At 55.8% G+C, this 359019-nt stretch carries 325 protein-coding genes, 2 tRNA genes and 1 other RNA gene; 182 read left to right on the forward strand and 146 right to left on the reverse strand.

What is annotated here, in order from left to right; all coding sequences use genetic code 11:
* Together E5201_RS00650 and E5201_RS00655 are read right to left on the reverse strand one after the other, a co-directional pair.
* Positions 1-3704, reverse strand: a 3704-nt coding sequence (locus E5201_RS00650; RefSeq protein ID WP_181404497.1) for a beta strand repeat-containing protein, incomplete at its 3' end; no start/stop codon positions are given.
* A gap of 555 nt (positions 3705-4259) precedes the next feature.
* A tRNA-Ser gene (locus tag E5201_RS00655) sits at positions 4260-4349 on the reverse strand.
* Positions 4350-4724: 375 nt separating this feature from the next.
* On the opposite strand from E5201_RS00655, the gene E5201_RS00660 reads away from it, so the two are divergent.
* Both E5201_RS00660 and E5201_RS00665 read left to right on the forward strand, forming a co-directional pair.
* A complete protein-coding gene (locus tag E5201_RS00660) occupies positions 4725-5918 on the forward strand; it encodes an OmpA family protein (RefSeq protein WP_140984069.1) in 1194 nt (397 codons plus the stop codon).
* Between the two features lie 587 nt (positions 5919-6505).
* Entirely contained in the window at positions 6506-7048 is a 543-nt protein-coding gene (locus tag E5201_RS00665; RefSeq protein WP_140984070.1) for a TIGR02281 family clan AA aspartic protease, read from the forward strand.
* Here the strand turns inward: E5201_RS00665 and E5201_RS00670 are convergent.
* On the reverse strand, positions 7045-7572 hold the full coding sequence (locus tag E5201_RS00670; protein WP_140984071.1) for a hypothetical protein: 528 nt from the start codon (positions 7570-7572) through the stop codon (positions 7045-7047). The genes E5201_RS00665 and E5201_RS00670 overlap by 4 nt on opposite strands.
* A 59-nt stretch (positions 7573-7631) precedes the next feature.
* On the opposite strand from E5201_RS00670, the gene E5201_RS14740 reads away from it, so the two are divergent.
* The 5 genes from E5201_RS14740 to E5201_RS00690 all read left to right on the forward strand — a co-directional run bounded on the left by E5201_RS14740 (position 7632) and on the right by E5201_RS00690 (position 12381).
* Positions 7632-7793 (forward strand): hypothetical protein, encoded by a 162-nt coding sequence (locus E5201_RS14740; RefSeq protein ID WP_181404498.1) that lies wholly within the window; start codon positions 7632-7634, stop codon positions 7791-7793.
* 161 nt (positions 7794-7954) lie between these two features.
* Positions 7955-8542: a YceI family protein gene (locus tag E5201_RS00675; protein WP_140984072.1), complete on the forward strand. Its 588-nt coding sequence runs from the start codon at positions 7955-7957 to the stop codon at positions 8540-8542.
* A gap of 23 nt (positions 8543-8565) precedes the next feature.
* Positions 8566-9405, forward strand: coding sequence for a DODA-type extradiol aromatic ring-opening family dioxygenase (locus E5201_RS00680; RefSeq protein WP_140984073.1), 840 nt, complete (start codon positions 8566-8568; stop codon positions 9403-9405).
* A 170-nt stretch (positions 9406-9575) separates the two neighbouring features.
* Positions 9576-10265 carry a glutathione S-transferase family protein gene (locus E5201_RS00685; RefSeq protein ID WP_140984074.1) on the forward strand — a complete coding sequence of 230 codons (690 nt, stop codon included), beginning with the start codon at positions 9576-9578 and terminating at the stop codon, positions 10263-10265.
* 106 nt (positions 10266-10371) lie between these two features.
* Entirely contained in the window at positions 10372-12381 is a 2010-nt protein-coding gene (locus E5201_RS00690) for a glycoside hydrolase family 97 protein (RefSeq protein ID WP_140984075.1), read from the forward strand.
* A 56-nt stretch (positions 12382-12437) separates the two neighbouring features.
* Here E5201_RS00690 and E5201_RS00695 read toward each other — a convergent pair whose 3' ends face one another.
* The 6 genes from E5201_RS00695 to chpT form a co-directional block, all read right to left on the reverse strand.
* Positions 12438-13292: a CheR family methyltransferase gene (locus E5201_RS00695; RefSeq protein WP_140984076.1), complete on the reverse strand. Its 855-nt coding sequence runs from the start codon at positions 13290-13292 to the stop codon at positions 12438-12440.
* Positions 13289-14467, reverse strand: coding sequence for a protein-glutamate methylesterase/protein-glutamine glutaminase (locus tag E5201_RS00700; protein ID WP_140984077.1), 1179 nt, complete (start codon positions 14465-14467; stop codon positions 13289-13291). The genes E5201_RS00695 and E5201_RS00700 overlap by 4 nt, the downstream gene beginning before the upstream one ends.
* A gap of 1 nt (position 14468) precedes the next feature.
* Positions 14469-14834, reverse strand: coding sequence for a response regulator (locus E5201_RS00705; RefSeq protein WP_140984078.1), 366 nt, complete (start codon positions 14832-14834; stop codon positions 14469-14471).
* Positions 14835-14855: 21 nt separating this feature from the next.
* Complete coding sequence (locus tag E5201_RS00710) at positions 14856-15299, reverse strand: chemotaxis protein CheW (RefSeq protein ID WP_140984079.1); 444 nt, start codon at positions 15297-15299, stop codon at positions 14856-14858.
* A 12-nt stretch (positions 15300-15311) separates the two neighbouring features.
* Entirely contained in the window at positions 15312-17681 is a 2370-nt protein-coding gene (locus E5201_RS00715) for a chemotaxis protein CheA (RefSeq protein ID WP_140984080.1), read from the reverse strand.
* A 125-nt stretch (positions 17682-17806) separates the two neighbouring features.
* Entirely contained in the window at positions 17807-18538 is a 732-nt protein-coding gene (gene chpT, locus E5201_RS00720) for a histidine phosphotransferase ChpT (RefSeq protein ID WP_140984081.1), read from the reverse strand.
* Positions 18539-18752: 214 nt separating this feature from the next.
* Between chpT and cysK the strand changes: the two genes are divergently transcribed.
* A complete protein-coding gene (gene cysK / locus E5201_RS00725; protein ID WP_140984082.1) occupies positions 18753-19739 on the forward strand; it encodes a cysteine synthase A in 987 nt (328 codons plus the stop codon).
* A 66-nt stretch (positions 19740-19805) separates the two neighbouring features.
* On the opposite strand, the gene E5201_RS00730 is transcribed toward cysK, so the two are convergent.
* Positions 19806-20825, reverse strand: a complete 1020-nt coding sequence (locus tag E5201_RS00730) for a LacI family DNA-binding transcriptional regulator (protein ID WP_140984083.1) — start codon at positions 20823-20825, stop codon at positions 19806-19808.
* Between the two features lie 435 nt (positions 20826-21260).
* Here E5201_RS00730 and E5201_RS00735 point away from each other — a divergent pair, with 435 nt between their 5' ends.
* The 5 genes from E5201_RS00735 (at position 21261) to E5201_RS00755 (ending at position 29855) form a co-directional block, all read left to right on the forward strand.
* Complete coding sequence (locus E5201_RS00735) at positions 21261-24395, forward strand: TonB-dependent receptor (protein WP_140984084.1); 3135 nt, start codon at positions 21261-21263, stop codon at positions 24393-24395.
* A 202-nt stretch (positions 24396-24597) separates the two neighbouring features.
* Complete coding sequence (locus E5201_RS00740) at positions 24598-26124, forward strand: tryptophan halogenase family protein (RefSeq protein WP_140984085.1); 1527 nt, start codon at positions 24598-24600, stop codon at positions 26122-26124.
* The gene (locus E5201_RS00745; RefSeq protein WP_140984086.1) at positions 26111-27646 is read left to right on the forward strand and encodes a tryptophan halogenase family protein; all 1536 of its coding nucleotides are present in this window, start codon (positions 26111-26113) and stop codon (positions 27644-27646) included. Before E5201_RS00740 ends, E5201_RS00745 begins: the two co-directional genes overlap by 14 nt.
* Positions 27647-27692: 46 nt before the next feature.
* Positions 27693-29291 carry a DUF389 domain-containing protein gene (locus tag E5201_RS00750; RefSeq protein WP_140984087.1) on the forward strand — a complete coding sequence of 533 codons (1599 nt, stop codon included), beginning with the start codon at positions 27693-27695 and terminating at the stop codon, positions 29289-29291.
* A gap of 18 nt (positions 29292-29309) precedes the next feature.
* Entirely contained in the window at positions 29310-29855 is a 546-nt protein-coding gene (locus E5201_RS00755) for a glutathione peroxidase (RefSeq protein WP_140984088.1), read from the forward strand.
* A 188-nt stretch (positions 29856-30043) separates the two neighbouring features.
* Here the strand turns inward: E5201_RS00755 and E5201_RS00760 are convergent, their stop codons facing one another.
* A complete protein-coding gene (locus E5201_RS00760) occupies positions 30044-33043 on the reverse strand; it encodes a sugar-binding domain-containing protein (RefSeq protein ID WP_140984089.1) in 3000 nt (999 codons plus the stop codon).
* A gap of 218 nt (positions 33044-33261) precedes the next feature.
* Here E5201_RS00760 and E5201_RS00765 point away from each other — a divergent pair, with 218 nt between their 5' ends.
* From E5201_RS00765 to E5201_RS00785, 5 genes are all read left to right on the forward strand, one after another.
* Complete coding sequence (locus E5201_RS00765) at positions 33262-33744, forward strand: DUF2975 domain-containing protein (RefSeq protein ID WP_140984090.1); 483 nt, start codon at positions 33262-33264, stop codon at positions 33742-33744.
* Entirely contained in the window at positions 33744-33977 is a 234-nt protein-coding gene (locus E5201_RS00770; protein WP_140984091.1) for a helix-turn-helix domain-containing protein, read from the forward strand. The genes E5201_RS00765 and E5201_RS00770 overlap by 1 nt, the downstream gene beginning before the upstream one ends.
* Before the next feature lie 113 nt (positions 33978-34090).
* Entirely contained in the window at positions 34091-34381 is a 291-nt protein-coding gene (gene groES, locus E5201_RS00775; RefSeq protein WP_140984092.1) for a co-chaperone GroES, read from the forward strand.
* A gap of 56 nt (positions 34382-34437) precedes the next feature.
* The gene (groL, locus tag E5201_RS00780; RefSeq protein WP_140984093.1) at positions 34438-36090 is read left to right on the forward strand and encodes a chaperonin GroEL; all 1653 of its coding nucleotides are present in this window, start codon (positions 34438-34440) and stop codon (positions 36088-36090) included.
* A 215-nt stretch (positions 36091-36305) separates the two neighbouring features.
* On the forward strand, positions 36306-36701 hold the full coding sequence (locus E5201_RS00785; RefSeq protein ID WP_140984094.1) for a DUF805 domain-containing protein: 396 nt from the start codon (positions 36306-36308) through the stop codon (positions 36699-36701).
* 36 nt (positions 36702-36737) lie between these two features.
* Here E5201_RS00785 and E5201_RS00790 read toward each other — a convergent pair whose 3' ends face one another.
* From E5201_RS00790 to E5201_RS00820, 7 genes are all read right to left on the reverse strand, one after another.
* Positions 36738-38024, reverse strand: coding sequence for an O-antigen ligase family protein (locus E5201_RS00790; RefSeq protein WP_140984095.1), 1287 nt, complete (start codon positions 38022-38024; stop codon positions 36738-36740).
* A 173-nt stretch (positions 38025-38197) separates the two neighbouring features.
* Positions 38198-38932, reverse strand: coding sequence for a flagellar basal body L-ring protein FlgH (gene flgH, locus E5201_RS00795; protein ID WP_140984096.1), 735 nt, complete (start codon positions 38930-38932; stop codon positions 38198-38200).
* 22 nt (positions 38933-38954) lie between these two features.
* Positions 38955-39767 carry a flagellar basal body P-ring formation chaperone FlgA gene (gene flgA / locus E5201_RS00800; protein WP_140984097.1) on the reverse strand — a complete coding sequence of 271 codons (813 nt, stop codon included), beginning with the start codon at positions 39765-39767 and terminating at the stop codon, positions 38955-38957.
* Positions 39768-39781: 14 nt separating this feature from the next.
* Positions 39782-40570 (reverse strand): flagellar basal-body rod protein FlgG, encoded by a 789-nt coding sequence (gene flgG / locus E5201_RS00805; protein WP_140984098.1) that lies wholly within the window; start codon positions 40568-40570, stop codon positions 39782-39784.
* 27 nt (positions 40571-40597) lie between these two features.
* Complete coding sequence (gene flgF / locus E5201_RS00810) at positions 40598-41350, reverse strand: flagellar basal-body rod protein FlgF (RefSeq protein ID WP_140984099.1); 753 nt, start codon at positions 41348-41350, stop codon at positions 40598-40600.
* A gap of 221 nt (positions 41351-41571) precedes the next feature.
* Positions 41572-42519, reverse strand: a complete 948-nt coding sequence (locus E5201_RS00815) for an IS110 family RNA-guided transposase (protein WP_181404499.1) — start codon at positions 42517-42519, stop codon at positions 41572-41574.
* A 316-nt stretch (positions 42520-42835) separates the two neighbouring features.
* Complete coding sequence (locus E5201_RS00820; protein ID WP_181404500.1) at positions 42836-44782, reverse strand: sialate O-acetylesterase; 1947 nt, start codon at positions 44780-44782, stop codon at positions 42836-42838.
* A 228-nt stretch (positions 44783-45010) separates the two neighbouring features.
* Here E5201_RS00820 and E5201_RS00825 point away from each other — a divergent pair, with 228 nt between their 5' ends.
* The 4 genes from E5201_RS00825 to E5201_RS00840 all read left to right on the forward strand — a co-directional run bounded on the left by E5201_RS00825 (position 45011) and on the right by E5201_RS00840 (position 49237).
* Positions 45011-46141, forward strand: a complete 1131-nt coding sequence (locus tag E5201_RS00825) for an ABC transporter permease (protein WP_140984102.1) — start codon at positions 45011-45013, stop codon at positions 46139-46141.
* Positions 46138-46839 (forward strand): ABC transporter ATP-binding protein, encoded by a 702-nt coding sequence (locus E5201_RS00830; protein ID WP_140984103.1) that lies wholly within the window; start codon positions 46138-46140, stop codon positions 46837-46839. Before E5201_RS00825 ends, E5201_RS00830 begins: the two co-directional genes overlap by 4 nt.
* 12 nt (positions 46840-46851) lie before the next feature.
* Positions 46852-47838, forward strand: coding sequence for an HlyD family secretion protein (locus tag E5201_RS00835; protein WP_140984104.1), 987 nt, complete (start codon positions 46852-46854; stop codon positions 47836-47838).
* An 88-nt stretch (positions 47839-47926) separates the two neighbouring features.
* Positions 47927-49237: an MFS transporter gene (locus E5201_RS00840; RefSeq protein WP_140984105.1), complete on the forward strand. Its 1311-nt coding sequence runs from the start codon at positions 47927-47929 to the stop codon at positions 49235-49237.
* Positions 49238-49263: 26 nt separating this feature from the next.
* Here E5201_RS00840 and E5201_RS00845 read toward each other — a convergent pair whose 3' ends face one another.
* The 4 genes from E5201_RS00845 to spbR all read right to left on the reverse strand — a co-directional run bounded on the left by E5201_RS00845 (position 49264) and on the right by spbR (position 52779).
* On the reverse strand, positions 49264-50163 hold the full coding sequence (locus E5201_RS00845) for a DUF72 domain-containing protein (RefSeq protein WP_219993530.1): 900 nt from the start codon (positions 50161-50163) through the stop codon (positions 49264-49266).
* 231 nt (positions 50164-50394) lie between these two features.
* Positions 50395-50471: transfer RNA gene (locus E5201_RS00850), tRNA-Met, on the reverse strand.
* Between the two features lie 94 nt (positions 50472-50565).
* Complete coding sequence (locus E5201_RS00855; protein WP_140984106.1) at positions 50566-51594, reverse strand: glycosyltransferase; 1029 nt, start codon at positions 51592-51594, stop codon at positions 50566-50568.
* Between the two features lie 24 nt (positions 51595-51618).
* Positions 51619-52779 (reverse strand): SpbR family protein, encoded by a 1161-nt coding sequence (gene spbR, locus E5201_RS00860; protein WP_140984107.1) that lies wholly within the window; start codon positions 52777-52779, stop codon positions 51619-51621.
* A 224-nt stretch (positions 52780-53003) separates the two neighbouring features.
* Here spbR and E5201_RS00865 point away from each other — a divergent pair, with 224 nt between their 5' ends.
* Positions 53004-54806 (forward strand): hybrid sensor histidine kinase/response regulator, encoded by a 1803-nt coding sequence (locus E5201_RS00865; RefSeq protein ID WP_140984108.1) that lies wholly within the window; start codon positions 53004-53006, stop codon positions 54804-54806.
* Between the two features lie 322 nt (positions 54807-55128).
* A complete protein-coding gene (locus tag E5201_RS00870) occupies positions 55129-56394 on the forward strand; it encodes a Glu/Leu/Phe/Val family dehydrogenase (RefSeq protein ID WP_140984109.1) in 1266 nt (421 codons plus the stop codon).
* A 107-nt stretch (positions 56395-56501) separates the two neighbouring features.
* Here the strand turns inward: E5201_RS00870 and E5201_RS00875 are convergent, their stop codons facing one another.
* Positions 56502-57839 (reverse strand): D-alanyl-D-alanine carboxypeptidase, encoded by a 1338-nt coding sequence (locus E5201_RS00875; RefSeq protein WP_140984110.1) that lies wholly within the window; start codon positions 57837-57839, stop codon positions 56502-56504.
* A 408-nt stretch (positions 57840-58247) separates the two neighbouring features.
* Between E5201_RS00875 and E5201_RS00880 the strand changes: the two genes are divergently transcribed.
* The 3 genes from E5201_RS00880 (at position 58248) to clpA (ending at position 61754) form a co-directional block, all read left to right on the forward strand.
* Positions 58248-58679, forward strand: coding sequence for a phasin family protein (locus E5201_RS00880; protein ID WP_140984111.1), 432 nt, complete (start codon positions 58248-58250; stop codon positions 58677-58679).
* Between the two features lie 235 nt (positions 58680-58914).
* Positions 58915-59253 (forward strand): ATP-dependent Clp protease adapter ClpS, encoded by a 339-nt coding sequence (gene clpS, locus E5201_RS00885; RefSeq protein WP_140984112.1) that lies wholly within the window; start codon positions 58915-58917, stop codon positions 59251-59253.
* Positions 59254-59450: 197 nt separating this feature from the next.
* Entirely contained in the window at positions 59451-61754 is a 2304-nt protein-coding gene (clpA, locus tag E5201_RS00890) for an ATP-dependent Clp protease ATP-binding subunit ClpA (protein ID WP_140984113.1), read from the forward strand.
* Between the two features lie 148 nt (positions 61755-61902).
* Here clpA and E5201_RS00895 read toward each other — a convergent pair whose 3' ends face one another.
* The 5 genes from E5201_RS00895 to ffs form a co-directional block, all read right to left on the reverse strand.
* On the reverse strand, positions 61903-62397 hold the full coding sequence (locus E5201_RS00895) for a hypothetical protein (protein WP_140984114.1): 495 nt from the start codon (positions 62395-62397) through the stop codon (positions 61903-61905).
* Between the two features lie 18 nt (positions 62398-62415).
* Positions 62416-63018 (reverse strand): recombination mediator RecR, encoded by a 603-nt coding sequence (recR, locus tag E5201_RS00900; protein ID WP_140984115.1) that lies wholly within the window; start codon positions 63016-63018, stop codon positions 62416-62418.
* A 6-nt stretch (positions 63019-63024) separates the two neighbouring features.
* Positions 63025-63345, reverse strand: coding sequence for a YbaB/EbfC family nucleoid-associated protein (locus E5201_RS00905; RefSeq protein ID WP_246050373.1), 321 nt, complete (start codon positions 63343-63345; stop codon positions 63025-63027).
* Complete coding sequence (locus tag E5201_RS00910) at positions 63342-65126, reverse strand: DNA polymerase III subunit gamma/tau (protein WP_140984117.1); 1785 nt, start codon at positions 65124-65126, stop codon at positions 63342-63344. The genes E5201_RS00905 and E5201_RS00910 overlap by 4 nt, the downstream gene beginning before the upstream one ends.
* Before the next feature lie 73 nt (positions 65127-65199).
* Positions 65200-65295, reverse strand: an RNA gene (ffs, locus tag E5201_RS00915) — signal recognition particle sRNA small type.
* 150 nt (positions 65296-65445) lie between these two features.
* Here ffs and E5201_RS00920 point away from each other — a divergent pair.
* Positions 65446-65682 carry a hypothetical protein gene (locus E5201_RS00920; RefSeq protein ID WP_140984118.1) on the forward strand — a complete coding sequence of 79 codons (237 nt, stop codon included), beginning with the start codon at positions 65446-65448 and terminating at the stop codon, positions 65680-65682.
* On the opposite strand, the gene aguB is transcribed toward E5201_RS00920, so the two are convergent.
* The 3 genes from aguB to E5201_RS00935 form a co-directional block, all read right to left on the reverse strand.
* Positions 65679-66560, reverse strand: coding sequence for an N-carbamoylputrescine amidase (aguB, locus tag E5201_RS00925; protein ID WP_140984119.1), 882 nt, complete (start codon positions 66558-66560; stop codon positions 65679-65681). The genes E5201_RS00920 and aguB overlap by 4 nt on opposite strands.
* A gap of 5 nt (positions 66561-66565) precedes the next feature.
* The gene (locus tag E5201_RS00930) at positions 66566-67612 is read right to left on the reverse strand and encodes an agmatine deiminase family protein (RefSeq protein ID WP_140984120.1); all 1047 of its coding nucleotides are present in this window, start codon (positions 67610-67612) and stop codon (positions 66566-66568) included.
* 148 nt (positions 67613-67760) lie between these two features.
* Positions 67761-70271, reverse strand: coding sequence for a TonB-dependent receptor (locus E5201_RS00935; protein ID WP_140984121.1), 2511 nt, complete (start codon positions 70269-70271; stop codon positions 67761-67763).
* A 333-nt stretch (positions 70272-70604) separates the two neighbouring features.
* Between E5201_RS00935 and E5201_RS00940 the strand changes: the two genes are divergently transcribed.
* The 3 genes from E5201_RS00940 to E5201_RS00950 all read left to right on the forward strand — a co-directional run bounded on the left by E5201_RS00940 (position 70605) and on the right by E5201_RS00950 (position 73379).
* Positions 70605-72182 carry an ArnT family glycosyltransferase gene (locus tag E5201_RS00940; RefSeq protein WP_181404501.1) on the forward strand — a complete coding sequence of 526 codons (1578 nt, stop codon included), beginning with the start codon at positions 70605-70607 and terminating at the stop codon, positions 72180-72182.
* A gap of 196 nt (positions 72183-72378) precedes the next feature.
* Complete coding sequence (locus E5201_RS00945; protein WP_140984123.1) at positions 72379-73074, forward strand: response regulator; 696 nt, start codon at positions 72379-72381, stop codon at positions 73072-73074.
* A gap of 122 nt (positions 73075-73196) precedes the next feature.
* A complete protein-coding gene (locus E5201_RS00950) occupies positions 73197-73379 on the forward strand; it encodes a DUF1328 domain-containing protein (RefSeq protein ID WP_140984124.1) in 183 nt (60 codons plus the stop codon).
* Positions 73380-73442: 63 nt separating this feature from the next.
* On the opposite strand, the gene E5201_RS00955 is transcribed toward E5201_RS00950, so the two are convergent.
* Positions 73443-74516, reverse strand: a complete 1074-nt coding sequence (locus E5201_RS00955; protein ID WP_140984125.1) for a glycosyltransferase family 4 protein — start codon at positions 74514-74516, stop codon at positions 73443-73445.
* Between the two features lie 298 nt (positions 74517-74814).
* On the opposite strand from E5201_RS00955, the gene E5201_RS00960 reads away from it, so the two are divergent.
* From E5201_RS00960 to E5201_RS00975, 4 genes are all read left to right on the forward strand, one after another.
* On the forward strand, positions 74815-75453 hold the full coding sequence (locus tag E5201_RS00960) for a TetR/AcrR family transcriptional regulator (RefSeq protein WP_140984126.1): 639 nt from the start codon (positions 74815-74817) through the stop codon (positions 75451-75453).
* Positions 75454-75999 (forward strand): DUF924 family protein, encoded by a 546-nt coding sequence (locus tag E5201_RS00965; protein WP_140984127.1) that lies wholly within the window; start codon positions 75454-75456, stop codon positions 75997-75999.
* A gap of 65 nt (positions 76000-76064) precedes the next feature.
* Complete coding sequence (gene panD, locus E5201_RS00970) at positions 76065-76430, forward strand: aspartate 1-decarboxylase (protein WP_140984128.1); 366 nt, start codon at positions 76065-76067, stop codon at positions 76428-76430.
* A 267-nt stretch (positions 76431-76697) separates the two neighbouring features.
* Positions 76698-78569 carry a ribonucleoside-diphosphate reductase subunit alpha gene (locus tag E5201_RS00975; RefSeq protein WP_140984129.1) on the forward strand — a complete coding sequence of 624 codons (1872 nt, stop codon included), beginning with the start codon at positions 76698-76700 and terminating at the stop codon, positions 78567-78569.
* A 144-nt stretch (positions 78570-78713) separates the two neighbouring features.
* Here the strand turns inward: E5201_RS00975 and E5201_RS00980 are convergent, their stop codons facing one another.
* The 12 genes from E5201_RS00980 to fucP all read right to left on the reverse strand — a co-directional run bounded on the left by E5201_RS00980 (position 78714) and on the right by fucP (position 91974).
* Complete coding sequence (locus tag E5201_RS00980; RefSeq protein WP_140984130.1) at positions 78714-79691, reverse strand: type II secretion system F family protein; 978 nt, start codon at positions 79689-79691, stop codon at positions 78714-78716.
* A 16-nt stretch (positions 79692-79707) separates the two neighbouring features.
* Positions 79708-80676 (reverse strand): type II secretion system F family protein, encoded by a 969-nt coding sequence (locus E5201_RS00985; protein ID WP_140984131.1) that lies wholly within the window; start codon positions 80674-80676, stop codon positions 79708-79710.
* Between the two features lie 9 nt (positions 80677-80685).
* Positions 80686-82263 (reverse strand): TadA family conjugal transfer-associated ATPase, encoded by a 1578-nt coding sequence (locus tag E5201_RS00990; protein WP_425456551.1) that lies wholly within the window; start codon positions 82261-82263, stop codon positions 80686-80688.
* 37 nt (positions 82264-82300) lie between these two features.
* A complete protein-coding gene (locus tag E5201_RS00995) occupies positions 82301-83782 on the reverse strand; it encodes a CpaE/TadZ family protein (protein WP_140984132.1) in 1482 nt (493 codons plus the stop codon).
* A 14-nt stretch (positions 83783-83796) separates the two neighbouring features.
* Entirely contained in the window at positions 83797-84474 is a 678-nt protein-coding gene (locus E5201_RS01000) for a CpaD family pilus assembly protein (RefSeq protein WP_140984133.1), read from the reverse strand.
* Between the two features lie 10 nt (positions 84475-84484).
* On the reverse strand, positions 84485-86041 hold the full coding sequence (locus E5201_RS01005; protein ID WP_246050344.1) for a type II and III secretion system protein family protein: 1557 nt from the start codon (positions 86039-86041) through the stop codon (positions 84485-84487).
* An 11-nt stretch (positions 86042-86052) separates the two neighbouring features.
* Positions 86053-86943: a Flp pilus assembly protein CpaB gene (gene cpaB / locus E5201_RS01010; RefSeq protein WP_140984135.1), complete on the reverse strand. Its 891-nt coding sequence runs from the start codon at positions 86941-86943 to the stop codon at positions 86053-86055.
* A gap of 183 nt (positions 86944-87126) precedes the next feature.
* Positions 87127-88353 carry a UxaA family hydrolase gene (locus E5201_RS01015; RefSeq protein ID WP_140984136.1) on the reverse strand — a complete coding sequence of 409 codons (1227 nt, stop codon included), beginning with the start codon at positions 88351-88353 and terminating at the stop codon, positions 87127-87129.
* Complete coding sequence (locus tag E5201_RS01020; RefSeq protein ID WP_140984137.1) at positions 88353-88667, reverse strand: UxaA family hydrolase; 315 nt, start codon at positions 88665-88667, stop codon at positions 88353-88355. Before E5201_RS01020 ends, E5201_RS01015 begins: the two co-directional genes overlap by 1 nt.
* The gene (locus E5201_RS01025) at positions 88660-89721 is read right to left on the reverse strand and encodes an aldo/keto reductase (protein ID WP_140984138.1); all 1062 of its coding nucleotides are present in this window, start codon (positions 89719-89721) and stop codon (positions 88660-88662) included. Before E5201_RS01025 ends, E5201_RS01020 begins: the two co-directional genes overlap by 8 nt.
* Before the next feature lie 192 nt (positions 89722-89913).
* Positions 89914-90681, reverse strand: a complete 768-nt coding sequence (locus tag E5201_RS01030; protein ID WP_140984139.1) for an IclR family transcriptional regulator — start codon at positions 90679-90681, stop codon at positions 89914-89916.
* Positions 90682-90684: 3 nt separating this feature from the next.
* Positions 90685-91974 (reverse strand): L-fucose:H+ symporter permease, encoded by a 1290-nt coding sequence (gene fucP / locus E5201_RS01035; RefSeq protein ID WP_140984140.1) that lies wholly within the window; start codon positions 91972-91974, stop codon positions 90685-90687.
* A 177-nt stretch (positions 91975-92151) separates the two neighbouring features.
* Here fucP and E5201_RS01040 point away from each other — a divergent pair, with 177 nt between their 5' ends.
* Positions 92152-92520: an L-rhamnose mutarotase gene (locus tag E5201_RS01040; protein WP_246050345.1), complete on the forward strand. Its 369-nt coding sequence runs from the start codon at positions 92152-92154 to the stop codon at positions 92518-92520.
* 165 nt (positions 92521-92685) lie between these two features.
* Positions 92686-93624: a Gfo/Idh/MocA family protein gene (locus tag E5201_RS01045; RefSeq protein ID WP_140984141.1), complete on the forward strand. Its 939-nt coding sequence runs from the start codon at positions 92686-92688 to the stop codon at positions 93622-93624.
* 3 nt (positions 93625-93627) lie between these two features.
* Here the strand turns inward: E5201_RS01045 and E5201_RS01050 are convergent, their stop codons facing one another.
* Positions 93628-94071 (reverse strand): MarR family winged helix-turn-helix transcriptional regulator, encoded by a 444-nt coding sequence (locus tag E5201_RS01050; RefSeq protein WP_140984142.1) that lies wholly within the window; start codon positions 94069-94071, stop codon positions 93628-93630.
* 78 nt (positions 94072-94149) lie between these two features.
* Between E5201_RS01050 and E5201_RS01055 the strand changes: the two genes are divergently transcribed.
* A complete protein-coding gene (locus E5201_RS01055; protein ID WP_140984143.1) occupies positions 94150-94503 on the forward strand; it encodes a DUF1428 domain-containing protein in 354 nt (117 codons plus the stop codon).
* Positions 94504-94542: 39 nt separating this feature from the next.
* Here the strand turns inward: E5201_RS01055 and E5201_RS01060 are convergent, their stop codons facing one another.
* From E5201_RS01060 to argH, 6 genes are all read right to left on the reverse strand, one after another.
* Positions 94543-95166 carry a glutathione S-transferase family protein gene (locus tag E5201_RS01060; RefSeq protein WP_140984144.1) on the reverse strand — a complete coding sequence of 208 codons (624 nt, stop codon included), beginning with the start codon at positions 95164-95166 and terminating at the stop codon, positions 94543-94545.
* Between the two features lie 63 nt (positions 95167-95229).
* Positions 95230-95712, reverse strand: a complete 483-nt coding sequence (locus tag E5201_RS01065) for a thermonuclease family protein (protein WP_140984145.1) — start codon at positions 95710-95712, stop codon at positions 95230-95232.
* A gap of 29 nt (positions 95713-95741) precedes the next feature.
* Positions 95742-96242 (reverse strand): DUF4175 family protein, encoded by a 501-nt coding sequence (locus tag E5201_RS01070; RefSeq protein WP_140984146.1) that lies wholly within the window; start codon positions 96240-96242, stop codon positions 95742-95744.
* A gap of 29 nt (positions 96243-96271) precedes the next feature.
* A complete protein-coding gene (gene lysA, locus E5201_RS01075; protein WP_140984147.1) occupies positions 96272-97585 on the reverse strand; it encodes a diaminopimelate decarboxylase in 1314 nt (437 codons plus the stop codon).
* A gap of 9 nt (positions 97586-97594) precedes the next feature.
* Complete coding sequence (locus E5201_RS01080) at positions 97595-97879, reverse strand: hypothetical protein (protein ID WP_140984148.1); 285 nt, start codon at positions 97877-97879, stop codon at positions 97595-97597.
* Positions 97876-99291 carry an argininosuccinate lyase gene (gene argH / locus E5201_RS01085; RefSeq protein ID WP_140984149.1) on the reverse strand — a complete coding sequence of 472 codons (1416 nt, stop codon included), beginning with the start codon at positions 99289-99291 and terminating at the stop codon, positions 97876-97878. The genes E5201_RS01080 and argH overlap by 4 nt, the downstream gene beginning before the upstream one ends.
* Here argH and E5201_RS01090 point away from each other — a divergent pair.
* Positions 99290-99973 carry a TlpA family protein disulfide reductase gene (locus tag E5201_RS01090; RefSeq protein WP_140984150.1) on the forward strand — a complete coding sequence of 228 codons (684 nt, stop codon included), beginning with the start codon at positions 99290-99292 and terminating at the stop codon, positions 99971-99973. The genes argH and E5201_RS01090 overlap by 2 nt on opposite strands.
* 21 nt (positions 99974-99994) lie before the next feature.
* On the opposite strand, the gene E5201_RS01095 is transcribed toward E5201_RS01090, so the two are convergent.
* The gene (locus E5201_RS01095; RefSeq protein WP_140984151.1) at positions 99995-100486 is read right to left on the reverse strand and encodes a hypothetical protein; all 492 of its coding nucleotides are present in this window, start codon (positions 100484-100486) and stop codon (positions 99995-99997) included.
* A 114-nt stretch (positions 100487-100600) separates the two neighbouring features.
* Between E5201_RS01095 and hisS the strand changes: the two genes are divergently transcribed.
* The gene (hisS, locus tag E5201_RS01100; RefSeq protein WP_140984152.1) at positions 100601-102106 is read left to right on the forward strand and encodes a histidine--tRNA ligase; all 1506 of its coding nucleotides are present in this window, start codon (positions 100601-100603) and stop codon (positions 102104-102106) included.
* A 274-nt stretch (positions 102107-102380) separates the two neighbouring features.
* On the opposite strand, the gene E5201_RS01105 is transcribed toward hisS, so the two are convergent.
* Positions 102381-103001 carry a TetR/AcrR family transcriptional regulator gene (locus tag E5201_RS01105; protein ID WP_140984153.1) on the reverse strand — a complete coding sequence of 207 codons (621 nt, stop codon included), beginning with the start codon at positions 102999-103001 and terminating at the stop codon, positions 102381-102383.
* Positions 103002-103236: 235 nt separating this feature from the next.
* Here E5201_RS01105 and E5201_RS01110 point away from each other — a divergent pair, with 235 nt between their 5' ends.
* Positions 103237-103470 carry a hypothetical protein gene (locus tag E5201_RS01110; protein ID WP_140984154.1) on the forward strand — a complete coding sequence of 78 codons (234 nt, stop codon included), beginning with the start codon at positions 103237-103239 and terminating at the stop codon, positions 103468-103470.
* On the opposite strand, the gene E5201_RS01115 is transcribed toward E5201_RS01110, so the two are convergent.
* Positions 103467-104180, reverse strand: coding sequence for a DUF6445 family protein (locus E5201_RS01115; RefSeq protein ID WP_140984155.1), 714 nt, complete (start codon positions 104178-104180; stop codon positions 103467-103469). The two genes, E5201_RS01110 and E5201_RS01115, sit on opposite strands and share 4 nt — an antisense overlap.
* Positions 104181-104227: 47 nt before the next feature.
* A complete protein-coding gene (gene acnA, locus E5201_RS01120; RefSeq protein ID WP_140984156.1) occupies positions 104228-106906 on the reverse strand; it encodes an aconitate hydratase AcnA in 2679 nt (892 codons plus the stop codon).
* Between the two features lie 198 nt (positions 106907-107104).
* Here acnA and ccmA point away from each other — a divergent pair, with 198 nt between their 5' ends.
* The 5 genes from ccmA to E5201_RS01145 all read left to right on the forward strand — a co-directional run bounded on the left by ccmA (position 107105) and on the right by E5201_RS01145 (position 109907).
* Positions 107105-107746, forward strand: a complete 642-nt coding sequence (gene ccmA, locus E5201_RS01125) for a heme ABC exporter ATP-binding protein CcmA (protein WP_140984157.1) — start codon at positions 107105-107107, stop codon at positions 107744-107746.
* The gene (ccmB, locus tag E5201_RS01130; protein ID WP_140984158.1) at positions 107739-108407 is read left to right on the forward strand and encodes a heme exporter protein CcmB; all 669 of its coding nucleotides are present in this window, start codon (positions 107739-107741) and stop codon (positions 108405-108407) included. The genes ccmA and ccmB overlap by 8 nt, the downstream gene beginning before the upstream one ends.
* 74 nt (positions 108408-108481) lie before the next feature.
* Positions 108482-109213, forward strand: coding sequence for a heme ABC transporter permease (locus tag E5201_RS01135; protein ID WP_140984159.1), 732 nt, complete (start codon positions 108482-108484; stop codon positions 109211-109213).
* Complete coding sequence (ccmD, locus tag E5201_RS01140) at positions 109213-109371, forward strand: heme exporter protein CcmD (protein WP_246050346.1); 159 nt, start codon at positions 109213-109215, stop codon at positions 109369-109371. The genes E5201_RS01135 and ccmD overlap by 1 nt, the downstream gene beginning before the upstream one ends.
* On the forward strand, positions 109368-109907 hold the full coding sequence (locus E5201_RS01145; RefSeq protein ID WP_140984160.1) for a DsbE family thiol:disulfide interchange protein: 540 nt from the start codon (positions 109368-109370) through the stop codon (positions 109905-109907). Before ccmD ends, E5201_RS01145 begins: the two co-directional genes overlap by 4 nt.
* 33 nt (positions 109908-109940) lie before the next feature.
* Here E5201_RS01145 and E5201_RS01150 read toward each other — a convergent pair whose 3' ends face one another.
* Entirely contained in the window at positions 109941-110228 is a 288-nt protein-coding gene (locus E5201_RS01150; RefSeq protein WP_140984161.1) for a DUF1330 domain-containing protein, read from the reverse strand.
* A 99-nt stretch (positions 110229-110327) separates the two neighbouring features.
* Between E5201_RS01150 and dapF the strand changes: the two genes are divergently transcribed.
* From dapF to E5201_RS01175, 5 genes are all read left to right on the forward strand, one after another.
* Positions 110328-111167, forward strand: a complete 840-nt coding sequence (dapF, locus tag E5201_RS01155) for a diaminopimelate epimerase (RefSeq protein ID WP_140984162.1) — start codon at positions 110328-110330, stop codon at positions 111165-111167.
* Positions 111160-112479, forward strand: a complete 1320-nt coding sequence (mtaB, locus tag E5201_RS01160) for a tRNA (N(6)-L-threonylcarbamoyladenosine(37)-C(2))-methylthiotransferase MtaB (RefSeq protein ID WP_140984163.1) — start codon at positions 111160-111162, stop codon at positions 112477-112479. Before dapF ends, mtaB begins: the two co-directional genes overlap by 8 nt.
* Positions 112480-112491: 12 nt before the next feature.
* On the forward strand, positions 112492-113436 hold the full coding sequence (ftsY, locus tag E5201_RS01165) for a signal recognition particle-docking protein FtsY (protein WP_140984164.1): 945 nt from the start codon (positions 112492-112494) through the stop codon (positions 113434-113436).
* Complete coding sequence (locus E5201_RS01170; RefSeq protein WP_140984165.1) at positions 113436-114062, forward strand: inner membrane-spanning protein YciB; 627 nt, start codon at positions 113436-113438, stop codon at positions 114060-114062. The genes ftsY and E5201_RS01170 overlap by 1 nt, the downstream gene beginning before the upstream one ends.
* Positions 114063-114210: 148 nt before the next feature.
* Positions 114211-114816: a MarR family winged helix-turn-helix transcriptional regulator gene (locus E5201_RS01175; protein WP_140984166.1), complete on the forward strand. Its 606-nt coding sequence runs from the start codon at positions 114211-114213 to the stop codon at positions 114814-114816.
* A gap of 3 nt (positions 114817-114819) precedes the next feature.
* Here the strand turns inward: E5201_RS01175 and E5201_RS01180 are convergent, their stop codons facing one another.
* A complete protein-coding gene (locus tag E5201_RS01180) occupies positions 114820-115986 on the reverse strand; it encodes a nucleotide sugar dehydrogenase (RefSeq protein ID WP_140984167.1) in 1167 nt (388 codons plus the stop codon).
* Positions 115987-116202: 216 nt separating this feature from the next.
* On the opposite strand from E5201_RS01180, the gene E5201_RS01185 reads away from it, so the two are divergent.
* The 13 genes from E5201_RS01185 to E5201_RS01245 all read left to right on the forward strand — a co-directional run bounded on the left by E5201_RS01185 (position 116203) and on the right by E5201_RS01245 (position 132258).
* Positions 116203-117357: an AGE family epimerase/isomerase gene (locus E5201_RS01185; RefSeq protein WP_140984168.1), complete on the forward strand. Its 1155-nt coding sequence runs from the start codon at positions 116203-116205 to the stop codon at positions 117355-117357.
* Between the two features lie 129 nt (positions 117358-117486).
* Positions 117487-118362 carry a UTP--glucose-1-phosphate uridylyltransferase GalU gene (gene galU / locus E5201_RS01190; protein WP_140984169.1) on the forward strand — a complete coding sequence of 292 codons (876 nt, stop codon included), beginning with the start codon at positions 117487-117489 and terminating at the stop codon, positions 118360-118362.
* A gap of 23 nt (positions 118363-118385) precedes the next feature.
* A complete protein-coding gene (locus tag E5201_RS01195; RefSeq protein WP_140984170.1) occupies positions 118386-119888 on the forward strand; it encodes a phosphomannomutase/phosphoglucomutase in 1503 nt (500 codons plus the stop codon).
* Positions 119889-120036: 148 nt separating this feature from the next.
* Entirely contained in the window at positions 120037-120822 is a 786-nt protein-coding gene (cysQ, locus tag E5201_RS01200; RefSeq protein ID WP_140984171.1) for a 3'(2'),5'-bisphosphate nucleotidase CysQ, read from the forward strand.
* 129 nt (positions 120823-120951) lie between these two features.
* The gene (gene cysD, locus E5201_RS01205) at positions 120952-121875 is read left to right on the forward strand and encodes a sulfate adenylyltransferase subunit CysD (protein ID WP_425456554.1); all 924 of its coding nucleotides are present in this window, start codon (positions 120952-120954) and stop codon (positions 121873-121875) included.
* A complete protein-coding gene (cysN, locus tag E5201_RS01210) occupies positions 121875-123797 on the forward strand; it encodes a sulfate adenylyltransferase subunit CysN (RefSeq protein WP_140984173.1) in 1923 nt (640 codons plus the stop codon). The genes cysD and cysN overlap by 1 nt, the downstream gene beginning before the upstream one ends.
* A gap of 123 nt (positions 123798-123920) precedes the next feature.
* Positions 123921-124478, forward strand: coding sequence for a dTDP-4-dehydrorhamnose 3,5-epimerase (gene rfbC, locus E5201_RS01215; RefSeq protein ID WP_140984174.1), 558 nt, complete (start codon positions 123921-123923; stop codon positions 124476-124478).
* Positions 124475-125494, forward strand: coding sequence for a dTDP-glucose 4,6-dehydratase (gene rfbB / locus E5201_RS01220; RefSeq protein WP_140984175.1), 1020 nt, complete (start codon positions 124475-124477; stop codon positions 125492-125494). Before rfbC ends, rfbB begins: the two co-directional genes overlap by 4 nt.
* Before the next feature lie 46 nt (positions 125495-125540).
* Positions 125541-126419 carry a dTDP-4-dehydrorhamnose reductase gene (gene rfbD / locus E5201_RS01225; RefSeq protein WP_246050374.1) on the forward strand — a complete coding sequence of 293 codons (879 nt, stop codon included), beginning with the start codon at positions 125541-125543 and terminating at the stop codon, positions 126417-126419.
* 98 nt (positions 126420-126517) lie between these two features.
* Positions 126518-127669 carry a UDP-galactopyranose mutase gene (glf, locus tag E5201_RS01230; RefSeq protein WP_140984177.1) on the forward strand — a complete coding sequence of 384 codons (1152 nt, stop codon included), beginning with the start codon at positions 126518-126520 and terminating at the stop codon, positions 127667-127669.
* Between the two features lie 72 nt (positions 127670-127741).
* Positions 127742-129031, forward strand: a complete 1290-nt coding sequence (locus tag E5201_RS01235; protein WP_140984178.1) for a glycoside hydrolase family protein — start codon at positions 127742-127744, stop codon at positions 129029-129031.
* Positions 129032-129252: 221 nt separating this feature from the next.
* Complete coding sequence (locus tag E5201_RS01240) at positions 129253-131238, forward strand: glycosyltransferase (protein WP_140984179.1); 1986 nt, start codon at positions 129253-129255, stop codon at positions 131236-131238.
* 18 nt (positions 131239-131256) lie between these two features.
* Positions 131257-132258 carry a glycosyltransferase family 2 protein gene (locus E5201_RS01245; RefSeq protein WP_140984180.1) on the forward strand — a complete coding sequence of 334 codons (1002 nt, stop codon included), beginning with the start codon at positions 131257-131259 and terminating at the stop codon, positions 132256-132258.
* 76 nt (positions 132259-132334) lie between these two features.
* On the opposite strand, the gene E5201_RS01250 is transcribed toward E5201_RS01245, so the two are convergent.
* Genes E5201_RS01250 through rfbA form a run of 4 tightly spaced genes read right to left on the reverse strand, consistent with a single transcriptional unit; the run spans position 132335 to position 137036 of the window.
* Positions 132335-133384, reverse strand: coding sequence for a hypothetical protein (locus E5201_RS01250; RefSeq protein WP_140984181.1), 1050 nt, complete (start codon positions 133382-133384; stop codon positions 132335-132337).
* Positions 133385-133413: 29 nt separating this feature from the next.
* Positions 133414-133935 (reverse strand): hypothetical protein, encoded by a 522-nt coding sequence (locus tag E5201_RS01255; RefSeq protein ID WP_140984182.1) that lies wholly within the window; start codon positions 133933-133935, stop codon positions 133414-133416.
* Positions 133928-136117, reverse strand: a complete 2190-nt coding sequence (locus E5201_RS01260) for a glycosyltransferase (protein WP_140984183.1) — start codon at positions 136115-136117, stop codon at positions 133928-133930. Before E5201_RS01260 ends, E5201_RS01255 begins: the two co-directional genes overlap by 8 nt.
* Before the next feature lie 49 nt (positions 136118-136166).
* On the reverse strand, positions 136167-137036 hold the full coding sequence (rfbA, locus tag E5201_RS01265; RefSeq protein ID WP_140984184.1) for a glucose-1-phosphate thymidylyltransferase RfbA: 870 nt from the start codon (positions 137034-137036) through the stop codon (positions 136167-136169).
* Positions 137037-137209: 173 nt separating this feature from the next.
* Here rfbA and E5201_RS01270 point away from each other — a divergent pair, with 173 nt between their 5' ends.
* From E5201_RS01270 to E5201_RS01285, 4 genes are all read left to right on the forward strand, one after another.
* A complete protein-coding gene (locus tag E5201_RS01270; protein ID WP_140984185.1) occupies positions 137210-137932 on the forward strand; it encodes an inositol monophosphatase family protein in 723 nt (240 codons plus the stop codon).
* Positions 137856-139388, forward strand: coding sequence for an N-acetylneuraminate synthase family protein (locus tag E5201_RS01275; RefSeq protein WP_140984186.1), 1533 nt, complete (start codon positions 137856-137858; stop codon positions 139386-139388). Before E5201_RS01270 ends, E5201_RS01275 begins: the two co-directional genes overlap by 77 nt.
* 31 nt (positions 139389-139419) lie before the next feature.
* The gene (locus E5201_RS01280) at positions 139420-140130 is read left to right on the forward strand and encodes an acylneuraminate cytidylyltransferase family protein (RefSeq protein WP_140984187.1); all 711 of its coding nucleotides are present in this window, start codon (positions 139420-139422) and stop codon (positions 140128-140130) included.
* 77 nt (positions 140131-140207) lie between these two features.
* Complete coding sequence (locus E5201_RS01285) at positions 140208-142613, forward strand: glycosyltransferase (protein ID WP_140984188.1); 2406 nt, start codon at positions 140208-140210, stop codon at positions 142611-142613.
* Between the two features lie 9 nt (positions 142614-142622).
* On the opposite strand, the gene E5201_RS01290 is transcribed toward E5201_RS01285, so the two are convergent.
* The 7 genes from E5201_RS01290 to E5201_RS01320 form a co-directional block, all read right to left on the reverse strand.
* The gene (locus E5201_RS01290) at positions 142623-143360 is read right to left on the reverse strand and encodes a glycosyltransferase family 2 protein (RefSeq protein ID WP_140984189.1); all 738 of its coding nucleotides are present in this window, start codon (positions 143358-143360) and stop codon (positions 142623-142625) included.
* Positions 143357-143965, reverse strand: coding sequence for a hypothetical protein (locus tag E5201_RS01295; protein ID WP_181404502.1), 609 nt, complete (start codon positions 143963-143965; stop codon positions 143357-143359). Before E5201_RS01295 ends, E5201_RS01290 begins: the two co-directional genes overlap by 4 nt.
* Positions 143966-144036: 71 nt before the next feature.
* The gene (gene galE, locus E5201_RS01300; protein ID WP_140984191.1) at positions 144037-145053 is read right to left on the reverse strand and encodes a UDP-glucose 4-epimerase GalE; all 1017 of its coding nucleotides are present in this window, start codon (positions 145051-145053) and stop codon (positions 144037-144039) included.
* A 26-nt stretch (positions 145054-145079) separates the two neighbouring features.
* On the reverse strand, positions 145080-146729 hold the full coding sequence (locus tag E5201_RS01305; RefSeq protein WP_181404503.1) for a glycosyltransferase family 2 protein: 1650 nt from the start codon (positions 146727-146729) through the stop codon (positions 145080-145082).
* 180 nt (positions 146730-146909) lie between these two features.
* Positions 146910-147683, reverse strand: a complete 774-nt coding sequence (locus E5201_RS01310; protein ID WP_140984193.1) for an ABC transporter ATP-binding protein — start codon at positions 147681-147683, stop codon at positions 146910-146912.
* A gap of 3 nt (positions 147684-147686) precedes the next feature.
* Entirely contained in the window at positions 147687-148367 is a 681-nt protein-coding gene (locus E5201_RS01315; RefSeq protein ID WP_246050347.1) for an ABC transporter permease, read from the reverse strand.
* 230 nt (positions 148368-148597) lie between these two features.
* Positions 148598-149014: a hypothetical protein gene (locus tag E5201_RS01320; RefSeq protein ID WP_140984195.1), complete on the reverse strand. Its 417-nt coding sequence runs from the start codon at positions 149012-149014 to the stop codon at positions 148598-148600.
* Between the two features lie 518 nt (positions 149015-149532).
* Here E5201_RS01320 and E5201_RS01325 point away from each other — a divergent pair.
* The 3 genes from E5201_RS01325 to ahpF all read left to right on the forward strand — a co-directional run bounded on the left by E5201_RS01325 (position 149533) and on the right by ahpF (position 153159).
* Positions 149533-150591, forward strand: a complete 1059-nt coding sequence (locus E5201_RS01325) for a mannose-1-phosphate guanylyltransferase/mannose-6-phosphate isomerase (RefSeq protein WP_140984196.1) — start codon at positions 149533-149535, stop codon at positions 150589-150591.
* 246 nt (positions 150592-150837) lie between these two features.
* Complete coding sequence (ahpC, locus tag E5201_RS01330) at positions 150838-151401, forward strand: alkyl hydroperoxide reductase subunit C (protein WP_140984197.1); 564 nt, start codon at positions 150838-150840, stop codon at positions 151399-151401.
* 174 nt (positions 151402-151575) lie between these two features.
* On the forward strand, positions 151576-153159 hold the full coding sequence (gene ahpF / locus E5201_RS01335) for an alkyl hydroperoxide reductase subunit F (RefSeq protein ID WP_140984198.1): 1584 nt from the start codon (positions 151576-151578) through the stop codon (positions 153157-153159).
* Between the two features lie 90 nt (positions 153160-153249).
* Here the strand turns inward: ahpF and E5201_RS01340 are convergent, their stop codons facing one another.
* Positions 153250-154104 carry a glutamate racemase gene (locus tag E5201_RS01340; RefSeq protein WP_140984199.1) on the reverse strand — a complete coding sequence of 285 codons (855 nt, stop codon included), beginning with the start codon at positions 154102-154104 and terminating at the stop codon, positions 153250-153252.
* Between the two features lie 139 nt (positions 154105-154243).
* On the opposite strand from E5201_RS01340, the gene E5201_RS01345 reads away from it, so the two are divergent.
* Positions 154244-156418, forward strand: a complete 2175-nt coding sequence (locus tag E5201_RS01345) for a M3 family metallopeptidase (RefSeq protein WP_140984200.1) — start codon at positions 154244-154246, stop codon at positions 156416-156418.
* A gap of 99 nt (positions 156419-156517) precedes the next feature.
* Here E5201_RS01345 and E5201_RS01350 read toward each other — a convergent pair whose 3' ends face one another.
* The 6 genes from E5201_RS01350 to E5201_RS01375 form a co-directional block, all read right to left on the reverse strand.
* On the reverse strand, positions 156518-157069 hold the full coding sequence (locus E5201_RS01350; RefSeq protein ID WP_140984201.1) for a TadE/TadG family type IV pilus assembly protein: 552 nt from the start codon (positions 157067-157069) through the stop codon (positions 156518-156520).
* A complete protein-coding gene (locus E5201_RS01355; RefSeq protein WP_140984202.1) occupies positions 157066-157605 on the reverse strand; it encodes a TadE/TadG family type IV pilus assembly protein in 540 nt (179 codons plus the stop codon). Before E5201_RS01355 ends, E5201_RS01350 begins: the two co-directional genes overlap by 4 nt.
* A 177-nt stretch (positions 157606-157782) precedes the next feature.
* Complete coding sequence (gene rarD, locus E5201_RS01360) at positions 157783-158697, reverse strand: EamA family transporter RarD (RefSeq protein ID WP_140984203.1); 915 nt, start codon at positions 158695-158697, stop codon at positions 157783-157785.
* Between the two features lie 84 nt (positions 158698-158781).
* Positions 158782-159810, reverse strand: coding sequence for an aspartate-semialdehyde dehydrogenase (locus E5201_RS01365; RefSeq protein WP_140984204.1), 1029 nt, complete (start codon positions 159808-159810; stop codon positions 158782-158784).
* Between the two features lie 131 nt (positions 159811-159941).
* Positions 159942-160316: a response regulator gene (locus tag E5201_RS01370; RefSeq protein WP_140984205.1), complete on the reverse strand. Its 375-nt coding sequence runs from the start codon at positions 160314-160316 to the stop codon at positions 159942-159944.
* A 208-nt stretch (positions 160317-160524) separates the two neighbouring features.
* Positions 160525-161472 (reverse strand): IS110 family RNA-guided transposase, encoded by a 948-nt coding sequence (locus E5201_RS01375; RefSeq protein WP_181404499.1) that lies wholly within the window; start codon positions 161470-161472, stop codon positions 160525-160527.
* A gap of 287 nt (positions 161473-161759) precedes the next feature.
* On the opposite strand from E5201_RS01375, the gene E5201_RS01380 reads away from it, so the two are divergent.
* Positions 161760-162617, forward strand: coding sequence for an NAD(P)/FAD-dependent oxidoreductase (locus tag E5201_RS01380; RefSeq protein WP_140984206.1), 858 nt, complete (start codon positions 161760-161762; stop codon positions 162615-162617).
* Positions 162618-162740: 123 nt separating this feature from the next.
* Positions 162741-163841 carry a cell division protein ZapE gene (gene zapE, locus E5201_RS01385; protein ID WP_140984207.1) on the forward strand — a complete coding sequence of 367 codons (1101 nt, stop codon included), beginning with the start codon at positions 162741-162743 and terminating at the stop codon, positions 163839-163841.
* Here zapE and E5201_RS01390 read toward each other — a convergent pair.
* Positions 163838-164662, reverse strand: coding sequence for an HpcH/HpaI aldolase/citrate lyase family protein (locus E5201_RS01390; protein WP_140984208.1), 825 nt, complete (start codon positions 164660-164662; stop codon positions 163838-163840). The two genes, zapE and E5201_RS01390, sit on opposite strands and share 4 nt — an antisense overlap.
* Positions 164663-164802: 140 nt before the next feature.
* Here E5201_RS01390 and E5201_RS01395 point away from each other — a divergent pair, with 140 nt between their 5' ends.
* Positions 164803-165567: a Bax inhibitor-1/YccA family protein gene (locus E5201_RS01395; RefSeq protein WP_140984209.1), complete on the forward strand. Its 765-nt coding sequence runs from the start codon at positions 164803-164805 to the stop codon at positions 165565-165567.
* Positions 165568-165622: 55 nt separating this feature from the next.
* Here the strand turns inward: E5201_RS01395 and E5201_RS01400 are convergent, their stop codons facing one another.
* Positions 165623-165961, reverse strand: a complete 339-nt coding sequence (locus tag E5201_RS01400) for a DUF2794 domain-containing protein (RefSeq protein WP_140984210.1) — start codon at positions 165959-165961, stop codon at positions 165623-165625.
* Positions 165962-166299: 338 nt separating this feature from the next.
* Positions 166300-166920, reverse strand: coding sequence for an SCO family protein (locus E5201_RS01405; protein ID WP_140984211.1), 621 nt, complete (start codon positions 166918-166920; stop codon positions 166300-166302).
* A 76-nt stretch (positions 166921-166996) separates the two neighbouring features.
* Between E5201_RS01405 and E5201_RS01410 the strand changes: the two genes are divergently transcribed.
* From E5201_RS01410 to dapB, 3 genes are read left to right on the forward strand one after another with little or no spacing between them, the layout of a single operon-like run.
* Positions 166997-168397, forward strand: coding sequence for an ActS/PrrB/RegB family redox-sensitive histidine kinase (locus E5201_RS01410; protein ID WP_246050348.1), 1401 nt, complete (start codon positions 166997-166999; stop codon positions 168395-168397).
* A gap of 12 nt (positions 168398-168409) precedes the next feature.
* Entirely contained in the window at positions 168410-168991 is a 582-nt protein-coding gene (locus tag E5201_RS01415; RefSeq protein WP_140984212.1) for an ActR/PrrA/RegA family redox response regulator transcription factor, read from the forward strand.
* A 13-nt stretch (positions 168992-169004) separates the two neighbouring features.
* On the forward strand, positions 169005-169754 hold the full coding sequence (dapB, locus tag E5201_RS01420; RefSeq protein WP_140984213.1) for a 4-hydroxy-tetrahydrodipicolinate reductase: 750 nt from the start codon (positions 169005-169007) through the stop codon (positions 169752-169754).
* Positions 169755-169821: 67 nt separating this feature from the next.
* Here the strand turns inward: dapB and E5201_RS01425 are convergent, their stop codons facing one another.
* The 3 genes from E5201_RS01425 to coaBC form a co-directional block, all read right to left on the reverse strand.
* Positions 169822-170160, reverse strand: coding sequence for a hypothetical protein (locus E5201_RS01425; RefSeq protein WP_140984214.1), 339 nt, complete (start codon positions 170158-170160; stop codon positions 169822-169824).
* A 103-nt stretch (positions 170161-170263) separates the two neighbouring features.
* Positions 170264-170719 (reverse strand): dUTP diphosphatase, encoded by a 456-nt coding sequence (gene dut, locus E5201_RS01430; protein ID WP_140984215.1) that lies wholly within the window; start codon positions 170717-170719, stop codon positions 170264-170266.
* Positions 170716-171915 (reverse strand): bifunctional phosphopantothenoylcysteine decarboxylase/phosphopantothenate--cysteine ligase CoaBC, encoded by a 1200-nt coding sequence (coaBC, locus tag E5201_RS01435; RefSeq protein WP_140984216.1) that lies wholly within the window; start codon positions 171913-171915, stop codon positions 170716-170718. Before coaBC ends, dut begins: the two co-directional genes overlap by 4 nt.
* 64 nt (positions 171916-171979) lie before the next feature.
* Between coaBC and E5201_RS01440 the strand changes: the two genes are divergently transcribed.
* Positions 171980-172552, forward strand: coding sequence for a hypothetical protein (locus E5201_RS01440; protein ID WP_140984217.1), 573 nt, complete (start codon positions 171980-171982; stop codon positions 172550-172552).
* Here E5201_RS01440 and ubiB read toward each other — a convergent pair.
* The 3 genes from ubiB to E5201_RS01455 form a co-directional block, all read right to left on the reverse strand.
* Positions 172549-174078: a 2-polyprenylphenol 6-hydroxylase gene (ubiB, locus tag E5201_RS01445; RefSeq protein ID WP_140984597.1), complete on the reverse strand. Its 1530-nt coding sequence runs from the start codon at positions 174076-174078 to the stop codon at positions 172549-172551. The genes E5201_RS01440 and ubiB overlap by 4 nt on opposite strands.
* Positions 174062-174841, reverse strand: coding sequence for a class I SAM-dependent methyltransferase (locus tag E5201_RS01450; RefSeq protein WP_425456556.1), 780 nt, complete (start codon positions 174839-174841; stop codon positions 174062-174064). Before E5201_RS01450 ends, ubiB begins: the two co-directional genes overlap by 17 nt.
* An 81-nt stretch (positions 174842-174922) precedes the next feature.
* On the reverse strand, positions 174923-175423 hold the full coding sequence (locus E5201_RS01455; protein ID WP_140984219.1) for a response regulator: 501 nt from the start codon (positions 175421-175423) through the stop codon (positions 174923-174925).
* A gap of 213 nt (positions 175424-175636) precedes the next feature.
* On the opposite strand from E5201_RS01455, the gene E5201_RS01460 reads away from it, so the two are divergent.
* The 12 genes from E5201_RS01460 (at position 175637) to E5201_RS01515 (ending at position 193727) form a co-directional block, all read left to right on the forward strand.
* On the forward strand, positions 175637-180613 hold the full coding sequence (locus E5201_RS01460; RefSeq protein ID WP_140984220.1) for an alpha-2-macroglobulin family protein: 4977 nt from the start codon (positions 175637-175639) through the stop codon (positions 180611-180613).
* 6 nt (positions 180614-180619) lie between these two features.
* Positions 180620-182692 (forward strand): penicillin-binding protein 1C, encoded by a 2073-nt coding sequence (gene pbpC / locus E5201_RS01465; protein ID WP_140984221.1) that lies wholly within the window; start codon positions 180620-180622, stop codon positions 182690-182692.
* Positions 182693-182765: 73 nt separating this feature from the next.
* Positions 182766-182981: a hypothetical protein gene (locus E5201_RS01470; protein ID WP_140984222.1), complete on the forward strand. Its 216-nt coding sequence runs from the start codon at positions 182766-182768 to the stop codon at positions 182979-182981.
* A gap of 88 nt (positions 182982-183069) precedes the next feature.
* On the forward strand, positions 183070-183690 hold the full coding sequence (locus E5201_RS01475; RefSeq protein ID WP_140984223.1) for a carbonic anhydrase: 621 nt from the start codon (positions 183070-183072) through the stop codon (positions 183688-183690).
* A 147-nt stretch (positions 183691-183837) separates the two neighbouring features.
* Positions 183838-184758, forward strand: coding sequence for an aldo/keto reductase (locus E5201_RS01480; RefSeq protein WP_140984224.1), 921 nt, complete (start codon positions 183838-183840; stop codon positions 184756-184758).
* A 26-nt stretch (positions 184759-184784) separates the two neighbouring features.
* Entirely contained in the window at positions 184785-185657 is an 873-nt protein-coding gene (gene mutM / locus E5201_RS01485) for a bifunctional DNA-formamidopyrimidine glycosylase/DNA-(apurinic or apyrimidinic site) lyase (protein ID WP_140984225.1), read from the forward strand.
* A gap of 177 nt (positions 185658-185834) precedes the next feature.
* Positions 185835-186101 carry a 30S ribosomal protein S20 gene (gene rpsT / locus E5201_RS01490; protein ID WP_140984226.1) on the forward strand — a complete coding sequence of 89 codons (267 nt, stop codon included), beginning with the start codon at positions 185835-185837 and terminating at the stop codon, positions 186099-186101.
* A 539-nt stretch (positions 186102-186640) separates the two neighbouring features.
* Positions 186641-188098: a chromosomal replication initiator protein DnaA gene (gene dnaA / locus E5201_RS01495; protein WP_140984227.1), complete on the forward strand. Its 1458-nt coding sequence runs from the start codon at positions 186641-186643 to the stop codon at positions 188096-188098.
* Positions 188099-188208: 110 nt separating this feature from the next.
* Positions 188209-189330 (forward strand): DNA polymerase III subunit beta, encoded by a 1122-nt coding sequence (gene dnaN, locus E5201_RS01500; RefSeq protein WP_140984228.1) that lies wholly within the window; start codon positions 188209-188211, stop codon positions 189328-189330.
* 210 nt (positions 189331-189540) lie between these two features.
* A complete protein-coding gene (recF, locus tag E5201_RS01505; protein ID WP_140984229.1) occupies positions 189541-190641 on the forward strand; it encodes a DNA replication/repair protein RecF in 1101 nt (366 codons plus the stop codon).
* Positions 190620-193073: a DNA topoisomerase (ATP-hydrolyzing) subunit B gene (gene gyrB / locus E5201_RS01510; protein WP_181404504.1), complete on the forward strand. Its 2454-nt coding sequence runs from the start codon at positions 190620-190622 to the stop codon at positions 193071-193073. Before recF ends, gyrB begins: the two co-directional genes overlap by 22 nt.
* Before the next feature lie 84 nt (positions 193074-193157).
* Positions 193158-193727 carry a hypothetical protein gene (locus tag E5201_RS01515; protein WP_140984231.1) on the forward strand — a complete coding sequence of 190 codons (570 nt, stop codon included), beginning with the start codon at positions 193158-193160 and terminating at the stop codon, positions 193725-193727.
* Positions 193728-193922: 195 nt separating this feature from the next.
* On the opposite strand, the gene dnaJ is transcribed toward E5201_RS01515, so the two are convergent.
* Positions 193923-195080: a molecular chaperone DnaJ gene (dnaJ, locus tag E5201_RS01520; protein ID WP_140984232.1), complete on the reverse strand. Its 1158-nt coding sequence runs from the start codon at positions 195078-195080 to the stop codon at positions 193923-193925.
* 80 nt (positions 195081-195160) lie between these two features.
* Positions 195161-197059: a molecular chaperone DnaK gene (gene dnaK, locus E5201_RS01525; RefSeq protein ID WP_140984233.1), complete on the reverse strand. Its 1899-nt coding sequence runs from the start codon at positions 197057-197059 to the stop codon at positions 195161-195163.
* A gap of 275 nt (positions 197060-197334) precedes the next feature.
* Between dnaK and E5201_RS01530 the strand changes: the two genes are divergently transcribed.
* Both E5201_RS01530 and E5201_RS01535 read left to right on the forward strand, forming a co-directional pair.
* Complete coding sequence (locus E5201_RS01530) at positions 197335-198267, forward strand: dienelactone hydrolase family protein (RefSeq protein ID WP_140984234.1); 933 nt, start codon at positions 197335-197337, stop codon at positions 198265-198267.
* Between the two features lie 79 nt (positions 198268-198346).
* Entirely contained in the window at positions 198347-198853 is a 507-nt protein-coding gene (locus E5201_RS01535; RefSeq protein WP_140984235.1) for a hypothetical protein, read from the forward strand.
* Positions 198854-198917: 64 nt separating this feature from the next.
* Here E5201_RS01535 and grpE read toward each other — a convergent pair whose 3' ends face one another.
* Complete coding sequence (gene grpE, locus E5201_RS01540; RefSeq protein ID WP_140984236.1) at positions 198918-199517, reverse strand: nucleotide exchange factor GrpE; 600 nt, start codon at positions 199515-199517, stop codon at positions 198918-198920.
* Positions 199518-199548: 31 nt separating this feature from the next.
* Positions 199549-200643, reverse strand: coding sequence for a heat-inducible transcriptional repressor HrcA (hrcA, locus tag E5201_RS01545; protein ID WP_140984237.1), 1095 nt, complete (start codon positions 200641-200643; stop codon positions 199549-199551).
* A 204-nt stretch (positions 200644-200847) separates the two neighbouring features.
* Between hrcA and rph the strand changes: the two genes are divergently transcribed.
* Positions 200848-201600, forward strand: coding sequence for a ribonuclease PH (gene rph / locus E5201_RS01550; protein ID WP_140984238.1), 753 nt, complete (start codon positions 200848-200850; stop codon positions 201598-201600).
* 46 nt (positions 201601-201646) lie between these two features.
* Here rph and E5201_RS01555 read toward each other — a convergent pair whose 3' ends face one another.
* Positions 201647-201874 (reverse strand): helix-turn-helix domain-containing protein, encoded by a 228-nt coding sequence (locus E5201_RS01555; protein WP_140984239.1) that lies wholly within the window; start codon positions 201872-201874, stop codon positions 201647-201649.
* Complete coding sequence (locus E5201_RS01560) at positions 201871-202386, reverse strand: DUF2975 domain-containing protein (RefSeq protein ID WP_140984240.1); 516 nt, start codon at positions 202384-202386, stop codon at positions 201871-201873. The genes E5201_RS01555 and E5201_RS01560 overlap by 4 nt, the downstream gene beginning before the upstream one ends.
* Positions 202387-202503: 117 nt before the next feature.
* On the opposite strand from E5201_RS01560, the gene rdgB reads away from it, so the two are divergent.
* The 6 genes from rdgB to E5201_RS01590 all read left to right on the forward strand — a co-directional run bounded on the left by rdgB (position 202504) and on the right by E5201_RS01590 (position 208407).
* Complete coding sequence (rdgB, locus tag E5201_RS01565; RefSeq protein ID WP_140984241.1) at positions 202504-203115, forward strand: RdgB/HAM1 family non-canonical purine NTP pyrophosphatase; 612 nt, start codon at positions 202504-202506, stop codon at positions 203113-203115.
* Between the two features lie 104 nt (positions 203116-203219).
* The gene (gene hemW / locus E5201_RS01570) at positions 203220-204401 is read left to right on the forward strand and encodes a radical SAM family heme chaperone HemW (protein WP_140984242.1); all 1182 of its coding nucleotides are present in this window, start codon (positions 203220-203222) and stop codon (positions 204399-204401) included.
* 195 nt (positions 204402-204596) lie between these two features.
* The gene (locus E5201_RS01575) at positions 204597-205832 is read left to right on the forward strand and encodes an argininosuccinate synthase (protein ID WP_140984243.1); all 1236 of its coding nucleotides are present in this window, start codon (positions 204597-204599) and stop codon (positions 205830-205832) included.
* A gap of 190 nt (positions 205833-206022) precedes the next feature.
* The gene (locus E5201_RS01580; protein WP_140984244.1) at positions 206023-206934 is read left to right on the forward strand and encodes a diacylglycerol/lipid kinase family protein; all 912 of its coding nucleotides are present in this window, start codon (positions 206023-206025) and stop codon (positions 206932-206934) included.
* Positions 206931-207779, forward strand: coding sequence for a metallophosphoesterase family protein (locus tag E5201_RS01585; RefSeq protein WP_140984245.1), 849 nt, complete (start codon positions 206931-206933; stop codon positions 207777-207779). Before E5201_RS01580 ends, E5201_RS01585 begins: the two co-directional genes overlap by 4 nt.
* 82 nt (positions 207780-207861) lie before the next feature.
* Positions 207862-208407, forward strand: a complete 546-nt coding sequence (locus E5201_RS01590) for a CC0125/CC1285 family lipoprotein (protein ID WP_140984246.1) — start codon at positions 207862-207864, stop codon at positions 208405-208407.
* A gap of 52 nt (positions 208408-208459) precedes the next feature.
* On the opposite strand, the gene E5201_RS01595 is transcribed toward E5201_RS01590, so the two are convergent.
* Complete coding sequence (locus tag E5201_RS01595; protein ID WP_140984247.1) at positions 208460-209200, reverse strand: DUF6065 family protein; 741 nt, start codon at positions 209198-209200, stop codon at positions 208460-208462.
* A gap of 140 nt (positions 209201-209340) precedes the next feature.
* On the opposite strand from E5201_RS01595, the gene E5201_RS01600 reads away from it, so the two are divergent.
* The 3 genes from E5201_RS01600 to E5201_RS01610 are packed head-to-tail and all read left to right on the forward strand — an operon-like array spanning position 209341 to position 210991.
* Complete coding sequence (locus tag E5201_RS01600; RefSeq protein WP_140984248.1) at positions 209341-209844, forward strand: prolyl-tRNA synthetase associated domain-containing protein; 504 nt, start codon at positions 209341-209343, stop codon at positions 209842-209844.
* A 53-nt stretch (positions 209845-209897) separates the two neighbouring features.
* A complete protein-coding gene (gene trxA / locus E5201_RS01605; protein WP_140984249.1) occupies positions 209898-210773 on the forward strand; it encodes a thioredoxin in 876 nt (291 codons plus the stop codon).
* A gap of 11 nt (positions 210774-210784) precedes the next feature.
* Positions 210785-210991 (forward strand): Trm112 family protein, encoded by a 207-nt coding sequence (locus E5201_RS01610; RefSeq protein ID WP_140984250.1) that lies wholly within the window; start codon positions 210785-210787, stop codon positions 210989-210991.
* Positions 210992-211112: 121 nt separating this feature from the next.
* Here E5201_RS01610 and E5201_RS01615 read toward each other — a convergent pair whose 3' ends face one another.
* Positions 211113-212360: a UbiH/UbiF/VisC/COQ6 family ubiquinone biosynthesis hydroxylase gene (locus E5201_RS01615; RefSeq protein WP_140984251.1), complete on the reverse strand. Its 1248-nt coding sequence runs from the start codon at positions 212358-212360 to the stop codon at positions 211113-211115.
* A 153-nt stretch (positions 212361-212513) separates the two neighbouring features.
* Here E5201_RS01615 and E5201_RS01620 point away from each other — a divergent pair, with 153 nt between their 5' ends.
* From E5201_RS01620 to xth, 4 genes are all read left to right on the forward strand, one after another.
* Positions 212514-214964: an FtsK/SpoIIIE family DNA translocase gene (locus tag E5201_RS01620; RefSeq protein WP_140984252.1), complete on the forward strand. Its 2451-nt coding sequence runs from the start codon at positions 212514-212516 to the stop codon at positions 214962-214964.
* A complete protein-coding gene (locus tag E5201_RS01625; RefSeq protein WP_140984253.1) occupies positions 214964-215344 on the forward strand; it encodes a RidA family protein in 381 nt (126 codons plus the stop codon). The genes E5201_RS01620 and E5201_RS01625 overlap by 1 nt, the downstream gene beginning before the upstream one ends.
* A 94-nt stretch (positions 215345-215438) precedes the next feature.
* Entirely contained in the window at positions 215439-216101 is a 663-nt protein-coding gene (locus tag E5201_RS01630) for a LolA family protein (protein WP_140984254.1), read from the forward strand.
* Positions 216102-216301: 200 nt separating this feature from the next.
* Positions 216302-217102, forward strand: a complete 801-nt coding sequence (gene xth, locus E5201_RS01635) for an exodeoxyribonuclease III (protein WP_140984255.1) — start codon at positions 216302-216304, stop codon at positions 217100-217102.
* Between the two features lie 162 nt (positions 217103-217264).
* Here xth and E5201_RS01640 read toward each other — a convergent pair whose 3' ends face one another.
* Entirely contained in the window at positions 217265-217948 is a 684-nt protein-coding gene (locus E5201_RS01640) for a response regulator transcription factor (RefSeq protein WP_140984256.1), read from the reverse strand.
* A gap of 53 nt (positions 217949-218001) precedes the next feature.
* Here E5201_RS01640 and E5201_RS01645 point away from each other — a divergent pair, with 53 nt between their 5' ends.
* A complete protein-coding gene (locus E5201_RS01645) occupies positions 218002-218523 on the forward strand; it encodes a L,D-transpeptidase family protein (protein WP_140984257.1) in 522 nt (173 codons plus the stop codon).
* 115 nt (positions 218524-218638) lie between these two features.
* Entirely contained in the window at positions 218639-219322 is a 684-nt protein-coding gene (gene pyrF, locus E5201_RS01650) for an orotidine-5'-phosphate decarboxylase (RefSeq protein ID WP_140984258.1), read from the forward strand.
* 11 nt (positions 219323-219333) lie between these two features.
* Here pyrF and E5201_RS01655 read toward each other — a convergent pair whose 3' ends face one another.
* Complete coding sequence (locus tag E5201_RS01655; protein WP_140984259.1) at positions 219334-219534, reverse strand: DUF1674 domain-containing protein; 201 nt, start codon at positions 219532-219534, stop codon at positions 219334-219336.
* A gap of 89 nt (positions 219535-219623) precedes the next feature.
* Here E5201_RS01655 and htpX point away from each other — a divergent pair, with 89 nt between their 5' ends.
* The 6 genes from htpX to E5201_RS01685 all read left to right on the forward strand — a co-directional run bounded on the left by htpX (position 219624) and on the right by E5201_RS01685 (position 227099).
* Positions 219624-220532, forward strand: a complete 909-nt coding sequence (gene htpX / locus E5201_RS01660; protein WP_140984260.1) for a zinc metalloprotease HtpX — start codon at positions 219624-219626, stop codon at positions 220530-220532.
* Between the two features lie 70 nt (positions 220533-220602).
* Entirely contained in the window at positions 220603-221991 is a 1389-nt protein-coding gene (locus tag E5201_RS01665; protein WP_140984261.1) for an RsmB/NOP family class I SAM-dependent RNA methyltransferase, read from the forward strand.
* A 118-nt stretch (positions 221992-222109) separates the two neighbouring features.
* Positions 222110-222769 carry a ribulose-phosphate 3-epimerase gene (gene rpe, locus E5201_RS01670; protein ID WP_140984262.1) on the forward strand — a complete coding sequence of 220 codons (660 nt, stop codon included), beginning with the start codon at positions 222110-222112 and terminating at the stop codon, positions 222767-222769.
* Between the two features lie 72 nt (positions 222770-222841).
* The gene (locus tag E5201_RS01675; protein WP_140984263.1) at positions 222842-224578 is read left to right on the forward strand and encodes a heparinase II/III family protein; all 1737 of its coding nucleotides are present in this window, start codon (positions 222842-222844) and stop codon (positions 224576-224578) included.
* Positions 224579-224657: 79 nt separating this feature from the next.
* The gene (gene purH / locus E5201_RS01680; RefSeq protein ID WP_140984264.1) at positions 224658-226262 is read left to right on the forward strand and encodes a bifunctional phosphoribosylaminoimidazolecarboxamide formyltransferase/IMP cyclohydrolase; all 1605 of its coding nucleotides are present in this window, start codon (positions 224658-224660) and stop codon (positions 226260-226262) included.
* A 69-nt stretch (positions 226263-226331) separates the two neighbouring features.
* Positions 226332-227099: a dienelactone hydrolase family protein gene (locus tag E5201_RS01685; RefSeq protein WP_140984265.1), complete on the forward strand. Its 768-nt coding sequence runs from the start codon at positions 226332-226334 to the stop codon at positions 227097-227099.
* Here the strand turns inward: E5201_RS01685 and E5201_RS01690 are convergent.
* From E5201_RS01690 to mutS, 5 genes are all read right to left on the reverse strand, one after another.
* A complete protein-coding gene (locus E5201_RS01690; protein WP_140984266.1) occupies positions 227096-227614 on the reverse strand; it encodes a copper chaperone PCu(A)C in 519 nt (172 codons plus the stop codon). The two genes, E5201_RS01685 and E5201_RS01690, sit on opposite strands and share 4 nt — an antisense overlap.
* 17 nt (positions 227615-227631) lie before the next feature.
* Positions 227632-228627: a tryptophan--tRNA ligase gene (trpS, locus tag E5201_RS01695; protein ID WP_140984598.1), complete on the reverse strand. Its 996-nt coding sequence runs from the start codon at positions 228625-228627 to the stop codon at positions 227632-227634.
* 19 nt (positions 228628-228646) lie between these two features.
* Positions 228647-230203, reverse strand: coding sequence for a murein biosynthesis integral membrane protein MurJ (gene murJ / locus E5201_RS01700; RefSeq protein WP_281280186.1), 1557 nt, complete (start codon positions 230201-230203; stop codon positions 228647-228649).
* Between the two features lie 70 nt (positions 230204-230273).
* A complete protein-coding gene (locus E5201_RS01705) occupies positions 230274-233144 on the reverse strand; it encodes a [protein-PII] uridylyltransferase (RefSeq protein ID WP_140984267.1) in 2871 nt (956 codons plus the stop codon).
* On the reverse strand, positions 233144-235861 hold the full coding sequence (mutS, locus tag E5201_RS01710; RefSeq protein ID WP_140984268.1) for a DNA mismatch repair protein MutS: 2718 nt from the start codon (positions 235859-235861) through the stop codon (positions 233144-233146). Before mutS ends, E5201_RS01705 begins: the two co-directional genes overlap by 1 nt.
* Before the next feature lie 252 nt (positions 235862-236113).
* Between mutS and E5201_RS01715 the strand changes: the two genes are divergently transcribed.
* Positions 236114-238393, forward strand: coding sequence for an NADP-dependent malic enzyme (locus E5201_RS01715; protein ID WP_140984269.1), 2280 nt, complete (start codon positions 236114-236116; stop codon positions 238391-238393).
* A gap of 38 nt (positions 238394-238431) precedes the next feature.
* Here the strand turns inward: E5201_RS01715 and E5201_RS01720 are convergent, their stop codons facing one another.
* From E5201_RS01720 to E5201_RS01755, 8 genes are all read right to left on the reverse strand, one after another.
* Entirely contained in the window at positions 238432-240156 is a 1725-nt protein-coding gene (locus E5201_RS01720; RefSeq protein WP_140984270.1) for an AmpG family muropeptide MFS transporter, read from the reverse strand.
* A gap of 46 nt (positions 240157-240202) precedes the next feature.
* Positions 240203-241732: a response regulator gene (locus E5201_RS01725; RefSeq protein WP_140984271.1), complete on the reverse strand. Its 1530-nt coding sequence runs from the start codon at positions 241730-241732 to the stop codon at positions 240203-240205.
* Positions 241733-241791: 59 nt separating this feature from the next.
* Positions 241792-243369, reverse strand: coding sequence for a YifB family Mg chelatase-like AAA ATPase (locus E5201_RS01730; protein ID WP_140984272.1), 1578 nt, complete (start codon positions 243367-243369; stop codon positions 241792-241794).
* Positions 243370-243535: 166 nt separating this feature from the next.
* Positions 243536-244492 (reverse strand): glutathione synthase, encoded by a 957-nt coding sequence (gene gshB / locus E5201_RS01735; protein WP_140984273.1) that lies wholly within the window; start codon positions 244490-244492, stop codon positions 243536-243538.
* A 72-nt stretch (positions 244493-244564) separates the two neighbouring features.
* On the reverse strand, positions 244565-244939 hold the full coding sequence (locus tag E5201_RS01740) for a YraN family protein (protein WP_140984274.1): 375 nt from the start codon (positions 244937-244939) through the stop codon (positions 244565-244567).
* Positions 244936-245793 (reverse strand): 16S rRNA (cytidine(1402)-2'-O)-methyltransferase, encoded by an 858-nt coding sequence (gene rsmI / locus E5201_RS01745; protein WP_140984275.1) that lies wholly within the window; start codon positions 245791-245793, stop codon positions 244936-244938. Before rsmI ends, E5201_RS01740 begins: the two co-directional genes overlap by 4 nt.
* A gap of 36 nt (positions 245794-245829) precedes the next feature.
* Entirely contained in the window at positions 245830-246447 is a 618-nt protein-coding gene (locus tag E5201_RS01750) for a hypothetical protein (RefSeq protein ID WP_140984276.1), read from the reverse strand.
* A 58-nt stretch (positions 246448-246505) separates the two neighbouring features.
* Entirely contained in the window at positions 246506-248521 is a 2016-nt protein-coding gene (locus tag E5201_RS01755) for a potassium transporter Kup (protein ID WP_140984277.1), read from the reverse strand.
* A 160-nt stretch (positions 248522-248681) separates the two neighbouring features.
* Here E5201_RS01755 and E5201_RS01760 point away from each other — a divergent pair, with 160 nt between their 5' ends.
* Both E5201_RS01760 and E5201_RS01765 read left to right on the forward strand, forming a co-directional pair.
* Entirely contained in the window at positions 248682-249101 is a 420-nt protein-coding gene (locus E5201_RS01760) for an Rrf2 family transcriptional regulator (protein ID WP_140984278.1), read from the forward strand.
* Positions 249102-249175: 74 nt separating this feature from the next.
* A complete protein-coding gene (locus tag E5201_RS01765) occupies positions 249176-249970 on the forward strand; it encodes an SDR family NAD(P)-dependent oxidoreductase (RefSeq protein ID WP_140984279.1) in 795 nt (264 codons plus the stop codon).
* 5 nt (positions 249971-249975) lie between these two features.
* Here the strand turns inward: E5201_RS01765 and E5201_RS01770 are convergent, their stop codons facing one another.
* Positions 249976-250656, reverse strand: a complete 681-nt coding sequence (locus E5201_RS01770; protein ID WP_140984280.1) for a YggS family pyridoxal phosphate-dependent enzyme — start codon at positions 250654-250656, stop codon at positions 249976-249978.
* Here E5201_RS01770 and E5201_RS01775 point away from each other — a divergent pair.
* Positions 250650-251285: a thiamine phosphate synthase gene (locus E5201_RS01775; RefSeq protein ID WP_246050350.1), complete on the forward strand. Its 636-nt coding sequence runs from the start codon at positions 250650-250652 to the stop codon at positions 251283-251285. The two genes, E5201_RS01770 and E5201_RS01775, sit on opposite strands and share 7 nt — an antisense overlap.
* On the opposite strand, the gene E5201_RS01780 is transcribed toward E5201_RS01775, so the two are convergent.
* Positions 251282-251707, reverse strand: a complete 426-nt coding sequence (locus E5201_RS01780; protein WP_246050351.1) for an NtrZ family periplasmic regulatory protein — start codon at positions 251705-251707, stop codon at positions 251282-251284. The genes E5201_RS01775 and E5201_RS01780 overlap by 4 nt on opposite strands.
* A gap of 436 nt (positions 251708-252143) precedes the next feature.
* Here E5201_RS01780 and E5201_RS01785 point away from each other — a divergent pair, with 436 nt between their 5' ends.
* From E5201_RS01785 to holA, 4 genes are all read left to right on the forward strand, one after another.
* A complete protein-coding gene (locus tag E5201_RS01785; RefSeq protein ID WP_140984281.1) occupies positions 252144-252638 on the forward strand; it encodes a DUF3576 domain-containing protein in 495 nt (164 codons plus the stop codon).
* Between the two features lie 106 nt (positions 252639-252744).
* Positions 252745-255318: a leucine--tRNA ligase gene (gene leuS / locus E5201_RS01790; RefSeq protein WP_140984282.1), complete on the forward strand. Its 2574-nt coding sequence runs from the start codon at positions 252745-252747 to the stop codon at positions 255316-255318.
* A 3-nt stretch (positions 255319-255321) separates the two neighbouring features.
* Positions 255322-255831 carry a hypothetical protein gene (locus E5201_RS01795; RefSeq protein ID WP_140984283.1) on the forward strand — a complete coding sequence of 170 codons (510 nt, stop codon included), beginning with the start codon at positions 255322-255324 and terminating at the stop codon, positions 255829-255831.
* Positions 255832-255844: 13 nt separating this feature from the next.
* Positions 255845-256897: a DNA polymerase III subunit delta gene (holA, locus tag E5201_RS01800; RefSeq protein WP_140984602.1), complete on the forward strand. Its 1053-nt coding sequence runs from the start codon at positions 255845-255847 to the stop codon at positions 256895-256897.
* Here the strand turns inward: holA and E5201_RS01805 are convergent.
* The 10 genes from E5201_RS01805 to hemE all read right to left on the reverse strand — a co-directional run bounded on the left by E5201_RS01805 (position 256894) and on the right by hemE (position 266934).
* Complete coding sequence (locus tag E5201_RS01805) at positions 256894-257766, reverse strand: ParB/RepB/Spo0J family partition protein (protein WP_140984284.1); 873 nt, start codon at positions 257764-257766, stop codon at positions 256894-256896. The two genes, holA and E5201_RS01805, sit on opposite strands and share 4 nt — an antisense overlap.
* A gap of 32 nt (positions 257767-257798) precedes the next feature.
* Positions 257799-258659, reverse strand: a complete 861-nt coding sequence (locus E5201_RS01810) for a ParA family protein (RefSeq protein ID WP_140984285.1) — start codon at positions 258657-258659, stop codon at positions 257799-257801.
* A complete protein-coding gene (gene rsmG / locus E5201_RS01815) occupies positions 258622-259284 on the reverse strand; it encodes a 16S rRNA (guanine(527)-N(7))-methyltransferase RsmG (RefSeq protein ID WP_342774698.1) in 663 nt (220 codons plus the stop codon). Before rsmG ends, E5201_RS01810 begins: the two co-directional genes overlap by 38 nt.
* Complete coding sequence (gene mnmG, locus E5201_RS01820; RefSeq protein ID WP_140984286.1) at positions 259281-261146, reverse strand: tRNA uridine-5-carboxymethylaminomethyl(34) synthesis enzyme MnmG; 1866 nt, start codon at positions 261144-261146, stop codon at positions 259281-259283. Before mnmG ends, rsmG begins: the two co-directional genes overlap by 4 nt.
* Positions 261147-261265: 119 nt before the next feature.
* Positions 261266-262594, reverse strand: coding sequence for a tRNA uridine-5-carboxymethylaminomethyl(34) synthesis GTPase MnmE (gene mnmE, locus E5201_RS01825; protein WP_181404505.1), 1329 nt, complete (start codon positions 262592-262594; stop codon positions 261266-261268).
* 20 nt (positions 262595-262614) lie between these two features.
* Positions 262615-262866, reverse strand: coding sequence for a DUF6489 family protein (locus tag E5201_RS01830; RefSeq protein WP_140984288.1), 252 nt, complete (start codon positions 262864-262866; stop codon positions 262615-262617).
* Positions 262867-262913: 47 nt separating this feature from the next.
* A complete protein-coding gene (rho, locus tag E5201_RS01835) occupies positions 262914-264260 on the reverse strand; it encodes a transcription termination factor Rho (protein WP_140984289.1) in 1347 nt (448 codons plus the stop codon).
* 232 nt (positions 264261-264492) lie between these two features.
* Complete coding sequence (locus E5201_RS01840) at positions 264493-264948, reverse strand: CopD family protein (protein WP_140984290.1); 456 nt, start codon at positions 264946-264948, stop codon at positions 264493-264495.
* A gap of 2 nt (positions 264949-264950) precedes the next feature.
* Positions 264951-265907 carry a ferrochelatase gene (hemH, locus tag E5201_RS01845; RefSeq protein WP_140984291.1) on the reverse strand — a complete coding sequence of 319 codons (957 nt, stop codon included), beginning with the start codon at positions 265905-265907 and terminating at the stop codon, positions 264951-264953.
* Between the two features lies 1 nt (position 265908).
* The gene (gene hemE, locus E5201_RS01850; protein WP_140984292.1) at positions 265909-266934 is read right to left on the reverse strand and encodes a uroporphyrinogen decarboxylase; all 1026 of its coding nucleotides are present in this window, start codon (positions 266932-266934) and stop codon (positions 265909-265911) included.
* A gap of 453 nt (positions 266935-267387) precedes the next feature.
* Here hemE and E5201_RS01855 point away from each other — a divergent pair, with 453 nt between their 5' ends.
* The 5 genes from E5201_RS01855 to dnaQ are packed head-to-tail and all read left to right on the forward strand — an operon-like array spanning position 267388 to position 271037.
* Entirely contained in the window at positions 267388-268239 is an 852-nt protein-coding gene (locus E5201_RS01855; RefSeq protein ID WP_140984293.1) for a pyruvate, water dikinase regulatory protein, read from the forward strand.
* 29 nt (positions 268240-268268) lie between these two features.
* Positions 268269-268865 (forward strand): Maf family protein, encoded by a 597-nt coding sequence (locus E5201_RS01860; RefSeq protein ID WP_140984294.1) that lies wholly within the window; start codon positions 268269-268271, stop codon positions 268863-268865.
* Positions 268862-269713, forward strand: a complete 852-nt coding sequence (locus tag E5201_RS01865) for a shikimate dehydrogenase family protein (protein ID WP_140984295.1) — start codon at positions 268862-268864, stop codon at positions 269711-269713. The genes E5201_RS01860 and E5201_RS01865 overlap by 4 nt, the downstream gene beginning before the upstream one ends.
* Positions 269710-270300, forward strand: coding sequence for a dephospho-CoA kinase (gene coaE / locus E5201_RS01870; protein ID WP_140984296.1), 591 nt, complete (start codon positions 269710-269712; stop codon positions 270298-270300). The genes E5201_RS01865 and coaE overlap by 4 nt, the downstream gene beginning before the upstream one ends.
* A 35-nt stretch (positions 270301-270335) precedes the next feature.
* Positions 270336-271037 (forward strand): DNA polymerase III subunit epsilon, encoded by a 702-nt coding sequence (gene dnaQ / locus E5201_RS01875; RefSeq protein WP_140984297.1) that lies wholly within the window; start codon positions 270336-270338, stop codon positions 271035-271037.
* 36 nt (positions 271038-271073) lie between these two features.
* Here the strand turns inward: dnaQ and secB are convergent, their stop codons facing one another.
* Positions 271074-271583, reverse strand: coding sequence for a protein-export chaperone SecB (gene secB / locus E5201_RS01880; protein ID WP_140984298.1), 510 nt, complete (start codon positions 271581-271583; stop codon positions 271074-271076).
* Between the two features lie 183 nt (positions 271584-271766).
* On the opposite strand from secB, the gene E5201_RS01885 reads away from it, so the two are divergent.
* On the forward strand, positions 271767-272393 hold the full coding sequence (locus E5201_RS01885; RefSeq protein WP_140984299.1) for a Tim44/TimA family putative adaptor protein: 627 nt from the start codon (positions 271767-271769) through the stop codon (positions 272391-272393).
* On the forward strand, positions 272390-273565 hold the full coding sequence (locus tag E5201_RS01890; protein WP_140984300.1) for an MltA domain-containing protein: 1176 nt from the start codon (positions 272390-272392) through the stop codon (positions 273563-273565). Before E5201_RS01885 ends, E5201_RS01890 begins: the two co-directional genes overlap by 4 nt.
* A 2-nt stretch (positions 273566-273567) precedes the next feature.
* Here the strand turns inward: E5201_RS01890 and E5201_RS01895 are convergent, their stop codons facing one another.
* Together E5201_RS01895 and E5201_RS01900 are read right to left on the reverse strand one after the other, a co-directional pair.
* Positions 273568-273978: an MAPEG family protein gene (locus tag E5201_RS01895; protein WP_140984301.1), complete on the reverse strand. Its 411-nt coding sequence runs from the start codon at positions 273976-273978 to the stop codon at positions 273568-273570.
* A 12-nt stretch (positions 273979-273990) separates the two neighbouring features.
* Positions 273991-275454 carry a helicase HerA-like domain-containing protein gene (locus E5201_RS01900; RefSeq protein ID WP_140984302.1) on the reverse strand — a complete coding sequence of 488 codons (1464 nt, stop codon included), beginning with the start codon at positions 275452-275454 and terminating at the stop codon, positions 273991-273993.
* A gap of 400 nt (positions 275455-275854) precedes the next feature.
* Here E5201_RS01900 and E5201_RS01905 point away from each other — a divergent pair, with 400 nt between their 5' ends.
* The 5 genes from E5201_RS01905 to E5201_RS01925 all read left to right on the forward strand — a co-directional run bounded on the left by E5201_RS01905 (position 275855) and on the right by E5201_RS01925 (position 278600).
* Entirely contained in the window at positions 275855-276331 is a 477-nt protein-coding gene (locus tag E5201_RS01905) for a universal stress protein (protein ID WP_140984303.1), read from the forward strand.
* A 65-nt stretch (positions 276332-276396) separates the two neighbouring features.
* Positions 276397-276966, forward strand: coding sequence for a NifU family protein (locus E5201_RS01910; RefSeq protein WP_140984304.1), 570 nt, complete (start codon positions 276397-276399; stop codon positions 276964-276966).
* Between the two features lie 5 nt (positions 276967-276971).
* Positions 276972-277664, forward strand: a complete 693-nt coding sequence (gene tsaB / locus E5201_RS01915) for a tRNA (adenosine(37)-N6)-threonylcarbamoyltransferase complex dimerization subunit type 1 TsaB (RefSeq protein WP_140984305.1) — start codon at positions 276972-276974, stop codon at positions 277662-277664.
* On the forward strand, positions 277664-278116 hold the full coding sequence (locus tag E5201_RS01920; protein WP_140984306.1) for a GNAT family N-acetyltransferase: 453 nt from the start codon (positions 277664-277666) through the stop codon (positions 278114-278116). The genes tsaB and E5201_RS01920 overlap by 1 nt, the downstream gene beginning before the upstream one ends.
* A gap of 70 nt (positions 278117-278186) precedes the next feature.
* Positions 278187-278600 (forward strand): Fur family transcriptional regulator, encoded by a 414-nt coding sequence (locus E5201_RS01925; protein ID WP_140984307.1) that lies wholly within the window; start codon positions 278187-278189, stop codon positions 278598-278600.
* Positions 278601-278612: 12 nt separating this feature from the next.
* Here the strand turns inward: E5201_RS01925 and E5201_RS01930 are convergent, their stop codons facing one another.
* A complete protein-coding gene (locus E5201_RS01930; protein ID WP_140984308.1) occupies positions 278613-280019 on the reverse strand; it encodes a glycoside hydrolase family 28 protein in 1407 nt (468 codons plus the stop codon).
* A 156-nt stretch (positions 280020-280175) separates the two neighbouring features.
* On the opposite strand from E5201_RS01930, the gene miaB reads away from it, so the two are divergent.
* The 13 genes from miaB to purU all read left to right on the forward strand — a co-directional run bounded on the left by miaB (position 280176) and on the right by purU (position 295737).
* Complete coding sequence (gene miaB / locus E5201_RS01935; RefSeq protein ID WP_140984309.1) at positions 280176-281546, forward strand: tRNA (N6-isopentenyl adenosine(37)-C2)-methylthiotransferase MiaB; 1371 nt, start codon at positions 280176-280178, stop codon at positions 281544-281546.
* On the forward strand, positions 281543-282499 hold the full coding sequence (locus tag E5201_RS01940; RefSeq protein WP_140984310.1) for a PhoH family protein: 957 nt from the start codon (positions 281543-281545) through the stop codon (positions 282497-282499). The genes miaB and E5201_RS01940 overlap by 4 nt, the downstream gene beginning before the upstream one ends.
* A complete protein-coding gene (gene ybeY / locus E5201_RS01945; protein ID WP_140984311.1) occupies positions 282496-282978 on the forward strand; it encodes an rRNA maturation RNase YbeY in 483 nt (160 codons plus the stop codon). Before E5201_RS01940 ends, ybeY begins: the two co-directional genes overlap by 4 nt.
* A 26-nt stretch (positions 282979-283004) precedes the next feature.
* Positions 283005-283871, forward strand: coding sequence for a hemolysin family protein (locus E5201_RS01950; protein ID WP_246050352.1), 867 nt, complete (start codon positions 283005-283007; stop codon positions 283869-283871).
* Positions 283864-285570 (forward strand): apolipoprotein N-acyltransferase, encoded by a 1707-nt coding sequence (gene lnt, locus E5201_RS01955; protein WP_246050353.1) that lies wholly within the window; start codon positions 283864-283866, stop codon positions 285568-285570. The genes E5201_RS01950 and lnt overlap by 8 nt, the downstream gene beginning before the upstream one ends.
* 116 nt (positions 285571-285686) lie before the next feature.
* Positions 285687-286106 (forward strand): helix-turn-helix domain-containing protein, encoded by a 420-nt coding sequence (locus E5201_RS01960; protein WP_140984313.1) that lies wholly within the window; start codon positions 285687-285689, stop codon positions 286104-286106.
* 136 nt (positions 286107-286242) lie between these two features.
* Complete coding sequence (gene metK, locus E5201_RS01965) at positions 286243-287421, forward strand: methionine adenosyltransferase (protein WP_140984314.1); 1179 nt, start codon at positions 286243-286245, stop codon at positions 287419-287421.
* 9 nt (positions 287422-287430) lie between these two features.
* Positions 287431-288156, forward strand: coding sequence for a tRNA (guanosine(46)-N7)-methyltransferase TrmB (gene trmB / locus E5201_RS01970; protein WP_140984315.1), 726 nt, complete (start codon positions 287431-287433; stop codon positions 288154-288156).
* 124 nt (positions 288157-288280) lie between these two features.
* The gene (gene rimP, locus E5201_RS01975) at positions 288281-288943 is read left to right on the forward strand and encodes a ribosome maturation factor RimP (RefSeq protein ID WP_281280196.1); all 663 of its coding nucleotides are present in this window, start codon (positions 288281-288283) and stop codon (positions 288941-288943) included.
* 12 nt (positions 288944-288955) lie between these two features.
* The gene (gene nusA, locus E5201_RS01980) at positions 288956-290614 is read left to right on the forward strand and encodes a transcription termination factor NusA (RefSeq protein WP_140984317.1); all 1659 of its coding nucleotides are present in this window, start codon (positions 288956-288958) and stop codon (positions 290612-290614) included.
* Entirely contained in the window at positions 290592-291284 is a 693-nt protein-coding gene (locus E5201_RS01985) for an RNA-binding protein (RefSeq protein WP_140984318.1), read from the forward strand. Before nusA ends, E5201_RS01985 begins: the two co-directional genes overlap by 23 nt.
* A 107-nt stretch (positions 291285-291391) precedes the next feature.
* Entirely contained in the window at positions 291392-294373 is a 2982-nt protein-coding gene (gene infB / locus E5201_RS01990; RefSeq protein WP_140984319.1) for a translation initiation factor IF-2, read from the forward strand.
* A 482-nt stretch (positions 294374-294855) separates the two neighbouring features.
* Complete coding sequence (gene purU, locus E5201_RS01995) at positions 294856-295737, forward strand: formyltetrahydrofolate deformylase (protein WP_140984320.1); 882 nt, start codon at positions 294856-294858, stop codon at positions 295735-295737.
* Here purU and E5201_RS02000 read toward each other — a convergent pair.
* The 3 genes from E5201_RS02000 to E5201_RS02010 form a co-directional block, all read right to left on the reverse strand.
* Positions 295734-297218, reverse strand: a complete 1485-nt coding sequence (locus E5201_RS02000; protein WP_140984321.1) for a methyl-accepting chemotaxis protein — start codon at positions 297216-297218, stop codon at positions 295734-295736. The genes purU and E5201_RS02000 overlap by 4 nt on opposite strands.
* 77 nt (positions 297219-297295) lie before the next feature.
* Positions 297296-298492: a DUF418 domain-containing protein gene (locus E5201_RS02005; protein WP_246050354.1), complete on the reverse strand. Its 1197-nt coding sequence runs from the start codon at positions 298490-298492 to the stop codon at positions 297296-297298.
* 39 nt (positions 298493-298531) lie between these two features.
* Positions 298532-299704 (reverse strand): DUF418 domain-containing protein, encoded by a 1173-nt coding sequence (locus E5201_RS02010; protein WP_140984322.1) that lies wholly within the window; start codon positions 299702-299704, stop codon positions 298532-298534.
* A gap of 93 nt (positions 299705-299797) precedes the next feature.
* On the opposite strand from E5201_RS02010, the gene rbfA reads away from it, so the two are divergent.
* From rbfA to E5201_RS02045, 7 genes are all read left to right on the forward strand, one after another.
* Positions 299798-300259, forward strand: coding sequence for a 30S ribosome-binding factor RbfA (gene rbfA / locus E5201_RS02015; RefSeq protein ID WP_140984323.1), 462 nt, complete (start codon positions 299798-299800; stop codon positions 300257-300259).
* Between the two features lie 2 nt (positions 300260-300261).
* Positions 300262-301215, forward strand: a complete 954-nt coding sequence (gene truB, locus E5201_RS02020) for a tRNA pseudouridine(55) synthase TruB (RefSeq protein WP_140984324.1) — start codon at positions 300262-300264, stop codon at positions 301213-301215.
* A gap of 53 nt (positions 301216-301268) precedes the next feature.
* On the forward strand, positions 301269-301538 hold the full coding sequence (rpsO, locus tag E5201_RS02025) for a 30S ribosomal protein S15 (RefSeq protein ID WP_140984325.1): 270 nt from the start codon (positions 301269-301271) through the stop codon (positions 301536-301538).
* A gap of 188 nt (positions 301539-301726) precedes the next feature.
* Positions 301727-303958, forward strand: coding sequence for a polyribonucleotide nucleotidyltransferase (gene pnp / locus E5201_RS02030; protein ID WP_140984326.1), 2232 nt, complete (start codon positions 301727-301729; stop codon positions 303956-303958).
* Positions 303959-304100: 142 nt separating this feature from the next.
* The gene (locus E5201_RS02035; RefSeq protein ID WP_140984327.1) at positions 304101-304775 is read left to right on the forward strand and encodes a pentapeptide repeat-containing protein; all 675 of its coding nucleotides are present in this window, start codon (positions 304101-304103) and stop codon (positions 304773-304775) included.
* Positions 304775-305233 carry a YaiI/YqxD family protein gene (locus E5201_RS02040; RefSeq protein ID WP_140984328.1) on the forward strand — a complete coding sequence of 153 codons (459 nt, stop codon included), beginning with the start codon at positions 304775-304777 and terminating at the stop codon, positions 305231-305233. The genes E5201_RS02035 and E5201_RS02040 overlap by 1 nt, the downstream gene beginning before the upstream one ends.
* A 122-nt stretch (positions 305234-305355) precedes the next feature.
* Entirely contained in the window at positions 305356-307656 is a 2301-nt protein-coding gene (locus E5201_RS02045; RefSeq protein WP_246050355.1) for a TonB-dependent receptor, read from the forward strand.
* A 54-nt stretch (positions 307657-307710) separates the two neighbouring features.
* Here E5201_RS02045 and trxA (E5201_RS02050) read toward each other — a convergent pair whose 3' ends face one another.
* The 7 genes from trxA (E5201_RS02050) to E5201_RS02080 form a co-directional block, all read right to left on the reverse strand.
* Complete coding sequence (gene trxA / locus E5201_RS02050; protein WP_140984329.1) at positions 307711-308037, reverse strand: thioredoxin TrxA; 327 nt, start codon at positions 308035-308037, stop codon at positions 307711-307713.
* Positions 308038-308112: 75 nt separating this feature from the next.
* Entirely contained in the window at positions 308113-311613 is a 3501-nt protein-coding gene (gene addA / locus E5201_RS02055; protein WP_140984330.1) for a double-strand break repair helicase AddA, read from the reverse strand.
* Positions 311610-314639 (reverse strand): double-strand break repair protein AddB, encoded by a 3030-nt coding sequence (gene addB, locus E5201_RS02060; protein ID WP_140984331.1) that lies wholly within the window; start codon positions 314637-314639, stop codon positions 311610-311612. Before addB ends, addA begins: the two co-directional genes overlap by 4 nt.
* Positions 314636-315343 (reverse strand): N-acetylmuramate alpha-1-phosphate uridylyltransferase MurU, encoded by a 708-nt coding sequence (murU, locus tag E5201_RS02065; protein WP_140984332.1) that lies wholly within the window; start codon positions 315341-315343, stop codon positions 314636-314638. The genes addB and murU overlap by 4 nt, the downstream gene beginning before the upstream one ends.
* On the reverse strand, positions 315340-316422 hold the full coding sequence (amgK, locus tag E5201_RS02070) for an N-acetylmuramate/N-acetylglucosamine kinase AmgK (protein WP_140984333.1): 1083 nt from the start codon (positions 316420-316422) through the stop codon (positions 315340-315342). Before amgK ends, murU begins: the two co-directional genes overlap by 4 nt.
* The gene (gene tsaE, locus E5201_RS02075; RefSeq protein ID WP_140984334.1) at positions 316419-316862 is read right to left on the reverse strand and encodes a tRNA (adenosine(37)-N6)-threonylcarbamoyltransferase complex ATPase subunit type 1 TsaE; all 444 of its coding nucleotides are present in this window, start codon (positions 316860-316862) and stop codon (positions 316419-316421) included. Before tsaE ends, amgK begins: the two co-directional genes overlap by 4 nt.
* Positions 316859-317731 carry a 1-acyl-sn-glycerol-3-phosphate acyltransferase gene (locus tag E5201_RS02080; RefSeq protein ID WP_140984335.1) on the reverse strand — a complete coding sequence of 291 codons (873 nt, stop codon included), beginning with the start codon at positions 317729-317731 and terminating at the stop codon, positions 316859-316861. The genes tsaE and E5201_RS02080 overlap by 4 nt, the downstream gene beginning before the upstream one ends.
* A 299-nt stretch (positions 317732-318030) precedes the next feature.
* Here E5201_RS02080 and E5201_RS02085 point away from each other — a divergent pair, with 299 nt between their 5' ends.
* Positions 318031-318873: a hypothetical protein gene (locus E5201_RS02085; RefSeq protein ID WP_140984336.1), complete on the forward strand. Its 843-nt coding sequence runs from the start codon at positions 318031-318033 to the stop codon at positions 318871-318873.
* Between the two features lie 37 nt (positions 318874-318910).
* Here the strand turns inward: E5201_RS02085 and E5201_RS02090 are convergent, their stop codons facing one another.
* From E5201_RS02090 to E5201_RS02105, 4 genes are all read right to left on the reverse strand, one after another.
* Positions 318911-320062, reverse strand: coding sequence for a PQQ-dependent sugar dehydrogenase (locus tag E5201_RS02090; protein WP_140984337.1), 1152 nt, complete (start codon positions 320060-320062; stop codon positions 318911-318913).
* A gap of 151 nt (positions 320063-320213) precedes the next feature.
* Positions 320214-320648, reverse strand: a complete 435-nt coding sequence (gene rplS, locus E5201_RS02095) for a 50S ribosomal protein L19 (protein WP_140984338.1) — start codon at positions 320646-320648, stop codon at positions 320214-320216.
* A gap of 24 nt (positions 320649-320672) precedes the next feature.
* The gene (trmD, locus tag E5201_RS02100) at positions 320673-321413 is read right to left on the reverse strand and encodes a tRNA (guanosine(37)-N1)-methyltransferase TrmD (RefSeq protein ID WP_140984339.1); all 741 of its coding nucleotides are present in this window, start codon (positions 321411-321413) and stop codon (positions 320673-320675) included.
* A 61-nt stretch (positions 321414-321474) separates the two neighbouring features.
* Positions 321475-322776 carry a bifunctional folylpolyglutamate synthase/dihydrofolate synthase gene (locus tag E5201_RS02105; RefSeq protein ID WP_140984340.1) on the reverse strand — a complete coding sequence of 434 codons (1302 nt, stop codon included), beginning with the start codon at positions 322774-322776 and terminating at the stop codon, positions 321475-321477.
* 132 nt (positions 322777-322908) lie between these two features.
* On the opposite strand from E5201_RS02105, the gene E5201_RS02110 reads away from it, so the two are divergent.
* Genes E5201_RS02110 through E5201_RS02130 form a run of 5 tightly spaced genes read left to right on the forward strand, consistent with a single transcriptional unit; the run spans position 322909 to position 325429 of the window.
* Positions 322909-323265 carry an ArsR/SmtB family transcription factor gene (locus E5201_RS02110; protein ID WP_140984341.1) on the forward strand — a complete coding sequence of 119 codons (357 nt, stop codon included), beginning with the start codon at positions 322909-322911 and terminating at the stop codon, positions 323263-323265.
* On the forward strand, positions 323262-323774 hold the full coding sequence (locus E5201_RS02115) for an SRPBCC domain-containing protein (RefSeq protein WP_140984342.1): 513 nt from the start codon (positions 323262-323264) through the stop codon (positions 323772-323774). The genes E5201_RS02110 and E5201_RS02115 overlap by 4 nt, the downstream gene beginning before the upstream one ends.
* Before the next feature lie 14 nt (positions 323775-323788).
* Complete coding sequence (locus E5201_RS02120) at positions 323789-324208, forward strand: VOC family protein (RefSeq protein WP_140984343.1); 420 nt, start codon at positions 323789-323791, stop codon at positions 324206-324208.
* A 12-nt stretch (positions 324209-324220) separates the two neighbouring features.
* Positions 324221-324691 carry an SRPBCC family protein gene (locus E5201_RS02125; protein ID WP_140984344.1) on the forward strand — a complete coding sequence of 157 codons (471 nt, stop codon included), beginning with the start codon at positions 324221-324223 and terminating at the stop codon, positions 324689-324691.
* A 36-nt stretch (positions 324692-324727) separates the two neighbouring features.
* Complete coding sequence (locus E5201_RS02130; protein ID WP_140984345.1) at positions 324728-325429, forward strand: YceI family protein; 702 nt, start codon at positions 324728-324730, stop codon at positions 325427-325429.
* Here the strand turns inward: E5201_RS02130 and E5201_RS02135 are convergent.
* Entirely contained in the window at positions 325426-326229 is an 804-nt protein-coding gene (locus E5201_RS02135) for a LytTR family DNA-binding domain-containing protein (protein WP_140984346.1), read from the reverse strand. The genes E5201_RS02130 and E5201_RS02135 overlap by 4 nt on opposite strands.
* Before the next feature lie 26 nt (positions 326230-326255).
* Between E5201_RS02135 and E5201_RS02140 the strand changes: the two genes are divergently transcribed.
* From E5201_RS02140 to E5201_RS02185, 10 genes are all read left to right on the forward strand, one after another.
* Positions 326256-326822 carry a DUF2306 domain-containing protein gene (locus E5201_RS02140; protein ID WP_246050356.1) on the forward strand — a complete coding sequence of 189 codons (567 nt, stop codon included), beginning with the start codon at positions 326256-326258 and terminating at the stop codon, positions 326820-326822.
* A gap of 40 nt (positions 326823-326862) precedes the next feature.
* Complete coding sequence (locus E5201_RS02145) at positions 326863-328128, forward strand: spinster family MFS transporter (protein ID WP_140984347.1); 1266 nt, start codon at positions 326863-326865, stop codon at positions 328126-328128.
* Positions 328129-328361: 233 nt separating this feature from the next.
* Positions 328362-329558: an ADP-forming succinate--CoA ligase subunit beta gene (sucC, locus tag E5201_RS02150; RefSeq protein WP_140984348.1), complete on the forward strand. Its 1197-nt coding sequence runs from the start codon at positions 328362-328364 to the stop codon at positions 329556-329558.
* Positions 329559-329567: 9 nt separating this feature from the next.
* The gene (sucD, locus tag E5201_RS02155) at positions 329568-330452 is read left to right on the forward strand and encodes a succinate--CoA ligase subunit alpha (RefSeq protein WP_140984349.1); all 885 of its coding nucleotides are present in this window, start codon (positions 329568-329570) and stop codon (positions 330450-330452) included.
* Between the two features lie 260 nt (positions 330453-330712).
* The gene (locus E5201_RS02160) at positions 330713-333679 is read left to right on the forward strand and encodes a 2-oxoglutarate dehydrogenase E1 component (RefSeq protein ID WP_140984350.1); all 2967 of its coding nucleotides are present in this window, start codon (positions 330713-330715) and stop codon (positions 333677-333679) included.
* A 48-nt stretch (positions 333680-333727) separates the two neighbouring features.
* Positions 333728-335224 (forward strand): 2-oxoglutarate dehydrogenase complex dihydrolipoyllysine-residue succinyltransferase, encoded by a 1497-nt coding sequence (gene odhB, locus E5201_RS02165; RefSeq protein ID WP_140984351.1) that lies wholly within the window; start codon positions 333728-333730, stop codon positions 335222-335224.
* Positions 335225-335280: 56 nt separating this feature from the next.
* Positions 335281-336468 (forward strand): patatin-like phospholipase family protein, encoded by a 1188-nt coding sequence (locus E5201_RS02170; protein WP_140984352.1) that lies wholly within the window; start codon positions 335281-335283, stop codon positions 336466-336468.
* A 63-nt stretch (positions 336469-336531) separates the two neighbouring features.
* On the forward strand, positions 336532-337074 hold the full coding sequence (locus tag E5201_RS02175; RefSeq protein ID WP_140984353.1) for a hypothetical protein: 543 nt from the start codon (positions 336532-336534) through the stop codon (positions 337072-337074).
* A gap of 103 nt (positions 337075-337177) precedes the next feature.
* Positions 337178-338587 carry a dihydrolipoyl dehydrogenase gene (gene lpdA, locus E5201_RS02180; protein WP_140984354.1) on the forward strand — a complete coding sequence of 470 codons (1410 nt, stop codon included), beginning with the start codon at positions 337178-337180 and terminating at the stop codon, positions 338585-338587.
* A 121-nt stretch (positions 338588-338708) separates the two neighbouring features.
* Complete coding sequence (locus E5201_RS02185) at positions 338709-339248, forward strand: hypothetical protein (RefSeq protein ID WP_140984355.1); 540 nt, start codon at positions 338709-338711, stop codon at positions 339246-339248.
* Here the strand turns inward: E5201_RS02185 and E5201_RS02190 are convergent.
* Together E5201_RS02190 and E5201_RS02195 are read right to left on the reverse strand one after the other, a co-directional pair.
* Complete coding sequence (locus tag E5201_RS02190; RefSeq protein WP_140984356.1) at positions 339245-340159, reverse strand: tyrosine recombinase XerC; 915 nt, start codon at positions 340157-340159, stop codon at positions 339245-339247. The two genes, E5201_RS02185 and E5201_RS02190, sit on opposite strands and share 4 nt — an antisense overlap.
* 33 nt (positions 340160-340192) lie before the next feature.
* The gene (locus E5201_RS02195; protein ID WP_246050357.1) at positions 340193-340852 is read right to left on the reverse strand and encodes a DUF484 family protein; all 660 of its coding nucleotides are present in this window, start codon (positions 340850-340852) and stop codon (positions 340193-340195) included.
* A gap of 133 nt (positions 340853-340985) precedes the next feature.
* On the opposite strand from E5201_RS02195, the gene E5201_RS02200 reads away from it, so the two are divergent.
* Positions 340986-343190: a primosomal protein N' gene (locus E5201_RS02200; protein WP_140984358.1), complete on the forward strand. Its 2205-nt coding sequence runs from the start codon at positions 340986-340988 to the stop codon at positions 343188-343190.
* A gap of 89 nt (positions 343191-343279) precedes the next feature.
* On the opposite strand, the gene E5201_RS02205 is transcribed toward E5201_RS02200, so the two are convergent.
* Both E5201_RS02205 and E5201_RS02210 read right to left on the reverse strand, forming a co-directional pair.
* Entirely contained in the window at positions 343280-344041 is a 762-nt protein-coding gene (locus E5201_RS02205) for a hypothetical protein (protein ID WP_140984359.1), read from the reverse strand.
* Between the two features lie 194 nt (positions 344042-344235).
* Complete coding sequence (locus E5201_RS02210) at positions 344236-344988, reverse strand: TerC family protein (RefSeq protein WP_140984360.1); 753 nt, start codon at positions 344986-344988, stop codon at positions 344236-344238.
* Positions 344989-345223: 235 nt separating this feature from the next.
* On the opposite strand from E5201_RS02210, the gene E5201_RS02215 reads away from it, so the two are divergent.
* The 6 genes from E5201_RS02215 (at position 345224) to E5201_RS02240 (ending at position 350700) form a co-directional block, all read left to right on the forward strand.
* Complete coding sequence (locus E5201_RS02215; RefSeq protein WP_140984361.1) at positions 345224-345778, forward strand: F0F1 ATP synthase subunit delta; 555 nt, start codon at positions 345224-345226, stop codon at positions 345776-345778.
* Positions 345779-345783: 5 nt separating this feature from the next.
* Entirely contained in the window at positions 345784-347316 is a 1533-nt protein-coding gene (atpA, locus tag E5201_RS02220; protein WP_140984362.1) for a F0F1 ATP synthase subunit alpha, read from the forward strand.
* Positions 347317-347334: 18 nt separating this feature from the next.
* Complete coding sequence (locus tag E5201_RS02225) at positions 347335-348204, forward strand: F0F1 ATP synthase subunit gamma (protein ID WP_140984363.1); 870 nt, start codon at positions 347335-347337, stop codon at positions 348202-348204.
* 10 nt (positions 348205-348214) lie between these two features.
* On the forward strand, positions 348215-349660 hold the full coding sequence (gene atpD, locus E5201_RS02230; RefSeq protein ID WP_140984364.1) for a F0F1 ATP synthase subunit beta: 1446 nt from the start codon (positions 348215-348217) through the stop codon (positions 349658-349660).
* Between the two features lie 105 nt (positions 349661-349765).
* Positions 349766-350050: an ATP synthase F1 subunit epsilon gene (locus E5201_RS02235; RefSeq protein WP_140984365.1), complete on the forward strand. Its 285-nt coding sequence runs from the start codon at positions 349766-349768 to the stop codon at positions 350048-350050.
* Between the two features lie 101 nt (positions 350051-350151).
* Positions 350152-350700, forward strand: coding sequence for a hypothetical protein (locus E5201_RS02240; RefSeq protein ID WP_140984366.1), 549 nt, complete (start codon positions 350152-350154; stop codon positions 350698-350700).
* A 44-nt stretch (positions 350701-350744) separates the two neighbouring features.
* Here the strand turns inward: E5201_RS02240 and E5201_RS02245 are convergent, their stop codons facing one another.
* From E5201_RS02245 to fsa, 3 genes are all read right to left on the reverse strand, one after another.
* Positions 350745-351176 (reverse strand): CBS domain-containing protein, encoded by a 432-nt coding sequence (locus E5201_RS02245; RefSeq protein WP_140984367.1) that lies wholly within the window; start codon positions 351174-351176, stop codon positions 350745-350747.
* 297 nt (positions 351177-351473) lie between these two features.
* Positions 351474-352472, reverse strand: coding sequence for an NAD-dependent epimerase/dehydratase family protein (locus E5201_RS02250; RefSeq protein ID WP_140984368.1), 999 nt, complete (start codon positions 352470-352472; stop codon positions 351474-351476).
* Between the two features lie 13 nt (positions 352473-352485).
* Positions 352486-353139, reverse strand: a complete 654-nt coding sequence (gene fsa, locus E5201_RS02255) for a fructose-6-phosphate aldolase (RefSeq protein ID WP_140984369.1) — start codon at positions 353137-353139, stop codon at positions 352486-352488.
* A 224-nt stretch (positions 353140-353363) separates the two neighbouring features.
* On the opposite strand from fsa, the gene glmS reads away from it, so the two are divergent.
* The 3 genes from glmS (at position 353364) to E5201_RS02270 (ending at position 356608) form a co-directional block, all read left to right on the forward strand.
* Entirely contained in the window at positions 353364-355190 is a 1827-nt protein-coding gene (gene glmS / locus E5201_RS02260; protein ID WP_140984370.1) for a glutamine--fructose-6-phosphate transaminase (isomerizing), read from the forward strand.
* A gap of 26 nt (positions 355191-355216) precedes the next feature.
* Positions 355217-355804, forward strand: coding sequence for a hypothetical protein (locus tag E5201_RS02265; RefSeq protein ID WP_140984371.1), 588 nt, complete (start codon positions 355217-355219; stop codon positions 355802-355804).
* Between the two features lie 165 nt (positions 355805-355969).
* Positions 355970-356608 (forward strand): RpiB/LacA/LacB family sugar-phosphate isomerase, encoded by a 639-nt coding sequence (locus E5201_RS02270; RefSeq protein WP_140984372.1) that lies wholly within the window; start codon positions 355970-355972, stop codon positions 356606-356608.
* A gap of 123 nt (positions 356609-356731) precedes the next feature.
* Here the strand turns inward: E5201_RS02270 and E5201_RS02275 are convergent, their stop codons facing one another.
* The gene (locus E5201_RS02275) at positions 356732-357670 is read right to left on the reverse strand and encodes a hydrogen peroxide-inducible genes activator (RefSeq protein ID WP_140984373.1); all 939 of its coding nucleotides are present in this window, start codon (positions 357668-357670) and stop codon (positions 356732-356734) included.
* A 143-nt stretch (positions 357671-357813) separates the two neighbouring features.
* On the opposite strand from E5201_RS02275, the gene rimO reads away from it, so the two are divergent.
* Positions 357814-359019 (forward strand): 30S ribosomal protein S12 methylthiotransferase RimO (rimO, locus tag E5201_RS02280; protein WP_140984607.1); only part of this gene is annotated, 1206 nt, incomplete at its 3' end.

Consider the following 359019-nt stretch of genomic DNA (forward strand, 5'->3'; position numbering starts at 1 on the left):
GTTACATTCAGCGTATAGGTACGAAGCGTCGTGCCGTCTTCGGCGGTTACCACCACAGGGATGGCATTGAGGCCAACGTTAAGCGGGATGGCTGCCGAGGTCTGACCGGAGGCCACCGTCGTGCCATTGACCGTCAGGGTAGCGTTGGCATCTGCTGCCGCTGGCGTCAGGGTCAGGCTGGTGACGGTATTGGCCACCGTGGCGCTGTAGCTGGTCGTGCCGGACGCAAAGGCCGGTGACAGTGTGCCCTCACTGAGCGTCAGACCTGACAGGCTGGCGTCAGTCGAAAGCGCTTCACGCGTTACATTCAGCGTATAGGTACGAAGCGTCGTGCCGTCTTCGGCGGTTACCACCACAGGGATGGCATTGAGGCCAACGTTAAGCGGGATGGCTGCCGAGGTCTGACCGGAGGCCACCGTCGTGCCATTAACCGTCAGGGTAGCGTTGGCATCTGCTGCCGCTGGCGTCAGGGTCAGGCTGATGACGGTATTGGCCACCGTGGTGCTGTAGCTGGTCGTGCCGGACGCAAAGGCTGGTGACAGTGTGCCCTCACTGAGCGTCAGACCCGACAGACTGGCGTCGGTAGAGGCCGCAGGAACCACAGTCAGGCTATAGGCCACATCACCCGTCGCCAGATTCGCATCTGAAGCCGTAATCGTGAAGTTGAAAGTGCCCGAAGCCGTGGGGGTGCCGCTGATGATGCCACTTGTCGTGTTCAACGATAGGCCAGTCGGTAAGGCACCGCTTTTAATGACATAACCATAGGGTGCCGTACCGGCAGAAGCCGTCAGGGTGACACTATATACCGTTCCTGCAACCGCTTCGGGCAGGTTACCCGCTGCGGGAGTCACCGTCAGGGTCGGGGCCGTCACCGTGATCCACACCGGCGGGCTCGAACTGAATACCAGACCGCCCTTTGAGGCAGAGAAGAACAGGCGATCCTGACCGGAGAAGCCGGGATTAGGGGTATAGAGAATAGTCGCCCCGGACACGGTGGCCGTGCCGTTTTGCGGCGCCACATAGATGCTGAAGCTGTCAGGCGTCTCACCCAGTGTATCGGGTACAATGACATTGTCGACGCTGTTGGCGGCGACGGTTGCAAAGCTTTCCTGAGCCTGATTGCTCTGGGTATAGGTAAAGCCACCGCTCAGGGTAAAGCTGTCGACCGGTGTAGTCACCACAACATCAGCCGTACCCACCGTACCCGAAGGCACCACAACGGTAATCTGGTTGTCGCTGTCGACATTATAGCTGAGGGCCGCCTTGCCACCAATGGTAACCGATGTGGCTCCGGTAAGATGGCTGCCGCTGATAACCGTCGTCGAACCGCCCAGGTTGCCGCCCGTGCTGGGCATCAGACCGGAGATCTGCGGTGCCGCAAGGCCCACCGTGATATCCTGCTGAACCTGCGTAGCCGCTGCATATGTGCCGTCACCGGCCTGATTGGCGTTCAGGGTACAGGTACCTGCGCCATTAAACGTCACTGTGCCGCCGGTAAGCGAACAGATCGCCACCGAACCGGCATCCACCGTAATCACAGGCGTCAGGCCAGAGGTTGCCGAAGCCGAAACCGCATAGGTGTCACCGACAACTGCACCCACAGGCGCTGTCGAAATGAAGAGCAGGGACTGGGGTAACTTATTAACCGTCAGCGCCGCGCCTGTAGAGGTCGCGTTCGGAGCCGCCTCACCCGTAACAACGACACGATAGACATAGCCGTTCATATCGGCTGTGGCACCGGTGATTGTCAGCGCTTCCGTTGTTGTGCCGCTATAGACACTGTCATCGCCGATATTGCTGTAGCCCGCGCCCTTATTCACCTGCCACTGATAGCCCATGGCGTTACTGACACTCACTGAAAAGCTCGTATTGGCTCCCACTGCAATTGTTGAATCTACCGGCTGGCTCGTAATCGAAGGCGGTGAATTAACCGTCAGAACTACGCCGGTAGAGGTCGCCGCCGGTAGTGCCGCACCCAGAACCACGACACGATACATATAGCCATTCATACCCCCCGTAGCGCCGGTGATGCTCAGGGTCGATGTCGTCGCACCGCTATAGACACTGTCATCGCCGATATTGGTGTAGCCTGCGCCCATATTCACCTGCCACTGATAGTCTGTGGCATTCGTGGCGGTCACCGAGAAGCTTGTATTGTCACCTGCACCAATCGTCGAGGCCGAAGGCTGGCTCGTAATCGAAGGCGGTGAATTAACCGTCAGCGGCGCGCCCGTAGAGATCGCCGCCGGTGCTGCCGCACCCGTAACCACGACACGATAAACGTAGCCATTCAAACCGGCTGTGGCACCGGTGATCGTCAGGGTCGCCGTGCCTGCGCCGCTATAGACGCCACCATTGATAACATTGGTATAGCCTGCACCCTGATCCACCTGCCACTGATAATCTGTGGCATTCGTGGCGGTCACCGTGAAGCTTGTATTGTCACCTGCACCAATCGTCGAAGCCGATGGCTGAGACGTGATTGATGGCGGGCTGTTCACCGTTAGCACCGCACCATTCGACGTCGCGGCAGGAGACGCAAGTCCAGTGGCTATTCCGCGGTAGGTGAAACCGTTCATATCCGCAGTAGCACCCGTAATTGTCAGAACCGCTGTCGTAGCCCCCAAATAGACGCCACCGTCGCTGATATCGATAAAGCCGCTGCCGTCATTGACCTGCCACTGATAACTCGTGGCGTTAGACGCGGCAACGTGAAAGAGCGCGATGTCCCCGACACCAATCGTCGAGTCCGACGGCTGACCGGTAATCGATGGCGGACCCCGCACCGTCAGCGACGCACTATTGGATGTCGCGTTAGGTGAGGCGTTCCCCGACACCACAGCACGATAGCTGTAACCATTCATACCCGCCGTAGCGCCCGTGATCGTCAGGGTCGCTGTCGTCGCCCCCGAATAGACGCCGCCGTTGTTGATGTTGGTAAAGCCTGCGCCTTGATCCACCTGCCACTGATAGGCCGTGGCATTGCTGGCTGACACGCTGAAAGTCGTATTGGCACCGGCACCAATCGTCGACGCCGATGGCTGAGACGTGATTGATGGCGGGCTGTTCACCGTCAGCGACGCACTACTGGACGTTGCGGCAGGAGACGTAACCCCCGTGGCCACAACACGATAGGTATAGCCACTCATACCCGCCGTCGCGCCCGTGATCGTCAGGGTAGACGTGGTTACCCCCGAATAAACGCCGCCATTGGCGATGTTGGTAAAGCCCGAACCGCTGTTGACCTGCCACTGGTAGCCCGTCGCATCGCTGGCCGTGACGCTGAAGGTCGTATTGCCACCGGCGGCAATGGTCGAGGCGGAAGGCTGTGACGTGATCGCTGGGGCGGGAGGCGTAGCAGATGGCAGGCTCGTGAAGCCAAAGACAATAGTTCCAAGCTTTGCATCACCATCTTGAGTAGGGACATTGATGGTAATTTTTTTGCCGGATGCGCTGGCCGAATATGCGGCTGTATTTGAGGCGCTGCCTCCCTGTAGGGTTATGGATGTAATTTGTGTCAGAGTCCCACCCGAAAACTCAATGTCGAATGAAGCAACACCCCAATTTGCATCGTAAAGAGGAATTATAATAGTTATGGTGTTGTTAGAAGGGTTTATATCGAGCAGGAGCGTTCCATTATTGCCCAGATCAAATTCTGTTCCGGCGCCTACGTTGACGTTCCCTAACGCTTCAGAGCCACCCACCGTTATCCTTGCCTGAGTGCCATTGACGTCCGCATGTGCAACAGAAATGGGAAACAGGGCCAAAATGGTGGCAACACATGCCAGCCATCCCCGCCGCGACACCTTTTGCCACCCGTCCAACACTAATTGAATAAGAACGGAAAATACGGCGGTAACGAAAGAGATCGCAGACATCATTCTGACCTGTTCACTTATGGGGCCGCAAGAGCATGTCTCTGCCGTTACGCCTGATGCGGGTACTATATCCCCTTCGTGTAACGGCGACATATTAATGCAGGTTTAATTGTGACCCAATCTCGGACTACGCGTGTATTGCGTCAAAGCGAGCATAGAACTATACGGTTGACCGCATACACACCTCCGCCGTCATGGACGCCGTCCATAACCGCGGCGACAGGCTTAAGGCCGGATTGTCAGAGGTGATTAGATCGTCAACACCCTCGGCGGGTTGAATGCGTTAACCATACCTATATTTTGTCAGCCCGCTACCATAGCGCCTAAGCCTATATGCGTACGCAGCGCAGTGAAGGTATATTACGAGATTGGAAAAGGTTCTGGCGGAGAGGGTGGGATTCGAACCCACGATACCCTTGCGAGTATGCCGCATTTCGAGTGCGGTGCTTTCGACCACTCAGCCACCTCTCCTGAAGGTTGTGCCGATTATCACCGCATGAAAGCTGGCGATATCGGGCGTGCGTGATCCTAGAGGTCGCTCTCCTACTCACCTGAAAAAAATTTCGCAAGTGATTTTAATGATTTTGCGCATTTAATTATTGAAAATTTACATCGCAGAAGCGAACTGATAGAGGTATCGCTGTTCAGGACAAGCCACACTCATTTAAGCGTGTCTTTCAGGTGTCAGTCACCCCTAAACACGACACAAAAACTATGTTTTTAGCCAAATGCTGTGTTTAAGCGCTAGGCAAAGCGTACTCATAAAGTTATCAATTACCGCCGTTAAATACGGCATTCAGTCATTTTTTTGACTGATCGTTCGAAGGCCAAGAGAGGGCATATATTATGAAACTCAATTTGCTGGCGGGCGCTGCTCTCGCTGCAATGGTGTCAGCGACAGGCGTCGCTCACGCCCAAACCGAAGGTTGGTACGGCGCTGTCGACCTCGGCTACAACTGGAAGTCTGAGTGGAAAGCTAAGTCCGCTAACAACTATATTGATGGCGCGCCGTTTGCTTACGACGTTTCCACCGATGATGACTGGGCTGGTTTTGCCCGTCTGGGTTACCGTTACAGCCCTAACTGGCGCGTAGAATTCGAAGGCGGTTACCGCCCTGGCGATGTTAACGCGGCTTACGGCTTCCAACGCGACCACGGTCCTAGCAACCCAACTATCGCTCGTCCTGCTGACACAGCCCTGCTGAATGCAAACGGCACTTTTGATCAGACGACCTTTATGGTCAACATGATCTATGATTTCGTTCCGGAATCTTCCTTCCACCCATTCGTTGGTCTCGGTGTCGGTCTGAACCGCGTGAAGGCTGACTTCACCGGCCAGTATTCGCCGGGCGACGGCGGCCGTAGCGTGACAATTGAAGGCGAAGACACTGTTGCTGCCTATCAGGCTCTGGCTGGTTTTGCCTGGGCTCTGTCTGACCGTCTGAACCTTGACTTCACCTATCGTTACCTGACGACAGAGAAGGTTTCGTTCGGTGCAACTGGCGATTATGTCCACGGTGGCGGCACCTATGCTCCGGGTGACTTCTCGGGTAAGTTCAACAACCAGACGGCAACGGTTGGTCTGCGTTGGGCGTTCGGTTCGCCGACACCTCCTCCCCCACCGCCTCCTCCTCCCCCACCACCACCGCCTCCTCCCCCACCGCCTCCTCCGCCGCCTCCGCCGCCACCTCCACCGGTTGCGTACGAAGCGCGTGAATTCACGGTGTACTTCGAATTTGATCAGTCGACCCTGACTGCCGACGCTCAGGCGATCGTCCAACAGGCCGCTGATTATTCGAAGGCTGGTAACGCAACCCGCGTTGTGGTTGTCGGTCACGCTGATACCTCCGGTTCGGCTGCCTACAACATCCGCCTGTCTGAACGTCGCGCCAAGACTGTGGCTGACGCTCTGGCCGGTCTCGGTGTTGCCGGTTCGATCCTCGCGGTTGACTGGAAGGGTGAATCGGCTCCTGCGGTTGCCACCGGCGACGGCGTGAAAGAGCCTCTGAACCGTCGTTCGACCATCGACATCGCGTTCTAATCCTTAGGGATTGATGCAAAGTCGATTTCGATCGCACTAAAAAAGAACCCGGCCTGTAATCATACAGGTCGGGTTTTTTTATGCCGTAAATCCAGCCACAACAAAAAGCCCGCCCTTCCGGGTAACGGAAGAAGCGGGCGCAATACAGCCAAAAGCTGTGATTACTTTTTCCCTAAAGGCTTATAATCTTGAGGTCGGCTTACCGCCCGTCGCTCAGGCTTAGGACTGAGCAGCGCCCCGCCAAACAAGGCAAAAGACGTCATGGCATGCTGCTTCTTTTCGTGATCATTCATGAGGGGCTCCTTTCAACCTGTCGGTACGTACAAAGGTTAACGCGTTCGGAAATATTCCAGTGAAAACCATCCTGACACAGGCAGTTCATCTGACAATAATTATTCTGTATCCGGAATATAAAATGCAATAAATTCCGAAAAACAAATTGATCTATATGGTATTTTTTACAATCCTATTTCCATAACAGACAGACGAAAATCATTTTCGTTATGATTCACGATAAAACAACCATCCTGAACTAGACTGTCCTTATCGGCCTGAAGAGCCGTCTAAAAACAGAATGTGAGTGATGGATGTCTAAGTCTGCCGTAGTTATGGCCTCGGCCATAGTGTGCGCCGTGCTGTCTGGTCTGGCGGTCGCACAGCTTGAGCGCATCGTTACTGCGCCTTCAGCCCCCGCTGTCAGCTATGCGCAGACGCACCCTGTATCCGGCAGCATCGCCGTGAATAGCGAAGCTGCGGTCATTGGCGGCATTACCGCTATCCCCAAGGCCACTGACGGCCATTTCTGGGCCGAGGCCCGCGTCAACCAAACCGTTGTGCGCTTTCTGGTGGATACCGGCGCGTCGGTCGTCGCCCTGACGCCTGAGGATGCCCGACGCCTCGGGGTGGACCCCAGCCGCCTGACCTATGACCGTGACGTTACCACAGCCATGGGCAAGACCAAGGCCGCGCATGTCATGATCGATTCCATGGGGATCGGCCAGAGCCGAATGCAGAATGTTGAGGCGTTGGTCATACGCGATGGTCTGTCGACATCGCTTCTGGGCATGAGCTACCTCGGCCGCCTGCGCCGCTTTGAAGCGACGCCTTCAAGCCTGATCCTGCATCCTTAGTGCACCCTGCGCAAGGTTTCGGCAGACGGCTCCGGTCTGGAGACAACCGGCAGACAGAGATCGCGCAACCTGTAGCCTCGCGCCTCAAGTAGCTGCGCCATGACCAGCACCGCCAGATAAAGCGCTTCAGGCGGCTCCTTGCCCATGATCCAGCGGGCATGGGCCAAAAAACGGTCTTCATTCCCCTTTTGAGCTGCCGCGAAAAGAGCCAGCAGAGCGATCTCGTCTCGGGTCGTCTCTATATGCCCCGGTCGCCCAAGACGCAATTTCCGGAGACCTTTTGCCAACAGACTAACGATACTGTGAAACGCGAGAATGCCCTCGCTTTCCTGCCCTCCGAAAGCATGTGAAAATTCGCGATGCAGGGTACGGCACTGCACCGAACAGGCCACGGAGGTTCTGACGGCCCATATCAGGAAATGTTCCGCATAGGATAGGGTACGAATATCGCGATTTTCTCCGTTATCCGTCTTGATATCCGCCTGCATGATATGCCCCTTACCGATATTATAATTGCAATTCATTCGCAATATCATCATAATGCAGGTGGGGCAATGGGTATATGCCGTCACAGGAGGTGCAGATGTCTGAGATGTCGCCCAGTCGGTTCAGTCAATATGAACTGACGCTGGAAGAAATGCTGGCCGATCCTATTGTGCGCCTGCTGATGCAACGTGACGGCGTAAATGACGAAGACATTAAAGCCCTGATGGCCCATCAGGTGGCCACTTTACAGCGCCCCTAAGCGCAGCCCCCCTCCGTCATACTCAACCGCAACTGCAAAAACACGAACGACGTTTCTTCGCGTTTTTTTATGCGTCCTGTAGTAGGCTTGTCTTGAAACTGTAAACGGTAACTATTATAGTTACGAATGTATCCTCGTTTTTTCATTTAAGGATTTTTCTCATGCGTTACGGTCTCCTGAAATCTGCGGCCCTTGGCCTGACCCTTCTTGCCGGTTCTCTGGCCCCTACGGCCTTTGCTGCACCCGTTACCTATAATCTCGACGACACGCATACTGAGGTGGTGTTCAGCTGGAGCCATTTCGGTTTTTCCAACCCGACCGCAAAGTTCCAGAGCGCCAGTGGTACGCTTGTGCTTGATCAGGACAACCCTGCCGCCAGCGCCGTCGAAGTGACATTCGACATCAACAGCATCAATTCCGGCGTGCCCGCATTCAACGATCACCTGAAATCCGCTGACTTCTTTGATGCCGCACAGTTCCCGACCGCTACCTTTAAGAGCACAAAAGTTGACGTGACCGGTGCCGACACCGCCAAGGTGACCGGCGACCTGACCATCAAAGGCGTCACCAAGCCCATCGTTCTGGATGTGAAGCTCAACAAGATCGGTGAGAATTTCAAAGGCCAGACCGTCGCCGGCTTCAGCGCCAAGGGTGAGCTGAAGCGTTCGGACTTCAATGCCGGTGCCTATGCGCCTGGCGTCAGCGACGAAATCAAGCTTAAGATTACTGTCGAAGCGATCAAGCAATAGGCCTAAAGGACGCGGAGCCTGACATGACTGACATTACTCAGGATAAGGCTTCGCGGCTGCCTACGCTTTTTATTCCACACGGCGGCGGGCCCTGCTTCTTCATGGAGTGGAACCCGCCGCATATGTGGGATCAGATGGGCGATTATCTTCGGGGCATAGCCGCGCAGATTAAACAAAAACCCAAGGCTATAATTGTCGTCTCCGCCCATTGGGAAGAAGATCAGTTCACCGTACAGGCAACCCCTGCGCCCGATCTTTATTTCGACTATTACGGTTTTCCCGACCACACCTACCAGCTGAGCTATCCGTCGAAAGGCGCGCCTGAACTGGCGGCACGCGTCACTGAACTCGCGTCACAGGCGGGTATTGTCGTTAATACTGACACGACACGCGGCTATGACCACGGTGTGTTTATCCCCTTGCTGCTCATCTACCCCGACGCCGATATTCCGGTCATTCAGCTGTCCCTCAAAAAGGGATATGACCCTGAGGCCCACAGTGATCTCGGCAAGGCACTGGCCCCGCTACGCGATGAGGGTGTGCTTATCATAGCCTCAGGCATGAGCTTCCACGATGTCGGCGCACTGATGCGGGCCAGACTGGGGCCTGATCCAGTCAATGCCTCACATCATTTCGATAACTGGCTGAATGAAGCGGTTACCGGCCAAACCGGCGAGGCGCGCAATGAGGCCCTGACGCAGTGGGCCAGCGCACCCGGTGCCCGTGTCGCCCACCCGCGTGAAGACCACCTTCTGCCGCTCATGGTCGCCGCAGGGGCCGCCGGTGAGGATGCCGGAGAGCGAACCTACAGCGAAACCCTGCAACCGGTAAATACGGCCCTCAGCGGCTTTCAGTTCGGCTAGAGCGTTTTCCCATCAAGTGAAATCACTTGATGGATAAGAAAGAGCGACCACTAAAAAACCAGAGCAAATTAACGATCCAATATGATCGAAATTTGCTTTGGGACGGCACAGCTTGCAAACCATGCGGGAAAGGCCATACTCGAAACCATTATTTCGAGGACAGCTGACCTATGTATGAACTGCACATAGCCAATATGAACTATTCCTCCTGGTCGCTCAGGCCGTGGGTTTTGCTGCGTGAACTGGACATCCCCTTCATTGAGCACCAGCACTATTTCCGTCCGGCCAATGACCTGAGTGATCCGTTTAACCGCTTCTCGCCTTCTGGCCTCGTGCCTGCCCTGACCGATAATGGCGTAACCGTCTGGGATTCGCTGGCCATTGCCGAATATGTGTATGAAACCCACCCTGCCGTCTGGCCTGAGGATAAGGGCGCACGGGCCTTTGCCCGTTCCGTCGCGGCCGAAATGCATTCGGGCTTTACCGCCCTGCGCAGCCAGTGTGGCATGAATTGCGGCCTGCGTATCCGTCTGCACAGGATGACACCGGAACTGACCAAAGACCTGAAGCGTCTTGATGCCTTATGGCAGGAAGGGCTTGAACGCTTCGGCGGGCCATTCCTCACCGGTGATCGCTTTACCGCCGTTGATGCCTTCTTCTGTCCGGTGGCCTTCCGTGTTCAGACCTATGACCTGCCGCTGAGTGAGGCCTCAAAAGCCTATGTGCAGCACCTGCTTGAGCTTAAATCCATGCAGATATGGTATGCCTGCGCCCTGCGCGAAGAGGCGCGTGACCTGCCCCATGAAGAAGACGCCAGAGCCTCAGGCACCCTGCTGGCCGATCACCGTATCCATAGATAGTATCGGCTCATTAAATAAATTGTCTTTCATTATCCCTGTGCCTATCATGGGCCAACAGACAGGCCGCAATCAGAAACGGCCAAAACACAGGGATAGGGAATATCGGATGAAAGCGGCTCACCTTCTGGCGCCACTGCTAATGGGCATTTGCGCCTTTTCGGTTAAGGCTGAGATCATTCAGACGGCCTCGCCTGATGGGCGGAACGTCATTGGCTTCACGCACAGTGCAGACAGCAACGGCATAAGCGTCAGCCGCAACGGTAAGACCGTTTTTACCCCCTCGCCCTTCGGCCTGATGATCAGCACCGACGTGCCCTTTGGCCCGAAAATCGGCCCGGAAGGCCACAAAGTCACGCAGGTAACAACGACCGAGGGGGTTGACGCCTTTCAACTGCCGGTCGGCAAGACCACATCGGTTAGGGCACCCTATCGCGAAACCGTCATTACCCTGCAAAAAGATGACGCGCTGATCCCGACCTTACAACTTGTTCTGAGAGCCTATGATGACGGCGTCGCCTTGCGCTATGTCATCCCGTCGAACAGCGGCCCCAAAGACCTGAAGCTACAGAAAGAACTGACCAGCTTTCGCTTTGCCGCTGATTTCGACTGCTGGGGCCTCAATCAGGGCCGCTTTGAGAACAGCTTCGAAGGCGAACATGACCCGTTCAAGGCCAGCGACCTCAGGGCCTTCCACCTCTATCAATCGCCTGTGGTGTGTAAAACCGGCGAAGGCGACACCACCTTTGCACTGGCCGAATCCAATGTCCGAAACTATCCCGGTGCCTACTATGCCGGACGTGAAGACGGCGGTCTGGGGCTCGAGGTCATACTGACCCCGCGCAAGGATAATTCGACAGGTGCGCGGTTTAACACCATTACCGCCAAAATTGACGCCTCACAGGGCTTTGCAACCCCCTGGCGCGTGGTGATGATTGGTGACAGCGCAGGTAAGCTGATTGAAAATAACCTGATCACCGCACTGGCCGAACCTCAGGCCTTTCAGGACACCTCATGGATCAAACCGGGCCTTGTGGCGTGGGACTGGTGGAACGGCTCACAGGTCGATATCCCCAATCCGGGCATGAATACCGATACCTATAAGGCCTTTGCCGATTTCGCAGCGGATATGGGCCTTGACTATATCATGCTCGATGAAGGCTGGTCGATTGGCTCAACCGTCGAAGCCAACACAAAGGCCGATATCACCAAACCCAAGCCCGAAGTCGATCTGACCGAGATCATCCGTTATGCCGCCGATAAGGGTGTCAGGGTCTGGGTCTGGGTGCAGTGGGAACAACTGAACAATCAGATGGATGAGGCCCTTGCCGCTTACGAAAAATGGGGCATTGCCGGCATCAAGGTCGACTTCATGAACCGCAACGATCAGGATATGGTCGATTATTACCACCGCCTGTTATCCACGGCGGCAAAGCACAGGATCATGGTCAATCTGCATGGTGCCTATCCGCCGAACGGCCTTTTGCGCACCTATCCGAACTATGTGACACAGGAAGGTGTTCTGGGGGCGGAAAACAACAAATGGAGCAACCGCATAACGGCGCAGCATAATGTGCGGCTGGCCTTCACACGCGGGCTTCTCGGGCCAAGTGATTATACCCCGGGTGGCTTCCGGCACGCCACGCCCGAAGATTTTCCGCAAAAAATGCAGTTTTTCAACCCCTATGTCATGACCACCCGCGGCCACGCTCTGGCGCTCTATGTCATCTACGACAGCCCGTTACAGATGGTATCCGACAGCCCGCCAACCTACAAAAAGGCTGACGGCACATGGGAAGACGGGGTCGATTTTCTTCAGGCCGTTCCCGCAACATGGGATGAAACCCGTTTCATTTCCGGCGATATTGATGACTATGTGACCATTGCCCGCCGCAAAGGCGACACATGGTATGTCGGGGCAATCACCAACGACAAGGGCCGTAATATCACCCTGCCGCTCTCGTTCCTGAAAGGCAAACATGCAGCAAAGGTCTGGGCCGACGGGGATACAATTTCCACCCTCAAAACATCAGAACGCAAGGTCAACAGCAGCGACCGTATTTCCCTGACCCTCGCCCCGAATGGCGGCGGAGTCATTGTCCTCAAGCCCGCGCCCTAGAATAATTTAAGCCCTCCCCAGACAGGGAGGGCTTAATGATTAGTCTGTCAGATGGCTCAGGCCGCTCCGGCACGTAATCGCGGCATGGCCGACGTACTTGCGGCCGGATTCTTGATATATAGCCCGCGCGTTCCCGGCATCGGTTTGAAGGCATCGGTAATCCCAAGCACGGTTTCCGCCGCCCCGAGGAACAGGAAACCATCGTCAGGCAAAAGCGTGCTGATCTGCTCCAGCACACGGCGCTTGGTTTCGATATCGAAATAGATCAGCACGTTACGGCAATAGACCACGTCCTGACGGCCCACCAGTCGCAGATCCTCAAGCAGATTCAGTTTCTTGAAACGAACCGCCTGACGGATCTTGGACGACAAGCGCCACATATCGTCAACCTTTTCAAAGTGCTTGACCATCATCTGAATGGGCAGACCCCGCTGGACTTCAAACTGCGTATAAAGGCCGGCCTGCGCCTTTTCGAGGCAGCGCTCAGAAATATCGGTAGCCAGTATATCCAGCTTGATGCGCGGATATTGCGGGCGCAGTTCCTCCATCATCATGGCCAGCGAATAAGGCTCCTGTCCGGTTGAACAGGCCGCACACCAGATTTTCAGATCCCCGCTCAGACGCGCCTTGGCCAGCGCGGGCAGGACATCGGACTTGAACTGATCAAACGGTGTCTTGTCCCGAAAGAAGAAGGTTTCGTTCGTCGTCATGGCATCGGTGACGGCATAGATCAGCTTTTCGTCACGGCGCGTGCGCAGGCTGGTCAGCAGGGCGGCGACATTGCTGAAACCTTCCTTGCGGGCCACAGGCGACAGACGGCTTTCGATCAGATAGGTCTTTTCAGTCCCCAGTATCAGCCCAGAACGCTGCTTAAGAAGGGCGGCCAGATGTTCGATATCTTCGGTTGTCATTGGACTTTTTCCCCTCTGGCGAAGGCCTTGCAGGCCGCAGACAAGCCTGCCACCGGTTTAATTAATTCAGCCAATCCGGCTTCGGCAACAGCACCGGGCATGCCCCAGACCACTGAGGTGGCTTCGTCCTGCGCCATTATGGTGGCACCGGCGTCTGAAAGCACCTTAGCCCCGTCACGGCCATCATGGCCCATGCCGGTCAGTACCACAGCAATCAGGTTCTTGCCGTAGACATCAACCGCCGAGGTAAACAGCGGATCGACCGCCGGTCGACACCAGTTAATCTGCGGCCCCTGATCGAGCTTAATGACCGGTGCCACGGATGACCCTTTGAGGCGCATATGGAAATCACCCGGCGCAATATAGACGTGACGCGGTTGCACCGTCATCCCGTCGGTCGCCTCAAGCACCTTAAGGTCAAGCGCCTTATCGAGATGCTCGGCCAGAATGGTCGTAAAGGCAGCCGGCATGTGCTGAACGATGAATATAGGCAGGCGCCAGTCCGGCCCCAGCCCCATCAGGAAACTGCGCAAGGCAGGCGGGCCACCGGTCGACGCGCCGATCACCAGCGCCTCCACACGACGCGGGCCGACATGGCGTATGCGCGGGGCCAGGACAACCGGCTTCGGGGTCACAGGCGGTGCCACTGCCACTGGCGCATGAGGTGTCGGTGCTCTCAGGCTTGTCGGCGTAGTTGGCGAAGATTGTGCCTGAGACTGCGGTGGAATGGGCCACAGGCGCGTGCGCCCGCATAAGGCCCTGATCTTGGTCAGAAGTTCGACACGGAACCCTTCGGCCCCGCCGATGCGCGTAGACTCCGGCTTCGGAATATAATCCGCCGCCCCCAGCTCCAGCGCTCTTAAGGTTACCGTTGCCCCGCGCGTCGACAGCGTAGACGCCATCAGCACCTTAAGCCCCGGCTTGGCAGCGATCAGTTTCGGCAGGGCCTCAAGCCCGCCCATGTTCGGCATTTCGATATCAAGAATCAGCACATCCGGCTGAAGCTCGCGCACCTTTTCGATGCCCTTGGCCCCGTCGGTCGCGGAACCGGCCAGCACCATATCGTCTTCGTGCTCGACCCAGCGCGTAACCAGACCGCGCACGACAGCGGAATCATCGACGATCATGACCCGCAAGGGTCGCAGGGAGGCCGCCGTATGTGGGTTCAGGCTCATTTTAAATCAGGCCAACTTCCGAAAACTTAGCCTCAAGGATGTCGCCATCAAACGGCTTCATGATGTATTCTGACGCGCCTTCGGTCAGGGCCTCGGTGATATGCGACATATCATTCTCGGTCGTGCAAAACACCACAACCGGCTCGGTACCGCCCTCTTCCTTGCGCAACTGGCGCAGGAAAGTAATGCCGTCCATGACCGGCATGTTCCAGTCAAGCAGTATGGCCGTAGGCATGGTCGCCTTACAGGCATTCAGGGCCTCAAGGCCGTCTGCGGCCTCGGAAACCTCAAACTGCAGATTTTCCAGAATACGGCGGGCGACCTTACGGATCACGCGACTGTCGTCAACAACCAGACAGGTTTTCATATAGCTTTCCCCTGAACCTGCTTACGCGGCCTTAAGATGTGCCGCATCCAGCAAGGTGTGCGGGTCCAATACTATCAGCAGTTCCTTTTCCAATTGATAAACGCCGACAATAATATCGGCCCAGCGCGGCGGCAGATTGCCCGGCGGCGCATGGAAACGTTCATCATCAAGTTTAAGGACTTCATCCACCGAATCGATGATCAGACCGTAGGAGTCACCCTGCACCTCAAGACCGATCGCCAGAGGTTCCGGCGCATCCGCCTCACGCGGCGGCAAGGCCAGACGCTGACGGGCGCAAACCGCCGTCACGATCCGTCCGCGCAGGTTCAGCACACCGGCAATTTCCGGACGTGACAACGGCACAGGCGTCAAACCGCGCGGGTGAAAGACATCATGAACGCGTGCGGCGTCCACACCAAATAACTGACCGCCGACGCGAAGCGTGACATAATCGCGGATGCTCATTCCTATATCCCTTTAAGCCGCTACGGTTTGCAAATCAGAGGCGTGATCGCGCCGGTGATGTTCGGCCAGACCCCGCAACTGGTAATGCTCGACATCGAGAATTTCACAGGCCCTTCCGGCGACCACCGCCGTCCCGCGCACCCCGTGATGATCCGCCGACAACTCGATATTCAGGTAATCCTCGACGACATCGACGATTTCATCAACCGCCAGCCCCATGGCATAACCTTCGCCGGTGAAAACCAGCAGCGGCTGAATGTCGTTCTCCTTGAGGCCATTGCCATCGACGACATTGACGATCGGCATCAGGCGTCCGCGATATTGCAGGGCAGCCCGACCATCCATGCGTTCGATCTTGTCGCTCTCTATGTGCTCAAGACGTGTGATATGCTCAAGCTCGACCGCCTTGGGCGCACCGCCACCGGCACGGAACAGGAGCATGGCCACCTTCTGACCCATAGCTTCACTATGGGCATCTTCAACCGCCTCCGATGTCTTGTCATCCATGATATTGCCCGCATGTTCGGACAGGGCGTTGGGATCAAGGATCAGCACCACAGAGCCGTCACCCAGAATGGTTGCCCCTGAGAAGGATTGCACATCGCGCAGAATACCGGCCAGCGGCTTGACGACGATTTCTTCCGTATCGAGAACATCATTGACCACAAGGCCGTAACGGCGCTCACCGACCTGTATCACCATGACAAAAGCGGTTTCGTCCTGATCATATTCCCCGAGTTTCAACGTCGGCGACAGTTGCACCAGCGGCAGCAGCTTGTCCCTGAGGCGCAAGACCAGTGACTGTTCGATACGCTCGATCTTATGCTCCGCATTGGCGCCGGTACGCACCAGCTCCATCACCGAGGTCTGCGGCACCGCGAATTTCTGACCACCGGCCCCGACAATAAGGGCCGACACAATCGCCAGGGTCAACGGTATCTTGATGGTAAAGGTCGTGCCCTGACCCGTGACCGAGTTCAGGTCGATCTGGCCACCGATCTGCTCGATATTGGTGCGCACAACGTCCATGCCGACACCGCGACCGGACAGGTTGGTCACCGCCGACGCCGTAGAGAAGCCCGGCGCGAAGATATAGCGGTGTATCTGCTGGTCGGACATATTCTCGACTTCGTTGCGAGACGCCAGACCCTTTTCAATGACCTTTTCACGGATGCGCGTCGTATTCAGGCCGCGCCCGTTATCGGAAATACGAATGACGATATAGCCGCCTTCGTGGAACGCCGCCAGCTTGACCGTACCATTAGCAGGCTTACCAAGCTTGATACGCTCTTCGGTCGATTCCAGACCGTGGTCCGCCGAGTTACGCACCATATGGGTCAGGGGATCACGAATAAGCTCAAGTACCTGACGATCAAGTTCGGTGCCTTCACCGTCCATGACCAGATCGATCTTCTTACCCAGTTCATGGCTCAGGTCACGCACCAGACGCGGCAACTTCTTCCACGCTGCGCCAATCGGCTGCATGCGGGTCTTCATCACGCTGTCCTGTAGCTCACCCGTCAGGGTCGACAGGCGCTGCAAGGGGGTGGCAAATGCCGAATCTTCGCGAGTACGCGATATCTGCAACAGCTGGTTACGCGTCAGAACCATCTCTGACACCAGCGTCATCAGCCCCTCAAGCACATCCACCGAAACCCGGATCGACTGGGTGGTGGTAATCCCGCCCCCTTCTTCACCGCCGCCCGCCAGATTGGACAGAGCCGCCAGAGAGGTATTCAGTTCATTGTTCGCCGCCGGAGATGGCGCTGCGGGCACGACCGGTTCGGCCACAGCGGCAACCGCTTCTTCAACGACCGGCTCATTCATCCAGTCGGGGGCTTCCGCCGCCATAAAGGCCGCCTCAAGCTCCTCCAGCGATACCTCACCGGGGCGCAGGGTGCGTTCAAGTTCCGGTTTAACCTCAGGAATAACCACGTCTTCGGCATCTGCCGCAATCGGACGATCCGGCACGGTCACCGCCTTGACGGCATCAATAGCCACTTCACGGCCGTCGGCCATGGCCTCAAGCTGTTCGATCAGGTCTTCATCCGAGCCATCCGGCTCAAGACCGGTGCTTTCGAGACCGGCAAGAATAACCTTGATGCGGTCAATCGAGTGCAGAACCAGCGTCACCGCCGTCGGCGTGACCTCAAGCTTGCCATCGCGGAAACGCCCCAGCAGGGTTTCACCGGCATGGGCGACGGCCTCAAGGCGTCCCAGACCCAGAAAGCCGCAGGTGCCTTTGATTGTATGCACAAGGCGGAAAATATTATCCAAGGTCTTGCGTTCATTCGGATTGGCTTCAAAACGCACCAGCTCCGAATCAACCACCTCAAGGCTTTCAGCGGTTTCGGTTAGAAACTCGGCAATAAGATCGTCCACTTGACACCCCGTCTTCAAACGATGGCACAGCGCAACAGGCGCAATCATACCATCTTTAACGGGTCACTATCGCGAGGTTTGGTTAAGGGATAGTTGCCAGAACCGCCATTATCCCTTTGTCTGACCTAATCTGGCAATTTTATTTTTATCGTCAGTTGATCCGTATCAACCGCGACCGTCAGCTTGCCACCGGCTTCCTTGACGACACTATAGAGCCAGAAGGGCTGAATCCACTGTCCGTTAAGCCCGTCACTTAAGGGTTTACCGAACAGGCCTTCGACGGCTTCGGGCTTAAGGCGTGCGCGTTTACCACTTGAGACAGACGTCAAAACCAGAACGCCCTCTTCCCGCTCAAGACGGATGTGCGCCACACCACCGGTCGGCAAGGCATTACCGGCTATATAGCCAAGATTGACCAGCGCCCGTGCCGCCGGCTTTTCAAAGACGACCTCATTATCAATATCGAACTGCAATTCGGCGCGCATGGTCGCAAACATATCCGAAAGGATCTTGTTCAGTTCCCGGCCGCTGAAGGCTTCTGCCGAGGTGGCGGCCCCGAAGGCCACACGGGCAAACTGCACCAGCGCGACCATCTTGGTGGCACTGGCCTGAATAAGATTGACGGCGTCATCACGCATATCCTGCGCCGAAGGATCGGCCAGAAGATCAAGGCCAGAGACAATCGCACCGGTCGGGCTGATAAAATCATGACACAGCTTGGCCACCAGTTGCGTCGCCAGATCGTGCGGATTAGGCAGGCCAGCCGTTTCGGACGCAGCCTCAGATACAGCCCCGGATACAGCCTCAGAAGCGTCTGTGGTAACCGGCTTATCGTCCGTAATTATATCGGTTGTCATGCATCAGATCCTGAGAATGTAACAGAACAGGTGAAGGATTAGCTTTTCTGCACCCTTATGTGAGGTGATTTGCCTTATCAGAAAACCTCCAAGACGGTATAGTCGGCAATAATTCGCACAGGCGGCGCAAATCCTACCCGTTGACTCGTGTTTTGTGACGGGATTAACTGACTGCCTGCGGCATTTTATTTTTTTCGCTCCAAAGGTTTTTCAAATGGCTGATCCGCTTTCCTCCGCTTCCGTCGCCCGCTTCGCCCGCAAAGGCCGTGGCAAGGTTTATGACTCCCTGCTCGACACGATTGGCGACACCCCGCTGGTGCGCCTGCCGCGCCTGTCAGAAGCCTATGGTGCCAAGGCTGACGTGCTGGCGAAGCTTGAATTCTTCAATCCGCTGGCCTCGGTCAAGGATCGCATCGGCGTCGGCCTGATCGAATCGCTCGAAGCCTCCGGCGACCTTAAGCCCGGCGGCGTGATCATTGAGCCAACCTCAGGCAATACTGGTATTGCACTGGCCTTTGTCGGAGCCTCCAAAGGCTATGAGGTCATTCTGGTCATGCCGGAATCCATGTCTCTGGAGCGCCGCAAGATGTTGCTTCTGCTTGGAGCGCGCCTTGAACTGACGCCTGCGGAAAAAGGTATGCGCGGGGCGATCAACCGTGCGCTGGAACTGCGTGACTCAATCCCCGGATCGGTCATCCCCCAGCAGTTTGAAAACAGCGCCAATGTCGCCATTCACCGCATCACCACTGCCGAAGAAATCTGGAACGACACCAATGGCGCGGTTGACGTGCTGATTTCCGGTGTCGGCACCGGCGGCTCGATCACCGGCGTCGGTCAGGTGCTGAAAGAGCGCAAGCCCTCCGTTGAGATCGTCGCCGTAGAACCCGAAGCCTCACCCATCCTGTCCGGCGGCGAACCCGGCCCGCACAAGATTCAGGGTATCGGTGCCGGATTTGTACCGGGCATTTTGGATCGCGGCGTGATTGATAAGGTCGAACTGGTTTCCAACGACGACGCCTTTGCCACCGCCCGCAAGTCGGCGCAACTCGAAGGCCTGCCCGTGGGTATTTCCTCCGGAGCCGCCCTTGAGGCCGCCTTCCGTCTGGCGGCGCGGGATGAATATGCCGGTAAAACCATTGTCGCCATTATCCCGAGCTTCGCGGAACGCTATCTGTCGACCGCCCTGTTCGATGGCCTCTAAGGGCCTCGGGCATTAAAACAAAAAGGACGCAAGCCTCAGGCTCTGCGTCCTTTTTGTGTCTCAACCCTATACCTTGGCTGGTCCGCTGGAATCGCGCACAATAAGCTCATGCGGCGTCATGAAAACCGAGGTATTGCCACTGCTGCGTGTCTGTCCTTCCCACCCGTCGATGATCTGCACAACCCGCCGCGCCATTTCGAGATAGGGCTGGCGTATGGTCGTAAGCGCAGGCCAGACCGCCGAGGCAATCGGCGCATCATCAAAGCCCACGACCGACAGGTCACCGGGGATACTCAGGCCGCGCTTATGGGCCACCATGGCCACCGCCGCCGCGGTTTCGTCATTGGCGGCAAAGATGGCGGTCGGCGCGTCAGGCAGGGACAGAAGTATCTCTGCGGCCTCAATACCCTTTTTGAACATGAAGTCACCGCTGGCAAAAAGTTCAGGCCCCGGCCTTGGCAGGCCTGCGGCGTCATAGGCCTCAATAACCCCTGAGCGCCGGAGAATCGAGGCCGAGTGATCGGCATGGCCGGTAATGTGGCCAATGCGCTTATGGCCCAGTGAAAACAGATGTTCGACAATCTGACGCGACGCCGCCCGATCATCCATAACTACGGCAGGAAAATGGGTGTCATAGACCGAAGGCGCGATCAGAACGGCCCGCGCACCTTTTGTGCGCAAATAGTCCTTAAGCGGTGCAAAATCACAAAGCGTCGGCAGCAGCACCAGATCACGCACACGGCCCTCGGTCAGGAACCGGTCAACCCGCGCCTGCCAGTCCGGCATGACCCCTTCAAACAGCTCAACCGTCATGTGCTTTCCGGCCTCCATACAGGCGGTCAGAAGCGCCTGATGGAAACGGCTCTGATAACCCGAGGCCGGGTCTTCAAGCAAAAGCCCCAATGATGATCCGCCCCCCAGCCGCAACTGACGCGCCATGGAGTTGGGGCTGTACTCAAGTGACTTCATCGCCTCAAGCACCGCTTCGCGTGTCTTCGTCTTCACACGATCCGGTTCGTTCAGCACCCGTGAAACCGTCTTTGCCGACACCCCTGCCAGACGGGACACATCATATATAGTCGTCATGTCAAAGTGCCAATTCCACCCAAGGTTAATACCGGCGTCACCGCGCCTGTGCGCCCCGCCTTAACAGAAGCGTCATGATGCAACAAGGCCACAGTCTGTTCGTGATGTCTACGTGTTTCATGGTCAAAAATGACATCGATGACATTTTATATTGACACAATCAGGACATTTTGTCACACCAGAGGCACTTCATTGCGAAAAAACACCTATGGGAGGGATGTAAGACCGCATCAGACGGTCAGCAAAGCAGGTGCATTGTATGACAATATCATCAAGCAACGCCTGTCTCTCGCGAAAATGTCCGCCGAAAGATCAAAAGACATAACGGGGCCAAAACAAGACAATTGGCAGGACAAAAAAGGGTTCGAAATACAGGGTCGAAACCGCGTGTAGTGTGAAAAAGTACAACACAACAACATCCAGGGATGAAGCATAATGAAATACACCACCCCACACCACAGTCGCGCCGGGCGTGCGCGCAAATGGGCTTTGGCGCTTGGCGCCGGTGCCTCGGTGATGGCATTGTCCACAGCCACCTTTGCTCAGGAGGCCGCCACCGCAGACGAGGACATCACGACCGTCGTCATTACCGGCGTGCGGGCCTCACAACTTAAGTCGGTCGGTATCAAACGCCGCGAAGTGGCCATCGTCGACGCCATCTCTTCCGAAGACATTGGCAAGCTGCCGGACACCACCATTACCGACTCACTGCAACGCGTTCCCGGCGTACAGATTCGCCGCGACGCCGGTGAAGGTTCGACCGTTGATCTGCGCGGCCTGTCTCAGGTCATTACCCTGATGAACGGCGAACAATACTTAAGCGCCGGAAACCTCGGTTCGGCCCAGCCCAATCTGCTGGATGTGCCGTCACAGCTGATGAACTCGGTTGTGGTCTATAAGTCCACCGATCCGACCAATGTTCTGTCGGGCATTTCCGGCACGATCGATCTGCAAACCCGCCGTCCGTTCCAGTTCCGTGAAGGCCTGACACTCGCCGGTGCCATCGAAGGCCAGCGCGGCAGCCACACCAAGTCCGACGACCACCTGATCAACGGTCTGGTAAGCTGGCGTAACGATAAGGCAGGCATACTTTTGTCCGCCGCGACATCGGATGTGACCCTCGGCAACAACTATTCCGGCGTCAGTCAGGCTCTGTTTGGCAACAATGACTGGGGCGGGTCCGCTCCCAATAACTTCCTGTCGCCGCATGGCTATGACAGCTTCCACCGTGAAAACCAGCGCAAGCGTACTGGCTTCAATGCCTCGTTCGAAGGCAAGATTGGCGACAGCTATACCCTTATTGTCGAAGGCTTCTATGCCAAGCTTGAGGACTATAACCGCGCCGTGGGCCTGAATATTTCCAACCGCTGGGATGGGGCCGTATTCGGCACCTGGACACAGCCAACGGATTTCTCGGATACGGGTGTAACCGGTGGCAATGGCCGCCCGTGGGTCAGTGTTGATGAATATGACATCAACGCCCACTGGATCAACTCGTTTACGGTCAACCGCACCAACACCTCAGAATCCCACAACTACAACCTTGAACTCAAATACGATAACGGCGGCAAGTTCACCTATGAATTGCGCGCCATTTCGGCTGAGGCCAACCGCCTGAGCATGAACGGTCAGGTTCAGGGCGATCTGTCTAACTGGGGTTATGCCCCCGGCCGCTTCACCCTGTTCCGTCAGGCCGCAGACCGCACCCGCGGCACCTTCTATTCCAAGGAAATCTGCGATACCTTTGACGCCTCCCGCCGTTCCAACAGCATCACAGGCGCACAAGGTGGCTGTTACCTCAATCCGAACCCCGAAGGCTACGGCGAAAACCCGCAGCTGCATTATGACATCTCAGGCAAACATCCGGCATGGTCAGGCTTTGACACGCCCATCACCGGCGGTCTCGGCGCAGGCAAGACCTTAACGGACTATATGGCCAATCTGGGGTCATATGCGGTGGGTGCCTTCTCATCGGAAAATAACAACGAAGCCGATTCCCGTCTGAAAGTTCTGCGTTTCGACGGTCACTACGAATATGACGACCGCCTGTTCGGCCTGTTCAATAAAACCCACTTCGGCCTGCGCCATTCCGAACGTGACACCTCAATCACCCAGTTCCACCTGTTCTCGGACTTCTATGCCGGTAAGCCTGACCAGAACGGCGTCGTTCAATCCGCAGGCTGTGCCGCACAGTGGAAAGCCATTGACGTGGTAATGGATAACCCCCGCTGCGCGCGCGGCGAAATGGTGCCCCATGCTCTGGCAGGACAGCTTGATCCCGACGGCGATCCGTATCCGGCCACGATCTTCCAGCCCTATACGGTCAACCGCCCGACGCGACTGGATGAATATAACAACCCGATCTTTGTCACCGATCTGGGGGGTATTACCTCCGGTCTGCCGGGTTTCTGGGCCGCTGATCCGCGTGATTTTGATGATGCGGTCGGCTTCATGCAGAATGTTTTCGGTGGCGCTAACCGCGTCATCATTCCGGGCCAGTCCTATGACGTCAGCCTGGAAGAAAGCAACGCCTATGTTGCCGGTGATTTCGAAGTCGGCAAGCTTAAGGGTAATGCCGGTCTGCGTTACATCAAGACCAAGATCAATGTCCGTCAGAACGTCACCGACCCGACCCAGTATCCCTATGGTGATACCAACGAGGATATCGGCGACGTCTTTGATACCAACAGCTATTCGGACATCCTGCCGTCTCTGAACCTTGTCTATGACTATTCGGAAAAGCTGCGCTTCCGCTTTGCAGCCGCCAAGACCATGCAGCCGCTTGATCTCGGCAGCTATGGCGGCGGTCTGTCGATCACCACCTCGGATGACCAAACCCTCGGCATCCGCATTGCGACCGGTGCCTCTCAGGGCGGCAACCCGCAACTGGCCCCCTGGCGCGCCAAGAACTTCGATCTGTCGGCTGAATACTATCTCGGTCGCGCCTCTCTGGTTAACGTGGCCGTCTTCTATATCGATATTGCCAGCTTCGTAACCGGCGGTCAGACCACCGGCGAGTTCCCGGATCAGGACGGCGTCATTCGTCGCACCGTACCGGTTAACCTTCCGGTGCAGGGTGACGGCGGTAAGGTTCAGGGTATCGAGTTGTCAGGCAAGTTCTCGTTTGACGACTTTATCGATACACCGATCCTGCGTAACTTCGGTGTCGATACCAACTACACCTTCTCACCGTCCAAGGAACTGCGCCGCAGCATGGATGGCGACCGTCTGCCGTTCATGAACAACTCCAAACACCAGTATAATCTGGTCGGCTGGTACCAGGACGACAAGCTTCAGGTGCGCGTTGCCTATAACTACCGCTCCGCACGTTATATGGCCCTGAATACGCTCGGCGGCGACAACCTGCCAACCTATCAGGACAAGTCAGCCTATGTGGACGTCAACGCCACCTATGAACTGACCCCTCAGGTCGCCCTCTATGTCAACGGTTCCAACATAACCGGTGAGATCGAGGACTATTACTATCAGTTCGCAGACGGCAAGACGCAATTTGCCTTCCAGAACGAGTATGAGCCGCGTGTCACCTTCGGCCTGCGCGCCAAGTGGTAACAGTGGCGTAAACAGAATTCGGGCGCGCGCCTCTACCTGCGCGCGTCCGAATGATTAACGGTCTTACGATCGTTAATGTTTTCTTCCTGACTTGGCGGCAAGGCGAATGAGCTCCCTCTTTCACCTTTGCCGCCTTTTTCATTTGTTGGGCACGCGTTTTCAGCGCATTCTGACCAAAAACGACAGCACAGGGACGATGATCATGGCCGCGGCCCCCTTAAGCTCGGTAACTATTGTCGGTGGCGGCACCGCCGGATGGATGACGGCGGCGGCGCTGGCCAACCATTTCAAAGACAAGGTAAAAATTCGCGTCATTGCCTCCTCGCAGATTGCCACGGTGGGCGTTGGCGAAGCGACCATCCCGACCATTCGCAGCTTCTACCAGTCTCTGGGATTATCAGACGCCGACATCATCAGCGCCACGGGCGGCACAGTGAAGATGGCACTGGCCTTTCGCGACTGGCGCGGGGCCGACAGCGTTTTCTATCATGGCTTCGGCGGTTATGGCGAAGACTTCGGAGACGTCTCATTTTTGAATGTCTTCAATCGCCTGCGCCTTGAAGGCGACGAACTTGACCTTGACGACTACTGCCTCAGCACCTCCCTGGCCAAAGCGGGGAAATTCGCCATGACCGGCGGCAATGCGCCCTTTTACGGGGCCCATTTCGACTTTGCCCTGCACATAGATGCCGGACGCTACGCCGCCTTTCTGAAAACCTATGCCGAGGCGCGCGGTGTGACCTATACCGACGCCAAAATCACTCAGGTCAATCTTGACCCCGACAGCGGCCACATAAAAACGCTTGATCTCGATAATGGCACTGAGGCCGGTGGCAATCTGTTTATCGATTGCTCAGGCTTTCAGGGCCTCCTGATCCATAAGGCGCTGGGGGTCGGTTTCGAAGACTATGGCCAGTGGCTGTTCTGCGACCGTGCCTTTGCCGTTCAGGCCGAATCCCACACGCCCCCGCCGCCAACCATCGATGTCTATGCACATGATGCCGGTTGGCAATGGACAATCCCCCTGCAACAGAGAAACGGCACCGGCTTTGTCTATGCCAGCGATCACATGCGCGATGACGAAGCCTATGATGCCTTCCTGAAACGCATCCCCGGCAAGTTGCTACTTGAACCGCACCAGCTGAAATTCCGCCCCGGCCATCGTCATAAAGCATGGGAGAAAAACTGCGTCGCCATTGGTCTTTCTGGCGGTTTTATCGAACCCTTGGAATCGACGTCTATCGCCCTGATCCAGACCGGCATCGAAAAGCTGAAACAACTGTTTCCGGCGTCTGATTTCCATCCGGCCCTGCAACGCGAATATAACGACATCTTTGCCGCCGAATATGAGCGCGTGCGCGATTTCGTCCTGTTCCACTATTGCGCCGCCACCCGCGAAGACACCTCATTCTGGAAGGCGGTAAAGGCCGTCACCCTGCCCGACAGCCTGACGCGCAAACTGACGCTGTATAAGGAACGCGGCCATTTTGTCCGTTACCGCTGGGAAATGTTCCACCCGCAAAGCTGGCTGGCCATCTATAACGGCTACCGCATCTATCCTGATCAGGTTGATCCGGCAGCTCAGGCCATCCCGCTGAATAAAGCGCGACAAAGACTGAAACAGATGAAAGACCTGATTGCGCAATCGGTCGCCAGAGCCGCCTCTCATCAGGACTTTATTGATTACTGTAACCGTACCACACAGGGGAAAATCCATGTCAGAGCCTAAGAAAATCGTCATCGTCGGCGGAGGTTCTGCCGGATGGATATGCGCCGCGATTCTCTCTCACTTTCTGCCGCGCGGACGCCCCACCATCGAGCTGATTGAATCGGAAAAAATCGGCATTATCGGTGTCGGCGAATCGACCGTACCGCCCATTCTCGAAATGCTGCGCCGCCTTGAGATTGACGAGGCCGAATTCATCGCCGCCACTCAAGGGGCCTTCAAACTCGGCATCCGTTTCGACGACTGGCGCGTCAAGGGCGAAACCTATTACCACCCCTTTGGTCACACCGGCGGCATCATTGCGGGCAACGAATTTTATCAGTGCTGGCTCAGGGCCAAACACGAAGGCCACCCCTCTGACCTTCAGGACTTCGCCCCCGCCACTGCCATGGCGAAAAAGGGCAAGTTCATGCTGCCGTTCAAGGCCCGCAATACCCCCATCGGTTCGGCCGCCACGGCCCTGCACATTGATGCCTATCTGGCCGCAAAATATTTACGCACCTATTCTGAGAACAAAGGCGTTACCCGCCATGAAGGCATGATCGAACAGGTGCATCAGAACCCCGAAAACGGCTACATCACCGGCCTGACCCTTGATGACGGACGTCGCATTGACGGCGACCTGTTTATTGACTGCTCAGGCTTCCGCTCCCTGCTGACCGCTCAGACCCTTAAGGTCGATTTCATCGACTGGTCTGATCAGCTTCTGTGCGACCGCGCCGTCACCACCCAGACCACCAATATTCGCGATCCGCACCCCTATACCTATGCGGGCGCACAGGATGCCGGCTGGCGCTGGTGCATCCCCCTTCAGCATCGCTCAGGCAACGGCTATGTCTTCTCCAGCAGCCATATTTCCGACCAGCAGGCGCTTGATACCCTGCTGTCACAGGTCGAGGGCGAACAAACCACCGACCCGTGGTTTGTGCCGGTCAGAACCGGCATGCGCCGCGAACTGTGGCACAAGAATGTGGTCGCCGTCGGTCTGGCGGGCGGCTTTATCGAGCCACTGGAATCGACCGCCCTGCATCTGATTTACCGGTCTATGGAATTTTTCCTGCGCTTTTATCCAAAGGACGGCATGGACCCGGCCCTGCAACGCGAATTCAATCAGCGCATGGAAGCCGACTATACCGAGATCAAGGATTTCGTTGTCCTGCACTATTGCACCACCGAGCGCGAAGATACGCCCTTCTGGCGTGATGTCCGTGCCGCCAAAATCCCTGACAGCCTCAAGGAAAAGCTTGAGCTATACCGCGTCAATGGGGCCCTGCGCGAAGGCGTTGAAGACCTGTTCCGCGCCCCCAGCTGGCAGGCGGTGATGGACGGCATGCGCATCCGCCCGCGCAACCACAGTCCGCTGGTGGATCGCATCCCGAAAGATGAATTATGGGCGACACTGGATGCCACCCTGCCGCAGTTAAATGCTTTTGTGGACACCCTGCCCTCACATGGGGACTTCCTACGCACCCATTGCGCCGCGCCTCTGCCACCGGAACGGCCAAAGCGGGCTGTGCCCGCCTGAGGCCCTGAACCTTGATGTGCGGGCGACCTTGCTTTAGTAAACCCGCATGAACAAGACAGCGAAATGGCGCAGACGCCTGAGGCCCGAAGCCGTGAAACGGCGGACAGGGGCATGGCTTACCGCTCTGATCCGCAGACCCTCAGAACTCTGCACCCCCTATGAACGGGCGATGATTGAACATCAGGTGCACGAAGACGCCAAGCTGAGCGGCTTCTATTATCTGATGCTCATAAGCGCCTGCGGCATTGCCACCATCGGGCTGATGCAGTCCTCGGTCGCCGTGCTGATCGGGGCCATGCTGATTTCCCCGCTTATGGCACCGATCATGGCCATGGGCATGGCGCTGGCGCGTCTGGAATTTCGCGCCTTTCGTGACGCCAGTATTACCCTCACGGTGGGCACTATCGTGTCGATTCTGGCAGGTATCATCATCGTTTCGATCTCTCCGCTTAAGGAAGTCACCCCGGAAATTCTCGCCCGCACCCGTCCGACCCTGCTTGATCTGGGTGTGGCGGCGCTATCGGGCGTAGTCGGTGCCTATGTCACCATATCGCGTAAGGGCGGCGTCATTGCCGGTGTCGCCATTGCCACGGCCCTTTTGCCACCGCTGAATGTGGTGGGCTTTGGCCTTGCCACCGGCTCACTCAATATGGCGGGCGGCGCGTTTTTACTGTTCCTCACCAACGTGGTCGCTATTCTGGGCGCCGTATTTGCCATGTCACGGCGCTATGGTTTTGTGCCGCAGCAAATGCCCGAGACCCGTTGGGAATCCGCCGCCGTTCTTGCGGCCTTGGCCCTTATCTGCACGCCTCTGGCCCTGTCGCTTAAGGACATAGTTGCCGAAGCCCGCATGACCAATCAGGTGCGTGCCGATCTGGACACGGCTTTCCGCGCACAGGCGTCGCGCATCTCAGACCTGAGGGTCAATGTCCGCGGCTCTGAGGTACAGGGCGTCAACGCCATTGTTATTACGCAGGACTATGTGCCGGGCGTTGAAGCGGCCTTGCGTCAGAAATACAAGGATGCGCGTGAAATCAATGTCGAGCAGGTACTGGCCGCCAAGGACACCAGCCTCCTGACCGGGCCACGTAACACAGGCACAACCGCGCCTACCAATGATGCCTTCCTCAGCCAGATCATTTCACGCGTCGCCAGCATCGAAAACACCAGCCGTCAGGGCAAGCGTCTCGACGTGCAGGTGCGAATGAAAAACGGGGGCAATCTCACCGACTATTATAATCTTGAACGCGCCATGCAGCGCCTGATGCCCGACGACGAGATCAGGCTTATACCGCCGGTACTCTCGGTTGAGCCACTGCGTTTCAAACCTGACACGTCCGCCTTAAGCGATACAAGCACGGTTGAGCAGGCTTTGTGGGCGGCCAATCGCTGGAACGCCGCGCGCATTCAGGTGGTTATCCCTGTACCTGCGGGACGGACGGGTCTGGCGCAACAAAGGCTTGAGGCCGTCACCTCTGCCTTTGAGGCCGCTAACCGTGAAGGCGACCCCGAAGTCACAGTCAGCATCGCCAATATCCATCGCGCCCAGACGAATCGCACTCAGACAAATCGCAACGACACTATTGCGCAGATTGATCCGCCCGCCGATATATTCATTTTACCGCCGACCTCGGCGCAACCCTGAACCTGACCGGAGCTACCTATGACCGCTGACCTCAACACCATCCCCTTAAAGCGTATTGACGGCAGCGATGCTCGTCTGGCCGATTATGACGGCAAGGTGCGTCTGGTGGTCAATGTCGCCTCCAAATGCGGCCTGACACCGCAATATGAAGGCCTTGAGGCCCTCTATCGCGCCAAAAAGGACGAAGGTCTGGAAATCCTCGGTTTTCCGGCCAACAACTTCAAGGAACAGGAACCTGGCTCTGAGGCCGATATCCAGAATTTCTGCTCGACCACCTATGATGTGACCTTTCCCCTGTTCGCCAAGATCAGCGTTGCCGGTGACGACAAGCACCCCCTGTACCAGAACCTCACCGCCGCCCAGCCCGAAACGCTCGGCGACGAAAAGATGCGCGAAAAGCTCAACAATTACGGTATCCCGACCAACCCCAAGGGCGAAGTCCTGTGGAACTTTGAAAAGTTCCTTATTGCCCGTGACGGCACAGTGGCCGGTCGTTTCTCACCGGACATCGATGCTGCCGATCCCCGCCTGACGGACGCTATCGAAGCCGAACTCAAGAAGTAGGTTTACCCCTTCATACCTCCCCGAAGCGGGGGGACCTCTCTCCTCCCTATGCGAAAGCATGGGGAGGTGGATTTTTAGCGGCAGCTAAAAAGACGGAGGGGTATCTTGCTTAAGAAACCCTCCCGTCACTTTGCTAACGCAAAGCGCCACCCTCCCGCAAAGCAGGAGGGAGACGTAAGCAAGACGCCCTACTCCACAGGCCCGAGTATATCGGCTTCCATAATACTGAGAATATAGCCGGTTTTGACCTTCTCAGCCCCCGTAGACGCCCCCTGACGATCAGTCGTCACCTCAACAATATTGCCAAAGCCATCGCGGTCTTCGGTCGGCCCCGTCAGTTCGATACGGATCTTGCCCACGCTTTGAGCAGGCACATCAAAATCGACATAGCCGAGTGATTTCGGCGCTTCGCCTTCAAAGACGGTTTTGCCATCAAAGCTGATGCGTATCGGATAGCCCCGCACCCGCCAGCCGGTCAGACGCAGCGACAACTTTGACACCAATTGCGGTGACCCGAGATCATATTCGATCCACGCCCCCTCAGCCGTACCATCGCTGTTCCACATCGAGCGCTCATCATCATCGCGGCTCAGAGCAGCGTCCTGCTGATTGGAACCGGTTGTGATCTTCGCCACCGTCACCCCCCGCAAACTATCCGTATAGGATGGCGTCAACGGCGTTGGACCGCGCGACAGATTAACCGGCTGATAGTCTGAAGCGAACACATTCGATAAACCATCCCTGACCGCCACAGCCTTTGTGCGCGTCGTAATCGTCGCGGGCTTAAGCCCTTCGGCACTGGCAATCAGCTTCACCTGACCGGCCTTATCGGTCGAACGGATCAGCACACGGTTGATACCGCGTTCGACCGGCAATACCTCAGACAGGACATAGTTTTCCGACAGCTTCTTATCCGCCGCCGTTTCGTCCTGCGCGATACCGCCCTTCCAGACCGCCGCCCCTTCAAGCGCGAAATTGACCGCATTAAAGGCTGTCGGCACGCGCTGACCGTCCTTATCGACCACTTCGACATCGACCAGCATCAGGTCAATACCATCGGCCACAAAGCCACGCGGCCCGTTGATAGGCGTCAGTTTGATGGCCACCGGCGCACCAGCCGTTTTGCGCACATCCTCAGAGATACGCCCATCGGCATAATGGGTCACGGCCCTAAGCTCACCGGCGGCAAAGGCCACATTCTTAAAGGTGAACAGGAAGCCTTCGGAGCGTTCGCCAAAACCCAGCGACTGGCCATTGCGGAACAGTTCAACCCGCTCGCCATTGGCGGCGACAAAGATATCCTTCACTGTGCCTTCGGGATAGTTCCAGTGCCCGATGATATGTGTGTGATGGCCTTCGGAATCGACCCAGCCATCCCACATGACCTTATGCACCCACAGACTGTCCTTGGGCAGACGCACGGCATCCACTTCCCCCGAACGGCGGTAATTGTTGTCACCCCGGAAGTGCGAGTTGGAATCAGTGAAGCCGATATTGACACCGCCCGCACTGACCCGATCACCGGTGCCGGGCCGATACTGATAGAAATCCCACCAGCGCTTGACGTTTTCAACGGCAATGGTTTCGACATTGCGGTTATAGGCCGGACGATCCTTATGGAAGGGCGGGGTGAAATCATCCTGATAGGCACGCGCCGCCTCATCCCGCGAATATTCCATGGCCCACAAAGGCTTATGCTTACTCTTGTTGATGTACAGCATCTCACCGCCATATTCGGCGATGTCAGAGTCAAGCATCTCACGTGAGCCAATGGCGCGACCGCCATGCGGATCATACTGGTCACGCACCGCCTTATGCAGGGCCATGTGCGCTTCGTCTATGCCCTTGTTACCCGCCTCATAGAACAGAATGGACGGATTGTTGCGGTTATAGATGATGGCGTCACGCATGACCTCAACACGGTGTTCGCGGCGGCGATCCTTGGGGTCACCTTCGGAATCACCAGCGGGCATAGCCTGAATAAGCCCCAGCCGGTCAGAGGATTCGACATCCATCTTGGACGGCGTAACATGCATCCAGCGTACCAGATTACCATTGCCCTCAAGCATCAGATTATTGCCAAAATCGCTGACCCAGGGCGGCACAGATATGCCGACACCCGGCCATTCATTGGTTGTGCGCTGGGCATAACCCTTCATGACCAGAACCCGGTCATTCAGTTTGACCATGCCATTGCTGAAATCCGTTGAACGGAAACCGGTGCGGGTATCGATGGCATCAATCACCTTGCCCTTTTCGCTTAAGGTCGTGGTCACCGTATAGAGATAGCCATAACCCCAGCTCCAGAACTCAAGGTTCCCGACCCGCTGTGCTGCCTTAAGGGTCGCGGTTTCACCGGCCTTAAGGGTCGCCGTGTCGCCATTGAAACGCGCGACAACCTTGCCCTTGAGGTCGCGGATCACCACTCCATAGGTCAGCCTGCGATCGGCACCGGTCGTATTGGTGATTTCAGATTCCGCATGGATCGTCGCGGCCTTACCGGCAATGTCATAGTCGCTGCCATAGATATAAGCCCCCGTCGTCCCGAGCGACGAATAGATCGGCAGGGTCTGATAGACACCGCCGGTCAGGTGCAGGCTGACCGATTTGTTGATGCCGCCATAGTTGGCGTAGAAATTCTTGTCGCTCCACTGATAGCGGCTATTGGTCGCCCGTTCGCGGTAATTCCAGTCACTATCCACGCGCACCGCGATGATATTTTCGCCAGCCTTAAGCGCCGAAGTAATATCAAAGCCAAAGGCCATGACGCCGTTTTCGCTTAAACCAACCTTTGTGCCATTGACCCAGACATCCGCCGCATGGCGCACCCCTTCAAACTCGATAAACACCCGCTCAGGTTTTGCCCCCGCAGGCAGCCTGAAGCGCTTGCGATACCAGGTGATGCCGGTCGAAAGCTGGTGAATATCCCTGGCGAAGGCCTCATGTTCATTAAAAGCATGCGGCAGGGTCACCTTCTGCCAGCTGCGGTCATCAAAGGCGATCTCTGCCGGTGCAAAGGAGTCCGCCGCTTCACCGGTCTGCGTCAGCCAGCCCTGATCAAAGCTGAAACTCTGGCGCGGTGAGCTTTCGTGCGTTGACGCGCGGTGCGCCTCAGCCGTCAGGGGCGGCATGGCCATGACGGCGACTATGGCCGCCAATCCGGCGCTTTTGAAATTATGAGAGGCCACAGATACGTTCCTTTTTCCTATTATTCTTATTATTGGCGGCGGCGCAGACACCCCGACAGAGTTATCAGATTAATTAGTCTGATAACTCCTCAAACGCAACCCGTGACATTTTCCGTTGCGAAAAGATGGCACGAGCGCTCAACGGACAGGCTTGACTTTATGTTTTATTTAAATTTATATACATTTTAGGCAAATAAATTAAACCACGAGATTGAGCCATGACTCAAAAAATCCTGTCCTTGCGTCTTATTGGCGGGGCCACGCGATTAACCGCAGGCATCCTGATCCTCGCCTATGTCGCGCAACTGAGTGTTGCGTTGATGCAGCTTCCTTATGAAACAGATCGCTTGTGGCATAATGCCAGCCTGATCTCGGCCCATGTCGTAACCGTCCTGCCCGCCGGTTTTTATCTTATGGCGCTGGTGTCGGCAGGTGAGATTTTTACGCGCATGGAAAAGTACGGTGCCTTCACCGCCAGCATTGTCAAAGGTCTTACCGGCATAGGCGAAAACCTGATGTGGGGGGCTGTAACCGCCGTTGTCCTTGCACCGACACTGGTGCCGGTACTCGAAGGGCGCTTTCGTGGCATCCGTTGGGACATTCAGATCGAAAGCGTAACCATCGGCCTGATCGGCCTTTTGCTCTGGCTGATCACCCGTCAAGGCCAAAGCCTTAAAACCGAAGTGGATGGTTTCGTCTGATGCCGATTAATGTAACGCTTGATATCGCACTGGCCAAACGCAAGGTCAGGGCTAAGGATCTGGCGGCGCAGGTGGGTATTTCCGAAACTCAGATGTCCCTTTTGCGTACCGGTAAGGTTAAGGGCTTGCGCTTTGACACCCTGTCAAAAATCTGCCTGATTCTTGATTGTCAACCCGTTGATATTATTGAATATCTGCCCGACCCCGCCGACCTTACGTGCGATGAGACATAAAATTCATATCTGCGCCCTTGACTCGTACCGGCATCAAACCTACCTCTGACACGCCTTAGCACTCACCTTGCGTGAGTGCTAACACCCATTCACAAGCAATCGGAGATACCATAATGAGCTTTCGTCCATTGGGCGACCGCGTTCTGGTCAAAAGAGTAGAAGAAGAAGCCAAGACCAAGGGCGGGATTATCATCCCCGACACCGCCAAGGAAAAGCCACAGGAAGGCGAAGTGATCGCTGTTGGCCCCGGCAACCGTAACGACAAGGGCGAGCAAGTCGCTCTCGACGTCAAGGCTGGCGACCGCATCCTGTTCGGCAAGTGGGGCGGCACCGAAGTCAAGCTGGACGGCGAAGACCTGCTGATCCTCAAAGAATCCGACATTCTCGGTGTGGTTACGCGCTAAGCCTTAGCCGCGTTCACCCCCTATCCAATTAACGCATCCAAATAGGAAACACTAAAATGGCTGCTAAAGACGTATTATTTGCTTCCGACGCGCGCGACAAGATTCTGCGCGGCGTCAACATCCTCGCCAATGCCGTTAAGGTAACGCTCGGCCCCAAGGGTCGTAACGTCATTCTCGAAAAATCCTTCGGCGCGCCGCGTTCGACCAAGGACGGCGTTTCCGTCGCCAAGGAAATCGAACTGGCCGACAAGTTTGAGAACCTCGGTGCTCAGCTGATCCGCGAAGTCGCTTCCAAGACCAACGACAAGGCCGGTGACGGCACCACGACCGCAACCGTTCTGGCGCAGGCCATTGCCGTTGAAGGCCTCAAGTCTGTGTCTTCGGGCCGTAACCCGATGGACCTGAAGCGCGGTATCGACAAGGCCGTTGGCATCGTCGTCGCCGAAATCAAGTCGTCGTCGAAAAAAGTCACCACCAACTCCGAAATCGCTCAGGTCGGCACCATTTCCGCCAACGGCGACACCGAAGTCGGTGAAATGATCGCCCGCGCCATGGAAAAAGTCGGCAACGAAGGCGTCATCACCGTCGAAGAAGCCAAGACCGCTGAAACCGAACTCGATGTCGTTGAAGGCATGCAGTTTGACCGCGGCTACCTGTCGCCTTACTTCATCACTAACCCTGACAAGATGGAAGTGGTCCTCGAAGACCCTTACATCCTGATCTTCGACAAGAAGATTTCTTCGCTCCAGCCGATCCTGCCGATCCTCGAAGCTTCGGTTCAGTCGGGCCGTCCCCTGCTGATCATCGCTGAAGACGTCGAAGGCGAAGCCCTCGCGACCCTCGTTGTCAACCGTCTGCGTGGCGGCCTGCGCGTCGCTGCGGTCAAGGCACCGGGCTTCGGCGATCGCCGTAAGGCCATGCTTGAGGACATCGCCATCCTGACCGCCGGTCAGGTCATCTCCGAAGACCTCGGCATCAAGCTTGAGAACGTGACGCTTGACCTGCTTGGCCGCGCCAAGAAGGTAACGATCACCAAGGAAAACACCACCATCGTTGATGGCGTTGGTGAAAAGGCCGAGATCGAAAGCCGCGTCGCTCAGATCAAGGCACAGATCGAAGAAACTACTTCCGACTACGACAAGGAAAAGCTGCAGGAACGTCTGGCGAAACTCGCTGGTGGCGTTGCCGTGATCCGCGTCGGTGGTTCGACCGAAGTGGAAGTGAAAGAGCGTAAGGACCGCGTTGATGACGCCCTCAACGCCACCCGCGCCGCTGTGGACGAAGGTATCGTTCCGGGCGGTGGCACGGCCCTTCTGAAAGCCTCCAAGGTTCTGGCTGACCTTAAGGGTGACAACGACGATCAGACCGCCGGTATCGCCATTGTGCGCCGCGCACTTCAGGCGCCGATCCGTCAGATTGCTGAAAACGCTGGTGTCGAAGGCTCCATCGTTGTCGGTAAGATCCTTGACTCGAACGACGCTTCGTTCGGCTTCAACGCCCAGACGGAACAATATGTCGATCTGGTGGCTGACGGCGTGATCGATCCGGCCAAGGTTGTGCGTACGGCTCTGCAAGACGCGGCTTCGGTATCAGGCCTCCTGATCACCACCGAAGCGGCTGTCGTTGAATCGCCGAAAAAAGACGCGGCTCCGGCTATGCCCGGCGGCGGCATGGGCGGCATGGGCGGTATGGGCGGTATGGACTTCTAGGTTTCACCTCAAAGTCCTTCGCTACGCTCAGTGTACTTTTTCGGTGTGGTCGTTTCGAGAGCTTTCTCTCGGGGCGGCCCTTCGCGAAAGCTCACATCTTATCTAAGGAAAGAGCGGGTCGCATGGCCCGCTCTTTTTTTGTGCGGATTATCCGATTGATTTTGCAACCGGATCGCATAAGCTGCCCCCGTTAATTTCATACCACGGGGCACGCCATGACATTTGTTGAAGCGATTAAAAGCGCGTTTAATAATTACGTAAACTTCAAGGGCCGCGCGACCCGCTCGGAATATTGGTGGTTTATGCTGTTCCAGATTCTGGTTCTGGCCATTCCCTACCTCCTCCTGATCGGCGAAGCCTCACGCGGGCAAGCGGGTATTGGTACAGCGCTTTACTGGTTGATTGCCTTGGGCCTGTTTCTTCCTGGCCTTGGTCTAAGCTTCCGTCGCCTGCACGACACAAACCGCAGCGCCTGGTGGCTTCTGATTGGGCTTATCCCGCTTATCGGCGGCATCCTTCTGCTCGTATGGACGATCCTCAAAGGCACCGATGGCCCCAACAAATACGGCGAAGACAAGCTGAGACCCGATGTGGTCTCGACCTTCGAATAGGTAAAAAGGGCGGTTCCGGTGAGGAGCCGCCCTTTTTCATTTCTGTCCCTGCCCGTCATCCTGTAGCTGATTGGCCGTAAGTCGCGTCATCACACAGACAAACAACACCCACACCAGATTATTCTGCGACAGGATAAAGCTTTCCGACAGGATCAGAAAGCTGAACAAACACAGGATTAGCACTGAAAAATAGCCGTCCTTCACCCGCTCAAAGCGGAACAGGGCGCAGAAAAACGTCACCACCAGACACAGGCCAAACAACAGCACCCCGACCCAGCCCAGTTGCACCAAAAGATCAAGCCAGCCATTGTGCGCCGACGGCACCTTCCATCCGGTTTCCTCCCGCACCACCGCCGCAGGGATAGAGTCTGGCGTCCAGAACGCCTTATAGCCATAGCCTAGCCACGGGGCCTGATCCGACAACCGCAACAACGAATCCCAGATATCCGTCCGCCCTGTCAGCGTCGGGTCTTTCCCCAGCGCCTTGAGGACAACTTCCGGCATCAGAAAAAATACCGTCCCACCAATCAGGGACAGGGTCGTCGCCCCCCAGACGAACAGGATACTCAACACGCCCCCCCGCCTGAGCGCCATTAGAACCGGCAAGGCCGCCAGACTAAGCATACAGGCCAGCAGCGACGTCTTTGATCTCGACATCACCACCATAAAAAAGATCAGTACCGCCACGCCAATCCAGAACTTTCGCCGTTCCGGCACCATCAGGGCGCTGGCATTGGCGGCGATGAACCCCAGCGTCATCATGGCCGCCATCTGGTTTTTCTCCTGCCACAGACCGCGCCAGGCACCGGCATTGATATCGTCATGCACGCCCATTTTCGGATAACCGATACTCACCAGAAGACTTAGGGCCGCCAGAACCGCAAAGGTCAGGGCGACAATCTGCGTCAGGTCACGCCCCTTATAGCGCGTCCCCAGATACAGCCCGAACAGGGTGGTAAAGGCCAGCGCCAGAGAACGGCGACTGGTGACATCGGGCGCGATCGACCAGAACAGCGACGCATAGCACAACCCGATCAGTATGCCGCTGATGAACACCGCCGGTAAGGCCCGCATGAACATCGGCAATCGCAACAGCAAAAGCAAAAGCGTCAGCCCGTAAACCGGCAACCACAAAAGCCTCAGCCAGGCCGATTCCTCACTGCCCGCACTATCCGGCGCAAACAGCGGTGCCCACAGGGCATTGGTAAACATGAAGATACAAAAGCCGGTCAGCAGGGTTTCGGCTGTAAATATCCACAAACTCAGCCCGCTGCGTTCCGGAGCCGGAGCCTGTGGGACAGGGTCATCAAGATAGGTGGGCATACCGGCTTGGGGAATCCATACTTCAGTTCAGAACGTCCCTTATACAGACGAATCCTCAAAAGGACTTTAAGGATTTTTCCTCCCTATACGTCAGCATGGGGAGGTGAATCGGCGCGGCAGCGACGAGACGGAGGGGTATCTATGCTTAAAGCGCCCCCGCGCGCAAGCAGGCGCTAGAACGGGCTGAATTTCTCCATAAGCGACTGCGTAACCGGTGCCGCCTGCATGCGCGTGACATCCCCGCGCCCGCCATAGGATATACGGGCCTCGGCCATTTGCGTATGGCGCACCGTATTGGCCGAAGAAATGTCCTCAGGCCGTACAATACCCGATACCGTCAGTTCACGCACCTCGCGGTTAGTGCGCACCTCCTGCGACCCCTGCACCACCAGATTCCCATTCGGCAGCACGCCGGTTACCACAGCAGCAATGGTCAGGTTGATTTTTTCAGCACGGTTCACACTGCCCGAACCGGAAAAGCTGGTCGAACCATTGGCCGACAGGGCATTTTGCGGATTGAATTCACCCGGCAAAATTTTCCCAAGGCTCGACTCAAGCCCGAAAACATTGCCGACACCGGCACTATATTCGTTGTCACGCGCCCGTGCCGTGGTGTTCGAGGTCTGGGCACGGTCATCGATATTGATCTGCACCGTTAGGATATCGCCAATGCGACGCGCCCGCTGGTCATTGAAAAAGGCCCGCGCCCCCGTCCGCCACAAAGTATTGGCAGATGCCGGTGAGGCATGGTTTTGCGCCACCATGACCGGTTGCGTTTGCGGCACCAGTGCGGCTGGATATCCCATACCGGTTAGCTGCGGGCCATGCACGGCCTCCCCGACCGAGGCACAGGCCCCGAGAGAGACAAAACCCGCCAGAACACAGACAGCGACAAAAGACTTACGCATGACATTCACCTTATCTGGCACCTTATCTGGCGGAATAGAGAGATTGATTACGCAACTGTGTGGCCGTCTGGCCAATCACTGCCGTGCCGGGGCCGGTTACCACGACCTCGACCATTTTCTTTGACTGGGGGTTCTGCACCATCAGCACATCACCGACCGCCGCATCCTTTTGCGCCACGCCGCTCATGCTGAGGTTCAAGGCCCCCGCCGTCCAGGTCACGCGCACCTGCTCTGAACGTCTTATGACCACAGGGTTTGACAGATCCGAACCACGCACCACCGCCCCTTCGCGGATCGGATAGCGCACGCTCTTGCCGATGACATCCGCGGCCTCAAGACCGGCACCGGTGGCCATATGGCTCTGCACCGGCTGATAGGAAACATCCGAAGGCCCGACAATCTCATTGGCCCCCATCGAGCGGCTGAAGACCAGCATCTCACGGGTGCGGCCTGCTTGTGTTGTGGGGGCCTGTGTTGTGGGGGCCTGTGTTGTGGGGGCCTGTGTGGTGCGAGTTGTCCCCGAAGATCCATCCGATCCGGCACTGACCACAATGCGGCGAAGGCCTTGCGGATTATCCCAGTAGGCACCGGCCTGACGGGCCATGGCCTGAACGCGACCAGCATCGAGCACAGCCGTTGGCCCGACGCGACTGCCGAGCACGACATGGGCCGCGTTTCCGGCATTGTCGAACACATCGCCAATCGTGATGCGCCCGTCGGCATCGGTGACGGACGGTTTCAGCACCAGCACGCTTTGCGCGGAAACAGGGTGCGCCAGACCTAACATGCCCGCAACGGCACCGGTCAGCATCAGCATATAGACGGATCTGTGCATGGGCTATCCTTCCGTTATGACCTGAGCTGTGAAGCAACCGACAGCATTTCATCGGCCGTGGTGATGACCTTGGAGTTCATCTCATAGGCCCGCTGCGCCACGATAAGCGCGGTGATTTCTGACACCGCATCAACGTTCGAGGCTTCGACATAATGCTGCATCAGCGTGCCGTAACCGATCTCACCGGGGGTCGCGATATTGGCAGGGCCCGAAGCGCCCGACTCAAGGAACAGGTTGTCACCGATCGCCTCAAGACCGGCCTCATTATAGAAGGTGGCAATCTCAAGCTGACCCACGACCACCGGCGTCGTCACCCCGTCCTGAATGACCTGCACCTGACCGGATTTCGAGATCGACACATCGGTTGTGTCCTGAGGGATGGTGATATTGGGCTGCACCAGATAGCCATCCTTGGTCACCAGCTGGCCCTGATCATTGACCGCGAAGTTACCGGCACGGGTATAGGCGGTTTCCCCTGACGGCAGAAGGATCTGGAAATAACCCTTACCATCAATGGCAATATCGTAGGTGTTCTCGGTACGCGTCGGTGAGCCTTGCGTCATGATGCGATAGACACTGCCCGTCTTCACACCGGCACCGACCTGAATACCCGTAGGCACAACGGTACCGGTTTCCGAAGACTGCGCCCCCATGCGTTCAACGTTCTGGTACAGCAGGTCCTGAAATTCAGCCCGCTGACGCTTGAAGCCGACCGTGTTCATGTTGGCGATGTTGTTCGAGATGACCTCGACATTCATCTGCTGGGCGGACATACCGGTCGTAGCGGTTCTCAAGGCGCGCATAGTCTGTCTCCTACCTCACTCTTAGCGTCAGGCCGAACGGCCAAGCCGCTCAACGGCGGTGCGGTTTAATTCCTGATTTTGTTCGATGATCTTGGATACCGAGGCATAGGCCCGGTTGATTTCCACCAGCTTGGTTATCTCGGCAATCGCATTGACGTTCGACGCCTCAAGCAAACCCTGACGCACACGCGCATCGGTCGCCGGCACCGGCGGCACATTGGTCGTCGCGGCAAACAGATTGTCGCCGCGTTTTTCGAGATCGGCCAGATTGCCAAAACGCACAACACCGATCTTGCCGACCCGCACAGCCCCGTCTTCGGCACGCTGGCTGACAATACCGTCCGGTGAAATGGTTGGCTCGCCATATTGCGGATTAAGACGGATTTCACCGCCGCCATCGCCCTGCACCACAAGGCCGTTCTGCGTCGTCAGAACGCCTTCGTTATTGACCGTAAAGGCCCCGTCACGGGTATAAAGATTACCGTTCGCGCCATTGACGACAAAGAAAGCGCCTTCGCCATCAATCGCCAGATCGTAAGGATTGCCGGTCTGAAGAAAGGTGCCTTGCGAAAAGTCACGGCCAATGCCCTTATCGAAGGCAAAATGGGCGGCAGTCTTGATCGGGTCATTAAAGGTCGGGCGGCCACGCTCAGGACTGACCAGAAGCTGCTCGAACTTATAGCCCGTAGTGTTCATATTGGCGATGTTATTAGCCGTCACATCCAGTTCACGGCGCAACACCAGCTGACGCGACAGGGCAACATAGGTCGTATTATCCATCCGGCGCGTCCTTTCCTTTGCCTGAGCCACCCTTAAAAGTGGCGTTAACCATAATGATTAGGGTTAAGCAAAAGCCGTGCCAGTTGTAAGTAAGTAATTACTTATTTGTTATTGTTGTATATTTTTTTTCAGCCCATAAAAAGACCCGGCAGGAATGGGTAAATCCTGCCGGGTCGATGCTATCATACCTCCCTGCCTTTGGCGGGGAGCAACCATGTGGATTAGGCGTATTTGATCCAGGGTGTTTTTCGTTTGAGCACGATGTTGGCGGCTTCGATAAGCTTTCGCATGATAGCGACGATGACGACTTTTTTGGGCTTGCCGCCGTCGAGCAAGCGTTGCGCGAAGGCTTTGAAGCCTGAGTTCATGCGTTTGGCAGAGAGGGCAGCAAGATAAACGAAGGTTCTGGGCCTTGAGCGCCCGCCGGTGATGAAGCGCTTGCCGTGAAACTGGCCGGAATCACGGTCGAATGGCGCAACCCCAAGCAGGGCCGCGGGCTTTCCAGGTGCCATGCGGCCCAGTTCCGGCATGCGGATAACCAGGCTCATGGCCGTGATATCGCCCACACCGGGCAGGCTTTTCAGGAGTTGAAACCGCGCCTTGAGGTCAGGATGTGCGCGGATCGCTTCGAGGATCAGCTGACGAAGCCGGACTTTCTGAGCCTCCAGATAGAGAATGCGCTCGCTGTCCATGGCCTTTATGACCTCAAGCCGATGGTGCTCACACAGGGTTCTGACCTGCGCCAGAAGCTGGCTGGTTTGCTCGTAGGCCGTCATAAGTTCCGCCAGATCAACCAGATACGGGTCAAACCGGGCGACAACGCCTTCATAAGCAGCCGTCGCTTTGGCGATAAGATGCGCATCGGCCTTGTCCGACTTCAGGCGGATACGGCGATAACGCGCGAACGCCCTGACCTCCAGCGGCTGAAGCACGATGGCTTCGAAGCCGGACGCTTCCAGCGCTTCGCGTACATCGCGCTCGTACTGGCCCGAAGCCTCCATCCCGACCCGATGGACGCCCTGATCGCGCAGCCAGACGACCATCTGCGCCAGACCTTCCGGCGTATGGTGGAACCGCTGATGATGGCTAGCTTCGCACACATCAACATCCAACCATAACTTGCCGATATCGACACCGGCCACGCCTGTGATAGACTGTACCTGTTCCATGATCTCAACCTTGTGTCTTCGGGCCTTAACGCCCATGCAACCATCCGAGGCAGGAACCCAATGGTGGTCAAGCTCCCCGACAGCCCTCAAAGGCTAAGGGGGTAACGACCCTTCCAATGGACGGGATCAGCGATGGTCAGATCTCTGATCCCAACCCATCTTCTCACATATTCTACAAACAAGGGGGACCGCTTTGCGCAAGCAAAGGGGTGGTGGGGTATCTTTTACAGTCAGAAAGCAAGAAACCCCATCCGTCAGCGAAACAAACGTTTCGCCGCCACCTTCCCCATCATGAGATGGGGAAGTATGCTCCAACCTACGGCCTAATCGCTTCCTCAAACGGGCCAACCGGAAGCGCACTGTCATACAGCGTACAGGTCGGGCTATCGGCCCAGCAATAGCGCACATATTTCGCCGTCCCGACCGCCGGCCCGGTCAGGCGCACCTGATCCCCCGCAAGGGTGGCTGGCGCATACTGACAGGTTGAGCGATCCTCTTCACACAGCTCAAAACTGATCGGGAAGGCGGTGCTGTAGGACACCAGCGTCCCGTCAATCTGACCGAAGCGGATCACCACCGTCCCTGCAGTGCGCGTCACCGATACCGGCACCGGCCCTGAACGGGTATGGCTGGCCTTATAGATCAGCGACTGCGCCGCCCGCGACAAACGCTTGCCAACGGTCGTTTTATCCAGCGGGTGAATATCATTCGGATCACCAATATCCAGTGTCACCGCCAAAGCCGCATTACCATCCTTAGTGACCGCCTGACGCTGAGCTTCACGGATATGCGCCCACCAGGAATCGACCGGTTTGACGGGGCGCGGCCCGAAATCAGCCAACTGCACCACAAGGAACGGCAGGTCATCGCCGAACTGACCGCGCCAGTCCTTAAACAGTGCCGTCAGCAAGGCCTCATAGGTGAAGGGTTCACCGGCATTGGACTCGCCCTGATACCACAGCGCGCCTTTAAGGCCATAAGCCCCGATCGGCGCAATCATGCCGTTATACAGGGTCGTCTGTCCGCTGATATTGCCCCAGGGCGCGCTTGGCGGGTTACGCTGATCGTGCGGCACGCTATGGTAATGCCAGCCGTCATCGAGCGCCACCGAACTGCCGTCAGCAAAAGTGATATGACGCGGCGTCTCCGAGAACAGACCGCCATAGCTCCACAGATCAAGCACGTTGATAGTGATGACATTATCACCGGCCTTAAGTGTGCCTGCCGGTATCTTATAGACACGCGGCGTAGACGGCCCTGCGGTGTAGCCAACACCTACACCATTGACCCAGGTCTGGTCGATATCATCAATCGGCCCAAGGGTGAGGGTGGCATCGCCCTGCGCCTGAGCGGCCGATAGTTTCACGCTTTTGGCGTACCACAGCGGCCCATTATAGGTTTTCAGTTCATCTATCCCCCAGTTTTCAAAATACTGGGTCACATCCGGCACTTTTGGCCATTTATTGACATCTTTGGGTAAGGCACCCCACGGCGCACCCTCGCCGCCGCTCGCGGCCCACCAACGAGCGAAGTCATTGCCGAATTGACCATAGGCCGCGGCTTCGTCCTCACCATAAAGCTTAAGCAAATCAAGCGATTCCTCATGCCCTGGCACGGCGCGCAAACCCTGCTCACTGATCCACGGACGAATATTTGACCCGCCCCATGAGGCATTAATCAGGCCAATCGGCACCTTCGTCGTCGTTTGCAGGTCACGGGCAAAAGTATAACATACCGCCGACCAGTGCGGCACAGTCTCCGGTGCCGCTTTCTGCCAGTGTACCGGTGTATTGAACTGCACAAGCGGCTTAAGGCTGTCATGCTTTTCCACATTCAGATATCGGATCGTCTCATTGGTAGACTCCGACGCCAGACTGTCAGCCCCATAGGACCGGCTAACCGGCCATTCCATGTTCGACTGACCGGAACACAGAAAAACATCGCCAACCAGCACATCATTGACGACCTGAGTGGCACCGGCTGAGGTCTGCACCTCAAGCCGGAATGGCCCACCGGCAGACCTTGCAGGCAGGTTCGTTTGCCAACGCCCGTCAGTTCCCGCAATGGCATTTGTTATCGTACCATCAAGCGACAGCGTAACCGTTTCGCCTGCACCGGCCTGCCCCCATAGCGTTACAGGTTTATCCCGTTGCAAAACGGCATGATCCTGAAACATGTCCGCCAAAAGGGGTTTAGTATCGGCCATTCCCCACGTGGGTAACAATAGCCCCGCCAGTGCCGCACCATAAATAAGCGCCCGCATCCGTCTTCTCCCGATATCGTTGTTTTGCCTTAACTTAACGCGCCAACCGCCTGACAGCAACGGAGAAAAATACAGTTTTTTTAATGTCTTATAATTTAAATATTTGAAATACAAATACCGGACGCAACGGGGCAAACCTGCATTACGGCGAATTAATTGGATTTTTCGACCACAACAGGCGAAGCTGAAATCCACTGAGGAAACCATAAGAAAAATGTCTCTGTAATCATGTCTCTGGCCCTTTCGACTCTATTGTATGAATGGCGGCGCTATATGGCGGCGGTCATTGCGCTGGCTGTGGCGGGTCTGCTGGTTCTGGCACTGGTCGGTATGTTCATGGGTATCGGTAAGTCCTTTACCGCGACCATCGACCGCTCGCCTGCCGACCTGATGGTGCTGCCGCCCGATTCCGACGGTTTCGGTTCGACCCAGCCGCGTCGCAACATCCCGACCCTGTTTCAGCATCCCGAAGTCGTAGAGGTCATGCCCTATACCCTAAGCTGGGCATTCTGGCAGAATTTCCCGACCCCTGAGCAACCCATGCGCCGCGAAGGTGTGCAGGTTATTGTTGTTGACCCTATGGAAGGGGCCGTGACCCTGCCTAACGATTTTCCTGAACATATTATTGTAGCCCTTCAGGAACCCTATTCGGTCATCCTAGATGCGACTTCGCTGAACAAGCTTGGGGTTAAGGTCGGCGACAAGGCCAATCTGAATGGCCGCACGGTTAATGTGCGCGGCACGGTCGATAATTACCCGAGCCTGTTCCAGTCGATGATCTTCACCTCGCGCCAGACGGCCAAACTTCTGGGCATCTATAGCGAAGGCCCGCGCGTCGGTTCGTTGCTGGTTAAGCTGCGGGATCCGGCCCGCGCCGCCACCGTCGCCGAAGAACTCAATGCTATAGGTAAAGGACAATACAAGGCCTGGACACGCGATCAGCTGTCGCAGCAAAATCAGGCCGAGATGTTTAAAAACAGCTTCATCTCGATCATGCTGGGCTTCATGCTGCTGGTTGGTGTCTTTATCGGCGTGGTCATCACCTGGCAAACCCTTCAAGGGGCCATTCTTGCCAACATCAAAGAGTTCGCCTCGCTTCGGGCTTTGGGTGTGTCGATGGGCAGTTTGAGGCTGATCATCATGGAACTAAGCTTCTGGGTTGGAGTTGCCGGTCTGGGACTGACCGCGGTTCTGGTGATCGGTGTCACCGCTCTGGCCAGACTGTTTAACCTCAGCATGTACTATCCTATGTGGGCCATCATCACGATCGCAATTATGCTTCTGGTGATCTCCGTCGTGTCGGGCCTTCTGTCGCTCGGCGTCCTCAAGAAAAGCCAGCCAGCGGATTTGTTACGATGACTCAAGAACTGGCCATTGACGCCAAGGGCATCACCAAGAGTTACAAGATCGGCAAGACCCGTCAGGATGTCTTAAAAGACGTGGATTTCAACGCCTATCATGGTCAGGTAACCATGGTCATGGGGCCTTCGGGATCGGGCAAATCTACCCTGGTGGCCACTCTTTCCGGCCTCCTGAAGCCTGACGCTGGCGAAGTTATCGCGCTGGGTGAAAATCTCTGGACTAAGAAAAAAGCCAGGATCGACCGTTTCCGTCTCGATCACTGCGGTTTCATCTTTCAGGGCTTCAACCTGTTTCCCGCGCTTAATGCAACTCAGCAGGTCGAGCAAGTACTGAAATATTGCCGCGTGCCTAAATCCGAGGCCCGTAAACGCGCGAAAGCCGCCCTCACCGAGGTGGGCCTAGAAAAGCGCCTCAATCAGATGCCTTCTGCCCTTTCGGGCGGCGAAAAACAACGCGTGGCGATTGCCCGCGCCCTGTCGAAAAATCCGCAGCTTCTGTTTGCGGATGAGCCGACCTCGGCGCTCGATTCCGTGTCCGGTCAGGTGGTTATCAAGCTCCTGCATCGCGCCGCGCATGAGCATGGTGCCGCGGTTATCTGCGTAACCCACGACCCGCGCCTCGAAGCCTATGCCGACCGCATTATCCATATGGAAGACGGTAAGATCCTCAGCGATCATTTCGTCAACAAGCCTTAAAGAAGCCCTCTCATGTCCGCTATGAAATCAACCCCTCGCCCCTTTAATCGTCTCTGGCTTCCGGTTGCCGCCGTGCTGGCCCTGTCTGCCTGTGGCGCGCAACCGCCGGGCGGTGCCAAGCCCGGCACCGAGGTTAAGGCGCCTGAATCCCCCTTTGCGGCCATTGCCAATGGTAAGGTCGATGTCGAAGGCGGCGTCATTGAGGTCGCGGCCCGCCGTGCCGGTGTCGTCGAGGAAGTGCTGGTTCAGGAAGGCGATGAGGTCGTAAAGGGACAAATCCTTGCCCGTCAGGAAGCTGACCAGCCGCGTCTGGCGGTGAGCCGCGCCCGTGCCGCCGTCAACGAAGCCGTCACCGCCAAAGGGCTGACTCAGGTGCGCCTCGACAGTGCGCGGCGCGAATACAGACGCTATGAGGAACTGGCGAAATCGAACTTTGTCGCCGCCCAAAAACTTGATGCCCAACGCGACGCCATTCGCGAAGCCGAAGCCACGCTGGCCTCACAGGACGCGGCCATTGCCTCGGCCCGTGCCGGTCTGGCGCAGTCGGAATATGATCTCGAACTGACGCTGGTACGCGCACCAGTCGACGGGCGCATTGTCCGCCGCTACGCCAACCCCGGTGCCGGTGCCTCAACGCTGAACGTTTCGACCATGTTCGATCTTGAGCCGAAAACCGAGCGCATCATCCGTTCGGAAATCGTCGAAAGCTCGATCCCTGATGTCTCCATTGGTCAGGAAGCCGAAATCATCCCCGAAACCGATCAGTCAAAGGTCTATGTCGGCACGGTCAAGCGGGTCGCCGCTACCTTTGGTGCCCGCCGCCTGAAATCCGATGGTGGCAACGAAGCCTCCGATGAGCGCGTCGTCGAAGTCGTCGTATCTGCTGATGGCGTACCGTTCCTGATCGGTCAGCGCGTTCTGGTGAAATTCATGAAGCCCGGCGAAAAGGCTGGCGTTAAACGCGAAGCGCCACAGCCCGCAACACCGGCCAAAAAGTAAGAAACGGTGCCCCCTGTCAGCCTTAGTAAATCAGGTTGACAGGGCGCCTCAGAGGGTGGTCATTTCCAGAACCTTTTGAGATGCACGCATGCGCACCCTTTATCACCTTCTGGGCAACAATCTGGTTGCCAATATCACCAATTTCACGGTCTGGTTCGCCCTGACCTTCTGGACTTTTATCGAGACCCGGTCGGTCTTTGCGACCGGCATGATTGCGGGCGTCTATCTGGTATTCACCGCCGGATTTGGCATCTGGCTCGGCAGTCTGGTGGATCACCATTCAAAAAAGCTGACCATGCTGGCCTCAAGCCTTGTGTCGGCTATCTTTTACAGCCTGTCTCTGGCCCTGTTGATGGCTTTCCCTCAGGTGGCCTTCACCAACCCCTATGGCTATCCCCTCTGGGTACTGGTGCTTCTGATTATGCTGGGCGTCATCGCGGGCAATATCCGCTCTATTGCCCTGCCCACGCTCGTCACCATTCTTGTGCCCGAAGACCGCAGAGACAAGGCCAATGGTCTGGTCGGCATGGTCACCGGCATAGGCTTTCTCACCACCTCGGTTATCAGCGGCTTTCTGGTGGCGTGGGGCGGCATGTTCGCCACGCTGATACTGGCGATTGCCTTCAGCCTGCTGTCGTTCGCCCACCTCGTCTTTGTGCCTGTCAATGAACCCAGACCCGATCCGACGCCTGAAGAACCCTCAGCGCCCCGCCAGATTGACCTTAAGGGCACCATTAAGGTCATTGCCGCCGTACCGGGGCTGTTTGCGCTTATCTTCTTTGCCACCTTCAACAATTTCCTCGGCGGAGTCTTTATGGCCCTGCTCGACGCCTATGGCCTGTCGCTTGTCTCCGTCCAGACCTGGGGCCTGCTGTTCGGTGCGCTATCCAGCGCCTTCATCCTCAGTGGTATCATCATTTCCCGCACCGGACTGGGGCAAAATCCGGTGCGCACGCTTTTGCTGGTCAATCTGATTGTCTGGGGCGTGTGCTGCGTCTTTACGCTGCAATCCTCCATCTGGTTGCTGGCCGGAGGCTGCTTCATCTGGATGCTTCTTGGCCCTTATGCCGAGGCAGCGGAAAACACCACCCTGCAAAAGGTTGTACCGCTTGAACGTCAGGGACGGGTCTTTGGATTCGCCCAGTCGGTCGAACAGGCGGCCTCACCCCTGACCGCCTTCCTGATTGGCCCCCTGACGCAATTTGTCGTCATTCCGTTTATGACGGACGGCACCGGCGCAGCGACAATTGGCAGCTGGTTCGGCACAGGTCCGGCACGCGGCATCGCACTTGTCTTTACCCTGTCCGGCATTATTGGTGTCGTGGTGACGATCTGGGCGTTCCGGTCAAAATATTACCGCCAGATATCCGCCGCCTATGCGCAACCGTCACCTGATTAATATAGGTGTACGCAACTTCTTCAGCCTCAGCCTGCAAGCATAGATTCCAGTTTATCACGCAGTTGCAGCGCATTAACGATGGCATGGCCGCCAAAATCATTGTTGAAATAGGCCCAGACTCTTTTCGCGCCACTGTCCCTGATCTTATGCGCCCAGACGTCGATCTCGCCTTCGCTATACAGGTGGCGATACCACTTTTCCGTACCGTGAAACCGGACATAGACGTCATCCGCCGTGCGGATCATGTCATCGGGCAGGCCCGGCCCGGAACAGGTACAAAAAATCGTGCCCCGCGCCCGAAAAACGTCGAACACCTCATCGTTCCACCAACTCGGATGCCGGAATTCGACGACATTACGCCGCCTGTGATCCAGCTGATTGATTATGCCCTGCAAAAGCTCGGGACTGTAATGCACGCTCGGCGGCAACTGAAAAAGAAAGCATCCCATTCGCCGGCCAAGCAGATCAGCAACATAGCCAAAATCTTCGATCAGTGCCTTAACGTCCTCAAACCGGCGAATATGGGTGATCAGTTCATTCGCTTTTACGGTATAAACAAAGTCGTGACCTTGCGCGTTACTAAGCCATGTTTTTACGGCATTAACCGTAGGCCATGAATAGAAAGGCGCATTGAGTTCGACCGTATCAAATTGCGCCTGATAGAAGGCAAACCATTCCTTTGTCGGCATCTGGCTAGGATAAAAAGGCCCACGCCAATGCCAGTAAAACCAGCCGGAACATCCGATATTCAAAGCGGGCGGCGATGCCAAATCAGCCTGTGGCCGCTCGCCGTTTTCCATACGCGCCCTGTGCATTTTTTCCGCCCGTCCGGCATTGGCCACGCGCTGTTTGGCGCGGCGCTCGGCCTTTCTCGCCCGCCGTTCTTCGGGCGTAGGCTTGGGCTTTATGGCATCCGATCCATTCATCGGCCCAGAATGATCTTGCCACAGTTAAATTTCGATCAGAAGGTGAGATGCAGTGAAGTCAAATTCAGCGCCCGACCGGGCGCCGGCGAGCATTCACGCCCTCGCGGAGCGCTGTGATATGAATTGAAAAAAGCAAAAATCAGCGAAGAACCGCTTCGAGCTGATTTTTTCAGGATGGCCTCACATTAAAGTACACTGAGCAAAGCGAAGGACTTTAATGTGAAGATAAAATGGTGGTTGGAGGCGGGATCGAACCGCCGACCTGTGGGTTATGAATCCACCGCTCTAACCATCTGAGCTACCCAACCACATACACAACCCGACGGCACAATAGGCATACCGGAACCTGTGAAGCGCCGCCTATATCTAATCTGCGCCTAAGGTTCAAGCGTCGATTTCAGCTTATGCCCCGATTTCCTGCCCCACGTCGCGCAGAACAGCCGTCAACCGCGCCTGTCCGGCCTTCTGATCATAGGTCTCAAGGGCATGAGCCTGTGCCTTGCGGGCGCGCTCAAGCGCCGCAGACCAGTCAGCAAATACCGCCTTAAGTCCCATCGCCAGAGCCAGCGGATCTTCGGGCGGTACCATAAGCCCTAGTTCTCCGGCTTTAAGTATAGTCTTTGGCCCGTCGATATCGCTTGCGATCACCGGCACACCAGCGGCCATGGCTTCAGCGACCACCAGCCCGAACGGCTCAACCCTTGACGGCAGCACAAACACATCAGCCTGCGCCAAAAAATCCTCCACCGGACTGACCCAGCCCGCAAATTCAACCTGTTCGGGCCCCAGCCCCAGACGCGCCGCCTGAGCCGTAAGGGCGTCCTTTTCCGGCCCGTCACCGGCTATACGCAGCTTCACCCGCACACCTTCGTCACGCAGACGCGCCACCGCCTCAAGCAGAACATCAAAGCCCTTATTGACATGTAACCGCCCCAGAACGCCAATCCGCGGTACGCCCTGAGGGGCCGCCTTAACCGGTCGGCTGACCAAAGGTACAAAATCTTCGACCACCCGCGCCGTAAGCGCCGGATGGGCCTGCTGCACGGCCCCAAGCACGGCATCTGATACACATAACGCTTCGCGCACCTTGCCCAGATCGCACTTGAAGCGAAAATTATGCACCACCGCCAGCGTCCGGTGGGCATAGCCAGACCACCCGTGCGCGGCCAGCGCAATGGCGCGATTGCCATGCGCCAACACACAGTCAGCCTGATGCCCGTGCGCTATCGACCTGAACCTCAAAGCCGCCAGAGGATCATAGCTAAAGCCGGTTTTCAGAGGCTGAAACGCCTTAAGGCCCGCCAGCACACCCTCAGGGTGCCCAACACTTAAGACGTCGAACCCTGCGGCCTCAAGGGCTTCGTGGTAACGCAGGGCCATGATCTCAAGGCCGCCACGCCCCTTGGCGGTCATAAGATTGATAATAGGCATAGACCGCTTCCGGTAAAACTAAATCTACGCAGCCTGTGCCGGTGAAACCGTGGCCGTCGCCCCCCAATACCTGCCTTGGGCGTCACGATCCAGTCTTTCATACAGATGCACCAGATCATCGCGTGAGGCATAGGGCACCTGCGTCAGAAAGCGCTCGATCAGGCGCTCCTGAAACTGCAAAGGCTCAAGATAGCCCTGCTCGGCCTTTAACACTCTATAGGTTTCAAGCGCCGTACGGAAGGTCTGGAACAGGCGGGCGGGCAAACCGGCCCGATCATAAATCGCCCGGAACCCCAGCGGCCCCGCATCATGCACCATCAGGGCGGCACGCCCATGCGGCACGCCCGACATGACCGCCAGCGCATGTTCAAAGAAGGTCATCTGTCCGCGCGCCAGCGCCCGCAGCATCAGCGAAGGCGTAAGTCGCTCCACACGCGCCAGATGCTGCGCCAGTTCTGCCGGATCGCGACGGGTGACGACCGGATCGTGCATCTCCAGCGTTGCCCGTTCCCGAGTCGCTTCCGCCAGTTTTATGGCCACCTCAGGCGCCACCGCATGACGGCTGATAAGCTGCTGCCTGAGCGCCTCACCGACCACCTGCAGCAACGGCTCGGTTACCGAAGCGGGTAAGGCCTTGCGATGCACCAGTGCACTTTGCACGATCTCAGATGTGCCGAACCGGTCAAAGACGCAGACAAGGCTGCCGTCATTAAAACAGGCATTGTCGTTGGCACAGGCGATGACCACGGCCTCTTCAACGCCATAGCTGGCCAGAGCCGATGTCACCGGCTCAGACAGAACATCACGCTTGGCCACCGCGATCTGCCGCACCGGCCCGCCGGTTCTGACAATTTCCGCCAGTTCGTCATCGCTGAAAACCGGCGAATGGGTCAGGAGCGGCACCGCAACCGCAGGCACATCCAGCGCCAGTTTGTGGGCGACATCGACGGGTACCAGACCCGAAGTGCGCAAGGTCACCACCAGGGCGCGGCGCACCAGTTCGGCGGCATCTTCGGCGACAATACGGATAATATCCTGTGCCGCTGCCCGTTCCTCTGCCGTTAGGGCCGTACCCTCAATGACGCGACACATCTTATGTGCCGCCACTGCCCGATCATCGGCATTTTCGCTTTTGACCAACCGTTGAATATCCTGATCGGACAAGATGAGACGCGATACAGACATGGGTAAATCCTTTCGGCTCATGGAAGAAGACACGGGGGAAGAAGACACGGGGAAGGTACAGGAAGATACGGGAATAAAGTACCGCCGGATTCTCACGCGGAGCGGTTAATGAAGCGTTTACTTCTGATACGCATTCACGGGACTGTGTCTAAAGCTGTTAACAAACACATCGTTCCTTTATTTCTACTAACGGCTTGGCAAGGTCTTGGGCGTAAAAACGAGCCATGACCGACACGCGTAGCCCCCTGAGTTCCGACCGTATTGCCCTTGATTACGGCTTAAGGGCACAGGTACGGCTGTTGCCCTATGCACTGGCCTTTTTCGGCATAGGATTACCTATCTATATCTGGTCAGCCCTGTCGTTCCTCTCACCGGTGATGCTTGGTCTTAATCTCTGCCTCTTTGCCGTTTTATGGCTGGCCTTCTTTCTGATGAAACCGGCCCTGAAGGTAGAGGGCGCAACGGAAACGCTTGAGCCGGAACAAATAGACACACGCCTGCGCCAGCAATGGCTGTGCGGCGGCCTGTGGGCACTGGGGGTGATGGTGATCTCGCTCAACGTCGCCGACAGCGGCCCGGATGCCATTATCTTCCTGACGGTCTGCGCTGGTGCTGCCGCAGGCATCATCTTCTTCAGCTCACCGATTCTGATTTTTCTGCTGACGCTTGGCCCGATGGCCATGGCGGGCCCGATCATTGCCCTTCATACCCTGCCAGCGGATGGGGGCGCGGGCTCACTGGCGCATCTGGTGACCGCAGGCCTCAGTCTGGCGCTCGCCTTCGGGCTGGTGCTCAACCGGCATTTACGGGAACATTACCTGCTCGAATATCGCCAGCTGAAGCTATCGCTTGACCGCGAACAGATGCTGAAGACCCGTGACGAACTAAGCCATGCCCAGATGGCCCTGATGCAAACCCTGTCGCACGAAGTGGCCTCGGCCATGCGCGGACTGGAACTGACCCTGTCCCAGAGCCTCAGCCTTCTGGCCCGCGCACCGGCCCCGAAGAAGCAGGTCGAACAGGCCCTGACGACTGTCAATCAGGTGCTAGATATGGTGACCAATACGGTCGATGACGGCACGGCCCGTTCAGGGCGTCTGAGTGTCGCGCCTGAACCACTGAATCTGGTAGCATTAACCGAGGAACTCAGTGCCAGCTTTGCCCAGATGGCACGCGCCAAAGGCCTTGAGTTTCAGTTACATCTCCCCACACCCTTGTCTGATGGGGGGCCCGACAAGGGGGCGGTCATTGCCGACCCTCAGCGCGTCCGGCAGATACTGACCCACCTTCTGACCAATGCCGTTACCTATACGGTCTCGGGACGCGTCAGCCTGAGATACCACAGCGCGGCCGATGGCTATGTCCGGCTCGAAGTCACCGATACCGGCCCCGGTCTGGACGCCGCCGAACTTGAACAGGCCTTTGTCCCCTTTGCGCGTATTATGCGCACCTCTTCGGGCCATGCGGGCACCGGTCTGGGCCTAAGCTTGTCACGTACACTGGCCGAACTGATGGGCGGACGGCTTGAGGCGCAATCCACCCCTGGTCTCGGATCACGGTTTACACTGGACCTCCCATTTGACGCTCAGGCCGAGGCACCGTTACCCGATTCGACTGAGCCTGAGGCAGACACTGAAACCCCAGCCAATCAAACCATCCTGCTATTGGCTGATGACCCGCTTGAGGGCGCCCAGCTGCGCAATCTTCTGGAGGAGATGGGGCATAGGTGCCTCAGCGCCAAAAGTCGCACGCGTGCCCTGTCTCTGGCCCAGCAGGGGCGGCTGCACGCCTGCCTGATCGCTACGAATAGTTTTGAAGACCTGTCCCTCCCCCAGAACCGCGACAAGCTTGAGGCCTATTTTACCCGTCTGCGGGATACACAAAGCGAAACCCGCCTCAGGATACTGGCTCTCCTGCCGGACGGCGAACAGGCCGAGGCGCTCAGCCACATGGGCGTCCTGCCGCTGCTCGGCCCTGTGTCATCCGCCGAACTGACCCGTGCCCTGATACAAAGCGACGCGGAGTAAAAAAATCTGTCGCCTCACGACAGGCCTACAACGGTAAATAGGAGCCCTTTTGCGCCTGTGACTCAGCTTTTTTCTAAAGGTTTTTCAGACAAAAACTTACCCACACTCAGGTTAATGTCATTGCACACGAAACCATTTTAGTTTCATATGAAACTTAAAAATCTCTTGTGTCAGAAAAATTAACGCAATAAGTCTGCAGTCGCAAAAAAGTGCGCTCACGCTTCAAAGCGATAGCGCAAGGGAAAATTGCACCCAAAAACACAATAATGCGCCACCGCCCTAAAGCGTCTGAGAGCTGGGGCCAGACTTATTTGGAGACCACATGACGGATAATCTTTTTGATCGCGCCCTTGAGCGTCTGGATGAAGCTGCCCGCTTTCTTAATGTCGATGCGGACGTGATCGAAAAGCTTAAATATCCGCAGGAGACAACCAAGGCCCGTCTGGTAGTGCGTATGGATGACGGTTCGCGTCGCTCCTTCCTGGCCTGGCGCTGCCGCTATGACGACACCCGCGGCCCGACCAAGGGCGGCATCCGCTACCATCCCGACGCCTCCGCTGAAGAAGCCGAGACCCTCGCCTTCTGGATGACCTTCAAATGCGCCGTCATGAACCTGCCCTACGGCGGCGGTAAGGGCGCCGTTAAGGTTGACCCACGCAAGCTGTCGAAGGCAGAACTTGAGCGCCTGTCACGTAGCTATATGCAGGCTTTTGCCCGCGTTATCGGCCCTGAGCGCGACATCCCTGCGCCCGACGTCTACACCAATGCCATGATCATGGGCTGGATGGCCGACGAGTATAACAAAATCGTTGACCGTAACGAACCCGGCGTGATCACCGGTAAACCTATTGCGCTCGGCGGTTCGCTCGGCCGTAACGACGCTACGGCTCGTGGCGGCTTCTATCTGGTGCGCCATCTGGCCAAGGATCTGAACCTCGATGGCCCGGCCCGCGTCGTCATTCAGGGCTTCGGCAATGCCGGACAGTACATGGCCGAACTCATGGCTGGTGACGGCCACAAGATCATCGCCGTGTCCGACTCCGAAGGCGCTGTTTATGACGAAAACGGTCTGGACGTCACCGCCCTTATCAAAGCCAAGAACGCCGGTCAGCGCGTCAGCGCCTTTGCCGCTGAAAACGGCCTGAAGGCTATTTCCGGCGACGAACTGCTTGAGATCGAATCCGACGTGCTGGTACCGGCGGCCCTTGAGGACATGATCCACCGCCACAACGCTGACAAGATCAAGACCCGCGTCATCGTTGAACTGGCCAATGGCCCGATCACCCCTGAAGCCGACGAAATCCTCAACAAGAAGGGTATTGTGGTCCTGCCGGATATCCTCGCCAATGCGGGTGGCGTGACCGTTTCCTATTTTGAATGGGTACAGAACCGTCAGGGCTACGCCTGGGATCTCGAAGAAATCCATGCTCGCCTGCTGAAGATCGTTGAGCGTGAAGGCCGCGCCATCTGGAACATTGCCCAGAAGAACAAGACCAGCGTCCGTACCGCTGCCTATGTTCACGCGCTTGCCCGTCTGGCCGAAGCCATTGAGGCTCACGGCACGCAGGACTTCTTTGCTGACTACTAAACCCGGCAATAACCACACTAAAAAGCCCCTCTGTTTCCAGTGGGGCTTTTTTTACGGCTGTTCAAAAAGGGCTCTAAGCTGAAAAGGCCAGAAAACCCTTTGTAATATCAGGACTTGATAACCATACAATCCAGACGCTTGGCTTTGATTTCCTTACAGGCGTTCTGGGCTTCGGCCTGAGTGAGGCCGGTAAAGCGTGAACGATACCAGCCCGCTTCTGTCTTCGTGACTTCGCGGTTAGCCGTCTTGAGGTCAAAACGCTTTTGCAGATTGGCCAGCCAGTTATCTGCCAGAGACTTCTGCTTGAAGGCCCCGACCTGGACGCCCCAGACCGCATTCGGATTTTTCTTTTTGGCCACAGCCTTAGCCGCGGCCTGTTTAGCCTCAGGTTTCGGGCGCGTTAGTGTATCGACAACTGCGGGCGCATTGGCCGTGTTGCTGCTCAGACGCTGCACGGTCGTGCTATTGTCTTCATTTGCCCCTAAGGCCGCATAAAGCACCTGATTGGAACCGATGATGTTATAACGCGGCGAACGGAACTCAGCCTGCGCAATGGTGATCGCCTCACCCTTGTCACGGCGGTCGATGACGTCAAAACCCGTCTTCATCAGCTGGGTGACATGTTCCCGACGCTGCGCCTTGTCCGATCCGCCCAGCATAACCGAAATCAGGCGACGGTCGCCCTTGCGCTGCGAGGCCACCAGATTATAGCCCGCCGCGCGGATAAAGCCCGTCTTCATACCATCTACACCCGGCATGGCCAGAAGCGGATTGTGGTTATTAAAGGTGCGTCCGCGATATTCGATGCTGCGCACGTGGAAATATTCATAATATTGCGGATAGTCGCGCATCACCGCCCGCGCCAGAATGGCGATATCACGCGCACTTGAGACCTGACGATCGTCCGGCAAGCCCGAGGCGTTGACGAAATTGGTGCGCGTCATGCCAAGCTCATGCGCCTTAACGGTCATCAGGGCGGCAAAGCGGCTTTCGCTTCCGGCAATATGCTCACCTAACGCCGCCGCCAGATCATTGGCCGAATAGGCCGCAACAAGGCGCATGGCCATATCAACCGTAATGGTTTCGCCGGCCCGAAGCCCTGCCTTGGTTGGCGGCATCGAAGCCGCATGCGGCGATACCGTGATCAGATCATCAGGCTTCACCTCGCCACGCGCCATGGCCTCAAAGACCATATATAGCGTCATAACCTTGGTGATCGAGGCCGGATAGCGCGGGCTGTCGGCGCGCATGGAATAGAAGACCTCACCGGACTGGGCGTCCACAACGATTGCGGCGTAACGTGGATTATCCGCCGGATCATTCGCCAGAGCCGGTGTCGCCACCAAAGCTGAGGCCACCATCAGTGACGCCACAGGTTTAAGCGCCCGCACCATAAAAGAGGGTTGTCTTATTCCGCCCCAAAGGTCTGACCAATTACGCATCATACTTTGTCCTGCCTAAACTAAACGCCACGAGTCATTGTCTGCCCGGCTACGCTACCGATTTACAAAGCTCTGGAATCTGTCCGTCCGTCACTAACCATAAGTCTGAAAACGGAATTTGTCAGATTTTTTTACTCTGATAACAGAACACGCCCAAAACCTTACCAAGTCCTTATTCAATGAAGGCCTTTTCAGGCTAAAATGCGTCCGAATTCGCCTGAAAAGGGCAAAACCGTCATCACAATTGCGTCACCATTGTGCAGTGCACAAATTTTGTTGACTTCATGCTGCGCGTGCGTTATACACAGGTCAAATTTGGCAGACGCGTTGCATATGGATTGTCGGCCAAACGGGTTAAAGCCCCTTATCTGAGATCTGCGTTCCCCCCTAACGTTTTACGGAGATACCTCCATGTCTGCAGAAGAATTCAAAGCCACCACTGATCGCGTTGCTGCCGCTGGCAATCAGGCTTTCAAAGACGGTGTTGAAAAGAGCATCGGCGCGCTGAACGAACTCAACAGCCTGTCCAAGAGCAATATCGAAGCTCTGGTCGAAAGCTTCACCGCCGCCACCAAAGGTGCCGAAGCGGTTGGCGCACAAACCGCTGCCTTCACCAAGAAGAACTGGGAAGAAGGCGTTGCCGCTGCCAAGAGCCTGTCTTCGGCCAAGAGCGTACAGGAAGTCGTTGAACTTCAGTCCGCTTACGCCAAGAAGTCGCTTGAATCCTACGTGGCCGAACTGAACAGCCTGACCGAAACCCTGTCGGCTTCGTTCAAGGACAGCTTCAAGCCAATCAACACGCGCCTTACGGCCTCGGTCGAAAAGTTTCAGTCTTTCCGTTAATCGGACAATCTGAGACCTCAGAGATAAAATCCCCGTCGCAGATTTGCGACGGGGATTTTTTATTTTCTGCTCACGCGAAATTCATGTCGCTTTGTAACGAGTCTCATTAAACTGTGATTGAATAATACCGCCTTTGGCCCGACACCCCCTTAACAGCGACAAAGTTTGCACTATCTTGAATACTGAGACGAAGACAAAAACAGAGGTAATGGTGACGACACCTAAGGCGCACACAATGGCTTCACGCCCTCCGAAGGTAACGGATGGCGACAAGCCTGCCCATGCGCCCTTCGCCATTATCGATGCCAAGCCCAAGCCTCAGAAACCCTCTCTTTATAGGGTTTTAATACTCAACGACGATTATACGCCTATGGAGTTCGTGGTGTACGTCCTTGAGCGGTTTTTCAATAAATCGCGCGAGGAAGCCACAGTGATCATGCTCCATGTCCATCAAACGGGCGTGGGCGTATGCGGCGTTTATACCTATGAGGTGGCGGAAACCAAGGTCGCGCAGGTCGTGGACATGGCCCGTCGTCATCAGCACCCGCTTCAATGTACTATGGAAAAGGACTGATTTCTGATGACGACGAATCCTAAGCTTTCATGGCGTCATCAGCACCCGCTTCAATGTACTATGGAAAAGGACTGATTTCCGATGACGACGAATCCTAAGCTTTCATGGCGTCATCAGCATCCCCTCCAGTGTACGATGGAGAAGGATTAATACCCGTAGCGTACCCTTAGTAACCTCAGCTCCAAGGAGAGGCCGTCATGCCATCGTTTTCCAGCGCCCTCGAAGAAACCCTTCACCGCGCCGTCGGTCATGCCAATGCGCATCACCACGAATATGCGACCCTGGAGCACCTGTTGCTGGCCCTTGTGGACGACACTGACGCTGCGGGCGTCATGACCGCCTGCAATGTCGATCTGGTGAAACTCCGCACAGCTCTGGCAACCTATATCGAGACCGACCTGAAGTCTCTGATCGTTCCGCAATCCGAAGAAGCCAAACCCACCGCCGGTTTCCAGCGCGTCATTCAGCGCGCAGTGATTCACGTCCAAAGCTCCGGCCGTGACGAGGTCTCCGGTGCCAATGTGTTGGTGGCCATCTTCTCGGAGCGCGAATCCCATGCCGCCTTCTTCCTGCAGGAGCAGGAAATGACGCGCTATGACGCGGTCAACTATATTGCCCACGGCATTGCCAAAAAGCCCGGCGCATCCGAACCCCGTGCCGTGCGCGGCGCGACCGAAGATACGCCGCCCGAGGACAAGAACGGCAAGGCCGCCTCTAATGATGCCCTGTCGGCCTATTGTGTTGACCTCAATGAGAAGTCACGTCACGGCAAGGTCGATCCGCTGATCGGACGTTCGGCCGAAGTTGAACGCTGCATTCAGATCCTGTGCCGCCGCACCAAGAACAACCCGCTGCTGGTGGGCGATCCAGGCGTCGGTAAGACCGCCATCGCCGAAGGTCTGGCCAAGAAAATCGTCGATGGCGAAGTCCCCGAAGTTCTGTCGGGTGCCACCATCTACAGCCTCGATATGGGCACGCTTCTGGCGGGCACCCGCTATCGCGGCGACTTTGAAGAACGCGTCAAGCAGGTTGTCAAGGAACTTGAGGCCCACCCGAATGCCGTGCTGTTCATCGACGAAATCCACACCGTCATCGGTGCCGGTGCGACATCTGGCGGGGCTATGGATGCCTCTAACCTGCTGAAACCGGCTCTGGCGTCGGGTGCCCTGCGCTGCATGGGTTCCACGACCTATAAGGAGTACCGTCAGCACTTCGAGAAGGATCGCGCCCTCGTGCGTCGTTTCCAGAAGATCGATGTCAATGAGCCAACGCTGGATGACACCATCAAGATTCTGAAGGGCCTCAAGCCTTACTATGAGACCTTCCATAATCTGAAATACACCGATCCGGCCATCAAGACGGCGGTTGAACTGTCGGCGCGTTACATCACCGATCGTAAGCTGCCCGATAAGGCCATTGATGTCATCGACGAAGCCGGTGCCCTGCAAATGGTGCTGCCGGAATCAAAGCGCAAAAAGGTCATTGGCCCGAAAGAAATCGAGTCGGTCATTGCCAAGATCGCCCGCATCCCTTCGAAGTCGATCTCCAAATCAGACACCGAGGCCCTGCGTGATCTGGAACTTGACCTGCAACGGGTGGTCTTTGGCCAGAACGAAGCTATCGCCCAGCTGTCATCGGCCATGAAACTGGCCCGTGCCGGTCTGCGTGATCCGCAAAAGCCTATCGGTTGCTACCTCTTCTCCGGCCCGACCGGCGTGGGTAAGACCGAAGTGGCCAAGCAACTGGCGTCAACGCTCGGTATCGAACTGCTGCGCTTTGACATGTCCGAATATATGGAGCGCCATACGGTGTCGCGCCTGATCGGTGCGCCTCCGGGCTATGTCGGCCACGATCAGGGCGGGTTGCTCACTGATGCCGTCGATCAGCAACCGCACGCGGTTGTCCTGCTCGATGAAATCGAAAAGGCCCACTCGGATATCTACAACATCCTGCTTCAGGTCATGGATCATGGCCAGCTGACAGATGCCGTAGGCAAAAAGGTCGATTTCCGCAATGTGATCCTGATCATGACCACAAACGCGGGCGCTTCGGACAACCAGAAGAACTCGATCGGCTTTGGTCGCGGACGGGTCGAAGGTGAGGATGACGCCGCTATCAAGCGTCTGTTCACACCGGAGTTCCGTAACCGTCTCGATGCCATCGTGCCCTTCAGCCAGCTCAAACCCGAAGTCATTTCGCAGGTTGTCCAGAAGTTCATCCTGCAACTGGAAATGCAACTGGCTGACCGCAATATCTCGATCGAACTGGCCGAGGATGCAGCGAACTGGCTGGCCGAAAACGGCTATGACGAACTCTATGGTGCACGGCCTCTGGCTCGCGTCATTCAGGAAAACATCAAGAAGCCTCTGGCCGATGAAATCCTGTTCGGCAAGCTGGTACGCGGCGGACATATCCTTGTCAAACTGGCCGATGGCAAGATCGCCTTCGACATCACGCCCGCCAGGGACAAGAACAGCTCCAAAGCCGAAACGGTCGACTAGCAGGGCCTTAGGCCCTGCACCCTTATGCCCCGAGGCAGATAACACTTTCCGTTTTCTGGTTTCTCAAATCCTCCCCTGCGAAGCGGGGGAGGTGCCGAGCGAAGTCGAGGTGGAGGAGGCAACGGCACTCGCCACTTGTCACAACGACTTACTTCGGCACCGGCGGCATTGTCACCTCAGGCCGCTTATTGGGATCGGGCCAGTTTATCGGCGGTGTCACCCGCGTGAACCCCTCCACCGCACGCGTCTCGATGTGCTTAAGAAAATACATGTCCATATAGATCATGGTCTTTTCCGGTTGCGACCCCGAACAGGTCACTTCATATCCGTCAATAATGTTTTCATATGGCCCCAGACCGAAACTGCCCACACGGTGGAATGCCGGTGGTTGCCCGTTCTCACACCTCAGTCGCGACAGATACTCGCGCTGTCCCGCAGGACTGTTAACACGCACCGGATTTTTCGCGTCCCCCAAGGGATAGGCATCTGCCTTGCGAATACGCGTGTCAAAATCCGTCACTGGCTCAATGCCCAGTGCTGTTTTGAATGACTGATCGACTTCGTCGTTCGCAGGGGGCGCACTGGCACATGCGCTTAAGCCTACAAGGCCGACACCCAGTATAATTCCACGCAATAGATGCATATCTACCCCCTTATTCGTTCACCGCCGTGATTTGAACGCGTGGGCAATCGTCCCGTCATCAAGCCAGTCAAGCTCGCCACCGACCGGCACCCCGCGCGCCAGATGGGTAATACGCACATCCGGCACCATTTTCGTCAAGTGATCAGCAATATAATGCGCCGTCGTCTGGCCTTCGACGGTTGCGGGTAAGGCCATTACCACCTCCTGCACCTGACGCCCCTCGACGCGCCGGAACAGACCTGACAAACGCAAATCTTCGGGCCGCACCCCATCAAGCGCCGACAACAGCCCCCCCAGTACATGATACTGACCGCCAAAGGCCCCCACGCGCTCCATAGCCCACAAGGCGGAATCTTCTTCGACCACACAGATCATCGTCCGGTCACGTGACGGATTGGCACAGACCGGACAAGGGTCCTGCGTCGCCAGCGACCCGCAGTTGGAACAGGTTGTCACCCGTTCCGCCGCATCCTGCATCGCGGCGGTCAATGGCAACAAAAGCTGTTCCCGCCGCTTCAAAAGCGCCAGCGCCGCCCGCCGCGCCGAACGCGGCCCAAGCCCTGGCAACTTCGACAAAAGCGCCATCAGACGTTCAATTTCAGGGCCTGCGCCGGACGCCATAAACGGTTAAAACAATTTCGGCAGAGGCATATTGCCGAACGGGCCCGCCGCTTCCTTCATCAGGCGCGACGATTCCTCATCCAGCTTTTTACGCGCATCGGCATGGGCGGCGATGATCAGGTCAGACAGAACCTCACCCTCATCGGCATTCAGAAGGCTCGGGTCAATCGTCAGGGACACCAGCACACCAGCGCCTTTAAGCTCAGCCTTTACAAGGCCCGCACCGGCTTCACCGGTAACAACGACCTCGTTCATCTTATTTTGCGCTTCGGCGAACTTTTCCTGCACGGCCTGAGCCTGCTTCATCAAAGCATTCAAATCCATCAGTCATTATCCTTTTCGTCAGTATCTTCAGGGGGTGCGGCATCGGCTGCCAGCACCGGTGCGGGCTTATTATTCACCCTCAGTTCCGTCTTGGGAAAGGCCGCCAGAAACGCCGATACAAACGGGTCTTTTCTGGCCGCCTCAAGAATTTCCGCCCGTTCGCGTTCATCGCGTTCGCGCACCGTCTCAGCCCCGCCGCCGCCTTCTGTGGCGATCAGCCAGCGTTCGCCCGTCCACTCCTTAAGCCGTGCCGACAGCTTGCGCGCCAGATCAATCGGCGCATGGGGGGCTGGCTCATAGGTGATGGCCCCGCGCTGAAACGACACCAGACGCACATAGCGTTCTACATCGACGCGCAAACCAATGTCGCGCTTCTCGCCGATCAGGGCCAGCACATCCTCAAAGCTGTTGAGCTGAATCTGCGGCAGAACCGCCGCATGGGTACGCAAGGCTGCGCGCGGGCCAGAACCGCCACCGCCGCCACCGCCAGACGAACCCCCGCCACCGCCCAGCAGGTTTTCACCGGCCTCCAAACGCTTCAGAAGCGTCTCAGGCCCCGGCAGATCCGCCGCATAACAGATACGCACCAGCGCCATTTCGGTTGCGGCTGCCGGATCAGGCGCGCGCCGCACCTCCTCAAATGCCTTAAGCAGCAATGTCCACAAACGCGACAAGGTGCCCGCCGACAACTGCGCCCCTAACGCCGTTACGCGTGACGCCGGTTCCTTGGGCAAACGCGTCGCCTCCGCCCCCAGCACCTTGGCCACCGAGGTCGCGTGACAATATTCCAGCAGATCGCCCATGATTTGCGACGGATCGGCGCCAAACCCATAGAGCGTGCGGAACGCCAGCAGGGCCTCCTGAATCTGACCGGAAATAATATTTTCAAACAGTGACAGCGTCGCCGACCGGTCAGCCAGCCCCAGCATGTCGCGCACGGTTTCCGCCGAGACGCTCTGACCGGCCTCGGCCTGCACCAGCGCCTGATCAAGCAGCGACAGCGAATCGCGGACCGACCCTTCAGCGGCACGGGCAATCAGGGCAATGGCGTCTGGCTCAATCGACGCGCCTTCAAGACGGCAGATTTTCTCCAGATGCGGTGTCAGGGTTTCGGGCTCAACACGCCTCAGGTCAAAACGCTGACAGCGGGACAGGATAGTCACCGGCACCTTGCGGATTTCCGTCGTCGCAAAGATGAACTTGGCGTGGGGCGGCGGCTCCTCAAGCGTCTTAAGGAGGGCGTTGAACGCCCCCGTCGATAGCATATGCACCTCATCGATGACATAGACCTTGTAGCGCGCTTCAACCGGCGCATAACGCACGCTCTCAAGCAACTCGCGCATGGCATCGACACCGGTACGCGACGCGGCATCAAGCTCCAGAACGTCGATATGGCGACCTTCGATGATCGCCTGACAGTGCGCCCCAAAGACCGTCAGATCGACGCTTGGCCCCTTGACCGTATCGGATTCATAATTCAGCGCCCGCGCCAGCAACCGCGCCGTGGTCGTTTTACCGACCCCGCGCACACCCGTCAGCATAAAGGCATGGGCAATCCGGCCCGTCGCGAAGGCATTGGACAGGGTTCTGACCATGGCTTCCTGCCCGATCAGGTCATCAAAGCTGCGTGGGCGATATTTCCGCGCCAGCACCGTATAGGCTGCGTTCTTGTCAACCGGCGCACTCACCGGTGCATTATCGCCGAAAATATCAGCCGTGTTTTCGTCGCGCTCTGGGACAGGCGCATCGGCAAACGGGTCTTCGGTGTCAGGCATATCGGTCATGAGGGATTTATAGCGGCAATCAGGGCCAATGCCAGCCCGAAAACGCCGTACCCGTATGCTTAAATTTTGGGGATAAGGTGAGACCGCACGACCCGAAGGTGAATTCGTTGTGGCTGCTGCCTTCCGGCCCTGACCAGATTGGCGAGGCCTTCGCCCGCACGATCTCAGGGCCTATATGCGGATTAAGCCGCTAAAATGCAAGACCGAAGTTTCATCGTCGGCGCGCTTATCATGAATTAACAGCCCAGAACCCTGTTCGGTCTGTCGGTCTTACGGCGCTTGCCCCTACCCTCAGGACACACCCAACGGAGGTAAGGCTATGAAAGAAAGCACCTATACCCACCCGACAGATAAGGTCGAAGGCTGGCCCGACACAGTCGCCCCCGCCGTGCAGCCCAGCGGCTATCGGCGCGTTCAAACTGTAGCGGGCGAACCCATCCGCGACACCCGCAACTCAGCCGAATGGAGCGCCCTTATACTGGCCATAGCCGGTGGCGGCATATGGATCGCTTATGCGGCCTATGCCATAGTCGGCACGCTCACCAGCGGTGGTTAGGCGGGCCGCCCTGTGCTCAAGGCTCCATAGAGATCAGGCCTGCGGTCACGGAAAAAGCCCCATGCCGCCCGATGCGTTTTCAGGAAGTCGAGATCGAACTCAGCTACCAGAACCCCCGTCTCGTCGCGTCCGAATGATTCCACCAGATCGCCTCTGTGATTGGCGATAAAGCTGTGGCCGTAGAAGGTCTGGCCCTCACCGCTTTGGGGGGAAATCAGCGTCTCGGTGCCGATGCGGTTGGAACCGACCACGGGGATAACATTGGCCACCGCGTGCCCCTGCATCACCCTCTGCCAGGGCGCGGCCGTATCAAGGCTGTCGTCATGCGGCTCCGTACCAATGGCGGTAGGATATAACAGAACCTCCGCCCCCTGAAGCGCCATAGCCCGTGCACATTCCGGATACCATTGATCCCAGCAGATACCGACGCCAATGCGGGCAAACTTTGTGTCCCACACCTTGAAACCCGTATCGCCCGGCCTGAAATAATACTTTTCCTGATAGCCCGGCCCGTCAGGAATATGGCTTTTACGATAAACCCCAAGCAATTCGCCACCGGCATCAATCACCACCAGCGAATTGAAATAGTGCGGCCCCTCGCGCTCATAGATCGAGGTCGGGATCACGACATCCAGTTCCGCCGCCAGCTTTTGCATGGCCAGCACGCACGGATGGGTGCGCCACTCAAACGCCGTATCAAACCACTTCTCTTCCTGAGACGTGCAGAAATATTCTCCCTGAAACAGCTCGGACGGCAGGATGATCTGCGCACCCTTGGACGCAGCCTTACGCACCAGTGTTTCCGTGGTCTCAATATTGGCGGCCATATCAGGCCCATAGGCGGTTTGCAGCGCCGCTACGCGTACAGTACGGGTCATGCTCATTAGCCCTTAATGTGGGGAACCTGCTGGCTGATGCAATGGAAAGAGCCACCGCCGGTCAGAATGGCATTGGACGCCAGCCCGAAGACCTGACGTTCGGCAAACAGGGTCTGGAATGCCTCTACCGCCAGTTCGCCGGCCCGATCATTATAGACCGGCACCACCACGCAATCATTGGCGATCAGGAAGTTCATGTGTGACGCCGGAATGACCTCGCCCTCTTCGTCAACCATCTTACCCGGCGAAGGGATACGCACGACCTGAAGCGGCATGCCGCGTGCATCGGTCTGCTGGCTCAGGAATTTCGCCGTGCGGTCATAAATATCCGCATTCGGATCATCGACCCCGTAAGCCACCGGACAGGCCACCACACCCGGCGCGACAAACCGCGCCAGATTATCGATGTGGCCATCCGTATGATCATTGAGCAAGCCGTCATCGAGCCAGATGACCTTACGCGCCCCCAGCGCCTTCTCAAGCGCCCGCTCGGCCGTCGATTGCGTCCAGTCAGGGTTACGATTAGGGTTCAGAAGGCACTGACGCGTAGTGATGATCGTGCCGAAGCCGTCATGCTCCAACGCCCCGCCCTCAAGGATAAAGCCTTCCTGCGCCGGTTCGTACCCGTCATGCGCCGAAATCTGAGCCGCGACCTCATCGTCATATTTCAGATGATATTTGCCGCCCCAGCCATTGTTAAGAAAGGCCACCGGCAGCGTATGCAGACGATCGGCATCATCTTCGGCCGACACATAGATCGGGCCGGTGTCCCTCAGCCAGATATCACCGAAACGGCCTTCGACGATTTCTATCCGCGCGACATCCCCCAACAGGGTCTGAGCCGTCTTTTTAGCGGCTTCCCCCGCCACCAGAAGCTTGACGTTTTCGTCACCCGCCTCGGCCAGAACACGTACCAGCGCCGCCACCTCGGCCTGCGCCGGAATGAGGTCTTCCTGCCAAAGATTTTCGTGGCTCGGGAACCCGACCCACATGGCCTTATGGCCGTCCCATTCTGCCGGGACAAGACGCGCAAGCGACGAATTCTGGCTCATTTACTACCCTGATCAACAAATCACCGTTCCCCCTTATTACACAGGGTCTCCGGTTTTGACCATGCTGTCACGGGCAAAAAGAACAGACAAAAAAGAACGGCCCACCATTGCTGATGGGCCGTCTTTTGTATTCAATCCGTGTTTACGCTTAGAACTGCGTACGCAGGGTCACAGATACTGTACGCGGTGCCCCAAGCTGGTACAGAACGTTGCTTCCACCACGAACATTTGTGCCAAGATTGTTCACGTATGGCAGTTGGTTGTCTATATAACCCGTGCCGTGCAGATATTGCTCATCAAACAGGTTGGAAACGTTCAACTGCACGTAGGTGCCCTCGGCGAACTGCTGCAAATCGTAACGCAGGGCGGCATTCCACACCATATACCGTGCAGCCACTTCGTCGTTGATGTACGAGTAGAAACGATCACCAACATACTTACCGTCAAGGTTCAGATTTAGGTTCGACGTGATGGCGTAGTTCATGCCAGCCGTCCACATCCACTTAGGCATGCCCGTCAGAGCCTTACCTTTTGTCGGGATGACAGCCCCGCCAGAGCCTGGAATATCCCCCTGCATCTCTGTATCGGTATAGGTCAGACCGGCATTAAACACCAGATTATCAACGGGTGAATAGGCAGCCGAAGCCTCGAAGCCCTTACGTTCTACTTCGCCAACATTTGTATCTGTCGTGGTTTCGGTCTCAGCGTCATAGGCTGAAACGATACGATCCTTATCCTTCGCCATATAGACGGTCGCCGTGGCGCTGAAGTTAGGCTGGGCATAACGATAGCCCAATTCAATCGTATCCGAGATTTCCGGATTCGGATTTTTCACCAGCATACGATTATCGCGCAGCACGACGTTGTAGTAAACGTCGGTACGTGGTGCCGACATCGACTGGGCGTAGGTGGCGAAGATTTGCCCGCCATGATCGAAATTCCAGGTGGCACCGATATTCGGCAGAGTCTTCGAGAAGGAGACATTGCGCTGATACGGCGTGAAGTACTGATTAGCCGTCTGAACGCCGGTCGTGGTGTTGGTGGAGAACTGTCCTTCGATCGTCACAACCTTCACATCGCTATCCGCAATGTCCGTCGTCGTCAGGATATTGCCTGTTGTACAAACGGGGTTATTCGACCCACCACCGGTAACCGGCGAATAGCAGTACTGGTTCAACTCGCGCTCAAGTGTCTGGTGACGAATACCAATCGAAAGGAACAGACGCTCTTCCAGCAGACGACCACGATATTCTGCCGAGATTACATCGACATCGGCATAGGAGAGACGGTCACGGCGGCGCAGGTAGCTGCCATCGGCGTTACGCACCCAAAGGTCACCCTCAAACTTGGCCGAAAACGGGTTCTTGGGGGAACCGTCAGCGTTCAGGAGCGAGATTTCACCTGACTGACGATGACGTGCACGATCAAACGAGGCGTTCACACGGAACGTATGGAACTCGTTAAAGCGATAGATGGCTGACGATTGCAGCGAATAGCGCATCGTGTTGGTGATATTCGGACGATAAACAGATGCCGTGCCGATAACACCATCACCGTTCAGATCAAAGCTCTCCAGCTCTGACCAACGCGAACCCAGAATAATCGCTGTGTTGCTGTCACCAATCATCTGGCCAGCGCCTGCACCAGACGTAAGATAACGTTTGGCTTCATTGATCGTACCCGTCGAACCACCCAGAGCAGTCGTATACTGGAACGATGGATCAACCGTCAGGGTCAGCTTGTCGGTGATGACCCAGCGTGACTTGATACGGATATTGCCGGTATCGGACGGATTGACCGAACCGCGATTGCTGAAGGTGTCATTGCCATAGCCGTTCTGGATGATCTGCGCCTTGCTCTGGCGTGGCATGAAGTGGTTGCGGTTTTCATTCCAGTGTGCAGCGGCGCTGATGAACGAGCCGTAATCGCCGATGTCCTGATAGACCATCGCGTTCCACTGCTTCTTCTTCAGCTTGCCTTCGTCGTTGAAAGACAGCTCGTTACCCCAGGTATCGGTGTCAGACTGCGTATAGGCCAGATAGGCGCGCGTCCCCCACGGGCCAATGGCACCCGTGTCGAACTTCAGGAAGCCATATTTATGGTTGGATTCACCCACAGCCAGCTTGATCGTACCACCGAAGTCTTCACGTGGTGTACAACTGGCGACGTTGACCGTACCGCCGGTTGCCGAGGAGGACATCGAGTCAACGTCTGTCGCACCGGTTGACACGCTGGCCGTACACAGAAGCTCGGAATCGATCATCTGGTTGGTATAGACGGCATAGTTGCCGGAATCGTTGATTTGCAGACCGTCAATCGCCAGCGATACACGGGCGCTGTCCAGACCGCGCATCATGATCTCACCACCCGAAGACCCGTAGGCATCATTGTTGGTGAAGTTATAGCCGGGCACAAGGTTCAGGGAATCGGCAAAGGTCTGGCCGGGATTAGAAACAGACAAGGTGTCCTGACCGATAGTGGTCTTGGCCTTGGGGCCGCGTTCACGCTTGGTTGGGCCAAGAGCGCGCTGACCGGTAACAACCACTTCGGTGACGGCTTCAACATCCTGGGTGGCGGTAGACTGGGCAAATGCACCCGAAGCCATCATCAGCCCCGTCAGGGCCGTACCGGCCAAAATCCATGATTTGTTAAGTTTCATATCAGGAGTATCCCTTCTCCGAAATTACACAGCCCACAACCAGACCCAGAGGCGTCAGGGGGGCGGCTTTATAAAAAGACGGCTTGAAAACTGTCTGAGGCGGGTTCTGACGGAAGGACGCGAAACTTTGGTGACAGGCACATGACAGACTCATTACAGTTGCCTTCGCAGTGCAACATGGGCCACGCCTGTGCCTCAAAGGCCACAAACCCGTCATCAAACCGACACATAAAACCTTGTTATTCAAAGCCTTGACTTCGGGGCTTCGTTTAAACACTTGCCTGACGGTGAAATCCCTATATTCGGAAACGGATTGAAGTAAGGGCCATGAACATGGACACATCTGACACACGCTGGCGTTTCAGCCCCTATGTCCTGTGGGGCCTGACCGGTCTTCTGGCCTTGCGCGTCATTTTGCTGTTTACCAACTTCACCGATCTGTATCCGGATGAGGCGCAGTACTGGCTGTGGTCACGTGAACTGGATTTCGGCTATTATTCCAAGCCACCGATGATCGCCTGGCTGATCCATCTGACCACCCTGATCGGCGGCAATGGCGAAGCCTTTGTCCGCCTTTCCGCACCCTTCCTGCATTTCGGTACGGCCCTGCTACTTTGGGCCACGGGACGGCGCTGGTTTAATGATGCCACCGGCGCATTAGCCGCACTGGTCTATAGCTTCATGCCCGCCGTGGTTTTGTCGTCGGCCATTATCTCGACTGACGCGCCGCTGCTGTTCTTCCTGTCTTTGAGCCTTTATATATATGTGCGCCTCATCGAAGGGGCCGCTGATGCGCGTCTTAAAACCGCACTGGCGCTTGGGGCCGCTTTCGGTCTGGCTTTCTTAAGCAAATATGCCTGCCTCTATTTTCTGATCGGGGCCTCAGCCCATGCCCTGCTGTCGCCGCGCGTCCGCAAATCATGGTCGTGGCTATCTCTGGCCGCTTTCGCCGCCGCCTTCGCGCTGGTCATCAGCCCGAACCTGTTATGGAACGCGGCCCACGGCTTCCAAACCGTGTCGCACACCGCTGACAATGCCAACTGGCAGGCCAGCCGCATGTTCAATCTCGATTCGCTGACGGCCTTCGTCCGTGATCAGTTTGGCGTCTTTGGCCCGGCCCCGTTCATCATTCTGCTCGTGGCCGCCGCAGGTCTGCTGATCAAACCGCTCCTGCCGAGAGATGCCGAGGGCCGGATTGATGACCGCATTCTCGGTCTGATCGCCCTAAGCCTGCCACCGCTGATCTTCGTCACCATTCAGGCGTTTTTGTCACGCGCCCATGCCAACTGGGCGGCTTCCGCCTATGCACCGGCCAGCCTTCTGATCGCCGCCCTGCTGCACCAAGGCATCGCCACCCGTTCGTGGGCGAAATGGGGGGTGCGCTTAAGTGCCGTTTTTCAGGTGTCTGTGCTTATTATCTTCATGTTAGCAGCTATTTCCCCCACCCTCACCCGCACCTTTGGCCTTGATAATGTCTTCAAACGCGCCCGTGGCTGGGAAGCGACGACCTTTGCCGTTATCGAACAGGCCACCACTGGCCCGCGTCCCACCGCCATTGCCGTCGACAACCGCAACATCTATAATGCCCTTGCCTATTATGGCCGTGACTGGTTTGCCGCCAACCCTGACGTGCCACTTAAGGCCTGGGTACGTGAGGCCCAGCCCAAATCTCAGGCCGAAACCGAAACGCCCCTGACCGAAGCCACAGGCGGCAACGTGCTGATCCTGTCCTATGTCCCGCGCTTTGAGCCAGAAATCCGTGCGGATTTTGCTAGTTCCGACCCTGCCCGTTCGCTGAAAACCGCACTTGATCATAAACGCACCCGTGACTTCAGCCTGTTCTACGCCCACGGCTTTCAGCCCGTGCCGCGTGAGGGGCGACAGGCCGATACTGCGGCGGCGGATGATTGAGGCTAAGGCGCGGCTTCAAGAGACGACTTGCGTCCGGCTTACAGGTGTTTTCCTATATAAATTGAGGGCGTTATTCGCATCGATTTAGTAAATGCCTTGGTGTCCATATTTAATTTTTATTTTCGCCTCTTTACCACTTTCCCTCTATCTGCCGACAGCCTAGTCTGGCGTAAACGGCCATCAACTGAGGAAACCAATGATCGAGAAGAAGAACACGATTCTGGTCGTCGACGACGAAGACGAAATCCGCAAAATGCTTAACATTTTCCTTGATGTTGCTGACTTCAAGGTAGTCGAAAGTGAAAACGGAAAGCAGGCCATCCGCCTGTCGGCTTCGGTAAAACCTGACCTGATCCTGCTTGATCTTGGCCTGCCGGACATCGACGGCAAGGAAGTGATTTCTACGATCCGTCAGTGGTCTAACGTGCCAATCATCGTCCTGACCGCGCGTGCCGAAGATATGGACGCGGCACCGGCGCTCAACCTTGGCGCTGATGACTATGTCACCAAGCCCTTCAGCGCCGAAGTGCTTCTGGCGCGCATTAACGCCAACCTGCGCAAATCAGTTGTGAAAGAGGTCGGTGAACCAGACGTCGTTAATGGCCCGATCCGTATGGATCTGGTGCGCCACGAAGTCTTTATCGACGACCAGAAAGTCCCCTTCACGCCCAAGGAATATGACCTGCTGCGCTATTTCCTTGTCAATCGCGGGCGTATGCTGACCCACAAGCAGATTCTGAAAGAAGTCTGGGGCCCTGCCCATGTCGACGATACGCAATATCTGCGCGTCTATATCGGTCAGGTACGTGAAAAGCTTGAGGTCAAGGAAGGCCTGAGCAAGTCCATCGTCTCCGAATCCGGCATCGGTTACCGTATGGAAGTCGTGGCCTGACGCAAGACGGGGTTTTACGGCTTCTTTGTCTGAACCCCCCGAATGTGCTTTTGCATCCTTATCCCTTAGAAGGCAACCTACAGATAATTCAGTGACTTAAACCCCACAAAGGAGCATGTGCTATGCTGAACTGGATTATCACCTTCTTCATATTGGCGGTTCTGGCAGCCCTGCTCGGCTTTACCGGTCTGGCAGGCACCTTTGCCGAAATTGCCAAATTCATTGCGGTCGTCTTTGTCGTGCTCTTCGTGGCCGGACTGGTCTACCGTATGGTGACAGGACAAAAGGCCGGCCCTCCCGTCTGACCCTGTTTTGTTTGTCACCCTTATTCCACCTCTCCGCTTCCCCACGGAGAGGTGGACTTATTTTCAGGCTACGTTTTTACGCTTCAGGCGACGCGGTAACTGGCGCAGACGCGTCCAGAGCTTTTTCTTTTCCGGTAAGGGGAAAGGTTCCAGATTACGGATAAATTCCTCCGCACAGGCCCGCCAGCTGAATTTCTCCGCATGACGGCGCACATGGCCGCGATCAAGCGTCAAGGCTTCGGTAATGGCCTTTGACAGGTCCTCATCAATTACCCCTGCTCCGGTGCCGGGAATGAGGTCAATCGGCCCGTGCGCCGGAAAGGCCGCCACCGGCGTGCCACAGGCCATGGCCTCAAGGATCACCAGACCGAACGTATCGGTGAGTGACGGGAAGACAAAGACATCTGAATCGGCATAGGAACGCGCCAGTTCGTCACCAAAGCGCGGGCCGGTAAACACCACGTCTGGATATTTGGCTTTAAGCTCCTCAAGCTGCGGCCCCTTGCCCACAACCACCTTGGTGCCCGGCAGATCAAGCGACAGGAAGGCCTCTATATTTTTCTCAATCGCCACGCGTCCGATATAGGTCATGATCGGGCGCGGCAGATCGGTGAATATCGGCTCAAGATCAGGCCGGAACATCTCAGTATCCACCCCACGCGTCCACGGCGAGATGTTTTTAAATCCGCGCGATTCAAGATCCTTCTGAAGCGTCGGTGTTGCCACCATCACCCGCCCCGAAGGTTTATGGAACCAGCGCATATAGGCATAACCGACCCCGATAGGAATCGGCAGACGCGCCGACACATATTCAGGGAATTTGGTGTGATACGAGGTGGTGAACGGCATTTTCCATTCCAGACACACCCGACGCGCCGCCATGCCGACAAAGGCTTCGGTGGCGATGTGCACCGCATCCGGCTCATAGTCCTGAATGATTTCGCGCACTTCCTCATAACAGCCGAGCGCCAGCTTTACTTCCGGATAGTCAGGCCATGAAACCGATTTGAAACGGTTGTAGTCCACGATCTTGAATTCATGACCCAGCAGTTCACACTGCTCGATTACACGCTTAAGCGTGGTCACCACGCCATTGACCTGAGGGTCCCACGCATCGGTCGCCAGTAAGATACGCAATGTTTTTTCCTGCATAGCCATACAAACTATGCGCCATCTGTAGTGCGCATTAACCGCGCTGTGAAGCGCTTTTGTATGTCAGAACGGTGAAGCCCGGCTCTAAAGGCTTCATAACCCTATTATAAAACAGATATGTCGGTTGTTTTTGTTGCGGCGCACACAAAGGCAGCTATAATTAAAATTTACGGCTCCCTTACGCAACTTTGCCAAGCGCCGAAAACCCATGTAACCTGACATGCAACCTGATTTGTGCCCCCTCCCAGACGCTCCTGCCTTCAGGGCCACGGAAAGACAAACCATGAGCGATCGCCCAAAGGCCGCTTCGACAAAAGATACGCCGAAATCGCGACGGACGAGGGTGCAGATCCTTGAAACCGCGATGCGCCTGTTTGCCGAACTGGGCTATGATCGCGCCGGTAATGCCGCCATCGCCGAAGCCTGCGGCCTGACACGCGGGGCCATGCTCTATCATTTCCCGACCCGCGAAGCTCTGGTCGAAGCCGCCGCCTGGCATATTCATGCTGCCCGCGAAGCGGCTTTTGAGCTTGAGGCCGGAAAGCTGAAGCCCAATCAGGATGCGCTGGATGGGGCCATTGACGCCTATTGGCGCCTCCTTAGCTCTGTGCCGTTTGCCGCCTTTCTGGCGCTGGAGCGCGCCGCCCGGCAGGATGAGGATGTCGCCAAGGCTATTCGTCCGGCACAGGAAGCCTTTGATCGTGCCGCCATGGGCCGTGCCACGCCGGGCTTTATTCTGGCCGGTAATGACGCCCGCTTTCAGGCCAGCCGTGATCTGGCCCGCTTTGCCCTTGATGGCCTGCATCGTGCCGCCCTGACCTACGAAGAAGAGGCACGCGTCGAAAACATGCTCAATGTCATCAAACGCGCTGTGCACATGCTGAACCGCAAGGGCGATATTCATGACCTGTGGAGCGAATAGGTGAGCGCATCAGATCTCGCCAAAGATATTCTGACATTCTGGCTTGAGGCAGGCCCGGCCAAATGGTTCAGCAAGGATGATGCTTTTGACGCCGAATTCCGCGACCGGTTTTACGACGCCCATTTTGCCGCCGCCCGTGGTGAATATGCCCACTGGCTCGACGCCGCCGACAGCGCCCTGAGCCTTATTCTTCTGCTTGATCAGTTTCCGCGGAATGTGTTTCGCGGCACAGGCCACATGTTCGCCACCGACCCTTTGGCCCTCAGCTATGCCCGCACGGCCATTGCCGCCGGTCACGACCTGAAAACAGACATTTCCCACCGCGCCTTCTTCTATCTGCCGCTGGTACATTCCGAATCGCTTGCCAATCAGGAACGTGCGGTGAAGCTTTATGAACCACTGGGCGAAGACTGGCTACCGCACGCCATTGACCATCGCGATATTATTGCCCGCTTTGGCCGCTTTCCGCACCGTAATCCGTTGCTGGGACGTGAGACAACACCGGAGGAAACCGCCTTCCTGAACGCAGGCGGCTTTAGCGGCTGAACAAGACAATTCCCTTTACGTCCCTGATGCTCTAAACAGGCCCGTCCTTACGGAGTACCCTTCCCATGCGTCAGCTTTTACGTTCGAAAATCCACAACGCCTACGTCACCGAAGCCAATCTGGCATATATCGGTTCAATCACCATTGACGAGGACCTGATGGATGCGGTTGGCCTGTGGGACGGTGAGCGGGTGCTGGTGGTCTCCAACACCTCCGGCGCACGCCTTGAAACCTATGTTATCACCGGTGAACGCGGGTCAGGCAAGATTGCCATGAACGGAGCCGCCGCACATCTGATCAACGAATCCGAGCAGATTATCATCATGGGCTTCGAGCTGACCGACGCCCCGATTATCCCCAGAGTCGTTCTGGTTGACCGGGAAAACAGGGTTGACCGCTATCTGACCGAGACCCCGTCGACGATTCTCTAACAGCTGTCTGATTTATCCCCAGAGGGTGTATAGTTTTACAAATCCTTGTCCCTATTGGGGTTCTGATTTTATTCATATTTTATTAACTAAAAACTTCCCCTCTGCGGCGACTTGCCCGTTGACGAGACTCCCTTCTTATGGCCCATATAGGGGCAAGAGCCGCCGTCACACACTATATATAGTTGTTAACGGCTATTAAGTTTTAGCTCTAAAACCTTTCGCTCCGGGGCTGGAGCACCTATCTATATATTTGTCGGGTGAGTGATCATGTCAGTTAATGAAGCGGCCAAGCGCGAAGAGAAACCAGCTTTCAAGGCAAATCGGGTAGTGCGTCCGAAGGCACGCCCTGAGCTGAAGCTGGTTCAGACGGTGGTCACCGATCCGTCGCGCGATGTGCTTCTGACCGATTTCGGCAAGACAACGCTTGATGACCGCTACCTGCTGCCGAACGAAACCTATCAGGACATGTTCGCCCGCGTCGCCACCTCCTATGCCGACGATGCCGAACACGCCCAGCGCATCTATAACTACATTTCGAACCTGTGGTTCATGCCTGCGACCCCCGTGTTGTCAAATGGTGGGGCGGCGCGCGGCCTGCCGATCTCCTGCTTCCTGAACTCTGTGCCTGATTCCCTTGAGGGCATTGTTGGCACCTGGAACGAGAACGTAGCGCTGGCCTCAAATGGCGGCGGCATCGGCACCTATTGGGGTGGCGTGCGTTCCATAGGTGAAAAGGTCAAGGGCGCCGGTCAGACCTCAGGCATCATCCCCTTTATTCGCGTGATGGATTCGCTGACACTCGCCATCTCTCAGGGGTCGCTGCGTCGTGGTTCGGCCGCTGTCTATATCGACGTGCATCACCCCGAAATCGAAGAATTCCTCGAAATCCGCAAACCCTCAGGCGACTTCAACCGTAAAGCACTCAACCTGCACCACGGCATCTCGATCACTGACGAATTTATGGAAGCCGTCCGCGCAGGCGCCCAGTTCGGTCTGCGCTCGCCCAAGAACGACGAAGTCGTGCGCTTCGTTGACGCCCGTAACCTGTGGCAGAAGATTCTCGAAATCCGTATGCAGACCGGCGAACCCTATCTGATCTTTGCCGATACGGTGAACCGTTCCATGGCCCCGCACCAGCGCGATCTCGGCCTCAAGGTGCGCCAGTCGAACCTGTGCGCCGAAATCATGCTGCACACCGGCCCCGACCATCTGGGCAATGAACGCACCGCCGTGTGCTGCCTGTCTTCGGTCAATGCCGAAAAGTTCCTTGAGTGGCGCGATGAGCCACGCTTCATCGAAGACATCATGCGCTTCCTTGACAATGTACTTGAGGACTTCATCCAGTCAGCCCCCGACTCTATGGACGCCGCCGTCTATTCCGCCATGCGTGAGCGTTCGGTCGGCCTCGGCCTGATGGGCTTCCACTCCTTCCTGCAATCTCAGGGCGTGGCCTTTGAATCGGCCATGGCCAAGTCATGGAACATGCGCCTGTTCAAGCACCTGCGCCGCGAAGCCGACAAGGCTTCGGTCAAGCTGGCGCAAGAACGCGGGCCATGTCCTGACGCTGCCGATCGTGGCGTGATGGAGCGTTTCTCGCATAAGCTGGCTATTGCCCCCACCGCCTCGATCTCGATCATCTGCGGCGGCACGTCTGCGGGCATCGAACCTATTCCGGCCAATATCTATACCCACAAGACCCTGTCCGGTTCGTTTGCCGTGAAGAACCCTTATCTGGTCAAGCTGCTGCAAACCAAAGGCCTGAACACACCAGAGGTCTGGGACTCCATCGTCGAACACGAAGGTTCGGTTCAGCACATTGACGCCCTGAGCGCCGATGAAAAGGATCTGTTTAAAACCGCCTTTGAAATCGATCAGCGCTGGGTCATTGAACTCGCCGCTGACCGCGCACCGGAAATCTGTCAGTCACAATCGCTGAACATCTTCCTGCCCGGCAATGTCGATAAGTGGGACCTGCACATGCTGCACTGGTCAGCTTGGGAGCAGGGCGTCAAATCGCTCTATTACCTCCGTTCCAAGTCGGTACAACGCGCCGCCTTTGCCGGTGCCGATGAAAAAGTCACCGCCGAAAGCTTCGACACCGCCAAAACCGACTACGAGGAATGCCTCGCCTGCCAATAGCAGGGTCGCAGACCCTGCACCCATTAATTGGAGCAGACGGTAAATCCAGACTTCAAAAGGCCAGTGTTGATGCACTGGCTTTTTTTATAATATGGAAAGAGCCATCTGGCTCGGCTCTAACGGGTGCAGGGCCTGAGGCCCTGCCTATTTCTGGATGTCCATCACCTTGAGGATCACCGGCCCGAGGATCACAACAAACAGCACCGGCAGGAAGAAGACGATCATCGGCACGGTAAGCTGTGCGGGCAGGGCCGCGGCTTTCTTTTCGGCGGCAGACAGACGCAGTTCGCGGTTTTCCTTGGCCATAACGCGCAAGGCCGTGGCCAGAGGCGTACCGTATTTCTCAGCTTGAATCATCGCCGTACAGACCGCCTTGATGCCGGGATGATTGGTGCGCCGCGCCAACCCTTCATAGGCCATACGCCGTTCGGGCAGGTAGGACAGTTCAGCCACCAGCAACGACAGTTCTTCGGCCAGTTCGATCGAACTAGAACCAATTTCCTGCGACACCTTATGGATGGCGGCCTCGATAGACATACCCGCCTCAACGCAGATCAGCAGCAGGTCAAGCGCATCGGGAAAGGCCGCGACAATGGATTCGCGCCGCTTTTGCGCCTGATTGGAAATATAGATGTTGGGCGCATAATAGCCGGCAACGAACGCCCCGACCGCAATCAGGATTTTCAGGTTCAGCTTCAGGCCGAAATCATTGATGAAGAAAATATAGAGCGCCGCCAGCCCGCCAAGCACGAACGGCATCATCATCCGAAAGAAGTAAAAGGTGGAGACCGGCTTAGGCCCGCGATAACCGGCCATAGCCAGATTATCAACCACCTTGGGGTCTTCGAGCAGCGTCTTGAGGTTGAGCTTCTCAACAATGGTCTTATGCAGGCCATCGTCCGTGTGACGCAACCCACTGATGGTATTGTCTTTTGCCAGATGCTGGCGCGACTGACGGCGCAGTTCGTCACGGCGTGTGGCTACGGCTTTTAAACGCTTATCAAGGCTGTTGCCGCTGGTCATAGACCGCGACAGGGTGATCAGCGCGATGAACACCATAACCCCCACCGCTATGGCGATCAGGTTGGCCGGGTCCATAATAAAGGCGGCAAGGGCGGTCATGATCTCTGGCCCTTTCTCAGAACTTGAAATTGATCATTTTGCGCATACTCAGTATGCCGAGCAGCATCCACACCGCCCCCCCCAGCAACAGCATCTGCCCGCGCAGATCGGTAAACATGATCATAATATAGTCCGGACGCGTGATAAAAATCAGAGCCCCCACCGCCGGTGGCAGGGAACCGATAATACCGGCAGACGCCAGGGCTTCGCTCGACAAGGCCTTGATCTTTTCACGCATCATGCGCCGCGCCCGCAGAACGGTAGACAGATTGCCCAGGGCTTCGGCCAGATTGCCGCCGGTGCGTGACTGAATGGCGATGACGATCGAGAAAAAGCGTAACTCCGGTGCTGGCATCCGTTCGCACATCTTATCAAGCGCCTGCTCCAGCGACATGCCGATACCAACATTTTCCACCAGCCGCTGAAACTCAGGCCCTAGTGGCGCACTCAGCTCGCGACTGATAATTTTAAGGCCGTCATTGACCGGCAGGCCCGATTTAATGCCGCGCACCAGAATATCCATGGCATCAGGAAACAGAAGCGTAAATTTCTTGACGCGGCCCTTGGCAAGAAAACTCAATACCCAGCGCGGCAAGCCATAGCCAAAGGCGAAGGCCCCACCGAGACCAATGAACAGGTTACGGCTGACGAGAAACACAACCACCAGCCCGACCAGCCCTGCCACCACGCTCCATATCCAGAAACGGGTGACGTCCGGCGTCAGTCCGGCATGAAGCATCCGCGCCCGAAGCGTCAGGCGCTCCTTGCGGTCACGCTTTTCCGCCTCTTTGAGCTGCTCCATGATCTGTTTGCGGCGTTCTTCAGGCGTGCGGCTCTGCTTTTGCCGTTTGGGATTGGCGCTGACGCCGACGCCAATGGCCTGTGCGCGCTTGACGGCCACTTCCGATGCGCCGCCACCCGTCAGCACATAGCCCAGCGAAGCCAGCACCACAAAGGACAGCAGGGCAATCAGGATAATGGTCATGAAAGGCCCCTATTCCGACGCATCAAGCGCTTCCGCCAGTTCGCGCTCAAGACCGTAATATTTGGCACGATCCCAGAAACGCGGACGACCGATACCGGTCGAGCGGTGACGTCCGATAATCCGGCCCTGCTTGTCCTCGCCTTCGATTTCATAGACAAACAGGTCCTGCGTCACCATGACATCACCCTCAAGGCCCAGAACCTCGGTGATATGGGTGATGCGGCGTGACCCGTCCCTGAGACGCGCCGCCTGCACGATGATATCAATCGAGCCGACGATCATTTCACGAATGGTACGTGACGGCAGGCCATAGCCGCCCATGGTGATCATCGATTCGAGACGCGACACGGCTTCGCGCGGTGAGTTGGCGTGCAGCGTACCCATTGATCCGTCATGGCCCGTGTTCATGGCCTGAAGCAGATCGAACGCTTCAGGGCCACGGACTTCGCCGACGATGATACGTTCAGGCCGCATCCGCAGACAGTTCTTCACCAGATCACGCATGGTAATCGTACCTTGCCCTTCAAGGTTCGGCGGACGCGTCTCAAGGCGCACCACATGCGGCTGCTGCAACTGAAGCTCGGCGGCATCTTCGCAGGTGATAACGCGTTCGGTCGGATCGATAAAGGCCGTCAGCGTATTGAGGAGCGTCGTCTTGCCCGAACCCGTACCGCCGGAAATCAGCACATTACAGCGCGACGCACCGATCACACCCAATACCCGCGCCCCTTCGGGGCTGATGGAGCCGAACTCCACCAGATTACGCATGGTCAGCTTGTCTTTTTTGAACTTACGAATGGTCAGGGTCGGGCCATCGAGCGCCAGCGGTGCAGCAATGACGTTAACGCGTGACCCGTCCGGCAAACGGGCGTCACAGATGGGCGAGCTCTCGTCGACACGCCGCCCGACCTGAGACACGATGCGCTGACAGATATTCATCAACTGCATATTGTCGCGGAAACGCACATTGGTCAGTTGCACCTTGCCGCCGACTTCGATGAAGACACGGCTTGCGCCATTGACCATGATATCGGCAATGTCATCACGCGCCAGCAAAGGCTCCAGCGGCCCATAGCCCAGAACATCATTGATAATGTCCTGCACCAGATTGTCCTGCTCGGACACCGACATGGAGACGTTCTTGATCGCCACCAGTTCAGAAACGATGTCGCGGATTTCTTCGGACGCGGCCTTCTGATCAAGCTGCGCCAGTTGCGACAGATCAATCGTATTCAGCAGGGCATTAAAAATTGCGGTCTTGGTGGCGTGATAATAGTCAGACTGTTCACGGACGACTTCCGTCACCGCCTGCGCCTGATGCATCTGCTGAAGTCCGGCATTAAGCTTGGCTTTTGCGGCAGACGCCTTATCGCCGCCGACCCGCTTTTCCTGTCTGAGATCGGCCCCCGGATCAGACAAGACGCTCTTCGTCGCCGTATCCGCGACCTTTTGCGGACGTGTAGCAATATCCCCACCACCGGCATCCGGTGGCGGGGCACCTCTGATGTCTTCGCGTGCCTGACTTAAGGCCTGAGGCCGTGCGGCCACAGGCCGCGACGGGTCAGTGGCCCCAAAAAGCCGGTTCACAGGATCTGAGGGTCGTTTACCAAACACCTTCGGTTGCTCACTTCCTGAATAGCTTATTGAGGAAAGACTTCTGCGGTTTCTTTACTTCGGGGGTGCGACCGGTAATGGCCGCCGTCAATTGATTGAGCGCCTCATGCGCCTTTGACGCCGGTGCCAGTTCGGCAATCATCTGGGCATTGTTTGACGCCTGACCGAACAGCTTGGGGTCAAACGGAATGGCGCAGACCGGCACCAGCCCCAGCGCTGCCGTAAAATCCTTGAGCGGAATTTCAGGCCGTCCGGGCATATCCACCTGATTAAGCACCAGCTTCGGCGGATTATCGTTAGGCCGGAAGGTTTTCAGAAGATCGATCAGGTTCTTGGCATTACGCAATGACGCCAGATCCGGAGTCGCCACGATCACCACATCGTCCGCCGAAATCAGCGCTTTTTTCAGCCAGGGCGTCCAGAGATGCGGCAAGTCCAGCACGATAAAGGGTGCGACCGAGCGCACCTTGCGCGTGACTTCCTCATAGGCCTCTTCGTCGGCCAGATAATCCTGATCGAGTGACGCCGGTGCCGAAAACAACGACAGACGCTCCGAGCACTTGGTCAGCATACGATCAAGCAAGGTGGCATCCAGACGGTCAGGCTCATTCAGCGCCTCGGCCATGCCCTGAAGCGGGTCCTGATTGAAATCGAGCCCTGCCGTACCAAACGGCAGATCATAGTCGGCAATCACCGTATTGGTCTGCATGGATTCCGACAGATTATAGGCGAAATTATGCGCCAGCGCCGATGATCCGGCCCCGCCGCGCGCCCCGATAAAGGCGATGGTGCGACCGGCGAAGGGCGCTTCCGGATCGGTAAACAGGCCGCCAATAACCCGGATGAGCTGTAAGGGCTGCACCGGTGCCACCAGATAATCCGACACCCCTGCCCGCATCAGTTCGCGATAGAGTGAAATATCATTGTGCTGGCCGATGACCACAACCTTGGTCGAAGCGTCACAGACCTCCGCCAGTCGTGACAGTTGATCCATAATGTCCGGGCCACGGGCATTGGTTTCAACAATGATCAAGGACGGCGTCGGCTCCTGCTCATAGGCTGCCACCGCCTCGTCCACCCCGCCCCTTCGGACGATGGATTGCGCACGGCTCATGCGGCGATCAAGAGCGGCCGTATCACACACCTGAAGCGTGCCGTCATTTTCCGGAAAGAAGTGAATGGCGATACGCGGAATGCTGATTGCATCTCCGCTCCCGTCACCCGCCTGAGGCGAAAACCCGGCTGCCGCCTGAAGGCCCGACATGGCTGATGCCTGAGCGGCGGGTGCGGGCGTCAGGGCCTGACGCAGATCGCCGCCTGCATCCCGAAGCGACACATCCAGCCCGTCCTCGATTTCATCCGCAAAGGGATCATCCAGTACGCTGTGGTGTCCATTGTGCCCCCCCTCCAGCGGCGCGGCATAGTCATCCTGATCGTCGAACGCATCAAACGGATCAGGCAGATTAGCGGTTGTGGACGGATTATGAGTCATTTTCGGGCTCAGATTCATTGAATGGCATCGGAAACAGTGCCTCTGGCCGCATCATTTTCTGCGGAAGAGGTGATTTCACCCTTACGGTATTTATCAATGACCGTGACCTTTCGTCCGGCATCTGACGGGGTAGCGACCTGCGGAGCGGCTACATCACGTGGGTCAGCAATCTGCGCGGCCATATTGGCCGTCACCGCACACCCGAAGTTGCTATGCACCCCATTGTTGGCCGTCTGGGTCAGGTTGTCCCAGGTCCGGTTACAGGTCTCGCGCACGGTGCGATATTCGACCTCACTGACGCCAATCACATCGACCGGCAAGGCATCACTCGTTGCCAAAGTGATAACCGACGGGCTGACGCGCCGCGACACCAGATAATCGATCATATCATGACCACCCCGAATAGAATCGGGATGGTTAGAGGTGGTGATCACCAGATCGGTGGCGCTGCCGGTTGCCCAGCTTGCTTTCTCGGCAATCTGATCAAGGGCGCGGCGCTGATTATCGGAAAAACCGCCCGCATGCCGTTTGAAGTGCACCGTATCGGTTCGCGATTCCGCCGCCAACTGATACTTGCCTCCGGGCAGGGTGGCCGCAAAGGCTTCTTTCTGCGCGGGCGACGTATTACAGCCGCTCATCAGCAGGGCGCTGCCGAGCGTTACAACTGTGACTATGTTCCTGAGGTCAAGCATCGGTGCGTCCTTATTCGATCACATAGCCAATAGGGGCCTGATAGGCACCCGGCGGTGGGGGTTCGGACGCAAAGTCACCGTTGCTTTCGCGTACGACCTTATTGAGCCGCCCGAGGAAAACGGACTCCATATCATGGGCAATCTGGAGATTATCCGCCGGCGTCTGTAAGCCGTCCGGATGGCCGGGCGTGACCAGATAAGGGGTGACAATCACCACCAGCTCGGTTTCTTCCGACAGGAAATCACGTGAGCGGAACAAGGTGCCCAGCACCGGCAGGGACGTCAGGCCGGGCAGGGAATCTATGGTCTGCTTATAGTTTGACTGTAGCAATCCGGCGATCATCAGGGATGATCCCGACTGCATCTCGACCGTGGTTTCGGCACGGCGCACACTCAGGGCCGGAATGGTGAAATTGCCATTGAGCGTATAGGCACCGGTATTGGTCAGTTCCGACACTTCGGTCGACAGCTTGATCGAGATACGCCCACCCGACAGCACCACAGGGGTAAAGCCAAGGCCCACACCGAACGGCTTGAACTCTACTGTGATGCGGCCTTGCGTATCCTGATTGACCGGTACGGGGAATTCACCACCGGCAAGGAAGCGTGCGGCTTCGCCAGACACCGCCGTCAGATTGGGCTCGGCCAGTGTCCGCACCAGACCGACGCGCTCAAAGGCCTCAAGACAATGCTGGGCATTGTTTCCGGTAAGAGTTGACCAGGCAGAAGAGGCCGTATCCTGCACCGTACGACCAACCGTCCCCACCAGAGACCCGTCAGGTGACGTCGTCGTCAGGGATGTGGAATTGGTATCGCTGCTGCTTGAGGTGAGGTTGGTTGGTCTGGCCCCGCGCTGGCCATAACACAGACCGCGTCCACCCTGATAACCACCGTTCGTACTGAAGGTATTGCCGCGGCCGAAGGAATAGGAACGGGTGCCGTTATTATAGACAACGTCCGCCGCCAGCCCCAGTTGCTTGATGGTATTGCGCTCAACTTCGACAATGCGCACCTTGAGCATCACCTGATCCTGACCGGCAATGGCCAGCGAATTGATGACATTCTCAGGCTTTTCGGCAAAGGCTGAGGCCAGACGCTGAATGGCCTCAGCCTCAGCGGCATTAGCCACCAGACCATTGAGAATAACAAAGCCGTTGACGTTTTCGACTTCGATCTGCGCCTGCGGATAGATGCGGCGGATCGTATCCGCCAGCTGATCGGTCGGCGCTTCGACGCGCACACTGAGATTCAGTATCTGACGACCCGAGGCATCAAAGAAGATAGCGTCCGACTGACCGGCAGCTACACCCAGCACAAAAATCCGACGCGGATTACGCAGCACGGCATCGGCCACCGCCGGATTAGAGACAAACACATCTGCCGCATCGACCGGCAGATCAATAACCGCCGACCGCCCCTTGGGCAGGTTCAGCACCTGCGTGCGCACAGGACTTGAACGCGTCTCGACATTCAGCTGCGCATTACCCGCCTGATAGGGCACCGGCTGCGCCATCGCTGCCGTTCCCGCCAGAGCCATTATCATCGCCGTCGCGGCCATATGTCTCATTGGATAGCTGCTCATCGTGTAACCACCACCTCTGAGGCCTGACCGTTACGCACCACCGTCACCGTATTGGTGCTTGCTGTGCCTGTATTGCCCACCCGACCGGACGGGCCGTTTACATCGGCATAGGAACGCAGCATCAGGGCCAGCGTGCCCTGCGCCCGTGCCTGCGCCAGCGCCTGTCCTTCTTCGGGTGTCACCTCAACCGTCGCCGTTGCCCCCACAACCGCATTCCCCTCGGTCGGAGCGGTCACCGCCTGATCGATCGCCAGAACCTTGATATTGCGCAGCACCTGACGCGTGACCATGACATTGCTGCCCTCGGCACGACGATCTTCGGCACTGACCAGAATATCCACGCGGTCACCGGGCAGGATAAAACCACCCGCCGTTGTCTCCACGCTGATCGGCACGGCCATAGCGCGCTTGCCCGGCTCAAGCATCACCGCCATCATGCCGCTCTGACCGGCCTGAACCACCTTGCGGTCAATGATCGGCTCATTTTGCAGAATAGGCTCACGCACCACGGCATTGAGCAGATTTTCCTTGCCGCGCGTCGGATTAATTGCGGCATCAGCCGCTTCGGCCACGACCTCACCCGCCTTGGCCAACTGATTCGTTTCTTCAGGGGATTTAGCGACCTCGACCACACCATCGGTATAATAGGCGGCATTAAGCGCATCGGCTGGCCAGTCTTTCCACACCAGATCGGCCTCAGCGATACGCTGCCCGACCTTGAGATCGCGCGCCGCCACCAGCACTTTCGTCGTTGGTGCTTCCACGACCACCTTGCTTGCGCCTGTTTCAGCAGGGGTTTTACCGCCCACCAGCCCGCGCACCAGAAACGCCAGTAGTAACGCCGCTACGGCAGCTACTGCGAATACGACGTAACGTGACGCCTTCATTAAGCCCATTCCCCTGGAAGGATTCTGCCGGTATCCGCCGCAACCGCGATCTGGACACATGTCGACCTGTCAGCCGAATCCGTGATTTGCGTTTAAACAGGGCAAGTTTTGCTTAAGTTTGGTTAACGTTACCCTAAGACGCCGTTATATGGGCAAAGGTCAGGCAATAATTAACGCCTGAAATTAGCGTCTGAGCGGCAAACAGGCCGGCCCCAGAGGATCAAACGCCTTATAGGTCAGGATAAATTCCTGATGGCCAAGCGCTTCGGACTTGCTTAAGCCCCCCGCCGCCACATTCAGCACGACATCGATGATTTCACTGCCAACCTCATCAAGAGACGCCCGCCCCTCCATGATACGTCCGGCGTCAACATCCATGTCTTCGTGCAGTTTCTTATAGGTATCGGGATTGGCGCAGACCTTGATGACAGGTGAAATGGCCGACCCGACCACCGAACCGCGCCCTGTGGTAAACAGGGTCAGATGCGCCCCACAGGCAATCAGTTCGACGATCTCGGCATTATCCGAGATGTTCGGGAAGCCAAAGCGCACTTCACCGTCCGGCACGACATCCAGCAGATATAACCCGCCACTTGGCGGCAGATCACCGGGTTTTAATATGCCGCAAATCGGGGCCGAACCTGATTTGGAATAGGCTCCCATCGACTTTTCTTCCTGTGTCGTCAGGCCGCCTTCGGCATTTCCCGGCGCAAAAGACCCATAGCCCATGACCGTATAATAGGCTTCGGCCTTTTGCACACAAGCCTCAAGCGCCGCCCCCAGTTCCGGCGTCACCGCGCGTGAGGCCATGATCTTTTCACAGCCGACAAGCTCGCCGGTTTCCTCAAATATACAGGCCGCCCCCTGCGCCCCCAGCCAGTCAAACGCCCGACCGACCGCCGGATTGGCTGTAATGCCTGAAGTGCCATCCGATCCGCCGCAAATCGTCCCGATCACCAGTTCAGAGACATCCATCGGCACCACCGGCACCTCTGCGGCAATGGCTTTCAGACGCGCGACCGCCTCAAGCCCCTGCGCCACGGTCGAAAGCGTGCCGCCCGAATTCTGGATCACCAGCGTTTCGCATGGACGGCCAGACGCCTCAATGACCTGCTTCAGGCGCTCACGGTTGAAGCTTTCGCAACCCAGAGAAATCAGCAAAACCCCGCCGACATTCGGATGGGTGGTCACCGCCGACATGACCTTAAAGGCATAGTCATTGGGATAGCAGCCGGGAAAACCGATCAGGTGCACGTCACTGTCGTCAGCCTTATTGACGATCTGCCGCGCCACATGGTGCGCACATTCCACCAGATAGGCGACGGCGATGACATTGCGAATGCCCTTCCGACCATCTGCCCTGAGGCGACCGGTCAGTTGCGGACGATCATGTTCAATAAGCGTTTCCATCAGCCAACAACCTTACGTGTATGTGACGGAATATAGTCACTTTTCATATTATGCAGATGCACATGTCCCCCCTTCGGGGCGGCCCCCGTCATGGAACCAATAGGCGCACCGTATTTGATAATCTTGTCACCCACACTCAGGTCACGTCGCGCCACCTTATGCCCGACCTCGATGCGCTCACCGGCCACCACCTCTGCGCCATCAATCACCAGCCTGACGCCGGGTTCGATCACCTGACGGCACACCAGAACATTATCATGATCATGCAGAAGTATCAGATCAGACGACACCCGCACATTCGTTTCCTTATCCATGCGCGGACTCCACCTGTACGCTGTTTGCAGTTTGGGCCTGTGGTACAGGGGCGTCAGGATGCACCAGACCCTCCCCCTTGAGGTCAGACCAGAGCGCCTCAGGGATATTCACCTGTCCATAACCCAGATTGGCCGTCACTTGCTCCGGCTGTCCCATGCCGATCAGCAGGCGTTTAACCACCGGATGCGCCAGCGGGAACTGTAAGGCTGCCGCCGCCAATGGTACCGCGTGCGCCTCACAAATCGCTTCTATGCGCCGCACACGTTCCACAATAGCCTCTGGCGCAGGCGCATAGTTGTAACAGGCACCCTTTTTCGCCCCCTCAATCAGTATGCCCGAATTAAACGGTGCCGCGGCGATAACCGACACACCCTTTTGAGCGCATAAAGGAAAAAACGTCTCAAGCGGTGACTGCTCAAGCAGGGTATAGCGTCCGGCCAGAAGCACCACATCAAGATCAACATCCGACATCAGGGTCTCACAAATCGCGACCTCATTGACCCCCAGACCGATGGCCTTGATGCGCCCCTGCGCCTTAAGCTCAGTCATGGCGCGATAACCGCCCTCAAGAAAATCACGGTAATGGCGTGGATGCGCGCTGCCGTGCGTTACCTCCCCCAGATCGTGCGCCAGCAATATATCGATATGCTCACGCTGTAGCCGCATCAGACTGGCGTCAAAGCTGCGCATGACCCCGTCATAGCTATAGTCAAAGACCGGCTCATAGGGGTCGCCATCGACAAAGCCATGCCGGACCGTGTCCTTTGGCGGCGCATCGATTGGCTTGAGAACACGCCCCACCTTGGTGGAAATCGTAACCTCAGTCCCTTTCAGCCCCGCGCCCAGACGCCGTTCAGCCAGACCCTGGCCATAGTGCGGCGCGACATCGAAATAGCCTATTCCAGCCTCAAGCGCCGCCGTGATGGCGGCCTGAGCCGTTGCGTCATCAATGGCACGATAAAGATTGCCTATTGCGGCCGCCCCGAAGCCGAGTTGCGCTGTGCAATCGCGGGCACCGCTGGATGGCTGAGGTATATCAGATGAAAAGAACAAGACGTTTCCCACGAATTTTTATCAGGTTTAAAAACCTTATTATTCGTGAAACAGAATAAGGCCGCCCCAAGGGCATTTCAAGCGGCACCGAAGGGAAAAGCGGCCCATGAATGACTTTTCCCTTTCACCTGCAAAATTTATCTGATCATTTTTTAACCCATTGTGATTAATGGTAAAAAATGATCTTGCGCTCTATCCGCCCAATGTCCGCGTCAGGGCCAGAGCCGTGGTTTTAAGCTTGAGAATCGTCTCATCCAGCGTCAGGCATCCATGCGTCTTGAGGTAAGGAATGGTCATGGCTGCAATCACGGTCGTGTCGTTCATCACCGGACAGGAGACATCCAGTACACCGTCAACAAAATCGCTCTTGGCCTGCACATAGCCCTGCGACTGCGCCCGCTCAGCCACCGTCTCAAGCAACTGCCATTCCTGCGCCGTAGCGGTAGGCCGGAGGATGGCGCGCCACTGCTCCTTCAGGCTCGGCGGCTGAAACGCATAGAGCACAAGACCGGATGTCGATTCGACCAGCTTGCGCTGATAGCCAACCCGCACTGAAAAGCCGAGGTCACCCGGGGCCTCAATGCGGGCAATGACCACCATGTGGTCATCTGAGGCAATGGCCAGATGCACCGACTGCCGCACCTGTTCGCTTAAGGCCTGCATCAGCGGCAGAGCCGAGGCCAGAAGGTTCTGGCTTGGGCCACGACTCATGCCCAAAGAGAACAGCTTGTTGGTCAGTTCCAGCCCGTCTCCCTTGGCCGAAGGCGCGACATAGCCGCGATGCTCAAGCACTTGAACCATACGGAACAACTCACTCACCGAGCGATCCAGCCGTGTCGATATTTGCGACAGGGTCATCGGACGTTTATTGGCGGCCAGAAGCTCCAGCACATCCAGCCCCTTCTCAAGAGCCGGTGCGCGATATTTGGGTGACGTGTCAGATTTTGGCGCATCAGCCATGGGTTACACTTCCTTTTTACGATTTACAGACGCCGTGAAGGCATAGAGTGTGATCACCGCAAAGCAGGCCGTGGTGACCAGAAAGGCCTGCCGGATATGGCTGATATCAGAGATAAAGCCCATGACCATAGGCAGGGCTGCCCCACCGACAATCGCCATCACAAGGAACGACGAGCCGGTCTTGGTCAGGTTGCCCAAACCCTGCAATGAGGTGGCGAAGATGGTCGGGAACATCACCGACATGAAGAAGCTGGCTGCGGTTAAGGCCCACAGGCCGGTTTCTCCACCGGCGATAACGCCCGTCAGGGTGAGGACAATATTGGCAAGCGCAAAGCCGCCTAAGATCAAACGCGGTGACAGACGGCTCATAAGCGCCGTACCGGCAAAGCGACCCACGGCAAAGGCAATCAGCGCATAGTAAAGGAAGCTGGCCGCTGCCTTTTCACTCAGGCCCAATTCAGCCTGCGCATAGCGAATGGTAAAGCTCCAGATACCTACCTGCGCCCCGACATAGAAAAACTGCGCCACCACACCAAACATGAAACGCGGGCGCGAGAACAGGCGTTTTATTGACTCAAAAGCCCCAATGTCTTCGCCCGTATCTTCGTGGCTGTTGCGGGTCGCTGCCGCCGGGAATTTCGACAACAATACCAGCACGGCCCACATCAGCACCACGGCACCGATCAGCAGATATGGCCCCTGCACCGCCTTGACCTCTGAAACATAAAAGGCCTGACGTGCGGCTTCATCCAGCGCCCCCAGACTGGCTTCATCATGCTCGATGCCAGACAGGATAAAGTGCTGGCCAATGAAAATACCGCTTATGGCCCCCAGCGGATTAAAGCTCTGGGCCAGATTGAGCCGGAAAGCCGCCTTTTCAGGTGATCCCAGCACAGTGATCAACGGATTGGCCGAGGTCTCAAGGAAAGCCAGACCCGATGCAATGACAAACAACGCCCCAAGGAAGAAACTATATTGGTGCGTTTCTGCCGCCGGCCAAAACAGGAAGGCGCCGGCCGCATAGAGCACTAACCCCAGCACCACGGCGGCCTTGTAGCCGAAGCGCCGCATAACCAGCGCCGCAGGCAGGGCCAGAAAGAAATAGCCGAGATAAAAGGCTGATTGCACCAGAGACGATTGCAAATCGGTCAGAACAAACGCCTTTTTGAACTGCGGAATCAGCACGTCATTAAGGTTATTGGCGACCCCCCAGAAAAAGAACAGACTGGTGATCAATATAAGCGGCCACATAGCCGCTCTTACCGCGCCTTTCGGCCCGTTTTCGGTGGTCATTTCTTGTAACTCCCTGCGCGCTCTTCGTAAGAGGCCTGTTTTTTGTCCGGCTTATTCGTCGGTATTGTGATTAGTAAAACATCATTTATAAATTCATTCGTCAAATATGAAATTCATTTTCCCGCGCAATTTTTGCGGGAAATCATAAAAACAGTCGACAGACAGGGGAAAATTCCAATGACTCAGGCATCTGACGCGACAATGCGCTATTGTTTTGCGCTCGATCTGAAAAATGATCCGGCGCTGATTGCCCGCTACAAGGACTGGCACAGGGCCGGTGCCGTGCCTCAGGCAATAAACCGATCGATTCGCAACGCCGATATTCGCGAACTTGAAATCTGGCATACCGGTGATCGCCTGTTCATGATCATGACGGTCGGGCCGGATTTTTCCCCTGAAGCCAAGGCCTTGGCCGACCGGAACGACCCTGAGGTTCAGGCTTGGGAGCAACTGATGTGGGAATTTCAAAAGCCCCTGCCCTTCGCACAGGCCGGTGAAAAATGGGTTGGCATGCAACGAATCTATGCCCTTAATGAACAACCCTGATCGACGCAGGAATCCGTTTTACGTCACCAAAAGCCTGTGCTATTCACCGAACAATTGTCCGGGTTATTCTACTGCATCTTTTATTTATATGATAATTGCAGCTCCACCCGGATTGCGTTAGAAGCCGTAAGTGGCACAAAGAAAGTATTTAGAGGGAACTGACATATGGCTGAGGCAACACCGCTGAAAATCGGCTTAATTGGTTTGGGTAAGATTGCCGTTGATCAGCACATACCCTCCATTAAGGGTAATCCGGCGCTGGAACTGGTGGCAGGCTGCTCACCTCATGCGCGCCCCGAAGGCGTAAAAGCCTATCCGACCTTTGAGGCCATGATCGAGGCGCATCCCGAAATCGAAGCCATTGCCATCTGCACGCCGCCGCAGATCCGTCATAAGATCGCCGCTCAGGTCATTGCCACCGGTCGCCACGTTTTCCTCGAAAAGCCACCCGCCGCCACCCTTGGTGAAGCCGAGGCCATCCGCGATCTGGCCACCTCAAAAGGACTTACGGTTCTGGCCAGCTGGCATTCGCGTTTTGCGCCTGCGGTTGAGGCGACCCGTGAATGGATCGCCGCGCGCAAGCTGAAAAGCGTGCACATCGTCTGGAAAGAAAACGTCCGTCAGTGGCACCCCGGCCAGAAGTGGATTTTCGAAGCCGGCGGCATGGGCGTGTTTGATCCGGGCATCAACTCCCTGTCGATCCTGACGCGCATCCTGCCGCAAAAGGTCATCGTCAAGGCCGCCGACCTACACATCCCCGTCAATTGTCAAGCCCCTATTCAGGCCGAACTGACCATGACGGATGAAACCGGTCTTGATATCCGCGCCGATTACGACTTCCTGCAAACCGGCATCCAGACCTGGTCGATCTTTATTGAATCCGAAGCCGGTGAAAAACTAACCCTGTCTATGGGCGGCACCGAGCTTGAGGTCGACGACAAGGTGCTCATAAAGGAAAAAGAAGCTGAATATTCCGGTCTTTATGCCCATTTTGAGCGTCTGATCCGTGCCGGCAAATCTGATGCCGATTTCGCCCCGCTGCGTATCGTCGCCGACGCCATGCTGGTGGGCCACCACATCGACGCCCCAGAATATATCGAATAGGCCTTAAAGACTGGCGATGTCCGTCAAGGCCAGACGCAAGGCGTCAGCATTGATGGATAATCGCGCCTCAATCGCCACATGCGTGCTGCGCCATACCGGCACGGCTTCCGCCAGCTTCTTTTCGCCGTCTTCGGTCAACCGGAGGCGGCGATTGCGTTTATCCGTCGCATCTGTTTCAACCCGCACCCAGCCCGCGCGCTCCAGCGGCTTAAGCGCCGCCGTTAGCGTCGTGCGATCCATACCCAGAAGCTGCGCGACCGGTTTCAGCGTCGGCGGCTCAGGCCGGTTAAGCGACATCAGCAATGAGAACTGGCCATTGGTTAAGCCAAACGGCCGCAGTACGTCGTCAAAATGGCGCGACAGCACACGCGCCGCCCGCTGCGTATAAAGACACAGGCAGCAATCACGCACCTCAAGCGTCGTTGAAAATGGAACAGGCTTTGACATTTTATAATTATGTTGATATCAACATATAATGTCAATATCCTGACACCACGCCAAAAGAGCCAAAAGGGAGTTAAACCAATGAAATATGTTGATGGATTTGTAACCGCCGTCCCCGCCGACAAGAAAGAGCTCTACATCAAACATGCCCGCGATGCCTGGCCTATGTTCAAAGAATTTGGCATCAGCCGCATAGTTGAATGCTGGGGCGATGATGTCCCTGAAGGTGAGGTCACCGATTTCCGCCGCGCCGTTCAGGCCAAGGACAATGAGGTTGTGGTCTTCAGCTGGTTTGAATATCCGTCCAAAGAGGTACGCGACTCAGCCAATGAAAAAATGATGTCCGACCCCCGCATGGCCAACATGATGGAAACCGTGCCGTTCGACGGACGCCGGATGATCTATGGCGGTTTTGTCCCCATTCTCGATCTGTAAAAACTTCACCCGCCCTGATGAGCGGGTGAAAACCAGCCCCTAAAGCGCCGCCATGGCTTCGGCTTCAAAAGCCTCGACCGCCGAATGGAACGGTCGGTCGCTGCATCGCGCCAGCCAGTTCCTTATAGCGGGATCATCCGGTGTTATATCTGTGAACCATTGAAAGGGTGACGCCATCAAAAGGTCTGCCGCCGTATACCGGTCATCAACCAGCCATGACGTCCCGCTCAAGGCCGCCTTAAGCCGCGCCGCCAGCTCAGGCATACCCCTGAACGTCGCCTGAAGTGCGGGATGTTCCGCGCCTATGTAGTGGTGAACCAGAACGGGCTCAACAATGCCGGCATAATAGGTAAGCCAGGACACATAACGCCCGCGTTGCGCGTGCCCCACAGGCACCCCCAGATCGCCTTCAGGGCCACTTTCGGGGAAAAGGTCCGTCAGATAGAGGATAATGGCCGCCGACTCCCATATCTCGACTCCATTATGCACCAGACAGGGCACCTTGCCTTCGGGATGCAGATTGCTAGCATCCTGCCCGCCCGAACCGTCCTGACGCAGGATGCTGACAAGGCGGATATCGATCTTGTCGCGGATATTCATCGCCTCAATGAGGCCAATGATGCGCGTCGAGCGGGAATTGGGGGAATGATAGAGCGTAAGCATGTCCGGCCTTTTGATAAATATGGATGACCGAACCTCTATAAAAACGCGTACTGCCAATTTATGTCAGTATGATTGGCGTCTGTATTCGGAAGGGGGGATAAAGTCATGCGCCCACGCCCCGCGTTCCTCGTGTCGGGCCTCGCGCTCGCTGCGTCCGTAGCGATTAGCGCTATCATAATAGCGCACCGCCAAACCCGCCGCAATCAGCGCCTCTCCCAGATCACCCGCCTCTGTACGGCAATAGGCCAGTACCCGCTGATAGCGATCGCGCCCCTTATCTTCACAGGTCACTGTTTTGCCGTGCGTCAGTGTCTTAAGCGCCAGCGTCGCATCACCACCGCAACGAAAGACACCGCACATCTGGCGATATTCAAAGGCATCAATGCCCTTAAGCCGGACTTCCTTACCGGCAACGCGCAGACTGTCGCCATCAATAATATCGGCAGGGCCCGAAAATTCAGACACCACCGGCCCCTTATCCGGCCCGAACAGACCCGAACGGTAATCGAGCCAGAAGGTCCCCAGCAGAATCCCTATGGCCAGCAAGGCCCAGAAAACAGATTTACGTCTGACTCTCAGAATCTCAACTCCGGCGGGGCCTTATCAATAATCATAAAGCCTGAAAGGGCTTGCGACACCGACACCGGCCCTTGCGTCCATAATCCGAAGGCCGCAATCAGAAGCAGAACATATCTCAGGGCCATAGGATCACCTGCCGCAAGGCCTGCCTTAGCCTTGCCTGTCCTGAGGCGCGGCTGTTGTGTCTCATGGCGCATGGCCAGCAAACGCTCAGGCCTCAGGCGGTTATCCAGCGCCAGTCGCTGATTGGTCTCAGTGAAGCTCGGTCGTCTGAAGCGGCGCAAAAAGCGCACACTGACCACCAGCGCCATCAAAAGCCCCGCCACCATAACCGTCGCGTGACCTTCAAACGCCAGATGCGACCACAGCCCCCACTGCCCCGCCACAAGGATACTCACCCCCCACAGCACAAATGGCGTGAGCGCGGGCAATACCCGCTCCCACACCATGATCGTACCGGTCAGGGCAAAAGCCCGCTTCAGTCTGGATAGCCTCATTGTCCCCCCGTCAGTGATAGCCCGCCCTGTTAAGCCTTATCTGAATGCGGCTTGAGCCATTCCGGCAGAACCTCGCGGTTCATCATCTCCTCATAGCTTGGCCGTGGACGGATCACCGCCCATTTGTCTTCGCGCACCAGAACTTCAGGGATCAGGGGCCGCGAATTATATTCGTTCGCCATCACCGCCCCATAGGCTCCCGCCGACATGAAGGCCACCAGATCACCCGCCCTGGCCACCGGCAAGGTGCGCCCGCGCGTAAAGGTATCACCCGTCTCGCAGATCGGCCCGACCACATCATAGGTCGCCTTGAGCGGGTCAGCGGGCGCGACTACCGGACGAATGTCGTGATAGGCGTCATAAAGCGCCGGACGCATCAGGTCGTTCATCGCCGCATCGACGACAAGGAACTTCTGACCCGAGCTTTCACGCTCATGGATATGAATGACCTTTGAGATCATAATACCGGCATTGGCCGAAATCAGACGCCCCGGCTCAAACGTATAGCGCAGCCCGAGATTGCCAACGGTCAGGGCGACCATTTCAGCAAAATCAGCCGGTGGTGGCGGTTCAGTCTGATTGAAATAGGGCACACCAAGCCCGCCGCCCAGATCAAGGCGCTCAACACTCAGGCCCGCCGCCCGCAGTTCCTGCACCCAGCCCTTCATGCGCGAAAAGGCTTCCTGCATAGGGACCAGATCGCTGATCTGGCTGCCGATATGACAGGCAATGCCCAAGGGCGCGAGGTTCGGATCAGACGCGGCCTGCGCATAGAGCGCAATGGCTTCTTCGGCAGACACGCCAAACTTGTCCTTGGCCCCGCCCGTGGTGATCTTGGCATGACCACCCGCGCCTACACCCGGATTAACACGAATAACCAGTGGGGCCACCAGCCCAAGCGACCCTGCCACATGGCTCAGGCGCTCCAGCTCGGGCTTTGACTCAACATTCAACTGATAGATGCCGGTCTTAAGGGCAAAGGCCATTTCCTCATCGGTCTTGCCGACGCCCGAAAAGACAATCTTGTCCGCCGGAATACCGGCCATCAGGGCCTTGCGGATTTCGCCTTCGGACACCGTATCGGCACCCGCGCCCTGCTCGGCCAGGGTTTGCAGCACCGCCAGATTGGAATTGGCCTTGGCGGCATAGGCGATGAGTGGCGCCTCCCCCTTGGGGCTTTTCAGCGCTTCCTGACCCCATAAGGCCTGCGAAAACACCTGAAAATGGCGCTCAAGCGTCGCGGAGGAATAGACATAAAACGGCGTGCCAATACGGTTAGCCAGTTCACTCAGCCTTACGCCTTCGGCATGCAGTTCGCCGTCTTTATATTCAAAATGGTTCATCTAATGCACTTATTGTCTTTGGGCGTTACCCGTGCCCTCAATGGGGGCATCGGAAACCTTCAGGTTCTGCTGGTAAGGGTCGGCCATTTCATTGCGCTGATCGCCACGCGGCAAAGCGCGTTCAGTCGCCTTGCCTTCGGCCTGTGCCTTTTTCTTGGCTGCGACTTCGGCTCGTGCGCGCTCGCCCCACAGAGGCGGTGCGGTTTCGAGATCGCCCTGCTTGCCACAGGCGGAAAGCGTCAGACCAAGGCCCATAGCCCCTAACAAAACAACGGTGGTAAACTTCACGCTCATGCCAGTGTTTCCTTCCAGCGCTTGATTTGCAGACGTACCTGATCCGGCGCTGTACCGCCATAGGACTGGCGGCTGGCGCAGGAGGCTTCCGCCGTCAGCACACTATATACGTCTTCGGTGATGCCCGCTTCCAGATTCTGCAAATCATTGAGACTAAGTTGCGACAGTTCAAGCCCCTTGGATTCCGCCAGCTTGACCGCTGCGCCCGTGACATGGTGGGCATCACGGAACGGCATATTGAGATTACGCACCAGCCAGTCAGCCAGATCCGTCGCGGTTGAAAAACCCGAAGAGGCCGCCGCCTGCATCCGTTCACGATTGGCCGTCAGGTCACCGACCATGCCGGTCATGGCTGCCAAAGCCAGATCAAGCGCCTCAAAGGCCTCAAACACCGGCGGCTTGTCTTCCTGCATATCCTTGGAATAGGCCAGCGGCAGACCTTTCATGACGGTGGTCAGGGCAATAAACGCGCCGTTGATACGACCGGTCTTGGCGCGCACCAGTTCGGCGGCGTCAGGGTTCTTCTTTTGTGGCATGATCGACGAACCGGTCGAAAAGGCATCCGATAAACGAATGAAACCAAATTGCGGCGTCGTCCAGATGACGATTTCTTCGGCCAGACGCGACAGGTGCCCCGCCGTCAGGCTGGCATGCGCAAGAGATTCCAGCGCGAAATCACGATCGGATACCCCATCGAGGCTGTTGGCGGTCGGGCGGTCAAACCCAAGCGCCGCCGCTGTGGCATGGCGGTCAATCGGGAAAGGCGAACCGGCCAGAGCCGCCGAACCCAGCGGGTTTTCATTCATCCGCACCCGCGCATCGCGAAAACGCGACGCATCACGTCCGAACATCTCTACATAGGCCAGCAGATGATGACCAAAGGTCACGGGCTGCGCCGGTTGCAAATGCGTAAAGCCCGGCATCAGAGCATCGGCATAGTCCTCGGCGCGTGCAAGCAGAGCAAGTTGCAGCTTCTCAAGCTGGGCCACCGTATAATCGACGCGATCACGCACCCACAGGCGGAAATCGGTCGCCACCTGATCGTTACGTGAACGCGCCGTATGCAAGCGTCCCGCCGTCGCCCCGATCAACTCACGCAGACGCGCCTCAACATTCATATGGATGTCTTCAAACTCGGCGCGAAACGGGAAGGTGCCGTTTTCGATCTCTTCGGCAATGGCCGCCAGACCACCATCTATGGTCTGGGCGTCCTCTGTAGATATAATGCCCTGTTTGGCCAGCATGGCCGCGTGGGCGCGTGAACCGGCGATATCCTGTCGCCACAGACGCTTGTCGACCTCAATGGAGACATTGATCGCTTGCATAATCTCGGCGGGTTGGGCAGAAAAACGTCCACCCCACATTTTCTGGCCTGCAGTTTCAGGCTTTTGGGCAGAGGATTGATCGGTCATGGGCGAACCTTCGGACGAAAACAAGGACAAAGCGACACCGGAAACAGTACCGGCAGCGCCTGAAACAAAGTCACGCTTCAACCCGTGGATTTTCGGCGTGCTTCTGCTGATTATAGCTGCCTCAGTAGCGGGGGGCTGGCTACTGCGTCAAGCCAACTCTGACAAGTCTGCAATTGCGGCTTCCGAAGACGGTACCGCTCAGGGTCCGCTCAAAGCCTATGCCACCGGCACCCTAAGCGGTCTGATCACCCATGCGACACCCAAACCGCTTGAGGATATCAGCTTTCTGGATGGTGAAGGCAACCCGCTCAAAGTCAGCGATTTCAAGGGTCGCGTTGTGGTTCTGAACCTCTGGGCGACCTGGTGCACGCCCTGTCGCGTCGAGTTACCGACCCTTGCCGCCCTGCAAAAAGCCTATGATCCGGACGTGGTCTATGTTTTGCCCCTGAGCATCGATAAGGCCGCAGATATTGAGAAGGCCCGCGAAGAACTGGCCATGAGCCCTCCCCTACCCCTGTATATTGACTCAGAGGTGCAGGGTCTGTCGAAATGGAGCGTCGCCGGTATGCCGACCACGCTGATACTCAATGCCGAAGGGCTTGAGGTCGCGCGCTTCGAGGGGGAAGCCGACTGGAACGCCCCTGAGGTCAAGGCCCTGATTGACGCGATTAAGGCACCCTGAACACAGGGTGCCTGACAGACCCTATTCGCTCTGACCGAACTCAATCACGCAATCCAGACCGGAATCGACCGTCGCGGGCGTACGGATGACATCGACATTGTCTTCCAGCAGAAAGGCCATGTCCTCAAGCGCGTCTTTCAGGTCCTGTTCCGTGGTCGCCACGCGAATGCCTTCAAAACGAATGGGCAAATCAAGCGCTACGCCCATCAGAACACATTTCAGGTCATTATCCGTCCCGCGTGCCTTCAGGTCATAATGCGCCTTGAGATTAAGCTCGGTCAGTTCGGCGATCTCGCGGCCATAGGCTTCAAACGCCGGATCGGTCAGAAGCGACAGCCTAGGCGTTGCCGCAAAGCCTTCGGTGGTCGCCTTCAGCGTCTGCGCCTTGGCGATCAGTTCCGCATAAAAGGGTTCCTGTGACACCGGATTAACCGGTGCCGCCTGCGCCATAGCCCCCGATGTAAAAATGGGCGCAAACATCAGACAGGCGGCAAATATAGTTACACGTACCAAGGCAGGTCATCTCCGGTTCAGGCCCCTTGTCCCCGGTTATGCAAGTTTTCCGCCAACAAAGGGTTAAGAGCCTAAAGTCTTGTCAGCTTCGGTACTTTGGTCTAATCGCAACATATGACAGAAAACACCGACACCTCCGCCGATAATGCAGGCGAATTCCGCCCTGAAGCCCGTTCACCTCGTGGGTTTGCCGACAAACGCGCGCACGAAATCGCCATTGAGCGGCGGCTGATTGCCAATGTGTCTAAGGTCTATGAAGACTTTGGCTTTGAAGCCCTGCAAACACCGGCTTTTGAATATGCCGACGCGCTGGGCAAGTTCCTGCCTGATGCCGATCGTCCGAATGTCGGCGTCTTCGCCCAGCAGGACGATGACGAACAGTGGATGGCCCTGCGCTACGATCACACCGCCCCTCTGGCCCGCTTTGCTTCCCAGAACTGGGACGGCCTGCCCAAGCCCTTCCGCCGCTATGCATTCGGCCCCGTCTGGCGCAACGAAAAACCCGGCCCCGGTCGTCTGCGTGAATTCATGCAGTGTGATGCTGACACGGTGGGCACCGACCGCCCCGAAGCCGATGCCGAAATCATTGCGCTGGCCGTAGCTGGCTTTAAGGCCAATGATCTGCCGACCGTCCTTAAGATCAATAACCGCAAGCTTCTGAACGGCCTTCTGTCGTCACTCGGCGTCAGCACACCGGCCCAACAGCTTGGGGTCTTGCGCGCCATCGACAAGCTCGACCGTCTGGGGCTTGAGGGCGTGCAGCTTCTGCTCGGCGCAGGCCGTAAGGACGAATCGGGCGACTTCACCAAGGGTGCAGGCCTGAATGACGCCGCCGCTGCCGCCGTCCTGAGCTTCGTCGCCGCCGGTCGCACCTCTGAGGGCACGCAGGCCGACCGCACAACCGTGCTGAATAATCTGGCGGCCGTGCTCGATAACTCCCCCGAAGGTCAGGCCGGTCTCGAAGACCTGTCGCGTATCTCTACCGCCCTGAACGGTCTGGGGGTCGATGAGTCTCAGGCGATTTTCGATCCCTCCATCGTGCGTGGTCTGGAATACTATACCGGCCCCGTGTTCGAGGCTGAACTGTTGCTGGAAACCCGTGATGAAAAGGGCCGTCCAGTAGCCTTTGGTTCGGTTGGTGGCGGGGGCCGTTATGACGATCTCGTGGCCCGCTTTACCGGCCAACAGGTTCCGGCCACCGGCTTCTCGTTTGGCGTGTCCCGTCTGGCGGCGGCACTGGCACTGGCGGAAACCGGCGCCATTAAACCGGTACGCGGCCCTGTGGTCATCATCGCGTTTTCCGAATCCGACATGGGCGACTATTTCAAACTCGCTGCCGAAATCCGCGCCGCAGGTATCCCGGCCGAGGTTTATCTCGGTCGCTCAGGCATGAAGGCTCAGATGAAATATGCCGACCGCCGCTTCTCACCCGCCGCCGTCATGCTGGGGGGCGATGAACTGGCGAATGGCACGGTGACGATCAAGGATCTCGATCTGGGGCGAGAACTGGCCAGTCAGATCAGCGACAACAAGGAATGGCGCGAAGGCCGTCCGGGACAGGTAACCCTGCCACGCAGCGAAGCCATTGCACACCTGAGAAAAATCACGCAAACCGCCTGACATCGATGTCAAATAACGCCGGTGCCTGAGATGTTTTTGACACACCTGATAGTGACACCACACAATTTTGACATAAAGCAATAAAAGTCGTTGACACCACCATAAAAAAGCGGTTTTGTCGCCCTCAGGAGAACGGAACTTCCCCAGAGAGAGCGAAGTCAGTTCCGGCGTTTCGGGGAGGAAACGCCTTTTATAAGAAAAAGCCCGATGCAGACGTTTGTTCGCATCGGGCTTTTTTAATATTTCAACCTTTATTTGACGACTGCGTCAAAATTCAGGCCGGCGAAACAAATCCCTCACACGCGGCGCGCACCAGCCATTCAATCTGCTGCTTCATGGCTGCCGCGGGCACCGCAATCAGACGCTCCTCAAGGCCGATTACCACCACGCCATGCACGGCAGCAAACAGAGTACGCGCCGTCAGTGTGCGGGCCACCTCATCCGCCTCAGGCCGCAAACGCGCCAGCGGGGCGTTCATGTGCCGGAACAGACCAAGCTGCGCCTGACGGTTCCATTCAGGCAGGTCAGGGTTTTTAAGGCGCATCTCAAACAGCGCCCGCCAGAGCCTGAGGTTGTTACGTGAAAAATCATAATAGGCATGGGCGATAGCCACCAGTTGCGTAATCGCCGCCCGAGGCGTATCCGCCACTACACTGGCCGCCCCGGCCTCCAGAGCGGCATCCAGACGCTCCATGGTACGCTGCGCCACCTTGAGCAGCAGCATGTCCATGTCCGCGACGATATTATAAAGCCCGCCCAGAGCCACGCCAATGTCAGAGGCGAGATCGCGCGCCTTAAGGCTTGCGACGCCCTCCGCGATGATCCGCGCCTCTGCGGCATCAATCAGGGCCTCAAGCTGCGCCTGCCTGCGTTTCGCAATAGCCGATAGGGTCATGGTCAGGCCTCATAAAATAATTTGAACGTCGTTCATTTTTAATATTGAACAATGTTCATTTGTGTGTTACATCAGAATTGTGAACAGCGTTCATATCATGGTTCGCCTCCGTGATAAAGCACTTAGGTCACATCAAACCGGAGGGAGGCTCCGGTATCGGGGGCCGGTTGGCGGCGGGAAGAAACGCCTTTCGTCGCCAACCGGATTAAACGAAAGCACAGAAGGACTGAAAGCTATGAGCCGGTTCAAATTCACGTCGCGTACACTGATGATCATGGGCGGGGCCCTGATGACCGCGCCGCTTATCCTGCTTTATGTGATTGTAGGGGCACTGAACGACGGCATGTCGCTGGCCGATCCGGTCAGTGGCCATCTGGACCGATATGAGCTTCAGGCCGAGGCCGGTCTTGCGATTTTACTGATCGGCGCTGCCCTGCGCGGCCTCGGCATGATGGTGCCGCGCGATTAATCCTCAGCAGATATAAAACTGTTGACCGTCAGGCGGCCCTTTCGCGGATCATCACTTAAGGGCGCGCCCCCCAGTAAGGCCGCGTGAAAACAATTGTTGCGGTAAACAACCAGCCGATTAAACGCCGCATCCACCTTATCCAGCGGTTCATAATAGGGGGTCTTCAGGCCGGTATAGATTTCCGGCACGCCCTGTCGCACTTCTCGGCCCGCATGCTGGTCGAACAAGGCAACACGGTCTTCGGTAACCGTTTCGAAACCGGAGGCCTGATGACGAAAAAAGCCGGTGCCGCCAAAGGCTGGCTCACAGAAATAATGCACCACCGCCAGACGATAAGGGTCGGGCGAATCAAAGTGCGGGATACGCTGTATGGACTGCATATCTTCGGGCTTAAGCGTCGTCAGCCCCATGAAGCTGAAGAACCGGAGCGTCCCTTTAAGCGGCAGACCAAATCCCTGATGCATGAGCGGCCGCAAGGCTTCGGCCAGCGCCTGCCCATAGCGCACGGGGGCGGTCGCGTTCAATCCGGGATAGGCGGATTTTTCCGGCTGTGCAAACCGTGCAGACGCCGCGAAAGCGACCATGTCCTGCGGGTTTTCCAGCACATCATCAATGATCAGAAGCGGCTGCTGCTCACGCCCGATACGTCGCGCCGATATACGGGCAGCGGCATTAAAACGGGGCGTGAAGCTGATGGGTTCTGTGGTCATTTGACCCTGAAACCTACAGCCTCACGCCCCGTCGTCAAGTTAAGCCTTTAGCGCGCCAGATTACGCAGCACATAGGGCATGACACCGCCATTACGGAAATATTCAAGCTCCGTAGGCGTATCGATACGGCAACGTACCGGGAAGCGGGCCACCTTGCCGTCCGAAGCACGGAACAGCTCAACGATCAGTTCCTGACGCGGCTGAACGCTCTCAAGGCCGCGAATGGTGACAATTTCCTCACCCGTCAGACCCAACTTGTGCCAGCCATCGACCTTGAACTGCAACGGCAGAACACCCATGCCGACAAGGTTCGAGCGGTGAATACGCTCAAAGGATTCGGCAATCACCGCCCGCACACCCTGAAGCGTCGTGCCCTTGGCCGCCCAGTCGCGTGACGAACCGGTACCATATTCCTTACCGGCAAAGATCACCAGATTACGACCCTCGGACTTGTAACGCATGGCCGCGTCATAGATCGGCATGACGTCGCCCGACGGGAAGTGCTTGGTCACCCCGCCTTCGATTTCCGGCGTCATGCGGTTACGGATACGGATATTGGCAAAGGTGCCACGCATCATCACTTCATGGTGGCCACGACGCGAGCCGTAAGAGTTAAACTCGGACGGCTCTACACCATGCTCAGACAGCCATTTGCCCGCAGGCGAATTGGTCTTGATAGCACCGGCAGGCGAAATATGGTCGGTGGTGATCGAGTCACCAAAAATTCCCAGGACGCGGGCTTCAACAATGTCGGTCACGCGCTCAGGCGTCATGGTCATGCCCTCGAAATAGGGCGGGTTGGCCACATAGGTCGAGCTTGCGTCCCAGTCATAGGTCTGACCGCCGCTGACCTTGATGGCCTGCCATTGCTTGTCACCCTTAAAGACATCGGCGTAACGTGCCTTGAACTTGTCGTTGGTCACCGAAGTGCGCTGAATCTCGGCGATCTCGGCATTCGATGGCCAGATGTCCTTCAGATAGACCGGATTGCCTTCCTTGTCGGTGCCGAGAATATCCACCGACAGATTGACGTTCATCGAACCGGCAATGGCATAGGCGACCACCAGCGGCGGCGAGGCCAGATAGTTGGCACGCACGTCCGGATTGATACGACCTTCGAAGTTACGGTTGCCCGACAGGACAGACGCCGCCACCAGATCGCCTTCGTTGATCGCCGCCGATACAGCCTCCGGCAGCGGGCCGGAATTGCCAATACAGGTCGTGCAGCCATAGCCGGTCAGGTTAAACCCAAGCGCATTGAGGTCTTCGGTCAGACCCGCCGCATCAAGATAATCGGTAACCACCTGAGAACCCGGCGCCAGTGAGGTCTTGACCCATGGCTTCGACTTAAGACCCAGCGCACGCGCCTTACGCGCCACCAGACCGGCGGCAATCAAAACCGACGGGTTAGATGTATTGGTGCAGGAGGTAATGGCGGCAATCACCACATCACCGTGGCTGACGCTATAGTCTGTTCCAGCGACCGCTACGCGCTTGTCACCTTCACCGGCCTTGCCAAACTCACCGGCCAGAGAACCCGCAAAAGCTGACGACGCTTCGGTCAGAAGCACACGATCCTGCGGACGCTTGGGGCCTGCCAGAGACGACTCGACCGTCGACAGATCAAGCTCCAGCGTATCGGTAAAGACCGGATCATTTTCCGTATCAAGCCACAGGCCCTGCGCCTTGGCATAGGCTTCCACCAGCGCCACACGGGCGTTTTCACGGTTGGTGGCCTTAAGGTAGTCCACTGTCGCCTTAGAGACGGGGAAGAAGCCGCAGGTCGCGCCATATTCAGGGGCCATATTGGCAATGGTCGCCTGATCCTCAAGTGTCAGGTTCAGAAGCCCTTCACCGAAGAATTCAACGAACTTGCCGACCACGCCTTTTTTACGCAAGGCCTGCGTGATGGTCAGAACCAGATCGGTAGCGGTCGCCCCTTCAGGCAGCTTGCCCGTCAATTTGAAGCCGATCACTTCAGGGATCAGCATCGGGATCGGCTGACCGAGCATGGCGGCTTCAGCCTCGATACCCCCGACGCCCCAGCCGAGTACCGACAGACCGTTAATCATGGTGGTGTGCGAATCCGTACCGACAACCGTATCCGGATAGGCCACCGTCTTGCCACCGGCGACATTGGTCCACACGGTCTGCGCCAGATATTCAAGGTTCACCTGATGGCAGATGCCGGTGCCCGGAGGTACAACGCGGAAATTGTTAAACGCCGATGAGCCCCAGCGCAGGAACTTATAGCGTTCGATGTTGCGCTCATATTCACGGTCTACGTTCTTGCCGAACGCGTCTTTTGAGCCGAAATAGTCAATCATCACCGAGTGATCGATAACCAGATCAACCGGATTAAGCGGATTGATCTTGGCCGGATCAGCCCCCAGCTTGACCATGGCGTCGCGCATAGCCGCCAGATCAACCACCGCCGGCACACCGGTAAAATCCTGCATAAGCACCCGGGCGGGACGGAAAGCGATTTCGTGCTCAACCGCGCCTTTGTTGTTGACCCAATTGGCCAACGCCTGAATATCGGCCTTGGTGACTGAGACGCCGTCTTCGTTGCGCAGAAGATTTTCCAGAAGCACCTTCAAAGAGGCGGGCAATTGCGATATGCCGCTCAGGCCGTTGGCTTCGGCGGCCTTAAGATCATAAAAGGTGTATGTTTTGCGGCCGACCTTGAGGTCTGATTTCGACTGAAAGCTATCGACAGATGACATTATCATCTTCCTTCTGTTATGCGGTCCTCACCAAAACCCCCAGCGGGCCTTGTTGGCGTTCCGGTTCGCGCAACCCTTATGAACAACACAGGGTTCACATTGGTGCGCAGATACCCCGAACGTAAGGAACTGCGGCTGTTCTACCCTTGTTGTTATTAATAGTCTATGCGGGCCTTACACTTCGGATTAGCTTAAATCATGACCCTGAGCCTGAACGTCCAAGATATCGCCCTGAAAAAGGGTCACAAGCTGTTGGTTTCTAACGTAAACCTGACGGCAACCAGTGGCGACGCTATCAGTCTTACGGGGGCAAACGGTGTCGGAAAAACCACGTTTCTGCGCTGTCTCGCCGGCTTCACCCCGCCTCATCGCGGTAGTATTCAGCTAGTTGAAAATGACTCGCAACTTGACGGCGTTAGTATAATTGAGAATTACTCTCATTATCTTGGCCATGCCGAAGCGTTAAACCCCGCCCGTCGCGTCGATCAGGAGCTTCAATTTCATTGCGATTACCTCGGTGGAACAGATTTAAGCCTGCGCGAAGCCATAGCGCGGCTGCGTCTCGGTGCGCTTCTGGATCTTGAAACCCGCATGCTCTCCGCTGGCCAGCGTAAGCGGGTTTCACTGGCGCGTCTTCTGATGGTGCCGCGCCCCATTTGGCTTCTGGATGAAGTCTTGTCACCCCTCGACATCGCCCACCGCGCCCTGATGGTCGACATCATGCAGGCGCACCTGTCCGGTGGCGGCATTATGGTCTGCGCCGTCCACGACCCCTTGCCGTTTGACACTCGCGCCCTGCACCTGACCCGCCCCTCACTTGAGGAGATAGGAAATGCTTAAGGCGTCTCTCGCCCTTCTGAAACGCGATATCGGCCTGTCATGGTCACGCGGTGGCGGCCCGATTCTGGCGGTCGGATTCTATCTGACCCTGATGGCCATGATCCCCTTAAGCCTCGGCCCGGAAACGCAAGTGTTAGCCCGCGTCGCCCCCGGTCTGACATGGTTGTCTCTGGCTCTGGCCTCGCTTTTGTCTCTGGAACGCCTGTTTGAGCGTGACTATGAAGATGGTCTGTTCGACATTCTGCGCGGCGGCAAGTTGCCGCTTGAGGCCATTGCCCTGATCAAATGTCTGGCGCAGTGGATCGGCACAGGCCTGATACTTGCCCTTCTGACGCCAATGGTCATGATCATTCTGGGCGCACCGGTTGAAGCCGCAGGCCTGAGTCTTGTGGCTGCCGTACTTGGCTCCTTAAGCTTTGCCCTGATTGGCGGCGTCGGCGCTTCCTTGAGCCTCGGCAGCCGTAAGGGCGGCGTACTGATTGCCCTTCTGGTCTTACCCTTCTATGTACCGCCGGTGATCTTTGGTGCCGGACTGATGCAGGCCTATCTCACCGGCGCACCGATCACTCAGGCGCTTGGTCTGCTGGGGGCCTATAGCCTGTTTGCCCTGGCCCTGTGCCCGATTGCCACCGGCGCGGCCTTGCGCAGCGCGCTTAACTGAATACAAGGTGCGGCACTTCGTAGCGCGCTCAACTAAATCTTGTCGATTCCCGCATAAGGATTTATGTCACCCCTATGATCAGTTGGCTGGCAAACCCTGAGCGCTTCTCGCGCATTTTCACGCCGATCCGCCCCTATGTTGGTGTGGCGGCGGCACTGATGTTTATGTGGGGCCTTTACCTGTGCTTTGCCTCTCCCGAAGACTATCAGCAAGGCGATACGGTGCGCATCATGTACATGCACGTGCCCGCCGCGTGGATGGCCATGGCCGTTTACCTGATCATGGGGATTGCCAGCTTTTTCGGCCTCATCTGGCGGCATTCGCTGGCCGATGTTGCCGCCAAGGCCGCAGCCCCGATTGGTGCGGCTTTTACCGCCCTGTCACTTCTGACCGGTTCACTTTGGGGGCGTCCGATGTGGGGCACATGGTGGGAATGGGACGGGCGCATGACTTCGGTGCTGGTGCTGTTTCTGTTTTATATCGGCTATATGGCGCTTCATGCCGCCATTGAGGACGAAACCCGCGCCGCCAAATCCACCGCCATTCTGGCCATGATCGGTCTGGTCAATCTGCCGGTCATCAAGTTTTCGGTCGACTGGTGGAATACCCTTCATCAGGGCGCATCCGTTGTCCGCGCCGATGGCCCCAGCATCGCGCCGGACATGTTATGGCCGCTTCTGGTCATGGCTCTGGCCTTCAAGCTTTTGTTCGTCTGGCTGTGGCTGCTGCGCATTGATACCGAACTCATGGCGCGCCGTTATCGCGCCCTGCGCGCCCGCCTGAGTTTCGCCGAGGAGGGTAACTGATGATTGATCTCGATATGGGCAAATATGTGTTTTACGTCTGGGGCTCTTACGGGGCCACAGCCGTGGCTCTCATCAGCCTGACCATTGCCTCTGTTATCGCCCACCGGACACAAAAACGCAAATTACAAGCCCTGCTCGACGAAAGCCGTCAGCCGTGAAGCGCGTCTGGCTGTTTCTTCCCATCATCATCCTTGTGACGCTTCTGGGCATATTGGGTTGGTATAATTTCACCAAACCCGCTGAATTTGCCCCCCGCGCTCAGGTCGGTAAAGCCCTGCCGGAACGCGTCCTCACCGATCTTCAGGACGGCTCAGGCCAGAGCCTGCGTGACATTGCCGCCCAGTATGATCAGCCGATACTGGTCAATATCTTCGCCTCATGGTGCACGCCCTGTCTGGCCGAACACCCCTATCTGGTCGATTTGCAGGAACGCGGCGTGGTGATTATCGGCATAAATTATAAGGACACCCCCGAAGCGGGCCTCGGCTATCTTAACCGCTATCAGAACCCCTATGCCCGCGTCCTCAGTGACGAAAACGGCGATATGGGGCTTGATCTCGGCATTTCAGGCGTGCCGGAAACCTTTATCGTGGCTAAGGACGGCACCGTGATCGATAAGATCACCGGCCCCGTCCTGCCCGAAACGCTTGAACCGCTTTACGAAGCGGTTAAGAGCGAAAAGCCTCTGAAATAATCAAAGACTTTGCAGGCCAGAAAACAGGCCTTTTTACACGCCCTCGACCACCACCATGTCAAACTCGGCGGCATTCAGACGATGCTCGCGGGCGGCCTGATATTCCGGCGAATTGTAATAGGCCAGAGCGTCCTCGTAGGAATCGAACTCAAGCACGGTCACGCGGGCATGGCCACGGCCTTCAAGCACCTGCGAACGACCGCCGCGGGCCACTGGGCGCATACCGTGCTTTTCCGCCGCAGGCTTGGTGCCTTCGACGTATTTGGCAAAGGATTCAGGGTCGGTCACACGCGATTGCGCGATGATGTAGCCTTTGGGCATGAGGAAGCTCCGTAACAAAAATAACGCGATGCCCTCCCCTTAACCGGAAATTTTACAAAAGCCTACATTTTACCCACGTTTGCGACTATATAGACGGCCATGACACGCCCCTTTCTAAAGATGAATGGCCTCGGAAATGATTTCGTTGTCGTTGATGCCCGCCAGACCGGCTTCAGCCCCACCCCTGATCAGGTGCGGGCATGGGGCAAACGCGACGGCGGCGTGGGCTTTGATCAGCTTATTTCCATCGAGTCCGCAGACGGCAATGACGCCTTTATGCGGGTGTGGAATTCCGACGGCTCAACGGTCGAGACCTGCGGCAATGCCCTGCGCTGTGTCACGTGGGTACTCGATAAGGACTCCCCCAATAGCGAACTGACCATCGACACGCTCGGCGGGGCCACCACCGCCCGCATGCTGGAAACTAGTGCCTCGGACGGCATCGCCAGCGTCGATATGGGCAAGCCGCGCCTTGAATGGTCGCATATCCCCCTGTCCGAAGAAATGAATACCGAACGGCTTGAACTTCAGGTCGGGCCGATTGATGCGCCGCTGTATCACACGCCGGTGGCCGTCAGCATGGGCAATCCGCATGTGGTGTTTTTCGTTGATGACATTACCACCGTCGATGTCGAACGCACCGGCAGCCTGATCGAGCATCACCCCCTGTTCCCCGAAGGCGTGAACGTCGAATTTGCCCAAATCATCGACCGCAACACCATCCGTATGCGCGTCTGGGAACGCGGTGCCGGTATCACCAAGGCCTGCGGCACCGGTGCCTGCGCTACCCTTGTGGCTGCTGCGCGTCGCGGTCTGACCGACCGCCATGCCCATGTCATTATGGACGGCGGCCCGCTACATATTCTGTGGCGTTCGGACGATCATGTCATCATGACGGGGCCTGTAGCCCTTGAGTTTGAAGGCACGCTCAATGGCTGACGGTACACCACATGTTCACGACGAAGCGGTCACCGCCGAACCGCCGGAAACGCCCGTCGGTCTGCAAACCGGCGTTGAAGTCGTCACCTTTGGTTGCCGCCTCAACAGCTACGAATCCGAACTGATCCGTAAAACGGCGGCGGGTGATGGGCTTGATGGTGCGATCATCTTCAACACCTGCGCCGTGACCAACGAGGCCGTGCGTCAGGCACGTCAGGCTATACGCCGGGCCCGCAAGGAAAACCCCGACGCCCGCCTGATCGTCACGGGCTGCGCCGCCCAGACCGATCCTGAAACCTTTGCCAATATGGGCGAGGTCGATTTCATCATTGGTAACGGCGATAAATCGACCAAGGGGGCCTATGCCCTGAACCCCGACAGCACTCGGGTTGTCGTCAATGATATTTTCTCCGTGCGTGAAACCGCTGGCCACCTGATTGATGGCCTGAAAGATCGCGCCCGTGCCTATGTTGAGGTGCAGAACGGCTGCGACCACCGCTGCACCTTCTGCATCATCCCTTACGGGCGCGGCAATTCACGCTCGGCAGCGTCCGGCGACATCGTCGGCCAGATTTCGCGTCTGGTGAATGAGGGCTATAACGAGATCGTTCTAACCGGCGTTGACCTGACCTCATGGGGACAGGATCTGCCCGGCACGCCACAGCTTGGTCATCTGGTGACGCGTATCCTTAAGCACGTGCCCGACCTGAAACGCCTCAGATTGTCATCCATTGATGCCGCCGAAATCGATGATGTGCTCCTGCGCGCCTTCGCCGAAGAAGAACGCCTCGCCCCCTATCTGCATCTTAGCCTGCAACATGGCGATGACCTGATCCTCAAGCGCATGAAGCGTCGCCACCTCAGGGCCGACGCTATCAATCTGGCGCGCACGGTGCGTGACCTGCGCCCCGACATTGCCTATGGTGCCGACATCATTGCCGGTTTTCCAACCGAGACCGAAGAACACTTTCAGAATACGCTCGATCTGGTCGATGAGTGCGGCCTCAGCTTTCTGCATGTGTTTCCGTTCAGCCCGCGCCCGCAAACACCCGCCGCGAAAATGCCCCAGCATCCGCGCCCACTGATCAAATCCCGTGCTGAACGTCTGAGGGCCAAGGGCGCCGAAGCCCTGACCCAGCACCTTGACCGGCAGGTCGGTCGCACCGTCGAAGCGATCATCGAAAAGGCCGGTTTTGCCCGCGGGCCTGATTTCACCGAAATCCTCTTTGAGGGTGAAGCCCCCATAGGCGGGCTTGCGCCATTACGGATTACAGGCCATGACGGTAAGCGCGCTCACGCTGTACGGGCCTGACGGAAGACAGAAATGACTGATAATAAAAAACAGGGCTGGTTTTCCCGCCTGACGCAGGGACTTTCCAAGACCTCAAACCAGATCAGCGACTCGGTCGTCAGCGTCTTTACCGCCAATAAGACCATTGATGCCGCCGCCCTCGAAGAGCTGGAGGACATGCTGGTCGAAAGCGATTTCGGCCCGCAGATTGCCGCCTCGATTGCCGCGAAACTGGCCGAGCGCAAATTCGCCTCAACCGATGATGTGTCGGTCAAAACGGCGCTGGCCGAGATCATCGCCGAAGAGCTCAAAGGCCGCGAAGACACCTTCGATCCCCTGTCCGGCCCCAAACCCTATATCGTCCTGTTTGTCGGTGTGAACGGCTCAGGCAAGACCACGACACTGGGTAAGATCGCGGCCCGTCTGACGGCGCAAAAGGCCAAGGTGATGATCGTTGCCGGCGACACCTTCCGCGCCGCCGCCGTCGAGCAGTTGAAAGTGTGGGCCGAACGCGCCGGAGCCGATTTCTTTGGTCGCAAGACCGGAGCCGATGCCGCAGGTCTCGCCTATGACGCCGTGGTTAAGGCAAAGGAAGAGAACTACGATGTCGTCCTGATCGATACCGCCGGACGCCTGCAAAACAAGCAGCAGCTGATGGACGAACTGCTAAAAATCGTCCGCGTCATCAAAAAAGTCGACCCCGACGCTCCCCACGAAACCCTTCTGGTACTCGATGCCACGGTGGGCCGCAACGCCCTCAGTCAGGAACAGATTTTCGGCCGTCAGGCCTTCGTATCGGGCCTTGTGATGACCAAGCTTGATGGCACGGCGCGCGGCGGCATTCTGGTGCCCATCGCCAAGGCCTCGGACGCCCCCATAAAGCTGATTGGGGTCGGTGAGGACATTGACGATCTGCAACCGTTCAAGGCACGTGAATTTGCCCGCTCTATGGTCGGGCTGGAACCTCTGGAGGACTGATGAGCAACGAGACCCTGCCGGCCACGGCTCCGAAACAGAACCGCCTTAAGGTTGCCATCGACTACGGCCCGATCATTGCCTTTGGGGCCACCTTTTTTCTGGTACCGGTTCTGGGCATTGCGCCGCGCTCGGAAGCCCTGATCTGGGCCTCAGGTGTGCTGGCGGTCACCTCGGTGATTGCCGTCATTTTAGGGCTGTTACTGGAAAAGCGTATCGCGTGGATGCCGCTTATTGCCGCCGTTTTGGGCATACCCTTCGCTATCCTGACGGTCGTTTTCAAAGACCCGGTCTTCGTTAAGCTCAAGATGACCATCGTCAATGTGCTGATCGGCGGCGGCTTGCTGATCGCGCTGGGCTTCGGAAAAAATCCGTTCAAATCTCTGCTCGGCAGTTCCCTGCAACTCAAAGACGCCGCTTGGCCGCGCCTGACCGTTTATTATGCCCTGTTCTATCTGCTGATGGGCGTGGCCAATGAATTTATCTGGCGCACCCAATCCGACGAGGTGTGGGTAAGCTGGAAAATGGGGTCACTGATCGGCGGCCCGATCCTGCTGACCATTGCGCTGATCCCCTTCCTGATGAAGAACATGATCCCGCCTGAAACAGAAACCCCTCAGGACAGTTAAATCAGTGTGCGGACGGTCATGTCGCAAAATTGATAACAATGGTGCCTATAAGGGAAGGTCAGGGTAGAAATTACTCTGGCCTTTTTATTTGCGCCGCGCTTTGCTGAGACTCACAACAAGCGCCTTATCGGAATTGCAGGGTGGGATTATGAAAAACCATAAGCAAAAACAGCATTTGCAAGGCTCTGAATTGCTCGAACACTCACCATCCCATCTGCTGCATCGGGTACTTCAGATTGCGCTCGATATCTATAATGAGGAAACCGGCGACAGCGGCCTGACCCAACGCCAGTATGCCCTGTTGCTGGCGGCAGATACCCCCGAAGGCCAGACCCAGACCGATCTGGTGCGCATTACCAGCATTGACCGCTCAACCCTTGCCGACATGGTCACCCGCCTGACGACCAAAGGCCTCCTCTCGCGCGAACGCTCAAGCACGGATGCCCGCGCCAATCTGGTCACCCTGTCCGACGAAGGCCGTCTGGCGCTTGAAGCCATAAGGCCAAAAGTTACCGCCGCCGACGAACGCATCTTAAGCCTCCTGTCGCCGCCCAAGCGCGAAAGCTTCCTGAAGCTGCTTCTTCGCATTACCACCGCCCGTGACGCAGGCCCGGACCCTCAACCCGCTACGGACAAAAAGAGCAAAAAAGACGGCAAGAAGAAAAAAGGCAAGAAGGGCAAAAAGCAAAAAGCCCCGCTTCCCTTCCCCGAAGAAGTGACCGAAGCGACACCAACGGATACGACCGAGGCCTAACCTTTAATCTGTGCCGAACAGGTCGCGGGTATAAACCTTATCCGCCACATCCTTCAGACTGTCGGATTGGCGGTTGGCGACAATAACGTCCGACAGGCGCTTGAACTCCTCAAAGTCACGGATCACCCGTGAATTGAAGAAGGTGTCTTCATTAAGCGTCGGTTCATAGATCACCGTCTCCACACCCTTGGCCTTGATGCGCTTCATGATGCCCTGAATAGATGACTGACGGAAATTATCCGAATTGGTCTTCATGGTCAGGCGATAGATGCCCACGGTCTTCGGCTTCCGCTTAAGAATGCTCTCTGCAACAAAATCCTTGCGCGTCGTGTTGGCATCGACAATGGCGCGGATAAGGTTCTGCGGCACCTCACGATAATTGGCGAGCAATTGCCGCGTATCTTTCGGCAGGCAATAGCCGCCATAACCAAAGGACGGGTTATTGTAGTGCGTGCCGATACGCGGATCGAGGCCTACCCCTTCAATGATCTCACGCGCATTCAGGCCATAGGACTCCGCATAGCTGTCCAGTTCGTTGAAATAGGCGACTCGCAGCGCCAGATAGGTATTGGCAAACAGCTTGATGGCCTCAGCTTCATCCGAGTTGGTCAGAAGCACCGGCACATCGTTTTTCAGCGCTCCCTGCTTCAGCAGATCGGCAAAGGTCTGCGCCCGTTCGGAATTTTCACCGACAATGATGCGCGACGGATAGAGATTGTCATAAAGCGCCTTACCTTCGCGCAGAAACTCCGGTGAGAAGATCAGATTATCAATTCCGAACCGCTCACGCACCTTACGCGTATAGCCTACCGGAATGGTCGATTTGATGATGATCACGGCCTGAGGATTAATAGCAATGACATCGGTGATCACCGCTTCAATTGAGCGTGTATCGAAATAATTGGTGTCCGGATCATAGTTGGTCGGCGTTGAAATAATGACATAATCCGCGCCCTCATAGGCCTCGCGCTTATCAAGCGTCGCCTTAAGCTTAAGCGGCTGGTCGCGCAGATAGGCTTCGATCTCAGGATCAGATATGGGCGAAATCCGGTTATTCAGCGCCTCAACCCGCTCAGGCACTATATCCAGCGCCACAACCTCATTATTCTGCGCCAGCAAGATAGCGTTTGAGAGGCCGACATACCCTATGCCTGATACTGCAATCTTCATAATATGTCCTTATAAAGCCTGTCATAAAGGCTAAGTGTCGGCACGCTTTAGGCCACGCCCATTCTCTCATAGCCATTTTATATATTTGCAGGCAATTGCATTATCGCCAGAGCTTCACGTATTTTTCCCGTTAAAACAGTGTTGAATTTCCATTTCTGTTAACCGAAGACAAACGCCCAACCTGATAACAGCGTCATGAATTTTAGGAACTGACCCATGACTACACCGCCTGAATCATTATCACGTAAAAAAACAGCTCTCAAATCCTGGCTGTTTGATCAGGCCTTGCCGATTTGGTGGAACACTGGCGCGGACCATGTCCGTGGCGGTGTGCATGAAAAACTGGGGCAGGATGGTGTACCAACCAATGATAACCGCCGCACCCGTGTTGCAGCCCGTCAGGTCTATGCCTATGCTCTGGCAAAACGCATGGGTTACATAGGCGAAACAGACGCCATGATCCGTCACGGGCTTAACTGGCTGTCAGGCCCTGCTGCCACAAAAGACGGTCTGGTTGCTGCCGTACTGACCCCTGATGGTGAAATTCTCAAGGCCGATTTTGATTTCTATGATCATGCCTTTGCCCTTCTGGCCTATGCCAGTGCCTTCCACGTCAATCCGCAGAACAAGACCTTTGAGCAAAAAGCACTGCTTATCCGTGATCGGCTTCTGAGCACCTACAAACATCCCGTGCGCGGTTTCGAGGAATCCAGCCCCCGCTCGCTACCCCTTAAAACCAATCCGCACATGCACATGTTCGAAGCCTCTCTGGCATGGATCGAAGCCGGTGGCGATCAGACATGGTATAATATTGCCGCCGAAATCGCCGAGCTATGCCTCGACAAATTCCTTCACCCGCAAACAGGGGCCTTGCGTGAATATTTCGACGGCGACTGGGATCCGGTCGAAGGCGAAATGGGGCGCATTATTGAGCCCGGCCATCAGTTTGAATGGGCCTGGTTGCTGATACGCTGGGCTAGGATTTCAGGTGACAACCGCTTTATTGCACCCGCGCGCCGACTGATTGAGATCGCCGAAGACTATGGCACCGATCACACACGCAATGTCACGATCTTTGAGCTGTGGGATGATTTCTCCCCCAAGGATGAAAAGGCCCGTCTGTGGTCCCAGACTGAGCGAATGAAAGCCTATGTGGCCCTGCTGTCGATCACCACGTCACCGCTTGAGCGGGCGCAACTAAACGAAAAACTCGAAGCCGCCATTGACGGTCTGGGGCTTTTCCTGAAAACCAAGGTGCCCGGCCTTTATCTTGACCGCATTAATCCTGACGGCACGCTGGTCGACGAACCTGCCCCGGCCTCGACGCTTTACCACATCATCTGCGCGATTGATGAGGTGTTGAGGGCCTGAGGTGCAGATACAACAGGTTTCTTGCAAGATGCCGTTGCCGTTTAGCCTATGAGGCACTAAGCTAAACGCCTTTAAGGCGTCCCCTATTTGTTAAAACCATAAGAACCCGTCAATATCTGAGGTTGAAGTTTGTTACATCGTAAGGTTCGTAAGGCCGTTGTACCTGTCGCCGGACTCGGCACGCGGGTTCTGCCAGGCACCAAGGTCACCCCTAAGGAATTACTGAATGTGGTCGATCGCCCCATTCTGTCCTATGTTGTCGAAGAAGCCCGCGCCGCAGGCATTGAGCACATCATCTTTGTCACCGGCCGCTTCAAAGGGGCCATCGAGGATTACTTCGACCATCAGGTGGAGCTTGAGGCCCAGCTAAAGGCCAAGGGCAAGACCGATATCCTTGAGGCCATGCTCGCGGAATTGCCCCGTCCAGGGGAAATGAGCTTTGTCCGCCAGATGCAGCCACTCGGCCTCGGGCATGCGGTCTGGTGTGCACGCGATCTGATCGGCGATGAACCCTTTGCGGTTATCCTGCCGGACATGGTGATGGATGCTGAAACCCCCGCCCTGAAACAGGCGATAGACGCCCATAGGCAGACCGGCAGCAATATCATTGTCGTCGAAGCCGTGCCCGAAGATCAGACCCATCAATATGGTGTGGTCGCGCTTGAAACCCGCGAAGGCCGCCTGAACCGCATGACCGGCATGGTCGAAAAACCGGCCAAAGGCACCGCCCCGTCCAATCTGATTGTCTCAGGCCGCTATATTCTTCAGCCGGAAATCTTCGACCTTCTGGAAACGCAGGACAGAGGGGCTGGTGGCGAGATTCAGCTCACCGATTCTATGTTCCGCCTGATGCAGACGCAGAGCTTTCACGCGCTGGAATATGACGGCGTGACCTATGACTGCGGCGACAAGATCGGCCTTCTTCGCGCTAATGTCGCTCTGGCGCTGAAACGCGACGATCTCAAAGACGCTGCGCGTGAAGCGTTGTCCCCTCTTTTCAGCTAATTCATTTTCACGGATTCCTTTGCATGTCCTTACTGCCCCGCACCGATCTGGTTCCCAACAGTTTTGCGTTTGAGACCGAAGCCTTCGTTAAAACAACCGGCTTCCGTGAATATGATGCCCGCTGGATCTTCGGGCAGGAAATCAATCTGCTGGGCATTCAGGCGCTGGGGCTAGGCCTTGGCACCTATATCCACGAACAGGGCATCAAGCCGCGCATCGTCGTTGGCCATGACTACCGCTCCTATTCGACCAATATCAAAAACGCCCTGATCATCGGCCTGCTTCAGTCCGGTGTTGAAGTGCTGGACATCGGTCTGTGCCTGTCGCCCATCGCCTATTTTGCCCAGTTCGACCTGGATGCCCCTGCGGTGGCCATGGTCACGGCCAGCCATAATGAAAACGGCTGGACGGGCGTGAAAATGGGTACACAGGCCCCGCTGACCTTCGGGCCGGACGAGATTGGCCGCCTGAAGGAAATCGTTATGTCAGGTTCTGGCATTGAACGCGCAGGCGGTGTGCTTAAGCGCGTTACCGGCGTTCAGGAACGCTATCTGGCCGACGCCTCATCCAAGGCTAAACTGACCCGCCCGCTTAAGGTCATCTGCGCCTGCGGTAACGGCACCGCCGGTGCCTTTGCCCCGCAAGCCCTGCGCGCCATGGGTGCCGAAGTCATCGAGATGGATTGCGAGCTCGACAACACTTTCCCGAAATACAATCCCAACCCCGAAGACCACCATATGCTTCAGGAGATGGCCAAGGCCGTCAAGGAATACGGCGCTGATCTGGCGCTCGGTTTTGACGGTGACGGCGACCGCTGCGGTGTGGTCGACGATACGGGCGAGGAAATCTTCGCTGACAAGATCGGCCTGATGCTGGCGCGCGACCTGTCGGCGATCCACAAGGACGCCACCTTCGTCGTCGATGTCAAATCGACCGGCCTTTATGCCACCGACGCCGTCCTTAAGGCCAATGGCGCCAACACAGTCTACTGGAAGACCGGACATTCCTACATCAAGCGTAAAACCTCTGAGCTTAAGGCGCTGGCCGGTTTTGAAAAATCGGGCCACTTCTTCTTCAACGACCCGATCGGCCTTGGCTATGACGACGGCATTGTTGCCGCTGCTGCCGTTCTGGCCATGCTGGAACGTAATCCGGACAAACGTTTGAGCGAGCTTAAGGCGGCCCTGCCGGTGGCCTATACGTCGCTGACCATGTCGCCGCATTGCGCCGATGAACTGAAATACGGCGTCCTTGACAGGATCGTTGCCGAATATGTCGCCCTGCATGCCGCAGGCGGTGAGATTCTGGGCCGCAAGATCACCGAAGTGATCACCGTCAACGGCGCACGTGTACACCTCGAGGACGGCTCATGGGTGCTGGTGCGGGCCTCAAGTAACAAGCCTGAACTGGTGGTCGTGGTTGAATCCCTCAACTCAGCGGACGATATGCGCGACCTGTTCCGCAAAGAGGTAAAGCCACGTCTGGCTAACCACCCCGAGGTTGGCGCTTTCAATCAGGAAATATAATCATGACAAAGGGCGCAGTCCTTGTCGCTGGCGTTACACAAACCCGCACCGCCGCATAATGGCAAAAAGGCAGACCCCGTTAGGGTCTTTGCCTTACCTCCTTTGGATGCTAAGGCACGCCTGACTTTCAGCCTATGAGCCTTAAAAAATGAACCTGAACCCCATCGCCCTTGAAGCCGGTGCTGAAATTATGCGCCTTTATGATCGCGGCTTCGCGATTGAGACCAAGAGCGATGACTCACCGGTCACCGAGGCCGATCGGGCCGCCGAAGCCATCATCCTCAAAGGCCTTGTGGCCCTGACACCCAATATTCCCATTGTCGCCGAAGAAGAAGCTGCCGCCGGACGCCTTCCGGACATCGGGCAGCGCTTTTTCCTTGTCGATCCGCTTGATGGCACCAAGGAATTCATCTCACGCAACGGTGAATTCACCGTCAATATTGCCCTGATCGAAAACGGCATACCCACAGCCGGTGTCGTCTACGCCCCCGCGCTTGGCCGTATTTTCTGGGGCTCAGAAAACACTGGTGCGTGCACCGGCGAAATCGTCAACGGCCAGATCGACAATGCCCGCCCCATTCGCGTGCGTCCCGCACCCTCGGAAGGGCTTCTGGCCATCGGCAGCCGCTCGCACGGGGCAGCGGAAACGCAAGCCTGGCTCAAAGCCTATAAGGTCAGGGATTTTGTCTCCGCAGGCTCATCCCTGAAATTCTGTCTGCTGGCCACTGGTGAGGCGGATATCTATCCGCGACTTGGCCGTACCATGGAGTGGGACACCGCCGCAGGCCATGCCGTTCTTAATGCCGCCGGTGGTAAGGTCACCCGTCTTGACGGCTCTCCCTTTCTCTATGGCAAGCGAAACCAAGCCGAAGATGCCGATTTTGCCAATCCGAATTTTGTCGCCTTCGGTGATCCTGATCTGGGCATTCTTTAGATTAGCTGACTCAAAGCGACAGGCTTATACGTTTGCAGCGCAGGTGCCCTGCGGCTAAAACCCGCGCTAAAGATAAGACTGACTGCCGCCTGATTTTGGGCTGCGGGCGGTTACGCACCTTCTGAGAGTATGTACGGCATGGAAATTAGTACGGATCGCCTGACGCATTTGCGCCGGCTTGAGGCAGAGTCGATCTTCATCATGCGCGAAGTGGCTGCCGAATTTAAAAATCCGGTCATGCTCTATTCCATTGGCAAGGATTCAGCGGTCATGCTGCATCTGGCTATGAAGGCCTTTTATCCCTCTAAGCCGCCTTTCCCGCTTTTGCATGTCGATACGACATGGAAGTTCAGGGAAATGATCTCGTTTCGCGATGAGACGGCCAGGCGTCTGGGGCTGGAACTGATCACCCATACCAATCAGGACGGCGTCAAGGACAATATCAATCCCTTCGATCACGGCAGCTCGGTCTATACCACCGTCATGAAGACCGACGCCCTGAAGCAGGCTCTCACCGCGCACGGCTTTGACGCCGCCTTTGGCGGTGCACGCCGCGATGAGGAAAAATCTCGCGCCAAGGAGCGCATCTTCTCGTTCCGTACCGCCAATCATGGCTGGGAACCCAAGACCCAGCGCCCGGAACTGTGGAACCTGTACAATGCCCGTATCCGTCCGGGCGAATCTATCCGCGTATTTCCTCTGTCCAACTGGACGGAACTCGATATCTGGCAATATATCCTCAGCGAAAACATCCCCATCGTACCGCTCTATTTCGCTGCGCCGCGCCCCGTCGTTGAACGCAACGGTCAGCTGATCATGGTCGATGACGAGCGTTTCCAACTGAAGGCTGGCGAAAAGCCTGAAATCAAAACCGTCCGCTTCCGTACACTCGGCTGCTACCCGCTGACCGCCGCCGTGGAATCCAACGCGGCCACACTCGAAGAAATTGTTGCCGAAATGCTGGTGGCCCGCACCTCCGAGCGCGCCGGTCGTCTGATTGACCATGACGAAGCCGGTTCGATGGAAAAGAAAAAGCGCGAAGGATACTTCTGATGAACGCCATTACGCTCAACGAAACCGATCCCGCCGCTTTCCGCGATTATCTCAGTGCGCATGAAAACAAGACCCTGCTGCGCTTTCTTACTTGCGGCTCAGTCGATGACGGCAAATCGACCCTGATCGGCCGCCTGCTCTATGACACCAAGCTGATCTTCGAGGACCAACTGGCTGGCCTTGAGAAGGACTCCCGCCGTTTCGGTACGGTCGGCGAAGACATCGACCTCGCCTTGCTCGTTGACGGCCTTCAGGCCGAACGCGAACAGGGCATCACCATCGATGTCGCCTATCGCTTCTTCGCCACCGACAAACGTAAATTCATCGTCGCCGACACGCCGGGCCACGAACAATATACCCGCAACATGGCGACCGGTGCCTCCAACTCCGATCTCGCCGTGATCCTGATCGATGCCCGTAAAGGCATATTGACCCAGACGCGCCGCCACTCGTTCATCGTCTCGCTTCTGGGCATCAAACATGTCGTGCTGGCGATCAACAAAATCGATCTGGTCGATTATTCGCAGGAAATTTTTGACCGTATCGTTGCCGACTATAAGGTACTGGCGGCGGATTTTGGTTTTGAAACCCTGCAACCCATTCCCTTGTCTGCCCGCTTTGGCGACAATGTTCTGGAACGCGGCGAAAACCTCGGCTGGTACACCGGCCCGACGCTGGTGGAGCATCTGGAAACGGTGGAAATTCACCGCAATGAAGCCAATGCACCCTTCCGCCTGCCCATACAGTGGGTCAACCGCCCCGACCTTAATTTCCGGGGGTTTTCCGGCACCATTGCCTCAGGCTCCGTTCGTCCGGGCGACGAAATCATTGTCGCTGACTCCGGCCTGACATCCCGCGTCAAAACCATTACCACCTATGACGGTGACCTGCCTGTGGCCGTCGCCGGTCAGGCGATTACCCTGACCCTCGAAGACGAAATCGATATTTCGCGCGGCAATGTGTTGTCGAAGCCCGAAGAGCGCCCAGAATTCACCGATCAGTTTCAGGCCAAACTGATCTGGATGAGCGAAGATGAACTCATCCCCGGTCGTCCGTACCTGCTGAAAACCGGCACGCGTACCGTCGCCATCAGCATCACCGACATCAAATACAAAACCGACGTCAACACCTTCGAGCAACAGGCCGCCAAGACCCTGAAACTCAACGAAGTGGCCGAGGTTAACATCGCGGCACAGGCACCCATCGCCTTTGATCCGTATGCGGACAATAAGGCAACCGGTGCCTTTATTCTGATCGACCGCATCACGAACCTGACCCTGGCAGCGGGCCTGATTGAGCACTCCTTACGCCGCGCCACCAATGTTCATTGGCAAGCCCTTGAGGTCACTAAATCCGCCCGTGCAGAGGTCAAGCGCCAGAAACCGGTCGTGCTCTGGTTCACCGGCCTGTCCGGTGCGGGTAAATCGACCATTGCCAATCTGGTCGAAAAGAAGCTTCTCAGTCTGGGTCAGCACACAATCCTGCTCGATGGCGATAATGTCCGCCACGGCCTGAACAAGGATCTGGGCTTTACCGATGCTGATCGCGTGGAAAATATCCGCCGCGTCGCCGAAGTGTCCAAACTGATGGTCGAAGCGGGCCTCATTACGCTGGTGTCGTTCATCTCACCGTTCAAAGCCGAGCGTCAGATGGCGCGCGAACTGCTTGAAGACGGCGAATTTATCGAAATCCACGTCGCCACTTCGCTTGAGGTCGCCGAATCCCGCGACCCGAAGGGCCTCTATAAAAAGGCCCGTGCCGGTGAAATCCCAAACTTCACAGGCATAGACAGCCCTTATGAGGCCCCTGAAAGCGCTGAAATCACCACCGGTACCAGCACCGCCGAAGACGAGGCAGATGCGATTGTCGCTTATCTGCTCGACAACGCCTATCTGCCGGTCGAACCACCTTATGTGATCTAGTTCTATAAGAACCTTCATACAATAAGGCATCCAGTGATGGCTGGGTGCCTTATTGTATTTCAGCTTGCACGCGACCGATTGCGACCTATAACCTTAAGGTGAAGTTATGCCTAAGGGATTGTTGTGCATTACAAAACCTATCCTCTGTCTGGTCTCGCCCTTATTACCCCAATAGCTCATGGCGATACGCGCGGCCAGTTCATGGAAACCTTCCGTGATGACTGGTTTCGAAAACATATAGCCGATGTCACTTTCGTTCAGGACAATCAGGCCTTTTCCGCCACAAAAGGTACTTTACGCGGCTTACACTATCAACTCGCTCCCTATGCGCAAGGTAAGCTTGTGCGTTGCCTTAAAGGCGCGATATTTGACGTGGCCGTTGATATTCGCCCAGAATCCCCAACTTTCGGTCAATGGGTAGGCGAAGTCCTCACCGCCGAAAACAGGCACCAGTTATGGGTGCCCGAAGGCTTCGCGCATGGCTATTGCACTCTGATTGCTGATACTGAAGTGTTCTATAAAGTAACCCGCCATTATATGCCTGCTCATGACAGAGGCATCCGATTTGACGACCCTGATATTGGTATCGACTGGCCCATAGACATTTCCGATACGATTTTATCGACCAAGGATCGCGCCCAGCCCCATCTTAAAGAAGCAGAGCTTGAGTTAAAGTCATGAGGGTACTGATTACAGGCGGTGCGGGCTTCATAGGCTCTGCTCTGGTACGGCATCTAATCAGCGATATCGGCGCAGACGTTATGAATATCGACAAGCTTACCTATGCAGGGAATCTGGCATCTCTGGAAAGCGTGTCAGCCTCTCCAGCCTACCGGTTTGTTCAGGCCGATATTACAGATGCCCAGACAATATCCGAAGTTATTACTACTTTCCAGCCCGAGCACATTATCCATCTGGCTGCTGAAACGCATGTAGATCGTTCGATTGATACACCTGACGCCTTTATAACCACCAATGTAACGGGCACCTTTACATTGCTTGAGGCCACGCGTCATTATTGGAACCGTCTTCCCACTGCAGAGAAATCGGCCTTTCGTTTCCTCCATGTTTCCACCGATGAGGTCTATGGTTCACTTGAGGGTGAGGGGTTATTCACCGAAGACACTGCTTACGACCCGTCCTCACCCTATTCATCTTCAAAAGCCGCTTCAGATCATCTGGCGCGGGCGTGGCACAGAACCTACGGACTACCGGTCATTGTTACCAACTGCTCCAACAATTACGGCCCTTATCACTTCCCTGAAAAGCTCATCCCGTTGACGATCCTCAATGCACTGGAGGGCCAGTCCTTGCCGGTCTATGGTGATGGCAAACAGATCCGCGACTGGCTTTATGTCGAAGACCACGCGCGTGCCCTGCACATGATTGCCGCCAAGGGGCAGGCAGGGCGCACCTATAATATTGGCGGGCGTAATGAACGCACCAATCTGGAGGTAGTCAGCAGCGTCTGCAACCTTCTGGACAAACACAGGCCGCAGGCACAACCCCACAGTCACCTGATCCGCCACGTTACCGACCGGCCGGGTCACGACCGACGCTATGCTATTGATGCCACCCGATTGGAAACCGAACTGGGCTGGCAGGCGCAGGAAACTTTTGAGACCGGCATCGAAAAGACCGTCCTCTGGTATCTGGAGAACCGCCATTGGTGGCAGCCCCTGCGTGAACGGCTTTGAATACAGTGAGCGGTAAAACCCCACAAGGAGTTAATCGTTGCGCATATTGGTAACAGGGCAAAGCGGACAGGTCGTCAGCGCCCTGAAAGCGGCCTCAGCCCGTCGGGGTATCGATCTGGTGACACTGGCGCGTCCGGTGATTGATCTTGCCAGATCTGACAGCCTGCGTTTGCCTGTGCTCGCGGCGCAACCGGATGTGATTATTTCTGCCGCGGCCTATACATTGGTGGATCAGGCCGAATCCGAGCCTGAGCTGGCAATGCGCGTTAATGCACACGGCCCTGCTGCCCTTGCCCAGCTTGCTGACGAGCTTGATATCCCACTTCTGCACCTGTCGACCGATTATGTTTTTGATGGTCGAAAAGCAGCGCCCTATGCTGAAACGGACTTACCCTCGCCCATAAATATCTATGGTGAAACCAAACTGGCAGGTGAGAAAGCGATTGCGGCTGCCACCGACAATCATGTCATTCTACGTACGTCATGGGTCTTTTCGCCATACGGTAATAATTTCATCAAGACCATGATGAGACGAACCGCCACCCATGAAACGATCAGGGTGATTGACGATCAAACCGGATGCCCTACCTACGCACCAGAAATAGCCGACGCGCTTTTGGAAATTGCGTCTCGGGTAACTCAGGACCGCACGGCGGCCTTGCGCGGCATTTTCCACTTTACCGGCGCAGGACAGACCAGTTGGGCAGGTCTTGCGGACGCCCTGTTTAGAGAAATGCGCGCCAAAGGCCTAAAAGCTGGCATAGTGGCTCCGATTTCAACGGCAGAATATGGCCCTCAAGCTCTCCGGCCCGCCCATTCGGTACTCGATTGTCAGAAAATTCTCACAACTTACGACATAAAATTGGCAGAATGGCCCGTTTCAGTGAGAAGATGCCTTGATCAACTCGTTCAGGATAAAGCATAACAAACTCATATATGCTCGGTATATAACCTCATGTGATCCACTTACACCGGATCATCTTAATGATCGCCGCGCTATTCAAATTATTTCTCGAGGTCTAAGTGTCTAAATCAATTTTAATTATTGGTGCCGGTTTTTCCGGAGCGGTTATCGGACGTGAACTCGCTGAAGCCGGGCACAAGGTACACATAAAGGATAAGCGCACCCACATCGCCGGTAACTGCCACACCCAACGCGACAGTGAAACCGACGTGATGCTGCACGTATATGGGCCGCACATTTTTCACACCTCCGACGAGGAGGTGTGGACCTATATCAATCGCTACGGCACCTTTAAGGACTATAAGAACCGTGTGAAAACCACCAGCGGCGATAAGGTCTACTCATTGCCTGTAAATCTTCACACGATTAACCAGTTCTACAACAAGACTCTGCGTCCTGACGAAGCACGCGCCTTTATTGAAGATATTGCCGACAAGTCTATAACCGAACCGCGCAATTTCGAAGAACAGGCCTTGAAATTTATCGGGCCTGACCTCTACAGGGCCTTTTTCCGTGGCTACACCCTTAAGCAGTGGGGGCTTGATCCGAAGCAACTACCGGCTTCGATCCTCAAGCGTTTGCCCGTACGCTTCAATTATGACGATAACTATTTCACGCACCGCTTTCAGGGTATTCCGGAGCAGGGATATACGCCGATCGTCGCGGCCCTTCTGGATCACCCGAACATTTCGGTTGAACTGGGTGTTGAGATCACCAGAGCTGAAATGGCCACCTATGACCACAGCTTCTGGTCTGGCCCGCTGGATGCCTATTTCAGCTACAATCTCGGCAGACTTGAATATCGTACACTCGATTTTGAGAAATTCACCTATGAGGGCGACTATCAGGGGTGCGCGGTAATGAATTACGGCGATGAAGACGTCGCCTACACCCGCATCACCGAGCACAAGCACTTTGCGCCGTGGGAAAGTCATGACGGGTCGGTATGTTATCGTGAATACTCACGTCGCTGTACCGAGGATGATGTGCCCTATTACCCTGTGCGGCTGGTAGAAGATAAGGCCCTGCTCGAGAAATATATCGATCAGGCCGAAGCGGAGCAGAATATCACCTTTGTAGGCCGCCTCGGCACCTACCGCTATCTGGATATGGATGTGACCATTCGCGAAGCATTGGATTGCGCAAGACGTTTCTTAGCGCAAGCAGATAATGGCAATAAATTTGACACCTTCAGTGTCGACCCAAGATAATTAGGTTATCAGTGGGTGTGGGATTCATTGATGTTGGCAAACCAGAAAAACTATTGAAAAAGCTGAAACAAAATGGAATTTGTATCCGGTGAAACAATTTTAAGAGCAAAGCACCACTGCTCAATGATCTGTCTGCATGGCATAGGATCAGATAAGCATGAATGGCAAAAAGCTAAAGAACTGCTCTTAGAAGAAATCCCAAACATTGAAAGCTTCTCCCCAACTCATTTCTGGCGCTGGGATGTTGGTGTCTGGTCAGTTGACTTGTTTGCAGCTGACGCGAATGGAAAGGTACTCGCAATAACTTTTGACGTTGTTGCTAAACTTTCCTACCGGTGGTCAGATGGTTGTAGCGCTGGCGGAGGGGTGACTGAAGGGTCATTTAATGCGTTTGTATCGGCGCAAACCAGTAAAAAGCCGAACGCAAATGCAACCCTTATTGCATTGCTAGTGGATCGCCCCCTTGATGTCGCTGCTAAAATTTTTTACCTGCGTGATATCAGGAACAGGATTTGGAAAAATTACACCCCATCAATACTATTGCTGCCCGAAGGCAATCTCTTTGATGTTGGTGAGTTGTTGCCTTTTGCGAAAATAGCGGGCCGTCAGTCTTTTGATGATTATCTGGAAAAGGATCCTGATACATCTTACTCGTCAGTGATGTGCATCTTTCCAGAGCAAAATAGTGATTACATTTGGAGAGCAGATTTTAGAAAAACTCTTCAAAAATGGATTTCGGACGGTGAGAGTAAAGCCGATAATGCGAACAACTGCGTAAACCTTTTCATAAGCTTGGAACTCGAAAAGCGCGTTTTTGTTCGTCAGGAAGAATTTTTCATCCGCTTGATTAATTTGATTAATAAATACTACGATTCAATAAATATATACGTAAATGGAATGACCGGGTCGACAGATGGCCCCGACAGTTTCCCAAGCATTAAGGATAAAGAAATGCTTATAATTGACCGAATTATCGGATCTAAGAACATAAGCGTTACTCACATGCACGGCATGACTATTAAAGAAAAGTGCCACGCCGTGAACAAAATTGACTACTTTTCAGGCCCACTAGGAACTGGAACCATGATCCCAATGTATGGAGGCAAGGTGGGCACTACATATGGAAGTCCTAAGTTTTTGACTGGTTATTCATGGATGGCCGAACAACAAACCGTTGTAGTACCCATAGAATGGACGACTGCTGCAGAAGGCACTCCGCTGGCAAGACCATATTGGGCAGAAACAGATGACACCGGAGAGTCATACGATATAGATATAGAAAAGTTGCTTAATTTATGCGAAAATCAAATACGGCAACTAGATAAAAATTCTAAGAGAAAAGACACGGACAAACTGGGCTAACTCCAAATAAATACAACACATTGAAACCAGAAATGCACTATGATGAAATTTGTGGTGACACGCTGAGATCAAAAGATAAAGGCTTTAAATTGTCTTTCAACTCAATATCAAATCCGTTGCTCAACAACATTTTTTTGTTTCTACGCAACATAATATAAATTCTAAATTTCACTACAATCAATCCAATTTTACTAACCAGATTGCGATGAAGACGCCCCAGTATGATCTACATATTAAATCCACACTTTCCTTTAGCTGACGCAGCCATATTTGAGCTTCGCACTGCCGAATACCAACGCCAGTTCCACCTGTCAATTCGGCCGCGTGAAGGCACAATCATCCTAAACCGCATGGTCAACGACCAGTGGCAGGACGAGGTCGTGTTCCCCTTCTCGCCATCAGGAATGAGCCACCGGACACCCCTTTTCGTTGAGTTAAAGGATGACGGCTTTCTTATTACTATCCGCGATCAGAGCCTGCTTTTTCCCCTCGAAGACGCTCATATATCAGTAAGTGACCTTGAGCCTGTGGCTCAATTCATTTCGATCTCAAAGATCGACACACCGGACAAAGAGCAGAGTGTTAAGCTTTTTGGGCGGGATCTTATTGTGCCCAAAAAGCTGCCGACGCCATTGCGGTTAAGCCTCGTAAACAGTGGCAATCCGTCATTTTCGGCCTATCTCGGCTTTCTGTCTAACAGTGAACTTTCCAAAAACTATACGGTTATCGACCTTTGTGAAGGCGACATTGGCCTGCTGCTGAGCCATGCACTGCTCCGTCCCGACGTTCCAATTATCAGCTTCCGTAAAAAAGTTGCCGAGGCACGCTTCGTCGAAGAACTCATTCAGTTGAATAAACTGGAAAATGTAAAAATTCTGCCCTTTGGTCAGGTTGAAGTGACACTATCCAAACACCTGAACGGGACTTCCCCTCTGCTGATACAAGGCGATAGCGTATACCAGAACTACGAGCATATATTTATAGCGCTCAACAAATCAGTCTGGCCTCGCCTGTCTCTGTTCACACGGGAAGCCACACCCATACCAAGCCACCGTCTACGTCTGGACTTAGTGTCAAACCTGAATATCGATGCCGGCATCTGGCAACTGAACCATACCGCTCACAATGTACCTTCCCATCTTACTCCGGGGCTTGATGTGGTGGTCGCTGCCTATAATGCCAATGACTTCCTCATAGAATGCGTCGAAAGCCTGCTTTGCAACGATCGTGACGATGTTCGCATTATCGTCGTCAATGATGGCTCCACTGACGGTTCCGAAGTGAAGGCTCAAAAGCACTTCGCCAATGATCCAAGAGTTATCGTTGCGTCCAAACCCAACGGCGGCTGTGCTTCAGCACGAAATTACGGACGGCTGATTTCGGATCGGACCCATATCGCTTTCGTTGACGCTGACGATCTGGTTTCTGACAACTTTTTTGCCGACCTTTATGACCTCGCGCTCTATACCGGTAATGAGATCGTTCAGGCCGGTTTTGACATCTACGACACCGAGCAAGACCCCGTCATCTCTCCGTCCTATGAGGACAAGGCCTTCGAGAAATACAATCGACAGCAATTTGGCCAACTCGAAGCTATATGGCTGAACTCTCAGGACATCATCAAAGGCCAGCCCACGATCTGGCGTCGAGTGTACCGCCGCGATTTTCTGGATAATAAGAAGCTGTATTTCCCTGAAAATATACGAGCCTACGACGATTACATCTTCCATATAACCTCATTGAATTGCGCCGGTAATATATGGATGCTCCCTGCCCATAAGTATCACTATCGTCAACATGCCGCTCAGGACATCAAAGCCGGCGATGAACGCCATTTCTACATGTTCTTCATGTTTGGCATGCTGTTGCGGCGCTCCATGGAAGAAGGGTGGCCGGATTTCTACCCCACCGCACAGTCGATCATGGACAGCATTAACTGGTCGTCCTGGAAGCTACGGCCCGATCTGGTGGATTCCTTCCTGAAAGCCGCCGCCAATTTCTGCGTCCGCATGGAAAAAACTTATCCGGGCCTGATGTCAGGCGAGCTTATCGGCATAATCAAACACGCGGATTTCCCTTTCCTTTACCAAGCCGAACTGAAATCGGTACAACATATTCCGGGCGGCCCGTTCTGGGTTCTTACGTCAGGCCCCATACAGCACACGGACATGTTACGTGTGCGCCAGAACCTTCGTAGTGCACAGTAAGAAACAGGATAAATTACAATGTCTAATCCACGCATATCCTGCATTATTACAGCTTACAACGAAGGCGCATTGGCGTCCTTGTCTATCCGATCGATTCTCAATCAAAGCTTTACAGACTTTGAATTGCTTATCGTAGATGACGGCGCATCAGAAGACACCCGAGCAACGCTCCAAAGCTTCAATGATGCACGTATTGTGCACATCAGGCAGGCCAATGACGGCCTCTCCTCGGCCCGCAACCGCGCTCTGGGCCTTGCTCGCGGAGACTACATCTGCTTTCTGGACGCAGACGACTCCCGGCCCGTGTGGGCATTTGAAGAAATGATAAAAACCGCAGAACGCACACAGGCTGACTGCGTTTTCTGTCCAGGCCTTTTGTCAGAGGTCCGTCACCACATTACGCCCTTCTACGATCAAACCATATTCGAGCAACTGTCAGTAATTGGCCCTGTAGACGCAACTACCGATGCGCAAACCTTCCTCAAAGGCGTTGCATTAGCTGCGGCCATTGAACCTCAGTCGGCAAATAAATTCTTGAAACGAAGCTTCGTTGAAAAATACCGTCTGCGTTTTCCTGCGGGTCTGTTTTTTGAAGACATTGTTTTCCACAATAGCATTGTCATAAATATGGACAGCTTTGCTATTACAGAGGCCCCATGTTTCACATATTTCAGACGCTACGGTCGCCCTCAGATTACAGGCGGTTCAAGCACCACACGCTTTGATTCCATTTCATCTGCTGCCAACCTACTGGAACTATTCAGCCACTCTCGATACTTCCAGGAAACACAAATTCGCGCCATAGTGGTGGCATCAACGTTCAAGCTACTGGAATGGTGCAACAAAAGCGTAGCCCATAATTATAAGTGGAGCTTCCGCCAATCACTCACAGCAATGATTCAAGGTATCAACCCCAGATACCTTAGTGAATTAAAAGCCCCCTATGCGTCAGATGTTTACGCCATTGCCCCGTGGGTTGAGCCTTCCCTTAAATATGCTCAGGGCCTGAAGCCTTCCTAAAGCTAAAACACCGGCAGCACTGAGTGCTGCCGGTGTTTTTTATTCCGATCCTTATAGGATGAGCAATTACCTGAAGTCAGATGGCTTCCGGCGAAAGACTAATCAGATCTGTCAGATTCCTGACAAAGTGCTCTTTGGGTCGCTCTCCATATATCCTTGTGGCTGCATCACAAACCTCCCTAAGGCTGGGATATTCACGTTTATCAGGCGGCAAGTTGTGAGGCATCGGCCGCCCCGTGGCCATAAAGGTGCCCGCATAGGCAAGGAATGCCAGATTGACAACATGAATGATCTCAAAAAAATTAACCCTGGGATGTGTGTCCACACACAGACGCATCAACGCGTCACCTTGCTCAAAACAGCTGAGAGCCTGTGATTTTCTATTGGTGTAATAAAGATAGTTGCCCATTAGAACACAATTATGCATGCTGTTATATGCAGAAAGGGGCGTATCATGCGCGCTCTGCGCCACCCTCAACGTCGTCTCCACTAACGAATCAAGTATATCGCCACGTCCACAATAAACTGAGGCATGGATCATGAAGCATATTTGTGAAGCGGACGCATCGCAGTCTGAAAGGCTGATTATTTCATCGAATTTCTTTACAGATAAGCTCAATATATTTTCAACTTTTTCAGTATCAAATTCTTGAATTGCAGAATAACCAGAAGAGACAATCGCCTTCTGAATGGCAAAAAAATCGTCCTGAATATATTTAATGCTGTTGAGCGTGGAAAAAAAACGGGTCTTGTAACAGTCGATCCTCGAATCCCATCTGAGATTTCTATTAACTTCATTCAGGTCACGCGACAGGATACGATGAAATGAGCTGTTAACATTATCGGGTGTTAACTGCACCAAACTATCTTGCATTTTAGCGACTACAGCCATGGCCTCTACGACAGGCTCTGAATCAAACTCAAATGTCAGAGATATATCTTCACCGATCCGTTTATCCAGAGGCATCACGTCCACTCGACCTCCTATATAAAACACATAGAAGGACAAACTGTCGGCCCCGTCCTTATCCAGACGGTAGGTAAGCTGGACTTCGGAATTGTTTATTTTCCCAACAACAATACTACCAATATCTGAAAAAATTAACTCAGAGTGTCTGATGGCCATCTAGTCCTTTTTGCATAGATTTATGTCACTTAGCTCTTGCCTTCGCGCAATTTGGAATAGCCCGTTACACGACCCAATAGGCGCGCAAGGCGCAGCGTGCGACTATTCGCCAATTGTAACTGAGCTGCACTTAGGGCTTCACGAGTAGCATGTAACTCTTCTTCAATCCGGGGAACTGGCTCAGCATCTTGGGTCATCACCGAATCCGCATACCTCTGCAGACGTGAAACTTCATCGGTTAGCTTATTTATCTGCGGCTCAAACCATTCCAACCTCATTTTCTCATGGTTTCCGACGGCTTGCTGCAGTCGTTGCCGCTCCGGTTTATGCCAAGTTTCTATTTCTTGTGCCAATGCGTCTCTTTCCGCCTTAACACTTTCAAGCTTTGCGCTCAGCCGATCCGCACGTTCGAGATACGACACCATTCTCCGGCGGGCCTCATGAAGGTTCAGATCGACGCTATTCTCCGACTCTTGTGTACCGCTATTACGCAATCCTCTGCCGGAGGCAGCCCGTTTGGCCGCCCCTTTTACTTGTAATTCGTCAGGCATCACATTCACTCTCTAACCGCTGAAGTTCAAAAATTTCTGCCACTCGCCTGTTAAAAGCGCCCTTCGAATGACGCTCCCGTATCAGCGCATTTGCTTTTGACACCTTATGAGCAATCAAGGCGTCGTCCTGATATAATGCGGCAAGAGCTTGAACATAATTGTTCGCGACAACATCATCGTCAGCATCTCCATCCACCACATAACCGGTCTGTGCCGACAATATCTCACCTATACCACCCACAAGAGTTGAAATAACAGGAAGTTCTGCAGCCATGGCCTCCAGTATTACGTTAGGTAGTCCATCAAAAGCGGTTGTATAGATCAAGGCATCATAACGGTTTGTATCGAAACTATCGAAACCTTCAAAGCCACCTATATATTTGAGATTAGCACTGCCTTGAAATACTGTCGCGTCCACACCCCCACTTGCGGCGCTGCCATATGCTTCGATGACAAGCCAGGGCATGGACAATTGCAGTTTATTCGCAATTTTGCGCAATAACTCCGGGCGCTTTTGCTCATCAATCCGTGACGCCCACAAAAGACGATTTTGAGGCTTTATTTGCAGCTCTTTCCGACGTGCCGGAACAGCGCACTCAGCATACAGAGCGTGCATCTTACCGGCTGCACCGCCACCAAGAAGAGCATTGGCAGTTTCTAAAATACCGCCATGATCAGAAATAATACCAGAAAAGTCTGAATAGTGCTCCGATATTAAATCAAATCCATAGCCATTAGTATAGCCTATACCGCCATGATAGGTATGCTCTTCACAGAAATAGTAATTATAAGTAGGTATGGTTTTGATTTTATGGCCATATTTACGCACAAAATTGTCAGCATAGATTGAGTTTTTAACGTGTATTCGCTTTAACCCTTGGAGGTTTCCCACAATTCGAAACGAAATTAACTCTACATCAGCTTGGGAAAGCCCCACCACACCCAAACGATGCAGATCAATAAATAGGCTATTTGCGGGCAACCGCTCAAGCCATTCATGTTTTGTAACTTGTTCGCCGCCCAGCACTAAAATACGTGTTCCGGGATCGATTTCTGACAGACTGTCCAGAACAGATATTATAAATTTTTCTGCCCCGCCCTTAGACATCGAGGGCAGGAGCACAACATCAGTAAATGCGCCACCCTCAATTATTCGTTCGCATAATTCAAAATAAGCCCGACAAGCGTTGCTGGGTTGCATGAAATTCGACCCAGCATGCCGATACTTCAGAATCCCCATGCTAACGGCAGGATCAATCTGGTTGGCACCAGCAACCAATTCATTCATAAAAGCATCATTGACGAATGAATTTAAGGAGAAAACAGGCTCAGGGGCCTTATATATCTTCTCTTTATTCATCTCCATCCACGTTAGCTTAACAAACGTCTCCGGTTCGAAATATTTGCTCGCCGGTATTAGTCGCGAACTGAGTGTGTCCGCCTGCCTGAGCAGACTTCCCGCTCGCTGACGGTAAAAAACGATAGTACTTTTTGCGACCTGTATTTCCAACCCCGCAGCCAGGCATTCACAGTTAAAATGCCAATCCTCATATGCGTAACCACTTGATAGGGACACGTCAGCAAAACGAACTCGGTCACTATGCTCGCGACGGAACATCACGCGTGAAACATATGGATGTTTGTCGAAGAATACCGCAGGGCTTATATGCTCAGAATTATAGAATTTCCAAATGTAGCAGTCTGTGCCAAATCCAAAATAATATTCAGGAAATACAATAGTGTTTGATGATGACGAATGAGCCGTCATATACATTTTATGCAGATAGTTAAAAGAAACCAGATCATCTGCATCTGCCGTTGCTATGTAAGTTCCTCGCGCTACTTTGATGCCATCATTACGTGACAGTCCAAGTGAGCCGTTGGATACCTTAATAATTTGCACCCCATCAAACGCTTTATAATTATAGGCATCTATAAGCGAAGCCGTCTCCACATCCGCCCTATCTAGTACGACTACAATTTCAGTACTTAAACCATGTATACGCGCGTATTGAGCCGCCTCCCCCAATGACAATATAGTACGGTGCAAATAACGGTACTCATTGTGTGCATTTAAAATAATGGAGATATCAACAGACACATTTCCATAATATGAGGTATTTTTATCAGAAATTCCGCGTGCTGATTTTATCATTTTAGAACCAAATCTATTTAATTTCAAATATAATAATCTGCAGAATACAGTTATGAGTTTTGACCACAATACTAATTTATCTGCTTTCCAAGCATTTTATAAGATAACGGCCGTAGTCATTATTATTGCATTGCTGCGCAAGAATTTCGAACTCTGACCTGTTAATGTAGCCCTTACGCCACGCGATTTCTTCCGGACAAGCAATTTTAAATCCTTGCCGCTTTTCCATTACACGAACAAACTCCGCCGCGTCCAACAAGCTGTCAGGCGTTCCTGTATCCAGCCATGCATACCCTCGCCCGATTGGCAGAACGGTCAATTGCCCCCGCTCAAGATACGTGCGGTTCACATCCGTTATTTCATATTCCCCACGGGCCGAAGGTTTCAAGTTTGCCGCGATATCCACCACTTGATGATCATAAAAATACAAGCCTGTTACCGCCCAATTGGAGCGCGGCATCTTGGGCTTCTCCTCAATTGACATGGCTTTGAACGAGGCGTCAAATTCAACGACACCATACCGCTCAGGGTCCGACACCTGATAGGCAAGAACCGTGGCCCCATCATTTAACGCCGTGTGCTGCTCCAGAAAGCTTGGTAAGGAAGGGCCATAATAAATGTTATCCCCCAAAATAAGACATGAAGGCTTAGACCCGACAAAATCGGCCCCGATAATATAGGCTTGGGCCAACCCGTTTGGCTCCTGCTGAACTGCATATGAGAGATCAATCCCCCATGCCGAACCATCCCCTAAAAGCCCCTGGAACAAGACTTGGTCATGAGGGGTGGTTATAATTAGCATCTCCCTTATGCCCGCGGACATCAGGGTCGATAAGGAATAATAAATCATAGGCTTGTCGTATACCGGCATTAACTGCTTGGACACAACAATAGTAATGGGATGAAGGCGTGTGCCACTTCCACCGGCAAGAATAATCCCCTTCATGTCCATTTTCCGATCAAGCAAGCCAGCAAAATCCAGTTAAAGCAATTAAGGTGCAATAAATCAAGCCACCCCAAAGGATACAATTTGCAAACCGAGCGCAATGTGCGGCACTTGTGCACCTTGTTTTGCAGTGCTACACAAACCCTTTATTCTCTCCATATTGATAAAATTTAATGACTGATGCTTATATTCAGACAATCGGAAATCTGATCTCCGAAATAGAATCCTTCGTACTTAAAGCCGTGCCGGAACTTAACCGCATGCGGTATGATGTGACCTGGAAACCTGACGGCAGTCCCGTTACTGCCGCTGATAAATGGCTTGAGGACGAGATAAGCCGCATCCTGACAAAAAAACTGCCCGGTCTGACCTTTATCGGTGAGGAAACCTGGCAACCCGACGCCATGAGCGTAAATGACTGGGTGGCTGTGCTGGACCCGATCGACGGCACCGAGAACTTTTGCTCAGGCCTGAAAGAATGGGGCACCTCTTTGTCAATCTGGCATAAGGGGCAGCACGCAGGCAGCCTTCTACTCATGCCCGAGTTGGGAGAGAGCATGTCCAGCGGTAATATTCCACGTGTTCCGCACTCTCGCATTGTCGGATTTTCATCGTCTCATAACGCTGAAATTTCCAAGGGATTACAGGAGAATCCAGAGGGGCGTATTATGGGCTGTGCCGTATATAACCTTTTTAATGTAATCCGTGGTTCATTTGCACGATTTATAAACCCCAAGGGAGCCTACAGCTGGGACCTGCTGGCCGGCGTGGCTCTGGCTTACGAGGCGGGGTGCATAGTTAAAATTGAAGGATCTGATTATGACGGACGTTTTCTTGAACCAAATCGGCGCTATCGCGTCGACATACAACACAGATACGATCTTCATTCTGGGTAAGGGGCCGTCTGCCGATCTTGTCCCTCCTGAAGTCTATGCGGGCTCTCTGGTCATCGGCCTTAATGATGCGGAACGTATCTACCCTGCCGACATATCCATTTTCCACGCTGACTGGGTCAAAAATGCACTGGCTGAAACCGGTTCTCGTGCCAGATTGTACCTGACATCGACTGACTTTCGTCCGTCCAATAATGCCGAGGTACTGTACGCGCCACACAAGCCCCTGACGCAGGAAAGCAGTGATCTGATGATCCAGCGCCTGCTCTCGGACACCTTTGTCATTGAGGATCTACTGTTCCTCTCGGCTTTGAAAGTTGCCAGACTGGCTGCCAGTTTCCGGGGACGCCCACAAACCGTGTACATGGTCGGATTTGACTTCCGACCCGAGTTAGGCTTCGCAAGCGCCGTAGGGAAACAGCACGAAAACATTGCTCAGGATGAGCAGGCCTTCCGCATTGAGATTCAGGAGAACTTTTTCCTCAATGCGCTCTATATGTTGCGCGACACCGATATAGATGTTTGCCATGTCGGCAATCGCAACTTCTCCCGCCTCAGCCCCGCCGAGCTTGCCGAACGCTTCCTGCCTATCCAGAAAGTAGATGCCTCTGAAGGGGCGCGCCAATGGGGCGTATCGGTTATAGCTGAACTGACAACCAACCATTTTGGTGACAGGGGTCGCCTGGAGCGCATGGTGCGTGCCGCCAAAGCCGCCGGAGCCGACTATGTAAAGGTGCAAAAACGTGACGTTGCCAGTTTCTATTCCAAAGAACAACTAGCCGCCCCGTACAAGTCGCCATTCGGTAAAACATTTGCCGACTATCGTCACCAGCTGGAACTGGATGGAGACGACTTCATTTTTCTTGAAAATCTTTGCAATACTATCGGCATTAAATGGTTTGCATCGATTCTGGACGAACCTTCATACCGCTATCTAATGGACTTCAATCCGGCGATGGTGAAGCTGCCTTCAACCATATCTGAGCACCGTGATTATCTAGCCATTGTCGCAGACACCTGTACAAAGCCGGTTGTCCTGTCTACCGGCATGACCGATCAGGCATATGAGCAATGGGTTCTCGAAACCTTCAGCAAGAGCGAACAGCTTTATCTGCTGCAATGCAACTCTGCTTACCCTACGCCCGCACATGACTGTAATGTTGGCGTGGTGCGTCATTATCACGCCCTGTCCAAAGCGAATCCACGCATTATTCCGGGATATTCAAGCCATGACTTTGGCTGGTTCGGCTCCGCACTGGCGGTGGCCGCTGGCGCGCGTATGGTGGAAAAGCACGTTAAACTTGGCAATACGGAATGGGCACATTTTGATGCAGTCGCCATAGACCTTACCACCGGTGATTTCAAAGATTATGTCACCAAGATTCGTGAGACTGAAATCGTAGTTGGCACAGAAGAAAAGCAGATCAACGCCAGCGAACACCACAAGTACAGAAAATAGAAGAAATTTCTTAAAAATCGGATTTTTGAAGATGACAGGCTATATTGGTTTCATTCCATGTCGTGCTGGCAGCGAGCGCGTTCCAAATAAGAATACGCGCCCTTTCGCCGGTTTCGAAGGTGGCTTACTGGAGCTAAAACTCCGTCAGCTAGCCGGAGTGTCCAAACTCGAAAAAATCGTCGTGTCGTCGAATGATCCGATTGTACTGGATTATGTAGCTAGTTTTAGCCCCCACGTTGACATACTTATTGAAGCGATAAACAGGCCGAATGAATTAGGAACCAGTTCCACACCCATGGATGATTTCATTCGTTATACGGGCAATTTATCTGAGGAGGGAACAATCGTGTTCACACACGTTACCTCACCCTTTATATGCGCCAGGGAATATGAGAGCATCATATCGGCCTATGAGAAATCCCTTAATGAGGGCTATGACTCACTTTTAACCGTAACAAAACTGCATAAGTTCCTATGGGACGAAAAAGGCCCTATCAATTACACTCCACACCCAATCAAATGGCCCCGCAGTCAGGATATACGTCCCATTTTTGAAATTAATCATGGCGCGTATGTTTTACCTTTCAAGCTTATGCGTGAAACGGGTGACCGCTTAGGCCATCGTCCCTACTTCATGCCGCTTTCCGAAATTGTTGCGATGGACATAGATTGGGAAGAACAGTTCGAGTTGTTAGAACAGATCGCACTGGCCAAAATGTCGAAGGGGGCAGTGCTGATTTGAGCACACGGCATACAGACCCCTCACTTCCTGATCAGGCGCCACTCGGCAACTCAAATTCTCCCAATCGGGATGCCCCCATGTTTGACATCACCATAGTCCTCAACGTTCACCGTGAAATCACTTATCTGCGAAGAACGCTTCTCTCATTAGTTGAAGCGGTCACTTTTGCTCATAATGATGGCCTGAGCTGTGAACTGGTGATCGTACTCGACAACAGTGACGAACATACCCGCACGTGGATTAAGGCCGAAGACCTTTCGGCCTTTCAGGCAACACAGATTATTGAGGTGGACAACAGATCACTTGGCCTGTCACGTAACTCAGGCATTGCCATAGCCAAAGGCCAATATATTACCACGTGTGATGCAGACGATCTCATATCTTACAATATGCTGTCAGCATGCTACCGGACAGCGCAAGCACATACCAGTGACATTGCTGTTTTTCCTGAATTTCTACTCGCATTCGGGGCGAATACACACCTGTGCCGTTATTATGGCAGCAAAGACATCTCTACCTTGTCCCTGTTCAGCGATCACCCCTATATTTCACGCATATTTTTCTCATCCGATATCGCCCGCCGACATCCGTATAAACATGCTGATCATAGTCAGGGATATGCCTATGAGGACTGGTGCCTTAATGCCGAACTTATCGCCAACGGCATAGAGTTTGTCATCGCACCAGAAACCACGCTGTATTATCGTCAACGTCAGGGAAGCCTCCTTACCCAAGCAAATCTGGATTCAGCCCGCCTGACTCTTCCAAACAAATTTTTGCAGCCATCAATCTATACTGAGGTAAATAAGGAAGCCGCTCAGTCCGCTATGAAGGCACTGTGGAGCACACCGACACAAGCTAGTATTCACAAAGATTTTTTTGGCAATGCTGCAAATCATCGGACGGCTCAGGCGGCGAATCTGATTGATCCAGCCATACTTTTTCACAGTGATCTCAATGTAACCTACACAAACAAAGGCATTTCACCCGCAGCAGGGCTGGCCTATTACAAGGCCTGTCAGCTCTTAAGTCAGACCGATTATACTGATGTTATACTTTTACCATACCTCATAGCAGGTGGGGCTGAGAAATATATACTGAATTTTATAAACGCCTTGAAAGATATCGGTGTCGGTAAGCGGTTTTTGTTTCTGTGCGGGGAACCTGTTAATCGCCATATGTGGCTTGAGAACCTACCGGACAATAGTGATTTCATTGACCTTTACGCTCTCTGCAAAGGTGATGAGGCGGCTATCGACCTCATTACCATACGCCTTATCCAGTTCGCGGGTGACTCACCGCGCGTTCATGTGAAATCGTCTGCATACACGCACCGTTTTCTTCGGCGTTTTTGTAAAATTCTGAAACCAAACAGAGTTATATATTACAGATTTCCCGATGCGGTGGATAAAAGCGTCCAGCTCACATATGGCGCGACCTTCAACATACTTAGCGATCATATTGACCAGATCGATGATGTTATCTCCGATCACGAAGCTCTGGTTGCACATGATCGGCTACGCTTTGGTGTCCTGTCGTCACGCTGGCATTGCCTGTATACGCAATGTGATTTACCTGAAAAAATCTGGCAGCCTCCGACAAACAGTGCGAAAAAAAAGCTGCTGTGGGCGTCACGGGTCGATCCGCAGAAACGCCCTGAGATGCTTATCAAGCTGTTGGAAAAGCTTAGATCGCGTTGCCCATATATCCACATCGACATCTACGGACATTTCTCGTCGCACTACGACACCTCCCTCTTTAATGGCATTAGCAATGCAAGTTACAAAGGGGGATTCAATCAATTCAATGACTTGCCGCTAGTGGATTATACGGCATTTTTATATACATCCGACTTCGATGGCATGCCAAATGTTCTACTAGAGGCCTTAGCCGCTGGTATGCCGGTGATAGCCCCCTCCATAGGTGGCATACCCGAAGCCATTCAGCATCAGCGCACAGGGTGGTTGCTAAAGACATCCGGAGATGACATCGACGATGCGGAAGTTTACGCAAGATGCCTTGAGACTTTTGATTTTGATCCAGACAAACTCTCCCGCATCGGGCAGGCGGCGCGGGCAAGCGTAGAGACGCGCCATGCTCACGCAATATTTTTAAATAATGTTCGCAAACTGATCGGATTGGACGCCCCCCCCCCTAACTTACCTAACAAGCCGCTCACGCCAAAACAAAAACTGGCCACCGTGCTCAGGCAATTATCAGAAAAAGAACAAGCTCTGCAGCAGGAGCGTGCACGTAGCATTAAGCTGTCACTACAATTACATCACATGGATCACACCGTCCCCGTGGTGTTCGCTCCAGACGCTGCCGTTCACAAGCCATCCGGGCAACCGGATTTGAGGGTTGTCGAACTTGAGCAGCAATTGCGGGCCGCACAAGACCAATTGAACAATTCACGCGTGCTAAAAGTGGCACGATATTTTGGAAGATTGATAGGCTATCAAGGGCGAAGAACATATCGGTAGGGGACTGGCCTATCGTTTAGCCGACTCCTGCTTTTGCTTGCGCGCAAGCCGAAGCAACCCTGAAATATCCGGCCGTGCCCGCACTGTCGCGCTTTGCTGCGCCAGTGAATTCCATCGCGTGCGCAAAGCATGTCCGGTTCCTTTAACCACCTTGTGCAAACCACCGTGCTCGATGATCGAAATATTCCAACCCCAGTCTTCAAAGCCTACACGATTCTGCAAATCCGTCATTGGATAAGGCACACGCAACAACCAGTCGCGTTTCGTAAAACACAGGGCGGTCCATATATTACTCAGTGCCAGCGCCAGCGGTTCGAATTCTGTCTGCTCCATGTCCGCATGGATATGCAGGCCTGAACTATCTCCAAAATACAAATTGATCTCAGGATGCCATACTATGAACCGCGGATCGGCACTGGCGCACGCATGTGCTTCGGTAAGCCAGTTTTCGCTCCATAGATCATCACCATCAAGAAATGCGATCCACTGCCCCTGAGCCACCTCAACGGCATTATTTCTTGATCGCCCCAAATCGCCGTGGTCAAAGTAAACACATCTGAGATGCGTGTCCGACATGTCTTCAGCAAGCGCAACAGTTTCAGGGTTCGCTCGATCCAGAGCCGCTATAATCTCTACTGTTAATCCGCTTTGACGTGCAAACTCCGCCGCCCGTTTAAGATTGACAAGACTGGCTCGGGCCATTTGACCTTCGTTATGAAGATTAACAATTGCGGTAATATCTGTCATGGACGCGCCCACCGCTCACGTTCCTTAAGGCTTAACTGAGTATATAAGGCATCACCGGTTTTGCTTCCACAGTTGAGGATACGTGCCTCAGGGTAAGACCCCAAAATAAGTTCCAGTAACAAAAGCCGATATATGGGTGTGTCAACGGTAAGAAAATCCGCAAGCGCATGGAACTGCTTACTCTTATCGCCCCTATGAGCCATATCCGTAGCAAGATGAAGCACACCAGCATGGTCCTCGCTACCTATAGTCCGCGCTCCAGACATAAGAACAATTTGATTGATAAATTTTTCGCCGCGTTGAGACTCTACAAACGCTTTGAAGCCATCAAGCAATATACCCGACGCCTCCGTTTTTCTCAGTTGCAATGTCCTGATATTCTGAAAGCGCATATCCTTAGAAAGTGCCTCATCATAGACAGACAGCTCACCCAGTAATCTCTCCGCCAGGGTGTAGATCTCATCGGATACAAACGGGCGCTTTCCCCAGCGGCCTTCATTACGCCCGTACAGTAAAAAGTGCACCTTAGGGTCACGCCCTGAAGCGGCTACATCGGGATACTGCTTAAGGTACCATGCCGGATCGAAATCACAGGCAGTCTTCAAAAGGCGTGCATGTACTAAACGATCCAAAAATCGTGACAGGCCACATAATCTGGTAGGTACCCTGGCCAAGATCAGCTATAGCCGTTTTGATTATTGGACTGCCAACGCCAGGTATCTTCGCACATTTGCCGGATAGTACGTTCCGCACGGAAACCCAGCTCCTGCTCTGCCAGGCGACAATCTGCGAACGAAGTTGCTATGTCTCCAGGCCGACGCGGCTGAACCTGATGAGATAACGGCTTACCACAAGCTGTCTCAAATGCTTTCAGCATTTCCAGAACACTGCAACCTGCACCGGTGCCTAAATTTACCGTCAGTAGCCGCGCCCGCTCTATGAGCGTTTCCAACGCCAGTACATGGCCTTTGGCCAGATCATCCACATGTATATAGTCGCGTACGCCTGTACCGTCGGGCGTATCATAATCACCACCAAAGACGTTAAGATGCTGACGGCGGCCAACCGCCACCTGCGATATAAAAGGCATGAGATTGTTCGGAACATCACGCGGATCTTCACCGATTAATCCACTTGGATGCGCACCCACTGGGTTGAAATAACGTAGAAGACCAACGCTCCACTGAGAATCTGACGCGACAAGATCACGCAGCATCTCCTCGACCATGAACTTGGTTCGGCCATAAGGGTTCACCGGACCGAGACCGTGAGCTTCGTCCAGAGGAAGATATTTCGGGTCTCCGTATACTGTTGCAGACGAACTGAAGATCATGCACTTCACCCCGTGCGATTGCATGGCTCTGATGAGGCTCAGGCTGCCGGAGACGTTATTATCGTAATATTCAAGTGGTTTCTCGCTGGATTCACCCACGGCCTTCAGGCCGGCAAAATGAATTACCCCACTATAAGTCTTTGACCTCAGGACCTGTTCCAACAAAGCCTGATTGCGTATGTCACCCTCAATCGCTTCGATTTTTTTTTCCGCAATTTGCTCTACTCGCTTGAGGGCCTGAGGCGATGAATTGCAATAATTGTCTAATACAGTGACCTGATAGCCTCGTTCGAGTAACTGCACGCAGGTATGAGATCCAATGTACCCAGCGCCGCCCGTAACCAGAATATGTTTTTCCACAGCGTTACTTCCTAAAAATTCGTCAACTATCTAAATCTGAAAACTTCTGTGCCCCGTGAAACAGAAGCTGGTAACCAGGGGTCATTATGTATTAGGTGACGCCATTTGGCGTAAAAAGCCTGAAGCTCCATTTGCCGCCGCCTGAGTTTCGCTGGCAGGCTGTCGTCTCCCCGGCTCTCTCCTTCAAGGTGATAGGCAACGGCTTGCGCGACGAACACAGTATTATACCCCAGTGCATTTAATTTCAGGCACAGGTCAATATCCCCCAGCGTCACGGGGAAATGCGCTTCGTCAAACATTCCCGCTTGATGAAACTTCTGCCTGTTTACGCAAAGGGCCGCTCCGGTAACCGCGCTACGTAACGAGTTTTGCATCAATCGGGGTTCATTTTGCTGCCCGACTTCCGAGAGCCCACGCCACAAATGCCCACACATCTGCGTGACACCAAGCATGACGCCGCCATGTTGCAACCGACCATCGGCATAGAGCAAGCGCATCCCGACCGCGCCCGCGTCAGCATTCTGAGCCTCATCCATAATATAGGTCAGCCAGTTGGTATCGCGCAAAACGATATCATTATTCAGAAACAGCAGGTAGTCGTGCTGTGCATGGCCAGCGCCGATATTGCATAAAACTGAAAAATTGAACGGGACATCTGCCCGTATAACCTTCAGCCCTTTGGCTTTGTAAGTCTCCAAGAGGGAAAAGGTCCGCGGCTCCGTAGAGCCATTATCCACCACAATGACCTCATGCGGCCACCAGGTATTCTCAAATAAACCTGCCAGACATGCTTCCAATAGATCAGATCGATCTCGCGTCGGGATAATAATGCTGCAGGGGGCCGCCGTATGCGCTACCGCTCCATCATCAGACTCAGGCGGTACAACATCAAGATGGGGTTTATCTTTTATGGCCAGAGGAAGATTTATTACGGCACAATCACTGCGCGGTAACGTAAGAATATCCGATACTGCAGAAAAATGACCCCTCCACACATATGGCGTCGGCAGAAGTCGTCGGTATAGAACCGGATCCCAAGCGATATGCGCACTAAGCTGACCTGCGCAAGTAGTATCAACCAAATAGCGCCTGATCTGACTATTATTGGCAAATTGCTCAGCAATAACCAATAAGGCATCTGGTAACAGAACGTCCCCCTCGCCCAACCAGACAACCCCGTCGTGCCGTACATCTTTGTCGAGGGTAAAGTAGGGATAAATCTGTTCTTTTAAGCCGCTGTCCTGCGCCCCTTGCCCATCAGGCAGAACCAACAAAAAACAGGGCCTGTCAGTTAACGCATTTAAACGACGCTCGATACATTCCGGTTTTTCGAACAACAGTTTGCCTGAACTTAATTGCCCATCAGGGCTCGGCGTTCGACTATCCCCCACCCGCATACCAAAACTATTTTTATTTTTTAGGACTCGCCCAATGAGCGACGCTACACGCCCGATGTTCAAACCGCCTCGGAGCATATGAGATAATTTGCGGCTGTACGCATGGCTCAGTTCTAAAAAAGACAGCCTTTTCAACCGTGCCGTTTTAAACGCATAGCATCCTGTTCGCCCCCCTACGAAAACCCTAAGATCATATACGCCTCCGGCTAATCGAAGAAGCGTAGAGCCCTCATTGTCCGCCTCTATTTCAAGTGTCTGATACCTGTCCTTATCAAACATCTCCAAACACATACCAGGCCCTTCACACGTTACCTCAAGCCTATAATAACCCTGTTCAAGTGGTATATTCGGCGCGACGTAACTCCCCCAAGGCTTGCTGATCTGTATGCCGCCCAAAACAGGCATGCTACCTTCATCAACAATATGTGGAAGGGACAGGACGTCTATCATATTATGAGTTTAGGGAATTAGGGTTGCAAGCTGAGGCTTAGGCGCGGCTAATTCAAAATCCCACTTATTTACGTCTCCGAAATACACCTGCTCGCCACCGTTCAGGACGAGAAGCTTATTGCATGTTGCCTCAATGAGAGAGGTAGAGTGACTCGCCAACACCAGACCACGCGCCTTGTCCACCAGACTGTCTATTCGTTTTTTTGCCTTATCTATAAAGGCGGCATCGCCCGCGCTCAACCATTCATCAAGCAACAAAATGTCGGGATTAAGCGTCGTCACGACTGCAAACACCAGTCTTGACTGCATACCTGATGAAAATATTTTCACCGGCATATCAATATAGGTGCCAAGATCTGAAAAGCTTATAATTTCTTCCATATTGTCTAAAATGTGCTTGGTCGAGAGGCCACGCATTTTACCGATATGGACAATATTTTCACGACCGGTCATGTTGGGATCCAATCCCATTGAGACATCAATCATGGACGATATATTGCCGTTAATATTTATACTTCCACGTGTCGGCTCATATATTCCCGCCACAACTTTCAACAGCGTGGTTTTGCCCGCTCCGTTGTGACCGATAACGCCGAGGCGATCATTCTCTTCAAGCGAAAAATTGATCTGCTTCAACGCCTGGATATGTATAATATCACTTCCGTCACGAAGTAATTTTCCACCAACCGTCAGATTGGCAATTACATTGCGCAAGGATTGGGCACGGACTGAGTAGACTGGATAGACCAGATCGACAGATTTCAATTCAATAAGGGGAGTCATAATCTATACCCAAAATGCAATTTTACGACGGAATGCACCAAAAAATATCAGCCAGAAAACCAACCCGAGGCTAAGACTAATCAGACTCAGGTTCCAAGCCACTGCCGGCGGCGCCTCCCCAAGAAGCGGGCTGCGTACAATTTCCAATAACCCATAGAACGGGTTGAAATGCAGCAGCGCCGTACGCCACCCCCCCATGTTGGTGGGTATCCAAAAAACCGGGGTCAGAAAGAACAACATTTGCCCGACAAACGGCAACAGAAAGCGCATATCCCGAAAACGTGCCCCAAGCATCGCCGCAAGACTTCCCCAGAGAAATGAATTTGCATACACAACCGGAATTGCAATCAAAATACTCCAGTGAGGTATAGCAAGACTGCCAACCAGAGCCAGCATCAGGTAAAACGCCACGAGATTGTGGAAGAAAATAAAAAACGTCCTCGAAAGGCTCTCAAATGAATAATAGCTGTAGGGATGCGCATGGTTTTTAATAATTGATGCCGCGGACATATATACTTCCGGAGCCTCATTAAGAACGTAGCTTGATAGACTAAAACACAATAGCCCGGCCATGATATAAGGCAGAACAGACTGAATCAACTGCCCCTGAATGCCCCCAATCATGATTGCCAGGGCCAATGATGTCGCCACCACGCCGCCTGCAATCCATAAGGACCCCAGCATCGTCCTTTTGTATTTTGAGTGTATGGAGTGATAAGCATGATGCATCCATACATGCCTGAGCGCCACCCCACGACTGAAATCACTTAAAGCTTTAACGAACATCTGAACCTATGATTTGCCTGAAATACGAATGTGGCCGAAAATCTTTTGTTGCCTGCGCACACCTAGTCGAAGATTGTGTCTGAAACGCGTTGCAATCCTTAATGGACTTAAGAGCCTGAATTATATATCTACAATTTAAGAGGCGTAAAATAACTTGTTTTTTGTAAATTGTGGCGCAGATAAGAAACGGGATTAATCCCATAATTACCGCCCACGCGGAACTTGAATGTGAGATCGTCTATGCTTTCAAACAGGAATGTGCCATATTTCCTTATAGGCTTCATTTTACTGTTGGGCATAACCACAGAAATAAAAATGTCAAGCCTTTGGCAATGGACGCACGGCGGCACATCACCAGAAATTTGGATACCCGTCAGGTCTGTACAAGTATGGGCTTTATATATGATTACAATGCTAATCATATATATTTCAACCAGAGCATCGTTTTCGCACCGGCTGATCTGGTGGCCAACTGCGGCCATTTCTTTGGCTGGTGCAGCGACAATAGCCGCAGCCCTCTTCAGCCTGTCTTCATATGTGTCCATTCACACTGACAAAGTGTTAATCAGCGCCTTCAGCCTCAAGGGTATAAAACCGACCACTGTGTATTATGATCAAACACCTGCGGCATACATCTCGTGCAAAACCGAAGATGCTCGTGGCCGTCAGGTCCACACATTATCATACCGGCTGGGAGACAAGTCATCTGCACGCCTTGATCTCGGGAATCTGCTTCAGGATTCACGTCACTCTAAGTTGGCCATATCAGCCATTGAGTATGTCGATACAAAACTGCAAATCGCTAAAGTGCCGAGGGTTCTTTATCCCACCTCCCTCACACAAGACGCGTTTACCAATTGCATTAGCAACGCCGCAAAGATCTTAAACCACCAAGACCCCGGCAGTATTCAGAAGATATTTTCTCCTACGGATATTTACCCAAAATCTATAGATCGTTCAGATAGAATGAAAAATTAACTGCGCAGTACGCTTTGTTTCAAAAATAATACGATAATTCGAATTGTTAGCTCCATTCTTATAAATAGGGTTCAAAAGGGGCCTCATGCGCATTTTACCCATCATAATGTCAGGTGGCTCCGGTTCACGCCTGTGGCCCTTGTCAACACCTTCGCAACCCAAGCAATTCCATGCCTTGGCCACGCAGCGTACCATGATTCAGGAAACCGCCCTGCGTCTGTCAGGGCCGGAGTTTCTTGAGTCCGTTGTGATTTGCGGTCGGAGTCATGAGCAACTGGCTGTCGCGCAACTTGAGGCCATTGATCATCGGCCTCAGGCAATCATTCTTGAGCCCTTTGCCCGCAACACAGCTGCCGTGGCTGCGGTGGCCGCCCTTATCGGTCAGGAAATAGCGCCCGATGCGCTTGTGCTTCTGGTGCCGGCCGATCATGTAATCACTAAACCGGACGTCTTCCGTGCGGCCCTGCAAACCGCTGCCGCGACGGCCCTTGATCATATTGTCACCTTTGGCATCCGCCCCAACGCGCCTGAGACCGGCTTCGGTTATATTCAGCGTAACGAAAGCCTCTGTGACGGCGTGTGGTCAGTAAAGCGCTTTCTTGAAAAACCCAATCTCGCCACGGCGACAGAATATGTCGCGGACGGCGGCTATGACTGGAATGCCGGTATTTTCCTGTTTTCACCACAGGTTATGCTTGAAGAACTAAACCGTCACCAGCCGGATGTTCTCGAAGCCACCCGCAGCGCCCTTGAGAACGCACAGGTCACTGAGCGTACGCGCCTTCTGAACCCTGACGATTTCGCCAGATGCCCGTCCATTTCTATCGACTACGCCGTTATGGAACGTACCGAGCGTGCAGCGGTCGCCCCCTGTGACATAGGCTGGGCTGATGTCGGCGGCTTCAGCGAATTATGGCGTCTGGGCGCTAAGGATACCGAAGGCAATCATAGCTCCGGCGACACCATACTGATTGACGCGAATAACTGTCTGGTACGCGCCGAAGGCCCGCCGGTCGCTGTTATCGGGCTTGATAATATTATGGTGATCTCGACCCCGTCCGGCATTGTCGTTGCGCCAGTATCGCGTGCACAGGATGTAAAGCTCGCTGCCGAAGCCGCCAAAAAGCTTACTGGGACAATTTAGGAATTTTTATAGGATCTGGAATTTTCAAGCCACCCCATATATAAATAAAATCTATATATAATAAAAATAAAATAAGCTTGATCTTCGCTTTTACTCTGGCAATATGCCTCTCGTAACGTAAGACCCCGCGCGGCTCCGGCAGCGTCCAAATGTCTCACCATCGTTTCGTAAACATTTCAAACGCCTCGGCTATATTAATGCAGGTACCTGATCGGTACTGAGGCCCCAACCCAAGCAGGATTGTCCATGTCCCTTATCAATACGCAAATTAAGCCGTTCAAAGCCGAAGCCTTCAAGGAAGGCAAGTTCGTCACCGTGACTGACGCGGACCTTCAGGGCAAGTGGTCGGTATTCTTCTTCTATCCGGCCGACTTCACCTTTGTTTGCCCGACTGAACTCGAAGATCTGGCCGACAACTATGCCGAATTCCAGAAGCTTGGCGTCGAAATCTACGGCGTGTCGACCGACACCCATTTCGCCCATAAGGCCTGGCACGACACTTCGCCCGCTATCGGCAAGATCAAGTATCACCTCGTAGGTGACCCCACCACGCAACTGTCGCGCAACTTCGAGGTTCTTATCGAAGAAGTCGGTCTGGCTGATCGTGGCACCTTCGTTGTCGATCCTGAAGGCAAGATTCAGATCGTTGAAATCACTGCCGGTGGCATTGGCCGTAACGCGCTTGAGCTTCTCCGCAAGATCAAGGCGGCCCAATATGTCGCGTCTCACCCCGGCGAAGTTTGCCCGGCCAAGTGGGAAGAAGGCGAGAAGACCCTTGCCCCTTCGCTCGACCTCGTCGGCAAGATCTAAGGCGCATTATGAAAGGCGGTTTTCGCTTTTCACCCATAATGCGCGACAGGATACATAATCCGGAGCCTCTGGTTCCGGAGCATCCCTGACCCGCGCCGCTGCTGTGGCCCCGAGCGGGTGCATGGCGGCGGCGCTTTTTATTTTCGGGGCCAATATTTTCGGGAGTACGACACAATGTTGGAAGCTGGTCTGAAATCGCAATTGCAGGGTTACCTTGAGCGGCTGGTGCAGCCGATCGAACTGGTGGCCTCGGTTGATGATAGCCCCAAATCCAAAGAATTACTGGCCCTGCTCGAAGACATCGCTTCGGTGTCCGCAAAGGTGTCGGTCAAAACCGATGGTGCGGATGACCGCAAGCCGTCCTTTGCCATCAACCGTCCGGGCGAAGACACCGGTGTGCGTTTCGCAGGCCTGCCGCTTGGCCATGAATTTACCTCACTGGTTCTGGCCCTGCTTCAGGTTGGCGGCCACCCGCCCCGTGTTGAGGCCGATGTCATCGAGCAGATCAAATCGCTCGACCGTGACCTGACTTTTGAGACCTACTTCTCCCTATCGTGCCAGAACTGTCCGGACGTCGTACAGGCCCTGAACCTGATGAGCGTGCTCAATCCGCGCATTCGTCACGTGGCCATTGATGGCGCCCTGTTTCAGGCAGAGGTCGATACCCGTAAGATCATGGCCGTCCCCAGCATCTATGTGAACGGTGAGCCCTTCGGTCAGGGCCGCATGGGCCTTGAGGAAATTCTCGCCAAGATCGATATGGGTGCGCAAATCCGCGAAGCCGAAAAGATCAACGCCAGGGCACCCTATGATGTTCTGGTGGTCGGTGGCGGCCCGGCTGGTGCCGCGGCGGCGATCTATGCCGCGCGTAAGGGCATCCGTACCGGTGTGGTCGCTGAACGCTTTGGCGGTCAGGTGCTCGATACGATGTCGATTGAGAACTTCATCTCGGTCTCTCATACCGAAGGCCCTAAACTGGCCTCGGCCCTTGAGCAGCATGTACGTGAATACGAAGTCGATATCATGAACCTGCAAAAGGCGCGTCAGCTGGTGCCTGCCACCTCTGCCAACGGTCTGATTGAGATTCAGCTCGAAAGCGGTGCCTCTGTGCATGCGCGTAACGTCATCCTTTCGACCGGTGCCCGCTGGCGGCAGATGAACGTGCCGGGTGAAGACTTCTACCGCAATAAGGGCGTCGCCTATTGTCCGCACTGTGACGGCCCGTTGTTCAAGGGCAAACGCGTCGCGGTGATCGGCGGCGGTAACTCTGGCGTAGAAGCGGCCATTGATCTGGCGGGCATTGTCGCGCACGTCACCCTGCTTGAGTTCGACACCGATCTTCGGGCCGATGCCGTCCTGCAACGCAAGCTGGCCAGCCTGCCTAATGTCACCATTCTCACCAGCGCCCAGACCACCGAGGTCATCGGCAATGATGAGAAGGTCACGGGCCTGCGTTATAAGGATCGTCAGCGCAACACCGAGCATGTGCTCGAACTCGAAGGCATCTTCGTCCAGATCGGTCTGGTGCCTAACACCGAATGGCTGAAAGGTACGATTGACCTGTCTCCACGCGGTGAAATCGAGATCAATGCCCGTGGTGAAACCAGCCTCCCCGGTGTCTTTGCCGCCGGTGATGTGACCACCGTGCCCTATAAGCAGATCATCATCGCCATGGGCGAAGGGTCAAAAGCCGCCCTCTCGGCCTTTGATCACCTGATCCGCACCTCGGCTCCGGCAGAATCCGTCGCCGCCGAGTAGCAGAGGCCACTTCACTCCTCCCTGCCTCCGGCGGGGAGGGGGACCGCTTTGCTTTAGCAAAGGGGTGGTGGGGTATCTTTCTATCTTCTGTTAAACCGCCTCAAACCCAATCGGTCGGCCATAGAACTTCTCCGCCAGCCCCGAAGGTTGCACATTCAGGCCCGTCGTCAGAAACCGTCTGAGGCCTGAATGGCCAATATCATATTCAGGGTGCGCCGCCAGATAGCTTACCAAAGCCTCAGTCACCGATGACGGTTGATGGATCAGCGGCGTGCCCTTGGGCAAGGCCTCACGGAACAGGTCACCAACAATCTCATAGTGGGTACAGCCTAAAATTGCCCGATCCGGATAACGCCCGATCCGGCTTTTCAAAGCTTCAACATGACCGATAATCCGTTCACGGATGATATATTCGTCTGCCCCATATTCAATCATGCCCGCCAGTCCCGCGCAGGGTTCGCTGAACACGGCAATGTCCTGACGGCGCTTGTCGATTTCGATCTCATAGACCCGTGACCGCGCCGTGGCCGGCGTGCAGAAAATCCCCACCACATCCAGATTGGCGATGCGCGACCCGTCGCCCTTTTCCGGCTCATGCGTCCAGGGCAGGCCGGTCGCCGCCTCAATGGTCGGCACGATAATCCCCAGCACATTAACTGGCCGCTGATAGGTGCGGCGAAACTCCGCCAGCCAGGTCGCCTGCAACCGCCTGAGCGCCACGGCAGACGCCGTATTACACGCCAATACGACCAATGACGCGCCTGCCTCAAACAGGATTTCACAGCCGCGCCGCGTCAGGCTGACGATTTCTTCACCGTCACGCTCGCCATAGGGGGCATATTTCTGATCCGCCAGATAGACCATATCGGCGGCAGGCAGACTTTCTGACAGGGTGCGGTGAATGCTTAAGCCTCCAACGCCGGAATCGAAAACCCCAATGGCCATGCCGCGATACCCTGAAATCCATAATGCTGATCCCTATATAGAACAGCAGGACATTTGCCGTCCATGCCCATTGAGACCGCTTGCGGACATTAAGGGGCTGTGGTTAGCTGAGGCCGAAACAATTTAAGGAGTGGCACTCATGGGTCTGGATCGTCGCACGGTGGTGGGATTAATGGCGTCCGCGAGTCTGATACCCGGTGCCGCTCTTTCTGCAAATAAGGATATATCCGTGCTGACAGACCCGTGGACAGGCCCCTATGGCGGGGTGCCCCCCTTCGATAAGGCGAAACTCGAAGACTTTGAAAAAGCCTTTGAGACCGCCATGGAGGCTCAGCGCGCCGAAATCCGTGCCATCACCGTTGTCCGGTCAATGCCGACCTTTGAAAACACCATTGTCGCCCTTGAAACCTCAGGCGCGGCTATGGAGCGCGTCGGCGCGATCTATTGGGTATGGATGGGTGGTCTGTCTTCCCCTGAGTTCCAGGACGTCTCGCAACGCCTGTCGCCCAAACTCGCCGCCTTTGGCGATGAAATCATGCAGAACGAGGCCCTGTTTCAGCGCATCAAGAGCGTTTACGCACGCCGTGCTGAACTGAACCTGACACCTGAACAGGACAGGCTCCTGTGGCTGACCTATGACAATTTCGTCCGCTCCGGTGCCGACCTCTCGCCCGAAGCCAAGGCACGTGTCGCCGAAATCAACAAGGAACTGTCGGTTCTGTTCAACCAGTTCTCGAACAATCTCCTGCACGACGAAGAGCAGGTGCTCTACGTCACCCGCGCGGAACTTGAGGGCCTGTCCGAAGGCTTTATCGCCTCCGCCGCCAAGGCCGCTACCGACGCCGGTAAGGACGGGCTTTATGCCATCCAGAACACTCGCTCGGCCATGGAGCCGGTGACCACCTTTGCCCATGACAGGGCCTTGCGTGAAAAGGTCTGGCGCACCTACGTCAATCGCGGCGACAATGGTGACGCCTATGACAATAACGAGATCATCCGTAAAATCCTGAAACTGCGTTTCGAACGTGCCCAACTGCGTGGCTATACGACCCACGCCCACTGGCGGCTTGAAAACGCCATGGCCAAGACCCCTGAAGCCGCAACGGCCCTGATGGAGTCTGTCTGGCCCGCCGCCGTTGGCCGCGTTAAGGAAGAAGTCGCCGACATGCAGGCCATCGCCGATCAGGAAAATGCGGGTCTGACCATCGAACCGTGGGACTACCGCTACTACGCCGAAAAGGTACGCAAGGCGCGTTACGATCTCGATGAAAACGAGATCAAGCCTTACCTTCAGTTGCACAAGCTGGTCGAAGGCATGTTCTGGGCCGCCACGGAAACCTTTGGCTTTACCTTCACTAAGGTTGACACTGTACCCGCCCCCAAAGGCGCGAAATTCCAGCATGATATCGGCTTTGTCCATAAACCGAGCGATACCGTGCCGGTCTTCCACGAAGACGTCACCGTGCATGAGGTGAGCCGCAACGGTAAGATTGTCGGTCTGTTCTACTTCGATCCCTATGCCCGCAAAGGCAAGCGTTCCGGCGCCTGGATGAACGCCTATCGCTCGCAATCGAAAGTGACCGGCGAAACCCTGCCGCTGGTGTCGAACAATTCAAACTTTATCGAAGCCGCCCCGGGTGAACCGATCCTGATTTCATGGGATGACGCCACGACCCTGTTCCATGAATTTGGCCACGCCATTCACGGCCTGTCGTCCAACGTCACCTATGCCTCGCTGGCAGGCACCGCCGTGGCGCGCGATTATGTGGAGTTCCCGTCTCAGGTTAATGAGCGCTGGCTGTCGACCTCTGAGGTCCTAAGCCGCTTCGCCCTGCATCATGAATCCAATGCGCCCCTGCCGCCCGCCCTGCTGGAAAAGATCAACAAGGCCGCTACCTTCAATCAGGGGTTTGGCACGGTCGAATATCTGTCCGCCGCCCTGATCGACATGAAGCTGCATCTGGCTGGCGGTGCCGATATCGACCCTGATGCCTTTGAGCGCGAAACGCTTGAGGCCATTGGCATGCCGAAGGAAATCGTCATGCGCCACCGCACACCGCAGTTCGCGCACGTCTTCTCAAGCGATGGTTATTCCGCCGGTTATTACAGCTATCTCTGGGCCGACACCCTGTCGGCAGACGCCGCCGAAGCCTTTACTGAGGCCGGTGGCTTCTACGATAAGGCCGTGGCGCAAAAGCTGTTTGATCATGTCTTAAGCGTGGGCAATACGGTCGATCCGGCTGAGGCTTATAGGGCCTTCCGTGGCCGTGACGCCGACCCCGCAGCCCTGATGCGGGCCCGCGGCTTTGCCTGACTTACCACTCCTCCCTGCCTTTGGCGGGGAGGGGGACCGCGACCGCTTGCGGTCGGGGTGGTGGGGTATCTTTCTTTACACAGGAAGTCCGTTAATCGCCTAAGGCCCGGTAACCACCGCCCCGTCACGGGGAAAGTGCCGGTAGTTCTTGCTAAAATCGGTCACACCGGGCAGCAGATTACCGATGGTCGACTTATAGCGATAATTGACGTTGGTAATAATCAAACCCTGTCCGATGGCAACATCGCTGGTATCCACATCCGTTACCTCCGCACCCTTGGCATAGGCGCTCCAGCCACGGCTCCACAGGACAATTGCCTTGCCGTTCTTGTCTTTCTCGATACTGGTCAGGCGTATATCCAACTGATCACCGGTATCGAACGGCTGCATGATGCTGTCGCCGATTTCAAAAATGTCAGTGATATTGGCTTCGGTCAGATTCTGGCTCTGCGCCGTGAGATCACCGATAGCCGCACTGAGGTGATTGACACGACGACTGACCATCATACCCATGGTCAGTTCCGCCAGCCCCAGATAAAGCAGGATCAGAACCGGCGCGATCAGCGCAAATTCCACCGCCGTAGCCCCACGGGCTTCACCGCTAAACGATTTCAGGTGCAAGGCGCGCGACAGGACACTCAGACTTATCATCGCTCGAAAGGCTCATTTCTGAATATGGCGGTCGTCGAAAGCGCTACCTGCCCGCTCTCCAGTGAAGACATCCCGCCCTTAAGAAAGGGCGTCAGCAGATCCCAGGTATAATAGGCGCGCACAAGCTGAATGGCGCCGCCATTACCGACCTGATAGGCCATGGGGTCCTGCAACTTTCCGTCAACAATCAGCGCCGGCGGGGACGCCGCAGAGGCAAAACTGTCAAAGGTGCGTACATCGACATGCAGATTATCCATGCACGATCCACTAAGCCAGTCCATGCTGCCACAGATATCCTCACGGAAGGTCTGCGCAGAGGTAATGCCCGCCATATTGTCGGTACGGATTTTGCGCGCACTGGTCTCAACCGCGTTCTCAAGCGATACCGACACCAGCACCACCAGCGCCAGCTCAAGACAGGCCAGAATCATAAGGATCAGCGGCCCGGCAATGAGGGCGAACTCCACGGCGGTCGCGCCCTTGCGGTCACGGCCATAGCCCCTGATATGTGTGTTGCGCCTTATAAGCCTGATCACCTGATTGTCCCCATTGTCAGGACGACTCTACAGGCTTGAGGTCAACAGTCCGTTAAACCGGCTAAAATAGCTTCTCCCTCCTGCTTTGCGGGAGGGTGGCACTTTGTGAAGCAAAGTGACGGGAGGGTATAACCTAAGAAGACAAAATATGCCGCCCCCTCGGGTTATGCCTCATCGCTAAATCCTTAAGGCCCTGAAACGCCGCCAGGCGCCAAAGGCAAACACCAGAGCACCAACCCATATAAAGACAAAGGACACGCCCCTCAGCACACTGAACGGTTCCCCCAGAGCCAGACCGATACAAAAGGCAATCGTCGGCGCGAGAAACTGAATGAATCCCATGGTCGATAAGGGCAAACGCCGCGCCACATAGGCAAACAGAAACAGCGGCAATACCGTCACCGGCCCGGTCAGGACAAACCAGAACATATGTATGGGCGATCCGAAGAAATGCCCCTGCCCCGTGCCTTCAAACCACAAAAGAAAAGCCACCGACGGCACTGCCAGAAACAGACATTCGACAAACAGTCCCGAAAGCGCCGACACTTCAAGCTGCTTGCGGATAATGCCATAGGCCGCAAAGGTCAGGGCCAGAGTCAGGGAAATATAGGGAATATGCCCGAGCGCAAATGCCTGAATGGCCACACCGATCACCGCCAGACCGATCGCCGTCTTGCCAAAATTATCCAGCCGCTCGCGAAACAAAACCGCCCCCGCCGCCATGTTCAAAAGCGGATTCAGATAATAGCCCAGCGCGGATTCGATCATATGCTTGTTGGTCACCGCCCAGACAAACACCCCCCAGTTTAGCGCAATCAGCAGCGCCGAGCCGCACAGGGTCAGGGCCACCTTTGGCTGGCTCAAAATCCTGAGCACATCCGGAATCTGATGCGTCATCCACACCAAAAGCCCCGAACACAAAAGCGCCCACACAGAACGGTGCGCCATGATCTCAAGCGGCCCGGCCCCGTAATGATCAAGCGGCAGATAGGTCAGGGGGGCAAACCCCCAGAACGCATAACACAATATGGCCAGCAGAACCGGCGATGAAACCGGCGCGGATGCCGGAGCGGATAAGAGAGGCTGTGACATGGCACTAAACCAGAAAAGAAACAAAAAAAGCCGGTGAAACCTTCAGGTTCCACCGGCTTAATCCGTTCACATTGTGAATGGGATCTAGGCGTTTTCCGGTGTCAAAACGCCACGTTCGTCAAGGAGCTGTGCAATTTGCACGGCATTGAGCGCCGCGCCTTTGCGCAGGTTGTCCGACACGCACCAGAACGCCAGACCGTTCGGTACGGACGGGTCGTTACGAATACGCGACACAAAGGTGGTGAATTCACCGACACATTCCTTAGGCGTGACGTAACCGCCGTTTTCGCGCTTATCGATCACCGTAATACCCGGTGCATCCCGCAGAAGCTCACGCGCCACATTTTCATCAAGCGCCGTTTCGAATTCGACATTGAGCGATTCCGAGTGACCAACAAACACCGGCACGCGCACGCAGGTGGCAAAGACTTCGATCGATTCATCGAGAATCTTCTTCGTCTCGACCTTCATCTTCCACTCTTCCTTGGTCTGACCATCTTCCATGAAGACGTCGATGTGCGGAATGACGTTGAAGGCAATGTCCTTGGTGAACTTCGAAGCCGGCACGTCCTTATTGACGAACACGCCCTTGGTTTGCTCCCAAAGCTCATCCATACCGGCCTTACCGGCACCGGCCGTCGCCTGATAGGTCGACACCACCACGCGCTTGATGCGCGCCGCGTCATGCAGCGGCTTAAGGGCGACAACCATCTGAATGGTCGAGCAGTTCGGATTGGCAATGATGTTCTTCTTGCGCGCTTCCCAGACCGCTTCCGGGTTCACTTCCGGCACGATCAGAGGCACGTCAGGGTCCATACGCCAGGCCGAAGAATTGTCGATCACGATGGGACCAAGTGCGCCGATCTTTTCCGACCAGGCCTTGGACACGTCACCACCGGCGCTCATCAGAACAATATCGACCTTCGAAAAGTCGAACTGCTCGATGTCTTCACATTTCAGGGTACGCTCACCGTAAGAGACTTCAACGCCCAGCGATTTGCGCGACGCGATAGCATAAATCTCCTTAATCGGGAAATTGAGCTCTTCAAGCGTTGCCAGCATCTCACGGCCTACGGCGCCGGTGGCGCCTACAACGGCGACACGATAAGTCATCGGAAAACTCCATGATAAAAGGTTCGGCAAAGGATCGAACTGATCCATCACCACAATGCAGCGGCCATAAACAAAAGGGCACGGGCTGCAACGGCCCGTGCCATATCAGATAAAGCCTGTGAAGAAAACGGCTATTTTAGCGATAATACGCCCTGCAAGGCCCCAAGCAGGGCTTCGGGCGTGAAGGGCTTGCACAGATGGCCGTCACCACCGACCGCCTCGAACTGCGCCAGACGATTGTCGTCAGCATGTCCGGTCAGAAACAGGATAGGGGTGTGATGCAGATGGAAACCATATTCAATCTGGCGAATTTCCCGTGTCGCCTCAAGGCCGGACATGACCGGCATTTCCATGTCCATAAGAATGGCGTCATATTCCGACAACTCGTAGGCCTCAACCGCTTCACGTCCATTGGACGCATAGTCAACTTCTGCCCCGCCCGATAACAACATAGACCCGATAAGCCCCTGCATGGCCCCGTTGTCCTCTACGCACAACAACTTCACTGGTTTAGCGCCTCCCGCGCCGACTCAACCGCCCAAGCTCACGATTTGTATCGCCTTGTTGCAAGGCTACACTATATAAAAAAGCTGTAAAGATAATTTCGCACACTTCCGCGCCCCTTCACGCAAAACCGCTCCCCCTCATACTTCCCTGCCTTTGACGACTCCCCCTTAACTCCTCCCTGCCTTTGGCGGGGAGCAACCATGTGGATTAGGCGTATTTGATCCAGGGTGTTTTTCGTTTGAGCACGATGTTGGCGGCTTCGATAAGCTTTCGCATGATAGCGACGATGACGACTTTTTTGGGCTTGCCGCCGTCGAGCAAGCGTTGCGCGAAGGCTTTGAAGCCTGAGTTCATGCGTTTGGCAGAGAGGGCAGCAAGATAAACGAAGGTTCTGGGCCTTGAGCGCCCGCCGGTGATGAAGCGCTTGCCGTGAAACTGGCCGGAATCACGGTCGAATGGCGCAACCCCAAGCAGGGCCGCGGGCTTTCCAGGTGCCATGCGGCCCAGTTCCGGCATGCGGATAACCAGGCTCATGGCCGTGATATCGCCCACACCGGGCAGGCTTTTCAGGAGTTGAAACCGCGCCTTGAGGTCAGGATGTGCGCGGATCGCTTCGAGGATCAGCTGACGAAGCCGGACTTTCTGAGCCTCCAGATAGAGAATGCGCTCGCTGTCCATGGCCTTTATGACCTCAAGCCGATGGTGCTCACACAGGGTTCTGACCTGCGCCAGAAGCTGGCTGGTTTGCTCGTAGGCCGTCATAAGTTCCGCCAGATCAACCAGATACGGGTCAAACCGGGCGACAACGCCTTCATAAGCAGCCGTCGCTTTGGCGATAAGATGCGCATCGGCCTTGTCCGACTTCAGGCGGATACGGCGATAACGCGCGAACGCCCTGACCTCCAGCGGCTGAAGCACGATGGCTTCGAAGCCGGACGCTTCCAGCGCTTCGCGTACATCGCGCTCGTACTGGCCCGAAGCCTCCATCCCGACCCGATGGACGCCCTGATCGCGCAGCCAGACGACCATCTGCGCCAGACCTTCCGGCGTATGGTGGAACCGCTGATGATGGCTAGCTTCGCACACATCAACATCCAACCATAACTTGCCGATATCGACACCGGCCACGCCTGTGATAGACTGTACCTGTTCCATGATCTCAACCTTGTGTCTTCGGGCCTTAACGCCCATGCAACCATCCGAGGCAGGAACCCAATGGTGGTCAAGCTCCCCGACAGCCCTCAAAGGCTAAGGGGGTAACGACCCTTCCAATGGACGGGATCAGCGATGGTCAGATCTCTGATCCCAACCCATCTTCTCACATATTCTACAAACAAGGGGGACCGCTTTGCGTAAGCAAAGGGGTGGTGGGGTATCTGGTTTACTTACGTACGTTACCCAAAAACCGTTGCATACTTTTCCTGACACGCTCTAATGCCCCGATGAAACCTTCCACGCACCTCGATGTCGGCATTATTGGCGGCGGCCCCGCCGGTTGCGCCTGCGCCCTCTGGCTGCATAAGCTCGGCGTCACCGCACACCTGATCGAAGGCGCCAACCGGCTCGGCGGCCTTCAGGCCCGCAGCCCTTATGAAAACCTGTGGCTGCCCGGCGTTCAGGGCCGCACCGGTCAGGCCGTCGCTCAGGCCTTCCAGACCCACCTCGACAGCGACCAGGTGCCCTACAGCCTCAACCAGCGCGTTCATCACATCACACCGACACCAGATGGCTTTGCACTGCACACCGACACCGGAACCCTCACCCCCCGCTTTGTCGTCATCGCCACCGGCACCCTGCCCCGCTCAGGCCCGTTTATCGCCAGTGACACCGTCCTCATCGGCCCGGGCGTGGATATTGAAAACACCCCCGTTGAGGGTCGGAAAATCGCTGTGCTCGGCGGTGGCGACAACGCCTATGATCAGGCCCGTTTCCTGCGTGACCGTAACGCCGCCGAGGTCGTTATTTTCTCCCGCTCCCCACCACGCGGCCAGACGACCTTAAGGCAACTTATCCCTGACGTCCCGATCCGCATCGGCCCCTATCACGCCGATCAGCACACCATGACAATTAACGACGAATACTTTGACCTGTTCGCCGTCATGTATGGTTTTGAAGCCATCATCCCCGAAGGCCTTATCCCTGATCTCGACAACGGCTATATCCGCGTGAACCGCTTCGGTGAAACCAGCATCGCAAACCTTTATGCCTGCGGCGAAGTCACCGATTACTGGCATCCGTGCGTCGCCACCGCTACCGCCCACGGCATTCAGGTCGCCAAGCAGATTTCGCTAAGGCTTTAAGCTTTCATACCTCCCCATTTTAATGGGGAGGGTGGCATGGCGCGAAGCGACATGACGGGTGGGGTATCTTGTTTTAACCGGTCTGTGCTAGGTTCCCATCGTTTCCATTTTTCATAGTTCTCCATGTCGCATTCCCTCAAAAGCCATTATCTCAATCTGATCAAAAAAGGGGCCCTGACCAGCGATCCGGCTCAGGCCGAAACCGTAGACGTCCTGTCACAGCTTGAGAAAGACATTGCCCGCACCACCTCGTGGTTTGGCGGCACAAAGGTCTATGGCCTCTATCTCTGGGGACAACCGGGGCGCGGTAAGTCCATGCTGATGGACCTGTTCTACGACCACATTCCGCTCCCCTCGAAACGGCGCATCCACTTCCATGCCTTCATGGCCACGGTGCACCGTCTGGTGAAGCAATGGCGCGAAGGCGACGCAGCCACCCGTAAAAAAGTATTCGGCACCCATAAGGGCGATGACCCTATCCCGCCGATTGCCCGCCTCATCGCCAAAGAATCGCGCCTTCTGTGCTTCGATGAGCTTCAGGTCACCGACATTGCCGATGCCATGATTCTGGGCCGTCTATTCGAAGCCCTGTTCGCCCATAAGGTCATTCTGATCGCCACCTCAAACCGCGCCCCCGAAGATCTGTACAAGGACGGCCTGAACCGTGACCGCTTCGTCCCCTTCATTCAGTTGATCCGCGATCAGATGACGGTGCACGAAATCCGCGGCCCGCGTGATTTCCGTCTCGATCGCCTCAAAGGGGCCAAGGTCTATTTCACCCCCTCAACCGATGCCGCACAAGTCACGGCCTTTGACGCCCTGTGGACGCGCCTGACCGAGGGCATGACCGAAACCGGCACCTATATCTGTGTTAATAAACGCGAACTGGCCTTCAAACGCGCCGCAGGCCCGCTGTTGCGCACCAACTTCAAGCATCTCTGCGCCAAGGCCAACGGGGCGGCAGACTATCTGGCCATTGCCGAACGCTTCACCACCGTTTTCATTGAAAACATCCCGCAGATGGGGCCGGAAAACCGCAACGAAGCCAAACGCTTTGTCACCCTGATCGATGCTTTGTATGAGGCCGGTGTCAAACTCGTCTCCCTCGCCGCCGCCGAACCGGCTGATCTTTACCCCACCGGCGACGGGGCCTTTGAATTTGAGCGCACCGTGTCCCGCCTTGAGGAGATGCGCTCGGTCACCTATCTGGAAAACGTGGTCTAAGGGTTCAGATAACGCTGCGCGCGCTCAAGGTGCATGCGCTCAACCATTTCGCCATTGACGGCCACCACGCCCTTATCGGCGTTTTCAGGCCGCCCAAAGGCCGCGACCACCGCCCGCGCCCAGCTTAGCTCAGCCTCGCTGGCCCCAAAGGCCTGATGAGCGATGTCGATCTGCGCCGGATGAATCAGGGTCTTGCCGTCAAACCCAAGTGCCCGACCCTGCGCGCACTCTGCCCGCAATCCCGCCTCATCGCGGAAATTATTATAGACCCCGTCAATAACCCTGAGATCACCGGCCCGCCCGTGCAGCACAATCAACGCCAATGCCTGCGCAATATCACCACGATCCGCCGAGGCAACGCTTCGTAACCCGTGCCTCAGATCATTCGGCCCGGCAATCAGCCCCATCAGTCCCGCCTCCGTCGCGCATATCTCCTTAAGGTTCACAACCCCTCTCGGCGTTTCGATCATCGCCCATAAGGGCATCCGACAGGCTTTCGCCACACCCGTAAGATCAGTGGCCGCCTCAACCTTCGGCACAACCACGCCGGCGAAACCCAGCGGCAGAAGCTGCCTACCGACCTCAACACCTTCCGGCCCGCCGCCTATGCGCAACAGCGTCGGCCTTAAGGCCAACACGCCCTGCGCCGCAATCGTCTGTATATTGGCGACCGCCGTTTCCCGTTCGGCCACCCCCACAGAGTCTTCCAGATCGACTATAACCGCATCGACCTTAAGCTGAGCCAGCTTCTCAAGTGCCCTGAGATTAGCCGCCGGAACGAATAACACCGAACGCAAGGGTGTCTGTATATTGCTGACCATAAATGCCTCTATTGTCTTACCCACCCGTCATAATACCGCTAAGCGCAAGTATAAAGCCTGCTTTTTAATCTACGCCCCTTGCCTGAAAGGGCATCTGAGGTCATATTAAATCCAGCTTCACTTTAATACAGGGAACCCTGATGCTGAATTTCAACCAGACCAATACGGACGTCCTGCCTTCATCGGAGACGATGGCGAAGGACCCGGGCCTGCGTAAATTTATGCTGGGCATATACCAGAAGATGGCACTGGGCCTCGTCCTGACCGCCATTGTCTCCTATGCCGTTCTTAATTCGCCCTTCGTTCTGAACCTGCTCTATACCTTTGGCATCACCGCCGAAGGCCGTCAGGTACTTACCGGCTATACGCCGCTCGGCTGGATTGTCGCCTTTGCCCCTATGGCCCTGAGCTTTATTTCCGGCATGTTCATGCAAAAGCTGGACGCCGCGATTTCCGGCTTCTTCTACTGGCTGTTCGTGGTCATCATGGGCATTTCGCTGGCCTCGATCGCGTTTCTTTATACCGGTGAGTCCATTGCCCGCGTCTTCATGATCACCGCCATTGCCTTCGGTGGCCTGAGCCTGATCGGCTACACCACCAAGGTCAACATGACCGGCTGGCGCACCTTCCTGTATATGGGTGTTCTCGGCCTGATCGCTGCGGGCATCGCCAACATCTTCTTCCAAAGCTCGATGGTCAGCCTGATCACGGCAGTTATTGGCGTCCTGCTGTTCTCGGCTCTGATCGCCTATCAGACCCAGTCTCTGAAGATCACCTACTACGAGACCCCGAACCTGTCTGACCGTCAGATGGCCGCCCTGACCTATATCGGCGCGCTGGGCCTGTACATCAACTTCATCAACCTGTTCCTGAGCCTGTTGCGCCTGTTCGGCAGTCGCGACTAAGTCGTCTCAGATTTCAAAAAGAAAAAGCCCCGCAGGTTCATCCTGCGGGGCTTTTTTATATGATTTCAAACCGCGTCTTATCCAGAACACTGATCACCTGCCCCAGTTCATGCCCGCGCTTGAGGATCAGCCCTGCCTGATTAAACAGGGCAAAGGCCCCCTGCTTGCGGCTTAAGGCCGGACGCTTTTCAATGCGATAAAGCGGCGCTTCGGAACTGCGTCGGAAAATATTGAAGGACACGGCATCGCTAAAACTGTCTATGCCATAGTCGCGCCAGTCGCCTGCCGCCACCTTGCGCCCATAGAGCCTGAGGATCAGCTCAAGCTCGCGCCGGTCAAAAAACACCGGCCCTTTAAGCGCTGTAGAACCTGTTCCCTGATCCTGACCACTCATATGCCGTTCCCTGAACCAAGACGCCCCGATTAGGCCCAATCCGAACGCAGGAAACAAGACAAATCATTGTGCAAATTGTCGTGAAAAGCACAACCGCACGGGAAAATCGCGTCACCATTAAATGACCTTATTCCCGCCACCTCTCCGCCTACATGTACGTGCATAAAGGATTTGTCGGTCAGGCTGGACCGCTCAGGTTCTTCCCTGAACAGCCCCCCCAGCCCGAACCTGATATTTCTGCCTTTACGGATGTGAAAGCGTCCGCCTGATCGACATCATTCCTGATATCTCCCCCTCTGATGTGTGCGCATCCATCCTCCCCGATGGATGCGCTTTTTTTATTTGTCTGCCGCCATCGCTTTGGAGATCACATCGGCCATCTGCTGCGGCGTCAGCCCATAGGCCAGCGGATCGGCAAATTCCCCCTCAGGGTTCATCAGATAGATCACCGAAGTATGGTTCATCGTATAGTCGCGCCCCTCGCCAACCTTTTCATAGGTGGCGCGATAGGCCTTGGCGACCTGGGCAATCTGCGCATCCGTGCCAGTCAGACCGATCACACCTTCGGGAAAACCGCTGCTATTGAGATAGGACTTCATCGCTGCCGGATTATCCCGCTCAGGATCAACCGTGATAAATACAAATTGCAGATCCTTGCCCTTATTGCCCAGACGCGTGCGCGCCTGCTCCAGCGTCTGAAGCGTCAGGGGGCAGATATCCGGGCAATAGGTGAACCCGAAAAACACCGCCGTCCACTTGCCCTCAAGCAGCTTTTCCGTCTGCGCCTTACCGTTCTGGTCTGTCAGGCTGAACGCCCCGCCGATACGCACCGAAGGATCAACCACGCTTGAGGTCACCACCGGCGACGTGCCGCGCAAGGTATTGCCCCAGCCCCAGACCGCCAGCCCCACCAGCCCCGCTAAAACCACAAGGATAATTGTCAGCCGCCACTTGTTCATCTATGTGTTCCCTGAGCGCTGCAAAGCGCCTGAAATCTAAACCTTATGAAACAGTCTCTATAGGCGAACCCACCCCTTGCGCCAATGGTTTAAACAAAAACTTGCCGCCCCCCGCCAGAGACTGATTTCAGGTGACGCCGCCCCTGCGACCGAAGCCTCCCTGACCAGCGGCGACAATCTGAACCTCCGCACCCTGATCAACCTGCGCTGGCTGGCCATACTGGGCCAAAGCCTTCTGGTTCTGACCGTCGCCTATGGCTTCGGCTACCACTTTAACCTCTGGCTTTGTCTCGGCATCATCTCCGCCAGCGTGTGGCTGAATCTCATCCTGCTGTTCAGCGGCCAGACGCGCCGCCAGCTAAGAGACTGGGAAGCCGCCCTGCAACTCAGCTTCGACGCCCTGCAACTGGCTGCCCTTCTGGGGGCCACCGGCGGACTGAACAATCCCTTCTGCCTGATGCTCGTGGCACCGGCGACCGTTGCCGCCGCCAACCTGCCGACGCGTTACGGAGCAGGCGTTGTCATCGTCTCGGTGCTGGCCACCTGCGCTCTGGTCTTCTGGTCCCTGCCCCTGCCGTGGGCCGAAGGTGATACCTTCAGCCTGCCGCACGTCTATCGTCTGGGCTTCCTCGCCGCCATCCTGATCGGCATCGTCTTTACCGCAGGCTATGCCTGGCAGGCCGCCCTCGAAGCCCGCCGCATGGAACAGGCGCTCAACGCCACGCGCGCCGTGCTTGAAAAAGAACACCGCCTGTCGGCCCTGGGCGGTCTCGCCGCTGCCGCCGCCCATGAACTCGGCACCCCGCTCGGCACCATTCAGGTTGTGGCGCGCGAAATGCTGCGGTCATTAAAGCCCTCTGACCCCCTGCACGAAGACGCTGAACTGCTCGTCTCCCAGAGCCAGCGCTGCCGCGACATCCTGAAAAACCTGTCCCAGAAACCCGAAACCCGCGATCAGGTCTATGACCAGATGCCGCTCAGGGCCTTTCTCGAAGAAGTCGCCCGTCCCTATCGCGGCTACGATAAGGCAATCCACATCACCGTCACGGCCGAAAACCTGCCCGAAGATGAGGACGCCGGCACCCTGATCAGCATTAAGCGCCGCCCCGAATGGCTGCATGCCCTGAGGGCCTTTGTCGAAAACGCTATTGATTTCGCCGCCAGCGAAGTCTGGATACGCGTTGAAATTTATGAGGCCTCAGTCAGCCTGTCGGTCGAGGATGACGGGCCGGGCTTTTCACCGGAAATTCTGTCGCGACTTGGCGGCCCCTATGTCTCGACCCGTCAGGTCGATGGCCGCGTAGGTACTGGCGGCGGCATGGGACTGGGCTTTTTCATCGCCAAGACCCTTTGCGAACATACCGGCGCCACGGTACGGTATGGCAACCGGGACGCGGGAGGGGCCTATGTGCGTCTCTTGTGGCAGCGCGATGAGATCGATATTGTGTGGGATCATGTCCCCACACCCACTGCATAAGGAAACAGCCTGATGGATGATGACAGCACAGACAGCAAATCAGCGATTGAGGCGCGTCTGGCGGAAATCGGCGACCGCACGCTGATCCTGCTCGATGATGACGCCCCCTTCCGCCAGCGTCTGGCCCGCGCCCTCGAAGTGCGCGGCTTTACCGTTACTCCTGCCGAAAGCGTCTCTGAGGCGCTGAAAATCATCGAAACCAATCCCCCCGCTTTTGGCGTCATGGATATGCGCCTCGAAGACGGCAATGGCCTCAAGGCCGTCGAAGCCCTGCACCAGAAACGCCCGGATGCCCGCGCCATCATGCTGACCGGCTATGGTAATATCGCTACCGCCGTCGCTGCCGTGAAATCCGGCGCGGTCGATTACCTGTCCAAACCCGCCGATGCCGATGATGTCGTCAAAGCCCTTCTGGCCCTCGAAGACCACGCCCCCGAAGCCCCCGAAAATCCCATGTCCGCCGACCGCGTGCGCTGGGAACACATTCAGCGCGTCTATGCGCTATGTAACCACAATGTGTCGGAAACGGCGCGACGTCTGAACATGCACCGCCGCACCCTGCAACGCATCCTCGCCAAGCGCGCCCCGAAATAAGAGTATCCTGAAAATGTCATCTGTTCGTTTTGCCGTCACCGGCGCCAAGGGCCGTATGGGTCAGGCCGTCATCCGTGTCCTTAAGGAGCGCGGCCTTGAAATCGTGACTGAGATCGACAAGGACGACGCCCTTGACCTGTCTCAGGCCGATGCCATCATCGACTTCTCGACCCCCGCCGCCTCCCTAAGCATCGCCAAGGCCGCCGCCGCCGAAGGCAAAAAGCGCAGCAAGCCCCTGACCCATGTTATCGGTTCAACCGGCTTCATGCCTCAGGACGACGCAGCGCTCAATGCCCTGACCTCTGAGGTCGTGATCATCCGCTCCGGCAACTACTCGCTGGGGGTCAACATCCTGATGGGTCTGGTGAAACAGGCCGCCGAAAAGCTGTCGGCTAACGACTGGGACATCGAAGTGCTTGAAGCCCACCACAAGCGCAAGGTCGATGCGCCTTCCGGCACCGCCCTGATGCTCGGTGAAGCCGCCGCCGCAGGCCGAGAGGTCAACCTGCCCGACGTTAAGGTGGCAGCCCGCGATGGCCTGACCGGACAGCGTGAAACCGGCACGATTGGCTTCTCCGTGATCCGTGGTGGTGGCATCGTCGGCGAACACAGTGTCCTGTTTGCTTCCGAAGACGAGGTCATCACCCTGTCGCACTCGGCCCGCGACCGTACTCTGTTTGCTCGTGGCGCGGTCGAGGCCGCCCTATATGGTGTCAAACAACCAGTCGGCCTGTACAATATGCAGGATGTCCTCGGCTTCTGATCATACTCCCCAACTTGTTGGGGGAGATGTCGCAAAGCGACAGAGGGGGCATCTTACTTCTGTGACACTAAACCTTTTTCGGCGTCAGCGAGATGGTGTTCTTGATCACGCACAAAAAGCGGATGATCAGAAAGGCTAGTACGAACGTCACAAGCAACCGAATATGGGTTTCAATGGCCATCACATCGGGCCACACCGGCGTCAAACCATCTTTAAGTGGCCACAGTGCTGCGACGCCCAGACTCAAACCCGTCGCCAGAAGCGCCTTAAGCGCATAGGCCGTTTTCTTTGACTGAATAATACCGATCAACAGACTGATAACCAGCACAGGCAACAGACTCAGGCCCACCAGAGAGGCGCGAACCTGATCCACGATTACCGCTAAAAAATCGACTATATCCGACATGCATACCCCCTCTCACACCTGATCCCCGATCAGGAGTGTGCGTGCCTTTTGTCGCCTCGTAAAGAGCGGTTTCGTGTCGTTCGGGCCACGCCTGCAGACGAAATCACCCGCGTCCGGTTGAACCAAACCCGCCCGCGCCGCGTGCCGTGTCATCAAGACTTTCGACTACGTCCCATTCGATACGGGCATGACGGGCCACGACCATCTGGGCAATGCGATCCCCGCGCCGGATAACAAAATCCGCATCCCCCAGATTGATCAGGATCACGCAGACTTCCCCGCGATAATCCGAATCGACCGTTCCCGGTGTATTGAGGCAGGTAATGCCATGCTTCAGCGCCAGTCCCGAACGCGGGCGCACCTGAATTTCAAACCCCTGCGGCACAGCCATTTTCAGCCCCGTCGGCACCAGCGCCCGCCCGAAAGGCTTAAGTGTCAGCACCTCGCCCTCGGCAATAGCGGCCCTCAGATCAAGCCCCGCCGACCCTGCCGTCTCATAGGCAGGCACAGGCAGATCAGCGGCATGGGGCAAACGCACAAGGCGGGCAGTATCGGTCATTTAATTCGGGTTCCTATATAACGGATCAAATCTTCAGCGGCTTCACGCTTGGTCAGAAGCTTGGCATTGGTCGGACCTGACTCGTCAATCAGGATCATATTGGTCGTGTCACGTTCAAACACGTCTTTCGACACATCATTGGCCATGATGACATCGGCCCCCTTGGTGCGCAGCTTGGTGCGGCCATAGACCTCGACATTGCGTGTTTCCGCCGCAAATCCGACCACCAGTTGCGGCCTCAGGCTTTCATGTTTGCCCACAGACGCCAGAATGTCAGGGTTTTTAACCAGCGTAATGGTTAACTCACCATCCTCGCCCTTTTTCTGCTTGTCGCGGGCAATTTCCTTGGCCCGCCAGTCGCCGACCGCCGCCACGGCAATAAACACATCCGCAGGCAGGGCCGAATGCACCGCGTCATACATCTCCTGCGCGGTTTCAACATCGACCCGCTCAACACCCGCAGGCGTCGGAATATTTACCGGCCCCGATACCAGCGTCACCTGCGCCCCCGCCCTGACCGCCGCTTCGGCAATGGCATAACCCTGCTTGCCACTTGAACGATTGGTCACCCCACGCACCGGATCAAGCGGCTCAAAAGTCGGCCCTGCCGTGATCAGCACATGCCGCCCCTTAAGCGGTTGTGCTTTCGGCTTCAAAGCCTCCTGAATGGCGGCAAAAATCGCCTCAGGTTCCGCCATCCGCCCGAGTCCAAACTCCCCGCAGGCCATATCGCCCTCATCAGGGCCGACAAACGCCACACCATCCGCACGTAAGGTCTCAAGATTGCGCTGCGTCGCCGCATGATGCCACATGCGCACATTCATCGCCGGAGCCATCAGCACCGGCTTGTCTGTCGCCAGCAACAGCGTGGACGCCAGATCATCACTCAGCCCCGTCGCCAGCTTGGCCATCAAAGCCGCTGTCGCAGGCGCCACCACCACCAGTTCCGCCTGCCGCGACAGGGTGATATGGCCCATCTCGGCTTCGTCCGTCAGATCGAACAGATCGGTATAGACCTTGTCACCGCTCAATGATCCAGCACTCAGAGGCGTAACAAATTCCTGCGCGGCCTTGGTCAGCACCACGCGCACATTTAGCCCCGCCTTGCGGATCAGGCGGATAAGCTCCAGCGCCTTATAGGCAGCTATACCCCCACCGACGATGAGCAATATACGCGGAGGACTTGCAACGGTCATGGATTACGCCCTAATAATCTTTTGATCAGAATGGGGATCAGTCTGGTTTGTATATGGGGCAGGAATGACAATCGCACAACGCTTTTTGGCCTTCCTCGGCCTCTGTTTATTGGTGGCCTGTGACGCTGGCCCCAGTGCGGTCTTACCTGACGGCGAAGGCATCTCCCCTACTGAACAGACCGCCCCCGCCCGTCACGCCGCAGCACCGGCTACACCCGACAGCGCCCCGCCGCCGGTGGAAATTACCCCCGAAGCGACCACCGCGCCCGCTAATGATGATATTAAGATCACCCGCACCCGTTACGGCGAGTGGCCGCTGTGGTCATCCAACCGACAATATACGGCCTATGAGAACGCCACCTATCATTACGAAAAGCATGGCCATGCCTTCGGAGCGCAATCCTATGAACACTGGCTGTCTCTGGTGCATGGCTTTGTCCATTCCCCGCCCAAAGGCACCGAACGCCTTCAGCGTAATAACGGCGACACGCTTTTTTATAACCGCCCGCAAAACATCTTTGCCGTCATGACCAAAGCCGGTGCCCCGCGCACCATGTTCCGCCCCGATAACGGGGCCGACTACTGGCAGAAACAGAAACAGATCGAAGCCGGTCGCCGCACCATCCGTGAAGACTAAGTCAGCGCCACCCAGACCATAACCCCAAGCGCCAGCGCTGCCGTCGCCACCGCCAGCACCGACAGGTTGCGGCTCTGCTTCAGTTCGGATTTGACCAGCAATAACAAGGCCTGATCCCGCATGGCGCGTTCCGCCGGATCATCGTCCTTAAGGCGTTGCACCAGCTTATCGATCAACCGCCGTGCCTCAGCCACCGGCGACAATTCCTTGGAGATAAACTCCCTTACCACCGGCCGTGCCGCTTCCCAGATATCGTGTTCGGGATAGAGCCTGCGTGCGACACCTTCGACACTGACCATTGTCTTTTGCAGCAGCACCAGTTCGGGCCTGAGGTGCATGTCAAACTGCGCCGTAATCTCGAACAACTGCGTCAGCAAGCGCCCCATCGACACTTCGGTCGCCGCCTTGCCCAGCACCGGCTCCCCCACGGCCCTGAGCGCCTGTGCAAAGGCCTCGACATTGTGATGTCGCGGCACATATCCGGCCTCGAAATGCACTTCGGCCACACGGCGATAGTTGCGCCGCAGGAACCCCCACAGCATCTCCGCCAGATAAAGCCGTTCCGCCGGTTTCAGCCGCCCGATGATGCCGAAATCAATCGCCGTCAGATGATCAGGGGCCTGCGCAAACAGATTGCCTTCGTGCAGATCGGCATGAAACACGCCATGATTCAGCGCCTGAGACAAAAACGATCGGATCAGATTATCGGCCATCCCCTTCGGATCAATCCCCGGCAGACTCAACGCCTCAGGGCGGCTTAAAGGCACACCATTGGCCCATTCGACGACAATCACCCGACGCGCCACATAATGCCACACCACCTTGGGCGCGGACATATAGGGTTCGGCATTGATAATCGCCCCAAGCTCATCGGCGGCGGATGCCTCAAGCCTGAGATCAAGCTCAAGCAACAAAGACTGCGCCACCGTATCGACAAAGGCTTCCGGCTCCAGACGCCGCGACGCCGGTGAGAAAAAGGCAATCAGCCGCGCCGCCAGCCGCATCATGGCAATGTCATCGGCAATAATCTGCTCGATGCGTGGACGGAGAATTTTCACCGCCACCTTGCGCCCGTCCTTAAGCACCGCGCGATGCGCCTGAGCGATAGACGCCGCCCCGATCACCTCACCAAATTCGGCAAAGATGGTCTCAACCGGCTGCTCAAGGGCCTCCTCAATCAGGCGACGCGCCACCGCGTCTTCAAACGGCGGCAACTGGTCCTTAAGGTGCGCCAGATCGCGGATAAACTCAGGGCCGAAAATATCGCCCCGCGTCGATAAGACCTGCCCCAGCTTGATGAAGGCTGGCCCCAGACTTTCAAACGCCCGCGCATAGCGTAAGCCCACGCGATCCTGAATGCCGCGACGGGCAAACCAAAAACGTAAACTGCCGCCAAAAAACCGCGCGGGTGGACTTAGATGATGTGACAGTTCGCGCGGGATCAGCACGTCTTCGCGCAGAAGCAGGAAACCGGCCTTGATCAGACGCCCGAACGAACCAAACACCGTTTTACGCCCACCCGTAATGCAGCGCACAGACGCCGCCGGTGAAGTTGGTATAGCCCGCCCGTTTGAAACCGGCGGTCTCGATCATGCCCTTGAACGTCTGTTGATCAGGGAAGCGCTTAATGCTCTCCACCAGATACTGATAGGAGTCACGGTCATTGGCAATAAGCTGCCCCATGAACGGAATGACCTTGAACGAATAGAATTCGTAAAAATTCTCAACCAGACCCGTCGTCGGATGCGAGAACTCAAGGCAGAAAAAACGCCCGCCCGGTTTCAGCACCCGCTTCGCTTCATTGAGCGCGCCCTGCACATCCGAGACATTACGGATACCGAACGAAATAATATAGGCATCGATGCTGTTGTCAGGGATCGCCAGATTCATGGCATCCCCCACCGACCAGGTGATCTCAGGTTCGGTGCCCTTGGCAATACCCGCCTCGATCATCGCCTGATTATAGTCGATAATATTGATCTGAACGTCCTGACCGCCTGACGTGCCGAAACGCCGTGCCTTGGCCTTACGCGCCAGCTTCGCCAGACGCCGCGCAATGTCCCCCGTACCACCGGCACAGTCGATGATCACCTCACCCGGCTGCGGATTAAGCTTGGCACAGGCCGCATCCTTCCAGATGTGATGCACGCCACCGGACATGACATCGTTCATCAGGTCGTATTTCGACGCCACCGACCTGAAGACGTTGTGCACAAGGCTGACCTTTTCGGTGGCCTCAACATCACGAAAACCAAACGGAGAGGTTTTCACCGGATCATTAGAAGACATATCGCTCATGCGGCAGGTTTTAGAACATCCGCCTATCTTTGGCGATACCTATTTCATGTGAAACAGGTGCGATAAAATAGCCTAATCCATAATCGCCTTATCGGACGAGCGCCGGAACGGGCCCTTGTAATCGGCGGTCCGACGACGACGGCGGTCAGGGCCGGTATAACCAGCTGATTTAACCCAGGCCCGCTCGTTCTCGATCACGCTTTTCATCCGGTCGATCAGCGCCCGCGCCGTCAAAGGCTTGGCGACAAATTCATTCACCCCCGCGTCCCGCGCGGCAATGACGTGCGAACGGTCGGTGTGGCCGGTCATCATGATAATCGGCACATAGGGGTGCGGACTATCGACGCCCGTGCGCAAAAGCCGTGTGAACTCAATGCCGTCAATGGTTTCCATCACCAGATCGAGGATAATGACATCGGGCCGCCAGTCGCGCACGATCTCAAGCGCCTCAGCCCCGTCCGACGCCTCGCGGATATGCACGATCCCCATAGAGCGCAGCATGGTACTTACGATAACCCGCATATAGTGGTTATCATCGACAACAAGGGCCAATACTCTGGAAAACTGGCTCAAACGCTTAACCTGTCACTTGAGTTACGATCGGGAATGTAACGATTCATATGATGAAAGGGTTAGGGTGCTTCCTTTACAAAAGTCTTAACGTAACGATACCCACACAGCTTGTATGGTAAAAAGATAATTTAACTTGATCTTTTTCCCTTTCCGCGTTTCAGTCTCCAGCAATTTTAATCCACTTATTTTGTCATTAAAAACAGAGGCGGCCATATGATCGACTGGCGCAACCGTACCGTCATCGCCAGCGCAGCGGCGGTGTTGATCTCAGGCTTCAGCATAGGCTTTCTGACCGCCAAGGCCACCGAAGGCGGTTTCCGGCCCAGTAAGGACTCCGTATCGGTCAGTGAATCCGTCAGCGGCCTGTTCGGCAAGCCCCGCGACAAGGATGCCCCCCGCGCCGTTGACCGCAAACCCGCCGGTTTCGCCGTCTGGAAGCACCGTCTCGACTTATCGGGCGCAACACCCGCCGCCTGTATCGAATTTTCAAAGCCGCTTGATGCCTCGAAAGCCTATGGCGACTATGTGCTGGTCTCGCCTGAACTGCCCTCCAAACCCGCCGTCTCCGTTAAGGGTTCCGAACTCTGCGTCAGCGGCTTCGGCTTTACCGACCGCCGCATCACCGTCCTCAAGGGCCTGCCCTCTGATGGCAAGGACACCCTGAAAGCCAATACCGACATCGATTTTGCCTTTGGCGAAAAGCCGCCCTATGTCGGTTTTGCCGGCAATGGCGTCATCCTGCCGCGCGAAGATGCCGATGGCGTCGCCGTCGAAACCCTCAATGTCTCGTCACTGGCTTTTGAGGTCTGGCGCGTCGCCGACCGCAATCTGGTGCGCAAGACCCTGTCTGCCCCCGATCCCGTGGCCGAAGGCGACTATAATTATGACGGCCCGTGGGCCGAAGACAGCCCCGATGGCGAAGGCCGTAAGGTCTGGTCAGGCACCGTGCCTGTGCGCGGCAATGCCGGTGAACGCGTCACGACCGTCTTCCCGTTAGGGGCCGTCCTTAAGGACCTGAAAGCCGGTGCCTATGTCATCAAGGTACGCGACGCCTCCGGTGGCCGGGACAAGAAACCAAACGATCAACCGGCACAGGCCCGCCGCTGGGTACTGTTCACCGATCTCGCCCTGACCACCTATAGCGGCTCTCAGGGCGTTGATGTCGTCGTCCGCTCGCTGAAATCGGCCAAGCCGGTCAATAATGTCCGCGTTGCCCTTGTGGCGCAAAACGGCGAGGAACTGGGCGAAGCCCGCACCGGCAGCGATGGCCGCGCAACCTTCCCCAAGGCGCTCCTTAAGGGCGAAGACGCCCTGACGCCGCGCATGATCATGGCCTATGGCCCCGCCGATGATTTCACCGCCACCGACATCAACAGCTCACCGGTCGATTTCTCCGGTCGCGGCGTCGAAGGCCGCTCTGACCTGACCGAAGGCCGTGTCGCCAATGGCATGGTCGATGGCTTCCTCTATACCGATCGCGGCATCTACCGCCCCGGTGAAACTGTGCGTCTGGTGGCGCTGGTGCGCGACAATGCCGGTAAGGCCATCAAGGATCGCAAAGGCGCTCTGGTCATTACGCGCCCCTCAGGCGTCGAAGCCTTCCGCTTCCCCTTCGACAAAACGCCTCAGGGCTTTGCACTGGCCAATATCAGCCTGCCCTCCACCGCCCCGCGTGGTCAGTGGCGCGCCCGTCTCGAGATCGAGGGCATTGACGGCGATTCCGGCAATCTGTCCTTTGCCGTCGAAGACTTCGCCCCGCAACGTCTGGGCGTCGATGTCGAGGCCAATGCCAAACAGGCCCTGACCAGCGATGAAACCCGCGCCGTCGGCGTGACGGCCCGTTTCCTCTATGGGGCCGTCGGTTCTGGCCTCAATGTCTCAGGCGAAGCGCGCATCCGCCGCGACTTCAACCCCTTCCCGCAGCATAAGGACTATCGCTTCGGCAACGAGCAGACACCTTTTGCCGAGAAATATATAGACCTGCCGGAAACCGTCACCGATGGCGAAGGCAAGGCGACCTTCCCGCTGCGTGCCTCTGAGGCCGGTGACACCGATCAGCCCCTGTCAGTGCTTCTGACCGCAGCAGTCTTTGAACCGGGCGGACGTCCGGTGCGTGAATCCCAAACCCTGCGCATCCGCACCAAACCCGTCTATTTCGGTGTGAAGATCGACAGTGAGGACACCACCGACTACCGTGCGCCCAAGAGCCTGATCTCGATTATCGGCGTCAATGCCGACGGCACCAAGATCAGCATCAATGGCGTCAAGGTGCGCCTGATTGCTGAAAACTGGAACTATGATTGGTACCAGCAGGACGGTCGCTGGCAGTGGCGACGCACCTCCAAGGATGTCGTCATCTCCGATAAGGATTATGACCTCAACGCCAATACCGGCTTACGCTTTGATCGTAATCTGGATTGGGGCGACTACCGCCTTGAGGTCACCCATGAACAGACCGGTGCCCGCACCATTATCCGCTTTGCGTCGGGTTGGGGCTCATCGACCGACGCCACCGAAGCGCCTGACTTTGTCCGCATTACCGCCGGTAAGAAAGCCTACGCTCAGGGCGACACCATCGATATCACCCTGAAATCCCCCTATAAGGGCGAGGCGCAGATCGCGGTCGCTACCGACCGTCTGATTGATCTTAAAACCGTCAGCGTCAGCGACAAGGGCACCACGGTACGCCTGAAAACCGACGCCAACTGGGGCGGCGGGGCCTATATCATGGTCAGCGTCATCCAGCCGCGTGATCCGGTGGAATCCTCCAAACCGCGCCGCGCCATGGGCCTGATCTATGTGCCGCTTGAAGCCAAATCGCGTAAGCTGAACGTCAAACTCGACCTCAAGGATAAGGTGCTCAAACCCGACTACACCAATGGTCAGGCCTTTATCGAAGTCCCTCTGAAAATCGAAGGCACCAAGTTCGGTGAACGTGCCCGCGTTTCAGTCTCGGTCGTCGATCAGGGCATCCTGAACCTGACGAAATTCAAATCTCCCGACCCCGCAGGCTTCTATTTCGGCAAGCGTGCCCTCGGCGTCGATTACCGTGACGATTATAGCCGCCTGCTTGACCCCAATCTCGGTGCCCCCGCCACGCTTAACTATGGCGGTGACCAGATCGGCGGCGAAGGCCTGACGACCACCCCGATCAAAACCGTCGCCCTGTGGTCGGGCGTAGTCAATACCGGCCTTGATGGCAAGGCCCACGTCAAATTGCCGGTCGGCAAGTTCAATGGCGAACTTAAGGTCATGGCCGTGGCCTGGACAGACGAAGCCGTCGGGTCCTCCGAAGACCGTCTGACCGTGCGTCAGCCGGTGGTTGCCGAACTGGCCTTGCCTCGTTTCCTGTCACCGGGCGATAAGGCGCTGGCCACGGTTGAGCTTAACAATGTCGAAGGCAAAAACGGCGTCTATGAATTTGTCCTCAATGGCATGAAGGGCATCGTTCTGGCCTTCAAAAAAGCCTTCAATATCGATCAGGGCCAGCGCGTCACGGAACTGGTTGAAATCGAAGCCCCGCGCACCGTCGGTGTCTCGACCCTGAACCTCGGCCTGTCCGGTCAGGGCTACAGCTTCACCGAAGACTATAATATCCAGACCCGCATGGGCTGGGGTGCCGAAACCCGCGTCATCACTGAACAACAGGCGGTCAACCAGACATGGACGCCGCCGGCTTCGCTGCTCAATGGCCTGCAACCGGGTTCCGCCACCCTTCAGGTGTCCTATTCCCCTTTCCGCGGCATTGATCCGGCCCCTCTGGCCGCCGCGCTCAACCGCTACCCCTATGGCTGCACCGAACAGATTATCTCGGCGGCCTACCCACGCATCTATGTCAGCCCGTCTCTCGGCGGCAATCAGACACAGGCCAACAATATCCTGAAGCTTGCGGTCAATAAGGTACTGGATCGTCAGGCCGCCGACGGCGCTTTCGGCCTGTGGCGTGCCGGTGACGGTCAGGCCGAAGGCTGGCTTGGGGCCTATGCGGTGGACTTCCTGCTTGAGGCCAAAAAACAGGGCGTCTATGTCCCTGCCGATGCCCTCGAAAAAGCCCTGAACGGCCTGCGTGACGTGGCCCGTCCGGACGGTTATTCCAGCGTCTCCTATATTAACCGCGTCAACGAAGGCCCGTGGTGGACAGCCCCTGCCGCCAAGGCCGCGACCGAAGACCTGCGCTCACGCGGCTCGGCCTATGCGCTTTATGTGCTGGCTAAGGGCGGTTCCGGCGATCTGGCGCGTCTGCGCTGGTATCATGACGTACAGTTCAAATCGGAAAAATCACCTCTGGCCCGTGCTCAGGTCGGGGCCGGTCTGGCCCTGATGGGCGATAAGGCCCGCGCCCGCTCGGCCTTCCGTCAGGCCGTATCTGCGGTTGGCTATAAGGCCAATAATGACTGGTATCAGTCACCCCTGCGTGACATTGCTGCCATTATCGCCCTTGGCTACGAAGTGGGCGAAGCCGAAGCCGTCAAGCCGTTGATTGCCCGCCTTGAGCGTGAGATCAAATCGCCTGATGCCCTGAATACACAGGAACAGGCGCAAATCCTCCGTGCCTCAGCGGCCCTCCTTAAGGCTTCCGGCCCCCTGAACATCAAGGGCGAAGGCGTTATCGCCATTGACGGTAAATCGAGCCTGCAACGCTTCAATGTCGGCAAACTCAGCGAAGCAAAACTGAAAAACGAAGGTTCCGGCCCCGTCTGGCGCACGGTCACCGTGACCGGCGTACCTGTGACAACACCCAACGCTGTCGCCAATGGCCTGACGCTCGATAAAACCTACTACGCCCTGTCCGGTCAACGCCTTGATCCGTCTCAGATCGTACAGGGACAAAAAGTCATGGTCGTCATCAGCGGACGTTCCGGTTACGCCGGTCGCAGGCCCATCGTCATTGATGATGCCTTGCCCGCCGGTTTCGAAATTGAACTGACCCTGACGCCCGAAGACACCCGCTCAGGCCCGTTCAGCTTCGCCGGAAGCCTGACCCGCACCGATGCTCAGGAAGCCCGCGACGACCGCTATGTCGCCGCCTTCGATGCGACCTCAAGCGACAGCTTCCGCGTCGCCTATGTCGCCCGCGCAGTAACGGCAGGGGACTATTACCTGCCCGGTGCCGAGGCCAAGGACATGTACCGCACCGACCTGTTTGCCCGCACCTCCGGCAGCCGCGTCACCATCGCCTTACGGCAATAGGCGCTGATGTCATGGCGTGAGCGTTTACCGGCCAGACTGATCAAGCCCCTGATCGCCCTTGTGGCACTTCAGGTGGCGGTCTGTCTGGCCGATTTTATCCTGCCGCCGGACATGTCCCGTGCCCGCGAGGCTTCTGCCGTCGCCCTTGACCGCAACGGCGCATGGCTCAGAGCCTTGCCCGTCGAAGGCGGCACATGGCGTATCCGTGCCGATCTTGACCGCACCGACCCGCAGTTCCTCAAACATCTGCTGAAAACCGAAGACGAGCGCTTTTACTGGCATCTGGGGGTCGATCCGATCGCCATTGTTCGTGCGTTTGGCTCTAACCTGCGCTCAGGCGATATTGTCTCCGGTGGCTCGACCATCACCATGCAAACCGCCCGACTGCTGGAGCCCAAACCCCGCACCTATCTCGCCAAGGTCACCGAAGTCTTTCGCGCCTTTCAGCTTGAGATGCGCTATTCCAAGCGCGAAATCCTGTCCGTCTATCTGACCCTTGCGCCCTATGGCGGCAATCTTGAGGGTGTGCGGGCGGCATCGCTTTCCTATTTCGGACAGGAACCGCAGAACCTCACCCTCGGTCAGCAAGCCCTGCTGATCGCCCTGCCTCAGGCCCCCGAAGCCCGCCGACCCGACCGTAACCCGCAAAATGCGGTAAACGCCCGCAATCTGGTGCTGCAACGTCTGGCTGACCGCAATATCATCTCGCAGGTTCAACTCATTGAGGCCCGCGAAGAACCGGTCGCCTCAGGCCGCCTCATCTTCAATGCCCATGCCTGGCATGCCGCCGGTCGTCTGGCCTCTGAGGCCGCCCGCACAAACACGCTTCAACCCACCGTCGTCACCACCATCGACGCCCCCCTTCAGACCCGCCTCGAAGCGCTGGCGCGGCGCACCGCCACCGAGCAAGGCCCCGATAGCTCAGTGGCCATCATGGTCATCGACCTGAGAACCCGCGCCGTCCGCGCCAGTGTCGGGTCATCGGGCCTTGACCGCGCCGGTGGCTGGATCGACATGACGCAGGCCACCCGTTCCCCCGGTTCGGCCCTCAAACCCTTTATCTACGGCATGGGCTTTGAGGACGGCATTATCGCGCCGGATACCCGCCTGATCGATGCCCCGACCCGATTTGGCGACTATCAACCGGAAAACTTTGACCGCGCCTTTCATGGCGAAGTCTCCGCCAGAGAGGCCCTGACCCATTCGTTGAACATCCCTGCCGTCACCGTGCTCAACCGCATCGGTGTCGGCGGTTTCGAAGGGCGTCTGGCCTCGGTCGGTGTACCGCTGAAACGCCCAAAGGCCGGTTTGCGCGATGCCGGTCTGGCGCTGGCGCTTGGAGGCGCCGGTATAAAACTGGCCGATCTCGCCATGCTCTATGCCGCCCTTGATGACGGCATCGCCAAGCCGCTGGCGTGGACGCAAGCCGAGGAAACCGGCAATCTCAACCGGCGCGGCACACGGTTTTTACAAAAAGACGCCGCCGCCCGTGTCGTCTCCATCCTGCGTGAAACCCCGCCGCCCGATGGTCGCCTGCCCGCACATCTGATGAAATCCGGCAATCGTCCTGCCTATAAGACCGGCACCTCCTATGGCTACCGCGATGCTTTGGCCGCGGGCCTTGCCGGTGGCTATGCCGTGCTCGTCTGGACAGGCCGTCCCGATGGCGGTGCCCGTGCCGGTCAGACCGGCCGCGAAGCCTCCGCGCCTCTGCTGTTTGACGTCTTCGACCAGATCAACACCCCGTCTCAGGCCCCTCAGGCCCTTGGGCCCGCCCGCGCCCCCGAAGCCCTGAAAACCCTTGAGACCGGCGCTCGCGGCCCCTCGATCCTGTTCCCGCCAAACGGTGCCCGCCTCTATGTCGAAACCGATGCCAACGGGCAAAAACGCGGCCTGAAACTGTCGGCCCGCGGCAAGGGCCCTTTGTCGTGGTACATTAACGGTTTGCCGGTTGATTCTGACCTGATCTGGGTACCGGAAAGCGACGGCTTTTATGACCTCAGCGTCATAGACACAGACGGCCACATTGCCCGCAGCCATGTCCGCGTTCAGATCATCGGAACCACCCCGCCTCATTGAACGGCCCTTTTCATTTGGCGTAACCGCGTTTTTGCGTTAACCTTTTCGCATCTGTTACAGAGGGGAGACGGATATGATCGAACTGACCACCGCAGGCGCAGGCTATGGGCGGCGCAAACGTCGCATAGACCCATTACTCATTAGCTTTTTTCAGGTCGTCCTTGGCCTGACCGGTGCGGCCACCCTGATCCTGTTCTTCTACACAGGCTCTTTTTCCGCTGCCGGTGAATGGGCGGATGCGACGATCAACACCGTGATTACGAGCATCGCTTCCTTTCTGCCGTGGTAAAGCGGCTGAGTGCGAATCCAAAATTAACACTTGATCGACCGTCTCCAAGCTTTTATTTCCAACGGACATTGAAAGCACGGAGATGACCATGGTTGACGAACTGATTGAAAACAATCGCAAGTGGTCCCGTGAAAAAGTCCGCGTTGATCCAGATTTTTTCTCGCGTCTGGTGCGTCAGCAAAATCCTGAATATCTCTGGATCGGCTGCTCAGACTCACGCGTTCCGGCCAACGAAATCGTTAATCTCGATCCGGGCGAGTTGTTTGTTCACCGCAACGTCGCCAATCTCGCCCCGCCACAGGACGCCAATTACCTGTCGGTGCTGCAATATGCCGTCAATGTGTTGAAGATCAAACATGTGCTCGTTGTTGGCCACTATGGCTGCGGCGGTGTACGTGCGGCGATTGAATCAACCGGCGACACCCTGATTGACCACTGGCTGTCCCCGATCCGCGATGTCGCCCACGCTCATCGTCATGAACTTGATACCTGCGATAACCAGAATGAGCGCGTTGATCGCCTGTGTGAACTGAACGTGATCGATCAGGTGCGTAATGTCGCCACCAACCCGATTATCCTCAATGCCTGGCGTCAGGGTCAGCCTCTGGCCGTACATGGCTGGGTCTATTCCATCGCCAACGGCCTCGTGACCGACCTTAATGTGTCGGTGCGTAGCCTTGCCGAGCGTGAGCGCCTGTTCGGAATATAAGCGCCAGATACTTTTCTGTTCGCAGATCACAGCTTTTAGGTAATTACGCCGTTCTGTTCAGAACTTGTTTAACTCTTTGCCGCCAAATGGCGATTCATACAGGCCCTTACCCTGTTGGATTCATTAGGTTTTGGTTAAGATTTACACATGACAGCCACTCTTGGCTTAGGATCAGCACAGTTCGGCTGTGATTACGGCATCTCCAATCCGCGCGGTCGCGTGGCTGAGGACGAAGTGCGTCAGATCCTTAAGCTGGCAGCCGATTGTGGTCTTAAAACCATTGATGTCGCCCCCTATGGCGGCGATGTCGAACGCATACTGGGGCGCTGCTGGCCGTTCCCGTCACCTTTCAAGCCGCAAATCCGCACCCTGCGCATTGAAAAAGGCCTCGACTGGCTGGAATCGCGCCTGAAACGCTCGGTCGATCATATGGGACTGGCCCGCGCGCAGGTCGCCCTGATTGATAATGCCGAAGACCTGATGGGGCCTCAGGGCGACGCCCTGTGGGCGCGTCTGGAAAAACTCAAATCCGAAGGCCTGTTCAAAAGCATCGGCATCAATGCCACCCTTAAGGATCGTCCGGTGCTTCTGGCCAAACGCTTTAAGCCCGACCTGATGCAATTGCCCTGCTCGCTGCTCGATCAGCGTCTGGTGCAAAACGGCGATATCGAAGCCCTTGCCGCGCTCGGCACCGAAGTTCAGATCCGTTCGGTCTTCCTTCAGGGCCTGATGTTCGTTCCGCGTCAGGACCTGCCTGCCAACCTTCAGCCGGTTGGCCCGCAACTGTCCCGCATTCGCCGCCATCTGGCCGAAACCGGCACAGACCCCCTGCATGCAGCCCTAAGCTTCGCCCTTAATCTCAAAGGCGTGTCCTCAGTGATTGTCGGCGTGACCTCTGCCGCTGAACTCAGGGCGGTGATTGCGGCTTCTGACCGGCCTAAACCCGATCTGGCATGGGAAAGCTTTGCCCTTAAGGATGAAGTCGCCCTTGATCCTGACCTGTGGTACAAGGATTTCTCCGGCGAACCGCGTCCTCTGGCCGCCAACGGCTATATCCGCGCCGCCTGAGCCGTTTTTAATATCCAGAGTTCTCCATGCCCGAATTGCCTGAGGTGGAAACCGTCCGGCGCGGCCTTCAGCCGGTGCTCGAAGGCGCACGCCTGTCCGATGTGCATCTCAACCGCCCCAATCTCCGCTATCCGTTTCCTGACCGCTTTGCCGAGCGGCTGAATGATGCCACCGTGCTGCGTCTGGAACGCCGCGCCAAATATCTTCTGTTCCATCTCGACACGCAGGACATCTGGGTGACGCATCTGGGCATGACCGGCCGCTTTCAGATTACCGGCGCTAATGCCATCTCCCTTGATGCCAGCTATTACCACGCCCAGACCCCACAAGACCGCCATCGCCACGTCCGCCTCCTGAGCCATACCGACAACGGCACGGTACATATAGATTTCTACGACCCGCGCCGCTTCGGTTTCATGCTCCTGCTGCGCCCCGATGAACTTTACGCTCAGAACTGGTGGCGGGAACTGGGCACCGAGCCCTTGTCCGACGCCCTGACGCCTGACCATCTCTATGCGGCCTTCAGCCCGAGACGCCAGAACCTGAAGGCGCTTCTGATGGATCAGCGCCTGATATCGGGTCTTGGCAATATATATGTCTGCGAAGCCCTGTACCTGTCCGGGCTGCACCCTGACCGCTCAGGCACCTCCCTGACCCGTGATGAGGCCACACGCCTGACGCAGGCCATCAAAGATGTGCTCGAAGCCGCCGTCAAAGCGGGCGGCTCCTCGATCAGCGATTTTTCCGGCGCCTCAGGTGAGCTCGGCTACTTCCAGCACAATTTCACCGTCTATGGCCGCGAACACCAGCCCTGCCAGACGTCCGGATGTACGGGTATAATCACCCGTAAGGTGCATTCCGGACGCTCCACCTTCTTCTGTCCGGTCTGCCAATCATGAAAAAGACCAGAGCCAAAAATACAAAGACCCGACCTGAATCCGACTCTTTGCCCGAATCTTTGAATTGTAGCGTTGACCTTGTGCACACCTTCGGTTATATCCCGCGCTCTTTGAAATTCCCTTGTGCAGGGCCCGTCTCTGCGCAGTTTCGTTAATTTTCGTCCCCAAAGGTGATGAATGGCTAATAATCCCGGCGCCAAAAAAGCGATCCGCAAAATCGCCCGCCGTACCGAAGTAAACAAGGCACGTCGTTCGCGCGTTCGTACCTACGTACGTAAGTTTGAAGAAGCTCTGGCTGCCGGTGATGCCACCGTCGCCAAAACCGCTTTCATCGACGCTCAATCCGAGCTGTCGCGTGCGGTGACCAAGGGCGTGATCCACAAAAACACGGTCGCCCGCAAGGTGTCGCGTCTGGCGGCTGCGCTCAAGAAACTGGCCGCTTAAGGCTCGTTTTTACACGGCGATATTTTACGTCAAGGCCCTGAATTTCAGGGCCTTGATTTGTCTTGACCTCTGATAATCCAGTCTGATTTTAAGCTGATGCGAAAGCATCGGCCCCGTTGTTTTGTGCGCCGCAACGCCAATAATAGCAGGGAAATCCGACGGTTAAACGCCCATTAATTTTCCATTAAATTCTTGTTTCTGGCGAACGGGTTATCAGAGTCAACTAAAATATCCGCACCTGTGAGCAAATATCCTCGTTGACCCCGCCGTCCAGCAGGCTAATGTGCCGGTGTCTCGCCTTTTCCATCCCATTACGGATGAATTGGAGACGTTCGGGGCTGCTTGGACGTCACGAGGAATTACGATTTTGAAACCGAGATTCTGGTGCCGCTTTGGCGGCTTCGGGAACAAAAGTCGGCACCTGTCGGCTATGGTTGCGTGCCCGTTTAAGGCGCTCAGCCACAGAGAAAAGCTGTGTCCGGTTTCGTGTGGTTTGTTTGTGTTTTTAGGGATGGGAAAATGATCGGGGCGATAAGATTATGCCAAGCCTGAACAACTGGTCGCCGGTCCTGCCTGAAGCGGTATGGACAAAAGTCGCCACGACCCTGCGCCATGAACTCGGCGAAGGGCCATATAATTCCTATGTTGCCCCCTCCACGATCCGCCAGAGCGCTCTGGGTGATCCTGTGCTCGTTACCCCTACGATCTATGCCCGTGACTGGTTCGCCCGCAACGCCTTGAAACGCGCCAACGAACTGTGGACGCAGAACGATCCCGAAGGTCGTATTCTCGACATCAAATCCCGCGCGGAATTCACTGAGACCGCACCTCAAACCCCTGCCGCCGAACCGCTCCCGCCGATCAGCGATATTCCGGGCACAGCACCTGCCTCTGGCCCAACCTCTGGCCCAATCTCTGGCGCAGTCGTCAGTTTCAGCGACGCCGCCGCCCGTATTGCCGGTCTTCAGGAACGCCTGACCTTTGATACTTTCGTGCCCGGTCGCGGCAACGAATTTGCCTATACCATGTCCCGTCAGGTTGCCTCATGGGCCGACGGACACTTTAATCCGGTCTTTTTCCATGGCCCTTATGGCTACGGCAAGACGCACCTGCTGAACGCCATTGCCTGGGAAGCGCAACGCCTTAAGCCGGATGCGAAGATTGTTTATCTGACCGCTGAAAAATTCACCGCCACCTTTGTGAAATCCCTTCAGGACAAGTCGCTGTCGGCCTTCAAGGCGCAGATGCGCGGCGCCGATCTCCTGCTGATTGACGATGTTCACTTCATTGGCGGCAAGGTTTCGTCTCAGGAAGAACTGTTTCACACCCTGACGGCGTTAATCGAAGACAACCGCCGCGTTGTCTTTACGGCGGATCGCCCGCCTTCGCACCTGAGCGAAATCGAAGCGCGTCTGCGCTCGCATCTCTCATCCGGTCTGGTCTGTGCCCTTGAGGCCGCCGATCAGTCCTTACGGATGGGCATCATCGAGCGCAAGCTTGATCACCTATCGCGCCGGCTGGGTCTGACCCGTATGCCGGACACCGACATTTTACATTTTTTATCAGAACGCGTTCCGGGCTCCATCCGTGAACTGGAGGGGGCTGTGAATACACTGGCCGCTTCCGCCGGTCCGCGTCTGGGGAGTTTGACTTTGGACGAAGCTATGGCCCTGCTGCAACCGAACCTGAAAGTGGCGGTTGAACGCCGCATTACGGTCGACGAAATTCAGAAGCTGGTCTCGGAACACTACAATCTGAAACAGGCTGACCTCCTGTCCGAGCGCCGCACCCGTTCGGTCGCCCGCCCGCGTCAGGTCGCCATGTGGCTGTGCAAGCAGAACACCACCCGTTCCTATCCGGACATTGGTCGTCGTTTCGGCGGTCGTGACCATACAACCGTGCTGCATGCGGTCAAAAAGATTGAGGAACTCCTGCAATCTGACGAACTCATCGCCCGCGACGTCGAAGCCCTGACACGCAAGCTGCGCAACGGCTGAGTAGTGGTTGACGAAGGCGTATATTACGTTAAGGTCGTGCAAAATGCCGGGGCGCTCGCTCCGGCCTTTTGTTCTGAAAACACAAGTACGATAAACGGAACGCGAGCAAAATGCAGCTGATCATCGAACGGGGTGCCTTACTCAAAGCTCTGGGCCATGTGCAGAGCGTGGTGGAACGGCGCAATACCATCCCCATCCTGTCCAACGTCCTCTTGTCGGCTGAAGGGTCGCAGGTGTCCCTGTCGGCCACCGATCTGGACATGGAAATGGTCGATGTCGCCGATGCCATAGTCAGCGTGCCGGGCCAGATCACGGCCTCGGCCCACACTCTCTATGAAATCGTGCGCAAGCTGCCCGAAGGGGCCGACGTTGAACTGCGTTATGAAACCGGCGAAGATCCGCGCCTGACCGTTCAGGCGGGCCGCTCGCGCTTTGCCCTGCCGGTCTTGCCCGCCGGTGATTTCCCGGTCATGTCCGCCGACCACGAAGGCGTCACCTATTCCCTCCTTAAGGAAGACCTCAAGCGCCTTATCGACAAGACACGCTTTGCCGTCTCCACTGAGGAAACCCGTTACTATCTCAACGGTCTGTATCTCCACACCATCACCGAAGACGGCTCGGCCTATCTGCGCGCCGTCGCCACCGATGGTCACCGTCTGGCTCTGGCTGAAATCCCCGCCCCTGACGGCTCGGTCGGCGGCGCCGGAGTCATCATCCCGCGCAAGACCATCGATCAGGCCCGTCGCCTGCTGGATGACGGCGCAGGCCATGTTGAGCTGACCGTGTCTCCGGCCAAGATCCGCTTCCAGCTGGGCCACGCCTCCCTGACCTCAAAGATCATTGACGGCTCCTTCCCCGACTATGGCCGCGTGATCCCGAAAAACAACGACAAGACCATGCGTATCGAGACCGCGACCCTGTCGCGTGCGGTCGATCGCGTCTCGACCATCTCGGCCGAAAAAAGCCGCTCGGTGAAACTGGCTATCGAACCCGGTCGCCTGACCTTGAGTGTGCGTAATATCGAAGCCGGTCAGGCTGTCGAAGAAGCTGAAATCGACTACGACAACGAAGCCATCGAAATCGGCTTCAATGCCCGTTACATCCTTGATGTCATGGGTCAGATCGCCGGTGAACAGGTTGAACTGCGTTTCAATGACGCCGCCTCCCCGACCCTCGTGCTCGACACCGCCGATCAGGGCGTCCAGTACGTTCTGATGCCCTTACGCGTATAGGTTCTTCATACTTCCCCAACTTGTTGGGGAAGGTGGATTTGCTGCCTTTTTAAGGCAGCAAAGACGGATGGGGATTCTTGCTTTCTTTTTAACATCCTCCCCTCTAGCATCGCGTACGGGGGAGGTGTCAGCGCGAAGTCGCTGACGGAGAGGGCAAGTCACCCGCACTACGGTTTGGCTTTTCCCGCCTGATAGGTTAAACCTCCTGCCGTGAAGACCCGCCTGCATTCCCTTTCCCTGACTGATTTTCGTGGCTATGAGCGGCTTGATGTCGATCTGATGGGCCGCAGCCTGTACCTGTTCGGGGCCAATGGCGCCGGCAAGACCAATTTCCTCGAAGCCATCAGCATGCTTAACCCCGGCAGAGGCCTGCGCGGGGCCGCCGTTGCTGACCTCGGTCGCCGCCTGCCTGACGAAGCCCGTGGCCGCCCGTGGGGCGTCTCCCTCAGCCTCAAAAGCGAAGACGACGAAACCCGTCTCGGCACCGGTTCCGACCCGCGTAACCCCGACAAACGCGTGGTGCGCCTTGATCAGCAAACCGTACCTGCCGGTCGCACCCTTGATCACCTGCGCCTTGTCTGGCTGACCCCGGCACAGGATCGCATCTTCCTTGAGGCCCGCGCCGAGCGCTTGCGCTTCTTTGACCGTCTGGTCTTCGCCGCCGATCCGGCCCATGCCACCACGGTCTCAGCCTACGAAAAAGCCCTGCGTGAACGCCTCAAACTGCTGACTCACGGCCCCGCTGACGACGCCTGGCTCGACGCCCTCGAACTGAGACTGACCGAAGCGGGCACGCGCATGATCACCGCCCGTCACACGGCGCTTCACGCCTTACAAAGCGAAATCGACACCCATCAGGGGGCCTTCCCCAAGGCCGACCTCAGCCTGACCGGTGACGATGCGCCCGACCGGCTGACCGAAGGCTTCCGTCACGCCCGCACCCGCGACGCCGCCGCCGGACGCTCCCTGTTTGGCCCGCACCGCATGGATTTGCGCGTCTTTCACCGCGAAAAAAACCGTCAGGCATCGGATTGCTCTACAGGCGAACAGAAAGCCCTCGTTTTAAATATGATTTTGGCGCAAGGGGCGCGACTTTCGCGTGTTAAAATGGTGCCGAATCCTGTACTGTTACTTGACGAAGTCGCCGCCCACCTCGACCCGATTCGGCGTGTGGCTTTATTTGACGAAACCGATAATCTGGGCCTGCAAACCCTGTTTACAGGTACGGATGAAACGCTGTTCGACGGACTTAAAGGGCGCGCCTCTGGCGTGCGCGTCGAAAGCGGCAAATGGGTAGAATTCAGGAACTGATCATGGCTGAAAACGATATACCGGAAAACGAATATGGCGCGGATTCCATCAAGGTGCTTAAGGGCCTCGATGCGGTACGCAAACGCCCCGGCATGTATATCGGCGACACCAATGACGGCTCCGGCCTGCACCACATGGTCTACGAAGTCGTCGATAACGCCATCGACGAAGCCCTCGCCGGTCACGCCACCCGCGTTGAGGTCATCCTCAATGCCGACGGCTCCTGCACCGTCACCGATGACGGTCGCGGCATTCCGGTTGATATGCACGCCGAAGAAGGCGTTTCCGCTGCCGAAGTTATCATGACCCAGCTCCATGCCGGCGGTAAGTTCGACCAGAACTCCTATAAGGTCTCCGGCGGCCTGCACGGCGTGGGTGTCTCGGTGGTGAACGCCCTGTCCGACTATCTCGAACTGACCATCTATCGTCAGGGCAAAAAACACGAAGTCCGTTTTGAGCGCGGCGAAACCGCCAAGCCGCTTGAAACCATCGGCGATGCCCCCCTGCGCGAAAACGGCAAGCCCTACACCGGCACCGAGGTTCGCTTCTACCCGTCCCTGAAAAAAGAAGATGGCGACGGCACCTTTGCCTTCATCGACTTTGATCGCAAAACCCTTGAACACCGCCTGCGCGAACTGGCCTTCCTCAATTCCGGCGTCCATATCCGCTTTGCCGACCTGCGCGAAGCCGAGCCTTACGACATCATCCTGCATTACGAAGGCGGCATCGTCGAGTTCGTCAAACACCTCGACAAATCCAAGCAGCCGATCATCAAGGCCCCCGTCGATGTGCGCGGCCAGCGTGACAAGGTCGAGGTCGATCTGGCCATGCAATGGAACGATTCCTACCACGAAACGACCCTGTGCTTTACCAACAACATCCCTCAGCGCGATGGCGGCACACACCTTGCGGCCTTCCGCGGCGCCCTGACGCGTGTCATTTCGCAATATATGGAGTCCTCCGGTCTGGCCAAACGCGAAAAGGTCTCCGTCTCCGGCGAAGACGCCCGCGAAGGCCTGACCTGCGTTCTGTCGGTCAAACTGCCTGATCCGCAATTCTCCAGCCAGACCAAGGACAAGCTTGTCTCGTCCGAAGTGCGCCCCGCCGTCGAAGGTCTGGTCTATGAAAAGCTGAGCCAGTGGTTTGAAGAAAACCCCGTCGAGGCCAAGCAGATCGTCAGCAAGATCGTCGAAGCCGCCTCGGCCCGCGAAGCCGCGCGTAAGGCTCGCGAACTGACCCGTCGCAAATCCGTACTCGACATCTCAAGCCTCCCCGGCAAGCTCGCCGACTGTCAGGAACGCGATCCGGCCAAGTCCGAAGTCTTCATCGTCGAAGGTGACTCCGCGGGCGGCTCCGCCAAACAGGGCCGTAACCGTGAAAATCAGGCCATCCTGCCCCTGCGCGGTAAGGTGCTGAACGTCGAACGCGCCCGCTTCGACAAGATGCTGTCGTCCGATCAGATCGGCACCCTGATCACTGCCCTTGGGGCCGGTATCGGGCGCGATGATTTCAACATCGAAAAGCTGCGCTACCACAAGATCATCATCATGACCGATGCTGACGTCGATGGCGCACACATCCGCACCCTGCTTCTGACCTTTTTCTACCGTCAGATGCCGGAACTGATCGACAGGGGCTATCTCTATATCGCCCAGCCGCCGCTCTATAAGGTCGCCAAGGGCAAATCCTCACGCTACCTTAAGGACGATACCGAACTTGATGACTTCCTGATCGAGGAAGGCGTTTCCGAAGCCGCTCTCGAACTTCTGACCGGTGAACATATTACGGGTAAGGACCTTGAGGCTCATGTCCGCACGGCCAAAAGCTTCAAGGCCTATGTCGATCGCCTGTCGTCACGCGCCCCTGCCTTTGCGCTGGAACAGGCAGCCCTCGGTGGCCTGTTCAGCGAAACCCCGGACCTCAAGGCCGTCGCCTCACGTCTTAACCGCCTGAACGAAGACGGCGACGGTGACTGGACGGTGGAGCCTGGCCTTCAGGGCGGCTACGTCCTTACCCGCGTGCGTCGCGGCGTCTCGGAAAAAATCGTCCTCGAAGACAGCCTGATCCACTCTCAGGATGCCCGCCGTTTGGCCGAACGTACCGAAAATCTGGGCCGCACCTTTGACAAGGTCAGCAACTACCGCCGCAAGGAAAAAACCTCGCATATCCGTGGCCCGCTTGACCTTGTCGCCGCGGTTCTCGATGCCGGACGGAAAGGTCTGTCTATCCAGCGCTATAAGGGTCTGGGTGAGATGAATGCCGATCAGTTGTGGGAAACCACGCTCGATTCCAATGCCCGCACCCTTCTTCAGGTCAAGGTCAACCACTCTGACGATGCCGATGAGATGTTCACCAAACTGATGGGTGACGTGGTCGAACCCCGCCGCGAATTCATTCAGGAAAACGCGCTCGACGCCGAAGTTGACGCCTAAGGCAGGGGCATTGCCCCTGCACCCGTTTGTTCAAAGACTAACCTTAATTTCAATATTACAAGGTACTGGAAGGAGCACGGGTTTATGCAGCTTTCTGTTGAAGAGCAGTATTACAAAATCATAGGCCCCGGCTTTACCGACTATCTAGAAGCGGAACGCGCTCTTACCGCAGCGTCTTTATCAGGTGACAATGCAGCGCTTGAGGCTGCAAAGTTCAAAGCGTTACGGCTTGCAAGCAATGTTGCAACCGACTTACACCATTTCGCTGAGATTGTTGTTCATCGTGCCCCACACGGTATCGATGTATCAGGCGGTGAAAAAGCCCTACGCCCCAGAGTGGAGACTCATTGCCGGTTTTTACGTGGTGACGCACATGTCTCAGATCTCACACTCTTGTGCGATGTGGTCGATGCATTGAAGCACTCACGTCTGCGCAATTCCAACAGAATGGTTTCTGACCGTGACGCTGTACTTGTTATTGGTTCAGGTTGGGGAAAAGTTCGCTTCTTTGGAGAAGGAAAATATGGCGGCAAGCCCCAAGTGCTTGTTGAGGCTAAATCCGGCACCAGAGCGATGTCATCTGTTCTCCAAAATGTAATTGATGCTTGGAAGAATTATCTCCGTTGGCCCATCACTGATTTGCGTCAAATCTGACTTCACGCAGGCCAATGTCTCCAATAAATCTGCAATCCCCCATACAGGGAGAGGAGAGGGTAACAAACTTCCCACCCGTTGTAAGGAGTTGGTAGGGGCGAACCTAGTCAGCTTCGCCCGCTCAGCAGATGAGGCTTTAAATGGAAACAACCCTCTGGCTCGGCTCTAACGGGTGCAGGGGCAATGCCCCTGCTGCTAGGCCGTACCCGTAATATCGTCCCAGAAGCGCTTGGCCTTATGCATAAAGCCCTGCGACTGCGAATAGGACTGCTCTTCCGACAGGGCCGCAAACTGACGCATCAGGTCTTTTTGTTCTGCGCTCAGATGCTTGGGCGTCTCAACAAACAGCTCGACCAGCAGATCACCCTTGCCGCGCCCGTTGAGCGACGGCATACCCTTGCCCTTGATCTTGACCTTGTGGCCGGTCTGCGCGCCCTCGGGGATCGAGACATCGAGGCGGCACATACCGTCACAGTCCTTGCCCCCCATCAGGCACGGCACCTCGACCTCACCCCCAAGCACGGCGGTCGCCATAGGCACCGGAATGGTACAATGCAGATCATCGCCATCGCGCTCAAAGATGTCGTGTTCACCGACACTAAGGAAAATATACAAATCACCCTTCGGCCCGCCCTTGGCACCGGCCTGACCTTCGCCGGACAGACGGATACGCGCTCCGTCATCGACACCGGCCGGAATACGTACATTCAGCTTGCGATTGGCACGCACCTGACCGTGGCCATGACAATTGCCGCAGGGGTCCATGATCACCTGACCGGCACCGCCACAGGTCGGACAGCCGCGCTCAACCTGAAAGAACCCGTTAGACGCCCGCACCCGCCCGTGACCGCCACAGGTCGAACAGGTCTGTGGCTTAGAGCCCGCCTTGGCACCGGAACCGTTACACACCTCACAGGTCAGAGTCGTCGGCACATTCAGCTCGACATCCGCCCCCTGATAGGCCTGCTCGAGGGTGATTTCATAATCAAAACGCACATCTGCGCCGCGTTGCGGGCCATTCTGACGACGTCCACCACCGCCGCCAAAGACATCGCCGAACATCTCGGCGAAAATATCCTCAACATTCGAGAACCCGGCCCCGCCGCCGCCAAATCCGCCGCCACCGTTGCCATTGACGCCTTCGTGGCCAAAACGGTCATAGGCCGCCCGCTTTTGCGCATCGGATAACACCGAATAGGCTTCGTTGACTTCCTTGAAACGCGCCTCGGCCTGAGAATCGCCCTGATTACGGTCAGGGTGATGCTCCATCGCCTTTTTACGGAAAGCCGATTTCAGCGCAGCGTCATCCGCTTCACGCCCAACGCCCAGAATTTCGTAATAGTCACGCGCCATAAGTCCGCCCTTGGCCCCAAACTCTCATAAAAAAGGGGAGTCCTGAATCCAAGACTCCCCCTCAGTGTCACAAACGCTGATTAGGCGTTTTTCTTCTCGTCGCCATCGACTTCTTCGAACTCGGCATCAACCACGCCGTCATCGGCGGCCTGAGCCTCGTCACCAGCCTCACCGGCCTGTTGCGCGTACATGGCTTCCCCAAGCTTCATCGAAGCGGTCAGAAGCGCCTGATGCGCCGTCTTGATGGCTTCGGCATCTTCACCGTCCTTGGCCGACTTAAGCTCGGTCAGGGCCGCTTCAATCGCTGCCTTATCCTCGGCACCCACCTTATCGCCAAAGTCCTTGACGGCCTTTTCGGTCGAATGGATCAGGGCATCGGCCTGATTGCGAACTTCGATCAGCTCTTTACGCTTCTCGTCTTCCGCCTTGTTGGCTTCGGCCGTCTTGATCATTTCCTCGATATCCGCATCCGACAGACCGCCATTGGCCTGAATACGGATCGAGTGTTCCTTGTTGGTCGCCTTGTCCTTGGCGTGAACCTGCACGATGCCGTTGGCGTCGATATCGAAGGTCACTTCAATCTGCGGCACGCCACGCGGTGCGGGCGGGATACCGACCAGATCGAACTGACCGAGCATCTTGTTGTCTGCCGCCATAGGACGCTCGCCTTGGAAGACGCGGATCGTCACGGCTGACTGATTGTCATCAGCCGTCGAGAAGGTCTGCGACTTCTTGGTCGGAATGGTGGTGTTACGCTCGATCAGCGGCGTAAACACGCCCCCAAGAGTCTCAATCCCAAGCGTCAGAGGCGTCACGTCGAGAAGCAGCACGTCTTTCACGTCGCCCTGAAGCACACCGGCCTGCACCGCAGCCCCCAGCGCCACCACTTCGTCAGGGTTCACACCCTTGTGCGGCTCGCGACCAAAGAAGGCCTTAACCGCTTCGGCAACCTTAGGCATACGGGTCATACCACCGACCAGCACCACTTCGTCGATGTCAGACGCCTTAAGACCGGAGTCTTTCAGGGCCTGCTGACAAGGGGCAATGGTCTTCTGGATCAGGTCTTCCACAAGCGATTCCAGCTTCGCACGGGTCAGCTTGAGGTTCAGGTGCAGCGGGCCAGAGGCATTCATCGAAATGAACGGCAGGTTCAGGTCATACTGCGCCGTGGTCGAAAGCTCTTTCTTCGCCTTTTCGGCTTCTTCCTTCAGGCGTTGCAGAGCCAGCTTGTCGGTACGAAGGTCAACACCGTTTTCCTTCTTGAATTCGTCCGCCAGATAATCCACGACGCGCAGGTCGAAGTCTTCACCGCCCAGGAACGTGTCACCATTGGTGGCTTTCACTTCAAACACGCCGTCACCGATCTCAAGGATCGACACGTCGAAGGTACCGCCGCCCAGATCGTAAACAACGATCTTCTTGCCGTCGTTCTTCTCAAGGCCATAGGCCAGAGCGGCAGCGGTCGGCTCGTTAATGATACGCAAAACCTCAAGACCGGCAATCTTACCGGCATCCTTGGTCGCCTGACGCTGGGCGTCGTTAAAATAGGCCGGAACCGTAATAACGGCCTGGGTTACGGTTTCACCGAGATAGGCCTCGGCATCTTCCTTAAGCTTTTGCAGCGTAAAGGCCGAAATCTGTTGCGGCGAATAGTCCTGACCATGGGCGCGCACCCAGGCGTCGCCATTCGGGCCCTTGACGATCTCATAAGGGACCATGCCCTTGTCCTTGGTCACCAGCGGATCATCGTAGCTACGACCGATCAGACGCTTGATGGCAAAGAAGGTGTTGGTCGGGTTGGTGACGGCCTGACGTTTTGCGGGCTGGCCTACAAGGCGCTCCGAATTGTCAACGATGGCCACAACCGAAGGGGTGGTACGCACGCCCTCGGCGTTTTCGATCACCTTTGGGTTCTTGCCGTCCATGACGGCCACGCAGGAATTGGTTGTCCCTAAGTCAATACCGATGATTTTAGCCATGGGTTTCAGTCTTGCTCCGTTTAGGCGAATGGTGTTTGGCAGCCTTTTGACGATTAAGCACCGCCTTTGTCCATCCCCGATAAGATAAAAGTGACGATTTTTTCAAGTTCGATCTTCTGACCATCCTTGAAATCTGTAGCGGATATGGGGGTGTTTGACCGGCCCGCAAGGGGTTTTCGCAAAAGCCTGTAGATTTTTTATGGTCATTAAACCTATTGCCACGCCCACTGTTCCTGCTTTTATATCCATGAAAACACAGAGGGGAGCTTATACGCATGACCAGACAGGTAACACTCACACGTCCCGAAGGCTTCGAACCCGAAGATTTCCACCTAAGCCGCCGGGGGCTGGCCGGTCTGTTTTTTGCCGGATATGCCCTGAGCGCCGGTCAACTGAACGCCGCCGCCATTACCACCTCATCCTCCGGCCTGATCGCCAAAGACCTGACCATTGCCTCAGGTGACGCTGGCTATGAGATTCCCGCCTATATTGCCCTGCCGGAAACCGCGCACAACCGTCCGGTCATTATTGTGGTCCCCGAAGTCTGGGGCCTGCACGACTATATACGTGATACCTGCCGCCGTCTGGCCCATGCCGGTTATGTGGCCCTTGCCTTCGACCCCTTCGCCCGCAAAGGCATTGCTGCCGCCATCACGGACTTTTCCGAAGTGCGCAAACTGGTCGAACAGGCCCCGCACACTCAGGTCATGGGCGACCTTAACCAACTGATCAGCTGGCTGAAATCCAATCCCGATGTCGGCCAGAACGTCGGTCAGGACGCTGGCAAACCGTTTGCCGACACCACACGTATGGGCATCACCGGTTTCTGCTGGGGCGGAGCCGTGACATGGATGGCCGCCGCCCAGATACCGGACATTAAGGCCGGTGTCGCGTGGTATGGCCGCCTTGAGCGGCCGAACCCCGAAGACTTCCTCGGGGCCGAAGACCGCCTGTGGCCCGCCGATGTCATCCCAGACCTGACCAAACCCGTACTTGGCCTATATGCCTCAGACGATGCGGGCATCCCTCAGGAAACCGTTGACCGCGCCAATGCCGCCCTGAAGGCCTCCGGCAAAACCCCGAGCCACATCAAGGTGTTCGCCGACTCAAAGCACGCTTTCCACGCTGATTACCGCCCGAGCTACAAACCCGAAGCGGCGCGCGAAGGCTGGAACGACCTTCTGGCATGGTTTGGTAAGTACCTCTAAGTCAACAAATAACCCTTTCCCATTTCGTGGCGTATGATAAGCCGCTCTTAGGGCAATCTTGCTCTCAGGAACGGCTATCATGCGGGGGAATTATCAGGGATTTATCGCCAGCCTCGTGGCGGCGATCACCTTATTTGCGTCACACACAGCACAGGCCGAGCTTACGCCCGGTGAAATGCTGCGCTACGCCGAAAGCGTCACATGGATTTGTGACGATGAAAGCGAGAGCGACTATATGGAAAACGATACGCTCTATACCATTACCACCCTCAATATCACTTTTAAGGACGACAACGGCCGCTTCGAAGGCTCAGCACGCACAACGCTGACCGGCAACGCAAAGCATCTCTGGCGTCGCCTTGAAATTTCGGGCTATGCCTTCATTGAAAAGGGTGATCCGGGTTTCATCGTAGATCACGCGGTTGAAACCTATGCCACGCCCCTGCCCGAAGACATGCCTTGGCGGTACGAGCGCGAAGCCATATTCTGGATTGAACCGGACACCGGCCCGCACCCCTACAAACTGGTGGGCAAGTGGCGGGCCGCCAGCGGCATCATTGCCTATTCGACCTGTTCACTGGATTAGGTGCATTAAAAAGCCCCGCAAGTATAAACCTGCGGGGCTATTTTCAATCGTGATCCACCAACCCTCAGGCCTGCGTATCAATGGTGCCGCCCGTGGCCTCACCATTTGACGTATAACCACCGGTCGGTGCGGGGCCTGACCCCTTGGCCGCTACGGCAACCATGGCCGGACGGATAACGCGCCCGAACAGTTCATAGCCGACCTGCATAACCATAATGACACCACCGCCCTCAACCTCGGTCGAAGGCTGCTCCATCACCGCCTGATGGAAATTCGGGTCGAACTTGTCACCCTTAAGCGGCGCAATCTTCTTGACGCCGTTCTTTTCAAACGCGCCCAGAAGCTCTTTTTCCGTCATCTCGATGCCGGTGACAAAGTTCTTGAACGCCGGATCGGCGATCTCTGCCGGTGCCGACTGAAGGGCACGCGTCAGAACATCCGCAACCCCCAGAAGGTCACGGCTGAAACGCTGAATGGCAAAGGCACGCGCATCATTCATTTCGCGTTCGGCACGACGCTTGGTGTTCTCAGCCTCGGCAGCATAGCGCAGGGCCTGTTCCTTAAGCGCGGCATTTTCCGCCTGAAGCTGCTCAAGCGCTGCATTCAGAATCTCATCGGCATCAGCTTCGAGATGATCTTCGTTTTCGTTGATGTCTTCGCTCATGTCGTCCTTAATCTCTTAAAACGTCTGCGGTTCAGGAACGCTCCCGATCAAGGAGACGCCCCAGAATCCGTGCGGTGTAGTCCACAAGTGGGATGATCCGCGCATAATTCAACCGGGCCGGGCCGATGACGCCAATGGCGCCCACAACCTTTTGCGCACCCACGACCCCGGTCATATAGGGGGCTGCAATAACAGCCGAACCCGACAAAGAAAACAGCTTTGATTCCGAACCGATGAAAATCCGCACCCCTTGCGCGGTTTTCACCCCATCCAGCAGGGTAATCAGTTCTTCTTTCTGCTCCAGATCATCAAACAGCGCCCGCACCCGCTCAAGGTCATCGAGCGCCGACGCTTCCAGCAGATTGGCCTGACCGCGCACAATCAGCGCCCTCTGGTCATGATCGCCCGACCACACCGCCAGCCCCGCCTCAATAAGCTGGGCCGCCGTCTGATCAAGCTGTCTGCGCTCCTGCTCAAGCTCGGCCCGCAACTCCCGACCGGCTTCAGAAAGCGTGCGTCCGCGCAAACGCGCATTGAGATAGTTTGACGCCTCCATCAGCACGGAAGGCGTCACCCCCGCCTGAAGCGGCATCAGGCGGTTTTCCACCCGCCCGTCATCAAACACAAGGATCGCCAAAGCCTGATCATTGGCCAGCTTGACGAACTCGACATGCTTGACCCCCGCTTCAAACGACGGCGTCATCACCACACCGGCCCCGCCCGCCAGACCCGACAACAGGTTCGACGCCTCTTTCAGCGCACCGTCAAAGCTCTGCCCCCGACCCGTCAGCCGCGCCTCAATGTCACGCTTCGCCGCTTCACCAATATCCCCGATCTCAAGCAGGCCATCAACAAACAGCCGCAACCCCTGATGGGTCGGCATCCGTCCGGCGGACACATGCGGTGCCGACAACAACCCCAGATGCGCCAGATCCTGCATGGTATTACGAATAGACGCCGGAGACAGGGCAATCCCGCCCCGCGACAGAGTGCGCGACCCCACCGGCTCACCGGTCTCCAGATAGGTTTCCACCACCTGCCGGAACACATCCCGCGCCCTTGTATCAAGCTCGGTCAGGGACGCCGTGCCGGTCAAAAGCTGCGAACGGGTGAAATTATCGGTCATAGTCCCAGCCTAGCAAACTCCGCCAAGCTAATAAACTATAATGAGACGCCACGCGGCATCCTACATCCTCCCCTGTTTACGGGGGAGGTGGCGCGGCGAAGTCCGCGCCGGAGGGGGCATTCCACAGTGCCCAACACATAAATCGCTTTGATCAGCCAGTCATATTTGTTACCCAGAGGCCGAAACCAAAAAAGGCCCTGTACCATGTCACAATTCGACGCTCTGAACGCCCTGAAAACCTTTCGCCCCTCGAACCGTCAGGCCGATGAACTGCGTAAAGTCACACTTGAAACCGGCATTACCCGCTATGCCGAAGGCTCCTGCCTTGTCTCGTTCGGCCACACAAAGGTTCTGGTCACGGCTTCGGTCGAACAGGGTGTCCCCCCGTTCCTTAAGGGCAAGGGTCAGGGCTGGGTCACCGCTGAATATGGCATGCTGCCGCGCTCAACCCATACCCGTTCGCGCCGCGAAGCCGCCGCAGGCAAGCAATCGGGCCGCACACAGGAAATCCAGCGCCTGATTGGCCGCAGCCTCAGGGCCGTCACCGACCTCAAAGCCTTGGGCGAGCGTCAGATCACCATCGACTGCGATGTCATTCAGGCCGACGGCGGCACCCGCACCGCGTCCATCACCGGCGCATGGGTCGCCTATTCTCTCGCGGTTCAAAAACTGCTGGAGCAAAAGCTGATAACGACTAACCCGATCCTTGATCAGGTCGCCGCCATCTCCTGCGGCATCTATAATGACACCCCTGTGCTTGACCTCGATTATGACGAAGATTCCACCGCCGAGACCGATGCCAACTTCGTCCTGACCGGCACGCAACAGATCGTCGAGATTCAGGCCACCGGCGAAAAGCGCGGTTTCTCCCGCGATGAATATAATACCCTGTTCGATCTGGCCGAAAAAGGCACGCAGGAACTGTTTGCCCTGCAAAACACCGCCATTAGCAAATAAAATTCTACTCCTCCCTAGCTTTGCTGGGGAGGGGGACCGCCGCGATTTATCGCGGGGGTGGTGGGGTATCTTCCTTATCCCTGACGATAATCTCCCCCGGCTCACAGCCCAGCGCTTCGCACAACACGTCTAATGTGCGAAGCCTGACGGCCACGGCCTTATTGTCACGCAATATATTGAGATGCCGCACGCTGATACCCGTGCGATCCGCAAGTTCGACAATAGACAGCCGTCTGGCCACCAGTATCTCATCAAGGCAAATACGGATGCTCATATGGTCAGATTGGCCTCCGCCCGTAACCGCGCCCCTTCCTTGAACACCTCCGCCAGCACAAACACCACCAGCACCGACACCCAGGCCGTTACCGCCCGCATGCCATAGACCGGCTCAACTGGCATATTAAGTAACGCCTCCACCAGCGTGCGCGACAGATAGGAATATATCTCCAGCACGCCTAAAGCGATACCAATCAGCCTTAACCGCCAGACATTGGCCGGATGAAACACATCGCCTTCCGCCAAGGTGCGGAACACCTGCCGCATCCACAAAACGATCACCAGATAACCATTGAGCGCCAGCCCGAAAATCAGCAACAATAAAACCTGATCGCTGGCGTCCATATCGACCTGCACCCGCGCCGTGACCTGCTCGGCCAAGGCGGGCACCGACAACAGGGTCAGTATCGCCACACATAAGGCCGCCAAAAGCGCGAACACGGCATAATAGACCGCATCCAGCGCTATTTTCAGGATGCTTGATATCGATCCGGGGCCTAAAAACCGCATATATCCCTACCCGCCTGTCTTATGCCCCAAAGACATAAATCAGCATTCACAGGATTTACAGTTCTATTTACCGCACAGTTTGCGTACAAGCGGCACATATCTGACGGAGCCTCATTCATGTCCCTGCAACTGATCAACGGTGAAAAACTCGTCGCCGCCACCCATAATGCCGGTAAGGCCCGCGAAATCGAGGCCCTGCTTGGCGGCCGCTTCGAAGTCATCAGCGCCGGTTCGCTCAACCTGCCAGAGCCTGACGAAACCGAAGTCTCCTTTGTCGGCAATGCCATCCTCAAGGCCCGCCATGCCGCGAAAGCCTCCGGCACCGTGTCTCTGGCCGATGATTCCGGCTTGAGCATCGATGCCCTGAACGGCGATCCGGGCATCTTCAGTGCGCGCTGGGCTGGCCCCTACAAAGACTTTGACCGCGCCATGGAGATCATCCACCTCAAGCTGGATCAAGCCAAGGCCGAAAACCCCGACGCCTTTACCCCCCGCGCCTATTTCACCTGCGCTCTGGCCGTCGCCTGGCCCGAAGGTCATGCCGTAGTGTTCGAGGGTCGTATCTATGGTCAGATTGTCAAACCGCGTGGCGACAAAGGCTTTGGCTACGATCCGATCTTCCAGCCCGACGGTTATGACATCACCTTCGCCGAGATGACACCCGACGCCAAGGACGCCATCAGCCATCGCCATCTGGCCTTCGCACAACTCAAAACCCACTTGTTTTAACGATCTCATCTTCACTCCTCCCTGCCTCCGGCGGGGAGGGGGACCGCTTTGCGTAAGCAAAGGGGTGGTGGGGTCTCTAAAAACACTCCCGGAACGCGCAGCCCTTGAAACCCGTCGCCCTCTATATCCACTGGCCCTATTGCGCGCGCATCTGCCCCTATTGCGACTTCAACGTCACGCGTGACCGCAACCAGACAGAGATACAGACCCGTCTGTTCGAATCCATCCGCCGCGATCTGCACACTCAGGCACAAGGCTTAGGCCCCCGTCATCTGGCTTCGGTTTTCTTTGGCGGCGGCACCCCTTCCCTGATGCCGCCCGATTGGGTCGCGGCGCTGATCGAAGACGCCCAAACCCTTTTCCCACCACAGGGCGATATTGAAATCACCCTTGAAGCCAACCCGACCGATGCCGAAATCGCCCGCTATCAGGCTTTCCGTAGCGCAGGCATTAACCGTCTGTCGATTGGCATTCAGTCACTTGACGATCAGGCCCTGAAATTTCTGGGGCGCAACCACTCCGCCCGTGAAGCCCTTACCGGCCTTGAGACAGCCCTGTCTGTATTTAGCCGTGTGTCCCTTGATCTAATCTATGCCCTGCCCGATCAGACCCTCAGCCAATGGGAAGCGGAACTAACCCGCACCGCCCATCTGGGCGTTGAACACATTTCCCCCTACCAGCTGGGTATTGAACCCAATACTGCCTTTGGCCGCGCGGCCCGTCGCGGCACCCTAAAACCCGTTGACCCTGAACTGGGCGAAGCCTTTTATCACACGACGCAATCGGTGCTGACCCGCCTCGGGTTTGACGCCTACGAAGTTTCCAACCACGCCAAGGGCCTGACCGCCCGCTCACAGCATAATCTCAATGTCTGGGAAGGGGTGGATTATATCGGTATTGGCCCCGGCGCCCACGGGCGTCTAACCTTTTCAGACGACAGTGGGCACAAAAACAAAGATCCCGCACATGGGCGTCTGACCTATTCAAATGCCCGTCACGCCACCGTCGCCGAACCCGACCTCAAAACCTACATAAGCCGCGTCAATGACCACGGCACGGGCATTGACATCGAACGCCTGTCGCCTGAGGAAAGCGCCGAAGAGGCCCTGATGCTCGGCCTGCGTTTGACCGAAGGCGTACGGCATGAGCGCCTTTCAGGCCTTGCCTTAAACGCCAAACCCGATCTGATGGCCGATGGTTTTCTCGATCAATCCGACACACACCTCTTTGCCACCCCCAAAGGCCGTCTGGTGCTCGACCGCCTGCTCCTCGAACTTCTCAGCTGATCACTTCTCCTCCCTATCGCCTGCGATGGGGAGGTGGCGCGGCCCAATTCTTTTGGGCCGTGACGGAGGGGTATCTTTCTGCCTTTAATCTTTCGGCCCCACGCCCCAGCCCTATGAATAAATCTTGCATAACCGCGTCCATAGCCTTAAACGCGCCTTTAATTCCTCCTTCTCCTGCCAAGCGGTATTTGCCCCATGTCCAGTCCTGCTGAAAAGCCCGTCAAGAAAGTCGTCCTCGCCTATTCCGGCGGCCTCGATACCTCGATCATCCTGAAATGGCTGCAAACCGAATATGGTGCCGAAGTCATTACCTTCACCGCCGACCTAGGTCAGGGCGAAGAGCTGGAACCGGCGCGCAAAAAAGCCCAGTTGCTCGGCATCAAGGACGAAAACATCTTCATCGAAGACCTGCGCGAAGAATTTGTCCGTGACTATGTCTTCCCGATGTTCCGCGCCAATACGGTCTATGAAGGCCAGTACCTGCTCGGCACCTCGATTGCGCGTCCGCTGATCGCCAAGAAGCAGATCGAAATCGCCCGCAAGCTGGGGGCCGATGCGGTTTGTCACGGCGCTACGGGTAAGGGCAACGATCAGGTGCGTTTTGAACTGGGTTACTATGGTCTGGAACCTGACATCCGCGTCATCGCACCGTGGCGTGAATGGGACTTTGCCTCACGCGAAGCCCTTCTGGCCTTTGCCGAACAGCACCAGATACCTATCGCCAAGGATAAGCTCGGCGAAGCGCCTTTCTCGGTGGACGCCAACCTGCTGCACTCCTCTTCCGAAGGTAAGGTTCTCGAAGACCCCGCCGTCGAAGCGCCGGAATTTGTCTATCAGCGCACTATCTCCCCCGAAGCGGCACCCGACACCCCGACCGTCATCACCATCGACTTTGAAAAGGGCGATCCGGTGGCCATCAATGACGAGGCCCTGTCGCCGGCCGCGCTTCTGACCAAACTGAACCAGCTGGGCCATGACAATGGCGTCGGTCGTCTGGATCTGGTTGAAAACCGCTTCGTCGGTATGAAATCACGCGGCGTCTATGAAACACCGGGCGGCACCATCCTGCTGGCAGCGCACCGTGGCATTGAATCGATCACGCTTGACCGTGGGGCCATGCACCTCAAAGACGAGCTGATGCCGAAATATGCCTCGCTCGTTTACAACGGCTTCTGGTTCTCGCCGGAACGCGAAATGCTGCAAGCGGCTATTGATTATAGTCAGGCCAAGGTCACCGGTCGCGTCACCGTTAAACTCTATAAGGGCAATGTCACCGTCACCGGTCGCGAAAGCCCCTATTCGCTCTATGATCAGGAACTGGTCACCTTCGAAGAAGGCAAGGTCGCCTATGACCACCGCGACGCCGCCGGCTTCATCAAGCTGAACGCGCTCCGTCTGCGCGTCGCTGCCAAGCGCGATCAGCGCGGCTAACCCCTTCACTCCTCCCTGCCTAAGGCTGAGGCGGGGTGGAGGGGTACCCTGTCTGATCTTCCTCCTCCCTGCTTGCGGGGAGGTGGCCCGAAGGGCCGGAGGGGTATCTTCCCTTCTTCAAACACTTATCGCTTTTTTACAGGGTCTGCGTCCTTAATGGCCGCAGACCCTTTTTTTGTCTTTGAGTATCATGCCAGACGGTTTCTCTATCCTCATCAATGGTAAGTCCGGCACCGTCCTGAATATGGGCCACGAAGCCATTGAGGCGGCCATTGCCGAAAGCGGCCTTAAGGTTGCCGAACTGTGCTTCAGCGAACCCGAGGAGATGGGGCGCAATCTGGCACGACTGGCCAGACTCAAGAACCCGCTTCTGATTGGCGGCGGTGACGGCACCTTGCGCGAAAGCGCCAAATATCTGTCGGAACATACGCGAAAACCCTTCGGCGTCCTGCCCTTTGGCACCATGAACCTGCTGGCCAAGGATCTGGGGGCCGACGATCTGCAAACCGCGCTCAACGGTTATGCCGCCGGATTCACGCAGATCAGTATGGATGCAGGCTATGTCAACGGCGAGATATTCCTCTGCTGCGCCAGTATAGGCGTCATGCCCAATGCCGCCGTCTATCGCGAAGAAAACCGCAAGGAAAACGACCTGTGGATGGTGCCGCGCATGTTCCTCTATGTGCTTGAACGCTTCAATAAGCGCCAGCGCGTCATTCTGGAAGGCGACAATACGGCCTATCGCTTCAATACCCCTGCCGTCGTCGTCTCGGTCAATCGCTTTGCCGAATCCGGCCTGCTTGACGCCAATAATTTCCGGCGCGACACCCTCGAAGGCGGCGAACTGGCCGCCTATGTCGCTACCACCACCACACAGGCCGAGCATCTGCGGTTTTTGTCAAAACTGATGATCGGTAACTGGCTCAAAGACCCGGGCATCCATGAAATCACCGCGAAACGCTTCAAACTCAAAGGCCACCGCCGTAAACGGCTGGTCTCATTAGATGGCGAAGTCATTACCCTTAAGGGCGACCTGACCTTCACACTGAAACCCAGATATCTGCCGGTTCTAATCCCCGCCAGCCGTCAGGACAGCGCATGATTATCGCCCACATTTCTGATCTGCATTTCGGGGCCTGTGATAACGAAATCGCCGACCTCCTGCTGACGCAACTGAACGACAGCGGTGCCGACCTGATCATCGCCAGCGGAGACATTACGCAATCGGCCACCGAAACCGAATTCATTCAGGCCCGTGCCTTTTTTGACCGGCTCAAAGCCCCCGTGTTCGTTATCCCCGGTAACCATGACCTGCCGGGCATCGATTTCAGGCGCTTCTGGCATCCGTTTGAACGCTATAAGCGCCATATCGCCGAAGACCTCAATCCCGTATTACAGACAGGTCTGTCTGATATCGTCGGCCTGAACAGCGCCCGCATGATCCTGCCGCACTGGAACTGGGCCAATGGCTCCATCAGCGCCCTGCAACGTCGCGCCATGCGCAACTTCTTCAAAGCTTCTCATGCCCCCTGGCGCATACTGGTGGTACACCACCCCCTCCAAAGCCCCAAAGAATTCCCGCTCGACATCACCGTTTTCAATGGCCAGAAGCTGCTGAAAGCCATCGATGAGTCCCGCATCGATCTGGTGCTCGCCGGTCATCAGCATCACGCCTATATCGAAAGCCGCAACACGCCGGATCACACCACACTGTTCGTCAGTGCCTCGACCGCCATGTCGACCCGCGTCCGGCGTCAACCCAATGGCTTCAATATTCTGCACCTGTCCCCGGATACCGCCCGAATCGACCAGTTACGGCTTGAAAACGGCCTTTTCCGCGTTTTTTCCGCCCTCACCCACACCAAAAAACCCAATAAAACACAGGCCTCGCCGTTACCGGCGGGGACAGATGCGCTACCAATATCAGACCCAATAATGCCACATTGACGATTTACGCTTAACGCTTGATAGTGACTCCAAAAATGTCATGAAAAATGCATGACTTGTGACTCACTTACAGGAGTGAACGATGCAGCATATATTCAAATCAACGGGTATAGCGGCTGGTGCGGCGGCCCTTTTGCTGCTGTCGGCCTGTGCAACCCCTACCCCTTACCAACCTATCGACCTGACGCAGAACATGTCGCGCGGCTATAGCGACACACGTATTGAATCGAACCGCTATCGCCTGAAATTCAGCGGCAACACCTCAACGCCTCGTGAAACCGTTGAAAACTATATGCTTTTCCGCGCCGCCGAACTGACGCTCGAAAACGGCTATGACTGGTTCACCCTCCTCAGTCCGAATACGCAGGAAACCACAACCGTGTCCCGCAGCTATCGTGATCCGTTCGGCCCATCCTATTATGGTGGCTTCTACTGGCGCTACTATCGTGGCGGCTGGGGTTCATGGGGTGCCTATCAGGAAAGCTCAACCACCTTCCATCGCTATGAGGCAACCGCCGAAGTTCTGATGGGTCGGGGCCCGAAGCCTGCCGACAATATCCATAGCTATGAGGCCCGCGAGGTGGCGCAAAACCTGGCGCCCCAGATCGTCAGACCACAACCCCGCTAAGGGATGATAGGTTTGATAAAATAAAAAAGACGCCGATATCCGGCGTCTTTTTTTAGGCTTCGATGATCGGCGGCTTCAGGCGACGACGGTTGATATGTTCCGGCGGCGCTTCCGACTTATCCGGCAGTTCGCCCTTGTGATAAAACTTCTGCCAGGCCTGTTTCATAGCACCGGGGTCACGATTGATCAGGCTCTGGTTGAAGGCCGCACGGCTTTCTGACCACAACTCAAACTGCGCCTTCAGATCAGCATCGGCCTCAATCGGTTTGATCACAGGCTGCACATTATCCAGCTGCCTGTCCTGCACCAGATTGATGAAACAGAACGGCTCACCTTTCTTGAAGCTGACCACGCCGGGGCGGGTCATTTTCCAGTTCATCGTAAAGGGAAATGGCAGCCAGTCGGTTTCCACCAACCCCGTCAGAGGCGCAATACCGTCCTTGATATGGTTGGGCGCACCACCGGCCCACAATGACCATCCGGGTGGCGTACGAAACAGATAACCGGTGTGAAACGTCACTATGCCGTGGCTGAAATGGCTCTGGGCAAAGTGATCGACATGGCTGCCCGGTGTATCTGCCGTGATCGTTGTATCGGTCGCCAGCTTGCCGCCATTCCATTCAATCGTCAGGTCTTCAGGAATAAGTAATTCCCACCCCGTCGAATTGGCCATGGTCAGGGGCAGACAGCGATAGGGGAAGCGGCTTGAAAACGCATCCATCCAGTCGCGATCCTGACGACCGGGGATAATCTCACGCGCGCCGTCCTGCACGACGAAACATTCCAATTCCATTGACGACGCAACTCCTGAAAGAGCGCATTCCGAAAAGTGCCCAAAAGCTTTTTGCGGTTTTCGGAATAAAATGCGCGATAAAACAAAAATTTAAAGCAATATGGCTGTACTCTCCCCAGCCATCTTGCTTTAACAAACCTATGTCGTTTTATACCCAAACCACCCTGCTTCAAGCCCTAAGTGACTGGGAATTGCAAACCGCAACCCTGGAACATCCTGCGGTCTTCAAAGTCGGTGAAGGCGATGACATCAAGGCGGATCTTCCCGGTGCCCATACCAAGAACCTGTTCCTTAAGGACGACAAGGGCAAGCTGTGGCTGATCAGCGCTGAGCAATCGACCGTGATCAATCTCAAGGCCCTGCCAAAACGGATTGGCTCTGGCCGGTTATCCTTCGGTTCCGAAGACCGGCTCTATGACAATCTCGGTGTCCGTCCCGGTTCGGTAACGGCTCTGGCCCTGATCAACGACCCTGAGCACAGGGTGAATTTCATCCTCGATAAGCGGCTATATGACGCCGAAATCGTCAATTTTCACCCGCTGATCAACACCGCCACCACCGCCCTGTCACAGCCTGTTTTCCGCGCCTTTCTTGAGCGTTTAAACCGCAAATATCAGGTGATCGACTTCTGCGCGGTTGACTAATCCTCAGCCCTTACCCATTTTTATAACACTCGGAATTTATTCACGGACATCCTATGCCAAGCGACAGCCCCTATATTATCGAAGGTTCTGATCAGGATTTCATGACCGATGTCATTGAAGCCTCGAAAACCCAGCCGGTTATTGTCGATTTCTGGGCAACCTGGTGCGGCCCTTGCCGTCAGCTGGGTCCGGCGTTGGAAAAGGTCGTCACTGAAGCCAAGGGTGCCGTGCGCATGGTCAAGATCGACGTCGACAAAAACCCTGTCTTTGCCGGTCAGCTGCGCGTGCAATCCATCCCGACCGTCTATGCCTTTGTCAACGGTCAGCCAGTCGACGGCTTTATGGGCGCCAAGCCGGAAAGCGAGCTGCGCGCCTTTGTCGAAAAGCTCGGCGGCGGTGCTGACGGTGAGCCGACCATAGACGAGGCGCTTGAACTGGCGGCACAGTCCGCTACGCAGGGCGACGTCACCAGCGCTCTCGAGGCCTATAGCTATGTGCTTGAGAAAGAAGCGGAAAATCTTAAAGCCATTGCCGGTGTAGCGCGGCTGTATCTGAAGGTGGGTCAGGCTGAACAAGCGAAGCAATTCCTCGATACGGCCCCCAAAGACACCACCGACGCCGACATTCTGGGGCTTCGGGCAGCTATCGAACTGGCCGAAGAGGCACCGACCGACCCCGAGTCTTTCCGCCAGCGCCTTGAGGTCGACGCCAACGACCACGAAGCTCGCTACGAACTGGCCCGCGCACTGGCCGGTCAGGGTGAGATGGCCCAAGCCGTCGATGCGCTTCTGACCATCGTCAAGGACGACCCTGAATGGCAGGAACAAAAGGCACGTCAGTTCCTGCTGAAAATCTTTTCAGCGGTCGGCCTGACTTCCGAATTGGCCAAATCCGGCCGTCGTCGCCTGTCCGGCCTTCTGTTTAGCTAAGGAACGACCCCATGACCGATCACAACACCGCCGTGGCTGAAATCGATCCCCGTTTGCTTGAGGCGCTGGTCTGTCCGGTGACGCGACGTCCCCTGACCTATGATCGTACCACACAGGAATTGCTCAGCCCAACCGCAGGCCTCGCCTTCCCGATCCGCTCAGGCGTACCGATCATGCTGGTTGATCAGGCCCGCCGCTTTGAACCGCAAAAGGGATAGGTGGCATACACTTTCCTTCTCCCCTTAGGGGAGAAGGTGGCCGACAGGCCGGATGAGGAGCAGGTACACCCTCGTTAAGAAACGCCCCCTCACCCTAACCCTCTCCCACAGGGAGAGGGGATTATATAGCTTCACCCCGCAATAGCTTCGGCAAATCCCCCGTTGCACCACCGGCGTCTTCCATGAAATAGCGTCGCAGCGGCGGAATGGCATTGACCACGCCCATGCCCAGATCACGCGCATGACGGCTCAGCGGATTATTGTTGGAAAACAGATGCACAAAGCCGTCCATGATGATCGATGTGCTGACATTCTCAAACCGCCGCCACTGGGCATAACGTTCCAGCACCAGTTCCGAACCGATGTCCTCACCTAAACGCGCGGCGTCGATGATGACCTCGGCAAAAGCCGCCGCATCTTTGAGGCCAAGATTAAGCCCCTGACCGGCAATGGGGTGAATGCCGTGCGCCGCATCGCCCAAAAGCGCCAGACGCCCGCGATACATATGCTCGGCCAGTCCCATCGACAACGGATAGACAAAGCGCGGCCCCAGAACCTCAACCTCACCCAGAAAATCACCAAAACGCTGCATCAGATGAGCATGAAACAGTTCGGGGCGAACCTGCATCAGGGCCTTCGCCTTATCGTGGCTTTCCGACCAGACAATACAGGCGCGGTTTTCCGTCAGTGGTAAAATGGCAAACGGGCCGGAACTGAGGAAATGCTCATAGGCCGTATGGTTATGCGGATACTGCATTTTCACGGTGGCCACCACCGCGCTTTGTTTATAATCCCAGCCGATCGTGCGGATTTTCGCCCACTCACGTAAGGCCGAACGCCGCCCCTCTGCCGCCACAACCAAAGGCGCATTTAAAGTCGCGCCCGTATCCAGCGTCAGGCTTATCTGTCCGGTCGTTTCCTCGATCACCGACACGGTGGCCGGTGTCATCAGTTCAATATCCGCCTTAAGCACCGCCTCATGCAGCACACGACGGATATGGCGGTTTTCGATCATATAGCCCAAAGGCTCATCATCGGAACGGTCTGAAATCTCGGCCGCATCAAAATACAGGAAAAACGGAGACGCCGGTTTGGTCGCAGCACCCGGCAGATGCGCATCCGTGACCACGATCTTATCCATCCGGCACGACAGGGGCTCAAGCGCCGCACCGACCCCTAAGGCCTGCCACTGCCGGAAGCAGCTATAGGCAATCGCCGAAGCCCGCCCGTCAAAGCCCTGATCGATCTGCTCGGCCAGTGGTTGCTTCTCAACCAGCCCAACCTTCAGACCGCCCTGCGCCAGAGCCAGAGCCGCCGTCATGCCAGCCATGCCGGCACCCACGATAATCACATCAAACCGCTTATCCATAGCTCCCTTTTACGCCCTGCGGCCAAACGCGTAAACCGAGAATTACGCACCTTAAAGGCGGCATATCAACTCAGGTAAACAAGGTATTAACCTTATCCGTGTCACAAACGGACCAAAGTCATTTGCGCGTATCACTTAAGGATCAGGCTGCCGATGAGCACCGTCACCGCCATCGTTTGGAACCATCTGGAAACCAATTTCCGTACCATCTGGGAATCGGTGCTGTTTGCGCGTCTGCGCGGCGCTCTGGTTTGCGTGGCAGGTCTGGCCTGTGTGCTGGCCTTTGGCACCTATAACCCTTTTGACGCCAGCCTGAACACCTCGTCTTCAGCACCGGTAACCAATATTCTGGGCGGGTTCGGCGCGACGATTGCCGACATAGGCATTCAGTCCCTGGGCCTTGCGGCCTGGCCGATGGCGCTTTTGATGATCTGGTTCGGGCTTGTGCGCCTGTTTCAGACCGACCCCGATGCCGGTCGCAGGACGCTTCGTCTGCACAGCTTTTTTGCCGCCCTGTTTACCCTGATGCTGGCGGCGGCTTTGGCTCCGCTGGTTACCGGCCCGGATAAGGTCAGCATTGGCGGTTTCTGGGGTACGGGCGTGCATGGCCTGCTAAAGAGCCTGTTTGACTTCATGAGCCTGCCCGCGTCAGCCGTTATCGCCAGCGTCATTTTCGCCATTCTGGCCCTGTTGTGCTTCAATGCCGCCCTGCGTCTTAATGCGGAATCCTATATACGCGGCGCAGGATTTATCTTTGGTGGCCTCAAAGGGGTGATCGGCGCAACCGGTATCGGTGAGGCCCTGCATCGCTCAGGTGAGCCAAAAATCAAGCGTCCGAAAACCCCCAAATCGGCACCGGCTCCCTTCCTTGATGAAGAAGATTTCTCAGGCATGGGTGACCCCGAACCGGCCCCCGTCGTCAATCCGCGTCAGCAGGCCCCCCTTGAGGCTTACGAAGACGACGATCTGCCACCATTTGACATCGATCCGCCCACCCATGCCGCACCAGAACCGAAAATCCGCATGGAGGCGCCGCGTCAGCCCAAGCCCTCCACGCGTGAGCAGGATGAACGTCAGGCGGCCTTTGAGTTCCTTAAACCCGGCAATTTCCGCCTGCCGGAACTGAGCATTTTATCAAAGCCCAAGGCACGGGCCGCCGGTTTCGACGAAGCCGCCCTCAAGCAGAACGCCCGCATGCTCGAAAGCGTATTGGCCGAATTTGGCGTCAAGGGCGTGATTGATCAGATCCGTCCCGGCCCCGTGGTAACGCTCTATGAACTGGCCCCCGCCGCCGGTGTTAAGGGCTCACGCGTCGTCGGTCTGGCCGAGGACATAGCGCGCAACATGTCGGCCCGTGCCTGTCGGGTGTCCATCGTTCAGGGCCGCAACGCCATTGGTATCGAACTGCCCAATGCCACGCGTGAAACGGTTTATCTGCGGGATTTGCTGGCCTCATCCGAATTTGAAAAGGTCGGCCACAGCCTGCCTATGGCGCTGGGCGAGACCATCGGCGGTGAACCCTATATTACCGATCTCGCCAAGATGCCCCACCTTCTGATCGCCGGTACGACCGGTTCGGGTAAGTCGGTCGGGGTCAATGCCATGATCCTGTCGATCCTGTACCGCCTCGATCCGGAACAGTGCAAGTTCATTATGATTGACCCCAAGATGCTGGAACTCAGCGTCTATGACGGCATTCCGCACCTGATCGCGCCGGTGGTGACCGACCCGAAAAAGGCCGTGGTCGCCCTTAAATGGACGGTCAAGGAGATGGAAGACCGTTACCGCCGCATGTCGAAAATCGGCGTGCGTAATGTCGCCAGCTACAATGAACGCGCCAAGGCCACCGCCGCTGAAGGCAAGAACTTTGTGCGCAAGGTACAGACCGGCTTTGACGAAGGCGGACAACCGATCTTCGAAATCGAGGAAATGGTGCCTGAACCCATGCCATTTATCGTCGTGATTATCGACGAGGTCGCCGACCTGATGATGGTTGCCGGTAAGGACATCGAAGGCGCAGTTCAGCGTCTGGCGCAGATGGCCCGTGCCGCCGGTATTCACCTGATCATGGCCACGCAACGTCCGTCTGTTGACGTTATTACCGGTACGATCAAGGCCAACTTCCCGACCCGTATTTCCTTTCAGGTCACCTCAAAAATCGACAGCCGCACCATCCTTGGGGAACAGGGGGCCGAGCAGCTTCTCGGTCAGGGCGACATGCTGTTCATGGCCGGTGGTGGCCGCATCACCCGCCTGCACGGCCCGTTTGTCTCCGACGGCGAGGTGGAAGCCGTCGCGCAATATCTGCGCGAACAGGGCACGCCAAACTACCTCGAAGATATCACTGCCGGTGGAGATGACGAAGGCAGCTCAGAAGGCGGCATGGGCGAAGGCGGCGGCTCAGGCGATGACCTGTATGACAAGGCCGTCTATTTCGTCACCTTTGATCGCAAGGCCTCAACCAGCTACATCCAGCGCAAGCTACAGATCGGCTATAACCGCGCCGCATCCCTGATGGAGAAGATGGAAATGGAGGGTGTGGTAGGCCCCGCCAATCATGTCGGCAAGCGCGATATTCTGGTCGGCCCACCGCCGGGGATATAATGCCGGTGACCGAGCCTGAATTCTACGCCTATCCGTTTGAGGCCGCCTTTTCCGAGGCCGTCCAGATCGGCGACACCATCTATCTGTCGGGCCATGTAGGCGATGATGATGACGGTCATCTGGCACAGGGCTTTGACGCTGAATTTGCTCAAATGATGACCAATGTCGAAGGCTCACTGGCGCGGTTTAATCTGGGGCTTGACTCCCTCACCGCGCTTAAGGTCATGCTAACCGATATTTCACAATCCGCACGCTTCAATCAATTACTTGCCGAACGCCTGACAAAGCACCCCCTGCCCGTCATCAGCGCTTTCGAAGTCACAGCCATGGCACTTGGGGCCACGATGGAAATCGAGTGCGTAGCTCAGAGACCTGAGTAAGTTATTCATTTTACATTTAGTTTAGCGCCTAATATCGGTCATCTTGGCAGGTTAAGGTCTGCCCCATATAACAGTGTCCTCCAAGGGAACCTCCATGACCGACCTGACCAAACGCACACTTCTTCTGTCTCTGGCCGCCTCCGCTGTGGCCGCGCCTGCACTGGCGCGCCGCAGTCCGACCCAGCCCTTCATCAGTCAGCCCAAATTCAAGGCCGAAGATCAGGCACGCATCACGCGCGCCCAGTCCTATCTGCAATCCCTGACCACCGGATCGGGCCGTTTTCAGCAGACCGATTTCAAAGGTCGCGTCACACAAGGCGACTGGTGGTTGTCGCGTCCGGGTAAGATCCGCTTTGAATATGACGCACCCTATTCGATGATCGTCGTCGCAGACGGTAAGCGCGTGAACATGTGGGACCCGCGACTGAAGTCGTTTGACCAGTACCCGCTTGAGTTGACGCCCCTGTCTCTGTTCCTGTCGAAGAACATCCGCTTCGATCAGGGCGTGATCATCACCGAAGTCACCTCGACCAGCGATGGCTTCCGTCTTAAGGCCCGCGACCGCCGCAAAGAGGTCGAAGGCTCGATCACGCTGAATTTTATTGAAAAAACAAAAGGCGGCGCTCTGACGCTGGGTGAATGGACGGTAACCGATGCCCAGAACAAGGCCACGCGCGTTAAGCTGTTGAGTTTTAAAACGAATGTAAACCCGAAGGCTGATCTGTTTATTCTTAATAAACCAAAAGGGGTAAAATAATTCAGGAATCGCCAGAGAACACATTTTTGTGCATTGATTTTTTTCCTCAGAGTGTCATAATTCACACAATGAGATTTACGGCGGTTGATCTCTGGTGTTGCGTTTTTCCCTTTATCTCTTCGTGTTATGTGCCAAAATCTGGCCCGATCGGCGAAAACCGATCGGGTCTTTTTTGTGATTTTCAACCTGTAAGGTAAGTTATGCGTCTTTCGGTCGTCTCCTGGAATGTCAACTCGGTTCGCCTCAGAATTGAACAGGTTGCCCGCTTTCTTCAACAGGCCGACGCCGATGTCGTGTGCCTTCAGGAAATTAAGTGCCAGTCACCGGAATTCCCGCATCAGGCCTTCATCGATATGGGCTATCCGCACATTCTGGTGACCGGTCAAAAGGGCTGGCATGGCGTGGCACTGGTGTCGAAGCATCCGTTTGACACGCTGGAAACGCCAACCCACTGCCGTCGTTCCGAAGCCCGCTGTCAGGCCGTTTCGGTCAAAGGCGTGGAAATCTGGAACTTCTATATTCCGGCTGGCGGCGACGTTCCCGACCGCGCTTTGAATGACAAATTCGACCATAAGCTTGAGTTCTATGAGCGCGTTACGCGCACCCTGAATGAACGCCCGAAGGATCAGCCACTGCTGATTGCCGGTGATCTGAATATCGCCCCCGGTGAGTTTGATGTCTGGAGCCACCGCCAGATGTTACGCGTCGTCAGCCATACGCCGCCCGAGCTTGAGGCCTTTGATAATTTCGTCACCGCAGGGGAACTTTATGATCCCTTCCGTGACGCCTATCCTAATCCCGAAAAGATTTTCTCGTGGTGGTCATACCGTTCGGCTGATTTCAGAAAATCCAATCGTGGCCTGAGACTCGATCATATTTTGCTCAATCCGGGCCTGCGCAACCGTCTGACCGCTCCGGCTTCGGCCATTATCCATGATACGGTGCGCGAATGGGAACGACCTTCGGATCACGCACCGATACAGGTTACACTTAATCTTTAGGGGCCTTCGGGGGCTTGCGTGACAGGTGCCGGATAACCAGAAACAGGCCAATTTTCATAGTCACCACTAGCCCGACGACGACCCAGACAATAATAAGATCAGAATCCATCAGAAAAATCCCAACACAAAAAAACCGGAGCAAAAGCTCCGGTTTTTATTTTATCAAAACTGCAACCTGTAACCACCAGCATCGGTCAGCAGTAACCGCGCATTGGCCGGATCAGGCTCGATCTTTTGCCGCAGACGATAAACGTGAGTCTCAAGCGTATGGGTCGTAACCCCCGCATTATAGCCCCACACCTCGGTCAGCAGTTCTTCTCGCGATACCGGCTTGCCGCCCGCACGATAAAGATATTTGAGGATATTGGTTTCTTTTTCCGTCAGGCGAATCTTCTTCTGCATCTGATCGATCAGAAGTTTCAGCGCGGGCTTGAATTCATATGGCCCGATGCGGAAAGTTGCATCTTCGGATGTTTCGTGGCTTCTGACCTGCGCCCGGATACGCGCCAGCAGAACGGCAAAGCGGAACGGCTTGGTGACATAGTCATTGGCGCCCGCATCCAGCCCCAGAATCTGGTCTGAATCCGACGACTGACCGGTCAGCATGATCACTGGTGTCGTCAGGCCCGACTTGCGCAACACGCGACAGGCTTCACGCCCATCCATATCCGGCAGGTCAACGTCCAGCAAAATCAGGTCGGCGCTCACGCTTTTGCCCAGACGTATGCCTTCGGTTCCGTTTTGCGCCTGAATAACCTTAAACTCTTCATGCAGCTCAAGCTGCTCTGCCAGGGCTTCGCGCAGTTCGTCGTCGTCGTCGACTATAAGCAGGGTTTTTTGTTGCACCGTAATCCTGTAAAGATATGAGTTATTCTTAATAGATAGGGCATATCAGGCGAATGGTCAAAATTTTTACCGCCTACGCCAATAAGTTTCTGATATTAAACTCAGATAAGGTGCCTTGCGCCCTCGGTAAAGGGGGCGTTATTGCCGCAGATGACAAAAGAGAAGGCGATCTATGCTCGCCTGTCGGCGTTTGGCGGCTGAAATATATTTTCTACAGGCCTGATCGCCTCAAGGCACCCGATACTGTTATACCCGTCCGGCCCCTGTCGCCCGATGACGGGTGGTGCGATGACCCGACCCATCCCGATTATAACCGGCACGTTACATTGCCATTTGAGGCCAGCCACGAAAAGCTGTGGCGTGAGGATCATATCTACGATCTGATCGGCGTTATGGGTCATAATGATGACCCGCCGGTTGCCGGTCTGGGGTCAGCCATTTTTCTGCATCTGGCGCGCGAAAACTATACCGGCACCGAAGGCTGTGTGGCCTTGAGTCCCGATCATTTGCTGGCATTACTCCATGAAGCCGACGAAGACACTCGCATCGAAATCACGGCGGATACCATCGACTGACATATTGCGTTGCAGCAAACGGATATTGACCTTTGCGCCAATCCGGCCCATGACATCCGCCAATTGTTAACGAAATGACCTGTTGGCGTCTGTTAAGAACCTGCGGAGTGTTAAAATGTCCGATCCCCGTCTGATTATCGCGCTTGATGAGCCTGACCTGAAATCCGCCCGTGAACTGGTGGAAAAACTCGGCGATCACGTAAGCTTCTATAAGATCGGCCTGACGCTTCTGGGGCAGGGCGGTCTGGAACTGGCGCGCGACTTAAGCGCCCGAGGCAAGCAGGTGTTTCAGGACTGGAAGCTGCACGACATCGGCGCTCAGGTCGAAGGCGCTGCCGAAGCCATTTCCGGTACCGGCTGTGATTTCCTGACCGTTCATGCCGAGCCTCAGGTTATGCGCGCCGCGTTGAGGGGCCGTAAGGGCAACACAAAGATCCTTGGCGTCACCGTCATGACCTCACTGACACAGAATGATCTGACCGAAATGGGTTACGGCACACCTCTGGCCGAACTGGTGTTACGTCGCGTCGATCAGGCGGTCGCTGCCGGCATCGATGGCGTGGTCGCCAGCCCTCAGGAAGCCGCCCTGATCCGCGCCCGCGTACCTAAGGATTTCCTGATCGTCACCCCCGGTGTGCGCCCGGAATGGTCAGACGCCAACGACCAGAAGCGCATATCAACCCCGCGTCAGGCCATCGAAGACGGTGCCTCGCATCTGGTGATCGGCCGCCCTGTAACCCGCGCCCCTGATCCGGTTGTGGCAGTCAAAGCGATTAAGGCAGAACTACAGGGCCTTTAAGTCCCCACTCTTTAAAAATCGACCGCAATCCCTTTGCGCTCCCAGTCGCCGTAGCGTGTGGGCTCAGGCCCCTGCGGCCCGCCCTCTTCAATGGCTTTTTGGACCTCAGCCTCGGCCTGAACGCGTCGTTCAGCCGCTTCGGCCAGTGCACGCGCCGCAGCGGGTGACAGTTTCTTCGGCGCTGGCGTCTCGGTTAATTCAGTCTCGGACATGCGGTGAAGCCTTAAATTGGGCACAACGGATTATTATATTTAGGCCGTTGAAACGATAATTACAAACCTTTCTCAGGAGCTACACCTTAATGAACCCGTTTAAGACCTTTATGTTGCTGGCTGGTATGACCGCCCTGTTCGGGGTAATCGGTCTGGCTGTCGGAGGCCCTACGGGAATGCTGATCGCCTTGGGTCTGGCACTGGCGATGAACGCCTTTGCCTACTGGAATTCCGATAAGATGGTCCTTAAGGCCTATAAGGCCGAAGCCATAGACCCCCATACGGCGACCGGCATTATTCGCACCTATTATGATGATACGGTCGAACTTAGCCGCCGCGCGAACCTGCCGCAGCCCGCCATCTACATCATCCATAATGATCAGCCCAATGCCTTTGCCACGGGCCGCAATCCTGAAAATGCGGCGGTCGCTGCGACCACTGGCCTGTTGCGTATGTTGTCGCGTGAAGAAATCAGAGGCGTCATGGCGCATGAACTGGCGCACGTGAAAAACCGCGACACCCTGATCATGACCGTGACGGCGACTCTTGCCGGTGCCATTTCGTCTCTGGCCAATTTCGCCCTGTTCTTTGGCGGCGGTCGTGACGAAGAAGGCAACAGCAACATTATCGGCACGATCCTGATGGCTGTGCTCGCGCCTATGGCCGCCATGCTGGTGCAGATGGCCATTTCGCGTACGCGCGAATATGACGCCGACCGTCTGGGCGGTGAAATCTGCGGCGATCCCGAAAGCCTTGCCCGCGCCCTGAGGAAGATCGAAAACTACGCCAAGGGTATCGTCAACCACGAAGCCGAGCATAATCCGGCCTCGGCGCACCTGTTTATCATCAACCCCCTGTCGGGTGCGCGTATGGATAATCTGTTCTCGACCCATCCCGCGACCGATAACCGTGTCCGCGCCCTGATGGATCTGGCGATCAATATGGGCCGCAAGTCACCGCAAAATACATTTACGAGCGTGCCAACAACGCCTATGTAAGCCCCATCTTCCCCCTCCTGATCTATTGGGAGGGGGTTCTTGCATTCTGAGCATCTTAGACTGGAATATAATGTCCCCACGTCCGCCTGCGCGTCCTCAGGGTAAGCGCCCCGCTCCCAAAGCCCCCGTTCAGAAAACATCACGCCCAAAGTCAGCCGACCCCTCGGTCGCGCTTGAAAATGATATCGGCATATCGGCACGTATCGCCGCCATTAATCTGATCGAAGCGGCTCTGGCCAAACGTGGTGGCTTTGACGAAGTTTCCGCCGGTAACGAATTCAACAAACTGTCTGAATCCGAGCGTGGCTTTGCCCGCGCCCTGTCGCTTCTGGTACTGCGACGTATCGGGCAACTGGATCACATCATCTCCAAAAAGACACAGAAGATGCCGCCCGAAGCGGTGCGCAGCCTGTTGCGTATCGGCATGGCGCAAATCTTCTTCATGCAGGTGCCGGATTTTGCAGCCGTTTCCACCACCGTCAAGCTGGCGGAACGTGACAACAAAACCCGCCCGTTCAAGGGCCTGATCAACGCCATATTGCGCGGCCTGATCCGTGAAGGCGGTTTGCGCGAGGTCAACCCCAAGAAACTGATGCCTGACTGGCTGTGGCAGAGGTGGCTGCAAACCTATGGTGAGGATAATGCCTCCGATCTGGCCCTGACCCTGACCGAAGAGCCCGCCACCGATCTGGTTTTTAAAACTGCGGCTGATCGGGATGCGCTTCTGAGCGACCTTGAAGGTGAGGCCATAGGCGAAGTCAATCTGCGCTCTGCCCTGCGTGGGGATCTGCGTCACTGGGCCGATTACGAAGCCGGTCGCTGGTGGGTTCAGGATATTGCCGCGGCTACGCCGGTTAATCTTCTGGGTGATCTGGCGGGCAAGACCGCACTCGATGTCTGTGCCGCCCCCGGTGGCAAGACCTTGCAACTGATCCATAAGGGCGCCGAAGTCGTGGCCATTGACCGCTCAAAGGGTCGCCTGAAGCGACTTGAGGACAATCTGAAACGCCTCAATGTCACTGCCGAAGTCCATAATGCCGACGCAGCAACCTTTGATGACCCGCGCACCTTCGATGTGGTGCTGGTCGATGCGCCCTGCTCGGCCACCGGCACCTATCGCCGCCAGCCCGATGTCCTGTGGGGCACGAAACCGGCAGACATCGCCAAACTGGCCGATGTACAACACCGGCTTCTGGATACGCTGGCACCTAAGGTCAAATCGGGTGGTGATTTTATCTACTGCACCTGTTCCCTGGAACGCGAGGAGGGTGAAACCCAGATCCTCGCCTTCCTGCGTCGCAATAAGGATTTCAGTCTGGTCAAACCGGATGGCGCGACCCTTGAGCGCGGGGGTATCCCCGAAGCCTCGGTTTCGAGCGAAGGCTGGTTGAGATTACTGCCGCATCATCGTAAAGGTGGTCAGGACGGTTTCTTTATCGCGCACATGCGTAAATCATGAAAAAGTCCCTCGCGCCTTGCGCTCAGTGTACTTTTTCATGGATGCTGTTTTGACGGATTCTGGCTCGGGGCGGCCCTTCGCCAAAATCCGGCTTTTTAACTGGTTTTAGAGAAGAATAATGACCACACCTCTGATTTGCCCTTCCATTCTGGCGTCCGACTTCTCAAAGCTCGGCGAAGAAGTCCGCGCCATCGATGCGGCCGGTGCTGACTGGATTCATATCGATGTCATGGATGGTCATTTCGTACCGAACCTGACTATAGGGCCGGATGTGGTGAAATCCCTGCGCCCGCATACGACCAAGCCTTTTGACGTGCACCTGATGGTGACGCCGGTTGATCCTTATCTTGAAGCCTTCCGTGCCGCCGGTGCCGACTATATGAGCGTGCATCCCGAATCCGGCCCGCACCTGCACCGCACCCTGAAGCAAATCCGCCATCTCGGGGCCAAGGCCGGTGTCGTGCTTAATCCGGCCACACCACTCGAAGGTCTTGAGTGGGTCATGGACGATCTGGATCTCATCCTGATCATGAGCGTCAATCCGGGCTTTGGTGGTCAGAGCTTCATCGACAGCCAGCTGCGCAAGATCGAAACGGTGCGCAAAAAACTTGATGCCCTGAACCATCCGGCCATCCTTCAGGTCGATGGTGGCGTAAACCTCAACAATGCCGCCGCCTGTGTCGCCGCAGGGGCCACGGCAATGGTCGCTGGCACCGCTGTCTTTAAGGGTGGCCCCTCGGCCTACGCCTCCAATATCAAGACGCTCAAGGGCCTTTAGAGCGGGTTCCGTTCATAATGAATCGGAACTACGCTCTAAATTTTGTGTGACGCGCTCTAAGAGAGGCACCTGATGCAGCAGCAGGCCTACGAACAGAACCCGACAAGCGGCTATCATATTGCCCATGCGCCCTGGGCGAAGATCATACTGGCATGGGTGCGTAAGCAATCAGCAGCGGAATGGTTCGGTATGCCGGGCTATCGCATGACGCTCAAAGGCCCGTCCATCGAGGGCTTCATTGCCGCTCCCCATGAAATAAGACCCACCAATGCCTTGCTGGGGCGTGCCATAATGTCCGGCCGCTTTACGCTGGCCGGGGCGCGCATGAGCACTCAGGGGTCGGGTGATCCGTGGAACCGCCCGTCACCTACCCGCGCCTTTGCCATTGAACTGCATCGCTTTGCCTGGCTATCGCCCCTGATGACGCAAGGCGATGACGGCGCGAAGGAAGCCCTGCGCCTGTTTCTTTTATGGGAAAGAACCTTCCGCAAATGGACGCCCTTTGTCTGGGCACAGGAGGTTCTGGCCCGCCGCCTGATCAATCTCAGCCTGTTTGCCCGTCGCATGGCTATTTTCGCCACCGAAGACGAAGTGCAGATTCTGGCGCAGTCCATGGCCGCTCAGGCCCGACACCTCAGCCGCCTGTCAGATCATCCGGCGTGGTTCGCGCAAAAAGCCGTGGCCCTGACGCTTACCGGCTGCGCCTTAAGTGGCCGCATCGGTGACGGTTTCCGCCATAAGGGTCTTAAGCTTCTGCTCAAGGCGCTGAAACGCACACTATTGCCTGACGGCACCCCCGCGACACGCAATCCGCTGGATGGCCTGAACCTCCTTTACGATCTGCTGCTGGTTGAGGATGGCCTTAATCAGCGTGGCGAGACTCTTCCCGAAGAGGTTGAAACCGCCATTGAGCGCCTGAGCCGCTTCGTGCGCACCCTGTCCCATCCCGATGGCTCGCTATGTGCGTTTCAGGGCGCGGAAGCCCTGCATGAAGACCAGATTGCACCGGCCCTGTTACGCGAAAACAACCGTCCCGTAGCCCCTGCTGCCCTGCCGCACTCTCTGGAACATGGTCGCTATCACCGCCTGAACGGGCGCTCCTTGAGTGTCTATGTCGATACGGGCGAGGCCAGATCTGGCGCACTCGGCTATGGGGCCTGCGATCACCCAATGGGCTTTGAGGTTTCCGGCGGGCGCGATAAGCTGTTTGTCGCCCCCGGCTGGTCGCCCCAGCAATCTGACCGTCACGAATTTCGTATGCTGAACGCCGCCAATGGCCTTCAGCTAAATGATGCCGTGATCCTTACCCCCGTAACGGGTCGTTTTGGTGAACTGCTGCATTTCGCCCTGCATGGCCCCCATTACCGTATTCGCAGCCGCCGTGTTGAGGCCGAAGACGCCGGCAGCCTGCTTGAGATGGAACATGACGGCTGGCGCTCACAATTTGGTCTGAAGCATGAGCGCCGCCTTTATGTCGATATCGCCAGGGACGAACTGCGCGGCGAAGAGCGCCTGCTCAGCATCGACCCCAAGCGTGAACAGGCGCAACTGCCCAACTATACGGTTCGCTTCATTCTTCATCCGGACGTTCAGGCCTCTCTGGCGCGTGACAAGAAAAGCATACTGTTGCGGGGCCTGAGTGGCCGTGGCTGGTGGTTACGTCATGACGCCCGTGAGGCGGTGATCGAAGAAGGGGCCGTGTTCGACAAGGGTGCGCCCCGCAAGACCACGATTCTGGCCCTCAGGGGCATGTGCCGTCCTGACGGCCCGACCCGTGTGCGCTGGAAACTGTCGCCTGCCGAAAGCTAAAAAGGGCTGGCGGTTGTCATATTCATGACGGTCGTGTAAACCGCGCCCATTCTCCTCCCCACCTGACAGATGGATCGCCATGCCCGCCGCACCTGATTTCCCGCCCGCCCCTGAATTTGTCAAACCGCAACGCGCCCTTATCTCCCTGTCGGACAAGACCGGCCTGATCGAGGTCGCCCAGGCGCTCGTAGCCGCAGGCGTTGAAATCATATCTACCGGCGGTACACGCGCCGCCATTGAAAAGGCAGGCATTGCCGTTAAGGACGTCTCCGACCTGACGCAATTCCCTGAAATGATGGATGGCCGCGTTAAGACCTTGCACCCCAAGGTTCACGGCGGCCTTCTGGCCTATCGCGACGCCCCGGAGCACGCCAAAGCCCTGACCGATCACGACATCGCCCCGATCGACATTGTCTGGATCGACCTCTATCCGTTTGAAAAGACCGTTGCCGGTGGCGGCGCTTTCGAAGCCGCCATTGAAAATATCGACATTGGCGGGCCAGCCATGATCCGCTCATCGGCCAAGAACCATCCCTATGTCGCTGTTTGCGTCGATAAGGCCAGTATGGACGAGGTCATCGCCGCCGTAAGTGAGAACGGCCAGACCAGTCTGTCTCTGAGAAAATCCCTTGCCGCCCGTGCCTTTGCCCGCACCGCCGCCTATGACAGCGCTGTGTCCACATGGTTTGCCGCTCAGCTTGGCGACGCCTATCCTGAGCGCAAAACCATTGCCGGAAGCCGCATTCAAACCATGCGCTATGGCGAAAACCCGCATCAGTCCGCCGCTTTCTTCAAGACAACCGAAGAGCGTCCGGGCGTCGCTACAGCCACCCAACTTCAGGGCAAGGAACTGAGCTATAATAATGTCGCCGATACCGATGCGGCCATTGAGCTGGTGGCTGAATTCGATCAGCCCGCCTGCGTCATCGTCAAGCACGCCAACCCCTGCGGCGTCGCCGTCGGTGGTGACCTGCTGAGCGCCTATCAGCGCGCGCTGGAATGCGATGACGTGTCGGCTTTTGGGGGTATTGTCGCCCTCAATCGTCGTCTTGACCGCGCCACCGCCGAAAAAATTGTCGAAATCTTCACCGAAGTCGTCGTCGCACCCGAAGTAGACGAAGACGCCATCGAAATCTTCCGTGCCAAGAAAAATCTGCGTCTTCTGACGACCGGCACCCTGCCCGATCCTATGGCCGGTGGTCAGGTGTTCCGTTCGGTGGCCGGTGGCTTGCTTGTACAATCGCGAGACACCGCCCGCATTACGGCGGCTGATCTGAAAATCGTCACTAAGCGTCAGCCGACCCCGACCGAAATCGAAGACATGCTTTTTGCCTTCACGGTTGCCAAGCACGTGAAATCAAACGCTATTGTCTATGCCAAAGAGGGCCGCACGGCTGGTATCGGCGCCGGTCAGATGAACCGTCGCGATTCCGCCCGTATTGCCGCCCTGCGCGCTCAGGAAGCGGCTGAAAAGCTCGGCCTCACACAATCGCTGGCCAACGGATCGGCCTGTGCCTCCGAAGCCTTCTTCCCCTTCCCTGATGGTCTGCTTGAAGCTGCCGCTGCCGGCGCCTCTGCCGTCATTCAGCCCGGCGGTTCCATTAAGGACGCAGATGTCATCGCCGCCGCCGATGAGGCCGGTCTGACCATGGCCTTTACCGGCGTACGCGTCTTCCGCCACTAAAGTCTGATCTTTATGCGAACATAATTACACGCTATTTAATCCCCCACTGTAACCGGTGGGGGATTTTTTATGGCCGATTCCATGGCCGAACGTTTCGATACACTTAAGCCACACATGACCGTCTATGGGCCGGAAGATGATCTGCCCCGTCCGGCCATATTATTGTTTCATGGCTGCGGTGGTATCAGGCCGCATATTCATCTCTATGCTGAAACCGCCGTAAAAAGCGGTGTGCGGGCTTTTGTGATCGACTCGCTTAAGCCGCGTGGCATAGGCCGCGCCGCTGCGGTGTCTCTGGTCTGCACAGGGGCGGTGCTTCAGGGCTATGAGCGCTCAGGGGACGTACTGGCATGCCTTTGGGGCATATCCAACCGGCCTGACGTCATCGCTGATCAGATCATTCTGGCGGGCTGGAGCCATGGCGGCTGGTCGATCATGGACCTGATGACACAGGCCCTGACCCGTTCCGGTGAAGCCAGACTCAAAGATCCTGATGCAGCCCTCATTGCGCGGATCAAGGGATTGTTTCTCGTCTATCCCTATATCAATTTCCCCGCCCGCAGCCTGTCTAAACCGTGGCTGCATAGGCCGCAAACTACCGCCGTTCTGGCGACTCGCGACCACTTGACGTCTTATAAAAATGCAAAAGCCGTCTTCGACCGTTTAAGCGAAGACGGCCTGAGCCTGCACACCATAGGGCTTAAGGCGAGCCATGCCTTTGACGAAGAAACCTTCGGCAAGGCCAACCCCTTGACCCCCATGAGCTATGACGCCGACGCCGTTAAGGCCAGTCACGAAGCTCTGACCGAGCTTATCGGCGATCTGTTTCCGGTTTAGTGGTCGTGACCATGGCCCTGACCGCCCGCCGCCTGCGGTGTCGTTGTCACCGGTAAGGTCAGGGGCACCTGTCCGGCCTTTTCAAAGGTCAGAATGATCTCGCGCATCTCACCTTCCTGAGGGCGCTCTTTCAACCCCATAAGCATGATGTGATTGCCGCCGGGCTTAAGCTCTAAGGTTTCACCGGCCTTGATGACAAAGCCTTCGGGCGCCGCCGCCATCTTCATGACTCCGTCCACGGTTTCCATGGTGTGGAGTTCTGTCTTGTCTGCCCAGCCTGCCTGAGCCGACAACAGACGGTCATCCCCGGCGGTCGGATTTTCGATAACCACATAGGCAGCGGTATTCGGGTTTTCCCCAAGCGCAGCCCGAATAGCCAGATGCGAGAAGCTCAGATTTTGCAAGGTAATGCTGTCAGCGGCATCCGCATGTTCAGATTCGTGTCCTACCGGCTTTTTCGCTTCACAGGCCGTAAGCGCCAGACCCGCCGCCGCCAACAGAATTAATCCACGCATGTTAAAACCTCCTCAAATCAGCCCCAAAGGCCGATAATCTTTTTCACATCCTGCACCACAGGCGCCGCCGCCGCACGGGCTTTTTCGGCACCGATCTTCAGTACACGGTCAATTTCCGTTGGCTCATTCAATAAACCGCGCAGGCGCTCGGACACAGGGGACATCTTGTCCACCACGACATCCGCCAAAGCCGGTTTGAACGCGCCAAAGCCCTTGCCGCCAAAATCATTCAAAACGTCCTGAACCGACACACCGGCCAGCGCCGCATAGATGCCGACAAGGTTCTTAGCTTCAGGGCGGTCATCCAGACCCTCAGGCGCTTCGGGCAGCACCTCAGCATCGGACTTCGCCTTCTTGATCTTTGAGGCAATGGTGTCCGCCGTATCGGTCAGGTTGATGCGTGAATTGTCCGACGGGTCAGACTTCGACATCTTGGCCAGCCCGTCACGCAGGGACATGATCCGCGCCCCCGGCCCCTGATAAAGGGTTTCCGGCAGGGGGAAGTAATCGGTCTTATAGTCGTGATTGAACTTCTTGGCGACGTCACGCGTCAGCTCAAGGTGCTGGCGCTGATCCTCACCAACCGGCACGTGGGTGGCCTTATAAAGCAGGATATCCGCCGCCTGTAACACCGGATAGGTATAGAGACCAATCGAGGCGCGTTCCTTGTCCTTACCGGCCTTGTCCTTGAACTGGGTCATGCGATCAAGCCAGCCCAGACGCGCGACGCAGTTAAACAACCACCCAAGTTCCGTATGCTCCGGCACCGAAGACTGGGCAAAGATCACCGACTGTTCAGGCGTGACCCCCGCCGCCAGATAGCAGGCGGCAATCTCACGTGTCTGGGACAACAGATTGGCCGGATCCTGCCAGACCGTAATGGCATGCAGATCGGCGATCATATAGAAACGCTCAGCATCAAGGGCCTGCATGTCGGTGAACTTTTTCAAAGCACCGAGATAGTTCCCCAAATGCAGTGAACCCGAAGCCTGAATACCGGACAGAATACGCATAGTCGTCATTGTTCGTGCCTTAACCGCGCTTCAGGGCGCGTTTGATATCGGCGGGCCTGACCGCCCGCGTAAGAAACAGAAAGCCGATATAAAGCAACAGACCGGCAAAACAAACCATAACCACGGCGAATTCCTTGCTGGAGAACAAAAGTCCCTCCACCACCGGCCGATAAAATGACGCCAGACCACAAAATCCGGTCATCAGCAAACCACAAAACATCACCTTGGACAGGCCCGCCCATGAATTACGCCCCAACGTCCACACCTTGCGCCGCGCCAGCGTAAAGACCATCAGCAATACATTGACCCACGCTGCCGCAGACGTGCCAATCGCCAGCCCCGCCACTCCGATAATCGGAAACAGGGTCAGGCCGAACCCGAGATTGACCACCACCGACACCATGGCAAATTTCATCGGCCCGAACGTATCCTTGCGGGCAAAAAAGGCCGGTGTAAGGACGCGCGACAGCACAAAGGCCGGTACGCCCCATCCGTAATGCAACAAGGCACTGCCGGTCATTTGCGCGTCATATGGCAGAAATTCGCCGCGTGTGAACAGGCCATCAATCAGGAATACCGGCATGGCAATAATCGCCGCCGCCGCAGGCAGAGTGAGGGCCATAGACAAAACAATGGCCTCGTCCATCACCTTTTGCGAGGCCTCATGATCACCGGCCTGAACCGTGCGCGACAGGGTCGGCAGAAGCGCTACCCCAATCGCTACCCCCACAAGGCCCAATGGCAACTGATAAAGCCGGTCAGCGACCGTCAGCCACATGCGCGCCCCGTCAATGGCCGAAGACAGCCATTGAGAAACGAAAATATTGATCTGGGTCGCCGCCGCCGCCAATGCGCCGGGAATGGCGAGAAGCAAAAGATTACGAATTTCCGGCGACAGGGTCGGCATAACAAAACCAATCTTTGCCCCTGTCTTGCGTACCCCCCAGACCAGCAAAGCCACCTGCGCCAGACCGGCCAGAAGCACAGCAAATGATGCCGCATAGGCCGCCGCCGCGGGGTCCTTCTGCGGCCAGACAAAAAACAGCACGAACAGATTGAGCACTGTCGGGGCCAAAGCCGACAACACATAACGATCACGCGCATTCAGCACGCCTGACAAAAGCGCCACAATGCTCATGCACGGCAGGTAAGGCATGGTGATCTGCGTCAGGCGCACCGCCAGTTGCATTTTTTCGGGGTCTTCGCGATAGCCTGACGAAAACACATCCATAATTTGCGGCATGAAAATCTGCATCACCACCGTCAGTATGATGGTCGCAAGCGCCAGCGTCGCCATGGCGCTACGTGCCAGCTTATCCGCAGCTTCGGGACCGTCGCGCTCCAGCACACTCGAATAGGCGGGCACAAAGGCGGCGGTAAAGGCGCCCTCAGCAAAGATACGGCGAAACAGATTGGGGAACGCCTGCGCGGTCGCATAGGCATCGGCCATGATATTGCCTGACGCCCCAAGCGCAGCGGTGACCACCAGATTCTGCACGAACCCCAGACAACGGCTGATCAGGGTTACGCCGCTGAAGATCATCGATGAACGGACAAGGCCGCTGGATTTCGACACGCCGAAACTCCGCTGAGAACAATCCTGTTGGCCTTTAGTCCCCGCTGGCCGTATTGGCAAGCATCACGGACTATCGCGCCAGTGAGGCCCGCGCCTGCGCCCGCCCCTTTTTACCCGGGATCACCGGCTGATCCAGCACCTCGATCAGCGCCTTATGCAACTTGTCCATCTGCGCCCGCGTCAGTTGCGCCTTCGAGAAATGATCAACCACATAAAAGGCATCGACCGCGCGTTCGCCATAACAGTCAATGTGCGCCGAGGATATATCGACCTTGTGCCGGTTCAGCACCTGCGCCAGATCGGCCAGAAGCCCTGGACGGTCACGGCCGGACACCTCGATGATCGTCGCCTGTTTGCTTGACTCATTATCAAACACCACCGTCGGCGCGATGCTGAAAACAGCTGCCTTGGTGCTTAAGGTCGATTTATGCACCACCGGCGCGGCGACATCGCCCAAAGCCGCCTTTTCCAGCAGATTTTCCACCTGACGCAAGGTGGCCGGATCATCATAGCCTAAGGGCTTGCCTTCGGTATTTTGTACATAAAAGACGTCAAGCGCCTGACCGTCAGTCGAGGTAAAGACCTGTGCCCCTACCACGTTCGCTCCGATATTGGTGAAACACCGCGCCAGATCGGCAAACAAACCGGCGCGGTCAGCCACACAGATACAAAAGGCGGCGGCATTACGTTGCGTATCAATGCGCCCGCGTGCCGAAGGATCGGACTGGAAGGTGCTCCAGGCCTGCTGAGCATGTTGTTTGATTTCCTCAGGACTGAAGGCAAAGAGATAGGAATCTTCCATGGTCTCAAGCCATGCCTTCATATCTGGACTGTTTTCCCCCAAAGCGGCCCGCATGTCACGCGCCCGATTGCGCTTGTGTTCGCGCACCTGTGTCAGGGCGTCGGAGCCTGAGCCACGCCCGCCACGGAACGCCGCTTCGGTCGCCGCCAGAAGCTCACGCATCAACTGCCCCTTCCAGCCGTTCCAGATGCCCGGCCCGACCGCGCGGATATCGGCGACAGTCAGAACCAGCAGAAGCCGGAGACGTTCGGGGGTTTCGACAATGCGCGCAAAGGCGGCAATCGTATCAGGGTCAGAGACATCGCGTTTTTGCGCATAATCAGACAGCACCAGATGGTGACGCACCAGCCAGGCCACCTGATCAATCTGCCAGTCCTTAAGCCCCAACCGCGCACAGGCCCGCCGCGCCGCAATCTCGCCGCCGATTTCCTGACCTTCGGGCGCGCCCTTACCGGTGTCATGCAGCAACATGGCCAGATAGAGCGTTTCCTTGTCCGCCAGTTGCGGCATCAGCGATGAGGCAAGCGGATGATCTTCCTTATAACGCCCCGTCTCGATGTCACGAATAATGCCTATGGCCCTGAGCGTATGCTCATCGACCGTATAGGTGTGGTACATATTGAACTGGGTCTGGGCGACGATATGGCCATATTCAGGAATATAGCGCCCCAGCAGACCCGTCTCGGTCATCAGAGACAAGGTGCGATAGGGGTTCTTGCCACGCACCAGAATATCGAGAAATACCTCCGCCGCCTCAGGATCACGCCGCAGGTCTGGCGTAATCAGCTTGAGGTTACGCGTAATGGCCGTAAAGGCGTCGGGATGCAGATCAAGCTCAAGCCGGTCAGCCATACGAAACAGCTTGAGCATAGCAATGGGTGCCTTGGTAAACACCTCGGCATTTTGCACGCTCAACCGCCCGGCATTCATCACAAAGCCCGGATGCTCAGGCTTGTTGAAAACCAGCATGCTGGACTGAACCATCTGCGTCAGACGCGTCAGGGGCTTGGCCTTCTGGCTCTCAAGTGTGGCACAGAAAATGCGCGTCAGTGCGCCCACTTCCTTCGCCACAATGAAATAGCGGTGCATGAAGCGTTCGACCGCCGGTTCACCGTTGCGACTGACATAGCCCATGCGCTGGGCGATTTCCGGTTGCAGATCAAAACTTAGACGCTCCTCGCCCCGACCGGCGGTCATGTGCAGCAAAAACCGCACCTTCCACAGAAAATCAAAGGCCTGCGTAAAGGTCTGGCGCTCACGGTCGGTCAGCACGCCCTCAAGTGTACCCCATTCATCCGACACCGCCGGACGCGGACGCGGTTCGCGCAACAGAGGCGCAGGCATGGCACGCGCCATATATTTGGCCATCCAGAACAGCGACTGGAGGTCGCGAAGCCCCCCCTTGCCCTCCTTGATGTTCGGCTCAACCACATATCGCGACGTGCCTGAGCGCGCATGACGACCATCGCGCTCATCAAGCTTGGCAGTAACAAATTCATAGGTTCCCTGACGAATGACCTCAGAATTCAGTCGACTGGTCAGGTTTTGCGCCAGTTCCTTATCCCCTGCCAGATAGCGATATTCCAGAAGGGCGGTCATGACCGTATGATCGGTGCGGGCAATCTTGACGGTCTCTTCAACCGTGCGCGACGCATGTCCAACCTTAAGGCCCAGATCCCACAGGCTATAGAGAATGAATTCGATCACACTTTCGGAGTGCGAGGTTTCCTTCCAGGCCCGCACAAACAACAGATCAAGATCAGAATAGGGGGCCAGTTCCCCCCGCCCATACCCTCCGACCGCCAGAAGCGACAAACGCTCCCCTTCGGTCGGATTACGCGCCCGGTAAACATGGGTCAGGGTAAAGTCCCACAAGGCCCCGACAATCTCATCGGCCAGCGCCGACAGAGCAATCGCACTGCTCAGGCCGCCCTTCTGATCGTCTATGCGCGCTAATATATGCGCCTTGCCCTGATCCCACTCAGCCTTAAGAATACTGACCGCCTTACGGCGCAGATCGGACACATCACCGCTTGAGTCCTCATAGGCCGCCGTCAATCGCTCACGCAGGGCCTTGCCATCGACAGGATAAGCCGGTTTCGGATTAGATGTCATCGATGGAGAGGGGACTTCAACCATTACTCTACTAAACCCCGCAGGCGGTATATCAGCTCTAATGCCTCTTTCGGACTGAGATTGTCAGGATCAAGGCCTTTCAGTTCCTTTTCAACGACGCTATCCGTTTTAACAGGAACAGCTGCCACCTGTGCCTCAACCGTCGCAAACAGCGGCAGGTCATCAAGCTTTAACTGGGAAGACCGGTCTGTCTCAAGGCGTTCCAATATGTCCTTCGCCCGCGCCACCACGACCGCAGGCATACCCGCCAGACGCGCCACCTGCACCCCATAGGAGCGATCCGCCGCCCCGCGACGCGCTTCGTGCAGGAAGATCAGATCACCATTCCATTCGCGTGCAGTCATGGAAATATTATGGGTATGGGCCAAAAGCGTCTCAAGCTGCGCCAGTTCGTGATAGTGGGTGGCGAACAGGCTGCGCGCCCTGATGCGTTCATGCAGATTTTCCGCACAGGCCCAGGCAATCGCCAAACCGTCAAAGGTCGCCGTGCCACGCCCGATTTCATCCAGAATAACAAACGAGCGCTCGGTCGCCTGAGACAGGATAGCGGCGGTTTCGACCATCTCCATCATGAAGGTTGAGCGCCCCTGCGCCAGGTCATCCCCTGCGCCCACACGGCTGAACAGGCGGTCCACTACCCCCAGCTTCAGGGATTGTGCCGGTACATAAAGGCCTGCCTGCGCCATGATGACCAATAAGGCGTTCTGACGCAGGAAGGTCGATTTACCGGCCATGTTCGGCCCGGTCACCAATGTCAGACGCGGCCCGCCCTTACCTGAGGCATCCAGCACACAGTCATTGGGCGTAAACGGTTTCCCCTCGGCCCGCAGGGCATTGACCACCACAGGGTGGCGCGCGCCACAGGCTTCAAACAGCAAACTATGGTCGATGACCGGACGCGCGGCTTCAAAATCTTCGGCCCATTCGGCATTCGCGGCGGCCACATCCAGCGCACAAAAGGCGTCAAAGGCCGCCTGCAACGGATGGGCCAGTTGCCGCACCTCTTCGCGCAGATCCTCGAATATCGCCAGTTCCAGCGTCAGGGCGTCCGATGCCGCCCGCTGAATTCGTGCATCCAGATCAATCAGTTCAGTCGTCGCGTAACGCACCTGATTGGCCAGAGTCTGGCGATGGATGAACTGATGGGCATTAGGCAGGGCCGGAATCGCCTCAGCCTGTTTGGCTGTAAATTCAATGAAATAGCCCAGAACGGCATTATATTTGATCTTGAGCGGGATATCGGTTTCGCTTTGCAGCCGTGCCTCAAGGCGCAAAATCACCTGCCGGGAATCGTTCCTCAGATTGATGGCTTCATTAAGATTTGAATTATAGTCAGGCCGGATAAAACCACCATCACGCGGCAGAAGCGGCGGCTCATCAACCAAAGCCCGCTCAAGACGATAGAGCAAATCTGCCACCGCCGGAACCGGCGTTAAGGCCGCAATATCGGCGGCAATATCTTCGGGAAAACGCGGATTTAGGGGGTCAGCATGGCCTTCGGCATGCAGCAGATGCACCACCGCCTCGGCCACCGCCAGCGCATCCTTTATCACCTTAAGGTCACGTGGCCCGCCACGCCCCAGCCCCAGACGCGACAGGGCGCGCGCCATATCGCTCATGCCCTTGAGGGTCTGACGCAGCTCCTGACGCAGTGATCGCCGCTCAATGAACCATGCCACGGCATCAAGGCGCTGATTAATCGAAGCCGGATCATTGAGGGGCCGCGACAAACGCGACAACAAAAGCCGCGATCCTCCTGCCGTAATGGTGCGATCCAGCGCCGCCATCAGCGTACCTTCACGGCCGCCGCGCTGGTTACGGTCAATCTCAAGACTTGAGCGCGTCGACGGATCAATGGCCAGAAAGGCCATGGCCGCCGTTTTACGCGGCGCCTTAAGTACCGGCGTCTTACCGGCCTGAGTGAGATCAATATAGGCCGCCACCAATCCCATGGCGGAAACCTCAGCCGGACTGAACTGGCCAAACCCGTCTAACGTCTCAACGCCATATAACCGCTTAAGTCGCCCCTCTCCCGCCGCCGGATCGACCAGTGACGCCGATTGCGGCTGAATAACCCCACCATAGGCTTTAAGCAGGCCGTAAACCTGCTCATCCCCCAATAATCTGTCGGCCACCAGACTCTCCGAAGGCCTAAGCGCCGATAGCTGCGCGCCCAAAGTATCAGGGGTGACCTCAAGACATTCAAATTCACCGGTCGAAAGCTCAAGCGAGGCCAGCGCCATGACACCTGCGCGCAACGACAGGGCCACCAGCCGATTAGCGCCACGATCCTCAAGCAGCGTATCTTCCGTGAGTGTACCGGGCGTCATGATGCGCACCACGCCGCGCTTAACCACCGATTTTGACCCACGTTTCTTGGCTTCGGACGGGTCCTCAAGCTGATCACATACCGCGACCCGGAATCCCGCCCGTATCAGCTTGGCAATATAGGCGTCCGCCGCATGGGCGGGCACACCGGCCATAGGGATATCTTCGCCCTGATGCTTGCCGCGCTTGGTCAGGGCCAGAGACAGGGCCTCAGCCGCCTTTACGGCATCGTCAAAGAAAACCTCATAGAAATCCCCCATACGGAAAAACAGTATGGCATCGGGCTGGGCTGCCTTGATTTGCAGGTACTGCGCCATAACCGGCGTCGCCCCTTCAAGGTTCAGTTCAACGGAGGATTTTGATTCGGTGAGAGGAGAAACGGGCGCATTCATAGGCAACAGGTTAATGATTGTTGCAAACTCTGCCTACCTCAAATTAATCACTTAATCGGCGATCCGGCGACTAATTTAATGGTAGCGCTAACATTGGTGTGTTATGGGTGTAACCCGATGTGAAGACTATTCCAAAGAAAGCCATGGCTGGAAGCTTTTTATCTGTTTACCTTGAAACCCTATTGCCATAGGGCACAAACTGGGATCAAAATCCCATATTGTCTGACAAAATAAAATACTACGGGACCCCTGATGCCGATTGACAGAACAACCGTCAGCGACGAGGAAGCGCTTAATTTTCACCAATATCCGACGCCCGGAAAAATCGGTCTCCTGCCGACAAAGAATATGGCGACGCAGCGCGATCTGGCGCTGGCCTATTCCCCGGGCGTGGCCGCACCGGTTCGGGCCATAGCCGCTGACCCTGACACGGCCTATGACTACACCTCCAAGGGCAATACGGTCGCGGTCATTTCCAACGGCACCGCCATTCTCGGGCTCGGTAATCTGGGAGCGCTGGCTTCCAAACCGGTCATGGAAGGCAAGGCGGTCCTGTTCAAACGTTTTGCCGATATCGACAGCTTTGATATCGAGGTAGCAACACAGGACCCCGACGAATTTATTACGGTGGTTAAAAACATCACCGGTGCTTTCGGCGGCGTGAATCTTGAAGACATCAAATCTCCTGAGTGCTTTATTATTGAATCCGCTCTTCAGGACATGGCTGATATTCCCGTGTTCCACGATGATCAGCATGGCACCGCTATTATCGCCGCCGCCGGTCTGATCAATGCCCTGAAAATCACGGGCAAAAAGATCGAGGACGTCAAGTTCGTCCTGTGTGGTGCCGGTGCAGCAGGCCTATCGACCCTAAGCCTTGTCAAAAGCATGGGCGTCAAACCGGAAAATACGACGGTCGTAGATATTCATGGCGTCGTCTATCGCGGTCGCGCCGAAGACATGGATCAGTGGAAAGCCGTCCATGCCACCGATACGGATAAACGCACTCTGGCCGAAGCCATGGATGGTGCCGACGTCGTGCTTGGTCTGTCAGCCAAGGGCGTTATCACCCCAGAGATGGTCGCCAGCATGGCCCCCAATCCGATCATCTTTGCCATGGCCAATCCCGATCCGGAAATCACACCCGAAGACGTAGCAAAGGTGCGCAGCGATGCCATCGTCGCCACGGGTCGTTCCGACTATCCCAATCAGGCCAACAATGTGCTGGGCTTCCCCTATATCTTCCGGGGCGCACTCGATGTCCGTGCCCGCCGCGTCAATGACGAAATGAAGATCGCCGCCGCCCGCGCTCTGGCCGAACTGGCACGCGAAGACGTGCCTGATGAGGTCGCCGCCGCCTATCAGGGCCGCCGCCTTAAGTTTGGCCCCGACTATATTATTCCAACCCCGTTTGATCCGCGTCTGATCTGGTATATCCCGCCGTTTGTCGCTCAGGCGGCGATGGATTCCGGTGTCGCCCGCCGCCCGATCGAGGACATGGAAGCCTATCGTAAGACGCTTGAAAAGCGCCTCGACCCTTCCGCTGGATTTTTGCAAAATATCACCGCTGCCGTGCGCTCACGTCCGCACAAACGCATCGTCTTTGCCGAAGGTGAAGACATCTCGGTCATTCGCGCCGCCCATGCCTTCAAGCAGCAGGAGCTGGGTATCCCCATTCTGTGCGGACGTGAAAATCTGGTTGAAGCCAATATGCGCGCCGCAGGTCTCGATCCGGCCGAGGAAGGCATCGAGATCGTCAATGCCCGTCTCAGCCACCGTAATTCGGCCTATAGCCAGCTTCTGTATAACCGCCTGCAACGCAAGGGTTTCCTCAAGCGCGACGTCGACCGCCTGATCAATCAGGATCGCAACTCGTTTGCCGCCGCCATGGTGCTTTCCGGCCATGCGGATGGCATGGTCACCGGCGTCACCCGTTCCTTCGATCAGGCCTTTGACGAGGTTCTGCGCGTTGTCGATCCGGCCCCCGGCGGGCGTGTCATGGGTATGTCCATCGTACTGGCACGTGGTAAGACGGTCTTTATCGCCGATACCACCGTCGCGGTCCTGCCGTCGCCGGTCGATCTGGCGGAAATCGCCATCGAAGCCGCCATGGCTGTGCGCCGTATGGGCCACACCCCGCGCGTCGCCTTCATGAGTTACTCGACCTTTGGCAATCCGGCGGGTGAACGTGGCGAACGCGTCGCCGAAGCCGTCAAGGTTCTGGAGCAACGCGGCGTAGACTTCGAATTTGAAGGCGAAATGCCCCCCGATGTGGCGCTTAATCCTGATCAATGGGCCAACTATCCGTTCCAGCGCCTGACCGCACCGGCCAATGTGCTGATCATGCCAGCCATCCATTCGGCCTCAATTGGTACCAAGCTGATCGAAGCTCTGGGCGGTGCCACCGTGGTTGGGCCGCTGCTGCTCGGTCTGTCCAAGCCGGTGCAGATTTGTCAGTTGTCGGATAATGTCTCAAAGATTCTGACCATGGCCACCTTCGCGGCCTATGACATCCGCGCCAACGGATACTGATTAAAAAGGCGCCTGAAGATAATCAGGCGCCTTTTGTTTCAGATCTCAGCCTTAATCTTAAGGTCAACCGCTTTCTGTCGGGCAATCAGCCACAGACAGAGCGCCACGGCTATGACACCAATCAGGCTGGTATAGGTAAAGAACAACACATAGCCCGCCCCAAGGGCTTCGCGACTGACCCCCAGACTTTGCGCTCCGTCGGCAAAGGATATGGCGGGTAAACCCGCAAATAGCCCCTTCAGGCCCGAAGCTATACCGCCGGAATCCGCGCCCTGTGCCGTAACTTCGATAATCTTGCCTGACTGTGACGACAACAGCTTGCCCGGCAAGGCATAGAGTGAAGTAAACAGGGCGTATTGTTGCGCCGCATATCCTTTGGAAATCAGCGACGACATATAGGCAATAAGCACTGTACCGGCGAGACCGCCTGACGCATTATCGATCCCGAGCGCAATGGCAAAGGCCAGAGCATCATTGCCCTGCGTCGCCAGCCAGGCATATCCCATATTTGACAAGGCCCCGACCACCGCACCGACAATTAAGGATACCTTCATGCCGAAACGGGCCATGAGATACCCCCCAAGCCCGACACCGGCCATGGTCATGACGACACCAAAGATTTTGCGCACCTCGGCAATAACCGGCAGTTCAAAACCCAGATCGACGTAAAAAGCCCCGTTCACATTCAGAAGGAAATCAGCCACGCGATACACACAGATCGTCGCCAGTATCAGCCAGGCCAGATTGTCGTAACGCTGGAAAAAGGCGAGGATAGGCACCACAAAGGTCTGGCGCAGATAGGCACCGGGACGAGTCAGTTTTCCGGGTAGGGGGATACAGGCCAGAGCCATCAATCCCAGCCCGACCGCCACAGCCGGAAACTGCAAAAAGATGCCGGTTTCGCGACTTGTCCAGACACTTTTGGCCGCCAAAAACGTCTCTTCTGTACCAAAAAATCCCTTAAAAAGGTCGATATTTGCCGTCAACCCCGCCCCTAAAAGGCAGATGGCCAGAAGCATGATCGCCAGACGACCAGCCCATTCGAGGGCTTCCAGTGGTGGATTTTTCGGTGCATCGCCATATTCGATAGGGCGAACCCTGTGCTCGGCTTCCTTAGGCGCCAATAACACACCAATGACCCCTAACCCCATAAGCGCCGCCATCAGAGCATAGGCAAATCCCCACCCCAAGGTGTCGGCAAGCATCAGCGGCACAATGCCCGAGACAAAGGGCGCAACGCGCGCGCCCCAGGCATGCATGGTCGCCATAACCCCTTGGCGGGCTTCGGAATCTCCGGCGGTTTCAATGCGCCAGGCGTCAATAACAATATCCTGCGTCGCCCCCGCCAGACCGATAATCACCGCCACCAGCGCCATCCACGCCAGATGCTGCTGCGGATTAAGGCTCGATATGCCCCATAAGCCCAGAATGATCACTATCTGGCTCAGGAGAATCCAGCCCCGCCGGTGCCCGATCATGCGTGTCAGGCCGGGTAAACCCACACGATCCAGCACCGGCGCCCAGACAAATTTCAGGCTATAGACAAAAGTGACCAGCGAGAAATAGCTGATCGCCGTCAGGGACAGGTTCTCTGACCTGAGCCAGACCGAAAGCGTATCAAAAATCAGGGACAGAGGAAGACCTGAGGAGAATCCCAAGAGGATCATCACCAGCGCCGGACGCTGGAAAAACGGTTTCAGCCGGTCGCGGCGTGAAACCTTAGGCGTATCCCCTGAGGTAGAGTCTGGGGCGGAATCTGACATGTAAAACCCTGATAGCTGTCAACCGGACAGCCTATCTATCGGTTATTCACGCACTTTGACAATGGGGCTTGGCACGGTTACCGCACCAGCGGGCAATGTGCTGCCGTAAGCTTACCACTTCGATGGGTTTGGTCAGAAAATCATTCATGCCTGCCGCCAGACAGGCCCGACGGTCTTCTTCATAGGCATTGGCCGTTAAGGCGATAACCGGCGTTTTAAGTCCCGAAGCCCTTAATTTACGCGTTGTGCCAATCCCATCAAGACCCGGCAGGCCTAAGTCCATAAACACAAGGTCAAAACTCTGCACCTTAAGGATATCTATCGCTTCCTCACCCGATGAGGCGCGTTCGACCTGACAGCCTTCACGTTGTAACAATATCTGCGCCAGCATGGCATTGACCGGATTGTCCTCAACCAGAAGCGCACGAACATCCTTGAGTGTCGTTTCGGTCACCCGCTCATCTTCACTGTCCGGTTTCAGCCTGGCCTTCGACAGAGCCGTGACCCGCTCCTGAACTGAGACCCTTCGCAGCGGTTTAATGAGATATCCGGCCCAGCCCATTTCGCGCCATTGCGTAATCTCATCACGCTGTTCAGGGGCCAGCAAGATCAGGCTTCGCCGGTTAGGTGCAGGCACAGGCTCAGTCAGACTTCTGCGGTCAGCCAGTAAAACCGTAGGGGAATCCTTGCCCCAATTGGTGAGACTCTGCACAAGGCTGATGGGCGCGTGATCGCGCTCCAGATGGGTATTTACACCTGCGATAAGAACCGGATTATCGGTCAACAGGGTCACAGCTTCAGGCAGAGCCTCTAAGGTATTTCGAGGTCGCAAACTATAGGGTGCTCGAAATTCGACGGTAAAATGTGAACCCACCCCCGGTTCGCTGCTTAGGTGCAGGGTCGCCTGCATGGCTTCCACCAGCTTTTTCACCACCACAAGCCCAAGCCCCGCCCCACCATATTGCGTGGCATGAGAGGAATGAACCTGACCAAAGGCTTCAAAAATACGCTCACGGGCCTCGGCAGGAATACCCTCGCCTGTATCGCGCACCCCAAAGCGGATCAGACCTTCGGCTGTCAGGGCGACATCAATGATAACCCCACCACTGCGGGTAAATTTGATGGCATTTCCGGCTAGATTGAACAGAATCTGGCGTAACCGGCCCTCATCCGCCTGAATGGAATCAAGCTTCGGATCCAGCCGCCAGACAATTTCAATGCCGTTCTGATAGGCGCGGGGCGAGAGCAACTCCGCCACACTTTGCAGAAGCGGCTCCAATCTGACCGTATGTGTCTCAAGATTAATATGACCCGCCTCAATGCGCGCATAATCCAGAAGATCATTCACCAGCGTCATCAGGTGTTCGCCGGATTCCTGCGCCGTCCCCAGATAGGCTTTTTGTTCATCCGTCAGATGTGTGCGTGTTAGCAGCGACAACATACCCAGCACACCATTGAGCGGCGTGCGGATTTCATGGCTCATCAGTTTAAAGAAATCTTCACGCGCCCGCAGATTATCCAGCGTCATCTGGGCGTTTGCAGTCTCAGCATTTATGGGCGTTACCGAAGAGGACATTCTGATCTCTGTCTGTATCTGAGAGGCCTTGTTTTAAACGAAAAACATTAATAAGCCGCTCACGAAGCCGACAGGCTATGCGGTATTTTGTTATTATCCATGCCCTCTTTAGTCGTGGCGCGACGATAAATCAGGGCCTCGGCTATATGGCGTCGTAAAATCGGCGTCGCCTCTCCGCTCAGAGCGCTTTCAAGGTCAGCAATAGTACGCGCCAGACGTACACAGCGTGTCCAGCCCCGCGCACTAAGACCCGATTGTTGAGCCGCCTGCATCAGAAGCGTTTTGGCGGCCTCATCCAGAGGCGCGATGCGTTCCAGTGCTGAACCCGACGCCGTCGCATTAATCGCCTGTGAAACCCCTAACCCCAGAGCGTTCGCACGTTCCGCCTGAAGGCTTCGCGCCGCCGCGACCCGTGCCGCAACCTCGGCTGAACCTTCGGCAGGAGACGGTAAGGCCATATCAGCCACAGTTACCGGCGGCACATCGATTTGCAGATCAATGCGGTCCATCATTGGGCCGGACACACGGCCCTGATAATCGCGCTGGCATTTTGGGGCTTTACCGCAGGCCCCCTTGCCTACGCCGCCCATACCGCAACGGCAGGGGTTCATCGCCGCAACAAGCTGCACCCGTGCCGGATAGCGGACATGATGATTGGCGCGGGCGACAATAACTTCATGTGTTTCAAGGGGTTGGCGTAGCGCATCCAAGGCTTGGGGGGCATATTCCGGAAGCTCATCCAGGAAGAGTACTCCGTTGTGCGCTAAAGACACCTCACCCGGTCGGGCGCGTAAACCCCCACCGGTCAGGGCGGCCATACTGGCGGAATGATGCGGGGCACGAAACGGTCGCTCACGCGTCAATTCGCCTTTTTGCAGCAGGCCTGCCATTGACCATACCTGAGAGGTTTCAAGCAGCTCCGCAGCGGTTAGGGGGGGTAATATTCCAGGCAACCTCTGGGCCATCATCGATTTTCCTGATCCGGGAGGGCCGACAAACAACAGGTTATGCCCACCGGCGGCGGCAATTTCGAGCGCCCGTTTGGCCATCTCCTGCCCTTTGACTTCCTTAAGGTCGGGTGTGTGCGCCGGCGTAATAACTTCGCCCGCCAACGGCGGATTCAATGGCGCATGGCCTTTGAAGTGATTGATCAGGGCAATCAGAGATTTGGGGGCCAGAATGGATATATCACCTGCCCATGCCGCCTCTGAGCCATTAGCCTCGGGACAAATCAGGCCCATGCCAAAACCAGACGCCGCAATGGCAGCAGGTAAGGCGCCGCAAACCGGTGCAATCTGGCCATCGAGCTTCAGTTCACCGACACAGACATAGCCGCTCAGGGCATCCTGAGGAATCAGCCCCATCTCCACCATAAGTGCTAAGGCAATAGGCAGGTCGTAATGCGACCCTTCCTTGGGCAGATCAGCGGGTGACAGATTGACTACAATGCGTTTGCCGGGAAGGCTCAGGCCCATACCGGCAAAGGCCCCGCGCACCCGCTCACGGCTTTCGGCCACGGCCTTATCGCCCAGACCCACAACAACAAAGGCAATATTACCGGAGGTAAGCTGCACCTCGGCTTCTACGCGATGCGCTTCCGCCCCCTCAAAGGCAATGGTCGTGATGCGCGCCGGCATAATGGCTTCCCCCCGCTTAGATAATCCACCCGTGTTATTATCCACAAGCTAGCGAGAGAAAAAAGACAAATCAAGAACAAAATTAGAACGGATGGCGATCTTATGTGATCACACTCTGATAACATCGCCGCAATTGTCAAATTATCAGGATTTTTTCCTTTTAATTCTATGCCTTATTTGTGGATAATTTCTGTTCTATCGCTTGCCAGAGATGTTCACCCGCGTCGATATTTTCAAAGGTCTTAAGCTGAACGGCACCGGTTGGCGAGGTCACATTAATCTCGGTGAGATAGTCGCCGATCACATCCAACCCGACGAACATCAATCCTTTTTCGCGCAATACCGGCCCGACCTTGGCGCAGATTTCCAGATCACGCTCGGTCAGGGTCGTCGGCACAGCCGTACCCCCTACCCGCAGGTTAGAACGTACCGCATCTTTTTCCGGTACACGGTTGATCACACCGACCACCTCACCGTCCACCAGAATGATGCGTTTATCGCCTTGAGATACGGCGGGAATATATTTTTGCAGCACCAGAGGTTCGCGGCTGATGGAGGCATGAAGCTCAATCAGGGCATCGAGATTACGGTCGCCCGCCGTCAATTTGATAATACCTGATCCCGCTGCCCCATGCAGCGGCTTAAGGATTACGTCACCATGGCGCGCATGAAAATCACGCAAAGCGACCGGATCGGCACTGATCAGGGTCGGCGGCTGTACGCCCTCAAAACGCGTGGCAAAAAGCTTTTCCGGACTGTCGCGCACAGCGGCTGGATCATTGACCACAAGGGTTTTCGGGTGAATGGTCTCAAGGATATAGGTGGCGGTAATATAGGCGATATCAAACGGCGGGTCCTGACGCATCAGCACGACATCGATATCTTCACCGAGATTGAGCGTTTCAAATTCACCGGCGGTGACATGGTCGCCCTGAATATTGCGCAAACTTACCTGACGTGCCCGCGCAAAAACCTTACCGTCTTCAAGCGACAGATGCTGAGGATCATAGGCCCACAACTGGTGTCCGCGTGCCTGCGCCGCCAACATGAGTAAAAAGGTTGTATCTCCGGCGATATTGATCTTTTCGATTGGGTCCATCTGAACGGCAACGCGTAGCGACATGAGGCAACTTTCTTATTCCAACCGGAGAGATTTTATATGTAGCCCCGAAGCCTGCCGACACAAGGGGTAAGTTTACACACCCTCATGAAAGATATTGCGAATATGCCTGGGCCAGCCGCGTTTCGGCAGCACATAGAGATCGATCTCAAGGTCGAATTTGCGCAAATTCCCGCGTCGCTCAATCAGCTTTAGCGCCGCCTGCCGTAAACGTGCCTGTTGTACCGGTCCGGTGGCATGAAGCGCTTCGAGAACACTTCGGCGCTGTTTGACCTCAATCACCGCAAGGCGCTTGCCCTTCTGGGCCAGAATATCAATCTCGGCTTCCGGTGTTTTCAGGCGAAACCCCAGAATCCGGTAACCTTTGAGCATCAGGTGAAGAAGTGCGATATATTCGCTGAAATGTCCGCGCCTGTGGGCCTTAAGACCTGTCGCAGAACGGCTCTTCATGCCTTCAGTTCCAAAGCGCGTTTATAGACATCTTTACGCGGGAGGTTGAAACGCGCGGCGATTTTGGCCGCTGCCTCGGACGGCGGCATATCGGTAAGGGCGGCTTTCAGAGCCTCTTCCAGATCGTTTTCAGATGGTACAGAAGCTTCGGCCGGGCCGATCAGGACAACAATTTCCCCCTTTGGTTCCATAAGTGCCGGATTGGTCACCAGTTCACTTAGACGCCCGCGCACACAGGTTTCATAAAGCTTGGTCAGTTCCCGACACACTGCCGCTTCACGGTCACCGAGAACGGTGAACATGTCCTTCAGGCTGTCATTCAGGCGTGGGCCGGTTTCAAACATCACCACCGTCGCCGCCAGATGCTGAAAGTCGCTGAAGAAGGTCTGACGTGCCGCCGATTTATTCGGGACAAAACCGGCAAACATGAAGCGGTCCGTAGGTAGACCGGCCAGACACAGCGCCGCCATCACGGCCGACGCGCCGGGAAGCGGGTGTACCTTTGCGCCAGCCTCAAGCGCTGCATTGACCAGACGAAATCCGGGATCAGAAATCAGCGGCGTTCCGGCATCCGATACCTGCGCCACCACCGCCCCGCCTTTCAGGCGTTCAACCACCTCTGGTATAACACGCGGCCCCGCATGATCATCGTACCTGAGGAGGGGTTTTTTAAGGTCATAGGCCGACAAAAGCTTGCCCGTCACCCGCGTATCCTCACACAGGATAATATCTGCGGCCCTGAGCACATCGAGCGCCCGCAAGGTAATATCCCTCAGATTGCCAATCGGCGTGGCGACAATGTACAGGCCGGATTCGACAGAACGGGGTGAAGGCGCAAACAGGGTTTCAGTCATAGGCTATCTAAACCGCCACGCCCCTCTTGGAAAAGCCTAAATCACACCCAGACAGGTGCGCGTGATCTGCTTACGGACATTTTCGCTCAGGCGCACACCAGTGACTTGCCAATCGAGCAGGTTGGTACGCGAAATCATCAGATAGTGGGAGTCTTTACCATTCTGCCGGATCAGGTACTGACGGGTGTTGAGCGCGCCATAATGGATGCGCGGATCAGGCTTGAAACCGGAGGTCACCGGTTCAGGCTTCAGGGAACGGATCAGGGTCGAAAAACCCTTGGGCTCCCCTAATGTCTGGGCACACAAATGCAGATCAAGCGGTGCAGAGGCTTCGACAACCGGCGCCACCTCATCGCCCATACCGACAAGGTTTTTGCTCTTGTCCCACAGGTTTTTAAACACGCCCTTTTTCGGGGCGCTTTCCTGAACCGTAAGCACCGGCGCTTCGATCAGCCCCTCACTGTCACGATACAGACGATCGGTTATGGCGCTGGATTTGATGAGGGCAGACAGCTCCGACGTTCGGCCCGCTTCAGCGTGACGGATAACGTCTCTGGCCACGGTCTGGGCGCGGTAAACATCATAACAGACGACACCACCGACCATAACCACAAGCACCCCAAGCCCTATCAGGCGACCGCGCCATCTGCTCATGCCAAATCCCTCCGCATGCTCCGTATCCTAAGGCATAATTCGGTAAAACTATGACCGCCTATACCGATACCTGCGTCCCCATCTCAACCACGCGGCCCGGCGGAATATGGAAGAAGTCCGTCGGATTGGCGGCATTACGCATCAGGAAAATAAACAGCTTGTCCTGCCACAGAGGCATACCGGAATTGGCCGCCGGTACCACAGAACGCCGCCCGAGGAAGAAGCTGGTGGCCATGATGTCGAATTTCAGTCCCTGCTTGCGGCATAGGCCTAATGCCTTTGGCAGGTTCGGGCTTTCCATAAAGCCGTAATTGATGCTGACCTTTTTGAAATCCTCATCCAGACGCTCAATCATTACGCGCTCGGATTCATGTACGCGCGGCACATTGAGCGTCTTGACCGACAGGATAATGTTTTTCTCATGCAGCACCTTATTGTGTTTAAGGTTGTGCATCAGAGCCACCGGTGCCGCCTCAGAATCCGAGGTCAGGAAAATGGCCGTACCCGCAACCCTGTGGGGGGGACGGCTTTTGAGCATTTCCACCAGATCGGTAAGCAGGACACTCTCTTTACGCGCCTTGTCAAACAGGATTTGCGAGCCACGCACCCATGTCGCCATAATGGTGAACAGGCCTGCGCCAATCAGGATCGGTAACCAGCCACCAGAGAAAAAGCGCAACGAATTGGCCGTCAGGAAGGCCATATCCAGCAGCAGGAACGGAATCATAAAGGCCAGTACCTTTGCCCAGTTCCATTTCCACATCTGGCGCATGACAATAACCGCCATCAGGGTAGTCACCGCCATGGTGCCACAGACCGCCAGCCCATAGGCATGGGCCAGAGCTGAGGATGTCTGGAACCCGACCATGACCACCAGAACACCGACCAGCAGCATGGTATTGAGCTGCGGCACATAAATTTGACCCGACTGTGTTTCGGAAGTCCGCAACACCGTAAGGCGTGGTAACAGACCCAGCTGAATGGCCTGCTGCGTCAGGGAAAAGGCACCGGTAATCACTGCCTGTGACGCAACCACAGTCGCCAGACCGGCAAACAGAACCAGAGGTAAGCGCAAGGACAGTGGTGCCATTTCAAAGAACCAGTTTCGTTCCTCAAAGGCAATGCCACTGAGTTCAGACTGGATCAGGACGTCAAAGGCAAAGGCCCCCTGCCCCAGATAGTTCAGCACCAGACAAGGCAGGACAAAGAACGTCCAGGCCGCCTGAATCGGCCAGCGTCCGAAATGACCCATATCCATGGTCAGAGCTTCGGCCCCGGTGACGGTCAGAAACACCGCCCCCATGACCAGAAAACCAGCCAGACTATGTTCGGCCAGAAACTTCACGGCATAATAGGGATTAAACGCCAGAAGGATTTGCGGCTGATCAATCAGCTTATAGACCCCTAAAGCCCCCATTATCGCAAACCACAGAATGCAGACCGGTGCGAAAAAGAAGCCCACCTTGGCGGTGCCACGGCTTTGGATCATAAACAGAGAAATCAGCAAGGCACCGGCAATCAGCAGCACGACCTGACCATTAATAGCATGTTCAAGCGCCGGAATGGTTCTCAGGCCCTCAACAGCCGCCATAACGGACATGGCCGGTGTAATAACCGCATCGCCATAGAACAGAGCCGCCCCTATGACCCCCAGAATAAAAATAATGCGTGTCCGTTTGCCCAGTGCCCGTTGCGCCAGAGCCATCAATGACAGGACGCCGCCTTCACCATTATTGTCGGCGCGCATGATGAAAAAGACATATTTCACCGTCACAACCAGTATCAGCGCCCACAGCGCCAGAGACACGACGCCAAGGATTTCGGCACGCGTCACGCCGTCTGTGGCCGCAATATGCAGGGCTTCCTTGAAGGCATAGAGCGGACTGGTGCCAATGTCACCAAACACCACCCCCATAGACCCAAACGCCAGCACCCAGAATCCGGCACCACCGGATTTATGGGTACCGTGAGGGGGCTGATGGGGAGGGGTCGGAGCGCTGGCGCCATCTATGAGGTCCGCTGCCGACGAAACTTCAGGCGCATTAGGGGGCGTATCAGGGGTAACGCCAGTCATATAAACTCTCCTGAAGACCAGACACACAGGATATCAACGGGGTCTTCGCTTGAACGCGGCGCTCCATACGCCCATTTATAGGGGGTTTCAACCTCAAAGCTGTGACGGATGTGACCTGCCCCTAGGAATGCTCATCAAAATACCTTAACAATAAACCGATATGTCAGACAGTCAGAAATTTCCCGTAGCGGCACATACCCTCGCCTATCTGGCGCACAGGGGCGCCTATGCGCGTGAGCAGGCGGTCTCAAGCTCGGTTCTGGCATCCTCTATACCGACCAATCCCGTGGTTATCCGGCGCATGACGACACAACTGGCCAAGGCCGGTTTTGTCGCTACCTGCTCAGGCGTCTCAGGTGGTACATGGCTTTTGCGACCCGCTGAAACCATTACGCTTGATCAGGTCCTGCGCGCGGTTGACGGTTGCGCGCATCTTGGCAGCACACCGGCAGGGGCCAAGGGCTGTCCCGTCGGTCAGGCCATCCCCAAGGCCGTTAGTCTGGCCATGAAAAGCGCCGACACCGCCGCGGTCGAGGCCCTGTCTAAAATCACCGTGGCTGATCTGATAAGCCAGATATAAAGCGCTTGCCATTGAAACGCTTATCGTGTTGGCTGATCCAAAATACTGACAGATAACCAGAAACGGCTCATCACATGCGACGACTTGCCCTCATCACCGGTGCCTCAAGCGGTATAGGTCTGGCACTGGCACGCATCTATGCATCAAACGGCTGGGACGTAGTTCTGACCGCTCGCCGTCAGGAGCGGCTGGAAAAGCTCAGTGAGGAAATTCGCCTGCGCTTTGGCGTAGAGGCCCATACGGTTGTCGCTGATCTGGCTGATCCGGCGTCAGTCGATAAGATACTGGCCTTTGTTGCTGGTCTCGGTCGCACCGTAGACGGACTGATCAATAATGCCGGTTACGGCCTGCATGACGGCTTTGTCGGTAATGCCTTTGAGACCCATCAGGCCTTTATGCAGGTTCTGATGCTGGCCCCTACACAGTTGGCGCATCGCGTCCTGCCGGACATGATTGGTCAGAAATTCGGTCGGATTCTTAATGTCTCGTCATTGGCATCCTATTTGCCCGCTTCGCCGTCAACCACCCTCTATGCGCCCGCCAAGGCCTATCTGACGACTTTTTCGCAGTCCCTACATCTTGAAACCCGAGATCATGGTGTGCACGTCACCGCTCTGTGCCCCGGTTTCACCTATTCCGAATTCCACGACGTCAATGGTTCGCGCGCGAAAATCAGCGCCAATGTGCCGGACTGGATGTGGATGGGGGCTGACGAGGTGGCACGTGAAGGCTATCAGGCCTGCGAAGCCAATCGCGCCATCTGTGTGCCAGGCGCACCTAACAAGGCATCCGCGGCCGCACTTAAGGTCTTACCCGACGACTGGAGTCTTGAGATCATCAGCCGACAGGTCAATCGCATTACGCGGTAACGGTTTTATCTGTAACCGAAAATCGCGGTACCCACCCGGATTTCTGTTGCCCCGAAGGTGATGGCGGTCTTGAAATCATCGCTCATGCCCATGCTTAAGGCCCTAAGGCCATTGCGTTCGGCAATCTTACGTAACAGGGCAAAATAAGGCCCGCGTGGCCCCTCAACCGGCGGAATGCACATAAGGCCTTCAATTTTAAGCGCAAAATCGGTCTGCACGGTTTTGATAAACCCATCAGCGTCCTGAGGCAGGATACCGGTCTTTTGCACCTCTTCGCCAATATTCACCTGAATAAAGAGCCGTGGGCAGCGCCCCTGTTTCTGGGCTTCATCAGCAATGGCACGGGCAATCTTTTCCCGATCGACGCTTTCGATACAGTCAAAAAAGCCTACAGCTTCGGCGGCCTTGTTACTTTGCAGCGGGCCGATCAAACGCAGATCAAGATCAGCATAATCACCCCGCACCTCACCCCAGCGCTGCATGGCTTCCTGAACGCGATTTTCACCAAACTGGCGCTGACCGGCTTTGAGCACCGGTTCAATCACCTCCCAGGGCTGGTTTTTAGAAACCGCCGTCAGACGTGCCGCCTCCGCGCCGCGTCCGCTCTGACGCAAAGCTTTTTGCATATCACGAACAATGCGCGCATAATTGGCAGCGGAGTCTGTCGCAGGTTGCTGAGATGACATATAAAACCCGTTTCGCTTTTTTAATGAACCGCGCCAAAGACATAGCCCGCCACGCCCATATGTCCAGCCCCCGCGCTGATTTGCCGTGCCTGTATTTCTTTACAGATCCCGTCCGCACCCCTCATCCCGAAGACATCGCCGCGCATCTGCCCGAAGGATCGGCCATCGTCTATCGCCATTTCGGTGACCGGCATGCGCCGGCACACGCCCGTGTCCTGCATGGGCTGGCAAAGGAAAAGAACCTTTATCTCTTGATCGGCAATGATGCGGAACTGGCGCTTGAAGTTGGGGCAGCAGGCATGCATCTGTCGGAAAGTCATCTTAAAGATGCGGTAAACCTGCGCACGCTTTATCCGGCCTTATGTCTGACCGGTGCCTGCCATAAGGCTGAGGCCTTAAAACAGACCGAGATCACCGCCCTTGATGCGATTTTCGTTTCACCTGTCTTTCCAAGCCACAGTCTGTCAGCGGTCGGCAAACCGGCATTGGGTCTGAAAGGCATAGAAGAGGTCTGTGCCTTAAGTCCTGTGCCGGTAATGGGTCTAGGGGGGATTACAGCCGATAACGCGCATTTATTGAGTCAAAGCGGTCTGTCCGGCTTTGGGGCAATCGACGCGTTTAAACCTTAGAATTTAAAGGTGGTTTCCAGACGCACGCGCGGCTGCTTTTCTTCGCCAACCGGATCCTTGGGCTGAAGGCCCTTAGTCTTTTCACCGAAACCGACCGTACCGCCGACGCGGACAGACGGTGAAATCTTATAGAAGGCACCAGCATCGACATCATTCCAGCCACTTGGGCGGGACTCTTCTTCGGTGACATCCAGCTTAAGACCCCAGCGGCCTTTCAGAGACCATTGGTAAATCTTGTTGGTTGGGCTGGCATTACCGGAATCTTTTTGCGTACCTGCGCCCGTCGTCAGGCTAAGGGCTGCTGCCGGTGATGAGGCTTCGGTTGCTCGTGTGGTTTTATTTGATTGCGCATAGGCAGGCAGAGCGCTTCCGGCAATCGCCAGAGCCGCAACCGGCGCTATTAATGACACAATCTTTTTCATCACACCAACAACTTGCTTCGTCTTTATGACCGCTTCACAACAGAAGCGCTTAATAGTCAGGGCATGCGCATTATATAGGTAATGTTACGGTTTTATGTACCGTCGACAACCCGTTTCCTCCGCAGCCCGCATATCTTATGCCGTTAATCTGGCTTTGATATGTCAATTTCCGATTAAGACGGATTACGGGATTACGTCAAATTAATTGAACGAATTTTGCCTCATCCGTCAATTTCGCGCATTTATTGTGTTCAAATGGTCACGCTCAATATCACAGAGACGACCCTTTTGCCCCATAAGTGTCTCAATTTGATGCGAGCAAGGCTAAATGAATCTCTTGTCAGACCCCCGCTTGGGCGTGCTATAGAGCATTCCGGTACGTATGAACGGCCATATATGGCGCAGATATAAAGATTTTTTGCGGAGCGATCACTCTATGACGAAGACGGTTAAGGCTGTGCTGACTATGGGCGTTGCGGCCCTGGCCCTGAGCCTTGGGGGATGCCTCGGCTTCGGCCAGAAGAGCGACACAACGCTAACCGATGCACCGCGCTCCGGTTTGTTTGGTTTTGGCGGCAGCAAAAGCACGAATACGAATGCCGATGCCGGTATTGGCGTAAACGCCTATCTGTGGCGCGCTTCGCTGGATACGATTTCCTTCATGCCTTTGGCTTCGGCTGATCCCTGGGGCGGCACGATCATTACTGAATGGTATGCCAACCCTGAAAAGCCTGATGAGCGCTTCAAGGCCACCATCTATATTCTCGATACGCGCCTGCGCGCTGATGCACTGAATGTGTCGCTCTATAAGCAAGTCAATAATGGCGGGCAGTGGGTGGACACCGCCGTCACCGCTCAAACTCAGATCGATATTGAAAACGCCATCCTGACCCGCGCCCGTCAGTTGCGTCTTTCGGATGTCCGTAACTAAGTCCGTACTTTTACGGATTTTACCCTTTGTTTTAAAAGGAGCGCTCAGGGCCCGTCGGCTCTGGCGCTCTTTTTCAGTTTTAACCCGTATCCCGGCCTGTTCCTGAATGTCACGTTACAATCCAAAAGAAACCGAACCTCGCCAGCGCAAAAGATGGGATGACGCCAACGTCTTCCGCACACGCTCGCCTTCTGAAGCCGGTGACAGGCCAAAATACTACGTTCTGGAGATGTTTCCCTATCCATCGGGTCGCATCCATATGGGCCATGTGCGCAACTATGCCATGGGCGATCTGGTAGCGCGTTTTAAACGCGCGCGCGGTTTCAATGTTCTGCACCCTATGGGGTGGGATGCCTTCGGTATGCCGGCAGAAAACGCCGCCATGGAGCGTGGCATCCATCCCAAGGGCTGGACCTATGACAATATCGCCAATATGCGCGCCCAATTGCAGCAACTGGGACTTTCGATTGACTGGTCGCGTGAATTTGCCACCTGTGACACCACCTATTACGGCCAGCAACAAAAGTGGTTTCTCGACCTCCTTAAGCATGATCTGGTGTACCGCAAAGAAAGCACCGTCAACTGGGATCCGGTCGATAATACGGTTCTGGCCAACGAGCAGGTCATTGACGGTCGCGGCTGGCGCTCAGGCGCTCTGGTCGAAAAGAAAAAGCTGACCCAGTGGTTCCTGAAGATCACTCAGTATGCGGATGATCTGACCGAAGGGCTTGAAACGCTTGACCGCTGGCCGGACAAGGTGCGTCTGATGCAGTCGAACTGGATCGGGCGGTCCAAAGGGCTGAAGTTTAAATTTGCCTTTGCAGATCAAGCCCCTGAAGGGTTTTCAGACGGCCTTGAGGTCTATACCACTCGTCCGGATACCCTGTTTGGTGCAGGCTTTGTCGGTATTGCCGCCGACCATCCGCTGGTTAAATCCCTGCCGCAAACCCCTGAGCTTGAGGCATTTCTGGCCGAAGTTAAAAAAGGCGGCACCACTCAGGAAGAAATCGATACCGGTGAAAAGCTGGGTTTCAATACCGGTCTCAAGGTCGCCCATCCGTTCAAGGCCGGTGAGACTCTTGATGTCTGGATCGCCAATTTCATTCTGATGGACTATGGCACCGGCGCGATCTTCGGCTGTCCAGCCCACGATCAGCGCGATCTCGATTTCGCCCGTAAATATGATCTGCCGGTCGTTGAAGTGGTTCTGCCGCCTAATGCCGACGATAGCTTTAAGGTTGAAAACGAAGCCTATACCGGTCTTGGGACGCTATTCAATTCTGACTTCCTCAACGGTTTAGACATCGAAGCCGCCAAGGCAGAGGCCATTGCCCGTATCGAAGCCGCAGATGCCGGTCAGGGCGCGACGATCTATCGTCTGCGAGACTGGGGGGTTTCGCGTCAGCGCTATTGGGGGTGTCCGATCCCTGTCATCCATTGTGACGATTGCGGGGTCGTACCCGTACCTGACGATCAGTTGCCGGTAAGCCTGCCTGAGGATGTGACCTTCGACGTGCCGGGCAATCCGCTGGATCGTCATCCGACCTGGAAGCATGTTAACTGTCCAACCTGTAACAAGGCCGCACGTCGGGAAACCGATACGCTGGATACCTTCGTCGACTCCTCTTGGTATTTTGCGCGCTTCACCTCGCCACATTCCAATCAGCCGATCGATAAGGCCGCCGCTGATTACTGGCTGCCGGTTGATCAGTATATTGGTGGGATTGAACACGCCATCCTGCACCTGCTCTATTCGCGCTTCATTACCCGCGCCCTGCACACCTGCGGCTATTTGAGTGTCAAAGAACCCTTTGCTGGTCTGTTTACGCAAGGCATGCTGACACATGAAACCTATAAGGCACCCGGTGGGGAATGGGTTGATCCGTCAGATGTCGATATCACTACCGAAGGTGATAAGCGTAAGGCCGTACGTTTGTCGACCGGCGAAGACCTGAAGATTGGCGACATTGAAAAAATGTCGAAATCGAAGAAAAACGTCGTCGCCCCTGAAGACATCTTCCAGACCTATGGCGTTGACGCGGCGCGCCTGTTTGTATTGTCCAACTCACCGCCTGAACGCGATGTGCAATGGACGACCGGCGGTGTTGAAGGCTCATGGCGCTTTACGTCGAATGTCTGGGCGGAATTTGACCGCCTGCCTGAGGGCGATGTGGCCGCCACAGACGAGGCTGCGGCACTCGAGCTACGCAAAGCCGCTCATAAGGCCATCAAGGCCGTTACCGAAGGCTTTGAAGCCTTCCGTTTTAACTCGGCCATCGCCAAGCTTTATGAATTCGTCAACACACTGCGCGCCTCTGACATCGCCAAAACCGGTACTGACGCCCGTCGTGAGGCCCTGACCATTCTGGCGGGCCTGATCGCCCCCATTACCCCGCATCTGGCCGAAGAAGGCTGGGCGCGCCTGGGATATGAGAGCCTGATCGCCGAAGCGGACTGGCCAGCATTTGATCCGGCTCTGGCTCAGGACGATGTTTACGTCCTGCCTGTGCAGGTCAATGGCAAGAAACGTGGTGAACTTTCGGTACGAATAGGCGCCAGCGAAGATGAAATCCGTCAAATGGCACTTGAAGATGAAACCGTTAAGCGACATCTTGAGGGCGTTACCGTTCGTAAGGTCATCGTCGTTCCGAACCGTATCCTCAACTTTGTCGTAGGATAAATCATGCGCCGCCTTCAACGCCGTCATCTGCTGGGTTTCATGGCTGGTCTTACGGCCCTTACCGGACTGACGGCGTGCGGGTTCACCCCTATCTATGCACAAAAAGATCTTGGGCTGAAACTGGCGCATATAGATCTGGTGACCCCTGAGACGCGCACCGGTTACTTTGTGCGTAACCGGCTTGTCACCACGCTCAATATCAATGAATCCGAACCCAAACTCTACCGCCTGACCGTTACCCTGCGCGAAAGACGCTATGATGTCGGCCTTCAGGTCGATGATACAGCCGTTCGTGCCGAAATTTCAAACGCCGTTACCTATACGTTGACAGATATTAAAACACGTCGGGTCATTACCCGTGGAAACTTCGTGGATACAACGACTTACGACACATCCAATCAATCGCCTTATGTCGGAGTCGTGGCCCAGAAGGACGGTCAGGAACGCGCGGCCATAAGTGTCGCTGATCGCATTCATTCCGAACTGGCGCTTTATTTCCACGGTCAGCAATAGTCCTTATCCCGTCATGAAGCTGGTCAAGCGGCCTGAAATTGAAGCCTTTCTTAAGCAACCGCCTGCGGATATCTGCGCATGCCTGATTTACGGTAAGGATCGCGGTCAGGTCATTGAGCGCGGCGATATTCTGGCACGACGGATAGTCGCTGACCCGAAAGACCCGTTTAACGTCTCGCTGTTGACCGATTCTGATATTGATGCCGATCCGGTGCGCCTTGAGGATGAACTCCAGGCACAGTCTTTAATGGGCGGGCGTCGACTGGTGCGCCTGAAGTTCTTCTCCGAAAAGGCCTCACTGGATAAGGCGGTCGCTGCAGCACTTAAAAGCCATCTTGGGGGCAGCACCCATTCAGATACTTTTTTTTTAATTGAGGCCGGTGGTCTCGGGACAGATTCTGCCATCAGGCGGCTGGCTGACGCCGATAAGGCCATGACGTCGATTGCCTGCTACGAAGATGAAACTGGCGACGTTATTCGCATGGCACGGGAAACTCTGGCGAAAAATGAAGTCGCCCTCACCCCTGACGCAATGGATATGTTTGCCAACCGCTTACCGCGTGAGCGTGGCGTAGCGCGTCAGGAAATCGAGCGCCTGTGCCTGTTTATCGGGCCAGGGTCTAAAAAGACGCTGGATGCCAAAGAGTTACAGGATTTTCTGGGCGTTGAGCCCGAAGCCTCGCTCTATCAGGCGGCTCTTGAGGCCTTTGGTGCCAAAATGGCTCCGGCTCAGGCCGGTTTACGCCGCGCTTTTGCCGAAGGTGAAAGCGGGATTGACGCGTTACGCGCCCTGAACGCACATCTTATCAAGCTCAGACTTATACAGGCACAGATTCAAAAGGGCATAGACGCCAAACAGGCCGCAAAAGCTGCCGGTGTATTCTGGAAACAGGAAGCCGAGTTTCTGCGACAGGCGCGCAACTGGTCAGACCATCTGATCGACGGCCTGTCCAAAGAACTTATTGATACCGATAAGCTGTGCAAGACGACCGGAATGCCTGATCTTCTTATCGCTGAACGACTCTATATGAGCATTGCCGGACGCGCGAAAAGACTGGGTCTTTAAGCCTGCATCAGACGGCGACACAGATCATCAAGCTGTTCGAGATTAGCGTAGCTCAGGCGCAGTTCGCCCTTACCGCCGCGATCATCCAGCTTAACATTCAGACCCAAAATTTCCTGTAAGTCCTGTTCCAGCGCCTGCGTATCAGCATTAGGCTGTGACTTGGCGCGAGCCGATTTTGTCGCAGATCCACTCTGACTATCACGCGACAGCGCCTCGGCCTGCCGTACAGACAGACCCTTCTGTATGATCAATTCGGCCAATTCTTCGGCATTATCGGCTGTGGCAATGGCCCGCGCATGCCCACTGGTCAAACGCCCATGTAGCACATGATCCTGAATGGTTTCAGACAAGGCCAGCAGGCGCAGCGTATTGGCGACATGGCTACGGGATTTTGAAACCACTTGCGCGACGGCATCCTGTGTACGGCCGAAACGCTCCATCAGCGCGCGATAGGCACGCGCCTCTTCGATAGGATTAAGGTCTTCGCGCTGAACATTCTCGATGATACCGATTTCCAGCACCTCAAGATCATCCAGTTCACGCACCAGCACCGGAACGGTTTTAAGACCCGCCTTCTGTGAGGCCCGCCAGCGACGTTCACCGGCAATGATCTGAAAACCCTGTCCAACCGGTCGTACCAGTATCGGCTGAAGAACACCCTTCTCACGAATAGACGCGGCGAGATCATCTATTTCAGCTTCTGAAAACAGGCGGCGCGGCTGATCAGGATTAGGCTTTAATAACTCAATCGGCTTTTCAAGGCTTTGGGCGCGAAATTCAGCAGCTTCAGGCATATCCGGAATATTGGCCTGATTGTCCCCTAAAAGAGCCGACAAACCACGGCCCAAACCTCTTTGTTTTTCCGACATAGCTATATCCGTTTTTATTCAGGGAAAGATGTTCAGGCAGCGTGCATTTCGCGGCGCTGCTTTTCACGTGAAACCAGTTCACGTGCCAGCTTCAGATAGGCCTGCGATCCGGTACATTTCAGATCATAGATCAGAGCAGGCTTACCAAAGGAAGGGGCTTCGGACACCCGAACATTACGCGGTATGACTGTCTCATATACCTTGTCGCCAAAGTGGCTGCGCACATCATTGGCCACGTGTCCCGACAGAGCATTACGACGGTCGAACATGGTCAGAACAATGCCCTGAAGTTCAAGCTGAGGGTTCAGGCTGCCACGCACCAGATCAATGGTGCGCATAAGCTGACTAAGGCCTTCAAGTGCAAAAAACTCACATTGCAAGGGCACCAGCACTGCGTCTGCGGCGCTCATGGCATTGACGGTCAAGAGATTCAGTGAGGGCGGGCAGTCAATGAGGATATAACTATAGTTTACGCTGCCTTCGCGGCTCTGGTTTTCGATGGCGTCACGCAGTCGGTATGACCTGCGGTCAGCCTGACTAAGCTCAATTTCAACCCCCGACAGATCGGGATCGGACGGCAGAATAGACAAACCCGGCACAGAGGTTTTTATGGCAGAGTCATCGATAGATTTCTGATCGACGATCACATCATAAATGGTCGTGGTACGGGCCGATTTCGGCACACCCAGTCCCGTTGAGGCATTGCCCTGTGGGTCCATATCGATCAGCAGAACCGTCTCGCCGACCGCCGCCAGAGCTGTGCCAAGATTAATGGCCGTTGTGGTTTTACCCACTCCACCCTTCTGGTTGGCAACCGCAAGCACCCGCGGCAAAGGTTTCGTGAGCTGAGAAGAATTATTTGACACGACGCACGCTCCGAATATGTACCACATGTCCCCGTTTATCGCTCAGGGATGTAAAACTGTCCGCCTCAAATCGCCACTGTTTGCGTGCCTCTGTGAGTTCGGCCTCTATGTTCTCACCCTTGAGAAACCAGCCCTCAGCGCCTCTGGCAAAAAAGGTTTCAGCATAGCCCAGCAGCTTCGGCAAAGGCGCCATTGCTCGCGCGGTAACGATATCTACGTTTAGTGAAACCTTTTCCGCCCGCTCATTGATGACCGTTGCCGGCAACTGAAACTTTTGCACAATCTCGCTCAAAAAGCGACAGCGTTTCTGCAAAGAGTCCACCAGATAAACGTGACCTGCCGTCTCTTGTGCATCTGACATATGCTTCAAAAGCATAGCCAATACCACACCGGGGAAACCAGCCCCCGCCCCAAGATCAGCCCAGCGCCTTGCCTTAGGCGCATGGTTCAACAACTGCGCACTATCAAGGACATGACGTGACCAATAGTTGGGTAAAGTGGCTGGACCTACCAGATTCATCACCTCATTGCGTTCAGACAACAACATGTGAAACTGATGAAGCTCCTGAAGCGCTTCCTGTTTCACGTGAAACACTAGCTGTGCAGCCATTTCCTGCGCCGTCATGGGGACGGTTTCATCAAAATTATTCATGCTACAGCTGATTTCCGATTACGGACATAGTGCAACAGGGTTGTCAGCGCACCCGCCGTCATACCTTCGATACGATTGGCCTGACCCAGGGTGACTGGGCGCACACGTATCAGTTTTTCACGTATCTCATTCGACAGTCCCCCAATGGAGGCATAGTCGATGTCCTCAGGTAAGCTCAGGTTTTCATCTTTACGGAACGCTTCAATCTCAGTTTTTTGCCGCACGAGATAGCCTGCATATATGGCGTCCGTATGTACCTGTTCAAAGATAGACTCTGACCAATCACGGATTTGCGGCCATATGGCTTCAAGCTTTTGGCGATAGCAACTATCATAGGATAGCAGCTGCATCATATTACGCTTTTGCCCGTCAGCATTAACGTGGATGCCATAAGCAACGGCTTCATTCGGTGTAATTTTCAGTTCTTGAGCCAGCTGACGGGCCTGAGCCAGCGCCTCTTTCTTGGCAAGCCAGTGCATCTTGCGTGTTTCGCTCAGGATACCCAATTTCAAACCAATATCTGACAAACGCTGATCGGCATTATCCGCCCGTAGCATCAAACGGAATTCGGCCCGACTGGTGAACATACGATAGGGTTCGGTCACTCCCTTGGTCACCAGATCATCAATCATTACCCCGATATAGGCCTCATCACGCCCAAGTATGACCGGACTATAGCCACCCGCGTGTGCAGCGGCATTGAGACCAGCCATCAGACCCTGCGCCCCCGCCTCTTCATATCCGGTGGTGCCATTAATCTGACCGGCAAGAAACAAGCCCGGAAGCTTTTTCAGCTCCAGTGTTGGATAAAGCTCACGCGGATCAACATAGTCATATTCAATAGCGTAACCAAAACGCTTGATGACCACCTCTTCCAAACCCCGAATAGTGCGGAGGAAGGCCTCTTGAGTCGCTTCGGAAACCGAGGTCGAAATGCCGTTCGGATAAACCGTATCATCGTCATAGCCCTCAGGTTCCAGAAAGACCTGATGACTGTCCTTATCGGAAAAGCGTACAACCTTATCTTCAATGGACGGGCAATAACGTGGACCGCGGCCCGACAAGTAACCACCATAGACAGCTGACTCCGTCAGGCGGTCATTAATAATACGGTGGGTTTCAGCGTTCGTATAGGTGATGCCGCATTTAATCTGCGGCCGATCAATACGGGTGGTCAGAGTTGAAAATGGTACAGGCGGTTGATCGCCTTCCTGGGATTCGAGAATGTCCCATTTGATCGTTTTGCCATCGAGACGTGCAGGCGTGCCAGTTTTCAGACGTCCCATATCGAGCTTCAGGTCATAAAGCTTTTGCCCTAAGCCGTTAGCCGGCTCATCGCCCATTCGGCCAGCGGCGATACGTTTTTCGCCGATATGGATAATACCCCTCAGAAAAGTACCGGTCGTCAGGACGGTTGCTTTTGAGCGATATTCTGTACCCTTGGCATCGATGACACCAATCACCTGATTGCCCTCTAGGATCAGGTCTTCGACAGCCGCTTCGATAATGCTCAGATTTTCAGTCTGAGACAATTCAGCCTGCATGGCTTCACGATAACGCTTACGGTCAATCTGCGCTCTTGGGCCGCGCACAGCTGGACCTTTGGAACGATTGAGCATTTTGAACTGAATACCGCCGATGTCAGCCATCCGGCCCATTACGCCATCAAGGGCATCTATCTCGCGTACCAGATGCCCCTTCCCTAACCCACCAATGGCCGGATTACAGGACATCTCGCCCAGAGTCTCAAAGCGATGCGTCAGTAAAAGAGTCTTTGCCCCCATACGAGCCGAAGCAGTCGCCGCTTCGGCACCGGCGTGACCTCCGCCGACAACAATGACATCCCAAAATAATGAGGACATAGAGTAAGACACCTTTTACGGAATGATTGCGCCCCTATAGCAGACCCAGACCTTACGGTCGAATCCCGAAAGGTTAATCTCCCCGTTTTTTACCGCGCCGGTGTTTCACGTGAAACACTCTATTTACCAATACAGAAGCTCGAGAAAATATGATCCAGTACCTGCTCAACATCTGTCCGTCCGAACAAAGCATCAAAACCGGAAACGGCCTGGCGTAAATCTTCTGCCATTAGTTCCGGTGTATCGAACCCTATCTGAAGGGCGCGCGTAAGTGCCGCGTCGACTTCACGCAAGCGTTCAACATGGCGCTCACGCGTCGCTGCCGGAAAAGTGTTGAGCGACAAGGATCGCTCAAGATGAGTCTGCAATGCGGAGACAAGTGTTTCAAGGCCTGTGCCTTGCATTAGATCGGTGTGATAATGCTCAAGACCTTTGGCTTTGGCAAATATATCCAGAGCAGAGTCTTCACCATCCTTATCGGCCTTATTGGCAATCAGATAATCCCCTTTGATAACGTCATAAAGGTCCGCTTCGAATGGCTCGGAACTATCGATTACCCAAAGACGCAGATCCGCCGTTTCTCCCCTTAAGCGCGCGCGGCGTATACCTTCGGATTCCACAAGATCGGAAGTCTCGCGCAATCCCGCCGTGTCGTAAATCAAGGCCGTATAGGCACCGAGCCTGATAGGTGATTCAATCACATCACGCGTTGTACCGGCAATAGGCGTGACAATGGCGGCATCAGTTTGCAGCAGGGCATTGAACAGGCTCGATTTCCCAGCGTTAGGCTTACCCATAATGGCAATACGATAGCCTTCGCGAATTTGACGGCCCCTCTGGGAGTCCTGAAGGCCATCCGCAATTTCACTTTTTAGCTGAGCGATATCGGCGGTAATTCGATCGCTTAGGCTTTGAGGGATATCTTCATCTGGAAAGTCCACCAACGCTTCTATATGCGCCAGTATAACAATCAGGCGCGCGCGCCAGTCAGTATACCGCGCTTTGAAACCACCGCCCAGTTGGGTCAAAGCCTGCTGACGCTGCGCTTCAGACTCAGCTTCAACAAGATCGGAAATGGCTTCAGCCTGAGTCAGGTCAAGCTTTCCGTTTTCAAACGCCCTACGTGAAAACTCCCCCGCCTCCGCGTGCCTTAGTCCAAGATCACGTAACACGGCGTAAAGCTTATCCAATACGGCCAAAGAACCATGCACGTGAAACTCAGCACAGTCTTCACCCGTGAAGCTTTGCGGACCTTTAAAAAAAAGTGTCAGGGCTTCGTCGATCAGTTTTGAGCCCGCCTTAAGCTGACCAAAGCTGGCAAACCGTGGCTTCGGCAAACGACCCAACAAAAGTCTTACAACCTCGGCAGATTGCGAACCCGATACCCGAATAACCGCCACACCAGCACGGCCCTGCGCTGATGCCAAAGCAAATATAGTCTGTTTCACGTGAAACACTGTTCCTGAATTTAAGGCGCTTTAAAGCCACCCATACCAGCGGTTGCCGCCGATTGCATCAGTTTCATAAACTGATCCTGCGCCTGAACACCAAAGCTCGACCAGGTCTTGAGAATTTCTTCAGGCTGCATCTGGTTAATATTTTGTTCAACCCGTTGCTTCATTTGATCAACCATAAAGTCATTCAGGGTCTCGACATTTGGTAAGCCCAAAAAGGTGCGGGCTTCCAACGGCGTGCATTCAATATCAATCGTAACCTTCATGACCTGATCCTGTAAAAAAACGGGGCCGGTTAAACCGACCCCCCTTCTTATGTATTCATGCTTTGGAAGAATTCGCCATTGTTTTTAGTCTGCCGAAGCTTATCGATCAGGAACTCAATCGCATCCTGTGCTCCCATCGGATTTAGGATACGGCGCAAGACATAGGTCTTTTGCAGGTCGGAACGGTCAACCAGCAGGTCTTCCTTACGCGTACCGGATTTAAGGATATCCATGGCTGGGAAGACGCGCTTGTCTGCAACCTTACGGTCCAGCACGATTTCGGAGTTACCTGTACCCTTGAATTCTTCGAAGATAACTTCGTCCATCTTGGAGCCGGTATCTATCAGGGCCGTGGCAATGATCGTCAGAGAGCCACCTTCTTCTATGTTACGCGCCGCACCAAAGAAACGTTTAGGGCGTTGCAAGGCATTGGCGTCAACACCACCAGTCAGTACCTTACCCGATGATGGCACAACCGTATTATAGGCACGTCCAAGACGCGTGATCGAGTCGAGCAGGATGACCACATCGCGTTTGTGCTCAACCAGACGCTTAGCCTTCTCGATGACCATTTCCGCCACCTGAACGTGACGCGTCGCCGGTTCGTCAAAGGTCGAGGAGATAACTTCACCGCGCACGGTACGTTGCATGTCCGTCACTTCTTCGGGGCGTTCGTCGATCAGCAGCACCATCAGGTAACATTCAGGATGGTTAGCGGCGATGGACTTGGCGATATTTTGCAACATCACCGTCTTACCCACACGTGGCGGCGCCACGATCAGACAACGCTGGCCCTTACCCAGAGGCGCAACAATATCGATGATCCGGCCCGAACGATCCTTAAGGGTCGGATCGTCAATTTCCATATGCAGACGCTCATCCGGATAGAGCGGCGTCAGGTTATCGAAATGCACCTTATGGCGGATCGCCTCAGGGTCTTCGAAATTAATCGTCTGGATTTTAGACAGGGCAAAATAGCGCTCACCCTCACGCGGCGAACGGATCGGACCTTCGACCGTATCGCCAGTACGCAGGGCATGACGTCGGATTTGCTGCGGGCTGACATAGATATCATCCGAACCCGGCAGATAATTGGCTTCGGGCGAGCGCAGGAAGCCAAACCCATCCTGAAGCACTTCTATAACGCCGGAACCGGTGATCTCTACCCCTTCTTCGGCCAGAACCTTCAGGGTCGCAAACATCAGATCCTGCATCCGCAGGGAGGCCGCGTTTTCTACCCCGATTTGTTCGGCAAAGGCCAGCAGGTCCGCAGGCGATTTGTCCTTCAGTTCCTGAAGTGACATTTTCTCGGCATTAGCGTTTTCAGAATCCTCGTCTGTGGTTTCTTCAACCGGCAACTCGAATTCGGCTTCGTCTTGTGTCTCGTCAGACATGGCTTACTCTCTCAAACAGGGTCCATCAGACGCAAAAACGGATTCGTTGCGACGAAAAACCTATCTATTTTCAATTCCTTAAGAAGGAATCGTTTAAATTATATCGGATGGGGCCTTTAGACCGTGAGAACCACGGGGCCATGTGACCGCGACTTAAACCCAGATATTAAAAATCCGGAACGCGGCATTCTTTCTCCAGATACAACTGAAAACGCGGGTTAGCAAACAAAATTCAGCGGTTAAAAAATTCGAGCGTCACGGCCATGACCATAATAATCGCCAGAACAAACGGGATTTCATTAGCGATACGCCAGAATTTTTCAGTGCCAATGAATTCGCCACGTTGCAATTTCTTGAATCGCGCCGCCAGCACATGATGCCAGCCGGTAATGGCCACCACCCCAATAAGCTTCACAATAAACCACGGCTGATGAAAAATGCCCCATCCGGTACGCTGAGTGACATTGACCCAGATGAGCGCCACACCAAAGACCCATGCGGCTATCATGGCCGGATTCATAATCAGGCGCAAAAGGTTGCGCTCCATCACCTTAAAGACGTCCGTAACGACCGGTTGGTCACTGTGTTTTATGTGGTAGATAAAAAGCCGCGGCAGATAGAGCAAACCGGCCATCCACGCAATGATCGCCAGAATGTGCAGACCCCGAAACAGATCATACAGGTTCATCTCTATACCCCCTTACCGATTTGGCTCAGAACTTCATCCGCCAGCGCAGTGATAAACCCTTTGTCTGTCCCCAGAGCCGGAATGCGGTGATAGGCTCTGGCCCCCGCCTCTTCGGCCAGTTCGCGATACTCGATATCAAGTTCTACAAGGGTTTCAATATGTTCGGAAACAAAGGCAATCGGCACCACGACCGGAATTTTGCCCGCCGTAACGGTCTCTATTATGGTTTCGTCTGTAGAAGGCCCTATCCATTTCAGCGGCCCGACACGGCTTTGATAACAGATCAGGTGATCGATAGGCATCCCAAGATCAGCTATAATCGCCGCCACGGTCTGCTCAACCTGCTGCTGATAGGGATCACCGGCCAGAATGATCTTTTCGGGTAAGCCATGCGCCGAAAACAACAATCGGTGTTGTGAGACATCAAGTCCCTCAAGACCTTTACGGATAAGATTAATATGGGCCGCAATGAACTTAGGGCTTACCGGATAGTCTTTAATATATCTGACAGGGGCCTTGCCTTTGTAGTGCTTTTTAAAGTCGACAAAGGCCGTTTCAGTCGTCGTCGTTGAGAACTGCGGATAAAGCGGCAGAGCGATAATTTCATCCGCCCCCCACGCCTCAAGATCACTAATCGCTTCCGAGATAAACGGATGCCAGTAACGCATACCGATAAAGGTCTTGAATTCGGCCTGACCCGTTGCGTTCAGTTCAACCTCAAGCGCATTAGCCTGATCCTGCGTCAGCGCGACAATCGGCGATCCGCCACCCATCAGGGCATAGTTAGCCTGAGCTGACTTTTCGCGTCGTGTTGAAATCAGCCAGGCCACCGCCTGTCGAAAGCCGGCCGGCAAGCCAATAATGAAAGGATCGCTGAACAGATTATACAGAAATGGCCTGACATCAGCCTGAGTCAGAGGCCCGCCCAGATTAAACAGAACGACCGCAACTTTTTTCACCTTAACCTCTTATGCGTTTAAGGGTCTGTTCGACGTGAGCAATCGGCGTATCCGGAAAGATGCCATGACCGAGATTGAATATATAAGGCCCCTGCCCCCACGCCTCAAGCAGACGATCAATAGCGGCATCAAGCGCCTTACCACCCGAACGTAAGACGACCGGATCAAGCGCCCCCTGAATGGGTCTGATTTTCTGCAATGCCTGGCCAAGCTCAAGCGGTGTTGCCGTCCCGAGCGCCTGAGCCTGAATATCGACAGCTTGTGCATACTGAAGCGAACACGCCTCAGCCCCACGCGGAAAACCGATGACTGGCAAATTCACACCCAGTTCGCGCACACGGGCAATCAAACGCTTATGCGGTTCAATAACCAGTTGGGCGAACAAGGGATCAGGAAAACCCTCAGCCCAGCTTTCGAAGATCTTCAAAACCTGTGCCCCTGACTGCGCCTGCATCAGAAGATATTGTGCTGAGGCCTCGATAACGACATCTAAAAGCTGCGACACAAGTTCGGGTTGCTCATAAACAAAACTGCGGATCAGCGACCGGTCATGAGCTTTGCGGCCATTCAGCATATAGGTCATGACAGTCCAGGGCCCGCCACAGAAACCGATCAGTGTCGTTTCCTTAGGCAATTCCGAACGCAGTATCTTCAGGGTTTCACCGACTTTAGCCAGATACGCCCCCGCCGAGCCTGCCTTATCGGCCATAAGCGCCATAGGCGGTAAGTCACCCAATATGGGGCCCTCACCCGCTTCAAACCGTACATCCTGACCAAGGGCCATAGGGATGACGAGAATGTCTGAAAACAGAATAGCCCCGTCCATGCCATAGCGTCTTACGGGTTGCAGGGTCGCTTCAGCGGCTTTTTCAGGGTTGAGACAAAAGCTAAGAAAATCAGGTGTTGTCGCCCTGAGTTCGCGATATTCCGGAAGATGGCGTCCCGCTTGACGCATAAACCAGACAGGGGGCGTTTTCAGTGTTTGACCTGAAAGAACGGATAACAGAGGTGGCATAGGTTCCGACATAGGTCAACTCATAGGCTTAAGGCTGAATGACCTCAATCTAATAATAGAAATATAAATAGATTGAAGAGGTAGTAGAGGGCTTAAGAGTGCGGAAAATCGTCGCAGCCGTAAGACTTATATCTGGTTTTTCACAGCCATATCTTAACAGAATCTTAATTTTCCAAAGGCTGTGAAATGTTTGGATAATTAACTAATCGTTAGGAATCCTTAACAAAAATTTAAAGTTAAATTTGCGTAAATTTTTATGGTTAATGTTTTCTTAACATACCCACAGAATGTCAGACCGGATTATCCCGATTTTACGACCATGGGGAAAACGATGGGGTAATCCGAGGGCTTATTAACGCTCATCCTCAGGCCTTGCACACTACCGCGAATTGCCTGATGATTGTGCGCATATTGTACGCAACTATCCCGCCCTTATCCCCAATAGCTGTACACAGATTTATTTAAATGGCCGCATCCCCTCCCCGCATCGGTACCTATTTCCACGTACATCTGGTTTCAGATTCCACGGGCGAGACCCTGAACGCGCTGGCCAAGGCCGCCGCCGCGCGGTTTGAGGATATTTTCCCGATAGAGCATATCTATGTGCTGATCCGGTCGGAAAAGCAGCTCGAACGCGCCTTGCAGGAAATAGAGAGTTTTCCGGGCATTGTGCTGCATACCATGGTTGATATGGATTTGCGGACAACGCTCGAAACCCGCTGTCGTGAGCTGGATATTCCAACCATTGGCGTGCTTGATCCATTGGTTGTGGCCTTTTCCCGCTATCTGGGGGCCGCCATGTCCAAGCGTATCGGCGCTCAACACAATCTGGACAATGAATATTTTGAGCGTATCGAAGCGCTGAACTATGCCATTGCCCACGATGATGGCGCGGCAGCCGATAAGTTACGGCAGGCGGAAATCATTCTGATCGGCGTTAGCCGGACATCGAAAACCCCGACCTGTATCTATCTGGCCCATCGCGGCTATAAGGCCGCCAATATTCCATTGGTGCCGGGTCAGTCCCTGCCCGATACGCTGGATGAACTGACTGAACCGCTGGTGGTCGGGCTGATCGCCTCACCTGATCGCCTGATTCAGATACGTAAGGCCCGTCTTCTGACCTATAATGACGATCGGCCAACGACCTATACGGATTCAGAGGCTGTCCGCGAAGAAATCATCGCCGCGCGTCGTTTGTTTGAACGTAAAGGCTGGCCGGTTATTGACGTGACCCGCCGTTCCATCGAAGAAACTTCGGCAGCGATCATAAGTTTGCTGAACGAAAAGCGCACAGGCCGCCTTGGCGGTATCTGATACGCCCTGTATGACAAGAGTACGCCTATATGACATCACCCCTGATACTGGCCTCCGGTTCCAAAATCCGCGCGTCCCTGCTGACCGGATGTGGTCTGAGCTTTGTAAAAAAACCCGCCGACATAGACGAAGACGCCATCAAGGATGACTGTCTCGGTCGTGGCTTTTCGCCCAAGGCCGTGGCCATGAAGCTGGCTGAGGAAAAGGCACGGCACATTTCCTTACAGTCAGACGGACTGGTAATTGGTGCGGATTCGGTTCTGGAACTGGAACGTGATCTGATCAGCAAACAAAAAACCCTTGCGGATGCTGCTGATCTGCTGCGCCGTTTTTCGGGTAAGACACACCATTTGCATTCAGCCGTCGCTATGGCGCAAAAAGGTGAGATATTGTGGTCGCATGTCGATACGGCAGATATGTCCGTGCGGCGTTTAAGTGAGACATTCATCGACCACTATATCTCACAAGCTGGTGATGAGATTCTGGCCAGTGTTGGCTGCTATATGCTCGAGGCGCACGGCGTGCATCTGTTTGACAGCATCAAGGGCGACTACTTTACCGTTCTGGGCCTGCCACTTCTGCCACTTCTGGCTCAACTCCGTCATTATGAGGTAATACCGGCATGAGTAACCCGCTTAATTTTCCCACGGGTGCCGCTATGGTTGCCGGTGTTGTTGGCCAGCCGATTCATCATTCCCTGTCGCCGTTTCTGCATACGGCCTGGATCAGACATCTGGGTTTGAATGCGGTCTATGTCCCGTTTGGCCCTAAGGATGAGCACGGTTTTGAGCGACTGATCCTGTCTTGCCGCACTAATGGCGTGCGTGGTCTGAATGTAACCGCGCCGTTTAAGGAAATCGCGCTAAAATTGGCCGACAGTTACAGCGATATCGCCCATAATTCAGGCTCGGCCAATCTCCTGACCTTCGATGATGAGGGCCATATCCATGCCGATTCAACCGATGGCCATGGTCTGATCAGGGCATTTGCCCTGCAGGCACCGGCATGTGACCTTACGTCAGGGGCGGTAACACTGCTCGGAGCCGGTGGAGCATCACGGGCAGTGGTGGCCTCGCTTCTGCGTCTCGGCTGCAATGACGTGCGCATCGTCAACCGCACCGTTGCCCGTGCCGAAGAACTGGTCTTTGCCTTCAAAGATAAGGTTACGGCCTACGGTCTTACGGATGTAGAAAAAGCCTTTGCGGGATCGGTTGCGGTTATCAATGCCGCATCCGGCGGCCCCTTACCCCCCCTTACAGGCCTTGATCAGTCGGCGTGCGTCATGGACATGACCTATCGCCCCCTGAAAACGGCGTGGTTACAGGCCGCTGAAAATGCCGGTCTGGGTATTGTCGATGGTCTGGGTATGCTGATCGAACAGGCGCGTCCGTCATTTGAAGCCTTTTATGGTGTTGCCCCCGATGAGGCTCAGGACGTCAGGCGACTGGCGCTCAATTTCCTCGGTGAAGCATGATCCATATAGGCCTGACCGGTTCCATAGGTATGGGCAAATCGACCGTCGCCCAGATGTTCAGGGATGAAAGTATTCCGGTATCTGATGCTGATCAGGTGGTTCACCAGCTCTATACGCAGTCTAAACCGCTGAAATTAGCCCTGACCGAAGCCTTTGGCGATGTTTTGACCAATGAGGTTGTCGACAGGGCCAAATTGTCTTCGCGTTTGCAGGCAGATACCAAAGGTTTTTCGCTTCTTGACGCGATTGTCCATCCCTATGTGGCCGCAGAACGAGACCGGTTTGTGAAGACGAACCGTGAAGCGGGTACCAGGCTTATTGTCTCGGACATACCGCTTCTGTTCGAAACGGGCGCAGAGGCGCAGTTTGACAAGGTCGTGGTCGTGAGCGCTCCCCCTGAGGTGCAAGCTCAACGTGTTTTGGCACGTCCGGGCATGACATCTGAGAAATTCGCGCAAATCCTCAGTCGCCAGACGCCGGATACTGAAAAACGTCAGCGTGCAGATTTTGTCATCAATACGGGTCAGGATATTGAGGCAACACGCGCCGAGGTCAGGGCGCTTATCAACCGGCTAATTGGTGAATAGCTGGACAAGCGGCAAAAAGAGATTCACAAACAACTATGGCCAGAGAAATCGTCCTTGATACGGAAACCACCGGCATTGACCCCAAAAAAGGGCACCGCCTGATCGAAATCGGCTGCCTTGAGATCGAAGACCTGCTTCCGACGGGCCGGACCTTCCACCGCTATGTCAATCCGGAACGCCTGATTGAACCGGACGCGATCCGTGTGCATGGCATTACCGATCAAATGGTCGCCGATAAGCCGAAATTTGCCGAAATAGTCGATCAGATGCTTGAGTTCATCGGGGACTCTAAAATCATCGCGCACAACGCGGCCTTTGACCGTGGCTTCGTGAATATGGAACTTGAGCGGCAAAATCGTGGGCCGCTTGTCACCGAACAATGGATTGATACGCTGGAAATGGCCCGTCACCGCTTTCCGGGTATGGCCAATTCGCTTGATGCCCTGTGTAAGCGGTTTAATATTTCGCTGGCTGAGCGTGACAAACACGGGGCCTTGCTCGATGCCCGTCTATTGGCCGGCGTCTATCTTGAGCTGCATGGCGGTAAGGAGCGCGGGCTTGATCTGGCGATGGCCGGAAGCGTCGGTGCGAGTGGACAACCGCTCGAAGCCGTCGACTATGGGGTGCGGCCCAATCCCCTGCCCTCATTTATTCATCCCGAAGAAGCTGAAGCGCATCAGGCCTTTTGCCTCAAGTTTCTGAAAGATAAAAACCTTTGGGGTTATCAGACGCAATAAAAAAGGGCAGGTAATGAACCCGCCCTTTTGAGACCCTTAAGCCTGACCCTGAGTTTGCTGGGCGGCCAGATTGTCTTTTTGCTGAAGATACAGCGTCCCGAAATCAATCGGCTCAACAAAGAACGGCGGGAAGAAGCCGCCATCTGACGTCACGTCAGCAATAATGCGACGGGCAAACGGGAACAGATAGCGCGGGCATTCCACCAGCAGGGTGGGTTCAATCATCTGTTGGGGCACATTCGCCAGCTGGAACAGGCCACCATAGACCAGTTCAATGGCAAATACGGCGCCATCTGGATTGCTGGCCTTAACGGTGAGCTTCAGGTCAACTTCGAACAGACCATCCGGACGACCTTTGGCGTTCATTTCAACGCCCATATCGATTTCCGGACGAACCTCCATACGCAGCGACTCCGGCGCGCGTGGATTTTCAAAGGAAAAGTCGCGGATAAACTGGGCAACCACCTGCATATTAGGCGGCAGAGTCGTTGTACCTGAGGTTTCCAGAACCGTTTGCCCGTCGCCGGGTGTTGCGTTATCGGTCATAAGCCTATGTGCTCCATTATATTCAGGGCGGTGGCGCACGCCTTTAATTCCGCCTGTTCAAAAAGGCCCCTATCACGCATAAAATGTAATGGCAATCAAACGAACGGTTCCACTTCTGTAAACTTCGCCTATATAGGATAGGAAACCAATTGTCTTATCACCCGTCCGAGGGCTTTTTATACGATGTCATGGGATCTGGTCATCCTTGCGGTTATTACTGTTGTGGTACTGTTTCAGCTTTATAATGTGCTGGGCAAGCGCGTTGGGCTGAAGGCCGAAGATAAGGCCGGTGCGAAAAAGCCAGAGGAAAATGAAGGCGCTGTGCGTATTGAACGGGCACCTGAAACCGTGCGCATCCCCAATCTGGAAGTATTGAAAACCCGTGACGCCAATTTCAATGAAATCAATTTTCTTGAAAAGGCACGCGAAGTTTACGAACAGATCGTTCTGGCCTTTAACCGCGGTGAAGTGAACAGTGTTAAGGAACGTCTGTCGGATACCGTCTATAAGGTTTTCTCTGACGCCGCCGCCGCCCGCAGTGACGACGCCAAAAAGCAGGTCGTGAAATTTGTTGATACGCCCAAGGCTGACATCGACACCATCGATTTCAAGGATGATCTGGCGCAGGTACGTGTGCGCTTCCTGTCGGAACTGGTCTATGAAACCCGTACACCTTCTGATGAGGTCGGCAAACCCGACGCGGTCAGCAGCGTTCATCGCCGCACAGCGGAATACTGGACGTTCCAGAAAACCCTGAAAACACCAAACCATCCGTGGATGCTCATTAAGGTAGAGGCGGCCAAAGCGTGAGGTCAGCAGGTTTCTGGCTTAAAACCGTAGCCTTAACGGGCACGGCCCTATGGCTAACGGCCTGCGTCCAGACGCCGAAACCTCCTGTAACTCCGCCGGTTACACCTCCGGTCACTGTACCGGTGACGCCACCGACAACGCCAACTGATCCCCTGCCCTATATCCCTGCGCACCAAAGGCTATCAACCTTGCCCGGTTGGGAGACAAGTGATGCCTTTATTGCGCTTGAGGCTGTGCGTGGCACCTGCGCCTATCGCAGTGGCCGTCAGTATGCAGCGATATGTGCCGAACTGGCGACAAGCCATTTTGAATCACCAGAGGAAATTAAAAACTGGCTTCTCGCACGGTTCAGAATTGAACGGATTGAGGGCGAAGGTCTGTTGACGGCCTATTTTGTCCCTGAATATCCGGCAGTCAGTGTGCCGAACGACGAATTTTCGCAACCCGTAAGGCCTCGGCCTGCTGATCTTGAAATGGTCGATGGCGCGAGAATGAGCCCGCCGCAAACCTCTGGCGTTCTGGTGGCTGCGCGGCGTGAAAATGGGCGTTACGTGCCCTATTATGGGCGCGCTGAGATCGAAGCGCAGCCAGCTACGGGTGCGACGCTTTATATGCGGCCGGAAGATTATTTCTTTATGCAGATTCAGGGGTCGGGATTTCTGACCCTGCCGGATGGCAAGCGTGTTCTGGCGGCCTATGCGGCCAACAACGGACTGCCCTTTGTCGGCATTGCGCGTGTGATGACGGACCGGGGCATATTGGCGGCAGATCAGTCTTCCGGCGAAAATATCCGTAAGTGGCTGGCAGCCAATCGTGGCGCGGTCGCTCAGGAAATGATGAACCAGAATCCGCGTTATGCGTTTTTCACGATTGATACGACGCGTATGGAGCCTTTGGGGGCGGCGGCTGTACCCTTACCGGCGGGTTCAGCCATAGCGGTTGACCCGGCACATCATGCCTATGGCGACCTGTACTGGATTGATGCCGATGCTGGTGCACTGAAGAACGCCTTCCCGACCTATCAGCGCATGGTTTCGGCGCTGGATACAGGTGGCGCGATTAAGGGTAAAGTCAGGGCCGATCTCTATATGGGTATTGGTGATCGGGCGGGTCTTGAGGCCGGTCGGGTGAAACACAGCTTACGCAAGTGGCGCATTGTACCGGCCCGCTAAAATTAAAAATCAAATACCAGCCTGACTGTGCGCGCGGTCATATAGATCAGTATGCCTGAGCTTGAGGCAAAGATGAAAGAGCGCAGGACAATCTTGTTGCCAAACGCCTGTATGAGCGTATGCGCCACCCGCAGTCCGACATAGATCCAGCCGAGCACCAGAAACAGCCGGTCAGCATAACCGCTGAGGTGTATGGCCAGACACAGAGCGTAAAACAGCGTCGGCTGTTCCATCAGGTGATTGTAGTTTTCTGCGACATTCTGCGCCGAGGCGGGCAGCTTGCGGAAATTACGCTTATCCGCCAGCAATTGCGGATTAAGGCGCAGTTTTATGATCGCTGGAATGCGCCGGGCATAAAGCCAGACCAGCACCACCAATGACCAGACAATAAGCCCAAGAACTGGTTCGATCATGGCTTTGTCCGTTTAGCGCTTTTTCTTCATGGAACCCAACAGGCCACGTACCAGTTCCCGCCCGAGTGTCACCCCAACCGTGCGCACCACCGACACGGCCACTGACGTGACCGCTTTTTCTGTAGCTGTGGGTTTGCGCACCACTTCCTTTTCGACCTTTACGGTTTTGGTGATTTTAACCTCTGCCTCAGCTTCAGTCGCGGCTTTGGCGCGGGCGCTGAGGATTTCAAAGGCGGATTCCCGATCACGCACCTGATCATACATGCCCGAAACCGGTGATTTCTGGATAACAGCAGCACGTTCTGTGTCAGTGAGTGGCCCCATGCGTGATGCCGGGGGACGGATTTTCGCCTGAGCTGTCATGGAGGGCGCAGCTTTTTCATCCAGAAGCGACACGAGCGCTTCACCGACCCCAAGCCCCTGAATAGCTGTGGCCGTTTCAAAGGCCGGATTGGGCCGGAAGGAATTGGCAGCGGCTTTCAGGCCCTTTTGTTCAGTAGGCGTATAGGCGCGCAGGGCATGCTGGACGCGGTTGCCCAACTGGGCCAATACCGAATCCGGCACATCGGCAGGATTCTGGGTAACAAAATAAATCCCCACGCCCTTGGAGCGGATCAGACGGACAACCTGTTCGATCTTTTCCAGTAAGGCCTTGGGTGCTTCGTTGAAAAGCAGATGCGCTTCGTCAAAGAAGAAGACCAGACGTGGCTTTTCCGGATCACCGACTTCGGGCAGCTGCTCAAACAGTTCCGATAGAAGCCACAAAAGGAAGGTCGAATACAGACGCGGGCTACCAATCAGCTTATCGGCAGCGAGAATATTGACATAGCCCTTACCGGCAATATCGGTGCGCATCAGGTCAATGAGATTGAGTGCCGGTTCACCAAAGAAGCTGTCGCCGCCCTGGGCCTCAAGGGTCAGAATCTGACGCTGTATGGCCCCGATCGATGCCGCAGACACCTGACCATAGGTCTGGCTGATGGTTTTGGCATTATCGGCCACATAGGTCAGCATTGATCTGAGGTCTTTCAGATCAAGCAGTAACAGACCTTCCTTGTCGGCCACGTGAAATACGATGTTCAGGACGCCTTCCTGCACCTCATTGAGCTGAAACAGGCGCGCCAGCAAAAGTGGCCCCATCTCTGAGATGGTCGTGCGGATCGGGTGGCCCTTCTGGCCGAAAATATCCCAGAACACGGTTGGGGCAGCAGAGCCTTTGAGGTCTATACCCATAGATTCCGCACGGGCGATCAGCTTTTCATTAGGCGTTCCTTCGGCGGCAATGCCCGACAGATCGCCTTTGATGTCTGCGGCAAACACCGGCACACCAGCATCAGAAAAAGCCTGCGCCAGAATTTGCAGGGTGATGGTTTTCCCTGTGCCTGTGGCACCGGCGACAATCCCGTGACGGTTGGCGCGATTGAGCAAAAGAGACTGCGGTGCATCGGAAAAACCGACCAGAATACCATTACTCATGCTTGTGCGCCTCGCTGAAAATCATGACCCGTTCGATAAGCCACTCATAAAACGGCTTATGGGAGGTGTGAAGCCTTAGATAGCGGTATTTTTTAGCCTTTGTAACGGCCTTTTCGCACACGAAGGACTCACACAACTGTGATACGCGAACAGTAGAGAAATTCAGCTCTTGTGATATTCTGTACGTCAGAGGCGCTGTCTCTCTCAGCGGCCTTGAAAGGCTCTCTCATGTTCCCCCCAGACATCAGAGAGCCAAAGTCACAGACAGACGTTCTTCCCCCCATGACGAACGTCTGGAACAGAACCGCCCGCCTGAACAAGGCGGGCGGTTTTCGTTTGTTGAATGAGTACTTTTGAGTGAACATGTCTGCCGGTTATAAATCGGCTCAGGAGGCACGCCTTGTCAGTACGTAAGTTTCTAATCGTTGCCGATGATAGTGCCCAGTTTAATGCGGCGCTGAAGTTTGCTTCGGGCCGCGCTAAAAACACAGGCGGTGTTGTGGCTCTGTTGCGGGTGCTTGAACCTTCCGATTTCAGCCAGTGGGTTGGTGTGCGCGATGAAATCGAGCGCGAAGAACGGGCTGAGGCCGAAACCCTGATGGCGGAACTGGCTAATGTCGCCGCGGTAAGGTCGGGCCGTCCTGCAGAAATCATTATTAAAACGGGCGGACTAAAGGAATCCATTCGCGAAGTCATTGATGAAGATCCTGACATCAAAATTATTGTCCTGGCGGCGACCCATCATAATCGGGACATAGGGCCGCTGGCCGCGCTTCTGGTGCGAGAGGGCATGGTAAGCCTCCGGGGTAAGCGTACGGTGCCGGTGACGGTGGTGCCCGGCGACCTCAGTGATGCGGAAATCATGGACCTTGTTTAGTGATCGGGCTTGTTTTTATGGGTGTTTAAGCCCATGTGTGAGCCGTAATCGAAAGACAAGATGCCATGTTTATCCAGACTGAAGCTACGCCCAACCCAGATGTTCTCAAGTTTCTGCCCGGCCGTGTGGTATTGGGGCAGGGGTCTCTGGAATTTCGTGATGAGACCGAAGCCGAAAAGTCACCTCTGGCCCACGCCCTGTTTCAACTGGATGGTGTGTCGGGTGTTTATTTCGGTTCAGACTTCCTGACGGTTAAGCGCGATCCTGAGGCGGGGCTCATCTGGGCGCAGATAAAAGCACCGATTCTGGCGGCGATCATGGATTTCTATGTGTCCGGCAAACCGCTGCTCGTTAATGCCGGTGATGCACCGGTAGAGCGCGAATATGAGGGCGAGGTCGCCCAGATTGTCGCCGAAATCAAGGATCTGCTCGACACCCGCGTCCGTCCGGCCGTTGCGCAGGATGGCGGGGATATCGAATTCGAGCATTTTGATATGGATACGGGCACCTTGTTCCTGCACATGCGCGGCGCCTGTTCGGGATGCCCGTCTTCTTCGGCGACCTTGCGTCAGGGTGTTGAATCCCTGATGCGCCATTATGTTCCTGAGGTTCAGGCTATCGAGCAGGTTCTGTAAGGCTTATGACGGCCCACATAAGGGACACTTACGTTCTGGTACTGGACACGGCCATGCATGCCTGTTCGGTGGGACTGTTTTCACGTGGTGATCAGGCAATCACAACGCATTTTTCTGTCTCTGATCCCATGACGCGCGGGCATCAGGAACGCATTGGCCCGCTGGTAGCTGAGGCTATTGAACAGTGTGGCATCCAGCCTGCGCAAATTGAACGCATTGGCGTCACCCTCGGGCCGGGCTCTTTTACGGGGCTTCGGGTTGGGTTATCCTTTGCCAAGGGGCTGGCTTCGGGTTTGTCCGTACCTCTGCATGGCTTTTCTACACTCGAAGCTCTGGCGGGTGCGGTGTGTCTTAAAAACCGCCGGCGTCTGGCGGCCTATGAGGCGGGCAGGGGGCAGGTCTATGTGCAATATGTGGGGGCGGATAATGTTGCCTCACCGCCCCAAGCCGTCGGACTTGAGGGTTTGAGCCGCTTGGGCCATGTTTATGACCCTGAGATCATTACCGGATCAGGCGCGGCCTTGCTGGCCACGGTTTTTCCTCAGGCTGAATCCGTAGGAACGGCCTTACCGGACATGTCGGCAATGGCCAGCCTGTGCTTTGAACGTCCCTCCGATTTCACAGACCTGACACCACTTTATATGCGTGAGGCGGACGCCAAGGTATCGGATAAGGCCGTCATACGGTTCGACTTTTGATGCGTTCAATCCGCCAACTGTCCGAGGTGACGCCGCAGCTTTCTGAGATTCATGCGGCATCGTTTGATTTTGGCTGGAGCGCGTCCGATTTTCACGGCATGCTGACGCGCCCGCATTATCTGACCTATGGCATCTATGATGATACGCAGCTCAAAAGCTTTGTTGTCCTGAGCCTTATTGCCGGAGAAGGTGAAATCCTGACACTGGCAACGGATACAAACTGTCGCCGTCAGGGATTGGCGCGTGACCTGATGCGGTTTGTCATAGATCGGCTTAAGGCGGAAAATTGCGATAGTCTGTTCCTTGAGGTCGCGGTCGATAATCCGGCGGCCTTAAATCTTTATGAAACTCTGGGTTTTCATCGTACGGGTCTGCGCAAGGCCTATTACAGTCGCCTTTCCGGCCCGCCCGTGGATGGATACGCTCTGCGCCTTGAACTTAAAAGGGCTTGACCTTAAGAGGAGGACAGAGACAATGTGTCCCCGTTACCGAACGCGGGTAGGCTAATTCAGGAGACAGACTATGGATCGGATTGAACAGCAGTGCATCGAAAAAGGCATGCGCATGACCGACCAGCGCCGCGTTGTGGCGCGCGTTCTGTCTCAGGCCACTGACCATCCGGATGTAGAAGAACTGTATCGTCGCGCCGCCGCTGTCGATCCGAATATCTCGCTGGCCACGGTTTATCGCACCGTGCGTCTATTTGAAGAGGCCGGTGTGGTGGAGCGCCATGATTTCGGTGATGGTCGTTCGCGCTACGAACAGGCCGGTGATGACCACCACGATCACCTGATCAACATAAAGACCGGTCAGGTCATTGAATTTTTTGATCAGGAAATTGAAACCCTCAAAGAGGCGCTGGCGACCAAGCTGGGCTTCAAGCTGGTCGGCCACAAGCTTGAGCTTTATGGCGTGCCGCTTGACGACGACAAATAGACAACGACTCCGTTAGTCTGTGTGAATAAAGCCCTCCACGTTTTCGGTCACGACCGGCGTATGGAGGGTTTTTTGTACCTGAATATCTTTCAGGCTTACATTACGGACGGGCGCCTCGGCCTCAGCCTTAATCTGACAGACAAAGGCGGCTTCATTAACGCGGATATGGCTGAGATGCAGACCTTCAATCGCTGTAAGCTTACGCACATAGGTCGGCATCAGGTTGCGCCATTGATAAAGCACATCGGTCTCTACACTCAGGACACCACCGGCGATCTTCGTTGCACTGATATTTGAGACGTGAATATTCTTCACATAGCCGCCGCGCCGTTCATTGGTTTTGACAAACAAAAGATTGCTGATCGGCACCGCATGGCCGTCTGCTCCGTCACCGCTTCCAACAAAATGGCAATTATCGACAAAGACGTTTTCAATGCCGCCAGACAGTTCGCTGCCGATGGCCATTAGCTGGTGGCCATTGAGAATGCGGCAGTTACGCATGACGATATTTTTCGACGGCGTATTTAACCGCCAGGCGTCCATATCACGGCCGGATTTTACGGAGATGGCGTCATCACCCTGATCGAAAACACAGTCCTCAATCAGGACATTCTGGCTCATCTCAGGATCAACGCCGTCATTATTGTGACCGTGAGCGCGAACCTTAATCCGGCGTATGACGACATCCTGTGACAGGTAGGGATGCATGACCCAGAACGGACTGTCTTCGATGGAAATATCTTCGACAAGCACATTACGGCAGCGATTAAACTGAACGAACTGAGGGCGCAGATTGGCTTCACCCCTTGTCATATCCCGATCTGCGACCGGTACATTTGTATAGGCCAGATTATAAAGCGCCACGAGGGCATCCATGTGCGGCTTCGGTCGGGCGTACCATACCTTCCACACATCAAGTCTGGCCTTAAGCCGCCCCTCCCCGGTAATGGCGATATTCTCACACTGATAGGCGTAGATGAGCGGCGAATAGTTCATACATTCTATGCCCTCCCATGTTGTGTGAACGGCGGGCAGATAGTCCGCAGGCTGTTCCGAGAACAGCAGGGTTGCTCCTTTAGAGACATGCAAACAGACGTTACTTTTGAAATGAATCTTACCGGTAAGCCATGTGCCTTCAGGTACAACAACCACACCGGCTCCGGCGGCGTGTGCCGCATCAATAGCCGAGGCAATCGCCACTGTGGTCTTTGCCTGATCTTCCTGTAAAGCGCCGAAATCAGTGATCACAAAGTGCGGTGCGTCACTGAAATCAGGAATTAAGATCGGCGGCATGGCAAATGGCGCATCAACCTGAATTTGCATCTGTTTTGTCAGGCGCGGCAGGGTGGCGCAACCGCTTATCAGAAACGGGCTGATAAGGCTCGTCATGACGAGTTGACGGCGTGACAGATGTGGCATGTGGCATTTCCCTCAGCTGTGAATAACAGCCTTTTTGACTTTAATTATCCTACAAATAAGCCTGACCGGCTTATAAACACAATCCTTAGTATCTCTTTACGGGCAATTTCTGGCCTTCCTCTTGAAAAAAACCACATGAAACCTCATAAGGCCCTTATGAGCGAAACCGTTAAGTCCGAGCCGCTGAAGAAGCTGCACATCAAAACCTATGGCTGTCAGATGAACGTCTATGACAGTGAGCGTATGGTCGATATTCTGCGCCCGCTGGGCTATGAGGTGTCGGGCGAAGCTGACGGCGCCGATCTTGTGCTGCTCAACACCTGTCACATTCGTGAAAAAGCTGCGGAAAAGGTCTATTCGGAAATCGGCCGCCTCAAGGAACTGCGTGAAGAAAAAACCGCGCGTGGCGAAGGGCGCATGACCATTGCCGTTGCCGGTTGCGTCGCTCAGGCCGAAGGGGCGGAGATCATGAACCGTGCCCCTGCGGTTGATCTGGTGGTCGGGCCTCAGGCCTATCATCAGTTGCCGGAACTGATTGCCCGCACGACCCGCGCCAGAGGTGAGCGCCTGTCGGCTGATTTTGCCCCTGAAGACAAGTTCGACAGCCTGAGTGCCGAACGTCATGTGACCGGCCCGACGGCGTTTCTGACGGTTCAGGAAGGTTGCGACAAGTTCTGTACCTTCTGTGTGGTGCCCTATACGCGTGGGGCGGAATGGTCGCGTCCGGTGGCGTCGATTGTCGCCGAAGCCCGTTCTCTGGCCGAAAAGGGTGTACGCGAAGTCACGCTTCTGGGGCAGAATGTTAATGCCTATAATGGCGATGATGGCGCGGGTAATGAATCCAGCTTGCCGCTTCTGATGGAAGCTTTGAGTGAAATCCACGGCCTTGATCGCATTCGATATACCACAAGCCATCCTAACGACATGACCGACGAGCTTATCCGCGCCCATGCGGATAACCCGAAGATCATGCCCTATCTGCATCTTCCGGTGCAGTCCGGTTCCGACAAGATTTTGCGGGCCATGAACCGTAAACATGGTCGTCAGGCCTATATCGAGCTTATTGAACGCATCAAGGCGGCTAACCCACGTCTGGCCCTGTCGGGAGATTTCATCGTCGGCTTCCCCGGTGAGACCGATAAGGATTTCGACGACACGATGGATCTGATCCGTCAGGTCAGATATGCCTCGGCTTTTTCGTTCAAATACTCCAAGCGTCCCGGCACACCGGCATCAGGCATGCCCGGTCAGGTTGATGAGGCCGTGGCCGATGCCCGTCTTAAGGCGCTTCAGGCATTAATTAATGAACAGCAACAGGCCTTTAAGGCTGATCTAGTGGGTCAAACGATTGATGTATTGTTTGAAAAGCGTGGACGTCATAACCGTCAGGCCATTGGGCGGTCACCGTGGCTGCAATCCGTCTTCGCTGAAGATGCCGATCATCTGATCGGGCAGATTGTGCCGGTGAAAATCATCGGCTTAGGTAATAACTCGCTTATTGGCGAGTTGGAAAGCGTGCCCGCGTGAGCCCCGCTTCGGAAGATTTTCTAGAACTCGAAGATGACGCGGTTTTTGCCTTGTCTGGCCCCGCGCAGCGTTATCTGGCCCTGATCGAAGGGGCCTATCATGTGCTGATTGAAACGCCGGGGGGCGGGTTTTCCATCAATGGCAAAACCCGTGATCGCCAAAGGGCGCGGACAGTGCTTGAGGCGCTGAACGAGCTGCACGACGAAGGGGTGGAGATTTCCGAAGCCGATGTGCGCACCCTGATCAGCAACCCGACCGGTGAATCGCCGAAATGGGCCGATCATCATGGCGGATCGCATGTGGTGGTCATGGGCCGCAAGGGGGCCGTAGCGCCGAAAACCGCCGGACAGGCCAGCTATTATCAGCAGCTTCTGCGCCATGACCTGACCTTTGGTCTCGGGCCAGCCGGATCGGGCAAGACCTTTCTGGCGGTAGCCTATGGGGCCTCTCTATTACTCAAGGGCATGGTCGATCGTCTGGTGATTACCCGTCCTGCCGTTGAGGCCGGTGAGAAGCTCGGTTTCCTGCCCGGTGATCTCAACGAAAAGGTCGATCCTTATCTGATGCCGATCTGGCAGGCGCTCGATGATATTCTTGGGGCCGAAGCCCTGCGTCGCCGCCGCGACCGTAATGAGATTGAGGTTGCGCCTCTGGCCTATATGCGTGGACGTACCCTGTCCAACGCCTATGTCATTGTCGATGAGGCACAGAACACCACCCGTCAGCAGATGAAGATGGTGCTGACCCGTCTGGGTGAAGGCTCAAAGATGGTTGTCACCGGCGATCCGTCTCAGGTTGATCTGCCGCGTCAGTCGGATTCCGGCCTTATCCAAGCCACTCATCTGCTTAAGGGTGTCAAGGGCGTGGGCATTTCCCATCTGACGGCAGATGACGTGGTGCGGCACGAACTGGTGGCCCGTATCGTGCGGGCCTATGACAGCGAAAAATCATGACAACCGATGTAACCCCGCTCGTTGATATTGAAGTTGAGCATGAGGCGTGGCTGGATGAACTGCCAGATGCCGCTTTATGCGTTCAGAAGGCGATAGAAACCACTTTCGCGCATATGCAGGTAACCGAGCAGCTCGATATTGTGGTGTTGCTGGCGGATGATGCCGAACTGAAAAGCCTCAACAAAGAATTCCGTCAGAAGAACGCACCCACAAATGTGCTGTCTTTTCCGGCACCTGAGATGATGCACCCGCATCTGGGGGATATGGCGCTGGGGTTTGAAACCTGCCTGCGTGAGGCATCAGAACAAGGCAAAACCCTGAAAGATCATCTCATGCATTTAAGTGTGCATGGGGCTTTGCATCTTTTGGGTTATGACCACATTATAGACGCCGAGGCCGAAGATATGGAAAGCCTCGAGCGTGACATTCTAAAGGGGTTGGGTATAGCCGACCCCTATGCATACGGGACAACTGACTAGATATGCCGGAGCCTGACAGTAGCGACTTGAATGAACCCGTTGAACGCAAGGGTCAACGTACCCTGTTCAATCTGTTCGGCCTGTTCGGGCAGGCGGAGGATGAGTCAGAAACTGTGGCGGAAGACGCCTCCAATGAGCTGATTACCCATGCCCGCGCCTTTCAGAATCTGAAAGTTGCCGATGTTATGACCCCGCGCGCCGACATGGTGGCGGTGGAAGTGTCGGCCACTCTGGCGGATGTCATCCGGCTGTGTGTCGAAAGCGGCCATTCGCGCCTGCCGATCTATCAGGAAACCCTCGATGATCCGGTCGGCGTACTGCACATCAAGGACACGCTGAAGCTTCTACATCCCGATAAGGGGATTACACCGGCATGGGATGAACAGGTGGTCGGTCGTCTGCGCCGCGATCTGATCTATGTCCCGGCATCCATGGCGGCCTCAGGTTTACTGCTCAAAATGCAGAACCAGCGCTCGCACATGGCGGTGGTGATTGATGAATTTGGCGGCACCGAGGGTCTGGTCACCCTCGAAGATCTGCTGGAGGCGGTGGTCGGTGATATTGTCGATGAATACGACAATGAAGACCCTGATGAACTGACCGATCTGGGTGAGGGCAGGTTCGAAATTGGCGGTCGTGTCGAGCTTGAGACCATCGAACACCGTCTGGGCCTTAAGTTGTTCCTTTCTGAAGGCGAAGATGAAGTCGATACCATCGGAGGCCTTGTAGCGACTTTGGCCGGAAGAGTGCCACAGGTTGGTGAAACCATTCCTTATGCGGCGGGAAAAGTTGATATCGAAATTATCGAAGCCGACGCCCGTATTGTGAAGCGTGTGCGTTTATCCCCCCAACACGCGGACAGGGATGCGGACGCCCTAACACCGGATGAATAAAGCGGCCACTTCCGATATGGGCCAGCCGCTTCAGGGCGGATTCTTAAGGGCCAAGGCGTTGTTCGAGCGCTTTTCCGGCCCGAAACGCTGTGCGGCTCTGGCGGGAGCCCTGATTGCACTGGCCCAGCCGCCGTTCGGATTTTTACCGGGCTTGGTGGGTTATGCCTGGCTCTTGTGGTTGCTGGATAGAGAACAGGGGCCTAAGCCTCTGCGGCGCGCTTTTGCCATTGGCTGGTGGTCAGGCTTTGCCTATTTTCTGATAAGCTGTTTCTGGGTCGCTGAAGCGTTTCTGGTCGATGCACGGTCGCATGGTTGGATGGCACCCATTGCCGTCACCCTTCTGCCGTCCGGCATTGCCCTGTTTTGGGGGGCGGCATTTGTTTTGTACCGGCGTTTCTGTCCGGAGGGCTGGTCGCGTTGGCTGTGGTTTGTCGGGCTGTTTTGCGCTTTTGAAACCCTGCGCGGCACCATCCTGACCGGTTTTCCATGGAATCCGGCAGGGGCAACATGGGAAGCAGGTTCTGCCATGTCGCAGATTGTCTCGATAACAGGCATATATGGTCTGGGCCTGATTACCGTACTGGCTTTTTCAAGTCCGGCCATCAGCCGCCTTAAAGGGCGCGGCGTGTGGCCGGTCGCTGTATCTGTTTTGCTGCTGGTACTGGTTTTTGCTTTCGGTGCGCAACGCCTGCACAGAATTGAGACAGGGCAGACAGATACGCTGATACGGATTGTTCAGCCCAATGTCGAGCAGCGCGCCAAATGGACGGTCGGGGCCTTGCGGGGCGTGTTTAATGACTATGTGTCAATGTCAAAAGCGCCAGTCGATACCGATAGGTTACAATCGGTAGCAAAAAGTGTGGTTAAATCACACCCTGACATCGTGATCTGGCCAGAGGGGGCATTACCGGCCTCTGCCGATGCGCTTTTCTCAGCACAATCATGGACTGCGGAAGGCTTCAGCACCTTGCTGAAACCGGATCAGGCGCTGATTATGGGGGCCTATCATTCGGATTATGTGCCGGAAAAAGGCACGGTCTGGCGAAATGCCCTGTTGGTTTTACAGCAAAAAGGGCCTGATACTCATGTGTCGGCCTCCTATTCCAAATTCAAGCTCGTGCCATTTGGTGAGTTTTTACCCATGGAAAGCCTATTGGAATCTTTTGGGTTCAAACAACTGGTGCATATCGGTGACAGCTATACGGCTGGCCCGCGTACAGCCTCAGTAGAGGTAGAGGGGATTGACAGATTCCTGCCGCTTATTTGTTATGAAGGACTGTTTCCCGGCCTGTCGACTGGACTTTTTTCGTCTTCGGATATGATCCAAAGACCCAAATGGATCGTTAATATCTCCAATGATGCCTGGTTCGGGCCAACGACAGGCCCAAGGCAACACTTTAATTTGTCAGGGTTTCGCGCCATTGAAGAAGGTTTACCCATGGTAAGGTCAACCCCCACGGGAATATCCGTGGTGCTTGATCCATTAGGGCGTATAGTCAAAGGCTCAAAACTGGATATAGGCGAAAGTGGTTACAGAGATGTCTGGCTGCCTGAATCGATAAAACCGACCTTCTATTCGGCCAACAGACATTTGTATCTTCTTGTTGTTATGCTTTTTTGCTTGATTCCAACGGTAATTACCCTTTTCGTGCGTAAGGCTAAACCGCATGCACCGGATAATGACGTATCAGGCGTATAAGAAAATTAAGACCTTGGGCAAAGGGATGGGGTGAAACTCCTGCCGGTGACCATCGGAAATCATAGCTTAGAGATTTAGACCGGAGATTGCCGGTCTGTGGAATTATAGAGGCGAAGTTGAACGATACCGCAAAAACAGATCGCAGTCCGAACCCGGTTGACCTGCATGTGGGTGCCCGTGTGCGCATGCGCCGGAAATTTTTAGGCCTGTCTCAGGAAGGTCTGGCTGAGACCATCGATCTGACCTTTCAGCAGGTGCAGAAATATGAGCGCGGTTCAAACCGCATCAGCGCGTCGAAACTGTATGAAATTGCCAAGGCTCTCAAAGCTCCTGTGGCTTATTTCTTCGAAGGTTACGGCGCATCCGATACCGTCGAAGGCTTCTCGGAGTCAGAATCAGAACAGTTCGTACATGGATTTCTGATGACAACCGAAGGCATCGAACTGGCTGAAGCTTTTCCACGCATCAAAAATTCCAAGCATCGCCGTCGGCTGCTTGAGCTGGTACGCTCGCTGGCTGAGGATGAAGAGGCTTAAGGCTTCCCTGACTTTGTAAGCATTATAAAACCCTGCCTGAAAAGGCAGGGTTTTATGCGGTGCAAAGAAACGGCTTGATCATATAAAGATATGTTTATATGGCTATGGCTAAAGTAATTTAGCTAACGGAGCCGTCATGTCAGTGCGTCCATCCTACATCTTTACATCCGAAAGTGTTTCAGAGGGTCATCCGGATAAGGTGGCTGACCGGATATCCGATGTGGTGGTTGACGCGTTTCTGGCCGCCGATTCCGAAGCCCGAGTCGCCTGTGAAACCCTTGTGACCACCAACCGCATTGTTCTGGCCGGTGAAGTACGCGCCGGTGATGATCAGATCAGTGACATTGTCGATGGCCTTGAGGACAAGGTGCGTGCCGCCGTCAAGGATATTGGCTATGCGCAAAAAGGCTTTCACTGGAAGCTGGCCGACTATGCCTGTCACCTGCACGCCCAGTCTGCCGATATTGCCCAAGGCGTCGACGCCAGCGACAACAAGGACGAAGGCGCGGGCGATCAGGGTATTATGTTCGGCTACGCCACGGATGAAACGGCTGAACTGACCTCTGCACCGCTGCAATGGTCACACAATATTCTGCGCCGTCTGGCCGAAGCCCGTCACGGCGGCGAAAGCCGTCTTGAGCCGGACGCCAAATCGCAGGTCACGGTTCAATATGAAAACGGTGTCCCCAGCCGCATCCTTAAGGTGTTGATTTCCCATCAGCACAAGGACGGCCTGTCACCCAAAGACGTCGAAGCCATTGTTAAACCTTATGCGCTTGAAGTTTTGCCCGAAGGTATGGTGACCGAAGATACCGAGTGGCTGGTTAATCCGACGGGTAATTTTGTCATTGGCGGGCCGGATGGTGATGCCGGTCTGACCGGTCGTAAAATCATCGTTGATACCTATGGCGGGGCTGCACCGCATGGTGGTGGCGCTTTTTCGGGCAAAGACCCGACCAAGGTTGATCGCTCGGCGGCCTATGCCCTGCGTTATCTGGCGAAAAATGTTGTTGCGGCAGGTCTGGCAAAAAAATGCACCCTTCAGGTCGCCTATGCCATTGGTGTATCTCAACCGCTGTCCTTCTATGTAGACACCCACGGTACGGGTCAGGTCGATGAGGCTAAGCTTGAAGCTATTCTGCCCGAACTGATCGGTGGCCTGACGCCGCGGGGCATTCGTTTGCACCTCGGACTAAACAAACCAATCTATGAGCGCACCGCCGCCTATGGTCATTTTGGTCGGACACCGGATGCCGATGGTGGTTTTTCGTGGGAACGCACTGATCTGGTTGACGCCCTCAAGGGCGCGTTCTAAAGCGCTTCCATGTCAGACGAAATCCCTTCCGCCCCGACTTCAGGCCCTACATGGGGGCCAATGCGCTCGTTCGGGCGTATCAAGTCACGCACCCTGAAGCCGCGTCAGGCCAGCCTGTTCGACAGCCTGCTGCCGGAGATTGAAATCAATGCTGAGCGCACTGAGGCGATCAATGGTGGCGATCTGAGTGGGGCGTCCGAGCTGTGGCTTGAGATCGGCTTTGGCGGCGGGGAGCATCTGGCCGGCCAGGCCGAACGCAATCCTCAGGCGCTGATACTGGGCTTTGAGCCGTTTCTTAACGGCGTTGGCTCGCTTCTGCGCCACGTCGATGAGCGTAATCTCAAAAACGTTCGCGTTCTCGCCGATGATGCGCGTCCGGTAATCGATCGGTTGAAAGATGCCTCGGTCGATAAGGTGTTTATCCTGTTCGCCGATCCCTGGCCCAAGGCGCGTCACCATAAGCGTCGCTTCATTCAAACCGAAACGCTCGATGCCTTTGCCCGTGTCATGAAGGATGGAGCGAGACTGCGTTTTGCGACCGATTGGGCCGACTATGCCGACTGGACGCTGGAAAAGGCGACTACCCATCCGGACTTTGACTGGCCCGCGCAGTCACAGACGGAGTGGAACACACCGCCAGCCGATCACCTGACGACGCGTTATGAGGAAAAAAAACTGGGCGATTGCGCTCCGGTTTTCCTCGATTTTTATCGCAAGGCGCGACCGGTTACATAAACCCCTTGGCAAGTACAGGATTTGCGCCTATAAGGCCTGTCAACATCGTCCGACAGGCCTTACGGCTGACGGCGGCGGCCCGTAAGAAGGCCTGCCGCTTTTTTGTTGCCTGAACCTGCGGATAATAAGCTTTAAGGAAATTGATTTGCGCGCCAAGACGGCTGAAGACCGTAAACTGCTGGAAATATTTGATCCCATCGCCGAAACCCTCGGACTGGATATTGTGCGTGTGCGCCTGATGGGTGCTAACAAGCCCGGTGGATCGAAGCGCCTTCAGATTATGGCTGAACGTAAGGCTGACGGTGAAATAAACGTCACCCAGTGCGCGCGTTTGTCTCGTGCCCTGTCGGCCTATCTCGAAGAAGCCGATCCGATTGATGGCGAATATATCCTCGAAGTGTCGTCGCCCGGTATTGACCGGCCTCTGACGCGCCTGACGGATTTCGAAACCTATCAGGGCCTTGAGGCACGCATCGAACTGGATCGTCTGGCCGAGGGTCGCAAGCGTTTTCGCGGTATTGTCGCGGGCATCGAAGACGATCATGTGGCGATTGACCTTGAGGGCGAGGAAGAAACCGCGCTTATTCCGTTTGAATGGATCATTGATGCCAAGCTGGTGCTCAATGACGAACTGATGAAGCGCGGCGCGGAACAGCGCGCCCTTCGCGGTGAAGACGAAGATGATCTTGAAGACGAGGACTTCGACGACGAAGACCTCGGGGATGATGATTTTGAAGACGGTGACTTCGATCTGGACGACGAAGACACTGAAGACAAAGATAATTAAGGAGCAGGGCTCATGAGCTTTACCGGTATCAGTGCTAACCGTCAGGAACTTCTACAGATTGCCGATGCGGTGGCACGTGAAAAGTCCATCGATAAGGGTGTGGTCATTGAGGCCATTGAAGAGGCCATTCAGAAGGCCGCCCGTACCCGTTACGGCGCCGATCATGACATTCGCGTCCACATTGATCCACGCAGTGGTGAAATGACCATCACCCGCGTGGTGACGGTTGTGGCTGATGAAGAGCTTGAGTTTGAAAACGCTCAGCGTACCCTGACCGAAGCGCTTAAGGATGACGCGGACGCTTTTGTTGGCAAGACCTACGAAGAAACCCTGCCACCGTTCGAACTGGGCCGTGTCCAGACCCAGATGGCCCGTCAGGTCGTAACCCATAAGGTGCGCGAAGCTGAGCGTGAGCGTCAGTATGATGAATTCAAGGACCGTGTTGGTGAAATCGTCAACGGTACGGTGCGCCGCGTTGAATATGGCAATGTGATTGTCGATCTTGGTCGTGGCGAAGGCATTATGCGCCGTGACCAGTCGATTCCGCGTGAAGCGTTTCAGGTCAATGACCGTATCCGCGCCTATATCTATGACGTGCGTCGTGAAACCAAGGGCCCGCAGATCATGCTCAGCCGTGCGCACGGCGGCTTTATGGCCAAACTGTTCGCGCAGGAAGTCCCTGAAGTTTATGATGGCGTGATCGAGATCAAGTCGGTGGCCCGTGACCCCGGCTCGCGCGCCAAGATGGCGGTTCTGTCGAACGACAGCTCGATTGATCCGGTCGGTGCCTGTGTCGGTATGCGCGGTTCGCGCGTTCAGGCCGTGGTCGCTGAACTGCAAAACGAAAAAATCGACATCATCCAGTGGTCGCCGGATGAAGCCACCTTCATCGTTAACGCGCTGGCCCCTGCCGAAGTCTCGAAGGTTGTGCTCGACGAAGAAGAAGACCGCGTCGAAGTGGTTGTGCCTGACGAACAACTGTCGCTGGCCATTGGCCGTCGCGGTCAGAACGTGCGTCTGGCGTCACAGCTAACAGGCTGGCAGGTGGATATCATCACTGAGGCGCAGGACTCTGAGCGTCGTCAGAAGGAATTCGCTGAGCGTACCGCCCTGTTCCAGGAAGCACTGGATGTTGATGAGGTTATCGCCCAGCTTCTGGTTACCGAAGGCTTCTCAAGCGTTGAGGATCTGGCCTGGGTTGACGAAAACGAAATCGCGACCATCGAAGGCTTCGATGAGGATACGGCGTCTGAACTTCAGGCCCGCGCCCGTGACTTCCTTGAGCGTGAAGCTGCAGAACAGAATGCCAAGCGCGTTGAACTGGGCGTTGAAGATGCCCTGCTCGATATCATTGGCATCACCCTGCCTATGGCTATTGCCCTTGGTGAAGCGGGTGTGAAGACCGTTGAGGATCTGGCTGATCTGGCGACCGATGAAATCCGCGGTGGCTTTGAGCAGCGCGGTTCGGACAAGGTAAAGGTGCCGGGCGCTCTGGAATCCTTCTCCCTGTCGGTTGCTGATGCTGAGGCGCTTATCCTGAACGCTCGTATTTCGGCGGGCTGGATCGAAGCCCCTGAAGCACCGATCGAAGAAGACGTAGCCGAAGACGACACTAACGAGGACACTTTTGCGGAGGAGGGCGAAACCAATGACGCCGAATCCGAACAATGAGACCCTTGTCGATCTGAATGAAGAGGTAACTGAGGCGGGCACTGACCTGCCTCAGCTTACGACGCGGCGCGATATTGCCTCGCATACGGCCTTTGACCGTGACGGACTCATCCGGTTTGTCATCGGACCGGACGGTTTTGTCGTGCCTGATCTGGCGGAAAAACTGCCGGGGCGGGGGCTTTGGGTCAAATCTGACCTCGAAAGCCTTGAGCTGGCGATAAAAAAGAATCTGTTTTCGCGCGCTGCCAAAAAACAGGCAAAGGTGCCGGAAGGTCTTATCGATCAGGTACATAGTCTGTTGCGTCGCCGCATCCTTGAGCAGCTTGGCCTCGCCCGACGCGAAGGGCAACTGACGACGGGGTTTGAAAAAGTCGCGGCAATGCTTAAATCATCTGTACCCCCTAAGGCGGCATGGCTGATTGAGGCGGTTGACGGGTCATCTGATGGCCGCAATAAGCTGCTATCCGTCGTATTTCCGCATCGGCCGGATGTAAATATCTGCGGAATTTTCAATAATGACGAATTGAGTTTGGCTTTAGGGCTGGAAAATGTCATACACGCAACCCTGATCGAAGGTCGGCGGTCACTGCGTGTCGGACGCGAATTACGTCGTATCAGTGGCTTTGAGCCCTTGTTCCCGCCGCAATGGCAGGAAAAGCCCTTTCATTAAGGCCTTAAAAGGACTATCAGGGCAGCTTCCATGCCCGACGGCCAGATGGTACGAAATTGGTAGAAGCGAAACGTAAAAGTTTCATAGGGAATAAGTAAGCAAGCTGAATGAGCGACGCGAAAGACGATAAGACGGACACCCAAAAGGGCGAAAACACACGGGCCCCGCTCACGCTTAAGCCCCGTGTCGGCGGAAATGTGTCCACCGGTACGGTGAAGCAAAGCTTCAGCCATGGCCGTTCGAAGACGGTGGTGGTCGAAACCAAGCGCCGCATAGGTACGCCTCCGGGTGCACCACGTCCCGGCGCAGATACCAATCTGGCGCGTCCGAAACCTCAGGCCCCAGCCTCATCACAGCGCCCTCAGGGTCAGCAGGGTGGTGGTAACACCGGTGGCCTGCGTCAGGAAGAGCTTGAAGCCCGCCGCCGTGTTCTGGAACAGGCCCGTGCTGAGCAGGCCAAACAGGAACAGGCGCGTCGCGAAGCCGAAGCCCGTCGGGTAAAGGCCGCAGAAGAGGCCGCGCGCGCTGCGCCGCCACCGGCGCCGGTTGCCAGTGAAAAACCTGAAGCCAAGGCTCCGGTTTCTGAAACCAAGGCACCTGAATCTAAACCGGTTGAAGCAAAGCCGGTTGCGGCTGAAGCGCCACGTCAGGCTGCCGCGCCTGTGTCTGCCATTGAGCAGGCCTTGTCGCGTCCGGCGCAACGTGCGCCGCGTGAAGGGCATCGTGAAGGTTTTAACCGTGATAACCGCTCACAGGGTGATCGCCCGCAAGGCGACCGCCCCAGAAGCGACCATCCGCGCGGCGATCGTCCGCAAGGTGAGCGTTCCGGTGCGCCGCGTGGCGATCGTCCGCCGTTTAACCGCGACGGCAACCGTCCACAGGGTGACCGCCCGCCGTTCAACCGTGACCGTCCACAGGGCGATCGTCCGCCGCGTCCAGCCGGTGAAACCGTACGCTATAGCGCCAACTCGCCGCGCCCGCCACGTGTCGGGTCAGGGGTATCGGCCAATGCGCCAGCCACTCCTGAAGTTGACCGTATCCGCTCCTCGCGTGGCACAGCTTCGCCTGCGCCTAAAACGACCGATGTCAGAAGCCGTACGCTGGATGACGATGATGGTCGGGGCAATAAGAAGGGCCGCGCCGGTGCACCGGTTAAGGCTGTCTCGCAGACTCGTGGTGAACCTAAGCGCCGTGAGGGTCGCCTGACGCTTCAGGCGGTTGTCGGTAACGATGAGGATGCCGCCGAACGCATGCGTTCGCTGGCCTCGGTGCGTCGTGCCCGTGAACGTGAGCGCGAAAAGCGTAAGGGTTCTCAGACCGAACAGGCCCGCGTCTCGCGCGAAGTTGTTATTCCTGACGTTATTACGGTTCAGGAATTGTCGAACCGTATGGCCGTACGTGCCGTGGACATCATCAAGCTTCTGATGAAGCAGGGCATGATGCTGAAAATCACGGATGTGATCGATACGGATACGGCGGAGCTTGTGGCCACTGAGTTTGGTCACGTTGTTAAGCGTGTGTCTGAAGCCGACGTCGAAGAAGGCTTTATTGCCGCTGACGACCATGATGATGATACGGTTTCGCGTCCGCCGGTTGTGGCGGTTATGGGTCACGTTGACCATGGCAAGACATCACTTCTGGATGCCTTGCGCTCAACGGATAAGGCCGCCGGTGAAGCCGGTGGTATCACCCAGCACATTGGTGCCTATCAGGTACATGTGCCGTCGGGTGAACGCGTTACCTTTCTTGATACTCCGGGTCACGCCGCCTTCTCAGCTATGCGGGCTCGCGGGGCTAATGTCACGGATATCGTGGTACTGGTGGTGGCAGCGGATGACGGCGTGATGCCGCAGACGATTGAAGCCATCAACCATGCGCGTGCCGCAAAGACGCCTATGATCGTAGCCGTCAACAAGATGGATAAGCCTGAGGCTAATCCGCAGCGTATCATTAATGAACTTCTGCAATATGAAGTGGTTGTTGAAGCGCTTGGCGGTGACACCCAGATTATCGAAGTGTCGGCCAAGGCCCGTACGGGTCTTGACAGCCTGATCGAAGCTATCCTGCTTCAGGCCGAAGTCCTTGACCTTAAGGCCAACCCTGATCGTACCGCTGAAGGTACGGTTATTGAAGCCAAGCTGGATAAGGGACGTGGCCCTGTGGCCACCGTTCTGGTCAGCCGTGGTACCCTGAAGCGCGGCGATATCGTTGTTGCCGGTTCTTCATGGGGCCGTGTGCGCGCCCTTATTGATGAGCGTAATGCGCAGCTTAACGAGGCTGGCCCATCGCAGCCGGTTGAGATTCTGGGTCTAGATAATGCGCCTGATCCCGGTGATACCTTTGCCGTTGTGGAATCTGATGCCCGTGCGCGTGAGATCACGGAATATCGTACCCGCGTACGTCGTGAAAAGATGATTGCGCCGGTAGGTGTCTCGCTGTCGGACATGATGTCCAAGCTTCAGGACAAGAAGGTTCAGGAACTGCAACTGATCGTCAAATCTGACGTTCAGGGGTCTGCCGAAGCTATTGTCGGATCGCTGGAAAAGGTCGGTAACGACGAAGTCCGTGCGCGCATCATCCACTCAGGTGCCGGTGCCATTACGGAATCGGACGTGCAACTGGCCAAGGGTTCAGGTGCACCGATCATCGGCTTTAACGTCCGCGCCAGCAAGCAGGCGCGTGATCTGGCCGAACGTGAAGGCGTGGAAATCCGCTATTACTCGATCATCTATGACCTGATCGATGACATCAAGGGCGTGCTTTCGGGTATGCTGTCGCCGATCCAGCGTGAAACCTTCCTCGGTAATGCCGAAATTCTTGAGGTGTTCGACATCACCAAGGTCGGCAGGGTTGCCGGTTGTCGGGTCACCGAAGGTCGCGTGCAGAAGGGTGCCCGCATCCGTATCCTACGCGATGATGTGGTCATTCAGGAAATGGGCGTTCTTTCGACGCTCAAGCGCTTTAAGGATGAAGTCAACGAAGTCGTGGTCGGTCAGGAATGCGGTATGGCATTCAACGGCTTCCAGGACATCAAAAAGGGCGATTTCATCGAATGCTTCACAGTCGAAGAAATCAAACGCACTCTGTAAGAGAGTTTAGCCCGGCGAAAGCCGGGCTAAATGCTTTTAGAGGGGTGGGTAATGTCATGCGTGGGGGACATGGACATATTAGCGCTATATCTCGATCGTAGTGATCCGTTTATATATTCGCTTATAGCTATACCAGTTATAGCCGTAATGGCTTATTTTCTGGAGGGTTGGCGTAGATACGCAGCCATAATAGCTTTCACGCTTTTGCCAACGATTCTGTTCTTAGTGTTTGTGAGGGCTTTGCTTCCATGGATGGTCTTTCAAGTTGACTTTTCAAAAACCACCTGGATATGGATGGGGTTGATCATTGTCCTCGCCTATAATCTGTTCTGGCTCTTGCCAGCATTCCTAGGATTCCTGTTGGGAAATCTGGCAATGTGGGTGAAGCTTCACCAATCTAAATAGGCCTGTTTCTTTCTGAAATTTTTGACTTTTCGCAAGATTTGCCTGTTATAGCTGGACGAAATTTTTGGAATGCGTTTATGCCTGATACGACCTTTTTTGATCCGTCTCATTATGTGCTGATTATCAAGTGTCCTGACACACGCGGTATCGTAGCGGCAGTGTCCGGTTATCTGAATGACAACGACATTTCGATTGTTGAGTCCAATCAGTTCAATGACGCACAGGGCGGTAATATGTTCTATGTGCGGGTGGTCTTTAAGCAGGCTGGCCCGCGTATGCCGCCGATGGAAATCCTGCGCGAAGGCTTTAAGCCGATTGCGCATCGATTTGCCATGGATTGGGAAATCCATAATTTGTCGGTTAAACCCCGCATTGTCATCGCTGTCTCGAAATTTGGCCATTGCCTGTATGAATTGCTGCATCGCTGGCGTGCCGGACTTCTGCCAGCCGATATTGCGGCGGTCGTATCCAACCACGAAGACATGCGCTCTTTTGTGGAATGGAATGGCCTGCCCTATATCCACCTGCCGATTACTAAAGACACAAAGGCCGAACAGGAAGCGGCGTTTCTTAAAATCCTTGAGGATCAGAAAGCTGACCTTCTGGTGCTGGCGCGCTATATGCAAATTCTGTCGGACGACTTCAGCGCCCGTGTGGCGGGCCGTTGTATCAACATCCACCACTCGTTCCTGCCGTCTTTCAAGGGGGCCAAGCCCTATCATCAGGCGCATCAGCGCGGGGTGAAGATCATCGGGGCGACGGCGCACTATGTTACCGAAGACCTCGATGAAGGCCCGATTATCGAACAGGACGTACAGCGCGTGAACCACGGCCATACCCCTGAACAGCTTGTGGCCATTGGTCAGGACATAGAGGCCCGCGTCCTTGCCCGTGCGGTCACCTGGCATGTCGAACGTCGCGTGATTATCAACGGCGGCAAGACGGTGGTCTTCTCCTAAGCCGCCAGATCATCCATCTGTTTTTTGACCTCCGCTGACGCCGTAACCACTTCGGAAAATGTATGGCTGATGGTGCCAATGGACTCATTAATCTGGGTCACGGCACCAACGGCAGTCTGCATATCCGCACTGATACTGCCGGTCGCGGCGTTTTGTTGCTCAAGGGCACCGGCCACCGAGGCGACATTTTCCAGAACCGTATTCATGCCGCCGGAAATAAGGTTCAGCGCGTTGACGACTTCGGAGGTTATTTCCTGCATGCTGGCGATTTCATCGGCGATCTTGCGCGTTGAATCTGCGGCCTGATTGGCAAGGGACTTAACCTCGGAGGCGACGACGGCGAAGCCTTTGCCCGCTTCACCGGCGCGGGCGGATTCTATGGTCGCATTAAGCGCCAGAAGGTTAATCTGAGCGGCAATGCCCTGAATGAGCGCCACGACATTGTTCATCGAGGTGGCAGAACTGTTCAGAAGCCCCGCTGAGCTGTTGGCCGTTTCGGCATATTTAAACACACCTTCAACGCCTGATTTGGCATTGAACATGCTGTTGGAAATCTCACGGACACTTTGACTGAGTTCTTCCGATGCCGAAGCCACGGATTGAATAATGGCACCGGTTTCATCAGAGGCATGGCTGGCCTGACTGGCCATCGAATGTGCACCGGATATCTGCTCGATGAGCCGGCCCAGAGACCGGTTAGCCTCTTCGCTGCGCTGACGTCGATGCACGGCGGCGGTAATATCGACGGCAAACTTGACGACCTTCACCACAGCACCGTTGTCATCAAGGATCGGGTTATAGGTTGCCTGAATATAGAGTTCACGTCCGCCCTTACCGAAGCGGCGATATTCACCGGCCTGGTACTCACCCTTAGCGAGGTCACTCCAGAAGCGCCTGTAAGCCTCATTTTGAATATAATCAGGGTCGCAAAACAGACGGTGATGCTGACCTGCTATTTCCTGTAAACAATAACCCAGCGCATTCAGGAAATTGTCATTGGCCGTAAGGATATGCCCATCCGGTGTGAATTCAATAACCGCCTGAGCCTTGCTTATCGCGTTGATCTTACCTTCATAGTCGAGATCCTTAAGGCGGGTTTTAGTAATATCACTGGCAAATTTAACGACTCTTATCACCTTGCCCTGTTTGTCACGTATCGGATTATAGGTGGCCTGAAGCCATATCGGTTTCCGGTCTTGTCCAAAGCGTTTGAATATCCCTTCGGCAAATTCGCCATTCGTTAAACGCTCCCAGAACCGCTGATAGTCAACGCTTTGGGTATATGTGGCATCGCAAAAAATGCGATGATGCTGGCCGACAATATCCTTAAGTGTGTAGCCTACGGTCTGAAGAAAGTTTGGATTGGCTGTAAGTATCTGCCCGTCAGGCGAAAAGGCGATTACAGCCTGTGACGCATTGAGGGCGGAAATAATACCCTCATCGTCGGCTGAAGCGCTCTGTCTGGTTCCGAATATACCCATCTCACGTACCCCCGCAAAGACATAAACACAACCATAGATTTTATTACAAGGTTATAATTAAGTATTAATGCGATAGCTCACGGTTGATGTGATTTGCGAAATGGTACGTTAATCGTCAGGTAGGTCGCGGCCCGCCAGACCCATTCCAAAGGCCCATAGTAAAAATATCTGAACCAGACATGGGCAAAAAGCACCTGTAACCCGAAGGCGCCCAATCCGATTAATACCGCCTCGGATTGCGTCATGGTGGCATGAAGCCCCAATCCATAGCCGTAAAACACCGGCACAAAGATAAGCGACTGAAGGATATAAAGGCTTAAGGTCATGCGTCCGACGGGTGCCAGAATATTTAGTAGCTTACCTGCTCCGCCGTAATAAAGTGTTGTAAATCCAAGCATCAGCACAGCCATTACGGATATATCGAACAGGCTGCTTATGATGGCCCTAAACAGGATACGCGGCATGAATATGGCATCTGACGTAGGTATAAGCGCGATCAGAGGTTCCCGCACGACGTAAATTCCGACAGCGGTAATTGCGGCGGCCAGCAGACCATAGAGTCTGATTTTCCCAAAGGTTTCCGGGCGGGCAAAAAAGCCAATGCGCCCCAGGATCATACCGATCAGTGAAAGACCGAGTATCTGGCTCAGTCGACCGGACTCGTACATGAACAGCCACTTGAAACCATGCCCGTCCGTAATATTGGCACTGATGGTATCGGTGAAATTACCGCTCAGATAAACCTCAGGGATGGCTTCAGACCAGAATTTGAGCGGTTGATTAGCCCATTCCGCTCCGTTGAGGCCGGCAACAATCTGAATGATCATCAGCGGTTGCAACAGGAAGAAGAGCGCGAATATCCATAACCACAGATTTGATTTCACACGGTAAAAGGGAATGAGAAACAAACCCATGACCGCCAGCACTTCAAGCACATCACCGCGATACCACAGACAGTGTAACAAACCTAAAGCCGCCAGCACGACAAGGCGCCAGATGAAGCGGCCAGTAAAATCAACGCCTTTTTGTGCCGACCGATCCATGATGATGAAAAAGCTGACACCAAAACACAGGGCCAGAAGCGCAAAGGCCTTACCGGCGAAAATCAGCCACACGGTATCGTGTATCATAAGCTGAAACGGGTCTTTGGTCGGATTGGCCCAATAGAGCTCAAACAGTTCCGGCATATGGACGATAAACAAACCGAACAGCGCCAGACCCCGAAGGGCATCTAATCCCTCCATGCGAGGCGTGAAACCCGTATGCGCCGTCATCTAAACCCCCTGTTATGTTTTGCTAAGGGCTAACACGGCTTAGGGGGTTTGGCCATGCTTTCTGAGGGGCACATCAAAGCGCAAATAGGTACCGCACCGCCATAACCATTCCAGCGGGCCGTAGTGGTAGCGTTTGAACCACAGATGTGCGAACAGGAGTTGGGCTGTAAAGCCAATAATCGCCAGACCCAGAGCGGCTGTGGTGGTCATGTGCTGATAAAGACCGAGACCAAATCCGTAATAAAGCGGCACGAATATCAGCGACTGTCCGACATAGAGGGTCAGGGTCATGCGCCCGAGCGGAGCCAGACAATTCAGAATCGTTTGGGCCCTTACCCACTGATAAAGCTCGATGAACCCAAGCACATAGAGCGCCATTACCAGATCGACCCGGTAAAGGGTCAGTATCGCCTCACGATAGTGGGTGACAAAACGATGATCCGGTGTCGAGTGGATCAGATGCCTGAGGCTGAGTTCATTGAGGTACAAAAGCCCGAGCGCCACGGCGCAGGCCAGCATAGCCGCGCGTCTTTGCAGGCTGAAGGCTTCGGGGCGGTGGAAGAAGCCGATGCGTCCCAGCACCAGACCGATGATAAACAGGCCGGTTATCTGGGTCACACGCCCCGATTCCAGCATGTATATCCATTTGCGTTGCCATCCGCTGGTAGCGTTATGGGCAAATATATCGCCCAAAGAGCCGGCGGCGTAGACGCTTAAGGACTGAAATCTTATGTGTAAGGGAGCTGTATTTGCCGCCGGATCGCTCATGGCGCGCCACAACATAAACATCAGATCAGGTTGCAGCAGCAAAACACAGCCCAGAACCGTCAGTATGTTCGTTGGCAAGCGGTTGAGCAGCAGAAGCCCGATGCCGATCAGGGCCAGAATCTGCAGAATATCACCGATAAACAGTAAGCCGTGTACAAGGCCCAGACCACACAGCAAGGCCATGCGCCAGAGAAACCGTTTACTGAAATCGACGCCTTTTTTGGCCTGACCGTCCATAATGATGAAAAAGCTCAGGCCAAACATCAGGGCAAAGATGGAATAGGCCTTGCCCGACACCAGAAGGTGCAGAAAGTCATGCAGCGCATTGCGATCCTTTACGAACCAGAACAGTTCGTAATAGTCAATGACATGCAGCAGAAACAGCCCCATCAGGGCGAAACCGCGCAGGGCATCAATCATCAGAAGGCGCGAGGCAGTCGGCATACAAAACCGTGACGGGCAGTGAAAAACGGCCCCCCATATCAGGGCGGTCTATTTAATGATAGAAAAAACGGCAAAAACGCCTATATGGAGCCCATGAAAAGAAACGATCATAAATCAGGCCGTGGCCAGAAGCCTGAAGCGCTCGGCCCTACGCAACGCCAGTTACGGGCCGGTGAACTGGTGCGCCATGCATTGGTGGAAATCCTCCGTGAAGAAGAGATTCACGACGACGACCTTAATGGTGTGTCAGTGACGGTTACCGAGGTGCGTTGCTCACCCGATCTGCGCCACGCCACCGTGTTTATCGAACCCCTGGGTGCGGGTCTTATTGCTTCTGAAAACAAGGCTGCCACTGTTAAGCCGGCAATTGAGGCCCTGAACCGTCACGCCAAATATCTGCGCGGCATACTGGGCCGTAATATCGATATGAAGTTCACACCGGCGCTCCGTTTTCTGCATGACGAAAGCTTCAACGAAGCCTCGCGCATTGATGCCCTGCTGGCCCGTCCGGATGTGGCACGCGACCTGATGGCTCCGGATGAGGATGACGCCTGAGCATGGCGCGTAAGAAAAAAGGCGAGCTGGTTAACGGCTGGGTGTGTCTCGATAAACCACACGGTTTAGGTTCAACTCAGGCGGTGTCGCTGGTCAGGCGGTTGTTCAACGCCCAGAAGGCCGGACATGCCGGAACGCTTGATCCGCTGGCCTCAGGCATTTTGCCGATTGCCTTGGGCGAAGCCACCAAGACGGTTCCTTATCTGATGGAAGCCGATAAGGTCTATCGCTTTAACGTAAGATGGGGCTTACGCACGGATACCTATGATCTTGAGGGCGAAGCGGTCGAACAAAACGATCTGCGTCCGACCGAAGATGAAATCCGTGCCGTTCTGCCGCAATTTATCGGTGATATTGAACAGGCCCCGCCTGCTTTTTCGGCCATCAAGGTCGACGGCAGACGCGCCTATGATCTGGCGCGCGAAGGGGTTCTGGTTGAACTGGAAACCCGTCCGGTGACGGTACATGACCTCAGGCTAGAGCGTATCGTCAGCGTTGATGAGGCCGAGTTTGTGCTCCATTGCGGCAAGGGCACCTATGTGCGCTCGATTGCCCGAGATCTGGCGCTGGAACTGGGGGTGCTGGGGGTGGTCAGTGTGCTTAGGCGTGAAGCTGTTGGCGCCTTTGATTTAAATTTATGCACAGGGGTGGAAAATCTGGAGGATTTGGTGCATAGAGACGCCGCTTACGAGGCTTTACTTGGGGTCGAGACAGCGCTGGACGACATCCCGGCCTTGCCTGTGACCCTTGATGAGGCTTCGCAGCTCAAACAGGGCCGTGACATTCCCCTGTCTTTTTCGCGTGTTGAGCAGGCGAACCAAACCCTTAAGGATCGTCGTGAGGCGGGCTTCAAAGAGTTTGAACGCACGCTCTGGGCGCAAACGGACGGTAAGGTTGTGGCTCTGGGTGAATTGCGTCTGGATCGTTTTTACCCCACGCGCATTCTTAACCTTTAACCCTCCCGCAGGCCCGATCCGCAAGATCTGGCTGCGAAGAAAAGGAGACCCCGATGTCGATTACTGCCGAACGTAAGGCCGAATTGATCAAGACCCACGCCCGTTCCGAAGGGGACACCGGCGGGGCCGAAGTGCAGATCGCAATCCTCTCTGAGCGTATTGCTAACCTCACTGAACACTTCAAAGACCACAAGAAGGACAACCACTCACGTCGTGGCCTTCTGAAGCTGGTGTCGCAACGTCGCCGCCTGCTTGACTACCTCAAAAACACCGAAGCTGCGCGCTATCAGGCGATCATCGAGACCCTGGGTCTGCGTCGCTAAGTTTTGAGCTATCCTTCAGGGCCTGAGACCTTCTCAGGCCCTGAAACTTATCTGATCCCTGCCTGAGGGAGGTTTCAGGCAAACTGATCCGGCAAACCGTTTGCCGGTGATAACGCGGGGCAAGGCACAAGGTGCTCGCCCCATTATACGCCTTCTGGAATGGGCCAGCGGGTGAAAGAAAGACAAAAATGTTTGATATTAAAAGAAAAACCATTGACTGGGCTGGCCGTAAACTGACCCTCGAAACCGGTCGCATCGCGCGTCAGGCAGACGCAGCGGTTCTGGCGACCTATGGTGACACGATTGTGCTGGCGACGGTGGTCTATGCCCGTTCGCCTAAGCCCGGTCAGGATTTCTTCCCCCTGACGGTCAACTATCAGGAAAAGACCTTTGCCGCGGGTAAGATTCCGGGCGGCTATTTCAAGCGCGAAGGCCGTCCTTCGGAAAAGGAAACACTGGTTTCCCGCCTGATCGACCGTCCGATCCGTCCGCTGTTCGTCAAGGGCTTCAAGAATGAAGTGCAGGTCGTTGTTACCGTGCTTCAGCATGACCTTGAGAACGATCCGGACATCCTCGGTCTGGTTGCCGCCTCTGCTGCCCTGACCCTGTCAGGTGTGCCGTTCATGGGCCCGATCGGTGCCGCCCGCGTGGCCGTCATCGAAGGCGAATATGTTCTGAACCCAACCCTTGATCAGACCAAAGAGTCCGATCTTGACCTGGTGGTCGCCGGTACGCAGGACGCGCTGATGATGGTTGAATCCGAAGCCAAAGAGCTTACGGAAGAAAAAATGCTCGGTGCATTGGTGTTCGCCCATCAGGGTATGCAACCGGTTATCGATGCGATCATCGAACTGGCGGAACACGCCGCCAAAGAGCCTTTCGCCTTCGAAGCCGAAGATTTCTCTGACGTTGTCCTGAAAATCAAGGCGATTGTCGGCGACGATATCCGCACGGCCTACAGCCACAAGGCCAAGGAAGAGCGCCGTAACGCCGTTGGTGCCGCCAAGGTTAAGGCCGGTCTGGCCCTGCTGAAGACCGAAGAAAACCCTGAAGGCGTTGACGCAACCATTTTTGGTTCGGCCTTCAAGGAATGTGAAGCCGACGTCCTGCGTCGTGACATCATCGATCATGGCCGTCGCGTTGATGGTCGTCCGGTCGATAAGGTACGTTCGATCCTCGGTGAAGTCGGTATCCTGCCGCGCACCCACGGGTCTGCCCTGTTCACGCGCGGTGAGACTCAGGCACTGGTTGTCGCCACTCTCGGCACCGGCGACGATGAGCAGTTCATCGACGCGCTCGAAGGCACCTATAAAGAAAAGTTCCTTCTGCACTACAACTTCCCTCCATACTCTGTAGGTGAAGCGGGCCGTATGGGCTCACCGGGTCGCCGCGAAATCGGTCACGGTAAGCTGGCATGGCGCGCCGTTCGTCCGATTCTTCCGGCCACGGAAGATTTCCCTTACACCATCCGCGTGGTGTCGGAGATCACCGAGTCCAATGGTTCATCCTCGATGGCCACGGTCTGCGGTACGTCTCTGGCTCTGATGGATGCCGGTGTGCCGCTCAAGCGCCCGGTTTCCGGTATTGCCATGGGCCTGATTCTCGAAAAGGACGGCTATGCGGTTCTGTCCGACATCCTCGGTGACGAAGATCACCTTGGCGACATGGACTTCAAGGTGGCCGGTACCGAAGTGGGTATCACCTCGCTTCAGATGGACATCAAGGTTCCGGGTATTACCGAAGAAATCATGCGCAAGGCGCTGCATCAGGCCAATGAAGGCCGTCTGCACATTCTTGATGAAATGAACAAGGCTATCTCCGGTTCACGTGAAGAACTGGGTGAGTTTGCCCCCAAGATCGAAACCATCAAGATCGCGGTCGACAAGATCCGTGAAGTGATCGGTTCCGGCGGTAAGGTCATTCGCGAAATCGTTGAAAAGACCGGTGCCAAGATCGACATCGGTGAAGACGGTACGATTAAGATCGCCGCTTCGCTGCAAGCCAATATCGATGCCGCCCGCGACTGGATTAAGTCGATTGCTTCGGAACCTGAAGTCGGTGCCATCTATAAGGGCAAGGTCGTGAAGGTCGTCGATTTCGGCGCGTTCGTGAACTTCTTTGGTGCCAAGGATGGTCTGGTTCACATCTCGCAGATCAAGAACGAAAAGGTCGCCAAGACCTCTGACGTTCTGAACGAAGGCGACGAAGTGAAGGTGAAGTTCCTGGGCTTTGACGATCGTGGCAAGACCAAGCTGTCGATGAAGGTCGTTGATCAGGAAACCGGCGAAGATCTCACCGAAAAGCTGGCGGCTGAACGTGCCGCCCGCATCGAAGCCGGTGAAGAGGCGCCTGCACCTGAAGGCAATGACGAAGGCGGCGAAAAGCGAGAGCGCCGTCCGCGCCGTCCGCGCCGCGACTAATTATCGGGGTGAAGGGGTCTTAGACCCCTTCGTCTTGTGATCTGAGAAAGCGATCCTTTACGGGGTCGCTTTTTTTTATGGATTAAAGGCGAGGGGACATTGTCTCCTCGACCCCGAAACCAATCCGCGATAATCTGAGGGCATGATTACGATTATTGATCAAACCCTTGACCGTCCGGCAATAGTGTTACTTGCCAATCGGGGCGAGCCTGTAAAGCTTGAAGGCTGCGAACTTGAAGAGGCAGACCTGTCCGATCTGATTATGGACGGATGGATTTTCGAGCAGTGCCTGATGAAGAACACCAAGCTGGTGTCAGCAAGGCTGGAAAAGGCGCAATTCATTTCCTGCAAGGGGGCGCATGCCAATTTCACTTCAGCGCATCTGATTGAAGCACAGTTTACTGCCTGTGATTTCAACAATTCAAAATTTCGCGGCAGTCATCTGGCGCAGGCCGTATTCAAGCGCTGTAAACTGACCGGCGCTGATTTCAACGACAGCCGCGCCATGGATATACGGTTTGAGGATTGTCGACTTAATCACGCACGACTGCGCGGTTTTGCCTTTAACAAACAGATCCTGAAATCGGTGGATTTCTCCAATGCCGATCTGATGCGCTGTGATTTTCGCGATGTGGTGTTTGAAGACTGTTCTCTGCGTGATGCCGACCTCAACGACGCCCGCTTTGGTGGCGCGGATATGCGTGGCACAGATATTGGCGGGGTGAGGCTGGATGATGCCCGCCGTTTCAAGGGCGCGACCATTTCACGGGCGCAGGCCGCAGAGCTTCTGTCCGAACTGGGGTTAAAGGTTCGCTAGTGCCAATCACCGTCTACATAGATGCCGATGCCTGCCCGGTTAAGGACGAAACCTACAAGGTCGCGGCCCGCTACGGTCTAAAGACGTTGGTTGTCTCCAACAGCTTTATCCAGATTCCAAAATCTGATCTCATCGCACGCATGGTTGTCGATGCCGGGCCGGATATCGCTGATGACTGGATCGCCGATCAGGTTGTACAAGGTGATGTGGTGGTCACCAATGATATTCCGCTGGCCGGTCGTGTGCTGGCGAAGGCTGCGCATGCATTGGCCCCAAACGGCAGGGCCTTTACACCGGATTCGATCGGAGCGGCCCTGTCGCAGCGCGCCCTGATGGAACATATCCGCTCAACAGGTGACATTACCGGTGGCCCACCGCCTTTTGCGGCTTCGGATCGTTCGAAGTTTCTGCAAATGCTCGATCAGATCATTTCCAAACAACGCCGCCGACAACCCTAAACGCGCTATTTCGCGTAAATGACTTGCCTTAAATAAGTGAACGATTTAGATGAAACGTTCAAATAACGTGGACTGAACTCTCTATGCATCACAAGTGGATGAGAACGGCGCTGTGTGGTGCTTTGGCCGGGTGGGTACCGCTGACCGCTGCCGCGCAGGACGAGGTTACCGAAGTTGTGGTGACCGCTCAGAAAAAGCCTGAGCCTCTGGCGCGTACACCGCTTTCGGTAGCGGTTATCTCGGGCGATCAGATACGTGGGGCCGGTGCCTATGACCTTAAGGACGTGCAGATACTGACGCCGTCCCTGTTGATTACCTCAACCGCCAACGAAGCCCAGACTACCGCTCGCTTACGCGGCGTAGGTACGGTGGGTGATAATCCGGGTCTGGAATCGTCTGTTGGTGTGGTCATTGACGGTGTGGTGCGCGCGCGAACGGCTACGGCCATGAGCGATCTGGGGGTGGTAGAGCGCATCGAAATCCTCAAGGGTCCGCAAACCAGCCTGTTCGGTAAGGGGGCGTCCGGTGGCATCATTCAGGCGGTCACAGAGGCACCTCGTTTTAAGTCTATTCAATCGCTTGAGCTTGATCTGGGGGAACATGGCACCAAGGGCGTGGCGGGCTATGTGTCTGGCCCCCTAAGCCCGAAGTGGGCCGGGTCTCTTTCACTTGTACACCGGCAACGCGATGGTCAGTATAAGGTCAATATCGATCAGGGGCCGCGCATTGAGCGCGAAGACGGGGACCAGAACTATTACTCCGTACGCGGACAAATGCTCTATATGTCCGAAGATCGCATCAAAATCAGACTGATTGCTGATTACACGCAACGCGATGAGAACTGCTGCGCCGGTACGGCCATAGCCGTTGGCGGGGCCGCAGACTACGTCAGCAGCCTGACGCCGTCAGATGGGGTGGTAAAGGATCCAGACCCGTCACAACGTATTGCCTGGCTTAACCGCTCGACCGCGCAGGATATTACCGATGCCGGTTTGTCGCTGGAACAGACCGTAAGGCTCAATGATGATGTGACGCTTGTGTCGATCACGGCGGCGCGTACCTATCGTCATACATCCGGCTACGATGCCGATTTCACCAGCGCTGACATCTATTATCGTGAACCGGACGGGGCATTCGGCAACCGGTTTGATACCTTAAGTCAGGAAGTGCGCCTGAATGGCCGATGGTCATCTCTCGACTGGCTTATCGGACTTTATCTGTCTTCCGAAGACCTTGAGCGTCATGACCAGTATCTCTATGGCAAGGATTATGAGCCCTATATGGGTCTGCTTCTGTCCCGTGGCACCAATAGTGAGCGTATCTCCGAACTGACCGGCCTTCCCGTGGGTGAGTCCTACTTGCCGGGTTTGGGGGCCAATGATTTTTACCGCCAATCTGAGCGCAACGCCGCCTTGTTTGCCAATGCCGAATGGGAAATCGGATCAGATGTATCTGTCGTCGGCGGACTGCGCCTTAACCATCAGGCGAAATCCTTGCGCGCCAGTTTTACCAATTCGGATGACGGCATGGCCTGTGAAGCAGCCCAATCCTTAGGGTCACCGTCATTGGGCATCGTGTGTCTGCCCTGGTCTAATCCGGCCTTCAATAATCTGACCACGACGCAAAAAATGTCAGACTGCGCCACGACCGGCACGCTGAAACTGGTGTGGCGGCCGAAATCGGCCCTGACGACCTATGTATCGATCAGCCGTGGCTGGAAGGGTGGCGGGTTCAATCTGGATCGTGAACAAAACAGCGGTTTTGACGCGGTTTATGATACGTCTTTCGCGCCCGAAACGGTGACTGCCTATGAACTGGGTTTCAAGGGCCGCTGGATGCGGGGCAGGCTTGCGCTGGATGCTGCCCTGTTCGAACAAAGGTTCGAAAACTTCCAGCTGAATACCTTTCTGGGTACGACCTTCCTTGTGACCTCTGTGCCGGAACTACGGTCTAAAGGTATCGAAGCCGAAGGCAGGCTTAGTCTGCGCAATGGTTGGCGCTTCATCAGTGGCGTGACATGGACAGATAGTCGTTTTGGTTCTGATCCGGTACAGGGCTTGCCTCTGGTTGCGGGGGGCAGGGCTTCTTTTGCCCCTAAGTGGTCGGTCACCACCCAGATCGACTATAGCCGCCAACTGTTCGGCCTTGAATTCAAGGCCTCCCTCGATGCCCGTTATAACAGTGCCTATAATACCGGTTCTGATTTGGCACCGATCAAGTTGCAGGACGCCTTTACCCTGATGAACGGTCGCCTCACCCTTGCCAGATTTGATGAGAGTGTGGCGGTCGATCTGTGGGGCAAGAATCTGACGGATCAGGACTATTATCAGGTGGCTTTTGGCGCACCGTTTCAGTCAGGCAGCTTCAATGCTTTTATGGGACAACCACGCACATTGGGCATAAGCCTGCGCCTGAAACGATAAACGCTCCCCGTCATAATGACGGAGAGCGTTTAAGGCGCTAGATTATCGCGAATCTCAGGTTACACCGGCTTCGGTCAGCCATTCCACAAGCTTGGATTTCGGCATGGCACCGACCTTCATCGACTTGATTTCGCCGTTCTGGAACAGGATCATCGTCGGAATGCCGCGCACACCAAAACGTGAAGGGGTCATGGGGGAGTCGTCGATATTCAACTTGGAAATGGTCAGCTTGTCGCCATAGCTGGTGGCCAGTTCATCAAGGATGGGCGCGATCTGCTTACAGGGGCCGCACCACTCTGCCCAGAAATCGACCAGAACCGGCTTATCCGATTGCAGGACATCAGCTTCGAAGGTTTCGTCCGTGACTTTCAAGGTAGACATAGGGGTATCCTGTACTAATAAGGCCGAAAGGCGTCTGGTCTCAAGTTAGGGAGTCGGCAGGCGTAAATCAATGGTCTAACGGGTCGTCTGTCTGATTTCGCTGATCCGAAGCTGGATCAGCTCTTCACTCAGGGGCGTCAGTTTCGGACCGTCAGTCCACAGAAAGGCGGCGTCAATCCGGTGGTCTGGGTAAATTTGCTGTAGCAGAGCAACATACCCCGCCATCTGGCGTTGATAGTCCAGAGCCGCGTTCTCGGCGCTGTCGGGCGCAGGGCGATTGGATTTATAATCGATCACCAGAACGCGGTCAGCCTCAACGACCAAACGGTCGATGCGGCCAGACAAATAAAGCCCCGACGCCAGCTTACCGGCAATTGCTACTTCGGGGCGTGAGGCAGGAGAAAAGGCGGTATGAAAACGGTCATCGGCAAGGACGGTAAAGACGCTGTCGAAGATTTCGCTGCGGTGGTCGGACGTCAGTTTAGGCTGCTTTCCAAGCCATGTGCGGGCTACATCCGCGCGCTTTTCAGGCGAAATATCCGGCAGGATTTCAAACAGCTTATGGATCAGCAGGCCGCGGCCATAGCGACCCAGCCCCTTGTCACCTGTCAAGGGCGAAGGCGCGCGATCGTTCGAGGTACGATCCTCATCCGACAATTGCGACAGGGCGCGCCAGCGTGTCGTCTCTGAGTCTTCGGCAGGAGGCTGGGTGACAAAGGCGGGCAAGCAAGGCCGGTCTGTGACATTACCTGCCTGTGGCGGTAATTGCGGGGCGGGTTCACCATAAATGAGCACCTGTGCCCGTCGAATGTCGCGGTTATCATCCACGACATCTTTGGGCAGACCGAAATCAATCACGCCCGGTATATCGCAAGCGCTGACGGCCTCACCTAAGCGGGCAAAGCCATTGGCGGCCAGATCGTACCAGTCAGGATAGTTGCCATTATAGGCGCGTTTACCCTGAAAGCCACAGATGGTCAGACGATCGCGCGCCCGCGTCACGGCGACATAGAACAGGCGCAAATGCTCCTTGTCGTCCTTAAGGCTAAGCGCCGATTTTATGTCCGTCACCGCCTGCGGATCGTCTTTTGTGCTTAGGGACAGGAACAGATCACTATCGTCGGATAGCACCAGAAGATCGCTTTTCTGTGTGCTCTTGTGGCCGGGGCCAACCGGCAAAATAACCCATGGTGCTTCAAGCCCTTTGGAACCATGTACCGTCATAACCCTCAGGCGGTCGCCGCCTTCTTCCTGCTCGCGCTTAATCTCGGACGCATTGAACTCACACAGGTTGAGGAAATGGATCATGCCGATATCGCCAACACCCTCCGCCTTCAGGGCCAGATTGAGGGTTTCATCAAGCACGTCTTCGCATTCAGGCCCCAGACGGGTGACAAAACGCTGACGCATCGTGCGGTCATCGGAATCCTTACGATTAAGAAGACGCCCCAGCAGATCAAAGGCGGTGCGGTGGCTGGCCTCTGTAATAGCCCAGCTTATCAGTCCGAAAGCGGCCTTAAGGCGCGGATTTTCCGCATGACGCGACACCAGAGCGGACCAAAGTCCACCCGTATCCGGCATAAGGTCATACAGGTCTGTCTCGCTTAGATCACATAGGGGACTGCGCAGTATCGCCGCCAATGACAGGCTGTCGTTTGGATTAAGACAGACACGCAACAGGCCGCGTATATCTTCGAAGGCAATATGGGTCTCAAGCTTGAGACGGTCGGCACCGGATACCGGCACGCCAATGGTTTTAAGTTCGCGGATAATATGTTCAAACAGCGCATCGCGCTTACGCACCAGTATCAGAATGTCACCGGCATGCATCGGTCGGGCCGTACGGGTCGTCTTGTCGATGATGCTGCGGCCCGCATCAAGCTCTGACTTGATATGAAACGCCAGTTGTCGCGCCAGTCGTTTAGCCGGTGCCACCGCTGAGGCATCGACCGGATCGACATCGTCGTCTTCGCTGTCTTCGGTTTCGGCCACCGGCAGCGGATAGACGGGGGGCCACAATTCCACACAGGCCTGACGCTCGGAACGTCTGGCGACATGGGTGATCTTATCCGTCGTGAACCTCAGGGCCTCAGCCAGTTCCGGCGCATCAAAAGCGGCATCGACAAAGCCCAGAATTTCCGGCAGCGAGCGCCAGCTTTCCACAAGATCAGGTGCAACGAACCTGAGGGCTGCCTGTTGGGCGCGGGTTTGATAGTGTTGTCTGGCCCCTAAAAACCGTTCGGGTTGCGCCCCCTGAAAGCCATAGATGGATTGTTTCTCATCACCTACAGCAAACACGGTGCGTATGTCCGCCTGAACAGCACCGGCACCGGCAAAAAACTCTTCGCTCAAGGCACTGACGATCTGCCACTGGTCATCAGAGGTGTCCTGCGCCTCATCGACCAGAACATGCTCAAGGCCGCCATCCATCTTGAACAAGACCCATGCCGACATCAGACGATCCGACAAAAGCGCACGTGCCTTACCGATCAGATCCTGAAAATCAAGCTGGCCGGTGGCGGCCTTAAGGCGTTGATAAATGTCACTGAAATCTTCAAACAGCCTGAGGGTGTCAAAGGTATTATAAGCCGTTTCGGCGGCTCGGGCCTGCGCCTTGACCTCACAAAGCTGCACACTCAAGCCTTCAAGCCAGGCGACATCGGCGGGAAGAGTCTTTTTGGTGAACAGACCCCTCTGTTTCAGGCTGCCTTCCTTGGTGTGCAATAGATAGAAAAGTCCCTCAAAATCAAAATCCTTACCGCTTTGGCAGGCTTCGTAATAGCTGAGTAAGCTTGCTGATACCTTGTCATTTGTCGCGTCTCCGGCCCCGGCCATGGAGCGGGCTACGTCACGCACCTGTTCCCAGTTCAGATTATCGGCAAAGCGTGTAATGACCGTTTCCTTGGTCACGGGAGCGTCAAGGCCCAGGACATTAAACAGATAATGGCCCCAGGATTTGGCGTCCTGATCGGCCGCCTTTATTTTCAACGCATCGAATTGGGCGGCAATCCGATCATGCTGATAGATGAATTGCCCCAGCAGACGTTCAAAATTTGTCGCCTTCAGCTTGCGGATCAGGCGATCACGGTGGCTCATATCGCCGTCACAGGTAAGCAACTGATCAATGGCCTTACGCGAAAGGTCTCTGGACACGAGATCATCCAGCACACTGAAAGCCGGAGACAGGCCGGCCTCAAGCGGAAACCGTCGCAGAAGCTTTTCACAAAAGGCATGTATGGTCTGGATTTTCAGGCCACCGGGCGTCTCAAGCGCGCGGGCGAATAACGCACGCGCCTTAGGCAGATCACGCGCGTCCTCGTCGATTTTTGCCAGTTCTGCCGCCAGATCATCATCTTTCGCCACGGCCCAGTGCCCCAGTCGCTCATACAGGCGACCCTGCATTTCGGCGGCGGCAGCCTTGGTATAGGTGACGCACAAAATATGTTCGGGCTTAGCCCCTTGCAGCAGAAGGCGCGCCACACGGCTGACGAGGGTAGAGGTCTTGCCCGAACCGGCATTGGCGGTGACGAATACGTGGGCGCGGGGATCGGCAGCGATGTTCTGGGCGGTGCTCATGCCTTATCCTCCGCAGCAGTGCTGTCGGCCTCATCGCCCAGCACGTGCCATTCATAGAGCCGCGCCAGATGATCATAGTCTCCGCCGCGTTCATGACGATATTGCGGGGCCCGCCATGACCGGTAACCTTTGGCAGGGTTTTCGTATTGAAGAATGCGGGTTTTTAGGCGTCTGAGGGCATCATCGGCCATATCATCGGTGGTTTGCGGATTGTCTTTTGCGGGCTTGATGGGTTTGGTATTCACTTCATCGGCTGACAAACGGACATAACATAGCTCACCCAATCCTTTGCTTAAGGCATGTGCATCTATGCCTTTGAAGGTGCCATATTTGATGATGGCAGCGGTCAGGGTCAGTTGCGGATTGAACCCGCTTAAGACGGCCTTATGGCTTGGGGGTTGACCGGTCTTAAAGTCGATAACATCAATCCCGTTTTCCTTAAGCTCGATACGATCCGCGCGTGCCTTAAGGGTAAACACGCCCTGCGGGGTTGTGATGGCCATTTCGCCTTCGGCTTCAGTCAGGATACGCGGTTTGTCCGCCTGACGCTCGGTCTCAAAGGCCACATAGGCGCAGGCCAGATCAGGGAACAGGGGCCGTTGCAAAGCCAGTTGCGCCTCGCTCAGGTTCTCAGCCTGCAGCTTATTCTCAAGAATTTCGGTAAACAGGGTTTCACCGGCCTGGCCCAAAGGGGCCCCCTCAAGGGCAAACTGCTCAGCGGCGGCATGTATCGCGGTACCCCGTCGGCGGGCTTCAAAGGGCTCATTCAGGCGATCCAGTGGCCTTAAGCCCAGTATGCGCTTGGCATAGATGGCATAGGGATCACGCTCCAGAAGCTCTATGTCGGTCACCCAAAGCTCACGCGGGCGCTTGTCTGATGGTGGTTTAGGCTCAGGGCGTGTTGCGGGCTTAAGTTCCGGTGGCGCATCAGCAAGGGTCGCATCCATCTGACGGGCATAGTCAAGCCAGCGCGGATCGGTGGGCACAGGCACCTCCGCCCCTTCCGCAAGGGTTTGCAGCCGCCACAGCCAGCGTGAGGCCACCTGCGGTGCGCCTTCACGGCGCTGACGGGTAATCAGCCAGACATCGGGGCCGGAGGCTGCCTGCACGAAATCATGCGCTGACAGGCCCGTACGCCGTTCAGGGGACGGCAAGCCCAGCGCCTTACGCATCGGACGTGACAGGAAGGGATCAACCGGCGCTGGTTGCGGCCATATACCTTCCTCAAGGCCCGCCAGAATCATGCGGTCGGCATTGACCAGACGCGCTTCGATGGCCCCCAGAACATAAAGACGTGGATGGGTGTTGCCACCTGTGCGGACCTTGGTTTGCCGAATGAGGTGGCGCAGAATATCGGCAAAGATCAGATCATCCTCTACCGGAAAACCTTCACCCTCAGTGATCAGATCGGTCAGCAGACCCGAGGCGGACGCACCGTCTGCACCACGCCATAGGGCGTGACCCCCGTCAGCTGCCAGAGATTCGGCCCAACGGACAAAAGCCTTTAAATGAAAAGACAGGTCTGTATGATCTGTGTGTTCAGTCAGGTTCGCCAGATAGGTGCGCCAGAGCGTCAGCGCATCTTCTATGGGCTTTTTAGCGTGAGCCGTCTCAAGCCTCTGGCTGATTTCATCAAGGCTGTTGGGCCGTGCGCCGCGCAAGCCTTTTTGCTCCAGCGCCTTGAGACCGGCATGATCACTAAAGCGACTTAGCGGATTTTTCAGCAGGCTCAAAAGGCGTACCGGATCGGATGGCTCAAGCCTGAGGTCGAGCAGATCGAGCAGGAAGCGGCCCGTAAGGCTGTGCGATAATGTCTGCCCCGCCGATGAATCGGCCATAAGCCCCCAGCGCGATAATTTGGCCGAGACGCGTCGTGACAGGGTAATATCCGGTGTGATTAGGGCAACAGTCTTGCCCTCGGTTTCCAGCGTTTCGCGCATCAGAAGCGCGATGACAGACGCCGCCTCTTCATCATTACGCGCCTGAAGATGGTTCAGCCCCTCAAGACCCTCGGCAATGGGATCAATGGCCGGATCGGCAGATTGTTCGCGCAGCGTGTTGATCTGTTCGCGCCAGTCCTTGGTGGCGGCGGCAGGGCGCAGGGCTTCGTTGATAAGGCGGCGGCGGGCATGACGGGCGCGGTCGGCCTCAAGTGACGCAGGCCACACCCTGACCTGATCGCGCACTATATGGTGACGTTGCAAAAGGGCCTTCATAGCCCCCTGAGGGTGAGAGTCTTCGACCTGTTGCCAGACCTCATCAGCCAGACTGAGGTCAAGGCCGGGCAGAATAACCGCCCCGCGCTTAAGACCGGCCACAACCCCCATCAAATCGGCCATGGCGGGGGCCGTGCCTGTGGATCCCGCAAGCATAAGGGGCGTTGCCGGTGGATGATCGCGCCATTGTTGCTCCAGCCGTCGGATTAGCGTAACGCGCCGACGGGAGGGGTCCATCAGCCCTAATTCATTCAAGCGTTTTGGCCAAAGATCAACGGCTATTGCCAGAAACTGAGCTGATTTTTGCCAATGCTCGGCCAAACCCGACAAAAGCCCATGCGCATCCTCATCGACCAGTTGCTCAAGCTTATCTGAAGCTTCGATATCTTCAAGCGCCAGAGAATCGAAAAAGGCGCTTAAGGAATCCGCCAGTTCCAGAGCCGTGCGACCCGTCAAGGGTGGGCCAGAGCGGTAATGAGCCATGATCAGGCGCGCCAGCTCAAAACGTCGAAGCATGGGGCTGACGGCGGGGGGCAGATCAAGCGCCAGATGCTCAAGGTCGAACGGCGGCTCGCCCTCCTCAAGATCACCGATAGCGCGAATTTGCGGCAGGAGTAATGCGCTCTCGCCCGACAACCCGGAAAAGGCCTGCGCCATGGCCCGTGCGCCGCGCCGTGTGGGGGTTAGTATCTGCGCCTCGGCCAGTCCTGTTTTCAGTTCGGCAAATACACCCTGCGCCAGATCCGTCAAGAACGGACGACCTGAAGGGATGGAAAACCAATGCGGGTCAGGGCTGGAAAACAGGCTCATGAGTTCAGGCGGGCCTCGGCAATATCACGGGCCTGAGGATCACCGACATGCATCCAGTCACCTTCCATAACGGCTCCATACAGACGGTTCTGTTCAGCGCTCCGTCGCCATATAGGCGTCAGTGAAAACACCTCGTCATGCACGGTATCGATGATGGATGGGCGGGTAATATGCACACCCATATAGGCATAAGGCGCGGTGGCGGCCTGACCACGAAACTGTAGTTGTCCGTCCGCGGTCAGATGGAAATCACCGGCCCCGTCAAAGCCACTGGAACGGTTCATATGCGCCAGTAATAACAGGGCATCCATTTTTTCCGGTTGCCAGCGTGCCTTAAGATCAGACAGGGCGGTATCGGCCCGATCCTCAATCCACACACTGTCGATATTGGCGACAAACAGGGCGTCTTCGCCCAGTAACGGTCGCGCCTTTTTAAGGCCCCCACCAGTTTCGAGCAGCTTGTCACGCTCATCAGAGATAATAATCTCAATATCGGTACGGCACCTGAGATGGGCCTCAAGCCGATCGGCAAAATAATGGACATTAACGACAAAACGCCTGACACCGGCGGCTTTCAGGCGATCGATCATATGATCGATCAAGGCTTTGCCACCGACCTCAACCAGAGCCTTTGGTCGATTATCCGTTAGGGGACGCATACGTGTCCCCAGTCCCGCTGCCAGTATCAGGGCCGTATTAATCATTTCAGCCTGTCTCCGAAACCGTTAGCCACAAACCATTGGTGCAGGCCTTCCATACCGGGGGCCTTGAGATTCCGCGACAGGTGTTGCCACATACGCGGCATGAAGGCCTCGTAACGCGGTTTACCATCGCGTTTGATCAGACGGGCGAAAACGCCGAGAATACGTGCCTCATTAAGCGCCGCCAGCGCGGCATAATTTGCCATGAAGGCTTCACGATCCACCTCGGGCCTGAGGCTGAAATAGTAATCCAGACACAGGGCCTCAAGCTCAGGTGAAACGTCACGACGGGCATCCTGCAACAGGGAATGTAAATCCCAACTCGGGTGCGCCTTAAGGGCGTCCTGAAAATCAATCAGTCCTACGCGTGCCACGCCGCTGCGTTCACCGAGCCACAAAAGGTTTTCAGCATGGAAATCGCGATGGATGAAGACACTGGCCTCAGTTTCGGCCCGTTGACGCAAAGGTGCCCATAGTCCCTCCCAGTCCGCTTTGGCCTGATCGCTCAAGGGGGCAGAGGCATCAAATTGCGGCCACCATTCGATAAACAGATCGGCACCGGTTTTAAGCGCCAGATCATCATAGCTCAGGAGTGGCCACCCGCCCATAAGCACAGCGGGCGGCGTCAGTTCATGCAGCCGTGCCTGTACACCAATAGCGGCCAGATAGAGCGGAGTTTCGTTCTCACCCTCGGCAATCAGGCGGGCAAACAGTCCGTCCCCCAGATCTTCGTGAATCAGAAACCCGTTTGCCGTATCGAGATCATAGGTTTTGGGTGCCGATAATCCGTGGTCGGACAGATAATTTGCCGTCGCGACAAAGGCCTCGATCCGACCGGCCGCCAGACGTGCCGAGGCATTGTATCCACTGACCGCGCGTTCGGCGTCACTTGCCTCAGGCAGGCAGGGGGCGCTTTCGAGGGCAGGGGCCTGATCCATCAGCATCAGGCTTGTGCCATCGGCGCGGATAAGGCGCTCATAGCGGCGGGTCGAGGCATCACCGGGCAAGGGGTGGCGTTCAGCGTCGGACAGACCGGCCTGATGAAGAAAATCCTGTTTAAGCGCTTCGCGCGTCTGGGTCATGTGAGTGGCGTATCCTGCGGAGACATAAGATCAATAAGGCGGCCCGCGACGCCTTCGTCATTGGTATGGTTTTTTAGACGAACGACCCATGGCGCGTCAAAGCCAAGATGCCCCAGACGCTGAGGCCATTCAATCAGACACAGATGGTCTTCGGCCATTTCAAACAGGCCGGTCTCATAAATGTCTTCGGGGTCTTCCAGCCGGTAAAGATCAAAATGGGCGATGTCGAAGTCGCGCCCTTCATAGGTCTGCACCAGCGTAAAGGTGGGGGAGGGTACATCCTGATCAGGTGTGGCCAGTGAGCGGATAAGGCCACGCGCAAGGGTCGATTTGCCTGCCCCCAGATCACCGAGCAAATAGACCACGTCACCGGCCTTAAGCTGTGTCCCCAGTTCGGCACCGAATGCGATGGTCTCGGCTTCGTTTTTCAGAAATTTCATAGGACCGCCTTAAAGGGTTTGTCGGCGTTTTTGGGCAACTGACGCTCGACATAGGCCTTTAGCTGATCGCACAGGTCACCCGTATCTGGGCCGCCGGTTTCAGACGTCAGGTCTTCGGCGGGAATTACCGGCCCGACCTTTAACTCATAGCGTTTGCCTGCCTTGTTGAGCAATTCATGAAACAGGGTCACGTCGCGCAATTCTTTGGATATCTTGTTGAAGCTGTGGAACCAGAAGGCATAGGGGCCGGTTATATGAACAGGCACGACCGGTGCCTTATATTTCTGTGCCAGCGACACTGCCGTTGTCGCCCACGGGGGGTCGGTTAACACACCTTCGCGATTGAGCCGCGCCAGGCGTCCGGCCGGAAACAAAACCACACAGCGCTCGGCTTCAAAGGCATCACGTGCCGCCAGTAAGGTGGCGCGGGTTTTTTCACGGGTCCGTTTGGCCTCGACCCACTCGACCGGAATGACACTTTCGCCAAGGCGCGGACACACCCGGAGGGCATCGGCATTGGCGAAGAATATAGCATCCTGTCGGATACGCCTTATGGCGTCATAGACGGCTACCCCGTCGGCTATACCGGTCGGATGATTACAGACCACGACGCATCGTCCGGTTTTGGGCAGGCGCGTCAGCCCATGGGCAATGGTTTCCAGTGATAAAAGACGGGAAATATAGGCAAGGGCCGCTTCACCGGAATGATCGGCAATATGATCGGCCATGGCCACGGCTTTTTGATAGCCCAAAAGCCCATAGAGCGCGGGCCTGATGACCGGCCAGAAGCCGGAAGCCGCAAGCCTTGGCGCACGCTCATGAATCAGTTCGTCAACAATGTGAATCGGGCGGGTGGGCACAGGCGTCATGACCTGATCTTGCCCACATTGCGACGTGGATCAAGCAAATATATATCTGCGGTGGAAACAGGCAGAAATGCTTCTGACATTTGCTTAAGAAATGATATGTCACAGGCATGAACCCGTCCGAGGATAAACGTCAGATCAAGTCGATGCGGCCCTATGCCGGTTTGTGGGCTATTGCGCTGATTGGATTGGCAGGTGCCCTGATAGGGTTAATCCGCGCCGCTTAGGGTCTTAACATTTTGCCCGTTTCACGCCTATAGTGCGGATTGAAACGCATTTCGGGATTTGGCGGGGATCAGGGCATGACGAAAAAGCATCTTTTGTGGGGTATCGGCATAATATTGCTGGTGGCCATGGTGGTCGGTGGCGGATACTGGGCCTATTGGAATTTTGTTACCCGCTATAGCCCCATTGTCATCACCAAACACCAGAAAGAAATCCAGACCCTGCTTGATGCCTCGGGCTATGCGTCTGCGGGTACAGAGGGGCCGGTTCTGTGGGTGGTGACCTATCGCAACTGTGAGGCCTGTAAGACCTGGGAAGACCGTGAGCTTCCCAAATTCACCGCCATCGGTGCTGACATCAGGATTATTCCTTTTGCGCCTGCCGATGTGCAGGGCCAGACCCATTCTACGGCATCCGAACGCGCGACCATAGCTGAAATCTGGCTGGAGCGTTCCTATGAACTTTACCGTCGCTGGCGCGCCACCCCCGAAGATTTGTGGCAACCGGCGGATATGCGTCCGGCGGACGGCGATCTGGCGCGCTCGGCGGTGGTGGCGGCAAGTCGTGATTTTGTTTTCCGCCTCGAGCCTTTGCTGAAAGCCAATCAGGTGCCTTCGGGCTATCCTCTGGTGATCTGGCGCGATGCCGAAGAACGCATCAAGGTCTGTGTCTGTTCGGATGAGCGCATGTATCATCACGTACGGGCGGACTTTGGCGCACCGGACAAGTTGGTCATACCACCGTCTATTACGGGTGACGGTGCGACATCAAGCGCAGCCCAATCCGGAGCGGCCCCTGACCCTTTGCCTGAGATAGTGAGTGAGCCTGTAGCGGCGGAAACCCTGTCTCAGGATATTTCGGCCAGTGTAACCGCCAACTACGGCCCGGATGCGCAGGATGTTACCGCAACGGTCCCATAAATGAAAAAGCCTCCGGAGACCGGAGGCTTTTTGCTTTCTATTTGGGTTCGATACGGATGATCTGGCCATCGACGCTGTCGAAGGCGACATAGATCGCGCCATCAGGCCCCTGAACCACAACCCTTACCCGTTCATTGAATTCCTCAAGTAGCTTTTCTTCGCTTGTGACCTTGCCGTCCGTCACGGTGATCATATTCAGATACTGGAATTTCATCGAGCCGATAAACAGCTTGTCCTGCCAGACCGTGTGTTTGCCCGTGTAGAACAGCATGTCTGAAGGGGCGATGGACGGCACCCAGTAATGCAGGGGCTGCTCAAGGCCTGCCTTTTCCGTGGTGCCGATCTTGCCGCCGCCATATTCTTCACCATAGGTGATGAGGGGCCAGCCATAGTTTTTACCGGCCTCTGCGATATTGATCTCATCACCCCCCTGCGGGCCGTGTTCATTCGTCCAGAGCTGACCGGTTTGCGGATGTACCGCCGCGCCCTGAACATTGCGGTGACCATAGGACCATATTTCAGGTTTGGCACCGGCCTGATTGACAAACGGATTATCGGACGGAACGGAGCCGTCGGGCCGGATACGGATGACCTTGCCGATCGTGGTGCTCAGGTCCTGTGCCAGATCACGGAATCGGGCGCGGTCGCCTGTAGTGACAAACAGATTACCGTCCTTGGCAAAAGCGAGACGCGATCCCCAATGGTTCGGGCTATCGACCTTCGGGGTCTGCTGCCAGATGACCTTAAGGTCAGCCAGATTGTGACCATCTAATCGCGCACGGGCAACCGCTGTGCCAGCCTTGCCACTGCTGTCTGGCTCGGAATAGCTGAAATAGACCAGACCGTTGGTGGCGAAGTCAGGATCAATAGCCACACCGAGCAAACCGCCCTGACCGGCATCCGCTACCTCTGGCACACCGCCGATGTTCTGAATGGCCTTTCCGTCGGCACTGATCAGGCGCAGACGCCCCGCTTTTTCGGTGACGAGTAAACGCCCGTCAGGCAGGAAGGCCATACCCCAGGGTTGCTCCAGATCCTTGGCAAAAACCTGAGTGGCATAGGCTTTGCCTGTTGTATTTTGGCTCGATGTGTCCTGATCCGTGTTCTGGTTCGTGCCTTGGGCGCAGGCGGGAAGGGCCGTGACAGCGGTCAGGGCCGCGCAGGCCAGCAAAAGTTTGCGGCGGTTCATGAAGGTCATCCTGTGTTTCATTTCTGAAAGGTTAGCGCACATTCTGTAACGTTACAAAATCATAAGTCTGTCGAATATTCATAACAGGCATGAAAAAACCCCGCCCGGAATGAACCGGACGGGGTTTTTTAAATGGTTTCCCGCAGAAGGCTTAGCCCTCGTTGGAGCCTTCCGAAGCGGCCAGTTGAGCGCGCAGTTCGTCGCCCTTCGAGCCACGTGTCGAGTTTTGCGAACGCTCGACGATACGGGCCGACTTACCACGACGATCACGCAGATAGTACAGCTTGGCGCGACGTACGACACCGCGACGCTTGACTTCGATAGATTCGATGTTCGGCGACAGGAGCGGGAATACGCGCTCTACGCCTTCACCGAAGGAAATCTTGCGGACGGTGAAATTCTCATTGATGCCGTGACCGGCACGGGCGATGACAACGCCTTCATAGGCCTGAACGCGCTCGCGCTCGCCTTCCTTGATGCGTACGTTGACGCGGATGGTGTCACCGGGTTGAAACGCAGGAAAGTTCTTGCCTTCGCGCAGTTTCGCAACTTCTTCAGCTTCGAGCTGTTGCAGCAGATTAGCCATGGTTTAGTCCTTCATTCTTGAGGCTTACTTCTTAGGTTTAGAAGCGCCGTTTGCCTGTAATTTGGAAAGATGGGTGGCCCAGAGATCCGGACGCCGCTCTTTCGTTGTTGCCTCTCTCATCTGCTGACGCCAGACGGCCATTTTTTTATGGTCGCCGGATAACAGCACTTCGGGGATGTCGAGGCCTTCGAAATTCCGCGGTCGCGTGTACTGCGGATGTTCGAGGAGACCATCCTCAAAACTTTCACTTTCAAGACTTTGGGCCGCACCGAGCACACCCGGTAATAACCGCACCACCGCCTCAATACTGACCATTGCCGCTGACTCTCCGCCCGCAAGGACGGCGTCGCCGACACTGATCTCTTCGAACCCGCGCGCATCCAGCACGCGTTGATCGACCCCTTCAAAGCGACCACACAGGACAATCAGTCCCGAAGCCTTTGCCCATTCTTTGACGCGCGCCTGAGTCAGGGGTTTGCCTCTGGCACTCATATAGACCTTTGGGCGATCATCGGACGCTAAACTGTCCAAGGCTCGGGCGATCACGTCGGCTTTTAACACCTGTCCGGGGCCGCCACCCGCAGGGGTGTCGTCAAGAAAGCCGCGCTTATCGCTCGAAAAAGGGCGAATGTCCACAGTTTCCAATGCCCAAATCTGAGATTCTTTCCATGCCGTGCCAATGATCGACACCCCGAGCGGCCCGGGGAAGGCTTCGGGACACATGGTCAGTACGGAAACAGTGTAAGGTTGTTGGCTTTCAGACATGGGGGCGGGCCTTAGCACAATCTCGCTTTAGGGCAAAGGCCGCTTATTTGGGCCCGTCTCTTTATTGAGGCCATGTTTCAGGGCTGAGGCTCAAAACCTCGCCCGCCAGATAGAGAGAGCCACAAATCAGGACGCGCTGGGGTATATCATCAAGACCCTTGATCGCCGCAAGCGGACTGAGGGCTACGGACGCGCTGAAACCCTTATGTTGGGCGACGCCAGCAAGGGTTTCAGGTGGGATAACGGCATCTGATGCAAAGCCCACACAGCTGATGGCGGGAGACAGACCCGCAAAGGCCGAGAAAAACTCGGCGGCATCCTTGGTATTGAGGAGGCCGCATATCAGGTGCAACGGTTTCGGATCACGCGCCTGAAGCCCATCAAGGTGCGCCCGCAAGGCTCGCGCCGCATGGGGGTTATGACCGCCATCGAGCCACAGTTCACTGTGGGCGGGCAGGGCGTCATACAACGGCCCGGCCTTGAGACGCTGCATACGCGCAGGCCAGAAGGCAGTTCGCAATCCGGTGTCTATTGCCTCAGTCGGCAGGTTCAACCGCCGCGCTGCCTTGATGGCCAGAGCGGCATTATCAATCTGATGGGCGCCCTGAAGACTCGGCAGCGGCAGATCGAAAAGCGCGTCCTCGTCCTGAAACACCAGTCGTCCGTTCTCAGCATAGGCGTAAAAGTCCTGACCGGCGCTGTGTAGCGGAGCCTGACGTTTCAGTGCCTGACGCACAATCACCGCTTCGGCTTCTTCGGGCTGACGCGCACTGATGACCGGCACGCCTTGTTTGATAATACCGGCCTTCTGTTTGGCGATAGTCGTCAGATCGCCCCCCAATAGCGCCTTATGGTCATAGTCAATCGGGGTAATTATGGTCAGTTCGGGCTGTTCAATGACATTGGTCGAATCGAGAATCCCGCCAAGACCCGTCTCCAGCAGCAGCAAATCCGCTGGCGTTTCTGAAAAGGCCAGAAAGGCGGCGGCAGTGGTAGCCTCAAAAAAGGTCAGGGGTTGACCGGCATTGGCGCTTTCGACGCGGTCAATCACATCCCCCAAACGGGCATCGTCAATCAGCGTTCCGGCCAGACGGATACGCTCAGAAAAATGCACCAGATGCGGTGAACTGTAGACATGGACGCGTAATCCGGCGGCCTCAGCCATGGCGCGTAACAAAGCGATGGTTGAGCCCTTGCCATTGGTGCCCGCCACATGCACCACCGGCGGCAGACGCTTTTGCGGATCACCAAGCGCGGCACAGACACGCTCTGTCCGGCCCAGCGTCAGGTCAATCCCTTTCGGGTGCAGGGTCTGCAAGCGTTCAAGAGCGGCCTGAGTCGAAGGGCCTGTCAGTCTGGGCATGTCACGGTTCCGCTGAAGTCGGTTGAGCGTTAGCCAAGCCGTGAAACAAGGGCAAGCGGTAAAGCGAATATGGTTTGACAGAACGGGGGTATGGGTTTACTTAACCAATAAGTTAAATGGTGAGCCGCGTTGATGTCCTCTGATACCCTGTCCCTGACTTTTCATGCGCTGGCTGATCCGACACGGCGGGCCATACTGGCGCGTTTGTCTCTGGGTGAAACCAGTGTCAATGAGCTGGCGGAACCTTTCGACATCAGCTTGCCGGCGGTGTCCAAGCATCTGAAAGTACTGGAAAAGGCGGGCCTGATCAGTCGTGGACGTGAGGCGCAATGGCGGCCCTGTCGGCTTGAGACAGAGCCCATGCAGGAGGTGGATATGTGGCTTAGGGATTATCGCAGGATTTGGGAGGCGCGGCTTGACCGGCTTGAGGCCTATGTTGAGCGGTTGCAGGCACGAAATAAGGCAGAGTCAGAAAAGGACAAACTATGACGGCTGCCCTGTTTTCAGATTTTGAGGTCAGTTTCCCGACCGAAATCGACATTGTCATGACCCGCACCTTTAAGGCCCCGCGCGACCTTTTGTTTCGGCTGTGGTCTGAACCTGAGCATGTGACCCAATGGTGGGGACCGGAAGGGTTCATCAACCATCAGGTTGAGATCGATTTTCAGGTCGGCGGGCGCTTTTTCGTCAGTATGGCCGCGCCTGACGGGACGCTCTATCCCTGTGAAGGCATATATACGGACATCGTCGCGGGTGAACGTATTGTCTACGAAGGCAACGCCCATATCGATAACCCCTGTGGTGCAGGTCTGCCGCCTCAGGCCATTGTCACCGTAAGCTTTAAAGACGAACCGCAAAAAGACGGCAGCCTGCATACACGTCTGACGCTGCACACAAAACTAATGACACCCGCCCGTACACAGGAGGCCGTTAATGGCGGCTATGTCATCGGCTGGCAGGGTGCGCTTGGGCGGCTTGAAACGGCGATCAGCAATTAACAATGGAGGATAGAATGCATATTGAAACCCATTTGAATTTTGACGGAACCTGTGAGGAAGCCTTTACCTTCTACGCAGAGGCGCTGGGCGGTGAAATTGTTTTCATGCTCAAACACAAGGATGCACCTGCGGATGCAGGCCTTTCGCCTGAGTGGGAAAATCTGGTGATGCACGCCTGTATTAAGGTGGGCAATGCCACCTTATTGGGGGCCGATGCGCCGGGGGCCTATTATCAGACCCCTCAAGGGTTTGCGGCTTCCATTCAGGTGGAAACACCTGAAGAGGCTCAGACTATTTGGGATCGTCTTTCTGAGGGTGCGCGTTTCATCACCATGCCCATTGCGGAAACCTTCTGGTCGCCGAAGTTTGGTATGCTGACTGACCGCTTCGGCACGCCTTGGATGATCAATACCGTAACGCCGAATTGCGGCTGAGAAAGGTCAATCATGTCCGATGTCTCTGAACGTGAACTGGTGCTGACACGTACACTTAAAGCACCGCGCCATCTGTTGTGGCGTTGCTGGACGGAGCCCGCACTCTTGGAAAAGTGGTTCTGCCCTGCGCCCTGGCGGGTGACGGATGTCGAACTTGATGTTCACACCGGTGGCGCTCAGAGCTTTGTCATGCGTGGGCCTGATGGAGAGGTGATGCCGCAACAGGGCGTTTATCTTGAGGTCATTGAAAACGAAAAACTGGTGACGACAGATGCCTATGTGCGGGCATGGGAGCCTTCAGAAGATCCGTTTATGACCGCGATTGTCACTTTTGAAGACCTTGGAAATGGCGAGACGCTTTATACGGCACGTGCGCGTCATTGGTCGGTTGAAAAGAAACAGCAGCACGAAGCAATGGGCTTTCACGAGGGGTGGGGTATCTGCGCCGATCAGCTTGAGGCTTTGGCTCAAACCTTGAAATAGGCAACAGGCACCGAAATACACAACAGGAGGAACGAGATGAAGCATACCCCTTTATTTCCGGCGCCTTTGCTTCTGGGGTTTTTCGGGCTTATGGCCTGTGCCCCCAGACCGGATGCACCGCCACCCGAAGAGGTTAAATCGGCGTCACCGGCTCCGCTTCCAGCGGCGGTGGCGACCGAAGCGCCTGCGGGTGAATATCGGATTGATGCCAGTCACACCAGTGTGACCTTTCGGGTTAATCATACCGGCTTTTCCGAATACACCGGTGGCTTTGACAAGGTGGCCGCAAACCTTACGCTTGATACTGTAAATCCTGAAAAATCATCCCTGACCGCCACTGTTGATGTGCGCTCTCTCGATATACCGACACCGCCGCAGGGCTTCCTGAATGATATGCTGGGAGAACTATGGTTTGATGCGGCAAGGCACCCTGAGATGACCTTTGTCTCTACCTCAATTGAACGTACCGGTGCCGATACTGCCAGAGTGCAGGGGAATCTGACCTTACGCGGTGTGACAAAGCCTGCTGTGTTTGATGTGAAGTTCAATGGCGGCTATGCGGGGATGGCCGTCTATGATCCTAATGCCCGCATCGGTTTTTCGGCAATGGGCAATATCAAGCGCTCCGATTTTGGCATGACCTACGGCATACCGGAACCGGGTTCAAAGGTGGGCGTTGGCGATGAGGTACTGATCCTGATTGAAACGGAATTTACCGGCCCACCGCTTAAACCTTAAAACCAGCCTTCCGCCCGAAGACTCTTATGGAAGCTGCGACTGACAGGGGCGCGCGTACCATCCGTAAGAATAAGACAGATCCTTCCGTCTTTCTTTTCTACCTCTCTTATGGCACCAAGGGCGACCCACCAGGAACGATGCGTCTGGGTGCCTTCTATACCTTCAAGTTCACGAATGGCATCATAGAGACGCATGAGAATTTGAGTCTGCCCCGCGGCGCTATAGACGCGTAAATAATGGTCTTCGGCTGACACGGCATAGATTTCTGATTGTTGAAATTTAAACGGCAGACGCTCACGCAACGCAACGGGAAGTGAAGCATCAGGGGCAAAGCGGTGGCTTTGTCGGGGGATGGGATTCATCAGGGCTCTAAGGCCCGCCATGGCCAGACAAATGGGTACCGTATAGCCCAGCAAGGTAAAAACAGCTTCCGGCCCAAGAAAAACACGGTACATCAGACTGTTCACCGCCCAGACAAACAGGGTGATCGGCACGATAATCAAAAAGGCATGGATAATGATGCGGTGACTTTGTTTGCGAAACAGATGACCGGCCTTACCCATCAACCCGTCCACCCCCTGCGCTATGGCTGTGCCGCCTGCCATAAGGCCAATCCAGTAAACCAGACGGACACCGAAGCTCTGGTTGCCTGTGCCAGCGGCAGAGGTGATGGCCAATATGATCGCTAATATAATCGCCAGGGCATAGATCCTGACCCATCCATATTTTTCCGGGTCCATCCACGAAGCGTGAGTGGTCGCGGGTTGTGTTTCACGTATCAGGGCAGGCTTCTCACGCATTCATCCGGATCCTCAGGCTTAACTCTGTGCTTATGGCCGTGTTTTTAACTGAGGTCAAAGCGGGTGTGGAAATGAAATCGTCTGATGTAGCACTGCCGGACAGGATACCGGTATCCCTACGCGTATCTGTATTAATGCTGGCCATGAGTGGTTTGATGGCGTGGTTTTATCTGAACCCACCGGATATGGGCCTGATCAGTCGTCAGGAAGTGGCCATACAGATACATCTCGGGGCGGCTGTACTGGCTTTTGTTCTGGGCCTGATATTGCTTGTAGGGCCTAAGGGTATCTTGCCACACCGATTGTTTGGCTGGGTCTGGGTGGGACTCATGCTGACAACGGCCCTCAGTAGTTTCTTTATCCGTGAGATTAATGATGGACATTTCAGTCTGATTCATGCCCTGTCCGGCTGGACAACGATTGCGGCGCCTATGCTGATCTGGCTTGCGCGGCGTAAGCAGATCAAAAGGCATCGGCTGAGTGCCTATGGTCTGTACTTTGGGGGGGGTGGTGATTGCGGGCCTGTTCACTTTTATCCCCGGTCGTTTGATGTGGCAGGTGTTTTTAAGTTAAAAAACGCTATGCAATTGTAAACGATATGCTAGGTTTCGTTTCCTAAAACGGGGCGTGAATATGGCACATATCAGGATCGAAAAGACGGCTCACATAAGCCTGATCCTGTTACTGATCGTTTATATTTTCAACTTTGTCGATCGCCAGATACTCAGTATTCTGGCGCAACCCATTAAGGCCGAACTGGGCCTGTCGGATGCCCAGCTTGGCTGGCTGGGTGGTTTTGCCTTCGCCTTCTTTTATACATTGGTGGGTATCCCTGTTGCCCTTTATGCCCATAGGATTGGTCGAAAAAGACTGATCGGTCTGTCTCTTATTGCCTGGAGCGCCATGACGGCCTTTTGCGGACTGGCTGGTAACTATGCCATGCTGGCGCTTGGGCGTTTCGGCGTAGGTGTCGGTGAGGCTGGTGGTGTGGCCCCGGCCCATAGCCTGATCAGCGATCTTTATCCGCCGCAACATCGTGCGCGGGCTCTGGGGGTGTTTTCGCTGGGGGTGCCTGTGGGGTCGGCTATTGGTATTGTCTTTGGCGGGCTTGTGGCGGCGCATTTTAACTGGCGCGTGGCGTTTATCGCCATCGGCCTGATGGGCATTATCTTTGCGCCTTTATTTTTCTGGCTGGTCAGGGAGGCGGGTGGTCCCAAAAAAGAGACGGCCTCGTCTGATGCCACGACCGAAGCCCTGTATGCCGTACTTAGCAATCGCAGCCTGTGGCTGATCTCGCTGGGGGCGTCCCTGTCGTCGGTCATCGGCTACGGGCTGATGTTTTGGTTGCCGTCAGTCTTTATGCGTTCTTTTGAGGCCGGACTGGTGTCCGCATCGGTCGGTTTTGGGTTGGTGGTGCTGATTGGCGGTGTTATTGGTATTATTGCGGGTGGTTATTTTGCTGACCGTCTAAGCGCATCCAATCCGCATTACTATGTCTGGTTACCGGCGGGGGCTTATTTGCTGTGCATCCCCCTTTATGCGCTGGTGCTTCTGATTGATGGTTTTGCCTTCAACAGTTTTGGCGGCTTCTGGCTTCTGGTGCTGGCGCAGGCTCTGGGGCTGGTGTGGATGGGGCCAACGCTTGCCTGTCTGCACCATATTGTCTTGCCTGCGCACCGCGTTCTGGCCTCAGCCATATTTCTCTTTATCACCAATATTATCGGTCTGGGGTTTGGTTCATGGGTATTGGGGGCATTTTCTGATTATTTATCATATAATTATGCCGAAGAGGCGCTTAAAATAGCCGTAAGCTGGGGGTTGGGTTTTTATGTTTTGGGCGCCGGATGTTTTCTCCTGACAACGCTTACCCTCAGGCGTGACCTGAAAGAGCAGCGATAGCGCTACCTGTAATTGGTCTTTTCGATAAAATTAATGTGATCTTGCGGTTGCACAACAGAAATGGGAACCTTATAAAGCTGTCCAAAACCGGACGAGCAACGAGGTTCGCCCATTAGTCGTTTTGATCGATAGTCGTACATCTGATACGAAGATAGCGTCCATCGTTCAGCTTTGTCGTCTCGCCGTGGCTAGTCTGCGGTTTCGGGATTCAATTTTTTACCAAGACCGGTTCCATGAACATTCACGAGCATCAAGCTAAGGCCGTCCTTAAAGAGTTCGGCGTTGCCGTTCCGCGCGGTTTTCCTGCCTATTCCCCCAACGAAGCCAAAGAGGCTGCCAAGCAATTGCAGGGATCACCTGTTTTTGTCGTCAAGTCGCAAATTCATGCCGGTGGGCGTGGCAAGGGTCGTTTCGAAGGCCTCGGCCCTGACGCCAAGGGCGGTGTGCGCGTTGTAAAGACCGCAGACGACGTCAAGGCGAACGCCGATGAAATGCTTGGCCGCGTGCTGGTGACGCACCAGACGGGCGCTGCCGGCAAGCAGGTTAACCGACTGTATATCGAAGAAGGTGCGGACATCGCCAAGGAGCTTTATCTGTCCTTGCTGGTGGATCGTGTTTCTTCGCGCGTCAGCGTAGTGGCCTCGACCGAAGGCGGCATGGATATCGAAGAGGTGGCCCACAACACGCCGGAAAAGATCATCACCTTCACGATTGATCCGGCCACCGGCATATTCCCGCATCATGGCCGCGCGCTGGCGCGTGCCCTGAACCTGAAAGGTGACCTCGCCAAGCAGGGTGCGAAGCTCCTGACTCAGCTTTATACGGCTTTCCTTGCCAAAGACATGGACATGCTGGAAATCAACCCGCTGGTTGTTACCGGTGATGAAAAGCTGATCGTGCTGGATGCCAAGGTGTCTTTCGATTCCAACTCCCTGTTCCGTCATCCCGATATCGTTGCCCTGCGCGACGAAACCGAAGAAGACCAGAAAGAAATCGAAGCTTCGAAGTTTGACCTCAGCTATATCGCCCTTGATGGTGAAATCGGCTGTATGGTCAATGGGGCCGGTCTTGCCATGGCGACACTGGATATCATCAAGCTCTATGGTTCCGAGCCGGCCAACTTCCTTGATGTCGGCGGCGGTGCTACGACAGAAAAGGTGACGGCGGCCTTCAAGATCATTACCTCTGATCCTAAGGTGAAGGGTATTCTGGTCAATATCTTCGGCGGTATCATGAAGTGTGACATCATCGCGGAAGGCGTTATCGCTGCCGTGAAGGAAGTGGGCCTGAAAGTGCCGCTGGTCGTGCGTCTGGAAGGCACCAATGTCGAACTCGGCAAGAAAATCATCAATGACAGCGGCCTGAACGTTATTGCCGCCGACGACCTGGCCGATGCGGCCGCTAAAATCGTCAAAGCCGTGAAGGGCTAAGGTTTAGATATGTCAGTACTTATCAATAAAAACACCAAGGTCATCACGCAGGGCTTCACCGGCGCGCAAGGCACCTTCCACTCTGAGCAGGCGATTGCCTATGGCACGCAGGTTGTTGGCGGTGTAACGCCCGGCAAGGGCGGCTCGACCCATATCGGTCTGCCGGTATTTGACTCGGTTGCCGAAGCCAAAGACCGCACAGGCGCAAGCGCTTCGGCCATCTATGTGCCGCCGCCCTTCGCCGCTGACGCCATCCTTGAGGCTATTGAGGCCGAGATCGAACTGATCGTCTGCATCACCGAAGGCATTCCGGTTCTCGACATGGTCAAGGTCAAGCGCGCCCTTTCGGGTTCCAAGTCGCGCCTGATTGGCCCGAATTGCCCCGGCGTTCTGACGCCGAACGAATGCAAGATCGGCATCATGCCGGGCAACATCTTCTCAAAGGGTTCGGTCGGCGTGGTTTCACGTTCCGGCACCCTGACCTATGAAGCCGTATTCCAGACAACCAATGCAGGCCTCGGCCAAACGACCGCTGTCGGCATCGGTGGCGATCCGGTCAAGGGTACGGAATTTATCGACGTCCTGGAAATGTTCCTGGCTGACGATGAAACCCAGTCGATCATCATGATCGGTGAAATTGGCGGGTCCGCCGAAGAAGAAGCCGCTCAGTTCCTGCGCGACGAAGCCAAGCGTGGCCGTAAAAAGCCAATGGCCGGTTTCATCGCCGGTCGCACGGCGCCTCCGGGTCGTCGCATGGGCCATGCCGGTGCTATCATCTCCGGTGGTAAGGGTGGCGCGGAAGACAAGATTGCCGCGATGGAAGCCGCAGGCATCCGTGTGGCACCGTCTCCGGCCGCTCTCGGTTCGACACTTCTGGAAGTGCTGAAGGGCTAAACGTCGCTAAGACATCAATCCATATCAAGGCGCACGGCTTCGGTTGTGCGCCTTTTATTTTGTGCGAAATGGTCTGTGGGTAAGTGTAAAACCATAATATTGCCGCGAATATTTCCCATACGAGAATTTTCCCCTTAAGAGGTTCTCAATACCTTTTAAACAGGGTATAGGCCTTATCATGGCGGTGTCGTAATTGGCCGCTTAACACACATACGAAAGGGAAGCGGTGTCGTAATTGGCCGCTTCGCAGCAGGTATAGAATGGCGGACGATCAGGGTCGGCTGAATCAGGTTTTTGCGGAAACCTCGTTTCTCTATGGCGGTAACGCCGTATTCATTGAGCAGATACAGGCAAAATGGGCCAATGACCCCGCCTCTGTCTCTCCCGCATGGCGGGCTTTCTTCGATCAATTGTCAGATGCACCGGCCAATGTGTCGGAAAACGCTGCCGTGGGCGGCTGGGCACGTCCGGTCGTTGAGACGCGCGACGAACTGACCTCGGCTATGGACGGGTTCTGGCCCGCCGTTGGCGCAAAGGTTGAGAAAACCATTGCTGACAAGGCCGTCGCCAAGGGGGCTGTGACCAACCCCGATGACCTGAAAAATGCCGCGCGCGATTCCGTTCGCGCCCTGATGCTGATCCGCGCCTATCGTATTCGCGGACATCTGCATTCCAATCTTGATCCGTTGGGTATCGAAGCGCCGAAGCACAATGCCGAGCTTGAGCCGTCGCACTGGGGCTTTACTGACGCCGACATGGATCGTCCGATCTTTATCGACGGCGTTCTGGGGCTGGAAACCGCGACCCTTCGTGAAATCATCGCCATCGTCAAGCGCACCTACTGCGCCAATATCGGCGTGCAATATATGCATATTGCCGATCCGGCGGAGAAGGCCTGGGTTCAGGAGCGCATCGAAGGCCGCGATAAGGAAATCACCTTCACCAAGGAAGGCAAGATCGCCATCCTGCGTAAGCTGGTGGAAACCGAGTGCTTTGAGCGCTTCATTCACCGCCGCTTCCCTGGCACCAAGCGCTTTGGTCTGGACGGTGGTGAGGCCATGGTGCCCGCCCTTGAGCAGATCATCAAGCGGGGTGGTCATCTGGGCGTGCAGGACATCATTCTTGGCATGGCTCACCGTGGTCGTTTGAATGTGCTGTGTGGCGTTATGGGCAAGCCTTATCGCGCCGTATTCCATGAGTTTCAGGGCGGGTCTTCGGTGCCGCTCGATACCGACTCTACCGGCGACGTGAAATACCATATGGGTGCGTCTTCGGATCGTGAGTTCGATGGCAATAATGTCCATCTGTCGCTGACGGCTAACCCGTCGCACCTTGAAATCGTCAATCCGGTGGTTCTGGGTAAGACGCGCGCCAAGCAGGCCTTCCAGATCAAGGATCGCAATAATCCGGTCGTAAACCGCACCGGTGCGACGGCGCTTCTGATCCACGGCGATGCGGCCTTTGCCGGTCAGGGCGTGGGCATGGAGTGTCTGGCGCTGATGGGCCTGAGGGGCTATCACACCGGCGGGACGATCCACTTCGTGATCAATAACCAGATCGGTTTCACGACATCGCCGCACAATTCGCGCTCATCGCCCTATCCGTCGGATGTGGCTTTGATGGTTGCCGCGCCGATTTTCCACGTCAATGGGGATGATCCCGAAGCGGTTGTTTTCGCCGCCAAGATCGCCACCGAGTTCCGCCAGCAGTTTGCTAAGGACGTGGTCGTCGATATGTTCTGTTATCGCCGCTTCGGCCATAACGAAGGTGATGACCCGACCTTCACCCAGCCTTTGATGTACGCCAAGATCAAGGATCATCCGTCGACCCGTGAACTCTATGGTCAGCGCCTGATTCAGGAAGGCGTGCTCACACAGGAAGAAGTTGACGGCTTCATCAAGGAATTTGATGATTTCCTCGATGCCGAATTTGAAGCCGGTAAGACCTATAAGGCGACCAAGGCGGACTGGCTGGACGGCAAGTGGTCAGGTCTCGGCCTGCCCGAAGAAGACGAGCGTCGCGGGTCTACCTCGGTGCCGCTGGCCCGTATCAAGGAAATCGGTGAACGCATCACCCATATTCCGAATGAAGTGAATATCCACAAAACGCTTAAGCGTGTGGTCGATGCCCGTCGTCAGGCGGTTGAATCCGGTCAGAATATCGACTGGGCGCTGGCCGAACATCTGGCGTTTGGTTCGCTGCTTGATGAAGGCTTCAATATCCGCCTGTCCGGTCAGGACTCGGTGCGCGGTACCTTCTCGCAACGTCACTCGGCTTTTGTCGATCAGACGACCGAAGAGCGTTACCTGCCGCTGAACCATATCCGCGAGGGTCAGGCCCATTACGAGGTCATCGACTCAGCCCTGTCCGAAGAAGCGGTGCTTGGTTATGAATACGGTTATTCTCTGGCTGATCCCAACACGCTGGTGCTGTGGGAAGGTCAGTTCGGTGACTTCGTCAACGGCGCACAGGTCGTAATCGACCAGTTCATCTCGTCGGGTGAGCGCAAGTGGCTGCGTATGTCGGGTCTGGTGATGCTTTTGCCGCACGGTTACGAAGGTCAGGGGCCGGAACACTCGTCCGCACGCCTTGAACGCTTCCTGCAACTGTGCGCCGAAGACAATATGCAGGTCGCTAACTGCTCGACGCCCGCCAACTATTTCCACATCCTGCGTCGCCAGATTCACCGGCCGTTCCGTAAGCCGCTGATCCTGATGACGCCCAAGTCTTTGCTGCGTCACAAGAAGGCGGTTTCAACCCTTTCCGAGATTTCGGAAGGTTCAAGCTTCCACCGCGTGCTTCAGGATGACGCCGAACTGCGTCCAGACGTCGCTGGCGTTAAGCTGGTGGCCGACGACAAGATCCGCCGCGTCCTTCTGTGTTCGGGTAAGGTCTATTACGACCTGCTCGAAGACCGTGAAAAGAAGCAGGTCAAGGACGTCTATATCATGCGTCTGGAACAGTTCTATCCCTGGCCGATGAAGTCGCTGCTGACGGAACTGGGCCGCTTTAAAAACGCCGAACTGGTCTGGGTACAGGAAGAGCCGAAGAATATGGGCGCATGGACCTTTGTTGATCCGTGGCTCGAACTGACGCTCGACAAGCTGAAGGTTAAGGCCAAGCGCGCCCGCTATGTCGGTCGTCCGGCCTCTGCCTCGACCGCCGCAGGTGTCATGAGCCGCCACCTGAAGGAACTCGAAGCCTTCCTGACCGACGCCTTCGCCTGATTCATTCGCCCTTACTGATACACATTATATTTCCGGAGCCTGAAACACATGGCCGATATCCTTACCCCCGTACTGGGCGAATCTGTCGCCGAAGCTACTGTTGGCCGCTGGGCCAAAAAACCCGGCGATGCCGTTAAAAAAGACGAAGTGCTTGTCGAACTTGAAACCGATAAGGTTTCACTCGAAGTCGCCGCGCCTGCGGATGGCACCCTGACAGAAATCCTTGCCGGTGAAGGCGACACCGTTACCCCCGGCGCGATCCTTGGTCGCGTAGGTGCGGCCGGTGCCGCTGCGGCCTCTGCACCTGCGGCCGCACCTAAAGCCGAAGCGCCGAAAGCGGGTTCCGCGGCCCTGCTTGAGGTTAAGACGCCGGTTATGGGTGAATCCGTTGCCGAGGGCGCGATATCCTCATGGCGTAAAAAAGTCGGCGATGCAGTTAAAAAGGACGAAGTCCTCGTTGAGATCGAAACCGATAAGGTGGCGGTTGAAGTGGCGGCACCTGCGGACGGTACGCTGGCCGAGATCGTGGCCGCAGACGGCGCGACCGTCACTCCCGGTCAGGTCATCGCCAAAATCTCTACGGATGGTTCGGTATCCGCGTCTGCGCCCGCACCAGCGGCTGCCCCTGCTGCGCCTCAGGCAGCGCCTGCGGCAGCCCAACCGGCGTCAAATCATCTGTCACCGGCCGTTCAGCGCATCGTTTCTGAAACCGGCCTCAACACCTCTGGCATTGCCGGTTCCGGTAAGGACGGTCGTGTAACTAAGGGGGACGCACTGGCGGCTCTGGCTAATCCTGCCCCGGCAGCTTCTGCCCCTGTGGCAGCGGCCCCGGCCCGCGAAGTCGGCCCGCGCGAAGAGCGTGTGAAGATGACGCGCCTGCGTCAGACCATCGCCCGTCGCCTGAAGGAATCGCAAAACACCGCGGCTCAGCTGACGACCTTCAACGAAGTTGATATGTCGACCGTTATGGCGCTGCGTAACACCTATAAGGACGTCTTTGAAAAGCGTCACGGTGTGAAGCTTGGTTTCATGTCCTTCTTCGCCAAGGCGGTGGTTGCGGCCCTTAAGGATATTCCGGCGGTTAATGCCGAAATCGAAGGCACGGACATCATTTACAAGAACCATTACGACCTCGGCGTTGCCGTAGGTACGGAAAAGGGTCTTGTCGTGCCGGTGCTGCGCGATGTCGACACCCTGTCGCTGGCCGGTATCGAAAAGGGCATTGCCGCCCTTGGTAAGCAGGCCCGTGATGGTACCCTCTCTCTGGATCAACTTCAGGGCGGTACCTTCACCATCACCAATGGGGGCATTTACGGTTCGCTGATGTCGACGCCGATCCTTAACATGCCGCAGGTCGGTATTTTGGGTATGCACGCCATCAAGGAACGTGCCGTTGTCGTCGATAAGCAGATCGTTATCCGCCCAATGATGTATCTGGCCCTCAGCTATGATCACCGTATCGTTGATGGCAAGGAAGCCGTGACCTTCCTCGTGAAGATCAAGGAGGGTCTTGAAGACCCGCAACGCTTCATTCTGGACGTCTAGAAATCTTAAGGCCGCTGCGTTACCGTAGCGGCCTTAATTTTTGGAAAGTAATGCGCATGAGGCCAGCCGGTCTGAAATTTGCGACGATTCTGGCAGGCCTTGTGATAGGGCTGTCGGCCTGCACCACACTTGAGCGACCGGACGTGAACTATCCGTCATTTACTGATCTCAGCCTCAATGGCTTTGATGATATCCGTATGCGATCCGGTGATGTGGGGCTTAAGACTGAGCTTGAGGCTGATCTGCGCAGGGAATTCAGGCAAAATCGTGAGCCCTTGCATATACTGGCCCTGTCAGGCGGCGGGGCAGACGGGGCATTCGGGGCGGGTGTCCTGCTCGGGTGGACAAAGCGCGGCGACCGGCCTGAGTTCCGTGTCGTTACCGGCGTATCGACCGGCGCCCTGATTGCGCCGTTTGCTTTTCTGGGGCCTGATTACGATGAAAAACTGAAAGAAGCCTATACCAGCGGTGTCGCGGATAACCTGCGTAAATCACGCGGGCTTTTGTCGATCTTCACGCCGGGTGTGCTCAGTACCAATAATCTTCAGGGACTGGTCGATACCTATGTCGATACGCAAATGGTGCGCGACATTGCCCGTGAACAGGCCAAAGGTCGCAGCCTTCTGGTGGCGACAACCAATCTCGATACACAGTCAGGTATAGTCTGGGACATCGGTGCGATTGCCAAGTCGGCGGTGGACAGTAAATCCCCTGAGCAGATTATCAGGGGTCGTGATCTGATCCGTAAGGTTCTGGTGGCCTCGGCCTCAGTACCGGGGGCTTTTGCGCCTGTGATGATAGATGTTGACCGTCAGACGCCACAGGGCATAGAGCCTTTTTCCGAAATGCACGTCGATGGCGGGGTGACCCTGCCGTTCTTTGTCCTGCCGGAATCTCTGCTCAACTGGGAGGTTCCACGTGATCTGTTTTCGGGCGGCCATATCTATGTGCTGATCAACGGCAAGATAAGTCCGCAACCTTCGGTCACGCCCTATAATGCCATCAATATCATGTCGCGGTCACTTGAGACTCTGACCAAGGCGCAGGCCCGCAGCAATCTGATTGCCGTCGAAGGGTTTGCTCAGCGTAACGGCATGGACATCGGTGTCGTCTCCTTACCCGATGAATTTACGGAAGGCGGTATGCTGGCCTTTGAGGCGGACTCAATGCGCCGTGTTTTCTATTACGGATTTCAACTGGGGGCGTCGGATAAACTCTGGGCAAAGACAGAGCCTGCGCAATAGCTATGGGCAAGGGCGGCTTAATATTGTAAACAGGGGTTAACCATAGCAGCGGGGGGCCGTCTGATGAAGTATGTGCGTTGGTTCATAGCGATCATTGTTCTGGCCTATGCCGGCTGGATTGCCTTTCCGGTTATTAAAAATGCCTTGCCTTCCGGCGGCTATGAACCGCCCGCCATGTCACGTCAGGCTGATGAAAGCGGGCCAATAGGCGGCATTAATCCATTTCCCTCTGATTTCAGCCATATCGAAACCCCTGTCCCTTCCGCTTCCATTCAGGGCGAAACCGCCGTTGAAGCCATTGAAACGGGTAACAAACCGGTGGTCTGGCTGTGGGGCGGGGTAGTGTTTTTCTATTTACTGGCGGCATTCTTGCTGGCGGGGGGTAATTTGCGGGCCGGTTTTGCCTATGGCGCGGCCTTTGTCGCCGATGTGGTGCTGACCTTCCTGACCAAGGGGGAGGCCGGATCAGGCATATTTGACCGCATCCTTGAAACCCTGTCCGGTTGGGACCCGCGTTACACCCTTACTCTGGTGGCGTTGATACTTGGGTTTATCATACTTATGGCCCGCAACCGACCTCTGAAAAAGCGACGTTTCGCTGCCTGAAACGGGGTGTGATCCAAAATTTCCACAAACAGACTTGACCCTGCGCGGTTAGAATTTTACGGCTTTGGATACATAAGATTTTCCCCGTGAAAAAGGCCATACCATGTCTCAGGATCAAAGCTTCGACGTTGTCATCATCGGCGGCGGCCCCGGCGGCTACAATGCGGCCATTCGCGCCGGACAGCTGGGGCTGAAAACCGCTATTGTCGAAACGCGGGATGTGCTGGGCGGTACCTGCCTCAATGTTGGCTGCATGCCGTCAAAGGCATTGTTGCATGCCTCTGAGCTGTTTGAACTGGCGGGTCACGAATTCAAATCGATCGGTATTGATGTCCCTGCGCCGAAACTGAATATTGTTCAGTTGCACAAGGCCAAACAGGACAGCGTTGATGGCCTGACCAAGGGCATTGCCTTCCTGATGAAGAAGAACAAGGTCACGGCCTTTACCGGCTATGGCAAGATCGAAGGTGCCGGTAAGGTGTCTGTGACGGCCAAGGATGGCGCGGTTCAGACCCTGACGAGCAAAAACATCATCATCGCGACCGGTTCCGAACCTACGCCACTGCCCGGTGTGATCGTCGATCAGAAGCAGATTGTTGATTCAACCGGTGCCCTGTCACTTCCCGCTGTGCCTAAGCATCTGGTGGTGGTTGGCGCCGGTATTATCGGTCTGGAGCTGGGGTCAGTCTGGCGTCGTCTCGGAGCCAAGGTCACGGTGGTGGAATTCCTTGATCGCATTACGCCAGGCATGGATACCGAAGTGGCGACCGCCTTCCACAAAATCCTTTCTAAACAGGGCTTTGAATTCAAACTGGGCACCAAGGTAACGGCTGCCAAAACCAGTGCCAAGGGCGTGAGCCTGTCGCTTGAGGCCGCGGCCGGTGGCAATGCTGAAACGCTTGAGGCCGATGTGGTTCTGGTGGCCATTGGCCGTCGTCCGTTCACGGCGGGCCTTGGGCTTGAAAGCGTCGGAATCACCACTGATCAGCGCGGCTTCATCCCGACCAATCACTTCAAAACTGCCGCACCGGGCGTCTGGGCCATTGGTGACGTGATCCACGGGCCGATGTTGGCACACAAGGCCGAGGAAGATGCCGTCGCCGCAGTTGAGCTGATTGCCGGTAAGGCCGGTCACGTCGATTACGATCTGGTGCCAAGCGTGGTCTATACGGCTCCCGAAGTGGCCTGGGTCGGTAAGACTGAAGACCAGCTTAAGGCAGCGGGCATTCAATATAAGGTCGGCAAGTTCCCGTTCATTGCTAACTCACGTGCCAAGATCAACCATGAGACCGAAGGCTTCGTAAAGTTCCTGGCTGATGCCAAGACCGACCGCGTCTATGGTGTCCATATTCTGGGGCCACAGGCGGGTGAGATGATTTCCGAAGCTTCGGTACTCATCGCCTTTGGTGGGGCTTCCGAAGATCTGGCGCGTATCTGTCATCCGCACCCGACCCGCTCCGAAGCGGTCCGTCAGGCCGCTATGGGCGTCGAAGGCTGGACGATGCAGGCTTAAGTCCCTCACATTGAAGTCTCTCGGCCTGAGGGTTTCAGTGTGTTCCTAATGAAGATGTGTAATAAGCGCTTCTGCGAATTAAATCGCAGAAGCCTTTTGCTTATATGGGTGTAATCTGCGGATGGTCGTGTTTAGGTTTGGTTTTGTAATAACTTTACTGCTTAATATGGGCGCAGGTTTTGTTGTCGCCGAGGCAAAGTCCCAAGTGGAGCTGTGGGATTATATTCATCCGACGCTGGATGTGCCTCTTGAGATATTACAGGAGCGAGCTTCAACCTTAAATCTGGATGATTTGTTTGTTTATGGAATTGCTTTAGCTGTGGGGCGTGATGGCGAAGAACAGGTGAGCAATGGATTCGCTTTAATCCGGCATACTGAAACCATGACCGTTATGAGTAAAGGTGGTTTGAGTGCTGGTGCTGGGAATGTAAGGGGGGTAAATGGACAAACACAACCCCAGTTTTACAGAGGGCTGAATTTGCCCTCGAGACATGAAAGCCATAATTATAATGGTAATAGAGAAGGTCACAAAGAAAGACGTAAAGCCTTGGTTTGCCTAGGTGGTTTGACTCATGGTGATCCCAAAAAAAGAGAGATAAAGGCTTGCGGCGGGCAGGATAGCTTTGATGCATTAAACAAACTTATGCCAAAGCGTGACTAACCCTTAGGATGGGCCGCTGTATAGGCGCTCAGGAGGCGTTCGGCGTCGACCTGTGTGTACTTTTGCGTGGTCGATAAGGAGGCGTGGCCTAGAAGTTCCTGAATGGAGCGCAAATCCGCCCCTGAGCCCAACAGGTGCGTGGCAAAGGAATGGCGCAGGGCATGCGGCGTGGCGCGGTCGCTAAGACCGAGACGGGAACGCAGGTGCTGGACGCTGGACTGTACATGACGGGGGCTTAAGGGGCCGCCGCGTTTGGCGCGGAACAGGGCGCTTTCGGGGTCAACAGAAAAGGGCTGGAGGCGTTTATAAGCTTCGATAGCTTCGCGCACCTCAGGCAGAACCGGCACGATACGGGTTTTGTTGCCCTTGCCGATTATCCTCAGACTATCCCCTAACGGGGTGTCCTTAAAGGTCAGGGACAGGGCTTCGGAGATGCGTAGGCCGCAACCATAGAGCAGAAGGTAGACTGCTCTGTCTCTTGCGGCTTCCCATTCCGCAATGTCTGAGTCCATAAGGGCTTCGTGCATCAGACCCATAGCCTGATCTTCATTCAGCGGGCGCGGCAGGGTGCTTTTGAGGCGCGGCCCGCGGGTCAGGGCCACCTGCGGACTTGTCATCCCCATATGCACATCGAGATAGGTATGAAACGACTTCACCGCCGACAGGTGCTGCGCCAGTGAGCGCGGGGATAAAGGGGGTTCCTTAGCCCGCATATAGGCCATCCAGCCGCGTATATCGTTTGCCGTCAGGTGTGTTAAGTCATCAAGGTCTATGTCCTGACCCAGTTGTCCGCGCAGCCAGCCGATATAGAAACCAAAGGCATGACCGTAGGCTTCGAGCGTCTTCGGAGAGCATCTCTTTTGTGATTTCAGATAGTTAAGCCATTTCAGGCGGGCATCGTCGATGGTCATGCCAAACCATAACCGTAAAAGGGTTAATTTCCCTTAAGACAGTATGGGCCAGCGTTCGGCGATGCGTTCGACGACACGGGTGACATAGGCCACCAGCTCGGCCCCCATATCGGGGGTAAATCCTTCGTAGTCGGCCGAGCCGAAGGCAACGGCACCGGGTCGGCCATCGCGCCACATGGCGGTGCGGATGACGGCGGCGCTTTTGATGCGGCGGACGTCTTCGCCGAACAGGGCGCGGCACACACCGTCAGGGCCAAGTACAGAAAGTTCAGTTTCACCAATGATATAGTCGACGCCGCCGTAATCGAGCGTCATCCATCCGAGCGGAATCGGCGCGGTATCTTCGAGCGCAATCGTCGCCGTAACCAGACCGAAACGCTCCTGCGTTTCCTTGGCCAGACGACGCGCCAGATCAGAATGGTTGCGCGATTCCATGAGGGTAAGTGTCAGGGCATGCGCCTGAGCCTGAGCGTCGAAATTGGCGCGGGCCGTCAGTTCGAGCTGGCGACGGATGTCGAAATCGCGGATAGCCTTGGCTTCGAGTCTGGCGAGGGCGGCCGGGCCGAAATCGATCAGGTTGCGGGTTTTCGTTTGCAGGCTTAAGCTATCGAGTAAGTCGCGATCTTGTTGAATTTCCTGCGAAAATTCGGGCAACAGATCGCGCAGCGTCTGATAATCCATCAGGGCCAGCATCTGCTCTTTTGTTTGTATATCGCGGTAATCCGAGGCCATTCTTGTGCTTAATAAGGCTTTAACCTGTCCAAGGGGCTATAGATGGCATAAAATTCATCGCTGTGCAGCCTGATTCAAGGTTAATGACTAAATCATGCCCGATTCCGTTCAAATTTCCGAAAATTCGGTTGAAAAGCGACTTGTTCGGGCAAGAGTCGCCGTGATGACCCCTATGGATCGGTTGCTGGATTATCTAATCCCCGATGGCCTGACGTTGGGGGTAGGGGATCATGTGCGGGTGCCCTTGGGTAATGCCCGCATCCGTGGGGTGGTGGCTGAGGTGTGTGAGGCCCCGGAAGAGGCGTCGGCCTTCAAGCTGAAGGCGGTGCTGGAGCGCATCGATGATCCGCCTGTACCCGCCAAAAGTCTTGAGTTCTGGCTTAAGGCAGCGGCATGGACCCTTACGCCACCGGGGGTTTTCCTGACCGGATGCCTGAGTGGCTTGAAGGCACCGAAGGCGGCGACACAATATGTATATGCGCGCACGGACAAGGTCGCGGATAAGCTTAAGCCCAGGCAGTTAGGCGTTTTGGAGGCGGCGCTTATCCCCCAGAGTGCGGCTGAACTTGCGCGGATGGGAGGCGTGTCGGATTCCGTTGTAAAAACGCTCGAAAAGAACGGATTTTTGCAGAAACAAGTACGCACAGGGGATAGCTTTCCCACCCCTGATCCGGCTTTCAAGCCACCCGTGCTGAATGACAATCAATATGCCGCTGATCAGTTGCTTAAGGCCGAATGGGACAGACAGGTCTACTCAACGGTTTTGCTGGATGGCGTCACCGGTTCGGGCAAGACCGAGGTCTATCTGGAGAGTGTCGCGCGGGCGCTGGAGGCTGACGGGGATACGCAAATACTTATCCTCCTGCCGGAAATTGCCTTGACGACGGCGGTGATGAGCCGGTTGACGGCGCGCTTCGGCGCAGAGCCGGTGCAGTGGCATTCGGCCCTGTCGCAGGGACAAAGGCGCAGGGTCTGGGAAGGCGTGGCGACCGGTCGTGTCCGGTTGGTGGTCGGGGCGCGTTCGGCCCTGTTCCTGCCGTTCGCCAAACTCAGGCTGATCATTATCGATGAGGAGCATGACGCCTCATACAAGCAGGAGGACGGCGTGCGTTATCAGGCGCGTGATCTGGCGGTGATGCGGGCGCACAAGGACGGGTTTCTGGTGGTGCTGGCCTCGGCTACGCCATCGATGGAAACCCTGACCAATGCCCAGAAAGGCCGGTATGGCTGGGTCAGACTTGAGAACCGGCATGGCACAGCGCAGTTGCCGGATATTGATCTGATCGACCTTAAAAGCCAGCCGCCGGAAAAGGGGTTCTGGCTGTCGGATCGGTTGGTGCGAGAAATTCAGGAAACCTTGGTGCGTAAGGAGCAGGTGCTGTTGTTTCTCAATCGGCGGGGCTATGCGCCGCTGGTGCTGTGCCGTGTCTGTGGTGAGCGTATGACTGCGCCGAATACCGATAGCTGGCTGGTAGAACATCGGGCGACCAACCGGCTGGTCTGCCATCTGACGGGGTTTTCGATGAAGAAGCCGGAGCGCTGCCCGCATTGCGGGGCGCTCGATAGTTTAACGGCGGTGGGGCCTGGCGTTGAACGTATTCTGGAGGAGGTGCAGGAACGCTTCCCAGAGGCACGGGCGGAAATTTTCTCATCGGATACGACGCCGGATGCCGAAAGCTCGGCGGCGCTGATCAAGCGGGTTGAGGATAACCAGACCGATATTCTGATTGCCACTCAGGCGGCGGCCAAGGGGCATAACTTCCCCAATCTGACGCTGGTGGGGATTGTTGATGCCGATCTTGGGCTTAAGGGGGGTGATCTGCGGGCTGCCGAGCGCAGTTTCCAGCTGTTGGCGCAGGCGACCGGACGGGCTGGACGCGCAACCAAGGCCGGACGAGCCTTGTTACAGACCTATACGCCGGAGCATCCGGTCATGCAGGCGCTGAAGGCGCAGGATCGCGATGCCTTTGTCGCCTATGAGCAGATGGGGCGCGATATGGCGCGCTTTCCGCCGTTCGGGCGTCTGGCGGCGATTATCCTGTCGGGAAAGGATCGGGCCGGACTTGACCGGTTCAGTCGGGAACTGGCGCTTTTGGTGCCCAATACGGAGGGTATCGAGGTCTTCGGGCCAGCGGATGCGCCGATTGCTCTGGTTCGCGGGCAGTGGCGCAAGCGCTTTCTGGTGCGGGCGGATCGCAACCGTGATTTACAGGGTTTTGTCAGTGCCTGGGTCGGGGCGATAAAGAAGCCCAATGCGGTGAGGTTGATTGTCGATATTGATCCCTACAGTTTTATGTAGGGGGGCGCTGTAAGTCCCCTCACCCCGACCCTCTCCCCAAAGGGAGAGGGAGAAGAGAGGCGGCGCTTTCCACCGAGGGGGGGGAAGGGTTAAATGGACAGGGACAGCATCAGGCCAGAGGTTAAACCGGTGGCGGCGGCAGAAGATTCTATGGCCCCAAGTTCCTCATCCAGCGCGCGCAGGGCAGATTCGGCGTCTTTTATGTCTTCTGAGGCGTTGTCGCGGTTGGATTCGGCCTTAGCCTTATCGAGTTGGGCCTTGATCTTGCGCATCATTTCGCGGACATCACGGGCGAAGGCTGCATCTTCTTCGGCTTCGAGTGATTTGCGTTCATCGGTCTGTCGCGAGGCGGCGCTGTCATAGGCTGTGGTGCGCGCCGGATCGCGGGGTTCGCTTTCGCCGCTGTCAGACGGGCTGTCTTCGGTGGGCGGCGGTGTTTCTGCGGTTTCAGATAAGGCCTGACCAGAAGATGGGGCAGTAGAGGGGGGAGTTCCGGCACCCATGCCAGCCTCTGAAGACGTGCCGCCGGCCGCGCCATAGGCCTTGACGGCGGATTTCAGTTCTTTGGTCAGTTGCGCAATCAGGCGGGCTTTTTTGGCCGGATCAAGGCTCGGCATCTGCTCAAGCATTTTGAGCCGTTCTTTAAGCTGATCGACGCGCTTTTTAGCCAGTGCTTTCGCCTCATCCTTACGGGATTCGGTATGTTGCTTAAGGGTCGTCAGGGCCTGTTTTTGCGCCTCAAACTTTTGACGCGCGATCTGGGCGTGCTTTTCGCGCAAGGCAGAAGCCGCCGGTGAAGCGTTAGGCGAAGCGTTCAGAGAGGCGGCGGGCGCATAGGCGGTCAGTTTCATGGCGTGACTATAGGCGAGCAGGCTTAAGCCTTTGTTGATAAATCTTGTCGCTGAAACCTGCGGTCAGAATGACCCCTCCGTCACGGCCCGAAGCGCGGGCCGCGCCACCTCCCCATCGCAAGCGATAGGGAGGAGAAGATAGGAAGTAAGGCCCCTCACCCTCCCTCTCCCCTGAGGGGAGAGGGGAGAGGCGGTTAGTGGGCGTCGCCGGATTTTTTGCGGCGGAACATCTGAAGGAACTCGACGAAGGCCGAGAAGGCCATGGCCGCGTAGATGTAGCCCTTATCAATGTGGGCACCAAAGCCTTCGGCAATCAGCACCATACCGATCATCATAAGGAAGGCGAGGGCCAGCATGATAATGGAGGGGTGCTTGTTGATGAAGTTGGCGATGGGGCCCGCGGCGAGCATCATGGTCATCACAGCGACCATGACGGCGATAATCATGACCGGCAGGTGTTCGGTCATGCCGACCGCGGTCAGGATCGAATCGACGGAAAACACCAGATCGAGCAGCAGAATCTGACCGATGGCGAGGCCGAAGCCCATGGCCGGACTGATGGGGCGGGCCGGGGTCACCTTATCGTCATGCACGTCAGGGGCATGGTTGGTGGCGTGGCTGATTTCGGAGGTGGCTTTATAAACAAGGAACAGACCGCCGACGATCAGGATGATGTCGCGCCATGAGAAGCCCTTGCCGAGGACGGAAATTACGGGGTCTTTCAGGGCCACGATCCACACAAGGGTGAACAGGAGCGCCACACGCATCAGAAGTGCGCCGCTCAGGCCGATGAAGCGGGCACGGGCACGCTGATGTTCCGGCAGCTTATTGGTCAGGATGGAAATGAAGATGAGGTTGTCGATACCAAGGACGACCTCCATGACAATAAGTGTTATGAGTGCCGCCCAAACGGCGGGATCAGAAAAGAGGGCCAGTAATTGGTCCATTGAGGGGGTCTTTCAATAATATAAGCATCAGGGGGATGCGCCCGGGAGGATAAAAATGCCACGAATGAATCAAAAGACAATCAGGAACGCAGACACATAAATGAAAAACTTCTGTCTTGGTTGGTTGCGATGCGCAAAACCACATGCTAAGAGGCCCGCGATCTGAAGCGAAGCGGCGTAACCTTGCGCCCGGCAGCCTGTGTCTGTCCCACTTCCAATTGTGCTGGATTCATTCGTGAGCGATATTTTTAGAGAAACCGAGGTCGGTGCACGTTACGCAAAGGCCGTGTTCGAACTGGCGGAAGCCGATGGTAAGCTGGAGGCGGTTCATAAGGACCTGACTTCACTTAAGGCCTTGCTGGTCGAAAGCGCTGATCTGCGTCGTCTTCTGACGTCTCAGGCATTTAGCTCTGATGACAAGCTGAGCGGTCTTACGGCGGTTACCAAGAAGGCGAAGTTCAATGCGCTGACGCAGAAGGCCCTGGGTCTTGCGGCGCAGAACGGCCGTCTGGATCAGCTGTTTGGTCTGTTGACCGCCTTCTTCCGTCTTTATGACACCAAAAAAGGTGTTGTGGCGGCTGAGGTCACCTCTGCGGTCGCGCTTGATGACGCGCAACTGGCCGCCCTGAAATCTGAATTGGCCAAGTCACTTGGCCGCGATCCCGTGATCAACGCTATTGTTGATCCGGCAATACTTGGCGGACTTAAGGTTCGCGTAGGGTCACGTCTTTTTGACGCGTCCCTGAAGACTCAACTCGATTCCCTCAAATTCGCCCTTAAGAGAGCGTAACACTCATGGATATTCGCGCTGCCGAAATCTCGGCCATTCTGAAAGCTCAAATTGCTGGTTTCGGTGAAGAAGCCGATGTTTCCGACGTAGGCTCGGTGCTCAGCGTTGGTGACGGTATTGCCCGTGTACACGGTCTGGACAAGGTTCAGGCTGGTGAAATGGTGCTGTTCCCGAAGGCCGGCGTTAAGGGCATGGCCCTGAACCTCGAAAAAGACAATGTCGGTATCGTTATCTTCGGCGAAGACCGTGAAATCTCCGAAGGCGACGAAGTTAAGCGTCTTGGCGAAATCGTGGACGTGCCGGTTGGCCGTGGCCTGCTCGGTCGCGTGGTTAACCCGCTCGGTGAGCCGATCGATGGCAAGGGCCCGATCGTCTCTGACGAGCGTCGCCGCGTTGACGTAAAGGCACCGGGTATCATCCCGCGTAAGTCGGTTCATGAGCCTGTGCAAACCGGCATCAAGGCCATCGACACCCTGATCCCTGTGGGGCGTGGCCAGCGCGAGCTGATCATCGGTGACCGTCAGACCGGTAAGACCGCTGTCGCCATCGACGCCATCCTGAACCAGAAGGCCGCTAATGCTGGCAACGACGAGTCGCAGAAGCTTTACTGCATCTACGTCGCTATCGGTCAGAAGCGTTCGACCGTTGCCCAGATCGTTAAGGCTCTGGAAGAAAACGGCGCTCTGGAATACACCATCGTGGTTTCGGCTACCGCGTCCGAGCCTGCGCCTCTGCAATATCTGGCACCGTTTGCCGGTTGCGCCATGGGCGAGTGGTTCCGTGACAACGGCAAGCATGCCCTGATCATCTATGATGACCTTTCGAAGCAAGCTGTGGCCTATCGTCAGATGTCGCTTCTGCTGCGTCGTCCTCCCGGTCGTGAAGCCTATCCGGGTGACGTATTCTACCTCCATTCACGTCTGCTGGAACGTGCCGCCAAGCTCAATGAAGAAAATGGCGCAGGTTCGCTGACGGCTCTGCCGGTTATCGAAACGCAGGCTAACGACGTGTCGGCCTATATTCCGACCAACGTGATCTCGATCACCGACGGTCAGATCTTCCTCGAAACCGACCTGTTCTATCAGGGTATCCGTCCGGCGGTTAACGTTGGTCTGTCGGTTTCCCGCGTGGGTTCTGCCGCCCAGATCAAGGCGATGAAGCAGGTTGCCGGTGCGATCAAGGGTGACCTTGCGCAGTACCGGGAAATGGCCGCCTTCGCCAAGTTCGGTTCCGACCTTGATGCCGCGACCCAGCGCCTGCTGGCACGTGGTGCGCGTCTGACCGAGCTTCTGAAGCAGCCGCAATATTCGCCTTTGAAGGTTGAAGAGCAGGTTGCCGTTATCTATGCCGGTACCCGTGGTTACCTCGATAACGTAGCGGTTGGCGATGTTGGTCGTTTTGAACGCGAACTGCTGAGCGTTCTGCGCGGCAAGCACGCGGCGCTGCTGGCCACGATCCGTGACCAGAAGGCTCTGTCGAAGGAACTGGAAGAACAACTGAAGACGGTTGTTGCCGGTTTCGCTGAAAACTTCGCATAAGGACGGGTGCATTAGAAAATGGCCAGTCTTAAGGACATGCGCAATCAGATCGGAAGCGTGAAAGCCACGCAGAAGATCACCAAAGCCATGCAGATGGTGGCGGCAGCCAAGCTCAAGCGAGCTCAGGATGCGGCTGAAAATGCGCGCCCCTATGCCGCCCGTATGGCCTCTGTCATTGCCAACCTTGCTAAAGGGGTTGGTGGTGACGACGCGCCAAAACTGCTGGCTGGCACAGGCTCTACGCACAACCATCTGATCGTTGTGTCAACCGCTGATCGCGGTCTGTGCGGCGGCTTCAACACCCAGATCGCCCGTGCGGCCCGTGAGCACATCAGTGCGCTTCTGGCCGAAGGTAAGAATGTTCGCATCATTACTATCGGGCGTAAGGGCTATGATCAGCTCAAGCGTCAGTATGCTGACAAGATCGTACAGTCTTTCGAACTGGCCAAGGTTCTGAACCTTGATTACGCCCAGCCGATTGCAGATGCGATCCTGAAGGAATATGAAGACGGTCGTGCCGATGTCGTGACCTTGTTCTTCAGCCAGTTCAAGTCGGTGATTTCTCAGGTGCCTACCGCCAAGCCGCTTATTCCGGCGCAGGTGGATGAAACCGTTGCAGATGCCTCCGGTGGTGCGGTCTATACCTATGAGCCGTCGGAAGAAGACATTCTTGAGACGCTTCTGCCGCGCAATCTGACGGTGCAGATCCTGTCGAGCCTTCTGGAAAACAATGCCGGCTTCTATGCCGCTCAGATGAGCGCGATGGATAATGCCACGCGCAACGCAGGCGAGATGATCAACGCCCTTACCCTCAAATATAACCGTAAACGTCAGGCCCAGATCACGACCGAACTGATCGAGATCATCGCCGGTGCCGAAGCCCTCTAAAGGATAAACCATGTCCGCTCATCAAAAGATTACGGCCAATAAGGGCCGCATCACTCAGGTCATCGGCGCCGTTGTCGACGTTGAATTCGACGGTAGCCTGCCTTCAATCCTGAACGCTCTGGAAACCACCAATGCCGCTTCGGGCGCGCGTCTGGTGCTTGAGGTTGCCCAGCACCTTGGTGAAGGTGCCGTGCGTACCATCGCTATGGACGGAACCGAAGGTCTGGTTCGTGGTCAGGAAGTCACCGACCTCGGTGCACCGATCACCGTGCCCGTCGGTCCCGCCACTCTCGGCCGCATCATCAACGTCATCGGCGAGCCGATCGACGAAGCTGGCCCGATTGAAACCCAGTTCTTCAACCCGATCCACGCTGAAGCCCCTGCCTTCGAAGATCAGGCCACCTCGGCTGAGATCCTCGTAACGGGCATCAAGGTTATCGACCTGATCTGCCCTTACGCCAAGGGTGGTAAGATCGGCCTGTTCGGCGGCGCCGGTGTGGGCAAGACGGTTACCATTCAGGAACTGATCAACAACATCGCCAAGGCCTATGGTGGTTATTCGGTGTTCGCCGGTGTGGGTGAGCGTACCCGCGAAGGGAACGACCTGTACCACGAAATGATCGAGTCCAAGGTGAACGAGCACGGCGGTGGCGGTGCTTCGCGTTGTACGCTGGTTTATGGCCAGATGAACGAGCCTCCGGGCGCCCGTGCACGTGTGGCCCTGACGGGTCTGGCACAGGCCGAATACTTCCGCGATCAGGAAGGCAAAGACGTTCTGTTCTTCGTCGACAACATCTTCCGCTTTACGCAGGCCGGTTCCGAAGTGTCCGCGCTTCTGGGCCGTATTCCTTCCGCCGTGGGCTATCAGCCTACGCTGGCTACCGAAATGGGTAAGCTGCAAGAGCGCATCACCTCGACGAACAAGGGGTCTATTACCTCGGTTCAGGCCGTTTACGTGCCTGCCGATGACTTGACCGACCCGGCACCTGCCGCTTCGTTCGCCCACCTTGATGCGACGACCGTTCTGTCGCGTTCGATCGCCGAACAGGGCATCTATCCGGCCGTTGACCCGCTGGATTCCACCTCACGTATTCTTGACCCGCGCGTTGTGGGTGAAGAGCACTATCAGGTCGCTAACCAGGTTCAGCAAATCCTTCAGCAGTACAAGGCCCTGCGCGATATCATCGCCATTCTGGGCATGGACGAACTGTCGGAAGAAGACAAGCTGGTCGTGGCCCGCGCCCGTAAGATCCAGCGCTTCCTGTCGCAGCCGTTCCACGTGGCTGAAATCTTCACCGGTACGCCTGGCGTGCTGATGAAGCTTGAAGACACCATCAAGGGCTTCAAGGGCATCGTCAACGGTGACTATGACCACCTGCCGGAAGCCGCCTTCTACATGGTTGGCCCGATTGAAGAAGCTATTGCCAAGGCTGAAAAGCTGGCGGCAGAAGCCTAAGACCTTTCACACAAAAGTCCCGGGGCTCTGGCCTCGGGGTACTTTTTGTGTGGTTTATTTGTTTTAGATTTGTCTCGACAAATCGCAGGAGCAGGGAAGCCGTACATGGCTGACAAACTTCACGTTTCGCTGGTCACACCGGAAAAGGAACTCTATTCCGGCTATGTCGATCAGGTTATTGCGCCAGGCTCCGAAGGTGAGTTTGGTGTACTGGTAAACCATGCGCCGTTCATGACGACCCTGGCCGAAGGCACGGTAACGATTATCGATGGCGCGAAAACCATCCAGTATCAGGTACGTGGCGGCTTTGCCGATGTGAACGCCGAGGGCATCACCATTCTGGCGGAACACGCCAGCGAATATGGTGAAGACGTCGGTACGGTTCACTAAGGTCCGAAAATGACGAATGAAAAAGCCTTTCGGTTATTGCCGGAAGGCTTTTTCTATGGGCATTTTGCAGAACCAAGTGAATATCGAAATAGGGGGGACAAATGAAACAGATGATCAGCATAGCCGGTCTTATGGTTCTTATGGCTACGGGAGCCGCAGCGGCGACACCGCAACAGGTCGCTAATGGCTTTGTAGAGGGGGTTGGCGTTTGCCTTGAGGCCAGTCTGCTCGGGGTTAAGGTCAGCGCGCTTCCGCCTGCCTATAGTAAGCTCATTAGAAAAGGCGATGAGGCTGGACGTTTTCTGGTAAGCGCGACTAATCCGGACGGGCCGATCTGGGATGTAAAATCCGCCGCGGGCCAGGTCATTATTTCTGAAGCAGCTGACGGGGACTGTGAGGTGGTCACCTATGGGGCACCAGTCGAGTCGACCTTCAAATCGGCATTAAACGTCATTCAGAAACGCGACTCACGCTTCATAGATGCGGGTGACAAACCGGATAGTTATACGCCAATCCGTTATGGTCTTGTGGCCGAGGCGGAAGATTCAAAAATTCATATTGTTTTACAAGGTGCTGAACCGGGCACAGCCCCGCAACGCCGCTTTCGCTTCAGCACGTTAAGTGCGCGTATTTTGAGGACGCAGCCTTAGGCAGGCAAGAGGCGGTCAGTATGCTGGCCGCCTCTTTTTGTAACCTATTCGGCGGCCATCAGCGTGTCTTCGGCGACCGCGTTTTCGATATCGCCGGTCAGTTCCGCATCTTCACATTCGCGGGCAATGTCACCCAGCGACACAACACCGACAATGCGTTTTTCGGCATTGAGCACGGCCAGACGGCGAATCTGCTGATCCTTCATGTGCTGGGCGGCCTCAACGACATCATCGTTTTCAAAGCAATAGACGATGCGGTCGGTCATTACTTCATCGACGTGGGCCTCAGGACCCAAGCCTTCGCCTAGGCCGCGTACCACTATGTCGCGATCAGTAACCGCCCCGACCAGACGGTCATTATCGCCGACAGGCAGGTAGCCGCAGTCATAGTCCCGCATCAGGCGGGCGGCGACCCGCAGCGAGGTTGTGGGGCTGACAATCTTAAAGTCGGTACACATGACGTCATAGATACGCATAGTCACTCTCCTCAGTTCGGGATTCCGGATTGAGGGGGGAGCCTAGCAAATACGGCATAAGTTAAGACGACAGGCCGGAGGGCTGTGGATAAAAATGTCGTTAGGGGGTTGGCGATGTAATGCCCTCTCCGGCGGGACTTCGCGCTGACCTCTCTCTGCTTGCAGGGGGAGATATAGGAAAGGAAGATACCCCACCACCCCGCCGGCAAACCGGCGCGGTCCCCCTCCCCGCCATAGGCAGGGAGGAGTAGGGAAGAAAACCTCAAAGTCAGGGAGGAGTGGGGAAGCCACTCTCCGTTAGGCGCGGTAAAAGCTTTTGTACCAGTTGATAAAGGCTTTGACGCCCTGTGCGACCGGTGTGCGGGGCAGGAAGCCGGTCAGGCGTTGCAGCAAGACCGGGCTGGCATAGGTGCGCGGGACATCGCCTTTTTGCATCGGCAGGAGATTGCGCTTTAATGGCTTGTTTATGGCCTGCTCGATGCAGTCTATGAACGGCAGCAGGCCAATGGGCTGACCGCCGCCGATATTGACTATGCGGAACGGCCCCTGTGGCGACAGGGTATCGTCTTCGACGCGATTGTCTTCGGAGGGGGCGACAGGCACCAGACGCACCACGGCTTCGATCAGGTCATCAATATAGGTGAAGTCGCGTTCCTGACGGCCTTCGCCATAGACATCAATGGCTGCGCCCTTTTCACCCGCCTCGACGAACTTGAACAGGGCCATGTCTGGTCGGCCATAGGGGCCATAGACGGTGAAGAAACGAAACGCCGTCGTCGGTATCTTCCACAGGTGGGCATAGGTGTGGGCCATGACCTCCAGCGCCTTTTTCGAGGCGGCATAGAGGGTCAGGGGTTCGTGTGTGCGGTCGTTTTCCTCGAACGGGGCCTTTTCGTTGGCGCCATAGACGGAGGAGCTTGAGGCCAGCAGCAGGTGTTGGGGTTTAAGCTCGCGCGCCACCTCAAGGAGGTTGAAGGTGCCGACAATATTGGAATCGATATAGGCGCGCGGGTTTTCAAGGCTGTAGCGCACACCGGCCTGAGCCGCGAGGTGGATGATGACATCCGGCCGGAACGCCGTAGCGGAGCCGGTCAGGGCCTCAGTGTCCTCAAGCATGGCTTCGGTGTGCTCATAGCCGCTGTAGCCATTGAGGATCTCAAGGCGCGACAGTTTGAGCATGACATCATAATAGGGTGTCATGCCGTCAAAGCCATGCACTTCATGGCCGTCATCCAGCAGACGTTTTGCCAGATGAAAGCCGATGAAGCCTGCCGTGCCGGTTATGAAAAAACGCATTAAGACCTAAGGTTTACAGAATCGACTGACCGGTTTTTGCCCAGTCAGCCATAAAGATTTCCAGCCCCTTGTCGGTCAGCGGATGCTTGAACAACTCGTTGAAGACGGCGGGGGGCAGGGTGGCGCAATCGGCACCGGCAATGGCGGCCTGAGCGACATGGGCGCTGTTGCGCAGCGAAGCGGCCAGAATTTCGGTGTCGAAATCATACTGGTCATAGACGGTGCGGATGTCGTGCAGCAGCTGAATGCCGTCTGCACCCTGATCCTCAAGGCGACCGACGAAAGGCGACACAAAGGTTGCGCCCGCTTTGGCGGCCAAAAGCGCCTGAGGCACTGAGAAGCACAGGGTGACATTGGTCATCAGGCCCTGTTCGGAAAACGCCTTGGTGGCTTTCAGGCCATCAACGGTGAGCGGCACCTTGATGACAATGTTCGAAGCGATAGCAGCCAGTTTCTCACCTTCGGCGATCATCTGCTTATAGTCGGTGGCGGTGACTTCGGCAGAAATCGGGCCGTCAATCATTTCGGCGATTTCCTTGATGACTTCGGCGATAACGCGACCTGATTTGGCAATCAGGGTCGGATTGGTGGTGACGCCGTCAATCAGGCCCGTCTCATTGAGCTCGGCCAGAAGCTTGGTGTCGGCGGTATCGGCAAATATCAGCATGGAGGCACCTCGGATTGGATAGAATGGGGTATATAGTCAGGTTCAGGTTTCACAAGCCCTAAGTCGGGGTATCGCGGTTATATGTCCTGAATGTTCCATCAGGGTTTTGGCAAAATGTCTTATGGGCAAAGATTGTTTAACATTCGTGATTATAGGTAGTTAGCCTTTGTTTGCTAAAGGCGGAACGAAGCAGCTCTTGTATTTTCAGTCAGGATTTTTTGTCCATGTGTGGCATTATTGGTATTATCGGCACCTCCGAAGCGGCACCGCGTCTGATTGAAAGCCTGAGACGGCTGGAATATCGAGGCTATGACAGTGCCGGTATTGCCGTGGTCACGCCGGAAGGGGTGGCGCGTCGCCGTGCCGCCGGTAAGATCAGAAATCTTGAGGGCGAGATTGAGGCGGCACCGGTTTTCGGGCAGGTCGGCATCGGACACGTGCGCTGGGCGACACATGGCGCACCGACCGTGGCCAATGCCCACCCGCACAGTCACGGGGCGGTGACGCTGGTGCACAATGGCATTATTGAGAACTATGCCGAGATTAAAGCCGAACTGGAAGCCAAGGGGCATGTGTTCAGTTCGGATACCGATACCGAGGTCATTGCGCATCTTCTGGATGTGACGCTAAAGACCGGGCTGGGTTTAAGGGAAGCTTTCAAGGCCGTGCTGGATCGTCTGCATGGGGCCTATGCGCTGGCGATTATCGTTGAGGGGGAGGCCAATACGCTTTTGGGGGCGCGTCGGGGTTCGCCTTTGGTGGTCGGCTGGGGCAATGGCGAGATGTTCTTAGGCTCCGATGCGCTGGCGGTCGGGCCGTTTACCCAGAAAATTACCTATCTTGAGGAGGGTGACTGGGTGGTCTTGTCGCCTGAAGGGGCGGAGATCTATGACGCCAGTGGCGGGCGGGCGAACCGTCCGGTGACCACGGTGCCCGCTTCGGCGGCGCTGGTGGAAAAGGGCGCGTTCCGGCACTTCATGGAAAAGGAAGTACACGAGCAGCCCGAAAGTACGCAGCGCACCCTGTCGGCCTATCTTGACCCGGTGCACGGCGGGCTTAAATCGACGGTTTTGGAAAGTGTTGATTTCGCCAGGGTCAGCCGGTTGCAGATTATCGCCTGTGGCACGGCCTATTATGCGGGCTATATCGCCAAGTACGCCTTTGAGAAGCTGGCGGGATTGCCGGTCGATGTTGAGGTGGCATCTGAGTTCCGTTACCGCGAACCGGCGATCATGGAGGGTACGCTGGCTCTGGCGGTATCGCAGTCAGGGGAAACGGCAGATACGCTGGCGGCGCTGCGCTGGTGCAAGGCGCAGGGTCATCAGACGGCGGCACTTGTGAACGTCCATACCTCGACCATGGCCCGTGAAGCCGACATTCTGTGGCCGACACATGCGGGGCCGGAAATCGGTGTCGCTTCGACCAAGGCGTTTACGGCGCAATTGTCGGCGCTTCTGGCGCTTGTGGTGGCGGCGGGTGTACAGCGTGGACGTATTGACGCGTCTGAACAGGCGCGTCTGGTGCAGCTTTTACTGGAAAGTCCCGGTCTTATTTCACATGCGGTGGCTATGGATGCCGATATTGCCCGCACGGCCTATGGCTTGTCGAAGGCGCGCGATGTGATCTATCTCGGGCGCGGGGCCATGTTCCCGCTGGCGCTTGAGGGTGCGTTAAAGCTTAAGGAAATCAGCTATATCCATGCCGAGGGCTATGCGGCGGGGGAACTGAAGCACGGGCCGATCGCGCTGATTGATGAAAATACGCCGGTTGTGGTGATTGCACCGGATGATGAGCTGTTTGAAAAGACCGCCTCCAATGTGCAGGAAGTCGCGGCGCGCGGTGGGCCGGTGATTATGATCACCGATGCCACGGAGAAGGTGCCGAACCTTAATGGTGGGCTTAAGGTCATCAAGGGGCCAGCCTGTGATCCGTTTATTGCGCCGCTGGTCTATGCGGTGCCGATGCAGCTTCTGGCCTATCATACGGCAGTGCATAAGGGCACGGACGTCGATCAGCCGCGCAATCTGGCTAAGTCAGTGACGGTGGAATAGGGCAGGGTTTCGTGAGCAGGGGGGGCATGTCTAAGGCGGAATTTCGGGCGGTTATTTTAACCCTGCTGTTTGTGGCGGTCGTAGCGGCGGCGGTTTGGATTCCTGTCAGGATAATGGCCTATAGCAAGGCGCACGTCACACTCATGCAGACGCCCTGCTATAGCCGGTGTCCGGCTTTTCAATATGATCTTTTCGGTGATGGCACCGTTGTTTACCAGAACGCGGATTTGAGCTATCCCGTGACCTATAGGATCAGCCGTCTTGAGGCGATCCATGCCATCTGGCGGATTGATACCTCAACTATCCGAAAAGGCTATTGGGAAGGCGTAGGCGGTACGCACACGCCTAGCTGTATCGTGCATTTCAGGTTGTCAGGCTGGTTCGTAGAAAATGTCTGCGGTACGGTTCACATTGAGGATAGAGATAAGATTAAACCGGCCCTTCGCCCCTTGATTAAGGTGTTAAGGCTGGACAGGGGTAAGCCTGATTATGAGCCTTCGCTTCCGAAGGATATTCATATCAGCAGGTTTGTGCCTTCACCAGAATATACGGTTGCAACAATTTGGAAGCCATCTCCGCCGCCGCCCTTACCTGATGAAGGGCTCAGTAAATAGGGCGGGCAGTTTTCACGGAATAGTTTGTTGGTGGGGCTTAATGGGTTGCCTTTCAGGGCTTATATGGCCTATGGCTGTCCGCAACTGAGAAACACTCAGACAGTCGGATCGTGGCATCGGCTTGCGATCTGAAACCCCTCAATGCCAGATATAGAAAGAGTGATTATGAAAATTGCGCTCATCAACGAAAACAGTCAGGCCGCGAAGAACGGTATCATCTTTGATGCTCTGAAAACCGTTGCCGAGCCTCTGGGCCACTCCGTTTACAACTATGGTATGTACGGTGCGGAAGACAAGGCGTCGCTGACCTACGTCATGAACGGCCTGCTGGCCGGTATCCTGCTGAACTCGAAGGCGGTTGATTTCGTCGTCACCGGCTGTGGCACCGGCATGGGCGCCATGCTGGCTTCGAACTCGGTTCCGGGCGTTTTCTGCGGCCTGATCGTTGACCCAACCGACGCCTTCCTGTTCGGTCAGATCAATGACGGTAACGCGGTTTCCCTGCCTTACGCCAAGGGCTTTGGCTGGGCGGCTGAGCTGAACCTGCAGGACATCTTCCGCAAGCTGTTCGAAGGCGAGCGCGGTCTGGGCTATCCTAAGGAACGTGCAGAAATCATGGCCAAGAACCGTGGCATCCTGCGTGAACTTAAGGCCGCCAGCTGCAAGGACTTCCTGACGGTTCTGAAGACCGTTGATCAGGACCTGCTGAAGGCCGCTGTTGCCGGTGAGAAGTTCCAGGAATACTTCTTTGCCAATGCGCAGGACGAAGACATCAAGGCCTATATCAAGGGTCTGGTGAACTAAGGTTCAGCCTTTTGAGATAAGAAACGCCCGCCGGTTGAGAGACTGGCGGGCGTTTTTTTGTGCGGAACGTGCCCCTCACCCCGACCCTCTCCGCAGAGGGGAGAGGGAGAAGGCAGACACCACCTACCTCGGGGCAATCGGGTGCAGGGCCTGAGGCCCTGCGGGGCGGAGGGTTTCGGCTAGCAGATGGGCTTCGGGAGCGCGGGACGAACCGGTGCGCCAGATGACCACAATATCGCGGAAGGCATCGGGGGATTTCAGCGGGCGGATGCTGACGCGGCTGTCGTGGACGAGGCTGGATTGCGCCGCCATAGCCGGCAGAAGCGACACCCCAAGACCTGAGCCGATCATCTGAACCAGCGTATTGAGCGAAGTGGCGGCAAAGCCCCCGCTGGCGTGGCTGTTTTCAATGGTGCCCGGGGCATTCCACTGACAGGCGGCCAGGGCATGGTCGCGCAAGCAGTGGCCGTCTTCGAGCAGGATCAGTTCCTCGGCCTTGAGGGCTTCGGGGGTGATTTCGGACTGTCTGGCCAGCGGGTGGTCGGCAGGGGTGGCGGCGACGATCTCGTCTTTGCAGACAAAGGCATGATCAAGCCCCGTCAGGTCATAGGGCAGGGCGATGACGGCGGCATCAAGTGCGCCGCTTTTGAGGCTTGAGATCAGGCGGGCGGTCTGGTCTTCGCGCAGGAACAGGCGCAGTTGCGGGAAGCTTTCCCTGAGGCGCAGCAGGGCGTCGGGCAGCAGGAAGGGGGCAATAGTCGGGATGACCCCCAGACGGAAACGGCCGCTTAAGGGGCGGGTGGCCCCTTGTGCGGCTTCGACGAGGTCTTCGGCACGGGCGAGGATGTCTTCGGCGCGTTTCAGGGTTTCCTCACCGATGGCCGTCAGGATGACCTGACCCCGGGCGCGGTCGATCAGGCGCACGCCCAGACCCTTTTCCAGTTCGGCAATGCCTGAGGACAGGGCGGGCTGGGAGACAAAGGCGGCCTCGGCAGCGGCAACGAAGCTTTTGTGTTCGTTGAGTAATTTCAGATATTGTAACTGACGCAAGGTCGGCAGCATGGCGGGTCTCCGGTGTCGCCTACTTAATATAAGCGTAATTTATCAAATAACCACAAAGCATCACTTATATTATTCATTTTGTGCGGGGTCGGTTTTTGTGTAAGGAGGCGCAACCTTCCCCCCACAGTGTTTGCGCCCCTTACATGAGTAATTCTCTGAAAATCGATGTTTCCACTCCGTCAGACCGTGGCGCGCCCAAGGTGGGTTTCGTGTCGCTGGGCTGTCCGAAGGCGCTGGTCGATTCCGAGCGTATTCTGACGCGGCTTAAGGGCGAGGGCTATAACACATCGGCCAGTTATGATGGGGCTGATGTCGTGGTGGTCAATACCTGCGGGTTTCTCGATTCCGCACGTGAAGAAAGCCTGAACGCTATTGGTGAGGCGCTGGCGGAAAACGGCAAGGTCGTAGTGACCGGCTGTCTGGGGGGCGAGGCTGACCTGATCCGTGAGCGGTTTCCGCAGGTAGCGGCGATTACCGGTGCGCATCAGTATGAGGAAGTGATGGAGGCCGTGCGCCGCATCACGCCGGCAAAGCCCGACCCATTTCGCGATCTGGTGCCTGACCCCAATGATCCGGGTGTGCGTCTGACGCCGAAGCACTATTCTTATCTGAAGATTTCCGAAGGCTGCAATCACCGCTGCTCGTTCTGTATCATTCCTTCCCTGCGGGGTGATCTGGCGTCGCGTCCGATTGATGAGGTGCTGCGCGAAGCTGAGGTTCTGGCCAAAAACGGCGTAAAGGAACTTCTGGTGGTGTCGCAGGACACCTCGGCCTATGGGTTGGATATCAAATATGCCGAGGGCCAGTGGCGTAACAATTACTATAAGGCCAGTTTTGAAGATCTGGCGCGCGGCTTAGGCGAGTTGGGCATCTGGGTGCGGATGCATTATGTCTATCCCTATCCCCATGTGAACAGTGTCATTCCGCTGATGGCCGAGGGCAAGATCCTGCCCTATCTCGATATTCCCTTCCAGCATGCAAGCCCTAAGGTGCTTAAGGCCATGCGCCGTCCCGGTAATCAGGAGCGCACACTTGAGCGCATCATGAGCTGGCGCGAAATGGCGCCGGATATCACCCTGAGATCGACCTTTGTTGTGGGCTTTCCGGGGGAGACGGAAACCGATTTCAACTATCTGCTGGACTGGCTGGAGATTGCGCAGCTTGATCGGGTCGGGGCCTTTGCCTACGAGAACGTTGAGGGCGCGGCGGCGGCGCAGTTACCTGAGCATGTGTCCGAAGAGGTCAAGCAGGACCGTCTGGCGCGGTTCATGGCCGTGGCGTCGCGTATTTCGGCAAAGAAGCTGGAGCAGAAGGTCGGTCAGGTGGTTGATGTGCTGGTCGATGAGGTG

This window comes from Asticcacaulis tiandongensis, assembly GCF_006475605.1.
In the GTDB taxonomy this organism is placed as follows: domain Bacteria; phylum Pseudomonadota; class Alphaproteobacteria; order Caulobacterales; family Caulobacteraceae; genus Asticcacaulis; species Asticcacaulis tiandongensis.

Coding starts and splice junctions, on each gene's coding strand:
- E5201_RS00660 (WP_140984069.1), top strand. CDS start 4,725: ATGAAACTCAATTTGCTGGCGGGCGCTGCTCTCGCTGCAATGGTGTCA.
- E5201_RS00665 (WP_140984070.1), top strand. CDS start 6,506: ATGTCTAAGTCTGCCGTAGTTATGGCCTCGGCCATAGTGTGCGCCGTG.
- E5201_RS00670 (WP_140984071.1), bottom strand. CDS start 7,572: ATGAATTGCAATTATAATATCGGTAAGGGGCATATCATGCAGGCGGAT.
- E5201_RS14740 (WP_181404498.1), top strand. CDS start 7,632: ATGTCTGAGATGTCGCCCAGTCGGTTCAGTCAATATGAACTGACGCTG.
- E5201_RS00675 (WP_140984072.1), top strand. CDS start 7,955: ATGCGTTACGGTCTCCTGAAATCTGCGGCCCTTGGCCTGACCCTTCTT.
- E5201_RS00680 (WP_140984073.1), top strand. CDS start 8,566: ATGACTGACATTACTCAGGATAAGGCTTCGCGGCTGCCTACGCTTTTT.
- E5201_RS00685 (WP_140984074.1), top strand. CDS start 9,576: ATGTATGAACTGCACATAGCCAATATGAACTATTCCTCCTGGTCGCTC.
- E5201_RS00690 (WP_140984075.1), top strand. CDS start 10,372: ATGAAAGCGGCTCACCTTCTGGCGCCACTGCTAATGGGCATTTGCGCC.
- E5201_RS00695 (WP_140984076.1), bottom strand. CDS start 13,292: ATGACAACCGAAGATATCGAACATCTGGCCGCCCTTCTTAAGCAGCGT.
- E5201_RS00700 (WP_140984077.1), bottom strand. CDS start 14,467: ATGAGCCTGAACCCACATACGGCGGCCTCCCTGCGACCCTTGCGGGTC.
- E5201_RS00705 (WP_140984078.1), bottom strand. CDS start 14,834: ATGAAAACCTGTCTGGTTGTTGACGACAGTCGCGTGATCCGTAAGGTC.
- E5201_RS00710 (WP_140984079.1), bottom strand. CDS start 15,299: ATGAGCATCCGCGATTATGTCACGCTTCGCGTCGGCGGTCAGTTATTT.
- chpT (WP_140984081.1), bottom strand. CDS start 18,538: ATGACAACCGATATAATTACGGACGATAAGCCGGTTACCACAGACGCT.
- cysK (WP_140984082.1), top strand. CDS start 18,753: ATGGCTGATCCGCTTTCCTCCGCTTCCGTCGCCCGCTTCGCCCGCAAA.
- E5201_RS00730 (WP_140984083.1), bottom strand. CDS start 20,825: ATGACGACTATATATGATGTGTCCCGTCTGGCAGGGGTGTCGGCAAAG.
- E5201_RS00735 (WP_140984084.1), top strand. CDS start 21,261: ATGAAATACACCACCCCACACCACAGTCGCGCCGGGCGTGCGCGCAAA.
- E5201_RS00740 (WP_140984085.1), top strand. CDS start 24,598: ATGGCCGCGGCCCCCTTAAGCTCGGTAACTATTGTCGGTGGCGGCACC.
- E5201_RS00745 (WP_140984086.1), top strand. CDS start 26,111: ATGTCAGAGCCTAAGAAAATCGTCATCGTCGGCGGAGGTTCTGCCGGA.
- E5201_RS00750 (WP_140984087.1), top strand. CDS start 27,693: ATGAACAAGACAGCGAAATGGCGCAGACGCCTGAGGCCCGAAGCCGTG.
- E5201_RS00755 (WP_140984088.1), top strand. CDS start 29,310: ATGACCGCTGACCTCAACACCATCCCCTTAAAGCGTATTGACGGCAGC.
- E5201_RS00765 (WP_140984090.1), top strand. CDS start 33,262: ATGACTCAAAAAATCCTGTCCTTGCGTCTTATTGGCGGGGCCACGCGA.
- E5201_RS00770 (WP_140984091.1), top strand. CDS start 33,744: ATGCCGATTAATGTAACGCTTGATATCGCACTGGCCAAACGCAAGGTC.
- groES (WP_140984092.1), top strand. CDS start 34,091: ATGAGCTTTCGTCCATTGGGCGACCGCGTTCTGGTCAAAAGAGTAGAA.
- groL (WP_140984093.1), top strand. CDS start 34,438: ATGGCTGCTAAAGACGTATTATTTGCTTCCGACGCGCGCGACAAGATT.
- E5201_RS00785 (WP_140984094.1), top strand. CDS start 36,306: ATGACATTTGTTGAAGCGATTAAAAGCGCGTTTAATAATTACGTAAAC.
- E5201_RS00790 (WP_140984095.1), bottom strand. CDS start 38,024: ATGCCCACCTATCTTGATGACCCTGTCCCACAGGCTCCGGCTCCGGAA.
- flgH (WP_140984096.1), bottom strand. CDS start 38,932: ATGCGTAAGTCTTTTGTCGCTGTCTGTGTTCTGGCGGGTTTTGTCTCT.
- flgA (WP_140984097.1), bottom strand. CDS start 39,767: ATGCACAGATCCGTCTATATGCTGATGCTGACCGGTGCCGTTGCGGGC.
- flgG (WP_140984098.1), bottom strand. CDS start 40,570: ATGCGCGCCTTGAGAACCGCTACGACCGGTATGTCCGCCCAGCAGATG.
- flgF (WP_140984099.1), bottom strand. CDS start 41,350: ATGGATAATACGACCTATGTTGCCCTGTCGCGTCAGCTGGTGTTGCGC.
- E5201_RS00815 (WP_181404499.1), bottom strand. CDS start 42,519: ATGGAACAGGTACAGTCTATCACAGGCGTGGCCGGTGTCGATATCGGC.
- E5201_RS00820 (WP_181404500.1), bottom strand. CDS start 44,782: ATGCGGGCGCTTATTTATGGTGCGGCACTGGCGGGGCTATTGTTACCC.
- E5201_RS00825 (WP_140984102.1), top strand. CDS start 45,011: ATGTCTCTGGCCCTTTCGACTCTATTGTATGAATGGCGGCGCTATATG.
- E5201_RS00830 (WP_140984103.1), top strand. CDS start 46,138: ATGACTCAAGAACTGGCCATTGACGCCAAGGGCATCACCAAGAGTTAC.
- E5201_RS00835 (WP_140984104.1), top strand. CDS start 46,852: ATGTCCGCTATGAAATCAACCCCTCGCCCCTTTAATCGTCTCTGGCTT.
- E5201_RS00840 (WP_140984105.1), top strand. CDS start 47,927: ATGCGCACCCTTTATCACCTTCTGGGCAACAATCTGGTTGCCAATATC.
- E5201_RS00845 (WP_219993530.1), bottom strand. CDS start 50,163: ATGAATGGATCGGATGCCATAAAGCCCAAGCCTACGCCCGAAGAACGG.
- E5201_RS00855 (WP_140984106.1), bottom strand. CDS start 51,594: ATGCCTATTATCAATCTTATGACCGCCAAGGGGCGTGGCGGCCTTGAG.
- spbR (WP_140984107.1), bottom strand. CDS start 52,779: ATGTCTGTATCGCGTCTCATCTTGTCCGATCAGGATATTCAACGGTTG.
- E5201_RS00865 (WP_140984108.1), top strand. CDS start 53,004: ATGACCGACACGCGTAGCCCCCTGAGTTCCGACCGTATTGCCCTTGAT.
- E5201_RS00870 (WP_140984109.1), top strand. CDS start 55,129: ATGACGGATAATCTTTTTGATCGCGCCCTTGAGCGTCTGGATGAAGCT.
- E5201_RS00875 (WP_140984110.1), bottom strand. CDS start 57,839: ATGATGCGTAATTGGTCAGACCTTTGGGGCGGAATAAGACAACCCTCT.
- E5201_RS00880 (WP_140984111.1), top strand. CDS start 58,248: ATGTCTGCAGAAGAATTCAAAGCCACCACTGATCGCGTTGCTGCCGCT.
- clpS (WP_140984112.1), top strand. CDS start 58,915: ATGGCTTCACGCCCTCCGAAGGTAACGGATGGCGACAAGCCTGCCCAT.
- clpA (WP_140984113.1), top strand. CDS start 59,451: ATGCCATCGTTTTCCAGCGCCCTCGAAGAAACCCTTCACCGCGCCGTC.
- E5201_RS00895 (WP_140984114.1), bottom strand. CDS start 62,397: ATGCATCTATTGCGTGGAATTATACTGGGTGTCGGCCTTGTAGGCTTA.
- recR (WP_140984115.1), bottom strand. CDS start 63,018: ATGGCGTCCGGCGCAGGCCCTGAAATTGAACGTCTGATGGCGCTTTTG.
- E5201_RS00910 (WP_140984117.1), bottom strand. CDS start 65,126: ATGACCGATATGCCTGACACCGAAGACCCGTTTGCCGATGCGCCTGTC.
- E5201_RS00920 (WP_140984118.1), top strand. CDS start 65,446: ATGAAAGAAAGCACCTATACCCACCCGACAGATAAGGTCGAAGGCTGG.
- aguB (WP_140984119.1), bottom strand. CDS start 66,560: ATGACCCGTACTGTACGCGTAGCGGCGCTGCAAACCGCCTATGGGCCT.
- E5201_RS00930 (WP_140984120.1), bottom strand. CDS start 67,612: ATGAGCCAGAATTCGTCGCTTGCGCGTCTTGTCCCGGCAGAATGGGAC.
- E5201_RS00935 (WP_140984121.1), bottom strand. CDS start 70,271: ATGAAACTTAACAAATCATGGATTTTGGCCGGTACGGCCCTGACGGGG.
- E5201_RS00940 (WP_181404501.1), top strand. CDS start 70,605: ATGGACACATCTGACACACGCTGGCGTTTCAGCCCCTATGTCCTGTGG.
- E5201_RS00945 (WP_140984123.1), top strand. CDS start 72,379: ATGATCGAGAAGAAGAACACGATTCTGGTCGTCGACGACGAAGACGAA.
- E5201_RS00950 (WP_140984124.1), top strand. CDS start 73,197: ATGCTGAACTGGATTATCACCTTCTTCATATTGGCGGTTCTGGCAGCC.
- E5201_RS00960 (WP_140984126.1), top strand. CDS start 74,815: ATGAGCGATCGCCCAAAGGCCGCTTCGACAAAAGATACGCCGAAATCG.
- panD (WP_140984128.1), top strand. CDS start 76,065: ATGCGTCAGCTTTTACGTTCGAAAATCCACAACGCCTACGTCACCGAA.
- E5201_RS00975 (WP_140984129.1), top strand. CDS start 76,698: ATGTCAGTTAATGAAGCGGCCAAGCGCGAAGAGAAACCAGCTTTCAAG.
- E5201_RS00980 (WP_140984130.1), bottom strand. CDS start 79,691: ATGACCGCCCTTGCCGCCTTTATTATGGACCCGGCCAACCTGATCGCC.
- E5201_RS00985 (WP_140984131.1), bottom strand. CDS start 80,676: ATGACCATTATCCTGATTGCCCTGCTGTCCTTTGTGGTGCTGGCTTCG.
- E5201_RS00995 (WP_140984132.1), bottom strand. CDS start 83,782: ATGACTCATAATCCGTCCACAACCGCTAATCTGCCTGATCCGTTTGAT.
- E5201_RS01000 (WP_140984133.1), bottom strand. CDS start 84,474: ATGCTTGACCTCAGGAACATAGTCACAGTTGTAACGCTCGGCAGCGCC.
- E5201_RS01005 (WP_246050344.1), bottom strand. CDS start 86,041: ATGAGACATATGGCCGCGACGGCGATGATAATGGCTCTGGCGGGAACG.
- cpaB (WP_140984135.1), bottom strand. CDS start 86,943: ATGAAGGCGTCACGTTACGTCGTATTCGCAGTAGCTGCCGTAGCGGCG.
- E5201_RS01015 (WP_140984136.1), bottom strand. CDS start 88,353: ATGGAAACGCTTATTGAACATGATCGTCCGCAACTGACCGGTCGCCTC.
- E5201_RS01020 (WP_140984137.1), bottom strand. CDS start 88,667: ATGGATAAGGAAACGAATGTGCGGGTGTCGTCTGATCTGATACTTCTG.
- E5201_RS01030 (WP_140984139.1), bottom strand. CDS start 90,681: ATGGCTGATGCGCCAAAATCTGACACGTCACCCAAATATCGCGCACCG.
- fucP (WP_140984140.1), bottom strand. CDS start 91,974: ATGACCACCGAAAACGGGCCGAAAGGCGCGGTAAGAGCGGCTATGTGG.
- E5201_RS01040 (WP_246050345.1), top strand. CDS start 92,152: ATGACTCAGGCATCTGACGCGACAATGCGCTATTGTTTTGCGCTCGAT.
- E5201_RS01045 (WP_140984141.1), top strand. CDS start 92,686: ATGGCTGAGGCAACACCGCTGAAAATCGGCTTAATTGGTTTGGGTAAG.
- E5201_RS01050 (WP_140984142.1), bottom strand. CDS start 94,071: ATGTCAAAGCCTGTTCCATTTTCAACGACGCTTGAGGTGCGTGATTGC.
- E5201_RS01055 (WP_140984143.1), top strand. CDS start 94,150: ATGAAATATGTTGATGGATTTGTAACCGCCGTCCCCGCCGACAAGAAA.
- E5201_RS01060 (WP_140984144.1), bottom strand. CDS start 95,166: ATGCTTACGCTCTATCATTCCCCCAATTCCCGCTCGACGCGCATCATT.
- E5201_RS01070 (WP_140984146.1), bottom strand. CDS start 96,242: ATGAGGCTATCCAGACTGAAGCGGGCTTTTGCCCTGACCGGTACGATC.
- lysA (WP_140984147.1), bottom strand. CDS start 97,585: ATGAACCATTTTGAATATAAAGACGGCGAACTGCATGCCGAAGGCGTA.
- E5201_RS01080 (WP_140984148.1), bottom strand. CDS start 97,879: ATGAGCGTGAAGTTTACCACCGTTGTTTTGTTAGGGGCTATGGGCCTT.
- E5201_RS01090 (WP_140984150.1), top strand. CDS start 99,290: ATGGGCGAACCTTCGGACGAAAACAAGGACAAAGCGACACCGGAAACA.
- argH (WP_140984149.1), bottom strand. CDS start 99,291: ATGACCGATCAATCCTCTGCCCAAAAGCCTGAAACTGCAGGCCAGAAA.
- hisS (WP_140984152.1), top strand. CDS start 100,601: ATGACAGAAAACACCGACACCTCCGCCGATAATGCAGGCGAATTCCGC.
- E5201_RS01105 (WP_140984153.1), bottom strand. CDS start 103,001: ATGACCCTATCGGCTATTGCGAAACGCAGGCAGGCGCAGCTTGAGGCC.
- E5201_RS01110 (WP_140984154.1), top strand. CDS start 103,237: ATGAGCCGGTTCAAATTCACGTCGCGTACACTGATGATCATGGGCGGG.
- E5201_RS01115 (WP_140984155.1), bottom strand. CDS start 104,180: ATGACCACAGAACCCATCAGCTTCACGCCCCGTTTTAATGCCGCTGCC.
- acnA (WP_140984156.1), bottom strand. CDS start 106,906: ATGTCATCTGTCGATAGCTTTCAGTCGAAATCAGACCTCAAGGTCGGC.
- ccmA (WP_140984157.1), top strand. CDS start 107,105: ATGACCCTGAGCCTGAACGTCCAAGATATCGCCCTGAAAAAGGGTCAC.
- ccmB (WP_140984158.1), top strand. CDS start 107,739: ATGCTTAAGGCGTCTCTCGCCCTTCTGAAACGCGATATCGGCCTGTCA.
- E5201_RS01135 (WP_140984159.1), top strand. CDS start 108,482: ATGATCAGTTGGCTGGCAAACCCTGAGCGCTTCTCGCGCATTTTCACG.
- ccmD (WP_246050346.1), top strand. CDS start 109,213: ATGATTGATCTCGATATGGGCAAATATGTGTTTTACGTCTGGGGCTCT.
- E5201_RS01150 (WP_140984161.1), bottom strand. CDS start 110,228: ATGCCCAAAGGCTACATCATCGCGCAATCGCGTGTGACCGACCCTGAA.
- dapF (WP_140984162.1), top strand. CDS start 110,328: ATGACACGCCCCTTTCTAAAGATGAATGGCCTCGGAAATGATTTCGTT.
- mtaB (WP_140984163.1), top strand. CDS start 111,160: ATGGCTGACGGTACACCACATGTTCACGACGAAGCGGTCACCGCCGAA.
- ftsY (WP_140984164.1), top strand. CDS start 112,492: ATGACTGATAATAAAAAACAGGGCTGGTTTTCCCGCCTGACGCAGGGA.
- E5201_RS01170 (WP_140984165.1), top strand. CDS start 113,436: ATGAGCAACGAGACCCTGCCGGCCACGGCTCCGAAACAGAACCGCCTT.
- E5201_RS01175 (WP_140984166.1), top strand. CDS start 114,211: ATGAAAAACCATAAGCAAAAACAGCATTTGCAAGGCTCTGAATTGCTC.
- E5201_RS01180 (WP_140984167.1), bottom strand. CDS start 115,986: ATGAAGATTGCAGTATCAGGCATAGGGTATGTCGGCCTCTCAAACGCT.
- E5201_RS01185 (WP_140984168.1), top strand. CDS start 116,203: ATGACTACACCGCCTGAATCATTATCACGTAAAAAAACAGCTCTCAAA.
- E5201_RS01195 (WP_140984170.1), top strand. CDS start 118,386: ATGTCCTTACTGCCCCGCACCGATCTGGTTCCCAACAGTTTTGCGTTT.
- cysQ (WP_140984171.1), top strand. CDS start 120,037: ATGAACCTGAACCCCATCGCCCTTGAAGCCGGTGCTGAAATTATGCGC.
- cysD (WP_425456554.1), top strand. CDS start 120,952: ATGTACGGCATGGAAATTAGTACGGATCGCCTGACGCATTTGCGCCGG.
- cysN (WP_140984173.1), top strand. CDS start 121,875: ATGAACGCCATTACGCTCAACGAAACCGATCCCGCCGCTTTCCGCGAT.
- rfbB (WP_140984175.1), top strand. CDS start 124,475: ATGAGGGTACTGATTACAGGCGGTGCGGGCTTCATAGGCTCTGCTCTG.
- E5201_RS01235 (WP_140984178.1), top strand. CDS start 127,742: ATGGAATTTGTATCCGGTGAAACAATTTTAAGAGCAAAGCACCACTGC.
- E5201_RS01240 (WP_140984179.1), top strand. CDS start 129,253: ATGATCTACATATTAAATCCACACTTTCCTTTAGCTGACGCAGCCATA.
- E5201_RS01245 (WP_140984180.1), top strand. CDS start 131,257: ATGTCTAATCCACGCATATCCTGCATTATTACAGCTTACAACGAAGGC.
- E5201_RS01250 (WP_140984181.1), bottom strand. CDS start 133,384: ATGGCCATCAGACACTCTGAGTTAATTTTTTCAGATATTGGTAGTATT.
- E5201_RS01255 (WP_140984182.1), bottom strand. CDS start 133,935: ATGCCTGACGAATTACAAGTAAAAGGGGCGGCCAAACGGGCTGCCTCC.
- rfbA (WP_140984184.1), bottom strand. CDS start 137,036: ATGAAGGGGATTATTCTTGCCGGTGGAAGTGGCACACGCCTTCATCCC.
- E5201_RS01270 (WP_140984185.1), top strand. CDS start 137,210: ATGACTGATGCTTATATTCAGACAATCGGAAATCTGATCTCCGAAATA.
- E5201_RS01275 (WP_140984186.1), top strand. CDS start 137,856: ATGACGGACGTTTTCTTGAACCAAATCGGCGCTATCGCGTCGACATAC.
- E5201_RS01280 (WP_140984187.1), top strand. CDS start 139,420: ATGACAGGCTATATTGGTTTCATTCCATGTCGTGCTGGCAGCGAGCGC.
- E5201_RS01285 (WP_140984188.1), top strand. CDS start 140,208: ATGTTTGACATCACCATAGTCCTCAACGTTCACCGTGAAATCACTTAT.
- E5201_RS01290 (WP_140984189.1), bottom strand. CDS start 143,360: ATGACAGATATTACCGCAATTGTTAATCTTCATAACGAAGGTCAAATG.
- E5201_RS01305 (WP_181404503.1), bottom strand. CDS start 146,729: ATGTTTGATAAGGACAGGTATCAGACACTTGAAATAGAGGCGGACAAT.
- E5201_RS01310 (WP_140984193.1), bottom strand. CDS start 147,683: ATGACTCCCCTTATTGAATTGAAATCTGTCGATCTGGTCTATCCAGTC.
- E5201_RS01315 (WP_246050347.1), bottom strand. CDS start 148,367: ATGCTGGGGTCCTTATGGATTGCAGGCGGCGTGGTGGCGACATCATTG.
- E5201_RS01320 (WP_140984195.1), bottom strand. CDS start 149,014: ATGGACACATATGAAGACAGGCTGAAGAGGGCTGCGGCTATTGTCGCT.
- E5201_RS01325 (WP_140984196.1), top strand. CDS start 149,533: ATGCGCATTTTACCCATCATAATGTCAGGTGGCTCCGGTTCACGCCTG.
- ahpC (WP_140984197.1), top strand. CDS start 150,838: ATGTCCCTTATCAATACGCAAATTAAGCCGTTCAAAGCCGAAGCCTTC.
- ahpF (WP_140984198.1), top strand. CDS start 151,576: ATGTTGGAAGCTGGTCTGAAATCGCAATTGCAGGGTTACCTTGAGCGG.
- E5201_RS01340 (WP_140984199.1), bottom strand. CDS start 154,104: ATGGCCATTGGGGTTTTCGATTCCGGCGTTGGAGGCTTAAGCATTCAC.
- E5201_RS01345 (WP_140984200.1), top strand. CDS start 154,244: ATGGGTCTGGATCGTCGCACGGTGGTGGGATTAATGGCGTCCGCGAGT.
- E5201_RS01350 (WP_140984201.1), bottom strand. CDS start 157,069: ATGATAAGTCTGAGTGTCCTGTCGCGCGCCTTGCACCTGAAATCGTTT.
- rarD (WP_140984203.1), bottom strand. CDS start 158,697: ATGTCACAGCCTCTCTTATCCGCTCCGGCATCCGCGCCGGTTTCATCG.
- E5201_RS01365 (WP_140984204.1), bottom strand. CDS start 159,810: ATGACTTATCGTGTCGCCGTTGTAGGCGCCACCGGCGCCGTAGGCCGT.
- E5201_RS01375 (WP_181404499.1), bottom strand. CDS start 161,472: ATGGAACAGGTACAGTCTATCACAGGCGTGGCCGGTGTCGATATCGGC.
- E5201_RS01380 (WP_140984206.1), top strand. CDS start 161,760: ATGAAACCTTCCACGCACCTCGATGTCGGCATTATTGGCGGCGGCCCC.
- zapE (WP_140984207.1), top strand. CDS start 162,741: ATGTCGCATTCCCTCAAAAGCCATTATCTCAATCTGATCAAAAAAGGG.
- E5201_RS01390 (WP_140984208.1), bottom strand. CDS start 164,662: ATGGTCAGCAATATACAGACACCCTTGCGTTCGGTGTTATTCGTTCCG.
- E5201_RS01395 (WP_140984209.1), top strand. CDS start 164,803: ATGCTGAATTTCAACCAGACCAATACGGACGTCCTGCCTTCATCGGAG.
- E5201_RS01400 (WP_140984210.1), bottom strand. CDS start 165,961: ATGAGTGGTCAGGATCAGGGAACAGGTTCTACAGCGCTTAAAGGGCCG.
- E5201_RS01405 (WP_140984211.1), bottom strand. CDS start 166,920: ATGAACAAGTGGCGGCTGACAATTATCCTTGTGGTTTTAGCGGGGCTG.
- E5201_RS01415 (WP_140984212.1), top strand. CDS start 168,410: ATGGATGATGACAGCACAGACAGCAAATCAGCGATTGAGGCGCGTCTG.
- dapB (WP_140984213.1), top strand. CDS start 169,005: ATGTCATCTGTTCGTTTTGCCGTCACCGGCGCCAAGGGCCGTATGGGT.
- E5201_RS01425 (WP_140984214.1), bottom strand. CDS start 170,160: ATGTCGGATATAGTCGATTTTTTAGCGGTAATCGTGGATCAGGTTCGC.
- dut (WP_140984215.1), bottom strand. CDS start 170,719: ATGACCGATACTGCCCGCCTTGTGCGTTTGCCCCATGCCGCTGATCTG.
- coaBC (WP_140984216.1), bottom strand. CDS start 171,915: ATGACCGTTGCAAGTCCTCCGCGTATATTGCTCATCGTCGGTGGGGGT.
- E5201_RS01440 (WP_140984217.1), top strand. CDS start 171,980: ATGACAATCGCACAACGCTTTTTGGCCTTCCTCGGCCTCTGTTTATTG.
- E5201_RS01450 (WP_425456556.1), bottom strand. CDS start 174,841: ATGTCTTCTAATGATCCGGTGAAAACCTCTCCGTTTGGTTTTCGTGAT.
- E5201_RS01460 (WP_140984220.1), top strand. CDS start 175,637: ATGATCGACTGGCGCAACCGTACCGTCATCGCCAGCGCAGCGGCGGTG.
- pbpC (WP_140984221.1), top strand. CDS start 180,620: ATGTCATGGCGTGAGCGTTTACCGGCCAGACTGATCAAGCCCCTGATC.
- E5201_RS01470 (WP_140984222.1), top strand. CDS start 182,766: ATGATCGAACTGACCACCGCAGGCGCAGGCTATGGGCGGCGCAAACGT.
- E5201_RS01475 (WP_140984223.1), top strand. CDS start 183,070: ATGGTTGACGAACTGATTGAAAACAATCGCAAGTGGTCCCGTGAAAAA.
- E5201_RS01480 (WP_140984224.1), top strand. CDS start 183,838: ATGACAGCCACTCTTGGCTTAGGATCAGCACAGTTCGGCTGTGATTAC.
- mutM (WP_140984225.1), top strand. CDS start 184,785: ATGCCCGAATTGCCTGAGGTGGAAACCGTCCGGCGCGGCCTTCAGCCG.
- rpsT (WP_140984226.1), top strand. CDS start 185,835: ATGGCTAATAATCCCGGCGCCAAAAAAGCGATCCGCAAAATCGCCCGC.
- dnaA (WP_140984227.1), top strand. CDS start 186,641: ATGCCAAGCCTGAACAACTGGTCGCCGGTCCTGCCTGAAGCGGTATGG.
- dnaN (WP_140984228.1), top strand. CDS start 188,209: ATGCAGCTGATCATCGAACGGGGTGCCTTACTCAAAGCTCTGGGCCAT.
- gyrB (WP_181404504.1), top strand. CDS start 190,620: ATGGGTAGAATTCAGGAACTGATCATGGCTGAAAACGATATACCGGAA.
- E5201_RS01515 (WP_140984231.1), top strand. CDS start 193,158: ATGCAGCTTTCTGTTGAAGAGCAGTATTACAAAATCATAGGCCCCGGC.
- dnaJ (WP_140984232.1), bottom strand. CDS start 195,080: ATGGCGCGTGACTATTACGAAATTCTGGGCGTTGGGCGTGAAGCGGAT.
- dnaK (WP_140984233.1), bottom strand. CDS start 197,059: ATGGCTAAAATCATCGGTATTGACTTAGGGACAACCAATTCCTGCGTG.
- E5201_RS01530 (WP_140984234.1), top strand. CDS start 197,335: ATGACCAGACAGGTAACACTCACACGTCCCGAAGGCTTCGAACCCGAA.
- E5201_RS01535 (WP_140984235.1), top strand. CDS start 198,347: ATGCGGGGGAATTATCAGGGATTTATCGCCAGCCTCGTGGCGGCGATC.
- grpE (WP_140984236.1), bottom strand. CDS start 199,517: ATGAGCGAAGACATCAACGAAAACGAAGATCATCTCGAAGCTGATGCC.
- hrcA (WP_140984237.1), bottom strand. CDS start 200,643: ATGACCGATAATTTCACCCGTTCGCAGCTTTTGACCGGCACGGCGTCC.
- rph (WP_140984238.1), top strand. CDS start 200,848: ATGTCACAATTCGACGCTCTGAACGCCCTGAAAACCTTTCGCCCCTCG.
- E5201_RS01555 (WP_140984239.1), bottom strand. CDS start 201,874: ATGAGCATCCGTATTTGCCTTGATGAGATACTGGTGGCCAGACGGCTG.
- E5201_RS01560 (WP_140984240.1), bottom strand. CDS start 202,386: ATGCGGTTTTTAGGCCCCGGATCGATATCAAGCATCCTGAAAATAGCG.
- rdgB (WP_140984241.1), top strand. CDS start 202,504: ATGTCCCTGCAACTGATCAACGGTGAAAAACTCGTCGCCGCCACCCAT.
- E5201_RS01575 (WP_140984243.1), top strand. CDS start 204,597: ATGTCCAGTCCTGCTGAAAAGCCCGTCAAGAAAGTCGTCCTCGCCTAT.
- E5201_RS01580 (WP_140984244.1), top strand. CDS start 206,023: ATGCCAGACGGTTTCTCTATCCTCATCAATGGTAAGTCCGGCACCGTC.
- E5201_RS01585 (WP_140984245.1), top strand. CDS start 206,931: ATGATTATCGCCCACATTTCTGATCTGCATTTCGGGGCCTGTGATAAC.
- E5201_RS01590 (WP_140984246.1), top strand. CDS start 207,862: ATGCAGCATATATTCAAATCAACGGGTATAGCGGCTGGTGCGGCGGCC.
- E5201_RS01595 (WP_140984247.1), bottom strand. CDS start 209,200: ATGGAATTGGAATGTTTCGTCGTGCAGGACGGCGCGCGTGAGATTATC.
- E5201_RS01600 (WP_140984248.1), top strand. CDS start 209,341: ATGTCGTTTTATACCCAAACCACCCTGCTTCAAGCCCTAAGTGACTGG.
- trxA (WP_140984249.1), top strand. CDS start 209,898: ATGCCAAGCGACAGCCCCTATATTATCGAAGGTTCTGATCAGGATTTC.
- E5201_RS01610 (WP_140984250.1), top strand. CDS start 210,785: ATGACCGATCACAACACCGCCGTGGCTGAAATCGATCCCCGTTTGCTT.
- E5201_RS01615 (WP_140984251.1), bottom strand. CDS start 212,360: ATGGATAAGCGGTTTGATGTGATTATCGTGGGTGCCGGCATGGCTGGC.
- E5201_RS01620 (WP_140984252.1), top strand. CDS start 212,514: ATGAGCACCGTCACCGCCATCGTTTGGAACCATCTGGAAACCAATTTC.
- E5201_RS01625 (WP_140984253.1), top strand. CDS start 214,964: ATGCCGGTGACCGAGCCTGAATTCTACGCCTATCCGTTTGAGGCCGCC.
- E5201_RS01630 (WP_140984254.1), top strand. CDS start 215,439: ATGACCGACCTGACCAAACGCACACTTCTTCTGTCTCTGGCCGCCTCC.
- xth (WP_140984255.1), top strand. CDS start 216,302: ATGCGTCTTTCGGTCGTCTCCTGGAATGTCAACTCGGTTCGCCTCAGA.
- E5201_RS01645 (WP_140984257.1), top strand. CDS start 218,002: ATGGTCAAAATTTTTACCGCCTACGCCAATAAGTTTCTGATATTAAAC.
- pyrF (WP_140984258.1), top strand. CDS start 218,639: ATGTCCGATCCCCGTCTGATTATCGCGCTTGATGAGCCTGACCTGAAA.
- E5201_RS01655 (WP_140984259.1), bottom strand. CDS start 219,534: ATGTCCGAGACTGAATTAACCGAGACGCCAGCGCCGAAGAAACTGTCA.
- htpX (WP_140984260.1), top strand. CDS start 219,624: ATGAACCCGTTTAAGACCTTTATGTTGCTGGCTGGTATGACCGCCCTG.
- E5201_RS01665 (WP_140984261.1), top strand. CDS start 220,603: ATGTCCCCACGTCCGCCTGCGCGTCCTCAGGGTAAGCGCCCCGCTCCC.
- rpe (WP_140984262.1), top strand. CDS start 222,110: ATGACCACACCTCTGATTTGCCCTTCCATTCTGGCGTCCGACTTCTCA.
- E5201_RS01675 (WP_140984263.1), top strand. CDS start 222,842: ATGCAGCAGCAGGCCTACGAACAGAACCCGACAAGCGGCTATCATATT.
- purH (WP_140984264.1), top strand. CDS start 224,658: ATGCCCGCCGCACCTGATTTCCCGCCCGCCCCTGAATTTGTCAAACCG.
- E5201_RS01685 (WP_140984265.1), top strand. CDS start 226,332: ATGGCCGATTCCATGGCCGAACGTTTCGATACACTTAAGCCACACATG.
- E5201_RS01690 (WP_140984266.1), bottom strand. CDS start 227,614: ATGCGTGGATTAATTCTGTTGGCGGCGGCGGGTCTGGCGCTTACGGCC.
- trpS (WP_140984598.1), bottom strand. CDS start 228,627: ATGCGTATTCTGTCCGGTATTCAGGCTTCGGGTTCACTGCATTTGGGG.
- E5201_RS01705 (WP_140984267.1), bottom strand. CDS start 233,144: ATGGTTGAAGTCCCCTCTCCATCGATGACATCTAATCCGAAACCGGCT.
- mutS (WP_140984268.1), bottom strand. CDS start 235,861: ATGAATGCGCCCGTTTCTCCTCTCACCGAATCAAAATCCTCCGTTGAA.
- E5201_RS01715 (WP_140984269.1), top strand. CDS start 236,114: ATGCCGATTGACAGAACAACCGTCAGCGACGAGGAAGCGCTTAATTTT.
- E5201_RS01720 (WP_140984270.1), bottom strand. CDS start 240,156: ATGTCAGATTCCGCCCCAGACTCTACCTCAGGGGATACGCCTAAGGTT.
- E5201_RS01725 (WP_140984271.1), bottom strand. CDS start 241,732: ATGTCCTCTTCGGTAACGCCCATAAATGCTGAGACTGCAAACGCCCAG.
- E5201_RS01730 (WP_140984272.1), bottom strand. CDS start 243,369: ATGCCGGCGCGCATCACGACCATTGCCTTTGAGGGGGCGGAAGCGCAT.
- gshB (WP_140984273.1), bottom strand. CDS start 244,492: ATGTCGCTACGCGTTGCCGTTCAGATGGACCCAATCGAAAAGATCAAT.
- E5201_RS01740 (WP_140984274.1), bottom strand. CDS start 244,939: ATGAAGAGCCGTTCTGCGACAGGTCTTAAGGCCCACAGGCGCGGACAT.
- rsmI (WP_140984275.1), bottom strand. CDS start 245,793: ATGACTGAAACCCTGTTTGCGCCTTCACCCCGTTCTGTCGAATCCGGC.
- E5201_RS01750 (WP_140984276.1), bottom strand. CDS start 246,447: ATGAGCAGATGGCGCGGTCGCCTGATAGGGCTTGGGGTGCTTGTGGTT.
- E5201_RS01755 (WP_140984277.1), bottom strand. CDS start 248,521: ATGACTGGCGTTACCCCTGATACGCCCCCTAATGCGCCTGAAGTTTCG.
- E5201_RS01760 (WP_140984278.1), top strand. CDS start 248,682: ATGTCAGACAGTCAGAAATTTCCCGTAGCGGCACATACCCTCGCCTAT.
- E5201_RS01765 (WP_140984279.1), top strand. CDS start 249,176: ATGCGACGACTTGCCCTCATCACCGGTGCCTCAAGCGGTATAGGTCTG.
- E5201_RS01775 (WP_246050350.1), top strand. CDS start 250,650: ATGACATATAAAACCCGTTTCGCTTTTTTAATGAACCGCGCCAAAGAC.
- E5201_RS01770 (WP_140984280.1), bottom strand. CDS start 250,656: ATGTCATCTCAGCAACCTGCGACAGACTCCGCTGCCAATTATGCGCGC.
- E5201_RS01780 (WP_246050351.1), bottom strand. CDS start 251,707: ATGAAAAAGATTGTGTCATTAATAGCGCCGGTTGCGGCTCTGGCGATT.
- E5201_RS01785 (WP_140984281.1), top strand. CDS start 252,144: ATGACGAAGACGGTTAAGGCTGTGCTGACTATGGGCGTTGCGGCCCTG.
- leuS (WP_140984282.1), top strand. CDS start 252,745: ATGTCACGTTACAATCCAAAAGAAACCGAACCTCGCCAGCGCAAAAGA.
- E5201_RS01795 (WP_140984283.1), top strand. CDS start 255,322: ATGCGCCGCCTTCAACGCCGTCATCTGCTGGGTTTCATGGCTGGTCTT.
- holA (WP_140984602.1), top strand. CDS start 255,845: ATGAAGCTGGTCAAGCGGCCTGAAATTGAAGCCTTTCTTAAGCAACCG.
- E5201_RS01805 (WP_140984284.1), bottom strand. CDS start 257,766: ATGTCGGAAAAACAAAGAGGTTTGGGCCGTGGTTTGTCGGCTCTTTTA.
- E5201_RS01810 (WP_140984285.1), bottom strand. CDS start 258,659: ATGTGGTACATATTCGGAGCGTGCGTCGTGTCAAATAATTCTTCTCAG.
- rsmG (WP_342774698.1), bottom strand. CDS start 259,284: ATGAATAATTTTGATGAAACCGTCCCCATGACGGCGCAGGAAATGGCT.
- mnmG (WP_140984286.1), bottom strand. CDS start 261,146: ATGTCCTCATTATTTTGGGATGTCATTGTTGTCGGCGGAGGTCACGCC.
- E5201_RS01830 (WP_140984288.1), bottom strand. CDS start 262,866: ATGAAGGTTACGATTGATATTGAATGCACGCCGTTGGAAGCCCGCACC.
- rho (WP_140984289.1), bottom strand. CDS start 264,260: ATGTCTGACGAGACACAAGACGAAGCCGAATTCGAGTTGCCGGTTGAA.
- E5201_RS01840 (WP_140984290.1), bottom strand. CDS start 264,948: ATGAACCTGTATGATCTGTTTCGGGGTCTGCACATTCTGGCGATCATT.
- hemE (WP_140984292.1), bottom strand. CDS start 266,934: ATGTCGGAACCTATGCCACCTCTGTTATCCGTTCTTTCAGGTCAAACA.
- E5201_RS01855 (WP_140984293.1), top strand. CDS start 267,388: ATGGCCGCATCCCCTCCCCGCATCGGTACCTATTTCCACGTACATCTG.
- E5201_RS01860 (WP_140984294.1), top strand. CDS start 268,269: ATGACATCACCCCTGATACTGGCCTCCGGTTCCAAAATCCGCGCGTCC.
- E5201_RS01865 (WP_140984295.1), top strand. CDS start 268,862: ATGAGTAACCCGCTTAATTTTCCCACGGGTGCCGCTATGGTTGCCGGT.
- coaE (WP_140984296.1), top strand. CDS start 269,710: ATGATCCATATAGGCCTGACCGGTTCCATAGGTATGGGCAAATCGACC.
- dnaQ (WP_140984297.1), top strand. CDS start 270,336: ATGGCCAGAGAAATCGTCCTTGATACGGAAACCACCGGCATTGACCCC.
- secB (WP_140984298.1), bottom strand. CDS start 271,583: ATGACCGATAACGCAACACCCGGCGACGGGCAAACGGTTCTGGAAACC.
- E5201_RS01885 (WP_140984299.1), top strand. CDS start 271,767: ATGTCATGGGATCTGGTCATCCTTGCGGTTATTACTGTTGTGGTACTG.
- E5201_RS01895 (WP_140984301.1), bottom strand. CDS start 273,978: ATGATCGAACCAGTTCTTGGGCTTATTGTCTGGTCATTGGTGGTGCTG.
- E5201_RS01900 (WP_140984302.1), bottom strand. CDS start 275,454: ATGAGTAATGGTATTCTGGTCGGTTTTTCCGATGCACCGCAGTCTCTT.
- E5201_RS01910 (WP_140984304.1), top strand. CDS start 276,397: ATGTTTATCCAGACTGAAGCTACGCCCAACCCAGATGTTCTCAAGTTT.
- tsaB (WP_140984305.1), top strand. CDS start 276,972: ATGACGGCCCACATAAGGGACACTTACGTTCTGGTACTGGACACGGCC.
- E5201_RS01920 (WP_140984306.1), top strand. CDS start 277,664: ATGCGTTCAATCCGCCAACTGTCCGAGGTGACGCCGCAGCTTTCTGAG.
- E5201_RS01925 (WP_140984307.1), top strand. CDS start 278,187: ATGGATCGGATTGAACAGCAGTGCATCGAAAAAGGCATGCGCATGACC.
- E5201_RS01930 (WP_140984308.1), bottom strand. CDS start 280,019: ATGCCACATCTGTCACGCCGTCAACTCGTCATGACGAGCCTTATCAGC.
- miaB (WP_140984309.1), top strand. CDS start 280,176: ATGAGCGAAACCGTTAAGTCCGAGCCGCTGAAGAAGCTGCACATCAAA.
- ybeY (WP_140984311.1), top strand. CDS start 282,496: ATGACAACCGATGTAACCCCGCTCGTTGATATTGAAGTTGAGCATGAG.
- lnt (WP_246050353.1), top strand. CDS start 283,864: ATGAATAAAGCGGCCACTTCCGATATGGGCCAGCCGCTTCAGGGCGGA.
- metK (WP_140984314.1), top strand. CDS start 286,243: ATGTCAGTGCGTCCATCCTACATCTTTACATCCGAAAGTGTTTCAGAG.
- trmB (WP_140984315.1), top strand. CDS start 287,431: ATGTCAGACGAAATCCCTTCCGCCCCGACTTCAGGCCCTACATGGGGG.
- nusA (WP_140984317.1), top strand. CDS start 288,956: ATGAGCTTTACCGGTATCAGTGCTAACCGTCAGGAACTTCTACAGATT.
- E5201_RS01985 (WP_140984318.1), top strand. CDS start 290,592: ATGACGCCGAATCCGAACAATGAGACCCTTGTCGATCTGAATGAAGAG.
- infB (WP_140984319.1), top strand. CDS start 291,392: ATGAGCGACGCGAAAGACGATAAGACGGACACCCAAAAGGGCGAAAAC.
- purU (WP_140984320.1), top strand. CDS start 294,856: ATGCCTGATACGACCTTTTTTGATCCGTCTCATTATGTGCTGATTATC.
- E5201_RS02000 (WP_140984321.1), bottom strand. CDS start 297,218: ATGGGTATATTCGGAACCAGACAGAGCGCTTCAGCCGACGATGAGGGT.
- E5201_RS02005 (WP_246050354.1), bottom strand. CDS start 298,492: ATGACGGCGCATACGGGTTTCACGCCTCGCATGGAGGGATTAGATGCC.
- E5201_RS02010 (WP_140984322.1), bottom strand. CDS start 299,704: ATGCCGACTGCCTCGCGCCTTCTGATGATTGATGCCCTGCGCGGTTTC.
- rbfA (WP_140984323.1), top strand. CDS start 299,798: ATGAAAAGAAACGATCATAAATCAGGCCGTGGCCAGAAGCCTGAAGCG.
- truB (WP_140984324.1), top strand. CDS start 300,262: ATGGCGCGTAAGAAAAAAGGCGAGCTGGTTAACGGCTGGGTGTGTCTC.
- rpsO (WP_140984325.1), top strand. CDS start 301,269: ATGTCGATTACTGCCGAACGTAAGGCCGAATTGATCAAGACCCACGCC.
- pnp (WP_140984326.1), top strand. CDS start 301,727: ATGTTTGATATTAAAAGAAAAACCATTGACTGGGCTGGCCGTAAACTG.
- E5201_RS02035 (WP_140984327.1), top strand. CDS start 304,101: ATGATTACGATTATTGATCAAACCCTTGACCGTCCGGCAATAGTGTTA.
- trxA (WP_140984329.1), bottom strand. CDS start 308,037: ATGTCTACCTTGAAAGTCACGGACGAAACCTTCGAAGCTGATGTCCTG.
- addA (WP_140984330.1), bottom strand. CDS start 311,613: ATGAGCACCGCCCAGAACATCGCTGCCGATCCCCGCGCCCACGTATTC.
- addB (WP_140984331.1), bottom strand. CDS start 314,639: ATGAGCCTGTTTTCCAGCCCTGACCCGCATTGGTTTTCCATCCCTTCA.
- murU (WP_140984332.1), bottom strand. CDS start 315,343: ATGATTAATACGGCCCTGATACTGGCAGCGGGACTGGGGACACGTATG.
- amgK (WP_140984333.1), bottom strand. CDS start 316,422: ATGACCCAGACGCGCGAAGCGCTTAAACAGGATTTTCTTCATCAGGCC.
- tsaE (WP_140984334.1), bottom strand. CDS start 316,862: ATGAAATTTCTGAAAAACGAAGCCGAGACCATCGCATTCGGTGCCGAA.
- E5201_RS02080 (WP_140984335.1), bottom strand. CDS start 317,731: ATGACGCCTGTGCCCACCCGCCCGATTCACATTGTTGACGAACTGATT.
- E5201_RS02085 (WP_140984336.1), top strand. CDS start 318,031: ATGACGAAAAAGCATCTTTTGTGGGGTATCGGCATAATATTGCTGGTG.
- E5201_RS02090 (WP_140984337.1), bottom strand. CDS start 320,062: ATGAACCGCCGCAAACTTTTGCTGGCCTGCGCGGCCCTGACCGCTGTC.
- rplS (WP_140984338.1), bottom strand. CDS start 320,648: ATGGCTAATCTGCTGCAACAGCTCGAAGCTGAAGAAGTTGCGAAACTG.
- trmD (WP_140984339.1), bottom strand. CDS start 321,413: ATGTCTGAAAGCCAACAACCTTACACTGTTTCCGTACTGACCATGTGT.
- E5201_RS02105 (WP_140984340.1), bottom strand. CDS start 322,776: ATGCCCAGACTGACAGGCCCTTCGACTCAGGCCGCTCTTGAACGCTTG.
- E5201_RS02110 (WP_140984341.1), top strand. CDS start 322,909: ATGTCCTCTGATACCCTGTCCCTGACTTTTCATGCGCTGGCTGATCCG.
- E5201_RS02115 (WP_140984342.1), top strand. CDS start 323,262: ATGACGGCTGCCCTGTTTTCAGATTTTGAGGTCAGTTTCCCGACCGAA.
- E5201_RS02120 (WP_140984343.1), top strand. CDS start 323,789: ATGCATATTGAAACCCATTTGAATTTTGACGGAACCTGTGAGGAAGCC.
- E5201_RS02125 (WP_140984344.1), top strand. CDS start 324,221: ATGTCCGATGTCTCTGAACGTGAACTGGTGCTGACACGTACACTTAAA.
- E5201_RS02130 (WP_140984345.1), top strand. CDS start 324,728: ATGAAGCATACCCCTTTATTTCCGGCGCCTTTGCTTCTGGGGTTTTTC.
- E5201_RS02135 (WP_140984346.1), bottom strand. CDS start 326,229: ATGCGTGAGAAGCCTGCCCTGATACGTGAAACACAACCCGCGACCACT.
- E5201_RS02145 (WP_140984347.1), top strand. CDS start 326,863: ATGGCACATATCAGGATCGAAAAGACGGCTCACATAAGCCTGATCCTG.
- sucC (WP_140984348.1), top strand. CDS start 328,362: ATGAACATTCACGAGCATCAAGCTAAGGCCGTCCTTAAAGAGTTCGGC.
- sucD (WP_140984349.1), top strand. CDS start 329,568: ATGTCAGTACTTATCAATAAAAACACCAAGGTCATCACGCAGGGCTTC.
- E5201_RS02160 (WP_140984350.1), top strand. CDS start 330,713: ATGGCGGACGATCAGGGTCGGCTGAATCAGGTTTTTGCGGAAACCTCG.
- odhB (WP_140984351.1), top strand. CDS start 333,728: ATGGCCGATATCCTTACCCCCGTACTGGGCGAATCTGTCGCCGAAGCT.
- E5201_RS02170 (WP_140984352.1), top strand. CDS start 335,281: ATGAGGCCAGCCGGTCTGAAATTTGCGACGATTCTGGCAGGCCTTGTG.
- E5201_RS02175 (WP_140984353.1), top strand. CDS start 336,532: ATGAAGTATGTGCGTTGGTTCATAGCGATCATTGTTCTGGCCTATGCC.
- lpdA (WP_140984354.1), top strand. CDS start 337,178: ATGTCTCAGGATCAAAGCTTCGACGTTGTCATCATCGGCGGCGGCCCC.
- E5201_RS02185 (WP_140984355.1), top strand. CDS start 338,709: ATGGTCGTGTTTAGGTTTGGTTTTGTAATAACTTTACTGCTTAATATG.
- E5201_RS02190 (WP_140984356.1), bottom strand. CDS start 340,159: ATGACCATCGACGATGCCCGCCTGAAATGGCTTAACTATCTGAAATCA.
- E5201_RS02195 (WP_246050357.1), bottom strand. CDS start 340,852: ATGCTGGCCCTGATGGATTATCAGACGCTGCGCGATCTGTTGCCCGAA.
- E5201_RS02200 (WP_140984358.1), top strand. CDS start 340,986: ATGCCCGATTCCGTTCAAATTTCCGAAAATTCGGTTGAAAAGCGACTT.
- E5201_RS02205 (WP_140984359.1), bottom strand. CDS start 344,041: ATGAAACTGACCGCCTATGCGCCCGCCGCCTCTCTGAACGCTTCGCCT.
- E5201_RS02210 (WP_140984360.1), bottom strand. CDS start 344,988: ATGGACCAATTACTGGCCCTCTTTTCTGATCCCGCCGTTTGGGCGGCA.
- atpA (WP_140984362.1), top strand. CDS start 345,784: ATGGATATTCGCGCTGCCGAAATCTCGGCCATTCTGAAAGCTCAAATT.
- E5201_RS02225 (WP_140984363.1), top strand. CDS start 347,335: ATGGCCAGTCTTAAGGACATGCGCAATCAGATCGGAAGCGTGAAAGCC.
- atpD (WP_140984364.1), top strand. CDS start 348,215: ATGTCCGCTCATCAAAAGATTACGGCCAATAAGGGCCGCATCACTCAG.
- E5201_RS02235 (WP_140984365.1), top strand. CDS start 349,766: ATGGCTGACAAACTTCACGTTTCGCTGGTCACACCGGAAAAGGAACTC.
- E5201_RS02240 (WP_140984366.1), top strand. CDS start 350,152: ATGAAACAGATGATCAGCATAGCCGGTCTTATGGTTCTTATGGCTACG.
- E5201_RS02245 (WP_140984367.1), bottom strand. CDS start 351,176: ATGCGTATCTATGACGTCATGTGTACCGACTTTAAGATTGTCAGCCCC.
- E5201_RS02250 (WP_140984368.1), bottom strand. CDS start 352,472: ATGCGTTTTTTCATAACCGGCACGGCAGGCTTCATCGGCTTTCATCTG.
- fsa (WP_140984369.1), bottom strand. CDS start 353,139: ATGCTGATATTTGCCGATACCGCCGACACCAAGCTTCTGGCCGAGCTC.
- glmS (WP_140984370.1), top strand. CDS start 353,364: ATGTGTGGCATTATTGGTATTATCGGCACCTCCGAAGCGGCACCGCGT.
- E5201_RS02265 (WP_140984371.1), top strand. CDS start 355,217: ATGTCTAAGGCGGAATTTCGGGCGGTTATTTTAACCCTGCTGTTTGTG.
- E5201_RS02270 (WP_140984372.1), top strand. CDS start 355,970: ATGAAAATTGCGCTCATCAACGAAAACAGTCAGGCCGCGAAGAACGGT.
- E5201_RS02275 (WP_140984373.1), bottom strand. CDS start 357,670: ATGCTGCCGACCTTGCGTCAGTTACAATATCTGAAATTACTCAACGAA.